The sequence below is a fragment of the Pantoea sp. Seng genome, from assembly GCF_009829935.1.
GTDB classification, from domain to species: Bacteria; Pseudomonadota; Gammaproteobacteria; order Enterobacterales; family Enterobacteriaceae; genus Pantoea; species Pantoea communis.
On sequence record NZ_SZZV01000003.1, the window covers coordinates 1 to 331165 of the forward strand.

288 protein-coding genes, 3 tRNA genes, 3 pseudogenes and 1 other annotated feature are annotated in these 331165 nt (G+C 53.4%); of the genes and pseudogenes, 181 read left to right on the forward strand and 113 right to left on the reverse strand.

The features are described 5' to 3' along the window. Window positions 1–83 precede the first annotated feature (83 nt). The 3 genes and pseudogenes from mdtC to FD737_RS03280 all read right to left on the reverse strand — a co-directional run bounded on the left by mdtC (window position 84) and on the right by FD737_RS03280 (window position 7497). Window positions 84–3152 (reverse strand): annotated as a pseudogene (gene mdtC / locus FD737_RS03270) (multidrug efflux RND transporter permease subunit MdtC). Next, window positions 3149–6271 carry an MdtB/MuxB family multidrug efflux RND transporter permease subunit gene (locus FD737_RS03275; RefSeq protein ID WP_160832690.1) on the reverse strand — a complete coding sequence of 1041 codons (3123 nt, stop codon included), beginning with the start codon at window positions 6269–6271 and terminating at the stop codon, window positions 3149–3151. Before FD737_RS03275 ends, mdtC begins: the two are co-directional and overlap by 4 nt. Then, entirely contained in the window at window positions 6271–7497 is a 1227-nt protein-coding gene (locus FD737_RS03280; RefSeq protein WP_160832691.1) for an MdtA/MuxA family multidrug efflux RND transporter periplasmic adaptor subunit, read from the reverse strand. The genes FD737_RS03275 and FD737_RS03280 overlap by 1 nt, the downstream gene beginning before the upstream one ends. Before the next feature lie 240 nt (window positions 7498–7737). On the opposite strand from FD737_RS03280, the gene FD737_RS03285 reads away from it, so the two are divergent. Then, a complete protein-coding gene (locus FD737_RS03285) occupies window positions 7738–8700 on the forward strand; it encodes an aldo/keto reductase (RefSeq protein WP_160832692.1) in 963 nt (320 codons plus the stop codon). Window positions 8701–8913: 213 nt separating this feature from the next. Continuing rightward, on the forward strand, window positions 8914–10254 hold the full coding sequence (locus tag FD737_RS03290; protein WP_034824836.1) for a carbohydrate porin: 1341 nt from the start codon (window positions 8914–8916) through the stop codon (window positions 10252–10254). A gap of 137 nt (window positions 10255–10391) precedes the next feature. On the opposite strand, the gene yegD is transcribed toward FD737_RS03290, so the two are convergent. The 3 genes from yegD to FD737_RS03305 form a co-directional block, all read right to left on the reverse strand. Continuing rightward, window positions 10392–11744: a molecular chaperone gene (gene yegD, locus FD737_RS03295; protein ID WP_160832693.1), complete on the reverse strand. Its 1353-nt coding sequence runs from the start codon at window positions 11742–11744 to the stop codon at window positions 10392–10394. A gap of 62 nt (window positions 11745–11806) precedes the next feature. Continuing rightward, the gene (locus FD737_RS03300) at window positions 11807–14371 is read right to left on the reverse strand and encodes a diguanylate cyclase (RefSeq protein WP_160832694.1); all 2565 of its coding nucleotides are present in this window, start codon (window positions 14369–14371) and stop codon (window positions 11807–11809) included. A 148-nt stretch (window positions 14372–14519) separates the two neighbouring features. Beyond that, complete coding sequence (locus tag FD737_RS03305) at window positions 14520–15134, reverse strand: phosphatase PAP2 family protein (protein ID WP_160832695.1); 615 nt, start codon at window positions 15132–15134, stop codon at window positions 14520–14522. 229 nt (window positions 15135–15363) lie between these two features. Here FD737_RS03305 and udk point away from each other — a divergent pair, with 229 nt between their 5' ends. The 3 genes from udk to asmA all read left to right on the forward strand — a co-directional run bounded on the left by udk (window position 15364) and on the right by asmA (window position 18609). Beyond that, the gene (gene udk / locus FD737_RS03310; RefSeq protein ID WP_034824830.1) at window positions 15364–16002 is read left to right on the forward strand and encodes a uridine kinase; all 639 of its coding nucleotides are present in this window, start codon (window positions 15364–15366) and stop codon (window positions 16000–16002) included. Window positions 16003–16089: 87 nt separating this feature from the next. Beyond that, on the forward strand, window positions 16090–16671 hold the full coding sequence (gene dcd, locus FD737_RS03315; protein ID WP_034824828.1) for a dCTP deaminase: 582 nt from the start codon (window positions 16090–16092) through the stop codon (window positions 16669–16671). 135 nt (window positions 16672–16806) lie between these two features. Next, a complete protein-coding gene (gene asmA, locus FD737_RS03320; protein WP_160832696.1) occupies window positions 16807–18609 on the forward strand; it encodes an outer membrane assembly protein AsmA in 1803 nt (600 codons plus the stop codon). A gap of 50 nt (window positions 18610–18659) precedes the next feature. On the opposite strand, the gene FD737_RS03325 is transcribed toward asmA, so the two are convergent. Then, on the reverse strand, window positions 18660–20225 hold the full coding sequence (locus FD737_RS03325) for a TerC family protein (RefSeq protein WP_160832697.1): 1566 nt from the start codon (window positions 20223–20225) through the stop codon (window positions 18660–18662). A 791-nt stretch (window positions 20226–21016) separates the two neighbouring features. On the opposite strand from FD737_RS03325, the gene wbaP reads away from it, so the two are divergent. The 22 genes from wbaP (at window position 21017) to gndA (ending at window position 52372) form a co-directional block, all read left to right on the forward strand. Continuing rightward, complete coding sequence (gene wbaP / locus FD737_RS03330) at window positions 21017–22450, forward strand: undecaprenyl-phosphate galactose phosphotransferase WbaP (RefSeq protein ID WP_160832698.1); 1434 nt, start codon at window positions 21017–21019, stop codon at window positions 22448–22450. A 298-nt stretch (window positions 22451–22748) separates the two neighbouring features. After that, the gene (locus tag FD737_RS03335) at window positions 22749–23879 is read left to right on the forward strand and encodes a polysaccharide export protein (RefSeq protein ID WP_153012318.1); all 1131 of its coding nucleotides are present in this window, start codon (window positions 22749–22751) and stop codon (window positions 23877–23879) included. A 9-nt stretch (window positions 23880–23888) separates the two neighbouring features. Further along, complete coding sequence (locus FD737_RS03340; protein WP_160832699.1) at window positions 23889–24323, forward strand: protein tyrosine phosphatase; 435 nt, start codon at window positions 23889–23891, stop codon at window positions 24321–24323. Between the two features lie 12 nt (window positions 24324–24335). Further along, window positions 24336–26513: a tyrosine-protein kinase Wzc gene (gene wzc / locus FD737_RS03345; RefSeq protein ID WP_160832700.1), complete on the forward strand. Its 2178-nt coding sequence runs from the start codon at window positions 24336–24338 to the stop codon at window positions 26511–26513. Between the two features lie 219 nt (window positions 26514–26732). Then, on the forward strand, window positions 26733–27650 hold the full coding sequence (locus tag FD737_RS03350) for a glycosyltransferase family 2 protein (RefSeq protein WP_160832701.1): 918 nt from the start codon (window positions 26733–26735) through the stop codon (window positions 27648–27650). Window positions 27651–27722: 72 nt separating this feature from the next. Beyond that, window positions 27723–28475, forward strand: a complete 753-nt coding sequence (locus tag FD737_RS03355) for a glycosyltransferase family 2 protein (RefSeq protein ID WP_160832702.1) — start codon at window positions 27723–27725, stop codon at window positions 28473–28475. Window positions 28476–28560: 85 nt separating this feature from the next. Next, window positions 28561–29595, forward strand: coding sequence for a glycosyltransferase (locus FD737_RS03360; RefSeq protein WP_160832703.1), 1035 nt, complete (start codon window positions 28561–28563; stop codon window positions 29593–29595). A gap of 179 nt (window positions 29596–29774) precedes the next feature. Next, entirely contained in the window at window positions 29775–31985 is a 2211-nt protein-coding gene (locus tag FD737_RS03365) for a phage tailspike protein (RefSeq protein WP_160832704.1), read from the forward strand. A gap of 197 nt (window positions 31986–32182) precedes the next feature. After that, window positions 32183–33445 (forward strand): colanic acid biosynthesis pyruvyl transferase WcaK, encoded by a 1263-nt coding sequence (gene wcaK, locus FD737_RS03370; protein WP_097116651.1) that lies wholly within the window; start codon window positions 32183–32185, stop codon window positions 33443–33445. Window positions 33446–33448: 3 nt separating this feature from the next. Continuing rightward, window positions 33449–34672 (forward strand): glycosyltransferase, encoded by a 1224-nt coding sequence (locus tag FD737_RS03375; RefSeq protein WP_034824779.1) that lies wholly within the window; start codon window positions 33449–33451, stop codon window positions 34670–34672. Continuing rightward, window positions 34669–36009, forward strand: a complete 1341-nt coding sequence (locus tag FD737_RS03380) for an MOP flippase family protein (RefSeq protein ID WP_045832317.1) — start codon at window positions 34669–34671, stop codon at window positions 36007–36009. The genes FD737_RS03375 and FD737_RS03380 overlap by 4 nt, the downstream gene beginning before the upstream one ends. 309 nt (window positions 36010–36318) lie before the next feature. After that, the gene (gene galF / locus FD737_RS03385; RefSeq protein ID WP_160832705.1) at window positions 36319–37212 is read left to right on the forward strand and encodes a UTP--glucose-1-phosphate uridylyltransferase GalF; all 894 of its coding nucleotides are present in this window, start codon (window positions 36319–36321) and stop codon (window positions 37210–37212) included. Window positions 37213–37256: 44 nt separating this feature from the next. Next, window positions 37257–38270 (forward strand): UDP-glucose 4-epimerase GalE, encoded by a 1014-nt coding sequence (gene galE, locus FD737_RS03390; protein ID WP_034824773.1) that lies wholly within the window; start codon window positions 37257–37259, stop codon window positions 38268–38270. A 531-nt stretch (window positions 38271–38801) separates the two neighbouring features. Next, entirely contained in the window at window positions 38802–40217 is a 1416-nt protein-coding gene (locus FD737_RS03395) for a mannose-1-phosphate guanylyltransferase/mannose-6-phosphate isomerase (RefSeq protein WP_160832706.1), read from the forward strand. A gap of 15 nt (window positions 40218–40232) precedes the next feature. Then, the gene (gene cpsG / locus FD737_RS03400) at window positions 40233–41618 is read left to right on the forward strand and encodes a phosphomannomutase CpsG (RefSeq protein WP_160832707.1); all 1386 of its coding nucleotides are present in this window, start codon (window positions 40233–40235) and stop codon (window positions 41616–41618) included. A gap of 1 nt (window position 41619) precedes the next feature. Beyond that, on the forward strand, window positions 41620–42405 hold the full coding sequence (locus FD737_RS03405) for an ABC transporter permease (RefSeq protein WP_160832708.1): 786 nt from the start codon (window positions 41620–41622) through the stop codon (window positions 42403–42405). Continuing rightward, complete coding sequence (locus FD737_RS03410; protein ID WP_160832709.1) at window positions 42405–43625, forward strand: ABC transporter ATP-binding protein; 1221 nt, start codon at window positions 42405–42407, stop codon at window positions 43623–43625. Before FD737_RS03405 ends, FD737_RS03410 begins: the two co-directional genes overlap by 1 nt. Continuing rightward, entirely contained in the window at window positions 43618–44880 is a 1263-nt protein-coding gene (locus FD737_RS03415) for a class I SAM-dependent methyltransferase (RefSeq protein WP_160832710.1), read from the forward strand. The genes FD737_RS03410 and FD737_RS03415 overlap by 8 nt, the downstream gene beginning before the upstream one ends. Then, window positions 44880–48530 carry a glycosyltransferase gene (locus FD737_RS03420; protein WP_160832711.1) on the forward strand — a complete coding sequence of 1217 codons (3651 nt, stop codon included), beginning with the start codon at window positions 44880–44882 and terminating at the stop codon, window positions 48528–48530. The genes FD737_RS03415 and FD737_RS03420 overlap by 1 nt, the downstream gene beginning before the upstream one ends. 42 nt (window positions 48531–48572) lie before the next feature. After that, entirely contained in the window at window positions 48573–49715 is a 1143-nt protein-coding gene (locus FD737_RS03425; protein WP_160832712.1) for a glycosyltransferase family 1 protein, read from the forward strand. Between the two features lie 98 nt (window positions 49716–49813). Further along, complete coding sequence (locus FD737_RS03430) at window positions 49814–50824, forward strand: glycosyltransferase (protein ID WP_370523003.1); 1011 nt, start codon at window positions 49814–49816, stop codon at window positions 50822–50824. Between the two features lie 138 nt (window positions 50825–50962). Next, a complete protein-coding gene (gene gndA / locus FD737_RS03435; RefSeq protein ID WP_160832713.1) occupies window positions 50963–52372 on the forward strand; it encodes an NADP-dependent phosphogluconate dehydrogenase in 1410 nt (469 codons plus the stop codon). A gap of 697 nt (window positions 52373–53069) precedes the next feature. Here gndA and opgB read toward each other — a convergent pair. From opgB to hisL, 16 genes are all read right to left on the reverse strand, one after another. Next, a complete protein-coding gene (opgB, locus tag FD737_RS03440) occupies window positions 53070–55358 on the reverse strand; it encodes a phosphatidylglycerol--membrane-oligosaccharide glycerophosphotransferase (protein ID WP_160832714.1) in 2289 nt (762 codons plus the stop codon). A gap of 45 nt (window positions 55359–55403) precedes the next feature. Then, window positions 55404–55952, reverse strand: a complete 549-nt coding sequence (gene pgsA / locus FD737_RS03445) for a CDP-diacylglycerol--glycerol-3-phosphate 3-phosphatidyltransferase (protein ID WP_160832715.1) — start codon at window positions 55950–55952, stop codon at window positions 55404–55406. Window positions 55953–56706: 754 nt separating this feature from the next. Then, a complete protein-coding gene (locus tag FD737_RS03450) occupies window positions 56707–57822 on the reverse strand; it encodes a succinylglutamate desuccinylase/aspartoacylase family protein (protein WP_160832716.1) in 1116 nt (371 codons plus the stop codon). Between the two features lie 170 nt (window positions 57823–57992). Beyond that, window positions 57993–58790: an ABC transporter substrate-binding protein gene (locus tag FD737_RS03455; protein WP_160832717.1), complete on the reverse strand. Its 798-nt coding sequence runs from the start codon at window positions 58788–58790 to the stop codon at window positions 57993–57995. Window positions 58791–58855: 65 nt separating this feature from the next. Next, complete coding sequence (locus tag FD737_RS03460; RefSeq protein ID WP_160832718.1) at window positions 58856–59332, reverse strand: YbaK/prolyl-tRNA synthetase associated domain-containing protein; 477 nt, start codon at window positions 59330–59332, stop codon at window positions 58856–58858. Continuing rightward, window positions 59319–59654 (reverse strand): helix-turn-helix domain-containing protein, encoded by a 336-nt coding sequence (locus FD737_RS03465; protein WP_160832719.1) that lies wholly within the window; start codon window positions 59652–59654, stop codon window positions 59319–59321. Before FD737_RS03465 ends, FD737_RS03460 begins: the two co-directional genes overlap by 14 nt. Continuing rightward, window positions 59651–60967, reverse strand: coding sequence for a type II toxin-antitoxin system HipA family toxin (locus FD737_RS03470; RefSeq protein ID WP_097116670.1), 1317 nt, complete (start codon window positions 60965–60967; stop codon window positions 59651–59653). Before FD737_RS03470 ends, FD737_RS03465 begins: the two co-directional genes overlap by 4 nt. Before the next feature lie 117 nt (window positions 60968–61084). Beyond that, window positions 61085–61696, reverse strand: a complete 612-nt coding sequence (hisIE, locus tag FD737_RS03475) for a bifunctional phosphoribosyl-AMP cyclohydrolase/phosphoribosyl-ATP diphosphatase HisIE (protein WP_034824749.1) — start codon at window positions 61694–61696, stop codon at window positions 61085–61087. After that, a complete protein-coding gene (hisF, locus tag FD737_RS03480) occupies window positions 61690–62466 on the reverse strand; it encodes an imidazole glycerol phosphate synthase subunit HisF (RefSeq protein ID WP_160832720.1) in 777 nt (258 codons plus the stop codon). Before hisF ends, hisIE begins: the two co-directional genes overlap by 7 nt. Further along, window positions 62448–63185 carry a 1-(5-phosphoribosyl)-5-[(5-phosphoribosylamino)methylideneamino]imidazole-4-carboxamide isomerase gene (gene hisA / locus FD737_RS03485; RefSeq protein ID WP_160832721.1) on the reverse strand — a complete coding sequence of 246 codons (738 nt, stop codon included), beginning with the start codon at window positions 63183–63185 and terminating at the stop codon, window positions 62448–62450. Before hisA ends, hisF begins: the two co-directional genes overlap by 19 nt. Beyond that, window positions 63185–63775, reverse strand: a complete 591-nt coding sequence (gene hisH / locus FD737_RS03490) for an imidazole glycerol phosphate synthase subunit HisH (protein ID WP_160832722.1) — start codon at window positions 63773–63775, stop codon at window positions 63185–63187. The genes hisA and hisH overlap by 1 nt, the downstream gene beginning before the upstream one ends. After that, window positions 63775–64842, reverse strand: a complete 1068-nt coding sequence (gene hisB / locus FD737_RS03495; RefSeq protein ID WP_160832723.1) for a bifunctional histidinol-phosphatase/imidazoleglycerol-phosphate dehydratase HisB — start codon at window positions 64840–64842, stop codon at window positions 63775–63777. Before hisB ends, hisH begins: the two co-directional genes overlap by 1 nt. Beyond that, window positions 64839–65909 (reverse strand): histidinol-phosphate transaminase, encoded by a 1071-nt coding sequence (gene hisC, locus FD737_RS03500; RefSeq protein ID WP_160832724.1) that lies wholly within the window; start codon window positions 65907–65909, stop codon window positions 64839–64841. Before hisC ends, hisB begins: the two co-directional genes overlap by 4 nt. After that, complete coding sequence (hisD, locus tag FD737_RS03505) at window positions 65906–67213, reverse strand: histidinol dehydrogenase (protein ID WP_160832725.1); 1308 nt, start codon at window positions 67211–67213, stop codon at window positions 65906–65908. Before hisD ends, hisC begins: the two co-directional genes overlap by 4 nt. A gap of 4 nt (window positions 67214–67217) precedes the next feature. Further along, complete coding sequence (gene hisG, locus FD737_RS03510) at window positions 67218–68117, reverse strand: ATP phosphoribosyltransferase (RefSeq protein ID WP_034824735.1); 900 nt, start codon at window positions 68115–68117, stop codon at window positions 67218–67220. 54 nt (window positions 68118–68171) lie between these two features. Next, window positions 68172–68293: a sequence feature (His leader region), on the reverse strand. Continuing rightward, window positions 68269–68316, reverse strand: a complete 48-nt coding sequence (gene hisL / locus FD737_RS03515; RefSeq protein WP_100396937.1) for a his operon leader peptide — start codon at window positions 68314–68316, stop codon at window positions 68269–68271. Its footprint overlaps the feature before it by 25 nt. 180 nt (window positions 68317–68496) lie before the next feature. Between hisL and FD737_RS03520 the strand changes: the two genes are divergently transcribed. After that, complete coding sequence (locus FD737_RS03520) at window positions 68497–69324, forward strand: SDR family oxidoreductase (RefSeq protein WP_160832726.1); 828 nt, start codon at window positions 68497–68499, stop codon at window positions 69322–69324. 105 nt (window positions 69325–69429) lie between these two features. Here FD737_RS03520 and FD737_RS03525 read toward each other — a convergent pair whose 3' ends face one another. Genes FD737_RS03525 through puuD form a run of 3 tightly spaced genes read right to left on the reverse strand, consistent with a single transcriptional unit; the run spans window position 69430 to window position 72050 of the window. Continuing rightward, complete coding sequence (locus tag FD737_RS03525; RefSeq protein WP_160832727.1) at window positions 69430–70707, reverse strand: FAD-binding oxidoreductase; 1278 nt, start codon at window positions 70705–70707, stop codon at window positions 69430–69432. 24 nt (window positions 70708–70731) lie between these two features. Continuing rightward, on the reverse strand, window positions 70732–71289 hold the full coding sequence (gene puuR / locus FD737_RS03530; protein ID WP_034824711.1) for an HTH-type transcriptional regulator PuuR: 558 nt from the start codon (window positions 71287–71289) through the stop codon (window positions 70732–70734). After that, window positions 71286–72050: a gamma-glutamyl-gamma-aminobutyrate hydrolase gene (puuD, locus tag FD737_RS03535; RefSeq protein ID WP_160832728.1), complete on the reverse strand. Its 765-nt coding sequence runs from the start codon at window positions 72048–72050 to the stop codon at window positions 71286–71288. The genes puuR and puuD overlap by 4 nt, the downstream gene beginning before the upstream one ends. Before the next feature lie 213 nt (window positions 72051–72263). Between puuD and FD737_RS03540 the strand changes: the two genes are divergently transcribed. Together FD737_RS03540 and FD737_RS03545 are read left to right on the forward strand one after the other, a co-directional pair. Continuing rightward, window positions 72264–73679: a glutamine synthetase family protein gene (locus tag FD737_RS03540; protein ID WP_058962043.1), complete on the forward strand. Its 1416-nt coding sequence runs from the start codon at window positions 72264–72266 to the stop codon at window positions 73677–73679. Between the two features lie 358 nt (window positions 73680–74037). Beyond that, window positions 74038–75393, forward strand: coding sequence for an APC family permease (locus FD737_RS03545; RefSeq protein WP_160832729.1), 1356 nt, complete (start codon window positions 74038–74040; stop codon window positions 75391–75393). A 93-nt stretch (window positions 75394–75486) separates the two neighbouring features. Here FD737_RS03545 and ygbI read toward each other — a convergent pair whose 3' ends face one another. Continuing rightward, on the reverse strand, window positions 75487–76248 hold the full coding sequence (gene ygbI / locus FD737_RS03550; protein WP_160832730.1) for a DNA-binding transcriptional repressor YgbI: 762 nt from the start codon (window positions 76246–76248) through the stop codon (window positions 75487–75489). A 259-nt stretch (window positions 76249–76507) separates the two neighbouring features. Between ygbI and ltnD the strand changes: the two genes are divergently transcribed. The 5 genes from ltnD (at window position 76508) to FD737_RS03575 (ending at window position 81667) form a co-directional block, all read left to right on the forward strand. Beyond that, on the forward strand, window positions 76508–77416 hold the full coding sequence (ltnD, locus tag FD737_RS03555) for an L-threonate dehydrogenase (RefSeq protein WP_160832731.1): 909 nt from the start codon (window positions 76508–76510) through the stop codon (window positions 77414–77416). Between the two features lie 2 nt (window positions 77417–77418). Continuing rightward, window positions 77419–78678, forward strand: a complete 1260-nt coding sequence (gene otnK, locus FD737_RS03560) for a 3-oxo-tetronate kinase (protein ID WP_160832732.1) — start codon at window positions 77419–77421, stop codon at window positions 78676–78678. Then, window positions 78675–79301 carry an aldolase gene (locus tag FD737_RS03565; protein WP_034824702.1) on the forward strand — a complete coding sequence of 209 codons (627 nt, stop codon included), beginning with the start codon at window positions 78675–78677 and terminating at the stop codon, window positions 79299–79301. The genes otnK and FD737_RS03565 overlap by 4 nt, the downstream gene beginning before the upstream one ends. Continuing rightward, entirely contained in the window at window positions 79301–80080 is a 780-nt protein-coding gene (locus tag FD737_RS03570; RefSeq protein ID WP_160832733.1) for an HPr family phosphocarrier protein, read from the forward strand. Before FD737_RS03565 ends, FD737_RS03570 begins: the two co-directional genes overlap by 1 nt. A 234-nt stretch (window positions 80081–80314) precedes the next feature. Then, window positions 80315–81667, forward strand: coding sequence for a GntP family transporter (locus FD737_RS03575; RefSeq protein WP_097116684.1), 1353 nt, complete (start codon window positions 80315–80317; stop codon window positions 81665–81667). A gap of 158 nt (window positions 81668–81825) precedes the next feature. Here FD737_RS03575 and sbcB read toward each other — a convergent pair whose 3' ends face one another. Continuing rightward, a complete protein-coding gene (sbcB, locus tag FD737_RS03580) occupies window positions 81826–83247 on the reverse strand; it encodes an exodeoxyribonuclease I (protein ID WP_160832734.1) in 1422 nt (473 codons plus the stop codon). Window positions 83248–83447: 200 nt separating this feature from the next. Between sbcB and dacD the strand changes: the two genes are divergently transcribed. From dacD to tmaR, 4 genes are all read left to right on the forward strand, one after another. Next, the gene (gene dacD, locus FD737_RS03585; RefSeq protein ID WP_202404455.1) at window positions 83448–84614 is read left to right on the forward strand and encodes a serine-type D-Ala-D-Ala carboxypeptidase DacD; all 1167 of its coding nucleotides are present in this window, start codon (window positions 83448–83450) and stop codon (window positions 84612–84614) included. An 83-nt stretch (window positions 84615–84697) separates the two neighbouring features. Beyond that, a complete protein-coding gene (locus FD737_RS03590; protein ID WP_097116686.1) occupies window positions 84698–85162 on the forward strand; it encodes a GyrI-like domain-containing protein in 465 nt (154 codons plus the stop codon). 159 nt (window positions 85163–85321) lie between these two features. Continuing rightward, entirely contained in the window at window positions 85322–86380 is a 1059-nt protein-coding gene (locus tag FD737_RS03595; RefSeq protein ID WP_160832736.1) for an FUSC family protein, read from the forward strand. Window positions 86381–86541: 161 nt separating this feature from the next. After that, the gene (gene tmaR, locus FD737_RS03600; RefSeq protein WP_034824689.1) at window positions 86542–86862 is read left to right on the forward strand and encodes a PTS system regulator TmaR; all 321 of its coding nucleotides are present in this window, start codon (window positions 86542–86544) and stop codon (window positions 86860–86862) included. 97 nt (window positions 86863–86959) lie between these two features. Here tmaR and FD737_RS03605 read toward each other — a convergent pair whose 3' ends face one another. Beyond that, window positions 86960–88027 carry a LacI family DNA-binding transcriptional regulator gene (locus FD737_RS03605; RefSeq protein WP_160832737.1) on the reverse strand — a complete coding sequence of 356 codons (1068 nt, stop codon included), beginning with the start codon at window positions 88025–88027 and terminating at the stop codon, window positions 86960–86962. 99 nt (window positions 88028–88126) lie between these two features. On the opposite strand from FD737_RS03605, the gene FD737_RS03610 reads away from it, so the two are divergent. Beyond that, entirely contained in the window at window positions 88127–88897 is a 771-nt protein-coding gene (locus tag FD737_RS03610) for a YdcF family protein (RefSeq protein WP_160832738.1), read from the forward strand. A gap of 170 nt (window positions 88898–89067) precedes the next feature. On the opposite strand, the gene FD737_RS03615 is transcribed toward FD737_RS03610, so the two are convergent. After that, window positions 89068–89979, reverse strand: a complete 912-nt coding sequence (locus FD737_RS03615) for a ketopantoate reductase family protein (protein WP_160832739.1) — start codon at window positions 89977–89979, stop codon at window positions 89068–89070. A 215-nt stretch (window positions 89980–90194) separates the two neighbouring features. Between FD737_RS03615 and fusA the strand changes: the two genes are divergently transcribed. Next, the gene (gene fusA, locus FD737_RS03620; RefSeq protein ID WP_160832740.1) at window positions 90195–92294 is read left to right on the forward strand and encodes an elongation factor G; all 2100 of its coding nucleotides are present in this window, start codon (window positions 90195–90197) and stop codon (window positions 92292–92294) included. A gap of 109 nt (window positions 92295–92403) precedes the next feature. On the opposite strand, the gene FD737_RS03625 is transcribed toward fusA, so the two are convergent. Both FD737_RS03625 and FD737_RS03630 read right to left on the reverse strand, forming a co-directional pair. Next, window positions 92404–93189: a phosphate/phosphite/phosphonate ABC transporter substrate-binding protein gene (locus FD737_RS03625; protein WP_370522991.1), complete on the reverse strand. Its 786-nt coding sequence runs from the start codon at window positions 93187–93189 to the stop codon at window positions 92404–92406. Beyond that, on the reverse strand, window positions 93086–94135 hold the full coding sequence (locus tag FD737_RS03630; protein ID WP_160832742.1) for a fatty acid desaturase: 1050 nt from the start codon (window positions 94133–94135) through the stop codon (window positions 93086–93088). The genes FD737_RS03625 and FD737_RS03630 overlap by 104 nt, the downstream gene beginning before the upstream one ends. A gap of 217 nt (window positions 94136–94352) precedes the next feature. Here FD737_RS03630 and FD737_RS03635 point away from each other — a divergent pair, with 217 nt between their 5' ends. Then, a complete protein-coding gene (locus FD737_RS03635) occupies window positions 94353–95375 on the forward strand; it encodes an LLM class flavin-dependent oxidoreductase (protein ID WP_160832743.1) in 1023 nt (340 codons plus the stop codon). 38 nt (window positions 95376–95413) lie between these two features. On the opposite strand, the gene FD737_RS03640 is transcribed toward FD737_RS03635, so the two are convergent. The 3 genes from FD737_RS03640 to FD737_RS03650 all read right to left on the reverse strand — a co-directional run bounded on the left by FD737_RS03640 (window position 95414) and on the right by FD737_RS03650 (window position 98360). After that, a complete protein-coding gene (locus FD737_RS03640) occupies window positions 95414–96241 on the reverse strand; it encodes a glycosyltransferase family 8 protein (protein WP_160832744.1) in 828 nt (275 codons plus the stop codon). Window positions 96242–96261: 20 nt separating this feature from the next. Then, window positions 96262–97644 (reverse strand): D-arabinono-1,4-lactone oxidase, encoded by a 1383-nt coding sequence (locus tag FD737_RS03645; RefSeq protein WP_160832745.1) that lies wholly within the window; start codon window positions 97642–97644, stop codon window positions 96262–96264. A gap of 74 nt (window positions 97645–97718) precedes the next feature. Then, entirely contained in the window at window positions 97719–98360 is a 642-nt protein-coding gene (locus FD737_RS03650; protein WP_058962323.1) for a TetR family transcriptional regulator, read from the reverse strand. A 320-nt stretch (window positions 98361–98680) separates the two neighbouring features. On the opposite strand from FD737_RS03650, the gene FD737_RS03655 reads away from it, so the two are divergent. The 5 genes from FD737_RS03655 to FD737_RS03675 all read left to right on the forward strand — a co-directional run bounded on the left by FD737_RS03655 (window position 98681) and on the right by FD737_RS03675 (window position 103307). Continuing rightward, window positions 98681–99808: a methionine ABC transporter ATP-binding protein gene (locus FD737_RS03655; protein WP_160832746.1), complete on the forward strand. Its 1128-nt coding sequence runs from the start codon at window positions 98681–98683 to the stop codon at window positions 99806–99808. After that, window positions 99789–100445, forward strand: coding sequence for a methionine ABC transporter permease (locus tag FD737_RS03660; RefSeq protein WP_097116698.1), 657 nt, complete (start codon window positions 99789–99791; stop codon window positions 100443–100445). Before FD737_RS03655 ends, FD737_RS03660 begins: the two co-directional genes overlap by 20 nt. Before the next feature lie 242 nt (window positions 100446–100687). Beyond that, window positions 100688–101041 (forward strand): type II toxin-antitoxin system RelE/ParE family toxin, encoded by a 354-nt coding sequence (locus tag FD737_RS03665; protein WP_160832747.1) that lies wholly within the window; start codon window positions 100688–100690, stop codon window positions 101039–101041. Between the two features lie 4 nt (window positions 101042–101045). Continuing rightward, the gene (locus FD737_RS03670) at window positions 101046–101348 is read left to right on the forward strand and encodes a helix-turn-helix domain-containing protein (RefSeq protein ID WP_097116700.1); all 303 of its coding nucleotides are present in this window, start codon (window positions 101046–101048) and stop codon (window positions 101346–101348) included. A 627-nt stretch (window positions 101349–101975) separates the two neighbouring features. Next, window positions 101976–103307, forward strand: coding sequence for an MFS transporter (locus FD737_RS03675; RefSeq protein ID WP_160832748.1), 1332 nt, complete (start codon window positions 101976–101978; stop codon window positions 103305–103307). A gap of 147 nt (window positions 103308–103454) precedes the next feature. On the opposite strand, the gene FD737_RS03680 is transcribed toward FD737_RS03675, so the two are convergent. Both FD737_RS03680 and FD737_RS03685 read right to left on the reverse strand, forming a co-directional pair. Further along, the gene (locus FD737_RS03680; RefSeq protein WP_160832749.1) at window positions 103455–107057 is read right to left on the reverse strand and encodes an AAA domain-containing protein; all 3603 of its coding nucleotides are present in this window, start codon (window positions 107055–107057) and stop codon (window positions 103455–103457) included. Between the two features lie 184 nt (window positions 107058–107241). Then, window positions 107242–107317: transfer RNA gene (locus tag FD737_RS03685), tRNA-Asn, on the reverse strand. A 507-nt stretch (window positions 107318–107824) separates the two neighbouring features. On the opposite strand from FD737_RS03685, the gene FD737_RS03690 reads away from it, so the two are divergent. The 22 genes from FD737_RS03690 (at window position 107825) to FD737_RS03795 (ending at window position 135509) form a co-directional block, all read left to right on the forward strand. Then, a complete protein-coding gene (locus FD737_RS03690; protein ID WP_034824630.1) occupies window positions 107825–108748 on the forward strand; it encodes a sugar ABC transporter substrate-binding protein in 924 nt (307 codons plus the stop codon). Between the two features lie 32 nt (window positions 108749–108780). Further along, window positions 108781–110265 (forward strand): sugar ABC transporter ATP-binding protein, encoded by a 1485-nt coding sequence (locus tag FD737_RS03695; protein ID WP_034824628.1) that lies wholly within the window; start codon window positions 108781–108783, stop codon window positions 110263–110265. Between the two features lie 14 nt (window positions 110266–110279). After that, entirely contained in the window at window positions 110280–111311 is a 1032-nt protein-coding gene (locus FD737_RS03700) for an ABC transporter permease (RefSeq protein ID WP_038646197.1), read from the forward strand. Window positions 111312–111741: 430 nt separating this feature from the next. Beyond that, entirely contained in the window at window positions 111742–112659 is a 918-nt protein-coding gene (gene nac / locus FD737_RS03705; protein ID WP_034824624.1) for a nitrogen assimilation transcriptional regulator NAC, read from the forward strand. Window positions 112660–112847: 188 nt separating this feature from the next. Then, window positions 112848–113807: an HTH-type transcriptional regulator Cbl gene (gene cbl, locus FD737_RS03710; protein WP_045832269.1), complete on the forward strand. Its 960-nt coding sequence runs from the start codon at window positions 112848–112850 to the stop codon at window positions 113805–113807. A 265-nt stretch (window positions 113808–114072) separates the two neighbouring features. Next, window positions 114073–115530, forward strand: a complete 1458-nt coding sequence (locus tag FD737_RS03715) for an NAD-dependent succinate-semialdehyde dehydrogenase (protein WP_160832750.1) — start codon at window positions 114073–114075, stop codon at window positions 115528–115530. Between the two features lie 423 nt (window positions 115531–115953). Then, a complete protein-coding gene (locus tag FD737_RS03720) occupies window positions 115954–117423 on the forward strand; it encodes an aldehyde dehydrogenase (RefSeq protein ID WP_034824619.1) in 1470 nt (489 codons plus the stop codon). 32 nt (window positions 117424–117455) lie between these two features. Then, window positions 117456–118124, forward strand: a complete 669-nt coding sequence (locus tag FD737_RS03725) for a haloacid dehalogenase type II (protein WP_034824618.1) — start codon at window positions 117456–117458, stop codon at window positions 118122–118124. Window positions 118125–118138: 14 nt separating this feature from the next. Beyond that, the gene (locus tag FD737_RS03730; protein ID WP_160832751.1) at window positions 118139–119416 is read left to right on the forward strand and encodes an FAD-binding oxidoreductase; all 1278 of its coding nucleotides are present in this window, start codon (window positions 118139–118141) and stop codon (window positions 119414–119416) included. 229 nt (window positions 119417–119645) lie between these two features. Beyond that, window positions 119646–121250, forward strand: a complete 1605-nt coding sequence (locus FD737_RS03735) for an ABC transporter substrate-binding protein (RefSeq protein ID WP_160832752.1) — start codon at window positions 119646–119648, stop codon at window positions 121248–121250. 27 nt (window positions 121251–121277) lie between these two features. After that, entirely contained in the window at window positions 121278–122231 is a 954-nt protein-coding gene (locus tag FD737_RS03740) for an ABC transporter permease (RefSeq protein ID WP_034824611.1), read from the forward strand. After that, a complete protein-coding gene (locus tag FD737_RS03745) occupies window positions 122231–123082 on the forward strand; it encodes an ABC transporter permease (RefSeq protein ID WP_058962118.1) in 852 nt (283 codons plus the stop codon). Before FD737_RS03740 ends, FD737_RS03745 begins: the two co-directional genes overlap by 1 nt. Then, entirely contained in the window at window positions 123079–124743 is a 1665-nt protein-coding gene (locus FD737_RS03750) for an ABC transporter ATP-binding protein (protein WP_160832753.1), read from the forward strand. The genes FD737_RS03745 and FD737_RS03750 overlap by 4 nt, the downstream gene beginning before the upstream one ends. A 100-nt stretch (window positions 124744–124843) precedes the next feature. Beyond that, on the forward strand, window positions 124844–125689 hold the full coding sequence (locus FD737_RS03755) for a GNAT family N-acetyltransferase (protein ID WP_160832837.1): 846 nt from the start codon (window positions 124844–124846) through the stop codon (window positions 125687–125689). Next, window positions 125689–126615, forward strand: a complete 927-nt coding sequence (locus tag FD737_RS03760) for a glyoxylate/hydroxypyruvate reductase A (protein ID WP_160832754.1) — start codon at window positions 125689–125691, stop codon at window positions 126613–126615. Before FD737_RS03755 ends, FD737_RS03760 begins: the two co-directional genes overlap by 1 nt. Before the next feature lie 7 nt (window positions 126616–126622). After that, window positions 126623–127756 (forward strand): M20 aminoacylase family protein, encoded by a 1134-nt coding sequence (locus tag FD737_RS03765; protein WP_202404464.1) that lies wholly within the window; start codon window positions 126623–126625, stop codon window positions 127754–127756. Window positions 127757–127871: 115 nt separating this feature from the next. Then, entirely contained in the window at window positions 127872–129188 is a 1317-nt protein-coding gene (gene gabT, locus FD737_RS03770) for a 4-aminobutyrate--2-oxoglutarate transaminase (RefSeq protein ID WP_160832756.1), read from the forward strand. Between the two features lie 142 nt (window positions 129189–129330). Further along, complete coding sequence (locus FD737_RS03775; protein WP_034824599.1) at window positions 129331–129843, forward strand: Lrp/AsnC family transcriptional regulator; 513 nt, start codon at window positions 129331–129333, stop codon at window positions 129841–129843. A gap of 209 nt (window positions 129844–130052) precedes the next feature. Then, window positions 130053–130499: a GNAT family N-acetyltransferase gene (locus FD737_RS03780; RefSeq protein ID WP_160832757.1), complete on the forward strand. Its 447-nt coding sequence runs from the start codon at window positions 130053–130055 to the stop codon at window positions 130497–130499. An 18-nt stretch (window positions 130500–130517) separates the two neighbouring features. Next, window positions 130518–132566, forward strand: coding sequence for a hydantoinase/oxoprolinase family protein (locus FD737_RS03785; protein WP_160832758.1), 2049 nt, complete (start codon window positions 130518–130520; stop codon window positions 132564–132566). A 1-nt stretch (window position 132567) separates the two neighbouring features. Next, window positions 132568–134583 carry a hydantoinase B/oxoprolinase family protein gene (locus tag FD737_RS03790; RefSeq protein ID WP_160832759.1) on the forward strand — a complete coding sequence of 672 codons (2016 nt, stop codon included), beginning with the start codon at window positions 132568–132570 and terminating at the stop codon, window positions 134581–134583. Between the two features lie 83 nt (window positions 134584–134666). Continuing rightward, window positions 134667–135509, forward strand: a complete 843-nt coding sequence (locus tag FD737_RS03795) for an oxidoreductase (RefSeq protein ID WP_097116711.1) — start codon at window positions 134667–134669, stop codon at window positions 135507–135509. Between the two features lie 108 nt (window positions 135510–135617). Here FD737_RS03795 and FD737_RS03800 read toward each other — a convergent pair whose 3' ends face one another. Next, a complete protein-coding gene (locus tag FD737_RS03800) occupies window positions 135618–137783 on the reverse strand; it encodes a bifunctional diguanylate cyclase/phosphodiesterase (RefSeq protein ID WP_160832760.1) in 2166 nt (721 codons plus the stop codon). 310 nt (window positions 137784–138093) lie between these two features. Between FD737_RS03800 and phnF the strand changes: the two genes are divergently transcribed. The 14 genes from phnF to phnE (FD737_RS03870) all read left to right on the forward strand — a co-directional run bounded on the left by phnF (window position 138094) and on the right by phnE (FD737_RS03870) (window position 149343). Further along, window positions 138094–138810 carry a phosphonate metabolism transcriptional regulator PhnF gene (gene phnF, locus FD737_RS03805; protein ID WP_097116713.1) on the forward strand — a complete coding sequence of 239 codons (717 nt, stop codon included), beginning with the start codon at window positions 138094–138096 and terminating at the stop codon, window positions 138808–138810. Continuing rightward, window positions 138807–139253: a phosphonate C-P lyase system protein PhnG gene (gene phnG / locus FD737_RS03810; RefSeq protein ID WP_160832761.1), complete on the forward strand. Its 447-nt coding sequence runs from the start codon at window positions 138807–138809 to the stop codon at window positions 139251–139253. Before phnF ends, phnG begins: the two co-directional genes overlap by 4 nt. Beyond that, on the forward strand, window positions 139253–139828 hold the full coding sequence (gene phnH / locus FD737_RS03815) for a phosphonate C-P lyase system protein PhnH (protein ID WP_034824582.1): 576 nt from the start codon (window positions 139253–139255) through the stop codon (window positions 139826–139828). The genes phnG and phnH overlap by 1 nt, the downstream gene beginning before the upstream one ends. After that, window positions 139828–140904 carry a carbon-phosphorus lyase complex subunit PhnI gene (locus tag FD737_RS03820; protein WP_097116715.1) on the forward strand — a complete coding sequence of 359 codons (1077 nt, stop codon included), beginning with the start codon at window positions 139828–139830 and terminating at the stop codon, window positions 140902–140904. Before phnH ends, FD737_RS03820 begins: the two co-directional genes overlap by 1 nt. Further along, the gene (locus FD737_RS03825) at window positions 140897–141745 is read left to right on the forward strand and encodes an alpha-D-ribose 1-methylphosphonate 5-phosphate C-P-lyase PhnJ (protein WP_058962106.1); all 849 of its coding nucleotides are present in this window, start codon (window positions 140897–140899) and stop codon (window positions 141743–141745) included. Before FD737_RS03820 ends, FD737_RS03825 begins: the two co-directional genes overlap by 8 nt. Further along, entirely contained in the window at window positions 141735–142496 is a 762-nt protein-coding gene (phnK, locus tag FD737_RS03830) for a phosphonate C-P lyase system protein PhnK (RefSeq protein WP_039332167.1), read from the forward strand. Before FD737_RS03825 ends, phnK begins: the two co-directional genes overlap by 11 nt. Before the next feature lie 18 nt (window positions 142497–142514). Next, window positions 142515–143219, forward strand: coding sequence for a phosphonate C-P lyase system protein PhnL (phnL, locus tag FD737_RS03835; RefSeq protein ID WP_034824574.1), 705 nt, complete (start codon window positions 142515–142517; stop codon window positions 143217–143219). Continuing rightward, entirely contained in the window at window positions 143216–144352 is a 1137-nt protein-coding gene (phnM, locus tag FD737_RS03840) for an alpha-D-ribose 1-methylphosphonate 5-triphosphate diphosphatase (RefSeq protein WP_160832762.1), read from the forward strand. The genes phnL and phnM overlap by 4 nt, the downstream gene beginning before the upstream one ends. Next, window positions 144352–144888, forward strand: coding sequence for a ribose 1,5-bisphosphokinase (gene phnN / locus FD737_RS03845; RefSeq protein WP_160832763.1), 537 nt, complete (start codon window positions 144352–144354; stop codon window positions 144886–144888). The genes phnM and phnN overlap by 1 nt, the downstream gene beginning before the upstream one ends. Beyond that, window positions 144885–145655: a phosphonate metabolism protein PhnP gene (gene phnP, locus FD737_RS03850; RefSeq protein WP_160832764.1), complete on the forward strand. Its 771-nt coding sequence runs from the start codon at window positions 144885–144887 to the stop codon at window positions 145653–145655. Before phnN ends, phnP begins: the two co-directional genes overlap by 4 nt. A 79-nt stretch (window positions 145656–145734) precedes the next feature. Beyond that, window positions 145735–146565, forward strand: coding sequence for a phosphonate ABC transporter ATP-binding protein (gene phnC, locus FD737_RS03855; RefSeq protein WP_034824566.1), 831 nt, complete (start codon window positions 145735–145737; stop codon window positions 146563–146565). Window positions 146566–146591: 26 nt separating this feature from the next. After that, window positions 146592–147518: a phosphonate ABC transporter substrate-binding protein gene (gene phnD / locus FD737_RS03860; RefSeq protein WP_034824564.1), complete on the forward strand. Its 927-nt coding sequence runs from the start codon at window positions 146592–146594 to the stop codon at window positions 147516–147518. 80 nt (window positions 147519–147598) lie between these two features. Continuing rightward, entirely contained in the window at window positions 147599–148462 is an 864-nt protein-coding gene (phnE, locus tag FD737_RS03865) for a phosphonate ABC transporter, permease protein PhnE (RefSeq protein WP_160832765.1), read from the forward strand. Continuing rightward, window positions 148459–149343, forward strand: coding sequence for a phosphonate ABC transporter, permease protein PhnE (gene phnE, locus FD737_RS03870; protein WP_097116720.1), 885 nt, complete (start codon window positions 148459–148461; stop codon window positions 149341–149343). The genes phnE (FD737_RS03865) and phnE (FD737_RS03870) overlap by 4 nt, the downstream gene beginning before the upstream one ends. Here phnE (FD737_RS03870) and FD737_RS03875 read toward each other — a convergent pair. Then, complete coding sequence (locus tag FD737_RS03875; RefSeq protein ID WP_160832766.1) at window positions 149297–151882, reverse strand: ATP-binding protein; 2586 nt, start codon at window positions 151880–151882, stop codon at window positions 149297–149299. The genes phnE (FD737_RS03870) and FD737_RS03875 overlap by 47 nt on opposite strands. 145 nt (window positions 151883–152027) lie before the next feature. Here FD737_RS03875 and FD737_RS03880 point away from each other — a divergent pair, with 145 nt between their 5' ends. The 6 genes from FD737_RS03880 (at window position 152028) to FD737_RS03905 (ending at window position 158207) form a co-directional block, all read left to right on the forward strand. Further along, window positions 152028–153533, forward strand: coding sequence for a sugar ABC transporter ATP-binding protein (locus FD737_RS03880; RefSeq protein WP_160832767.1), 1506 nt, complete (start codon window positions 152028–152030; stop codon window positions 153531–153533). Window positions 153534–153543: 10 nt separating this feature from the next. After that, window positions 153544–154527 carry a ribose ABC transporter permease gene (locus tag FD737_RS03885; protein WP_097116723.1) on the forward strand — a complete coding sequence of 328 codons (984 nt, stop codon included), beginning with the start codon at window positions 153544–153546 and terminating at the stop codon, window positions 154525–154527. 81 nt (window positions 154528–154608) lie between these two features. Then, window positions 154609–155547 (forward strand): ABC transporter substrate-binding protein, encoded by a 939-nt coding sequence (locus FD737_RS03890; protein ID WP_058962098.1) that lies wholly within the window; start codon window positions 154609–154611, stop codon window positions 155545–155547. A gap of 50 nt (window positions 155548–155597) precedes the next feature. Continuing rightward, window positions 155598–156281 carry a D-lyxose/D-mannose family sugar isomerase gene (locus tag FD737_RS03895; protein WP_160832768.1) on the forward strand — a complete coding sequence of 228 codons (684 nt, stop codon included), beginning with the start codon at window positions 155598–155600 and terminating at the stop codon, window positions 156279–156281. A gap of 11 nt (window positions 156282–156292) precedes the next feature. Next, on the forward strand, window positions 156293–157153 hold the full coding sequence (locus tag FD737_RS03900; RefSeq protein ID WP_160832769.1) for a ketose 1,6-bisphosphate aldolase: 861 nt from the start codon (window positions 156293–156295) through the stop codon (window positions 157151–157153). A gap of 1 nt (window position 157154) precedes the next feature. Beyond that, the gene (locus FD737_RS03905) at window positions 157155–158207 is read left to right on the forward strand and encodes a carbohydrate kinase family protein (RefSeq protein WP_160832770.1); all 1053 of its coding nucleotides are present in this window, start codon (window positions 157155–157157) and stop codon (window positions 158205–158207) included. On the opposite strand, the gene FD737_RS03910 is transcribed toward FD737_RS03905, so the two are convergent. Next, window positions 158144–158890 carry a response regulator gene (locus FD737_RS03910; protein WP_058959928.1) on the reverse strand — a complete coding sequence of 249 codons (747 nt, stop codon included), beginning with the start codon at window positions 158888–158890 and terminating at the stop codon, window positions 158144–158146. The genes FD737_RS03905 and FD737_RS03910 overlap by 64 nt on opposite strands. A 416-nt stretch (window positions 158891–159306) precedes the next feature. Here FD737_RS03910 and FD737_RS03915 point away from each other — a divergent pair, with 416 nt between their 5' ends. Then, window positions 159307–160605, forward strand: a complete 1299-nt coding sequence (locus tag FD737_RS03915) for an NCS2 family permease (protein ID WP_237448734.1) — start codon at window positions 159307–159309, stop codon at window positions 160603–160605. Between the two features lie 257 nt (window positions 160606–160862). Beyond that, complete coding sequence (locus FD737_RS03920; RefSeq protein ID WP_160832772.1) at window positions 160863–161651, forward strand: hypothetical protein; 789 nt, start codon at window positions 160863–160865, stop codon at window positions 161649–161651. Between the two features lie 48 nt (window positions 161652–161699). Here the strand turns inward: FD737_RS03920 and FD737_RS03925 are convergent, their stop codons facing one another. Continuing rightward, window positions 161700–163148, reverse strand: a complete 1449-nt coding sequence (locus FD737_RS03925; protein WP_160832773.1) for an AMP nucleosidase — start codon at window positions 163146–163148, stop codon at window positions 161700–161702. 402 nt (window positions 163149–163550) lie between these two features. Here FD737_RS03925 and FD737_RS03930 point away from each other — a divergent pair, with 402 nt between their 5' ends. The 9 genes from FD737_RS03930 (at window position 163551) to ybiX (ending at window position 173710) form a co-directional block, all read left to right on the forward strand. Then, window positions 163551–164609 (forward strand): branched-chain amino acid ABC transporter substrate-binding protein, encoded by a 1059-nt coding sequence (locus FD737_RS03930; protein ID WP_160832774.1) that lies wholly within the window; start codon window positions 163551–163553, stop codon window positions 164607–164609. Window positions 164610–164689: 80 nt separating this feature from the next. Next, window positions 164690–165604: a branched-chain amino acid ABC transporter permease LivH gene (locus FD737_RS03935; RefSeq protein ID WP_097116730.1), complete on the forward strand. Its 915-nt coding sequence runs from the start codon at window positions 164690–164692 to the stop codon at window positions 165602–165604. A gap of 10 nt (window positions 165605–165614) precedes the next feature. After that, window positions 165615–166898 (forward strand): high-affinity branched-chain amino acid ABC transporter permease LivM, encoded by a 1284-nt coding sequence (gene livM / locus FD737_RS03940; RefSeq protein ID WP_160832775.1) that lies wholly within the window; start codon window positions 165615–165617, stop codon window positions 166896–166898. Further along, window positions 166891–167766: an ABC transporter ATP-binding protein gene (locus FD737_RS03945; RefSeq protein ID WP_097116732.1), complete on the forward strand. Its 876-nt coding sequence runs from the start codon at window positions 166891–166893 to the stop codon at window positions 167764–167766. Before livM ends, FD737_RS03945 begins: the two co-directional genes overlap by 8 nt. Then, on the forward strand, window positions 167759–168508 hold the full coding sequence (locus tag FD737_RS03950; protein WP_097116733.1) for an ABC transporter ATP-binding protein: 750 nt from the start codon (window positions 167759–167761) through the stop codon (window positions 168506–168508). Before FD737_RS03945 ends, FD737_RS03950 begins: the two co-directional genes overlap by 8 nt. Before the next feature lie 120 nt (window positions 168509–168628). Next, entirely contained in the window at window positions 168629–170041 is a 1413-nt protein-coding gene (locus FD737_RS03955; protein WP_160832776.1) for an EmmdR/YeeO family multidrug/toxin efflux MATE transporter, read from the forward strand. 135 nt (window positions 170042–170176) lie between these two features. Continuing rightward, a complete protein-coding gene (locus FD737_RS23675) occupies window positions 170177–170344 on the forward strand; it encodes a hypothetical protein (protein ID WP_166932180.1) in 168 nt (55 codons plus the stop codon). A 361-nt stretch (window positions 170345–170705) separates the two neighbouring features. After that, on the forward strand, window positions 170706–172985 hold the full coding sequence (locus FD737_RS03960) for a catecholate siderophore receptor Fiu (protein ID WP_160832777.1): 2280 nt from the start codon (window positions 170706–170708) through the stop codon (window positions 172983–172985). A gap of 47 nt (window positions 172986–173032) precedes the next feature. Next, window positions 173033–173710 (forward strand): PKHD-type hydroxylase YbiX, encoded by a 678-nt coding sequence (gene ybiX, locus FD737_RS03965; protein ID WP_097116735.1) that lies wholly within the window; start codon window positions 173033–173035, stop codon window positions 173708–173710. Window positions 173711–173963: 253 nt separating this feature from the next. On the opposite strand, the gene FD737_RS03970 is transcribed toward ybiX, so the two are convergent. From FD737_RS03970 to FD737_RS03980, 3 genes are all read right to left on the reverse strand, one after another. Further along, window positions 173964–174039, reverse strand: a tRNA-Asn gene (locus tag FD737_RS03970). 103 nt (window positions 174040–174142) lie between these two features. Continuing rightward, on the reverse strand, window positions 174143–174910 hold the full coding sequence (mtfA, locus tag FD737_RS03975) for a DgsA anti-repressor MtfA (RefSeq protein WP_160832778.1): 768 nt from the start codon (window positions 174908–174910) through the stop codon (window positions 174143–174145). Window positions 174911–175080: 170 nt separating this feature from the next. Next, complete coding sequence (locus tag FD737_RS03980; RefSeq protein ID WP_034824525.1) at window positions 175081–175761, reverse strand: hypothetical protein; 681 nt, start codon at window positions 175759–175761, stop codon at window positions 175081–175083. Between the two features lie 589 nt (window positions 175762–176350). On the opposite strand from FD737_RS03980, the gene FD737_RS03985 reads away from it, so the two are divergent. Beyond that, the gene (locus tag FD737_RS03985) at window positions 176351–177049 is read left to right on the forward strand and encodes a phosphohydrolase (RefSeq protein ID WP_097116763.1); all 699 of its coding nucleotides are present in this window, start codon (window positions 176351–176353) and stop codon (window positions 177047–177049) included. A 76-nt stretch (window positions 177050–177125) separates the two neighbouring features. Beyond that, window positions 177126–177374: a hypothetical protein gene (locus tag FD737_RS03990; protein WP_160832779.1), complete on the forward strand. Its 249-nt coding sequence runs from the start codon at window positions 177126–177128 to the stop codon at window positions 177372–177374. Between the two features lie 48 nt (window positions 177375–177422). Here the strand turns inward: FD737_RS03990 and FD737_RS03995 are convergent, their stop codons facing one another. Both FD737_RS03995 and dcm read right to left on the reverse strand, forming a co-directional pair. Then, window positions 177423–179024, reverse strand: a complete 1602-nt coding sequence (locus tag FD737_RS03995) for a methyl-accepting chemotaxis protein (RefSeq protein WP_160832780.1) — start codon at window positions 179022–179024, stop codon at window positions 177423–177425. Window positions 179025–179146: 122 nt separating this feature from the next. Next, window positions 179147–180547: a DNA (cytosine-5-)-methyltransferase gene (gene dcm, locus FD737_RS04000; protein WP_160832781.1), complete on the reverse strand. Its 1401-nt coding sequence runs from the start codon at window positions 180545–180547 to the stop codon at window positions 179147–179149. Between the two features lie 127 nt (window positions 180548–180674). Here dcm and FD737_RS04005 point away from each other — a divergent pair, with 127 nt between their 5' ends. After that, complete coding sequence (locus tag FD737_RS04005) at window positions 180675–181151, forward strand: very short patch repair endonuclease (RefSeq protein ID WP_160832782.1); 477 nt, start codon at window positions 180675–180677, stop codon at window positions 181149–181151. A 153-nt stretch (window positions 181152–181304) separates the two neighbouring features. Here the strand turns inward: FD737_RS04005 and FD737_RS24105 are convergent, their stop codons facing one another. After that, entirely contained in the window at window positions 181305–181433 is a 129-nt protein-coding gene (locus FD737_RS24105) for a Vmc-like lipoprotein signal peptide domain-containing protein (protein WP_353604531.1), read from the reverse strand. 75 nt (window positions 181434–181508) lie between these two features. Here FD737_RS24105 and FD737_RS04015 point away from each other — a divergent pair, with 75 nt between their 5' ends. From FD737_RS04015 to dgcQ, 4 genes are all read left to right on the forward strand, one after another. Continuing rightward, window positions 181509–182420: a DUF808 domain-containing protein gene (locus FD737_RS04015; RefSeq protein ID WP_034824501.1), complete on the forward strand. Its 912-nt coding sequence runs from the start codon at window positions 181509–181511 to the stop codon at window positions 182418–182420. 36 nt (window positions 182421–182456) lie between these two features. Continuing rightward, entirely contained in the window at window positions 182457–182591 is a 135-nt protein-coding gene (locus FD737_RS24015) for a hypothetical protein (protein ID WP_255253243.1), read from the forward strand. A gap of 180 nt (window positions 182592–182771) precedes the next feature. Then, window positions 182772–182951 carry a YodC family protein gene (locus tag FD737_RS04020; protein ID WP_034824498.1) on the forward strand — a complete coding sequence of 60 codons (180 nt, stop codon included), beginning with the start codon at window positions 182772–182774 and terminating at the stop codon, window positions 182949–182951. 131 nt (window positions 182952–183082) lie between these two features. Continuing rightward, window positions 183083–184735: a cellulose biosynthesis regulator diguanylate cyclase DgcQ gene (dgcQ, locus tag FD737_RS04025; RefSeq protein WP_097116785.1), complete on the forward strand. Its 1653-nt coding sequence runs from the start codon at window positions 183083–183085 to the stop codon at window positions 184733–184735. Here the strand turns inward: dgcQ and FD737_RS04030 are convergent. The 3 genes from FD737_RS04030 to FD737_RS04040 all read right to left on the reverse strand — a co-directional run bounded on the left by FD737_RS04030 (window position 184732) and on the right by FD737_RS04040 (window position 187367). Further along, window positions 184732–185952 (reverse strand): glycosyl transferase, encoded by a 1221-nt coding sequence (locus FD737_RS04030; protein ID WP_034824481.1) that lies wholly within the window; start codon window positions 185950–185952, stop codon window positions 184732–184734. The genes dgcQ and FD737_RS04030 overlap by 4 nt on opposite strands. Before the next feature lie 23 nt (window positions 185953–185975). Then, window positions 185976–186773, reverse strand: coding sequence for a mannosyl-3-phosphoglycerate phosphatase-related protein (locus tag FD737_RS04035; protein WP_097116786.1), 798 nt, complete (start codon window positions 186771–186773; stop codon window positions 185976–185978). Window positions 186774–187133: 360 nt separating this feature from the next. Continuing rightward, complete coding sequence (locus FD737_RS04040; RefSeq protein WP_160832783.1) at window positions 187134–187367, reverse strand: DUF2525 domain-containing protein; 234 nt, start codon at window positions 187365–187367, stop codon at window positions 187134–187136. 319 nt (window positions 187368–187686) lie between these two features. On the opposite strand from FD737_RS04040, the gene FD737_RS04045 reads away from it, so the two are divergent. After that, a complete protein-coding gene (locus tag FD737_RS04045) occupies window positions 187687–187845 on the forward strand; it encodes a YqaE/Pmp3 family membrane protein (protein WP_034824466.1) in 159 nt (52 codons plus the stop codon). A 67-nt stretch (window positions 187846–187912) separates the two neighbouring features. Continuing rightward, window positions 187913–188107: a protein DsrB gene (gene dsrB, locus FD737_RS04050; RefSeq protein WP_160832784.1), complete on the forward strand. Its 195-nt coding sequence runs from the start codon at window positions 187913–187915 to the stop codon at window positions 188105–188107. A 78-nt stretch (window positions 188108–188185) separates the two neighbouring features. Here the strand turns inward: dsrB and FD737_RS04055 are convergent, their stop codons facing one another. The 15 genes and pseudogenes from FD737_RS04055 to fliF all read right to left on the reverse strand — a co-directional run bounded on the left by FD737_RS04055 (window position 188186) and on the right by fliF (window position 202141). Then, window positions 188186–189892 carry a methyl-accepting chemotaxis protein gene (locus FD737_RS04055; RefSeq protein WP_097116788.1) on the reverse strand — a complete coding sequence of 569 codons (1707 nt, stop codon included), beginning with the start codon at window positions 189890–189892 and terminating at the stop codon, window positions 188186–188188. A 176-nt stretch (window positions 189893–190068) separates the two neighbouring features. Continuing rightward, a pseudogene (gene rcsA / locus FD737_RS04060) lies at window positions 190069–190704 on the reverse strand (transcriptional regulator RcsA). Between the two features lie 629 nt (window positions 190705–191333). Next, a complete protein-coding gene (fliR, locus tag FD737_RS04065) occupies window positions 191334–192122 on the reverse strand; it encodes a flagellar biosynthetic protein FliR (protein ID WP_160832785.1) in 789 nt (262 codons plus the stop codon). After that, entirely contained in the window at window positions 192122–192391 is a 270-nt protein-coding gene (gene fliQ / locus FD737_RS04070; RefSeq protein ID WP_034824451.1) for a flagellar biosynthesis protein FliQ, read from the reverse strand. The genes fliR and fliQ overlap by 1 nt, the downstream gene beginning before the upstream one ends. Window positions 192392–192468: 77 nt before the next feature. Further along, window positions 192469–193200, reverse strand: a complete 732-nt coding sequence (fliP, locus tag FD737_RS04075) for a flagellar type III secretion system pore protein FliP (protein WP_034825234.1) — start codon at window positions 193198–193200, stop codon at window positions 192469–192471. Beyond that, window positions 193200–193595, reverse strand: a complete 396-nt coding sequence (fliO, locus tag FD737_RS04080) for a flagellar biosynthetic protein FliO (RefSeq protein WP_034824448.1) — start codon at window positions 193593–193595, stop codon at window positions 193200–193202. The genes fliP and fliO overlap by 1 nt, the downstream gene beginning before the upstream one ends. Window positions 193596–193597: 2 nt before the next feature. Next, window positions 193598–194005: a flagellar motor switch protein FliN gene (fliN, locus tag FD737_RS04085; RefSeq protein ID WP_034824445.1), complete on the reverse strand. Its 408-nt coding sequence runs from the start codon at window positions 194003–194005 to the stop codon at window positions 193598–193600. Continuing rightward, on the reverse strand, window positions 193998–195005 hold the full coding sequence (fliM, locus tag FD737_RS04090; protein WP_034824442.1) for a flagellar motor switch protein FliM: 1008 nt from the start codon (window positions 195003–195005) through the stop codon (window positions 193998–194000). The genes fliN and fliM overlap by 8 nt, the downstream gene beginning before the upstream one ends. A gap of 4 nt (window positions 195006–195009) precedes the next feature. Next, window positions 195010–195495: a flagellar basal body-associated protein FliL gene (fliL, locus tag FD737_RS04095; protein WP_160832786.1), complete on the reverse strand. Its 486-nt coding sequence runs from the start codon at window positions 195493–195495 to the stop codon at window positions 195010–195012. Window positions 195496–195625: 130 nt separating this feature from the next. After that, on the reverse strand, window positions 195626–196909 hold the full coding sequence (locus tag FD737_RS04100; RefSeq protein ID WP_160832787.1) for a flagellar hook-length control protein FliK: 1284 nt from the start codon (window positions 196907–196909) through the stop codon (window positions 195626–195628). Then, entirely contained in the window at window positions 196906–197349 is a 444-nt protein-coding gene (gene fliJ, locus FD737_RS04105; protein ID WP_038646338.1) for a flagellar export protein FliJ, read from the reverse strand. Before fliJ ends, FD737_RS04100 begins: the two co-directional genes overlap by 4 nt. A 23-nt stretch (window positions 197350–197372) precedes the next feature. Continuing rightward, on the reverse strand, window positions 197373–198737 hold the full coding sequence (fliI, locus tag FD737_RS04110; protein ID WP_045815130.1) for a flagellar protein export ATPase FliI: 1365 nt from the start codon (window positions 198735–198737) through the stop codon (window positions 197373–197375). Further along, on the reverse strand, window positions 198737–199438 hold the full coding sequence (gene fliH / locus FD737_RS04115; protein WP_034824427.1) for a flagellar assembly protein FliH: 702 nt from the start codon (window positions 199436–199438) through the stop codon (window positions 198737–198739). The genes fliI and fliH overlap by 1 nt, the downstream gene beginning before the upstream one ends. Beyond that, the gene (gene fliG, locus FD737_RS04120) at window positions 199431–200423 is read right to left on the reverse strand and encodes a flagellar motor switch protein FliG (protein WP_034824425.1); all 993 of its coding nucleotides are present in this window, start codon (window positions 200421–200423) and stop codon (window positions 199431–199433) included. Before fliG ends, fliH begins: the two co-directional genes overlap by 8 nt. Then, entirely contained in the window at window positions 200420–202141 is a 1722-nt protein-coding gene (gene fliF / locus FD737_RS04125) for a flagellar basal-body MS-ring/collar protein FliF (protein ID WP_097116795.1), read from the reverse strand. The genes fliG and fliF overlap by 4 nt, the downstream gene beginning before the upstream one ends. Before the next feature lie 235 nt (window positions 202142–202376). Between fliF and fliE the strand changes: the two genes are divergently transcribed. The 3 genes from fliE (at window position 202377) to FD737_RS04140 (ending at window position 203917) form a co-directional block, all read left to right on the forward strand. After that, complete coding sequence (gene fliE / locus FD737_RS04130; RefSeq protein WP_160832788.1) at window positions 202377–202688, forward strand: flagellar hook-basal body complex protein FliE; 312 nt, start codon at window positions 202377–202379, stop codon at window positions 202686–202688. A 109-nt stretch (window positions 202689–202797) separates the two neighbouring features. Then, on the forward strand, window positions 202798–203505 hold the full coding sequence (locus tag FD737_RS04135; protein ID WP_160832789.1) for a YnfC family lipoprotein: 708 nt from the start codon (window positions 202798–202800) through the stop codon (window positions 203503–203505). A 229-nt stretch (window positions 203506–203734) separates the two neighbouring features. After that, window positions 203735–203917: a hypothetical protein gene (locus FD737_RS04140; RefSeq protein ID WP_045815127.1), complete on the forward strand. Its 183-nt coding sequence runs from the start codon at window positions 203735–203737 to the stop codon at window positions 203915–203917. Window positions 203918–203968: 51 nt separating this feature from the next. Here FD737_RS04140 and FD737_RS04145 read toward each other — a convergent pair whose 3' ends face one another. Beyond that, the gene (locus tag FD737_RS04145; protein WP_097116797.1) at window positions 203969–205180 is read right to left on the reverse strand and encodes a diguanylate phosphodiesterase; all 1212 of its coding nucleotides are present in this window, start codon (window positions 205178–205180) and stop codon (window positions 203969–203971) included. Window positions 205181–205428: 248 nt separating this feature from the next. Here FD737_RS04145 and FD737_RS04150 point away from each other — a divergent pair, with 248 nt between their 5' ends. Then, window positions 205429–205677 (forward strand): hypothetical protein, encoded by a 249-nt coding sequence (locus FD737_RS04150; protein WP_038646357.1) that lies wholly within the window; start codon window positions 205429–205431, stop codon window positions 205675–205677. A 57-nt stretch (window positions 205678–205734) separates the two neighbouring features. Here the strand turns inward: FD737_RS04150 and FD737_RS04155 are convergent, their stop codons facing one another. Then, the gene (locus tag FD737_RS04155) at window positions 205735–206382 is read right to left on the reverse strand and encodes a helix-turn-helix domain-containing protein (protein WP_160832790.1); all 648 of its coding nucleotides are present in this window, start codon (window positions 206380–206382) and stop codon (window positions 205735–205737) included. A 144-nt stretch (window positions 206383–206526) separates the two neighbouring features. On the opposite strand from FD737_RS04155, the gene FD737_RS04160 reads away from it, so the two are divergent. The 4 genes from FD737_RS04160 to FD737_RS04175 all read left to right on the forward strand — a co-directional run bounded on the left by FD737_RS04160 (window position 206527) and on the right by FD737_RS04175 (window position 208305). Further along, window positions 206527–206916: a hypothetical protein gene (locus tag FD737_RS04160; protein ID WP_034824400.1), complete on the forward strand. Its 390-nt coding sequence runs from the start codon at window positions 206527–206529 to the stop codon at window positions 206914–206916. Next, window positions 206897–207226 (forward strand): hypothetical protein, encoded by a 330-nt coding sequence (locus tag FD737_RS04165; RefSeq protein ID WP_097116800.1) that lies wholly within the window; start codon window positions 206897–206899, stop codon window positions 207224–207226. Before FD737_RS04160 ends, FD737_RS04165 begins: the two co-directional genes overlap by 20 nt. Before the next feature lie 82 nt (window positions 207227–207308). Further along, complete coding sequence (locus tag FD737_RS04170; RefSeq protein WP_160832791.1) at window positions 207309–207911, forward strand: hypothetical protein; 603 nt, start codon at window positions 207309–207311, stop codon at window positions 207909–207911. Window positions 207912–208038: 127 nt separating this feature from the next. Beyond that, window positions 208039–208305 carry a hypothetical protein gene (locus FD737_RS04175; protein ID WP_034824391.1) on the forward strand — a complete coding sequence of 89 codons (267 nt, stop codon included), beginning with the start codon at window positions 208039–208041 and terminating at the stop codon, window positions 208303–208305. 19 nt (window positions 208306–208324) lie between these two features. Here the strand turns inward: FD737_RS04175 and FD737_RS04180 are convergent, their stop codons facing one another. Beyond that, the gene (locus FD737_RS04180; RefSeq protein ID WP_160832792.1) at window positions 208325–208564 is read right to left on the reverse strand and encodes a DinI-like family protein; all 240 of its coding nucleotides are present in this window, start codon (window positions 208562–208564) and stop codon (window positions 208325–208327) included. A gap of 171 nt (window positions 208565–208735) precedes the next feature. On the opposite strand from FD737_RS04180, the gene iraP reads away from it, so the two are divergent. Beyond that, entirely contained in the window at window positions 208736–209029 is a 294-nt protein-coding gene (gene iraP / locus FD737_RS04185; protein WP_058959875.1) for an anti-adapter protein IraP, read from the forward strand. Between the two features lie 194 nt (window positions 209030–209223). Here iraP and FD737_RS04190 read toward each other — a convergent pair whose 3' ends face one another. Then, on the reverse strand, window positions 209224–209547 hold the full coding sequence (locus FD737_RS04190; RefSeq protein WP_034824381.1) for a DUF6388 family protein: 324 nt from the start codon (window positions 209545–209547) through the stop codon (window positions 209224–209226). Between the two features lie 148 nt (window positions 209548–209695). Here FD737_RS04190 and yedD point away from each other — a divergent pair, with 148 nt between their 5' ends. Further along, a complete protein-coding gene (yedD, locus tag FD737_RS04195) occupies window positions 209696–210163 on the forward strand; it encodes a lipoprotein YedD (protein ID WP_058959874.1) in 468 nt (155 codons plus the stop codon). 72 nt (window positions 210164–210235) lie between these two features. On the opposite strand, the gene fliT is transcribed toward yedD, so the two are convergent. The 3 genes from fliT to fliD are packed head-to-tail and all read right to left on the reverse strand — an operon-like array spanning window position 210236 to window position 212451. Further along, the gene (fliT, locus tag FD737_RS04200) at window positions 210236–210589 is read right to left on the reverse strand and encodes a flagella biosynthesis regulatory protein FliT (RefSeq protein ID WP_097117245.1); all 354 of its coding nucleotides are present in this window, start codon (window positions 210587–210589) and stop codon (window positions 210236–210238) included. A gap of 18 nt (window positions 210590–210607) precedes the next feature. Next, the gene (gene fliS, locus FD737_RS04205) at window positions 210608–210997 is read right to left on the reverse strand and encodes a flagellar export chaperone FliS (protein ID WP_160832793.1); all 390 of its coding nucleotides are present in this window, start codon (window positions 210995–210997) and stop codon (window positions 210608–210610) included. Between the two features lie 11 nt (window positions 210998–211008). Then, window positions 211009–212451 (reverse strand): flagellar filament capping protein FliD, encoded by a 1443-nt coding sequence (gene fliD, locus FD737_RS04210; RefSeq protein ID WP_097116804.1) that lies wholly within the window; start codon window positions 212449–212451, stop codon window positions 211009–211011. 406 nt (window positions 212452–212857) lie between these two features. On the opposite strand from fliD, the gene FD737_RS04215 reads away from it, so the two are divergent. The 11 genes from FD737_RS04215 to FD737_RS04265 all read left to right on the forward strand — a co-directional run bounded on the left by FD737_RS04215 (window position 212858) and on the right by FD737_RS04265 (window position 227059). Further along, window positions 212858–213751: a flagellin gene (locus FD737_RS04215; protein WP_202404457.1), complete on the forward strand. Its 894-nt coding sequence runs from the start codon at window positions 212858–212860 to the stop codon at window positions 213749–213751. 152 nt (window positions 213752–213903) lie between these two features. Then, window positions 213904–218118: an FkbM family methyltransferase gene (locus FD737_RS04220; RefSeq protein WP_160832794.1), complete on the forward strand. Its 4215-nt coding sequence runs from the start codon at window positions 213904–213906 to the stop codon at window positions 218116–218118. A gap of 258 nt (window positions 218119–218376) precedes the next feature. Next, window positions 218377–219345, forward strand: coding sequence for an HNH endonuclease signature motif containing protein (locus FD737_RS04225; protein ID WP_160832795.1), 969 nt, complete (start codon window positions 218377–218379; stop codon window positions 219343–219345). Between the two features lie 143 nt (window positions 219346–219488). Further along, entirely contained in the window at window positions 219489–220211 is a 723-nt protein-coding gene (locus FD737_RS04230) for an RNA polymerase sigma factor FliA (RefSeq protein WP_038646384.1), read from the forward strand. 49 nt (window positions 220212–220260) lie between these two features. Beyond that, the gene (gene fliZ, locus FD737_RS04235; protein WP_034824353.1) at window positions 220261–220764 is read left to right on the forward strand and encodes a flagella biosynthesis regulatory protein FliZ; all 504 of its coding nucleotides are present in this window, start codon (window positions 220261–220263) and stop codon (window positions 220762–220764) included. Between the two features lie 131 nt (window positions 220765–220895). Continuing rightward, window positions 220896–221882 (forward strand): D-cysteine desulfhydrase, encoded by a 987-nt coding sequence (locus FD737_RS04240; protein WP_160832796.1) that lies wholly within the window; start codon window positions 220896–220898, stop codon window positions 221880–221882. 142 nt (window positions 221883–222024) lie between these two features. Continuing rightward, the gene (tcyJ, locus tag FD737_RS04245; RefSeq protein ID WP_034824352.1) at window positions 222025–222825 is read left to right on the forward strand and encodes a cystine ABC transporter substrate-binding protein; all 801 of its coding nucleotides are present in this window, start codon (window positions 222025–222027) and stop codon (window positions 222823–222825) included. Further along, on the forward strand, window positions 222825–223493 hold the full coding sequence (gene tcyL / locus FD737_RS04250; protein ID WP_045815117.1) for a cystine ABC transporter permease: 669 nt from the start codon (window positions 222825–222827) through the stop codon (window positions 223491–223493). The genes tcyJ and tcyL overlap by 1 nt, the downstream gene beginning before the upstream one ends. Beyond that, window positions 223490–224242 (forward strand): L-cystine ABC transporter ATP-binding protein TcyN, encoded by a 753-nt coding sequence (tcyN, locus tag FD737_RS04255; RefSeq protein WP_034824347.1) that lies wholly within the window; start codon window positions 223490–223492, stop codon window positions 224240–224242. Before tcyL ends, tcyN begins: the two co-directional genes overlap by 4 nt. A gap of 236 nt (window positions 224243–224478) precedes the next feature. After that, window positions 224479–225567, forward strand: coding sequence for an acyltransferase family protein (locus FD737_RS04260; RefSeq protein ID WP_097116808.1), 1089 nt, complete (start codon window positions 224479–224481; stop codon window positions 225565–225567). A gap of 409 nt (window positions 225568–225976) precedes the next feature. Continuing rightward, window positions 225977–227059 (forward strand): acyltransferase family protein, encoded by a 1083-nt coding sequence (locus tag FD737_RS04265; protein WP_160832797.1) that lies wholly within the window; start codon window positions 225977–225979, stop codon window positions 227057–227059. An 89-nt stretch (window positions 227060–227148) separates the two neighbouring features. On the opposite strand, the gene putA is transcribed toward FD737_RS04265, so the two are convergent. Next, window positions 227149–231093, reverse strand: coding sequence for a trifunctional transcriptional regulator/proline dehydrogenase/L-glutamate gamma-semialdehyde dehydrogenase (gene putA, locus FD737_RS04270; RefSeq protein ID WP_160832798.1), 3945 nt, complete (start codon window positions 231091–231093; stop codon window positions 227149–227151). Between the two features lie 445 nt (window positions 231094–231538). Between putA and putP the strand changes: the two genes are divergently transcribed. From putP to phoH, 5 genes are all read left to right on the forward strand, one after another. Continuing rightward, complete coding sequence (putP, locus tag FD737_RS04275) at window positions 231539–233023, forward strand: sodium/proline symporter PutP (RefSeq protein ID WP_097116811.1); 1485 nt, start codon at window positions 231539–231541, stop codon at window positions 233021–233023. Between the two features lie 525 nt (window positions 233024–233548). Further along, entirely contained in the window at window positions 233549–234382 is an 834-nt protein-coding gene (gene efeU / locus FD737_RS04280; protein ID WP_058959854.1) for an iron uptake transporter permease EfeU, read from the forward strand. 54 nt (window positions 234383–234436) lie between these two features. Beyond that, entirely contained in the window at window positions 234437–235555 is a 1119-nt protein-coding gene (gene efeO / locus FD737_RS04285) for an iron uptake system protein EfeO (RefSeq protein WP_097116813.1), read from the forward strand. 2 nt (window positions 235556–235557) lie between these two features. Continuing rightward, window positions 235558–236838 carry an iron uptake transporter deferrochelatase/peroxidase subunit gene (gene efeB / locus FD737_RS04290; RefSeq protein WP_097116814.1) on the forward strand — a complete coding sequence of 427 codons (1281 nt, stop codon included), beginning with the start codon at window positions 235558–235560 and terminating at the stop codon, window positions 236836–236838. A gap of 574 nt (window positions 236839–237412) precedes the next feature. After that, window positions 237413–238201 (forward strand): phosphate starvation-inducible protein PhoH, encoded by a 789-nt coding sequence (gene phoH, locus FD737_RS04295; RefSeq protein ID WP_034824330.1) that lies wholly within the window; start codon window positions 237413–237415, stop codon window positions 238199–238201. A gap of 71 nt (window positions 238202–238272) precedes the next feature. Here the strand turns inward: phoH and FD737_RS04300 are convergent, their stop codons facing one another. Both FD737_RS04300 and FD737_RS04305 read right to left on the reverse strand, forming a co-directional pair. After that, complete coding sequence (locus FD737_RS04300; RefSeq protein ID WP_160832799.1) at window positions 238273–239142, reverse strand: hypothetical protein; 870 nt, start codon at window positions 239140–239142, stop codon at window positions 238273–238275. Between the two features lie 91 nt (window positions 239143–239233). After that, window positions 239234–240247, reverse strand: coding sequence for a nitrilase family protein (locus tag FD737_RS04305; protein ID WP_160832800.1), 1014 nt, complete (start codon window positions 240245–240247; stop codon window positions 239234–239236). Window positions 240248–240340: 93 nt separating this feature from the next. On the opposite strand from FD737_RS04305, the gene FD737_RS04310 reads away from it, so the two are divergent. After that, window positions 240341–241216: a LysR family transcriptional regulator gene (locus tag FD737_RS04310; RefSeq protein WP_160832801.1), complete on the forward strand. Its 876-nt coding sequence runs from the start codon at window positions 240341–240343 to the stop codon at window positions 241214–241216. A gap of 64 nt (window positions 241217–241280) precedes the next feature. On the opposite strand, the gene FD737_RS04315 is transcribed toward FD737_RS04310, so the two are convergent. Next, window positions 241281–241368 (reverse strand) — tRNA-Ser (locus tag FD737_RS04315). 245 nt (window positions 241369–241613) lie between these two features. Between FD737_RS04315 and phoA the strand changes: the two genes are divergently transcribed. Then, window positions 241614–243020, forward strand: coding sequence for an alkaline phosphatase (gene phoA, locus FD737_RS04320; RefSeq protein ID WP_160832802.1), 1407 nt, complete (start codon window positions 241614–241616; stop codon window positions 243018–243020). Between the two features lie 66 nt (window positions 243021–243086). On the opposite strand, the gene gap is transcribed toward phoA, so the two are convergent. The 3 genes from gap to FD737_RS04335 form a co-directional block, all read right to left on the reverse strand. Next, window positions 243087–244097, reverse strand: a complete 1011-nt coding sequence (gene gap, locus FD737_RS04325) for a type I glyceraldehyde-3-phosphate dehydrogenase (RefSeq protein WP_160832803.1) — start codon at window positions 244095–244097, stop codon at window positions 243087–243089. A 78-nt stretch (window positions 244098–244175) separates the two neighbouring features. Next, entirely contained in the window at window positions 244176–245153 is a 978-nt protein-coding gene (locus FD737_RS04330) for a GlxA family transcriptional regulator (RefSeq protein ID WP_097116820.1), read from the reverse strand. A 51-nt stretch (window positions 245154–245204) separates the two neighbouring features. Beyond that, window positions 245205–246227, reverse strand: coding sequence for a LacI family DNA-binding transcriptional regulator (locus FD737_RS04335; RefSeq protein WP_160832804.1), 1023 nt, complete (start codon window positions 246225–246227; stop codon window positions 245205–245207). A 295-nt stretch (window positions 246228–246522) separates the two neighbouring features. Here FD737_RS04335 and FD737_RS04340 point away from each other — a divergent pair, with 295 nt between their 5' ends. The 5 genes from FD737_RS04340 (at window position 246523) to FD737_RS04360 (ending at window position 251584) form a co-directional block, all read left to right on the forward strand. Continuing rightward, a complete protein-coding gene (locus tag FD737_RS04340; protein WP_034824314.1) occupies window positions 246523–246843 on the forward strand; it encodes a PTS sugar transporter subunit IIB in 321 nt (106 codons plus the stop codon). Further along, window positions 246843–248159 (forward strand): PTS sugar transporter subunit IIC, encoded by a 1317-nt coding sequence (locus tag FD737_RS04345; RefSeq protein ID WP_160832805.1) that lies wholly within the window; start codon window positions 246843–246845, stop codon window positions 248157–248159. Before FD737_RS04340 ends, FD737_RS04345 begins: the two co-directional genes overlap by 1 nt. Before the next feature lie 8 nt (window positions 248160–248167). Further along, window positions 248168–248500 (forward strand): PTS lactose/cellobiose transporter subunit IIA, encoded by a 333-nt coding sequence (locus tag FD737_RS04350; RefSeq protein WP_160832839.1) that lies wholly within the window; start codon window positions 248168–248170, stop codon window positions 248498–248500. Window positions 248501–248530: 30 nt separating this feature from the next. Then, on the forward strand, window positions 248531–249964 hold the full coding sequence (locus tag FD737_RS04355; protein WP_097116823.1) for a 6-phospho-beta-glucosidase: 1434 nt from the start codon (window positions 248531–248533) through the stop codon (window positions 249962–249964). A gap of 201 nt (window positions 249965–250165) precedes the next feature. Then, window positions 250166–251584, forward strand: a complete 1419-nt coding sequence (locus tag FD737_RS04360) for a 6-phospho-beta-glucosidase (RefSeq protein ID WP_097116824.1) — start codon at window positions 250166–250168, stop codon at window positions 251582–251584. A 117-nt stretch (window positions 251585–251701) separates the two neighbouring features. Here FD737_RS04360 and FD737_RS04365 read toward each other — a convergent pair whose 3' ends face one another. The 4 genes from FD737_RS04365 to pth all read right to left on the reverse strand — a co-directional run bounded on the left by FD737_RS04365 (window position 251702) and on the right by pth (window position 255932). Further along, the gene (locus tag FD737_RS04365; protein ID WP_097116825.1) at window positions 251702–252730 is read right to left on the reverse strand and encodes a methionine synthase; all 1029 of its coding nucleotides are present in this window, start codon (window positions 252728–252730) and stop codon (window positions 251702–251704) included. Window positions 252731–252757: 27 nt separating this feature from the next. Continuing rightward, window positions 252758–253735 (reverse strand): DUF1852 domain-containing protein, encoded by a 978-nt coding sequence (locus FD737_RS04370; RefSeq protein WP_058960220.1) that lies wholly within the window; start codon window positions 253733–253735, stop codon window positions 252758–252760. 406 nt (window positions 253736–254141) lie between these two features. After that, window positions 254142–255233, reverse strand: a complete 1092-nt coding sequence (ychF, locus tag FD737_RS04375) for a redox-regulated ATPase YchF (RefSeq protein ID WP_097116826.1) — start codon at window positions 255231–255233, stop codon at window positions 254142–254144. Window positions 255234–255344: 111 nt separating this feature from the next. After that, a complete protein-coding gene (pth, locus tag FD737_RS04380; protein ID WP_034824288.1) occupies window positions 255345–255932 on the reverse strand; it encodes an aminoacyl-tRNA hydrolase in 588 nt (195 codons plus the stop codon). A 259-nt stretch (window positions 255933–256191) separates the two neighbouring features. Here pth and ychH point away from each other — a divergent pair, with 259 nt between their 5' ends. Further along, on the forward strand, window positions 256192–256467 hold the full coding sequence (gene ychH / locus FD737_RS04385; RefSeq protein ID WP_034824286.1) for a stress-induced protein YchH: 276 nt from the start codon (window positions 256192–256194) through the stop codon (window positions 256465–256467). Here the strand turns inward: ychH and FD737_RS04390 are convergent. The 4 genes from FD737_RS04390 to lolB form a co-directional block, all read right to left on the reverse strand. Next, window positions 256459–257637: a GGDEF domain-containing protein gene (locus FD737_RS04390; protein ID WP_160832806.1), complete on the reverse strand. Its 1179-nt coding sequence runs from the start codon at window positions 257635–257637 to the stop codon at window positions 256459–256461. The two genes, ychH and FD737_RS04390, sit on opposite strands and share 9 nt — an antisense overlap. Window positions 257638–257863: 226 nt before the next feature. Beyond that, the gene (gene prs, locus FD737_RS04395; RefSeq protein WP_034824282.1) at window positions 257864–258811 is read right to left on the reverse strand and encodes a ribose-phosphate diphosphokinase; all 948 of its coding nucleotides are present in this window, start codon (window positions 258809–258811) and stop codon (window positions 257864–257866) included. Between the two features lie 137 nt (window positions 258812–258948). Next, entirely contained in the window at window positions 258949–259806 is an 858-nt protein-coding gene (ispE, locus tag FD737_RS04400) for a 4-(cytidine 5'-diphospho)-2-C-methyl-D-erythritol kinase (protein ID WP_160832807.1), read from the reverse strand. Then, window positions 259803–260426, reverse strand: a complete 624-nt coding sequence (gene lolB, locus FD737_RS04405) for a lipoprotein insertase outer membrane protein LolB (protein WP_160832840.1) — start codon at window positions 260424–260426, stop codon at window positions 259803–259805. The genes ispE and lolB overlap by 4 nt, the downstream gene beginning before the upstream one ends. 217 nt (window positions 260427–260643) lie before the next feature. Here lolB and hemA point away from each other — a divergent pair, with 217 nt between their 5' ends. Genes hemA through kdsA form a run of 6 tightly spaced genes read left to right on the forward strand, consistent with a single transcriptional unit; the run spans window position 260644 to window position 265955 of the window. After that, a complete protein-coding gene (gene hemA, locus FD737_RS04410; protein WP_160832808.1) occupies window positions 260644–261900 on the forward strand; it encodes a glutamyl-tRNA reductase in 1257 nt (418 codons plus the stop codon). Window positions 261901–261941: 41 nt separating this feature from the next. Next, window positions 261942–263024, forward strand: coding sequence for a peptide chain release factor 1 (gene prfA / locus FD737_RS04415; protein ID WP_034824272.1), 1083 nt, complete (start codon window positions 261942–261944; stop codon window positions 263022–263024). Then, a complete protein-coding gene (gene prmC, locus FD737_RS04420) occupies window positions 263024–263854 on the forward strand; it encodes a peptide chain release factor N(5)-glutamine methyltransferase (protein WP_160832809.1) in 831 nt (276 codons plus the stop codon). The genes prfA and prmC overlap by 1 nt, the downstream gene beginning before the upstream one ends. Window positions 263855–263868: 14 nt before the next feature. After that, on the forward strand, window positions 263869–264267 hold the full coding sequence (locus tag FD737_RS04425; protein ID WP_097116831.1) for a SirB2 family protein: 399 nt from the start codon (window positions 263869–263871) through the stop codon (window positions 264265–264267). Beyond that, the gene (sirB1, locus tag FD737_RS04430) at window positions 264264–265073 is read left to right on the forward strand and encodes an invasion regulator SirB1 (protein ID WP_034824266.1); all 810 of its coding nucleotides are present in this window, start codon (window positions 264264–264266) and stop codon (window positions 265071–265073) included. The genes FD737_RS04425 and sirB1 overlap by 4 nt, the downstream gene beginning before the upstream one ends. 27 nt (window positions 265074–265100) lie before the next feature. Next, a complete protein-coding gene (gene kdsA, locus FD737_RS04435; protein ID WP_034824264.1) occupies window positions 265101–265955 on the forward strand; it encodes a 3-deoxy-8-phosphooctulonate synthase in 855 nt (284 codons plus the stop codon). 70 nt (window positions 265956–266025) lie between these two features. Here kdsA and chaA read toward each other — a convergent pair whose 3' ends face one another. Beyond that, window positions 266026–267117, reverse strand: coding sequence for a sodium-potassium/proton antiporter ChaA (gene chaA / locus FD737_RS04440; RefSeq protein WP_160832810.1), 1092 nt, complete (start codon window positions 267115–267117; stop codon window positions 266026–266028). Window positions 267118–267652: 535 nt separating this feature from the next. Here chaA and FD737_RS04445 point away from each other — a divergent pair. Then, window positions 267653–268321, forward strand: a complete 669-nt coding sequence (locus tag FD737_RS04445; protein WP_176505715.1) for a gamma-glutamylcyclotransferase — start codon at window positions 267653–267655, stop codon at window positions 268319–268321. Here the strand turns inward: FD737_RS04445 and FD737_RS04450 are convergent, their stop codons facing one another. The 8 genes from FD737_RS04450 to FD737_RS04485 form a co-directional block, all read right to left on the reverse strand. After that, a complete protein-coding gene (locus FD737_RS04450) occupies window positions 268322–269743 on the reverse strand; it encodes a serine/threonine-protein kinase (RefSeq protein WP_160832811.1) in 1422 nt (473 codons plus the stop codon). A 65-nt stretch (window positions 269744–269808) separates the two neighbouring features. Then, window positions 269809–270759 (reverse strand): hypothetical protein, encoded by a 951-nt coding sequence (locus FD737_RS04455; RefSeq protein ID WP_034824256.1) that lies wholly within the window; start codon window positions 270757–270759, stop codon window positions 269809–269811. Between the two features lie 14 nt (window positions 270760–270773). Beyond that, the gene (locus tag FD737_RS04460; protein ID WP_160832812.1) at window positions 270774–271550 is read right to left on the reverse strand and encodes a PP2C family serine/threonine-protein phosphatase; all 777 of its coding nucleotides are present in this window, start codon (window positions 271548–271550) and stop codon (window positions 270774–270776) included. Continuing rightward, window positions 271547–272662: a type VI secretion system-associated FHA domain protein TagH gene (gene tagH, locus FD737_RS04465; protein WP_160832813.1), complete on the reverse strand. Its 1116-nt coding sequence runs from the start codon at window positions 272660–272662 to the stop codon at window positions 271547–271549. The genes FD737_RS04460 and tagH overlap by 4 nt, the downstream gene beginning before the upstream one ends. Window positions 272663–272695: 33 nt before the next feature. Next, window positions 272696–273394: a type VI secretion system-associated protein TagF gene (gene tagF, locus FD737_RS04470; protein WP_034828605.1), complete on the reverse strand. Its 699-nt coding sequence runs from the start codon at window positions 273392–273394 to the stop codon at window positions 272696–272698. A gap of 13 nt (window positions 273395–273407) precedes the next feature. Beyond that, window positions 273408–275522 carry a type VI secretion system membrane subunit TssM gene (tssM, locus tag FD737_RS04475; RefSeq protein ID WP_034828607.1) on the reverse strand — a complete coding sequence of 705 codons (2115 nt, stop codon included), beginning with the start codon at window positions 275520–275522 and terminating at the stop codon, window positions 273408–273410. Then, the gene (gene icmH, locus FD737_RS04480; RefSeq protein WP_058960205.1) at window positions 275522–276736 is read right to left on the reverse strand and encodes a type IVB secretion system protein IcmH/DotU; all 1215 of its coding nucleotides are present in this window, start codon (window positions 276734–276736) and stop codon (window positions 275522–275524) included. Before icmH ends, tssM begins: the two co-directional genes overlap by 1 nt. An 85-nt stretch (window positions 276737–276821) precedes the next feature. Then, the gene (locus FD737_RS04485; RefSeq protein WP_176505716.1) at window positions 276822–277313 is read right to left on the reverse strand and encodes an SH3 domain-containing protein; all 492 of its coding nucleotides are present in this window, start codon (window positions 277311–277313) and stop codon (window positions 276822–276824) included. A gap of 480 nt (window positions 277314–277793) precedes the next feature. Here FD737_RS04485 and FD737_RS04490 point away from each other — a divergent pair, with 480 nt between their 5' ends. The 10 genes from FD737_RS04490 (at window position 277794) to FD737_RS04535 (ending at window position 293459) form a co-directional block, all read left to right on the forward strand. After that, window positions 277794–279014 (forward strand): nitrate regulatory protein, encoded by a 1221-nt coding sequence (locus FD737_RS04490; protein WP_160832814.1) that lies wholly within the window; start codon window positions 277794–277796, stop codon window positions 279012–279014. Between the two features lie 267 nt (window positions 279015–279281). Further along, complete coding sequence (locus tag FD737_RS04495; protein ID WP_160832841.1) at window positions 279282–280535, forward strand: CmpA/NrtA family ABC transporter substrate-binding protein; 1254 nt, start codon at window positions 279282–279284, stop codon at window positions 280533–280535. Between the two features lie 11 nt (window positions 280536–280546). Next, window positions 280547–281422 carry a nitrate ABC transporter permease gene (gene ntrB / locus FD737_RS04500; RefSeq protein WP_160832815.1) on the forward strand — a complete coding sequence of 292 codons (876 nt, stop codon included), beginning with the start codon at window positions 280547–280549 and terminating at the stop codon, window positions 281420–281422. Between the two features lie 10 nt (window positions 281423–281432). Beyond that, window positions 281433–282221, forward strand: coding sequence for an ABC transporter ATP-binding protein (locus tag FD737_RS04505; RefSeq protein WP_097116841.1), 789 nt, complete (start codon window positions 281433–281435; stop codon window positions 282219–282221). Between the two features lie 10 nt (window positions 282222–282231). Further along, the gene (gene nirB, locus FD737_RS04510; protein ID WP_160832816.1) at window positions 282232–286299 is read left to right on the forward strand and encodes a nitrite reductase large subunit NirB; all 4068 of its coding nucleotides are present in this window, start codon (window positions 282232–282234) and stop codon (window positions 286297–286299) included. Further along, the gene (locus FD737_RS04515; protein WP_160832817.1) at window positions 286296–288899 is read left to right on the forward strand and encodes a nitrate reductase; all 2604 of its coding nucleotides are present in this window, start codon (window positions 286296–286298) and stop codon (window positions 288897–288899) included. The genes nirB and FD737_RS04515 overlap by 4 nt, the downstream gene beginning before the upstream one ends. Before the next feature lie 11 nt (window positions 288900–288910). Then, window positions 288911–289732 carry a uroporphyrinogen-III C-methyltransferase gene (gene cobA, locus FD737_RS04520; RefSeq protein WP_160832818.1) on the forward strand — a complete coding sequence of 274 codons (822 nt, stop codon included), beginning with the start codon at window positions 288911–288913 and terminating at the stop codon, window positions 289730–289732. Between the two features lie 87 nt (window positions 289733–289819). Continuing rightward, window positions 289820–290971, forward strand: coding sequence for a flagellar biosynthesis protein FlhB (gene flhB / locus FD737_RS04525; RefSeq protein ID WP_160832819.1), 1152 nt, complete (start codon window positions 289820–289822; stop codon window positions 290969–290971). Further along, on the forward strand, window positions 290964–293051 hold the full coding sequence (gene flhA, locus FD737_RS04530) for a flagellar biosynthesis protein FlhA (protein ID WP_160832820.1): 2088 nt from the start codon (window positions 290964–290966) through the stop codon (window positions 293049–293051). The genes flhB and flhA overlap by 8 nt, the downstream gene beginning before the upstream one ends. 3 nt (window positions 293052–293054) lie before the next feature. After that, entirely contained in the window at window positions 293055–293459 is a 405-nt protein-coding gene (locus FD737_RS04535) for a flagellar protein FlhE (RefSeq protein WP_097116846.1), read from the forward strand. Between the two features lie 35 nt (window positions 293460–293494). Here FD737_RS04535 and argS read toward each other — a convergent pair whose 3' ends face one another. Then, the gene (argS, locus tag FD737_RS04540; RefSeq protein ID WP_045832925.1) at window positions 293495–295225 is read right to left on the reverse strand and encodes an arginine--tRNA ligase; all 1731 of its coding nucleotides are present in this window, start codon (window positions 295223–295225) and stop codon (window positions 293495–293497) included. A 168-nt stretch (window positions 295226–295393) separates the two neighbouring features. Beyond that, complete coding sequence (locus tag FD737_RS24020; protein ID WP_007889544.1) at window positions 295394–295516, reverse strand: hypothetical protein; 123 nt, start codon at window positions 295514–295516, stop codon at window positions 295394–295396. 319 nt (window positions 295517–295835) lie between these two features. Between FD737_RS24020 and FD737_RS04545 the strand changes: the two genes are divergently transcribed. Continuing rightward, entirely contained in the window at window positions 295836–296390 is a 555-nt protein-coding gene (locus FD737_RS04545) for a VOC family protein (protein WP_182058982.1), read from the forward strand. On the opposite strand, the gene FD737_RS04550 is transcribed toward FD737_RS04545, so the two are convergent. Next, window positions 296387–297526 (reverse strand): MalY/PatB family protein, encoded by a 1140-nt coding sequence (locus tag FD737_RS04550; RefSeq protein WP_160832821.1) that lies wholly within the window; start codon window positions 297524–297526, stop codon window positions 296387–296389. The two genes, FD737_RS04545 and FD737_RS04550, sit on opposite strands and share 4 nt — an antisense overlap. 85 nt (window positions 297527–297611) lie before the next feature. Here FD737_RS04550 and cutC point away from each other — a divergent pair, with 85 nt between their 5' ends. Together cutC and FD737_RS04560 are read left to right on the forward strand one after the other, a co-directional pair. Further along, window positions 297612–298364, forward strand: a complete 753-nt coding sequence (gene cutC / locus FD737_RS04555) for a copper homeostasis protein CutC (protein WP_160832822.1) — start codon at window positions 297612–297614, stop codon at window positions 298362–298364. Window positions 298365–298533: 169 nt separating this feature from the next. Beyond that, on the forward strand, window positions 298534–299394 hold the full coding sequence (locus tag FD737_RS04560) for a hypothetical protein (RefSeq protein ID WP_160832823.1): 861 nt from the start codon (window positions 298534–298536) through the stop codon (window positions 299392–299394). Between the two features lie 41 nt (window positions 299395–299435). On the opposite strand, the gene FD737_RS04565 is transcribed toward FD737_RS04560, so the two are convergent. Beyond that, window positions 299436–300533 carry a glycerol dehydrogenase gene (locus FD737_RS04565; protein ID WP_160832824.1) on the reverse strand — a complete coding sequence of 366 codons (1098 nt, stop codon included), beginning with the start codon at window positions 300531–300533 and terminating at the stop codon, window positions 299436–299438. Between the two features lie 175 nt (window positions 300534–300708). Between FD737_RS04565 and FD737_RS04570 the strand changes: the two genes are divergently transcribed. Then, on the forward strand, window positions 300709–301329 hold the full coding sequence (locus tag FD737_RS04570) for a LysE family translocator (protein WP_160832825.1): 621 nt from the start codon (window positions 300709–300711) through the stop codon (window positions 301327–301329). A gap of 3 nt (window positions 301330–301332) precedes the next feature. Here the strand turns inward: FD737_RS04570 and cmoB are convergent, their stop codons facing one another. From cmoB to FD737_RS04585, 3 genes are all read right to left on the reverse strand, one after another. After that, window positions 301333–302301, reverse strand: a complete 969-nt coding sequence (gene cmoB / locus FD737_RS04575; RefSeq protein WP_058960189.1) for a tRNA 5-methoxyuridine(34)/uridine 5-oxyacetic acid(34) synthase CmoB — start codon at window positions 302299–302301, stop codon at window positions 301333–301335. Further along, on the reverse strand, window positions 302298–303026 hold the full coding sequence (gene cmoA, locus FD737_RS04580; RefSeq protein ID WP_160832826.1) for a carboxy-S-adenosyl-L-methionine synthase CmoA: 729 nt from the start codon (window positions 303024–303026) through the stop codon (window positions 302298–302300). Before cmoA ends, cmoB begins: the two co-directional genes overlap by 4 nt. A gap of 77 nt (window positions 303027–303103) precedes the next feature. After that, window positions 303104–303925 (reverse strand): DUF72 domain-containing protein, encoded by an 822-nt coding sequence (locus tag FD737_RS04585; protein ID WP_097116853.1) that lies wholly within the window; start codon window positions 303923–303925, stop codon window positions 303104–303106. 232 nt (window positions 303926–304157) lie between these two features. On the opposite strand from FD737_RS04585, the gene aspS reads away from it, so the two are divergent. From aspS to ruvB, 6 genes are all read left to right on the forward strand, one after another. Next, window positions 304158–305939 carry an aspartate--tRNA ligase gene (aspS, locus tag FD737_RS04590; RefSeq protein ID WP_160832827.1) on the forward strand — a complete coding sequence of 594 codons (1782 nt, stop codon included), beginning with the start codon at window positions 304158–304160 and terminating at the stop codon, window positions 305937–305939. After that, on the forward strand, window positions 305939–306370 hold the full coding sequence (nudB, locus tag FD737_RS04595) for a dihydroneopterin triphosphate diphosphatase (protein ID WP_034828648.1): 432 nt from the start codon (window positions 305939–305941) through the stop codon (window positions 306368–306370). The genes aspS and nudB overlap by 1 nt, the downstream gene beginning before the upstream one ends. Window positions 306371–306611: 241 nt before the next feature. Beyond that, window positions 306612–307355 (forward strand): YebC/PmpR family DNA-binding transcriptional regulator, encoded by a 744-nt coding sequence (locus tag FD737_RS04600; protein WP_160832828.1) that lies wholly within the window; start codon window positions 306612–306614, stop codon window positions 307353–307355. Window positions 307356–307392: 37 nt separating this feature from the next. Next, on the forward strand, window positions 307393–307920 hold the full coding sequence (gene ruvC, locus FD737_RS04605; RefSeq protein WP_038646509.1) for a crossover junction endodeoxyribonuclease RuvC: 528 nt from the start codon (window positions 307393–307395) through the stop codon (window positions 307918–307920). Window positions 307921–308127: 207 nt separating this feature from the next. Then, the gene (ruvA, locus tag FD737_RS04610; RefSeq protein WP_160832829.1) at window positions 308128–308742 is read left to right on the forward strand and encodes a Holliday junction branch migration protein RuvA; all 615 of its coding nucleotides are present in this window, start codon (window positions 308128–308130) and stop codon (window positions 308740–308742) included. An 8-nt stretch (window positions 308743–308750) separates the two neighbouring features. After that, complete coding sequence (gene ruvB, locus FD737_RS04615; RefSeq protein ID WP_097116855.1) at window positions 308751–309755, forward strand: Holliday junction branch migration DNA helicase RuvB; 1005 nt, start codon at window positions 308751–308753, stop codon at window positions 309753–309755. A 70-nt stretch (window positions 309756–309825) separates the two neighbouring features. Here ruvB and znuB read toward each other — a convergent pair whose 3' ends face one another. Together znuB and znuC are read right to left on the reverse strand one after the other, a co-directional pair. After that, window positions 309826–310611: a zinc ABC transporter permease subunit ZnuB gene (gene znuB / locus FD737_RS04620; protein WP_034828656.1), complete on the reverse strand. Its 786-nt coding sequence runs from the start codon at window positions 310609–310611 to the stop codon at window positions 309826–309828. Then, on the reverse strand, window positions 310608–311363 hold the full coding sequence (znuC, locus tag FD737_RS04625) for a zinc ABC transporter ATP-binding protein ZnuC (protein WP_097117250.1): 756 nt from the start codon (window positions 311361–311363) through the stop codon (window positions 310608–310610). The genes znuB and znuC overlap by 4 nt, the downstream gene beginning before the upstream one ends. Window positions 311364–311440: 77 nt before the next feature. Between znuC and znuA the strand changes: the two genes are divergently transcribed. From znuA to lpxM, 3 genes are all read left to right on the forward strand, one after another. Continuing rightward, window positions 311441–312412, forward strand: coding sequence for a zinc ABC transporter substrate-binding protein ZnuA (gene znuA / locus FD737_RS04630; protein ID WP_058960184.1), 972 nt, complete (start codon window positions 311441–311443; stop codon window positions 312410–312412). Window positions 312413–312426: 14 nt separating this feature from the next. Beyond that, a complete protein-coding gene (gene mepM / locus FD737_RS04635; protein WP_160832830.1) occupies window positions 312427–313755 on the forward strand; it encodes a murein DD-endopeptidase MepM in 1329 nt (442 codons plus the stop codon). Window positions 313756–313882: 127 nt separating this feature from the next. Next, complete coding sequence (gene lpxM / locus FD737_RS04640; RefSeq protein ID WP_160832831.1) at window positions 313883–314860, forward strand: lauroyl-Kdo(2)-lipid IV(A) myristoyltransferase; 978 nt, start codon at window positions 313883–313885, stop codon at window positions 314858–314860. Window positions 314861–314885: 25 nt separating this feature from the next. On the opposite strand, the gene FD737_RS04645 is transcribed toward lpxM, so the two are convergent. From FD737_RS04645 to FD737_RS04655, 3 genes are all read right to left on the reverse strand, one after another. Continuing rightward, window positions 314886–316121, reverse strand: coding sequence for an MFS transporter (locus FD737_RS04645; protein ID WP_160832832.1), 1236 nt, complete (start codon window positions 316119–316121; stop codon window positions 314886–314888). Window positions 316122–316213: 92 nt separating this feature from the next. Further along, a complete protein-coding gene (pyk, locus tag FD737_RS04650) occupies window positions 316214–317656 on the reverse strand; it encodes a pyruvate kinase (RefSeq protein ID WP_038646525.1) in 1443 nt (480 codons plus the stop codon). Between the two features lie 117 nt (window positions 317657–317773). Beyond that, window positions 317774–318619 (reverse strand): MurR/RpiR family transcriptional regulator, encoded by an 846-nt coding sequence (locus FD737_RS04655; protein ID WP_160832843.1) that lies wholly within the window; start codon window positions 318617–318619, stop codon window positions 317774–317776. A 373-nt stretch (window positions 318620–318992) separates the two neighbouring features. On the opposite strand from FD737_RS04655, the gene zwf reads away from it, so the two are divergent. Further along, on the forward strand, window positions 318993–320468 hold the full coding sequence (gene zwf / locus FD737_RS04660) for a glucose-6-phosphate dehydrogenase (RefSeq protein WP_034828667.1): 1476 nt from the start codon (window positions 318993–318995) through the stop codon (window positions 320466–320468). A gap of 185 nt (window positions 320469–320653) precedes the next feature. Next, the gene (locus tag FD737_RS04665) at window positions 320654–321292 is read left to right on the forward strand and encodes a bifunctional 4-hydroxy-2-oxoglutarate aldolase/2-dehydro-3-deoxy-phosphogluconate aldolase (protein WP_034828669.1); all 639 of its coding nucleotides are present in this window, start codon (window positions 320654–320656) and stop codon (window positions 321290–321292) included. Window positions 321293–321373: 81 nt separating this feature from the next. Here the strand turns inward: FD737_RS04665 and purT are convergent, their stop codons facing one another. Then, entirely contained in the window at window positions 321374–322552 is a 1179-nt protein-coding gene (gene purT / locus FD737_RS04670) for a formate-dependent phosphoribosylglycinamide formyltransferase (RefSeq protein WP_160832833.1), read from the reverse strand. A gap of 161 nt (window positions 322553–322713) precedes the next feature. Here purT and FD737_RS04675 point away from each other — a divergent pair, with 161 nt between their 5' ends. Beyond that, the gene (locus tag FD737_RS04675; protein WP_058960179.1) at window positions 322714–323355 is read left to right on the forward strand and encodes a tellurite resistance TerB family protein; all 642 of its coding nucleotides are present in this window, start codon (window positions 322714–322716) and stop codon (window positions 323353–323355) included. A gap of 17 nt (window positions 323356–323372) precedes the next feature. Here FD737_RS04675 and FD737_RS04680 read toward each other — a convergent pair whose 3' ends face one another. After that, on the reverse strand, window positions 323373–324245 hold the full coding sequence (locus tag FD737_RS04680; RefSeq protein WP_160832834.1) for a LysR family transcriptional regulator: 873 nt from the start codon (window positions 324243–324245) through the stop codon (window positions 323373–323375). 91 nt (window positions 324246–324336) lie between these two features. Here FD737_RS04680 and FD737_RS04685 point away from each other — a divergent pair, with 91 nt between their 5' ends. Both FD737_RS04685 and FD737_RS04690 read left to right on the forward strand, forming a co-directional pair. Further along, entirely contained in the window at window positions 324337–324849 is a 513-nt protein-coding gene (locus FD737_RS04685) for a phenolic acid decarboxylase (RefSeq protein WP_160832844.1), read from the forward strand. 127 nt (window positions 324850–324976) lie between these two features. Next, window positions 324977–327040 carry a prolyl oligopeptidase family serine peptidase gene (locus FD737_RS04690; protein ID WP_160832835.1) on the forward strand — a complete coding sequence of 688 codons (2064 nt, stop codon included), beginning with the start codon at window positions 324977–324979 and terminating at the stop codon, window positions 327038–327040. Here FD737_RS04690 and exoX read toward each other — a convergent pair. Both exoX and FD737_RS04700 read right to left on the reverse strand, forming a co-directional pair. Beyond that, on the reverse strand, window positions 327034–327702 hold the full coding sequence (gene exoX / locus FD737_RS04695) for an exodeoxyribonuclease X (protein WP_038646533.1): 669 nt from the start codon (window positions 327700–327702) through the stop codon (window positions 327034–327036). The genes FD737_RS04690 and exoX overlap by 7 nt on opposite strands. A gap of 7 nt (window positions 327703–327709) precedes the next feature. After that, window positions 327710–327940 carry a DNA polymerase III subunit theta gene (locus tag FD737_RS04700; RefSeq protein ID WP_034828680.1) on the reverse strand — a complete coding sequence of 77 codons (231 nt, stop codon included), beginning with the start codon at window positions 327938–327940 and terminating at the stop codon, window positions 327710–327712. 153 nt (window positions 327941–328093) lie between these two features. On the opposite strand from FD737_RS04700, the gene copC reads away from it, so the two are divergent. From copC to FD737_RS04715, 3 genes are read left to right on the forward strand one after another with little or no spacing between them, the layout of a single operon-like run. Continuing rightward, window positions 328094–328471, forward strand: coding sequence for a copper homeostasis periplasmic binding protein CopC (gene copC, locus FD737_RS04705; RefSeq protein WP_160832836.1), 378 nt, complete (start codon window positions 328094–328096; stop codon window positions 328469–328471). A 3-nt stretch (window positions 328472–328474) separates the two neighbouring features. After that, on the forward strand, window positions 328475–329356 hold the full coding sequence (copD, locus tag FD737_RS04710) for a copper homeostasis membrane protein CopD (RefSeq protein ID WP_097116866.1): 882 nt from the start codon (window positions 328475–328477) through the stop codon (window positions 329354–329356). 29 nt (window positions 329357–329385) lie between these two features. Then, a complete protein-coding gene (locus tag FD737_RS04715) occupies window positions 329386–329733 on the forward strand; it encodes a YebY family protein (protein ID WP_034828876.1) in 348 nt (115 codons plus the stop codon). Window positions 329734–330046: 313 nt separating this feature from the next. Here FD737_RS04715 and FD737_RS04720 read toward each other — a convergent pair. Next, window positions 330047–331118: pseudogene (locus FD737_RS04720) on the reverse strand (tyrosine-type recombinase/integrase). Between the last annotated feature and the right edge of the window lie 47 nt (window positions 331119–331165).

A 331165-nucleotide genomic window follows, 5' to 3' on the forward strand; every position in this document is an offset into this window, starting at 1 on the left:
ACCTTGAGACATATAAACCTCCTTCATAGTGACTGGATAAAGTTTACTCGCTTTATGCTATGTAGCAAAGGTGTATAGCATGGTCATTCGGTAATCAATGCCGCTTTTTTACGCCGACTCAGCTTATCCATCATCAGAAACACCACCGGTGTGGTGTAGAGCGTGAGTAGCTGACTCATCACCAGGCCGCCGGCAATAGTGATGCCCAGCGGTTGACGCAGTTCGGCACCGTCGCCGCTGGTCAGCACCAGCGGCAGTGCGCCAAACAGCGCTGCCAGCGTGGTCATCAGAATCGGGCGGAAACGCATCTGGCAGGCCTGGAAAATGGCGTCACGCGCGCTGAGATTGCCGTTGCGCTGTGCCTCCAGCGCGAAATCCACCATCATGATGGCGTTCTTTTTCACGATGCCAATCAGCAGCAATATCCCTATCAGCGCAATCAAACTGAACGGCGTATTAAACAATTCCAGCGCCAGCAGCGCGCCCACGCCGGCCGAAGGCAGGGTGGAAAGAATGGTCAGCGGATGCACGTAGCTCTCATACAAAATCCCCAGCACGATATACACCGCCGCAATCGCCGCTAGCATCAGATACAGCTGGTTGGATTGTGACTGCTCAAACACCTGCGCCGTACCGGCAAAGCTGCCGCGTACGCTGGAGGGCACACCGAGCGCCGTCATGGTGCGTTCAACGGCGGCTGAAGCCTGAGATAACGACACACCTTCCGGCAGGTTGAACGAAATCGTTGAGGCGGCCGACAGACCTTCATGGTTGACCGACAGCGGCGCGTTAGCTGGTTGCCATTTGGCGAACCAGCTCAGCGGAATGGCTTTGCCATCGCTGTTGATCACGAACATCTGATCGAGGGCGCTGATATCCTGGGTGTAGCGCGGATCGACTTCCATCACCACTTTGTACTGATTGAGCGGCTGGTAAATGGTGGAGATTTGCCGTTGACCAAAGGCGTTGTTCAGCAGCGCATTGGCGACCGAGACTTCAATACCCAGCCGCGCCATGCTTTCCCGATCGTAGGTCAGATCCATTTCGCTGCCTTTGTCCTGCTGATCGGAGTTCACGTCCACCAGTTCTGGCAACGCGGCAAACGCCTGACGAATTTTCGGCTCCCACTCACGCAGGTCGGCGAGATTATCCGACAGCAGGCTGTATTGGTAGCTGGCGTTAGATTCACGTCCGCCGATGCGAATATCCTGCACCGCATTGAGATACAGGTTAGCGCCGGGCTCTTTCGCCAGCTTGGTGCGCAGGCGGGCAATCACCTCCTGCGCGTTTTCACTGCGTTCCGACAGCGGCTTAAGTGACACGAACATCGATCCGCTGTTGGTACGCGAACCGCCGGTAAAGCCGGTGACGTTATCCACCGCCGGATCGGCTTTGATGATGTTCATAAAGTCCTGCAGCTTGCCACGCATCGCCTGGAACGAAATGCTCTGATCCGCCGAGATAAAACCGTTTAAGCGGCCGGTGTCTTGTTCCGGCATAAAAGTTTTGGGGATCGAGATAAACAGATACACCGTCAGCCCGACGGTGGCGAGCAGTAGCATCAGCACCCAGATGGCATGATTCAGCACCCAACCCAGCGAGCGCGCGTAGCCGTTTTGCACGCTCAGCATCACTTTGGCAAAACCCCGCGTGCGCGGCTGGCTGCGCTTTTCCTGCGGCTTCAGCAGGTAGGCGCACATCATCGGCGTCAACGTAATCGAAATAAACAGCGAGATGAGGATCGCCACCGACAGCGTGATGGCAAATTCCGAGAAGAAGCGCCCGATAATGCCGCCCAGCATCAGCAGTGGCAGGAACACGGCAATCAGCGACAGACTCATCGACAGCACGGTAAAGCCCACTTCGCGCACGCCGGTTAGCGCCGCCTGTAGCGGTTTCATCCCCGCTTCAACGTGACGCGCGATATTTTCCAGCACCACAATCGCATCATCGACCACGAACCCGGTGGCGATGGTCAGCGCCATCAGTGAGAGGTTGTTGAGGCTGAATCCACACAGATACATGGCGGCAAAGGTGCCAATCAGCGAAACCGGCACGGCGGCGGCCGGGATCAGGGTGGCACGGCCGTCGCGCAGGAACACAAACACCACCAGAATCACCAGCGCCACCGCAATCATCAATTACTGCTCCACTTCTTGCAGCGAGGCGCGAATGGTGGGGGAGCGGTCTTGAGCGATCTGTAAATCGATGGCGGCGGGGATCACCTCATGCAGCAGCGGCATCTCGCTGCGGATGCGATCCACGGTTTCGATGATATTGGCATCCGGCGATTTGCGCACCACCAGCAGCACGGCCGGTTTGCCATTGGTCATCCCGGCGTTGCGCACGTCCTGCACCGAGTCCTGCACGTTAGCCACATCGCTTAGGCGGACCGCCGCGCCGTTGCTGTAATGCACCACCAGCGGCTGATATTCGCTGGCGGTTTGCAGCTCATCGTTGGTACGTACCTGCCAGCGCTGCTGCACATCATCAATCGCCCCTTGCGGACGGCGCTGGTTGGCATTGCTGATGGCAGTACGGACCGCATCCAGTGATACGCCCTGATTAAATAGCGCCTGCGGATTAAGATCGACGCGCACCGCAGGCAATGAACTGCCGCCCACGGTGACATCACCAACGCCCTGAATCTGCGACAGCTTCTGCGCCAGTTGCGTTGAGGCGTAATCATACAGCTGACCGGGATTATAAATGTCCGAGGTCAGCGTCAGGATCATGATCGGTGCATCCGATGGGTTGGCTTTGCGATAGGTGGGACGGCTTGGCATGCCGGTCGGCAGCAGGCTTTGGGCGGCGTTGATGGCGGCCTGCACGTCACGCGCGGCACCGTTGATATCGCGGTCAAAATCGAACACCAGAATCACGCGCGTGCTGCCGAGAGAACTGGTGGAGGTCATCTCACTGACACCGGCAATGCGCCCCAGCGAACGTTCCAGCGGCGTGGCGACCGAAGCAGCCATGGTTTCCGGCGACGCACCGGGCAGCGAAGCGGTAATCACGATCACCGGAAAATCCAGCTGCGGCAGCGGAGCGACTGGCAGCAGACGGAAACCGAGAATACCGGCCAGCGCGATTGCCAGCGTCAGCAGCGTGGTCGCCACTGGCCGATGGATAAACAGCGCGAAGAACTTCACGGCTGCGCCTCGGAACGCTTAAAGCGACGGCGCGTTGCGTGGGCCAGTCGGTCAAACAGCAGATAGATCACTGGCGTGGTAAACAACGTCAGGATTTGGCTGAGGATCAAGCCGCCGACCATGGCAATACCTAACGGATGACGCAGCTCTGCGCCAACACCGGTGCTCAACATCAATGGCAAGGCACCGAGCAGTGCCGCCATCGTGGTCATCAGAATCGGACGGAAACGCAGTAAACAGGCCTGATAGATCGCTTCACGTGGTGCCATACCTTGCTCACGCTCGGCGGCCAGCGCGAAATCGATCATCATGATGGCGTTTTTCTTCACGATACCGATCAGCAAGATAATGCCGATGATGGTGATGATATCCAGCTCGTTGCCGCTCAGCATCAGCGCCAGCAACGCGCCCACGCCCGCCGTCGGTAGTGTGGAGAGAATAGTGATCGGATGGATAAAGCTCTCATACAGCACGCCGAGCACGATATACATTGCCACCACCGCCGCAATAATCAGCCACACGGTACTGGTGAGCGCCGCTTCAAACGCCAGCGTGCTGCCCTGGAACTGCGTCATCATTTCGGCGGGCATGCCGACCTGATCTTCGGCTGCGCTGATGGCTTTCACCGCTTCGCCCAGTGAATAGCCTTCGGCGACATCAAACGAGAAGGTGGCTGACGGGAATTGATCGAGGTGGTTAATGCTCAACGCCGCATGACGCTCTTCGATCTGTGCGATGGCACTCAACGGCACGCTGCCGCCGTCCGTACTGGCCAGGCGAATACCGTCGAGACTGGCCAGGCCCGGCGTTTGCTCATTGTTCTGCTCCAGCACCACGCGATACTGATTGGCCTGAGTATAAATGGTGGAGATCAATCGTTGACCGAAAGCGTTATACAACGCGTTATCGACATCCGCCATGGTGATGCCGAGGCGGCTGGCACTGTCACGATCGACACGGATAAAGGCTTCCAGCCCCTGATCCTGCCAGTCGCTGCTGACGTCACGCAGCTGCGGTAAGCTATTGAGTTGTGCCAGCAGCTTCGGTACCCAGGTGCTGAGTGATTCCAGCGAGCCCGATTGCAGCGTGAACTGGTACGGCGTGCGGCTCGCCTGGGTTTCAATAGTCAGATCCTGCACCGGCTGCAGCCTCAGTGAGACGCCAGGCACTTTATCAATCTCTTGCTGCAGGCGTTTCTGTACCGCCGGAATGCGGTCATCACGCTCGCTGAGCGGTTTAAGGTTGATCTGCAAACGCGCGCTGTTCAGTGCCGCATTGGTGCCATCGACGCCGACAAATGACGTCATGCTCTGCACCGCCGGATCTTTCATGATGATCGACGCCACATCGCGCGTGCGTTCCGCCATGCTGCTGTACGACACCGACTGCGGCGCCTGCAAGGTGCCCTGAATAATGCCGTTGTCCTGCTGCGGGAAGAAGCCTTTCGGTATAGCAATCCACATCACTACCGTCAGCAGCAGCGTGCCGAGCGCCACCGACAGTGTGATCCACGGATGCTGCAATACGCGGGTCAGCCAGCGGCCATAACCGGCAATCACCCGATCAAACATCGCTTCACTGGCTCGCGAGAAGCGGTTCTGCTTGCGCAGCGATTCGGCGCTAAGCATGCGTGCACACATCATCGGCGTGAGCGTGAGCGACACCACGGCTGAGATCAGAATCGCCACCGCCAGCGTCACAGCAAACTCACGGAACAGGCGACCAATCACATCGCCCATAAACAGCAGCGGGATCAGCACCGCAATCAGCGAAAAGGTGAGGGAGATAATGGTAAAGCCGATTTCACCCGCGCCCTTCAGCGCCGCCGTCATCGGCTTTTCGCCTTTTTCGATATAGCGCGAGATGTTCTCGATCACCACGATGGCATCGTCGACCACAAAGCCGGTGGCAATGGTGAGTGCCATCAGCGTCAGGTTATTGATCGAGAAGCCGAGGAAATACATGGCCGCAAACGTCCCGACCAGCGACAGCGGTACTGCCACGGCCGGGATGATGGTGGCAGGCACGTTACGCAGAAACAGATAGATGATCATCACCACCAGACCAATCGCCAGCATCAGCTCGTGCTGCGTATCCGCTACTGATGCTCGGATATTGGTGGTGCGGTCGGTGAGCAGTTTCACGTCTACCGATTTGGGCAGTGTGGCGGTAAGTGAGGGCAGCACTGCACGAATACTATCAGCGGTGGCAATGATATTGGCACCCGGCTGGCGCTGTACGTTGAGCACAATCGCCTGCTGACGGTTAGCCCAGGCCCCGAGCCAGCTGTTTTCCGCACCTTGTTCAATGGAGGCAACATCACCAAGACGCACTGGCGCACCGTTGTTATAGCTGATGATCAGCTTGCGGTAATCCTCGGCGGAGGTCATCTGATCGTTGGCGGCCAGCGTAATCGATCGCGTTGGGCCATCCAGGCTACCTTTGGCGGAATTGACGTTGGCGTTGGTAATCGCGGTGCGCACCGTCTCGCTGGTCAAGCCTAACGCGGCCAGTGCCTGGGTGTTCATTTTCACGCGCACAGCTGGGCGTTGCCCGCCGGACAGCGTCACCAGGCCCACACCGGTCACCTGCGAAATTTTCTGCGCCACACGCGTCTCCACCATGTCCTGCACCTGGGTCAGCGGCATGCTGGTGGTGGTGACGGCGAGCGTCATGATCGGTGGGTCGGCAGGATTGACCTTGCTGTAGACCGGCGGGTTGGGCAGATCGCTGGGCAGCAGATTGGTGGCAGAGTTGATCGCCGCCTGTACTTCCTGCTCGGCGACATCCAAAGAGAGTGAAAGCTGGAACTGCAAGGTCACCACGGAGGCACCACCGGAACTCTGCGATGCCATCTGCTTCAGCCCTGACATCTGGCCGAACTGACGTTCAAGCGGGGCGGTAATCGAGGACGTCACCACATCCGGGCTGGCGCCGGGATAGAGCGTGACCACCTGAATCGTCGGGTAATCCACTTCGGGCAGCGCCGATACCGGCAGAAAGCGGTAACCGAGCACGCCCGCCAGCAGAATGGCAATCATCAGCAGCGTGGTCGCCACCGGTCTCAGAATAAACAGGCGTGACGGGCCGCCACTGCTGTCCTTAGGCATCACCTCCATTATTGACGCTCTCCGCGCGCAGGCTGGGCGGCGCGTGTGCTGTGTGTGGCGGTACTTTGCGGTGATACCACTTCAACGGTGGCACCTTCGGTCAGACGATCCAATCCGTCAGTGACCACGCGCTCACCGGCGTCGAGCCCGGCGCTGATTACCACTTTCTGGCTGTCCTGCAAGCCCGCCGTTACGCGCTTCTTGCTCACTTTGTTTTCGCTGTTGACCACCCAGACAAAGTGACCGTCGTTGCTCATTTGTAGCGCAGCCGTTGGGATCACCACCGCATCCTGCAGCGTGTCCACTTTCAGACGCGCATTCACAAACTGATTGGGGAACAGCGTGTCATCCTGATTATCAAATCGCGCTTTGAGTTTGATGGTGCCGGTAGTGGCATCAATCTGGTTATCTAGGCTGAGCAGGGTGCCGCTGGTGAGCAGGGTTTTGTTGCTGCGATCCCAGGCTTCGACTATCAGCGGCTGGCCGCTTTTTTGTGCCTTGAGGATCTGGCTGATGTTGTTCTCGGCGACGCTAAACACCACGTCAATCGGATGGGTTTCAGTGATCACGACCAGGCCAGTGGTATCGCCGGACGTAATGTAGTTGCCGACATCGACCTGCTTCAGGCCCACGCGACCGGAGATCGGCGCGGTAATGCGGCTGTAGGTGAGATTGAGCTGCGCGCTGGCGACGTTGCCTTCATCGGCTTTAATCGTGCCCAGCGTTTCACTCACCAGCGAGCGTTGCGTGTCTAGTTCCTGCTGCGACACCAGTGAGGTTTTCGCCAGTTTTTCATAGCGACTGAGATCGCGGCGTGCATTGGCCAGCGTGGCCTGATCTTTTGCCAGCTGGCCTTGTGCCTGAATCAACGCCACCTGATACGGGCGGGGATCGATTTCGGCAAGCAGTGCACCCGCTGCCACCTGCTGACCTTCCTGGAAATGTAGAGCCATCAGCTGGCCATCAACGCGACTGCGAACCGTCACGGTATTGGCGGCGGTGACGGTGCCAAGCCCGCTGAGATAGTAGGGCACGCTCTGGGTCGTTGCAGCAGCGGCCTGCACCGGTGCTAAAGGACGGCGATTTGCGCCGCCTGCGCCGCGGCCATGATGCTGCTGGCCTTCGGCTTGCGGCTGCTTACTCGGTTCCGCAGGATGCTGCCACCAGTAATATCCGCCCGCGACTGCGGCGATCGCGACAAGTGTTATCAGGCTTGTTTTCAGTCGACTGTTCATCTGCTTGCGTGCTCTCCAGCGGTTTCGTATTCCCCAAATGCGAAAGCAAAATGGCCGTTTCGCAAACGAAATGATTGTAGACGCCCGGGCCGGGCAAAAATTGAAGGAATTAAGAATATCTCCGCTAGCGGGCTAAGTATTCATATTGTGTAAACATTTTGGCAGGAAAACGCATAAGCGCAGCGATTTCCTTTGCTAAGCTCAAAGGCAGTCATGTCTCGTTTCAATAAGGAGAACAAAATGAGTCAACAGAAAACCTGTCAGCTTGGCGACAGTGGTATTCAGGTTCCGCTTCTCACTTTTGGCGGCAACGTTTTCGGCTGGACAGTCGACGAGAAAACCTCGTTCTCACTGCTCGACGCGCTGGTGGAAAAAGGGCTGTTCTTTATCGATACCGCGGACGTTTATTCGCGCTGGGCTCCCGGTAATGAAGGGGGCGAGTCTGAAACCATCATTGGTAAATGGCTGAAAAAAAGCGGCAAGCGCGACAGTATCGTGCTGGCGACGAAAGTGGGGATGGAGCTGTCTCCGGAGAAAACCGGGCTAAAACCGGCTTACATCCGTCAGGCAGTGGAAGATTCGCTGCGTCGTTTGCAAACCGATGTGATCGATCTCTATCAGGCGCACCGCGACGACCAGGATACGCCGCTGGTCGATACACTGAAAGCCTTTGATTCGCTGATTAAAGAAGGCAAAGTGCGTGCAATTGGCGCCTCCAACTACAACGCAAAACGCCTGCAGGAAGCGCTGGATATCAGCAAAAAAGAGGGGCTGGCGCGCTATGAAACGCTACAGCCAGAATACAACCTGTATGACCGCCAGGAGTATGAAGGTGGGCTGGAGCAGGTGGCGGTTAAAAATGGCCTCGGCGTGATCAACTACTACTCGTTGGCCAGCGGATTCCTGAGCGGCAAATACAAAAAGCCGGAAGATGCCAGCAAGAGTAAACGCGGGCAGGGCATCGTCGAGAAGTATCTTAACGAGCGCGGCAAGCGCATTGTCGAAGCGCTGGAGGATGTGGCGGCTTCACACGATGCATCAGCGACTCAGGTCGCGCTGGCGTGGCAGATTGCTCGTCCGAGCATCACCGCACCTATCGTCAGTGCCACCTCGCTGGAGCAGATTAACGAACTGGTGAAAGCCACTGAGTTAGAGTTGAGTAAGCAAGAGATCGAGGAACTGGCGAGCGCTAGTAAGGCGTAATCCTCACGGGACGCGACGGCGTCCCGCTTTATTTTGTTTTTTTGCCATGCAAAAAATGCCATTTCTGTAAAAACATATTCATTCATAGACCCTTGTCACAGTTGCGTTAATTAACTATCACCCTGCCAATGAGTGCGCACATATTTGCAAAAATTGACATAGCGCCAGCACTATCCTCTGTTCGACCCTTTCCCGTTACATCACAAAAGAATAATGATCATGAACAGAAAAAAAGCAGTGCAGCATATGCCCCGTCTGGCAGCGGGCACCCTGATGTTTGCGATGTTGAGTACATCAGCAATGGCGGCTGATGCATTCAGCTATGACTCACCTTACATGTTCGGCGATTGGGGTGGTTCCCGAACGCAGCTGGAAAAAGACGGCATCAAATTCGACGTCAACTACACCATGGAGAGCGCTTCTAACCTCGGCGGCGGCGCGGATACCAACACTTCCATGCGTTACAGCGATCAGTGGGCGTTTGGCGCCAACTTTGACCTGGAAAAACTGCTGAACTGGCAGGATGCGCAATTCCAGATGACCATCACTGACCGTAATGGGCAAAACATCTCCGATCAGGTCGCCGATCGTCGCACGGGCATGCTCTCTTCAACGCAGGAAGTGTATGGCCGTGGACAAACCTGGCGCCTGACGCAGTTCTGGCTGAGCAAAGGTTTGTTTGATGACGCGGTTAACCTGAAAGCCGGTCGTGTCACTGTCGGTGAAGACTTCGATAACTTCGACAGTAAGTTCCAGAACCTGGCCTTTGGTAGTGGTCAGGCGGGTAACTGGCGTGGCGATCGCTGGTTTAACTGGCCGGTTTCCCAGTGGGGCGGCCGTGTGAAATTCAACATCACCCCGGAAGTGTTCTTCCAGGTCGGCTTTTATAACCAGAACAGTTCCAACTACGATCGCGGCGATGGCTTCCGTCTCGACACCAGCAATTCCGAAGGCAATATGGTGCCGGTGGAACTGGGCTGGAAACCGACTTTCGGTGCCGACAAACTGCCGGGTAACTACCGTATCGGGTATTACTACTCGTCAGCCAACAGCGATAACTATGGCAGCTGGCGCGATGGCGCTTATCAGAGCCAGGATCACGCCTACGGTGGCTACGTGCTGTTGCAACAGCAGCTGACAGCGCAGGGCGGTGACGCCAGCCGTGGTTTGGGCGTGACGGTACAGGCAGTGATGAACGACCACAAAACCTCGAAAACCGACAACTACCAGTCCATTAGCTTCACCTGGAAAGGGCCGTTTGATGCGCGTCCACAGGATGAAATCGGTGTCGGTGCGGCGCGTATCCACGTGAATAGCGCCTATACCCGTTCGCTGCGTGAGCAGAACAACGCTAACGGCGAAACTGACTTCAACAGCCCGACCTATTTGCCGATTCAGGATGGCTCGGAATATAACTATGAGATCTATTACAACGCTCAGCTGACCAAATGGCTGCAGCTGCGTCCGAACCTGCAGTATGTGGTGGCACCGGGTGCAGTGAGTGAAGTGAAAGATGCGTTTGTCGGTGGCATTGCGGCGAATATTAATTTCTGATTCGCGGATGCACATGAAAATGGCGGCCAGGGTGGCCGCCATTTTTTGTCGCTTACCCATAGTGGCACAACGCCATTCGCCTCAGCCGGCGAGTCAGTCGCTTGTGCGGTGGCCGAGGGTGCAGGTCGCGGTTGCGATTAACGGAACATCACTTCTGCCCAGCGCGCCAGACCGGCGGTCACTGAGCCAAAGTCATCACCACCCGCAATTGGCGTGTCCGGCAAGGCCTGCTGCAATGCCGCACGCAGCACTGGCGAACGTGCACTGCCGCCGGTCAGGTAGATCACTTCCGGCTTGGTTTCACAGGTGGCGAGTGCCAGATGCACCTGCTCCAGGATGCGCTCCAGTGGCTGGTTGATGGCTTCTTCCAGTTGCGTGGCGCTGATATCAGCCTGCAGTGACTGGGCGATAAACGCCAGCGACGCTTCGGTTTCCGGCAATTCGGACAAGGCGATTTTGCTCTCTTCCGCCGCACGCACCAGACGATAACTCAGCTTCTGCTGCCACACTTTCAGCAGGTGCGCCACTTTGTCACCTTGCTCTGCATCGCGAATCAAATCGCGCAGCAGTTTACCGCTCGCGGCAGAGTAGAAGTCGCTTTGCGCCGGAACATCGTTAATCGCCACCGCGTTCCACCACGGCAGTGCGGGCAGGGCGGTGCCTTTTTGCGTGTTACCGCCCAGACCCAGTAAAGGCATCAGGGTTTTGAACGCGAGGATAATATCCAGATCGTTACCGCCCACGCGGCAACCTGAATGGCCCAGTAAACTTTCGCGGCGGTCGGTTTTATTGCGCCACTCTGGACCCATCAACAGCATCGAGCAGTCGGTGGTTCCGCCGCCGATATCGACCACCAGCACGCGCGTTTCTTTCTCTAACGTTGCTTCAAAGTCCAGCCCGGCGGCAACCGGTTCAAACTGGAATTCCACGTCGCGGAAACCCGCACGCTTCGCTGCACGCAACAGAATACCCTGCGCCTGCTGGTTTGCCTCTTCGCCGCCAAGGCCCTGGAAGTTGATCGGGCGGCCGATCACGGCTTGCTCAATCGGACGGTCGAGTTGGGTTTCGCCCTGCTGGCGAATGTGCAGCATCATGGCGCACACCAGATCTTCGAAGAAGGCGATTTGCTGTGGTTTTAAGCCGTTGGCACCAAGGAAGGATTTCGGTGATTTCACGAACCACACTTCTTCCGGGTCCACCATATATTGTTGCAGCGCGGTCAGGCCGAACTGCACGCTGCCTGGCGTGACATCGATATCTTCTTCACGGTTGTAACGCAGTGCGCGCTGTAACAGCGCGGTACCTTCGGTATCCGGTGTCGGCACCTGATGATGGCGGTGCAGCCATTCGCTGATCGCTTCACGCGTGGGTGCACAAATCATGGAGGGAAGCAGACGCTGACCGTTCTCCAGTGTCAGCAGGCGCGGTGTACCGTTATCGCTCACTGCGATAGAACAGTTGGCCGTGCCGTAATCGAATCCAATGAACATTTTATCCCCCATGCCAGAAAAAAGGGGGCGACTTTAGCGCAGCCAGCGCGGGCTGGCAATGATCACATTTGAACTTCCTGATAAACGTGATATTGACCACGGCCCGCATGTTTTGCGCTATAGCAAGCGACATCCGCCTGTGACATCACCACATTGCTGATGCAGTTGTTCTGATCAATCTGCGTGATACCGGCGCTGGCGCCCACGTGATAAGGGTGATCGTGCCACAGGAAGGTGTATTCGTTGACTGAGGTGACAATGCGCTGAACCACATCGCGCACCTGGTCAACGTCACTGTTAGGCAGCAGCACGCCAAATTCATCGCCACCCAGACGCGCCAGCAGATCGCTGCTGCGCAGGTGCTTTTGCATCAACTCTGCCAGTTCACGTAGCAGCGCGTCGCCTGCCGCGTGACCTGCGCTGTCATTCACCGCTTTGAATTTATCCAGATCGATAAACACCAGCACATGCTGAGTGTTGTTGGCCGCAGCATCGTTCACCACGCGTTTGAGTTGCTGTTCAAAGCTATGGCGATTCGGTAGCCGCGTCAGCATATCGTGTGAAGCACTGTAGCTGAGGCGTTTCATCATTTTGCGTGATTCACTGACATCCTGAATAACCATCACCGCACCGATGCTGGCGCCGGTGAGGGTTTTCAAAGGGGTAATGCTGTAGTGAATCTCTACCTGCACACCCTCCGGCGTGTGCAGCACCAGCTCTTCTTCCAGGTCGGGTGAGGTTTTTATGCCCGGCAAGTTACACAGCAGCAAATTCTCTACGCGCGGACCGTTAGCACCGCGCGTGATATTTAACAGCTCGCTTAACGCCACTCCCGCCGCTTTTTCCTGAGGCCAGCCGCTCAGCGTTTCGGCCACCGGGTTCATAAAGGTCACGCGCATCTCATCGTCGGTACTGATCACCGCTTCGCCAATCGAATCGAGGGTGATCGCCATACGCTCTTTTTCCTGGAATAGCGCTTCGTTGAGGGCGCGCAGTGGTGTAATGTCCTGACAGATGCCGAGCATGCGTTCGATTTGACCATCCTGGCTGAGAATGCGGTTAGCCTCGGTGCGCACATAGCGCGAGCCACTGGGCAGATTGACACGGTATTCCATTTGGAAAGCGCTGCGCTGTTCAATCGCCTGCTGCACGATGAGTGCGGCCGTTTCGCGTTCTGTTGGTTCTATCAGATGCAACCACACGTCATAGGTGGGCACCTGATGCGGACCGAGCGCAAATAGCTCGTACATGCGCTTGTCCCACAGCATCTCACCGCTCAGCAGGTTCCACTCCCATACGCCGATACCGCCCGCCTCGTTAGCCAGCGTGATGCGTTCCATCAGGCGGCGATTCACTTGTTCACTCTGTTTGAGTTCAGAAATATCGACTATCTGCGCAATAAAATAGAGCGGCTGGTCTTCAGCATCGCGCACCATAGAAACCGTGAGGCGCGCCCAGACAATTTCGCCATCTTTGCGGAAATAGCGCTTCTCCATGGTGTAGCTCATGATGTCACCCGCCACCAAACGCTCCAGCTGTTGCAGGTCGCTGTTGAGATCATCAGGATGGGTAATCTGCTGGAAAGTGAGTTTTTTCAGCTCGTCAGCCGGAAAGCCCAGCGTGTGACATAGCGATTGATTGACCTGCTGCCAGCCGCCATTGGGCGACACCAGCGCCATGCCAATCGCCGAATACTCCATCGCATGGCGGAAGCGGGTCTCCTTCTCGCTGATATGATGCTTTTCGCGCTGGAACGCATCCATCACCAGCGCCATCACATGACTGGGTAGCAGCACTAACAGGAATGGTAACCAGTTGCTGACCTGGCCGAGTAACAGACCGGTCTGTGCCAGGTTAACGAAACTGAATGCCAGCAGAATGGAGATAAAACTGGCATTGAGAAAGAACAGTAAAAAGGCTTCGAACTTCGGTAGCCGCACCGCGCACCAAAACAGGATCACCACAATAAAGGTGAACGGCCACGGCAGAAAACGCAGCGACAAATAGCTGGCGAGCAGGGTGACGAACAGTGTCAGCAGCGTTTCCAGCTGACGACCGGGGGTGATTAAGTGACGCAGCGGCTTGTTGGGCCATAACAACAGCACGGGGCCGAATGCCAGCACGCCAATCACTTCGGAGATCACCCAGGTAGAAAAGAAGGGCAACGACGCACGATGCCCCACCTGCAGCATCCAGACCGCCACCACACCGCCAATCAGCGGCGCAATCAACCCGGCGCAGACGGCAAATCGCACCCAATCGAGCAGCGAATTCAGGGGATTTCTGCGATCCAGCAGCGCGCGCAACATCAGGCCGCCGAGAATGGCCTGCAGCATATTCAGGATGGCAAATTTAAGGTTGCTCAGCGCCGGACCAATGACGATTAAATTGGCCAGCGAGGTGCCAATCACACAGCTGAGCAGCAGCAACGGAACATGTTTTGAGGGGGCGCGAAAAACCACCACCGTCATCAGGGCGGTGGAGTACCAAAGCGGGGAAATACGTCCGCTTACAACGATAAGTTCGAGACAAAACAGCGTCAGTAAAAAGGCTAATGCTCCCAAAAATAGAGCATTGAGCCATTTTCTTTGCGGTCGATCCTGTGAGGTCAATATTTCGAGGGTCATGCACGAATCCAGCAGCGCGCATTCGTTACAGGTCGAAAAATGCGCCAATCATTCTCTGTTTTGCATGCTAGCACATCTGCATCAGATGTCTGCGCAGAATCTAGTTTAGCCCTGATTCAATGAATGTTTTGGCCCTGACAAAAAAAGATTAATCGCGAAACAGATCGGCACGCGTATAGGGTTTTTCTAATCCGGCGAGATGGGCGGAAAAACGTTCAAGAAATTGCTGCGTGGTGGCCACGCGGCCATGACTCATCAACACCAGCGGCACCAGCAGGGCGACACACACTTGCGCCAGGCTGAAGCCTTTCAATGCGGTGCGACGCTGTGTGACAAGGAAGGCGCTGCTCAGCGTGAAGCCCAGCATCAGGCCGGTGAGCACTTCACTGAAGGAGTGCGCGTGGATCACCAGCCGTGACAGGCCGACCATCATCGGGATCAGATAGCCAATACCAATGGTCAGTGTACGCCAAAAGGTCGGAAAACGGCCTGAAACCAGCCACATCATCACCGGCCAGAGCGTTGCTGACATGGCGCTGTGGCCGCTGAATCCGGTGAAGTTAAATCTGGCGCTGCCAATGCCAAACCCGAGAAACAGAATTTTAGACAGGCTGACCAGCAAGCCCGCCAGGCCAAAAGCGAGCAGCCAATACCAGACGGTTTGACGGTTGTCGCTTTTCCACGGCAACACCAGCGCGATAATCACGGCGGTCGGGATCAGCAACATGCTGTCACCAAAATAGGTCAGGGTTTTCCAACTCATATTTTTCCTTGGGCTTTATTGAGTCAACCTGAGTGGTACTCAACTCGGGCAGGAGAACAGTGTATCGATTAAGCGTCTGGCTGCAAAAGGGGATATTCTGAAAAGCGGCGGGCCCATTTCTCTGGCATCAAACAGGTGAAATACCTATAATTGCCGCCAACTAACCCTCTCAATCGGCCCATTGCGGTTTCGGCTTCAATTGGCTCCAGTTATCAGGTCTTAAAAAAGTATGACTGACAAGTCTCATCAGTGCGTGATCGTTGGCATCGCAGGTGCATCCGCATCCGGAAAAAGTCTTATTGCCAGCACGCTCTATCGTGAAATCCGTGACCAGGTCGGTGACGAGCATATCGGTGTGATCCCCGAAGATGCCTACTACAAAGATCAGAGCCACCTCACAATGGAAGAGAGGGTGAAAACCAACTATGACCATCCCAGCGCCATGGACCACGATCTGCTGTTGCAGCATCTGCGCGCGTTAAAGGCGGGTCAGGATATTGAGTTGCCGGTTTATAGCTACGTTGAACACACGCGCACCAGTGACTGTATTCATCTTAAGCCGAAAAAAGTGATCATCCTTGAGGGCATTCTGCTGCTGACCGATGCGCGTCTGCGTCAGGAGATGAACTTCTCTATCTTCGTAGATACCCCGCTGGATATCTGTCTGATGCGTCGCATGAAGCGCGATGTGAATGAGCGTGGTCGTTCCATGGATTCGGTGATGAGCCAGTATCAGAAGACCGTGCGTCCAATGTTCCTGCAGTTTATCGAGCCCTCCAAACAATACGCTGACATTATCGTGCCGCGTGGCGGGAAGAACCGCATCGCCATCGATATTCTCAAAGCCAAGATTAACCAATATCTTTGAAAATACTGCGTCCGGATGGACGTGACGCGTGAAGGTTGTCACAACAGTGGCGACCTTTCGCTACACTTAAAGCATGGAGACTCTGCGATGAGATTATGCGATCGCGACATTGAAGCCTGGCTCGACAACGGTAAACTGGCGATTGATCCGCGCCCACCGGTTGAGCGCATTAATGGCGCAACCGTGGACGTGCGCCTCGGCAATCAGTTCCGCACCTTCAGTGGTCACACTGCGCCATTTATTGATTTGAGTGGTCCAAAACACGAAGTCAGCGCCGCACTGGATCGCGTAATGAGCGATGAGATTGTGCTGCCGGAAGGGGAAGCGTTCTTCCTGCATCCGGGTGAGTTAGCGCTGGCAGTGACGCTGGAATCGGTCACGATTCCGGATGATCTGGTGGGTTGGCTGGATGGCCGCTCCTCGCTGGCGCGTCTGGGCTTGATGGTGCACGTGACGGCACACCGTATCGATCCAGGCTGGCAGGGCCGCATTGTGCTGGAATTCTACAACTCCGGTAAGCTGCCGCTGGCGCTGCGTCCGGGCATGTTGATTGGCGCATTGAGCTTTGAACCGTTGTCTGGCCCAGCGGCACGCCCTTATAACCGCCGCGAAGATGCAAAATATCGTGGTCAGCAGGGTGCCGATGCCAGTCGTATCGACAAAGACTGATGTTCGCCTGAATGATTCAACGTGCGGCAAAGCGGTAAGAGGGTGAATCCCCGGTAGCTGGCATCAGTGTGTGACTGGGGTAAATGAACGCAGCCAACGCCGCTGCAGCATGAAGAATGACGGTGATGAGGGATTATGAGAAGAGTGATAACGACGCTGGCCATCCTGTTAGTGGTGGTCGTGGCGGGCATGACGGCACTGGTGTTGCTGGTCAATCCCAACGACTTTCGTACCTATATGGTACAGCAGGTAGAACAGCGCAGTGGTTATCAACTTGAAGTCAGTGGTGGCCTGCGCTGGCACGTCTGGCCGCAACTCAGTATTCTCGCCGGGCGCATGAGCCTGACCGCACCTGGCGCCAGCCAGCCGATGGTCACTGCAGAAAATATGCGTCTGGATGTCAACCTCTGGCCGCTACTGTCGCATCAGCTAAGCGTCAGCCAGGTGATGCTTAAAAATGCCGTCATTCGTGTTACGCCAGACAGCGCCGCCCAGAAACCGAGTGGTGCACCGGTGGCGCCCACGGACGCGGAACCGGTGGTGACGCGCACCAATGGTTGGTCATTCGACATTGCTAAACTGCGCCTCGCCGACAGTCTGCTGATCTGGCAGCAGCCCGGTGGCGATGAATATAACTTCCGTAATCTCAATCTCAACCTTGATCAGGATGCCAGCAAAAATGCCAGCATCGAACTCGCCACGCGCATTTCACGCAATCAGCGTAATGTTAGCGTCAACCTTAAAGGGCAGATGAATGTGGCGCAGTATCCGCATCGGCTGGTGGGGCAGATAGAAGAGATGGATTACACGCTGGACGGCGCTAACCTCCCGCCGCAGGGCATCAAAGGGGCGCTAAGCGGGCAGGGTGAGTGGAATGCCGATAAACAGCAATTCTCGTTGCAAAAGATGCAGCTGACGGCCAACGACAGCACGCTGGATGGCAGTGCCGAAGGGCGTTTAATGTTGCCGCAGCAGCTCAATCTGGCTTTACACGCCACGACATTGAATCTTGATAATCTGATGGCCAGCGCGCCCGCCAGCGACAACAGCACCCCACAGCACGCCAGCGTGACGCGCACGCCGGTGATTGCTGAACCACGCACGCGTACCAACGCTGACTCGCCGTTAAATCTGATGGATTTAACGCTGAGTCTGAATGCGGATTCCAGCGTGTGGCGCGGATTGACGCTGAGCAATCTGCAGATCGATGCCAGCAATCAGGAAGGGTTGATGATCCTGAACAAACTGCAGGGGAAAATTGGTGATGGGCACTTCTCGATCCCGGGCAGCATTGATATCCGCCAGCCGGTGACGAAAGTCGCCTTGCAGCCGGAGATCGAAAACATCGCCATTGCACCCTTAATGAAAGCGCTGGAACTGCCGGAGAGTTTGCAGGGCACGGTCTCCCTGAAAGGCGATCTCAGCGGCACGGGCCTGAGCGTGGATGAAGCGAAGCGTAACTGGCAGGGTAATGCCGAGCTGGAGGCCACCAACCTGCAACTCGCCCAACTTAATCTGCAACAGATGGTGCGCCGTGCCGTGGCGCGCGTGAGCAATAGCGTGACCAATGATGAGCCGGACGAACAGGGGATTCAGCAGTTGAGCGGTCGTATTAGCCTGAATCAGGGCAAGGTTGTCATGCCAGATCTGCAGGGTGGCAGTAACCGGCTGGCAGTGCAGACCAAAGGCACGGTTGATGTGGTGAACCAACAGCTCGACGTCACCTTCAATATGATGCTGCGCGGCTGGAAAGGCGACGATAAGTTAGCGACTCTGCTCAATGGCCAGGCAATTCCACTGCGGATGTACGGTGGCTGGAACAACTTGCAGTACTCACTGCCGATTGACGATGTGGTGCGCCAGCAGTTGCAGAGTGAAGCGAAGTCGCGCCTTAACGAGTGGCTGGATCGCCAAAAGCCTGCGGTACAACAACCTTAATCCACGTAAAATGCCGTTATGCCTGGTTTGATTGGGCATAACGGCGTTGGTTACCTTGCCAGCTCAGGCGCGGGCACAATCTCCACTTTCTGTACCCGATGATTTTCCACCTGCAGCGTGCGCAATAAATAATCCCCTACCTGTAACTCTTCTCCCTCTTCTGGCACATGTTGCAGGCTGTCCATTAATAATCCGGCCAGCGTGTGGTAATTACGTTTCTCATCCAGTGGCAAATGCACATAGGCTGCCAAATCTTCCAGAGGAATATGTCCGTTCGCCACCCAACCTCCATGCGGCAACGGCTGGATATCATAACGCGCATCAATCTCCTCACCTTCATTCGGCAGATTCCCGGCGATGGTTTCCATCAGGTCACTCAGGGTGACCACGCCTTCCACCGATCCAAACTCATCGACCACAAACGCAAAATGGGTGCGGGCGTGGCGGAACTGCTCCAGTGCCTGCAATAACGTCAGGCGTTCGGGAAAGATCAGCGGCTGCTTCACCAAAGCACGTAAATCGAGAGAATGGCTGTGCAGCGACTGATGGAGCAAATCAATCACATGCACCACGCCGAGCGGATCGTGCCCGCGTTCGGTAATCAGGATGCGGGTGTGCTGATTGTTATCCAGCTTAGCCATGATCGCGGCGGGATCTTCACCCAGATCGATGTGCTCAATATCGTGGCGTGACGTCATGATGCTGCTGATGTGCCGCTGCCCTAAACCGAGTACGCGGGCAATCATGCGCCGCTCCTGGCGATTGAATAACGCACCTTCATCACTGTCGCTGAGCAATGAGGCGGTATCGGCGTCCAGTTCGGCACGCTGGGCTTCACCGCGCAATATGCGCAGCACGGCTTCAGAGGTGCGCTGGCGCAGCGGGCGTCCGGCGGTGAGGAAGCGGCGGCGATTAAACAGCGCCAGCTGATTAAACATCTCGATCACGATTGAGAAACCAATCGCCGCGTAGAGATAGCCCTTCGGAATAATAAAGCCGAGGCCTTCCGCCACCAGACTGAAGCCAATCATCAGCAGGAAACTCAGGCAGAGAATCACAATGGTTGGATGACCATTCACAAAGCGCGTGAGCGGCTTACTCGCCAGCAGCATGAGTAAAATGGCAATGGTGACCGCCGCCATCATCACCGGCAGTTCGTTCACCATGCCTACAGCGGTAATCACCGCATCAAGCGAGAAGATGGCATCCAGAACCACAATTTGCGCGACCACTGGCCAGAATTTAGCACCGTTCTTACTTTGACCGCTCTCTTCGTCGCTGCCTTCCAGACGACTATTGAGTTCCGTCGTGGCTTTATAAAGAAGAAACAGCCCGCCGGAGAGCAGCAATAGATCGCGGGCGCTGAAATTGTGCTGGAACAGGGTAAATAGCGGTTGCGTGAGAGTCACCAGCCAGGAAAGCGATGCCAGCAACACCAGTCGCAACAGCAACGCCAACAGCAAACCTATTACGCGCGCCCGGTCACGCGCCGCAGGCGGTAACTTTTCGACCAGGATGGCAATAAAAACCAGATTATCAATACCCAGCACCAGCTCGAGAACGATTAGCGTGACTAACCCTGCCCAGAGCGACGGATCGAGGATCCACTCCATCATGCTTTCATCACCTGAATGTCTGAAAATGCGTTTTGTCTGATGATAGTGAATCAGCAGGCAAGGTACAAATGAGGCAAATCGCGCGATATCACCCTGTTGCCCGGAGTTTTAGGCATATTCTGAGAAGGTACATTTCATCGATAAGATGAATGTATGGATAAACTTCACCGCATCGTGATAGTGACGATTAATTCTAATATTCACGCGCAAGCGTACGTTTTTAATGCGAAGCAGTCCGAAGGTGAGTATCGAATTATTCTGAATTTTACGCAGGAATGGGCTGAAAGGGATGGCATCAATACTTATGGCTGGTAGTCTTTTTCCTAAAATAGTGCAGGGGACACGGGGCCTACTTGTAAACAAGCCAGTAATAACTAGTATAGCAACGTGTTAGTAAATGTCTGCGCCGAAGTTGTTAATAGCGCGCTGTTTAGCTTCTTAATGTTATGAATTGTGATCGTGCACGGGATTAGCCTGCCGCTGGCTAAGAATAATCTCAGTGAATGCGATGAAAATAGATGCGATTGCAGCGGTATTGGCAGCGACAGCCAAGGGCGGTAGCGTGCCTGAAGTGCTTTTCTCCGTTCAGATTAGGGCTAAATCGTGGCAAGGGAAGTCAGACTAATCTGTTGGTATTTATTGCAATTCTTTGGCTTTACTAAAAAGAGAATTGGCATAAACACCGGAGCGTTTGCCGCAGATTGCCTCCCCGTTAGCAGTGGATATATCGCTCATTTATTACACAGGGCAGAGGCGTTAGGGATTAGGGAAATAAAATAAAAGAGTTAAATATGCGCGATAACCAAATTACATATAAAAGTCTCCTCACTAAAATTTTACTGGCGTGCTCGGATTTAATTTGTTTCAACGCGGCATTGTTTATTGCTCTGGCGGTGATTAATTCGTTCACAGATTCTCCACTGGCAGATATATCTGAAAAATACCTGCACTTAAAAATCGCCACCCACGTTTGTTTATCGATTATTTGCGTAGGCTGGTTCTGGGTTCGCCTGCGTCATTACACCTATCGCAAGCCATTCTGGTTTGAGCTGAAAGAGATATTTCGTACCATTCTTATTTTTTCTGTCATCGATTTGTCAATTTCAGCATTATCGCAATGGCAGATGTCGCGCTTTGTCTGGGTGACCACCTGGATTCTGGCGTTGATATTAATTCCGCTGGCGCGCGCCATCTCTAAACGCGTACTAAATCACTTCGGTATGTGGAAAAAACAAACCATCATCATCGGCAGTAGCCGCAATGCTGAAGAAGCCTGGCAGGCGCTGCAGAGCGAAGAGGTGATGGGGTTTGATGTCATTGCGTTCTTCGATGTTGATGGCAGTTGCCCGCAGGCCAGCATCTCTGGCGTACCGGTACTGCACAATGAACAAGAGCTGTGGCAGCTGACGCACAGCGAAACCCAGTTCATCGTGGCTGTGGAGTTTGAACAGAGCCAGCATCGTGACAACTGGCTGAAAATGCTGGCAATGCATAACTGCCGTTCAGTCTCAGTGATTCCAACTCTGCGCGGCGTGCCCCTTTATGGTACTGACATGGCCTACATCTTCAGCCATGAAGTGATGATTCTGCGCGTGAACAATAATCTGGCGAAACGCACTTCGCGCTTCCTGAAACGTGCTTTCGACATCGTCGGCGCACTCAGCATCATTATTGCGCTGTCACCGGCGCTGCTGGTCCTCGGCTTTATGGTTGGACGCGATGGCGGCCCACCGATTTACGGTCATGAACGTGTCGGCCTGAACGGACGTAAATTCAAATGCCTTAAATTCCGTTCGATGGTGATCAACTCGAAAGAGGTGCTGGAGGAAGTCCTGCGCACCGATCCGGTCGCTCGCGCCGAGTGGGATAAAGATTTCAAACTGAAGAATGACCCGCGTATTACCAAAGTTGGCCACTTCATCCGTAAAACCAGTCTGGATGAACTGCCGCAGCTGTGGAATGTGGTACGCGGCGACATGAGCCTGGTGGGCCCACGTCCAGTGATTGAAGACGAACTCTGTCGTTATGCCGGTGATGTTGATTATTACCTGATGGCGAAACCCGGCATGACGGGATTGTGGCAGGTTAGCGGTCGTAACGACGTTGACTATGAAACGCGCGTCTATTTCGATTCGTGGTATGTCAAAAACTGGTCGCTATGGAATGACATCGCGATCCTGTTTAAGACAGTGGGTGTCGTACTGAAACGCGATGGCGCTTATTGAGAGTAGAAGGGCAGGGGACGAAATCATTATCCCCGTCTGAAATGCCGGTGCTGGGAGTGCCTTAACTGACAACTGCCATTATCGAGCCTGAATAGAGTCGGTGCTTTGCCGGCAGGGTAATCACCGACTTTAATTGATGTCGTCTCAGGGCACGGTGACAACATAAAACCAAGGGAGCGCATGATAATGACCCACAGTTTCAGTGTTTAACCCGTCAGTTTTATTTTTTTATAAGACGCTACACAGCGGCGTTTTCGCCTCTATCAATCATTAACTGATAGCGAAGAATCAGATGATAATGAAAATTAAATTGATACCTTTACTGGTATCCGCAACTTTTCTCTCCGGGTGCACCATTGAACCAGGTTCGCACCTTTCCACTAGCGGAAAAGATGTCATTGAGCAACAGGATAGCAACTATGACATCGATAAATACGTCAACGTCTTCCCGCTGACGCCGCGTCTGGTTGAACAGATGCGTCCGAAGCCTCTGGTTGCGCAGGCCAACCCGGCACTGCAGACCGAAATTCAAAGCTACGAATATCGCGTGGGCATTGGCGACGTGCTGAACGTCACCGTATGGGATCACCCGGAGCTGACCACACCAGCGGGTCAGTATCGTAGCGCCAGTGACACCGGTAACTGGGTACAGGCCGATGGCACGATTTTCTACCCGTACATCGGTAAAGTGCGTGTAGCCGGCCGCACCGTGACGGAAATCCGCGCTGAAATTGCGCGCCGCCTGGCGCAGTTCATTGAAAGCCCGCAGGTGGATGTCAACGTCGCAGCCTTCCGCTCACAGAAAACCTACGTGACCGGTTCGGTGACCACCTCTGGCCAGCAGGCGATCACTAACGTGCCGTTGACCGTACTTGATGCCGTCAACGCCGCAGGTGGCTTAGCAGCCGATGCAGACTGGCGTAACGTGGTGCTGACGCACCAGGGCAAAGAGCAGCGCATTTCGCTGCAGGCGCTGATGCAAAACGGCGACCTGAGCCAGAACCATCTGCTGTATCCGGGCGATATTCTCTACGTCCCGCGTAACGATGACCTGAAAGTCTTCGTGATGGGCGAAGTGAAACAGCAATCCACGCTGAAAATGGACCGTAGCGGCATGACGCTGGCCGAAGCGCTGGGTAATGCGGCCGGGATGGATCAAACCACGTCCGATGCTACCGGTGTCTTCGTTATTCGTCCTATTCGTGGTGCCAACCGCACCAAGATCGCCAACATCTATCAGTTGAACACCAAAGATGCGGCATCGATGGTGATGGGGACTGAATTCCAACTGGAGCCGTACGACATCGTCTACGTCACCGCCACACCAATTACCCGTTGGAACCGTGTGATTTCTGGGCTGCTGCCAACCATCGTGGGTATCGACGATGCAAGCTCCGCAGCACTGCGTTTCCGCAACTGGTCTAACTAAGGTTTCAGTATGATCAAGTCCGTGTTAGTCGTCTGCGTCGGTAATATCTGCCGCTCCCCAACAGGGGAGCGTCTGTTCCAACGCGCGCTACCTTCAACTCGGGTGGCTTCTGCAGGGCTAGGCGCTCTGAAGGGGTTCCCGGCAGACCAGACCGCCAGCGACGTTGCCGCCGAACATGGCGTGTCGCTGGAAGGCCATCATGCTCAGCAGTTAACGGCCAGTATGTGCCGTGACTATGACCTGATTCTGGTAATGGAGAAGCGCCACGTTGAGCAGGTCAATCGCATCGACCCAGCCGCACGCGGAAAAACCATGCTCATTGGGCACTGGCTCAATCAGCAGGAAATTGCGGATCCGTACAAAAAAAGTCGCGAGGCCTTTCAAGAGGTCTACGGGTTACTGGAAAACGCTACCCAGAAATGGGTCAACGTACTAAGCCGATAGTTGGGAATACCCATGAATATTAAAAACAAGGTTATGACTGCGCCAAAGGAAGATTCGAGTGGATGGGATCTGGCGCATCTTGTGGGACAGCTAATTGATCATCGCTGGATCATCGTGGCCGTTACCGCCTTCTTCATGTTGGCCGGAACGCTCTACACACTGTTTGCAACGCCTATTTACAGCGCCGATGCCATGGTTCAGGTAGAGCAGAAAAACACGGCTTCTGTTCTGAATGAATTGCAGGATGTGCTGCCAACCACGCCAGCATCTGATACGGAAATTCAGATTGTTGAATCGCGCATGGTGCTGGGTAAAACGGTTAATGACCTCGGTCTGGACACCGTGGTGCAGCAGAATTACTTCCCGGTTATTGGTAAAGGTTTATCTCGCCTGATGGGCAATAAGCCGGCGCAAATTGCTATCTCGCGTCTGGAAATTCCTCGCTCCATCGACAAGCGTACCGTCGAGCTGGAAGTGACCGGTCCACAGACTTACACCGTTACCAAAGATGGCGATGAGCTGTTCAAAGGTCGTGTGGGTCAGATGGAGCAGCACGGTGATGTCACTATGCTGGTCAGCGGCATTCAGGCTGACGAAGGCACCAGCTTCAACGTCACTAAGCTGAGCGATCTGCAGGCGATTAAAAACGTGCTGGGCGCGCTGACCGTTGCCGACAAAGGTAAAACCACCGGTGTGCTGGGCCTTGAGTTCCAGGATGAAGATCCAGAGCAGGCGAGTCGCGTCCTGAACCAGATCGTGAATAACTATCTGTTGCAGAACGTTGACCGCAAATCTGAGCAGGCTGAGAAGAGCCTGGAGTTCCTGCGCAACCAGCTGCCACAAGTGCGTAGCAGTCTGGATGATGCGGAGAACAAGCTCAACGCCTATCGCCGCCAGAATGAATCGGTGGATATGTCGCTGGAAGCGAAATCGGCTCTCGACTCATCCGTTAGCGTGCAGAGCCAGTTGAACGAACTGACCTTCAAAGAAGCTGAAGTGTCACAGCTCTACACCAAAGATCACCCGACTTACCGCGCGCTGCTGGAAAAACGCAAAACCCTGGAAGACGAGCAGGCAAAACTGAACAAGAAAATTGCCGGTATGCCGCAAACCCAACAGGAAATTCTGCGTCTGACACGTGATGTGCAGTCAGGTCAGGAAATCTACATGCAGTTGCTGAATCGCCAGCAAGAGCTGGGAATCAGTAAAGCCAGTACCGTGGGTGATGTGCGCATCATCGACCGTGCGGAAACCGCCGGTAGCCCGGTGGCACCGAAGAAACTGTTGATTATTGCCGCCAGCTTTATTCTGGGTCTGATTCTCTCTGTGGGTCTGGTGCTGCTGAAAGCGCTGTTCCATCACGGTATTGAGAATCCTGAGCAGCTGGAAGAGCTGGGCATGAACGTCTATGCCAGCGTACCGCTGTCAGAGTGGCAACGTAAGAAAGATACCGAAGCCCTGGCGCGTCGTGGTCACAAAGAGAAGAGTGACCCACATAATACGCTGCTGGCGTTGGGTAATCCGACCGACCTCTCCATCGAAGCGATTCGCAGCCTGCGTACCAGCCTGCACTTCGCGATGATGGAAGCCAAAAACAACATTCTGATGATTACCGGTGCCAGCCCGGGTATTGGTAAAACCTTTATCTGTGCCAACCTGGCGACCCTGGTATCGAAAGCAGGCCAGCGTGTGCTGTTCATCGATGGTGATATGCGCCGTGGTTATACCCATGAGCTGCTCGGTTCGGAAAACAAAATGGGTCTCTCCAATGTGTTGTCCGGCAAGAGTGAGTTCTCCCCGGCCATGATTCAGAAAGGCGTGTACGGTTTTGATTTCCTGCCACGCGGTCAGGTACCACCGAACCCGTCTGAACTGCTGATGCATCGTCGCATGAGTGAGTTACTGGATTGGGCGAGCAAGAACTACGACCTGGTGTTGATTGATACCCCACCGATTCTGGCGGTGACCGATGCTTCCATCATCGGTAAGTTGGCCGGTACGTCGCTGATGGTGGCGCGTTTCGAAACCAACACCACTAAAGAGTTGGATGTCAGCTACAAGCGCTTCGCGCAGAACGGTATCGAGATTAAGGGCGTCATCCTTAACGCCGTGGTACGTAAAGCGTCGAATGCCTACGGTTATGGCTACGACTACTACAACTACGAATACGGCAAAGAAACCAAAAGCTAAGTAAAACTCAGGGGCGGATTATCCGCCCCTTTTTATGGTGCGTTTTGCACCGCGAAAATACACACAGCACAAACTTTCATAGGAACCTCCGTGATGGAACGCAGCAGCTCAATGAGAAAGAGAAATAACGGTATGATTTTTCAGAACACAGCCGATTCCTTTCTGAGGTCTGTCCGCGCTACCGTTAAATCTGGAACAGCTGTTTAAGAGGTGCTGGCAATGCAGGACATCCGCTTCTCAATTGTAATTCCCGCGTATAACGCGTCGAAATCAATTGTCACGACGCTAGATTGTGTCAAAGCGCAAACCTATCGCAATTTTGAAGTCATTATCGTCGATGACAAATCGGCTGATGCAGACGAACTGGCGCAGGTCGTACGCAGTGAGCGTTATCAGGATCTGGACATCAAGCTGGAACTGTCCCAGATCAAACTGAACGGTGCGGGCGCCCGCAATAAGGGTATTGAACTGGCTGAAGGCGATTTCATTAGCTTCCTTGATGCCGATGATGAGTGGGCTGCCGATAAGCTGCTGACCGTGCACGACACCATTAGCAAACTGGAGGCACAGGGCAAATCGCGCTATGTGATTTTCAGCCAGGTAAACATTCATCAGGACGGTAGCTTCCTGAAAGTAATGCCGATGCAGCCGCCGGGCAAAAACGAAACCGTGGCGGAGTATCTGTTCGGCTGTTACGGATTTATTCAGACCAGCACCATTGTGCTGAAGCGCGAAGATGCCGACAAAATCCGTTTTGATGCACGCTACATTCGCCATCAGGATTATGACTTTTGCATCCGCGCCGATCGTATGGGCTACGAGTTCGTGATGATCGATAAACCTTTGGCAACGTATCACCTGGTGACCAAATTTGGTTCCAAACACAAAGGCGAGTCGGTGAAGTACTCCTTCTTCTGGCTGGACACCATGAAGCCGCACCTCACGGCACGTGACGTCCATACCTATAAGGCGTTCAAGCTGCCGCTGCGTTACAAGATGGACGGCAAATCGCTGTTAGCCAGCGTTAGTTTCGCGCGCTATTTCTTCCTGACCAACCGTGACAATCGCGCTTACTTCATGAATCGCCTGCTCGATAAGGTGAAATCGCGCTTCTCTGGCGGGCGAGCCGTTTCCTGATTCATTTTAAAGAATTTCACTTGCTCCCACACCGGGGGCAATTTTTTGGTTCCTGACACTCCGGGTATACAAATGACAAATCATGTTGGCACCGTCGGTATTGTGATGCCGATGTATAACGCGCGTAAAACGGTATTGCGTGCGGTTGAGTCGATCGTCAATCAGACCTATAGCGACTGGCATCTTTATTTAATAAATGATCAGTCCACCGATGATTCGCTGGCCTATGTACGCGAACACTGCACTGATGCGCGCATCACCATTCTTAACAATGAAGTCAACCTCGGTGCGGCGGAAACGCGTAACGTGGGTCTGCGTGCCGCGCAAGAAGAGATTATTGCGTTTCTCGACAGTGACGACGAATGGCACGTCGATAAACTTGCCGAACAGACTGCGGCGATCGCGGCGGGTGATGATTTTGTCATCACGCATTATCACTACAAAACCAAAACCGCCGACCACGATATTCTCTACAGCAAACCCTATCTGCAGCAGGAAAACTTCGTGAAGAAGCAGTATCGCGTCTGCTTCTCTTCCGTGTGTTTCCGCCGTCCTCCTCAGGGCATCTTCTTCCAGCGTAAAGGACATGAAGATTTCCTGTTCCTCTACGAACTGTTCCTCCGCTACAAGCAAGCTCGGGTGATCCAGAAGACGCTGGTCAACTATTACGAGCTGGGCGACTCACTCTCGCGCAATAAGAATAAAGCGGCGAAATGGCACCTCGAATTATTAAGAATTATCTATAAAAACAATCCGTTAAAAATCTATTACTATTACGGCTGGTATATGGTGAACGGCGTTCTCTTCACCCTGAAGCATCGTTAAGACCCGCTATTTTTCACGCTGTAACAGTGTTAGCCGCGCGAAGGAATTGGGCCTTAATTTCAAATTTTGAGGTGGAAAGCGTTTCATGAAAAAGATTGTTTTAGTGATTAAAGATGCCTACTCCTACGCGGGCACCGAGAACATCTGCAACTTCATGTCGGAGTGCCTAGGTGAGCAGCACGCCGTCACCATTTATTCGCTGGAAGGACACGGCAAAACCTTTTATCCGTTCGACCGCGTAAAAGAAATTGTCAGCTTTGAAGGGCAGAGCAACCCGATTAAAAGCGCCGTGGCGCGCATTCATCAGGAAGGCTTCGACAGCGTATTTCTGATCAGCATGGGCCGCCTGAGCGTGATGTTCGCCTTCTGGAACCTGATGGCGATGAAGAAAAAACGCTTTAAAGCCTACGCCTGTGAACACATCGCGATTAACTCCTTCAGCAAGCCGATCAAAGCGCTGAAGTGGATGCTGCTGCGCTATTACGACCAGGTCATCGTGCTGACGGACAAAGATCATCAGGTGTTCAGCCGCTGGAATATCGCCAGCAAGCAGATCCCCAATCCGGTGGTGTACAAGGCGTTTCAACGTCAGACCCGCAGCCGTCAGGCGCTGGCGGTCGGTCGTCTCGATAATCAAAAAGGCTTCGACCTGCTGCTGGATATCTGGGCCGACTTCAGTAAAACCCATCCTGAATGGAAGCTGGTGATCGCGGGTGACGGCGAACTGCGTCAACAACTGCACGATCAGGCTGCGGCGTTGGGCATTACCCATAGCGTTAACTTCGTCGGCAAAGTCAGCAACATCAACGATTACTACCGTGACAGCGACATGGCGCTGATGACCTCGCGTTATGAGGGCTTGCCACTGGTGCTGCTCGAAGCGAAATCCTGGTCATTGCCGGTGGTGGCTTATGACTGCCCAACCGGCCCGCAGGAGATTATCAATCACGGTGAAGATGGGTTCCTGGTGCCGATGAATGACAAATCAACGTTCCTGGCGCGCATGGAACAGCTGGCCAGTGACGATAGCCTGTTTTACGCCATGAGCGAAAAAACCAAAGAAACTGCGCTGAAGTTTGACGGTAACCAGATCAAACAAAGCTGGCTAGCCTTGGTTTAGCCAAATAATTCATGCCGCAGGAAGGCGGCAAGTGCTTGAGTCCCCGTGAGCTTACTCTAGTAAGTGACAGGGGCGAAGGCAGGCAGCCGACGCCCCTGTGGCGTGAAGTATGACGGCTAAATGCCTCCGGGATCACATTTATGGCTGTTACGCAGCCCCATGACCACGGGATTGAAAGCATGAAAAGAAGAGAAGTCTTGCAAACTGCAGCCTCCTCCATTGTTGCCGCGCTCTCAGTGAGCGCATTTTCCAGCTATGCGGCAAAAAGTGGTCAACCTGCTTTGAAAGCTGTCGATCCGTCCAGCGTACCGCAGGGCGATGTACCAATTTTAACGCCAGAAAATGTCTACACCATGCCACCACAGTTTTGGCAGAACTTTGAGGGCAAATTGTGGATCGGGCAGGCCGGTCAGGATGCCAGCAAAGCGGGCAATCAGATTCCGGTCTTCCTGCGCGATGCCAGCGGTAAAGTGTCACAAATCAGCCAGCCTATTGCGCTAAATAAGGGCAACTTCGCGCAATTCATTCACGATAATGCAGCGTTGATCGCCAATCCTGCTCACTCCATGGTGGTGGAAGACGATCAAGGGAATACGCTGTTTTCGATTGCAGATGTTTCACGACCGAATCCGAGTAACTTTAGCCAGCGTCTGGCGCAGCCGAATGGCTATCAGCTGATTGGCGAAATCCCGTCGGTTGAGGAGTTAAGGAAAACGCGTCCGCTGTTCGCGGGTGCCAAAATCAAGCTGAAAAGTTGGCATGAAGGCTTAGAAGTGGGCGGCGGGGAATTCGTTGGCGCTTTTGGTGACGGCAAAGATGATGGCGGCGTTATCTTCAGTGGTAAAGGCTTCTACTGGCGTCGCGTGGTTGAAGATTTTAACCGCCTGACGCTGTTCGATTTTGGCGCTATTGCCGATGCCAAAACCGATGCCGCACCGGCGATAAAAGCCATGTATCAATGGTCAATTGATGCCAATCAGCAGATCTGTGTGCAGTTCCCGGCAGGCAATTTCTTCGTCACCGAGTGCGATTTCGGTAATGAAGAACGACGCTACTTCCGTATCTCCGGCGCGATGGTCAATTTTGGCTATTTCCCGGCGACCACGCTGACTTCAGACGGTCGCTCTGAATTCCTGTTCCAGGTGAACGCGCGTTGGACTGAAATCTCCAATCTGATTTTCAACGGTCAAAACGACAAGCGACCGAATAAGCAGGGGCTGTTCCGCAACACGTGTCCCGGCGGGCAATTTTTCCGTGGTGCCTGCTTGCGACTCAATCAGGTTGGCGGAGTGTCGTTGAGCTTACTGGATACGCTGGATTGTAAAATCGACCAGTGGTACGCCAATGCCTGTACCGGTGATGTGATCAAAGCCAGTTGGTCGGGCCAAAAGGCTGGCGCCTGGGATCACAGCACGGCGATTGAACTCTCCAACTTCAACGCTCAGCACTGTAAAGGCGGTAAGGTGTTGAATCTGCCACGTTGCAGCCAGTCGATCATTCATAACGGCTGGATCGAGCACAGTGAGTTTCCCGGTGACATTTCCAATGGGCAGTGGATTATCGATGCGCTCAGCATTGAAGACTGTAAAAATCCGCTGATTGCGCACAACTCGCGACTGAACATGCGCCAGACCAACCTGCAGGCGGGGAGTTGGATCGACAACTCGATGGAAGGCGAGCGTTGGCTCAACATCTGGGAGATGGGATCCACGCGCGTGGAATCTTACGGTGTCGCCATCGATGGCAGCCTGAAATACAACTACATCACCTCACGCTTCCGCCTGGCGAATAACACCAACCAGGAAACCTGGTTTGAACTCGGCAACTTCTACTCACCTACGGTGGGAGACAGCTGGGAGATCGAGGTGTTTGGTCAATCGCAATTCAATAATGGCACGGCTAATCAGCCCTTAATGAACGTCATTGATGGTAAAGGCACCGGCGGTCGTGCGGTTATTCATCTGCAACGCAAAACCAAAAATGCGGAAGCCAGCTGGTCTGCCGAAGGCAGTTCACCCGTGGTGGATGTCCGCTTTGAACCGCGCTCAGAGACGGACACGAAAGTGTTCGTCAAGCTGGCTGGTTGGACACCCACCACCGCTATTTTGATTAAAAGCACTGCCAAGGACCGCTTCCTCACCGGACGCTGTGCGCGTGTGGATGCCACCATGGCGCAGGGTAGTCCTGCCAGCGGCAGCCAGCAAGCACCGCAGCGCTTCAGTCTGCACAACGGTAAAGCGGGTATAGGCGGCAACGAGCAGGGCGATCTGCTGCTGGCCTCGCGCGCGCTGAAACCGGAGCAGGTAAATACGCGCGAGCCGAAAGGATTTGTCTCGGTGGTGATTAACGGCGAACAGGTGGCGTTACCCTATTTTGCGGTGAAGTCGTAATGCAGTAACCGGAGAGGGCGCAGCCGTTTGCGCCCTCTCCGGGAAAGGTTGGGAGCGGCCTGCAGGTCGCCCGTTTGAGGACAGATTTTCTATTTTGGGCATTGTTCCCATTGCAGTTTTTTAACACAGAGTTCACTTTGCCCGTGCAGGAAATGACGTGGCTTGTAAAAAATTAAAAAAATTTTTCTGGAGTGTTTATGAAGATTTTATTGGTGGGAAACCATACCTGTGGAAATCGTGGGGATGGCGCGATTTTACGTGGACTGATCGACTCTTTGCAGTCTGCGCGTGGCGACCTCGATATTGATGTGATCAGTCGTTATCCAACAAGCTCCGGGTACTTATTGCAACAGGATATCCAGCAGGATTCCTTGTTTCTGCATAACAGCAAATCAGCGAAAGGGCTGGTGGGCAGCGTTAAACGTAAAGTGGCCAACCGCCTGATGCCCGAAATCATGATGGCGCATCTGGGCAAGGGTGGCCTGTACAAATCGTTCTCTGTGCCGCCCCATCTGGCGCAGTTCACCAAAAGTCTGGAACAGTATGACGCCATCATTCAGGTGGGCGGTTCGTTCTTCGTCGATCTTTATGGTGTGACGCAGTTTGACCACGCGCTCTGTGCATTGATGGCGAAAAAGCCGCTGCACATGGTCGGTCACTCCGTGGGACCCTTTGAGAACCCCCGCGTGAATGCGCTGGCCAATTTCGTGTTTGATCGCGTCGATAGCCTGGTGCTGCGTGAAGAGGTCAGCTTCGATCGCCTGAAACAAGACGGCGTCACCACCAGCCGCGTGAAGAAGGGCGTCGATACCGCCTTCCTGGTGAAAGCACGCGATGTGGAGAATCCGAGCCACAACCTGCTGCACTGGAAAAACATCATCAGCGCGCGTAAAACCATCGCCATCACCGTGCGTGAACTGGCACCGTTCGATAAACGTCTCGGCGTGACGCAGAAAGAGTACGAAGCGGCCTTTGGGAAAGTCATCAATGCGATGATTGCTGAAGGCTATCAGGTGGTGGCTTTCTCTACCTGTACCGGCATCGACAGCTACGCCAAAGACGACCGCATGGTCGCGCTGACGCTGCGTGATCACGTCGATAATCCCGATCATTACCATGTCATCATGGACGAGTTCAACGACCTCGAACTCGGCATCCTGCTAAGCCATTGTCACCTGACTATTGGCACCCGCCTGCACTCCGCCATCATTTCCATGAACTTCGGTACCCCAGCCGTGGCCATCAACTATGAGCACAAATCGCTCGGCGTGATGAAACAGCTTGGATTGCCGCAGATGGCCACCGACGTGCAGAGCCTGATGGATGGTTCGCTGATCGATAAAGTACAAACCGTACTGGCGGACTACGACAACGTGAAACGCAAAGTGGACACCGCGGTGGCGCAGGAGCGTGAAATTGGTAACCGCATTACGGCAGAAATTCTCAACGTGCTGGGGTAAGTGATGAAGCTGACCTTTTTCACCATGCGTTTTCCGGTTGCCTCTGAGACGTTTGTCCTCAATCAGGTAACGCATTTCATCGATGCAGGCTATGACGTGGAGATCATCTCCGTGTTTCCGGGCGATATGATCAATCGCCACGCCGCGTTCGATGATTACAATCTGGCGGCGAAAACTCACTATTTACTGCCGGAAGAGAAAGTTTCGAATCTCGATAAGCTGACGCAGCGCATTGGTTTGATGCTGCCGAAAATCGCGAAGCCGGCGTTAATCAAATCACTCAACGTCGGCCGCTACGGCCAGCAGGCGAAAAAGCTGCTGCTGCCCGCGATTGTTGCTAACGCGAAGCAAACCTTCACCGCGGATGTGTTTCTGGTGCACTTTGGTTATGCCGGTGCGCTGGCCAACAAACTGCGTGAGCTCGGCGTGCTGAAAGGCAAGCAGGCGACGGTGTTCCACGGCGCGGATATTTCGCGCCGTCACATTCTCGAAGAGCACAAGCTCGATTACGTCAACCTGTTCAAACAGAGCGAGTTGATGTTACCCATAAGCCATTTGTGGGAGAACAAGCTGATTGAGATGGGTTGTCCACGCGAGAAGGTGCACGTGACGCGCATGGGCATCGAGCCTGAGAAGTTTAACTTCAGGCCGCGTGAGGCGTTTCATCAGCCGCTGCGAATTGTATCGGTCGCGCGTTTGACCGAGAAAAAGGGCTTAGACGTGGCGGTAAAAGCCAGCGAAATTCTGCGCAACAACGGTGGGCAGTTCGAGTTCACCATCATCGGCAACGGTGAGCAGGACGGCATGATGCGTGAACACATCGCGCGTGCCGGACTGGAAGCCTTTGTCACTATGCCAGGTTTCAAGCCGCAGGAGGAGATTCGTCAGGCGTTGAATGATGCTGATATCTTCCTGCTACCGTCGAAAACCGCAGCCGATGGCGACATGGAAGGCATTCCGGTGGCGTTGATGGAAGCGATGGCGGTGGGGCTGCCGGTGGTTTCGACCTATCACAGCGGCATCCCGGAGCTGATTCAGAACAACGTCAGCGGCTGGCTGGTCTCCGAAAACGATGCCGAAGAGTTGGCTGACACGCTGCTGCGTCTGTCACGCGGTGATGTCGATGTCGCGCCGGTCGTGGCTGCTGCGCGACACAAAGTGGAAACCGAGTTCAATCAGCACATCGCTTATGGCGAGCTGGCTAAAATTCTGGAGCGCATGGTGTGAGCGGATTAAAAAAACAGGCCGTCTGGCTGTTTGGCAGTACCTGCTTCGCGGCATTGCTGCAGGTGTTACAGCTCAGCGTTCTGGCGCGAAAACTTGAAGCGCATGAGTTGGGTTTATTAGCCATTATCAACGCCATTCTGGCGGTGGCAACGGTGTTGCAAGATATGGGGATGAGCAGCTACATCGTGCATCGCCAGGACATCAACCGACGCCAGCAGAGTACGATTTATTGGGTCAACGTCTCACTCAGCTTGTGTACCGGCTTGATTATGCTGGCGATTGCCTTCCCGGTGGCGTGGTTCTATCACCTGCCTGAATTGACAGGGCTGATCATGCTTACCAGCCTCAACTTCCTCGTGCTGGGACATCTGTCGCAGTATCAGGCGCACTATGTGAAATCCAAACGTATGGTGACGCTGGCGAAGATTGAGATGGCCACCAAGTTGTTCGCGTTCATCTGTACCGTGGCGATGCTCTACTTCACTTCGCTCACGGTGGCGGCGGCCATCCTTGGGCTGTTCATCAATGCCTTTACGCGCATCCTGTGCATGATCTACTTCGGGGAGAAGTCGTGGCGTCCAACGTGGGAGTTTGAAGGGGCGACCTTCATCAGCGCGGTGCGTTACGGTATCTATCAGCTCGGTTCGCAGACCATCAACCAACTGCGTACCCAGGCGGATGCACTGATTGTGGGTAAAGTGATGGGCGCGGAGATGCTGGGGATCTACTCGCTGGCAAAAGAGTTGATTCTGCAGCCACTGAAACTGGTATCGCCGGTGATCAACCGTCTGGCACTGCCGCGTTTCGCCGAGAAGCAGCACGATCCGGAGCAGCTGAAAAATCTGTTCCTGAAAGGCACCTTCGTCATCATGTTGTTCAGCAGCGCGATGTATCTGGCGATTGGCATTCTGTCTCCGGTCATCGTACGCGTGCTGTATGGCGCATCGCATGAGCAGGTTTACCATCTGATTCCGCTGATGCTGCTGTTCGGCATGCTGCGTCCGATGGGGGGCTTAACCGGCGCGATTTCCCAGGCGAACGGCAAGACTAACGTCGAGTTTTACTGGAATATTGTGGCGAGTCTGGTGGTGGTCGTGGTACTGGCGACAACCTACATCTGGCCGAACGTGCTGTATGTGGCGTTGACGCTCTCCATCTCGCAGGTGCTGATTTCTGCCTTCGCCCATCCGTTCTTTATCAAGCCGGTGATTGGTATCCGCTTTATGCCGTATGCCCGCCAGTGGGTTTCGGTGTCGGTGGTGTTTGTCGGCCTGATGATGCTGGTGAATCACTTCAATCTGTTCGTGATGCCGGAGTGGTTTGAGGGCTGGTTGTAGGTTTTAGGATAACGACGCTATCAGCGCGGGTATGAGCTTTGAGCGAGTGCCCGCGCCAAATCCCCCTCATCCATTCTGCAAATCAATGGTCTTATCACCCGTGCTTTTTCCATCAATCCCTCACTGTTTTTCAGCAGTTTAGCCGGTTCATTTTCCGTGTCTCAGGCGAAGCGGCAGCCAGGCGTTTTGGCGATTTTTGATGTCGTGACAGAGAGTTAGTGTCGGATTTTCAGATAAAGATTATACTTGCTGCACCGGCCGATCCTGCATAATCGACCCCACGTATTCACTTCATGAAATGGAATAAATATGACCAAGCTTAAAGCAGTAATCCCGGTTGCGGGTCTCGGTATGCATATGCTCCCTGCAACAAAAGCTATCCCGAAAGAGATGCTGCCAATCGTCGATAAACCGATGATTCAATACATCGTTGACGAGTGCGTAGCGGCGGGCATCAAGGAGATTGTGCTGGTCACCCATGCTTCCAAAAATGCAGTGGAAAACCACTTCGACACCACCTATGAGCTGGAAGCGCTGCTTGAAGCACGCGTAAAACGTCAGCTGCTGAGCGAAGTGCAATCAATTTGCCCTCCTGGCGTGACTATCATGAATGTGCGTCAGGCGAACCCGCTGGGTCTGGGCCACTCTGTGCTGTGTGCACGCCCGATGATCGGTGATAACCCGTTCGTGGTGGTGCTGCCAGATGTGCTGCTGGATGACTCAACCGCTGACCACCTGCGTTATAACCTCGCGGCAATGGTGGCTCGTTTCGAAGAAACCGGTCACTCACAGGTACTGGCAAAACACATGCCGGGCGAAGACCTGACTGAATACGGTGTTCTGACTACAGAGTCGCCGATCGATAACCCAGGCGACATCAGCACTATTACTAACATTGTTGAGAAACCAGAAGCGGGCCAGTTGGATTCAGACCTGACTGCGGTCGGTCGTTATGTGCTGTCTGCGGATATCTGGCAAGAGCTGGAAAACACCGAGCCGGGCGCTTGGGGGCGTATTCAGCTGACCGATGCCATTGCATCACTCAGCAAGAAGAAACCGGTTGATGCACAACTGCTGACCGGTACCAGCTTCGACTGTGGTAAAAAAATGGGCTACATGCAGGCATTCGTTTCTTACGGTCTGCGTAACAACGCACAGGGTCGTGATTTCCGCGAAGCTATCCAGAAAATTCTGGCGAAATAATCCATTCTCATGCCGCGCCGCTTGCGCGGTTTAAAGGAGTACACATGGCTATTTTGGTAACGGGCGGAGCAGGGTACATCGGCTCCCATACGGTGCTGGCGCTGTTAGAGCGCGGTGACGACGTTGTAGTCCTGGATAACCTTTGCAACGCTTCGCGCGAAGCGGTTAACCGCGTGGAGAAGCTGTCTGGCAAGAAAGCGGTGTTCGTTGAAGGCGACATCCGCGATCGCGCCTGCTTGCGTGACCTGTTTGCGGCTAACGACATCTCGGCAGTCATTCACTTCGCAGCATTGAAAGCCGTGGGCGAATCCACGCGCATGCCGCTGGAATACTACGAGAACAACGTGGCAGGCACCGTGGTGCTGTTGGAAGAGATGCGCGCCGCTGGCGTGTGGAACTTTATCTTCAGCTCCTCAGCGACCGTGTACGGCGCCGATGCACCGGTTCCTTACGTGGAAACCACGCCAATCGGTGGCACCACCAGCCCTTACGGCACCTCTAAGCTGATGATCGAATTCGTGATGCGCGACTTCGCTAAAGCTGACCCGAATTTCAAAGCCATCGCGCTGCGCTACTTCAACCCGGTTGGCGCGCATGAGTCTGGCGAGATTGGTGAAGACCCAACCGGCATCCCTAACAACCTGCTGCCATATATCGCGCAGGTGGCGATTGGTCGCCTGGAGAAGCTTGGCGTGTTTGGTGATGACTACGACACGCCAGACGGCACCGCACAGCGCGACTACATCCACGTGGTGGATTTGGCCGAAGGACACCTGAAGGCGCTGGATCATCTGCCGAAAGTCACCGGTTACAAGGCGTATAATCTTGGCGGCGGGGTAGGGTTCTCGGTGCTGGAAATGATTAAAGCGTTCGAGAAGGCTTCTGGTAAGGCGATTCCGTTTGAGTTTAAGCCGCGTCGTGATGGCGATCTGCCGGCGTTCTGGGCGGATGCAAGTCTGGCGAACACCGAGCTGGACTGGCGGGTAACGCGTGGAATCGATGCGATGATGCGCGACACGTGGAACTGGCAGAGTAAGAACCCGGATGGGTTTAAGTAACTCTCGATGAATTGATCAAAACCCGGCATCTGCCGGGTTTTTTTATGGCTAAATTATCTAACATCATGGGTGCCTATTTTTTAATCAATTGAGTGATTTTAGACACAGATTATTCCTAAACCCCCATAGAGATGATTAATGTTCGAACTCCATATACCCTTGTTTGTCCATTAAGGAAATTCGAGCATTAACTGCCAGTAAAAGAAACTATATTGAATCAGGTCAATGGGTTGGATTTAAGCGAAACGCTTGCGTGACATAAAGGTTAGTAACAATCGCATAAGACGATAACCATGTTATTTCATCAGCACAAAATGTATTATTTGTGCTGGCTTTGGTGTTGGCTGAGGCTTGACGAATAATTACCCGTCTCATGTAAGAGAGGCGGAGCACACAAAATTGACTTGTTACACAGCATATTGGTTGCTACAAGCCAAGGGCGGTAGCGTGGCTGTTTTTTATAATGCGTTGAAAAAATAACCCGCTCTAAATTGATAAAGCAGTTTTAAATGACACATTAGAGGTTGAGGAATGTTACTTCCCGTAATTATGGCCGGAGGAACCGGCAGTCGTTTGTGGCCCCTTTCACGCGAACTATATCCAAAGCAATTCATCAGTTTGCATGGGCAGCACTCAATGCTGCAGGAAACCGTCAACCGCTTAACCGGAGTTGAAGCACGCGCTCCTTTGGTTATCTGTAACGAAGAGCACCGCTTCCTGGTCGCCGAACAGCTTCGCCAAATCAACAAGCTTTCTCACAACATCATCCTTGAACCGGTTGGCCGTAATACTGCCCCAGCCATTGCTCTCGCTGCGCTGAATGCGATTGAGCAGGGGGATGACCCTGTACTGCTGGTGTTGGCTGCAGATCATGTCATTGAAAATCGTGCGGCATTCCATCAGGCGATTACTACAGCTACTAAATATGCCAAGCAAGGCCATTTAGTCACCTTTGGTATTGTGCCGACAGGTCCTGAGACAGGCTACGGTTATATCCATCGTGGAAGCCAGATTTCGGATGATTTGAACGCCCCATTCGGCGTACAACGCTTTGTCGAAAAACCTAATCTTAAAACAGCGGAAGATTACCTCGCATCCGGTGAATATTACTGGAACAGCGGCATGTTTATGTTCCGCGCAAAACGTTACCTGCAAGAGCTGGAAAAATTCCGCCCTGATATTCTTGAAGCCTGTCAGCGTGCAATGGCAAACGTGAAAGAAGGCAGCGACTTCATCAGTATTGATAAAGAAGATTTTACTGCTTGTCCTGATGAATCCGTAGATTACGCAGTAATGGAACAAACCGACGCGGCTGTGGTTGTACCATTGGATGCGGGTTGGAGTGATGTAGGTTCATGGTCAGCGCTGTGGGAAGTGAATGAGAAGGATGCTGCGGGTAACTCACTGAAGGGCGACACTTTCCTGCACAACACTAAAAATTGCTATATCAACAGTGAAGACCAGTTGGTTGCAGCCATTGGTGTAGAAGATCTTGTGATCGTAAATACCAAAGATGCCGTACTGGTTGCGCGTAAAGATCAGGTACAGGACGTAAAACGTGTCGTTGAATTCCTGAAGTCAGAATGTCGTAGTGAGTATCGCCGTCACCGTGAAACCTATTGGCCATGGGGACGTTGCGATCTGATCGTTAATACCGGGCGTTTTAACGTAAATCGTATTACGGTGAAACCGGGTGAATCCTTCGAATTACAGATGCATTACCATCGCACTGAACACTGGGTGATTCTGTCAGGCACCGCGAAGGTGACGATTCAGGATAAGACCCTGTTGTTAACCGAAAACCAATCTACCTTCATTCCTATTGGTCATCAGCACACGTTGGAAAACCCTGGCAAAATTCCTTTGGAGCTATTGGAAATCCAGTCAGGTTCATACCTCGGTGATGACGACCTCATTCTGATTAAAGATCAATTTGCCCGTAAATAAGGATTCAAAGAAATAATGGAAGCACTAACTTGTTTCAAAGCTTACGATATTCGTGGTGAGCTGGGCAAAGAGCTCAACGAAGATATCGCTTATCGTATTGGCCGTGCATACGGCGAATTCATTAAGCCAAAAACAATCGTCGTCGGTGGAGACGTGCGCCTCACTAGTGAATCTCTGAAGCTGGCGTTAGCAAATGGTCTGCGGGACGCTGGCACAGATGTGCTGGATATTGGCATGAGCGGTACAGAAGAGATTTACTTCGCCACTTTCCACCTCGGTATTGACGGGGGAATAGAAGTCACCGCCAGCCATAATCCAATGAACTACAATGGCATGAAACTGGTACGTGAAGGTGCACGCCCTATTAGCGGTGATACCGGCCTCCGCGACGTACAGCGCTTAGCTGAAGCGAATGAGTTTTCAGGTGTCGAAGAATTAAAGCGCGGTAGCTACAAACAGATTTCAGTGTTGGACGCTTATGTAGATCATTTGATGGGCTACATAGATTTGGCCAATTTCAAAGAGCCAATGAAACTGGTAATCAACTCAGGCAATGGCGCTGCAGGCCATGTCGTTGATGAAATAGAAAAGCGATTCCAGCTGGCAAATGCGCCTGTCAGCTTCATTAAGGTGCACCATCAGGCAGATGGCAACTTCCCCAACGGCATCCCTAACCCTTTACTGCCTGAATGTCGTAAAGATACTTCTGATGCAGTACGTGCACACAATGCAGATATGGGTATTGCTTTTGACGGTGATTTTGACCGGTGCTTCCTTTTTGATGAAAATGCTGCATTTATTGAAGGCTATTATATCGTTGGCCTTTTGGCTGAAGCGTTCCTGAAGAAAGAAAAGGGTGCCAAAATAATTCACGACCCACGCCTTACATGGAACACTATTGATGTGGTGACTAAAGCTGGTGGAATCCCTGTCATATCTAAAACCGGCCATGCGTTCATTAAAGAGCGTATGCGTGAAGAAGATGCGATTTATGGAGGGGAGATGAGTGCTCACCATTACTTCCGTGATTTTGCTTACTGCGATAGTGGAATGATACCGTGGTTATTAATAGCTGAATTGTTACAGACTAAAAAGACGAGTCTTCAATATTTAGTCAAAGAGAGAATGGCCCAATTCCCAGCTTCCGGGGAAATTAACCGAAAAGTCAATAATGCGGCCACTCTCATTAGAATGGTAGAGGATAAATACAGAGCAGAAGCTTTAGAAATTGATAAAACTGATGGTTTGAGTATGACATTCGGAGATTGGCGTTTAAATTTGAGGATGTCTAATACTGAACCTTTAATGCGACTAAATATTGAAAGTCGCTGTGATAATGAACTTATGATGATTAAGACCTCAGAGATATTATCTTTCCTGGATAAAGGTGATTGTGCCTGATATGTTAAAATCTATCTATCAGTATCGCGGTTTTATTATAAGTAGTATAAAGCGAGATTTTCAATCTCGTTATCAAACAAGTATGCTAGGAGCACTATGGTTAGTGCTACAACCACTTGCGATGATATTAGTGTATACATTGGTTTTCTCTCAAGTAATGAAAGCCAGAATGCCCGATAACACAGGATCATTTGCATATAGTATTTATCTTTGTTCAGGTGTATTAACATGGGGGCTGTTTACTGAAATTTTAGACAAAAGTCAGGGGGTATTTATTAACAATGCTAACCTGATAAAAAAACTCAGTTTCCCTAAGATCTGTCTTCCGTTGATTGTTGTCGCCTCAGCAGTGCTTAATTTCTTGATAATTTTTTCACTTTTTATCTTTTTCCTAATATTTACCGGGAACTTTCCTGGGTGGTTAATTTTTACAATGATCCCAGTTATCCTATTGCAAATCGCATTTGCGACAGGGTTAGGGATGATTTTTGGCGTGATGAATGTTTTTTTCAGAGATGTTGGGCAGTTTGTTGGTGTGTTACCACAATTTTGGTTTTGGTTTACACCGATTGTATACGTATTGAACTCTCTTCCTCAGTGGGCGCACAAAATACTCATGTATAATCCGGTCGCTCGTCTAATGCAGGCTTATCAAGGGATATTTGCTTACCATAAAATACCGGACTGGGGTTCTTTGCTTCCAGTTTTAATTTTAAGTATTATTTTTTGTGTTTACGGGTTTGTTTTATTTAGAAGACACTCGGCTGAAATGGTGGATGAACTCTAATGACACATATCTTAGTTTCGGGTGTAGGGAAAGCATATAAAATTTATCAGCGAAAAGTTCATCGGCTGATGGAATGGATAATTCCTGGCATTAAATCGCAACACTCACTAAAGTGGATTTTAAAAGATATTAATAATGAAATTAATGAGGGCGAAGCAGTTGGCATAATTGGCATCAATGGCGCTGGAAAGAGCACGTTGTTGAAATTGATTACTGGTACTGCAAAACCAACAACAGGAAAGATTGATATTTCAGGTCGGGTAGCTGCCATGCTGGAACTTGGTATGGGATTTCATGCTGACTTTACCGGTCGGCAAAATGTCTACATGTCCGGCCAACTGCTTGGTTTATCGGTTGAACAGATTAATCAACTCATGCCTGAAATAGAGTCATTTGCGGAGATTGATGACTACATTGACCAACCTGTCCGGGTCTACTCCAGTGGTATGCAGGTAAGACTGGCATTTAGCGTTGCAACAGCGATTCGTCCGGATATTTTAATCATTGATGAAGCACTGTCGGTCGGAGACGCTTATTTTCAACATAAAAGTTTCGAGCGAATCCGTGAGTTCAGAAGAAAAGGGACAACTTTACTCCTCGTCTCACATGATAAGCAGGCAATCCAAAGCATTTGCGACCGCGCCATCCTGTTAAACAAAGGAGAGGTGGCCATGGAGGGGGAACCTGAAGCGGTAATGGACTTTTATAACGCGCTATTAGCAGACAAAGAAAAAAAATCCATTAAGTTGAGTATTAACGATGGCAAGCTGGCGACGCTTTCAGGTACTGGTGAAGCGCGCATAAGTCGTATAGATCTGCTGAATGAAAACAATGAGTCTGTTGAATCTTTGCAGGTAGGACAAGCAGTTTCTTTAAAAATTCAAGCGGAAATATATGAGGATATCGATGAATTAGTTGTAGGCTATGTTATTAAGGATCGCCTTGGACAACCTGTATTCGGTACAAATACTCACCACATGAGGAATGTCTTGAGTGAACTGACGGCTGGTAAAAAACTGGAATATACTTTTAGTTTTGACGCCAATTTGGGTGTTGGCTCCTATTCGATTGCTGTAGCTTTGCACTCATCAGATACACATGTAGCCAGAAACTATGAATGGCGTGATCTGGCTCTAGTATTCACAGTTGTGAACAGCGGTAAACCATCCTTTATAGGCGTAGCCTGGATGCCACCCCAATTGGAGATTAAAGGTGAGTAATAATTTTTACCGGGCATTTGAAGACAAGCATCGTGGTAGTGTTGCCGATATCCGTCAAAGATTGACAGTATATTTGCCGTTAGTCACTAAACTTAATTCTTACTTTTCAGAAGGTTGCGTCATTGATATTGGTTGCGGGCGAGGTGAATGGTTAAAACTTCTTCGTGATAATAATATACGTGCCGTCGGAGTCGATCTTGATGAAGGAATGCTTGCCGAAGCATTAAAAGATGGTCTTACCGTAGAATTAAATGATTGCATCAAATTTTTGAAGAAGCAAGAAAATGAAAGTGCAGTTGCAATTACAGGCTTTCATCTAGTCGAACATCTTCCTTTTGAAATTGTTCATACCTTGGTATCAGAAGCACAGCGAGTGTTAAAACCTGGAGGTCTACTGATACTTGAAACACCGAATCCAGAAAATTTAAGTGTTGGCAGTTGTTCGTTCTACATGGATCCCACTCATCAAAACCCCCTCCCACCAGAACTGTTAAAGTTTCTTCCTGACTATTACGGATTTGAAAGAACGCGAATAGTCAGACTCCAAGAAAGTGCTCGAATTAAAGATCATTCTTCTGAACTAACGCTATCGGAAGTGTTGAAGGGGGTTAGTCCAGATTACAGTACTGTCTCTCAAAAGTCAGGTTCTCATGAGTTAATTACCGAATTTAATGAATTCTTTGTAAAAAAAATTGGTGTAACTCTCGATGAACTTGCTGACCGCTATGATATGGTGCTAGCTGACCGTTATGATATAGTGTTAGGAGAAAGACTCAAAGTTATATCCCTTGAGTACGAAAAGGAGATAGAAAATGTTCGAGCTGAAATTAAAGATATTATCGATTTCAACAAACAGTTAGAAAATAGATTGGCTGCCGTTTATTCAAGTAACTCTTGGCGTATAACTGCTCCGTTACGACGTGTGATAGACTTAGGTAAACGTACAAATGTTGCTCGTAAAAAAGGACATAAGTATTTCGCTAAAGCTTTTGTGCGTAAAATATTTCAGCGTCTCGTCCTTATATCCGGGAAATACCCAAAGGCAAGAACTAGCGCGTTGAGCCTGATGCGTAAGCTGGGATTATATTCCTTAGTAAGACGCTTTTATTTTAAATCTATAAGTGAAGAGAATATTTCGCATCATTATAATAATTCCTTTTCAATGTCGCATGTTGATAATTTGACAAATAGGGCAAAGGAGATCTATGAAGATCTTCATAAAGATGAAGTAAAGAACCATAAAGGTAATAAATAATGAGAATTTTAATCGATTTACAGGGCGCACAAACTGAAAGCAGATTTAGAGGGATAGGGCGCTATTCATTATCTATTACCAAAGGTTTACTACGTAATAACAAATATCATGACTTCTATGTTCTCCTAAATGGTAACTTTGAAGATACTATCGAAGATATCAAAACAGCTCTAGATGGTTTATTACCAGAAAAAAACATCTTGGTATGTCAACTACCTACTCCTCTTCGTGCCTGCGATGAGGGTAATGAATGGCGACAGAGTGCTGCTGCTATTATTCGGGAGGAAATGATTCGCACGCTTTCAGTTGATTGGGTTTTCATTACCAGCCTATTTGAAGGTCATATTGATGATGCCACGCTCACCATTAAAAAATTGCAAAGCAATACGAAAGTTGCTGTGCTTCATCACGATCTCATACCCCTCGTCAACGAAAAAACGTACTTGCAAGATGGTCAATTTCGCCAATATTACATGAAAAAAGTTGATTGTCTAAAAATGGCAGATCTTATTCTGACAAATTCGGATTATACAGCTCGAGAAACTCATGAATATTTACCTGATGCTATAGGTGAAATTGTGTCAATATCTTCAGCCACTGAGGATATGTGGTACGATAAAGAGATAGTTGATATCAATATCGAAGCTGTTAGAGAAAAATTTTCAATCAGGAAAGATATTATTCTTTATGCACCGGGTGGTTTTGATAAGCGCAAAAACTTTGAAAGACTCATTGTTGCATTCTCTGAAATTGAACCCGAACTACGATTTAATAAACAATTAGTTATTATAAGTAAGGTCAATGAAGCTGATCGTAACTATCTGCAATCAATTGTTAAAAATGCGGGCCTGTCAAAATTTGACGTTATTTTAACCGGCTATATTAGTGATGATGAACTGATTCTTCTCTACCGGAACTGCTTCTTATTCGTTTTTGCTTCAGAGCATGAAGGATTCGGGTTACCTATTCTGGAAGCAATGAGATGTGGTGCACCAACTATTGGTTCCAATGTGACCAGTATACCCGAAGTTATTGGGCTGGAAGAGGCGCTCTTCGACCCATTTTCTGTGAAGTCGATCACCAGTAAAATTCGTGACGTGATTATCAATGACAAGTTTCGTCACTCCCTCAAAAATCATGCATTGAGTCAAGCCTCAAAATTTTCCTGGGACATTTCTGCTCAACGTGCTCTTGATGCCTTAGAGCACTTTAAGTCGGAAATTGATTTAACGGTTGAAAAAACCAGAGAAAGCATTTCTGCATTCGACAGCTTAAAAAGAATCAGCACTAAGGTCAGGCCTACTGATCAGGACTTGTTACGAGTCGCCGAGGCGATTGACCGTAATATTAAGCGAGTTGAACTGAATAATGCCCTAGTAGAAACTTTGCAGTGGCAGGTCGATGGCCCCTTTGATTCATCTTATAGTCTCGCCCTGGTTAATCGTGAATTTGCTCGTGGCCTTGCTAGAAAAGGCGTAGAAATAAGACTGCATTCCACTGAGGGGCCAGGGGATTTTTCCCCAAACATATCCTTCATGCAGAAAACGGCTAATGCTGACTTGCTCGCATGGAATGAGAAGGCAGTCAGAGATAGGGCTGTATCAGTTTCTGTTCAGTCACGTAATATCTATCCGCCACGCGTTTCTGGACTCAATTCGAAGGTAAAGCTCCTTCATTGTTATGCTTGGGAAGAGACTGGGTATCCCTTAGAGTGGATTCATAACTTCAATCAGGAGCTTGATGCTGTTCTCTGCACTTCACACCATGTTAAAAAAGTTCTTATTGATAACGGCTTGCGCATACCAGCAATTGTCACGGGGAATGGTTGTGATCATTGGGAAAATGTTAGTGCTAAGCACTATTCGCTTGGAACAGTCAAAACATTACGTTTCCTGCATGTTTCATCTTGCTTCCCGCGTAAAGGGGCAGAAGCCATGCTTGAAGCCTTCGGTCAAGCATTCAGCCTTGAAGATGATGTGACACTAATCATTAAGACGTTTGACAATCCCCATAATACAATATCTGAGAGCCTGACAGCATGGCAGAAAAAAAATCCTGATTTTCCGCAAGTTGTCATCATCAAAGAGGACCTTGATGAAGGTAGCCTAAAGAGCATCTACGAACAATGTGATGTGCTCGTCGCGCCAAGTTGCGCGGAAGGCTTTGGGCTACCCATTGCGGAAGCAATGTTAAGTGGAATGCCCGCCATTGTTACCGATTGGAGTGGGCAAAAAGATTTTTGTGATTCAACGAATAGCTGGCTAGTGGACTACCACTATGCTCATGCTAAAACACATTTTGGTCTTTACTCTTCGGCTTGGGTCAACATTGATGTTGATGACCTGGCGAGGAAGATGAAACTTGCTGCGTTGACGCCAGCCGATCAACGAAGTGAAATGGCTAAGAATGGTCGTGAGAAGATTCTTTCTGATTTTACATGGTCTGCTGTGGCAGAGCGTTCTGTTTCCGCTATTCATACATTAGAAACTAAAAATTGGGAATTAAATCAGAAAGCTAAAATAGGTTGGATAACTACCTGGAATACTAAATGCGGCATAGCAACTTACTCACAGCATTTGATAGATAATATGTCTGGGGTTAACCCAGTGATTTTCTCACCCAATGGACAAGAACTCCTCGACATAAAAAATGACTCTAGTATTCGTAGTTGGAGTATCGGGAAAGAGAATAATGACTTCGATGCCATCCTCAAGCATATAGTGCAAGCTGGAATTAATACCATTATAATTCAGTTTAACTATGGCTTCTTCAATCATGCCGAGTTATCAGAGTTAATTTACGCACTAAAACAAAAAAATATAGTTGTTGTGATGACCCTGCATTCAACAGTCGATCCTGAGAAGAAACCTGAACAGAATTTTAAATTAGTTCATATGATTGATGCCTTAAAATGCTGTGACCGTCTATTAGTGCATTCCTTTGCTGATATGAATCGTTTAAAATCTCTTGGTTTGGAAAATAACGTAACACTTTTTCCGCATGGCGTATTGAGCAACAAGAGACTATCTATCAAGCATCAAACTAAAAAAAATATGCACGTTATCGCTAGTTATGGTTTCTGCTTACCTCATAAAGGTTTGAGTGAAATTGTAGAAGCGGTGAAAATACTAAGAGATCGAAAAGTTCCTGTTAAATTAAAATTAGTCAATGCTGAATTCCCTGTTGGAGAATCGCGAGATTTAATACATAAACTGAAGCAATACGTTCATGAGAACAAGATTGGCGATCTCGTAGAATTCCATAATAGCTTCTTATCTGATGATGAAAGTTTAGATTTATTGTCTGATGCTGACCTGCTTTTGTTTGCCTATCAAGACACTGGAGAGTCTGCAAGCGGGGCGGTGCGATACGGGATGGCTACAAGCAAACCTGTCATGGTTACGCCTATTCCTATTTTCGACGACCTTGGTGATGCTGTTTTTAAATTTAATGGTTTTACTGCAAAACAGATTGCTGAGGACATCATTGCAGGGCTTAAAGAAATTGAAGGCGAAACCCCACAATGGGAAGCAGTTACTAATGCTGCAGAGAGTTGGCGCAACCAGCATGACTACAGTGCTGTAAGCATGCGACTTAATAATATTTGTAATGGATTGATTAAAAATAGAGCAATCAAAGATTGGCGTTAATTGTAGAATGAGCCATAGCAGTGTGGCTCTCTTGAGGAATTTATGAAGGTCATTCTTTCTGTTGAACCAATCAAATATCCCTTAACAGGTATTGGTCGTTATACATACGAATTGGCAAGAGCTATTGAAAAACTCAATGAAATTGAACATCTTTTATACTTTGATGGAAAAAAAATCGTTCAGAATATACCAGGTGAAAATTCATCTGTAACCGTGTCGCACGGTCTGAAAAACATTCTAAAAAACAGTTCCGCTGCAATAAAAATTTATCAAACACTCTCGCCAAAAATTAAAAAAAGAGTGTTGTCCCGTTATGGTGACTATATTTATCACGGTCCAAATTTTTTTTTGCCAGAACACAAAGCTAAAAAAGTTAGTACATTTCATGATCTGAGTCCATTCAAGTACCCCGACTTTTTTGAGCCCAAAAGGTGTAAGTACACCCAACAAGAAATTTTGAAAAGTCTTAAACGTAGTGATTTCATTATTACGGTCTCGGATTATATTAAAAAAGAGTTGAGTGAACATTTCGATTATCCAAGTGATAGAATAAAAACGACGCATTTGGCTGCTTCAGATAATTTCTTTCCAAGAAATGAGTTGCAAACATTAGCGGTATTAAGAAAATATAATTTAAATTATCAAGGCTACTCTCTTTTTATCGGCACTATTGAGCCGCGAAAAAACATAGTTTCTCTTATCGATGCTTATGAATCTATGCCAGCTGAGCTCAGGCTTTCCTATCCACTCGTTATCAGTGGATTCAAAGGATGGCGAAACGAGCAAATTCTTTTCAGAATTGAAAAAGCGCAACGTGAAGGATGGTTGATCTATTTGGGATACATTCCCAATTCAGATATCCCTTTGCTCTATAGTGCTGCTAAAGTATTTTGTTTCCCCAGTAATTATGAAGGATTTGGTTTGCCTGTTTTAGAGGCTCTACAATCTGGAATACCTGTGGTATGTTCAAATAATTCCTCATTGACCGAAGTCGCCGGTGAAAATTCACTATTTCATGAAGCCGGGGATGTTGAGGGCATACGTAGTCAGCTCGAAATTGCATTGTGCTCTGTTGAACACAGAAACCATGCTATCGAACAGGGAATCACTCATGCCAAACGTTTCAGTTGGGAAAAATGTGCCCAACAAACTATGGATGTTTATAAAGAATTAAATCATTTATGATAAAAGTTCTCCATTTTTATAAAACGTATTATCCAGATACTTTCGGCGGCATTGAACAGGTTATATTTCAACTCGCCGAAGGGGCGGAAAATAGCTAGATTGAAACCACTGTACTCTCATTGACCCCAGGAGATACAGATCTCAATGCCACAATAGCCTCCCATAAGGCTTTCAGAATTCATGCGGATTTCTCCATAGCATCAAGTCCATTTTCAATTCGCGCATTGTCACTGTTTAAAAAACTTGCCAGTGAGGCTGATATTATTCACTACCACTTCCCATGGCCATTTATGGATATTTTGCATTTTATCTGCAAGATAAACAAACCAACGGTGGTTAGTTATCATTCTGATATTGTACGGCAGAAGAAATTACTGAAAATCTACACTCCTCTAATGCATAAGTTTATGTCTTCAGTGGATAAAATAGTCGCTACGTCACCAAACTATGTTGAAACAAGTCCAATATTAAAAAAATATATTGATAAGGTCGATATAATTCCCATAGGAATTAACCAAGCAGGATATAAATTACCCGCTCCCGCCGCGCTAGATTCATGGCGGGCCAGACTTCCCGAGCGTTTTTTCCTTTTTGTTGGCACTCTTCGTTATTATAAAGGCCTGCATATCTTATTAGAGGCTAATAAGACCAATGATTATCCAATTGTAATTGTGGGTTCCGGTCCCATTCAAAACGAATTGAAAATGCAAGCCGAAGAAGTAGGGCTCAAAAATATTATTTTCCTAGGTGCATTAGATGACGTTGATAAAATAGCTTTATTACATCTCTGCTGTGCGATGGTTTTTCCATCGCACTTGAGGTCAGAGGCATTTGGGATTTCTTTGCTAGAAGGGGCTATGTTTAGCAAACCTTTAATCTCAAGCGAGATAGGCACAGGGACTTCATGGATTAATATCCATCACGAGACAGGGATTGTTGTTCCACCTTCTGATCCAGAAGCGCTGGCCATAGCCCTAGAAAGATTGTGGGAAAACCCGGCGTTGGCAAAGACTTACGGAGAAAAGGCTTATCAACGTTACCGGGAACATTTTACCGGTGAAAAAATGGTCTCCGCTTACCTTGGTTTGTATAAGTCGTTGATAAAATAGTATCTTTAATGACTTATGCGATTAATGAATTTAGCATCAATCACTACCCGAAGATGACTATAGTGAGTTAACATAATTTCCACCTTTGTTCACCAGCAGAATGTGTCTGGTGATGAGACCTTCAGACAGGAGTAGATAATGTCCAAGCAACAAATCGGTGTGGTTGGTATGGCTGTGATGGGACGTAATCTGGCTTTAAATATTGAGAGCCGTGGTTACACTGTTTCTATCTTCAACCGTTCTCGTGAAAAGACTGATGAAGTCATCGCGGAAAATCAGGGCAAGAAACTCGCGCCATTTTACACCGTAGAAGAGTTTGTTGAATCATTAGAAAAACCACGCCGCATTTTGCTAATGGTTCAAGCCGGTGAAGCTACCGACAAAACTATCGCTTCACTGACACCGCATCTGGACAAGGGCGACATCCTTATTGATGGCGGTAACACTTTCTATAAAGACACTATTCGTCGCAATAAAGAACTTTCTGATCAAGGCTTTAACTTCATTGGTACAGGCGTTTCCGGCGGTGAAGAAGGTGCATTGAAAGGTCCTTCCATCATGCCTGGTGGCCAGAAAGAAGCGTACGAACTGGTCGCACCAATTCTGGATAAGATCGCAGCGCGCGCCGAGGATGGCGAAGCTTGTGTTGCTTACATCGGTCCAAACGGTGCTGGTCACTACGTTAAAATGGTACATAACGGCATCGAGTACGGCGACATGCAACTGATTGCAGAAGCTTACGCATTGCTAAAAGGTGCGCTGGGTCTAAACAACGAAGAACTGGCTAAAACCTTCACTGAGTGGAACAATGGTGAGTTGAGCAGCTATTTGATTGACATCACTAAAGATATCTTCACTAAGAAAGATGAAGATGGTAAATACTTAGTTGATGTGATTCTGGATGAAGCAGCGAACAAAGGTACCGGTAAATGGACCAGCCAGAGCTCATTGGACCTCGGCGAGCCGTTGTCACTGATTACTGAATCAGTATTCGCGCGTTACCTTTCATCTTTGAAATCTCAGCGTGTTGCTGCTTCAAAAGTATTGAGCGGTCCACAAGCTAAAGGCTTCACTGGTGATAAAGCTGAGTTCGTTGAGAAAGTGCGACGTGCTTTGTATTTGGGTAAAATTGTTTCTTATGCACAGGGCTTCTCACAGCTGCGTGCTGCTTCTGAAGAAAACAATTGGGATCTGCACTACGGTGAAATCGCTAAAATCTTCCGTGCGGGTTGCATTATCCGTGCTCAGTTCTTGCAGAAAATCACTGATGCATATGCAAGCAATGCCGATATCGCTAATTTGCTGCTGGATCCATACTTCAAAAACATTGCTGATGAGTATCAGCAAGCGCTGCGTGATGTCGTTTCTTACGCTATCCAAAACGGTATTCCAACGCCAACCTTCTCAGCTGCTATAGCATATTACGATAGCTATCGCTCAGAGGTTCTGCCTGCGAACTTGATTCAGGCGCAGCGTGACTATTTTGGTGCGCATACTTACAAGCGAACTGATAAAGACGGTGTTTTCCATACCGAGTGGCTTGACTAATTTCTATTAGATATATAATTAGTTAAGTAAATGGCTTAATGCATAGCATTGAGCCTTTTTTTTGAATTGATATTAATGCATTTGAATGTGAATTTCTTTAATAAGCACAACCTCGCCAAATTATTGTTTCTTCGGGTTTGATACAATGGCGTGAAAATAAAATAAATATTCTTGAAATAATAATTTAAATATAATTATAAATTACTTCATTGAATGATTTATAAGATTTTACTTACACTCATGCGGTGATGGTTTAAATAAGGTGGAGTAAGTAATAAATAGCTGTAGCACAGAATTTATTGCTACCAGTTAGACATGTGTTAATACACCTTAAGGCAGGGGTGATAAATGGAAATATAGGTTTCATAAATATTCTGCAACGCTGTGAAATTGTTAATCTGTATATTTAAAAAATGAAAATAAAAGAAAATGTTTAATGCTTTGTTACGTGGTTAATTAAGGGGTGGTTATAATAATTAGTGAATTCAGATTAACAGAGACAGTATGGTGCGCATTCATCCCTATTTAAAATGATAGTTATGTTTTATTAATCCAAAATTGATTGAGGTGACCTGTTGAGAATTAAGCAATGACAGGCCCGATTGACAGGCCTGTTATTTAATCCCAAATGTTACTACTGAGCCCACTTGGCTTACATCATCTAATGAAAATCTCTTAAGATTCGGGTATGTGTTTTTTATCTAATATTGTTAACAATTAAGTTTCTTAAGCCTATCCCCAAGATTCTTGCATCCCCGCTCTCACCGTTGGAAAGCGGTGATGAAGGATGAATTGGTGTAATCAAAATCTCATTTGAATGCTGCCTGTTAGCAAAAGAAAGACCCTGAATATTTCCAATGGTTTTGAAATCTACCCGCTTAGTTTCATTTCCAATAGTTACATCAACCAATCCACCATCACCATCTTTGTATGCGCTGGCATCTAAGTCAATACTTACATCCTCAGGAAGAGGATCTTTGGTTTCGATTATGACTGAGGCACTTAGAGAAGCATCACTCCATCTTCCCCAATCTTCACGATGAGATAAACCAGTTATTTTTTTTACATACTCTGGCATACCAGGATAACTAAAATCAATTTTATTACCTGAGTATTTTAATTCTCGAAGTGGAGTTTTCAGTTGAGCAATACGATCTTTGAAGCTAACGTCATAATTTTTAGCATTTGATATATCGTAAGTGAATTTAATCTTGTCATCATCAATTTTACTTAAAAAGACTCCGCCGTTATTTTTCCCATATGCAACACAAAGCCCTGGTTCGATTTTATTAGAGAATACATGGGTGATTTTGAAACAGTCATCCACCCATAAGAATTGGCTTCCTTCATCAAACTCAGAAAGTTGTGTAGCTAACGACACGCTTACATCTCTATCGAAATAAGGTTCTATAGAGTCTTTGGTTATTTTAAGAAGCACTGGTAATTTGAATGAGGTTTCAGGAAGCTCAATCTGCATCGCTGACTTATGTATTACAAAATTTTTAATTGATTTTGGAAATCCCCACAAGGCGATTACAGAGTTCTTCCATGAGTTGACCTTTTCAGTCATATCCGGGAACTTTTCGTATAGAGTCTCACTCTTGAAAGAACTTCTTCCAAGGCCAATCCGTGAATCTCCTCCCATAGCATCAAGCACTGTTGCGCCATTATCAAGGCTGCTTCTTTCTTTGCTTAAATTCACTTTTTTTGCACTGCCTTCGCTATCAATAAGCATGAAAAGGTCTCTACGAGGATGAGAAATCAACGCGTCGTAGGCTGTATTATTCATGGCCAGATGATCTGAGGTCACGACGATAATTGTGTTCTTAAATTCTGGAGACGATTTGACTTTATTAATGAATTTAGCTATCTGCTCTTGTGAACAAAAAACTGCTGACATTGATGAGTTAGATTTAGCATTAAATAGGTAGTTATCTTTGCTGCATGATTTGTTAACAAATCCGTCAGGGTGATGAGTATCTACGGTCAATAAAAAAAGTCCAAATGGCTTGTTTGATTTCGACAGTTTCTGATACTGCTTAAATGCAAGATCTAGAACTGTATCATCATACCATCCCCAATCGTTAACATATGAACGATCTACCACATCAGCGGCTAATTCTTGGCGACCAAATATATGGTCAAATCCATGATTTTCAAAGAATAATCTTTTACCACCAAAATCGAGATCTGCTCCCTGGTAAAAATAGAGTTCATAACCTGACTTCTTTAGTATATCTCCAAGGCAGGTGGTTCCGGGGAAGAATGAAGCCAAGGAGTCAGAAGAATTGCCAGAGAAAGGAGCAAATAAAGGAATTCCACACTGTGATGATACAATTCCTGCAATAGTGTAATCCGTACCAGGTAACTGTATTGTGTTATCAAAGTCATATGACTTATCTTTGATAGATGAGAGATCATCAGTTAAATGAGGGAACCAAGATTTATCAAAGTAGGTTCTTTCAAGACTTTCACCATAAATATAGATTATATTTTTTGTTGGTTTCTTCGTTGACTCGGATGGGTCAATATAATATTGAGTGAAATCTTTTGAATCGTGAAGTCTAGTGTTGATGATTTTATATAACCCAATCACACCAGGATTGATAATAATAGATGCTAAAATAACAATAAACACTTTCAACGTGTTCTTTTTGCTCGATTTAGTTGGAATGGAATTGTTTACATTTACAGCTTTCCACATCATGATTACCATGCATAGGAACGTAAATAGTATCATTGAAAATGGAAAGACGTACTTTTGAACGCCAGCGCCCTTCAAATCACTAAGAAGAGTGTAGATAACCGACTCATTAATACCCGCGCCTGTAAAATAGTTGGCTCCAACATAAAAACAGCTAATAAATAATATTATCACATATAATGAAATGACAAATATTTTTTCAGAGAGTCTTTGTGATATAAGTTTCCTCGCTAAAACAAGCGATATGAACATAAAAAAAAATGAAATAAACAAGCTAAGCATATTTTTATCCCATATAACAAAATCAATAATGACCAAAATTTAATTTTAACGGCCTATAAGTGTCTTTTTTGCAGCCCTTAGATATCCACACATTGAATATATCGTTAAAGCAGTTGAAGTATATAAGGTTATTACTCCAATTGACGTTAGGGTCAAGCCACTTCGCCACAAGAGGGCAGTTAAGCAAATCATTTGTGATGATGTTTTAAGCTTTCCAGCCCATGAAACTTTTACCGAGTTTCGCTCTCCCAATTCAGCCATCCATTCCCTTAGCGCGGATATAATGATCTCACGGGCGATCATTATCGATACAGGGATGGTTATCCACCATGAATGGAAATGTTCGGCTATAAGAACAAAGGCGATGGTGACGAGAACTTTATCAGCTACTGGATCGAGAAATGCGCCAAACTGAGTAGTTTGATTTAGTCTTCGAGCAAGATACCCATCTAGCCAATCAGTAGCTGAAGCGACAATAAAAATTATGGTAGTCACAGCCGCTGACCATGAATAATCTATGTAATATGATATTACAAAAAACGGAATCAAAAAAAACCTGAATAATGTCAATGATATAGGTATATTTAGTTTCATTGTAGTTTTGATTTTAAAATGAGGTGATCTATGTTGCTACACATTGCTTTTTCTGACAAGGATGTATTTTGAAAATGTTCTTATTTTCACGTCTCATCTTTGGCAAAAGTTGTCACATTAAGTGCCCTATCTTTGTGGATTGTTTCACACCGGAAGCATGAAGCTCATCACAACATTTGGGATGACAGGCATTCAGGTGACACGGATTTTGGCACAACATTGTGCAGTCTATTTTTTATCCGGCAATGATAAGAACTGATCATGGCTAGAAACCTACTTTGTTTGCATTAAATCTATGGGCCTTTTACAGGGTATTTAGCTGCGCTTAAACTTGTCGATTAAGCCAACACAGAACGAATTTATTTAGAATTTCAACGATAGCTTTCCTGATGAATACCTTAATGAGCGATGGTTCAACGATGTTCTCAATGCCCGGAAAATCGTTAATGACTTGGTGCAGACTTATAACTAGTCAAGATCTCATTTATGGATAAATTACTAGGCATCGGCTGAATTTAAATCAAGCTGCAGAAATGCGCTATTAAAAGACATACAAACCAACGTTCCTATTTAGTCATTGTATCTAATGTTGAAGGTAGACTATATATAACATAAGTAAAATATTAATGGGGTAAGTGTTTAATGTATATCAATTTTTTTTACTTTAATTTATATAAACGACATATTTTTCCTTAAATGAAGTTTGATAACAATTACAATTGTTATGTTTGGTCATTTTTTATTTTGGTTAAAATTAAACCACCAACAACTCCCCCTCACGCCTCGCATTTTCCCCCGCCAACCGCACCACCAGCATTCCCGCCGTAGCAAACTTCATCAGGTTCCTCGCGTACAGCACCCCACCAAACTCTGCCACCAGCGGCGTCACCTGGTCGGTAATCGGGTCCACAATCTCTGCCACTACTTCACCTGGCTTGATCCACTCGCCCAATTCACGGCGATTCAACAACAGCCCAGAGTGCGGCGCATGAATATACTCACAACCTGCCAGCGGTGTTGCAGGGTTAATCAGGGCAGGGGACTCACTCACGTCACCCGCAATGTAGCCACCTTCAATCAGCGCGTTAATAATCGCATCCGCATCTTTCTCAGCCTGATCAGGCGATACATCAGCAACACCACGCAATTCAAGCGTCACCGGCAGTAATCCGCGTGGCATTGGATACTCACCACCAAACCGCTCGGCCAGCGTCAGCCATGGTTCGCAGCAGGCTTCATCAAACGGCTCGCCACCAGAGATTTGGGCCAGAAGCTGTACTTCGCTACCTAACCAACGCGCTAAGGGTTCGATGTCCTGCCAGGCGTGCGGTGTGGTGTAGAGATGTGGCAATGCATCCCAGTCGCAGTGCAGATCAATCATCAAATCAGCCTGACTGGCCATACGCATCAGCGTGAAGCGCTGCGCATCCAGTTCAGTTTTAGCAATGCGATCGCGATAATGGCGATCGATAGCATCACGGATCAGCCGCTTGTTCTCATACTCGCTCTGCGTCAGGGAACCGGCCAGCTCTTCAGCCAGGGTATCGCCTAACGCCGGGAAACGGCGATTGAAATCCTGACCTGAAAGCGTATGGAATCGACCCAAATGGCTGCCGTGCCAGTGTTGACCCATCGCCAGCGGATTTGCCACCGGCACCAGCGTAATTTTGGATTTGAGCTGCCCGGCAGATTCCAGCGCCAGCAGCTTGTGTTTCAGATACCACGCCACCGCCATACCCGGCAGTTCATCACCGTGCAGTGCCGCCTGAATGTAGACGCGCCGCTGGGAATCGGTACCGAAATGAAAGCTGACGATTTCGCGCTGTGTACCGAGGGAAGCACTTAACAAGGGATGATGTTGTTGTTGCATGGCGCGGTCGATGTCCTGTATCTACGGCACGCTGAACGTCGTGCCTGATTAATTTTATTGACTGGAATTATAGTGCTGCTGTGAAAATGAGCGGGTATGAAGCCGCTAAATTTGCGCTTGCTCATGTTAGCAGCGCGAATAGGGCGGCCTGAAGACCGCCCCTGCATTGATTAATGCTGGATCGAGATATCGGTGGCGAAGTACTTCTTCTGGATCTTGTCAAAAGTGCCGTTTTTCTTGATTTCAGCAAAGGCGTTATCAAGGGCTGTTTTCAGCTCTTCATCACCTTTACGCAGTCCAATCGCTGTACCTGGACCGATAATCGGGTCTTCCACAATCGGGCCAGCCAGCTCGAAATCTTTGCCTTGCGGATGTTTCAGGAAGCCGTTAGCTGCCTGTGCTGCATCGGTAAATACCACATCCAGACGACCAGAGATCAAATCACTTTCAACCTGTGCCTGATCGCCATAAGGCACCACGTTCACGCCGTGTGGCTGCCATTTTGCCAGTGCATAGCGCTCCTGCACGGTTCCCTGCTCAACACCAACCGTTTTGCCCTTCAGCGATTCAGCCGTTGGCAGCAGGCCAGAGCCTTTGCGTGCAATTAATTGGGTGTGCGTATCATAAAGCGGCACGGTGAAGTCGATCTGTTTCAGACGCTCTTCAGTAATACCCATATCCGACAGGATGGCATCAAACTTGCGAGCTTTCAGCGCTGGAATCATGCCGTCGAACTGGCTCTCAACCCACACGCATTTGGTTTGCATCTGCTCACACAGTGCGTTGCCCAGGTCGATATCAAAACCCACCAGTTTGCCCTGCGGGGTTTTGGATTCGAAAGGAGGGTAGGTTGGATCAACAGCGAAGCGTACTTGTTCAATCTTTGCCTGTGCGCCAAATGCGCAACCTGCCAGCACAGCCAGCGCCAGCGTCTGACGCAGGCGGGCAGTAAAACGAGAACTTGCCATAATTTCGGTCTTCTTTTTCGTGATGTGGAATAACGCAGAGTACCGATCACTGTCCGCCATGGCAATTAGCAGATTATTTTCATGACGTTACCATTATGCATGGTGCGATAATCCGCCACACTCAGTACCACTGATTTTTCCAGCAGACCCGCGTTAAAGGCGATTTCGTCGTAGCGTTCAAACAGCAGCGGGTCGACGACCAGTTGTAGATCAGGATGGAAGCTGAAAGGTGGAATAGCACCAAACACGCAGCCGGTTAACGCATCCACTTCAGCCGGAGAGGCTAACGAAGCACGACGACCGCCAACCGCTTCGGCCACTTTGCTCAAATCCGCCTGTTGATCAGCCGGCAGAACCGCCAGCACATGCTGTTTGATACCGTTACCTTTGACATGGCACACCAATGCTTTGGCGCCTTGTCCCACTTCCGTCCCGCGAATCTCAGCAACAGCTTCACATTTTCCAGTCGCGGGATGTTCCATCACGCGATAACGGGCGTTGTGCTGGTCGAGCAGGACGATCAGTTTTTCATGAGTGGTCATCAGGGGCTCCCTGTTGAGTAAGATTGCTGAGTAATTCCTGCATCATATGTTTTTGGCGTGGCAGCAAGCCCAGTTTCAATCCCAGAGGTTTAAATACGCGATTCAACGTAGTCAGCGTAATACTTTCTTTGTCCAGCTCAATGTCAGATAACGTGCGACGACTGATGCCCGCTAAGCTGGCATAGCGTTCCTGTGAAAACCCCAGCACCTTTTTACGAAGCTGCATTAAGAGTTGGCCATGAGTTAACTTCTCCTCAATAAATTGCTGAAGAAGGCCTAGCAGCATCACTTCTCGCTCAAAAGGCGTCATCGATTTCTTCATATTTGCCACCCCGCGATACGTTCTTCGAGATAGTTAAAACCAATGCCTGGCATTTCCAGAATTGACTGTGGTACACCCCGAGCGGCAAGGCGGGATTTTAACCCAGCGAGCTTGCAGGTTAACTCACGCAACGAATTGAGTAATGAGGCTTCAGGGATAAACTCGTTGAGCTGTTGAGCAATCAACTGCCAATTGTAATGGCCACCTTCTTCGTAAGGTGAACCCCATTGAGTCGTTCGCACCACGCCCTCTGGATCGGCTTTCATTGGTGCGAAGTCATACACCGGTGCAAGCCACATGCCTGATGGTTTCTTTAGAATGGCACTATTACGCCCATGATTATCTGAATTACCAAATGCAACATTGAGCATGTCACGTTTGACCCATTCACTGACCAATTTTTCGCGATCTGCACCCGTCAAGGCTAATCGCTCAACCAGGCAGCGAATGACCTCAAAATGATTGAGATAACTGCCCGGTGGTTTTTTCATTAGCGAATAGATGGACTCAAGCCCGTATATGACTTTTCTGTTTTCAACAAACGCAATATCAAAGCGTGGTAGCCAAAGAGAGGGGTAACGTTCACCTTCACATAGCAACATCTCCTGCGTATCAATCGTCTCGACACCCATAGCCTGTAACTCATGGTAGAAATGATATTCTGCGCGCAGGATATCGCAGTCGATTGGGCTTCGTGTACCACGCGGATACTTAACCAGATAAGGGGTATCCCGGTTCAGATGATCATCCTGCCAGGTATCAATCCACACTTCGCTGTTTGTATTCCGTCGTAGCAGCAGTTTTGGCGCTTCCCCTCCCGCACCTGTTGCCCCGCCGCTGGCGGCCCCCATCTGTTGCGCATATTCAAGAAAATCACTGTCTCTCTCAATCGCCCATTCGGCAGGAAAGCGGCGAGTCTTGAGTTGGCTATTTTCAGGAAGTTGGGGTAGGGAATCTTTGATGCGTAAATTTCCAACTGGCGCAATTGTGCCGGATTTCAATAGCGCATAATCTTGCTCAGCTGAAGATTTACCCTGTAAACCAAGATGCTGAATCCAATAACGTCGGCTTGCTCCCGCTGGGACAATATCATCCAGGAAACCAAACCAAGGCTGCGCAAAGTGGCTGCCTATCAGCATTACGGGATAATTCAAACTACAGCTAGCGATATCGTTTCGATCGAGCTGTTCAGCTGCATAGTTGAAGTCATACGCAAGAAGTGCTGCGCTTTCACGACCTTTAGAGGGATCTTTAACATTAAGCTCGCCAACGTCGTGCCAGTTTCCATCAAGGTAGAGCTGTAGAATAAGCATGCTAACCTCCATTGAGCAGTATATTGCTCAATTCTAGCTAGCTTTGATTTTTTTGAGAAGTATGCTGCTCAAAATAGTTATGAAATGACAATTTTGAGCAGCTTATTGCACAATTCGTTATTTATGACGCGCCCGCAGATTATTAATAATCGTGCTCAAATCCAGCTCCTGATCCTGCAGCAACACCATCAGGTGATACAGCAAGTCAGAAGCTTCATTGGTCAGCTCATGGCGGTCATTCACTGTGGCTGCCAGTGCGGTTTCCACGCCTTCTTCACCCACTTTCTGCGCGATACGCTTGGTGCCGCTGGCATAGAGTTTCGCGGTGTAAGAACTCTCAGGATCGGCGCTCTTACGTGAAGCCAGCAGCTGCTCCAGCTGATACAGGAACGCCCAATCTGGCGCCGCCGGTGAGAAGCAGCTTGATGTTCCGAGGTGGCAGGTTGGCCCTATCGGATTTGCCAGCACCAGCAGCGTATCGTTATCACAATCCGGGGTGATGCTAGCGACCTGCAGAAAGTGACCGGAGGTTTCCCCCTTGGTCCACAAGCGGTTTTTGGTGCGAGAGAAGAAGGTGACGTTGCCTTCCGCCAGCGTCTTTTGCAGCGCTTCCTCATTCATATAACCGTGCATCAGCACTTCGCCAGAAACGTTATGCTGGACGATGACGGGCATCATGCCCGCGGTTTTGGCCCAATCCAGTTTGGCCAGTTGTTCTGCAGTTAACACGCGCGAATCTCCACACCGTTGTCGATCAGGAAGTTTTTCAACTCGCCGATATTGATAATTTGTTTGTGAAACACTGAAGCAGCCAGTGCACCATCGACGTTTGCCTGTTCAAAGGCTTCGAGGAAGTGTGGCATGGTGCCCGCGCCGCCAGAGGCGATCAGTGGCACCTTACACACGTCACGCACTTTCTTCAGTTGCACCAGGTCGTAGCCGTTACGCACGCCATCCTGGTTCATCATATTCAGTACGATTTCACCCGCGCCCAGCTTTTGCACTTCCTGCACCCAATCGAGGGTTTCCCAGGTCGTAACCCGCGTACGGGATTCATCGCCGGTATATTGATTGACGTGATACTTGCCGGTGGATTCATCGAACCAGGTATCAATACCCACCACGATGCACTGTACACCAAAGCGATCCGCCAGACGCGTGATCAGCGTCGGGTCAGCCAGCGCCGGGGAGTTGATGGAGATCTTATCCGCACCGAACTGCAGAATGCGCGCGGCATCCTCCTCACTCTTGATACCGCCCGCCACGCAGAACGGAATATCAATCACTTCTGCGACGCGTGACACCCAGCTTTTATCCACCACACGGCCATCGGAAGAGGCGGTGATATCATAGAACACCAGCTCGTCAGCGCCTTCCTGCGCATAGCGCTGCGCCAGTGGCACGATATCGCCAATAATTTCGTGGTTGCGGAACTGCACGCCTTTCACCACTTGTCCGTCACGGACATCGAGACAAGGAATTATCCGTTTTGCCAGCATGCAATCGCCTCCGCTACGGTGAATTTATCTTCCAGTAAAGCACGACCGACAATCACGCCCTGCGCGCCGCTGCCTCGTAAGGCCGCAATATCCTCCAGCGAGCCGATGCCACCGGAACTCTGGAACGCAATATCCGGGAAGGCATCAGACACTTCTTTATACAGCGCCACGTTGGAACCACTTAACGTGCCATCGCGGGAGATATCGGTGCACAGCACGTGCTTCAGCCCAACCGGCTGATACCAGCCAATCACTTCTTCCAGCGTTACGCCAGCCGCTTCCTGCCAGCCACTGATCGCCACTTCTTTGCGATTGTTGGCGTCAATGCGAACATCCAGCGCCAGTACAATGGCATCCGCGCCGAACTCGTTGAACCAGCTTTTCACTTCTTCCGGCTGCTTAACAGCCGTGGAACCCACCACCACGCGAGTCGCGCCGGCTGCCAGTAAAGCCGCCACATCTTCGCGATTGCGAATACCGCCACCGACCTGCACCGGTACATTCACGCCACGCAGCAGGGTAGTGAGCAGAGGAATCTGGCGCTTAGCCGGATCTTTGGCGCCAGTGAGATCCACCAGGTGCAGCACTTCCGAGCCCTGACGTTCGTAATCCTGCAGACGCGGTAAAGGATCACTACCGTAGTCGCGCTGCTGGCCGTAGTCGCCCTGATGCAGACGTACCACTTTGCCGTCGATTAAATCTAATGCGGGGATAATCATCACATCTCCAGGAAATTTTTCAGCAACTGCGCGCCTGCTTTGCCAGAACGCTCCGGGTGAAACTGCACGCCGAAGAAATTATCTTTCTGCAATGCGGCGGTGAACGGATGGCCGTAATCACACTGGGCGATGGTGGCGGCGTTCACCGGCATGGCGTAGCTGTGCACAAAATAGAAGTAGCTGCCATCAGGGATATTACGGAACAGGTGATTACCCGCCTGCGAGGTGATCTGGTTCCAGCCCATATGCGGCAGTGGCAAGCCCTGGGTATCCATCAGCGAAACCGGTTCATCCACCAGGCCCAGCGTGGTCACGCCGCCATTCTCATCGCTGCCGCGTCCCAGCAACTGCATACCGAGGCAAATCCCAAGCACCGGTTGGGTACAGGCTTTGATCAAATTGATCAGATCACGCTCCTGCAGCTGGTTCATGGCCGCTTGCGCGGTGCCCACGCCCGGCAGTAACAGCTTGTCGGCACGCAACACCACATCCGGATCGCGGCTCACCTCTGGCGTATAACCGAGGCGCTCAATCGCCCACTTCACCGATGATAGGTTGGCGCACCCGGTATCGAGAATCACCACGTTCATCACAGCACTCCTTTCGAGCTCGGCAAGGTGTTGCCTTCCACGCGAATCGCCTGACGCAAGGTGCGGCCAAAGGCTTTAAACAGGCTTTCCACACGGTGATGGTCGTTCTTGCCTTTGGTTTTCAGGTGCAGAGTGCTCATCATGGCGTAGGAGAGGGAGCTGAAGAAGTGCTCAACCATCTCGGTACTGAGATCGCCGACACGCTGATAGCTGAACTCGGCTTTAAACTCGATATGCGGACGACCAGAGATATCCAGTGCGCAGCGTGCCAGGCACTCGTCCATCGGCAGCACGAAGCCGAAACGGCCGATACCACGTTTGTCACCCAGCGCCTTGAGCAGCGCTTCACCCAGCGCCAGACCGGTATCTTCCACGGTGTGGTGATCGTCGATGTAGAGATCGCCTTTCACGTCGATGTTCATGCGGAAGCCGCCGTGTACGGCAATCTGGTCCAGCATGTGGTCAAAGAAGCCGACACCGGTATTGATCTTGCTGCCGCCTTCGCGGTCCAGCCACACTTCCACTTTGATCTGCGTCTCTTTGGTGTTGCGTTGTACCAGCGCATGGCGGTCACGTTTGGTCAGGCGTGCCTGAATCGCATCCCAGTCAATGCCTTCGGCACCGTAACGCAGGCCCTGAATGCCCATGTTCTCCGCCAGCTGGATATCGGTCAGGCGATCGCCAATCACGTAGCTGTTCGCGGTGTCCAGTGCGCCTTGCGCCAGCCAGGCTTCTACCATTTTGGTTTTCGGCTTGCGGCAATCGCAGTTATCTTCCGGCTTATGCGGGCAGATCAGGATGTCGCTGAAGTTCACACCCTGCGAAGTCAGGATCTGCATCATCAGGTTGTGTGGACCATCAAAATCAGCCTGTGGGAAGCTGTCTGTGCCCAGGCCGTCCTGATTGGTGATCATCACCAGCTGATAGCCGGCATTTTGCAGGGCCAGCAGCGCAGGAATGGCGTTCTTTTCAAACGCCAGCTTCTCCATGCGATCTACCTGATAATCCGATGGCGGCTCAGAGATGATGGTACCGTCGCGGTCGATAAAAAGGGTCTTCTGACTCATGCTTGCTCCACTGATAAGGCTTGCAGCGCGGCGATCAGGCGCTCGCACTCTTCACGGGTGCCGATGGAGATGCGCAGGCATCCCGCAAGGCCGGGGTTTTTGTTTTGGTCGCGCAGAATAATGCCTTGATCCCACAGCGTTTTAAACACTTTTGGCGAATCAGTGAAGCGCGCCAGAATGTAGTTGGTTTCGCTCGGGAACACCTGCTGCACTACGCTCAGCTGTGGTAGCTGTTCAAACAGCCACGCACGATTGGCGTTGAGTTCGGCGACATGCTGACGCATCAGCGCAATGCCTTCTTCGCTCAGCGCTTGTCCCGCAACATCAGCAACCGGGGTCGCCAGCGGGTAAGGCGCGATCACTTTCATCAACAGGTCGATCACGGGCTTGTTGGCCAGCGTAAAGCCACAGCGCAGGCCAGCCAGCGCAAAGGCTTTTGATAGCGTGCGCAGGATCACCAGATGTGAATACTCTTTCAACCAACCGGCGAGAGTCGCCTCCGGGCAAAACTCGATATAGGCTTCATCGGCGACCAGCAGTGCTTGACCGGCGGTCATCTCCAGCAGTTTACGGATATCGTCCTGATTAATCAGGTTGCCGGTCGGATTGTTCGGGCTGCACATGTAGACCACTTTCACGCCGTCTAACTGTTCGGCAATGGCGGGCAGATTCAGTTGCCAGTCATCCAACGCTGCCACGGTACGATACTCGATGCCGATGGTTTCCGCGCTCACGCTGTACATGCCGTAAGTGGGCGGGCAGAACAGAATCGCGTCTTTACCCGGCTCGCAGAAGGCGCGCATTAACAGTTCGATACCTTCATCAGCGCCACGGCTGACTATCACTTGCTCTGGCGTCAAACCGGCGTAAGCCGCATAGCGCTCAATCACAAGCTTCGGCTGGCATTCCGGATAGCGGTTCAGCGTTTGCTGAGACAGCTCAAACGGCACCGGCAGTGGGAACTCGTTGGCGTTCAGCCACACATCACCGTTACCCCCCAAACGACGCGCAGATTGATACGGCGTCAACGCGCGCACATTGGCGCGGGCTAAATCTTCAATGCTCATGCTTGCTCCTTCAGCGCGGCAACACGCAGGGTAACGGCGTTTTTGTGGGCTTCTAACTGCTCAGCAGCAGCCAGGGTTTCAATGGTGGCAGCCAGATTGAGGAAGCCTTGCGGCGTCAACTCTTGCACCGTCATGCGCTTCTGAAAATCGGCCAGACCCAGGCTGGAACAGGTTGCGGTATAGCCATACGTCGGCAACACATGGTTGGTACCAGAGGCATAATCTCCAGCCGATTCCGGTGACCAATCGCCAAGGAACACCGAACCGGCGCTGGTGATCGCATCCACCAGATCACGTGGCTGGCGCGTCTGAATAATCAGGTGCTCCGGGCCATACAGGTTGGAGATCTCCACACACTGCGCCAGATCGCGCAATACAATCAGACGGCTACTCTCCAGTGCCTGACGCGCGGTGGCCGCACGTGGCAGCTGTGCCAACTGCTCTTCCACTGCGAGCGCCACGCCTTCTGCCAGTTTCAGCGAAGGGGTCAGCAAGATAACCTGTGAATCCGGGCCGTGCTCTGCTTGTGATAGCAGATCAGAAGCGACAAATGCCGGTGTGGCACCTTCATCAGCAATCACCAAAACCTCTGATGGGCCAGCAGGCATATCAATAGCAGCGCCATCTAAACGCTGGCTCACCTGGCGTTTCGCTTCGGTGACGTAGGCGTTGCCTGGGCCAAAGATCTTGTCCACTTTTGGTACAGTTTCGGTGCCGAAGGCTAGCGCAGCAATCGCTTGCGCACCGCCTACCTGAAACACCTCTTTTACGCCGCACAGTTGCGCCGCATAGAGAATTTCATCGGCAATCGGCGGGGGCGAACAGAGCACCACACGACCACAACCGGCGATACGTGCTGGGGTTGCCAGCATTAATACCGTGGAGAACAGCGGGGCAGATCCGCCTGGAATATACAGCCCCACAGATTGCACAGGACGGGTAATCTGCTGGCAGCGCACGCCCGGTTGCGTCTCAATATCCACCGCGGGCAGAATCTGCGCGTTATGGAACGTTTCGATATTACCGACAGCCACTGCCATCGCCTGCTTCAGCGTATCGCTCAAACGATCGCTGGCGGCTTGCATCTCTTCTGGCGTGACGCGCAGGTTTTCCACCTGCGCTTTGTCGAAGCGCGCGCTGAACTCGCGCAGCGCATTATCGCCTTGTTCTTTTACTTGCGTCAGCACATCGCGCACGATTTCGCTGATGCTCGCCGAAGCAGAAATTGCCGGGCGCATCAGCAGCGCTTGCTGCTGTTGTTCATCACACTGTTGCCAGTCAATCGGGGTCATGATTGTGCTCATGCTGTTACTCCAACATTTTTTCGATTGGCAATACGAGGATCGAGCTGGCACCCAGCGCTTTCAGTTTTTCCATGGTTTCCCAGAACAGGGTTTCGCTGCTCACCATGTGCATCGCCACGCGGCTCACTTCGCCTGCCAGTGGCAATACGGTTGGGCGCTCGGCACCTGGCAGCAGGGCGATCACTTCTTCCAGGCGCTCGCTTGGCGCGTGCAGCATGATGTATTTGGATTCACGCGCTTTGATCACGCCCTGAATACGCGTCATCATTTTGTCGATCAGTTCTTGCTTGGCTGCTGGCAGCTCGCCATCGCGTTGAATCAGTACCGCTTTAGAACGGTAGATGACTTCCACTTCACGCAGGCCGTTGGCTTCAAGGGTGGCACCGGTCGATACCAGGTCGCAAATGGCATCGGCCAAACCCGCACGTGGCGCGACTTCCACCGAACCGTTCAGCAGGCAAGACTTAAAGGAGACGCCTTGCTTATCGAGATATTTCTTCAGCAGGTGCGGATAAGAGGTGGCAATACGTGAGTTCTGCAGGCACTGCGGGCCGGTATATTCCGCATCCACTGGCATCGCCAGCGACAGGCGGCAACCGCCGAAATCGAGACGACGCAGGGTGAAGTAGCGCGGGTCTTCGCCTTGTGCGCGGCGGTCCAGCAGCTCTTCTTCCAGTACGTTTTCACCGACGATGCCGAGATCCACCACGCCATCCATCACCAGGCCAGGGATATCGTCATCACGTACACGCAGGATATCGATAGGCATGTTCTCCGCAAACGCAATCAGACGCTGCTGCTGAAGGTTGATTTTGATACCGCAGCGGGCCAGCAGTTCGCGTGATTCATCACTTAAACGGCCAGATTTCTGCATAGCTATGCGAATACGGGTGTTATCTAACATGGTTCCTGTCCTCTTATTCAATCCTGTCTGAACTCAGTGGGGTTGCGTTCGCCCATAAAAAAACCCCCGGAAGATGATCTTCCGGGGGCTCTCTTTGCGTTCGCACCACTGGAAGATCCTAATCGTCTCCCAGCACACATCGCCTGAAAGACTAGTCAGGATGATGGTGATGATGGTGGTTGAACTGAACGCGTGTCATAGTAAATTCCGTTGCTGAATGAGTATTCATTTGCGTGCTGATTAACCTAACGAAGATGGCGGCGCTTGGCAACCCTTTTTTAACGTCAGTTCTCGGAACCTTCCGCAACAGTTTGCGCTGGTTTGCCATAATCGCTGGGACTAAGATGAAGTGTCTTAGCGCTGGAAAGCAGGAGTCGGTATGAAAAAAGTCGCGATTGTAGGTCTGGGATGGCTGGGTATGCCGCTGGCGATGGCGCTGACGGCGCGCGGCTGGCAGGTGACCGGCAGCAAAACCTCCCCCGATGGTGTGGATGCTGCGCGCCGCTGCGGTATTGAGGCATTTCAACTGGTGCTAACACCCGAGATTGAATGTGAAGCAGATGAGTTGGCCACGCTAATGGCGGTGGACGCGCTGGTAGTGACCTTGCCTGCCAGCCGCACCGTGCAGGGTGGCGAAGACTATATGCAAGCGGTACAGAACGTAGTGGATACCGCATTGGTGCACAAGGTGCCTCGCATCATCTTCACCAGCTCGTCATCGGTGTATGGCACCGGTTCGGGCGTAATGAAAGAGAGCAGTGCACTGCAGCCAGAAAGCGTGGCGGGTAAAACGCTGGTGGAACTGGAAAACTGGTTGCATGATCTGCCCGGTACCAGCGTGGATATTGTACGACTGGCGGGTCTCGTCGGGCCAAACCGTCATCCGGGGCGCTTTCTCGCCGGGAAGGTTGGACTGGAGCATGGCGGTCATGCGGTCAATCTGGTGCATCTGGATGATGTGGTGGATGCCATTGTGCTGCTGCTGCAAACGCCGAAAGGTGGACGCGTCTACAACCTGTGCGCGTCGAAACATCCCGCGCGCGATGATTTTTATCCGTTTGTTTCGAAGCAGTTGGGGCTGGTGGCTCCGACCTTTACTGCCGAGCCCGTGCGTTCGGCGGGGAAGGTGGTCGATGGCTCGAAGATCTGCAACGAGCTGGGATTTGAGTACAGCTACGATGACCCGATGAAGATGCCGCTGGAGTGAGATTGACGTGCGAGTGCAGACTTCTGCACTATTCCGCTAGCGGCGCGATTTATCGCGGGTTTTAAATAACACTCGCATTAAACTGCGCCGCTACAATACGTTAGCCTAAACCCCCAACCGATCCCTTAACGCATACCACACCGCGCCCATTGCCGTCAGTGGCACTTTAAACCGTCTCCCGCCCGGAAACGGCAAATGCGGCAATTTGGCAAACGCATTAAACCTTTCTGCCTGTCCGCGCAGCACCTCGGCAATCAGCCTTCCCGACAAGTGGGTACAGGTCACACCATGTCCGCTATCCCCCTGCATAAAGAACGCATTCTTCTCGATTTGCCCAAACTGCGGCATACGGGACAGCGTCAGCAGGAAGTTACCGCTCCAGCGGTGGCTAAATTTCACATCCTTTAGCTGCGGGAAAGTGCGTAACAACTTAGGGCGGATCAATGCTTCAATATCATCCGGCTCGCGGGCGCCATACACCACACCGCCGCCGTACAGCAGGCGTTTATCGGCGGTGAGGCGGAAGTAATCCAGCAGATAATTACAATCTTCGACGCAGTGATTGTTTGGCAATAAACCCAACGCCTGGTCGCGGCTTAATGGTTCAGTGGTGAGGATTTGCGAGCCACACGGCATGCTTTTACGGCTCAGGCGCGGTTCAAGTTGTGAGGGGAGATAAGCATTACCGGCAAAAATCACAAAGGTGGCAGTGACTTCACCTTTAGCGGTCTTAACCCGATGCGGCTCGCCATACTTCACTTCCAGTGCCGCAGATTGTTCATAGATGCGCCCACCGTGACGGCGAATCGCTTCCGCTTCACCCAGTGCCAGGTTTAACGGATGCAGATGCCCGCCGCGCTTATCCAGCAAGCCGCCGACATAGCGATCGGTCGCCACTTCACGACGAATCGCGCGCTCATCCAGCAGCTCCAGATTATGGTTACCATAGCGCTCCCAGTTGGCTTTCTGGCTGCGCAAGTGCCCCATCTGACGCTGATTCAACGCGGCAAAAATGCCGCCAGGACGGTAATCACAGGCGATAGCATAACGGTCGATGCGATCGCGAATAATCTCCGCGCCCTCAAACATCATATTGCCCAGCATCTTCGCCACATCTTTGCCGTAGCGTTGTTCAATTACATCCACATCGCGGCTGTAAGAATTCACTACCTGGCCGCCGTTACGACCGCTGGCTCCGAAACCAATCTTTGCCGCTTCGAGTAGCACCACGTCATAACCGGCTTCGGTCAAAAACAGCGCCGAGGAGAGGCCGGTAAATCCGCCGCCAATAATACAGACATCACACTGCACCGATTCCTGCAGTTCGGGCCACGGCTCATGCGCATTCGCGGTTGCGGCGTAATAACTTCCCACATGTTGCATCACATCCTCCTTTAGCGCGTGAACTCAGAAATTCGCTGGGGTGTGCGCACTGACGATGCGACACGGCAGCTCAGACGTATTGGTAAAACTGTGCGGCAAGCCGGTATCGATCACGTAACTCTCGCCACAATAAAGGTGATAACTCTGACCATTAACCACCAGCGTGATTTCTCCTTCCAGCACCGTGCCGGTCTCTTCACCAGGATGACGCAGTTTCTCTCCGGTGCTGGAACCCGGTTCGTAGCGTTCAATCAACATCGCCAGCGCACGTTTTTCAGCGCCGTTCTCCACCAGACGCAGCGACACACCGAGGCTGCCGATCTCCACACACTCCTCCGGACGCACGATCACGCGCGGCGTGCTGTTTACCTTTGGCTCCGAGAAAAACTCTGACAACGACAAGCCGTACACCTTCAGCAATTTCTGCAAGGTACTCAGCGCTGGGCTGACTTTGTCCTGCTCAATGGTGCTGATAGCACTGTGTGTGAGTCCTGACAACTCAGCGACGCGACGCTGAGACAATCCCATCTCCTGCCGGATTTGCGATAAACGTCGTCCGGGCGCCAGAGTGGCATCATTCATGGCTGTATTTCCTTGTGATAACAGAGAGCCGCGTGGATAAAAGCCGCAAACAGGCGTTGCGAAACCGGGTCGTCATCGGAGTGCCACTCCGGATGCCACTGCACCGCAAGTGCAAACGGATGCTGGCGCAAACTCACCGCTTCAATCAGCCCATCAGGCGCACGTGCTTCAATACGCAGCTGCGGGCCGGGTTCGCGGATGCCTTGTCCATGTAGAGAGTTCACGGCAAAGGATTGAGCGCTGACAAGCACCTGGCTCAACAAACCTTCCGCTTCAGGCTGAACCTCATGCACCGGCGCGTATTGCTGTTCGAGCGGCAGCGCATCATCTTCACGATGCTCCTGAAACAGATGCGTCATATGCAGCTGGCGATACAGGGAACCCCCGTTGGCCACCACCAACTCCTGCAAGCCACGGCAAATACCGAAAATCGGCATCTTTTTGCCAATCGCATGAGTGATGATGCCGAAGGCGAGGCGGTCACGCGCCGGATCGGCATGCTCCTCTTTACCTTCTTCACCGTAATGCCAGGGTTCGATATTACTCGGGCTGCCGGTAAGCAAAATGCCGTCCAGCAGCGTCATACTGTTTTCTAATAGATGAGGGGCATGCATCAGTTGATGCGGCAAAGGCAAGGGAACACCACCGGCAAGCACCATGGCATCGAGATACTTATTGTGAACCGTTTGCCCGAGATGGCTGCCGATGTGGTTCTGACACATCACTACGCCAATCAAGGGTTTGTCAAAAATAATGCCCATAACGTCTCCGCGTTGCTGTTCAATATTTTCACCGTTTTTGCGCATCCGGCCTGAAAAGTGTGCAATATATTGTCAATCTAGCAACCGGTTGTTCGTTCTTTCAACAGAATTGTTACATTTGCACACTTTTTGCGTTAGCGCTATGTTAGAGGAGTGGCTGTTATTTTGAGCATTGCGCGAACCAATATTTAACGGTAAAGGGCGGGTGGGAACATGACGAACCTCGTAGAAGTAGAAGACTTCACGCGGCACAGTGAAGAGAAACGAACAAGCGCGTTCCAGCTGGAGGTTAAATCCTGGCTGGAACGCCATCCTGAAACGCAGTATGTCGATATTCTTCTTAATGATTTAAATGGGGTCTTTCGCGGTAAGCGCATTCCCATCTCTGCATTGGCAAAACTGGAAAAAGGGTGTTACTTCCCGGCCTCGGTTTTCGCCATGGATATCCTCGGAAATACCGTCGAAGAAGCCGGACTCGGACAGTCACTGGGCGAACCCGACAACCTCTGTATCCCGGTTCCCGGAACTTTAATTCCTTCTGCCGCCGATCCTGAACGCATCGCGCAATTGCTGCTGACAATGTGTAACCAAGATGGCACTCCCTTTGACGTTGAACCCCGCAATGTCCTCAATCGGCTGTGGCAGCAACTGCGCAATCGAGGGCTATTCCCGGTGGTAGCGGTAGAGCTGGAGTTCTATCTGGTCGATAAAAAGCGTGATGCGGAAGGGTACATCCAGCCACCCTGTGCGCCGGGTAGTGACGAACGTAATATCCAGAGTCAGGTTTATTCAGTCGATAATCTCGACCATTTCGCTGATGTTCTGCGGGATATCGACGATATTGCCAAACAGCAGGGCATTCCCGCTGATGGTGCGCTGGCGGAAGCCTCGCCGGGCCAGTTTGAAATCAACCTGCACCATACCCGTGATGTATTGAAAGCCTGCGACCATGCGATTTTGCTCAAACGCCTGGTGCGTCAGGTGGCCGAAAACCACGGTATGACTGCGACCTTTATGGCGAAACCTTATGAAGAGTACGCGGGTAGCGGGATGCATGTGCATATCAGCATGCTGGATGCCGCCGATCATAATGCCTTTTCACTCGACGACGGCAGCGATTCACCGCTGTTGAAACGCGCGCTGGCCGGGATGATCGATTTGATGCCGGCTTCAATGGCACTTCTGGCACCGAACGTTAATGCCTATCGCCGCTTCTTACCGGAAGCCTACGTGCCGTTACAGGCCTCCTGGGGGCACAATAACCGAACTGTTGCTTTACGTATTCCCTGCGGCGATGTGGATAACCATCGCGTGGAGTATCGTGTGGCCGGTGCGGATGCAAATCCTTACCTGGTCGTGTCAACAATTCTTGCCGGTATTTTGCACGGTCTGGATAATCAGCTACCCTTACCGCATGCGGTGCAGGGCAATGGACATGAGGCAGAAGGGCTGCCATTGCCGGTGCGACAGAGCGATGCGCTGTACGAATTCGAGAATAGCTATCCTCTGCAAAAACTGCTCGGCGAGCATTTCAGCGGCGTGTGGCACAGCTGCAAACAGAACGAGTTAATGCAGTTTGAGCGGCTTATCACTGCCACTGAGATTGACTGGATGCTCAAGAACGCCTGACTCGCAGAAGAATTTCGCTAACGTCTTGTGCCGATGGCATAAGTTGGGGCAGAATACGTCCCCTGCAAAATACGAAACATAACCGACGCTTATCACGTCGGTTATTTTTTTGCAGATTGCAGTACACACACAAATTACCGAGGCCGGACACGCATCCGGATAGATAAATACTGACAACACGCTTGGGCGTGAGATTTGAGGAAAACAAAGATGGGGCTGTTTACAATTGCACCGGCGCAAGCTGGTTCTCGCTTTCGTGATGATTACGGCGCGGCGACAATCGCAAACACTAATATCACTTCTCACTGCAGCACTTTGCGCAGTATCCCGCAGATCACCTCTGTTGGGGGCCTGAACAATGTCGCTTAACACCGCCGCACCACAGCGTGCACACCTGAAAAAATCCCTGACCTTGATCCCGGTTGTCATGATGGGCCTGGCGTATATGCAGCCAATGACCCTGTTTGATACTTTCGGTATCGTCTCTGGATTGACCGACGGCCACGTCGCCACCGCTTATGCTTTCGCGCTGATCGCGATACTGTTTACTGCCGTGAGCTACGGCAAGCTGGTACGCCGCTTCCCATCTGCGGGCTCCGCTTACACCTATGCTCAGAAGGCTATCAGTCCGCACGTCGGCTTTATGGTGGGCTGGTCATCACTGCTGGACTATTTGTTCATGCCGATGATCAACATCCTGCTGGCGAAAAGCTACTTTGAGACGCTGGTGCCGGGCATTCCATCGTGGATTTTCGTGGTGTTGCTGGTGGCCTTTATGACCATCTCTAACCTCCGTGGTATTAAAACCGTTGCCAACTTCAACAGCGTGATTGTCGTGCTGCAGGTTGTGGTGATGGTGGTGATTACCGGTATGGTGGTTTACGGTGTGGCGCACGGTGTTGGCGCAGGAACCCTGACCAGCAGCAAGCCTTTCTGGTCTGAGAATGCCCATGTGGTGCCGATGATTACCGGTGCAACCATACTTTGCTTCTCGTTCCTCGGCTTTGATGGCATCAGTTCGCTGTCAGAAGAGACCAAAGATGCAGAACGCACTATCCCACGCGCGATTTTCCTGACCGCGCTGATTGGTGGTGTGATCTTTATCGGTGTGTCTTACTTCCTGCAGCTGTACTTCCCGGACATCTCGCGTTTCCAGAATCCGGACTCTTCACAGCCTGAAATCATGCTGTTTGTAGCTGGTAAAGCGCTGCAGATTGGCATCCTGATTTTCTCTGTGGTTACCGTACTGGCTTCCGGTATGGCGGCACACGCGGGCGTTTCCCGTCTGATGTATGTGATGGGCCGTGATGGCGTGTTCCCGCAGCGTTTCTTTGGCTTCGTGCATCCGAAATACCGCACGCCGTCGCTGAACGTACTGTTGGTGGGCGCTGTGGCATTGCTGGCAATTAACTTCGACCTGGTGACCGCCACTGCGCTGATCAACTTCGGTGCGCTGGTAGCATTCACCTTCGTTAACCTGTCAGTGATTGCGCAGTTCTGGATCCGTGAAAAGCGTAACAAGACGCTGAAAGATCACCTCAACTATCTGGTACTGCCAGTGTTGGGTGCGCTGACAGTGGGCGCTCTGTGGATCAACCTGGAAGAGACCTCAATGGTGCTCGGCTTAGTGTGGGCAGCGGTCGGTATTATTTACCTGGCGTTTGTGACGCGCACTTTCCGTAATCCAGTGCCGCAATTCAGCGAAGAAGTGTAATTTTCGTTGCGCATTATGCGCAGTTGAAGAAGATTTCGTGTCGTATGCAAAAGGTCGCCATGTTGGCGACCTTTTGCTTTTAAACCAGCAAACTTAACCCGCCAGCACCAACTCCCAACTCCCCGCACTCAACGTCTCGCGTCCCGCTTTGCTTAATTCTGTATCGGTTACGAGAGTATCGAAGCGCTCCAGCGGTAACGCCAGATGCGTGGCAATCTTGTTGTATTTCGAGCTGTCGCTCAGCAGCACGCGCTTACTGCTGACATCGCTGGCCGCCAGCTTGACCGGCACTTTGTCTTCATCCGGCGTAAACAAGCCGCGTGGCCCCCAGCAGGATGCGGAGATAAACGCGATATCAATCGCCAGCATGCGCAGACTTCTCGCCGCTGATTCGCCGACGCTGGAGCGATTCTCGCGACATACGGTGCCACCAGTGTGAATCAGCTTGCAGCCGCTGCTCTCCATCAATAAACGGGCGATCACGAAATCATTGGTGACCACGAGCAAATCGTCGCGCTCGACCAGTTCGCGAGCCAGCGCCAGCGTGGTGGTGCCTGCACCGAGATAAATGCAGCTGTTGCGCGGAATATGCCGCGCGGCAAACTGACCAATCGCCATCTTTTCACTGCTGTACATGCTGGTTTTCGCCAGATGTGATGGCTCGGCCGCCAGACGATCCGCCGAGCGCACGCCGCCCGATACCGACAGCACGGCACCTTGCTCCTCAAGCTTTTGCACATCGCGACGAATCGTCATGTGTGAAACGCCCAAACGCTCGGTAAGCTCGGCAATGCTCACCACGCCGCGTTCGGCAACCAGCGCTAAAATTTGTTGATGACGTTCTACCGGAATCACATCGCTCTCCCTGAATTACCAATTTTTCACATTGTAAGGCATCAATTCACAGCCTGCAGCACAATTTATCCCAGGCAAATGTTAGCAAATATCCAGCCAAAATGGGCGTTCCCGCCGTGATGCAAGGGTGTGAATCGATGTTATACGCTGTGCGTGTAAGTTAATTTTTGTGATTTACCGCACGTTTCTCCACCAGCAACTGCGGCAGAATTAACAGCATTGAACAAAATATCACTTAAATTAACAACGGAGGTGTGCCGTGTCAGCAACCGTGAATAACATTGGCGTCATTGGTTTGGGTTCCATGGGCATGGGCGCAGCGCAGTCCTGTATTCGCGCTGGATTGAACACCTGGGGCGTTGATTTAAATCCGCAGGCGCTGGAAACCCTGCGCCAGGCGGGTGCGCGCGATGCACAGACTTCCGCTGCCAGCTTCGCCGCAGAGTTAGATGCCGTGCTGCTGCTGGTGGTCAACGCCGCGCAGGTGAAAGCGATTTTGTTTGGCGAAACCGGTCTGGCGGCACAACTCAAGCCGGGCACGGTGGTGATGGTTTCTTCTACCATTTCTTCACAGGATGCACAGGCGATTGAACAGCAGCTGGCGCAACATCAACTGCTGATGCTGGATGCACCAGTCTCAGGCGGTGCAGCTAAAGCCGCGGTCGGCGAGATGACTGTGATGGCATCCGGCAGCGATGAAGCCTTTGCCCTGCTGAAGCCGGTGCTGGATGCGGTCGCCGCTAAAGTGTATCGCGTGGGCAGCGAAATCGGCCTGGGCTCAACCGTTAAAATCATCCACCAGCTGCTGGCGGGCGTGCACATTGCGGTGGGTGCAGAAGCGATGGCGCTGGCTGCGCGCGCAGGCATCCCACTCGACACCATGTATGACGTGGTGACCAACGCCGCCGGTAACTCGTGGATGTTTGAGAACCGCATGCGTCATGTGGTGGACGGCGACTACTCACCGAAATCCGCCGTCGATATCTTTGTGAAAGATCTCAGCCTGGTGGCCGATACCGCGAAATCATTGCATTTCCCACTGCCGCTGGCGTCTACCGCCCTCAACATGTTTACCGAAGCGAGTAATGCTGGCTACGGTCGTGAAGATGACAGCGCAGTCATCAAGATTTTCAGCGGCATCACGCTGCCCGAGTCAAAGGAGAAGTAACCATGCGTTTAGGCGTGATTGCAGACGACTTTACCGGTGCAACGGACATTGCCAGCTTCCTGGTGCAAAACGGTTTGCCCACTATTCAGTTTAACGGTGTGCCGCAAGGTCATGACGATGTGAGCGCGCAGGCGATTGTCATCAGCCTGAAGTCACGTTCTTGCCCGGCACAGCAGGCAATCGATCAGTCTCTGGCTGCGCTGGCCTGGCTGCAACAGCAGGGTTGCGATCGTTTTTACTTCAAATATTGCTCGACCTTCGACAGCACCGAACACGGCAACATCGGTCCCGTCACCGATGCACTGCTGGCCGCACTGGGCGAGACGCAAACGGTGATCTCACCCTCACTGCCAGTGAATGGCCGCACGGTGTATCAGGGTTATCTGTTTGTTGCCGACCAGCTGCTGTCTGAATCGGGCATGCGCCATCATCCGGTGACACCAATGACCGACAGCAATCTGGTGCGTCTGATGACGCGCCAGGCGAAAGGGCAGGCGGCGGTGATCAATGCTGCTCAGCTGGACAAAGGCGCGGAAGCGGTGCGTGAACAGCTGGGTGAGCTGAAAGCGCAGGGCATCAACTACGTGGTGCTGGATGCGCTCAACGAGCAGCATCTGCTCACCCAGGGCGAAGCGCTAAAAGAAACCGTGCTGGTGACCGGCGGTTCCGGCCTGGCAATCGGTATTGCGCGCGCCTGGGCCACTCAGCAGCAAAACAGCGATGCCGAGCAGGCCGGACGTCCACAGGGCGAACGTGCGGTGGTGATCTCGGGCTCTTGTTCGCAGATGACCAATCGTCAGGTTCAGGCCTATCGCCAGCAGGCGCCATCACATGAAGTGCTGGTGGAGCGCTGCCTCGACGATGCTGAAGGCTACGCGCAGGAACTGTGCGATTGGATTGCCGCGAATAACCAGCAGCCTCTGGCACCTTTGCTCTTTGCCACTGCCGATGCTCAGCAACTACAGGCAATCCAGCAGCAATATGGCGCAGCACGCAGCAGCGAAGCGGTTGAGCACTTGTTTGCCGCCGTCACCCGTGAGCTGAAATCACGGGGCTGGCAGCGCTTTATCGTCGCCGGGGGCGAAACCTCTGGCGTGGTGGCACAAAGCCTGGGCGTAACGGCCTTCCACATCGGCCCGATGATCTCCCCTGGCGTGCCGTGGGTGCGTGACATCCAGCAACCGCTGTCGCTGGCCCTGAAGTCAGGCAACTTTGGCGACGAACAATTCTTTGCCCGCGCACAAACGGAGTTCTCAGCATGACCGAACAACAAGCACGTGAAGAGATGGTGCAACTGGGCGCCTCCTTTTTCCAGCGCGGTTACGCCACCGGTTCAGCCGGCAACCTTTCACTGTTGCTGGAAGATGGCAATCTGCTGGCGACACCTACCGGCTCTTGCCTCGGCGAACTGCAGGCCGACCGCCTGTCAAAAGTGACGATGCAGGGCGAGTGGATTTCGGGTGACAAGCCTTCTAAGGAAGTGGCGTTTCACCGCGCGCTCTATCTAAACAATCCCGCCTGTAAAGCGGTGGTGCATCTGCACAGTCACTATCTGACGGCGCTTTCGTGCCTCAACGATCTCGACAGCGAAAACTGCATTCGCCCGTTCACGCCCTATGTGGTGATGCGCGTGGGCGATGTGCCGGTCGTACCTTATTACAAACCGGGTGATGACCGCCTGGCTGAAGATCTTGCGCAGCTCGCGCCACGTTACAACGCTTTCCTGCTGGCCAATCATGGCCCGGTAGTGGTGGGTAAATCGCTGCGTGAAGCCGCGAATAACACTGAAGAACTGGAAGAGACCGCGCGTCTGATGTTCACGCTCGGCGACCGCTCTATTCGTTATCTGACTGATGGCGAAGTGGCGGAATTGAGGAATTACTGATGCCTAAGTTTGCAGCCAATTTATCCACGCAGTTTGGCGAAGTGCCGTTTATTGAACGCTTTGCCGCAGCGGCCAACGCCGGTTTCCGTGCCGTTGAGTTTCTGTTCCCGTATGACTATCCGGCCGAGGTGATCAAAGCCGAGCTGGAGAAACATCAGCTGGAGTTGGTGCTGTTCAACACCGCAGCCGGAAACGTGCAGGTCGGGGAGTGGGGCGTCTCCGCAATTCCTGGTCGTGAAGAAGAAGCGCGTGCTGATATCGATCGTGCGCTGGAATATGCACTGGCGCTCAACTGCCCGCAGGTGCATGTGATGGCGGCGACAGTGCCCAACGGTGCCGATCATGCCGCTTACGAAGAGACCTTTGTGCGCAATATGCATTACGCTGCTGAGCGTTTTGCGCCGCACGGTATTCGCCTGCTGCTGGAAGCGCTGAACCCGATGACGAAGCCGAACTACCTCTACTCCAGCCAGTATCAAACGCTGGCGATGATGGAACGTATCGATCGTCCGAACGTGTTCACGCAGTTGGATCTGTTCCATGCGCAGTTAGTCGACGGCAACCTCAGCCATCTGATTCGCGAGTACGCTGGGCGTTATCGCCATATTCAGATCGCCTCTGCGCCGCATCGTCACGAACCAGACGAAGGCGAAATCAACTATCCGTACCTGTTCAGCCTGCTGGATGAAGTCGGCTATGACGGCTGGGTCGGCTGCGAGTATTTCCCACGCGGTCGCACCGAAGCGGGCCTCGGTTGGTTCGCGCCTTACGCGAAATAGCTTTTGTTGTACCGCCCAGCACAGTGCGTTGCGCCCTGTGCGGGTGAAGTCTTACCTGAATTCATAAAACATTAAAAATATACCCAAGTACCCCCTAAATAATTCGAGCTGCAGGAAGGCGGCAAGTGGGTGAGTCCCCAGGAGCTTACATCAGTAAGTGACTGGGGCGAATCCACGTAGCCAACGCACCTGCAGCTTGAAGTATGACGGGGGGAATAGAATTAGAGGTTTATCATGTCAACCGCGTTGCTGTTAGCTATCGCTACTGCCAGCATTGTCATACTGCTGCTGTTGGTGATTAAAGCCAAAGTCCATCCGTTTGTTGCTTTACTGATTGTCAGTTTGATCGTCGCCATCAGTACCGGTATTCCGGCTGATAAGATCATGGAAACCATCTTTAGCGGCATGGGCAACCTGCTGGGTCATATCACTATTATCATCGTGTTGGGGGCGATGCTTGGTGCAGTGATTGAAGCCTCGGGCGGTGCCGAATCGCTGGCGCAGCGCTTCAGTAAATCGCTCGGTATCAAGCGTACCGTCGCAGCCTTAACCATGGCGGCGTTTATCCTCGGTATTCCGGTGTTCTTTGAAGTCGGCTTTATCATTGTGATCCCGCTGATTTACGGCTTTACCAAAGTGGCGCGTGTCTCGCCGCTGAAGTTTGGTTTGCCGATGGCGGGCGTGATGTTGACCGTGCATGTCGCGTTGCCGACACACCCAGGCGCAGCCGCCGCCGCCGGTATTCTGCATACCGATATGGGCTGGTTAATGATGCTTGGCATCCTGATTTCGATCCCTGTGGGTATCGTCGGTTACTACGTGGCAAAAGTGATGAACCTGCGTCAATACCACCTCTCAGTGGATGTACTTGAGCAGTTGCAGCTGGCGAAACCTGAAGGCACGCCAAAAAGCGAAGTGCCACCACCGGGTGCGATGACGATTGCCGGTCTGATTGTGGTGCCGATTGTGTTGATCGTGTTAGGTACGCTGGCGCACACCATGCTGGCGGAAGGTAGCATTCTGCGTGACGTGATGACGGTGATTGGTAACCCGCCAATTGCCCTGCTGATTGCGCTGGCCCTGGCGGCATGGCTGCTGGGCGTGCGTCGCGGCTGGAGTAAAGAGAAGCTGGAAGATCTGACCGGTCGCGCAATTCCTGGCTCTGCAAGTGTGATTCTGGTGGCGGGTGCGGGCGGTGCGTTTGGTAAAGTGCTGGTGGAATCCGGTGTCGGTAAAGCCCTGGCGGTGACGCTGGAAACCCTGCATCTGCCGCTGGTGCCCGCTGCTTTTATCTTGTCACTGGCATTGCGTGCGTCTCAGGGATCGGCCACGGTGGCGATTCTCACCACCAGCGGTTTGTTGAGTCAGGCGGTGGGCGATGTGACCGATATGCAACGTGTGCTGGTCACATTGGCGGCGTGCTTCGGTGGCCTGGGCTTGTCCCACGTTAACGATGCCGGCTTCTGGGTGGTAACACGTTATTTGGGGCTATCCGTCGCCGATGGCCTGAAAACCTGGACGGTGCTGACTACGCTGATGGGGTTAAGTGGTTTTGCGCTGACCTGGCTGGTGTGGGGGATGATTTAAGGTTCACAGCGGTCGCCATTAAGGCGACCCTTAAGTGACAACGGGTATGGCGCACATTTATGTGCGCCTGCATCTGAAATGCATTTCAAACGAACATCAATCTGATACACATCTGTGCACACCTGGTTGCGATATGCCGCGATCACGCGCGTGAGCGATTAAGACACCAACTCCTGCGCATACAAATACAGCGCTTTCAGCTGTGCCATCTTCTCCGCGTTATCCTCATGCAAACTCGCTAACGACTCCAGCTCTAACAGGAACGCCTGCACGCGATCGGCATTCAGCGCTTCACGGCGATGCTGCAACCAGCGCTGCTGCTCTTGATCATCCAGCGTGCCGGGGAAGTTACGCGCACGATAGCGGAATAGCAGCTTCGCAATACGTTTATCGTCGAAGGTCAAATCCAACGCCGGTAAATTCTGCGGCGGCGTCTGACGCACGATGTTCATCGCTGCGCGATCGGCATCACTGAAGAAGCCGTCATACAGCTGTGCGTCAACGTCATCCGATGGCTTAAACGGCTCGGCTTCCGCAAAGAGCGTCACCGCTTTCTCACGCACTTCGGCATGCTGACGCAGCAGCGCCAGGTTCGCCAGACAGCGTTCACGATCTATATTCAGGCGTGCAGCATCTTCAGGACGTAAGGTATTCGCTGGGGCTAACACCGGGCATTTATTAATGTGCACCAGTTTAATCGGCACAGCTGCGCGACCATCCAACTCACTCTGTTTGGTGTACAACCGCTCGCGCAGTTCATCCGCATCCAGTTCCAGCAGCGGGGACATATCGCCCGCCAGATCCACCACGATCAGCGCATTACGATTATCCGGATGCCATGCGACAGGCACTACCCAGCTGGTGTTGCCGCGCGCCGCGCCGAACATGCCGGAGACGTGCACCAGCGGCTTCATCTGCGGAATATCAATCAGGTTCATCAGTTTCTGCTTGTTGCGATGGGTAAACAGAAACTCAAACAGCTTCGGCTGCTTCTCTTTCACCAGTTTCGCCATCGCCAGCGTGGCATACACATCCGACATCGCATCGTGCGCCTGTTCGTGCGCCACGCCGTTGGCTTTGGTGAGATGTTCCAGCTTGAAGCTGGGGAAGCCGTCATCATTTTCCGGCCAGATAATGCCTTCCGGGCGCAGGGCATAACAGGCGCGCATCACATCCAGCAGATCCCAGCGCGAGTTACCGTTTTGCCAGCTCCAGCCGTAAGGATCGAAGAAGTTGCGATAGAAGATATTGCGCGTCACTTCATCATCGAAGCGCACATTGTTGTAACCGATCACACAGGTTTGTGGCTCAGTAAACAGCCCATGAATGCGTTCAGCAAACGCCGTCTCTGTTACGCCGCGCGCTTTAGCCACCTGTGGCGTGATGCCGGTGATCATCACCGCTTCCGGCTGCGGCAGATAGTCATCAGCGGGCTGGCAGTAAAACACCTGCGGTTCACCTACGGCGTTGAAATCTTTATCGGTGCGCAGCCCGGCAAACTGCGCCGGACGGTCCAGTGAGGGACTTTTACCGAAGGTCTCGTAATCGTGGAACAAAAAGGTGAACTCAGAGGCGGGCACGGCAGTATCCTGGCAATAGAAAATCAACGCACAGAATAGTCGTGTGCAGCAGGCAGCACAACCTTGTTTACCGCTGCTGTGGGCAGGCGCACAGCATTTGTCCGCAGTTCATACTTTTTTTCAATTTATTCAACTATCCAGGCGCTAATTGCCGTAAAACGTGCGGCGGTAAATTCATTTTTTGATTAGAGGAAGAAGTGTTGAAAAGGCGTCTGCTGGTAACTGTATCTGGAATGATTGTTTGGGCATCACTGGCACACGCTGACGACAGCATGCCATTCCCACTGACGCCTCCGCCGATCGATGCGGCTTCGTGGGTGTTAATGGACGCCACCACGGGCCAGATCCTTACTGCCGGCAATCCCGATGAAGAGCGTAACCCGGCCAGCCTCACCAAGCTGATGACCGGCTACGTGGTGGATCGCGCGGTTGATCAGAAAAAAATCACCCGTGATGATGTGGTCACCGTGGGTAAGGATGCCTGGGCTGCAGGTAATCCGGTGTTCAAAGGCTCCTCGCTGATGTTCCTTAAGCCCGGCGACAAAGTGACGGTACGCGATCTGATGCGTGGCGTGATCATCGACTCCGGCAACGATGCCTGTGTGGCTCTGGCGGATTATGTGGCGGGCAGCCAGGACAGCTTCGTCAATATGATGAACAACTACGTACAGAAGCTCGGTCTGACGCATACCCATTTTGAAACCGTGCACGGCCTGGATGCACCCGGCCAGCACACCACCGCGCGTGATTTAGCGGTGCTGTCGCGTGCCATCATCAATGGTGAGCAGGATTTCTACGCCATGTACGCGGAGAAAACCCTGAGTTGGAACGGGATTACGCAAAACAACCGTAACGGTTTGTTATGGGATCAAAACCTTCACGTTGATGGCATGAAAACAGGCCATACTGAAACGGCAGGTTTCAATATCATCGCCTCGAATGTGGTGGGTCGTCATCGCCTGATTGCGGTGATCATGGGCGGTAAGAGCTCGAAAGGACGTGAAGAGCAGGCGCGTAAACTGCTGGTATGGGGCCAGAACAACTTCGATACCGTGCAACTCTTCCATGCAGGTAAGAAAATCGGCACCGAAAACGTCTGGTACGGCAATCCGCACAAAGTGGATGTCGGCACCACTCAGGATATTTATCTGTCTCTGCCGCGCACCGAAGTTTCAAACGTCATGGCGAAATATGTGATTGAGCGTAAAGACCTGGAAGCACCGCTGAAAGCCGGTGAGCAGGTGGGTGAAATCCAGGTAATGGACAAAGACAAGCAGCTGGCGAGCTATCCGCTGTATGCCCTACAAGGTGTGGATAAAGCCGGCATCATCACGCGTATCAGTGACTACGTAAAACAGAAACTGTAATCCGCAGCGGATGTCGCGGCCGCTCCCGTCGATATCGGGGAGCGGCCAGAGCGGGCTTTCTGCTGCTGAACGGAGGCAAAGGTATGAAAGCATCTATCGTTGAACGCAATCCTCAAAGCTGGCTGGGCTACCATTTGCAGGGTCCGTGGCAGGAAACCGTGCCGCGCGGATTTAACCAGCTAAAAAGCTGGGTCGAGCAGCATGGTGTCGAAGGCGAATGGCTGGCCATCTATTACGGCAATCCTGAAGTTCTCCCGCCGGAAGAGCTGCGCGTTGAAACGGTGATCACTGCGCCCACCGATGCTGTGCCCTCTTATGGTGACGACATCGAGCAAGGCCTGCTGCCCGGTGGGCAATATTTTCATGCGCGCATGGAAGTGATGAACAACGATTTCTTCACCGCCTGGCACAGCCTGTTTGATCATCTCAAGACGAAAACCGACTGGCAGGTGGATAATCGTCCCTGCTTCGAGCACTACCTTTCCGACGGCTCTGACAGCGGCGACTGGCTGGTGGATATGTATATTCCGGTACGTGCAGCCGACTAATATCATTAGTGCGTTACTTCTATGTTTCATAAGCGAAAATAAGATGTAGCGCACTTGTTGAATCACAAAAAAAGAGCGGAAATAGTGCTGCGCAGCACTCAATGTTCGTGTCGCGCCAGGGTAACATAGCGCGCAAATTTTTATCGTTCCCGGACCACCATGTTACGCGCCGACAAACCCATCTCTGCCATTGAGTTCTGGTTCTACCGCCACTATCGCGCTGTGCACGGCGTGCGCATCGCTATCGCCTTTGTGCTCTGTTTTCTGTTTGTGCGTTTGACGGATATTCCGGAAGGCACCTGGCCGCTGATTACCTTGGTGGTGGTGATGGGGCCGATCTCGACCTGGGGTAATGTGTTTCCGCGTGTGATCCAACGCATCAGCGGCACCTTTGCCGGACTGGCATCGGGTTTGATTGCTCTGAAGCTGGAACTGATCTCGCTGCCGATGATGTTGTCATGGTGCTTCGTGGTGATGATTATTTGCGGCTATCTGACGCTGGGTAAACATCCTTATATGGCGCTGTTGATTGGTATCACGCTCGGCGTGGTGGTGGGTGCTCCGGCCGGTGACTTCACTGTGGCGTTGTGGCGTGGCGGCGATGTGATCCTGGGTTCGATTATGGCGCTGCTGTTCAGTGCGATTCTCGCTCAGCGTGCCTACACGCACTGGCGCATTCAGCTGTCCGATTCATTTCTGGCGATGGCGAAACTGCATCACACCGGCTTTTCCGCCAACCTGCTGGAGAAACCGCGACTGAACAAACCATTCCAGAAGCAGCTCTCCAGCGTGATTAAAATGCGCGCGCTGCTGGAACCGGCGAGTAAAGAGACGCGTATTCCGAAATCAGTGTTTGAAGCGATTCAGACCATCAACCGTAATATGGTTAACACGATGCAGATGCAAATTGATGCATGGTGGTCATCACGTGAGAGCCACCTGTTGCTGCTCAATGCCCCGACGCTGCGCCGCAGTCAGAAAATGACCGAAGACACGTTGAAAGCGCTGGCCACATTGATGGTGAAAGGGGAGACGGAAGGCGTGATCGCCAACAGCCATGAACTGGAGGAGATCACCCAGGAACTGGAACAGTTGATTGCCAACCGCAGCGGGCGCTTAGAGACCACGGCGATCTATGGCTACGTGTGGTTGAGTCTGGAACAGGCGCGTCAACTGGAGCGCATTACGGATCTGGTCCGTCTGGCACTGCGCAAATAGTTTTCTCAGGCAATGACTTAATGTGAATCACCCTTTCTTTGCGCTAAGATAAGTGCCAGTCCGAAATTAGCTGTGAAAATTGCGAATCCAGCTAGCAAGCCGCTAAGCTGTAGCTCATGACTATTCCGCCTGCCGCGGCAGGCTCAAAGAAAGGTGCCAACATGGAAAATGCCAAGCAATCATTTCAGGACGTTCTGGAGTTTGTACGTATGTTTCGTCGTAAAAACAAACTGCAGCGCGAAATCGTGGATAACGAGAAGAAAGTCCGTGATAACCAGAAACGTGTGTTGCTGCTGGACAACCTGAGCGAGTACATCAAACCAGGCATGAGCGTTGAGGCGATTCAGGAAATCATTGCATCCATGCGTGTGGACTATGAAGACCGCGTCGATGAGTACATCATCAAAAATGCTGACTTGTCGAAAGAGCGTCGCGAGCTGTCGAAGAAGTTGAAAGCGATGGGTGAACCAAAGCCGCAGTAAAAATGTTGGGACCGTAAGGTCCCAAATTTTTTGCAGCGTAACGGCTTCCGCACTGCCTGCCGTGGCGTGCGCAATAGCCTGTGCTGCTTTAACCTGGTCAGGCTTTGGGTTTTAATTGTCGCGCTAATGCCTGCAACTGACCGGCGATCTCCGCTATATCCACATCCCCATGCATCGGCGCAGCTGTCGTTTCGCGCAATATCAGCTCGGTTACCAGCGGTAGGGGCTGTACAGCTTCTCCGGCCAGTTCCGCCAACAAGCGGTCCACAGATACTGCACCCAACTGCTGCAAATCCTGACGCACGGTGGTGAGCGGCGGCTGATACCACGCGCTCTCGGCAGTGTCGTCATAACCAATAATCGACATCTCTCCAGGAATTTTCACGCCGTGTTGGTGCAGTGCACGCATCGCCCCAAGCGCCATCTGATCGTTCGCCACCAGCAGGGCCTGTGGCAGGCGATCCGGCAGTAACTGCAATAGCGCCTGATACCCGGATGCCGCACTCCAGTCGCCATGCAGTACGCATATTGGCTGCAACTGGTGTGACGATAACGCCCGTTGCCATGCAGTGAAGCGCGCCCGCGCCGAAGCCGAACTTTCAGGCCCATTCAGCACGCCAATCTGCTGGTGGCCCAGCGCGACGAGATGCTCCACTGCCTGCTGCGCACCCGATTCACTCTGATACTGGCACTGGCTGACAGCAGCATGTTGTTCAACATCGAGAAACAGCACAGGCTTGCTGCCGCACTGCTGCTGCACCTGCGCCGCCTGTTCAGCATCGAGCGGCAGGTTGATGAGTAGTGCATCAACGCGCTGCGCCAGCAGTTCATTCACCGTGTCCTGGGCATTTCCGGCCGCATTCGCCATGGCGATCACCAGATGGTAACCCTGTGCGGCGGCACGTTCATGAATCGCCGAGGCAATCTGTGCCGGGGCCATCAATGCCAGATCGCTGGTGGCCAGCCCCAGCGTGCGCGTGGCTTTTCCTGCCAGCTGCTGTGCCACGCGGTTGGGCACATAGTTCAGCTGTTGCATCGCGGCTTCGACTTTGGCGCGCGTGCGTGGCGAAACCTGCACGGAATGGTTGAGCACACGGGAAACGGTCTGGTAGGAAACCCCCGCCAGTGCAGCGACATCATCGAGGGTAACGGAACGCGCAGTCATAAACTCTCCTGAATCTGATAGCGGCGAGTGTAGCAAATTTTTCTCTGCTGTCGCGGAGTTAAGCCGCTACACTGCCAGTGTTAATGCGAGGAGAACGCGATGCAGCTCAATAGCCAACAGATTCAGGATATCAATACGCTTGCGGCCTGGCTGGCGCTTGACCACATGCCGACAGATGGCACGCTCGAGGTGGATTTGGCAATTCTTGCCGGTCACGCGGTACTGCCCAACGTTGAAGGTGTGATAGCACTGGCGAAGAAGTATCAGCTGCCTCTGATGATCAGCGGCGGTATCGGTCATTCGACAGTTTTACTGGCGGAGATGATCGCTAATCATCCGCTCTATCGTCAGATACCGACTCAAGGCAAAAGCGAGGCTGAATTGCTGGGGGATATGGCGCGGGTGTTTGCCGCACTGCCGGACGATCAGCTGCTGCTGGAAACCGCCTCACGCAACTGTGGAGAGAATGCCGCCTTCAGCCAAAAACTGCTCGATGAGCAGAAGTGGCAGCCGCAGCATGTATTGCTGGTGCAGGACCCACTGATGCAGCGACGTACCTGGGAAACCTTCCGTTATCAATGGCGTGACCGTGCCGACGCACCAGAATTCATCAGCTGGCCGGTGTTCGTCCCGCAGGTGATGATGGATGCGGGTATGCTGCGCATTATCGGTGCGCCGCCGCAAGGATTGTGGTCAATGGAGCGTTTTCTTTCGCTGCTGATGGGCGAGATCCAGCGCCTGCGCGATGATGAAAACGGCTACGGTCCACGCGGCAAAGGTTTCCTCGGGCATGTGGATATCCCGGACGAGGTAGAAGCAGGCTGGCAGCGCTTGATGCAACTGAAAGGCGTGCAGTCGCGGCTTGGATAAAACGCGTATAACCCCGATGCGGCGCACTTTATTGCGCATGGGGCGGCGATTTGGCTCTATCAGACTCACGCCTAACCCCGTAGCGGCGCAATTCATTGCGCATAAGTCAGCGAATTAGCCTTCTCAGATTCGCGCGATAATATTGCACCGCAACGGTATTAACCTGCGATTTAACGATTCTGCAAATACACCTGCAAATTCACATACACCGCATTCAACAACGGCGTCACCACGCCACTGCGTGCGCCTCGCACCAGCAGATCGCCAATCACCTGGTCCGCCTCAATCTCATAACCCTGGGTTAAGTCGCGATACATCGAGGAGGTCATCGCCACCTGCGGATTATTTAGCGTCTCATAAATCTTTGCCGTTACCGCTGGCCGTTCCTGATAGCCGTCAGCACCAAGCACGGAAAGCACCTCAGTAAAAATGCCCTGCAACAAGGCTTCACCACCTTGGGATCGCAACACCTGTTGGGTATTACCTCGCGCGATGCAGCACACCGCCCCTAATGTGCTCAGCAGCAGCCACTTCTCCCACAGTTCGCTGATGATGTTGTCAGCAAAGACCGTATCGAACTGCGCGATGTTCAGCGTCTCATTGACACGTTGCAGACGTGCATCATTGTGCCCATCGAGTGCACCGTAGTAGAGAATATGCAGCGGCGTCATCTGCACCACTTCACCTTGTTCACCCAGCGTGGCGTTGATTTTGCACAAGCCGCCAATCACCTTGTCGCCAAAGCGTGCGCGCAGCGTATCGATATGGCGCATACCGTTAAGGATCGGCATGATCAGCGTTTCTGGCCCAACGGCGGGTGCAATATCTTCGATAGCCTGATCGAGCCCGAAGCTTTTCACCGTCAGGATAATCAGATCAAACTGGCCTGTCAGCTTGCCGGTTTGCGCCAGCTGCGGGTGAATCACTTCTGTGCCGCCCGGTGTTTTTAGCACCAGACCGTTTTGATGCAGTTGCTGAAAACGGCGCTCGCGCACCAGAAAAGTCACATCACGTCCTGCTTGCGCCAGACGTGCACCGAAATATCCGCCGGTGGCACCGGCGCCGACAACCAGAATGCGCATGGTTAGATTTCCCGTTGAGAGTGAGACCCTTACCATAAATCGGGAAGGGTCGGGCTTGCCAGCCCGTAAATGCTGAAACCGTCACAAGATTTTTCCGATGGCTAAAAAAGGCTCAAACTGTTCGTATTTACTCGTACAATGGGTCTATGCTGTTGCGCAGCGGCGGGCAATGGTGCTCGCCCCATTTATCCAGTCGAACAGACTAAGGACGCATCATGCCCCGACCCCTACCTATCGAACGTTATCGCAATATCGGCATCTCCGCGCACATCGATGCCGGTAAAACCACCACCACTGAGCGCATTCTGTTTTACACCGGGATGAGTCACAAGTTGGGTGAAGTGCACGATGGCGCGGCAACCACAGACTGGATGGCGCAGGAGCAAGAGCGCGGCATTACCATCACCTCGGCGGCAGTAAGCTGCTACTGGCCGGGCATGGATGGCAGCTTCACGCCGCACCGCATCAACATCATCGACACACCCGGACACGTCGATTTCACCATCGAAGTGGAGCGATCCATGCGCGTGCTGGATGGTGCCGTGATGGTGTATGACGCCGTCGGTGGCGTACAGCCGCAATCGGAAACCGTGTGGCGCCAGGCCAACAAGTATCATGTGCCGCGCATTGCTTTCGTTAATAAGATGGATCGCCAGGGTGCGGACTTCTTCCGCGTGGTGCAGATGATGAAAGATCGTCTGCATGCCAACCCCGTGCCGATTGTGATTCCGATTGGTGCGGAAGAGCACTTCGCAGGCGTGGTGGATCTCAACAAGATGCGCGCCATCTATTGGGATGACGCCAGCCAGGGCATGACGTTCAGCTATGCGCCGATCCCTGATGAGTTGCAGGCGCTGGCTGCCGAATGGCGTGAGAATATGGTGGCCGCTGCGGCGGAAGCCAGTGAAGCGTTGATGGATCGTTATCTGGAGCAGGGTGACCTGAGCGAAGAAGAGGTCATCGCGGGCTTACGTCAGCGCACGTTGATTGGCGAGATCCAGCCGATGCTGTGTGGTAGCGCGTTCAAAAACAAAGGTGTGCAGCGCATGCTTGATGCGGTGATTGAGCTGATGCCGTCGCCGCTGGACGTGCCGCCGGTTTCCGGTGTGAACGAAAAAGGCGAGCACGATGAGCGCCATGCTGATGACGAGGAACCGTTCTCGGCGCTGGCCTTCAAACTGATGAGCGATCCCTATGTGGGCCAACTCACCTTCGTGCGTGTCTACTCCGGTGTATTGCGCAAAGGCGATAGCGTGTGGAATGCGGTGAAAGGACGCAAGGAGCGCATCGGGCGTATTGTGCAGATGCAGGCCAACGATCGTATCGAAATCGAAGAGATTCGCGCGGGTGATATTGCCGCCTGTGTGGGCTTAAAAGAGGTCACCACCGGTGAAACGCTGTGCGATCCGAATGCGGTGATCACCCTGGAACGCATGGAGTTTCCGGACCCGGTAATCTCGCTGTCGATTGAGCCGAAAACCAAGGCGGATCAGGAGAAAATGGGGCTGGCGCTGCAGCGCCTGGCGGCGGAAGACCCGTCGTTCCGCCTGCACACCGATGAGGAGTCGGGGCAGACGATTATTTCCGGCATGGGCGAGTTGCATCTGGAGATCATCGTTGATCGCATGAAGCGTGAATTTGGCGTGGAAGCCAACATTGGTCGGCCACAGGTCACCTATCGCGAAACCATCCGTAAAACGGTGCGCGATGTGGAAGGCAAGTTTGTGCGCCAGTCGGGTGGTAAAGGTCAGTATGGCCACGTGGTGCTGACGCTGGAGCCGCATGCAGCAGGCGCAGGTTTTGCCTTTGAAGATGCCACCAAGGGCGGCGTAGTGCCACGCGAGTTTATTCCTTCGGTGGAGAAGGGGATTCGTGAAGCGCTCAATTCCGGCGTGCTGGCGGGCTATCCAGTGGTGGATCTCAAGGCCACACTGACCTTCGGTTCGTATCATGACGTCGACTCTTCGGAAATGGCTTTCCGCATGGCAGCGATTTTTGGTTTCAAAGCGGCGGCTAAACAGGCCGATCCGGTGATCCTTGAGCCGGTGATGCAGGTGGAGGTGGAAACGCCAGAGGATTACGCCGGTGGGGTGATGGGCGATCTCTCTTCGCGTCGCGGTACGCTGCAAGGTATGGATGAGCGCTTTGGTGCGCGCATCATCCGAGCCGAAGTGCCGCTGTCAGAGATGTTTGGCTACGCCACCACGCTGCGATCCATGTCGCAGGGCCGTGCCACTTACAGCATGGAATTTGCGCATTACGCTGAAGCGCCACGCAATGTGGCCGAGGGAATTATTGCGTCACGCGCAGAGTGATTTTTTGGGCGGCAAGGATGCCGCCTTTAAGCTGCGCGATATATTGCGTATAGCTGCAGCGCGATGAAAGATGGTCGTTGCGCGATAAATTACATCGCGGCTGTTCAAATCACAGCAACTTCACGCCATATTCCGCTGCTTGATCTTCCCACGCTTGCACCTCATCGTAAAACGCCCGCTCTGGCACCGCAAAACCGCTGATTAGACTCGCTGCCAGCAACTGCTGATGTTTCTTATCAGTAGTGAGTTCGGTCAAGGCGCTGCGCAGACGCTCAAGCGTTTTGGCATCGGTTTTTGCTGAGGTGATTAACGGCAATGCGGCACACAGCGGGGTTTCGCCAATGATCTCTAACCCGGCCAGTTCTTCAGGGTGATGAGCACGTAAAAGCGCCCAGGTGATGCAATCGATCGCCGCGATATCCGCTCGTTGTTCACGCAACGCGGCTAACGATTGACGATGGCTGCCACTCTGCAGCGCTTCACTGAAGAAATGCCCGTCGTGCGCCAATGGCGCGATCACGTAGCGCAGCGAGTTGTAGCCCGAGTGCGAGTCATCACTGTTGCATACGGCGCGGCGACCACGAAAATCGCTCAGGGTGAGATTTTCATCCTCTTTGCGCGCCACCAGCCAGCTGCGATAGCGCAGTCCCTCACAGCCTTGCGCGCTGGATTGAAACGCGCCGACCAGTTGCACATCGGGCAAAGATGTTACCAGTGGATAGCCGCAGGTCTGGCTTAACAGCAAATTAGTGTCGCGCCAGTGGGGTAAGAGTTCGTTGTGCCATTCAACCTCAGCCTGCACGCCGCGTTGTTTCAGCAGCGTCGTTAGCGCTGCGGTCAGGCCAAGCGTCGTTGGATGGTGGATATCGTACATCGGCAGTGAAATGATCGGCATGCTGTGCATCCTTGTGCGTTCCCGGATGGGCGTTAACGTTGACCGGTTTGCGCCAGAAGCGCAGCAACCACTCGCCATAACCCGCGACGCGGAAACCGTGATTGCGCTGATGGTAGCCGTCGCGATACAGCAGATAGACTTTGCGCAAGCCGTACCAGGGCAAACCGGGCAGATCGTGATGTACAGAATGATAGTTGAGATTCAGAAATAGCCAACGCCACGGCCAGGCGGCTTCATTGTTCACGGAGCGGGCCAGCGGGGCTTCTTCTGCGCGATGCTCGTAGAAAGAACGTATTTTGGTCAACGCCAATGCCGGATAACTCACGGCAACCACGAACCACAGCGGCGACAATCCTTGCTGCTGCATCCAGTAGAAAAGCCCAGCCAGCAGCGTCAGATGAATCACCCACATCGAAATAGCGGCACGATCACGCGCCAAAAGCATCATCTTCAGGGGCGCCACGATATCCAGCAGCGGACCTAACAGCAAACGGCCGGGAAACGTATTACGCAGGTGAATCAAGCGTTGCTGCCACGGCTTAAGCTGTGCCCAGCGTTCCGGCGACAGGTAATAGGTTTCCGGATCTTCATCCGGTTCGGTGAGGGTGTGATTACGGTGATGTGCCAGATGTGAATCGCGATACAGCCCATAGGGATACCACACCGCCAGCGGCAGGGTACCAAACAGCTGATTGAGCCTTGGAAAACGCGTGGGATGGCCATGGATCAGCTCATGCTGCAGCGACATATACCAGGTGGTGAAAACAATCAGCAGCAGAGTGGTTAAAAACAGACCCAGCGTTTGCCAATAGATGACGCAGCCAAACCAGCCGCCATACACCCCGACCATCAGCGCCCAGGTGGGCAGTTCACTGCGCCACAGCCAATTGCGGCCCAGCTGATGCACCACTTCACGCTGCTGTGCGTTGATATAGTCGTTTGCCATGCGGATGCCATAAACCTGTGAATCGGATGAATTCCCCGCAAGATGATTGATCACCGTGATAAACACAAAGACCGTGTTTTTATGACTTATGCAAAAAAGTTGATGAAGCGCGCGAAAACTATTGGCTATCAGTCACCTCTCGCCTGGCGTAACCTTTCTCCATCGAAACTTAATGCATCATGTGCGGGCCAGTGCGGTCCCCCTGGAGAATTTCACCATGAAAAAGATTGGCTTCTTATCCTTTGGTCACTGGACCCCGTCATCGCAGTCAGCCACCCGTTCCGCTCAGGATGTGTTACTGCAATCCATCGATTTAGCCGTGGCTGCAGAAGAGCTGGGCGCGGATGGCGCTTACTATCGCGTGCACCACTTTGCGCGTCAGTTAAGCTCGCCGTTCCCGTTGCTGGCGGCAGTCGGTGCCAAAACCAATCGCATTGAGATTGGTACCGGCGTGATCGATATGCGTTATGAAAACCCGCTGTATATGGCGGAAGATGCCGGTGCGGCAGACTTGATTTCTAACGGTCGTCTGCAACTCGGTCTGAGCCGCGGCTCCCCGGAGCAGGTGATTGAAGGCTATCGCTACTTTGGTTTTAACCCGAAAGAGGGTGAAACCGATGCCGATATGGGACGTCGTCACACCGAAGAGTTGCTGGAAGTGCTGCGCGGTGAGGGTTTTGCTAAACCGAATCCACAGCCGATGTTCCCGAATCCACCGGGCTTACTGCGTCTGGAGCCATTCTCAGAAGGGCTGCGTGAGCGTATCTGGTGGGGTTCCGGTTCAAATGCGACATCAGTCTGGGCAGCACAGCAGGGCATGAATCTGCAAAGCTCCACCCTGAAGGATGATGAAACTGGCGAACCGTTCCACATCCAGCAGGCGAAACAGATTCGCGCTTACCGTGAAGCCTGGAGAGCCGCCGGACATCAGCGCACGCCGCGAGTGTCAGTGAGCCGCAGTATCTTTGCGCTGACCAATGATATCGACCGTGCTTACTTTGGTCGCAGTGGTCAGGATCAGGACTCCGTGGGCTTCCTCGATGAGAAAACCCGCGCCATCTTTGGCCGTAGCTATGCCGCAGAGCCTGAGCAGCTGATCAAACAGCTAGCACAGGACGAAGGGATTGCAGAAGCCGATACGCTGCTGCTCACCATCCCTAACCAGCTGGGCGTGGATTACTGTGCGCACGTGATGGAAAGCATCCTGACCCATGTGGCACCGGAGCTGGGCTGGCGTTAAAACTAAAGAGGCGCACTTTGTGAAGTGCGCCTCTTTTCTTAATTCACCCCTAATTCCCACCACAGCTTATCCAGCGCATAGTAACGGTCGCGTTCGCTTTCAGATTGATTGAGATCGCGCTTCCACGGCTTGGCCAGAATAAAATGCAGGTTTTTTACATCCTCTTCACGCCACATAGCGCTGTGCTGGAACGGCAGCGTTTTCAGCGCGTTGTAGATATACGGCAGCGGCAGCCAGCGATTCTCAAACACTTCATTAAGCAAATCCTGCTCAGAGAACGGATAGCGGCGTAAATCAGTGATAGCAGCGACTTTTTGCTGTAGCCAGTTAAACACCTCTTCATCCGGTTCGAGCACCAAAAAGCCACCATTAAGATAGCGGTCCAGGCTGGCAGGTGCCGCTTCACCGCGATCCTGCCAGGTATAGTGGCAATTTTCCGGCTGCCAGCTGGCGGGATAACTGGCGATTTTATTCGGATTGCAGCGACAAGCGTGACAGGCGGCCAGCGCATGATCGCCGAGGTTCAGCGTGAACAGCTCATCCATATTGCGCAGCACCAGCATGTCGGCATCAAGAAATACCACGCGCTCACAGCCGGTCAGTTCCCATGCCCGCAGCTTGCTCCACACTTCACCAAATTGCGCAGAGGCATAATGCTGCTCCAGGTCCGCATTCGGCATCAGAGGCTCGACCGGATGAATCATACAGCCTAAAGCCTGCAAATCTTCACGTGTTTCGATGTCAATCGCATCGGTCACCATCACAATCAATGGCCATGCGGTTTCGCTGCGTTTTAGTGAACGGTGCAGCGCTTTCACGCCGATAAAATAATCCGGTTGTGTCAGTAGTGTTACCCAGGCGTACATACATTCTCCCCCGTCAAAATTCAATCAAACAAAGCCGTGACATAGTCATTGCTAAAACGACGCTGCGGATCGAGTTGTTCCCGCACCGCGCGGAACGCATCCCACTGTGGATAGATATCCCGCCAGCTGTAGCGCTGCGGATCGTAGTATTTTCCCCAGTGCGGTCGTCCGCCTTCTGCTGCCAGTAATTTCTCGACCTCGGTGAGGAAATGCAGACCGTCCTGTGACAGCGAACCGTCATCGGCGTAATAGACTACGAAGCCAAAGAAACAGGTCGGCTGCTGATACGCTGGACTGAGCCAGGCTTCTGACGCGCCCGTGCAGCGCAGAATGATGGGGTAGTGCATGTGTGGATGATTCTCGGCATACCAGGCTTTGATTTTGCTGATAATCTCCGGCGTTTTATTCAACGGCACACCAATTTCCACGTTGATTTGCGGCACGGCAATACCGCGACAAAACAGCTGATAGATGTCGCCGCTGAGGTCGGTGAAATCGCGGAAGCGCGTGACGGTGCGAAACTGTTTACCACCTTTACCTTCAATTTGCGTATCACGATGCATCTGCGCCAGCGTCTGATCGATGGTGTCATTCAGACTGCTATCAGTGTCGTCGCCATGCTCGATCACCTCGCCGCCATTGGTGTGCCACGCCTGAACATCTGCTTCACTGGCGGGGTTGGCATTCCAGACGTGCATCAGGTTGTCATCCACAAACCACCAGGCTTTGCTCAGCTCATACTGTTGATTCCAGCGCGGCAGATCCTGCTCCAGCGTATCGGCGGACTCGGCAAATTTATGGCAGGTAAACAGGCGGAACGGCTGGGTGCGCATCGTCACGGCGGTCACAATCCCCAGCGAACCTAATGAGGTTTGCGCCGCAGGGAAATCACTATCGCCACGTTGAAACTCCCGCACGCTGCCGTCGGCCATAACCATGCGGATGCTTATCACTTCATCCGCCAGTGAACTCTGATCCAATCCCTGGCCATGGGTGCCCGTCGCTATTGCGCCCGCCAGCGTCTGAACGGATATCACGCCTGGCGAACAGCCTAACATGCGATTTCGCGCGGTGAGTGCGTCGAACACATGCTGCAGCAGCGTGCCTGCCGCGAAAGTGATGCTGTCGTTATCCTCTCCCAATACGCCTTGCATGGCGCTGAGATCGAGTAACAGATCGTCGGCATTCACACACAGCATGCGGCCGGGTGATAAACGGCTGCCGATGACGCGCACTTTGCCTGTTGACGAACTCAGCAGCTGTTGCAGTTCGGCTTCGTTTTGCGGCTGATGAACTTGCTCACGCTGGCCCACCACGGTGTTTTGCGCCCAGTTCCACAGGACACTGTCGTGCTCGGTATTTTGCGGGTTGCGAAGGGGGTAAAGGAGGGAATCTCTGTTCACTACGGCGTTCCTTATACTGAGGTCTGTGACGGTCCCAAAGCTTTAAGCGTAGACCATCACAGCACTGCCCAGGTTTAAGGTGCCTTGCAGATGTAGCGCAGCGTTGCGGTCACGGCCAGTTGGCGGTTACGACGGATGCTGTCCTCTTCCGTATCCTCAGGGGTGAACAGGAAGTGGAAGGTGTAGCGGTTGGCGACGTGGTGCACACAGATACTGCTCAATAAGCGGTGCACGTCCACGGTGTTCAGGCCATCAATAAAGATGCCTTGCTGCTGACCGCGCGTCAGAATGTCATCCAGCAGATCCAGCGTACTTTTGTTCAACGCTTTGATGCGCTCGGACTGCACAATGTAGCGACCGCGCAACAGGTTTTCCGTACACACCAAACGCATGAAATCCTGATGGGTGGCGTGATAGTCGAAGCTGGCTTCGACCAGTTTAATCATCGCCTGCTCGGGTTCCATCTGTGCAAGGTTCAATCCGGTTTCGTGTTCACGAATCGCCTGATAGACCTGCTCCAGCACCTCGATATACAGCTTCTCTTTATTGACGAAGTGATACACCACCATGCGCTTAGTGGTCTGCGCGTGTTCAGCAATCTGCTCAAGGCGTGCGCCCTGCATACCGAACTCGGCGAAGGTTTTCAGGGCACCGGCAAGGATGCGTTTTTTCAGCCCTTCCGGGTCATTTTTACGTTTCGTTGTAGTGTCCGACATAGCGCTCAATAACAGGTCAATCAAAACGGCATGGTACCACAGCCGTCCTTTCACTTGTGGCGATGCGAGCGGCTGCGTGTCTTTATTCTTTTCAGGAATAGCATTCCCGGATAAATCATAATGCAGGAATAAGCATCTGCGTATACTGCGGCTATCTGTTCATCACGACAGTGTACTTTGACCGCTGCAATTATAACGATGAGGAAATAACTATGCACACTCGCCTGGCATCCGCCAAAACGACATTTTTGTTAACCGCTGGCGCTATGCTGCTGGCGGGCACTAAAGGCATCGGTGAAACGGCCTGGTAAGGATCTAGCATGACGATTTTCACAGGAGTCGAAGCGCCGTTTAGCGCGATAACGCGTGGCGTGGTAGAGAATGCGCAAGACCGTGAACGTTTTGCTCGCGAAAGCGGCAGCGTGGTGCGCTTGCAGGGCGTTTCACGTCGCTTTGGGCAAACTCAGGCGCTGCGCGATGTTTTACTAACGGTGCAGAAAGGTGAAATTCTCGGCCTGATTGGCCGCAGTGGCGCGGGCAAATCGACGTTGATTCGCTGTCTGAACGGGCTGGAGCAACCTGACGAAGGCGTCATTGAAATTGAAGGCCGGAAAATTACCGGCCTGTCGGAAAAACAGCTGCAATCTGTGCGTAGCCGCGTCGGTATGGTGTTCCAGCACTTCAACCTGCTGTCGGCGAAAACCGTGGCGCAGAATGTCGCGTTGCCGCTGAAAATTGCCGGTCTGGATAAGGTGCAACGTGCCCAACGCGTGGCGGAATTGCTGGAATTGGTGGGGCTGTCCGATAAGGCACAGCACTATCCGGCGGCGCTCTCAGGCGGTCAGAAACAGCGTGTTGGCATTGCTCGTGCACTGGCGGCAAGCCCGGCACTGCTGCTGTGTGATGAAGCGACTTCAGCACTGGATCCTGAAACCACCCGTTCCATTCTGGCATTGCTTAAATCGCTCAATCAAAAGCTGGGTATCACTATTCTGCTGATCACCCATGAAATGGAAGTCATCAAGTCGGTGGCGCACCGCGTGGCGGTAATTGACGCGGGTGAGATCATTGAGCAAGGCCCGGTGTGGGAGGTGTTTGCGCATCCGCAATCCGAGCTGACGCGCACCTTATTGCGTGGTTTGCTGCCGCAGCTACCGGAAGCGCTGGCCGCACGGGTTACCGAGAGGAGACAGGGCGAGGCAATTTACAGCGTGCACTTTGCTGGCGAGGACGCGCAGGGCGATTTGCTGACCCGATTTGCGGCGGCGTTGCCGGGCAAGTTCCACTTATTACAGGGCGGCATCGATCATATTCAGCACTACGCCGTGGTGCGCTTCTTTATTGCGCTTCCGGTCGCCAACGTGGCCGATGAGCAACAGATTCTCAGCTGGCTGCGCGCGCAGCAGGTGCAAGTGGAGTTAGTCGGTTATGTCGCCAGTGATGATTGATTTATTGCTCAACGCGTTGGGCGAAACTGTGTTGATGACGCTGATTTCAGGATTGTTTTCACTGGTTGCCGGTTTACCGTTGGGGCTGATTCTGGTGATGACCAGTGCAGGCGGCATCGCAGAACACCGTGGCATTAACCGGGTGCTGGGGCTGGTGATCAACGGCTTCCGCTCGCTCCCTTTCATCATTTTGCTGGTGGCGCTGATTCCGTTTACCCGCTTTCTGGTCGGTACGTCACTGGGGACGTGGGCGGCGATAGTTCCACTGTCGATCACCGCAACGCCGTATTTTGCTCGCGTGGCCGAAGTGTCACTGCGTGATGTGGAGCGGGGCCTGATTGATGCAGTACGCGCGATGGGCGCCAGCAAGCTGCGCATCGTCTGGGATGTGCTGATTCCTGAAGCGCTGCCCGGCATTCTCTCGGGGTTTGTGGTGACGCTGGTGGCATTAATCGGCGCATCGGCGATGGCGGGAGCGATTGGTGCGGGCGGATTAGGCGACCTGGCGATTCGCTACGGTTATCAACGCTTTGAAACCTCAGTGATGATCGCGGTGATCGCAGTATTAATTGTGCTGGTATGTGGCATTCAGTGGGTCGGCGATCGACTGGTGCAGCACATCGATAAGCGACACTAGACTTCGCGCATTGCATTCCATCATTGGCGACAGCAACGCAGATGTGGCACCTTTACCGCCCGCCGTGGATTAATATCGTCGTTGATTCTGTTCATGCCCGCTCTGGATAACTGAGCGGGCATTTTTTTGAAATCCTTATCGACACGTTTTAACAGAACAAGTGCATGATTCAAACTGCCTCGACACACTGATTATCGCCTTTAACCTATATAGCATTTGACCTATATCACAAGGAGCGTATCATGTGGCAAATAATTACAACGGACACGTTTGATGATTGGCTTGTAGCGCAAGACGACACTGACCGAGCCTGCGTTCTGTCCGCAATGATTGTATTGCAGCAAGCTGGCCCCGCATTATGCAGGCCCTACGCCGACTCCCTGAAAGGCTCTCGCTTTAGCAATATGAAAGAGCTTCTCATTCAGAGCAAAGGTGATCCTATTCGGGCATTTTACGCATTTGACCCCTGGCGCAGCGGTGTGTTGCTTTGTGCAGGTCATAAGAGTGGCAATGGAAAGCGTTTTTATGCTGAGCTGATCCCGCTCGCAGATAAAGAATTCACCCATCATCTTCAACGCGAAGAGAGAAAGGAGTAACGACATGGGCAGAACACTCAAACAGATTCTAGCGTCTGAGAAGTCTGAGGTAGTGGCTAAAGCTAACGCCATGGCTGAAGAAGTATTGTTAAATATCCATCTTGCTGAATTGCGTGAAAGAGTAAACAAAACGCAGGTAGAGATAGCGCAGCAATTAAATATTAAACAACCCACCGTGGCTGGAATGGAAAAGCCTGGCCGGGATTTAAAACTCTCGACGCTGAAGCGCTATGTTGAAGCGGCAGGAGGAAAACTGCGCCTCAACATTGAGCTTCCCGATGGCTCGCATTATGAGTTTGTTGTTTAATTCCCTTCTTTGACTTTCTATCCGCGAAAAAACAGTGCGATCTGGCGCACTGTTTCGCGTACTTGCACGCCGACTCACTCCTACCTGCTTGCTCCCCAACCCATGAAAATCCATCCCGCCACGTAACTTTTTGCATACATGAAAAATACAAAGGAAATACAATTAAGTAGTATGATTTTACCTTGGTTTGAAATTAATAAATTAATTTTCAATGAGTTATACGTATAACTTTTTCGAATTATTTTTTCAGATGAATTTTGGAGATGATCACAATCTCAAGTTTTGGGTGTCCTGGGCATGTTTACACCACCTGAAATTCAGCATAGTTTGAACATGGAGTTAACCTGTGATTAACAGACAAAAGCGAACAAATGCGTATTGGGTCAACACACCGCTAAACAATGATGAAGACAGACGATCTGCAAGTGGGTCATGCTTAATTTCATTATTTATGTTCAGGGATTAAACGCAGGGTTTTTCAATTTATAGGTCAATTTCTTTTTCAAAGAAATACCTAAATCAGTCAATGATGTTTTTTCTGTTTCTTTAACGTTCCGCCAAATCATTTTTGATTTGGACAGATCGCTGCGCCTGCAGAGAAATGAATAATTCAGGAGAGACCCTGTTATGAGCAACACCAATATATCCATTGAAGATGTCCCGCTTAATAATTTTCACCAGTTAATGTCGCTGCGCGCGGGTGGCGGTTGGATCCTCGATGGCTACGTGCTGAGTATTATCGGCGTGGCGATCGTGCAGTTTTCCCAGCATCTGCAACTTGATACCTTCTGGCAGGGCATGGTGGCCGCTTCAGCGATGCTCGGCACCTTCTGCAGTGGTTTTCTCGGCGGATGGTTGACCGATATTGTGGGTCGTCGTCGTCTGTTCTTTGTCGGGCCAATCCTGTTTATCCTGGGTTCGGTCGGCACCTTCTGGGCGGAATCGGCGCTGACGCTGTTTATCCTGCGTTTCCTGGTGGGGGTTGGGGTGGGATTAGAATATCCGGTCGCTGGTTCACTGCTGACCGAATTCCTGCCGCAAAAGCATCGTGGTAAACGTTTGGCCGGTTTGACCATTCTCTGGTTTGCCGGTGCAGCCCTCGCTTATATCGTGGGTAACCTCATTCTCTCGATTGGCGGTGATGCCGCATGGCGTCTGGTACTGGCCAGCCCGGCCGTGTTGGGGGTACTCCTTTTCGTTCTGCGCATCGGCACGCCGGAATCGCCACGCTGGTTAGTCAGCAAAGGTCGCTTCAATGAAGCTGAGCAGATCATCAAGAAAGTCTACGGTCCAGAATTCTCGCTGAAAAATATGCCAGCGGAGTCGGTGGAAGCCAAAGTCACGTTGAAAGATCTGGTGCGCTCTGGTTACGGCAAACGTATGTTGTTTGTCTCGGTGTTCTGGAGTGCTGCCGTCGTACCGATGTTTGCGGTGTATTCGTTCGCACCCGTAGTACTTAAAGCCCTGAATCTGGATGGCGAATGGGCCTCACTGGGTTCGATAGCCATCACCTTGCTGTTTGTGGTGGGCTGTATTGTGGCAACCCGTTTGATTGATAGCATGGGCCGCCGCCGTCTGATCATCCACAGCTTTTTATGGTCAAGTCTGGCGCTGTTGGCATTGGGGATGTTCTCCCACGGTTCTGAAATGCTGGTGCTGGTGATGTTTGGCGCTTACGCGGTATTTATCGGCGGAGCGCAGGTGCTGGAGTTAGTGTATCCGAACGAACTGTTCCCAACGGAAGTGCGTGCCTTCGCTGTCGGTATGGGTTCATCCATGTCACGTATCGGTTCTGCCGCAGGAACCTGGCTGGTGCCGATTTCCCTGCAAAGCCTGGGCATCGAATACACCATGTATGCTGCCGCGATTGTTTCCTTTATTGGTCTGCTAGTATCGGTATGGCTGGCACCTGAGACGCGTAATATGACGCTGAGTCAGGCGGCTTCGCTGGCGCGGTAGTAGAAAGACGACATTTCCAGAATGACAAAAACCCGCTCGAGGGAACCTGAGCGGGGGTTTTTCATTTTACATCTCTGACCAAGAGGGCTTTGCTAAGAGCACATTAACAACTCCTCGTGATGGAGTGGGGGTTATTATCTCTGAGGGTTAGTCCATGCTTAGTCTCTCTCTTAGTTCCTTCACGAGAGACTCGTCATCTAACTCGGCACTGATTTCATGACGAATAGCATGGCCGAACTGTTCAGCTCGTTCACAACCCTCATGATACCCGTGTGACAGCCAGTTCCAGCTTCCAATGACGATGTGACGGCCATCGATCATCATGACCTTTTCATGGGTGCCTTCAGTCAGTCGGATAACATTGTCTTTCCCAAGCTGTCCACGGTACTGCGCAATCAGATCTTCATCATTATCATCGATACGAGCCCATCGCTGATGATAATAGCCATAGTAGATTTTCACTTTGACGCCGCGTTGCTGAGTTGCGACAAGCAGTGCCAGTTCCGGTCTCTGAGAGCGATGCCCCCCTTGCCTTATCCACGGGGTGATAATAACAAGCTCCTGCTCACTCTGCGCCGCCAGTGCGCTAAAGGCAGCAATATGTTCACAGTCACGATAATAACGGCGCAAGCGGGGTGTCTGGCTTAGGTTAGCAAACTGCGGGTGCTGGCTTCCTTGTTCAAGGAGAAAATCCTCCGCCACGCTGTCTGCAAGCACTTTCAGATATCCTCCTGCTGTTCGCAACCGGTGATGATTGCCAACCACGATGAATTGTTGCTTCGCACGTGAAACAACAACATTCAGCATATTGGGTGACGCATTCTGGAAATTTGGATTATCAAGAGGATGGAAAATAACCGGACTGTAAATAATCACTTCGAAACCGACCCCCTGGAATTGGTGTACTGTACCAATGCAGTTTTTCTGTCGGTGGTTTATACGTTGAGCAAGGCGCTGAATAAGTAATGACTTCTGATTACTATAGGGCGTGACAATGCCCACATCGGAGGTGAGATCATAGCCTGCTTCCTCCAGTTTGTTCACCAATTGCTCAATAGCATCGACCTCATCCAAATTGGTATTCACATTGTCACCTTTCTGGCCCTCGACGCTGTAAAACATCAAATGGTGCCCGCCTGACTTCTCAAAAGCATTGATAATGCGTTCAGAAGGCGAGGAGGTTTCCACACTCACGCCACGGTAACCCGCCAGCCGGATAAACAGATCAGCGATGGGTTTCTGGCATCGACGATGTTCATCTAGAACAATACCGTTGCCTGTAGCATCAACCCGGCCAGAAAGTGTCCCTGCGGCACGATGCCACGCGGTAACTGTCGCAGGAGATACCCGTTCATACAGCGTATTATTTTCGTCAAAATGGCTCATGCGGAGTTGCATGATTAAGTTTTCTGATAGGCTACGGATGGGTTCAATTTGCAAAGGATCGCCGACAATCATGGCTTTCTCGCTGCGACTGAGCAAAGGAACCACAGATTCAAGCGAAATCATCCCTGCCTCATCGCACAGTATAAGATTCCACGGTTTATGACCCTTGAGCTCACTCAGTTTACGGTAGCCCGCCGCTTTCCAAGCAGAAACTAAAGTGGTCGCCATTACGGGGTATACCAAGGATAGAGCACGGTAAAATACATCGAGTTTATCCAGCCAGCGGTGATATCCCGCACTGCGTTGGTTACTTAATAGACTTCGCCAATGGGTGAGAACTTCTTCCAGTTCATTTTTTCGCTTCAATTGTTCCTGCCATATAAAACAAATGGCAGCCTCAAACATCTCTCGATGTTGTTTGATGAAGCGTTTACGTAAAATGTCACACCAATTATTTTCCGGGTAACGCTGTCGGTATAGTGCCATGGTCTGTTGTGCATGGGTGACCTGAAGACACTGCTGTTGGATCTTGGCCACTTCAGCGCGAAGCTTTATTATCTCTTCTATTTGCTGCAAATCGGGTTCGCCATCCAGGAGCTGTGCCAGTAACGCTAAATTGGCAGTTTGGTGCGCAAGAGTTTCCCCGGCATCTGCCAGGGCTGCCAGCTGGCGATGAGAAAGCGAGGAGAGACCGAAATATTGAAAATCTCCAGGTGCAGCGTGGTTCATTTGCTGTAAGCGAGCTGGATATTTTCCCTCAAAAAGGCGCGCCAGATGACGTTTCAATCCATTTCGGGGATAGTCACGATAGTGTATTTCAAGTGCTACGCGAAGAGGTGAGTCAATCCATCTCAGTATTTGTTCCAGACTATTTTTATGCGGCCATGTTGCCAGCAATGTCTGGGACATTTTAGTGGCCAGCTGATGCCGTGCTTTTATCTCTTCAAGCTCCTGGAGCCTTTGCTGCAAAGCATTATCTAGTGCATTGAGATCGTCAGGAAGTAGTACACAGACATGAATATCCAGGCGCTGGGCGTGAGCAGATACATCTTTTATTCTGGCCATTAAAAGATGCGACAGCTCTTCCGCATCACTTGTATTGAAGCCGCAATCAATGATGGATTGACTTGCATTAGTTTTCTCAAGCACAAAGGCCCGGTAGCAAGAATCCAATTCAGCGCGATGTGTTAATAGTATAGATAGGGATGCATGCTGGCTTTGTGGATCATAGCTTTCATGCCGCCAGCGATTGAGAAGGCGTTCTAATCGGGCAAGTTCAAGCTGTATTTGTTGGTTTGAACCGCTATGAAACCACAGCCAATCCAGATCCTTAGTGACAGGATCAACGCGTAAGTCATCAATGATATTTTCAACAGCTTTTATAGCTGTCGAGGTGACCAGCATGCCGTAATTCATGTCTCTACCATCAGCGATGGCCAGAGCCCTGTCCACCAACTGTTGCGCAATGAGAGATTTAAAGAGTGTCGTTTTACCCGTACCAGGTGCTCCTTGCACGGCAATCAGGCGCTCATCCTGATTTATGGCCTGTATCGCCATCATTTGCCCATGACCCAACGGATACTGCGTTTCAAACAATCCTCCAGTCACCACCTCCTTAATATCTAATGGATTTTCTTCATGGTGAATGTGATTGACGTACTGCTCAAGTAGAGGGAACTCCCCCACGGCGTTATCGCAAAGCCAGGCAAAATCTTCGCCATCCCGTTTAAGGTTATAATCTTCGTTGTGCAATGGAGCGATTAATGCGTTGAAGGCTGTTTCAAGTGACGGATGCCTGTGGTTGGTTCGCTGAATAACCCATTTCTGAAGTGCTTCGAATGCTTCAAGAAAGGTGCTGAATTTGCATTCGGTAAGTGAGCTGATAATGCTCATCATGTGGCGGTTTTCGCCTAATTCATCCAACTCAATGCCGAATATTTCGCGAAAAACGAATGGGAAAGCGCTAACCTGCTGGCCATCCTTTACAGGAATTAACAATGAGTTATTGTCTTGTTCAAAGAAAGATTTAGGCAGGGGGAATGAGAACAGGGGTAGATACTTTGTAATAAACCTTTCTCGTTCTTTTTCAACAAAGCGCAATATCGGAAAGAGTAAATTAACGGGTTCAATGTCGGTAATCTCTCCCTTTTCTCCATACTTCACGAAGCGTTTACGCCAGTTCTCACGCATCTCTGAGGTAACATGAAGCAAAACACCGTTTGGCGTGTCCTCACAGATATTTATACCGAGCATCAACTGATGATCTTCATGCACCTGGCTAGCTGGTATTTTGCTTTTTTCTGCGCCGCTGAATTTTAAATAGTCTTGCCATGCCGAGAGAATAGCTTTCGAAGAGTTTTTCATTGATTTTGCCGCACCGTATCGGTCCATGATTGCAGGAATTGACAGGTGCAGGATAGCATACCCTTGAATTTCAGAGTTAAAAGTAGATCGCGAATGTATTGTTAGCAGTATGTTGCGACAGAAAGCTGGTGATAGAAAAAACAAAAAGCCCGCTCAGATTTCCCTGAGCGGGCTTCTCTAAATATGGCTCCTCTGACTGGACTCGAACCAGTGACATACGGATTAACAGTCCGCCGTTCTACCGACTGAACTACAGAGGAATCGTGTGAACGAGGCGCATATTAGCGATGCCGATCCCCAATGTCAAAGCCCGATCGCACACTTCTGGTTTAAGTGCGCGTAAAAGCAGCGGAATGCTGTTTTTCTGCCTTGAACGTTCAGATTTCAAACTGCCAGCAAGATCTCACTTTAAGCGCATTTCCTTTGAGATGTTAGATGCATGTCAAAGTTTTGTTATTTGCCGATTTTAAAACAATCATTTCAGTGCTTTTATGATGAAAATTTCAAATGCTGATCAGATGAAACAAATGAACTGCTTATCATCACGGGTGAAATCAGTTTTGGCGTCTGAAACAGCATTTCGAAAATAACCTTTTTATAAGTAGATAGTTGCAGGAAAGAGCAGTACCGAAACGATAGCGTTAGACCAGAAGCCTTACCTCTACAACCAGATAAATAACGCCAGTGCCGTTGAGTGAATGTAAAAAATATTTTTCATTCGTCGTATCAGCCCAACTGAGCATGTTAACGAATAAGAAGGGTTACCTATGAAATTCAAAAAAGCGTTAGTGACTTCCCTGTTAGCTTGCATGTTACCTGCCGCTGTTATGGCAAAAGACCTTCAGGTGGGCGTCTCTATGGCGCTGTTTGACGATAACTTCCTGACCATTCTGCGCACCGCGATGCAGAAAGAGATGACCAAAGATGGCGTTAAGGGTCAGGTCGAAGATGCGAAGGGCGACGTCTCCCAACAGCTGCAACAAATTCAGAACTTCATCGGTCAGGGCGTTGACGCCATTATCGTTAACCCAGTGGATACCAATGCCGTCAAACCTTTGATGGATGCGGCCTCTAAAGCGGGTGTGCCGCTGATCTTTGTTAACCGCAAACCGGCAGGTGAATTGACCGACAAAATGGCTTACGTCGGCTCTGACTCCGAATTAGCGGGCCGTCTGCAAATGGAAGCGCTGGCAAAAGCGATGAACGGTAAAGGCAACGTCGCCATTTTGATGGGCGATCTGGCTAACGAATCCACCCGTGACCGCACCAAAGGTGTTGAAGCGGTGGTGGCTAAATATCCTGGCATCAAAGTGGTGCAGAAACAGACCGCGAAATTCACCCGTAATGACGCGGTGGACGTAGTGAGTAACTGGATGACCGCAGGCGATGACATTCAGGCGATTGCTTCTAACAACGATGAAATGGCGATCGGTGCGCTGCAGGCGCTGGGCAAAAACCCGAACCACATCCTGATTGCGGGCGTGGATGGTACACCGGATGCGTTGCAGATGCTGAAGAACGGCAAGATGGTCGCCACTGTATTCCAGGATGCTAAAGGTCAGGGTGAAGGCGCCGTACAGACTGCCGTGAAACTGGCGAAAGGCGAGAAAGTGGAGAAGGTGATTAACATCCCTTACCAGCTGATCACCAAAGACAACATGGCGCAGTTCGAATCTCGTAACCAGAAATAATCGTTCCCGACTCAGCCGTACGGAGGTGATGTATGACCGCTTTTGCGCTTGAAGCCGAAGGCATCAGCAAGTTCTTCCCCGGAGTGAAGGCACTCGACAATGTCTCACTACGCATTAAACCGGGGTCGGTACATGCCCTGATGGGTGAAAATGGCGCGGGCAAATCCACTTTAATGAAATGCCTTATCGGGATGTACCGTCCCGATAAGGGCACCATTCGCATTAAAGGGGAGCCGGTGCAGTTTCAGGACACCATGGATGCGCTGCGTTCTGGCATCTCCATGATCCACCAGGAACTGAATCTGGTGCCTTACATGACTGTGGCTGAGAACATCTGGCTGGGTCGCGAACCGATGAAGTACGGCTTTGTTGACCACGCGTTGCTGAACAAGCAAACGCAGGAATTACTCAACAAACTCAATATCCGTTTAAAAGCCGATCGTATGGTTGGCGAGCTGAGTATCGCTGCTCAGCAGATGGTGGAAATTGCCAAAGCGGTGTCGTGGAACTCCGACATTGTGATTATGGACGAACCGACCTCGGCACTGACGGAAACCGAAGTGGCGCATCTGTTCACCATCATCCGCGACCTGCGTGCGCAGGGTAAAGCCATCATCTATATCAGTCACAAGATGGATGAGATTTTCACCATCACCGATGAGATCAGCATATTCCGCGACGGCACCTGGGTGGGTAGCAACAGCACTTCCGAGTTTACCCGTCAGTCATTAATTACCCAGATGGTGGGGCGTGAACTGACGCAGCTGTTCCCGAAATTCAATGGTGAAATCGGTGAGGAAGTGCTGACGGTGCGCAACCTTACCTGTAAAGACCGTTTCACCGATATCAACTTTACGGTGCGTAAGGGTGAAATCCTCGGTGTTGCCGGTCTGGTGGGGGCGGGACGCAGTGAAGTGATGGAAAGTTTGTTCGGGATGGAAAGCTTCGACAGCGGTGAAGTGCTGATCGATGGCGTGCCGGTCAAAATCGATTCGCCTTCCACGGCGATTGAGAAGGGCATGGCGTTCCTGACCGAAGACCGTAAAAAGTCCGGCTTATTCCTGGTGTTGTCGGTGATGGAGAACATGAGCATCGTCAACATGCCGGATTATGTCAGTAAAGCCGGTTTCGTTAGCCACATGAAGATGGCACAGGACTGCATGGAGCAGATCCGCAAGCTCAATATTAAAACGCCGACCATGGATCAGATCATCAACAACCTCAGTGGCGGTAACCAGCAGAAGGTGCTGATTGCGCGCTGGCTGCTGGCTCAACCGAAGATTCTGATCCTCGATGAACCGACGCGCGGTATTGACGTCGGGGCAAAAGCCGAGATTTACCGCTTAATCAGCGAACTGGCAAACCGTGGCGTGGCCATCATTATGGTCTCGTCGGAGTTGCCGGAAATTCTGGGCATGAGCGACCGCGTGATGGTTATGCACGGCGGACGTATAACTGGCATCCTCGATAAAGAAGAGGCCAATCAGGAAACCATTTTGTCGTTGGCATCCGAGTGAGGCGCGAGACATCTATGAGTAACGTAAAAATTACGGCCCCGCAGGCCGCGGAATCGACATCCTTCTTTGGCAACCTGCGCCATAAGTTACCGAAAGATACCGGCATCTTTGTGGTGATGTTGGGTATTGCCTTAATCTTTGAGATTGCAGGCTGGTACGTTCGTGACCAATCTTTCCTGCTCAACACCAACCGTCTGGTATTGATTGTTTTACAGGTGGCGATCATCGGCATCATTGCGGTGGGCGTGACCCAGGTCATCATCACCACGGGGATTGACCTGTCGTCTGGTTCGGTGATTGCACTGACGGCGGTAGTGGCGGCCAGTCTGGCACAAACCTCTGACAGCCTGACACCGATGTATCCGTCACTGGTTAACCTGCCTGCCGTCATTCCGATTGTGGCCGGTATTGGTGTAGGTTTGCTGTGCGGGGTCATGAACGGTTTCCTGATTACCAAAACCGGTATCCCTCCATTTATCGCCACACTGGGCATGATGGTGTCGGCGCGTGGTCTGGCGCAGTATTACACGCAAGGTAACCCGATCAGCTTCCTGTCAGATGGTTTTACCTCCATCGGCCAGGGCGCGATGCCGGTGATCATTTTCCTGGTGGTGGCCTTCCTGTTCCACATCGCCCTGAAGCATACCCGTTACGGTAAGTATGTGTATGCAATTGGCGGCAACATGACTTCGGCCAAAGTGTCAGGGATCAATGTTAATAAATACCTGATCATCGTCTATACCATCGCGGGTGCGCTCTCTGGCCTGGCGGGTGTGGTGCTGGCGGCGCGCGTCAGTAGCGGCCAGTCAAGTATGGGTATGGCGTACGAGTTGGATGCGATTGCCGCAGCCGTTATCGGCGGTAGCAGCCTGATGGGCGGCGTGGGTCGCATCACCGGGACGCTGATTGGTGCGGTGATTCTGGGTCTGATTAAGAGCGGATTCACCTTCGTGGGTGTGGATGCTTACGTGCAGGACATCATTAAAGGCATCATCATTGTCGCCGCAGTGTCCATAGATATGCATAGAAACCGTAAAAAGAGATAGTACTTCCTGATTGCAGGGCGCACTGTGTGCGCCCTCAAGGACATTTTGCTCCGTTGTTCACAATAAGTTTTCCCACTGGTTGATCCTGCTCCTTTCCCCGCGTTTGCTTTCGTTCTGACCGTTTTAGGTCATTTTCTGTGAGTTATGCACCACTGCGACGCTTTCGGTCATCACTTTTTTGCACATCTGCCACGCAAGTTGCGCACCATGGTGGTGCATTTCGATTTATTTTTAATCACTCTGTGTCATGTGCTCAGCTTATTAACTCTTAAGAGGTAATCAGAAAGGCTTATTTTCCGTGCCGTTAGGAATATTCTGGCACTGCTTTTTCACGCTCCGAATAAACCTGGCCTGCATATTGCAACTTCATGAACACAAGCCAGCAGGCTGAGACACCCAAACGGGTTATTCGGGGATTGACGGAGGCAATATGAATTTAAGACGACTGAAGTACTTTGTAAAAATCGTCGATATCGGCAGCCTGACTCAGGCAGCAGAAGTGCTGCACATCGCGCAGCCTGCGCTTAGCCAGCAAGTTGCGACGCTGGAAAACGAACTCGATCAGCAGTTACTGATTCGCACCAAACGTGGCGTAACACCAACCGAGGCGGGCAAAATTCTTTATGCTCATGCTCGTACGATTCTGCGCCAGTGTGAACAGGCGCAAACGGCTGTCATCAACGCGGGCCAGGCGTTAAATGGTCAGGTATCAATTGGTCTGGCACCGGGCACCGCCGCTTCTTCGTTGACGATGCCGCTGCTGCAAACGGTGCGGGAACAATTCCCGGATGTACTGGTGTATCTGCATGAGAATAGCGGCACCTCTTTAAATGAAAAAGTGATGAACGGTCAGTTGGATATGGCGGTGCTGTATGACCGTGCGCCGACAGCCGGCATTAACAGCATTCCATTGATGAAAGAAGAGTTGTATCTGGTCGGTGCGACCGCATGCCCGGGCGCTACCGTTGATCTCGCCGACGTGGCGCAGATGAATTTGTTCCTGCCGCGTGACTACAGCGCGGTGCGCAAACGTGTTGATGAAGCATTCTCGCTGCGTCGTCTGAGCGCAAAAATCATCGGTGAAATCGAGTCAATCTCAACCCTGACCGCCGCGGTTTCCAGCGGTATGGGTGTGACCGTTCTGCCGGAATCAGCGGCTCGCGCCCTGGTGAGTTCAACTCACGCGTGGATGGCACGTATTAACAGCCCATCGCTGAATCTGCCGCTCTCGCTGAATATCTCTGCGCGCTTGCCACTGTCACCTTCCGCGCAGGCAGTGAAAAACATCCTGCTGTCACTGCTGAATAAGCCGATGACGGAAGAGCGCGAATTGATGCTGGTCGGTTAATCCCTTCTTCTTTACCCCAGCTATCTACGGCTGGGGTAACCCCTTCACGCTTTAACACCCGCAAACGCGTCGAGATAAATCACCCTCCTTATTACTATTCCGCATAACACACCGTTTTTTATTATTTCCTGCAATGACACCAACTTCATAACATGGACGAAACAGGGCAGGGAACAGGAGAAAAGGGTGTGAATTTCCAGCAACTTAAAATTATACGTGAAGCTGCACGTTGCGAATTCAACCTGACAGAAGTGGCGAACACGCTGTTTACCTCACAATCTGGGGTCAGCCGCCATATTCGTGATTTGGAAGATGAACTCGGCGTCGAGATCTTCATTCGTCGCGGCAAGCGATTGCTGGGCATGACGGAACCGGGCAAGGCGCTGTTAACCATTGCTGAACGCATTCTTGATGAAGCAGGCAAAGTGCGTCGCCTGGCGGATGTGTTTACCAATGAAACCAGCGGCGTGCTAACGATTGCTACCACGCATACGCAGGCCCGCTATAGTCTGCCGCGTGTGATCAAAGCATTCCGACAGCTCTATCCTAATGTGCGTCTTGAACTCAATCAGGGTTCACCGCAGGAAATTGTGGCCATGCTGTTGGCGGGTGAAGCTGATATTGGTATTGCCTCCGAGCAACTGGTGAACAACAGCAGCCTTGCGGCTTTCCCGTGGTTTAGCTGGCACCACTCGTTATTGGTGCCGCACGACCATGAACTGTTACAACATCAGCCGATCACGCTGGCTAGCCTGAGTCGCCATCCCTTGATTACCTATCGTCAGGGGATCACGGGTCGCTCGCGTGTTGACCGTGCGTTCCAGGCGGCGGGACTTAAGCCGGATATCGTGCTCAGCGCGCAGGACTCCGACGTGGTGAAAACCTATGTTGAGTTGGGACTCGGCGTTGGCATCCTGGCTGATCAGGCGTGCGACATTTATGAAGGTGAAGATTTGGTGAAAATCGACACCCATCATCTGTTCGATGCCAACACCGTATGGCTGGGATTGAAGCGCGGCCAGTTGCAGCGCAATTATGTCTGGCAGTTCCTGGAACTGTGTAACGCCAATCTGTCGCTGGAAGAGATCAAGCGTCAGGCGCTTTCCTATGAAACGGAATCTGAACCCGCTATCGATTTCCAGATTTGATGCAGTGGTCGTCATAAATGGCGACCACACATTTCCTACAGGGTGCGCATTCCTGCGCGCCTGGCCTCAAACCGCAGCGTAATCAATGACGCATTCATGCGCACCTGGCAACAAACCTCACCGTAATCAATGACGCATTTATGCACAGCATAAAATTTCTTTTGGCGCGCTAAAACACATCCTGGCCCGGTTTCCACCCCTTAGAAAAACATCCTGCACTGCTGCGCCACGTTACAGTGAAATGAACAGGATAAAGGGGATGAAAATGTCGCGGATTCAACTAAAAGATGCAGAACTGTTACGCCAGCAGGCGTTGTTTGGCGGGCGCTGGCAGGACGCCCATGCGGGCGCCACGCTGTCGGTCATCGATCCCTCCACTCAACAGCAGATTGCTACTATTCCGGCACTGGGTGCAGCCGAAACCGAGCAGGCAATAGATTATGCTGAGTCGGTGCGTGTCAGCTGGGGCAAAACCCCAAATGCATCGCGCGCCGCGCTGCTGGATAAGTGGCATCAGCTGATTATCGATAACGCGGACGATCTGGCGGTCATCATGACCGCCGAGCAGGGCAAGCCATTGGCAGAAGCGAAAGGCGAGGTGTTGTACGGTGCCAGCTTTGTTAAATGGTTCGCTGAAGAGGCACGCCGCATCTATGGCGATACCATTCCGGCGCCCAGTGAAGACCGCCGCATTCTGGTTCTGAAACAACCTGTTGGCGTGGCCGCAGCGATTACGCCGTGGAATTTCCCGATTGCGATGATTACCCGCAAAGTGGCACCTGCGCTGGCCGCCGGTTGCCCGATCATCGTGAAACCTTCTGAGTTGACGCCGCTGTCGGCTCTGGCACTGGCGGTGCTGGCAGAGCGGGCAGGTTTTCCCTCTGGCGTACTTCAGGTGCTCACCGGATTACCCACCGAGATCGGCAGCACGCTGACTGCCAGCCGCACGGTGCGCAAAATCTCCTTTACCGGATCCACGCGCGTCGGCCAATTGCTGATGCAACAAAGTGCCGACAGCATTAAACGCCTTAGCCTGGAACTGGGCGGTAATGCGCCACTGATTGTGTTTGATGATGCCGATCTCGATGTCACTATCCCTGGCGTCATGGCGAGTAAATTCCGTAATGCCGGTCAGACCTGCGTCTGCGCCAATCGCATTTTGGTGCAACGCGGTATCTATGAGCGTTTCAGCGAGAAACTCCTGGAGGCAGTGGCAACCCTTAAAGTGGGGGATGGCTTTGAACCCAGTAGCACGATTGGGCCACTGATTAACGATCGCGCTGTTGAGAAGGTAAACAGCCATATTGATGATGCGCTTAGTCAGGGAGCGACCTTGCTGCGTGGCGGGATCAGTGCAGCGAATGGCACCTTTGTTGAGCCGACCGTGTTGGGTAATGTCACCAGCAGTATGCGTATTGCGCATGAAGAAACCTTCGGCCCGGTCGCACCGCTTTTTGTCTTCGATAGCGAAGAGGAGGCGATACGCATGGCGAATGACACGCCTTATGGATTGGGCGCTTATTTCTTTACGGAGAATATACGTCGAGCCTGGCGCGTGGCGGAATCATTAGAATTTGGCATGGTCGGTTTTAATACCGGTGCGATATCTTTAGATGCGGCACCTTTTGGCGGAATTAAATTATCCGGTTTAGGACGTGAAGGTTCACGCTATGGAATTGAAGAGTATCTGGAGCAGAAAACGTTTCATATGGGCAGTTTATAAATGCAGCAATGCGTGTTAAATCGTACCGCTCCAAATAGGTAACCGCGCAATTCATTGCGCATAATGACTTTCATGACCAATTACATAAACAGCGCCGGCAACCTCAGGTTCACGGCGCTGTTTTAATTTGTGCGCGGCGTCATACTTTTCCGGCCCATCACCGTTTTAGTGCAAGTTTCATGCGAGCTGCACCGCCGCGATGCACGAATTTTGTGAAGTAAATCATCTGTTTATTCCTTCGGCAATTCCGCAAAATTTCCCTCTTCAATACGGCAGAAAATTTTTCTGGGCTGTTTTTTACGCATTTTTATTTTTTACTGGGCTGGCATACTTTCTGCATTAGCTTATTAACGTGACAGATAAATGTTGTGCAAATCGTTAATTGGCGCACATGTGATGGGTGTAACAAATAAGGAATTTTCCATGTTAAGTTTCGACCCTGAAAAAGTTTCTCTCCCGATTGGCCATTATATTGGTGGCCAGCATGTTTCCACCCAGGGCGCGCGTTTTGCCGTAAAAAGACCATCTGATGGCAAAGTCTATGCCGAGCTGAGCGAAGCGCAGGCCAGCGATGTTGATAGGGCTGTCACCCTGGCGCATGAAGCGCTGAAAACCAGTGGCTGGCGCAGCTGCCCACCGCGTCAACGTGGCAAAGTGTTACGCCGTTGGGCGGATCTGATTGAAAGCGATCCGTTACTGGCTCAGCTCGAAGCGCTGGGGTCGACGCGGCCGATCAGCGATGTGGTACAGCATGAGATTCCGTTTACCGCAGAGGCCATCCGTTTCTACGCCGAGTGCGCAGACAAATACAGTGGCGATCTGTTCCCGACGCAGGAAAGCAGCCTCGGCATGCTGATTTCGGAGCCATACGGCGTGATTGGCGCGATTACACCGTGGAATTTCCCGCTGTCGATGGCCTCGTGGAAATGCGGTCCTGCACTGGCAGCCGGTAATGCCGTGGTGCTGAAACCTTCAGAGCTGACACCTTTCTCTACCGTACGCATGGCGGAACTGGCGGTGCAGGCCGGTTTACCGGCGGGCATTCTAAATATTGTGCAGGGCAGTGGTGCAGTGACCGGCAGCGCGCTGGTCACCCATCCGCTGGTACGCAAAGTCTCGTTCACCGGTTCCACGGTGACGGGTGCACGCATCATGAGTGACGCAGCACAGCATGGCATGAAGCCTGTCACGCTGGAGTTAGGTGGCAAAAGCCCACAGCTGGTGTTCGATGATGCGGGCGATATCGATGTCCTGGCACAGCGCATCCTGCGCGGCTTCACCGCCAACGGTGGACAGGCATGCGTCGCGGGTACTCGCTTAATTGTGCAACGTGGCATCGCTCAACCGCTGCTGGATCGCCTGGTGGCGCTATGCCAGCAGCCGCAGCCGGGTGTCACCTGGCAAGACAGCAGCCGTTATGCGCCGCTGATCGATGAGCGCCAGGGCAACAAGGTGGCATCGGTGATCGCCGAAGCCAAAGCGCAGGGCGCAGAAGTGTTAGTGGGCGGCGAACGTTTTGCGGACACCGACGAAGGTTGGTTCTGGCAGCCTACGCTGTTATGTGGTGTGGCGGCTGATAACCCGGCGGTGCAGCAGGAGATCTTTGGCCCGGTGCTCACCGTGCAGGAGTTTGACAGCGAAGAAGAAGGGCTCGCGCTGGCGGCGCACGAAACCTATGGGCTGTGTGCCGGCGTGCATACGCTGAGCCTGCCGCGTGCCATGCGAGCGATGCGTGCTATCGAATCCGGCACCGTATGGATCAACCGCTACGGTCGCTCCGGTGATTTCATTATTCCCACCGGCGGCTTCCTGGGCTCCGGTATTGGCAAGGATCTGGGACGTCAGGCATTTCAGGCCTGTCAGCGCCAGAAGAGTGTATTAATCGATTTCTAAATTCACGTATCAGACAACGACGAGGTCGCGTCATGGCACTGTTTAAACCGAAATTCATCACCTTTGATTGCTACGGCACCCTGATTAACTTTGACATGGCAGGAGCGGCAGAGCGCTGCTTCAAAGATCGGGTGTCAGCCCAAGAGATGCTGGCCTTCACCACCGATTTCGCCATCTATCGCCGCGATGAAGTGCTGGGGGCGTGGAAACCTTACTACGACGTCGTCAGCGATGCGTTGGAGCGCACCTGTAAAAAATGGGGCGTGCAGTGGAGCAAAGCCGATAGCGACTTTATCTACACCGATTGTGCCACCTGGGGGCCGCACCCAGACGTGCCCGCAGGACTTGCCAAAGTGGCGAAAGAGTTCCCACTGGTGCTGCTCACCAACTCAATGAACGATTTGATTCCCCATCACGTGCCGCGTCTTGGTGCACCGATCCACATGACCATCACCGCAGAAGAAGTGGGTGCGTACAAGCCGCAGATGAAAGGCTTCGAGTACATGCTGGACAAGCTGAATTGTGGTCCCGAAGAGATCCTGCATGTTTCGTCGAGCCTGCGCTATGACCTGATGACCTGCTACGACATGGGCATCAAAAACAAAGTGTGGGTCAACCGGGGTCACGATCCGGCCAACCCAGCTTATGAATACACCGAGATTAAAGATATCGGCGGTCTGCCCGCTGTGGTTGGACTCTAAGCCCGGAGGCGGCGATGAAACTCGAATCATTCTGGCAAGCCACGGCACCGGCATTTACTGGCGCAGCGAGTGGCGCACTGCCGTCGGTTGCTGACGTGGTGGTGATTGGCGGCGGATTTACCGGCATCTCAACCGCGCTGAATCTCGCACGACAGGGTATCAACGTGGTGGTGCTGGAAAGTGGCAACGTGATGAGTCAGGCCTCCGCACGTAACGGTGGACACTGCAATACCGGCGTATCGCAAAACTTTGCTTCGCTGGTAGCCAGCCAGGGGATCGAGCAAGCCAGTCGCTTTTATCGGGCTTTTGATGACGCCGTGAGTTATGTCCAGCAACTGGTGCGGGAAGAGCAGATTGATTGTGATTTCCGCCTGTGCGGAAAGCTCAAGCTCGCCAGCAAAGAATCGCATTTCCCTGGACTGCGCAGTGCATGGCAACTGATGCGGGACACAGTTGACCCGGAAATCGAGTTGATCAGTAAAGATGAGATTCGCCGTGAAGTGGGCAGCGATGCCTTTCACGGTGGCTTACTGCAAAAACGCGGTGGCCAGATGCATATGGGCAAGTTCGGCATTGGTCTCGCCAATGCCGCTGCCCGCGCGGGAGCGAAGATCTTTCCCCATCACGCGGTGACCGGCTTGACGCGTCTGGATGGCTACCGTCATCGCGTCACCACCGCCCAGGGCGAGATCATCGCGGAAAAAGTCATGATGGCCACCGGCGTATCGAATGAAGGGCCGTTCCCGTGGTTCCAGCGCCGCATCGTGCCGGTAGGTAGCTTTATCGTGGTGACTGAACCGCTGGGTGATGCGCTGATTGAACAAGTGCTGCCCAAAGACCGCACCTATGTCACCTCGCTGAACATCGGCAACTACTTCCGCACCACTGCCGATCGTCGTCTGGTGTTTGGGGGGCGCGCACGTTTTGCCGTCAGCAATCCGACCTCGGATACGCGCAGCGGCGAAGTGTTGCGCGCCGCGATGACCGCGCTGTTCCCGCAGCTGGGCAAATCGCGCATCGATTACTGCTGGGGCGGCATGGTGGATATGACGTCCGATCGCCTGCCGCATGCGGGTGAGCACGATGGCGTGTTCTATTCACTGGGCTACAGCGGCCACGGCACACAGATGTCGGTGTGGATGGGGCGGGTGATGGCCGATTTACTGGCAGAAAAGCGTAACGAAAATCCCTGGCAGCGCGATACATGGCCTGCGCTGCCCGGTTACCACGGGAAACCCTGGTTTTTGCCTCTCGCGGGGCTGTATTACAAGGCTAAGGATCGGCTCTCCTGATCGTTAATCCGGTGCGCATCAATGTGCACTCTACGATGGGATTCTTCAGGTCGCTATTGATGCGCGCCAGGGGGATGCTTTCGAGGGGGACGCATAAATGCACATCCTAAGGTGTCATTGATTTGGCATTCATGCGGACGCTATCCGGTTTGGTAGGGGCCACATTAATGGCGATCTGATTGACGCTCGATTATCAAAACAAACCACTTTTCATATTGAGGGTGTGCAGATGAGTAAATTCGAGAAAGAGTCTGACGCTGTAAATCCGGCCCTGACACGTATGCTGACTGAGGGATCCCTGTCACGTCGTGGCCTGATGAAGTTGTTGTCTGCGGGTGCAGTCATGAGCAGCGGGTTGATAGGTTTTCCGCAGATGAGCTTTGCGGCTGAAACACCGGTGAAAGGCGGCAAGATGCGCGCAGCCATGTCCAACGCCTCCGCTACTGACACACTCGATCCTGCCAAAGGCAATAACAGCGGTGACTATACCCGCCAGTTTATGGTCTACAGCGGCCTGACCGAACTCGACCAAAAGTTGGCGATTCAACCGGGGCTGGCGGAGTCCGTGGAGTCTTCGGATGGTGTCACCTGGCACATTAAATTGCGCAAAGGGGTCACGTTCCACGACGGTAAACCTCTCACCGCGAAAGACGTCATTTACTCACTAAGCCGCCACAAAGATCCCGCCGTGGCTTCCAATGCCTTCAAGCTGGCCGATCAGTTCAAAACCTTCACGGCGGTGAACGATAACGAAGTCACACTTGAGCTGAGCAGCGCCAACTTTGACGTGCCTTATATGCTCGCCAGTGCCCCATTCCTGATTGTGCAGGATGGCACCAAAGACTTCAGTAAGGGTATTGGCACGGGGCCGTTCAAATTGAAAGAGTTCACGCCGGGCGTACGCTCTGTTGGCGTGAAGAACCCAAACTACTACAAGCCCGGCCTGCCACATCTCGACGAAATCGAACTGCTGGGCGTCACCGATCAGGCGGCACGTGTCAATGCGCTAATGTCGGGTGACTTACATATCGTTTCGACCCTGAGCGCAGCCGACAGTAATCGTTTGAAATCCACGCAAGACTTCGCCGTGCTGGAGAGCAAGGCGGGGATGTACACCAACCTGATTATCCGCACCGACATGAAGCCGGGCAGCAGCGAGGATTTCGTGCTGGCGATGAAATATCTGCAGCCGCGTGACATCGTGCTGAAAACCGTGCTGCAAGGCTACGGTGATATCAGTAACGACACCCCCGTGCCGCCGTGGCATCCGCTGTTTAACGCCGATCTCAAACCGCGTCCGCTGGATGCCGAAAAGGCCAAATTCCATATCGAGAAAGCCGGTATGAAGGGCGCAACGGTAGAGATCATCACCACGCCAAACATCGAAGGTGCGGTGGAAGGGGGCCAGTTAATCCAGCAGGTGGCGCGTAACACCGGGCTGAACGTTAAGGTGCGTCGCGTGCCGTATGACGGCTACTGGTCAACACACTGGACCAAGGACCCGGTGGGTTATGGCTCGATCAACCCGCGCCCAACGCTGGATATGCTGTTCTCACAGTTCTATATGTCGAGCGCCGCCAACAACGAATCGGGCTGGAAGAACGATCAGTTTGACCAGCTGGTGGTCGCCGCACGCGGTGAGCGCGATCAGGGCAAGCGCAAGCAGATGTATGGCGATATGCAGAAGCTGATCTATGACCACTGCGGCACCATCATCCCCACCTTTATCAGTACCCTCGACGGGTACAGTAAAAAAGTGGGCGGTGTTGAAGCCTGGCCAAGCGGCATGATGATGGGTTACCGCTTCCATGAGTTCGCCTGGCTGAAAGCCTAATCCGTCATCCGTCAGAGGAGAACGCCGATGAACCGATACATGTTGTTTCTGATTGCCCGGCGCGCAGGTGCGGGCATCCTGACCTTGCTTATCGTCTCGGCGGTGGTGTTTTTTATCACCAGCCTGCTGCCTGGCGATGCCGCGCAGATGATCCTGGGGCAAAACGCCACGCCGGAAACGGTGGCGGCGTTACGCCAGCAGCTGGGTCTCGACCAGCCGTTATTGATGCGCTACTTCAGCTGGCTCGGTGGAATGTTGCAGGGTGATTTTGGTACCTCGTTTGCCAGTCATTTGCCAGTGACGCAACTGGTGGGGCAGCGTATTCCTGCCACGCTGGAACTGGCAGGCATCACTACGGTGATCTGCGTCCCTCTGGCGCTGGTGATCGGCATTCTGGCCGCTATGAATCGTGGTTCAGCGCTGGATCGTTTCCTGGTGATCGCCACCATGGCGACAGTGGCCGTACCGGAGTTTCTGGTGGCCACCGTGGCGGTGTTGATCTTCGCGGTCAAACTGCATTGGGTCTCGGCAATGTCGTTTGGCAGCCCCGATATGGATCTCGTTAGTTATTTGAAAGCCTATGCACTGCCGGTACTGACGTTGTGCTGCGTATTAGTGGCGCAGATGGCACGGATGACGCGTTCGGCGATCATTAATCAGCTCGACAGCCCGTATCTTGAGATGGCGTTGCTGAAAGGGGTCTCGCCGCTGCGTGCCGTGTTGCGTCATGCGCTGCCGAATGCGGTGGGACCGATTGCCAACGCCATTTCGCTCAGCCTGTCTTACTTGTTTGGTGGCGTGATCATTATTGAGTCGATCTTCAGCTACCCCGGTCTCGCCAGTGCGCTGGTGGATGCCGTGAGTAATCGCGATCTGCCAGTGGTGCAGCTGTGCGTGATGATGTTCGCCGCCTGTTATCTGGTGCTGCTGCTGATTGCTGACATCCTGACTATCGCCTTTAACCCAAAATGGAGGAGCTGATGAATAGCTTGCTGCTTCCTGTACGAATTTTTCAGTCGCTGTCGATCTCCGGTCGCATTGGCCTGGCAATCTCTCTGTTTTGGGTACTGATGGCGCTGTTCGGCAATCAACTGGCGCCGCATAGTGTAGAGGATATCGGTGGTGGCCCGATGCTAGGAGGGATGACCGCTGACAACCTGCTGGGCACCGATTATCTCGGTCGCGATATCCTCAGCCGCATCTTATACGGTGCGAAGTTCTCCATTGGTCTGGCGTTGACCGCTGCGCTGGGTGCCAGTCTAATCGGCACCTTGCTGGCGCTGCTGGCCGCCGTTGCAGGACGTTGGCTCGAAGAGTTGCTGGGCCGCATCAACGATGCCATGTTGGTACTGCCAGGCAAAGTGCTGTCGCTGATGATTGTGGCGGTATTCGGTTCGTCGCTGCCGATGCTGATTCTGACAGCCATCTTCACCTACTGGCCCGGTGCGTTCCGTATCGCGTTCGCTATGGCCAGCAGTTTGCGCAATATGGATTATGTCCGTGCTTCACGACTGCGTGGCGAAAGCCGCTGGTACGTGGCTATCCATGACATTCTGCCGAATATGGTGCATCCGATGCTCACCGATTTTGGCCTGCGTTTTGTCTATATCGTGCTGTTACTCAGCGGCTTGAGCTTCCTGGGCTTAGGCGTGCAACCACCTTATGCTGATTGGGGCACGCTGGTACGTGAAAATCTACAAGGCCTGTTTAACGGTTCGCCTGCGGTATTGATGCCGGCAGTGGCCATTGCCAGTTTAACCATCGGCGCCAACCTGTTTATTGACAGCCTGCAACAGATGCGTCCTCTGACGCTGGCGAAGGAGGGAGCATGAACGTGACACCCCATACAGCCATGCCCGTGATCTCCGTTGAAAACCTGCGTGTCACCGCCGAGACGGATAAGGGCGAAGAGATCGATCTGGTTTCTGATATCCGTTTTACCGTACAAAAAGGCGAAGTGTTGGCGCTGATCGGTGAGTCCGGTTCGGGTAAAACCACCATCGCCATGGCGCTGATGGGCTATGCGCGCCACGGCTGTCGCATCGCCGAGGGCAACATTCATCTGGCGGGCACCGACGTGCGTAGTCTGTCGCCCGGCCAGCTGCGCGAATTTCGCGGCAACAAAGTGGCCTACATCGCCCAAAGTGCAGCAGCCTCCTTCAACCCGGGGATGCGTATTCTCGACCAGGTTATCGAGCCAGTGGTGATCCATGGCACCATGAAACGCAAAGCCGCCAAAGAGAAGGCGATCACGCTGTTTCGCGAGCTGGCATTGCCGAATCCTGACACCATTGGCGACCGTTTCCCGCATCAGGTCTCTGGCGGACAGCTGCAACGTCTGATGACGGCCATGGCACTGATTGGCGACCCGGATGTGGTGATCCTTGACGAGCCGACCACGGCACTGGACGTCACCACTCAGGTTGAAGTACTGAAAGCGTTTCGCCGTGTGGTGGCACAGCGCGGTGTGACCGCGATTTACGTCAGTCACGATCTGGCGGTAGTGGCGCAGATGGCGGATCGAATTCTGGTGCTGCTGCGCGGAAAAATGGCGGAATATGGTTCCACAGAGCGGCTGATTGGTGCGCCGCAGGCTGAATATACCCAACTGCTGATGGATGCCGCTCGTCAGAAAGAGCGCGAGAGTAGCTGGACCTGTGCAGAGGCTGATGCACAGCCGCTGATGGAAGTGCGTGATCTCAGCGCCGGTTATGGCCCGCGTGACAGTGAGGGCAAACCGAAAACGCTGATTCTGGAAGATATCAATCTCAAGCTGTGGAAAGGGCAAGCGATTGGCATTATCGGCGAGTCGGGTTCGGGTAAAACCACGCTGGCGCATGCGATTGCCGGGCTCAATGCGCCCAGCCACGGCCATATTCTGTTTAACGGTCACTATATCAACGGTGACATGCACAAGCGTCCCGACAATGAACTGCGCCGTATTCAGTACGTGTTCCAGATGGCGGATACGGCGCTCAATCCCGCGCACAGCGTTGAGCGTATTCTTTCACGTCCGCTGACGCTGTTCCATGAACTGAAAGGGCTCGAACTGCAGCGCCGTCTGTATCAACTGCTGGATCTGGTGAAATTGCCGCGCACCGTGTTGTGGCGTCGCCCCTGGGCGCTGTCGGGCGGACAGAAGCAGCGCGTGAATCTGGCGCGTGCACTGGCGGCGGAGCCGGATCTGATTCTGTGTGATGAAGTCACCTCGGCACTGGATACCGTGGTCGCGGCGGCGGTGCTGGATCTGATCAGTGAGCTACGCCGTGAGTTAGGGCTGTCAGTGTTGTTTATCAGTCACGACATGCACGCGGTTCGCGCCGTATGCGACGACATCGTGGTGATGAAATCCGGTCGCATCGTGACGCAGATTTCCCGTGCTGATTATGATAAACCCACCAGTGAGCTTTATTTTGAACGCCTGAAGCGAGCCGTACCGGAACTGCGTCAAGGCTGGCTGGACGAGCACGAAGAAGTGCTGAAAGCGGAATAGAGATGGTGCAAGCCAGCGCAAATGCGTGCCCACCCTGTGGCAGTCGCGCAAAGAATTTGTCAGGTGGCCATTTATGGCGACCTCAAACCAGGAGCAGCAAATGATCACATTACGCGCCATGACGCAGGATGATATTGAACATGGCTATGCCATCACCCAACAGCTTAAGTGGCCGCATCGCCGTGAAGACTGGCAGCAGGCGCTGGCGCTGGGTGAGGGCGTGGTGGCGGAAGAGCAGGGGCAGTTTGTCGGCAGCGCCTTCGGTTGGCGCTGGGGTGACAGCGCGGCAACCATTGGTCTGGTGGTGGTGAATCCAGCATGTCAGGGGCGGGGAATTGGTAAGCAGTTGATGCTGGCGGTGATGGAGAAATTCCCGGATTGCGTGATTCGCCTGCATGCTACCGAAATGGGCCAGGGGCTATACGAGAAACTGGGTTTTGTGGTGAAAGGCACCATTCAGCAGCACCAGACGCGTGAGCTGGCAGCGGTGCTCGCCGTCAACATCCCGACGGGGTTAACGTTTCGCAATGCTCTGGCCGATGACGTTGAATTGCTCACTGAGTTGGATCATCAGGCGCACGGCATGTGGCGCCCGCAACTGATACAAACGCTGGTTGCCGATCACCAGACCGTGTTACTGCAAGATCCGCAGCAGCAGGTACAGGGTTTTGCCAGCCTGCGCCGTTTTGGGCATGGCTGGGCGATTGGCCCGGTGATTGCGCGCCATGTTGATGTCGCGCAGGCGCTGGTGGCCGCGCTGATGCAAGGGCTGGGTGGTGAGTTTGTCCGCATCGACACCGACAGCGCACTGCCACTGGCAAACTGGCTGGAGAGTTTAGGGCTGGTCAAGGTTGACGCGCCCACCACCATGTATCGGGGAACGCCTTGGTCACCGCAAGCCGGTGAGATGCAGGCGTTTGGGTTGATGACCCAGGCGATGGCGTGATGCATATCGTCTATAAATCGGAAGCCACGCGTGGAGCCCACTGGCAGCGCTGGCTGGCTGAACATGCACCGGATGTGCAGCTGCATATCTGGCCGGATGTGGGTGACGCAGAACAGGTTGAACTGCTGGTGGCCTGGCAACCGCCAGAAGATGTCATGGCGACCTTCCCTAATCTCAAAGCGCTACTGTCGGTGGGCGCGGGGGCCGATCAGTTCGATCTCAGCCAACTGCCGCCCGATTTGCCGGTGGTGCGCATGATCGAACCCGGCCTGACGCAAGGCATGGTGGAGTACGTCACTTTTGCCGTGCTAGGGTTGCATCGTGATATGCCGCGCTATTTCCAGCAACAGCGCGCTGCAACGTGGCAAACGCACCCGATTCGCACCGCCAATCAGCGGCGGGTGGGCGTCATGGGCTTAGGCGAACTCGGCCAGGCATCTTTGCAGCAGCTGGTGTCATTAGGGTTTGAGTGTGCTGGCTGGAGCCGGACACCGCGTGAACTCGAGGGCGTGCGCTGCTGGCATGGCACTGAGCAATTGGCTGAGTTTCTGGCACACAGCGACATTCTGGTGTGTTTGCTGCCGTTGACTGACAACACGCGCGGTTTACTCAACTCTGAGCTGTTTGCGCAGTTACCTGCTGGAGCCGCACTGGTACAGGTGGGGCGTGGCCCGCAGTTAAATCATGACGATCTGCTCACGTCGCTGGCCAGCGGACAATTGAGCGCAGCCGTGCTCGATGTGACCGATCCCGAACCTTTACCGCCAGAGCATCCTTTTTGGCAGCATCCGGCGATCTGGCTCACACCGCACATTGCCAGCCAGACGCAAACCGACAGCGCGGTGGCTGCGCTGCTCGATAATCTGCGCCGCTATCAACGTGGCGAACCCATGGTCGGCCTTATCGATCGTAACCGGGGATACTGATATGCAACTGGATCAATTAGTCGCTCTGCGACGGGATCTGCACGTCCATCCCGAACTGGGCTATCAGGAAACGCGCACCAGCGACATCGTGGCGCAGGTGCTGCAAGAGCACGGCATTGAGGTGCATCGCGGCCTGGGTAAAACCGGCGTGGTCGGTGTGCTGAAACGTGGAAATAGCCCGCGCATGATAGGTCTGCGCGCGGACATGGATGCGCTGCCGATGCAGGATAACGGCACCCAGCCGTGGAAAAGTGTGCATGACAATGTCTGTCACGCTTGCGGTCACGATGGTCACACGGTGATGCTGCTGGGCGCGGCTATCCAGTTGGCTCAGCAGGGTGATTTTAACGGCACGCTGGTGTTTATCTTCCAGCCAGCGGAAGAAGGTTTAGCCGGCGCGAAAGCGATGATCGATGACGGCCTGTTCCAGCAATTTCCTTGCGATGCGGTATTTGCCCTGCATAACTGGCCTGAACTGCCTCTGGGCGAAGTGCAGACCCGGCCGGGTGCCATCATGGCGGCGGCGGACCGTTTTGATATCACGGTAAAGGGCGGTGGCGGTCATGCGGCACAGCCACACCTGACGCGTGACACCTTGCTGGCCACCAGTGAATTGGTGGTGCAACTCAATACGCTGGTGGCGCGCGCACTTGACCCGTGCGAGCCGGGTTTGCTGACGGTGACGCGCATGCAGGGCGGTTTCTCACACAACATGATTCCGGCGGAAGCCAGTATCACCGGCACGGTACGTACGTTCAGCCCGGCGGCGCAGGACATCATTGAAAGCCGTCTGCGTGAAATGGCGCAACATGTCACGGCGGCGCACGGTCTGCAGGCAGAGGTGAGCTATCTGCGTTATTACCCGGCCACGGTCAATCATGCGGGTGCTACACAACTGGCGCTGGATGCCCTGCGTGAGGCGGACATGCCTGCTGAACAAGCCAGACAGCCTGCTCTCACCTCGGAAGATTTTGCCTTTATGTTGCAGGCCAGAGTGGGGGCTTATCTGTGGATCGGATCGGCACCCAGCCAGCCGTTGCACCATTCCTCTTACGACTTCAACGATGCGCTGATCCCGCACGGTATTCAGACTTTGACGGCCATCGCCCGCCACGCGCTGCGTGCAGAATTTCCCTGCTGATTGGCAGAAGATTTTGAAACGAAATGCCGCTGCTTTGCTGATTACGGCAGCGTGAGAAACCAACGGGTTGCGATACTTGAGCCAACCGAACGTTACGTGGATGAGGATTTTGAAAATGCAGAATGTCATGGCGGAGCAGCAAACGTATAGCGATAACAGCCTGTTACTGGATACACGTGAACAGAACGTGCCGCGTGGTGTGGTCACCGCGCATCCGTTGGTGATTGAGCGGGCAAAAGGCAGTGAAGTGTGGGATGTCGAGGGCAATCGCTATCTCGATTTTGTCGGCGGGATTGGGGTGCTTAATGTGGGCCATAACCATCCGGCGGTAGTGAATGCGGTGACAAAACAGCTTGGGCTGGTGTCACACGCCTGTTTCCAGGTCGTTGCCTACCCGGGCTATATCGAACTGGCGCAGCGCCTGAATGCGCTGGTCGGCAAAGGTGAAGATTTCAAAAGCGTGTTCTTCACCAGCGGGGCGGAAGCGGTAGAAAATGCGGTGAAAATTGCCCGTGCGCACACCAACCGCAGCGGCATTATCGCGTTTGATGGTGCCTTCCATGGGCGTACGTTGCTAGGCTGTACCCTGACGGGGATGAGCCAGCCGTATAAACAGAACTTCGGCCCGTTCGCCTCAGAGGTGTATCGCCTGCCTTATCCTAATGCCTTCCATGGCGTCAGCGATGATGACTGCCTGCAAGCGCTGGAACAGTTGTTCGCCGTGCAGATCCTGCCGGAGCGTGTGGCAGCAATCATCATCGAGCCTGTTCAGGGCGACGGTGGCTTCCTGCCAGCGGGTGCGAACTTTATGCAAGCGCTGCGTCGCATTACCGAAAAACACGGAATCGTGCTGATTCTCGATGAAGTGCAGACCGGATTTGGTCGCACCGGTACGCTGTTTGCCTTCGAGCAACTGGGCATTACACCGGATCTGGTGACCGTGGCGAAGAGTCTGGGGGGCGGTCTGCCGATTTCCGGCGTAGTCGGCAAAGCAGCCATCATGGATGCGCCATTGCCGGGCGGTCTTGGCGGCACCTATGGCGGTAACGCGCTGGGCTGTGCGGCGGCGCTGGCGGTGCTGGACCTGCTGGAAAACGACAATCTGCTGGCGCGCAGCAATCAGCTGGGTGAACAGCTGAATGCACGTCTGCAACAGCTGGCGGAGAAATATGCCTGCATTGGTGAAGTACGTGGCGTGGGCTTTATGCAGGCGGTGGAGATCATCGACTTCGAAACCAAACGTCCTGACGCTGCGATGACGCAGAAAATCCTCGACTGCGCCTGTCAGGAAGGCCTGCTGTTGATCAAGTGTGGCCTGCATCGCAACGTGGTGCGCTTCCTCGCGCCACTGGTGACCACAGATTCTCAGCTGGAAGAAGCGTTACATATCTTTGATATTGCGCTGGCCCGCGCCAGTGGTCGCCTGGGATAAATCCGGCTTCCTCATTGATATCTCTGGAATTATTGACTCGACCAATGAATGACGTGGCGTGCGGAAGTCGCTAGCGCCGTCACGTCAAAGCGTGATATACCATCGTATCAGCCTGCGCGATTGGTCAACAATGAGGGGTGCTATGAACGGCTTAATGAAACTCGACCGCATCGACATCAACATCCTGGTGCAACTACAAAAAGATGGCCGTATCAGCAACGTCAATCTCGCCGACGCCGTAGGACTTTCGCCCAGCCCTTGTTTGCAACGGGTGAAGCGCCTGGAGCAGGCTGGATTTATTACCGGCTATGAAGCCCATATCAATCTGACCAAAATTACCGATTCCGTTACGGTGTTCACCGAGGTCACGCTCTCGGGCCATCGACGCGAAGATTTTATGAAATTCGAAAATTCGGTTCGCGACGTGGATGAGCTGATGGAGTGCCATCTGATTACCGGCGGCTACGACTATTTGCTGCGCTTTATTACCCGCAGCATCGAGCACTACCAGGAAGTGATTGAGAAGATGCTGGACGCACAAATCGGCATCGATAAGTACTTCAGCTATATCGTGATTAAATCCCCGATTATGAAAAGCACCGTGCCATTGCGATCGCTGATTGCTAAGCATAATTCTGTGGATTTTAGTGTGTAATTGACCCCATCCTGACCTTCTCCCAGACAGGGAGAAGGTATTGTTTCCACTCCGCTATTCGCCCCTGAACCTCCGAACGCATCTGCCGCAGCATAAAATTTCTTCTCTGCCGTAAATTCCCTTTATCTTAACTGTTCCGGTCGTGGCTTCACGCGCGTCCTGTGCCTGCATATCCGTACACTCAATTTATCGCTTTACAAGGAGTTGCCATGACCGCTTTAACCCTTGCCGATCATCAATGGCAGCGCGACGAGTTCACCATCTCTACCGATCGCCAGCGCCTTGATATGCATTACATCCACCAGCAATTGACTGAGAAGTCTTACTGGGCCAACGCGCAGCCACGCGCCAAAACCGAGCGCGCTTTTGCCGGTTCGTTGCCATTTGGTGTTTACCATCAGCAACAGCAGATTGGCTTCGCGCGACTGGTGACGGATTACACCCGCATTGGCTGGCTGTGCGATGTGATGATCGATGAAAACTGGCGGGGCCATGGACTGGGCAGCTGGCTGGCGACCTGTGTGCGTGCGCACCCGGAGCTGGCCACGGTGCACCGCTGGATGCTCTCTACTAATGATGCCCATCAGCTGTATCAGCGCCTTGGCTGGCGTGTGGTGCAGGATCCGCAAAAACTGATGGAATTTCCTCTCTCCTGATAACGGAGCTTGCTCACCATGGGTTACCGCGTTGGCGTTGATATTGGCGGATCCTTTACGGATTTTGCCGTGCTGAATGAACAGACTCATCAGATTCATACCTTAAAAGTCCTGTCGCGACCGGATCAGCCCGGCAGCGAAATCCTCACCGGGCTGTCGCAGTTGCAGCAGCGTGACGGGATTGAACCCCAGCATATTGATTATTTTACCCACGGCACCACCGTGGGCATCAACGCGGTCATCCAGCGACGTGGCGTGCGGCTGGCGCTATTTGCCACCGAAGGATTTTGTGATGTGCTGGAGCTGGCGCGTCTCAAAATTCCTCATATTCACGATCTCTTTTCGCGACGTCCGGCACCGTTGATTACCCGCGATCGGGTGTTTGCCATCAAAGAGCGAACGGACCGCCACGGCACCGTGTTGCAGCCAGTGGATCGGCAAAGTGTGCTGGATGCCATTGATCAGGCGCGTGCGGCGGGTTGTCAGGGCATTGTGGTGTCGCTGTTACACAGTTATCGCAATCGCCACAACGAAGCAGCAGTCAAAGCCATTATCGACGAGGTGGCGCCTGAACTGCTCACCTCTTGCTCCGCCGACATCTGGCCGATCATTCGCGAATATGAACGGACTATCACCGCCACCATTAATGCCTATGTGCAGCCGATGGTGATTCACTACCTGGAATCGTTTGAACAGGCGTTGCACACCATGGGCGTTAAGCCGCCGCCGCGTATCACCAAATCCAATGGTGGGGTGATGGGCGTGGAGCAGGCGAAAAGTGAATGTGTGCAGATGGTGTTGTCCGGCACGGCTTCAGGCGTGATCGGTGCCAGCTTCCTTGCCAGCGCTTGTGGTTTCAACAAGATCCTGAGCCTTGATATTGGCGGCACCAGCGCGGACGTGGCGGTGATCGTCGATGGGCAAGTGGCGCAGGGCAACGGTGAAATCATCGGTGATTTCCCGATTTATATTCCGTCAGTGGCAGTCACCTCGGTGGGGCAGGGTGGCGGCTCGCTGGCGTGGATCGATAACCAGGGCGTGCTGCAGATGGGCCCGGATAGCGCCGGATCGCTGCCCGGGCCGGTGTGTTTCCAGCGTGGAGGGACGCAACCGACGGCGACCGATGCTTTTGCCGCCTGTGGCATGATCGGTCATGGCGATCTCGGTTACAACGCGGTGAAAGTCGATGTTGCTGCTGCACGTGCTGCCTGGCAACCGCTGGCAGATCAACTGGGTATCACGGTGGAAGAGACGGCGGAAACCGCCATCGAGCTGGCGATCTCCAGTATGTACGTTGATACCAGCGGATTGCTGTCGCGTTTTGGGTTGGATCCGCGTGAATTTTGGTTCCTCGCCTTTGGCGGCGCGGGCCCGATGATGGGGTGTTTCCTCGCCCGCGAACTCAATATGAAAGGGGTGATCGTGCCGCCTACACCGGGCGTGCTGTCAGCGCTAGGAGGGTTGGTGGCGGATATCCGCAATGATTTTATCCGCACGCTTTATAGCGATCTGGACGCGACGCTGGCGGATGCACTGGCAACGGAAGCGGAAGGCCTGAGCCAACGCGCACGCGGCTGGCTGTGCGAGCAACATGGCACTGATATGCCATTCACCTTGCACTACAGCGCTGATATGCGCTATCGCGGTCAGTCGTTTGAGATCGAAGTCGCGCTACAGCCAGAGTGGCTGGCGCAGGCCAACGTGGCGGCCTTGCACGAGGCCTTTGACCGCCAGCATCAGCTGCTATTTGGTCACAGTGATGCCAATGCACCCGTGCAGATTATCAACCTGCGTTTAGTGATCGCCTCGCCCACACCGAAGCCGACGCTCAACAACTTACCCGACGCGACCGAGCCCGTTGCCGTTGCGAAACGTGTCAGTGCCTGGATTGATGGCGCATCGCATCAGGTGGATGTGGTGGTGCGTGCCAGTCTGCGGGCCGCGCATCATCTCAACGGACCGGTGATCATCGCACAAGATGACTGTACCACCTGTGTTCCACCGCAGATGCAGGTGGATGTCGATACCTTTGGCAACTTGCTGATTACGCCTGTGGAGGCAAACTAATATGGCCATTAACGGACGTAACCTGCAAATTCTCGCGAACTATTGTGCCGCTGCGGCCGATGCGATGGCATTTACGCTGATGCGCACCGCGCACTCCACTTTCGTTAAAGAGACCGAAGATTTTTCCTGTCAGATTGTCAGCCGTGACGGCATGGCGTTCGCTTCGCCACGCAGCTTTGGCGCGCCCTGGTACAGCGGCATCGATTACGGCCCGGTGCTGGCGTTAATCGATCATTACGAAGAGGGCGATATCTGCATCACCAATGATTCGTATGCGGGCAATGTGGCCACCCACTCGCCGGATATCCACATCTGGAAGCCGGTGTTCCATAACGGTGAAATTGTCTGTTTTGTGGTGGGTCATATTCACAACACCGACGTGGGCGGTGCGGTGCCGGCTTCGCTGTCGCGCTCGCTGACCGATATCGTGCAGGAGGGCATTCGCATTCCGCCACTCAAGATTGTGCGCAACGGTGAGTTGAATGAAGAAGTCGCCAGCATTATGCGCCTCAACGTGCGTGTACCAGAGCAAAACTGGGGGGATTTCAAAGCGCAGATTGCTTCGGTAAACGTGGGCGAGCGTAAGATCCATGACATCATCGCGCGTTTCGGTATTGAGGATTTCCTGCAGGGCATTGAAGGCATTCTGGACTACGCCGAAGCGCAGGCGCGCAGCATTATCGCCACCATTCCGGATGGTGAATACTTCTATGCTGACTTTGCCGACGAAGATGGTGAAGGCGGCTATCCGTGCCGCGTGGCGATCACGCTGCGCATTAGCGGCGACACGCTGGAACTGGATTACACCGGCAGCGATCCGCAGCTGGCCTCCTCGCTGAATATGCCCACCGGTGGCCGTGAACGGCATCCGCTGGCGCTGGTGGGCGTCACTTATGTGCTCTCAACGCTGGATCGCCATCTGCTGCTTAATGCGGGCACCTTACGCCCGACGCGCGCCATCCTGCCGCCGGGCACCGTAATGAACTGTGAAGCGCCCGCCGCGGTAGGCATGCGTTCGCTGACCTGTGCGCTGTCGCAGATTGCCACCATCGGCGTGTTCTCCCAGGCATTGCCCGATCGCTTACCGGCAAACTCACCCGGCGGCAACTCAATCATGAATATCCGTACCAGCGATAGTCAGAACCGCAGCGTCGTGGCCTCGCTAGGGCCTGTCGGCGGTGGCGCGGGCGGGACGCCACGTCATGATGGCCCGGATGGTTCTGGCGGGTTATCGGCGTTTCTGAAAAACACGCCCATTGAGATCAACGAGGCAGAAGTGCCGATCCATTTCCATCGCTATGGGCTGGCGGCGGACAGTGCCGGTGCCGGGCGCTATCGCGGCGGTCTGGCCACGGAGATGGCGTTTGAAATTACCGCGCCCAACACCACGGTAACGGCGCGCAATCGCAACCGGTCAGTGTTCGCTTCGGCTGGCGTGCTGGGCGGTGAGTCAGGGGCATTGTCGCACTTCCGCACGCTGCGCAACGGCAAGGTCATTGAACACGGCAACACCGATGTCATTCGTTGCCAGCCAGGCGATATCGTTGAGGTACGCGGTCCGGGCGCGGGAGGGTATGGCCTGCCGGTGGGGCGCGAGCCGGCGGCGGTGCTGCAGGATGTGCGCTGCGGATTTGTTTCAGTGCAAGTGGCACGTAATAGCTATGGCGTGGCGATCATCAATGATGAGGTGGATGAGGTCACCACTGCGCGTTTACGCGCTGAGATGCAGCGCGAAGCCCGGCAGCATTTTGATCACGGCCCGACACGCACGGCATTTGAACAGCAGTGGACACCGGCGCGCTATGCGTTGCTCACCGCGTTTCTGGCAGAAGCGCCGGTCAGCTGGCGCCACTTCCTGAAGCAACAGGTGTTTGACGCCGTGGCGGCGGAGGCACAACCCGTTGCACTTAAGCCAGCCATAGCAGATACACAACCGGCAGCACTTGACGCGCAGATGCAGGCTATCTTTCAAAATCTGCAACAGCGCTATCCGGCGATGATGAACCGGTCGCACTAAGCGCTAATATTCAGCTTCAGGCTTTGCCATAGTCTTTTGTTGCCCGATGACGGTTCATCGGGCGCACTTAAGAGGATGTCACTATGGCTTCAGCAAACACCCCCGTTTGGTTTATTTCTGGCTGTTCAACCGGCTTTGGCCGGGAGCTGGCGCAGCAGACCATTGCGCGCGGCTTTCACACCGTGGTGACCGCGCGTGACCCGGAGAAAGTGCAGGATTTGGTGGCGGGGCATGACAATGCACTTGCGGTGGCACTGGATGTGACCGATCAGAGCAGTATCGATCGCGCGGTTCACGCGGCGCTGGAGAAATTCGGTGCCATTGATGTGCTGGTCAACAATGCGGGTTACGGCTATCAGAGTTCAGTCGAAGAGGGTGATGATCGCGAGATCCGTGATCAATTCGATGCCAACGTCTTTGGCCTGTTTGCCTTAACGCGTGCGGTATTACCGGCGATGCGCAAACAGCGTCGTGGACACGTCATCAATATCACCTCAGTGGCCGGATTCATTGGTTTTGCCAGCTCAGGCTACTACTCGGCCAGCAAACACGCCGTGGAGGGCTGGTCTGATTCACTGGCGGTTGAAGCGGCACCTTTGGGCATTCATGTTACCTGTGTTGAACCGGGGCCATTCCGCACCGACTGGGCGGGGCGTTCGCTGCATCAGACGCCGAGCACCTTACCGGAGTATGCCGACACGGCGGCAGCGCGCATGAAAGCCACGTCTGAATACAGCGGCACCCAGGCCGGCGATCCGGCACGCGCGGCCACGGCGATGATTGCCATCACCGAACATGACAATCCTCCGCGCCATTTGGTGATGGGCGCATGGGGTTATGAGGCGGTGACCAATAAGTTGAAAGAGCGCCTGGCGCAGATCGAAGACTGGAAACAGACGTCGATTGATACAGATTTTCCGTCATAACCCTGGTGCAGGGTAGATCGCGCCGCCACCGCTAACCGGATTAAACGCGAGCGGCGCGGTTTTGACGTCAATGCCCGTAGGGCGGAACACTCTCCTCCCGCTGGGCATTTATATCATCTTTTCAATCTCTTCAAACGGTACGGCCTGGCTGAACAGATATCCCTGCAGCTGATTACATCCCGCATCGGCCAGTGCCATTTTCTGGCCTTCGGTTTCGACCCCTTCAGCGGTCAGCGTTAAGCCCATAGCGTGACCCAGACGCACCACGGATTCAACGATTGCCGCAGAATTTTGCGCCACGCCCAGTGATTGGGTGAAGGAGCGATCAATCTTAATTTTGTCGACCGGGAACGTGCTGAGATAGTTGAGGCTGGAATAACCGGTGCCAAAATCATCCAGCGCAATCCGGAAACCGGCCTCACGCAGCGCGATGATGTTATTACGCGCTTCGTGCTCATCCTCAATCAATACGCCTTCGGTGATCTCCAGTTCCAGATGATGCGGATTGGCGCCTTCTTCACGCACAATTTCAACGATGCGCTCCACAAAGCCACTGGCGCGGAACTGCACGGGAGAAACGTTGACCGCCACAATCACCTGCGGCAATTTCAGTGAGGTTTTACAGGCTTCACGTAATACCCATTCGCCCAGCGGAATGATCATCCCGGTCTCTTCGGCGATGGCGATAAAGTCACCCGGCGAGACATCACCACGTACCGGATGCTGCCAGCGCAGCAGGGCTTCTAATCCCACCACACGCTGTCCGCTGATCTCCATCAGGGGTTGATACCACACGCGCAGGCCATCGAAATTGACCAGCGCCTGACGTAAATCCGTCGCCATCTGCTGGCGGGTGCGCAGCGATTCATCCATCACTTTTTCGAACTGGCGATACTGGCCGCGACCACTGTTTTTCGCCTCATAGAGCGCGATGTCCGCTTTACGCATCAGCTTCATGCGGTCAATGCCATCTTTAGGGGCCAGCGCCAGCCCGATGCTAACCCCAACCCAGACTTCGCTGCCTTGCAGCTCATAGGCTTCACTCAGCTCACTGATAATGCGTTTTGCCAATGCCTGCACCTGACCGATGTTATCGACGTCCGGCATCATCACAATAAATTCATCCCCACCGATGCGTCCTACGGTATCGCTGGCACGCAAGATGTGCGTGAGGCGGCGCGCCACCTCAATGATCAACTCATCGCCCGCATGATGACCATAGGTATCATTGATGTTTTTAAAGCGATCGAGATCAAGCAACAGCAGCGCCACACGCTGATCGTGCCGGGCGGATGCCGCCAGCGCCTGGGTCAGCCGATCTTCCACCAGCGCCCGATTCGGCAACCCGGTCAGCACATCGTGAAAAGCCAGATGCTGCGCTTGCGCTTCACTGGCACCGAGCTTAAGCAAAGATTGCGACAGATTGAGAGAGGAGGTCCAGATGCGTCTGACCATAAACAGACAGAGCAGGGTAATCAGCAGCACGGATAACAGTGTTGAAGGGCCGAGCATGCGCAACAACTGCGCACCGGGTTTATCCGGTAGCCAGCTCAGGTAACCCACGGCATCGCCTTGCTGTGAATTCAGTTGGTAGAGTGCATCTGTTCCGGGCTGCGGCGCGCCATCGCTAAAATGCAGCTGCTGCAGCTGGCTGCGATCCGCCAGATTACGTAAATAGCCATCATCGAGGAATTTGATACTCACTAATCGATAGCGGCCTGCTTCACGGGTGCTGCTGATATCGCCAACGGCCAGGGCCGCGGCACGTTGCCCAATGCGCACGAAATCGGCACGATCGCTGGGACCCGCCACCTCATCGCTGCTCACCACGAGCGGACTGGCCAGCATGTCTTTAAGGTATTGCCCTACGCTGTCACTGGATACGCGTTTACCCTCACGCCAGACCGCCAGTGGCTGATTGTTACGATCCATCAGCAGAATCAACTGGTGGTCAAACATGTCATAAAGCCAGCCGCCGATATTTTGATCTAACCAGTTCTGATCCGGCACGCCCAACGCCAATTGGTCAGCGAGAGGCGACCAGCGAGTCAAACTGCGCAGCTGACGCAAATGTTCATTCAAACTTTGGCTAAAGGAGGCCTCAATCATGCGTTGCTGTTGATCGCGAGCCTGTTCATTGCTCAGCGAGGTGCCCCAGAACAAGCCAACACCTGCTCCGGCAAAGGTTAAAACTAAAATCGCCACCAAAGGCAAAATCACTTCCCGAACGAAATTGCGTCTGAATCCATCTGACAGTTTGATTGTATTAATCATTTTAAGGTTCGCGTGACAAGGAGGGCTCATCAATAACGTTAGCAGACTTTACGCAAGCTTCACCCAGTAAGGAAAGCGATAAAGCGGTGAAAATAAGCGATAATTTTTTGAACACTGTAACAAAGGCAACAGTTAAAAATTTTTTATCAAAACCGCAGCCGTTTCACTTCGATCCTGCTGCCCTATAGCAAATTCATCCTCACGTCATTGAGTCGTCACGGCGCTGTCATCTGGCTCGCGCACTGTAGTCGCCATCTCGCAGCACTTGTCGCTGCGTTCCTCAACCATAGCGAATGAGGTATTGAACGTGATGGAGATATCCAGACATCCGACCACTGTTTACCAGGCGGTCGCCGCCCAACTGGAGCAGGCACTGCAAGAGCGTTATCGCTGCGGTGACTATCTGCCTTCCGAACAGCAGTTAGCCGACCACTATGAAGTCAACCGCCATACGTTGCGCCGCGCGGTGGATGAACTGGTGAACAAAGGGCTGCTGCAACGCCGTCACGGCGTCGGCATCCTGGTGTTGATGCGTCCCTATGATTACCCCTTGCATGCGCAGGCGCGCTTTAGCCAAAACCTGCTGGAGCAGGGCAGCCATCCGACCAGCGAACGTTTGCTGGCAGTGCTGCGACCGGCCAGCAGCGACGTGGCCAGTGCACTGGCCATTAATGAAGGCGACAACGTGATTCATCTGCGCACGCTGCGCCGCGTCAATGGCGTACCGGTGTGTGTCATCAATCACTTCCTGCCGGAACTGAGCTGGTGGCCGGCGATACAGCAGTTCCAGAACGGCTCGCTGCATGACTTTATGCAGCAGCACCTTGGCCTCGATTTAACGCGTTCGCAAACCCGAATCAGCACCCGCCGCGCCCAGGCTAAAGAGTGTAAACAGCTGGAGATTGCCCTGCAGTCACCGCTGCTGTGCGTGCGCACCCTGAATAAACACCGTGACGGTCAGGTAGCGGAATACTCCGTCAGCCTGACGCGTGGCGACATGATTGAACTGACTCTGGAGCATGAATGAAACAGCAAACCGCTCGCCAGCATTGGCTATCGGTACTCGCGCACAGCGAAGCCAGCCAGCTAAATGCCCACTGGCAGTCGCTGCACCTCAATGCACAATTTAAAGCGATTCGTCCCGCCGAAACCGGTTTAACCCGTTTGCAGGCGCGCATGGGCGGTAGCGGCAAACGCTTCGTAATGGGCGATGCCACCGTCACGCGTGCCGTAGTGAAACTGCACGATGGCACCCTTGGCTTCAGCTATGTGCTGGGCCGCGATAAAGCCCATGCCGAACGCTGCGCCGTGATTGATGCGCTGCTGCAACAGCCGGAAACCCATGCGCTGTTGCAGGAAAAATTAATTGCCCCGCTGGCGGCCTTGCGTGAAGAGCAGCGTCAGCTGCGTGCACGTGAAATCGCCAGCTCTAAAGTGGACTTCTTTACGCTGGTACGCGGAGATAACTAATGACATTACTCGCCAGTTTTAACCATCCGGTTGCCGATTCACAGCGTGCTTTTCGTCGCATCCTGAAAGCCATGAGCGAGCCAGGCGTGATGGTCTCACTGCCGCTGGAACAGGGCTGGGGCGATTTGTCTCCTGCCGCGACGGCGGTACTGCTGACGCTGGTGGATCAGGAGAGTGCGCTGTGGCTGGATAGCCGTGTAGACAGCGAAATCGTGCGTAACAACCTGCGTTTCCACACCGGTGTGCCGATTGTGGAAGAGCGCCATGCACCGTTTGCCTTAACCCATGCAGCGTCAAATCCGGATCCTGCGCAGTTCGCGCCGGGCGACAATATGTCACCGGAAAAAAGTACCACGCTGATCATTGAAGTGCCCTCCCTGAATGGGGGTTTAACCCTGCGCCTGTCCGGCCCTGGCCTGCGTGAATCACGCGCCATCGCGCCACAGTTGCCGGAAGCGATTCTGACTTATCTGCGTGAGCGTCCGCATCCGTTCCCATTGGGCGTGGATCTGATTTTCACCTGCGGTGAAGCGATGATGGCCTTGCCACGCACCACTGACGTGGAGGTGTGCTGATGTACGTTGCGGTGAAAGGGGGCGAGAAGGCGATAGCCAGCGCCCATGAGCTTCAGGCCGATCTGCGCCGTGGCGACCGCGACGTGGCGGAACTGGGTTGCGATCAGGTCGCGCAACAGTTGGGATTAGCGGTGGATCGCGTGATGACCGAAGGCGGCATTTACGATCCCCAGCTCGCGGCCTTAGCGATTAAACAAGCCAGCGGCGATTTGGTGGAAGCCATCTTCCTGCTGCGCGCCTATCGCACCACCTTGCCACGTCTGGCCGACAGCATGGCGCTGGAAACCGATGAGATGCGCATCGAACGTCGTATTTCGGCGGTCTACAAGGATTTGCCGGGCGGCCAGGTGCTCGGCCCCACTTACGATTACAGCCATCGTCTGCTCGATTTCACGTTGCTGGCCAACGGTGAAACCCCGGCGGCACCACGTGACGATCAGGCACTGCCTGAACGCTGTCCGCACGTGTTCAGCATGATGACCAAAGAGGGTCTGGCGGCGCGTGAAGAGGATGATGGCAGCGAGCCGTGCGATATCACCCGCGAGCCGCCCGGTTATCCGGCGACGCGCGCGGCACGCCTGCAACAGCTGGTACGCGGCGATGAAGGTTTTCTGCTGGCGCTTGGATATTCCACCCAGCGTGGCTACGGGCGTAACCATCCGTTTGCCGGTGAGATTCGCACCGGCTATCTCAGCGTATCAATCTGCCCGGAAGAGCTGGGCTTCGAGATTGATATCGGCGAAATCCTGCTGACCGAGTGTGAAATGGTTAACGGCTTCACCACGCAAACTGAAGGTGCGCCGCACTTCACCCGTGGTTACGGCCTGGTGTTTGGGCGCTCAGAGCGTAAAGCGATGGCAATGGCGCTGGTGGATCGTGCCCTGCAGGCCCCCGATTACGATGAACGTATTGCCGGTCCGGCGCAGGATGAAGAGTTTGTGCTGTCGCATGCCGACAACGTGGAAGCGGCGGGCTTTGTTTCGCATCTGAAACTGCCGCATTACGTCGATTTCCAGGCGGAGCTGGAGTTGCTGAAACGGCTGCGTGAACAGGTTCAGGAGCAAAACGATGAGTGAGTTAACCGGCTATAACAACGGCTATCTGGATGAGCAGACCAAGCGCACCATTCGTCGCGCGATCCTCAAAGCGGTAGCGATTCCGGGTTATCAGGTGCCGTTTGCCGGACGAGAAATGCCGATGCCTTACGGCTGGGGCACTGGCGGGATCCAGATCACCGCCAGCATCATTGGTGACAGCGACGTGCTGAAGGTGATTGACCAGGGCGCGGATGACACCACCAACGCCGTATCCATCCGTCGTTTCTTCCAGCGCGTCAGCGGCGCAGCGACCACTGAAGCCACCAAAGATGCCACGCTGATCCAGACGCGTCACCGCATTCCGGAGACGCCACTGCAGGAAGATCAGGTGCTGATTTTCCAGGTGCCGATTCCTGAGCCGCTGCGCTTTATCGAACCACGCGAAACGGAAACTCGCACCATGCACGCACTGGAAGAGTACGGCATCATGCAGGTCAAACTGTATGAAGATATCGCCCGCTACGGCCATATCGCCACCACCTACGCCTATCCGGTCAAGGTCAACGATCGCTACGTGATGGATCCATCGCCGATTCCGAAATTCGACAACCCGAAGATGCACATGATGCCCGCACTGCAGCTGTTTGGTGCTGGCCGTGAAAAACGCATCTACGCGCTGCCGCCGTACACCAAAGTGGAAAGCCTCGACTTCGACGACCACCCATTCACCGTACAAAGCTGGGATGAACCCTGTGCCCTGTGCGGTTCACGCCACAGCTACCTTGATGAGGTGGTCATGGATGATGCCGGTACGCGCATGTTTGTCTGCTCCGATACCGATTTTTGCCACCAGCAGCAGGAACAACAACATGCACAGTGAACAGCCGCTGCTTGCGGTCAACAATCTGACGCACCTCTATGCGCCAGGCAAAGGTTTTGAAGACGTTAGCTTTGAACTCTATCCAGGGGAAGTCTTGGGCATTGTGGGCGAGTCTGGTTCCGGCAAAACCACGCTGCTGCGCAGCCTGTCGGCGCGTTTAGCGCCACAGCAGGGCAACATTCTCTATCGCGCTCAGGATCTCTATCAGCTAAGTGAAAGCGATCGCCGCCGCTTACTGCGCACCGAGTGGGGCGTGGTGCATCAGCATCCATTGGATGGATTGCGTCCGCAGGTCACGGCAGGCGGCAATATCGGTGAGCGCTTGATGGCCGTCGGCCAGCGCCATTATGGCGATATCCGTAAAGAGGCGATGCGCTGGTTGCAGGACGTCGAAATCCCCGCTAACCGCATCGACGATTTGCCGACCACCTTCTCCGGCGGTATGCAGCAGCGTTTGCAGATTGCCCGCAACCTGGTGACCCAGCCCACGCTGGTGTTTATGGATGAGCCGACCGGCGGACTGGATGTATCCGTGCAGGCGCGACTGCTGGATCTGCTGCGTACCTTGGTACGTGAACTCAATCTGGCGGTGGTGATTGTCACGCACGATCTCGGCGTGGCGCGCTTGCTGGCGCACCGTCTGTTGGTGATGAAGCAGGGCAGAGTGGTGGAGAGCGGTCTGACCGATCGGGTGCTGGACGATCCGCACCATCCCTACACCCAACTGCTGGTTTCATCGGTGCTGGCTTAACTTCATCAGGACATCAACATGCAACCTTTATTGCGCGTAGAGAAACTCAGCAAAACCTTTGTGCTGCACAACCAGAGCAGCGCCGAGCTGCCGGTGCTGCAGGATGCCAATCTTGAAGTGTGCGCCGGTGAGTGCGTGGTGCTGCACGGTCGCTCCGGCAGCGGAAAATCCACCTTACTGCGCGCGCTGTACGGCAACTATCAGGCCAACAGCGGTCATATCTGGCTGCAACATCAGGGTGAGTGGATCGATATGGCACAGGCTCCCGCGCGCCAGATACTGGCGATTCGCCGCGAAACCGTTGGCTGGGTCAGCCAGTTCCTGCGGGTGATCCCTCGCGTCCCGACGCTGGAGATCGTAATGCAACCGCTGTTAGAGCGCGGCGTGGAGCGTGCTTTCTGCGAGAAACGTGCCAAAGAGCTGCTGACACGGCTGAATGTGCCGGAGCGTTTATGGTCACTCGCGCCATCCACTTTCTCCGGTGGTGAACAGCAGCGCGTCAACATCGCGCGTGGTTTTATCGCCGACTATCCAGTGCTGCTGCTGGATGAACCTACCGCTTCCCTCGACAGTGCCAACAGCGCCGCGGTGGTGGAATTGATTGAACAGGCGCGCACCCGTGGTGCCGCCATTGTGGGTATTTTCCATGACGAAGCGGTGCGCGCACGCGTGGCCGATCGCCTGCACGTCATGCAGCCGGTTAAAACAGGAGCAGAAGCATGATCGTCAATAACGTCCGTTTGGTGCTGGAACATGAAGTTGTCACCGGTTCGCTGGAAATCCGTGAGGGTCGCATTGCCAGTTTCAGTGACAGTACCAGCCAATTAGCGGGCGCACTGGATGGCGAAAACGCCTTCCTGCTGCCAGGTCTGGTCGAGTTGCACACCGATAACCTCGATAAGTTCTTCACGCCGCGTCCGAAAGTGGACTGGCCGGCGCACTCAGCAATGAGTAGCCACGATGCGCTGATGGTCGCCAGCGGTATTACCACGGTGCTGGATGCCATTGGTGTCGGCGATGTGCGCGACGGCGGTCATCGCATTGAGAACCTGAGCAAGATGATCAACGCGATTCAGGACAGTAACCGCAAAGGCATTAACCGTGTCGATCACCATCTGCACCTGCGCTGTGAGTTGCCCCATAACACCACACTGCCGCTGTTCGAAAAGCTGATGAGTACGCCGGAGCTGTCATTGGTGTCGCTGATGGACCATTCGCCAGGTCAGCGTCAGTACGCTTCACTGGAGATGTATCGCCTCTATTATCAGGGCAAATATTCGCTTAATGATGAGCAGATGGATCAGTTCGAGCGTGAGCAACTGGCGCTGGCCGCTGAGTTCTCCACCCCGAACCGCAACGCCATTTCCGGCCTGTGCCGTTCGCGCGGCATTCCGATTGCCAGCCACGATGACGACACAGCGGCACACGTTGCCGAATCACACGATGTGGGCAGCACCATTGCTGAATTCCCCACCACGCTGGAGGCCGCACGCGCCTCGCGCGAATGCGGTATGCAGGTGTTGATGGGCGCGCCGAATATCGTACGCGGCGGCTCGCATTCCGGCAACGTGGCAGCCTGGGAGCTGGCCAGCCATGGCCTGCTGGATATTTTGTCATCCGACTACTACCCGGCGAGCCTGCTGGACGCGGTGTTCCGCTTAGTGGCGGATGAGCGCAACAGCCTGACGTTGCCACAAGCCGCCGCGCTGGTGACACGTAATCCGGCTCGCGCTATTGGTTTGCACGATCGCGGGGTGATTGGCGAAGGCATGCGTGCCGACCTGGTGCTGGCGCATACCGAACATGGGCATCCTCACATTCGCCACGTCTGGTCGCAGGGCCGGCTGGTGTTCTGATGGCGCGCCTGATCTGGCTAACCGGGCCTTCGGGCTCGGGTAAAGACAGTCTGTTGAATGCGCTACGCGAAGCGCCGCCGGATAACCTGGTCATCGCCCATCGCTACATTACGCGTCCGGCCGATGCCGGGGGCGAAAACCATGTGGCGCTGAGCGAGGCCGAGTTTCGGCGGCGTCAGACACTGGGATTGTTTGCCATTAGCTGGCAGGCACACGGCCTGTATTACGGTCTGGGAGAAGAGATCGATCACTGGCTGGCGCGGGGTTTAAATGTGCTGGTCAATGGTTCACGTCTGCATTTGCCGATTGTTGAGCAGCATTACGGGGCACAACTGTTGCCGCTGGTGCTGCAAGTCTCTCCGGCGGTGCTGGAAATGCGTTTACGGCAGCGCGGACGTGAAAGTGAAGCCGAAATCGGTAAACGGCTGGCGCGTGCGGCAGAACCGCTGCCTGCGCACTGCCATCCGCTCAATAACGATGGCGCACTTAGCGATACGCTCGACCGGCTGCGCCAGTTGCTGGAGCATCCGCCATGAAACTCACTTTTCTCGGTACTGGAGGCGTGCAATCTGCGCCGCTGTTTGGCTGTGATTGCCACGCCTGTGAACGCGCCCGCCTTGAACCACGACGCGCTCGTGCTGCCACCAGTGCGCTGATTGACACCGGCAGCGAACGTATTTTGCTGGATGCCGGACGTCACGATCTGCATCAGCGCTTTCGTCCCGGCGAGTTGAGCCGCATTTTACTGACCCATTTTCATATGGATCATGTAGCGGGACTCTTTAGCCTGCGTTGGGGATTGGGTGAACCGATTCCGGTGTGGGCGCCACCGGATGAGAAGGGCTGTAATGACCTGTTTAAGCATCCGGGCCTGCTGGATTTCCGCTCCGCGCTCACGCCTTTTGTGCCTCACAGTTTCGGGACGTTGCAGGTCACGCCGCTGCCGTTACAGCACTCAAAACTCACTTATGGCTACCTGTTCGACTGGCACGGTACGCGTCTTGCCTGGCTGTGTGATACCTGCGGACTACCCCCGGACACTGCAGATTTTCTTGATGGTCAACCGCTGGATCAGCTGGTGATTGACTGCAATGACCCGCCGCGAGAAAGCGTGCGCAATCATAATGATGTGACGCGCGCATTGCAGATTATTGAACAGCTGGCGCCGCGCCAGGCCTGGCTTATCCACCTGAGCCATGAGATGGACAGTTGGTTACTCAACAATCGCTTACCGGACAATGTGCTGGCGGCTACTGACGGTCAGACCATCACGGTCGGTTCCTCACACGCTGTCACTGTTTAATCATTTTACTGTCATCAAGACTTCATCGGATTTGCCCGTAATAACGGGCAATCAAGACCTCAGCGAGATGGAGTGCAACATGGCACAGGCATTACTGAAAACCGTTATCGACAATCCTTATGTTCCGCACGCCGGGCAAGGCAACAAGGTGCTGTCGGTACAGGGACTGTGCAAGGCGTACGGCGAAAACCGCGTACTGGATAATGTCAGCTTCGATCTGCATGCGGGCGAGCTGGTGGCCGTGATTGGTCGCTCAGGCGCAGGCAAATCGACACTGTTACACATGCTGAACGGCACCATCAGTGCTTCGCAGGGCGCGATTCTCAGCAATCGTCAGGGTGAAGCGGATCGTGATGTAGTGACGCTCAACAGCCGCCAGATGCGCGAATGGCGCAGCGAATGCGGCATGATCTTCCAGGACTTCTGTCTGGTGCCGCGTCTTGATGTACTGACCAACGTCCTGCTGGGACGCCTGAGCCAGACCTCAACCCTGAAATCCTTCTTCAAAGTGTTCTCCGAAGCGGACCGTGCGCAGGCCATTGAGCTGCTGCAGTGGATGAACATGCTGCCGCAGGCGCTGCAGCGTGCGGAGAACCTGTCAGGCGGACAGATGCAGCGCGTGGCGATTTGCCGTGCGCTGATGCAGAACCCGCGCATCCTGCTGGCGGACGAGCCGGTGGCCTCACTCGACCCGAAAAACACCAAACGCATCATGGATGTGCTGCGCCAGGTGAGTGAGCAGGGCATCAGCGTGATGGTGAACCTGCACTCGATTGAACTGGTGAAGCAGTACTGCACCCGTGTTATCGGCATTCAGCGCGGCAAAGTGCTGTTTGACGGACATCCTTCTCAGTTGACCGATGGCTTGCTGCATGAGCTGTACGGCGACGAAATTAACCAGCTCCACTAACTTCCACGGCAAGAGAAAAAACACGAATGAAACTGACCTCTTTAGCTTTATTGACTGTTGCAATGACTTTTGGCGTTAACGCAGCGGATGCACCAAAAGAATTGAACCTCGGGATTTTGGGTGGACAGAACGCCACTCAGCAGATCGGTGATAACCAGTGCGTGAAAGATTTCTTCGATAAAGAGCTGAATGTCGATACCAAAATGCGCAACTCGTCTGACTACTCAGGCGTGATTCAGGGCCTGCTGGGTAACAAAATTGATATGGTGCTGAGCATGTCTCCAGCATCTTACGCTTCCGTCTATCTGCAGAACCCGAAAGCGGTTGATGTTGTCGGCATCGTGGTAGATGACAAAGACGGTTCACAGGGTTACCACTCAGTCGTGATCGTGAAAGCGGACAGCCCGTACAAAAAACTGGAAGACCTGAAAGGTAAATCTTTCGGCATGGCCGATCCGGATTCAACTTCTGGCTTCCTGATGCCAAACCAGGCGTTCAAGAAAGAGTTCGGTGGCACAGTTGACGACAAGTACAATAACACCTTCTCCAGCGTCACCTTCTCTGGCGGCCATGAGCAGGACATCCTGGGTGTGCTGAATGGTCAGTTCGAAGGCGCAGTGACCTGGACCTCCATGATCGGTGATTACGACAAGGGTTATACCTCTGGTGCCTTTGGCCGCATGATGCGTATGGACCAACCTGACCTGATGAAGAAAATCCGTATCATCTGGCAGTCTCCGCTGATCCCGAACGGTCCAATCCTGGTGAGCAATAACTTGCCCGCTGACTTCAAACAGAAGCTGGTGGCGGCGATCAAGAAGCTGGATAAAGAAGACCACAGCTGCTTTGTTAAAGCGGTGGGCGGTGCTCAGCACATCGGCCCGGCAACCGTTGCCGATTATCAGAACATCATTGATATGAAACGTGATCTGATGAAAGGCTCACGCGGTTAATTTCGCGTCTGGCTGGCAGGGTCGCCCGTGATGGCGACCCTTTTCACATCTGCACCACCCTCTACCACAGGACATTCCCCTTGACCGATTTCGAACACTACTACCAACGCATTCGTCGCCAGCAAAAGCGCGACACTGTGCTCTGGTCGCTGCTGTTGGTGGCGCTCTACCTCGCTGCGGGCAAGATGGCGGAATTCAATCTGGTCACCGTCTGGCAATCACTGCCACACTTTTTCGATTACATCGGCGAAACCGTGCCGGTGTTGCATCTGCCCGTGCTGTTCTCCGATGGAAAAACCGAAGGCTCGCTGGCCTATTGGGGCTACCGTCTGCACTTCCAGTTGCCGCTGATCTGGGAAACCCTGCAGCTGGCGCTGTCGTCGACCATTGTGGCAGTGATGGTGGCTGGGGTACTGGCGTTTTTCGCAGCTGATAACACCCAGACGCCGCGCAGCGTCCGCATCGCGATCCGTGCTTTCGTCGCTTTCCTGCGCACCATGCCAGAACTGGCGTGGGCAGTGATGTTCGTGATGGCGTTTGGCATTGGGGCGATTCCCGGCTTCCTCGCACTGGCGCTGCACACCGTGGGCAGCCTGACCAAACTGTTTTATGAATCGATTGAAAGCGCTTCAGACAAACCGGTGCGCGGCCTCGCGGCATGTGGAGCGACCAAATTACAGCGCATGCGCTTCGCCTTCTGGCCGCAGGTGAAACCAATGTTTCTCTCTTACAGCTTTATGCGTCTGGAAGTGAACTTCCGTTCTTCTACCATCCTTGGATTGGTGGGGGCGGGCGGTATCGGTCAGGAGCTGATGACCAACATCAAACTGGATCGTTACGATCAGGTGAGCATCACACTGCTGCTGATCATTGTGGTGGTGTCGCTGCTGGATACGGTATCCGGCTGGTTGCGCCGTCGCGTGGTGGAAGGGGATATCAAATGATCGCATTAGTACCGGATGTGGCAAAACTGAAGCAGGAACATCCTGCACTGTTCGCCGCACAGAACCGTTATCTACGCCGCGTGGCTGGAGTTGCACTTGCCATCGCGCTCTATTACCTGTTCTTCTTTGAGTTTTTCGGTATTGAGTGGAGCCGAGTTATTATCGGTTGCGAGCAACTAGGGCGTTACTTCCTGCGCATGTTCGTTTGGCAAGACTTTATGAACTGGCCATTTGGCTATTATTTCTCCCAGATTGGCATCACGTTGGCGATTGTCTTCGCCGGGACGCTGACCGCTTCCATTATTGCGCTGCCGGTTTCCTTCCTTGCCGCCCGCAACGTGATGCACGATCCGATTGCCCGTCCGATTTCCTTAGTGGTGCGCCGTTTGCTTGACATCCTGCGCGGTGTCGATATGGCGATTTGGGGCCTGATCTTTGTGCGTGCAGTTGGCATGGGACCACTGGCGGGTGTGCTGGCGATTGTGGTACAGGATGTGGGCTTACTGGGCAAACTGTATGCGGAAGGGCATGAAGCGGTTGAGCGTTCGCCGAGCCGGGGTTTAGGTGCGGTGGGGGCCAATAGTCTGCAGAAACATCGCTTTGGCATCTTTACCCAATCCTTCCCGACCTTCCTGGCATTGAGCCTGTACCAGATTGAATCCAATACCCGTTCGGCGGCGGTACTCGGCTTCGTTGGCGCAGGGGGTGTCGGTCTGGTTTATGCCGAGAACATGCGCCTGTGGAACTGGGATGTGGTGATGTTCCTGACCATCCTGTTGGTTGGCGTGGTGATGATCATGGATGTGATCTCCAGCAAACTGCGTAAGCGCTACATCACGGGGAAACCGTTGCCGCTGTGGCAGCCTGCCGTGCGCGATTAAGCCGTTTACTGCGTTGCCAGGCGCGCTCCAGCGCCTGCGCTAATTGTGCCTGCTGCCAGGGCTTCGCCAGCCGTTCACATAGCGGCAGCGTGACCTGGCTCTGGCGCAAATCCTGACCGCTGATCAGCAGGGTGGCCAGTTCTGGCCACTGCTGCTGTGCCTGACGAATCACATCCGCCCCGTTTAACGCGCCGGGTAACATCAAATCACTGATCAACAACTCAATATCTGGCGTCTGCCGCAGCAGCGTGAGTGCGGATTCGCCATCGCCACACTCTAAAGTGAGGTAGCCGAGTTGATGCAGATGCTCACACAATGTCTGCCTGACGGCGGGTTCATCATCCAGCACCAACACCAGCCGGTCACTGCTGGCACCCGGCGTAAACTCGGGAAGAGTCGGCGCGGGCTGGACCGCTTCCGGTGCGCGAGGCAGTAACAGGCGCACGGTGGTACCCTGGCCGGGGGCGGTTTCCACTTCGATCTGCCCGCCAGATTGACGCACAAATCCATATACCATCGACAACCCCAGTCCGCTGCCGCTGCCGGTCTCTTTGGTGGTGAAAAATGGCTCAAACACCTGTTCACGTACCTCGGCTGACATGCCGCAGCCGTGATCGATAACTTCAATGGTCACGCGATCGCGTTTACCATCCGCTTCCTGCATTCGCTGATTCCAGATGCGCAGGCGAATTTCTCCGCTCTGTTTCTCCATGGCATCGCGTGCATTGACCACCAGATTCATCAGCGCATTTTCCAGTTGCCCGGCATCGATCCACGCGGGCCAGCCGGGGCGTTGCGCATCAACCACTAATTGCTGACCGGGCAACAGTGCATGCTGTAACAGTGAGTGCAGATTATCGACCAGCTCAATGACTGATACCGCACGCGGATAAAGCGACTGTTTACGTGAGAAGGCCAGCAGCCGCTGGGTAAGCTGTGCCGCGCGGTCGGCCGCCAGCCGGGCTCGCTCAATGCGACTGGCCAGTGAACCGGAGGGGAGTTGGCCCACGGTGAGGGCCAGACTGCCAATAATCACGGCCAGCAGGTTGTTAAAGTCGTGGGCGATACCGCCGGTGAGTTGGCCCACCGCTTTCATTTTTTGGCTGTGCAGCAGCGCTTCTTCCAGCGCCTTACGTGTGGTGCGCTCAAGCACGGTATTGACCATGCCCCGGCGTGGCACCGGGCTAAAGCGCAGTTCCAGCGTGCGGCCGTCGGGCAGGCGAACTTCCTGCGCATCCTGCAGGCTGGTGAGCTGCACATCCATTCGCTCTAGCAGACGTTGATAATGCAGGCCGCGATGCAGGTCGCGTGCCGGAATGCCGAGTAACTCGGCGTACTGCGCGTTCCACACCACCAGTTGCCCACTGTTATCGAACAGCGCAAAGCCATCGCGCATCGCGAGGAAAGTGGATTCCAGCTGATTGCTTTTCTCTTTTAACAGGCGGGAAGTGTGGGCCAGTGAAGCCGTATTGCGTGCAAAGACGTTAAAGGCGCGAGCCAGATCGCCGAGCTCATCACGGCGGGCCAATCCCGGAACATTGACGCTTTTCTCGCCCTGGGCCAGACGCGTCATGGCGTGGGCGATAGCGGTCAGGCTGGAACCGAGATTGCGATAAATGTAGTAACCCGCGTAACCGGTGATCAGCAGTGCCAGTAGCATAAACAGGCCAATAAAACCGATGATGGAGTCCAGTTCCTGATGCGTGGAGGTGCTGCGCGCATCGCTCTGCTGCGCCACCAGTTGCACATAATGAGTGATGTCGCCATTCAGCATCGCCACCAGCGCTTTGATGCGATAGGTCGCGTAGGCAATCGCGATATCGCTCTGCTCAAGCTGTTCAGCGACCGGCTGCAGGCTGCGCGCGGTGTCGACCAATCGGTCACGCTGCATTGCCAGCGCATCTTGTAACGGTAAGGCGGACCAGATGGGCAGCACCTGCTGTAATTGCTGTTCAGCGGCTTGTGGCGCAGTGGATTGGATTGCCACCTTTAACAGGGCATCCGTTTGCTGGCGCAGCGGCAAAAAAGCGCCGTCGCTGGCGAGCACATCAATGCGATTCAGCAAGAGTTGTGCCTGCCACAGGCCACTCAGCATCACATTACGTTGTAAGTGGCGTTGATGGCCAACCCTAAGCAGCTGATTGATGCTCTGTTCCAGCATCTGGCTGCGTTCTCGAATGCGCGCCAGCAGTTCAGGTTGCTGTGCGGCCAGAGGCGCGTTCGCCAGCAGGGATAGGGATTGTTGTAACGCTTGCTGCGTCTGCTGCAGACGAGCCGACTCGCTTTGATACTCCAGCGCACCCACCACCTGCGCCAATCGTACGGCGGCGGTGGCCACGTTGGCAGTATCCCGCGCCAGCGCCAGGCTGCCGTTCATATCCGCCAGGGTTTGCGCCTGTGCCTGCTCCTGAATGTGACCGGCGTGGCGAAATCCAAAAATAGCCACCAGGCTCACCGCCAGCGTGACACTCACCACTAACAGGTTAAACAGCAGCAGGCGACCCCGCGCGCCAGCGTGCCAGTGCAGACTCTGACTCATTGCGGTCACTCCTTACCTCTCAGCTCCCGGCGAGTATAGAAGCGTGACCGGGGCGCAATATGACAAATATGAATGGCCGCTGACATTTTCCATTTATCTGGCGTTGCAACACTCGGCGACAACTTCAGAAAGCAGGAGTCAGGCGATGGCGGCGACACCGATATTAGAAATGCGCGAAATCACCCGACGCTTCGGCAGTTTCTACGCGTTAAAGGGCGTGGATCTGACCGTGTGGCCGGGTGAAGTCCATGCGCTGATGGGCGAAAACGGTGGCGGGAAAAGTACGCTGATGAAGATTCTGGCCGGTGCTTATACCGCCAGCAGCGGGGAAATTCTTATCAACGGTAAACCCTACGCCATCAAAGGCCCAAAAGAAGCGCTGGCAGCAGGCATCACGCTGATTTATCAGGAAATCAATCTGGCACCTAATCTCACCGTGGCAGAGAACATCTTTCTCGGCAGCGAGATCACGCGCGGTGGGCTGGTGAAACGGCGGCAGATGGCGGAAGAGGCACAGCAGGTGATTAATCGTCTGGGTGCCCAATTCAGTGCCAACGATCTGGTGAGCAAACTCAGTATCGCTGAGCAGCAGCAGGTGGAGATTGCCCGCGCGCTGCACCGCAACAGCCGCATTCTGGTGATGGATGAACCCACGGCAGCACTCTCCAATCGCGAAACCGAACAGCTGTTTGCGCTGATTAAACGCCTGCGCAGCGAAGGCATGGCGATCATTTACATTAGCCATCGCATGGCCGAAGTGTATGAGCTTTCGGATCGCGTCAGCGTGCTGCGTGATGGGCAGTATGTTGGCAGCCTGACGCGCGATCAGCTTAATGCCAGTGAACTGGTGCGCATGATGGTTGGCCGTCCGCTGAGCGATCTGTTCAATAAAGACCGCAACATTCCCTTCGGCGAGGTCCGTCTCGCTGTCAATCACCTGACCGATAACCGCAAAGTCCATCCCAGTAGTCTCTCGGTGCGTGCCGGGGAGATTGTCGGATTGGCGGGATTGGTCGGTGCCGGACGCAGTGAGCTGGCGCAGCTGATTTTTGGCGTGCATCAACCCAGGGGAGGCGAAATCTGGATCGATGGCGAGAAAGTCAAAATTCATTCGCCGCGAGATGCCATCGCACGTGGTATTGGCTTCCTCACCGAGAACCGTAAAGAGCAGGGGCTGTTCCTGGAACTGGCCGCACAGGAAAACATCGTGATGGCGACGCTGGAACGCGATGCCAGCTACGGCCTGCTTAATCGGCGTAAAGGGCAAAAGATTGCCGGTGATGCCATCGAATCACTCAACATTCGTGTGCCGCACGCCCAGGTACGGGCCGGGGGGCTATCGGGCGGTAATCAACAGAAACTGCTGATCTCACGCTGGGTAGCGATTGCACCACGCATTCTGCTGCTGGATGAGCCCACGCGCGGCGTGGACGTCGGCGCCAAGAGTGAAATCTACCGCATGATGAACCAGATGGCGCAACAGGGCGTGGCGATTTTGATGATCTCCAGCGAACTGCCGGAGGTGGTCGGGATGAGTGACCGCGTGTATGTGATGCGTGAGGGCAGTATTGCCGGAGAGCTGAGCGGCGCAGAGATTAGCCAGGAAAACATTATGACACTGGCCACCGGCGCACAGCCGGTACAGGCCTGAGGAGACCGCAATGACCAGTGAAACTGCACGCGTAAAAAGTCCAACGCTTAAACGCGCCTTGATGAGCGACCTGCTGCAAACGGTAGGGATTCTGCCGATTTTGATCCTGATTGTGGCGGTATTTGGTTTTGTTGCGCCGAACTTCTTTACCGAAGCTAACCTGCTGAATATTACCCGTCAGGCTTCGATCAATATCGTGCTGGCGGCGGGGATGACCTTTGTGATCCTCACCGGCGGGATCGATCTGTCAGTGGGCTCGATGCTGGGCACCACGGCGGTCGTGGCGATGGTGGTGTCGCTGGATCCGGCCTTTGCGGGCCTGACCATCCCGGCGGCGCTCGGCGCAGGGCTGATTATGGGCCTGTTCAACGGACTGTTGGTGGCATGGGCTGGCTTACCGCCCTTTATCGTGACGCTCGGCACCTATACCGCCTTGCGCGGGGCGGCGTATTTACTGGCGAATGGCACTACCGTCATCAACTCTGACATCAATTTCGAGTGGATAGGCAACGGTTATCTCGGGCCGATCCCCTGGCTGATCATTATTGCCTTTGCCGTCATCGCGCTGTGCTGGTTCATTCTGCGCCGTACCACCCTGGGTGTGCACATCTACGCCGTGGGCGGCAACGTGCAGGCGGCGCGCCTCACCGGGATCAAGGTCGGCATGGTGCTGGTGTTTGTCTATGCCATGAGCGGCATGTTGTCGGGATTAGGCGGATTGATGAGCGCCTCACGCCTCTACAGCGCCAACGGCAACCTGGGTGTGGGGTACGAGTTAGATGCAATCGCCGCGGTGATTCTGGGCGGCACCAGTTTTGTCGGCGGTATCGGCACCATTACCGGCACGCTAATTGGTGCGCTGATAATCGCCACGCTGAACAACGGCATGACGCTGATGGGCGTTTCTTACTTCTGGCAGTTGGTCATTAAGGGCGCTGTGATCATCATTGCCGTACTCATCGATAAGTACCGCACACGTCATCACGTGGGTTAAGGGTGTACTTGCAACAGGCTGTCACACAACGGCGATCTGCTGGATCGCCAACATAATCAAAAAAGCAGGAGAACATCGACTATGCGTTTTAATCCGATTCTGACCGGACTGCTGGCGGCGACGTTGTTGAGTGCGCCACTGGTGCAGGCAAAAGAACTCAAATCCATTGGTGTCACCGTCGGCGATCTCGCCAATCCGTTCTTCGTGCAGATCACTAAAGGTGCTGAGCTGAAGGCGCGTGAACTGGCCGGCGACAAGGTCAATGTGACGCTGGTTTCCAGCGGTTACGATCTTGGTCAGCAGGTGGCGCAGATAGATAACTTTATCGCCGCCAAAGTGGACATGATCATCCTTAACGCCGCCGATTCCAAAGGCATCGCTCCCGCGGTGAAACGTGCGCGTGATGCCGGCATCGTGGTGGTGGCGGTCGACGTGGCGGCTGACGGTGCCAATGCCACCATTACCTCCGATAACACCCAGGCAGGTGCGATGGCCTGTAAATACATCTCTGATCGCCTGAAAGATAAAGGCAACGTGGTGATCATCAACGGACCGCCGGTGTCAGCGGTGCAAAACCGGGTTGAAGGCTGTATGAACGAGCTGAAAACTCATCCCGATATCAAACTGCTCTCCTATAACCAGAACGCCAAGGGCAGTCGCGATGGTGGCCTGGAGGTGATGACCGGACTGCTGTCTGCCAATCCGAAGATCGATGCGGTGTTTGCGATTAACGACCCAACGGCGATTGGTGCCGATTTGGCTGCCAAGCAAGCCCAGCGCAGTGAGTTCTTTATTGTCGGCGTCGATGGTTCGCCAGACGGCGAAGAAGCCCTGAAACGTAAAGGCTCGCTGTTTGTCGCCACCCCAGCGCAAGACCCGCAGGTGATGGCAGCCAAAGCGGTGGAGATTGGCTACGACATCCTGCAGGGCAAACCCGCACCTGACAAACCGGTGCTGATTCCGGTCACGATGATCGATCGCAATACTGTCAGCAGCTACAAAGGCTGGACGGTGAAATAACGTTGATTTCTTGAGGCGGTCTCTGGGCCGCCCACATTGGGAGCGGAGTTATGCATCGATCCGAAGTGAACGCCATTCTGCAACTCACCCGCGAATTCTTTATGCGACAGGATGTGCACCTGCCGCCCTGGGCCGACTATGGCCTCAGCCAATGGCGTGCGCTGGATAAACGCCACGCAGAAGAGCTGCTGGCGCTGCATCTGGGCTGGGATGTCACCAGTTTCGGCGCTGATGATTTCTCGCAGACCGGTTTAACCCTGTTTACCTTGCGCAATGGCTCGCGCGGCGGTCAGCCGTGGGGAAAACCTTACGCTGAAAAAATCATGCACGTGCGGGAAGGGCAGGTGACGCCGATGCACTACCACCCACAAAAGATGGAAGACATCATCAATCGCGGTGGCGGCAATCTGATCGTCACGCTGCATAACCGCGCGGGCGACCGGCTTGATGACTCACCGGTAAACGTCACTTTAGATGGCATTCGCCAAACTCACGCGGCGGGATCGCAACTGCGTCTTTCCCCGGGCGAGAGTGTCACCTTGCTGCCCGGTATCTGGCACAGTTTCTGGGGCGAAGAGGGCTATGGCGATGTGCTGGTTGGCGAAGTCTCGATGCCCAACGATGACGAGCATGACAACGTCTTTCTCACACCGCTGGCGCGCTTTAATCCGATTGATGAGGATGAAGATCCGCGCTGGCTGTTGTGCAACGAATATCACCGCTGGCTGGCATAAAGGAGTTCACGATGGCACTGATTTCACTGGCGCAGGGCCTGGCCCACGCGCAGCAACATCAATACGCGCTCGGCGCATTTAACGTACTGGACACCCATTTTTTGCGTGCGCTGTTCCAGGCGGCTGAGCAACAACGGTCGCCTTTTATCATCAACATCGCGGAAGTGCATTTTAAGTATGTCAGCCTCGAGCATCTGATTGCGGCGATTCGCACAGAAGCGGCGCTGCATGATATCCCGGTGGTGCTCAATCTTGACCATGGTTTGCATTTTGAGGCGGTAATGCAGGCGATTCGCCTCGGATTTACTTCGGTGATGTTTGATGGCTCCACCCTCAGCTATGAGGAGAATATGCGCCAGACCCGTGAAGTGGTGAAGATGTGCCACGCCATTGGCGTATCGGTTGAAGCGGAATTGGGCGCGGTGGGCGGCGATGAAGGTGGGGCACTGTTTGGTGAGGCTGACAGCAACAAATTCACCGATCCTGCTCTGGCGGCGGAGTTTGTCCAGTCAACCGGGATCGATTGTCTGGCCGTAGCGATTGGCAACGCGCACGGCAAATACAAAGGTGAGCCGAAGCTCGACTTTGAGCGTCTGGCGGCAATTCGCTCGGCGGCAGGCATTCCTTTGGTGCTGCATGGCGGTTCAGGGATCAGTGATGCCGATTTCCGCCACGCCATCAGTTTGGGCATTCATAAAATCAATTTCTATACCGGCATGTCACAAGCCGCACTAGGCGCGATAGAAAAGCAAATTACTCAGCGTGATGCGCGCTACGACTCGTTTGCTGAACTGCTGATGGCGGTAGAACACGATATTGCCAATGTGGTGGCGCAGCAGATGCAGGTGTTTGGCAGCGCCGGGAGGGCCTGACATGGTGCAACGCAACGGTATTCTCGGTGCGGGCAGTATGCTGGTGGATCATGTACAACGTATCACGCATTGGCCAGAACAAGGCTGGTTAGCGGAGATCACCCACAGTGAGAAGTGCAGCGGAGGCGCTGCACTGAATGTGCTGTTCACCCTGGCGCGCATGCAGGTCAATTTGCCGCTGGCCGGTGTCGGCATGGTGGGCGGGGACAGTGACGGTGATTACATCGTGCAGTTGCTGGACGATCATCAGATTGATCGTCAGTTTGTACAACGCACGCGCAATGTTAGCACGGCGATGACACAAGTGATGACCACGCCCGATGGTCAACGCACTTTTTTCCATGCCCGCGGCGCCAATGCCGAACTGGATTTGCCCCATTTTGCTGAAGTTGTCACTTCACATCGTATATTTCATCTCGGCTATTTGTTGTTGCTGGATAGTCTCGACCAGTCTGATGAGATTTTTGGTACGCGCAGCGCGCATCTGCTGGCACAAATGCAGCAACGGGGTTACCTCACTTCGCTGGATTTGGTGTCGCGAACCGGGGAGTATCGCCCGTTGGTGGTGCCGGCGTTACGCTGGCTCGATTATCTGGTGATTAATGAACTGGAGGCGCAGTCACTCACTGGCGTGACGCTGCGCAGCGCTTCGGGGCTGGCAGCACCCAGCGCGTTTGCCGAGGCCGCCGCCTGGTTACTGGAACAGGGCGTGCGCCAACGCGTGGTGATCCATGCCCCTGAAGGTGCCTGGGGACAAGAGAGCAGGGGTGAAGCAGGGTGGCAGCCGGCGTGGTGCCTGAAACCAGAAGAGATTGTCGGCAGCGTTGGGGCGGGAGATGCGTTTTGTGCTGGGGTGTTATATGCCAGTCATGAAGGTTGGCCCCTGCTGGAGACATTGAAGCTGGCACATACCTGCGCTTGTTTCAATTTGCATGCAGCGAATGCGCTGGACGGCACGCGGCCATTGGCCGAGATGCAGCGCTGGATGAATCAGGCAATCTGTGTTTCACGCGCGGCTGAAGCCGGACGCAATACATCAGCGGAAAATACGTAACCGAGGCCACGGATGGTGCGGATAAGGCTGGGTTGGTGTGGATTGGCTTCGATTTTCCGCCGCAGTCGCATGATGAGCACGTCTATGGTGCGGTCGAACACCTCAAGACTCTCATTGTGAGTCAGTTCCAGCAGCTGATCGCGCGTCAGCACTTTGCGTGCGTGACCCACCAGGGCGCGCAACAGGGTATATTCGCCTTGAGTGAGGGCGACACTTTCGCGCTGAGGATTAAACAGCTGACAACGCGCATCATCCAGCCGCCAGCCATTGAATTGCCATCCTTCATCCTGCTGTGCATCAGCTTGTGTCAGACGTCCACAGCGGCGCAGTGCTGCACGTGCACGCGCGACAACCACCCGAGGATTAAAGGGTTTGGCGATGTAATCATCCGCACCCATCTCTAATCCCACCACCATATCTGCTTCCGACCCCATCCCGGTCAGCATGATGACCAACAGGTCCGGCCGCTGCCGCTGCATCTGTTGCAGCACCAGTAAGCCGTTGGTGTCCGGTAGCATCATGTCCAGCATCACCAGGGAGATCTCGGGATGCAGGCTGAGCAGCGCAAGGGCATCTTTGCCCTGATGGCAGCTGTAGACGGTAAACACATGTTCACTCAATACATCGTGCAGCAATTCACACACGGCACGATCATCATCAACGACCAAAATCGCGGGCTTCATTGCGCTGTCTCTTATGTTGCGAAAGGGTTAAAAGCAGTGTAACCCGATGTTTTTGAGCTGCTGTCCTGTGCTGCAGAAACGTGAGCGCCATCGCTGAGCAGTGTGCGAAAGCGTGCGTTGCCGCAATCTTTTTCCTCTGGAAGGCAGTAGAAGGGAAAACGATTGCGCAGCCATGGTGCAATGCACCATAATCGCGCCCTGTTCGGGTTCAGAATTATCCTAACCGCAACCGCATTTTGAAACGTAAACGATTGCGTACGGTGATGGCATAGCTATTGCTATGTGGACAGGGGAAAGCGGAAGGTGTGTCTGCCTTGGGTCCAGCGTGTGTCGCTTTCATCAATACAATAATTAGTTTGTTAACCACATTGGCAAGAGAGAACGTGCACCCGTGCCGTCTCCGCTCATGAGAGATGATGATGTTAGAAAAACTCTTCAAACTTAAAGCGCACAACACCACCGTGCGCACCGAAATCATTGCGGGTATCACTACCTTCCTGGCCATGGCCTACATTCTGTTTGTTAACCCGAGCATTCTCGGTGCGACCGGCATGGATAAAGGTGCGGTCTTTGTGGCGACCTGCTTAGCGGCGGCAATTGGCTGTGTGCTGATGGGGCTGATCGCCAACTATCCCATCGCGCTTGCACCGGGCATGGGGCTCAATGCTTTCTTCACTTATACCGTTGTGCTGCACATGGGCTACACCTGGCAGATCGCACTCGGCGCGGTGTTCCTGTCAGCGGTGATCTTCTTTGCGCTGTCAATTTTCAAAATTCGTGAGTGGATTATTGCCAGTATTCCGCTGCCTCTGCGCGCGGGTATCGCTGCCGGTATCGGCTTGTTCCTGGCACTGATTGCGCTGGAAGGCGCGGGCATCGTGGTGGATAACCCGGCAACACTGGTTGGCCTGGGCGATCTGACCAAACCGGGTCCGCTGCTGGCACTGTTAGGCTTCTTCATCATTGTGGCACTGGAAGCGCGTCGCGTGACCGGCGCAGTGTTGATCGGCATCCTGGTCGTGACCTTTATCTCGATGGGCATTGGTCTGACGCCATTTGGTGGCGTGTTCTCAGCACCCCCTTCTATTGCACCCACCTTTATGCAACTGGATATCGCCGGTGCGTTTAACGTGGGTCTGGTGAGCGTTATCTTTGCCTTCCTGTTTGTGGATGTGTTCGATAACACCGGTACGCTGCTGGGCGTGACCAAGCGTGCGGGACTGGCGGATGAGCAGGGCAATGTGCCGAAAATGGGCTGTGCGTTAATCGCTGACAGTGCGGCTGCGCTGTTTGGTTCACTGCTGGGTACCTCAACGACCACCAGTTATGTTGAATCTGCTGCGGGTGTCAGTGCCGGTGGTCGTACTGGTTTAACGGCGATTGTGGTTGCTGTACTTTTCCTGCTGAGCCTGTTCTTCTCGCCGCTGGCGGGTAGTGTTCCGGTTTACGCTACCGCACCAGCATTACTGTTTGTGGCGGTGTTGATGGCCTCTGGTTTGGCCGAAATTGACTGGAAAGACATCACCACGGCTGCGCCAGTGACCGTCACCGCGCTGACCATGCCTTTGACTTACTCCATCGCCAACGGTATCGCCTTCGGTTTCATTACCTGGACCGTGGTAAAACTGCTGAGTGGTCGTACGAAAGAGATCAATGCTGCACTGGTGATTCTCTCGATTCTGTTCGTCATCAAACTGGGCTGGCTGAGCGCTTAAGTTTTGGTTTCCGGAAGCCCGATCGGGCTTCCGTGTTTTCTGTTTCATCCCCACCAATATTTTATGTGCCATCTCTCGCAATCCCTCACTGTGACTGCTTTTGTTATTTCTCTGCCAGTTTTAACCTGCGCGACGTATTGATGCCTGCCTGAACTTTTTTGCCGCGAATGGCGGGTTTGTGGAATGTTTAAGCGGCTCGAATCTGTTTCACTACGCTGCAAGGTGAAGAGATAGCCGGGACTCTCTGGAGGTTTGTAATGGAATACGCCATGCGTACTGCCCCGTTTCTTCCACCACTTATCTATGTCGTCAGGAATATCGGAGATTCAAAAATGGAAGAATTAACTCAACGAGTCGGATTGCTGGAAAAAACTACGCATCAAATTCAACAGGATGTTGCCGTCCTGACCGCGCGATCCGAGAATTTTGCGACCAAGGCCGATATCGGCACGCTGCGTACCGAATTGCTGGGAGAAATGGGAAAGTCGGAAAAGCGTACCGATGGTAAGTTCGAAAAGATGGCGCTGCACTTTGACGATAAGCTGGGGGGAATGGCGCGGCATTTCGACGATAAACTAGGGACAATGGCGCTGAATTTCGACGATAAGTTGGGAGGGATGGCGCGGCATTTCGACGATAAACTAGGGACAATGGCGCTGAGTTTCGACGATAAACTGGGAAAAATGGCGCTGCATTTCGATGATAAATTGGGAAAAATGGCGTTTCACTTTGACGATAAACTTGAAAAGTTGGAAGTGCGCATCGACGACAAGTTGGACAAAATGGAACTGCGCATCGACGACAAGCTAGACAAAATGGAACTGCGTATCGACGACAAGCTAGACAAAATGGAACAACGCATCGATGTGAAGTTTGAACGCATGGATGAAAAATTTGAGAAGAAGTTTGTCAGGATCGATGAGAGGTTTGAAAAGCTCAATGTGAAATTTGAAAAGCTGAATGACCGACTCACCTGGTCGATTATGGTGCCCGCTATTCTGGCTGTGCTGGCCTGGTTTGTGAAAGACCTGTTGGTTAAAGTTTGAACTGAAATCCCATATAATTCCGGCCCCAATGGGACCGGAGTTAAACCTTTACCTGAAAGGGGGTTCATTAAAGGTGCGCAACTTTCTTGAATGCAACTTATCGCCCTCAGCACGCAGCAGTTCTACCGCGCAAATGCCAATCTGCAGGTGCTCAGAAATAGCCCCCTCATAGAAACGATTCGCCTGGCCCGGCAATTTAATCTCGCCGTGCAGTGGCTTATCCGAGACGCACAGTAAGGTGCCGTAAGGTACACGGAAGCGATAGCCTTGCGCGGCAATCGTGGCACTCTCCATATCAACTGCCACCGCGCGACTCAGGTTAAAGCGCAGTGCAGAAGCGGAGTAACGTAACCCCCAGTTACGGTCATCTGTGGTCACTACCGTACCGGTGCGCAGACGCTGTTTCACCTCTTCTCCCGGCATGCCGCTCACGGCTTTGGTGGCGTCATAGAGCGCGCGCTGCACTTCAGCAATGCTCGGAATAGGAATGTCCGGCGGCAGCACACTATCCAGTACATGATCGTCACGCAAATATGCATGCGCCAGCACGTAATCACCGATGGTCTGGCTTTCACGCAGGCCGCCGCAGTGACCAATCATCAGCCAGGCGTGGGGGCGAATCACTGCCAGATGGTCGCAGATGGTTTTGGCATTGGACGGACCCACACCAATGTTCACAAGGGTGATGCCACGGCGATTCGGTGATGTCAGGTGCCAGGCCGGCATCTGGTGCTTCTTCCAGGCCAGATCAGACATCATTGCCGTGGGATCCTGGGTGTCAGCGGTGATCACCACATCGCCAGCACAGGCAAGGCTGTCATAGGGTGTGGAAGGATCCTGAACCTGCTCAATCGCCCAACGCACAAACTCATCGACATAGCGCGTGTAGTTAGTGAAGAGCACAAACGGCTGGAAATGCTCGACGGCTGTACCGGTGTAGTGGCGTAAACGCGCCAGTGAGAAATCAGTGCGCAGTGCATCGAAGTGTGACAGCGGGAAAATGGCATTCGCATGGAACAGGCCATCTGCGGTTTCATCGCCAATCTGCGACAGTTCGGTGGTAGGGAAATGGCGCGCAATGCTGGCGCTCATCGAGCGATCCAGTGTCAGGCCATCAATGACGTACGGGTACGGAATCTCCTGCTGAGAAGGCACCACTTCAACCAGGACGTCGTACTCTTTCTCCAGCATCTGTAATTGCTCACTCAGGTAGTGACGCAACAGTGCCGGGCGGGTAATGGTGGTGCTGTAACTGCCGGTGTGGGTAAAACGTCCCCATGCACGAGTGCGGTTTTGCTGTGGGCCTTCACCCAGCCAGGTGATGCGCAGTTCCGGATAAACAAACAGACCTTTCTGTCGCGCATCTTCATCCGGCAGCGTGCCGGTTGTCGTGAAATCGCGAATCGCGTTGCGCAGTGCTTCCACTGCGCTTTCATACAGGCGCTCCAGTTCATCCAGTGCCTGCTGGCTACTCAATCCGTTCCGTTGCGTATTCATAGATTCTCCTTCAGGAAACGTGGACCGATTTGACCAGAGCATAGCGGATAAACACCCCAGCACGATGAATAATCTGTGATCGACCGCATTCTGCACCATCACGGTGCTGGTGTGCGGCGCAACTCTGGCTATGTTTATGATTAGCAGGGATGTCACCTCGCGCCTCGTCTGCCCTGGCGCGATGCCACTGCAAAAAGCTGCCACCGACCGTCTTCTTTGGCGAGTTTCTTGCTTGATCCTAAATCGTGGCCCTATCGGCTGCATACAGTGCTGCAAAAGTTTCAGAAATTGATTTCTCCCAGGCCGTGGTATGGCTCCGTTCCTGACCCGTTGAGGATTGAAAGCATGTCTTTGAAATTCATGAAACACCCAGTGAAGGTGGTACTTGCAGGTTGTCTGAGCATGGCATTTTACGTTCAGGCGGATATCAAGATTGGTGTGGCAGGCCCGTTCTCTGGTCCAAATGCGACCTACGGGGCGCAATACTGGAAGGGCGCTAGTCAGGCTGCCGATGATATTAATGCCGCTGGCGGTATTAACGGCGAAAAAATTGTGCTGGTGCAGGGCGATGATGCCTGCGAACCCAAACAGGCGGTATCAGTAGCAAACCGACTCGTCGATCAGGACAAAGTGATGGCGGTGGTGGGTCACTTCTGTTCCTCCTCCACCATGCCCGCGTCAGAGGTGTATGACGAAGCGGGCGTGTTGGCGATCACCCCCGGGTCCACCAACCCGCAAATCACCGAGCGCGGCATGAAAACCATGTTCCGCATGTGTGGCCGTGACGATCAGCAAGGCGCGATTGCGGCGGACTTCATTATCGACAAACTGAAAGCGAAAAAGGTGGCGGTAATCCATGACAAAGACACTTACGGTCAGGGGCTGGCCGATGCCACCAAAGCTGCGCTGGAAAAACGTGGCGTGAAAGAGGTGCTGTATGAAGGGCTTTCACGCGGTGAGAAAGACTTCAATGCGCTGGTCACCAAGATTGGCGCGGTGAAACCCGACGTGGTCTATTTCGGTGGTTGTCATCCAGAAGCCGGTCCGCTGGTGCGTCAAATGCGTGAGCAGGGTGTGAATGCCGCCTTCTTCTCCGGAGACTGCATCGTGACGGAAGAGATGGTAACAGCGGCTGGTGGCCCTCAATACACCAAAGGGGTTTATATGACCTTCGGTAATGACCCGCGCACCATTCCGGATGGCAAAGCGGTGATTGAGAAGTTCCGCGCCAGCGGCTTCGAACCGGAAGGTTACACCCTGTATGCTTACGCCTCTGTGCAGGCTATTGCGGCGGCTTACAAAGCGGCGGGTAAAGACAACGCCAAAGCCAGTGACTGGTTAAAAGCCAACAGCGTCGATACCGTGATGGGTAAAAAAGCCTGGGATGGCAAAGGCGATTTGAAAGTCTCGGATTATGTGGTTTATCAGTGGGATGATAAAGGCAAGTATCACCAACTGTAATTCGATACGCGGCCCCGTATCACGGGGCCTTTCGCCATTGGGCGCGAGGTATGCGCTCCCTTTACGCGCGGGATGGATTTATGGACGCCTTTTTCTTACAGCAGCTGATTAACGGCCTGACGCTGGGCGCAGTGTATGGGTTGATCGCCATCGGTTACACCATGGTTTACGGCATTATCGGCATGATCAACTTCGCGCATGGCGAGGTGTATATGGTCTCCGCCTATTTGTGCGCAATAGGCTTAGCACTCCTGAGCTTCTTCGGTATTCACTCCTTTCCATTACTGATTTTCGGCACCTTGCTGTTCACTATTATTGTCACGGCGGCTTATGGCTGGGTCATCGAGCGTATTGCTTATCGACCCCTGCGTAATTCCACGCGCCTTGCACCGTTGATTTCCGCCATCGGCATGTCGTTGATTCTGCAAAACTACGTGCAGCTTAGCCAGGGGCCCAACCAGCAGGGCATCCCGACGCTGCTGACGGGTGTGCTGCGCATGGAAGTGGATGGCGGCATTGTGCAAATCACCTGGACCAAAGTCTTTATTCTGATTGCCGCTTTCTGTGGCATGGCGCTGCTCACCTGGATCATTCAGTACACCAAACTTGGCCGCATCTGCCGTGCCGTTCAGCAGGATCGGCGCATGGCATCGATTCTCGGCATCAATACTGACCGCGTGATTTCGCTGGTGTTTGTCATCGGTGCAGCCATGGCCGGACTGGCGGGCGTGCTGGTGACCATGAATTACGGCACGTTTGATTTTTATGCCGGATTCATTATCGGTATCAAAGCCTTTACGGCGGCAGTACTGGGCGGTATCGGTTCTCTACCCGGAGCCATGCTCGGTGGACTACTGCTTGGGGTAGCGGAAGCGCAGTTTGCGGGGCTGGTTAACTCTGACTACAAAGATGTGTTCTCGTTTTCGCTGCTGGTGGTGATTTTAATCTTCCGTCCGCAGGGACTGCTGGGTCGTCCGCTGGTCGCAAAAGTGTGAGGAAGCCACGATGAATGCAATGACGCAAAAAGCGGGCGTGCGTGAAGCATTGCTCGACACACTGCTGGCGGGAGTGATTGCGCTGGTGGTGTTTGGCCCGATTGTGGGCGTGGTGCTGGAGGGTTACAGCTTCACACTGTCGCCGCAACGTGTGGCGCTGTTAGTGGGATTAGTGATGGTAGGGCGCTTAATGCTCAGCCTGTTCACCCGTACGTCCTATGGACAACGCTTTACACGCAAGTTTGAAGGCAATGACGATGGCGTATATGTCCGCGAACCGGGTTATCGCTCGCGGATGCGCTGGATATTGCCGCTGTTATTGATTGCCGCATTTGCCTTTCCATTTCTATCGAGTAAATACCTGTTAACCGTGACCATTCTGGGGCTGATTTATGTGCTGCTGGGGCTGGGGCTCAATATTGTGGTGGGGTTGGCGGGATTACTTGATTTGGGTTATGTCGCATTTTATGCCATCGGCGCTTATGGCCTGGCACTGGGCTACGAGTACCTCGGCCTGGGATTCTGGAGTATGTTGCCGATCGCGGCATTAATGGCGGCCTTTGCCGGAGCGCTGCTGGGGTTTCCGGTGTTGCGCATGCATGGTGACTATCTGGCGATTGTGACCCTCGGCTTTGGTGAAATCATCCGTCTGGTCTTAACCAACTGGTTGTCGTTTACCGGTGGACCCAATGGCGTATCGGTGCCTTCCCCGACATTTTTCGGCCTCGAATTTGCTCGCCGGGCGCGGGACGGGGGCGTGCCTTATCACGAGTTTCTGCATCTCGATTACAACCCGAATATGAAATTCATCTTCATCTATGTGGTACTGGTACTCGTGGTGCTGCTGGTGCTGTTAATCAAGCATCGGTTAACGCGCATGCCCATTGGCCGCGCCTGGGAGGCATTGCGGGAAGATGAAATTGCCTGCCGCGCCATGGGGCTTAATCATGTACTGGTCAAACTCTCCGCCTTTATGTTAGGTGCCTCGACGGCCGGGATTGCCGGGGTGTTTTTCGCCAGCTATCAGGGGTTCGTGAATCCAACTTCCTTTACTTTCTTCGAATCAGCGTTAATCCTGGCGATTGTGGTTCTGGGGGGGATGGGCTCGACACTGGGCGTGGTGCTTGCCGCTTTTGTACTGACAGTCGCGCCTGAACTGCTGCGTAGTTTTGCCGAATATCGTGTGCTGCTGTTTGGCATGCTGATGGTGTTAATGATGATTTGGCGACCACGCGGATTGGTTCGTACTGCACGTGTGGGTGTTCCGCTGCGGAAAGGAGTACGCCATGAGTGATGCCATTCTACAAGTTGATCATTTAATGATGCGCTTCGGCGGCATCAAAGCCCTGAACGATGTCAGCCTTTCTGTGGCGCGCGGTTCGGTTACCTCATTAATCGGCCCTAACGGGGCGGGAAAAACCACGGTGTTCAACTGCCTGACCGGGTTTTATCGCGCCACCGGCGGGCGCATCATACTTAATGCCCAACAGCGCAGTACCGATGTGATCCAGGTGCTGGGGCAAAAAATTCATCCGCAGGACTGGCTTCATCCGGCACGGCTGGGTTCGCGCGTGTGGTACAAAATGTTTGGCGGCGCGCACCTGGTTAACCGTGCTGGGCTGGCGCGTACCTTCCAGAATATCCGCTTGTTCCGCGAGATGTCGGTGGTAGAGAACCTGCTGGTGGCGCAGCACATGCAGGTCAATCGTCAACTGCTGGCCGGCGTATTGAATACCCGTGGTTATCGCGAAGCGGAAAATCGGGCGTTAGACCGCGCTTTTTACTGGCTGGAAAATGTGGATTTGGTCTCCAGCGCCAATCGACTGGCTGGCACGCTCTCGTATGGTCAGCAGCGCCGACTGGAGATTGCGCGTGCCATGTGCACGCGACCGGAACTGATTTGTCTGGATGAGCCGGCCGCGGGATTAAACCCGGTCGAAACCGATGCGCTGAGTCAGATATTGCATCGCTTACGCGCTGATCACCGTATCAGCGTGTTGTTGATTGAGCACGACATGCCGATGGTCATGCGCATCTCCGATCACATTGTGGTACTGGATCATGGCGATGTCATTGCACAGGGGACGCCGCAGCAAATTCGCCACGATCCCAACGTTATCGCCGCCTATCTCGGCGCAGATGAGGAGAGCGACCATGACTGAACCGATGTTGAGTTTTGAACAGGTGGACGTGTTTTATGGTCCGGTTCAGGCGCTCAGGCAGGTTTCCCTGACGGTGAACCAGGGGGAAACGGTGGCGCTGATCGGTGCTAACGGCGCGGGAAAATCTACGCTGCTAATGTCGATTTTTGGCCAGCCGCGCATTGCCAGTGGTGACATTCGCTTACGTGGCGAGTCCATCAGCCATCGCAGCACCCATTTCATCGCCGCCAGCGGCATTGCACAAGCGCCTGAAGGCCGCCGCATCTTTCCCGATATGACGGTGGAAGAGAACCTGCTGATGGGCACGATCGCGGTGGGCGATCGCTTTGTGAAAGAGGATAAAGATCGCATGTACCAACTGTTTCCGCGCCTGCTGGAGCGGCGTAAACAGCGTGCCATGACGCTCTCGGGTGGAGAGCAGCAGATGCTGGCGATTGCGCGTGCGCTGATGAGTCGCCCAAAACTGCTGCTGCTGGACGAACCGAGTCTGGGTCTGGCGCCGATTGTGGTGAAGCAAATTTTCAGCATCCTGCGTGAATTGACCCAGCAGGGCATGACGCTGTTCCTGGTAGAACAAAATGCCCGTCATGCGCTGCGACTGGCCGATCGCGGTTATGTGATGGTCAACGGCGAGATCAAACTGAGCGGCAGTGGGGAAGAACTCCTAAATAACGATGAGGTGCGCAGCGCTTATCTCGGTGGTGCAGCGGATCCTGCGGTGGTGGCGACAAAAAGTTTGTAATAATGATTAAATGGTGATGGGAAACACTTTGCATATTTCTTAGTGGCCTATCATCATTATTGCTCTTCTTCCTCTCCAAAGTGATTTGGTACTCCCTTGCAAAATCCTGGCGTAGCAGTGATGCGGGCGGTCAGAAATACGGCGTGGTATCCGAAACGTCGCTCTTATCGCACGCTGTTGTGGCGTGAAATTACCCCATTAGCCGTGCCCATCTTTATTGAAAACCTCTGTGTGATGCTGATGGGCGTCCTGAGTACTTTCCTCGTGAGCTGGCTGGGGAAAGAGGCGATGGCGGGGGTCGGTCTGGCCGACAGCTTCAACATGGTGATTATCTCCTTCTTTGCGGCGATTGATCTCGGCACCACGGTGGTGGTGGCCTTTAGCCTCGCCAAGCGCAACGGCAAACGCGCGCGCGCAGCTACGCGGCAGTCGCTGGGCTTGATGACGGTGCTGGCATTCGTGCTGGTGATCGTGATTGAGATCTGGGGACATCTGATTATCGATGTTATCGCGGGCAGCGCGGAACCCAAGGTGAAGGAACTGGCGCTGAGCTACCTGCAAACGTCGGCGTGGAGCTATCCAGCCGCGGCGATCGCCCTGATCGGTAGCGGCTCGTTACGCGGAGCGGGAAACACTAAAATTCCGATGCTGATTAATGGCGGCATGAACATCCTTAACATCGTGATCAGTAGCGTACTGATTTATGGTGCGATGGGGTGGGAAGGGATGGGCTTCGTTGGGGCCGGGTTAGGATTAACCATCTCACGCTATATCGGCGCGGCGGCGGCCATTTATGTGCTGTATCGTGGCATTACGCCGGCGTTAAGAATCAGCATCGCCAGCTATTTCCGACGCTGGGATCGCAACATCCTGATGGAAGTGCTGGGGATCGGGGTGCCGGCCAGTATTGAGTCAGTGCTGTTTAACGGCGGTAAATTGCTGACGCAGATCTTTGTGGCAGGCATGGGCACCAATGAAATCGCCGGTAACTTTATCGCCTTCTCCATTGCCACGTTAATTAACCTTCCGGGCAACGCCCTCGGTTCGGCTTCCACCATCATTACCGGTAAGCGGCTGGGTAAAAATCAGGTGATGCAGGCGGAAAGGCAGATTAAACATGTGTTCTGGCTGGCGATGATTGGGCTGTGCACACTGGCCTTGATCACCGTACCACTGGCGGGCACGCTGGCTAGATTCTACACCCGCGACCCTGAAGTTATTGAAGTCACCAAACACCTCATCTGGCTTAATGCGGCCTTTATGCCGATCTGGACCGCATCCTGGGTGCTACCTGCTGGTTTGAAAGGCGCGCGCGATGCGCGATACACCATGTATGTGTCAATGTTCAGCATGTGGGGTGCGCGCGTGGTTGCCGGCTACGTGCTGGGGATCATGCTCGGTATGGGCGTGGTCGGGGTGTGGCTGGGCATGTTCCTCGACTGGACAGTGCGCGGTGTGTTCTTCTGGTTCCGTTTGACCAGCGGCAAATGGCTCAATAATTACCGTCGTATGCTGGCGAAGAGCCGGGCATAACGGAGTGGGCCGTCGTAGCAGACGGCGGCCTTCAATATATGCATTAATTGGGATTCAATCGCATATCTTATCGTTTTGGTTATAAAGCAAGTTAGGTTTTACTGTCAGGGTCAACCCTTACTGGAGAACCTGACGATGAAAACGACGCTGTCACAGTGGTTCCATCGCCTGATCAACGCCACATCACAACCCGCTGAAGAGCGTGAGTTCGATCTCAGCAATCATATTGATTTGCTGATTCCGGTCAGCCAACTTTATGGCATTGAATTCCATCCGTCGGTGTATCGCTACTATGAGCGATGAACGCCTGCATCACGCTATGCGATACAGTTACTGGAATGAACTGTGCGCGCTGCTTAAAAACCCGCTGCCCTGTCCAGCGGGTTTTTTGTGCCTGAATATTAGCCCTTCCTGACGACTTCTTGAGCAAACCCTGACGCAACCCTCCTGCTGGCACTGATTGTATTAATTATGTAAGGCTACCGTAAAGAAACTTATTCCCAAGCCGTTGCGCTTCATGCAAGAATAAAAAAGTAAATGATAACCATTGGCGTTATCGTTTAGGTGTTGCATCTCAAGGCAGTGGAGATCATGGCACCTTGAGTGTTTTGGTTTGCTTGATGCAATAAGCCCGTCAATAACGATAAGAAATTTACTTTTTAAAATGGATAACAATCGCAATTTGCCGTTTGGCAGTTTCAATTCGCTGACCCTGTTCACCGGGCTATGTATTGGTATTTCTCCTGCTGCTGCTCTGGCCGCTGATAATGCCAACAAAAAATCTGACGACACTTTAGTGGTGACGGCGCAAACGCCTTCTCTGTATGCGCCTAATACTTCTGCCGACCCCAAATTTACCCGTCCGCTGGTGGATACCACCCGCACCATGACGGTCATTCCTGATCAGGTGATCAAAGATCAAGGTGTCAATAACCTGACCGATGCGCTGAAAAATGTGCCGGGGGTGGGGGCGTTCTACGCCGGGGAAAATGGCAGTTCTTCGACCGGTGATGCCGTGTATATGCGTGGCATGGATACTTCAAACAGCATTTACGTGGACGGCATTCGTGATATTGGTAGCGTGACACGCGATACCTTTAATACTCAGCAGATTGAAGTGATTAAAGGGCCGTCTGGCACTGATTACGGTCGTAGCGCGCCGTCGGGTTCAATTAACATGATCAGTAAGCAGCCGCGTCTGGATACGGGCCTGGATGCGTCGGCCAGTGTCGGTAGTGCGTGGATGCGCCGCGGTACGCTGGACTATAACCAGACCTTCAACGACAACAGCGCGTTTCGCCTCAATCTTATGGGCGAGAAAACCCACGATGCCGCACGCGATAATGTGCAAAATAAGCGTTATGGTGTCGCGCCTTCACTGGCATTCGGTCTGGATACATCAACGCGTTTGTATCTGAACTATCTGCATGTGCATCAGAACAACACACCAGATGGCGGCATTCCGACCATCGGCCTGCCGGGATACTCGTCACCGACTGCAGCTACCTCTGCACTTAATCATTCGGGTAAAGTGGCGACCAGTAATTATTACGGCACCGATTCCGATTTCGACAAATCCACCACCGATAGCGGCACTATTCGCTTCGAGCACGATCTTAGCGACAGCACCACGATTCGCAACACCACGCGCTGGTCGCGAGTGAAGCAGGAGTATCTGCTGACCGCGGTAATGGGCAGCACCATTACCACGCCAAATCCTAATGATGTTGGCACCTGGACCTGGACGCGCAACGCAAACCTGAAAGATGTCAGTAACCGCATCCTTACTAACCAGACCAATATTACCTCGAAATTCTATACCGGTTCAGTGGGGCACGATGTCAGTGCTGGCGTGGAGTTCACGCGTGAAAACCAGACCAACTACGGCGTCAACGCCATTACTGCGCCTGCGGTTAATATCTACCATCCGATCAGCAGCATTTCCGTGGGTGGGCTGGATCGCAACGGCGCCAATGCCAACGGGCAGACCGATACCACCGGAATTTATGCCTTCGATACGCTGGCTATGACCAAAAACTTCGAGCTGAACGGCGGCATTCGTCTTGATAGCTATCACACTGATTATGACAGTGCTACGGCGTGTGGCGGCAGCGGGCGCGGTGCGCTGGCGTGTCCAACGGGCATCGCACGTGGCACGCCTATCACCACCGTTGATACCGCCAAGTCTGGCAATCTGGTGAACTGGAAAGCGGGTGCGCTCTATCGTTTGACCGAGCAGGGCAATGTTTATGTCAACTATGCGATTTCTCAGCAGCCTCCGGGTGGAAGCAGTTTTGCGCTGGCGGCAGGTGGCACCGGTAACAGTGCAAACCGTACTGATTTCCAGCCTCAGAAAGCTAAATCAAGCGAAGTGGGAACCAAATGGCAGATTCTGGATAAACGTCTGCTACTGAATGCTGCGCTGTTCCGCACCGATATCGAAAACGAAGTTACCGCGAATGACGACGGCACTTACTCACAGACCGGTAAAAAACGCGTTGAGGGCTATGAGCTTTCAGCTACTGGCAACATCACCCCAGACTGGGAAGTGATTGCCGGTTACACCCAGCAGCACGCTTCGGTGAAAGAGGGCGCAGCCGTCGCTCAGGATGGTTCATCTGCTATCGCTTATACACCGAAACACGCCTTCACCTTGTGGACGCAATATCAGGCCACTGATGCGATTTCTGTTGGTGCGGGGGCGCGTTACGTGGGCAGTCTGCGTCGCGGCAGCGATGGCGCGGTAGGCACGCCAGACCATACTGAAGGTTATTGGGTGGCAGATGCGAAGCTGGGCTACAAGGTTAATAACAACTTCGATCTGCAGCTCAACGCGTACAATATTTTCGATACCCACTATGTGGCTTCCATCAATAAGAGTGGATACCGCTACCATCCGGGTGAGCCACGTACCTTCTTGTTAACGGCAAACGTACATTTCTAAGAGTCAACGTGGGGCGTTCGCGCCCCTATTTATGAGAGAACACCGCGATGATGTATCACATTCCTGCAGTGCTGACGCCTGAAGAGGTGGCAAATTTCAGTTCGCTGCTGCAACAGGCCGAATGGATTGACGGACGCGCCACGGTGGGCAGCCAGGGCGCAACGGTAAAAAATAATCAGCAGATTGATACGCGTACGCCGCTTTATGATCGGTTGCAAACAGCAGTGATGCAGGCTTTGAACAACAACCCGCTGTTCTTTTCTGCTGCACTGCCGCGCTCTATTTCTACACCGCTGTTTAACCGCTACGAACAGGGTGAGACCTACGGTTTTCACGTTGATGGCGCGGTGAGACATAATGGTGCTGCCGGGTGGATGCGAACCGATCTCTCGGCCACGCTGTTTCTCAGTGAACCTGACAGTTATGACGGCGGCGAACTGGTGATTGAAGACACCTATGGTCAGCACAAAGTGAAATTACCTGCCGGCCATCTGGTGCTTTACCCTTCGAGTAGTCTGCACTGTGTTACACCGGTGACGCGCGGCGCACGTGTGGCCTCGTTTCTGTGGATTCAGTCGATGGTGCGTGATGATAAGCAACGCGCCATGCTCTTCGAACTGGATCGTAATATCCAAAGCCTTAAAGCGCGTCATGGCGATAGCGAGGAGCTGCTGTCTCTGCTGAATATGTATCACAACCTGCTGCGCGGTTGGACGGAAGTATAGCGAATGAGGGCAGTTGCCGAGTGCTCGTACACAACCTGATGGCTCGAAGGTTCATTTTTGAACCTTTGGCGTGTTTTCATTGGGAAGGTGGGCGTCAAAAATACATAAAAGGGTATGCAAGGTTCAAACATGACCCTTTTGCGATCAGAATCTGGCACAGGATGTCGATGCCAGTTTTTTAGAGACGAGGGAACGCAACGTGATGAAAAGCAAAAAACCCGCTCAGGTTTCCCTGAGCGGGTTTCTCTAAATATGGCTCCTCTGACTGGACTCGAACCAGTGACATACGGATTAACAGTCCGCCGTTCTACCGACTGAACTACAGAGGAATCGTGTGAACGAGGCGCATAATAATGGCACCTCATTAATGTGTCAACAGCTTAAAATACATTTGTATTCAACTGGCTAGCAATAGTACAAAGCGATCGCGATTTAAGCAGAACCTGCTGCAAGACGCGCCATCGGGTCCTGACGATAAAACTGCTGTAAGTGGCGATACATCGCAGGAAAGCGATTCGCCAGCAAATCAGGGGCAGTGAAAAAGTATTCCGACAGCACGGCAAAGCATTCGGCAGGATCACTGGCGGCGTAGGGATCGATGGTTGCCGCCTGTTCGCCGACCAATTCAACCTCTGCTTCGATCTCTTCCATCGCCTGTAGCAGGTCTTTCTCCCATTGGGCGACATCTCGTAAGGGAATGACGGGAATACCGCTGGTGTAGCCACTGCCGCGTGCATCGAGTTTATGCGCAATTTCATGGATGACGAGGTTGTAGCCGGAAAGATCGAAAGAATCCTGTATATCCAACGCGTTTAAGACTACCGGGCCTTGTGTCCAGCTTTGACCGGCATGCACCGCTGGCGCCTGGTGGACTAAGCCGCTGCTGTCTTCCCAACGGTCATCGACATTGAACGGTTCGGGATAAATTAACACTTCATGAAAGCCATCCAGCCACTCCAGACCGAGCTTCAACACGGGCAGGCAAAACAGCAAGGCAAGACGTGCCAGCTGCCGCTCATCGAGTTGCAGCCCATTCAACAGCGAGATTTTTTTTTGTTGCAGAAAGCGTTGGGCAAGCGCGGTCAGGGCACTTTGCTCATCAGGTGTGAGCAGCGAAAAGATCGGTTGCGCCATTGCCTGTTGCCAGGGAAGCGCTGTGACGGTGGCATCTACCTGCGCATTCCATGGCCATTTGAACATCGCGCGACTCACTCTGCAGGGCTGAAAGGGTTATCCTGACGCGGCAAGATGAAAAATACCAGCGCGGAATCAAAGCCGTGTATTCAATCAGTTACTACAGGGTTTTTCTGTGATTAAGATGGCAAAGCAGGAAAATCACCCTCGCCCGAGCGGGAGAGGGCGGAAGACAGTTAACTCTCGCGTTCAACGCGCTGGAATTCGATCACCCAAACCCACGGGTTCACTTCCCAGCTGGTGGCGCCATACTGCTTTTGCCACGCTTTACGATAGGCTTCTTTCGGGGATTCAGCGTTCATGTTCATCGTGAAGAAGTTATTCAGGAAGTGCGTATCGGTCTGCACGCCCTCAGCCATAATGTCATCTTCGCTAATGTCCTGAATTTTTTCAGCGCGTACCGAGGTAATGGCCAAATCAATACGGCTGGCCCAACGCGGCATATGAATCGCTGTTTGCCAGCCAAACTGCTCGGCATGCTCTACATCCTCATCCAGTTGACCCAGTTCATTGCTGTCAGAACGATATTGACAGAACGCAGGGCTACGGAACGGCAGAGGATCGCGTTCATATTCGGCGAGTTGCTCTTCCGGTACGATGGGGCCGCGCCAGGTTTCACGCACCCACAATCGATCGCCCGCCTGTCCAAAGGGACAGTGAGAGCTGACATCTGCCATCGACATCAATTTATAGCCATGCAGATGGTTGGCGCTAACGTCAAACGCATGGACGCCTTCGTGATGATCCTGACCCGGACCAAAGGCCTGAGTTTTCATGATGCGCCGGGTTTGCGTTTGCTGGCCAACCAACAGGGCGCGGACCCGCTGTTCGGAAAAAAGAATCGGCCGTTCTTTCATTACGTACCTCATGTAGTTTTACTCACCCGGAGAACTCCGACAATCACCTGCAACCGCAGATGAGAGAATTAGCATAATGGGTTTGAATCAATTTGCTTAATAATTTGTCGCCTTACTATCAGGCAATTACTGCGTATTCCGGTTTTAAAAATGGCTCTTAAGCAAAATCCATGCTGTAAGTACCTTTGCAGGTGAGAGAGAGCCAGAAATATTCCCTATACAGTACGTTATAACGGCCTGGATGGGAAACTTTTCAGATTTATCCATGGGCGTTTATCGCTTTTACCCTGAGTTATTAAGCATGTTTAACTGGAATAATTCAAAAGCGTGAATATTGTTGATGGATGAAATAGATTACGCCTGTTTAACAGAGTTATTTAACTTAAATGACGCTAAGGAAATGCCTAAAACGTGATCTCCGCTGGGAAATCGGCATTAACAGCGTTATAACAAGATCGGGATCGCATTTTTACGCTTTGCACATCCAGGAGGGATGTAAAAAAAGTGTCACGATCAGGCCGCTATGATGTCCCCAGGAGCAGCACCCTGAATTGGCGGTGCTTTTATAACAGCAATAAGGAGAAGCACGATGTCACTCACCCGCTGGCAACAACGCTACGAGAACTGGCTGCAGCAGAACTGGCTGCACGACGATAAAGCCCATGATATCGCGCACCTGCGCCGTGTCTGGATGAGCGCCACGCGCATCATGCAGCACAGTGCAGCCGATCCGATGGTGGTCCTCACCGCCTGTTACTTCCATGACGTGGTTAACCTGCCAAAAAACCACCCAGAGCGCCATCTGGCCTCCACCTATGCCGCTGAAGAGACACGTCGAATTCTGCAGCAGGATTTTCCCGACTTCCCACCGGAACTGCTGGATGGCGTCGCCCATGCCGTTCAGGCGCACAGCTTTAGCGCACGTATCACGCCACTGACGCTGGAAGCAAAAATTGTTCAGGATGCCGATCGCCTCGAGTCTTTAGGTGCTATCGGCCTCGCACGTGTTTTCTATACGGCCGGAGCGCTGGGCCGTCCGCTGTTTGATAGCGAAGATCCATTAGGAAAAGAACGCGAATTAGACGATGTGAAATGGACGCTGGACCACTTCCAGAAAAAACTTTTACGCTTGCCAGAAACCATGCAAACCGAAGCGGGGCGCATGTTGGCAGAGCATAATGCCGATTTCCTGGTGCACTATATGGGCAAGCTGTGCGCGGAATTACAGGGCAACCTGACCAGTATTGATGAATCCGTATTAAGGGATTTCAGCCCCATACACTCGTAATATTAAATTTTTATGACAGTCTGTTAACTTTCATCTTCTTCCGCTACGTTGTTGTAAATCAAAAGGGAGTGTGAAGATGACCGAGACCGTTAACTTAACCATTAAAATTGACCCGGCCCTGAAAGAGCACATCAAACAGTTAGCCGCCGATAACCAAATCTCCATGAGTCAGGAGATCGTTAACCGCCTGCAGGCCAGTTTACATGCTGTTGAGCAACCGGCGGTTGATAGTCTGAATACGGAAGAAGCGGTGACCGAGCAGCTCACTGCGTCTGAACTGAAGCAGGTGCGTATGCTGCTGAAGAAAGGCAAAAAGAAGAAATAAGCGACATTTAAAAACCCGTCAACTTGACGGGTTTTTTTATCTTTGTACTCAAGCGGCATCAACGCGGAATTGCTGTGCCCGCTGGGCGAGCCGGTCGGAGAGTTCGCGCAGCTGTGTCGCAGAATTGACCTGGTGGGCGTTGAGCGCTTCGTTTTGCTGTAGCTGATTACTCATCTCCACCACTTCGTGCGCAATTTTGCTGACGCGGTGGCTTTGTGCAGTGCTATTTTGCTGCAACTCATCGAGCTGCGTTACGACCCCCGAAACCGCACCGCTGATTTGTGTAAACAACACTTCCAGCGCTTTCACTTTGTCAAAACCATCATTCACATGCTGCTGAGTGTGCTGAATTAAACCATCAATCTGACGCGTTGATTCACCACTCTTTTGCGAGAGCAGCCCCATCTCTTTGGCGACAACGGAGAAACTGCGACCGTACGATCCGGCGTGGGCGGATTCAATCGCGGCATTCAACGACAGCAAACGGGTTTGCATCGACAGGCTATCCAGCATGCCGACAATTCCGGCGATATCACTCGAAGCTGTAACGATCTGCTGCATTTTGAGTTCCATATTGTCGACTTCCGTGGCGCAGTTGCGCATCAGAGCATCGGCTGACTGCGCCTCCTGCGTGGCCTGCTGCGAGAATTGCGCACCAATTTCGACTTCTTCAGACACGCGATGTAAACGCTGTGACAGATGGTGGAAGCTGGCATTCTGCGCCTGGTGTTGCTGCATCACCTGTTCATTATGCTGCTGCATATCTTCTGCACCCGCCGCCACGCTCACAGCAACGGTATTAATGTCGCTGACAATCTGCTGCAGACCGAAACGCATTGATTCGATCGACTGAAACAGCTGGCGCGTCTCTAAGCACTGGCGGCGTGGCGTATCATGACTCGGGACTAAATCACCGGTGGCAATCTGCTCCAACTGCCGGTTGGCACGACGCAGCGGCAATAGCACGCCGCGCATCAACAGACTGGAGGCCAGCACCAGCAGCGCCATCAAAATGGCACTGACGATCAGCGACATGTTGCGACTCTGCTTTAGCGTACTGAGGGTATTTTGATTGACGCTGCTCAACTGATGGTTGGCTTGTTCAATCTCGCTGAACCAGGCATCGTTAAACTGCTGCTGGAATGCCTGCATCGGCACCATAAAGAAGGCATTGATGTCATTGGCCGCTAACCCTTTCAACTGCTCTTGCAAACCTTCCGCTAACATCCCAAAGCCCTGAGCCAGCGGACTGTGTGCTTTAGCATGGTAGGCGGTGAACAGTGCCTGCGCTTTTTTTAACGAATCATCAGAAGCGGCCGCCAGACTTTTCCAGCTATCGACTGATCCACTTTGCTGATCCTGCATTAAATAGATACCAGCACGGTGGCTGTTATCACTGGCGGTGAGCAATTCGATACGTGCTTTATCCAGCAGGGCCAATCTTTCCCGCAGTTGGTTGGCTTGCTGGAGTGACGTTTGTGTCTGGTTAACGTGATTGCTGAGCAGCAGTACGCCCGCGAACTGCAGGAGACAGAACAGCACGATAAACAGCAAAAATTGGTTACGAAGACTGGTGAGCCAAAGCGGCAAACGCCATGTAAGACGTGTACGTAAACGCAGCGGTAACGAGATTACAGAAAGGAGTGACATCTAACGCCCCCAAAAATAAAAAGGAGTATTGAGAGCGGGCGTGACAGTTTGGTGACAATAGACGCGTTTCAGCGCAAAACAGCATAATACGCGTCCCTAAAGGAAATTGTGGACCTGTGGCGCTAAGTGTTTTGGCTAAGATATTGTTCGATAAGCGGCGAAAGTAACTGTGCCACAGCAGCAAAAACCGGGACCACCACTGAATTACCAAACTGCTTATAGGCCTGGGTATCCGAGACCGGAATACGGAACTGGCTTTGTCCCGGTGCCTCAAATCCCATCAGTCGGGCGCATTCGCGCGGTGTTAACCGACGCGGACGCAGAGCCATATTGCTGGCGAGCTGGAAATCCGCTTCCCCCTGCGCCTGATCCCAGCCGCGGTCGATCAGAATTTCTGAGCCGTCTTTATAGTAGCGCGCTGATAAAGTGCGGACACATACGTTGGGATTACGGGGATCGTTAAGGCCAAAGCCGAAGCCATTACCTTTAGCCTTGTGCTTTTTGGCGTATTGATAGAGATAGTTCCACAGTGTCGGCGACAGGATATATTTCGCATCTGGCGTCGGCTCCAGCAAGCTTTGCAGCGTGGGCACCTGCTGCGGATAGAGTTGAGAAAGCGCGCGCAGTGAAAAACCGTCGCTCAATCCGGTGTCACGACGAATACCCACCAGCACAATGCGTTCGCGATGCTGCGGCAGGAAATGGCGCGCATCCACCACTTTCGCGTCGGGCGTTGCGCTGTCGGCCGCATCGGCAACGTCGTAGCCAAGTTCATCCAGCGTCGCCATAATGATGGCGAAGGTGCGTCCTTTGTCATGACTCTTGAGGTTTTTCACGTTTTCCAGCACGAAGAACGGCGGCTTTTTGGCAGCGAGAATGCGGGCAACATCGAAAAACAACGTGCCCTGCGCTTCACACTCAAAACCGTGCGCACGACCTAACGCATTTTTTTTACTGACGCCCGCCAGTGAAAACGGCTGGCAGGGAAAACCCGCCAGCAGCACCTGATGGTCGGGGATGGTTTGGTCGATGTGCTGATAAATCGCCTGTTCATCAGTGAGTCCTGCGGGCTGCGTAACCAAACGAATATCGCTATTGAACTGATGCCGTTGCGGATCGCTATAGTGATTGGCTTTATAAGTACGAACCGCTTCTTTATTCCATTCACTGGTGAACACGCACTGGCCGCCAATGTGCTCGAAACCACGACGAATCCCACCGATGCCAGCAAACAGATCGACAAATTGAAATTTAGGCGCAGCGTAATGAGCAGGGCGCGAAGGCAATAACGCTTGCAGGCTGCTGACTTCATCGCTGGAAAGGGCAGGAACGGCGCTTTTACCGTGACGAATGCGATTTAGACGCGGCACGCTCCAGTCGCATCCGCCCGCCTCAGTTAAGGTTTGCACCACATCGCGTGCGGCATAGATATCGAGAACCTGCATTAACAGCGATGTGGCGTCATCCGAAGGGGCAGAAAATGAGGAGGGTGAAACCGTCGCGGCGGGATCGATAGCAAGCATGCGTTTTTCCTTAACAGTGAAGCCGCTATGCTATCACTCCTCGCGTCTTCACACACTTGTTGCGCGTGCCTTTCGCTTTCACGCCAAACCGCTAAAGTTGTAGAAGCCCCAATAAAAAGGAGACGCCATGGTCGACGTCCATTCGCAAGCTATTCGCAGCAAAAATATGCGTGCCATTCGCAATCAGGACACGGCGATTGAGCAGCGTATCGCGTTGATTTTGAAAGATCGTGGCTTCAACTATCGTGTACAAGATAAAGCGTTGCCGGGTCGGCCAGACTTTGTTTTGCCACACGAGCGGGCGATTATCTTTGTCCATGGCTGCTTCTGGCATCGTCATCACTGCTATTTATTCAAGATGCCCGCCACGCGCACTGAGTTCTGGAACGGCAAAATTAACAGCAACGTTGAACGCGACCGCCGTTATATCGGGCAGTTACAACAAAGCGGCTGGAAAGTACTGATTGTCTGGGAGTGCGCACTGCGCGGAAAATGGCGCCTTGAAGATGAGGCGTTGATTGAACGACTGGAAGAGTGGCTGCTGGCCGCCATGCACAGTGGCGAAATCGATCATCAAGGCTTGCATCACTATCGTGTTGAATAGCGTGCGATTGTTGCTTTTAGCCGCCATAACGGTTTAGATTTTCTCTTTCTCTGGGACGCGGAATCGAGCCATGAGCAGCATCAAACTGACGGTCAAACGCCTGTATCAACTCCGTGATGAGCGGATGGTGAACACCCATGCAACGGCACGCATTTATTTAGGCGAGCAACTGGTGGCCACCGAGGAGATCAGCGGAATGACGGAAAGTCCGGTCAGCAAATATGTGCACGCTGGCGATCTTGCCGGGCAAACACTTCGCGTCGAATGGGACTGTGCGGGCATCGCTGATATGTCAGTGACGGCGGTTGAGCGATGCCCCTGTTGTCAGGATCACGAACCGGAATAAGGATAACTATTTTGGCAGGAACCAGTTTACTCACGCTTCTGGATGACATTGCGACGCTGCTTGATGATATTTCAGTGATGGGCAAGGTCGCGGCAAAGAAGACCGCTGGCGTATTGGGTGATGATCTCTCACTCAATGCGCAGCAGGTCACCGGCGTAAAAGCCAACCGTGAATTACCCGTGGTCTGGAGCGTCGCAAAAGGCTCATTTCTTAATAAATTAATTCTGGTGCCGCTGGCGCTGATTATCTCGGCGTTTGCGCCCTGGCTAATCACACCGCTGTTGATGCTGGGCGGCGCTTACCTTTGCTATGAAGGCGTGGAAAAGGTGCTGCACAGCCTGAATCACGATAAGGCAGAAAGCAGCCCGGAGGCACGTCAACAGCGTCTGGATAAGCTGGCGCAGCAGGATCCGCGCCAGTTCGAAAAAGATAAAGTGAAAGGCGCTGTACGCACAGATTTCATTCTTTCTGCGGAAATTGTGGCAATCACCTTAGGGATTGTCTCTGAAGCGCCGCTGTTGAATCAGGTGCTGATTCTGGCGGGGATTGCGATTCTGGTGACGATTGGTGTTTACGGCATCGTAGCGATGATCGTGAAAATCGACGACCTCGGATACTGGCTGCGGGAAAAGTCCTCCACGCTGGCTCAGGCGACTGGCGGTGCGCTATTGGCGCTGGCCCCCTGGTTGATGAAGGTGTTAACGGTGGTGGGCACGGTGGCAATGTTCCTGGTCGGTGGCGGCATTATTGTGCACGGTATCGCGCCGTTGCATCACGCGATTGAGGAGTACAGCAGCGGCTTTCATGGCGTTATCTCTGCCTTACTGAGCAACGGTGCCAATCTGGTACTCGGCTTTATCATTGGGTCGATCGTGCTGTTGGCGGTAAATCTGGTTGCGAAAGTACGCGGTAAATCGGTATAAAGCGCAGGAATTTATCAATCACGGGTCAGGAGAACGATGATGAACGACGATATGTTTGAATTTGATATCGATGCGCAGCTGGAACAGGCTGAAGCGAAAGCGGCTGAAAAAGCCAATGAAGTCCCGGCTGATATCAGCGACGAAGCGGACTGCGAAGGTTGCAAAATCTGATTTCCCACCCGGGAAAGTGTTTCAAAGCCGATAATAATTTTTATCGGCTTTTTTTATAAACAACATTTTACACTGCTTATTCCGATTTCGTCACAGTAATAACATTATCCTATAGGCGTAAATGGGGTGCAGCTGCTATAACTTTATCCGTTCATTCAACGGAAAAAGGGAGGGCGCGGTATGACCTTTGCGATCAGTGATGAAGTTCAGCACAAAGAGGGCGGACCCACGATGGTGGTGACCGGCTATGCCAGCGGAATGGTAGAGTGTCGTTGGTATGATGGCTACAGCGTGCGACGCGAGGCGTTCCGTAGTGACGAACTGAGTCACTTATCCGGAGCGCGACAGCTGGCCAGCTAAGCGTGTGCGGGACGGTCAATCCGTCCCGTTGCGTTTTTACCTATCTGATTTTCCTTTGATCCCTGCCTGTACGACTTTTCCCCTGCTGACTACACTTTTCGCATCCGCCCTTTATTGAATAACTGTTGCCCATGCCCACTTCGCCTTTGACGCCACGCACAGGTAATCCTTTTTTGCCGGTGCATCTCTGCTTTCTGGCGGTCTTTTTGTTCTCTGCATTTCTTACTGTGCATGAAGCGATTGAGCTAAAAAATAACTATGAGGAGCGTCAGCGCGCACAACTGGCTGAAATCCAGAAAAACCTCGACAGCCGGTTTCAGGAAAGCATCGATGAATTGACGTATTACGAGAGAATGCTCAACTATGCGTTGATGCATCCGCTGGATTCGAGTCAAACGCGCGAAGCCATTACCCGCTTTCAACAATTGCGCCAGCAAACGACCTGGCAGTTAAAGTTGGCCAGCCTGCGCAGTATGCCGTTGAATGGCGTGAGTGACAGTTGGTTAATGCGCGATCCCTTGCTGCTGCGCAACAGCGATCACATCAATGCGGAATTGCGCGCCGCCATGGAATTCAGCTTTATCATGCAGTTCAGCGACCCAGGACAGGATTTTCACTCACGCTTTTGGTATATCTCGCGCGCCGGTTTTTTTATCAGTTCAAGGCCTCCGCAAAGTCCGCAAGAGCTGATAGAAAGCTATACCACCATGACGGAGCGCCCCTATTTTCGCGATCAGGCACCGGATAATCCGCAGCGCGGTCGATTGCGCTGGAGTGAAGCCTATCAAGGTGAATTTAACGAAGGGTTAATGATGACAGTGAGCACGCCGATCGTCAGTCATGGTTACTGGTACGGTGTACTGTCGATGGATTTCACCCAGGCGCGGATACATGGGCTGATGGCCGAAGCACGACACAGCTTGCTACAAGGAAAGTTGCTCATGGTGGACCGCTCGTTAAATGAAATCACTCGCTTGCATGCACCCAACGATGAGCCCTTGACGCCAGAACAACAGGAGCGTCTGGAGAGCCAAATCCGGCAACTGCCTGGAGGTGTGATGCGCCTTGGCACCCAGTTTGCCAGCTGGAGCAAATTAAAGAATGTGGACGCGTATATCGTGAATATTCAGAGCCTGAGGCAGGGGATGTCACAGGAACTTGGCCGTGTATCGCTGTTCTTGCTCGGCATGTGGTTGCTGTTTGTACTGCTACTGCTGGTCGTGCATCAGGTCATTATTCGTCTGGTGCGCCGTATGGACGATCTCTCCGCCAAACTCACCTGGCGTGCCAATTACGACGGTATGACGCGGTTGCTCAATCGCAATGCGTTCTTTGAACAGTTTGTGGCGATCTCTGCCCGCAGCCAGCAGCAGCAAACGCCCCTCGCGGTGATTCAGTTGGATGTCGATCACTTTAAGAAAGTGAACGATACCTGGGGACATGCGGCAGGCGATCAGGCATTGATTCGGGTGGCGGGCGTGATTAGCCATACGCTGCGTAAGTATGATGTGGCGGGCCGTATCGGCGGAGAGGAGTTTTGTATTGTACTGCCGGAAACTACGTTGGCGGATGCCAGTGCAATTGCGGAACGCATCCGTGCGCGTTTAGCGGCAAAAACGATTCTGGTGAATGCCAGTACCACGTTCAGCGTCACCCTGTCGGCTGGCGTGACCGGCAGCGAAGAGCAGGGCGATTATCATGCCGAGAGCCTGCAAGCCACCGCCGATCGCCGCCTGTATCTGGCGAAAACCGGCGGCCGCAACCGCGTGGTGGCAGAAGATTAAACCTTGCCTTCGTTATCCTCCTCCACCGCCTGATATATGCGCTGCAGGATATCCGGAAACGCCGATTGCACGCGGCTCCAGCTGGGAATGAAAGGTTTCTCATTGGGCCGCTCAATAAAGGATTGCCCGGCATCAAGTATCGCCTGCGTGAACATCTCGACCGCCGCTTCCTCAATATGCTGATCAAACTTCAGGCCATTCATTGTCGCTTCGTGATTGTAGATCTCCATCATATCCAGCGCATTGCGATAATAAGTGGCTTTGAGCACGCGGAATGAGTCACTGGTGAGTGGCACGCCCATGGTCGCCAGCTTGCGCAGCAGCGACTGGACAATATCATTGCTCATGCGTTTCAGGCCGCCGGTGCCATCTTCTTCTGCCAATGGTTGATGTTTATGATCGTAGTTATCGGCAATTTCCACCTGACAGGTTTGTCGCGTGGTGTAGTTGCGATAAATCTCCGACAGCACGCCGATTTCCAGCCCCCAGTCGCCGGGAATTTTGATGCCGTTCAGCACATGGGTGCGCATGGCGAATTCGCCAGACAGCGGATAGCGGAAGCTGGTGAGGTAATCCAGATATTCAGAATGGCCATACACTTTTTGTAGCGAACGCAGCAGCGGGCCGACCAGCAAGCGGCCTACGCGACCATTAAGCTTGCCGTCCGCAACGCGCGCGTAGAACCCTTTGCAGAACTCATACTGGAAAGCTGGATTGGCAAGCGGATAGAGCAAGCGCGCCAGCATGCTGCGCTCATAGGTGACGATATCGCAGTCATGCAGCGCCACGCACTGGGTGCGATCCGAGGCCAGTGTATACCCGGTGCAGAACCACACGTTGCGTCCTTTACCCGGCTGGCTCGGCGACAACCCCTCTTTATCCAGTTCAGCATCCAGCGCTTTCAATCGCGGTCCATCATTCCACAGGATGCGATGGCGTTGTGGCAAACGAGAAAAGAACTCGCGAGCAAAGAGAAACTGGTCGCGGTCAGCACGATCGAGACCGATGACGATCTCATCCAGATAAGGCACTTTGGCCAGCTCATTGACGATGTTATCCAGCGCCGGACCTTCCAGTTCTGAGAACAGGGAAGGCAGGATTAGCCCCATTTTGCGTTTACGCGCGAAACGTACCATCTCTTTTTCCAGCGATTCAACGCTGCGTTGGGTGAGATTATGAAAGTTAGTAATGACACCATTTTGGTAAAAATCACTCATTTTCTCATCCTTAGGTCAGAGAGTTATTCGGGTTGCGCGAGAAAATAGTCCAGCCCTTCACGCCAGCCCAGCGGGCCAGCATGCGCGGTGTGATAGACATTTTGTTGATCGCGGCGCGTGAGGATCACCGGGGTTTTACTGAATCCTTTAATCACTACGGCATAATCGACCTGCTCCAGCATCGGCACATCATTGGGGCCATCACCGAGGCCGAGGGTGGTCCGCTTCTCTCCACTGCGCTGTTCGAGATGCTGCTGCAGCTGCTGCAGTGCGATGCCTTTACCGCAGCCCGCGGGCATCACATGCCAGAATCGTCCCCCCTGGGTGAGCGCCAGGTTGTGTTCCGCCAGCGCCATACGAAAATCCTCCAGCTTTTCACTATCATCGCGCCAGAGTATGACTTCTGAAGCATTGCGCAGTCGGCTCTGGCTGGCTTCGGCCAGGGTTAATCCGGTGAAGCGGGCCACTTCCGCATCGCTAAAGTCGTGAAAACCGCTGAAGCGGAAAGTGGATTGCAGGGTTTTCAACCAGCGGCACAGCGCAAGATAGTGTTCACCCGGTTCCTCCGCTGCAATCTGCTCGCCATCAAAAGCGATAAACGCCCCGTTTTCAGCGATGAAAGGGGTACCGGAAAGACCCAGGCGTTTCTGTAAGGGGATCATTTCAGCGGCCGTTTTACTGGAACAGAACACCACGGGAATCGCCTGCTGTTTGAGGCGCTGCAACCATTCACTGGCGGCATCCCAGTTGTAGTCATGATGATCCAATAGCGAGCCATCGAGATCGGTCACAATCATCAGCGACGAGTTAAGTCTGAGCATCTACACACTCCTTACGCCAGGCGCGTCCGTAAAGCAGAGAGTAATCAGTATAATAGCGTTATGAAGATCACACTTTTTTGCGAGTCTGCTGCGTCAATTTCCAGGATAAATCTTAAATCCACAGGGTAACGATTAGGGACGTGCACACATTGCGCATAAAAGAAACACAGTAGGCACACGGTGTTTTCGGTAACAAATGGGGAAGGTCATGCTTTTTTGTTCGTTTTATACGCAAGATTGGGACTTGTCTTGTGATGACTAAAGCGTAGTCTGACTCAGGTGTTAAGAATTTCCTGGTGTAACGAATTCACTGATTTACTTTACCCGGCCATCCCGCCGGGTATTTTTTTGAAATCGATTTCAACGGTTAACTTCAGTGATCGAGAAGTCACGGATATCGAGTTCAAATGTTTCAGCCAGCTCGATATAAGAGTCATAGGCTTCACCATTCACTTTCACCCGGTGAGCGTGTTCCGCTTCCATGAACTCTTTAACCTCGCCTGAGGTTTTCTTCTGAATCGCTTCCAGCAATGCTTCAACGTCAATGTTCACTTCGCGCTGCACGTTGTCACTGTACTCTTTTGCGGTTGTCATGGTCGGCCTCCCAGAGGCGATGAGATTCTTTATCAGTATAGACAACGGGAAGAATGGGCAGGAAAGGGCAGATTTCAGGCAAAAAAAAAGCCCGCGCTGCGCGGGCAAAAATCCTTGTTACTTTTAGGTTGACTGCGCCTTTGGGGTTGGTGCAGTACGAAGAAGTGTACGGGCTACCCGCGTCAGAAGTCTCTCTGCGTACTGTTAAGAAAGTGAAAAGCCGCGGTTTGACAGAACTTTACCCGTCTGTCATCTCATCAATCGAATCAGCGGCTATGCTTAAAGCTTGACGATAAAGAAGTGATATCAGGGAGTTAGTATGGATTTTATTCGAATTGTGATTGCGATTTTACTGCCACCGCTGGGTGTATTTCTGCAGGTGGGCTTTGGCGGTGCCTTCTGGCTGAATATCCTGCTCACACTGTGCGGTTATATCCCGGGCATTGTGCATGCCGTGTGGGTCATCGCCCGACGCTGATCCGGATCAGGCGGCCGCCATTTTCTTCCGTTACACTGTATTCAGGACAATATCTGGAGAGTAATCAATGCAGGTGAATGACCGCGTAACGGTAAAAACCGATGGCGGCCCACGTCGCGTGGGTACGGTACTGGCAGTTGAAGGTTTTAATGAAGGGACCATGTACTTGGTGGCGCTGGAGGATTATCCGCTGGGGATTTGGTTCTTTAATGAAAGCGACCATGCGGAAGGGGTGTTTGTTGAGCCCTACGAGCAAGCTTAAGACTGCATAAAAAAATCAGGTGCACATAAGGTGCACCTGATGCATATCAACCGCTGCCATCAATGACGGCGAGAAGGTTTAGAACGTTTCCCAGTTGTCATTACTGTTCGCCGCTGCCAATGCTGGACGCGGTGTCAGCGTCGGGGCCTTCAGGGTGCCTGATGAAGGTGCCATCACTCGCGATGCGGGTGAATCGTTAAGTTTAAATGCCGCAACGGCCTGTGTCAGACGACCCGCCTGATCTTCCAGCGAGGCTGCCGCTGAAGAGGCTTCTTCCACCAGCGAGGCGTTCTGCTGCGTCACGTTGTCCATCTCGGTAACCGCCAGACTCACCTGCTGAATGCCACGGCTCTGCTCATCGGAGGCGGCGGCAATTTCCGACATAATATCGGTGACGCGACGCACCGCCTCGACGATCTCACCCATGGTTGAGCCGGCTTCACCCACCTGATGTGAACCGTTATTAATCAGATCAACCGACTCGGCAATCAGCGTTTCAATCTCTTTCGCGGCCTGGGCACTGCGCTGGGCCAGATTGCGTACTTCACTCGCTACGACGGCGAAACCACGTCCTTGCTCACCGGCGCGTGCCGCTTCTACCGCCGCGTTCAGCGCCAGAATATTGGTCTGGAAGGCGATGCTATTAATCACGTTGGTGATCTCAGCAATCTTCTTCGAGCTGCCGGAGATATTGTTCATGGTTTTCACCACGCCATGCACCAGTTCGCCACCGCTGCGGGCTTTGCCGGAAGCGTCCGCCGCCAGCTGGCTCGCGTGATGGGCGTTCTCCGCATTCTGTTTCACGGTCGCGGTGAGCTGTTCCATGCTGGCAGCGGTTTGCTCCAGCGCGGAGGCCTGCTCCTCAGTGCGTGAAGACAAATCGGTGTTACCGGCTGAGATCTCGCTGGAACCCTGATAGATGGCAACGGCGCCTTCGCGGACGGTGCCTACGGTACGCACCAGTGCGGCCTGCATCAGTTGCAGATTATGCAACAGGCTACCGATCTCGCTACGGCCATACGCTTGTTCCGGTGCGGTCAGATCGCCCTGCGCAATACGCTCAATACGCTCAACCGACTGACGCAGCGGGCTGATCACCACACGGCGGAGGAAGACGAAGGTGAGGAGCACCAATACCAGTGCAGCAGCAAAGGCCACAGCCATGGCAATAAAGCCGACGCGGGACTGGTGCGCAGCTTCCGCGTTGATCGCTTCGGCACGGTCAGTACGAATTTTTATCGCTTTCAGTAATACCGCGTTATACGCATCATCCAACTTGCGTGTCACGTCGGTTTCCTGCGCCACGATCCCTTCGAAGCTGCCTTGCTTAGCCGACTCAATCATCGGCTTCAATCCCTTGTCGATATAGTCATTGAATGCCGCGGTGAGTGGCGCATCCAGCGCGATATCCTCCGGCGTTTTCGCCTTGCGGTCCATGTAAGTTTTAAAACCGTCACGCGCTTGCTTGATGCGGGTCTCCGTGCGCGCCAGATCGGCACGATAGCCGTCCATTTCACCGATGCGGGCAGCGGCGCCGGATTGCAGCACGTTCAGACGAGCGGTACGCAAATGGTTTGAGCTATTAGAGATGCCCATACGGATTTGAATTTCATCCGTCGCATCGTTGAGGGAATTATTACTCTGGATTAAAAAATAGCTGGCGAGGCCGATACACAGGGCAAAAAGCAGCAGAATGCCACCAAAGATCATGCTGAAAAGAGGCATCAGGCGCAGGTTCTGCCAGATGCTGAGCTTATATTGCTCATCAATCGATGCTGTTTTCATATCCTTGCTCTCATTTTGGGTAGGTGTTCTGAGAACAAGCATCGGCAGTTCAGGCTAAAGGATTAGGGGGCGAAGTGAGACCTGGCTCGCAGATCCAGGCAAAACGACAAAGGGCCAATCTGCGGATTGGCCCTTTGTCGGCTACGGCTATTTACTCAAACTGTTTACATGCAGAACTATCGCACGTTGACATAAATACCGGAGGTCACATTATCGGTCAGTCGCACCACATGATAAATAACCTGTTTATTATGTGTCTTAATTTTGCGTTTTATATTACCTTTGTGTGACGATACCGTTTTGGCTTTAATTTGCATCTTGTCTGAAATTTGAATGGTGTCATGTCCTGACATCCACATTTTCAGCATATTTGATTCAGTCTGACTTAATGTCAGTGGGTGAACATCCAGGCCTGCTGAAATACGCGGGGTAGCGCTGAGTTTCTTTTGCAGGTAAGTGCCGAGCAGTGAATCCAGAGTCGAGGTTTTTACCGATTTTGACGTAATAATCAGGTTCTTACGAACGTAGAGGTATTCCTCAAAATGGATATTCGAGATCGCCATAAAGATAAAAAATAGCGTATCTGGATGCTGCATAATAATAGCACGAATACGATCGCTGGAATCGGATTCATGAATGAAGCATTCTTCATTAATAAAAACGACACCAGGCTTTAACTGTTCACATCTTTGTTGCAGTTGTTCAATATCAGAGACCGGAGTAATATTTTTCTTTTTAACTCATTTGGCCGACATATAGTCTGATAATCCCAGGCGTGTGTAGTTACATGAATCCATAATAATCGTTGGCATTATAGCGACCCTCACCAATTTGTTATCCGTTTAAATCAACGATGAATACGCGTTTGCGGTACGAGAGAGATTTCCAAAGACACTTTTTTATTCTGCTCGGCAGACTGGCGAATGATATCCGTGCGCCATCATGACTCTATCCCTGAACCCTTCTGCGAAGTTTTTTGTGTTACTTCCACGTCACTCTTGTCCCCGCGATAGTGGGAATCGCCGGGAGTTTGCATTAAGTGTGTAATTCGCTCTGTTTTTGAGAGCCCTGTCACTATCGCGCAAGTCACAGACAAATCTGATAGGACAATTCTTAAAAACATTTGAATCGCGAAAGTGTGACGTTTCAGCGAGTGTTGACAATGCCGGAAAAAAGGGATTTAGACAAGAAAAATCGCTGCAATATTTTTTTTGTTTATTAACAGCCCTTTGAGCATTTATTCAACCAATTCTCAAGGTTTATCACCTTAGGAATCGTCTGACTAAAATACGCGAAGCGCCGTTTAATAAGAATAATTTTCCCCAGAATTGCGCATTTATCAGAATAACCTCAGTTGATTTCTGAGAAATATGGTTCGAAAAATGCACAGATTGATTTTGAATACTTAACTATCGCATAAGAACTTCTACAGAAACGTTAATTAGCGTGCGCGGGAGAGTTCTGAGACAAACTGGGCGAGTAAATCAAAGACTTCGCCGAAGAGATGTTCGCAGAAGGGGGCGAGTAGCGGCATCATCATACCCAGACTGAGGATCCCCACCGTTAAGGTAATCGGAAAGCCGATCGCGAAAACCGAGAGTTGTGGTGAAACACGGTTTAACAAACCTAGTGCCATGTTTAGCGTGAGCAATAAAACAATTAAGGGTAGCGCTAACATCATGCCATTAAGGAAAATTAACCCGGCGGACTTCACCAGCGCCATAAAAGCATTGGCGTTGAGGGGTTGATCGTTAATCGGCAGAGTATGAAAACTGTCCACCAGCAGCGAAATCAGCCACAAGTGTCCGTTGAAGGTCAGAAACAGCAGCATGGCCAGCATATCGAGAAAACGCGCCAGCACGGGCATGTTAAGGCGGCTGCCAGGATCAAAGAAGGTGGCAAAGGATAAGCCCATCTGTAATCCCACGACTTCACCGGCCATACGCACCGCGGCAAACGCCAGTTGCATCGTCAGGCCAATCCCCACACCAATCAGTAATTGCTGTAACAGGATCCAGAAACCCGCAGGGGTAAATAACGTGACTTCCACCGGAGGCAACACGGGAATGACGATCCAGGTCGTCAATACCGCGAGGCCCACTTTCACGCGCTTGGGAATGGATTTCTCACTCAGCACCGGCGCACTGGCAAAGAGTGCCAGCAAACGTACCATCGGCCAGAAAAATTGCGCGACCCAATGGACCAGCTGGCTGCTATCGAGGTTAATCATCAGCCGATGATATAAGGTAAGTTGGTCAACAGATTACGCATGTAATCCAGTATCAGGTTCAGCATCCACGGGCCGGCAATCACCGCGGTGGCGGCAACGGCAAGGATCTTAGGAATAAAGGAGAGTGTCTGTTCGTTGACCTGCGTGGCCGCCTGTAACAGGCTGATGATCAGACCGCTGACCAGTGCCGCCAGCAACAGCGGGGCGGCGAGCATCAGGGCAATTCGCATTGCTTCCTGGCCGATGACCATAACCGATTCGGGTGTCATGCTGCGCTCCTGGCGTTATATGTTGCGGCCTTCAGGCCGACCGGATTGAGAGTTGCCATCGACTTCCAGGTGTGCCGCTAGGAGTAGAAACTTTGTGCCAGTGAACCCACCAGCAGCTGCCAGCCATCCACCAACACAAACAACATCAGCTTGAATGGCAGAGAAATGGTCGCCGGCGGCACCATCATCATCCCCAGCGCCATCAACACGCTGGCAACCACCAGGTCGATGATCAGGAACGGGATGAAGACGGTGAAGCCAATCTGGAAGGCAGTTTTCAGTTCGCTGGTGACGTAAGCCGGCAGCAAAATACGCATCGGTACGGCTTCCGGACCTTGAATCGGCGCGGTGTTGGCAAGACGAGCAAACAGCGCTAAATCGGCTTCACGCGTCTGACGCAGCATAAACTCACGCAGCGGTTGAGCGCCTTTGTCGATCGCTACGTCCATGCTGATTTTGTCCTGACTGAACGGCAAATAGGCGTCGCTATAAATCTTGTCGAAGGTCGGCGCCATAATAAAGAAGGTTAAAAACAGCGCAAGGCCAAGCAAAACCTGATTGGGGGGGGCAGAAGGCGTGCCTAAGGCGTTACGCAGCAAGCCAAAAACAATAATGATGCGGGTGAAGCTGGTCATCATCAGCAAGATGGCCGGAATAAAGGTCAGCGAGGTGATAAACACCAGCGTCTGCACCGGCAGTGACCAGCTCTGGCCGCCATTCGCCAATGGCTGACTGACCAGACCAGGCAATTGCGCATGGGCAACCGGTGCCAGCAACAGCAGCGGCAAGAGGGGAAGCAATCGACGCATCATTGGGGTTTTCCGGGACGTTTAACCAGATTCTGGAACAGCTGACGAAAATCCTGCGGCGCCACGGTTTTGTTCACCAGCTCTTCAGGTGGCAGCGGTGGCAGCGAATGCAGATGGGTAATTTGCTGGGCGGTGACGCCCAGCACTAAACGCGCATCGGCGGTGTCAACAATCACCACCCGCTCCTGACGACCCACCTGCACGCTGGCGCTAATTTTCAGCGCCTGGGTGTTGACGGTTTTGGGCGCAAAGCCAAGGCGTTTTGCCAGCCAACCACAGGCCAGAATCAGCAGAACAATCACTGCCAGCACGCTGCTGACTTGCCCAATCACCGAACCGGTAGAGACCACCGGCTGGCTATGAACAGGCTGGCCAATTTGCGCGTTTTTTAACATGCTTAACGGCTCAGACGACGCATACGTTCAGATGGCGTAATAATGTCGGTGATACGCACGCCATATTTGTCGTTCACGACGACGACTTCGCCCTGCGCAATCAGGTAACCATTGATCAAGATATCCAGTGGTTCACCGGCCAGGCCATCCAGAGCCACCACGGAACCTTGCGTCAGGCGCAGCAGCTCTTTGATGGTCATCTTGGTGCGACCCAGTTCCACGGTGAGTTTGACCGGGATATCCATAATCAGATCGATGTCTTGCAGCGAGCCACTGGCACCGTTGCTTTCAAACGATTTGAAAACGTTCTCGGTTGGATCAGGCGTGCTGGTGGTTGCCTGCTCGTTCATTGCCTCAGCCCACAGGTCGTCCGCAGAAATATCATCGGACGGTTTTTTGCTGTCACTCATCGGGCTGTTCCTCGTTCAGCGAATTCAAAATCGGGTTAATCAGGTGTTCAACACGCAGCGCGTACTGGCCATTCATGGTGCCATATTGGCTGGTCAGCACGGGTACGCCATCGACGTGAGCAATGATGCGGTCCGGCTTCTCAATGGGCAGGACGTCACCAGGTTTCAGTTGCAAAATACGTGACAGGCGCATGGATGTTTCCGCGAAGTGGGCAATCAGCTCCAGCTCCGAGTGCTGCACCTGTTTCACCAGATTGTCGCGCCAGTGCGTATCTTCCTGACGGGAGTTTTCCAGTGGTGGATTGACCAGCAGCTCGCGCAGCGGCTCAATCATTGAAAACGGAATACAGATATTAAATTCACCCACCAGATTACCAATCTCGACCTGGAACGGGGTGTTGACAACGATATCGTTCGGCGAAGTGGTGATGTTGGTAAATTTCACCTGCATTTCCGAACGGACGTACTCAACATCCAGCGGGTAAATCGCTTTCCAGGCATCGCTGTAACCATCCAGTGCCAGCTTCAGCATGCGACGGATGACGCGTTGCTCGGTATGGGTAAATTCACGGCCTTCCACTTTGGTCGGGAAACGGCCATCACCACCAAACAGGTTATCTACGGCGATAAACACCAGACTCGGTGAAAATACCACCAGCGCAGTACCGCGCAGTGGTTTCAGGTGGATCAGGTTCAGGTTGGTCGGCACCGGTAAATTGCGGGCAAACTCATGGTAAGGCTGAATCTTGATCGCACCGACACTGATATCCGGGCTACGGCGCAGCAGGTTAAACAGCGCCATACGAAAATGACGGGCAAAACGCTCGTTAATGATCTCCAGCGCCTGCAGACGCTCGCGCACCACGCGACGCTGAGTATTAGGATCATAGGGACGGATATCGCCATCGGTCCCTTTGGAACTGTTCTCTACTTCCGCGCTGTCACTGTCGCCATTAAGCAGCGCGTCAATCTCAGCCTGGGAGAGAATGCTATCGCCCATTAAATCACCTCAAAATGAAGGCGGTAAACAGCACGTCACTGACAACCTGAGGTGGTTGATTTTTTACCAGCGGTGGTGCCAGCGCTTGTTTAATCTGATCAATCAAAGCCTGTTTGCCTTGTTCAGTTGCAAGCTGTGTAGCACTTTGGCGTGAGAGTAGTAACAGCAAACGGCTGCGCACCTCAGGCAGGTAATCATTCAACCGACGACGGGTCTCCTCATCCGGCAGACGCAGGGTAAAGCCTACGTACAACACACGGTCGGGATCGTTGTCAGTATTGACCAGGTTAACCGTAAACGTATCCATTGCAAAAAATACAGGGGCGACCGGTGGCTCAACTTTCGCCGCTTCCGGTTTGTCATCCCCGTGTTTATTCATCATTCGCCAGACTGCATAGCCTGCCACGCTGCAAGCGGCCAGCGTTACAATCAGTAACACCGGTATTAGTAGTGAACGTTTGCGGCCTTTAGCTTTCGCGTTATCAGACATGTTTGCAGTTACTTCCTGTGAATTATGGGCAAACCTCTCGGCTCGCCTGGACAGATTATCCCGCGTCTTAAGTCAAACAATGGGAAGAAAAGACGCGGGTTTTACGCTTACCTTCAGCGTTTAGCCGCTGTCAGGCAAAGATATCGACAGCGCCGTTACCTGTCGCGCGCGCCTGAAGGGCTGCCGGGACGGCAATAGGCGTTATCTCGTTTTCACTGTCCTGGGAGAGGGTAAAGCTGCCGTGCTGGCCATCACGACGTCCTTCCTGCTGGCCCTGATAATTCTGGCTTTGTGCGAAGGCGTCGCTGCTGACATTACTCTGTCCCAGGTTGATACCGCTCTCCGCCAGCGCTGTACGCAGCTGAGGGAGAGCCGCTTCCAGCGCGGCCCTCACTTGGCTGTGGCTGGAAACCATACTTAACTGCGCCTGATCCTTGTCGAGGGTCAGGTTGATCTGGATTGCACCCAAATCTTCGGGATGTAAGCGCAATTCGGCATTTTGCTGGCCGTTGCGACTGAACATCACGATTTGCTGGCTTAACGCCTGCTGCCACTCATTGCTGCCGAGTTGGGCATTCAGCATCGGCGTCGACGGAGTGGTGCTGGTCGTCGCCGTGCTGTTGGTCAGTGTGCTACTGCTGCTGACCGGGGCGCTGGTTAATGCTGTTACCGTGTCGCTCTGAGTATTACGATGTTCTTCCGGTTTGCTGAGCGTGCTCAGCACCTGCTTAAAGCTTTCATCCAGTGACAGTGCGCTGTTGCTGTTACTGCTGCTGGCCGTTGTGCTGGCGGCAGCGGCACTGCTACTGGCTGTCGTTGTACTGACATCACGGCTGACAGCGCTCAGCACATCGCTGGATTTCTTATGAGGCGTACTGTCGGACTGTGCCTCTTGTTCATCTTTCACGGCGTTCTGCAGCGTTCGGCTTAACAATGATCCGTTTAGCGTAGTCTCTGCATCGGCAGAGGTTTTATCCGTGCTGGCGCTGACGGCGCTCTGACTGTTTCGCGCTTCAACCGCAACCGGTAACATCGCGAACAGTGCCTGCACATTCTGTAAGTCGCTGGCACTTAACGAACTTGCTTCAGACTTGTCTTTATCATCGGCTGATTTCAGCGTGGCTTTAGTGTTTTCCGGTTGTAAAAGTGCGTTTAACGCCTCTGGTTTGTCCAGTGCCTGCAATAACGCGCTTAATGACGCTTTTGTGACGCCTTTTTCATCGACTTCTGCTGTCAGATCAGTCGATTGCGTGTTAACACCTTGTTGCTGAGCCAGCGTCAGTAAGCGGTTACCCAGTTCAGTGATAAATCCCTGTGGCAGCGCATCTGTACCCAGTAAATTGTCCGATGCAACAGCACTGTCTGCATCGCTGACTTTAGAGGTTTGCGTAACCATAGTTGGCAGCGTAATCATTCGCCTCTCCTCATAGCGGCCCGTTGGGCAAATTCATCCATCCGTTTCTGATCGAGACGGTTTTCTTGTCGTAATGCGTTTTCGGCAGCGCGAGTGATCAGTGTTTGATACGCATTCAATCGCTTATGCTTTTCTTGCCAGCTGCTCAGCGCCTGATCCAGACGTTGATTCCACTGATTCAGCTGTTGCCGATGCTGTTCAATGGCTTTCTCCAGCGTCTGAATAAACTGGTGGTAATTGGTCCAGCGCAGGCTGGAAATACCGCCTGACATATCGGTGTTGAGCTTATTGCGGTACTCATCCTGATAGTCGAGCAGCATGGTGAGCTGCTCATCCGCCTGCTTTACGCCACGGCGCATGTCACCTAAATGAATCACGGCCTGTTCCAAATCCTGCTCCGCCATATCGCGCAGCTTATCGATAGCACTGGCAGTTTTCATGGCTTACCTCGCTTGGGCTCGCGCTAGCCGAACATGGCCTGCAGGTGCAGACTGGCGTCGTCATAGTCGCTGCGTTCGAAAATACCCTGTTGCAGGAAGGCTTCCATCTCCGGGTAAAGCTTGATGGCTTTATCGAGCATCGGATCGCTTCCAGCGGCATACGCGCCTACACTCACCAGATCGCGGTTGCGCTGGAAACTGGAGAGCAGTTGTTTAAATTGACGCACCCGCGCGTAGTGGGTGTCATCAATTAACGCGGTCATCGCACGACTGATTGAGGCTTCAATATCAATCGCCGGATAGTGACCGGCTTCGGCCAGACGGCGCGACAATACAATGTGACCATCAAGAATGGCGCGCGCCGAGTCGGCAATCGGGTCTTGCTGATCGTCACCTTCGGTAAGCACGGTATAGAAAGCCGTAATCGAACCGCCGCCGTGGGTGCCGTTACCGGCGCGTTCCACCAGGGCGGGGAGCTTCGCGAACACGGAAGGCGGATAACCTTTGGTGGCCGGTGGCTCGCCAATCGCCAAGGCGATTTCACGCTGCGCCATGGCGTAGCGGGTGAGGGAGTCCATGATCAGCAGCACGTGCTGGCCGCGATCGCGAAAATCTTCCGCGATGCGTGTCGCATACGCGGCACCCTGCATACGCAGCAGCGGCGAAACGTCAGCCGGTGCGGCGATCACCACCGAGCGTGCACGGCCTTCTGCGCCGAGGATGTTCTCAATGAATTCTTTGACTTCACGGCCACGTTCACCGATCAGGCCAACCACAATCACATCGGCTTTGGTATAACGCGCCATCATGCCAAGTAACACCGACTTACCGACGCCGGAACCCGCAAACAGGCCCATACGCTGACCCCGTCCGACAGTCAGCAGGGCGTTGATCGCCCGTACGCCGGTATCCAGTACATCGTGGATTGGCGTACGTTGCAGTGGGTTAAACGGGGCGGTGATCAATGGCGCACGATAGCCGGTGTCCGGGGCAGGTAAACCATCCAGCGGTTTGCCTGCGCCATCCAGCACGCGGCCGAGCAGTTCTGGCCCAAGCAACAGCTGTTTACCGCCTTGTGCGTTGTCACCGCTAAAACGGGCATAAACGCGCGCACCCGGCAAAATGCCGTCCACTTCTTCCAGCGGCATCATCAACAGTTTCTGACCGTTGAAACCCACCACTTCACTTTCCACTTCAGTGATGTTGTTGCCGTCGTGACGTTCGATGATGCAGGTCGCACCGAGCGGCAGTTGCAGCCCGGTGGCCTCCAGTACTAAACCGGTAGCACGGGTCAGACGGCCATAGCGGCGCACGGTTTGCACCTGCGAAATACGATCCTCGAAGGCATCGAGTGCGCCAAGCCAGCGGGAAAGACGCGACGAGGTCATTACAAGGTCCCCGGTGCGGCCAGACGGCACAGTTCCTGCCAGCGGGTTGCCACGCTGGCATCGAGATCACCATCTTCGGCGCTGAGTTTACAGCCGCCGGGATGCAGTGAATTATCGGCCAGCAGTTTCCAGCCGTGCAGATCCAGCGTCGGGCCCAGTGTCTGCTCAATGCGCTGTAAATCATCAGGATGCACGCGCAGCTGCGGTTTGCCGCTGAACATGGGTTCTTGTTGAATCAGCTGCTGAATCTGGCGCAGCAGGGCGGTGCCATCCACTTGTGTGGCCTGGCCAATGACCGTGCGCGCCGCTTCCAAGGCCAGCTGCATCAGACGTGAGGCGATGACGCTATCCAGCGCTTCCAGCGTGTGATGGAACTCGGTGACTAACTGCTGCATGCGCGCCTGTAAGGGCGCCTGCTGCTGTTGGGCATCGGCGAGTCCCTGCTGGAAACCGGCGTCGTAACCGTTCTGCTGTGACTCGGCAAAACCCTTTTGATAGCCCTCGCTGTAACCTTGCGTCTGTGCATCTTTGCGCATCTGCTGTTGCATGCGCTCCAGCATCTGCTGTTGCTCAGCTTCGGCACTCATTTCGACATCCACAGCCGGCTCTTCCTGCGGCAGTTCTTCCGCCACTTTGAAGGTGCTGCCTAAATCATCAGGCTGCCAGCGCTGCCACGCACGGGCGGAAAAGGCATCAGACATAAGTTTCCTCGCCACCACCAATTACCATTTCGCCGGATTCTGCCAGGCGACGGACCACCAGCAGGATCGCTTTCTGTTCGTTCTCCACGGCCGACATACGCACCGGACCACGGTTGGCCAGATCGTCGCGCAGGATATCGGCTGCACGCGCTGACATGTTCTTGAGGAACTTCTCGCGCAGCGGCTGTTCGGCACCTTTCAGGGCGATCAGCAACTGTTCGGACTCCACTTCCTGCAGCAGACGCTGGATGCTGCGATCGTCCACTTCCACCAGGTTTTCGAACAGGAACATCTCGTCGATGATCTTCTGTGCCAGCTCGCCGTCGAAGTCGCGTACCGCTTCGATAACCGCTTCTTCCTGCTGCGTTTTCATCAGGTTGATAATTTCGGCTGCGGTTCTCACGCCACCCATCTTCGCACGCTTGAGGTTGGTGCCATCCAGCAGACCGTTCAGGACTTCGGTCAGTTCTGCCAGCGCCGCTGGCTGTACACCGCCGAAGGTGGCAATACGCAGCATCACGTCGTGACGCAGGCGTTCGTCGAACAGCGCCAGAATATCTGCGGCCTGGCCACGTTTGAGGTGCACCAGGATGGTGGCGATAATCTGCGGATGCTCGTCGCGGATAAGGTCGGCCGCTGCCTGAGGTTCCATAAAGTTGAGTGTTTCCATGCCGCTGGTGGTCTCGTTTTTCTCGAGAATATCTTCCAGCAGGCTGGAGGCGCGCTCCTCGCCCAAAGCTTTCACCAGCACCGAACGCAGGTAGTCATTGGAGTTGAGGCTCAGCGCAGCAAACTGCTCGGCATCCGCCTCAAACTCGCGCAGCACTTCGGTTAGCTGCTTGTGCGACACCTGACGCATTCCCGCCATCGCGGCGCTCAGGTGCTGCACTTCACGCTGGTTGAGGTGTTTGAATACCTCGGCCGCACGTTCTTCGCCAATGGTCATCATCAGAATGGCGCTTTTTTCAGTACCGGTCAGACTCATAGTTCTTTACTCATCCATTCGCGGATAACCAGCGCTACAACGCGCGGATCGTTTTCAGACATATCGCGGATGCGTTGGCTCATCACCTCGGCGCTCATGCGGTTATTTGATTTACGCTCTTGATCCAGCTCATCTTTGCTGAGCTGCACGCTGTAAGCTTCCTCAGATTCCAGCGCTTCCGCACGCGCTGCCGCTGCTTCTGCTGCCGCTTGCTCCTGCGCTTTCTTACGCATCAGCTGTGGACGCACCAGCTTGCGATACAGGATGAAGGCAACCAGCGCCACCAGCAGCCAGCGACCGCCGCTCATCAACATGTCGAAGAAGGCTTGCGACTGCCAGAACGGCAGGTCACCGCCAGTCGGCTCAGTGATGTTGAACTGCGAGTTCACCACGTTGACGCTGTCGCCACGATTCTGCGAGTAGCCCATCGCTTCACGGGTCAGGTCTTCAATCTGTTTGATCTGCTGATCGTTCAGTGCAACGGCTTTGCCTTTGCCGTCATCACGGTAGTTCACCACCACGGCCACCGACAGACGCTGCACATCGCCCACATTGACCTTGGTGTGGCGAATGGTGCGGTCCAGTTCGTAGTTCACGGTGTCGTTACGGCTTGAGCTGCTCGGGCCGCTGCTTTGCTGCGTGCTGGTTGTGGTGCCGTTATTGTTTGCCGCGTTGTTCTGGCCATTCGCATTCTGGCCGTTGGCATTTTGCTGCTGCGGATTGTTAACCGGTGCAGTATTCGCAGGGGCAGGTTGATTCGACAACGCACCCGGCACGCCACCTGGGTACGGGCTGCCATTCTGCTGGTTGGTATTAGTCTGACGCGAGCGAATCGCCGTGCTATTCGGATCGGCGTTCGGTTTGTACTTCTCGTCGGTTTGTTCGCTGCGGTCAAAGTTGATCTGCGCTGTCACCTGCGCATGCACATTGCCCTGGCCAACGATCGGATTCAGGATGGCTTCGATACGCTGCTGATAACGCGCTTCCACTTCAGACGCGTACTTCAGCTGTGCATCATTCAGGTCACGACCTTCGCTGTCAGAACGGGTCAGCAGACGACCGGCCTGATCCACCACGGTCACGTTACCAGGCGGCAGACCGGCGACGCTGCTCGACACCATATGCTGAATGGCCTGAATCTGGCCTTCATCGAGTGCGCGACCCGGTTGCAGGTTCAATGTCACGGAGGCCGAAGGCGCTTTCTGCTCACGCACGAACAGCGTAGGTTTTGGCATCGCCAGATGCACGCGCGCGCTCTTGACCGGGCCGAGCGTTTCAATGGTGCGGGCCAGCTCACCTTCCAGCGCACGCTGGTAGTTGATCTGCTCGCTAAACTGGCTGATGCCGAACTTCTCTTTGTCCATCAGCTCAAAGCCAACAGAGCCACCTTTCGGCAGCCCCTGTTGCGCCAGGCGCAGACGCAGTTCATGTACCTTATCGGCAGGCACCATCAAGGCACCGCCGTTTTCGGCGAACTGGTAAGGAATGTTCATTTGCGTTAGCTGGGTAACAATCGCGCCGCCATCTTCATCGGAGAGGTTGTTATAAAGCACGCGATAGTCAGGGGCTTTAGCCCACAGCACCAAGGCAAAAACCACTGCGATAGCGGCAGCGGCAGCAACAATGATTGGAATTCGCGGATTGGCGCGCAGGCGAGCCAGAAGGTCATTGAAACCTTTCTTTGCGGTATCTTGTGTGGCGGCTGCACTCGCATTCATGACCGATTCCTGCCTGACATAATTGACCGGGTTAGTTGTGGTGACAAAACAGACTCCCTGAAGCAACGTCTTAAATGAAATTCCAATCTTATGGCTGGCATTATTGATGAATCGGGTCACTTCGATGGCTGGATAAGCTGGGTTTTTTACGTTTATTTAGCGCCTTTGTCCTATTGACAGTGTGTTAACTTTTGCAGCGTGAAAATTTAAACCCTTCTTTAATGAGGTACAGGCAATGTCGATTCAGGCAATTGATGGTGTGTTGCAGCAGCTGCAGTTAACGTCGTTACAGGCCAGCGGCAAGCAGGCCGAGTCAACCAATCAGGTAGATTTTAGTGCCACCATGAAAGCAGCACTGGATAAGATCAGCGACACGCAAACCGCCGCGCGCACCCAGGCACAGGATTTTGAAATGGGCAAACCGGGCATCCAGTTAAACGATGTGATGGTCGATCTGCAGAAATCCTCCATTTCCATGCAAATGGGGATTCAGGTGCGTAACAAACTGGTATCGGCGTACACCGATATCATGAATATGCAGGTGTAGTGGCTGCAAAGATTGTTGCGGTGTCAGGCGGGAAAGCATTTATCTTTTTCAGTAACACCGGCATGATGCTGGCCTGACACACAGCGTATATCGAGAAGAGGATTCTCACGTGAAGCCCACCCTGCTGCTGTTGATGGCAACGATCATGCTATCCGGCTGTGATAATAAAAATGCGGACTTTGCACCGCAGATGAAAAATTACGCTTACCTCTATCAGTTCGAAGCTATTCCCGGCAAAGTCAAAAGCACGCATCAGCGCCTGTTTAGCGCCGACGACACGCCAATCTTTGATGTCGATATCGCCTTCGATGGGCAAGGCTGCATTGCCCATGTGAAATCCATTGATAAAGCCGGAGAGATCACCGAAGTGACGCGGGAAGGCGATAAACTGACTGGCACAGAGAACGGTCAGGATGTGGTCGTCACGCTGAATAAGCAGTGCGCGGTAATAAAAAAAGTCACTCCTAGCATGACGGTGGATATTGGCTATAACGATCAGGGTTGGGTTGATCAAATCTCCTCTCCCGCCTCCGATGTTAAATTCCATCTGACCTACAATAACGTCGGTGATATGACGCTGTTGAGTATTAAGAAGGGCGATGAGGAAGTGTCACGCGCCAGTGCCAAACATGATACGGACGCAAAAAAGATATCCGATGTGGTGACGACGGTGCAAAGAAACGAGCAAAGCAAGACGGTTACCACGCAATGCCAGTATAAGAATGATGTTCCTTTCCGTTGCGATACCGTAACCACTGATGCCGAAGGGCAAGTCACGGACAGGCAGTACGGCACCATTGATGTCACCTATTATTGATGCCTGATTAAGCCGCGAATGCGGCTTTTTTTATGCCGTTAATATCGGTGTCGATAAGCGAAGCGCTAAATAAAACAATCACTTACTGATCAATTGCGCGCTCGATATGCTAAAGTGTGGGCCTTAGGTAAGCATTCGTCAGAGCAGGGAACTCGGTGTGCAACATGCGCATCACGCGAGGCGTTGAGGAGTGTTGAGTAAGTGCTGCAGCAACAAGAAGCGTGTAAGAATGAAAGAAGGTTATTACTGGGTTAGAGATAAAGATAACCCACCAGAAGTCTGGCGATATATAAAGCAATTTGGCTGGTACCGTCCCTGCGTTGCCGTGCCCATCACCTTAAGTTCTTTTAAGTTGATGAACTACCAGGTCATCAGCGATCGATTATTACCACCGGGTTACTTCCCGCTTTAAATGCAAAAACCGCCGGTTAAAGGCGGTTTTTTTATTCTCTCTAACCGTTCGCTATTTGATTTCCGGCCAGGCGATAGCCGGGAAACCATTTAACTGCGGACGCGCGAACAGATACCCCTGGAACTGGCTAATGCCTGCCGCTTCCAGCCACATCCACTCCTCGGCTTTCTCCACGCCCTCTGCAATCACCGCAATCTCCAGCGAGTTACAGCACTTAATGATGGCATGCAAAATGGCCTGTTTAGGACCGCTTTTATGCACATCGCTAATCAGCTCACGATCAATCTTAATCTTGTCCGGCTGGAATCTTGATAACAGTGACAGGCCAGCAAAGCCCGCACCAAAATCATCCAGGGCCAGACTGATACCCGCCGATTTTAGTTTGCGCACCTGTGCCGCAAACTCATCGGTGCGCGAGATGATCTCATTTTCTGTGACTTCAACAATCACCTGCTCGGGGACCAAACCATTGGCTTCAATCTGCGTCAGCAGAAAATCCACCGCATCAGGAACCGTGACCAGGGACATTGGCAGCAAGTTGATGGAGATACTGTGTTCGCCAATACCTAACTTTTTCGCCAGTTCGAACGCCAGTTTTTTAGACTGAATATCCGCATGATAAACAGCCTCGCCACCGAAGGCAGAAAAGTATTCGCCTGGCGAACCGCCATTCGGGGTACGGATTAACGCCTCATACGATGCCACGCGGCGTGCGAACGGATCGATAATCGGCTGAAAGGCGAAGTGGCACTCTTTCAGTGAGTCAATGACTTCATCCTGAAGGGTACGAGATGGCTCATCCGCAATAAATTCCCAGGTGCTGGCTGCGGGGATTTCAAAATAGTTCTCTTTATCACGGGCGATAACAAAGGTTCGCAGGAACTGCAACGCGCGATCATCGTAGGTCAGTTGATAGCGAGAGGTGCCTTTGTCTAACACGGCTTGCAGCACCATGGATTTATCATGCTCGCGTAAATCAAACAGCTCCATACCCACTTTGCCAAAGCGGCGAGCGGGAGCAAAGTCATGCATCAACTCCACCAGATTGTGGTGGCGGGCGTCCAGGCAAATGCGATCATAAATACCCTGCACAGCGTCACGGGGCCCTTCAAGTAACTGGAAGAAGTGCAGTCCATCAAATAGCAGAATGCCTGTGACATCGTGCGAGCTGTTTTTGTTATTCGCTTTCGCCACCATGTCTTCAAGGGTTTTGATAGGAACATGATCATGGAGGTGACTGCGATAAATGATGGTGGTGAGCATAGCGATTGTCCGAACAACTTTTTTATTGTGGCGTCTACATTAGCAGGCCTGGGGCGGGGGCTGTCCACCAATACAGACTCGAATCGTAAAGTATTTTCCAATTAACGAGTTAACCGAAACGGCTAGCGAAACGGCGTCAAATCGAATTGTTAATTAATTGCTCCGGGGGAGTATTTACGATAAATAATTTCGATTGAATGGATAAATAAAAAGCGTATCTTGACCCTCGTTAACCAGAGGTGAGCATAATGTTACGCGACTATTTAAAGATTGATGATAGCGACCGTTTAGTTGAACAGAGCGTATTAAGACTCAACAACCGCGGTCAGGAAGATGTCACTGAATGGCATATTGTAAGCGTAGACGGCAAGCAAAAAGGCAGCGTGACGCTGTTCGATAAGCTCTGCAACCGCCGCTCATATTGTGTTAACTATCGCATTACGCAGAAGGATGTGCACGGGAGGGTTGTCGTCGATCATTTGACCGACGTTTTGTAATAATTGCCGTAGTTTTGCTGGTTTTGACCCGCTCATAGGCGGGTTTTTTGCATTCTCTTATCTGGCGCGATAGCGGCGCATTTCCATCATAGTTCCAATTAATTCAATCCTTTTCTCCGACGATGCATGCACAGGAAAATCGTCATTCAACGGCCGCAACGAGAAAATTTGCTCGTCATGCTGTTCGGCCATCAGGCGATAAATACGTATCAGAACCTCGCCATTGATGTGTGCCAGCACCACATCACCCGGTTGTGGATTAACGGCAGGATCGAATATCAGTGTGTCGCCGGGTCGGTAGTCAGGTTGCATGGCGGTATCCTCCAGGGTGATCGCCAACGCCGATTCACTCAGTCTGCTATCGCTGTAGAGAAAGCGGGTCGCCTGCTGCTGAATCAATAAGCGTTGCTCCTGCATCCACGCAGCCGCTTGCGCCAGAGTGATCAACGGCAGAGCACTGACACCACTGACGTTAAGCGGGGCGGCAAACACCTCGCCCTCGCCATCAATTATCCATGCTGCCGTACATTGCAGCAGTTCTGCCAGCCGCAACAGGTTCTCGCCGCGCGGAACGGTCTCATCTTTTTCCCATTGTGAAACAGCGACATGTGACACGCCAATGCCACTTGCCACCACTAACTGCGTGAGCTTCAGCGCTTTACGACGGCTGCGAATGCGTTCACCTGCAGATTCTTTTTTCATCATCTTGACAACTCTGTTGGGTTTTACTTAAGTATACTTAAATTCATTAATTAAAGTAAACTTAAATTCTGGTGTTGGCCGCGCAACTGGCAAGGGCGGACAACATGTTCTTCAGGCGGCTCCCTTGCCAGTGAAGAGAGGTGAGGCATGGAAAGTAGTTTGGTGACTAGCGTCGGTGCGCTGCTTCTCGGTGGCGGTGCGGCAGCTGTGTTCTGGAAACCCTTAATGGCCGGCATCGCGGCCATCGTCACCAGCAATCGCGCCGGCGGCGAGATCATCACCAGCTACAAAGAGCAGGTGATGCTTCTCAAAGAGAGCCACGCGCTGATGCGCCAGGAGAACGATGACCTGCGTATTCGCCACGACAAGAATCTGCGGCGCATCTCTTCGCTGGAGACCGATCTACGGCTGATTAAGAACGCGCTGGGCATTCTGTTAGCCACCACGGAATCTGATCACAGCGATAAATTCCGCAGTCAGATCAATCAACTGATCACCACCTTAGAGGAGAGTCGCGATGGTGCAGATAAACAGTGAATTTTCAGTACGCGGCCATCGGCGTCAGCTGCTGCTTGGCGGTCTGCTGCTGATGCTGTCGCTACTGTGTGCGGCAATGACCATTATGTTCGTTTTCGTGAATAACAGCGCCAACCGGCGGGTGGAGGATATCCGACAGCAGTATCGTGCGATCTCTGATCGCCGGGAAGCGCGGGTGGCGGAATTGACCAGCCAACTGGTGACATTGCAGAAAAAACTCGATGGCTTGCCGGACCGCACCGCTAACAAGACAGCGGACAAAGTGAAGCAGGTTGTGGGGGAAGACGCGCCACCCGAATCGACGCATTAAGGAGGCCAGGATGAGTATTACCGAGCGGATTGCAGCCAGCTTCGGCCGACTGTGGTCTTTATTAAGCAAGAAGGAGAAAATCATGAGCGACCAAACTGTAATCGAAAATAGTGCAGCAACGGCAACACCGGATGCCAGCACGCTGTCACCGTTAGAGAGTTTTGCGAATGAGGTGGCGGTGCCGGTGGCAAGCAGTGCGCCCGCTGCGGATGCCTCAACGGCAGCCTTTAGCAGCGCGGCAGGGCAGGAAGCCACAACGCCAGCGATAAGCAGTGCGCCAGCACCTGACGTCTCAGTGCCCGCCGAGAGCAATGCGCCAGCTCCGGACGTTTCATTGTCTACAGCAAGCAGCGTGCCCGCGCCGGACACCTCAACGCCAGCCGCGAACGCTGGCAGCGGGGCTCAAGCTGCGGCGGCTACGGATGCGACGGATCTTACCCAGCAGTTGGCCACGCCTGATCCCCTGGCAAACGGTTCTGCCAGCGCCGGGCCGTCATCGGCTTCTACCCTCGGGGATCTCGCTGGGCAGCCTGTCGTGGGAGTGAGTACGGATGCTGTCAGTCAGGACATCAACGCCAGCGTGAAGGACTTCACTCAGGCATTTAACTTTGTCGAAAGTGGGGTTGAGAAGTTAGGTGTGGCGGCAAAGGATGAGTTGATCGCCCTGGCGCGCAAGTATCTATAGTCCTCAGGCGGCCTTCGGGTCGCCTTTTCATCTTCCGATTATTCTTAATGCGGTCTCGCTATTTTCTACTAACTTTAAACATTCAAACGTTATTTAAACGGGTTTAATTAGCGAAAAGGAAGATAGCATGAGTGATACAGAGGCAATCAAAACCAAAACTGACTACCTGCGTGATGTCACCTCCCAGTTAAAAGAGATGCGTCACTATGCGCAGACCAATACTGAGACGCTATCCAGCCACTGGTTGGCATTTGATGCAGGCGAGTACAAAGACAAAGAGTATGCGGGACGTTTTGACACGCTGCTCAACAAGCAGGGACAGCTGTTAGATGATATTGAGTTGGCGATTCAGGATTTAGAGATCGCCATCAATCACAGCGAGCAAGAAAGCTAAGTTCCCCCACGCTGGTGGCTTAATCGGCCACCAGCCACATGTCTGCTTCATCGAACATCTCTTCGACAATACGTGCCACCGTCGCTTTATCATTCTTACTCAGATCGGTATCAATGGCGTTTCGCTCCATTGGCTTGACGCGTACCTCGATCTCAGGAAATACGCGTTGCACGCGCTTCTCCAATTCCTGCAATATCATCTCACGTGCGCCTGGTAAACCGGCGACGTTGCGCTTATCGTAAATCAGCTCCACAAACATCAGGGCAGTCCATTCTTCAAAGAGGGTGCGTCATATTACTGTAAATAAAAACAGTGGCAAGGCTCGAAGCCCTATAGGTAAGAATATTTTTCTATCTGAGATACAGTTAGCGGGATTTGCACTGATACTCAACAGCGTTACAAAGCGAATTGGCTTTTTTAGGGGGTAAACATGCGTCAACTGGTGATCGATATTTTGTTGAAAATGGCAAAAATGGATACGGAAGCAAAAGAGTTGGTGGCGCAGGTTGAGGCACAGTCATTACTGATTGCGGCCTTATTGATTCAGGCGAAGCAGGATAATAACTTAACGATCAGCGACACCGTTCAGGATGCCATTTTGACCGCATCGCGTGCCGGGCAGCAATTTTTACAGTCAGATGTGGATCTGCTGCTGACGCACATCAATCGTCTATTGGCGGTGGCAAGTTATGTGGAAGTGAAAGGGATTGAGCGCGAGGGGTAAGCAAAAAAATACTACCTCTGGAGGGGAAATCCAGCAACTCCTCCAGAGGCGGCGCAATAGCACCTTCGTTCAAGGACAATCTACGACCGAAGCCGTCAGATACAAGTTATACAACTTATTCAGGATTGTACAACTTTTTCCTTGCCGATTTGTGTGGTTGGAGGTGTGTTTGAGATAATTTAGGGCCGCTGCGCTTAAAGTTCGTTCTTAATGCAAAACTCTTCCCACGTCATGCCGAGCGCTTCCGCATGGGATTTCAGGTAAGTTTCAATGGCTTCAGCAGCAACCGCTTTATCAGGCTCTGCCAGTTGAATGGAAAACAGCATGCCATCCAGCTTTTTCTGGCGTAAGAATGCGGCATAGATGCGCTCAGCGTGCCACTCGCGCAGTTGGCGCAGTGACAAGTTGGCCGCGCGCGCATCGCTCTCGGTCAGTTCATCCAGCGCGGCTTGAAAATCGGCGTGCGCGGCAAAAAACATCGTGCGGGCCTGGGCGTAATACTCTTCTGGGGTTTTCATGCGAATTTCCTGCTTATCGATTTGCGCGCTAGTGTAACGTGCGCGAAGTGTCTTGTCAGGCTCAGCCGGGTTTTCGCCGAGATTCCTTGCGTAACTTACGCGAAAAATTATAACGTAGCCGCCATTGAGGCGAGTGTAGGGACCAGGAATGAAAAAGTGGATGGTATTGGCCGCGCTGGGCTTGAGCGGATGTGCGCAAATCAGCAATTACGATGAAGCGGTAAAAACCCCGGCACCAGTGGAATTGCAAGGTAACTGGCAGACTGTCGGACCGCAGAGCAAGTTGATCAGTGGCCAGGCGATGGGCAGCCTGATCATCGGTGCAGAAGGCGACACGCTGGACTGCCGCCAGTGGCAGCGCGTAATTGCCAAGCCAGGCAAGTTAACCCGCCTGAGCGATGAGTGGGTCAACGTGACGCGTCAGGTGCGCGTGATGCCGCTGACGCTGGAGAACGGTGAACTGCGTTATGACGGCTTGCGCATGCGTAAGGTCGACCAACCCACTGTTGAGTGCCAGCAGGCGCTGAAAGAAGTGGCGAAGCGTCCGAAGGATGCGGTGATTCAGGATATTCAGCCGCAGATTATGGAGCCGGTGTCGGTCCCTGCGCAGAAGTGATTTTGTGAGCACAGTTCCAAATAAAAACGGGTGAGCATCAGCTCACCCGTTTCTTATTTAGCCCGCCGTAAATTAATTCTGTGGCAGATAGACATTGCCTTGCTTGCCGTACGCGCTCATCACCGACTTTTGCATCGATGACTGGCCGACCAGACGTCTCAATTCGTCCATACGCATTTGCAGCAGACGTTTAACTTCGCTTTCATTATCCAGGATGTGACGTAAAACCGGACGTAACTGATCCTGCATCTGATTCGATGGCGGTGTAGATTCAGTTGTTTGTGCCAGCCTTTGCACCGCACTGACGTAGTCCATTTCTTTTATGATTAAATCATCCCATTCGCCATCTGCTGCCAGTCGCAGCATTCCCTGGCTGAGATCGAGTAACTGTTGGTAAATGGTCATCAGTTGCGGTGTCATTGTCATAGTAAACAGCATCCCAAATTATTGAGGTTGTACAACTTCTTTCCAGGCATCAGCAATGTTGCGCAGTAAACTTTCTACTTCTTCTACTGCTGCTAAATCACTATGCACATTTGCGCTGATTAGGCGGCGTACCATGTAGTCATAGAGTGAGTGAAGATTGTCAGCAAGCTCATCATCCTCATGCCCAACTAGCCCTTGTTTCAAACCGTTTTCGATAATATTGATGGCTTTTGACAGGGACATGCCGCGGCCTTCGACATTTCCTTCCTGCATAAATAAACGCGCGCGGATTAAGGCGCTTAACGCGCCATCAAATAGCATCACTACCAGTTGGTTCTGGCTGGCGCTCATTACCGCACTCTCAACGCCAAGACGCGCGTAAGCAGTGGCACCTGACTGGTTGTACATAATGTAACTCCTTAACTGCTGCTACTACTGCTGCTTGATGAGCTGAACTGTTGTGTCAGGTAAGACGAGGTCGCGTTCAGCGATGACATCAGCGTATCCAGCTGTGTAAACTGTGTCTTATAGCGTGCCATGGTGGCATCAATCTGTTCCTGCATTTTGTCGTAGCGATCGCTCAGCTCCGAGATTTGCGTATTAAAACCATCAGTAGCGGTTTTAATGATGCCTTCTTTGCCCGTAGTGGTGCTCAGCATGGTACTGAGGGTGCTGCTCATCTGAGTAGCAAGGCCAGTTTTTTCACCGTCGCCGATAAAGAATTGCGTGACCGCTGCTGAATTATTGGTTAATGCCGCCGTCAGTTTGGTGTCATCCACTACCAGGCTACCTGTGACACCGGAGCTGGAGACGGAAGGGTCAATGGTAATACCCATTTGTGCCAGAATCGCGATACTACCGTCGCTTTGCGCCGAGGTTAGCAGGCTGCTGAGACGGTTTGAAACCGTGCGCACGGTGTTATCACCCAGCAGCGCACCGTTCGATGTAGACTGGTCTGCACCGGCATCGACGGCAGTATATTTCGTGACGCTGGCGACAACCGAACGCACTTTGTTATAGGCCGTCACGAAACTGTTGATGGCGGTCTTAACAGAATCAACGGATTTATCCACCACCAGATTTTCAGCGCTGGATGAAGTCGATTTCAGCGTGAGGGTGACGCCACCAAGTGCGTCATCAATGGTATTGCTGCTGCTTTCAACGTCAATGCCATTGATTGATAGTTTGGCATTCGCCGAAGCCGTCTGGACGGATAATGCGCCAGTACCCGTACTGCTATCGTAACCAATGGCACTTTGCAGCGTGTCATCACCATCCACGCTGAGAGTAATGTCATTATCCGTGCCAGTCTCTTTCGAGCTGAGCAGCAAACGATAGCTGCCATCACTGCCTTTAATCGTGGTAGCAGAAACGTTCGCACCACTGTTATTGATGGCCTTAACGACGTTAGTCAGCGAAGTCTCACTGTCGGACAGCGTAATTTTGACCGGATCGCCACTGCCTTGAGAGATGGTAATGGTACGTGTTGAGCCGGTGGTGCTGCCTAGTTTCGTGGCATCGGTAATCGCCCCAGAAATCAGAGTTTGCGCTGCCGCAACCTGATCAACTTTTACGCTATAGGTTCCCGCCACAGCGCCGCTTGCCGTGGTGGCACTGAAAGCGGTGTTAGTACTGGATACCGCAGTAGCATTTAACGTATCGGTTTTCTTTAACGCATCCGTAGCCGTTTGCAGTGCCGCCAAAGCGCTCTGTAATTGACCAATCGCCGTGATCTTGCTCTGCACAGTGGTTTGCTGTGTAGTGATGGTGGTGAGTTTTGAGTTCTCAGCCGTTTCTAAATTGTCATATAAGGTACTAAGGTCCAGTCCCGAACCCACACCCAGATTACTGATCGATGCCATGACACGTTCCTCGAACGATTAAATGTTCTGGTTTTATCGGCAAGATGGAGCAGAAGTTTACGCCTGTTTTTTTCGCTTAATTGGTCGAGTTGCCCCTATAACTCTTCTTGTTTCTATCGATTGATAAAAAAGATGCCTGCAGAAAAGATCTCTATATATAAGGAAGAACATGAAGGATGCCAGCGCGGTTGCTGAATAAGGGTTATAGGTGACTGAAAGGAGTAAACTTCGGGTATGCAGGAATAACAGTCAGCTCAATGTTTTTTCATCTTATTGTTTTGTAAGGTTTATATATTATTTATTCTTTTTTTCTAAAGCCTTTGAAAACCCTGCCGATACCCTTTTTGACTGCGAGATACGCCTCAGCGTGTTTCAAGAAACCCAAACTTGATTAAGGACTGTTATCATGGCCGTTATTAATACTAACATCTCTTCACTGATTACCCAGAACAACCTGAACAAATCTCAGTCCCAGCTGAGCACCGCTATCGAGCGCCTGTCTTCAGGTCTGCGTATCAACAGCGCGAAAGACGACGCTGCTGGCCAGGCAATTGCAAACCGTATGACCGCACAGGTTAAAGGTCTGACTCAGGCTTCACGTAACGCCAACGACGGTATCTCACTGGCGCAGACCACTGAAGGCGCACTGAACGAGATAAACACCAACTTGCAGCGTATTCGTGAGCTGACTGTTCAGGCTAACAACGGCACCAACTCCGGTGATGACCTGGTATCAATCAACAACGAAATCGTTGACCGCGTTAAAGAAATCAACCGCGTATCTGCACAGACCAGCTTCAACGGCATCAAGGTATTGACTTCTGGACAGACTCTGAACATCCAGGTTGGCGCGAAAGACAACGAAACTATCGGCATTTCACTGAAGAAAATTGATTCTTCAACTCTGTTCGCTGGTGTTTCTGGCCTGAGCGGTATTTCTGAAACCTCAACCGGTGCTGCTACTGGTGGTATCCTGGCTTCTTACACCGCAGCATCTGGCGCGACTGCAGCTACTGCAACTGTTACTTCAGGTCTGTTGGCTTCAATCGATAAAGCCATCTCTGATGTTGACTCACTGCGTTCTTCACTGGGTGCGAGCCAGAACCGCTTCGAATCAACGGTTAACAACCTGAACAGCACAGTGACTAACATTACTGCAGCTAAAAGCCGTATCGAAGACGCTGATTACGCGACCGAAGTCTCTAATATGAGCCGTGCGCAGATTCTGCAGCAGGCGGGTACTTCAGTGCTGTCTAAATCTAACCAGACTCCACAGAACGTACTGTCACTCCTGCAGTAAATCTAAACGCTCAATCCGCTTAAATAGCGCTAAAAATAACGGGTATTACACCCGTTATTTTTTTTTGCGTTTCTTAAAATGTTAATCAGGGATGGTATGTCGGAGAAATGTCTCGGACTTACTGCTGAACTCATTAACATTAAAGTGCGCATATGAAAACCAACACTCGCAAACATGCCATTACCACCAAAACAGCCAGCCACGCGAAATCTGAAATTCATCGCGCGGTCGATTTTCTCTCCCAACAACCTGCTAAAACGGTTCAAATAACCTCAGTTTTGTTAAAGTCTGATCCAAACAATCCGTTAATATGGGTTATTCATGGTCGCGCTTTGGAAAAGACGGGTGACTTTTATCAAGCGGAAGAAAGTATTAATAAAGCTTTAAATATTAAAGCGGATTATGATGAGGCTTTATATGCTAAAGCCAACCTACTTTATAATCGTGACCGACTGGAAGAATCTGAGTTATTCCTCGTGGAAGCGCTACCTAAGTTGACTGGCGAGGCTTCCCGCCCTTTACGTGCTTTGTTAGCAACCGTACTGCAAAAACTAAAAAAATATGATGAAGCAATCGAGATGTTTCAAAAGTTAACGGAAGAGGATCCGAATAACTGGTTGTACTGGAATAACTTGGGTATGATATTCCAGGATGTGGCTAAGTTTGAAGAAATGGACGTTTGCTATTTAAAAAGTTGTGAGTTGACTAAAGATAACCCAATTACTTTTTTTAATCACATAGTTGGTTCTCATTACAATCCAGAAAGAAATGCCGAGCAAATTCTTGAGCTGTGTCATAAATGGCAAGAGCGCTTCCCTTTAGAGAAAAGAAGTGTACGGGCTACCGCTACAAATAAAAAGTTAAATAAAACTTTACGCGTTGGGATGATTTCGGATGGTTTTCGTTCACATCCTGTCGGGAATATGATTACGATTGGTTTGTCGCATATACCTGAATCACACATTGACTTTTACGCTTATAGTACTAACTTTTCTCACGACCATATTACTGATAAAATCCAACGCCTATGTAAAAAGTGGCAAGTAATCAGTGGATTGAATGATGCAGCGGTCGAAAAAAACATTATTGATGATGAAATTGATATTTTATTCGACCTGTGTGGATATAATGCCAATAGCCGCATGCAATTATTCCAAAAGGGTGTTGCTCCAATCCAAATAAAATGGGTGGGTGGGCTAATAAGTAGTACAGGGTTAGAGAATATGGATTATTTGCTCAGTGATCATGTCGAAACGCCTGATGGTTCAGATGTGCTATATACTGAAAAGCTGATACGTTTGCCGGGCGATTACATTTGTTATGATCCGCCTTACTATATGCCATCTATTAGTAACCCACCAGTGGTTGATAATGGGTATATTACATTCGGATGTTTCAACAACGCATCAAAAATAAATGAGCCGTTGTTAGGTCTATGGGCGCATTTAATGCATCAGGTTCCTGACTCACGCCTGTTCTTGAAAAGTTTTAACTTTAAAAATGAATCACTAGCTGAAAGTATTTTAGGCACGATGGAGACACTTGGCATCGCCCGTGACCGAATTATACTTGAAGGTGCGTCACCACATCGTGAATTACTTGCGAGTTACAATAAAATTGATATCGCCTTAGACCCGTGGCCATATTCCGGGGGGTTAACAACATGTGAAGCGATGGCAATGGGGGTTCCTGTTGTCACCTTACCAGGCCCAACGTTTGCTGGGCGTCACTCTGCATCGCATCTAGTCCATGCAGGAATGGCGGAATTGGTTGCTGAAGATGCACAAAATTATGTTGATATTGCCGTAGGACTCACTAAAGATATAAATAGTCTAAGTGTAATTCGTCAGCATCTGCGCGATATATTGTTGTCATCACCTGTTTGCGATGGGAAAGCTTTCGCAAACGGATTTTCAGATGCCATGAGAGCTATTTGGCAGCGTCATTGTGAAGGGAAGGATCCAGCAGCACTTTCGCTGCGAGGTGGGGAGCTTCCGGTATTTGCTGATAGTTCAACTTCCGTAACTCTTTATCATCCAGTTGTTAATTCAAATCCAATTATTCAAGCTAGAAACAGTGAGTTTGAATTTAAATTGGATGGAAAAGTCATCATGATGGATTATGGTTCGGTGCTAACCCGTAGTGGAAAGTTCATGGATTTAACCGCAACTGAGGCTATTCATTGCATTGTGATGGATGCGTTGGGAGAAGTTGAAGGCAATGACCTGCCATTTGATCGGAAGAACTTGCAGCACATTAAATTACATATGTTGGGTGATGGCCAAGATACACCTGTCTACATGTGCCTTGATGGTAAATACAGTAGCGATTTAAAAGCTTTAGCTTCAAGCGCTAAATCGGATGGATGGGCTGCAAATAAGATTATTACTGAACTTTTGGTACCCTCGTCCAAACTTGACGAAATTCACGGGCTTAACCGCTTAGATTGGTTAGTATTGGATAATCGTTTCAATTTACGTAACGTATTTGCTTACGGCGAAACGATGTTGAAAGGTGCCTTGCTTATATCAGTTAATTATCGCTTTGAGCTTACACATGAAAATCAAATGCGTTTTGATGAAATTATGGATTCAATGGTACAGCGTGGTTTCGTATTCCATAGCGTTAATAGTGTTAAAAATGCACCGCCGATTGTGATGGAAGGACATGGTTCGTTTGAATCTTCGCAAATATTAGCGATGCAATTCTTGTTCATTCCTTGCAATGAGCGTTTGTCTTCACTTAGCTTTTCTCTGCGCGAAAAACTCGCCTTTATCCTACACGCAGGATATCAGTTACATGATGTTGCAGCGAGGGTATTACAATTTAGTTCAAATGAGCGCGCTATTACTTACACCAAAGAAATGGCGTCCGTTTTGGAAAAAGCAGTTGCAACGCCAGAGATTGGTAAGAAACACACATTGCCTGGAAAGTTGATTGTTAGTTTGACTTCCTATCCTAAGCGTTTTGCTACTTTGCATCTAACATTGCAATGCTTAACAAAACAGTCAGTTCGACCAGACCGGATCATACTGTGGATTGCCGAATCTGACCGTTCTCAGTTGCCGAACAACGTGCTTAGCTACAATGATAAAGGTGTGGAAATTAAATATTGTGATGATATTAAATCATACAAAAAAATTGTTCCTACCCTAGTCGAAGAAGCGAATGCCTTTATCGTAACTGCCGATGATGATTTGGCATACAAAAATGATTGGCTAGAGAAGTTGATCGGTGCCTGGGATGGTGACTATAAAACTGTAGTTGCGTATCGTGCACATAAAGCGCGCCTTGATGCTAATGGCATGCCTGTAGATTATAAAAACTGGGAATGGCAATATGCCAATAACGTAGATCGTTCAGGATTAATCTTTCCAACGACTGGCTTCGGTACGTTATATCCCCCGCACTGTTTCCATCCGGATGTGATTGACAAAGATATCTTTGAAAAATTAGCACCTAATACTGATGATGTTTGGCTCTACTGGATGTGCCGTCTGAACGGCGTAAAATTCAAAGTTGTCGGTGGAAGAATGGAGATTGGTGAATGGGAGGGGACTTCTGAGAGTGCACTTTGGCATAGTAATTTATTAAATGGTCAAAATGATAAAAACATCGGAAATATGATTTCCCATTACGGATTCATAAATGATGATAAAGTCACTTCGGCTGACGAATTTTGCTCATCAACGACCTTGTTTTCATTTTCGCATGAAAATAGATTGATTTATATGAACTTGCCTAATCAGCAAGATTTCATTCAAAACGTGATAAAGTCTCATCGACGTTTCTATGAGCCTGAAATGTTGGCCGATATCGCGGCACGAACTAAACCGGGTTCTACCATACTCGACATCGGTGCCAATATTGGAAACCATTCGGTCTATTTTGGATTGTTCTGCAATGCTAATAAAGTTTTCTCGTTCGAACCGCAAGGTGAAGTTTATGACACGTTGTCAAAAAACATAAAGCTGAACTTCTTAGACAGCAAAGTCACAGCATTCCAAATGGGATTGGGTAGCTACGAAACGACAGCAAAATTAGGATCTGTTGATGCTAGAAATATCGGCATGACAAAGCTTGAGGTCAGCGAAAGTGGTGGCATTAGAATCGCAACTCTTGATTCAATGACGAAAAATGAGCCAGATAATTCGATTTCCGTTATTAAAATTGATGTCGAGGGGATGGAAATGGAAGTGTTAAGCGGTGCAGTTAACACGCTTCAACGTCACAGCCCGGTAATTTATGCTGAAGCGGGTACAGAACCAGAATTTGAATCGATTTCGGTGTTTCTGGCCAAGTTCGGTTATTTACCGACTAAGCGTTTCAATGCTACTGCTACCTATTTGTTTGAAAAATTTAAATAATCTATAATTGTGGCGTGTTAAAAACGCCCTTTGAAATTCAAAGGGCGTTATAATTTTGAATAATCGTTTTAAAGGGGTTGCCAAGGGTTTCTGTTGCCCTAATTCAAATTAAACTGTTTCAAAGCTCCCAATTTCCCCCATCCCCCTATAACTCCAAAAAAGTAACCATCCTGTTACAGTCCCGCACAGAATTGCCGATAACTTCCCCAGAATCATTCCCATTTTTTTTGCACGACTTTTTCTGTTTCTGGGGTGTCTATGCGCTTCAATTATGACTTGTTACCGGGTGAGCTACTGACCTTCGAAGAGATCGCGTTGCGCTATGCGCAGCAGCATCCTGATGAGAAAGAACTCACCGCACGCGGGTTGCTGAGCCCGTCGACCAGCTTTCGCAATTTGGTGATCCGTGCAGTGTTCGCGCAGGAGGAGATCAACAGTCCCTTGGAGGATCTGCTGTTCGTCTCTGACGATAACGAGCGCAAAAACTATCTGCGTCGTTTTGAGCACTATCTCAAAAGCCAACAAGCTTTCCTTTATTTTCGTCGTAACGATGAAATAAAGAAGGAAGGGCGCTGGAAGGTGGTGGGCGAAACCCAGGTTTACGCCATGCTCGATCCTAACTCGGCAGAAGCGCAGAACCTGCTCACCAGTCGGGGCTTCAAACTAGTGTTGATGCGACAGACGGAAGAGGAGGAGTACTGGCAGCTGTTCGATCCCCATGCGCACCCTTGCTTCCCACTGTCGCGCAAAATTCAGTTTCTGGTGGTGCTGAGTACGCCGCAGCATAAAGTGCCGACGGCGGTGATGCCAGGCACAGAAGTCGGGCGTCGCGTTAAGGCTAAGGTGTTCCAGCGTGCCAGCCAGGCGGAGTTCAGTTCGGCGGTGAAGGCACGCTATGGCGCCTGTATCATAACCGGCACGCAGCTTACGGAACGTCACAGCTGGCCGTGGGTGGAGGCCTGCTATATCGATACCCAGGAAAATGAAGAAGGTTTTCTTGCCGATAACAGCGTCGATAACGGATTGTTCCTGCGCAGTGACTTACAGCGTCTGTTTATCAACAAAATGATAAGCATTAACGCCGAAACCGGGCAGGTGATGTTTAATCCGGCACTGGAAACAGAAGCGCCGATTAGCGATTTTTATCAGACACTTGATGGCAAAACCTGTGCTCTGTGGGACGCGGTGCCGCCTGGCACGCGGCTACGGCTAAAAAACCTGCGCTAAAGAAACCCTGAATGGCGGTGTATTCCACCGCCATCCATAACAAATTTGAAATAACCTCGCTTTTGCCCGCCTATTCTGCCAATCGAAACCCCTACAGAATTGGATAATCATGCCGATAACTTTATTAACGCAGGGTAGTCATCGTGAACGATCTCTATACGCCCGAAGGCGTGATGGATAAACATTCGCTCTGGCAGCGCTACGTTCCTCTGGTGCGACACGAAGCGTTGCGCTTGCAGGTACGTTTGCCAGCCAGCGTTGAGCTTGACGATCTGCTGCAGGCCGGTGGCATTGGTTTATTGAATGCCGTGGAGCGCTACGACGCGCTGCAAGGCACCGCCTTTACCACCTATGCCGTGCAGCGAATCCGAGGGGCGATGCTGGATGAACTGCGCAGCCGCGACTGGGCACCTCGTAGCGTGCGTCGTAATGCGCGCGAGGTGGCCGGTGCTATGCATCAGGTAGAACAAGCGTTGGGGCGCTCGGCTACTGAGCAGGAAGTGGCTGAACAGTTGAATGTTTCGCTGGAAGAGTATCGGCAGATTCTGCTCGATACCAATAACAGCCAACTCTTCTCCTACGACGAGTATCGGGAAGAACACGGTGACAGTGCGGAGCTGGTGACGGAGGGGCATGAAGAAGCCAACCCGCTTCATCAGTTAATGGAAGGAAACCTGCGTGATCGCGTGATTGAAGCCATCGAGGCATTGCCCGATCGTGAAAAATTAGTGCTCACACTGTACTACCAGGAAGAACTGAACCTGAAAGAGATTGGCGCAGTGCTGGAAGTGGGGGAATCCCGCGTCAGTCAACTGCACAGTCAGGCGATTAAACGCCTGCGTGCCCGGTTAGCGGGGGCGCGCTGACAGACTCAGTACCTGGCATCGAAAAAATAAAAATACCGGGGACTCAGCAATGGGAGCCAAAGCCAAAGCCAGACCTTTAAGTCGTTATCTTAAAGACTATAAACACAGCCAAAGCAACTGTTCACATTGTGGCAAAGTTTTAGATCGTATGGCGTTAGTGTTTCGTGGACAGATCATCAATAAAGAGGCCATCGCGCGGATGGACCAGATGATTGATGACCAGGTATGGATGAAACTCCAGCCGGAACTGACCGCGTTATGTCGTTTCTGCAGCGATATTTTTTGTAATACCCATCCTAATTACTTCGACATTATGGCGTTCAAACAGTATCTGTTTGAGCAGACCGAGATGAGTCACAGCACCATTCGCGAGTATGTGGTGCGGCTGCGTCGTCTTGATGACATGCTGAAAGCGAAAAATTTCCCGGCCGACAGATTACGGGGCAACAGCTGGCATGAATGCCTGGAAAACGATTTGCCGGATGCGGGTAACAACAATTACCGCATCGCACTGCGTAAATATGACCAGTTTTTAGGCTGGCAGCAGGGCTGATTGCGATCCTGCCCTTGTTGTTGCTGAGCATAGCAGCAACAGGGGACGCACTCGCAGAATTCCGGGTGCGACTTTTCTCATCTTCTGCAACACTGTATGGATAATTGCACATTGCCCGAATGGAGGCTGCATTGTCTTTACATCTCTTGCACCAGTTCCCACGTCTTGAATTACTCGGTGCACCTACGCCGCTTGAGCATCTGCCACGGCTTTCTGATTATCTCGGTCGCGATATCTTTATTAAGCGTGATGACTTCACGCCTGTGGCAATGGGCGGCAACAAACTGCGTAAACTTGAATTCCTGGCGGCCGATGCGCTGCGCGAGGGCGCGGATGTCCTGCTGACGGCGGGCGCGATTCAATCCAACCATGTGCGCCAGACGGCGGCGGTGGCGGCGCGTCTTGGCCTCAAGTGTGTGGCGCTGCTGGAAAATCCGATTGGCACGATCTCAGAAAACTACCTCACCAACGGTAATCGCCTGATGCTCGACCTGATGGATGTCGAGGTGGTGATGGTCGATGCGTTGCACAACCCCACTGAACAGCTGGCCGAACAGGCTGAACGTCTCGAAGCCCAGGGTTTCCGTCCTTATATTGTGCCGGTTGGCGGTTCCAACGCACTGGGCGCGCTCGGTTACGTGGAGTGTGCGCAGGAGATCGCGCACCAAAGCGAAGGCGTGGTGGATTTCGCCGCTGTGGTGGTTGCATCGGGCAGCGCCGGCACCCATGCAGGTTTAGCGGTAGGTCTTGAGCAGTTGCTGCCTGATACCGAGCTGGTCGGTGTGACGGTTTCACGCAAAGTCGACGCGCAGTTGCCGGTGGTAGAGCGCATTCGCAGCGCGCTGGCTGAACAGTTGGAAGTGCAGACGCACGCGCCGATCACGCTTTGGGATGACTATTTCGCGCCGCGTTACGGTGAACCCAATGATGAAGGCATGGAAGCGGTGAAACTGCTGGCGCGTCTTGAAGGCATCATGCTGGACCCGGTCTACACCGGTAAAGCGATGGCCGGATTGATAGATGGCATTGCGCAGAATCGTTTCCGTCGTGAAGGGCCGCTGCTGTTTATTCATACTGGCGGCGCGCCTGCGTTATTTGCTTATCATCCTTCGGTCTAAGGCTAAGATAAAAAAGGTTTATAATCCGGCAGCTGTTGTTCTGGCCTGAAATGGGCCTGAATGCAGCGCCAATAACGAAAAGGCGGCAAATCCCGGTTTCGCCGCCTCATAGCACACAACACATCACAATAATGGGGTAAACATGGCTTTCTCTCCAATTCGTCGCCAACTGGTGATGGGCATGATGGCGGTCGCGCTGGTCGCGGGCGTTAACGTTAAAACGTTCGCCGCAGAAGATCTGCTGGCACAGGTGAAGAGCAAAGGTGAGCTGCGCGTGGGTCTGGAAGGCACCTATCCGCCGTTCAGTTTCCAGGATGAGAGCGGCAAGCTGACTGGTTTCGAAGTGGAGTTTGCGCAAGAGCTGGCGCAACACCTTGGCGTCAAAGCGGATCTGAAACCGACCAAGTGGGATGGCATGCTGGCGGCATTGGATTCTAAACGTATCGACGTGGTGATCAATCAGGTAACGATTTCACCCGAGCGTAAGAAGAAGTATGACTTCTCCACGCCATACACCATCTCTGGCGTTCAGGCGCTGACGATGAAGAAAAATGCTGGCAGCATCACCAAGCCAGAGGATCTCTCTGGTAAGAAAGTCGGTGTCGGCCTGGGGTCTAACTACGAACAGTGGCTGCGTGACAACGTCAAAGGCGTCGATATCCGTACCTATGATGATGACCCAACCAAATACCAGGATCTGCGTTCAGGTCGTGTTGATGCCATTCTGGTGGACCGTTTAGCGGCGCTGGATCTGGTGAAGAAAACCGGCGACACCATGGCGGTAGCGGGCCCGGCCTTCTCTCGACTCGAATCCGGCGTGGCGCTGCGTAAAGGCAATGACGACCTGCTGAAAGCCATTGATGCAGCGATTGCAGACATGCAGAAAGATGGCTCGCTGAGCAAACTCTCTGAGAAATGGTTCGGCGCGGACGTCACTAAATAATGCAGGAAAGCTTACAACTGGTGCTGGATTCAGCACCATTCTTACTCAAAGGCGCGCTGTTCACGCTGCAGCTGAGTATCGGCGGGATGTTCTTCGGTCTGGTACTTGGCTTTGTGCTGGCGCTGATGCGCCTGTCACATTTCTGGCCAGTAAACTGGCTGGCGCGTATCTATGTGTCGATTTTCCGTGGCACGCCGCTGATCGCCCAGCTGTTTATGATCTACTACGGCTTGCCGCAGTTCGGTATCGAGCTGGATCCTATCCCATCAGCGATGATTGGTCTGTCACTCAATACCGCCGCTTACGCCTCTGAATCCCTGCGTGGCGCGATTGCGGCGATTGAACGTGGGCAGTGGGAAGCGGCGGCCAGTATCGGCATGACGCCATGGCAAACCTTGCGTCGCGTGATCCTACCTCAAGCGGCACGTACCGCTTTGCCACCGCTTGGTAATAGCTTTATCAGCCTGGTGAAAGACACCTCGCTGGCGGCCACCATTCAGGTGCCGGAGCTGTTCCGTCAGGCGCAATTGATCACCTCACGTACGCTGGAAGTGTTCACCATGTATCTGGCTGCCTCGCTGATTTACTGGGTAATGGCGACGGTGCTGTCGGCATTGCAAAATCGCCTGGAAGCGCATGTGAATCGACAGGATCGGGAGGCGAAATGAGTGCGATTGAAGTACGTCAGCTGGTCAAGCAGTTTCACGGCCAGACCGTGTTGCACGGCATCGATCTGGATGTGGCACCGGGTGAAGTGGTGGCGATTATCGGGCCAAGCGGTTCGGGGAAAACCACCTTGCTGCGCAGTATCAATCTGCTGGAAGTGCCCGATAGCGGCCGCGTCACGGTGGGTAATATCACCATTGATGCCAGTATCGGGCTCAACAAGCAGAAAGAGCAGGTTCGCCGTTTGCGTCAGCAGGTGGGTTTCGTGTTCCAGAACTTCAATCTGTTCCCGCATCGTTCAGTGCTGGAGAACATCATTGAAGGGCCGGTGATCGTGAAGGGTGAACCGAAAGCAGAAGCCGTGGCGCGAGCCCGCAGCTTGCTGGAGAAGGTCGGTCTGCACGGCAAAGAGGAGAGCTTCCCGCGTCGCCTTTCTGGCGGGCAGCAGCAGCGTGTCGCCATTGCGCGTGCGCTGGCGATGCGACCGGAAGTGATTCTGTTCGATGAGCCAACTTCGGCGCTGGATCCTGAGCTGGTGGGTGAAGTGCTGAATACCATCCGCGCGCTGGCGCAGGAGAAACGCACCATGGTGATCGTTACGCATGAGATGAGTTTTGCGCGTGACGTGGCCGATCGGGCGATCTTTATGGATCAGGGCCGTATCGTGGAGCAGGGCGCAGCGAAAGAGCTGTTCAGCCATCCGCAGCAGGCACGCACCCGCCAATTTCTTGACAAGTTTCTTAACCAATAGTCTCAAGCGTCGTCTGGTTCTGACGGCGCTTTCTCTTTTCTCATCTGAATCCCTTCTCTCAGTTTCCTCTGAAAATTGTCAAAGAACTTTCAATTAACCATCTGAAAAATAATGTTTTATTGCCTATTAAATTTTGCTGGCAAGGAGCAGAAGGATTTTTAAGACGCCCCCGATTGAGACATCTTAGTAAATATAAATAATTCTTTACAAATTCATGGCGCAATCAGGATCATAAAATGACACATGCCAGAAATGAAGTCCTCTGGATCAACACGTTAAAAGGTGCCTGCATCTTGCTGGTGGTGTTGCACCACTCGATTATCACCACTTTCGCTCCCTCACTGCATCACCTCACGGCCGGCATGGTCCCCGCGCACTGGTGGGTGACCTTCAATACCTATCTTTCACCGCTGCGTATGCCCGCTTTTTTCTTTGTCTCAGGCCTGCTGGCGGCCAGTTCGATCGTCAAAAAGAGCTGGAAAGAGGTGTTCACCAAGAAGTTCAGCAATATCGTGTATCTCTATTTGCTGTGGGGGGTGATTCAGTGGCTGAGCATTCACTATATCTCCACGCACCTCGGTGAGCGGCTGTCCAGCACTAAAAACGCTGCCTATGCCGACACGCCGTTTGAGTTCCTTAAACTGCTGCTGACTTCCATGACCAGCCTCTGGTATCTGTACGCGCTGGCGGGCTTCTTCCTGTTCACCAAGCTGTTCCACCGCCAGAAAATGGCGCTGATGGCACTGGCGATTGTCGCGACCTACGCTGCGCAGTTTAGCCTGATCCCTGGTTGGGGGCCGGCCAGCGTGGCGCAAAACTATCTCTACTTCCTGCTCGGCGTATTCTTCAGCCAGTCTTTGATTGAGATGAGCCAGCTTAAGCGCCAACACTGGCTACTGCTGGCAGGCATCGCGGTGATTGGCGTGGTACATCATGTGGGGGGCATCTATAAAAACCCGTTCTACAGCCTGCTGACCATCGTGTTTGGTATCGTCGTGTGCCGTTTCCTCAATGAGCGCCTGAACATGGCGTGGCTGAACTGGATTGGCCGTAACACGCTGCAGATTTACGTACTGCACCGCATCTTCATAGAGTTGCTGGGACTGAGCGCGATTGCCCTGGCGCTGCATTACGGCTGGTTTGGTCATGCGGCCTTCAGTTGGGCATGGGCGCTGCTGATGCCGATGACGGGCGTGGCGCTCTGCGTGACGATCTCACTGGCGGTGTGGTCACTGCTGAATCGCGGTCCAGGCAGAATGTTATTCATCTATCCGCGACTGTTGAGAAAACCCGTGCCAGAGACAAAAGCGGCACCGCTGCAATAATCAAAAAGGGCCAGTTCGCTGGCCCTAATTATTTTCTCTTAGCACAATATTAATATCCGCGTTTATCCATCTGCCACATATCATAATTGTCCGAATAAAATTTGATTTTAATTTGGTTTGTTTGTGATGGATTGTTCTTAATTTCCCTGTATTAATTGCTAACCTTATTTCCCTCGTCATACCCTTAGTGACTCTAATTTGGGAAGATATTGTTAGCCTGCTTAGCATTTGATTAGTGTCTGGAACTGTAAAGTATTGTTATATCAGGACCAGTAAAAAACTTTTAGGACTTTCGCTAGAGTCATCCCCCGCCAGCTTGTTTAATAATCGTTGAATAACCAGAAATGCATCATTGTTTATTTCCTCATACTTCTCCTTAAAGACCTACACAGCAGCGGGAGTTAATCATATGAATAACGCCAGGAAAGAAGATATTGCATGGGTCAATACCCTAAAAGGGGCCTGCATATTGCTGGTGGTGTTGTACCACACCGTATTACCCGGATTTGAAGGAACGGTGAAATTATTGACGGCGGGTTGGATACCGGCAGAAATATGGGTGCAGTTTAATACTGTTTTATCTCCGCTGCGTATGCCAGCCTTTTTCTTTGTTTCGGGCTTGCTGGCAACCAACGGGATTCTTAATCGTCCGTGGAAGCAGGTATTTACCAGTCGTATTACCAACCTGTTCTATCTCTATATTTTGTGGGGCTTTATTCAGTGGTGGTCGATTGTGGGTATCTCGACAGAGATTACCGGCCAGCGTATCTCACACAATCTGAATGCCGCCTATGCGGGTTCACTGTTTGAGTTCCTGAAACTGACGTTTATGGCGATGAGCACCTCGTGGTATCTGTACGGACTGGCACTGTATTTCCTGTGTGCGAAGATCTTCCACAAACAGAAAGTGGCGTTGCTGGTGGTCGCGGTTGCGCTTAACTATCTGGCGGTGGAGAAGATCATTCCATACTGGGGACCGCAAAGCGTGGCGCAGTACTTCCTGTTCTTCCTGCTGGGCGCGTTCTGGAGCCCGCTGATGCTGCGTATGAGCGAATGGCGTCGTGAAAATCTCGTGCCATGGGCGCTGCTGGCGACGGTATCAGGGATTCACATTATCTTCGGTCTGGATAAGAGCCTGTTCCTGTGCATCATCGCGGTGCTGGCGAGCGTGGCGGCCTGCCGCTGGCTTAACGCGCACTTTAAGATGACGTACTTTAACTGGATTGGCCGTAACACCCTGCAAATCTACGTGATCCATCGTATTTTCATTGAGTATTTTGGCATGTCAGCGATTCTGTTCGCTCAGCGCCATCATCTGTTTGACTATGCCTGGTTCTCCGTGTTGTGGGCATGTTTCTATCCGGTGGCGATTGTGGGGATTTGCTCGCTGCTGTCGGTGGCGGTGTGGTCTGTCACCAATCGCGGGTTGGGGCAGTCGCTGTTTGTCTTCCCGACCTTGATTGGTATGAAGCGCAACAAGTCTGTGGCTTAAGCTCAAAGTACAAAACAGTAGCGCCGCAACAAGTGGATATACTCGTCGCGGCGCGCCATGAAAAAGGGCCCTTGCGGGCCCTTATCTTTTTAACCAATGGTCATCAGACTGGCGTTACCACCCGCTGCGGCGGTATTTACACTAAGTGAGCGCTCTATCAGCAGACGTTCCAGCAATAGATTGGTTTCGCCACGCGCGAAGCCCTGCACCGAAACAATCGCGCCGTCACGCGCAGCAACCTGCTCGCACAGCACACGTAACTGATCGGCGTCACCGTGATAGATCACCGCATCAAACCCGGCGGCCAGCAAATCTTTCACCAACACCACGTGTTTTTGCACGGCGGCAGGTAGTGATTTGCGCAGTGCGCGATGCAACTCATCATCCTGCCAGATTGCCTGACTGCCCACGCTGGTCACTGCTGCCAGTTGCGTCAGTGCGTCCTGCTCGTTATCCGCAATACAGAGGACATGATCGCGCGGCAGAAGCGTGAAGGTGTTACGTTCACCGGTTGGGCCAGGCAGCAGTCGCACCGTACCCGCCTGCGCCAGCTCGTCATAACGCTGACAGAGTGCCAGCAGTTCAGGTTTATCCTGCGCCCAGCTCTGCAATGACTGGTGCGCGCTCATCAGCTCAGCACGTACGGAACTGTCGACTGGACGTTCGGCATCCTGACGATCGAAGGTCTTACGCAGTGCACTGTCTGGGCGGTTTGCCAGCAGGCGATAGAGATACAAAGGACCGCCGGCTTTTGGACCGGTGCCAGATAAGCCTTCACCACCAAATGGCTGCACGCCGACCACTGCGCCGACCATATTGCGGTTTACATACAGGTTACCGACCTTGGCACACGCCGTGACCTGCGCGATGGTTTCATCGATACGGGTATGCACACCCAGCGTCAGACCGTAACCGGAGGCGTTAATCTGATCGATCAGCTGTGGCAGGCTGTTACGCGCATAACGCACCACGTGCAGCACTGGGCCAAACACTTCTTTATCCAGATCGCTTACCTGACCCAGCTCGATCAGGGTTGGCTTGATAAAGGTGCCGCTGGTCCACTCTTTGCTGTCTTGCGGATTGTCCTGCGCCGCCTGATACACGGTGAAACCTTTATTGCGCATCGCCTGAATGTGGCGCTCGATGTTACCTTTGGCTTCGGCGTCGATTACCGGGCCGATATCCGTAGAGAGACGTTCCGGATTGCCCATGCGGCATTCGGCCATCGCGCCACGCAGCATTTTCAGGGTGTGATCGGCGACATCATCTTGTACGCACAGCAGACGCAGCGCCGAGCAACGCTGTCCGGCGCTGTCAAAGGCGGAGGCAACGATATCGACCACCACCTGCTCAGTCAGCGCCGAAGAATCCACGATCATGGCGTTCATGCCGCCGGTTTCAGCAATCAGCGGCGTTGGGCGGCCTTGCGGATCGAGACGACCCGCCAGATTGCGTTGCAGCAGCGTCGCGACGGCGGTGGATCCGGTGAACATCACACCGCGTACTCGCTCGTCACCCGTTAACTGTGCACCGACAGTCTCGCCCTGGCCCGGCAGCAGTTGCAGCACACCTGATGGCACGCCCGCATCCAGCATGATTTGTACCGCCTGCGCGGCTATCAGCGGCGTCTGCTCAGCGGGTTTCGCCAGCACGCTGTTACCGGCTGCCAGTGCTGCAGCAATCTGACCGGTGAAGATCGCCAGCGGGAAGTTCCACGGGCTGATGCACACCACTGGGCCGAGCGGACGATGGGTTTCGTTATCGAAATCATCACGCACCATACCGGCGTAATAATAGAGGAAATCAACCGCTTCACGCACCTCGGCAATGGCGTTGTTGTAGGTCTTACCTGCTTCACGCACCAGCAGGCCAATCAGCTGCTGCATCTGGCCTTCCATCGCTTCGGCGGCGCGCTCCAAAATGGCTGCACGTTCTTGTGGCGGGGTGGCAAACCAGATTGGACCGGCATTTACTGCGGCATCCAGCGCTTCCGAGACTTCTGCTTCGCTGGCATCGCGCACGCTGCCCACCACATCGGCTGGCGCAGAAGGGTTGAGTACCGGACGGCTCACGCCGTCACCCAGCTCACCTTCGACCAACGGCTGGGCAATCCATGGCTGGCTGGCGCTATTGAGCAGGGCGCTGGAGAGTGATGCCAGACGATGTTCGTTAGCCAAATCCAGACCGGCTGAGTTGGCGCGCTTATCACCATACAGATCGCGCGGCAGCGGGATTTTCGGATGCGGTAAACCGACTGCGCCTTCGGTCAGCGCCATCTTCTCCACCGCAGAAACCGGATCGGCAACCAGCTCATCCAGCGGCAGGGTGTTATCCGCGATGCGGTTAACAAACGAGGTGTTGGCCCCGTTTTCCAGTAAGCGACGTACCAGATAGGCGAGCAGGGTTTCATGGGTGCCGACCGGTGCGTAGATACGGCACGGACGGTTCAGTTTGCCGTCTGCCACTTTGCCGACCACCTGCTCATACAGCGGTTCGCCCATGCCGTGCAGGCACTGGAACTCGTACTGACCCGGATAGTAGTTATTGCCTGCCAGCTGATAGATCGCTGCCAGCGTGTGAGCGTTATGAGTAGCAAATTGCGGATAGATCAGATTCGGTACCGCCAGCAGTTTGCGGGCGCAAGCCAGGTAAGAGATGTCGGTGTACACCTTGCGGGTATAAACCGGATAACCTTCCAGCCCATCAATCTGCGCACGTTTGATTTCGCTATCCCAATACGCGCCTTTCACCAGACGGATCATCAGGCGACGGCGGCTGCGTTGGGCGAGATCGATCAGGGAGTCGATCACAAACGGGCAGCGCTTCTGGTATGCCTGAATCACAAAGCCAATCCCGTTCCAGCCGTCCAGTTCCGGCTCGAAGCACAGTTTTTCCAGCAGATCGAGCGACAGTTCCAGACGGTCTGCTTCTTCCGCATCGATATTGATACCAATGTCGTAAGAGCGCGCCAGTAAGGTCAGTGATTTAAGGATCGGATATAGCTCTTCCATCACGCGTTCATACTGCGCGCGGCTATAGCGAGGATGCAGGGCCGACAGTTTGATCGAGATGCCTGGACCTTCATAGATGCCACGGCCATTGGAAGCTTTACCAATGGCATGGATCGCCTGCTGATAGGACACCAGATAAGCTTTGGCATCACTGGCGGTCAGCGCTGCTTCACCCAGCATATCGTAGGAGTAGCGGAAGCCTTTCTCTTCCAGTTTGCGCGCATTGGCCAGTGCTTCCGCAATGGTTTCGCCGGTGACGAACTGCTCGCCCATCAGGCGCATCGCCATATCCACGCCTTTGCGGATCAGCGGTTCTCCACTCTTACCAATAATGCGATTAAGTGAACGCGACAAGTTGGCTTCATTGTGAGTCGATACCAGACGTCCGGTAAACAGCAGACCCCAGGTTGCGGCGTTAACGAACATCGACGGGCTGCGGCCCAGATGCGACTGCCAGTTGCCATTGCTGATTTTGTCGCGAATCAGCGCGTCACGAGTTGGTTTGTCGGGAATACGCAGCAGCGCTTCCGCCAGACACATCAGCGCCACGCCTTCCTGCGAAGAGAGGGAGAACTCTTGTAACAGGCTTTGCACCATTCCGGCGCGCCCGGTTGCACCTTTTTGGTGACGCAACTTATCCGCCAGGCTATAAGCCAGCTGATGGGTTTTCTCGGCCAGCGGGGCAGGGAGACGCGCCTGCTCCAGCAGCATCGGTACCGCATCCGTTTCCGGACGACGCCACGCAGCGGTGATGGCAGAGCGCGTGACCGACTGCGGCAAAATATGTTCAGCGAAGTCGAGGAAGGGCTGGAATGACTCGTCTGTCGTGCCTTCTTCACTGGCGGCGTCGGCGAGCTGGAGGGGAATTTCCGGCAAAGATTCACCGGCTTCCAGCTGTGAAAGGTAGTTAAAAATCGCCTGTTTGATCAGCCAGTGTGGGGTGCGGTCAATTTTACCTGCCGCCAATTTAATGCGATCGCGGGTGGCTTCATCCAACTTCACCCCCATGGTGGTCGTTCCCATGATTTCCTCGTCCTCAAAATATGATTCAACATCAGCGTGGGCTGCACTATCACTCATGTTGCAACTTTGTGCAACCATGTTAAATGTGACCTGAGTTGCACGTTTATCAGCACTTAAAATCGGTCATGTGAAGAAACGGCACAAAACTTGCTGCAAGAAGCTCGCCAAAGTTGCAACTCCCGTCAACGAGAGCACTCTCATGTTGAATTAGGTGCAACTCAAAGTGTGAGCGTGTGCAACCTATTGGCATTAAATCAGCGAAGTCAGGTGAAACCATTGTGACAGCTGTGTTAAATGCATTGTGCGCGCCGCCCCTTTGCGGCAGGATACCGCGCCTTAAGAGAAATCGCTTTCTCTGGATGCGGTAAAGCCCTGATGCCATCACGTTCCGATGGCTCAGGAAAAAAGATTTCTCTTAACGGATTAAATAATAAGTGGAGAGAGTATGAGTATGAGTACACCGATGTTGGTGACCTTTGTAATTTATATCCTGGGAATGGTGCTGATTGGCTTTATTGCCTACCGTTCGACCAAAAACTTTGACGACTACATTCTGGGCGGACGCAGTTTAGGCAGTGTGGTCACCGCACTGTCAGCGGGTGCATCAGATATGAGCGGTTGGTTGCTGATGGGTTTACCCGGCGCCATCTTCCTTTCCGGCATTTCAGAAAGCTGGATCGCCATTGGCCTGACCATCGGTGCCTGGCTTAACTGGAAAATTGTGGCAGGTCGCCTGCGCGTGCAGACCGAGCATCACGATAATGCCTTAACGCTGCCGGACTTCTTCTCCAGCCGTTTCGAAGACAAAAGCAAGTTGCTGCGTGTTATCTCCGCTGTAGTTATTCTCATCTTCTTCACTATTTATTGCGCATCAGGCGTGGTTGCGGGTGCACGTCTCTTTGAAAGCACCTTCGGTATGGATTACCAAACTGCGCTGTGGGCCGGTGCTGCTGCCACCATTCTTTATACGCTGGTGGGCGGATTCCTGGCGGTGAGCTGGACCGATACCGTGCAGGCCAGCCTGATGATCTTCGCGCTGATCCTCACCCCGGTGTTTGTGATTATCGCGGTAGGTGGCCTGGATGATTCACTGGCGGTGATCGAAGCAAAAAGTCTTGAAAACCTCGACATGCTGAAAGGGCTCAACTTTGTTGCCGTTATCTCCTTACTCGGATGGGGCCTGGGTTACTTTGGACAACCGCATATCCTGGCGCGCTTTATGGCGGCGGATTCACATCACTCGATTCGCACTGCACGTCGCATTGGCATGACCTGGATGATCCTGTGCCTGGCCGGTGCCGTGGCGGTGGGCTTCTTCGGTATCGCCTACTTCCAGAACCACCCTGAGCAAGCGGCAGGCGTAAGCCAGAACGGCGAACGCGTGTTCATTGAACTGGCGCGTATCCTGTTTAACCCGTGGATTGCTGGCATCCTGCTGTCTGCGATTCTGGCAGCGGTGATGTCCACCCTAAGCTGCCAGCTGCTGGTGTGCTCAAGCGCCCTGACAGAAGATCTCTACAAAGGCTTCCTGCGTAAAAATGCCAGTCAGAAAGAGCTGGTGTGGGTAGGGCGTTTAATGGTGCTGCTGATTGCGTTGATCGCCATCGCGCTGGCGGCCAATCCGGAAAACCGTGTGCTCGGCTTAGTCAGCTATGCATGGGCGGGCTTTGGTGCTGCCTTCGGTCCGGTTGTTCTGTTCGGCGTATGCTGGAAACGTATGACCCGCAATGGCGCGCTGGCCGGGATGGTGATTGGTGCACTGACGGTGCTGCTGTGGAAACAGTATGGTTACACCGAACTGTATGAAATCATTCCTGGCTTCATCTTCGCCAGCATCGCGATTGTGGTGTTCAGCCTGATCGGCAAAGGCCCATCAAAAGAAGCACAAGCGCGCTTCGCCGCCGCTGAAGCTGAATACAACACCAAGTAATTCTGTCTCTGACACACTAAGCCCGCCCGTATACGGCGGGCTTTTTTTATGGAATCGACCAGGCTTCAGCATTCCCTTCAAAGCAATGACATAGTTAGTCGTCCGATAAAGGCCATTCCGGGGAGCGAAGCGTCCGCGCCATGGACGGCGCGGCCGATCTGCAGGGATGCGTGGTTTCTTCGCGATCGGGATGGCCTTTAGTGGACAATGCGCTGAACTCAAAGCGACACCTCTGCACTGAACCTGAAGCGATAACTCTGCACCGAACGTGCAGCGAAAACCCGGCACTGAACCTGCAGCGATATCCCGGCACTGAGCTTGCAGCCACACCCCAGCACTGAATATTTATCTGAACGCTGAAATCCCCATCACCCATTTTCAGTGAATCCGTATTACAGCCCGCAAATGAGAAATAATTTCATTCAGTGACTTGTAATTTTACCCGCGATAATGATAATCGATATCGTTTGCACTTTACGTATTTTTACCTAAGGTTTACCCTCCTTAACAATCAAGAGGTTGGTGATGTTCGTACCGTTTCTCATTATGCTGCGTGAAGGTCTTGAAGCAGCTCTCATCGTCAGCCTGATTGCCAGCTACTTGAAACGCACCCAGCGCACTCAGTGGTTCCCCGCGATGTGGGCGGGTGTCTTCATTGCCGCGGCACTCTGCTTAGGCCTTGGCATCTTCATCAATGAAACCACTGGCGAATTCCCGCAAAAACAGCAAGAACTGTTTGAAGGCATCGTCGCGGTCGTCGCGGTGGTCATCCTCACGTCCATGGTGTTCTGGATGCGCAAAGTCTCACGTAACATCAAAGCCACACTGGAACGATCGGTCGATCAGGCATTGCAAAAGCAGGGCGGCGGTGGCTTCCCGCTGGTCCTCATGGTCTTTCTGGCCGTGGCGCGTGAAGGTCTTGAATCCGTCTTCTTCCTGCTGGCGGCTTTCACCCAGGATGTTGGCTACGCGCCGCCGATTGGCGCGGTGCTGGGCTTATTAACGGCGATTGTTTTGGGCATGCTGCTCTACTACGGCGGCATCCGCCTCAACCTGGCGAGCTTCTTCCGCTGGACCAGCTTATTCATTCTCTTTGTTGCCGCAGGTCTCGCGGCAGGTGCGATCCGTGCTTTCCACGAAGCGGGGCTCTGGAACCACTTCCAGGACATTGCTTTCGACCTCAGCAACACGCTCTCCACCCACTCGGTGGTCGGTACGCTGCTGGAAGGCATTCTCGGCTATCAGGAAACGCCAAGCGTCAGTGAAGTGGCGGCCTGGCTTATCTACCTGATTCCGGCGCTGCTGCTGTTCTTCTTCCCGGCGCGCCCAACGGCCAGTGCTGCGCGCACCACACGCTGAAATTAAATCAGGCGCGATTGCGCGTCTGTTCTTCCATGTAACAGGGATATCACTATGACGATTCGCTTCCGCCGTAAGGCGCTGTTGGTTTCAATGCTGGCTCTCTCAGGCGCCGCATCTGCTGCATCCATCCCGCAAGTCACGGTTACCGTCACTGACAAACAGTGTGAGCCGATGTCACTCAATGTGCAGGCGGGTAAAACCCAGTTCATCATTAAAAACAACAGCCAGAAAGCGCTGGAGTGGGAAATCCTGAAAGGGGTGATGGTGGTAGAAGAGCGTGAAAACATCGCGCCGGGTTTTAGCCAGAAACTGACTGCGAACCTCGAAGCGGGCGAATATGACATGACCTGTGGCTTGCTGACCAACCCGAAAGGCAAATTGGTGGTATCGGGTGAGTCGAAAACCGCTGCCAAAGGTAAAACCGACATCATGCAGCTGGCTGGCCCAATCACAGACTACAAAACCTACGTGATGAGCGAAGTCAAAGAGTTGGTGGCGGGCACTCAGGCCTTCACCGATGCGGTTAAAGCGGGCGACCTGGAAAAAGCCAAAGCGCTGTACGCACCAACCCGTGCGCACTACGAACGTATCGAACCGATTGCAGAACTGTTCTCCGATCTGGACAGCAGCATCGATGCCCGTGAAGATGACTTCGAGAAAAAAGCGGATGATCCGAAATTCACCGGTTTCCACCGCATCGAAAAAATCCTCTGGGCCGACAAAACCACCAAAGGTGCAGAAGAGTTTGCGACTAAGCTGAATCAGGACGTGCTGGATCTGCAGACCCGCATCAGTGAACTGGCCTTCCCTCCGGCGAAAGTGGTCGGTGGCGCAGCTGGCCTGATCGAAGAAGTGGCGGCCAGCAAAATCTCGGGTGAAGAAGATCGTTACAGCCGTACCGACCTGTCCGACTTCCAGGCTAATATCGACGGCGCACAGAAAATCGTTGATCTGCTGCGTCCACAGTTGCAAAAAGCTAACCCGCAGCTGCTGGCGAAAGTCGATGCTAACTTTAAGAAAGTCGACAGCATCCTCAGCAAATACCGCACCAAAGACGGTTTCGAATCTTACGAGAAACTGACTACCGCTGACCGCAATGCGCTGAAAGGGCCGATCACCACTCTGGCGGAAGATCTCTCCCTGCTGCGCGGAACTTTAGGTCTCGACTAATCATGAGCCATAAAAATGACGCGGCAGAGCCGTCGCGTCGTCGTTTATTGCAGGGGTTAGGTATGTTGGGCGGCGCGGCCGCCCTGAGTGGCGGTTGTCCATTCCATACGGCAGCCGCGGCTGACAGCTTCTCTCCTGGCACGGTTGCACCCGATGCGCGCCAGCAAGCGCAACCTTTCTACGGCCCGCATCAGGCTGGCATTATCACCCCGCAGCAAGCTTCGATGATGCTGGTGGCCTTTGACGTCTTAGCCAGTGATAAAAGTGACCTCGAGCGTCTGTTCCGTCTGCTAACAGCGCGCTTCGCTTTCCTGACAAAAGGAGGCGCCGCGCCAGTTGTCACCAACCCGCAGCTGCCGCCAATGGATTCCGGCATTCTTGGCGCCGATATCGCACCCGATAATCTCACCATGACGCTGTCCGTGGGCACCTCGTTGTTTGATGAGCGCTTTGGTTTGAGTGCACACAAACCGACGCAACTGCAAAGCATGACGCGCTTCCCCAACGATTCGCTGGATGCCGATCAGTGTCACGGCGATCTTCTGCTGCAAATCTGCGCCAATACGCAAGATACGGTGATACACGCACTGCGCGACATCATTAAGTACACGCCCGATCTGCTGGCCGTGCGCTGGCGGCGCGACGGCTTTATCGCCGACCACGCCGCACGCAGTCACGGTAAAGAAACGCCGATCAATCTGCTGGGCTTTAAAGATGGCACCGCTAACCCTGACACGCATAATCCTGCGTTGATGGATCAGTTGCTGTGGGTCACTGCAAATCAACAAGAACCCGCATGGACGCAGGGAGGCAGTTATCAGGCGGTGCGTATCATTCGTTTCCACGTTGAAATGTGGGATCGCACTCCACTGGGTGAACAGCAAACGATATTCGGTCGTGAGAAACTTTCCGGTGCGCCGCTGGGCATGAAAGAGGAACATGACGTGCCGGATTACAGCAAAGACCCGGATGGCGATGTCATCGCGCTGGATGCGCATATCCGTCTCGCTAACCCACGCACGCCGGAAACCGACAGCAGTTTAATGCTGCGCCGGGGTTACAGTTACTCCTCAGGGATTACCGGTTCGGGGCAGCTAGATATGGGACTCTTGTTCGTTTGCTATCAGCATGATTTAGCCAAAGGCTTTATCACCGTGCAAAAACGTCTCAATGGCGAAGCGCTGGAAGAATATATTCGTCCGATTGGCGGCGGATACTTTTTCGTTTTGCCCGGCGTCCCTGACGAAAAACATTACCTTGGCCAGCCTTTACTGCAGGCCTGATTAATAAACGCACCGTGCCAGCACAGCGATAAGGTTGCGCTGGCGCTTTTTTCACCGACCGTAAACTTTCCCCTGGTCGCTTCCTGTTCCGAATGTTCCGAAAAAGTTCGTCGCACGTCAAATAATCCATCTAACTGAAAATGCGAGATAATTTAATTTAAGACGAAAATTCTCGTGCTTCGCTTATCTGTTTTTCTTTGTCGTGACGTAAAAATACTGTTGCAAAGCAAGGTTAATATGATGCACTTTACTCATAAGCGTTGTCAGTTGTGTGGCTAAGTCCACTGGAGTTCGCGCATGACCCGGTCCTTCTATGGACAGTTAAATACACTTCAGCTAGCGCAGTACACTGCGGGGGATTTCTTCCCTCCAAAGTATCCTCTTCACTTTTCAATTATCGTTTCCGAACTAACGCCAATTCTCTACCGGTGCGCTTCAGCGCTTCGTCGTTGTTGCACACTATTTTCAATGGCCAGACCCGGCTTACAAGGAAGCCAAACAAACCTCTAAAGCGTTCAAGTCATCGCCGCGGGTGATCCGCCGCGATAAATGAAACCAACTGTAAGGTGCCACTATGGGAAGACAGAAAGCAGTGATCAAAGCGCGTCGTGAAGCAAGAAGAGTCGTTCGTAGTGATTCTCGCAGTCACCGTCAGCGCGAAGAAGAATCGGTCACTTCGCTGGTGCAGATGGGTGGGTTGGACTCAATTGGTATGGCGCGTGATTCACGCGATCGTGGCCCGATTGAAGCCAGAAATGAAGCTCAGGCGCACTATCTTAATGCCATAGAAACGAAACAGCTGATATTCGCCACCGGTGAAGCCGGTTGCGGTAAAACCTGGATTAGCGCAGCCAAAGCGGCTGAGGCCCTGATCAATAAGGATATCGAAAGGATTATTGTGACGCGCCCGGTTCTGCAGGCGGATGAAGACCTCGGTTTCCTTCCTGGGGATATTTCCGAGAAGTTCGCCCCGTATTTCCGACCGGTATACGACGTTCTGGTTAAACGTCTCGGCGCTTCTTTTATGCAGTACTGCCTGCGGCCTGAAATTGCCAAGGTAGAGATTGCGCCCTTCGCATATATGCGCGGACGTACGTTTGAAAATGCGGTAGTGATCCTTGATGAGGCACAAAACGTCACTGCGGCACAGATGAAGATGTTCCTGACACGCTTAGGCGAGAACGTGACGGTTATCGTCAACGGAGATATCACCCAGTGTGACTTGCCGTCCCATGTCAAATCCGGTCTTGCTGATGCGCTGGCGCGTTTCGAAGAAGACGAGATGATTGGTGTGGTGCGTTTCGACAAAAACGACTGCGTCCGTTCGGCACTTTGCCAGCGCACGCTGCTGGCTTACGGTTAACCATTGAGTCGTAGTTGATTGAGAGTGTAGCGAAGCAAAACCCGGCGCAAGCCGGGTTTTTTTATTGCTACTTAGCCTGGTTCAATGAATAACTGCTGGTTAGGAAAATCGATCAGAACAAGATGGTGCTGTAAGAAATCGGTGCCTAATAAACCCTCCGCTGCCATTCGCGAGTCAACATCATCTAATAGCACGACATCGATATCTATTTCCCCGGATGTCGCGTTTTTGATATTAATTTGAGTCGCCCGGCAGCCTTCATAATCCAATTCGTCGATGACTTCTTTGCAGGGATAAACGTTCTCTGTTCTATTTAAACGTTTACTCCACAGCATTGAGTGTGATGCACCGGTATCCAGCAGCATATTAAAGGTTTCATTATTCTTCATTGCCTCAATGATAATACCCTCATGGGTTAAGGTTAACGGCAGCGTTAACCATTGCTGACGATCGATATTGAAATCGTCCAGCCGATCAGCAACGGAAAAAAGGCGATGCTGATAATCGATGAGCAGGGCTTTCTGCCGGAATAGCCCCAATCCGATAACCATACTTTCCGGACGTTTGCCGTCAGGCTGCAGCGTCAGCCCCCATGGAACCAGGGAAATCCCTTCAACATTCTCAAAGTTCATACCATTGACGTAAACATGGTGGAACATGAATTTATCATGCAGGAACACTTCGCCAGTCAGATCGGTGGTGCGCACTTTCTCCTTTAGGGGTTTTAACCAGGGCACCTGTCGTATAAATGACTGATCAAAATGGAAAGCAAATGCGGAGCCGGTATCAAGCATGAACTCGCCATCCTGACCATTAATATTCAGTGTTGCAATCGGTACTGCACTCTCATCGAATTTAAACGGAATTTCTATTACCGCTTCAGCTAACGAGGTGAATGTCATGGCGCAGATAAAAATGCCATGATGCATAAATCCCTTCATTTATTGTTTTTCCCTATATTAGTATTAACTTCCCCAGGCGTCTTCAGTGTCGATATTCATAAAAAGCGAAAGGTTTACTCCTCATGCTGCGTTATTTTTTATCCAAAAATGTTTTACGCGCCATTTTGTGATCGAACTCAGGAACATCTTCGGAGAACCGTGCAGTACGTGCATCACGCTCATAGCCCTGAGGTTCACACAGGAGTTGATAAAGCTCCGGGCGACGACCGTGGATCCAGCGGCGTCCGGTAGACATCGCCAGTAACGAGAGATCCAGGTCGGCACTCACCAGCGTATCCCTGAAGGAAGTGGTTTCGTTAACGATGCGGCCATAGGGGTCAATCACCATCGCATTGCCGGTACGGATCTCGCCGTTATCCAGTCCGACGCCATTACTGAACAGGACGAAAAGACCGTTATCGTGCGCACGCGAAGGCAGCCAGCGCATCAACCAGCCTCGACCGCTGTCGCTAGCCAGAGCGATTTCCAGTGCGCTGGGATCGCTTTCTCGGTTTTCCCACAGACTCACCGGAAAGGGTTTCATACCAAAGGGACTGCGTGAATGGGTGCCACCTGTTTGATGCGGGGCAATCAGAATATCGGCTCCCATGAGCGCGGTGATGCGGACGTTATCGGTTAAATTATTGTCCCAGCAAATCAGAATCCCGACTTTCACCCCCCATGGCGTGTCAAACACGGTGAATTCATTTCCCTGGGCGATGCCCGCATGTTCGAAAGCATGGATCTTACGATGTACATGGCGTTGGCCATCCGGCATGCAGACCGCATAGGCATTGTAGAGCAGTCCATTATCATGCTTTTCGATGTAGCCGGCGCCGATCGCCATCTGATGCTTTTCCGCCAGGCTCGCGATACGCGCCAGTGACGGGCTGTTTTCCGTGCGCTCGGCCAGGGCTTCGACCTCTGTAATGGGCAGATCCGGCACATGCCAGTAACCCGTGATGCACATTTCAGGAAAGGCTAATATTTTGACTTCTTCTTGTGCGGCCTGCGCGATAAAGCGCTCCATCACGGAAAGATTGTAAGCTTTGTCGCTGGCGCGATGGCAAAACTGCACGGTGGCAACGCGAAGTGAATGTTCCATGGTGATTCTCCAAAAGGAACCAGGTCGCTATTTCACCAGAGGGAAAACCACCGTGTATAATCACAACTTCTCCCACTTTGATAACCGATTGGAATGGATATTAAACTGTTACGCGCCTTTGTGACGCTGGCGCAAGAAGGCACCTACCACTCGGCGGCCAATAAGCTCTGCATCACCCAGCCCGCACTCTCGAAACAGATCCAGACACTGGAGCACCTTTCTGGTGTGACGTTATTTCATCGCGGACGGCATGGTGCGCGGTTAACGGTGGCGGGAGATCAATTGTTAGCGGCTGCCAGCGAGGCAGTGGAGCGCTATGCGGATTTTTTCGCTGACGTGACGGCGATCCAAAGAGGGGATTCAGGAAAACTCACTCTGGGTTTTGGCATCTCTTCTTATCTTTTTGCTGCCAAACGTGTCGCTGCCTTTCGCGTTCGTTATCCCGGCGTACAGGTCTCGCTCAACGATATGCCTTCGGCGGTTCAGACCCAATGGCTTGCTGAAGGACGACTGCAGGTGGGATTTGTGCGCTTACCCGTGCCTGAACCACTGCAAAGTCACAGTCTGGATACGGAACAATTAGTGCTGGCGGTAGCCGCTGATCAATTATCGAGTCACTTAGAAACAACACAGGTTATTGAAAATCATCAACTCTTACAGTTGGCACCTCAGCGGGGCGAAGGGCTCACTACGCAGGCCGATCAATTCCTGACCGCAAGAAACCTCACGCCGCGCACGGTGTCGGCTGCTGATGATATTCAGACGTTACTGGCGCTGGTGGCCGCTGGTGATGGTGTGGCGTTACTGCCGGCGAGTGTGAAACACATCCTGCCTGTAGGCGTCACACTATTGCTTCTGGAAGGCGAGCATACCCAATGGCACACCGGTTTGGCGTGGAATGGTCATATTAAGGACCCGCTAAGAGACAAGTTTTTAGCGATGGTAATGGAAGATGGCCAGATAAATTAACGATGTGGCTGAATTGAAGACAAAAAAAAGCCTGAACTTTCGTTCAGGCTCTTCTTCAAAATGATGGCGGTGAGAGGGGGATTCGAACCCCCGATACGTTGCCGTATACACACTTTCCAGGCGTGCTCCTTCAGCCACTCGGACATCTCACCACATTTTTTCTGCCAACCGCACTGGGTCAACGGGGCGCTACTATAGGGAGTTACCTGAATACGGTCAAGCCCTATTTTCTCCTTTTGTTCTATCCGCTTAAGCTCTGTGCAGCTTGCTGCATCTCTCGCCGAACAGCGTGTTCTGTCATCAAATTATTCCTTCTCTGCCACAAAAGTGTCACCAGACTGTCGCAGACTTGTCTGCGGAAACATTTGGTTATATTTACTGATAAGGATGCTTATAAATGAAACACATACCTCTTTTCACGGTTTCTCTGCTGGCTTCACTCATCGCGACGTCAGCAGTGGCAGACACAACAACGTATAGCCGCGCCGCCACCGGTGATATCACCGAACACGGTGGCGCGCGCCGCCTCAGCAGCGACCAGACGGAAGCGCTGAAAGCCTCACTCGTTAATACCACGGCCAAAAACGTCATCTTATTGATCGGCGATGGCATGGGTGACTCGGAAATCACCGCCGCACGAAATCAGGCGATGGGCGCGGGTGGTTTCTTCCCAGGCATTGATGCGCTGCCGTTAACCGGTCAGTACACCCACTACTCGTTAGACAAGAAAACTCACAAACCGAATTACGTGACCGATTCGGCTGCCTCCGCGACCGCCTGGGCGACGGGCACCAAATCTTATAACGGCGCCATCGGCGTAGACGTTAATGGCAAGGATCAGGTCACCATTCTGGAGTTGGCGAAAGCCGCTGGGAAAGCCACCGGTAACGTCTCGACTGCAGAATTGCAGGATGCCACGCCCGCCGCTTTAATGGCGCATGTCACGTCGCGTAAATGTTATGGCCCGGAGAAAACCAGCGAGCTGTGTCCCACCAATGCGCTGGAGCAGGGCGGTAAAGGGTCCATCAGCGAGCAGATGCTGAAAACCCGTCCAGATGTCACCCTTGGCGGCGGGGCGAAATCGTTCTCTGAAAGCGCCAAAGCGGGTGAATATCAGGGTAAAACCCTGCGCGAGCAGGCTCAGGCACTGGGCTTCCAGCTGGTCGATAACCTTGATGGCATGAATGCAATTAAACAGGCCGATCAGACGAAGCCGGTGCTCGGGCTGTTCTCTGACGGCAATATGCCGGTTCGCTGGCAGGGACCGAAAGCCAGCTATCACGGCAATATCGATAAACCGGTGGTGACCTGTGAAGTCAATAAAGATCGCCCGGCATCAACACCAACATTGGCGCAGATGACCAAAAAGGCGATTGATCTGCTGAGCACCAATGAGAAAGGCTTCTTCCTGCAGGTAGAAGGGGCTTCAATAGATAAACAGGATCACGCGGCGAACCCGTGCGGCCAGATTGGCGAAACGGTGGATCTGGATGAGGCCGTGCAGCAGGCGCTGGCTTTTGCACGTGAACACGGTGACACGCTGGTGGTAGTGACGGCAGACCATGCGCATAGCAGCCAGATTATTGAAAATGGCAGCAAAGCCCCAGGCCTGACCCAGGCGGTGAACACCAAAGATGGTGCGGTCATGACCATCAGTTATGGTAACTCTGAAGAGGATTCTCAGGGGCATACCGGCACACAGTTGCGCATCGCGGCCTATGGTCCTTATGCGGCTAACGTGGTGGGCCTGACCGATCAGACGGACTTGTTCTTTACGCTGAAGGATGCGATGGGCATTAAGTAACCACGCCCGGCAGCAACGAGAATCCCCGCATCAGCGGGGATTTTTTTGGCTGCAGATTGGTGCGAATTACAATCCGCGCTGCGCCATTAAGCGCGCTAAATCCACCAGACGATTTGAGAAGCCCCACTCGTTATCGTACCAGGCGAGGATTTTGACCAGGTTGCCACCAATCACCAGGGTAGAGAGCCCATCAATGATCGATGAACGTGTATCGCCCTGATAATCGCTGGAGACCAGTGGCTCATCGCTGTATCCCAGAATGCCTTTTAATGGACCTTCAGCGGCGGCGGCCTTAAATGCATTGTTCACTTCTTCTGCCGTCACATCACGCTTCAGCCTCACGGTGAGATCCACAATCGACACCACTGGCACCGGCACGCGCAGTGAATACCCCGTCAGACGGCCATCCAGTTCCGGGATGACACGGCCCAGCGCTTTAGCCGCACCGCTGGAGTAAGGCACGATTGACAGCGCCGCCGCGCGCGCGCCGCGCAGATCTTTCTCCGGCTGATCGTGCAGCACCTGGCTATTGGTATAAGCATGAGTGGTATTCATCAGACCATGCTCAATACCAAATGCCTGATGCAATACTTGCGCGGCTGGCGCGAGGCCGTTGGTCGTGCAACTGCCGTTACTCACCACGAAATGCTGCTGGGGATCGTAGCGCTGATCGTTCACGCCCAGCACAATCGTCAAATCATCGTTTTTACCAGGAGCGGAGATAATCACTCTTTTTGCGCCGCCGTGCGTGATATGCACTGCCGCTTTCTCGCGCTCGGTGAAGAAGCCGGTGGCTTCAATCACAATATCAACACCCACGTCACGCCAGCGGATATTGGCCGGGTCGCGTTCGCTGAACACCCGCACCGGCTTACCATCGATGCGCAGCTCACCTTCACCGGCCTCAACTTCTGCAGGAAGTCTGCCTAACAATGAGTCGTGTTTAAGCAGATGCGCCAGCGTTTTGCTGTCGGTGAGATCGTTAATCGCCACAATCTCAATATCGTTGCTGCCGAGTGCGGCGCGGAACACGTTACGTCCGATACGGCCAAAGCCGTTAATGCCAATCTTAATCATCATTGACTCCTTATCCGAAGTGGTTGCAGTCAATGTAGGACGATGCGTGATTGGCGTAAACGACAAAAAAGGATCACTTTACGCCATTTTACGGCAGTGAAAGCGTTGGCGATATTCACCCGGAGTGAGATGCAGCTGGCGCTCAAAACTGCGGCGCAAATTGATGCTGCTGCCAAACCCGGTGTCGAGGGCGATGCGTTCCAGCGTCGCGCGGCTCTGTTCCAACAGTTCTCGTGCCGCGGCCAGTCGCGCTTCTGCGACATAGCGCGCCGGTGACGCACCGGTTTCACGGGTGAATACGCGGGTGAAATTGCGTGGACTCATGGCGACACGTTCGGCCAATTTCTCAACCGACAGATCTTTCGCCAGGTTGGCGCGTATCCAGCTTTGCAGATCGTGGATCGGGCCGGTGCTGGTTTGTTGTAGCTGGTAGCGGCTGAACTGCATCTGTCCGCCGGGGCGACGCAAATACATCACCATATCCTGAGCGATATCGCGTGCCACGCTGAAACCAAAATCCTCTTCAACCAGCGCCAGCGTGAGATCAAAGCCGGAGCTGACGCCGCCGGACGTCCAGATAGGACCATCCTGAATATACAGCGGACCCCCTTCCACCTGAACACGGGGGAAGCGGGTTTGCAGGGTTTCCAGCAGGCGCCAGTGTGACGTGGCGCGGCGTCCATCCAGCAAACCGGCTTCAGCGAGCAGCATCGCGCCACCACAAATTGACACCACACGCCGAGCCTGCGGAGCCGCCAGCCTGATGAAATCCACCACCATATTGCCCTCTTCAACGCTGTCACCGCGTCCGGTAATCATGATGGTGTCCCAGGCGGCGCGGGGATCTAATTCGGCCAGCTTCAGGTCAGCCAGCAGGTTGAGGCCCGACTGACCATGGATCACCTGATGCGGCTGCGTGGTGGCGATACTGACGCGATAACGTGGCTGATCAACGCCAACGGGCAGGTGCAGGTTGGCGTGCATCAGGATGTCGGCAATACCGGCGGCTTCAAATAACATGCCGCCATCGGGGACGATAACGAGAAAGTGCTTCATGGCGTAAAATGCTCATCGTGGCAAAATAAGCCAGATTATCGCACGGCGCCGTTATTTTTGCTGGTAATACGGTCCCTGGGTGATCGAATTACGCAGCACCAGTCGGCCCGGCATCAGTGGCTGCGCCGTCACGCTTTCGCCATCCAGCATTTTAGACAGTTGCGTTAATGCGCTCGACACCATCTCAGCAACCGGAACATGCACCGTGGTTAACGCCGGCAGGAGATAGGGCGCAACCGGGATATCATCAAAGCCCAGCAAGGAGACGTCATGCGGGATGCGCAAACCCGCGTTGTGCAAGGCGCAGGCGGCGCCAATTGCCATATCATCATTGCTGGCGACAATCGCGGAAAATCTGACTTTACGACGTAACAGTGCTTCAACCGCCAGTTGCCCACTGGCGCTGGTCCAGCAGCCGTCCAGCATCAGGTTTTCGTCGTATTCAATGCCATTGTCCATCAACGATGAAATATAGCCTTTCAGACGACTTAATCCGGTGTGAGAGCTACCCATCCCTTTGATGAAAGCGATCTCGCGGTGGCCCTGAGCAATTAAATGATTCACCGCGTTGAGGGTGTCATTTTCGTGGTCAGCACACACCGAATATTGCGGATGCTGCTTCAAACGGCGGTTTAACACGATTAACGGCTTACTCATTCCAGGAATAAGTGCATCAATATCTTCCACGCTTAAATAGCGCGGATAGATGATCACGGCATCGCAATAGCTATCGATTAAAAAGTTTATGGTCTCGCGCTCTTGCTGCGCATTGTGTTTACCATCGCCCAGCACCAGTTGTGAACCGAGTTTTTCCGTCATGGTCGCGGCCTGGAATAACAGCTCGGTAAAAAAGGGACCATTGTAAAGTGTGTTGGGCACCATCAGACCAATACTGTGCGAACGGTTGGTCGCAAGACTTCGTGCCAGCAGATTAGGACGGTAATCCATCTCATCTATGGCCAGCATCACCCGATCCCGCACCGTTTTAGACACATAAGCATGGCCAGCCAGCACCCGTGACACCGTGGCTTTTGACACACCTGCGCGTTTTGCGACATCAAGCATTGTCGTCATTTATCTTCCTTCTCAGCGTTCTCGCGCATTGTAGCGCAAAAGCTCAATCTGAAAACCGCAGAGTGAGGCTCTTCTAACCGATAACGTTTTTTCTCATTATCATCCGATTTCATCACATATTTAAAAGGCTAACATAAAAATAATATGAAACCGGTCTCAGATTAATCATATTTTCACTCTTTAAATAAGGTTTGACGGTTTGAGTTATGGATCACAAAAAGAACAAATTGAATCTGTAACCGGTTGCAGAAACGATTCTCGGCGCGTAATTATTTAAAAAAAAATGGAGGGTGTCATGGTGAAAATTCTATTGTGTTGTTCCGCAGGTATGTCAACCAGCATGGTCGTACAAAGAATGCAGAAAGCCGCTACGCAGCTGGGTTTAGAAGCCAAAATTGATGCCGTTGGCATGGAAGAGTTCAGTGAAAAAATCGCCGAGTATGACTGTTGTCTGCTAGGCCCACAGATCAAATATAAGCTGGCAGATTTCGAACGTCAGGCGCAGGAGTATCACAAACCGGTCACCGTCATTAATACCATGGATTACGGCATGTTAAATGGCGAAAAGATCCTGAAGTCGGCGCTCGCCCTGATTGATGCTAATAAGGGGGCATGATGAGTACACTGGCTGACTCCTTATTTGGTGTGATTGAAAACCGCATCAGTCCGATTGCTGCGCGACTCTCATCGCAACGGCATGTGGTGGCGATCAAGGACGGATTTATTGCCTCAATGCCGTTCCTGATTGTCGGCTCATTCATGCTGCTGTTCTCACATCCTCCTTTCAGTCAGGACAGCCAATGGGGCTTCGCCCAGTGGTGGCTGGGCATGGTGAAGCAGTACAACGACCAGCTGATGATGCCCTACAACATGACGATGGGCATCATGGCGGTGTTCATCACCGGCGCGATTGCCTATAATCTGGCGCAAAGCTACAAACTGAATGGCCTGATGGCGGCGCTGCTGTCGCTGATGACTTTTTTGGTGGTGGCTGCACCGGAAAAGAACGGCGCATTGTCCGTCGCTTCGCTGGGTGGGGAAGGGATATTCACCGCCATCCTGATCAGCCTGTACTGCACGGAAGTGATGCACTGGCTGGTGAAGTACAACGTTGGTTTCAAACTGCCGGAACAGGTGCCGCCGAAGATTCGTCAGTCCTTTGACCTGCTGATCCCCATCATGGTGATTTTCCTGACGCTCTACCCGCTGAACCTGTTTATGGAGAGCCACTTTGGTCTGTTGATTCCTCAGGCCATCATGTCAGTGTTTGCGCCAATTATCTCAGCAGCCGATTCACTGCCTGCGGTGCTTATCGCCGTATTGCTATGTCATTTGCTGTGGTTCGCCGGCATTCACGGCGCGGCGATTGTCGGCGGCATCCTGCAGGCATTCTGGCTGAGCAATCTGGGGCTGAACCAGGAAGCGTTAAATGCCGGGCAAGAGATCCCTAAAATCTTTATCGAGCCATTCTGGCAGTTCTTCATCACCGTAGGCGGATCGGGTGCCACCATGGGCCTGGTGATTCTCTATCTGCGCAGCCGCTCCGCGCATCTGCGCGCCATCGGCCGCCTCGGCTTTGTACCCGGTATGTTTAACATCAATGAGCCGATTATTTTCGGTTCACCGGTGGTGATGAATCCGCTGCTGTTTATTCCCTTTATCACCACGCCGTTGATCAACGCGGTTATCGCCTGGACCGCCACCCGTACCAACCTGATCAACCACGTCATTTCACTGGCACCCTGGACCACGCCGGGACCGATTGGTGCCGCCTGGTCAACCGGCTGGGACTGGCGCGCAGTGGTGTTAGTCGCGTTCCTGATTTGTTTATCCACGCTGATTTATTACCCGTTCTTCAAAATGTATGAACGCCAACTGCTTGCGCAGGAAGAAGAGATGGCGCAGGAACAACTGGCTGAGGAGATGAAGTAATGCAAGAGATGCAGGAAATGGAAAGCACGGTGATGGAGCTGATCATTCATGCAGGGGAAGCCCGTTCATCATCGATGCAGGCACTGCAAGCGGCCCGAAAACACAACTGGCAGGAAGCCGATGCGTTGCTGGCAAGTGCACGAGATGCCGCGCGCGAAGCCCACAAAATTCAAACCGCGTTAATCGGTGCGGATGAAGGCTGCGGCAAAATTCCGGTCAACCTGATTATGGTGCATGCGCAGGATCATCTGATGAACGCTATGTTGTGTCGCGATTTAGTTGAAGAGCTGATCTATCTGCATCGTCAGGTGCAGGAGTTATCAAAAACCCACTTGCAGTAAGACGCAGTTAATCACATGAAAGGATGGATTATGTCTCAGTTACCGGCTGATTTTTTATGGGGCGGCGCCGTTGCCGCGCATCAGGTTGAAGGTGGATGGAACGAAGGCGGTAAAGGGCCGAGCATCGTCGATGTGTTGACGGGCGGAGCGCATGGCGTTGAACGTGAAATTACCGATGGCATTGTCGAGGGGAAACACTACCCCAATCATCAGGCCACCGATTTTTATCATCACTACAAAGACGATATCGCGTTGTTTGCCGAGATGGGTTTTAAGTGTTTCCGTACCTCGATTGCCTGGACACGCATCTTCCCGAAAGGCGATGAGCAACAACCTAACGAAGCGGGCCTGCAGTTCTACGACGACATGTTTGATGAGCTGCTCAAATATGGCATCGAACCGGTGATTACGCTGTCGCACTTCGAGATGCCATTGCATCTGGTGCAGCAGTATGGCGGCTGGCTGAATCGTGAATTGATCGATCTCTTTGTGCGCTATAGCGAAGTGGTGATGAAGCGCTACAAAGGCAAAGTGAAATACTGGATGACCTTTAACGAGATCAACAACCAGCGTAACTGGCGCCGACCGCTGTTCGGCTACAGCAACTCAGGCGTGATTTTCACCGATCATGAAAATCCGGAAGAGGTGATGTATCAGGTACTGCATCATCAGTTTGTGGCCAGTGCCAAAGTGGTGAAGCTGGGGCATCAAATCAATCCTGAATTCAAGATCGGTTGCATGCTGGCGATGGTGCCGCTGTATCCGTGGTCATGCCATCCTGATGACGTAATGTATGCGCAAAAGTCGATGCAGGAACGTTATCTGTTTGGCGATGTGCACATGCGTGGTGCCTATCCTTCCTACATTTTGAAAGAGTGGGAACTGCGCGGATTCCACATTGAGATGGCGCCGGAAGATGCACAAACGCTGCGAGAAGGCTGCACCGACTATCTCGGCTTTAGCTATTACATGAGTAACGCCGTGGAGTATGCCAGCGCGACCCGCATGGACAGCGCACTCGAAGCATTCCCCGGCAGCCGAAAAAATCCGCATGTGCAGGCGTCAGATTGGGGATGGCAGATTGATCCCGTTGGCCTGCGCTACACACTAAATGCGCTGTATGAGCGTTATCAGAAGCCGCTGTTTATTGTGGAAAATGGGTTTGGCGCCGTCGATCAACGTGAGGCCAACGGCGAGGTCAATGATGACTATCGTATTGCCTACCTGCGTGAACACATCGAGCAAATGAAAAAAGCCGTACTGGAAGATGGCGTGGATTTAATGGGCTTCACGCCCTGGGGCTGTCTCGACTGTGTCTCTTTTGGCACCGGCCAATACAGCAAACGCTACGGCTTTATCTACGTAAACCGTAATGACGATCAAACCGGCGATTTTTCGCGCTCGAAGAAAAAGAGTTTTGCCTGGTATAAAAAGGTCATCGCCTCGCAGGGTGAAGCGCTTTAATTGCAATGCCCGGGCAGGAAACCCGGATTAATCAGAGTTGTCCTCTCTTCGGCAATGAATATCCTTTCCAGCCTGCGCAGGCAGGCTGAATAAATAACATGAACCCGAACCAGGAAAAAATATCATCCATGCGGTGAGGCCTGATGCTGCCTGAAACGGCGCTTCTGCTAACCTGATTGCAACCAAACGGAGTTATATCCTATGCCAAATAAGATCAAGATTGTCACTATCGGTGGGGGTTCCAGCTATACGCCTGAGTTGATTGAAGGGCTTATCCTGCGTCAGGAGCAGTTGCCGATTGCCGAGTTGTGGCTGGTCGATATTGAGGACGGCGCAGAGAAGATGGAAATCGTTGGCAGTATGGCAAAACGCATGATCGCGGCTGCCAAACTCGACTGGCAGGTGCATCTTTCTCTCGATCGCAAGGAAGCGTTAAAGGATGCGAATTACGTGACCACCCAGTTCCGCGTGGGGTTGCTGGATGCACGCTTAAAAGACGAAGTGATTCCATTAGCCAATGGTTTACTGGGCCAGGAAACTAACGGCCCGGGCGGGATATTTAAAGCGTTTCGCACGGTGCCGGTGATTCTCGATATTATCGAGGATATGCGTCAATTGTGCCCAAACGCCTGGCTGGTGGATTTCACTAATCCGGCAGGTATGGTCACCGAAGCGGCGATTAAATATGGCAAGTGGGAAAAAACCGTTGGCCTGTGCAATGTGCCGTTCGGCCATATCACTCAGGCATGCAGCGTGCTCGGTGCGGAAGAGAACGATCTCTATTTCAAATTTGCCGGGCTTAACCATTTCCACTGGCATCGCGTCTGGGATCAGCAGGGCAATGAACGCACCGCAGAACTGATTGATAAAATCTATTCCCCAGACCAGCAGGAAACAAGCGATGAAGGACTGAAAAATATTCATCAGATTCCGTTTAACTACGATCAGGTAAAACATCTCGGCCTGCTGCCCTGTGGTTATCACCGCTATTACTATTTGCAGGAACCGATGCTCGCTCATGCCATCGAAGAGTTCGAACAGTATGAAACCCGCGCTGAAGTGGTGAAGAAAACCGAAGCGCGGCTGTTCGAGTTATATAAAGACGTCAATCTTAACTACAAGCCTGAAGAGTTAAGTCAGCGGGGCGGGGCGCATTACAGCGATGCGGCTTGCGATCTCATTGCATCAATTCAAAATAACAGTGGAAAATTAATGGTGGTCTCAACGCGCAATAATGGCGCGATTGCCGATTTACCGTTTGATTGCGTGGTGGAGGTCACTGCCGCCATCACTTCTCATGGCGCAGAACCGCTGCGTTGGGGAGCGTTACCGCCTGCGGCGCGCGGCATGATTCAGTTAATGAAAGCCATGGAGGAAACAGTGATTGAAGCCGCCGTTACTGGAGATTACGGTGCGGCATTACACGCTTTCACCATTAATCCGCTGATTCCGGCGGGCGACACGGCGATCAAAGTGCTGGATCAATTGTTGTATGCCCATAAAGGCTATTTGCCGAAGTTTGCCAGCAAAATTGCGGAGATTGAGCAGACCAAACCGGAGATCGTTACCTTCGTCGATCAGTTACTGGCCGACAGGCAAGCGCACGCGCATAGGGCGTGATGAGGTTTTATCAGGATCGAATGAGGCAGGAAGGAGACTGTAGACGGTGCCCGTTTGAACATCGCTGGGCACCGAGAAAAGCACTCACCGTCTTGTTGGGCGGTGAGTGGATCAGCATTACGCGGTGAGTTCGTTACGTACGATAGCAGCACCTGCGCTCAAGGCTTCCAGCTTACCTCTGGCAACACGGCGCGACAGTGGCGTCATACCGCAGTTAGTAGAAGGATAAAGCTTATCGGCGTCGACAAACTGCAGTGCTTTACGCAAGGTATCAGCCACTTCTTCCGCAGTTTCAATAGTGTTGGTCGCCACATCAATGGCACCGACCATCACTTTTTTGCCACGGATCAGCTCAATCAGATCCATTGGCACGCGCGAATTCTGCGCCTCCAGTGAAATGATATCGATAGAAGACTTTTGCAGTTTAGGGAACACTTCTTCGTACTGACGCCACTCAGTGCCGAGGGTCTTTTTCCAGTCGGTGTTCGCTTTAATGCCGTAGCCATAGCAAATGTGCACGGCGGTTTCGCACTTCAGACCTTCAACGGCTCTTTCCAGTGCGGCAATGCCCCAGTCATTCACTTCATCGAAGAACACATTAAATGCGGGTTCATCAAACTGAATAATATCAACACCGGCTGCTTCTAACTCTTTGGCTTCCTGGTTAAGAATTTTGGCAAATTCCCAGGCGAGTTTTTCACGGCTTTTGTAGTGACCATCATAAAGCGTATCGATCATGGTCATTGGGCCTGGCAGAGCCCACTTGATCTGTTGTTTGGTTTGCTGGCGCAGGAATTTAGCATCTTCAACAAACACCGGCTTTTTACGTACTACTTCACCGATCACGCTCGGCACGCTGGCGTCATAGCGATTGCGAATTTTCACAATCTCACGCTTTTCAAAATCAACGCCGCTGAGATGCTCAATAAAGGTGGTGACGAAATGCTGGCGCGTTTGCTCGCCATCACTGACGATATCAATACCCGCCAATTGCTGATCCTGCAGGGATAACAGCAGGGCATCTCTTTTGCCCTCGGCTAATTCATCACCCTGCAATTTCCATGGCGACCACAGCGTTTCAGGTTGAGCAAGCCAGGCCGGTTTCGGTAAGCTTCCTGCCGTTGAAGTAGGTAATAACAATTTCATAATCAATAACCTTTTATTTTGGCTTAATCAAAGAACGTAATGTGCAGACCACTGCTCAAGAATGTCTTGATAGGGTTTGATGAAGTGCTCTTCCGTATACTTCCCCTGCTCAATTGCCAACCGGCTGCGTTCTTCTCGATCGTAAACAATGCGCGTTAATGAATGGTCGCCATGTGTCAGGCTTGGCTGATAGCACTGGCCTGCGGCAGAGTTGGCATTGTAAATTTCCGGGCGGTAAATCTTCTGGAACGTCTCCATAGTGCTGATGGTGCCGATCAGTTCCAGATCCGTGTAATCATTCAGCAAGTCACCGGTGAAATAGAAAGCTAATGGCGCGACGCTGTTTTCAGGCATGAAGTAGCGCGCCTGCAATCCCATTTTGCCGAAGTAATGGTCGGTGAGAGACAGCTCATCTTGCTGATATTCAAAGCCCAATACCGGATGCTGATAGTCAGTGCGGTGATAGGTGTTCTTGCTGGATACGCTCAGGCAGATCACTGGCTTTTTATTAAAGCGTTCCTGATAAGCCGCCGAGTTGACGAAGCTTTTAAAGATATTGCCGTGCAGATCACCGAAACCTTCCGGCAGGCTGAAACCAGAGTTATTGTTATTGGCCGCCAGCAGACGCACGCTAAAATCGTAATCACGCACGTAAGACGAGAAGTTATTGCCTACGATGCCATCGGTACGCTGCTGAGTTTTGCGATCAACAATATTGGTTTTCAGGATTTCGATCACCGGGAAGGTTTTGCCATTGCCTTCAATATCAATTTCCGCAGAAATGATTTCCAGCTCAACGGCATAACGATCGCCTTTTGGGTTGTCCGCGTGCGCCAGAGAGTTGAAACGGTTGTTCATCATCATTAAGGCATTGCGCAAATTCTGCTGGCGATGGGTTCCACGTGCCAGGTTAGCAAAGTTCGTGGTGATGCGCGTATTTTCAGATGGATTGTAGTTCTCATCGAAAACGCTGCTCTTAATTGAAAATGCAAAATCGTTGCTCATGATGCTCGGGTATCCTGATTTCAGCTGCAAAACCTTTCCGGCTTTAGGCGGGTAGACCTGATACTTCGGCCTATCACCTGCGGTAGATTTCACATTGTCTTAAGTCAATAACAATGCGAATTTTATGCCAGAGTCACTCAGTGATTGAAAGTGATTAAACTTCAAACCTGCATGAGCCAATTTCATGATCGGGTTCACACTCTGAAGCAGGGTGGTCAGAAGGGGGATTTTTTGCGGAAAAGCGAGCGGTGAAGATGGGCCAGACCAGCGACAAAAGTGAAGTGATGGTCAACACGCCCGGAGGCGACGCGGAAGAATTTACCTAATGGGAAATAAAAAATCCACGCCAGGCGTGGATTTTTTTGGCTGAATTTAATTCAACAGGGTCAAATCATCGACTTGAAGATTAGACGTTGAACAGGAAGTTCATCACGTCGCCATCTTTCACGATATACTCTTTACCTTCTGAGCGCATCTTGCCGGCTTCTTTCGCGCCTTGCTCACCTTTGTAGGTGACAAAGTCATCAAACGCGATGGTCTGCGCACGGATAAAGCCTTTCTCGAAGTCGGTATGAATTTTACCGGCAGCCTGTGGCGCGGTCGCGCCCACTGGGATGGTCCATGCACGTACTTCTTTCACGCCAGCGGTGAAGTAAGTTTGCAGGTTGAGCAGGGCATAACCTGCACGGATCACGCGGTTCAGACCCGGCTCTTCCAGACCCAATTCCGCCATGAACTCGTCACGCTCTTCGTCATCCAGCTCAGCGATGTCGGATTCAACGGCTGCGCATACCGGCACCACCACTGAACCTTCGGCTTCTGCAATCGCACGCACCTGATCAAGATACGGGTTGTTTTCAAAACCGTCTTCGTTGACGTTGGCGATGTACATGGTGGGCTTCAGGGTCAGGAAGCTCAGGTAGCGAATGGCCGCTTTCTCGTCTGCATCCAGGTTCAGCGCGCGTAACATGCCCGCTTCGGACAGGTGCGGCAGGCACTTCTCTAATGCAGCCAGCTCAGCTTTAGCATCTTTGTCGCCGCCTTTGGCTTTCTTCTGGCAACGCTGAATAGCACGTTCACAAGTGTCGAGATCGGACAGCGCCAGCTCGGTGTTGATGACGTCAATATCTTCCGCCGGATTCACTTTGCCGGAAACGTGAATAATATTGTCGTTCTCGAAGCAGCGCACCACGTGACCGATAGCTTCGGTTTCACGAATGTTGGTCAGGAACTGGTTACCGAGGCCTTCACCTTTGGATGCGCCTTTTACCAGACCGGCGATATCGACGAATTCCATGGTGGTCGGCACAACACGCTGTGGCTTAACGATTTCGCTCAGCTGATCGAGGCGCAGATCGGGCATTGGCACCACACCGGTGTTAGGCTCGATGGTGCAGAACGGAAAGTTGGCTGCTTCGATACCCGCTTTAGTCAGCGCGTTGAACAGGGTGGATTTACCGACGTTCGGCAGGCCCACAATACCGCATTTAAATCCCATGGTCTGATTACCTTTCTCACTGAGTGTACGGCACTGGCTGGCAGCGCCGACAGATTCAAAAAATTTCGCGCATTATACACAGAATTGCCTTCTGCAGCGCGGGAATTGGGCTTAGCCAGCCTTGAACGCATGCAGGCGGTTCATCGCCTTGATTTTGTCTTCTTTCAGCCACAGTTCGGTGCAGCGCACCGCTTCATCCACGGCATCGTCAATCAGTTTTTGCTCGCTGGCAGGCGGTTTGCCTAACACGAAGCCGGTAACCTTATTGCGATCGCCGGGATGACCGATGCCAACCCGCAGGCGATGGAAATTATTGTTATTGCCAAGCTTGCTGATGATGTCTTTGAGACCGTTATGCCCGCCATGACCACCGCCCTGTTTGAATTTGGCGATGCCAGGAGGCAGATCCAGTTCATCGTGTGCCACTAAAATCTCTTCCGGTGCGATGCGATAAAAGGTCGCCATTGCCGCAACCGCTTTGCCACTCAGGTTCATAAAAGTAGTGGGCACCAGCAAACGGACATCTTCACCCGCCAGTGACAGGCGTGCAGTGTAGCCGTAGAATTTCGGCTCCTCTTTCAATGACTGATTGTTCCGGTCGGCCAGCAAATCCACATACCAGGCACCTGCGTTATGGCGCGTTGCGGCGTATTCAGCGCCGGGATTGGCCAGCCCCACAATCAGTTTAATGCTGCTCACGATGTTTATCCTGTCTTGCTGCGGAAAGGGCGATAGTTTACTGCCTGCAAGCGGCGATGACAAAGGGTGCTGAGTACAGATGATACCTCTGCGTGACTTATCAATTTCTATCTAAATCAAGCCTCTGGCCGTAAAGAAATGTCAGAGATTGTGAAGGATGTGTGATCCTGTACGCAACTTAACCGGCAGTCATTGCCTAAACTTATGACAAGTTAACCATACGTGCTGTTTTGCTTTTTCATAAGGATGGAGGTGAATCATGAAACGTCAACAATGCCGCTATTTAGGTAATGGCCTGATGTGTTTAGGTTTACTGACGATGGTATTAGGCGTCGGCTATTCCATTATTAATCAGCTGCCTGCGTTAAACCTGCCGCAATTCCTCGCGCATGGTGCCATGTTCAGCATCTTTGTCGGAGCACTGTTGTGGCTGGTAGGGGCGCGCGTCAGCGGACGTGAGCGTGTCGAAGACCGCTACTTCTGGTTACGCCATTACGGTGACAAACGCTGCCGCCGCAATCATTCTTCACATTAAGAGAGCAGCTTCCTGCACCGGCTGTAACTGCACGAAATAACGTTCGACGCGGTTACGGCCACTGGCTTTTGCACGGTATAACGCTTCGTCCGCCAGGCCGAGTAAAATCGGGAAGGTGTGATCGCGATGGTTAGCGGTAGCATAGCCAATACTCACGGTATAGCAGACGTCGTTGGGCTGCGACAGCTGTGTCGCCAGACGGATACGCTCACACACCCGTTCTGCATCCTCGCTATTGCCCGGCAGAATCGCCGCAAACTCTTCACCGCCCAGACGGGCAAAATGACCTTCTGCGGGCAGCAACGCCTGCACCACCTGACAAAAATCGATTAATACGCGGTCACCTTGCAGATGGCCGTAACGATCGTTAATGCCTTTGAAATGGTCAAGATCAAACAGCACGGCCGAGTAAACCAATGGCTGCGGATTGCGCGTATTGCGTAACACTAATCTATCGGCTTGCTCGAACAGGGCGCGACGATTCCAGACGCTGGTCAGGGGATCGTGAAGCGAGGCCCGTTTGTGAGCTATCTGCGTGCGCTCATTGACCATCGCCAGAATGGTAAATGTCAGGCCAATCACAAACAGAATGGATTCAAGAATCACGTACACCAAAAAGCTGGAACCGGCTATCGCGCCGCGCACCGGGGTGGCGATGGCATCATCCAGGAATATACGCGCCACGTGAAACAGCAGATGGATCCACAGCAACATCTGCGCCGGCCAAAAGGTCACCTGCAGTGCATCGCGCGATTGCCATAACAGGCGAATCAGGGCACCGGTGTAAATAATGCAAAGCAGACATATGACTAAAACGCGTTTAGGTTGGCTGGCGTAAAACTGCGGGAACGCGCAGAGAATGGCCCATAACAATGCAGCCGCTAACCAGCTGAATCCGAGAGGTTTATTGCAGAATGCTCGAAAAGCGTTCAGCAGATTACCATAGGCCAGCATCATCACCACGTTGCCGACAGCGATGGGAAGAAAAACAAATCCAGCACTGCGCAGACTGCTGAGAAACACCGCTGTCAGGGTCAATGTGAGCGCCAGCGTAGTGAACCCCAGCACGCGATCGTACTGCGCACCCACCCAGGCGAACACCAAAATAATGCTCAAAAAACCCAGCACATAGAGCTCGCAAACAAATAGTGTGTAAATGTCGAGAGTCATAGTGGTCGGAGTTCTCAGAAAAAAGTGTGGAGAAAAATACCACTAATCAATGGCCCGCTAAAGTGCAGCATCGCGAGTCGAATGAAAAGAGTGTAAGGCAGGGAGAATAGCGAGTTTTAACGAAATTTATCGCGAAAATATCTGTAGCGAGAGCGGCTTAATCGGTAAATGAAGCGGATTGTTGGGAATAAAAAACCGGGCGCGGGGCCCGGTTTCATGCAATGTATTAATGTTCGAACATTGCGGAGATGGACTCTTCGTTACTGATACGGCGAATCGCTTCGGCCAGCATGCCAGAGAGCGTTAAGGTACGCACGATTGGCAGGGCTTTCATCTCGTCTGACAGCGGAATGGTGTCGCATACGATAACCTGATCGATCACTGACTTACGCAGGTTTTCGACCGCGTTGCCAGAGAAGATGGGGTGAGTCGCATAAGCGAAGACACGTTTCGCGCCGCGCTCTTTCAACGCTTCAGCTGCTTTGCACAGCGTACCGCCGGTGTCGATCATATCGTCGACCAGTACACAGTCACGACCTGCCACGTCACCGATGATGTGCATCACCTGAGAAACGTTCGCACGCGGGCGACGTTTATCGATGATAGCCATATCAGTGTCATTGAGCAGCTTAGCAATAGCACGCGCACGCACGACGCCGCCGATGTCCGGAGAAACCACAATCGGGTTTTCCAGGCCAATCTGCAGCATATCTTCCAGCAGGATTGGGCTACCGAACACGTTATCAACCGGGACATCGAAGAAGCCCTGAATCTGTTCGGCGTGCAGATCAACCGTCAGAACACGGTCAACACCCACGCTGGAGAGGAAATCGGCAACCACTTTGGCGGTGATAGGCACACGAGCAGAACGCACGCGGCGGTCCTGACGGGCATAACCAAAGTAAGGGATAACAGCAGTAATACGACCAGCAGAAGCCCGACGCAACGCGTCGACCATCACAACCAGCTCCATCAGATTATCATTGGTGGGGGCACAGGTGGACTGGATGATGAAAATATCACCACCGCGTACATTTTCGTTGATCTGTACACTTACTTCACCATCACTGAAACGGCCGACAGCGGCGTCTCCGAGGCTAGTGTAAAGGCGGTTGGCAATACGTTGTGCTAGTTCCGGGGTGGCGTTACCAGCAAATAGCTTCATATCAGGCACGAGAAGAACCTCAGGCTTGGCGTCCAGAGAATGAACGTTTCAAAAGTAACCGGCGAATACTTTTGAAGTCGTTCATACGGGTGTGTTAATGCGTCACGTGCAGTGCCAGGAACAGGATGGCACTGTCACGCAAACGCTTAGAGCCCGGAAAGGGTGCGTTGCAACGGCGAGATATTAAGCCCGCGCGCCACAAATCCGCAAATCCATTTCGGGGCAAGCTCCAGCACCTGACGAGCAGCGGATTCGGTGCTAAATTCAGCAAATACACAAGATCCGGTCCCGGTCAGGCGCGACGGCGCGTATTCTAGCAGCCAGGAAAGCAGCGCATCAACCTCGCGAAAACGTTTTCTTGCCACAGCTTCACAATCATTGTGAAAAGGATGCTGTAACAGTTCATCTAATGTGCGTATCGGTGAATTGCGCGTCAAGTCAGGATCGCGAAAGATATCCGGCGTGCCGATGCTAATACCAGGATGTGCCACCAGATACCATTTTTCTTCCGGTTCAGCAGGCTGAATCTGCTCGCCAACCCCTTCGGCAAAGGCGGCGTGCCCACGCACGAACACCGGAACATCAGCACCAAGCTGCACGCCAAGGGTGGCTAACTCATCCACGCTAAGCCCGGTTTGCCATAAATGGTTCAGCGCCACCAGCACGGTCGCGGCATCCGATGAACCGCCGCCCAGTCCGCCGCCCATCGGAAGACGTTTTTCCAGGGCTATCTCCGCACCCGCGTTTTCGGGCAGCGTACCGCGAACGACCGCGGCTTGCTGTAACATCCGCGCCGCCCGCACGATCAGGTTATCGTCATCGGCGACGCCCGCTAACGGCGTCAGCAGCGTAATCTTCCCACTGCTGTCAGGCGTGATCTCAAGCGTGTCGCCGTGATCAAGAAACTGAAACAGCGTTTGCAGATTGTGGTAGCCGTCAGCGCGACGGCCCGTAATGTAGAGAAACAGATTCAGTTTTGCCGGAGCAGGCCAGGTGGTGATCATTGCGTGGTCCAGCTATCCATGCGCAGTTTGATACGCTGACCACCTTCTGTCAGTTCCAGGTTGGCCGGCAGCGGTGGATTGACCTTGCTGTCATAATCAGAGATGTTCACTTTCCACTGCTGGCCATTACGGCTGTAATTCACACTCTGCAGCTGATAGCTGCTGTTGAGCTGATAATCCGTGGCATCACCCGGCAGACCCATCATCCACTGACGCAGATTCGCCAGCGGAATATCCATGCCGGTCAACTGTGAAATCATCTTCTCAGCGTCATTGCTCACGTAGCGCTTGCCTTTGTTATCGACGATTTGCACCACCGAACCCTGCGCATCCAGCTGCAATTCGGTACTGCCCAGCGGATTGGTTAACAACAGACGATAGCGATCGGCGGCGGTTTGCTGCCAGTTAAAGCGCACATAGACTTTTTGCTTATCGGAAAGATAGGCAAAAGCGCCACGCGTTTGATATTGGGTGATTTTCTCAACGGCTTGTTGATGCTGCTGCCATTGCGGTGAGGTGGTGCTGGGGCCAGGACCTTGTGGTTTGTTGATGCTACAAGCAGCCAGCAATACGCTGGCAAGGGGCAAAAGGCGCAACAGCTTGCGCGGGGGCAAATGCATCACGTGGTCGTCTCCTCAGACACGTTTTTACTTCGTAACCGATAACGCTAACCATCCAATACTACGCCGTCAATGCCGATGTAAGGATAATTGCGCACGATCAGTTTAATCTTATTACAGTCATAGCCTTTGTATGGCTTTTCTTGATCTGTGGCATCTTGTAGAATGCGCTTCACAAAGCCCTGACAAATATTGGGACATCCCAACCCGAATCACCATGACGCTGCTTGCTCTCGGAATCAACCACAAAACCGCACCTGTTGCGCTGCGCGAACGCGTTGCGTTTCTGCCAGACACGCTGGATCAGGCTCTGAATAGCCTGTTGTCCCAGCCGATGGTTCAAAGTGGTGTGGTGCTCTCAACCTGTAATCGTACTGAACTCTATCTCAGCGTAGAGCAGCAGACAGATTTGCAGGAGAGGTTGGTGCGCTGGTTGTGCGAGTATCACGATCTGCGTGAAGAGGATGTCCGAGCCAGCCTTTACTGGCATCAGGACAACGCCGCCGTCAGCCATCTGATGCGCGTTGCCAGCGGTCTGGATTCGCTGGTATTGGGCGAACCGCAAATTCTCGGCCAGGTTAAAAAGGCCCATGCTGATTCTTCGCGTGACCATGCTCTAAGCAGCGAGCTGGAGCGCATGTTCCAGAAGACCTTCTCCGTCGCTAAACGCGTGCGCACCGAAACTGAAATCGGTGCCAGCGCGGTCTCTGTCGCCTTCGCCGCCTGTTCTCTGGCGCGTCAAATCTTCGAATCACTCAGCACGGTCAACGTGTTGCTGGTGGGCGCCGGGGAAACCATCGAGTTAGTGGCGCGTCATCTGCGTGAACACAAAGTGCAGAAGTTGATGATTGCCAACCGCACCCGCGAGCGTGCGCAGCTGCTGGCCGATGAAGTGGGCGCAGAAGTGATTGGGTTGGGTGATATTGAAACCCGTCTGGCCGATGCGGATATCATTATTTCTTCTACTGCCAGCCCGCTGCCGATTATTGGCAAAGGCATGGTGGAGCGCGCCTTGAAAGCACGTCGCAACCAGCCGATGCTGCTGGTGGATATCGCCGTACCGCGTGATGTCGAACCTGAAGTGGGTAAGCTGGCGAACGCCTATTTGTACAGCGTCGATGATCTGCAAGCGATCATCGAGCAGAATTTGGCACAACGCAAAGCCGCTGCAGTCCAGGCCGAAAGCATAGTTGTGCAGGAAAGTGGCGAATTTATGGCATGGCTGCGTGCGCAAAGCGCGGGCGACACTATTCGCGAATATCGTTCACAGGCGGACGACGTGCGTGCCGAGTTGCAGGAGCGTGCGATTGCCGCGCTGCGTCAGGGCGCGGATGCCGAGAAAGTCTTGCAAGAGTTAGCGCACAAGCTGACCAACCGTCTGATTCATGCACCAACCAAATCACTGCAGCAGGCCGCGCGCGATGGCGACAACGAACGCCTGCAGATCTTACGTGACAGCCTCGGTTTAGAGTAATCTGGTCTGTCACGACCTATCACTGGGATACCCTCTATTACATGAAGAGCTCTATTGTTGCCAAGCTGGAAGCCCTCCAGGAACGCCACGAAGAAGTTGAAGCGTTGCTGGGCGATGCCGGCGTCATTGGCGATCAGGAACGTTTTCGCGCCTTATCACGCGAATATGCACAGTTGACCGATGTGACCCGTTGCTTCCGCGACTGGCAGCAGGTGCAGGAAGATATCGAAACAGCTGAAATGATGCTCGACGATCCTGAAATGCGTGAAATGGCTAACGAAGAGTTAAAAATTTCGCGTGAGAAGCGTGAAGTGCTGGAACAACAGCTTCAGGTGCTGCTGCTGCCAAAAGACCCTGATGATGAACGTTCTTGCTTTGTGGAAGTGCGCGCCGGAACCGGCGGAGATGAAGCGGCAATTTTCGCAGGCGATCTGTTCCGTATGTACAGCCGTTATGCCGAAGCACGCCGCTGGCAGGTCGAGATCATTAGCGCCAACGAAGGCGAGCACGGCGGCTACAAAGAAGTTATCGCCCGAATTAATGGTGAAGGCGCTTACGGTCGTTTGAAATTCGAATCCGGCGGTCATCGCGTTCAGCGCGTCCCGGAAACCGAATCTCAGGGCCGTATTCATACCTCTGCCTGCACCGTGGCGGTGATGCCAGAATTGCCGGAAGCAGAAATGCCGGAAATCAACGCGGGCGACCTGAAAATCGATACCTTCCGCTCCTCAGGTGCCGGTGGTCAGCACGTTAACACCACCGACTCAGCGATTCGTATTACCCACTTGCCCACCGGTATTGTGGTGGAGTGTCAGGACGAACGTTCCCAGCACAAAAACAAAGCCAAAGCGTTGGCGGTACTGGGTGCGCGTATTCATGCCGCCGAAACCGCCAAGCGTAATGCGGCAGAAGCCTCAACCCGTCGCAACCTGTTGGGCAGCGGCGACCGTTCGGACCGTAACCGCACTTACAACTTCCCGCAGGGTCGTGTTACCGATCATCGTATCAACCTGACGCTGTACCGCCTGGATGAAACCATGGAAGGGAAGCTGGATACGTTGATCGAGCCGATTGTGCAGGAGTATCAGGCCGATCAGCTGGCCGCGCTGGCTGGACAAGACTGATGATGATTCGCCACTGGCTCAAGCACGCAGTGGTCGCGCTCTGTGGCGGAGACAGCCCGAAACGGGATGCGGAGATTTTGCTGGGTTTTGTTACTGGAAAATCACGCAGCTGGCTGGTGGCGTTTGACGATCATGAACTCGACGCTACTCAGCTTGCCGAACTTGATGCGCTGCTGGCGCGTCGGGTGAAAGGCGAACCGATTGCGCATCTGGTGGGCGAGCGTGAGTTTTGGTCGCTGCCGTTGCGCGTCAATGATGCCACATTAATTCCGCGTCCGGATACCGAAGTGCTGGTGGAACAGGCGCTCTTACGTATTCCCGCAACACCGTCCTCCTTGCTCGATCTTGGCACCGGCACCGGTGCTATCGCATTAGCGCTGGCGAGTGAACGTCCTGACTGCCAGGTGTTGGGCTGCGACCGTATCCCAGCAGCCGTGGCGCTGGCGGAAGAGAATGCTCAGCGGTTGCACATCAGCAATGCGCGTTTCCAGCTCAGCCACTGGTTCGATGACATTCCCGCCCAGCGTTTCGATCTCATCGTCAGCAATCCTCCTTATATCGACGCCGCCGATGAGCATCTGCAGCAGGGCGATGTACGCTTTGAACCGCTTAGCGCACTGGTGGCCGACGAGGCGGGGCTGGCTGATTTGCGTTTGATTATTCACCGTGCCCCACATTGGTTGCAGTCTGGCGGCTGGCTGTTACTGGAGCACGGCTGGCAACAAGATGAAGCTGTGCGCGAGATCATGACGCAGCACGGCTATCAGCAGGTCAGCAGCATTAACGATTATGGCGGCAATCCGCGCGTCACACTTGGGCAATTTTTTTGATTTAAGGAAGCACCATGGCAAGCTGGTATCCGCTGATTAAACATTTTCACCTGCTGACGGTTGCCCTGACTATCAGTCTGTTTTTACTGCGCTTTTACTGGCTAACCACCGGTTCGGCAATGCTGCAGCGCCGCTGGGTTCGCATTGCGCCGCATATTAATGACACCTTTTTATTGCTCAGTGGCGTATTGCTGGTGGTGATTACGCACTTTTATCCGTTCTCACCGCAAGGAAGCTGGCTGACGGAGAAGCTGTTAGGGGTTATTATCTACATCGCCTTAGGTTCCGTGGCATTGAGCCGTCGCCCACGCAAGATGGGGACACGTTGGATCGCTTGTCTGATTGCAATCGTAGCACTGCTGTTTGTGATTAAGCTGGCGATGACCAAAATGCCGTTATTGGGGATAGTATGACCTCGCCAGAGCTAGTTGATTACAGTGAAACACCGTTGAGTGAAGCGGTGATTGGCGCAACCTGCGCCATACGCAATGATTTTTCTGCGCCATCCGTTCAGCAACAGCTGGCGGCATTAGTTGAAGAAGCACGGGAATACGTCAGCAGCGAACAGGATGCCGACTTGCAACTGGGCAAGCTGCTTGAATTGTTTTATCGCCAGTGGGGCTTTGGTGGCGCCAGCGGCGTCTACAATTTGTCCGATGCGCTGTGGATCGATAAAGTGCTGAAGAGCCGACAGGGCACCGCCGTATCGCTGGGGGTGATTCTGTTACACATTGCCGACGAGCTGGAGCTGCCGCTGATCCCGGTGATTTTCCCCACCCAGTTGATTCTGCGTGCTGACTGGCTGGACGGTGAAATGTGGTTGATCAACCCTTTCAACGGCGAAACGCTGGATACACATACGCTGGAAGTGTGGCTGAAGGGCAATATCAGCCCGACCGCGAAGCTCTACAATGATGATCTGGATGAAGCCAAAACCATCAACGTGATGCGTAAAATGCTGGATACGTTGAAAGCGGCACTGATGGAAGAGAAGCAGATGGAACTGGCGTTAAACGTCAGCCAGGTACTGCTGCAGATTGATCCCGATGACCCGTATGAAATCCGCGATCGGGGGTTAATCTACGCTCAGCTTGAGTGTGAACATATCGCGCTGACCGATTTGACCTACTTCGTTGAACAGTGTCCAGAAGATCCGGTCAGCGAAATGATTAAAGTGCAGATTCACGCAATTGAACAGAAACAGGTGACGCTGCACTAAGCGTCATCTCGACAATAAGGAAAGGGCATGACTCAGAAAGTAGTAAATATCGGCGATATCAAGGTCGCAAACGATCTGCCATTTGTTCTCTTTGGTGGCATGAACGTGCTGGAATCGCGCGACCTCGCCATGCGTATTTGCGAACACTATGTAAAAGTGACCGACAAACTCGGTATCCCTTACGTGTTCAAAGCCTCTTTTGACAAAGCTAACCGCTCTTCCATCAAATCCTACCGTGGTCCGGGTCTGGAAGAGGGCATGAAGATTTTCCAGGAGCTGAAACAGGCGTTCGGCGTGAAAATCATCACTGATGTGCATGAAGCTTCACAGGCGCAGCCGGTGGCGGATGTCGTTGATGTGATTCAGCTGCCTGCGTTCCTGGCGCGTCAGACCGATCTGGTGGAAGCGATGGCGAAAACCGGTGCAGTCATCAACGTTAAGAAACCGCAGTTCGTTAGCCCAGGCCAGATGGGTAACATTGTCGATAAATTCGCGGAAGGCGGTAACGACAAAGTAATCCTGTGCGACCGTGGCAGCAATTTCGGTTACGACAACCTGGTTGTCGATATGCTGGGCTTCAACGTGATGAAGAAGGTCACCAACAACAGCCCGGTGATCTTCGACGTGACCCACGCACTGCAGACGCGCGATCCGTTCGGCGCGGCTTCAGGTGGACGTCGCGCGCAGGTAGCTGAACTGGCTCGTGCGGGTATGGCGGTGGGTATCGCCGGTCTGTTTATTGAAGCGCACCCTGAGCCGAACAGCGCGAAATGCGACGGCCCATCCGCGCTGCCGCTGGATAAGCTGGAGCCATTCCTGGTGCAGATGAAAGCGATTGATGATCTGGTCAAGAGTTTCCCGGAACTGGATACCAGCAACTAATTGCGTTATCCAGATGTAAGAAAGGCGCCGATGGGCGCCTTTTTTTTGCTTTGAATCTGAGCGTCAGACGCTACAGCATAATTGTCAGTAAATAGCCGGCAAACAGTGCCAGATGCGCGGCGCCGTTCAGCACATTGGTACGCCCGGTTGAGAACGAAATATGGCACAGAATCAGCGCGGCACTCATGATCACCATATGTGGTGGCTCAAGACCAAATATCAGCTGCTGACCGGTCAGGGTGGCGATAATGCTCACCGCTGGTACCGTCAGGGAGATGGTGGCTAATACCGAACCAAAGAACAGGTTCATCGCACGCTGTACCTGGTTCATTAACACCGCTTTGATGGCCCCTAACCCTTCCGGCGACAGAATCAGCAACGCCACCAGGAAACCGGTGAACTGCTCAGGTGCATTCAGTTCCGTCAGCAGATGCTCCAGCGTGTTGGCGTTCATCTTGGTCACGCTGATCACCGCGATCAGATGAATGATCAACCATACCGTGTGCCACAGTGAGCTATGCGCAGAAGGCTTACCATGATGCGGATCGCCATCGTCACCGTCATCCTCATGCTCATAAACAAACAGGCTCTGGTGCGTTTTGGTCTGAATCAGCAGGAACACGCCGTACATGGCAGCGGAGATCGCGGCAATGATCAACGCCTGAGCCGTGGTGAAGTTACCGCCTGGCAGCGCATTCGGGAACACCAGCACCAGAATCGCCAGCGGGAAGATGGCAATCATGTACTGCTTAACGCCCGCCAGATTGACATATTGGGTGGCGAATTTGCGTCCGCCGAGCAGCAGCGCAAAGCCCACCAGACCGCCGGTCACAATCATGATGATGGAGTAGAGCGTGTCACGCATTAGCGCAGGTGCCGCATCGCCGGTGGCCATCAAGGCGGAGATCAAACTGACCTCCAGAATAACCACAGACAGGCTCAAAATCAGCGAGCCATAGGGTTCACCCAGGCGGTGTGCCAGCACGTCAGCATGACGCACCACGCTGAAAGCACTACAAAGGATGGCGGCCAGCGCCAGCAGGTTGATGCCGATAATCGGCAATAATGCCGTCTGACCGCCAAAGAAGCTCAGCACCGTCAGCGCGACAATCGGGAAAATCAGTGAGTACTCGGTATGTCGGGTTTTCTCATGTGTAGCCATTCACCATCCTCTCCGGCAAAAAGAACAAAACAGGCGATCAGTGCCTGATAAATATAATGACTTTTCTGACGCAGCGCAGTGTAACTTTTCAACAGTTGTGTTTCAGGCTTTTTACGCGACTTTACTTAATCAGGTTTTTTATTCTAATCCATCAAAAGAAGTAATTATCTACTAATAACATAGACTATTCATTTTGTTATGAATCGATAAAAGTAATTTTAGGATAAAATAATACCTGTTTTAATCTTATTTCAATACGGTTTATCGGAGTTTTATGAATTTAAAAAACCTTGTGTAACTAAAGTATATGTTTGCCATTTCATTGCTTTCTTCGTCATCACTCTGTTCAAGTTATCTGCCAGTCAGCCGATGCTATTTACAAAGAATTTCCCCTTTGTGATCGGGGTCAATCTTGAAACTTTTGTTAAAAATGCATTAATGTCTTCTCTTAAGTCGACGCAACGCGTGTTGCCTGTAAGACATCATCTTTGAGGAGCCGAACCGACAGGATGTCAGCGCAGTAGAGGAGGTCGCATTGTTAACCCGGGAATTTCTGTTAAAAGCGGATTGTAAAACATCATTTGGCGATATTGACGAAGCGCTGCTGTGGAGCTGTGAAAAGCGTGCCGCGTCACTCGCTGCCACACTGGCTTGTCGCCCTGACCAAAGCCCCGTGTGGATTTTCGGCTATGGCTCCCTGATGTGGAACCCGGTTTTTGAGGCGGAAGAAGTGGCTTCCGGACGACTCGAAGGCTGGCATCGTGCTTTCTGTCTGCGTCTGACCGCTGGCAGAGGAACGGTATCGACGCCCGGTCGTATGCTGGCGCTAAAAGAAGGCGGTGCAACCAGCGGTCTGGCTTTCCGTTTACCCGAAGCGCGGTTGCATGACGAGCTGGAGCTGCTGTGGAAGCGCGAGATGATCACCGGCTGTTATCTGCCAACCTGGTGCGAACTGGAACTGGAAGATGCTCGCAAAGTGACGGCGTTGGTATTCATCATGGATCCGCGTCACCCGCTGTATGAAGCAGACTCCTGTCGCAGCACCATCGCACCGTTGATTGCCCAGGCCAGCGGACCATTGGGTACCAATGCCCAGTATCTCTACTCCCTCGAACAGGAGTTGGGTAAACGCGGCATGCAGGAAGATGCGTTGACGCGTCTGGCCGCTGAAGTGAGGGCGCTGCAGCAGTCTGCAGCGCGTTAACTACTGTTTAACCGGATTAATCAGCCAGGTTCCGGGTTTGTCAATGGTCAGTGATTGGCTCATTACCTGGCTGCCATTTTGCACTTCAATTCGATAACTCCCCGCCGCCAGATTGAGTGAAGCAAAGCCGCTGCTGGTGGGTTTCACGTCCTTCGCTTCGCCGTTAAGCAGCACTTTCTCTCCCTCCTGCAAGCGCAGATAGACGGTTGCCATACCTGGCGCGCTGGCTGCTGCGCTCTGACTCGCTACCGGCGCTGACGCAGAAGGTGTCGCGGCGATCGAAGCGGTTTCACTGTGGCGATTCGTTTTCCACACCACCACCACCACGGCCAGAATGGCAATGGCAGCGGCGGCGACCAGACCAGGCGAAAGGCGACGCACGTTGCGTGGCGTGACAGGTTCAATCGCCGCCGCTGCATGATTCACCGCCATTACCTGTGGTTCAGGCACCGGAGCGGCGACGGGTTCAGGCGCTGGAGCTGGAGCTTCAACCGCCACCGGGAAGGTGGTGACCAGTGCTTCAACATCGCTCACCGGCAAATCAATCAGGCTGGCAAACGCATCAATGCTTTGTGGGCGATCGCCGGGTTTCATTGCCAGCGCACAGTCGATGGCATGCAGTAGCGGCAGGGAATAGCCTGCTGGCTTGCGTTCAACCAGTGGCTGATAGTTATCCTCGATGCAGCGCACCACGCTAACCGGAGGCGCATGGCCGGTAATCAGATTGTGCAGCACCGCGCCAAGCGCATAGATATCGGTCCACGGACCTTGCTCAACTTCACCCTCTTCGCTGTATTGCTCAATCGGGGCAAAGCCAGGCTTCAGCATGATCTCGGTTTCATCGGAGAGATTGCCGATCTCCTTCCGCGCTGAGCCAAAATCGAGTAACACCGGCAGCTGATTTTCCTGGATTTGGATGTTATCCAGCGAAATATCACGGTGCAGATAACCGGCGGTATGGATGGTATTAATTGCGCCAAACAGCGGCGGTAACAGCCGACGAATCCAGGACTCATCGATACTGTCCGGGCTGGTGACCTGCCACTCTTTCAATGTCATCCCGCTGTAGTAGAGCGTGCCCATATAGGCGGTGCCATTCTCTTCCCAGAAGCGCAACACGTGCAGCAGGCCGGGATGATTAAAACGTGCGAGCAAACGGGCTTCCTGAATGAAGCTGTTACGTCCGGCGTTGAACAGTTTCTGGAAGCGCTCGCCACGCAACTCCAGCGACAGGTCAGCGGCACGCACCGCCAGTGAAACCGGCATGTACTCTTTGATGGCGATGGTGCGTTCCAGTTGATGGTCCCAGGCACGGTAAACAATGCCAAAGCCGCCGCCGCCAATCACTTCCTTGATTTCAAATTCATTAAACCGGTAACCCGCAGGCAGGGCATTCGGTGTGTGGTTTTCGTTTGCCGACATAGTGAACTCTCTGAACACGTCCTGTAGCGCCTGCCAGTCTGTTGACGTCAGGCGACGACCGCTAATTAATTAATGTTACGCCAGGCACCAATCGCCGGATCGGCAAGATCCGCATGCAGGGTGTCAATCAGTAACACAGTCACTTTTTGCTGTGGCATAAACTGCGACGACCAAACGCCGCGTAAGGTTTCAACCCGACTCTTCACCGTGTCACTGTCTTGACCTGCTGTCTTATCCATTTTAATCAGCAGATTGCCGGTGAAGCGCCACACATGTTGCTGGCTATCGAACGGCAGCACTAACCAACTCTCTTCGGCGTCCGGACGCGTCACGATCATGCGCTGTTTGTTCACCGCCACCACTTCCAGTGCCGGGCCGCTGAGCTTGAGGTTGGCAATGGGGTAGCCCTGATAGAAATTCACCGCCAGCGAGCGGGTTTTGTCACCACTCATCAGCGTTAATTCACTCGGGCCTTCAAGCCAGCCATCCGTGGAGCAGTGCTGCTGCGGGTTATCCGGAATAAATAGCGAGTCGCCGTTTTCGTCCCAGGAGGTGCGGAAATGACAACCCGCTGGTAGGGTAAAGTGCTGCAATGGGGTGCTGTCTGCCGGGCGTGAGAGATCCAGCGGGGCGGCATTGCTGGCACTGGCACTGGCGGTCGCATCGTTAATCACGATGGGTCGCCAGTTCTGTAATTTTGCTGCGCTGCCGTTGGCCAGCACGCTGCCGTCTTTATTGGTCATCTGCCACGGGATTTCATCCAGCGTGCCGCATTGATTCGCCAGCAGCGTGCCAACGCGCGGCAGGAAGCTGGTCAGAATGCTGGAATCAGTGCTTTTGCCGGAAACAATACGCAACGGCAAGGTCTCTTTGCACCAGTCGTTGGGTGAATTGCTGGCCACATTATCGATGTAGACTTCAAGCGACAGACTCGGCGAATAGACCACACGATAATCATCAGCTTGCGCATTTAGAGCCAGCAACAGGGTCGCTAAGCCCGGCAACCACACTTTCATAAGGGTCCTTGGGATCAATAACGTGTCGGCAGAAAACGTGCCGCATCAGCCTGGGAATAAAGCAGCGTCGCTTCCTGCGGTTCGCCAATCCAGATGGCCAGAGCGCTGAGATTGTCGCTTTTTACACTGCGGTTAACGGCTTGTTCCATCAAAGTCAGCCACTCTTCGCAGGCATTGACCATGCGCAGGGCTTGTTCCATCTCGTGAGTGGTCAGATTGAGCCAGAACCCGTCGGTGCAGACGAGAAACGCATCGCCATCCGTCAATGAAATCACTTCACTAAAGGTGGCTGGACGTGCAGGCTCAACGCCGAGCGCATTATAGAGTAAATTACTGTTAATTCCGGTATTTTCATAGCCTGCTTCGCGCAGTTGCTGGGCCAGACTATGGTCACGCGTCACTTGACTCAACACCCCATGACGGAAGTGATAAACCCGGCTGTCACCAGCATGCGCCCACCATGCGCGCTGTGTCTCGCGGTCAATAAACAGCGCGGCCAGCGTGGTGCTCATGCGAGCATATTTCGGATTTTTTCCCTGCTCCTCAAGCAACACCTGCTGGCAGTGCTCAATCGCTGCACGAGTGCTCTCGGGCGTGAACGTCGGGCTGTTGTGTAACTGGGTCAGCAGCGTATCCCGCACGATTTGCGCCGCTTTGTCACCGCCAGGCAAACCGGCCACGCCATCGCAAACCAGAAAGCAGGCTTTGTGCTCATCCAGCTCGGCTCCGGTGCGATCCTGGTTTTCATCGCGCATTCCCTGCTGGCAACGGCTGGCAAACATCATTTTCATGCGTCTTCGGTCCGAGTCTGGGAATCTTTATATTGATTCACTTCCATGTCATACGCATGCAGGAACGCTTCACCAAACAGGGTATGGAAGTCATCTTCAATTTCACCGGCAGTGCGCTGGTAGTGGCGTGAAAAGTAATCCCACAAGGCCGCTTTACGCCCGCCGTTAAACGGTAGCTTAGGCAACACGCCATCTTTACGTGCTTCCTCTTCCAGCCGTTGCGGATTGAAGGATTGCAGCATCGCCGCGATGATCGCGCGTATGCCAGCGATCATACCCAGCTGATGCGCCTGCAAATCCACCAGTGCATCGCGCACTGCCGCTTCTGGCGGCATAAAACCGGGCATCTGGCTCTGATAAATCTGCATCAATACCGTCTTACCCGAAGGCAAAATTTTAAACGGATTGTTGGCCTCATTGAGGATCATCGTCATATCGGCTTTCACGCCGCGCTTGAGGATCGAACGGGAAGAGAGCAGGGCAACAGTGCCTTGCGAGAACAGGCTCAGCATGCGGCCGGTCACGCGCATCTGCTCTTCGGTGATCGTCGTGTGATGGCCATTGTTCAATCCCATGCCCTCCAGCAGCGCGGCCAGCAGCTTGTCCTGATCGGCATGCGGCAACGTGGCGGGAGCCGAAGGGGCATCACTTTGTGGATCAATACCCAGGCGTGGGTCAGTCAGGCGCTCCGGACGCGCCGCAGTGGGTTCCGGCACCCTGTCGAATGCCTGCTGCATACCGAGAGGATCGGCAGCGCTGTCTGCGAAGAACGTGAGCGGGTCATCCTGGTGGGTGCTCTGGCAGGCCGGATCGCGCACCTCAAGGCCATAATCGCCGATTTGCAGTGCATCACCATGCTGTAATTGCACTTGTGAACCGCGCTGTAGCGCCACGCCGTTCAATACCACCGAGGTCACGCTGCCCTGATTGGTCAGGCGGCATTCACCTTCCGGGGAGATATGCACCAGCGCCTGCAAGCGTGAAATGGCGCGCGATTCGTCAGGCAGAACCAGATCGTTATCCTGACTGCGGCCAATGGTTCCCCCAGGTGGTTTAAAAGCAACCGTCTTTGCTGGCACATCCGTATTGCACTGCACAATGGTAAATTGCATGAGTCATCCTGTTAACAAGGAAAACGCTGCGGCTCATTCAAACATGGGTGGATAGAGGCCGTTGCGTCCCGGCTGTGCACCTGCCGCCGGGTTAAACAGTAACGCAAAAAGTTGCGCGGTGAGCGGCCCACTGTGTTTGTGTGTGGCGTGGGCAAAACCGTCACTGCGATTACTCCACCAGTAGCTAATATGCTGCTGGGGATCAAATTTATCCGCCACTTCACGCCAGCTCAGCGTGCAGGGCAGATCATCAAAACCAATCACATCCATAATATCGCTGCGCTGATTATCCGGGACCATCAGCGGCGTGACGCGTTGCATCTGCTGCTCCAGCGCATCCGGGTTCAGCCGGTCACGCACGCCGCGCAGTAGCAGCGTCCCCAACTCCTGAAACCAGTCGCCCGACATGGCCAGCTGAGCGCTGTGCCAGTGGCTGAGCGGAAAACTTCGCAAAGCCAGCAGCGGCCAGCTGCGCCCCACGCGATCGCACGAAGGCAGCAGGCAGCCCATCTGCACCTGCTGACGTAGCGGCGACAGCGGCAGAACAAAATTCCAGACAGGTGCGCGCAGAAACAGCTGAGTGGAGGCATCGGGTTGCTGATGCCAGTGCATGAGCCCCTGTTGAAACCAATGGCTCCAGGGCGTCACGGTATTCTCACTCAGGCGCTGGCGCAGGAAATCGCCGGTGGCCGGTAATTTGCCGTACCAACCCGGCGCGGTGTGCGTCGCCATGGTTACCTCACCATTACTCACTGTGTCCGGTCAATCGCTGCGAAACCCGCTGTGGTGCAATCGCCAGCGAACTGCCATTCGCACCGGCAATTTTCAGATTTTCTGCAAGCTTGCGCATCATTAGTGCGTTATCTCGCGCATAAGGCGACGACTGAATCTGCTGATCCAGAAGCTGGCTAAGATGCCAGTCAAGCTGCTGCAAATCCCGGGCGCTGACATCATCTGGCAGATTGCGTTGAAGATTCTGCATCAGCCAGGCGCGCAGGAATTCGCCGTCATAATTGCGCGGTTGATACAACATCTGATAGGCACGCAGCGCATTGCGGCTGTATTCATTGTCGTTACCGGGGTCATCACGCAGCAAATTGGTGATTTGCTGGGCCACGCGCGGTAACAGTAGAGACTTAAGCGCATTTTGATAAAGCACCCATGCCGCATCGCTTACCTGGTTGCCACGATAGAGACCCACGCGCATGCTAAGCGGTGGATTGTCGAGGGAAAAGCGCTCCGACAACGGCAGCTTCACCAGGTTATTTAAGAAGGGTAGCAGATCAAAGATATTATCGGCTGGCTGATGAATCACCTGCTGACTCTGACGAGTCATTGGCTCAATACGCTCGGCAACCTGGTTAAGATATTGCTGGTTCTGGACATAGCTGGCCAGCCATAAACCGGAGAGCAAAAGCAATGCGCCAGTGAGCGCACCGTAGCCAATCCAGTGGAACAGGCGGTTGCGGTACTCCCAATGGCGGTTACTGCCCGCTAAGCCACTTTCGCGGAACACCAGATCGCTAAGCAGGTCGCGGATAAAGAAACTCTGGCCTTTATTGCCGGGGATGGGGTTATTACGGGTGACGCTATCCCAGGTGGCGAGGCTACTTTCACCGGTATGTGGCAATTGAAGCTTACGGTTGAGTTCGCCCATGATGCGATCAAACGGTAAGCCTTCCTGAGTCCCGCTGGTAAAGAATAAGCCGCGCGCTGACCAGGCAATCTCATCCTCATGGCGCGAGAACACCACATCCAGGTACTCATTCAGCAACGGCCTTAACGAGCTGAACTCCTGTGGGAACAGGAAACAGTCAGCACGCAGGGTGAGATCGCGTTCATTCGCCATCACCGTGGGCAGTTGCTGCTGCAGGCGCTGTTCCAAACGCTGATATTGCTGGCTAAAACTGTTATGCCAGTCATCTTTGTGCGGTTTACCCGGTTCCCAGGGGAAGGTGAATCCCCAGATGGCGTCGCGCTGCGGTTTGCTCAGGCCTTCGTTAAAGCTTAAAAACCCTTTCAGCAGATCGGTCTTGGTCACCATCACATACACCGGGAAATGGATACCAGTTTGCTGGTGTAACTCCTGCATGCGGCTACGTAACGCGCTGGCCTGTGCGTGACGTGCTTCCGCGGAATCGGTGAGCAGATCGGCAACGCTAATGGTCATGATCACGCCGTTGATCGGCTGGCGGGTGCGATAGCGTTTCAGCAGGTTAATAAAACTCTGCCACTCGGCGCCGTCGCGTGCACGCTGGCTCTCCTGCAGGGCATATCGCCCTGCGGTATCGATCAACACCGCGCTGTCGGTAAACCACCAGTCGCAGTGACGCGTACCGCCGACGCCGCGAATCGCCGCTTTGCCAAGGCTATCGGTCAGTGGAAACTCCAGTCCGGCATTGAGCAGGGCGGTGGTTTTGCCCGCGCCGGGCGCCCCAATCATCACATACCAGGGCAGCTGGTAGAGATAGTGGCTCTGAAAGCGGGCCAGCCAGTTCTGTTGATGACGTCGACCAAACTGTGTGCGTTTCAGGCGCAGCGCTGCTTCACTGAAGCGCTGAGCCAGCAGCGTATCAGTGGCCTGACGATCGGACAGCTCTTCGTGACTCATCTCCTGCAAACGGTTGAGGAGTTTACTGTTAAACCAGCCGCGCCAGATCGCCGGGATAAACTGGAACAGCACCCAGCAGAAGAACAGCAAACCGACCAGCAGTTGACGAGGAAACACCGGCTCAAGGGGGCGGGTGTCTCCCCAACTCCACAGCGGGCCGAGCATCCACAGCACACAGCTTAAGGCAGTGACACCAATCAGGCTCCACAGCAGGCGGTGGGTTAACAGATGTTGCAGCGATGCGCGCATCACTCACCTCCTGGATGATTGCCAAGGGTTTCCGGTGCGGCAAACAGGGTGATCTCCACACGGCGGTTGCGCGCGCGGTTTTCATTGCTGTCATTTGGCAGCAGCGGATTACTGTCGCCGCGGCCTTCCGCTTTCACACTGTGCCCTTCCGCCAGTTGCGGGTTTAGCAACTGGGTCACGGCGCGTGCGCGCGCAAAGGAAAATTCATAGCTTGAGGCAAAACGCCCATCCACCGGGCTGTTATCGGTATACACCGACACCAGTACCGTGCCTTTAACGGTTTTCATGGCGCTGGCAACGTGCGCCAGCAGCGCGCGACCAACCTGATTGACCACGGTACCGTCAGGGGAGAAGAGTTTATCGGCAGGAATGATCACTTTACTGCCAAAGGCGCCATCGCTGACTTCAAGTTGACCGGCGGCGATCACATCATTCAAACGCTGATGCAAATCCAGCAATGCCTGCGGTGAGGTAGGGCGACGGCCGGGCATAATTTGTGGCAGCGGTGTTTGATAGATGGCGCGCAGCAGCGGCTCGGCCGCATTGCCCAGCCGCCAGTTCAGGCCGCTGTAAATCAGACAGGCAATCAGGGCCGCTAACATCGCACAGGCCCATAGCGGCACCATCGGACGGGTTAAGCGACTGACCAGGGGATGCACTTCCACCAGCGGCACAGCCGGGTTCGTGGTCGACGGGCGCGTTTCCTGGATCAGTTGAGCGAGACGTTTACGAATCCCTTCACACTGTGCACGGCCAGCATCGCTGCCGCGATAACGTCCTTCATAGCCCAGCAACAGACAGTAATGAATCAGCTCCAGCAACCACAGGTGTTGCTGCGGGCTTTGCGAGACGCGGGAAAGTAGCTGAAACACTTTTTCGCCGCCCCAGCTTTCATTATGGAAAGTGACCAGCATGCCGTTCCCTGACCACACACCGCGCGTACCCCATGGAGTTTGTGCGGCGGCTTCATCCAGTACGCTGCATAAGCAGTAGCGCGCACCAATGATCATCTCAAACGGCAAACCGGCTTGCTTGCAGCGATGTTCGAATTGGCGGATCTCTTCAATGAGTAACTGGCGTAAACCGGCGGGATCGTCATGCGTAGCAGCCTGCCGTATACGGACAACGGCATTCAATATCGGTGCTGCGGCATTAAGCAAAAGGTTATCGTTGCCCGCGACAATGCCATCGCGGACAACAGAATCCTGGGTCATTAAATATCTTTTTTCCTGGCAATGGCGCTAGGGAGCGTCCACAGAGTGCGACCTTGCTGTGGACAATCTGCGCCATATTGCATTATCAGTCTAGGATCCAGGTCGCGGTATCGTTGGTGCGGCAAGCCTTGCTGGCTCCGCCAACGGCCACGCAGACCTGTTTAGTACGGCGGGGACGTGGACGGTCGCTACGCAGGGTGGCGTCATAACGGCTACTTTCAACCCCGGCTTTCGGCGGGATGTAACCAATCAGCTGTCCATTGGGTTCATCGGCAACGGCTAACCAACTGTGTTCGACACGTCCTAGGACTTCAAAGGGTTTAGCGTTATCGAGATAACGAACGACCTTGCCGCCATAATCTGGCGTGGTCATCACCGACGCCGCATACAGTGCGCGGAAACTCTCATTAACCGGCGTGAATTCGCCTGGCGCTGCCACCGCATGACGGTGAACCAGCTTGACGCCATTTACCTCACTGGTGACCAGGGTGTCATCAGTCATCGGCGGTGGTGGCGCTTTACAACCCGCCAATGTCAATACTGCCAGCAGAGTGAGCAACAGACTCTTATTCACCATGAACCTCAAATTTCATCAGATTAGCTGCAGATTAATATGTGGCACACGCATTTAAGGCGGGCAGAGTATGCAGCGGGAAAGCCATCAAAAAACAGTCAGATTACAGAAAGATAGTACTGTGCTCAGTCTACCTAAGACTTTTGAGAATTCAATCCATTGCATAGCGAGAAAACCCGTGCTAACGGGCGAAAACAGCGCATAGCAGGGGGATAAAAAACCTGTGCCTTTAGTGATAGATAAGCTGAATTTACTTATTTAGCCGTGTAAGTGTGTGACGCAGGCGATAAAGCCGAAGTGCCGTAGAAAGATGCCTTGTCATTGGTAAGTCTTATTAATCTTTCCTTAAGGTTAAAAAAAGATTGCGCGAGTAAACAATTTTCTTACTTTCGGAATTTCCGCGCACATTTCCGCCAGCTTTAAAGTCAGTCCGGCACGGCTTTTGCTTAAAGTCGTTATGTCTATTTTGCTCAAGAGAACCTTATGAGCCGGGCTTTAGAATATTTGCGCGCCAGCCGCGCCAGCGAAATTGCCAGCCTGCGACGACTTCTGCGCACAGGCGAACAGATTCTCATCATCAGTGAGTTAATTCACGTGCTACAACGTGAGCGCGGTGCCAGCAACATTTGGATCTGTTCCGCAGGACGGTTGTTTGGCGATGAGCTGGATGCGCGCGCACTTGAGGTAGAGCAGCGACAGGAAAATGCCCTTATGGTCCTGCCGGAAGCGGTGGCGCAGCCGGGTTACAGCCGTTTCTGTATGCTAATTGCCGCAGCGCTGCAGTCGTTAGAGAGCCTGCCATCGTTACGCCAGCAAATACGGGCGGGGCAGTGCAGCCATGCAGAGGCGATGGAGGGCTTTAATCACATTATCCGCACCTTACTTAATCTGGTCTTCGAAGCCACCGATACGGCCAGTGAGCCGGAGATTTCCCGCGCGCTGATTGCGCTCTTTAGCTTTATGCAGGGTAAGGAGTTGGCGGGGCAGGAGCGCGCTACCGGTTCAGCCGGGTTTGCTGCCGGGGAGTTTACCGCGGAACAGCGCCAGCGGATTCAAATGTTGATCGCTGCTCAGGAGAAAAGCTTCGCGACCTTCAGTCAGTTCGCGGATGCGCAAAATCAGCAGCGATGGCTAGTGATGGCGGATGCGGATAGCCAGATTGAGCGTCTGAGGCGTATTGCCTGCACCGGCGCGCAGTGCGGTGAGAATGGCGTGCTGCAGTGGTTCACGCTGCTGAGCCAACGTCTCGATCAGATGAAACAGATTGAAGATGAACTCTGCAGCACATTAATGGCGTGTTGCCAGCGCGCCATTGCGGCGAGTGAACAAGCTGAACCGCAGCACCTGACGATCAATGAGGACGCGAGTTTCTCATTGTATGTCGCTGGCGCCAGCTGGCTGGGTGAGCAGGAAACCACACTGGACAGTAACGGTCTCGCCCCCCAACTCGGCCGCTCTGTGCTGTCACTGATTCGCGAGCAGGCGCAACGCTTACAGGCACAGGCGGATGAACTAGCCACCATGCGTGCTTCTCTGGATGAGCGAAAAGTCATCGACCAGGCCAAAGGATGGCTAATGCAGCAGCATGGTTTTAGCGAGCAGGAAGCGTGGCAAGCGCTGCGCAAAAGTGCCATGAATCAGAACAAACGCATGCTGGATATTGCTCAGGCGATCCTCGCTGTAGCGGCCACGCTGAAGCCATAACCCGAAGGAGGTAGTTGCACAAAGCTTGTGCGTATTATGCGTCCTGGCAGTGCAAAGCGGAGTCAGATTCACGGCTCAATGGTGCGCTAATATTGATTTTGCAGTAAAAAATTTTCTGGCACAGGCTTTGCAATATTCCACTGACATTGCGCATTTGTTTCGCCAACGGCGGTGAAGCGAGTGCTTTGGATAAAGGCGTCCGACCCCATGTTTTTACGACATGCGGGAGGACGCCTTTTTTTATTTCTTTTTTTCAGGAAGCGCATGATGAGTAAAACGCGGTTTTCAGTCTCACGTCGTCAGTTCCTGCTGGGTAGCGCGGTGGTAGGAAGCAGTTATTTACTGCCGGGCTTACGCAATGCGGTATGGGCTGCCGGTTCAGATGCGCCCGAAAAAAGCAGCGTGCGCGTGGGCTTTATTCCACTCACTGACTGCGCTCCGGTGGTGATGGCTTCTGTAAAAGGTTTTGATAAGAAGTACGGTCTGACGCTACAGCCGAGTAAAGAAGCCAGTTGGGCGGCGGTGCGCGACAAACTCACAGCCGGAGAGCTGGATGCGGCACACGCGCTGTATGGCATGATCTACGGCTTACAGCTGGGCGTAGCAGGGCCACAACACGACATGGCTAACCTGATGACGTTGAATAACAACGGTCAGGCCATCACGCTCGCCAATCAACTAAAAGAGCAGAAGGTCACTGATGCCACCAGCTTGCAAAAGCTGATCGCCAGCCAGGCGAAAGGCACGTTCACCTTCGCGCACACCTTCCCGACCAGCACCCACGCCATGTGGCTCTATTACTGGCTGGCAAACGCCGGTATCGATCCGTTTGAGGATGTGCGCACCGTGGTGGTGCCGCCGCCGCAGATGGTGATGAACATGAAGATGGGCAACATGAGCGGCTTCTGCGTGGGCGAGCCATGGAATCAGCGCGGCATCAGCGACAACATCGGTTTTACCGCCACCACCACGCAGCAAATCTGGCCCGATCATCCGGAAAAAATCCTCGCCACTCGCGCGCAATGGGTGCAAGAGAACCCCAACACCGCGCGCGCTATGACCGCAGCGGTGCTGGAAGCCGCACGCTGGATCGATGCTTCTGATGAAAATCGCAAAGAGACCGCCGCCGTATTAGCCGGGCGCGCATGGATCAATACCAAAGTTGAAACCTTAGAAGGGCGCATGCTCGGCCAGTACGAAAACGGTCTCGGCCAGCAATGGCAGGACGCGCACGCCATGCGCTTCTTCCATGATGGCGAAGTGAGCTATCCGTGGATCTCCGACGGCATGTGGTTCCTGACGCAGATGAAGCGCTGGGGCATGGTGAAGACCGCTCCTGATTACGCCGCCGTTACCCGTCAAATCAACCGTATCGACATCTATAAACAAGCCGCCAGCGCAGTGGGAGGCGTCTCCGTGCCGTCCAGTGAAATGCGCAGCAGCACGCTTATTGACGGCAAAGTGTGGGACGGCAGCAACCCCGCCGCTTATGCCGACAGCTTTGCCATTAAACGCAGTTAAGTGAGGTCAGCATGAAATCTGAAGCCCGCACGCTAAAACCCGCGGCGCCTGTCGTCGCTCAACCGGCGCAGGTGATTGCGCTTAAGGTGCCACAGAAACCGCGCGCTCGTCAGCGCTGGCTGCAGCCGCTGCTACAACGACTGATCCCGGCGAGTTGCGGTGTGATTTTGCTGCTGTTTGTCTGGCAGCTGGCATCAATGTCGAGCAATGGCTTTCCAACGCCGTTTGCCACCTGGCAGGCAGCCATCACGCTGTTCGCTGATCCTTTCTACAACAATGGGCCAAACGACCAGGGTATTGGCTGGAACATCGTCGCCTCGCTGCAACGCGTGGCGGTGGGTTTTGGGCTGGCAGCGCTGGTGGGCGTCCCAGCCGGTTTCCTGATTGGCCGCTTCACCTTTGTGGCACGCATGTTCAACCCAATCATCGCGCTGCTGCGTCCGGTCAGCCCGCTGGCGTGGTTGCCGATTGGTCTGCTGCTGTTTCAGCGTGCCGAACCCGCTTCAAGCTGGACCATTTTCATCTGCTCGATCTGGCCGATGGTGATCAACACCGCCGAGGGCGTGCAGCGCATCCCGCAGGATTACCTCAACGTCGCCCGCGTGCTGCAACTCAACGAATGGACGGTGATGCGCCGCATCCTGTTCCCGGCGGTATTGCCCGCCGTGCTCACCGGGATGCGCCTGTCGATGGGCATCGCCTGGCTGGTGATCGTCGCCGCCGAGATGCTGACCGGTGGTCTCGGGATTGGCTTCTGGATCTGGAACGAGTGGAACAACCTCAATGTGGAAAACATTCTGATCGCCATCGTAGTGATCGGCGTGATTGGGCTGTTGCTGGAGCAGGCACTGATGCTGCTGGCACGTCGTTTTAGCTGGGATAAATAAGGGGCCGATGATGAATCCGATTATTCGCGTACAGCAGGTGAGTCAACGTTTTAACACTGCCAGCGGTGAATTTCTGGCACTCGATAACGTTAGCTTCGATATCCACGCGGGTGAAACATTGAGCCTGATTGGCCACTCCGGCTGCGGTAAATCCACTTTGCTCAACCTGATCGCCGGCTTAACTCAACCGAGCAGCGGCGTGTTGCTGTGTGAGAACCGCGAAATCAGCGGCCCCGGCCCCGAGCGTGCGGTGGTATTTCAGAACCATTCGCTGCTGCCATGGCTCACCGCCTATCAGAACGTTGAGCTGGCGGTGCAGCAGGTGTTTAAAGGGCAGATGAACAAGCGCGAGATGAGCGAGTGGATCGAACACAACCTCAATCGTGTGCAGATGAGCCACGCCATGCACAAGCGCCCCTCGGAAATCTCCGGCGGCATGAAGCAGCGCGTCGGTATTGCGCGTGCGCTGGCGATGAAACCGCGCGTGCTGCTGTTGGATGAGCCATTCGGCGCGCTCGACGCCTTAACGCGTGCCCACTTGCAAGACAGCGTGATGCGCATCCAGCAGGAGCTGAAAACCACCATTGTGCTGATCACTCATGACGTGGATGAAGCGGTATTGCTGTCGGACCGCGTGCTGATGATGACCAACGGCCCGGCGGCGCAGGTGGGCGAGATCCTTGCTATCGATCTGCCGCGCCCGCGTTCACGCGTGGCGCTGGCCGATGAGCCGCGCTATCACCAGCTACGCCAGCAGATCCTACATTTCCTCTACGAAAAACAGACGGCAGTGGCGTAAGGAGCGGGCGATGACTCAGCAGCTGGTGGTGATCGGTAACGGGATGGCGGCGATGCGCATGGTGGAAACCTTGCTGCAACGTGCGCCGGGCCGCTATGCCATCACGGTGATTGGCCGTGAAGCGCAGGGCAATTACAACCGCGTCATGCTGTCACCCGTGCTGTCTGGGGAAAAAGCCTTCGCTGACACGCTGATCCACACGCCGGAATGGTATGTCGCACATGACGTACAACTGCTGATGGGGGAAGAAGCGCTGCAGGTGGATCTCACCGCACGGACGGTGTTCACCGATCAACGCACGCTGCACTGGGACAAGCTGGTGTTTGCCTGTGGATCCCAACCCCGTATGCCGGATCTGCCGGGAGTTGAGCGCCCGCAGGTGTTGGGATTTCGCACCTTGCGCGATGTCGACACCATGCTGGCGCAGGATGGACCGGTGGTGGTGCTGGGCGGCGGGTTGATTGGGGTGGAAGCCGCTGCGGCGCTGCGTCTGCGCGGGCGCGATGTCACGCTGCTGCATCATCGTCCCTGGCTGTTGGATCGCCAGCTGGATCAACAGGCGGGCGCGCTACTGAAACAGCATCTCACTCAGCGCGGGATCCACTGCCGTCTCGGCGTGTCGCTGCAATCGATCCAGCGCGCTCACGTGACGCTCACCGATGGCACGTTGCTGCCCGCGCAGCAGGTGGTGATGGCGATTGGCGTGGTGCCTGAAATAGCCCTGGCGCAGCAGGCTGGCGTGCCATGCCAGCGCGGCATCATCGTTAACCGTCAGCTGCAAACCCAGGTCGCTAACGTCTATGCGCTGGGCGAATGCTGTGAAATCGACGGTGAGACCTTTGGCCTGGTAGCGCCGTGCCTGGCTCAGGCCGACGTGCTGGCGGCACAGCTGGCCGGCGCGCCAGTGGCGGATTTTTACCATCAGGAGAGCGGTACGCGGCTCAAAGTCACCGGCATTGAGATGTTCAGCGCGGGCGACATCCGTGAAGGCGACTCTATTACCAGTTTTGATCCTTTCGACGGCCACTATCGCCGTCTGTTCTTACGCGATGGCGCCCTGCGCGGCGTGCTGCTGTTTGGCGACAGTCAGGGTGCCAGTTCGCTGCTAACCCAATTACAACAGGCAGAACACGTGGACATTCACGCGCTGTTTGGTCTGGAGAATCCCTTAACGCAGCCGTGTGCTGCAGGAAGCAATGTCATGAGCAAACCTCTTCTCGCCGTGGTGGGTCACGGTATGGTCAGCCACCATTTTCTTGAGCAGCTGGTGAGTCGTGAACTGCACCAGCACTATCACATCGTGGTGTATGGCGATGAGCCGCAGATGGCGTATGACCGCGTGCACCTCACCGAGTACTTCACCGGCAAAAGTGCCGACGATCTCTCGCTGGTGAGCGAGAACTTCTTCGAGCAACACGGGATAGAGTTGCGCACGGGTTGCGAAGTGCTGGCGATTGATACCGACAAGCGCAGCCTGCGCGATGCCAGCGGTGCGGAACTGGCGTGGGATAAGCTGGTGCTGGCCACCGGATCGATGCCGTTTGTGCCGCCGGTGCCAGGACGTGAAAGCCCACGCTGTTTTGTCTATCGCACTCTGGCCGATCTCGATGCGATTGCCGCTTGCGCCAAACAGGCAACGCGCGGCGTGGTGATCGGCGGAGGTTTGCTGGGTTTGGAAGCGGCCAACGCCCTGAAGCAACTCGGGCTGGAAACCCACGTGGTGGAGTTTGCCCCGCGTCTGATGGCGGTGCAGCTGGATGATGGCGGGGCGCAAATGCTGCGCGGCAAAATCAGCGCACTGGGCGTGCAGATCCACACCAGTAAACAGACCGAAGCGATTGAAAGCCAGCCGGACGGCAGCGTGCTGCTGCGCTTTGCCGATGGCAGCGTACTGGAAACCGATCTGATTGTGTTCTCCGCCGGTATCCGACCACGCGATACTTTGGCGCGTACGGCGGGGATTCAACTCGGCGATCGGGGTGGCATTGCCATCAACGATGGCTGTGAAACCAACGTGGCCGGCGTTTATGCGATTGGCGAGTGTGCACTGTGGCAAGGTCAGATTTTTGGCCTGGTGGCGCCAGGCTATCAGATGGCGCGCGTGCTGGCAGCTCAACTGGCGCAGGAGGAGCTGGCATTCAGCGGCGCAGATATGAGCACCAAACTCAAACTGCTCGGTGTGGAAGTGGCCTCCTTTGGTGATGCGCATGGCCGCACGGCTGACAGTCAAAGCTATCACTGGACTGACAATCCCAAAGGCATCTACAAAAAACTGGTGGTGTGCAAAGACAGCAAAACCCTGCTCGGCGGTGTGCTGGTGGGTGACAGCGTTGATTACAGCAGTCTGCTTCAGATGATGCTTAACAAGATGCCGCTGCCGAGTGAACCAGAAAGCCTGATCCTGCCGCAGCTGGCAGGGGCTCCATCCAAAGCGTTGGGGGTAGCGGCGTTGCCGGAAGCCGCACAAATCTGCTCCTGCCATAACGTCAGCAAAGGTGATATTTGTGCCGCCGTGCAGGGCGGTTGCGGCGATATGGCCGCGATCAAAAGCTGCACCAAAGCGGCCACCGGCTGTGGCGGCTGCAGCGCACTGGTGAAACAGGTGATGGAGCTGGAGCTGGTGAATCAGGGTGTGGTGGTCAAAAATGATATTTGCGAGCACTTTGCCTATTCGCGCCAGGAGCTGTATCACCTGATGCGCGTCGGCAATATCACCACCTTTGATCAACTGATTCAGCAGCATGGTCGTGGTCACGGTTGTGAAGTGTGCAAGCCGCTGGCGGGCTCGCTGCTGGCCTCGTGCTGGAACGAGTACCTGCTGAAACCCCAGCATCTGCCGTTGCAGGATACTAATGACCGCTACTTTGCCAACATCCAGAAAGACGGCACCTACTCGGTGGTGCCGCGCGTGCCCGCTGGGGAGATCACGCCCAAGGGACTCATTGCCATCGGCGAAGTGGCGGCCCGTTACGATCTCTACACCAAAATTACCGGCGGGCAGCGCATCGATCTGTTTGGTGCACGGCTGGAACAGCTGCCGGACATATGGGAAACACTGATCGCTGCTGGCTTCGAGACCGGCCACGCCTACGGCAAATCGCTGCGCACCGTGAAGTCCTGTGTCGGCTCAACCTGGTGTCGTTATGGCGTGCAGGATTCCACCGCTTTCGCTATCGCGCTGGAGAATCGCTACAAGGGGCTGCGCGCCCCACACAAAATCAAAATGGCAGTGTCGGGTTGTACCCGCGAGTGTGCCGAAGCGCAGAGCAAGGACATCGGTGTCATCGCCACCGACAAAGGCTGGAATCTCTATGTGTGCGGCAACGGCGGCATGAAACCGCGTCATGCCGATCTGTTTGCCAGCGATCTGGATGATGAAACCCTGCTGCGCTATGTCGATCGCATTCTGATGTTCTACGTGCGCACCGCCGATCGTCTGCAACGCACCAGCGTGTGGATGGACAACATGGAGGGCGGACTGGATTACCTGCGCAGCGTGATCATTGAGGATGCTCTCGGCATTGGCGACATGCTGGAGCAGGAGATGCAGCTGGTGGTGGATCGCTACCAGTGCGAATGGCAGAGCACGTTGCAGGACCCTTCACGCCGCGCATTGTTCAATGCAACGGTCAACAGTGAGCAAGCGAACGAAACCCTTAACTATGTGCGTGTACGTGACCAGCGACAGCCCGCAACCCTGGACATCATTCCAGTGACCACGCTGCCTGCTGAACCCTGGAGTGCGATTTGTAATGTGTCCTCGATTCCTGAGGCAGCAGGGATGGGGGCGCGACTGGGTGGCCAGCGTGTGGCGCTGTTCCGCTTTGGTGAAGCGATCTACGCGCTTGAGGATATAGAGCCGGGCACGCAGGCCAGCGTGCTGTCGCGCGGCATTCTCGGCGATGTGGCGGGTGAGCCGGTGGTGATCTCTCCGCTGTATAAGCAGCGGATTCGATTACGCGATGGGCAGAGCCTGGACAACGCCGAGCACCAGTTGCGCTGCTGGCCGGTACGCATAGATAGCGGCAAAGTGTGGCTGGGTCATCAGCCTATTCTCGCGCTCGCGGCAGCATCATGAAAACTACCTGTCCTTACTGCGGCGTGGGGTGTGGCGTAGAAGTCAACGCGCCCGATCAGCCGGTGAGCGGGGACCGCCAGCATCCGGCTAACTTTGGCCGCCTGTGCGTGAAAGGCTCAGCGCTGGGTGAAACCTTGTCTCATGAAGGACGTCTGTTGTGGCCGCAGATCCACGGTGAACGCGTCAGCATGGATCAGGCGCTGGATCATGTCGCACAAGGATTGCGCCGTATCATCGATCAGCATGGTCCTCAGGCTGTGGCATTTTATGGCTCTGGCCAACTGCTGACCGAGGACTACTACACCGCCAACAAGCTGATGAAGGGCTTTATCGGCGCCGCTAATATCGATACCAACTCGCGGCTCTGTATGGCGTCGGCGGTGGTGGGGTACAAACGCGCATTCGGTGCCGATGCCGTACCTTGCTGTTATGAAGATATCGAACAGGCGGATGTGGTGGTCTTGGTGGGATCGAATGCCGCATGGGCGCATCCGGTGGCGTGGCAGCGGCTGGTGCAGGCGAAAACCGATCGACCCGAGATGCAGTTGGTGGTGATCGACCCACGCCGCACCGCCAGTTGCGATATTGCTGACCAGCATCTGCCTTTACAGCCAGGATCTGACAGCGCGCTGTTCGCCGGGCTACTTAACTGGCTGAGCGACAATGATGCGGTGGATGCAAGCATGCTGCCCCATTTGTCCAACGTAGAAGCCACGCTGGCGGCCTGCAAAGCCTGGGATCTGGCCACGGTCGCTGCCGCCTGCCAGCTCAGCGAGCAAGATATTGTGGCCTTCTGGCAACGGTTTGCCCTGCAACGCCGCGTGGTGACGTTGTGGTGCATGGGCATTAACCAGTCGCAAACCGGCAGTGACAACAATAACGCCATCATCAATGCCCATCTGCTTAGCGGAAAAATCGGTTACGCAGGCGCGGGTCCCTTTTCATTAACCGGACAACCGAACGCCATGGGCGGGCGTGAGGTCGGTGGCTTAGCCAATCAGCTGGCGGCGCATATGGGGTTCAGCGAAGAGGAGGTGGACCGCGTAAGTCGCTTCTGGAGCAGCCCTCAGGTGGCGCGTCAGTCCGGTTTAACGGCGGTAAATCTGTTCAATGCGATTGGGCGTGGCGAGGTCAAAGCCGTGTGGATCATGGGCACCAATCCGGCGGTGTCGATGCCTGAGGGGAATCGTGTCGCTCAGGCGTTGGCCAAATGCGAGCTGGTAGTGGTGTCGGAAGTGAGTGCGCGCAGTGATACCGCTGATTTAGCTGATGTTCTACTACCTGCACAAGGATGGGGCGAAAAGAACGGCACGGTGACCAACTCCGAGCGGCGTATCTCACGCCAGCGCAGTTTTATTGCCCCGGCTGGCGAGGCGAGACCTGACTGGTGGTTGCTGGCGCAGGTGGCTCAACGTCTGGGATATACCGAAGCCTTTGCCTGGCAGCATCCCAGCGAAATTTTTGCTGAACATGCGGCGCTGTCTGGCTTCGAAAATCATGGCCGCCGCGCTTTCGACATCAGCGCACTGGCGCATATCACCCGTGAGCAATATGACCAGCTGGCACCCGTGCAGTGGCCGTTGAATGACCGCGCACCGAGTGGCACCGCACGGCTGTTTGCCGATCGTCGTTTCTTCCACGCGGATGGTAAAGCGCGTTTGCTGCCGCCTGCCATCCCGGTTAAGACGCTCACCAGCGCGCGCTATCCCTTATTGATGAACACCGGGCGCATCCGCGACCAGTGGCACACCATGACGCGCACGGGCAACGTGCCGCGCCTGATGCAGCATTATGATGAGCCTTTTGTCGCGCTGCACCCGCATGATGCGGCGGCACACGGCTTAAGTCAGGGCGATCTCACTCGCGTGCAGTCGGCATTGGGCTGGTGGAGTGGTCGTGTGGTGATCGACAGTGGATTAACCCGCGGGCAGTTGTTTATCCCGATGCACTGGACGCGTCAGTTTAGTGCGCAGGCGAATGTCGACGGCTTAGTGGCGGCTCACTGCTGTCCCGACTCGGGGCAACCTGCGCTGAAGCAGACCGCAGTGCGTTTGCAACCGCTGCGTCCGACGTGGCAGGGATGGTTATTCATGTCGGAGGTGATAACGCCATCGAAACTGCTGTATTGGTCGCGTGCGCCGCAACAGGGTGCACAACGTTATGTGCTGGCGGGTGAGGCGCAGGCAGCAGATTGGTTGATGCAGTTACCCGCTATACAGGAACTGCAGTGGCAACAAGCGCAGGCGGGACAGCAGTTACACATGCTGGGCTGGCGCAGCGGGCGTTTAATGTGTGCGTTTTATGCCGCTCCCTGGCTGCCAGAGATTGATCATGGCTTTGTGGCGCGAGCCTTCACGGAGACGCCCTCTTCTGCACAGCAGCGCCATGCGCTATTGGGTGGGCGTCCGGCTCAGGGGGAAAACCAGGGCCGGACGATTTGCAGCTGTTTCGGCGTGGGTGAAGTGGCGATTCGTCGGGCGATTGAGCAGGGCTGCGACTCGCCAGCGGCACTGGGGGCAGCGTTAAAGTGCGGCACCAACTGTGGTTCCTGTATTCCGGAGCTAAAAAACTTACTGGCAAACCTGCGCGTGGCGCAGTAGCGGAGAACTTCATGACTCAGGCCATTGAGCGTCTTGAAAAACTGTTCACTCTCCAGAGTGGGGATGCGGCGCCGGGCTGTGTGTGGCTGGTGGGCGCAGGGCCGGGTGATGTCGAATTACTGACGCTGAAAGCACTACGCCTGATCAAAAGCGCCGATGTGGTGGTGTATGACCGCCTGGTAAGCGACGAGATCATGGCCGAAGTACCGCCCGGCACGCTGGCCATTGATGTCGGTAAAAAGCCCGGCAGCCATGGTCTGAAGCAGGCGCAGATTAATCAGTTGCTGGCCGATCTGGCGGCAAGTGGTCGTTTAGTGGTGCGGTTGAAGGGCGGCGATCCCTTTATTTTCGGACGTGGCGGTGAGGAGATGCTGTTTCTGCAGCAGGCGGGTATTACCTGCCAGATTGTGCCCGGCATCACCGCAGCCTCTGGTTGTGCGGCTGCCAGCGGCATCCCGTTGACGCATCGCGACTGTGCGCAATCTTTACGGCTAATCACCGGACATGGCAAAAGCGGTGAGCCGCAGTTGGAAGATGCCAGTTTAGCCGCCAGCAGTCAGACGCTGGTGTTTTACATGGGATTGAAATGGAGCGCCAGCATCAGCGCCCAGCTGCAGGCGCACGGTCGCGCTGCCGATACGCCGGTGGCGATCATTGAAAATGGTACGCGCCCTGACCAGCGCGTGATGGTGACCACTCTGGCGGACCTGACCGCTACCATTGCGCGTGAGCAGGCGCAATCTCCCGCACTGCTGCTGGTAGGCGAAGTGGTACGCTTTTATCGCCAGCCTCATATCGCCGACCTCAGCGCAATTTCACTTATGGCTAAATAAACTCGTATTTTCCCCCCTTAATCCACGCTTTAGCCTTGGCGGGTTTTGGCATCCTATGCTCAGAATTCCTGCCAGCTGAGGTATGTCGTGGCTGAAGAGAGCGACGAGGACAAAACAGAATCGCCCACGGCGCACCGACTAGAGAAGGCGCGAGAAGAGGGGCAGATTCCGCGATCGCGCGAGCTGACATCGGTACTGATGCTGTTGGCCGGCTTGCTGATCCTGTGGCTCGGCGGTGAACTGATGGCTGAACAGCTGGCCAGTATGTTGGCCACTGGTTTTCGTTTCGATCATGCCATGGTGACCGATGACAAGATGATCATCGCCCACATCAGCAATCTGATTGGTCAGGCGGTGATGGCGCTGCTGCCGTTGATGGCGGGCCTGGTGATTGTGGCGATTGCCGCGCCGATGCTGCTCGGCGGGATCAATATCAGCGGCAAATCCATCAAGCTGGATTTCACCAAGCTCAATCCGCTGAGCGGCCTGAAGCGCATGGTTTCCTCCCAGACATGGGCAGAATTGCTGAAAGCCATTTTGAAGGCGGTGCTGGTGGGACTGGTGGGCGGCTGGTACATCTGGTCGCACTGGCAGGAGATGCTGCGGTTAATCAGTGAATCCCCGGTTAATGCGCTGCATCACGGTTTAACTATGATCGCGATTAGCTGTGCATTAATCATGCTGGGCCTGGTGCCGATGGTCGGCTTCGACGTGTTCTGGCAGCTCTACAGCCACTTTAAAAAGCTGAAGATGTCGCGTCAGGAAATTCGTGACGAGCACAAGCAAAACGAAGGTGATCCGCACGTTAAAGGACGTATTCGTCAGGCGATGCGCGCGGCGGCACGTCGTCGCATGATGGCAGATGTGCCTAAAGCGGATGTGATCGTCACCAACCCGACGCACTACTCCGTGGCGCTGCAATATCAGGAAGGCAAGATGAGCGCGCCAAAGGTGATTGCGAAAGGGGCCGGCGATATTGCACTGAAAATTCGCGAACTGGCAAAAGAGCATCGCATACCCATTTTAGAAGCACCGCCACTGGCGCGTGCGCTGTATCGACATACGGAAATTGGTCAGTTCATCCCCGGCGCGCTGTATGCGGCGGTGGCGGAAGTACTGGCCTGGGTGTGGCAACTGCGTCGCTGGAAACGCGAAGGTGGCCTGATCCCAACCAAACCAAAACAGCTGCCGGTTCCGGCAGACATGGACTTTGCAGGAGAGAACAGAAACGATGGCTAATCTGGCCGAAAAGCTGCGTTTACCGGGCAACTTAAATGACACGCAGTGGAAGGTTCTGGCTGGGCCGATACTGATCATGTTGATCCTGTCGATGATGGTGCTGCCGCTGCCGGCCTTCATTCTCGACCTGCTGTTCACCTTTAACATTGCTTTGTCGATCATGGTGTTGCTGGTGGCCATGTTCACCCAGCGCACGCTGGAATTTGCCGCCTTCCCGACCATCCTGCTGTTCTCTACATTGCTGCGCCTGGCGCTGAACGTCGCCTCAACCCGTATCATCCTGCTGGAAGGTCATACGGGTGCTGATGCCGCCGGACGCGTGGTTGAAGCTTTCGGCCACTTTCTTGTGGGCGGTAACTTCGCTATCGGTATCGTGGTGTTCATCATCCTCGTTATCATCAACTTTATGGTTATCACCAAGGGTGCCGGACGTATTGCCGAAGTGGGCGCGCGTTTTGTACTGGATGGGATGCCCGGCAAGCAGATGGCGATCGATGCTGACCTTAACGCCGGTTTAATCGGTGAAGAGGAAGCCAAACGTCGTCGTACCGAAGTGACACAGGAAGCCGACTTCTACGGCTCAATGGACGGTGCGAGTAAGTTTGTGCGCGGTGACGCCATCGCCGGTATTTTGATTATGGTGATTAACGTCATCGGCGGTCTGCTGGTGGGCGTAGTGCAGCACGGCATGGATCTGGGGCACGCAGGTGAAACCTATACACTGCTGACCATCGGTGATGGATTGGTGGCACAGATCCCGGCGCTGGTTATCTCTACCGCTGCGGGTGTTATCGTGACGCGCGTCAGCACCGATCAGGATGTGGGCGATCAGATGGTCTCCCAGCTGTTTAGCAATCCGCGCGTGTTGATGCTGAGTGGTGGTGTTATCGGTCTGCTCGGCCTGGTGCCGGGTATGCCCAACTTTGTCTTCCTGCTGTTTACCGCCGCGTTGCTCGGTCTGGCCTGGTGGCTGCGCGGTCGAGAGATGAAACCGAAGACTACCTCGGAACCTTCTAGTCTGGTCAAAACGCAGGAGACACCCGCCACGGTGGAAGCTTCCTGGAAAGACGTGCAGCTGGAAGATTCGCTGGGTCTCGAAGTGGGTTATCGCCTGATTCCCATGGTTGACCATTTGCAAAACGGTGAGCTGCTGGGTCGCATCCGCAGTATCCGTAAAAAAGTCGCACAGGAGGTGGGCTTCCTGCCGCCGGTGGTGCACATCCGTGACAACATGGAGTTGCCGCCTGCGCGTTACCGCATCCTGATGAAAGGCGTGGAAATTGGCAGCGGTGATGCCTATCCTGGGCGCTGGATGGCGATCAACCCTGGTACTGCAGCCGGTTCTTTGCCGGGTGAACCGACCGTCGATCCTGCCTTCGGTTTAGCGGCAATCTGGATAGATAGTGCGCTGAAAGAGCAGGCGCAGATTCAGGGCTTTACCGTGGTAGAAGCCAGTACCGTGGTGGCAACGCATCTTAACCACCTGATTGGTCAATACGCCAGTGAACTGTTTGGTCGTCAGGAAGCGCAACAGCTGCTGGATCGCGTGACCCAGGAGATGCCGAAGCTGACGGAAGATCTGGTGCCGGGCGTTATCACCCTGACCACCCTGCACAAAGTGCTGCAGAACCTGCTGATTGAGCGTGTTTCGATCCGCGATATGCGCACCATCATCGAAACCCTGGCGGAACATGCGCCGGTCCAGACCGATCCACAAGAGCTGACCAGCGTGGTACGTGTGGCGCTGGGCCGTGCGATTACTCAGCAGTGGTTCCCAGGTAACGGTGAAGTGCAGGTGATTGGACTGGATGCCACCTTAGAGCGTCTGCTGCTGCAAGCGTTACAGGGCGGTGGGGGGTTAGAGCCCGGCCTGGCCGATCGTCTGTTAGTGCAGACGCAGGGTGCATTGCAACAGCAAGAGATGACGGGTGCACCACCGGTGCTGCTGGTGAACCATCCGCTGCGTGCCTTGCTGGCGCGCTTCCTGCGCCGCAATCTGCCACAGTTGGTGGTGCTGTCAAATATGGAGCTGACCGACAATCGCCAGATCCGTATGACCGCCACCATTGGGGGCAAATAACCGATGCGCCGTTGGTGTTGGACTCTAATGATGTTGCCGATGATGGCGCTACCGCTCTATGTGGATGCAGCAGGATCCTGGCATGACAGTGCCAGTGGTCCGAGCCTCGGCGTGCGCGGCAACTGGCACACGACGCCAGCTTTAAAAGCACCTTCGCCCGCAGTGGGCACTATTACGGTGGTGAACTGGCGTTACCAGTTGAGCCGTCCAGCCCCCTCGGGGCTGATCGTGCGTTTGTGTGCGACTCAGCGTTGCGTAGAGATTGAGGGCGGCAGTGGTTCAACGCGTAGCCTGGCGAATATTCCGGCTGACGAGACGCTGCATCTGGCGTTCGGTTTTCAGGGGAAGGGCGCGTTACCGCCGGGATTGCGAGTGGTGAGCAGTGAAGTGACGGTGAATTACCAATAGCCAATAAAAAACCCGCCGAGGCGGGTTTTTTGTTACTACATACGCTCGACGGTTTTGATACCCAGCGTATCCAGACCTTGTTTCAGCGTTTTAGCGGTCAATGCAGCCAGTTGCAGACGGCTGTTACGCACCTGCTCATCCTCGGCGGAGAGGATTGGACAGTGCTCGTAGAAGCCTGAGAACAGGCCTGCCAGATCGTACAGGTAAGCACACATCACATGCGGCGTGCCATCACGCGCAACCTGGGTGATCACTTCTTCAAACTGCAACAGGCGAGTTGCCAGTTGCGCTTCACGCTCTTCGGTCAGCACGATGTCGCCGCTCAGGCTGTCAGCTTCAATGCCGGCTTTACGGAACACAGAAAGCACGCGCGTGTAGGCATATTGCATGTATGGTGCAGTGTTGCCCTCAAACGCCAGCATGTTATCCCAGTCGAAGATGTAATCGGTGGTGCGGCTTTTTGACAGATCGGCATATTTCACCGCGCCGATACCCACCACTTCCGCCAGATCTTTCAGCTCCTGCGCTGACATTTCCGGGTTTTTCTCGCTGACCAGCGCATGCGCACGCTCAACGGCTTCATCCAGCAGATCGGCCAGCTTAATGGTGCCACCGCTACGGGTTTTAAATGGACGGCCATCTTTGCCCAGCATCATGCCAAACGCATGGTGCTCCAACGGCACAGACTCGGGCACGTATCCGGCTTTACGCACAATGGTCCACGCCTGTTGCAGATGTTGATGCTGGCGCGAATCGATGTAGTAAAGCACGCGGTCGGCATGCAACGTCTCATAGCGGTATTTGGCGCAGGCGATATCGGTGGTGGTGTAGAGGTAGCCGCCATCCTTTTTCTGGATGATCACGCCCATCGCTTCGCCTTCCTTGTTTTTGAACTCATCAAGGAACACCACGGTTGCGCCTTCGCTGGTTACGGCCAGCCCTTTTTCACGCAAATCGCTGACGATGCCAGGCAACATATCGTTGTACAGGCTTTCACCCATCACATCTTTACGCGTCAGCGTCACGTTCAGGCGGTCATAGACTTCCTGATTCTGGCTCATGGTGATATCCACCAGTTTTTTCCACATTGCACGGCAATATTCGTCGCCGCCTTGCAGTTTCACCACATAACCACGGGCGCGTTCGGCGAAGGCTTCGTCCGCATCATAGGTGACCTTGGCTTCCCGGTAGAACTCTTCCAGATCCGCCAGCGCGATATCTTCGTGGTGCTCATTCTGTTGCTTTTCCAGATAGGCAATCAGCATACCGAACTGAGTACCCCAATCGCCGACGTGGTTGGCGCGGATCACGTTGTGGCCGAGAAATTCCAGCGTACGTACCGCAGCGTCACCGATGATAGTGGAACGGACGTGACCGACGTGCATCTGCTTGGCGACGTTGGGTGCCGAGTAGTCAATGACAACGGTTTGTGGCTTGAGGCTGCTGACGCCAAGGCGCGGCAATTGCAGGGCCTGCGCGGCCTGGGTAGCCAACCAGTTGCGATCGAGGAAGATATTAATGAAGCCGGGGCCGGCGATTTCGACTTTGCTGGCGATGCCGGCGAGATCCAGATGCTGAATCACCTGTTCAGCCAGCTGGCGCGGAGCCTGACCGAGCTTTTTCGCCACAGCCATGATACCGTTCGCCTGATAATCGCCGAACTGCACTTTAGCCGACTGACGAACCTGAGGTTCACAATCTGCTGGCGCACCCGCCGCTACCATTGCCTGACCGACTTTATCGGATAGAAGAGCCTGAATATTCACCGCGTTACCTTCATATGCTGAAAAGGCCCGCCAGTGGCGGCGAGCCGGTGCCTTCATCCCGCAACAGCGCGGCGGGACGGAAAAATAAGAGGGGAAGTATACGTGAAATGTTAAAGTGCGTCAGCTTTTAGCATGCGCAATGGCGGGTAACAGCAACCCGCGCGCCGATTAACGGCGACGCGGGTGACGACGAGGATTTTTAACGCTTTTGTCTTCACGCACCTTCCAGTGGCGGGAAATTGCAAATCCCATCAATGCAATCAGGACCGCGACAACAATGAGCATAGACATAGAGCCATTCCTTGTAGTTGTGAAACACAAATTTATAAGAAAGGGTATCAAGCTGCAATTGTTTGCAACTGAAATAAGACTTATCTCATTGTATTAATTATCGTTAATATTAACAGTGATTTAAGGTGTTTTCATAAAGTAACCGCTGGACCTATTTAGGCGAATAATCCTAAAGAGAGGGCCTATTTATGCGGTTTCAGGTCTTTTTCATGATGAAATCGGAGGAATCCGACGATTTTGTCAAGCGGATTCTGAAGCGCTGCTGTTTTTAAATTGATAAAAATAATTGAATTGATATTGATGTGTCTGGAGTATTGAGATGAATTTTCCTGCTGAACTGAGTGATTTAGAACAAGACCTGGCTCGATTTGAGCACTCCTTGCAGCAATTTGCTGAAAGATTAGGGCTGCGGTTATCCGAACATGAGGCCGATCACCTGGCGGTGCGCTGCCATCAGTTCGCCACGGCGGAGCGCTGGAAGGCGGGATTGCAGCAGATGGGCAGTCAGTTTTCCGAAGCCATGATCAACGGACGCCCGATCTGCTTGTTCAAATTGCATCAGCCGTTAACGATCGCTGGATGGCAGGTCGATGTGATTGAGTTACCCTGGCCGGGTGAGAAATTGTATCGCCATGAAGGCTGGGAACATGTGGAAATCGTGTTGCGCGGTGAGCCCGAAACATTGGGTGTGCGCGCGATGGCATTGCTCTCCGATCATGCACTGACGCAACCCGGCATTTCGTTCAAAACCAGCGCGCCAAAAGGTGAGCATGAGCGTTTGCCCAACCCGACACTGGCGGTGACGGACGGGCAAACCACCATCAAGTTTCATCCCTGGCGACTGGAAGAAATTGTCGCCAGTGAACAAGGCTAACGCCGTGCCATGACTGCGCTATGCAATCGGCTCACCGCCTTTTCCAGTAAGACGCGAGTACAGCCGAAGTTAAAGCGCACGAAGTTGTCATCACCAAAATCGCGGCCGGGTGAAAAACCGAGGCCGTGTTTTTCAAAATAGAGCGCGGGGCTGGCCACATCCAGCTGGCTGGCATCAATCCAGCCAAGATAGGTCGCTTCGGGCGAATTCATGTGCAATTCGGGGAGTGCATTCACCTGCGCCACCAGCCAGTCGCGATTCGCCCGCAGGTATTGGATTTGCGCCTCCAGCCATGCATCACCTTCACGCCAGGCTGCTTCTGCTGCCACTAGTGCGAGAATATCGACCCCTGGCACAATACCTTCGCGTACCTGTTTAAACCGTTTGCGTAATTCAGGGTTGGGGATAATCGCCATTGATGCGCCGAGACCAGCGATGTTGAAGGTTTTCGAGGGCGATATCAGCGTAATGCTGCGCTGTGCAGCATCATCACTCAATGCTGCAAAAGGAATATGGCGGGCATCGGGCGACAAAATCAAATCACAGTGAATTTCATCAGAACAAACGATTAAATCGTGTTGCTGAGCAAACGCCAGTTGCGCCTCCAGTTCCTCGCGACGATACACGGTGCCGCCGGGGTTTTGCGGATTGCACAGCATCAGCAGGCGTTCATTGCCCTGCATCGCAGCCGTATCGAGATCGACGACCCAGCGGCCATGCTGTAAATGCAGCGGCAAGTTGATCTGTTCACGCTCGGCGAGTTTTGAGGCCGCGCGGAACGGTGGGTAAATCGGCGTTGGCGCGACTGTGCGTTGCCCAGCCTCGGTAAACGCGCGGACCGAAAGGTTAAGACCACTGACGACGCCAGGCAGCATAACGATCCATTCCGGCTGAATATGCCAGTGGTAGCGCTGCGCCAGGCGGGAAACAGTGATATCAATCAATCCTGTGGGTGTGCCGCCATAGCCAAAAACACCGTGATCGGCGCGTTTTTTAATGGCCTCAATAATGCAGGGCGGCGAGCGAAAATCCGTGTCTGCAACCCATAAAGGCAGTACATCACGATCGCCATATTTGTGCCACTTCAAACTATCGCTGTGACGACGGTCTATCCATTGATCAAAATCGAATGCCATAGTGAGGTTTCCACGTAAACTGTCCAATTAAGCAGACTAACTCAAGCCATCCTCTCGAGCCAGAAGTCATGAAAAGGAGCAAGCTATGACGAAACTGGAAATTTGTTGCTACGGCATCGACTGTGCAATGACTGCACAGCAGTCCGGTGCCGATCGCGTGGAACTGTGCAGTGCACCACGCGAAGGCGGGCTGACGCCGTCAGCTGGCGTGCTGGAAGCCGCACAACGTGAACTGTCCATACCGGTTCACCCGATTGTTCGCCCGCGTGGCGGCGATTTTTGTTACACCGCACAGGAATTTGAGGTGATGAAATCCGATGTTGCACTGATGCGTGAACTCGGTTTCCCTGGCGTGGTGATCGGCATGCTGGATGAAGATGCCCATGTTGATATTGCGCGCATGCGGCAGATCATGGCGCTCAGTGATGGCATGGCGGTGACCTTCCACCGCGCTTTTGATTTGTGCCACAGCCCCAAACGTTCGCTGGACGTACTGACGGATTTAGGCGTTGCGCGTATTTTGACTTCCGGCCAGCAGCAGAGCGCAGAAACTGGAATTGCATTGTTGCGGGAACTAAATGAACTGAGCACGGGTCCAATTATTATGGCCGGTGCCGGTGTTCGTTTGAGCAATTTGCAGAAATTTATCGATAGTGGTCTGCAGGAAGTTCACAGCTCCGCCAGCCGACTGGTTGCTTCGCCGATGCGCTACCGTAAAGCCGGTGTCTCCATGTGCTCCGAAGCAGAAGTCGACGAATTCAGCCGAACTTGTGTCGACGGCGATGTGGTCGAAGCGATGAAAAGCATGCTGGAAATGACCGCAGTTCGTGTCGCCTGAGTTCGCACCCCTTTTGCCGCGCAGCACGCCAAAACTCTGACGTGATGTTTGCAAGTACCAAACCCCAGTGAGTTTTGCTGGGGTTCTTTTTGTCTGCTGTACAGCCGTTGATAGCGCATTGTTAAAAAAGATGCTTTGATTACTTTATGGCTTAGCGCGGATAACATTCATGAAATCCTACTCTTGTGCTGTTTTAGTGCTGTTGTTTCCCTTGTCTGGTTCAGCGCTGGCGGTGAGCAGTGCCTGTCCGCCTCTGAGCAAAAATATTACCAGCAGCAACAACTGGATCATGCTGGGTGGTGATGCCAAAGGCGCGGTACGTCAGGTCGTAGCCGGTGAGTTTGGTAAAGATGTCGATTCGCAAAAACGCGTGCTGGGGCAGTTCGATCAGTGCGGGGATTTGATGGTTGCCGACATTACGTATGACAAGAACGAAGGCAACGTGGTGCTGACCATGGAACAGCACATCGCCCGCGTGCAGCGAGGTTGGGTGGCGGAGTATGCCTACCTGGTCAAAGTGGTAAAAGCGGGCAAAGAGGAAGTGGTGGATAACCGTCAGGGCACCATCAGCTGGCAAATGGGTCAACATGGCAACATCATCAGTTCTTCCGACAAATTTACCAGCATGGGCAAGGATGGCTTCACCGATACCACTTACCGCTACGACAAACATTTTCGTCTGGAGAAAAGCGTCGCGCGCGGCAGTGATGTGATGACCAACGGAGAGAGCACCTGGCGCTGGAATCCACAAGGGCTGGTCACCTCATCGTCCAGTGCACGCGGTAAAGACACCTATAGTTATGATAAGCAGTGGCGAGAGCTGCGGCTTAATGGCTTCGCTACCACGCCTGTCAGTACCTTAAGTTCAGTTGACGAGTGTCAGTTATGGGATGAGGTGGGCAACTGTACGCTAAGTTATCTGCATGAAACCGAGGTGTTTGCTAAAGGCACCATCGAGCGCCACCTGAGTTCTGCGTACAAATATCAGTACTGGGATCGCCCGCCAGCCGTAGCGGATGACGGGGAGTAAACGCGGTTGGTCCGGGCGCACCGTGGTGCGCCCAACCTCTTTTACTGCACGGTTTTACTGAAGGCATCCACTGCGACAATCGCGTTGGCAATGTCTTCTGGCGACAAGTTCGGGTTGAGGTTTTTCAATGTATCCCCCTCGCTGTTTGCCAGCGCCCCGACGCGCAGCAGATTCTCCCAGGATTCATTCTCCAGATGCAGCTCTTTCAACGTGGTCGGCATCTTGATTGAGCGGTAGAAGCGGATATAGCGCGCAATCTCCTCATCCGGACGCTGCTCCAGCACCATTTGCGTCAGCGTGCCGTAAGCGACTTTCTCGCCGTGCGTCAGATGATGGATATCGCCATCAATCGCGGTAAAGCCATTATGAATGGCGTGCGCACCCGCCAACCCGGCATTCTCGAATCCGAGTCCTGAAAGCAGGGTATTGGCTTCCACCACGGCTTCGACGGCAGGCGTCACGCGCTTCTCACTCACCGCCGTGTAAGCACTGTAGCCCCATGTCAGGAGTGTCTCTTCACAAGCACGCGCAATGGCGGTGCCTGCAATGGTTGGATCGCCGTTGACCATCGATTTGGCATGCGAGCGCAGCACGGCCTGTGCTTCAACCCAGGTGGCCAGACCATCGGCAATGCCGGAGGCGAACAAGCGGGCTGGCGCACCGGCACAAACCGCGGTATCCACTAGCACCAGATCCGGGTTTTTGCTGTAGAAGCGATAGCTCTCAAATACGCCGCTGTCGGAATAAATCACGGATAGCGCGCTGCAGGGCGCATCCGTCGAGGCCACGGTCGGTACTATGGCGACCGGCTGCTTAAGCTCATCCGCAATCGCTTTTACGGTATCCAGCGTTTTACCGCCGCCAAGGCCCACCACCACATTGCTGCCTTGTGATTTCGCCAGTTGCGTTAAACGATTGATCTCGTTGCTGGAGGCTTCACCGTTAAACTGCTGCCAGCTGAACTCAATGCCCGCCGCTTTTAACGTTTTCTGTGTGCGTTCACCAATCAGTTTCCAGACGATGTCATCGGCGACCAAAAATGCATGCTGGCCCAGCTCGGCCACATAGGTCCCCAATTCATCCAGCACACCTGCACCCTGAACATACTTACGCGGAGAAGAAAAAATGAATTTACTCATAGCGACAACTCCTTGATGTGAGAAAAGCCGTTAACGATAAAGTGACACAGATAAATGACGGAGATTTAACCATTACTGGCAAGTTGAGAATTATTATCAATTACTGACGGAAGGTAACTATCGTCAAGATGTTGCGGCAAGGTTAAGATAGCGGCGAACTGACAGGGAGCTCGCCATGACACTGATATTTTCATTTCTTTTTGCCATTACTATTCTGACGTTAACGCCAGGCTTTGATACCGCGCTGGTGCTGCGTTCCGCAGCCGCGCAAGGCTGGAAACGGGCATCAGCCACCGCATTGGGTGTCACCATGGGCTGTCTGGTGTGGGGCGTTGCGGTGGGACTGGGTCTCGGCGCGCTGCTGCTGGCTTCCGAAATGGCGTATAACCTGTTGAAGTGGGTCGGCGCCGCCTATCTGCTCTATCTCGGCATTAAACTGCTGCTGAATCCCCGCACCCAGGCGGAAGAGAGTCAGAGTGTGCAGGGCAAAGAGCAAAGCTATTTCGCCTGCTTCTCGCGAGGATTATTCGGCAATCTGTTAAATCCGAAAGTCGGTGTGTTTTATGTCACTTTCCTGCCACAGTTTATTCCGGCCGGTGCGTCAGTGGCGCTATGGTGCACCCTGATGGCGTTAACGCATATGATGATTGGCCTGGTATGGAATGCGATATTGATTGGCGGCAGTCAGTATTTTGCGGCGCATCTGCGTCGTCCAACAGTGCTGAAAGTGATGGATCGTTTGGCGGGCTGTGTGTTTATCGGTTTCGCCGCGAAGCTGGCGCTGTCGCGGCGTTAAGCATTACGGCTTGCGTGCCACCAGTACCGCGCGTAGCGGTGCTGGATAACCTTCAATGGTTTTGCTGCTGTCGTTAGGATCAAGGAACTCGGCCAGTGATTCGCTGGTCATCCAGCTGGTGCGACGTTGCTCTTCCACTGACGTCACCGCGTAATCCGCGATGCGCACATCGACAAATCCACACTTCTCCAGCCAGCCCTTCAACGCGGCAGCGGACGGAATAAAGTAAACGTTGCGCATCTGCGCATAGCGTTCACCCGGCACCAGAACGGTGTTTTCATCGCCCTCAACGACCAGCGTTTCCAGCACCAGCTCTCCCTCGCTCACCAGCTGGTTTTTCAACTGCAATAAATGATCGAGCGGCGAGCGGCGGTGATACAGCACACCCATCGAAAACACCGTGTCGAAAGCCTGCAAGGCGGGCAGTTGTTCGATGCCAAGTGGCAGCAGATGGGCGCGACGATCGTCTCCCAGCAGCTTACGCACCGCTTCGAACTGACACAGGAACAGCTGCATCGGATCGATGCCGACCACCAGCTTCGCGCCTGCGCCGATCATGCGCCACATGTGATAGCCGCTACCGCAGCCGACATCCAGCACCGTGCGGTGGGTTAATGGCGAGATATGCGGCAGCACGCGATCCCATTTCCAGTCCGAGCGCCATTCGGTATCAATCTCGGTGCCGTAAAGGGAATAAGGACCTTTGCGCCAGGGCATCAGGTTGCGCAACAGGTTTTCAATACCAAGACGTTGGCGATCGGTGAGATCGTCAGCCGTGGCCGTGACGCTGTTGACCAGATCCAGCGTTTGCGGGTTCAGCAGCGGCAGGTAATCCACTGACTTTTCCCAGTCGCGGAATTTACCGTGCAGATTCTCGCGCTGCCAGGCTGCGACTTGTGCGGGTAAAACTTCCAGCCAGCTCGCCAATGGGCCGGTGGCGATTTGCTGATAAAAACGGCCAAAATCAATCATTTCAACGCTACCAAAGAACCAAAGTTAAAGCACTGGAACCACAATTCCGCATGGGCAAAACCGGCGTCTTTCAGACGCGCTTTATGCGCTTCTACACTGTCGGTGAGCATGACGTTTTCTAGCATGCTGCGTTTCTGGCTGATTTCCAGTTCGCTATAACCGTTAGCACGCTTGAAGTCGTGATGCATGTTGAACAGCAGTTCGCCCACTTCGCCATCTTCAAAGCTGAATTTCTCAGACAGCACCAGCGCACCGCCGGGGTTCAGGCCTTTAGCGATCTTTTTCAGCAGTTCCAGGCGCGCAGGCGGCTCAAGAAATTGCAGAGTAAAGTTCAGCACCACCATTGAAGCATTCTCAATATGGATATCCTGAATATCCGCTTCAATCACCTGCACCGGCGTATCTGCGCGGAAGGCATCAATATGGCGGCGGCAACGCTCCACCATCGCCGGAGAGTTATCCACGGCAATAATCTGGCAGCCCGGCACATGAATATTACGGCGCACTGAGAGCGTGGCGGCACCCAGCGAGCAGCCGAGATCGTAAACCTGGCTATCAGGCTTCACAAAGCGTTCTGCCAGCATGCCAATCATCGAAATGATGTTGGAATAACCCGGCACCGAGCGCTGAATCATATCGGGAAAGACTTCAGCCACGCGCTCGTCAAAGGTCCAGTCACCCAGCTTATCGATGGGTGCGGAAAATAGCGTATCGCGGTCAGACATAATGAAAAGTCCGGAGAGAGGAATCGGAAAGGGCGCTATTCTGTCAGAAAGTCCCGCAGGCTGCACCCGCTTTGAGTTTAGAACAAGCTGCTTTGTTGCGGCCAGTCGGGCAGATTGCGCAGCGAAGGCTCAAGTTGCAGCAACTGAGGCCACAGCGCCTGCAGTAAGGGGAACACTTCGCCCATATCCGGCGTATGGATAAACAGCATCGGATCGCTGTCCGCCTGCCATTCTGCCAGTTTGTTTTGCCACGGCTGAAACAGCGGCACGCTCTCTTCCACGCTGTCACTGCCGATAAAGCGCACCATCGGTTGCGAACCGCTGCGCACGGCATGCGGTGGCACGCGCGGTTTTTTCGCCCGGGCGTCCACGGCGGCGGCGCTTTGCGAAGTCGAGGCGTGCACCGGACGGCTATCGAGGATCACGCGATTCACGCCGCGTTCCAGCAGGCCACGGTTGAACGCGCGCTCAGCCTCGCCTTTGGCAAAAAACTGCTCGTGGCGCACTTCAACGCCGTAACTAAACCCGCGCGGCAGGCTATCGAGGAACAGCCACAAGTCTTTCAGTTGCGTGGGTGAGAAGGTCGCCGGCAGTTGCAGCCAATACTGCCCGATGCGCTGGCTCAACGGATCGAGCAAGCGGAAGAATTCGTTCAGCAGTTCATCGCAGTTCCGAAGCGCGGCTTTGTGGCTGATGCTGTTGGGAAATTTAAAGCAGAAGCGAAAGTCATCGTGAGTCATATCGCGCCAGCGCATCACTGCTTCCGGCGAGGGCAGCGCATACAGCGTGGTGTTGCCTTCCACGCAGTCAAACAGCTGGGCGTAATCCGCCAGGGTTTCCAGCCCATACTGCTTCCAGCGGGGATGCTGCCATTGTGGTAATCCAATGCGAAGTGTCAAACGCGGCTCCTGATCCTTTTACGGGCGGGAATAGGCCGGGTAATGTACCCTGTTTTGGTGTCGGCAGGAAAATCCGCGCGATAAACCGCAATGTTTTGCCCGCTTTGATCTGGCTCTACTTATCCTGCCTGGGTTTTTCCATTATAATAGCTGCCTTTTTTGCGACAGCATCTCAGAAGGTTACGCGGCCTGATGCTGTCTGGCAGCAGCGGCGAAGTTAAAAGGATACGTTATGCGTACAGAATATTGCGGACAGCTCAATCTGTCTCACGTGGGTCAGCAAGTCACTCTCTGCGGTTGGGTTAACCGCCGTCGCGATCTGGGCAGCCTGATTTTTATCGATATGCGCGACCGTGAAGGTATCGCTCAGGTATTCTTCGACGCCGATCATCAGGACGCTTTCCAGCTGGCCTCTGAGCTGCGTAACGAATTCTGTATCCAGATCACCGGCACCGTGCGTGCGCGTGAAGAGAAAAACCGCAACGGCGATATGGCCACCGGCGATGTCGAAGTGTTTGCCCATGCGCTGAACATCATCAACCGCGCTGAACCTCTGCCGCTGGACTCTAACCAGACCAACAGCGAAGAAGCGCGTCTGACCTATCGCTATCTGGACCTGCGTCGTCCGGAAATGGCACAGCGTCTGAAAACCCGTGCGAAAATCACCAGCTTCGTGCGTCGCTTTATGGATAACGAGGGCTTCCTCGATATCGAAACCCCGATGCTGACCAAAGCCACGCCAGAAGGTGCGCGTGACTATCTGGTGCCAAGCCGCGTGCACAAAGGCAAATTTTACGCGCTGCCGCAGTCCCCACAGCTGTTCAAACAGTTGCTGATGATGTCCGGTTTCGATCGCTATTATCAGATCGTTAAATGCTTCCGTGATGAAGACTTGCGTGCAGACCGTCAGCCAGAATTCACCCAAATCGACGTGGAAACCTCTTTCATGACCGCCGAGCAGGTGCGTGAAAAGATGGAGCGTCTGATTCGTGAACTGTGGATCGACGTGAAAGGCGTGGATCTCGGTGACTTCCCGCAAATGACTTTTGCTGAAGCTATGAACCGTTACGGTTCTGACAAACCCGATCTGCGCAACCCAATGGAGCTGGTGGACGTGGCTGACCTGCTGAAAAGCGTGGAATTCCAGGTGTTCGCTGGCCCGGCTAACGATCCGAAAGGTCGTGTTGCCGCGCTGCGTGTGCCGGGTGGCGCAGCGCTGACGCGTAAGCAGATTGATGAGTACACCAAATTTGTTGAGATCTATGGCGCTAAAGGTTTGGCGTGGATGAAGATCAACGAGCGTGCAAAAGGCTTCGAGGGTGTACAGAGCCCGGTGGCGAAGTTCCTGACGCCTGAAATCGTTGAAGCGATTCTGAACCGCACCACTGCACAAGATGGCGATCTGATCTTCTTTGGCGCTGACCGTGCCAAAATTGTCACTGATGCGCTGGGTGCACTGCGTCTGAAAGTGGGCCGTGATCTGAAGATTACTGACGAAAGCATGTGGGCACCGCTGTGGGTCATCGACTTCCCAATGTTTGAAGCGGATGAAGAAGGCGGTCTGGCTGCGATGCACCACCCGTTCACCTCGCCTAAAGAACTGACGGCTGAACAGCTGGCGGTCGACCCGACGCAGGCCGTGGCGAACGCTTACGATATGGTGATCAATGGCTACGAAGTGGGTGGCGGTTCCGTGCGTATCCACAACGGCAACATGCAGCAGACCGTATTCAGCATTCTCGGTATTACCGAAGAAGAGCAGCGCGAGAAGTTTGGCTTCCTGTTGGATGCCCTGAAATACGGCACACCACCGCACGCGGGCCTGGCATTTGGTCTGGACCGTCTGACCATGCTGCTGACCGGCACCGACAACATCCGTGATGTTATCGCGTTCCCGAAAACCACTGCAGCGGCGTGCCTGATGACCGAAGCGCCAAGCGAAGCCAACCCGGCAGCGTTGTTGGATCTCGGCATTCTGGTGGCTCCGAAGAAAGAAAAGTCAGAGAACAAGTAATGGGCTATAAACATCCGGTTTCAGTGCTGGTGGTGATTTTTGCGCGAGATACTGGCCGGGTGTTAATGCTGCAGCGACGGGATGATGAAAGTTTCTGGCAATCCGTAACGGGCAGCCTCGAAGCGGGTGAGAGCCCGCGTCAGGCGGCACAGCGCGAAGTGTCAGAAGAGCTGGGTATCGACGTTGCGGGCGAACAGCTGGTGCTGGACGATTGCCACAAACACATTGAGTTTGAAATCTTCCCGCACTATCGCCATCGCTACGCACCTGGTATCACGCACAACCGCGAACATTGGTTCCGGCTGGCACTCCCGCAAGAGCGTGACCTGCTGCTCACCGAGCATCTCGCCGCGCGCTGGCTCGATCCTGCCGCTGCCGCAGCCCTGACCAAGTCCTGGAGTAATCGCCAGGCAATCGAAGAATTTACCTGAATGCCCGCCGCCGCGCGTTTTTCCGGCGACGAATCAGCTAGATTTCATTTATCCTGCGCAGAGTTTCAACCCTGCGCCCTAATATTGAACAGTCGAGCGTAATCGGCGCAGCGAGGTCGGTTACCGCCAGCGCGCAGCAACCGGAGCGTACTTTTGTACGTGAGGATTGCGAGCACTGCCGGGAATCGAGATCGCAAGTAAGATAGCTCGTGCGAAATAAAAGATCGGAGAAATACTCAAGATGGCTGGACATAGTAAGTGGGCAAATACAAAGCACCGCAAGGCGGCGCAGGACGCTAAGCGCGGTAAAATCTTCACCAAGATCATCCGTGAGCTGGTGACCGCAGCGAAACTGGGCGGCGGCGATGCCGGCTCGAACCCGCGTCTGCGCGCAGCAATGGACAAAGCCCTGTCCAACAACATGACCCGTGACACCATGAACCGTGCGATTGCACGCGGCGTGGGCGGCGAAGATGATTCCAACATGGAAACCATCATCTATGAAGGTTACGGTCCAGGCGGCTCAGCGGTGATGATCGAGTGTCTGAGTGACAACCGTAACCGTACCGTGGGCGAAGTGCGTCACGCCTTCACCAAAACCGGTGGCAACCTCGGCACCGACGGTTCCGTTTCTTACCTGTTCAGCAAAAAGGGTGTGATCTCCTTTGCGCCAGGCCTGGATGAAGATGCGGTCATGGAAGCGGCGCTGGAAGCCGGTGCGGAAGACGTGGTGAGTTACGACGACGGTGCGATTGATGTGTTCACCGCGTGGGAAGAGTTGGGTGCGGTGCGTGATGCGCTGGAAGCCGGTGGCCTGAAGGCGGATACCGCTGAAGTCTCAATGATCCCTTCCACCAAAGCGGAAATGGATGCGGAAACCGCACCGAAACTGCTGCGTCTGATCGACATGCTGGAAGATTGCGACGATGTGCAGGAAGTTTATCATAATGGTGAAATTTCTGATGAGGTCGCGGAAACGCTGTAATGGCGTTTTCCATTAACCTCACAGCCGGAGGCGCGTAGTGGCGATCATTCTCGGGATTGACCCCGGCTCGCGCGTCACCGGTTACGGTGTGATTCGTCAGGTTGGCCGCCAGCTCAGCTATCTGGGCAGCGGCTGCATCCGCACCAACGTCACCGATCTACCCTCTCGCCTCAAATTGATTTACGCCGGGGTGACAGAAATCATCACCCAATTCTCGCCAGACTATTTTGCTATCGAGCAGGTATTTATGGCGAAGAATGCGGACTCAGCGCTTAAGCTGGGCCAGGCGCGTGGCGCAGCGATTGTCGCGGCAGTGAATCTCGATTTGCCGGTGTTCGAATATGCCGCACGTCAGGTCAAACAAACGGTAACCGGCACCGGTGGGGCAGAAAAAAGTCAGGTTCAGCACATGGTGCGCACCTTGCTGAAACTGCCCGCTAACCCACAAGCTGATGCCGCTGATGCGCTGGCGATTGCCATCACCCATTGTCACCTGAGCCAAAACACCACGCGATTGAGTGACGCTAAGCTGGTGATGACGCGTGGGCGATTGCGGTCCGGCTGACGAAAACCCAAACATTGAAGGCTGGATATTGATCCAGCCTTTTTTATGATATAAATACCCGTCATATTTCCACTGGCTGATGCGCGAGCTACCCTTGTTCACCTGAATCACTGACCTCAGTGCGTTCATCGTCATGCGCTCGCTTGCCGCTTTAACGTCAGCGGAAATCAATCAGGTATTTTTAGGATTACATAAGGAACTGCTCAGGTGATTGGTCGCTTACGAGGCAATATTCTGGAAAAACAGCCGCCGCTGGTGTTGATTGAGGCGCACGGTGTGGGTTATGAAGTGCACATGCCAATGACCTGCTTCTACGAGCTGCCGGAGATCAATCAGGAAGCGATTATCTTCACCCAGTTTGTGGTGCGTGAAGATGCGCAGCTGCTGTTCGGCTTCAATAACAAACAAGAGCGTGCGCTGTTCCGTGAACTGGTGAAAGTCAATGGCGTGGGGCCAAAACTGGCACTGGCAATCCTTTCTGGCATGTCAGCACAACAGTTTGTGACCGCCGTTGAGCGTGAAGAGATCGCGTCATTGATCAAGTTGCCTGGCGTCGGCAAGAAAACCGCCGAGCGTCTGGTGGTGGAGATGAAAGACCGCTTTAAAGGCATGCACGGCGATCTGTTTGGCAGTGTCTCGACCTTCACATTGACCACGCCGTCTGAAGCGCCAGCCGCGAATGATGCTGAGGCCGAAGCGGTTGCTGCACTGGTGGCGCTGGGTTATAAACCGCAAGAAGCCAGCCGCATGATCAGTAAAGTCGGCAAACCTGATGCGGATTGCGAAACCCTGATCCGTGAAGCTCTGCGCGCAGCTATTTGAGGTAATGCATGATTGAAGCCGATCGCCTGGTCTCGGGCGTCTCTATAAATGAAGAAGAGAGCCTCGACCGTGCCATTCGTCCTAAGCTCCTGGCGGAATACGTGGGGCAACCGCAGGTGCGCGAGCAGATGGAGATTTTCATCAAAGCAGCGCAACTGCGTGGCGATGCGCTGGACCATCTGCTGATTTTCGGCCCGCCGGGATTAGGTAAAACCACGCTGGCTAACATTGTGGCGAATGAGATGGGCGTGAATTTACGTACCACTTCTGGTCCGGTGCTGGAGAAGGCAGGCGATCTGGCTGCGATGCTGACCAACCTCGAACCTCATGACGTGCTGTTTATCGATGAGATTCACCGCTTATCACCGGTGGTGGAAGAGGTGCTCTATCCGGCGATGGAAGACTATCAGCTGGATATTATGATTGGCGAAGGCCCAGCGGCGCGCTCAATCAAACTTGATTTGCCCCCCTTTACCCTGATTGGCGCCACCACGCGCGCGGGCTCGCTGACCTCGCCGCTGCGCGATCGCTTTGGTATTGTGCAACGCCTTGAATTTTACAACGTACCGGATCTGCAACACATCGTCAGCCGCAGTGCAGCGTGCTTAGGATTGGCATTGAGTGAAGAGGGCGCGTTAGAAGTGGCGCGCCGTGCCCGTGGTACACCTCGCATCGCCAACCGTTTATTGCGTCGCGTACGCGATTACGCCGAAGTTCGCGCCAACGGTGTGATGAGTGGTGAAGTCTCTGCCAGCGCACTCGATATGCTCAACGTCGATAATCAGGGCTTCGATTACATGGACCGCAAGCTGTTGCTGGCGATCATCGACAAGTTCTCGGGTGGTCCGGTGGGGTTGGATAACCTGGCGGCGGCGATTGGTGAAGAACGGGAAACCATTGAAGATGTGATTGAACCCTTCCTGATTCAACAAGGATTCATTCAGCGCACGCCGCGCGGCCGTCTGGCCACGCAGCATGCCTACAAGCATTTCGGCATCAGCCGCGACGAGTAATGCTGGCGTTCGTCCGGCTGCGCGATTTCACGATCGGGCATTCGCTAAGGGGCCATTAATGGCCCCTTTATTACGCTGCCGGCTTTTTAGCCATACTGAAGATGAACAGCACAGCGGCGCACAGCACCACGGAAGGGCCGGCGGGTGTATCGTAAGTGGCGGAGAATGTCAGTCCACCGGTGACCGCCAGAATACCGATAATCACCGCAAAACCGGCCATCTGTTCCGGTGAACGGGAGAAACGACGTGCGGTGGCAGCGGGAATAATCAACAGTGAGGTGATAATCAGTGCACCGACAAACTTCATTGCCACACCAATGGTCAAGGCGGTGACCAGCATCAGCATCAGGCGCGTGCGTTGAATGTTGACGCCATCCACTTGAGCCAATTCCGGGCTGATGGTCATCGACAGCAGTGAGCGCCACTGCCATGCCATCACCGCCAGTACAATGGCCACGCCAGCGCCCATCATCCACAAATCATCCGGTGTCACCGCCAGCAGATCGCCAAACAGATACGCCATTAAATCGACGCGTACACCCTGCATCAGGCTGACTACCACCAAACCCAGCGACAGCGCGCTGTGCGCCATAATACCGAGTAACGTATCAATGGCCAGATGCGGACGACGCTCCAGCCACACTAAGCCCAGAGCCAGAAATACAGTCACCAGAATCACTGCATAATAGGGATTCACATTGAGCAGCAGACCAAAGGCCACGCCGAGCAGCGAAGCGTGCGCGAGGGTATCGCCGAAATAAGACATGCGGCGCCAGACCACAAACGAGCCAAGCGGACCCGCCGCCAGCGCCAGCAGCACGCCACCGAGCCAGCCGGGTAATAACAATTCAATCATGACGGACCATTTCCTTTGCGCAGCACAATGCGTCCCTGTAAATCGTGACGGTGATTATGATGATGGCGATAAATAGCCAATTGCTGCGCGCCACGTGGGCCGAACATGGCGATAAATTCTGGATGCTGCGACACCGCTTCTGGCGTACCGGAACAGCAGATGTGGTGGTTGAGGCACAGTACCTCGTCAGTTTTTGCCATCACCAGATGTAGATCGTGCGAAACCATTAGCACGCCACAGTTGAGCTCCTGACGAAGCTGATCGATCAAATCGTAGAGCGCCACTTGCCCATTTACGTCAACCCCTTGCGTAGGTTCATCTAACACCAGTAACTGGGGTTGATTGAGCAGGGCACGCGCCAGCAGTACGCGCTGGGTTTCACCACCTGAGAGTTTTTGCAGAGGCGCATTCAGCAGATGTCCGGCCTGCACGCGTTTCAAAGCCGGGAGAATAGCATCTCGCTTGCTGCCACGCGTCAGACGCATAAAACGTTCAACGGTGATCGGCAACGTCGGGTCAATGTGCAACTTCTGAGGCACGTAGCCAATGCGTAAACCGGGGGTGCGTTTGACGCTACCCCCTGTAGGCGTAAGAAGGCCGAGCACCGTCCGGACCAGCGTCGATTTGCCCGCGCCGTTCGGCCCAAGCAGCGTAAGTATTTTCCCTGGCTCCAGTGTCAGGCTAATACCTGCTAGCACAGGGCGCTGGGAAAACTTGACGGAGATGTTTTCAAGTGTAACAAGTGACGACATATTATTTACGGGTTGCATTGAATTTCGAATGTTATAATATCACATTCCATCAACAGGTCACGATGGAATGACGCATTATGTTACACATTAAGCAGCGCTTCGCTTTCACTCTTCCTGCTGCGGCTCTCGCCGCCGCCTGCGCGATGCCCGCGCACTCAGCCGTAGTGGCTTCAATCAAACCGATCGGATTTATCGCAGCGGCCATTGCAGATGGCGTGACGCCAGTGGAAGTGCTGTTGCCCGATGGCGCTTCAGAGCACGATTATGCTTTACGTCCTTCTGATGTAAAACGTATTAAAAACGCGGACTTAGTGGTATGGGTTGGACCAGAAATGGAGGCGTTTCTGACCAAGTCAGCGGCAGAGTTACCTGAGGCTAAAAATCTCGAAATAGCGGCGATGCCAGGGGTGAAACCGCTACTGATTCGTGGTGGTGAAGACGAGGACGAACATGAGCACGGTCACGATCATGAGCATGACTCAGATAAGTCTGATGACCAGGAGCCGTCTCATACACACCACCACCATGGTGAGTTTAATATGCACCTGTGGATGTCACCTGAGATTGCGCGACAATCTGCGGTTGCAATCCACGGAAAATTATTGGAACTTATGCCGCAAAGCAGAGCCAAACTTGACGCGAACCTGCAGCAGTTTGAAGCAGAATTAGCAGATGCGGATAAGCATATTGGCGCGCAGCTTGCCCCCGTTAAGAGTAAGGGTTATTTCGTTTTTCACGATGCTTACAGCTACTTTGAAAAACACTACGGTTTGTCCCCTGCTGGACATTTCACCGTCAACCCTGAGATCCAACCGGGCGCCCAGCGTTTACATCAAATACGAACACAGTTGGTTGAGCAAAAAGCCGTATGCGTTTTTGCTGAACCACAATTCAGGCCGGCCGTCATCGATGCCGTGTCTCGCGGAACCAACGTGCGCAAAGGCACACTTGACCCGCTGGGCATGGGAATCAGCTTAACCAAAGACAGCTATGTGAAATTCCTCTCACAGTTGTCGAGCCAGTATGCGAGCTGCCTGAATGGAGCATAGAGGAATAAGTAAAAGTGCAGCAGATAGCCCGCTCTGTCGCCCTCGCATTTAATAATTTGCCGCGTCCCCACCGCGTTATGCTGGGTTCATTAACCGTTATCACGTTGGCCGTCGCTGTCTGGCGGCCTTACGTTTACCATCCCCATGATGTTGCCCCCATCGTGAAAGACATCACGCTGGACAAAAACGAACTGCGCACGCTGTTACCCGAAGCCAGTGAGCCGATTGATCAGACCACGGTTGAACCGGAAGAAGAGATTCCGGCCGATGACATCGATAAAGATGTGCAGAACAACCCGAATCAACACGATTACACCGTTTCCTCTGGCGATACCCTGAGCAGCGCACTGAATCAGTACGGTATTGATCTCAGTGATATCAATGCGTTAGTCAATAGCGATAAAGATTTCCGTAACCTGCGCGTCGGTCAGCAACTCAGTTGGACGTTGGATGCGGATGGTCAACTGCAAAACTTTACCTGGGAAGTGGATCGCCGTGAAACCCGCACTTACGAGCGCCAGCCGAATGGCAGCTTTAAGATGCAGCAGGAGATGCAAAAGGGCGAGTGGCAAAATAGTGTGCTGAAAGGTGAAGTGCGTGGCAGCTTTGGTGCCAGCGCCCAGCGTGCAGGCTTGACAAGTGCTGAAACCAGCAATGTTATCAAAGCCATGCAGTGGCAGATGGATTTCCGCAAACTGCGCGCCGGTGACGATTTTAGCGTGCTGATGTCACGCGAGATGCTGGATGGCAAAAGTGCGCAGAGCCAGCTGCTCGGCGTGCGTCTGCGTACCGGTGGCAAAGATTACTACGCGTTCCGCGCGGAAGATGGCAAATTCTACGATCGTAACGGCTCAGGCCTTGCCCGTGGTTTTATGCGCTTCCCGACGGTGAAACAGTATCGTGTTTCCTCCAACTTTAATCCGCGCCGTCTTAACCCGGTAACGGGCCGCATCGCACCACATAAGGGTGTCGATTTCGCGCTGCCGATCGGTACACCGGTATTGGCCGTGGGTGATGGTGAAGTGGTGATGGTCAAAAATGGCGGGGCGGCGGGTAACTACGTGGCCATTCGTCACGGTCGTCAGTATATGACCCGTTATATGCACCTGAGTAAGGCGCTGGTGAAACCAGGACAGAAAGTGAAGCGCGGTGACCGTATTGCGCTGTCAGGCAACACCGGGCGTTCTACAGGGCCACATCTGCATTACGAAGTGTGGATCAACAATCAGGCCGTCAATCCACTCACGGCGAAACTGCCGCGTATGGAAGGGCTGACTGGTAAAGATCGCAGCAATTATCTGGCGGACGTGAAGAGTTATCTGCCACAGCTGGCACTGAAATAACCCATTTCTGTAGCCAATAGTGAAAAAACCGACGAATTATTCGTCGGTTTTTTGCTATCTGACGCATGATGATTGCAAAATTAACCACCGTCACTATCATTGTCCCGTCATTGTCAGAGGCGAGTGCATGGAAACCCGAAAGAAAAATAACAGTGAATTTATTCCCGTTTTTCAACGTTCTTTTTTAAAACCGAAATACTGGGGCAATTGGCTGGCGATTGGTGCGCTGGCGGGCATGGCAATGCTGCCTGCCAAAGTGCGCGACCCGATTTTGGGTGGATTGGGGCGGTTTGCCGGTAAGCTGGCAAAAAGTGCGCGTCGTCGTGCGTTGATCAATCTCTATTATTGCCTGCCGGAGTTAAGCGAAGCACAGCGCGAAGAGATTGCTGATCGTATGTTTGCCACCGCGCCACAGGCGATGGTGATGATGGCTGAGTTGGGGATGCGCGATCCGGCTCGTGTGCGCCAACGCGTTGACTGGCACGGCCGTGAAATTATCGAAGCCCTGCAGGCCAACAAAGAGAACGTGATTTTTCTGGTGCCGCATGGTTGGGCCGTGGATATCCCGGCGATGCTGCTGGCGTCAGAGGGCCAGATGATGGCGGCCATGTTCCATAATCAGAGCGATCCGCTGCTGGATTATGTGTGGAACACCGTACGGCGTCGCTTTGGTGGCCGCATGCATGCACGTAATGACGGCATTAAGCCATTTATCGCCTCGGTGCGTCAGGGCTATTACGGTTACTATCTGCCGGACCAGGATCACGGCCCGGAGCACAGTGAATTTGTGGATTTCTTTGCCACCTATAAAGCAACACTGCCAGCGGTCGGCCGATTGATGAAAGTGTGTCGCGCGCGCGTGGTGCCACTGTTTCCGGTGTACAACAGCGAGGCCCATCGTCTGGAAATCTATGTGCGTCCGCCGATGGACGATTTGCTGGATGCCGACGATAACACCCTGGCGCGGCGAATGAATGAGGAAGTTGAGATATTTGTGCGGCCGCATCCAGAGCAATACACCTGGATTTTAAAGCTGCTGAAAACGCGTAAAGAAGGGGATATTGAACCTTATGCGCGTAAGGAGCTTTATCCTCGCAAGAAATAACGAAGGGGCCGATTGGCCCCTTTGATTATTCTACCGCTTCGACGTGGCTGCGCCGGATACGTTCACGCAGGAACAGTGTGACCAGGCCAAACCACAGCACACCCGCCGCAAAGTTGATGCCGCTGAACCATGGCGTGCCACCACTGAAGTAGCCTGCTTTCGCCAGTTCAATCCCGATGGCCAATGTCAGAATACTGATCATTCCCAGCATGGCTGCCACGCTGCCTTTACCTTCGCTGCTGGAATACAGCGTCAGACGATACAGACCGGCGTTGACCATGCCCGCACCAAAGGCATACAGACTTAATCCTGCGGTCAGCAGCAGGTAGGTATGGCTGTCGAGCAGGTTAGCCAGCAACGAGATGCTTAAACCCAGCAGAATCGGCCACGCCGCGAATTTGACCGGCTGCTCGATGGGAACGCGACCCGCCAGTTTACCCAGCGTCAGGTTGCCAGCGATCATGGCAAGGAACACTGGCAGTTGCAGCAACGCATACTCCATGCGCGATAAGCCCTCGTCATGCATCAGAATCACGGGCGACAGGGCAACCCAGGTCAGAATCGGAATAAACACCAGGCCAATAGCGAAAGATCCATACATCACCTGACGATCGCGTGCCAGACGGACATAGGCGCGTGCCAGATTCGGCAGGGCAATGGAGTGGCTACTATCGCCAGCGGTTTCCGGCATGATGCGCCACAGCACCACAAAAGCCACCACGCTACAAATCGCAAACAGCCAGAACATGCTGCGCCATTCACCCACGGTCAACCAGGCGGCACCCGCCAGCGGACCGGCCAGCGGGGCTAAGAGGGCCACGTTGGCCATTAGCGCCATCATGCGCACCGCTAAAGCCTCATCAAACGCTTCCTGCACGGCGGCATAACTGACTGCACCGATAAAGCACAGGCTGATGCCCTGAATAAAGCGCAGGGTGACAAACTGTTCGATGTTCGTGACCCAGGTGGTCAGAATGCAGGCCGCAGCAAAGAACAGAATGCCGAACAGCAGGACTGGACGGCGACCATATTTGTCCGAGAGCGGGCCGAGCAGCCACTGCAGCACCACGCCGCCCATCAGATAAGCAGTAAGAGAAGTCGACACCCATTCCGGGCCGACGTTGAATTCAGAAGTGACCAGCAGCATGCCGGGCTGAATCATGTCATGGGCGATGTAAGTCGCGAACTCAAACAACACCAGCGCGAGCGGGAACAGCAGCACCCGTCCGGTGAGTTGGGTAATCGGTTGATAGCGGGCCATCTGGCCTCCTTGTCAGAAAAAATAAAAACGCGACTGCCAGGCAGTCGCGTTTATCCATGTTGTTACAGCCGCTGTGAGTGGTGCGTGAGCGTTTAGTCTACGCGCAGAACACGGCTGGTGTTGGTGGTGCCGGTGGTTGCCATCACGTCGCCCTGGGTGACAATCACCAGGTCGCCCGAGACGAGGAAACCTTTGTCGCGCAGCAGGTTCACTGCATCATGCGCGGCGGCTACACCATCATTGTTGCTGTCGAAGTAAACCGGTGTCACGCCGCGATACAGCGCAGTCAGGTTCAATGTACGTTCGTGACGTGACATAGCGAAGATCGGCAGGCCAGAAGTGATACGTGACGTCATCAGCGCAGTACGGCCCGATTCGGTCATGGTGATGATGGCAGAAACCCCCTGCAGGTGGTTGGCTGCATACATCGCGGACATCGCAATCGCTTCTTCCACGTTGTCGAACTGCACTTCAAGACGGTGCTTAGACACGTTGACGCTTGGGATTTTTTCCGCACCGAGACACACTTTCGCCATCGCAGACACGGTCTCCGCTGGATACTGACCGGCAGCGGTTTCTGCTGACAGCATCACGGCATCGGTACCATCCAGCACGGCGTTCGCCACGTCCATCACTTCAGCACGGGTTGGCATCGGGTTGGTGATCATCGACTCCATCATCTGCGTGGCGGTGATGATGGTACGGTTCAGCTGACGCGCACGACGAATCAACGCCTTCTGGATCCCTACCAGTTCTGGATCGCCAATTTCAACGCCGAGGTCGCCACGCGCGACCATCACCACGTCAGAGGCGAGAATGATATCATCCATCGCTTCCTGAGACGCAACGGCTTCTGCACGTTCGACTTTGGCCACCAGTTTGGCATCACAACCTGCATCGCGCGCCAGTCGGCGAGCGTAGTTCATGTCTTCACCATTTCGCGGGAATGACACGGCCAGGTAATCCACGCCGATTTTCGCGGCGGTAATGATATCGACTTTATCTTTCTCCGTCAGCGCTTCGGCAGACAAACCGCCGCCGAGTTTATTGATGCCTTTATTGTTGGAGAGCGGGCCGCCGACGGTGACTTCGGTGAAGACTTTCACACCCTGAACTTCCAGCACCTTCAACTGTACACGACCATCATCCAGCAGCAGGATGTCGCCCGGCACCACGTCTTCTGGCAGGCCTTTGTAGTCGATACCGACTTTCTCTTTATCACCTTCGCCTTTGCCCATATCCGCATCCAGCAGGAAGCGATCGCCAACATTCAGGAAGACTTTGCCTTCTTTGAAGGTGGAAACACGAATTTTTGGACCTTGCAGGTCGCCCAGAATCGCCACGTGACGGCCAAGCTTAGCGGCAATCTCACGCACCTTGTTGGCGCGCATCTGGTGGTCTTCCGGGGTACCGTGGGAGAAATTGAGTCGCACCACGTTCGCGCCCGCCGCGATGATTTTTTCGAGGTTATTGTCGCGATCGGTGGCTGGGCCGAGGGTAGTTACGATCTTGGTTCTTCTGAGACGTCTTGACATGAAGGACTCCGTTGACAAAGGTTCGTGTCACTCTCAAGGGGACACGGTGTAATCGCATATTCTATATGATCGATGGGCTGTGATTCGACTCACATTGTGAATGTGATGTTAATTATTTTACTGCAACCGCTTTTCCAGGCGCGAATCTTTGAGCGCTTCTTTCACCCGTTTCAGGTTTTCGCGGAAAGCCGCGCCACGCTCAAGGGTAAAACCTGTCGCCAAAACATCAACCACGGTTAATTGCGCAAGGCGGGAAACCATCGGCAGGTAGATATCCGTATCTTCAGGTACATCGAGCGTCAGTGCGAGGGTTGCTTCTGCCGCAAGGGGTGAACCCGGAGAGGTGATAGCCAGTACTGTGGAAGCGTTTACACGCGCCAGGCGAGCCAGTTCTATCATATTTTTGGTTCGACCAGTATGTGATATGAGAACAAAAACGTCATTTGGTCCACTATTTATGCAACTCATGCGCTGGATCACAATATCCTCTGACCAGATGACCGGCAGATTAAAGCGCAGGAATTTATTGGTCGCGTCGTGCGCCACAACCGCAGAGGCGCCGAGACCAAAAAAGGCGATTTTTTGGGCCTGAGTCAGGGCTAGAACCGCTTGATCAATGACCTGAAGATCCAGTTGTTGGCGCACATGACTTAAGCCGGCGAGGGCGGAATCAAAAATCTTGTGGCTGTAACTTTCAACGCTGTCATTTTCTTCCACATCGCGGCTGACCCAGTTCGGGGTCTTCGCCAGACTTTGCGCCAGGCGTAACTTGAAGTCGGGGAAGCCGCGCGTGCCCATACGATGGCAGAAGCGATTCACTGTCGGTTCGCTAACGTCGGCGGCGCGGGCGAGGGTGGCGATGCTGGAGTGCATTGCCTGCTGCGGAGCGGCCAGAATCTGTTCTGCCACTTTCCGTTCTGATTTGCTCAGCGCGTTAAGTTGCGCCTGAATATGTTCCAGCATGTCGTTAACCCGATGCGCCTCAATCACTTTCGTCGCGTTCATCACCTGATAAAACGCTGCCAATTCACAACAATATACCGTGTAATACACCCTCGCACGCAGCAGCGGACAAATGTAAGCGCGTTTTTTTTGTCATACTTTGATCGTTGCCGGGTTTTATCCCGACAAACATCGAAACAGAAAAAGCGTGAAAAGCGCACACCACAACACACCTTTGTTCGCCATCATGTTCAAAGTAATGGCTAATGCCACACCGCGTCTGGGTTGTTCCGATGCGGGGAAAAAAGTACATTGTGCTGTAAGAAAATTACAATAAGGACCTGGGATGATGAGGACGCTCAAACCGGGTATATCCTGCAACGAGGAGAGGAAAATGGCGGTAACACAAACAGCCCAGGCATGCGATCTGGTTATTTTCGGTGCCAAAGGCGATCTTGCTCGCCGGAAACTGTTGCCTTCACTGTATCAGCTGGAGAAAGCCGGTCAGATTCACGACACCACACGCATCATCGGCGTGGGGCGCGCGGAGTGGGACAAAGACGCGTACACCAAAGTGGTGCGTGAAGCGCTGGAAACCTTCATGAAGGAGAAAATCGACGAAGCGCTGTGGGATAAACTCAGCAGCCGTCTCGATTTCTGCAACCTCGACGTTAACGACACCTCGCATTTCACCAAACTGGGCAAGATGCTTGACCAGAAAGATCGTGTCACCATCAACTACTTCGCCATGCCGCCGAGCACCTTTGGCGCCATTTGCGATGGACTGGGCGCCGCCAAGCTGAATGCTAAACCGGCGCGTGTGGTGATGGAGAAGCCGCTCGGCACCTCGCTCGAGACCTCGCAAGAGATCAATGACAGCGTTGGCAAGTACTTTGAAGAGAGCCAGGTGTTCCGTATTGACCACTATCTCGGTAAAGAAACGGTACTGAACCTGCTGGCTCTGCGTTTCGCCAACTCTATCTTCGTGAATAACTGGGATAACCGTACCATCGATCACGTGCAGATTACCGTGGCGGAAGAGGTGGGTATCGAAGGTCGTTGGGGTTACTTCGATAAAGCTGGCCAGATGCGCGACATGATCCAGAACCACCTGTTGCAGATCCTCACGATGATCGCCATGTCACCGCCATCCGATCTCAGTGCGGATGCCATCCGTGATGAGAAAGTGAAGGTGCTGCGTTCGCTGCGTCGTATTGACCAGACCAACGTGCGTGAAAAAACCGTGCGTGGCCAGTACACCGCCGGCTTCGTGCAGGGCAAAAAAGTACCAGGCTATCTGGAAGAAGAGGGCGCGAACAAGCAGAGCGCCACCGAGAGCTTCGTGGCGATCCGTGTTGATATCGACAACTGGCGCTGGGCGGGCGTGCCGTTCTACCTGCGCACCGGTAAGCGCTTGCCGACCAAATGCTCTGAGGTTGTGGTGTACTTTAAGAACCCAGAGATGAACCTGTTCAAAGACTCTTATGCTGAACTGCCGCAGAACAAGTTGACCATTCGTTTGCAGCCGGACGAAGGGGTGGATATCGAGATCCTGAACAAAGTGCCGGGTCTGGATCACAAGCACAAACTGCAGACTACCAAGCTGGATCTGAGCTACTCCGAGACCTTCAACCAGTCGCATTTGGCGGATGCCTATGAGCGTCTGCTGCTGGAGACCATGCGCGGTATTCAGGCGCTGTTCGTACGTCGTGACGAAGTGGAAGCTGCCTGGGGCTGGGTGGATTCCATCATTGATGCGTGGAACGCCGATGCCGAAGCACCTAAGCCTTATCAGGCCGGCACCTGGGGCCCGGTGGCTTCCGTCGCGATGATTACGCGTGATGGCCGTTCGTGGAATGAGTTTGAATAAGCCTTGAAATTTAAGCCCGCCAATGAGCGGGCTTTTTTGTGCCCAAAATTCATTTTTCTTAAAATTGAACCAGAGTTTCAATAATTTTTGATATCCGATAGACGCCGCTCCAGCCAATCTTGTATGGTAGAGCCCAAACATTGACAGCCGGATTTGAGTCGGGCTGATGCCACTAAGGAAACGTGATGAAGAACTGGAAAACCACTGCTGAACAGATCATGACTACGGGCCCGGTTGTGCCGGTGATCGTGGTGAATAAACTGGAACACGCCGTGCCGATGGCCAAAGCGTTGGTGGCCGGCGGTGTGCGTGTGCTGGAAGTGACGCTGCGTACGCCGGTGGCGATGGACGCGCTGCGTGCGATGATCAAAGAAGTGCCAGAAGCGATTGTCGGTGCGGGCACAGTGATCAACACCCAGCAGCTGAAAGAGGTGACTGATGCCGGTGCGCAGTTCGTGATCAGCCCAGGTCTGACCGAGCCGTTACTAAAAGCCGCAGTTGAAGGTCCGGTACCACTGATTCCGGGCATCAGCACCGTTTCTGAACTGATGTTGGGTATGGATTATGGCCTGCGTGAGTTTAAGTTCTTCCCGGCTGAGGCGAATGGTGGTGTTAAAGCGCTGTCAGCGATTGGCGGTCCTTTCCCACAGGTGCGCTTCTGCCCAACCGGCGGTATCTCACCGGCCAACTATCGTGACTACCTGGCGCTGAAAAGCGTGCTCTGTATTGGTGGTTCGTGGTTGGTGCCGAACGATGCGCTGGAAAGCGGCGACTGGGATCGCATTACGCGTCTGGCTCGCGAAGCCGTTGAAGGCGCGAAGTAACGCATCTGGCAGGGTGCGAATCATTGGAACTGAAAGGGCGGCCTGGTGGCCGCCCTTTTTCGCTGTCAGCAGCTGAGGGAATTAGCCCTCTACTTTCACGGCTGCGGCACTCGCCACGGCACGTGCAATCGCCTGATCGGTATTGTCACCGGTAGCCAGCGCTACGCCCAGACGACGTTGACCAGCAATCTCTGGCTTGCCGAACAGACGCAACTGCAGTCCCGCACCCAATGCCGCTTCGATGTTCACGAACTGCACATTGTTGCTATCCAGCTGTGGCAGAATCACCGCCGAAGCCGCCGGGCCATACTGGCGAATGCCACCGATTGGCAAGCCGAGGAACGCGCGCACATGCAGAGCAAACTCGGACAGATCCTGAGAAATCAGCGTCACCATGCCGGTATCGTGTGGGCGTGGCGAGACTTCGCTAAACACCACCTCATCACCGCAGACAAACAGCTCAACGCCAAACAGACCATATCCACCTAATGCTTTCACCACTTTTGCGGCGATATCTTGTGCACGCTGCAGAGCCAGGTCGGTCATCTGCTGTGGCTGCCAGGATTCACGGTAATCGCCATCTTCCTGACGATGACCAATCGGCGCGCAGAAATGGATGCCATCCACTGCGCTGATGGTCAGCAGGGTGATTTCGAAATTAAATTTCACCACACCTTCGACGATCACGCGACCGGCACCGGCACGTCCGCCTTGCTGCGCGTAATCCCAGGCTTTATCCAGCTGGCTCGCTTCGCGGATGAAACTCTGACCTTTGCCCGATGAGCTCATTACTGGTTTAACGATGCACGGAAAACCAATTTCATTGGCGGCTGCGACGAAATTCTCTTTGCTGTCAGCGAACTGATAGGTTGAAGTCGGTAACGACAACTCTTCTGCCGCCAGACGGCGAATACCTTCGCGGTTCATGGTCAGGCGCGCAGCACGCGCGGTAGGTACCACTTTCTGGCCTTGTGCTTCCAGTTCCAGCAATTTTTCAGTGGCAATAGCTTCAATTTCTGGCACCACAAAGTGCGGCTTCTCCAGCGCAATTAACGCAGCCAGCGCATCACCGTCCAGCATATTGATCACATGGCTACGGTGTGCAACGTGCATCGCAGGGGCATCGGCATAACGATCCACGGCAATCACTTCCACACCCAGACGCTGACACTCCAGCGCCACTTCTTTGCCCAATTCGCCTGAACCTAACAGCATCACACGCGTTGCGGCAGGGCGCAGCGCGGTTCCGAGAGTCGTCATAATTTCACCTTAACAGTCAAAATGCGCGCGCAGTATATACGAAAACGTTTGCGTACTCACGCATTCGCCTTCATCAGGTTTGCCATACTTTTCCCGCTCTGACGTTACCTGACACTCGCTACGGCAGCATGGAACGCGGAAACTTAAACAGGAGTTAAACGATGAGCAATTGGTTGCAGCAAATCCAGTCGGTGCTGGCGAAGAAGGGCGGCGACGGCAAAGCCGGTGGTTTGAGCGATATGCTGGCACCCGGCGCGCTGGGTGGTTTAGCGGGATTGCTGGTGGCCAGCAAGTCTACACGAAGCCTGTTGACCAAATATGGCGGCAAAGCCTTGCTGGTCGGCGGCGGTGCGGCAGCGGGCGCCGTGCTATGGAACAAATACAAACAGCGTGTGCGTGAAACGCACCAGGATGAGCCGGAATTTGGTCAGTTGCAGACACCTGTGGATCAGCGCGCTGAACGTTTGGTGACGGCGTTAGTGTTCGCCGCCAAAAGCGATGGTCATATTGACGATCGCGAACGTGCCGCTATTGAGCAGAATATCCATCAGGCGGGTTATGGTTCACAGGCGGAAACGCTGATCCAGCAGGCGATGAACCGTCCACTCGATCCACAGTGGCTGGCAGCCGATGTGAAAAACGAAGAAGAGGCGCTGGAACTGTACTTCCTCAGCTGTGCCGCCATCGATGTGGATCACTTTATGGAGCGCAGCTATCTCTCTGCACTGGGTGATGCCCTTAAGATCCCACAGGATGTGCGCGACGGCATTCAGCGCGATATTCAGGCGGAGAAAGCGGCGTAATGATGCTGAAGCCTGGATCATATCCAGGCTTTATTGCGCATCAGATCGAGCAGTGTTTGCAACTGTGCATCAATAACAATGATCTCGTTATTGATCAGTAAATGCAGCGCTGTTACGCGACGAACGCCCTGTTGCAGCGGCAGCATCTTCAATGTTCCTGCCGCCAGGGCGGACTGAATACGGGTCTCCGGTAACCAACCATAACCAACCTGATGCATTACCGCCTCAATTGCGGCCTCGATGGTGGAACAAGCCCAGATCTCTCCCTGATGGTGCTCCTGCAGCACGCTAAAATGCTGATGATCGGCAATGCGGATCAGCGGATATTCCGCTAACTGCTCAGCACTAACCGCACCATTCAATTGATGTAACGCATGCTGATGGTGCGCAACAGCCACGAAATCCACATTCATCATCCATTCGCCCCGGCCTGTCCCGGGCTGGCGCTGGCTCAATACCATTACATCCGCCTGGCTGTTATCCGGTATCTGCGTTTCCAACACCTCGGTGACGTTAACCTGCGTACCTGGATAGAGACGCTGGAATTCACTCAGCACACTGAACAAATGCTCGCGCGGCAAGATGCTATCCACCATCAGTTCGATGCGGCTGCGCTCTCCGTTGCGCATAGTGCTGGCGGTGCTTTCCAGCGCGTAGAAAGCTTTCAACAGTGGCCTGACCTGCGCCAGAAGCTTTTCGCCTGCAGGCGTCAGCACGGTGCGCCTTCCTTTGGTCTCCAGCAAGGTGACTTCAAGGCGTTCTTGCAGCATGGCGAGGTTATAGCTTACCGAAGACTGGCTGCGATGTGTCGACTCAGCCGCGCTGGCGAAACTGCCGCGCAGCACCACCTCATTTAACAAGCTCCACTGTTCCAACGTTGATTTATGCATATCATCTAAATTTTGAATGAATTTTATCGAAACATAGCGTTATTCATCAGGTAAGTGAAGGCGTAATCTGGCTTCAAACCAAAGGAGACACATTATGAGTAACTTCGATAAAAATGATTTGGCTGGATTTGTTGGCAAACACCTGATCTATACCTATGACAATGGCTGGAACTATGAGCTGTATATTAAAAATGCCAGCACCGTTGATTATCGTATTCATAGCGGGATGGTGGGTAATCGTTGGGTTAAGGACCAGCGCGCCTATATTGTGCGAGTCGCGCAAGAGGTCTACAAAGTTTCCTGGACTGAACCCACCGGCACTGACGTCAGTTTGATCGCGAATCTGGGAGACAGATTATTTCACGGTACGATCTTCTTCCCCCGCTGGGTGATGAACAACCCGCAGCAGACGGTTTGCTTCCAGAATGAACATCTCAACGAAATGAATCGTTATCGCGAAGCGGGTCCAGCTTATCCCACTGAAGTGATCGACGAATTTGCCACCATCACACTGGTGCGAGATTGTGGTGCCGATAATGATGAGGTCATCGCCTGTGCGGCCAGTGAATTGCCCGCTGATTTTCCAGCTAATTTGTTGCGTTAACCACCCTTGACGAGGGGGCGCATGAAAAAGCGCTCCTTTCGTTACACTTCCTGTGCGCTGCTGCTTGGCTTCCCGCGTGATAAGTGCCACGCTTGCTGAATGTTGTCTTTCAGGGAAAGGAGCCAGAATGCATCAGCCACAAGCGAAAAAAATCCCCCACGTCATGAATCTGCACGGCGAATCGCGCACCGATAACTACTATTGGCTGCGCGATGACGAGCGTGAAAACCCAGAAATTCTGGCACATCTGCACGCCGAGAATGCGTACGGTAAAGCGATGATGGCGTCGCAAGATCCTTTGCAGGAACGGGTATTAAAAGAGATTGTCGACCGCATTCCACCGCAGGACCACTCCGTCCCCTACGTAAAAAACGGTTATCGCTATCAAAGTCGCTATGAGGTGGGGAACGAATATCCGCTCTATTTTCGTCAGCCGATTAGCGCACCAGAGAATGAACCCTGGCAATTGCTGATCGACGGTAATCAACGAGCTTCTCACAGTGATTTCTACACCATGGGCGCACTGGCGATCTCACCCGACAACCAGGTGATGGCGCTGGCGGAAGATTTTCTGTCGCGCCGCCAGTATGGCATCCGTTTCCGTAACCTGGAGAGTGGCAGTTGGTATCCGGAAGTGCTAAGCAATGCTTCTTCCAGCGTGGCGTGGGCCAATGATTCGCGCACGCTGTACTACGTGCGTAAGCATCCGAAAACGCTGCTCGCCTATCAGGTGTGGCGCCATGAGTTAGGTCATCCGCAATCAGACGATCAGCTGGTGTATGAAGAGCAGGATGAGAGCTTCCATCTCAGCGTGCACAAAACCACCTCCGAGCACTTCATCCTGATTGCGATGTACAGCACCACCACCAGTGAGATCCAGCTGATTGATGCCGAGTATCCGGATGCGCAGCCGCAGGTGTTCTGTCCACGTCGCCGTGATCACGAATACAGCATCGATCACTACAATCACCAGTTCTATATTCGCTCGAATCGCGACGGCAAAAACTTTGGCCTGTATCGCAGCGCATGGCTGGCCGAGAACCGCTGGCAGGCGTTGATTCCGGCACGCGATAACGTGGTGCTGGAGGATTTCCAACTGTTCCGCCACTGGCTAGTGGTGGAAGAGCGCCAGCGCGGCGTCAACACGCAGCGTCAGATCAACTGGGAAAGCGGTGAAAGCATCGGGATCGCCTTTGACGATCCGGCTTACGTCACCTGGCTGGCCTACAATCCTTCGCCGGAAAGTGACACGTTACGTTATGGCTACTCATCCATGACCACGCCAACCACGTTGTTTGAGCTCAATATGGAGACGGGCGATCGCCGGGTGTTGAAACAGACGCCGGTGCCGGGCTTCAACTCAGACGACTACAAAAGCGAACACCACTGGATCACGGTGCGTGATGGCACTGAAGTGCCGGTGTCGCTGGTCTATCACCGCAAGCATTTCAAACCGGGCAGCAATCCACTGCTGGCTTACGGCTATGGTGCCTATGGCAGTAGCATGGATGCCAGTTTCGGCACCAGTCGCATTAGCTTGCTGGAACGCGGTTTTGTTTACGCCATTATCCATGTGCGCGGCGGTGGCGAACTGGGGCAGCAGTGGTACGACGATGGTCGCCTGAAGAAGAAGATGAATAGCTTCACCGACTTCATTGATGTGACGCAGGCGCTGGTGGCGAAAGGCTACGGCAATCCGCAGCAGCTGTATGCGATGGGCGGCAGTGCGGGCGGCTTGTTGATGGGCGGTGTGATGAACCTTGCCCCCGAACTGTTCCACGGTGTTGTGGCGCAAGTGCCGTTTGTCGATGTGGTGACGACCATGCTGGACCCGTCGATCCCACTAACCACCGGCGAATATGACGAGTGGGGCAACCCGGAGCAAGAAGAGTTTTACCACATCATTCGCCAGTACAGCCCGTATGACAACATCGAAGCGAAAGCCTACCCGCATCTGTTAGTGACGACAGGATTGCACGATTCCCAGGTGCAGTATTGGGAACCGGCGAAGTGGGTAGCAAAACTGCGTGAGCTGAAAACCAACGATACACTGCTGCTGCTGTGTACCGAGATGGATTCCGGTCACGGTGGTAAATCAGGGCGTTTTAAAGCCTATGAAGGGGTAGCGCAGGAGTTTACTTTCCTGATCGGTCTGGCGCAGGGCAGCTTGCCAGACCGCGTCGATTATTGATCGACTTTCACGTACTTGCGCAGCGCCTGCCGTAACGGTGGGCGCAAATCGCGCACATTCTCCAGCACCCAGCGTAAGTAGCCGGGATCTTTACGCGCAATGCTGCCAATGCTTTGTCCGCGATATTTACCAAACGGGAACACATCGCCGCTGACTTCTGCGGGCTGACAGCGGCCGACCATATCACTGACGCTCCAGCCGGAGGTCTCCATGATGCGGATCAGCAGCGCAGCGGTGACATAGCAGTCATATAACGCACGGTGCGCATGCAGTTCAGCAGGTGGCGTAACGTCAAGCTTCAGGCTGTGACGCAGTGCCTGGTTTCCGTACTTAATGCCCGGCCACAGCTGGCGCGCCAGCGTCATGGTGCAGATCCATTCACCGGGCATGATCGGCAACATACGACGATCAAAACTGGCATTGTGCGCCACATAATGCGGGCTGCCATGATAGCGACCAATCGCTTCTTCAATGGTCGGCTTATCGGCGACCATTGCTTCCGTAATGCGATGCACCGCCATCGCCTGACGGCTGATAGGGCGGTCCGGGCAAATCAAATCGCTCATCGGATTGACGATCTGTCCGTCGATCACATCCACTGACGCGACTTCGACCACGCCGCCTTGCAGGCCACAGGTTTCGGTATCGATAACGCGTAACATAGGTTAATTACTTCTGTTTGGGTTCGTAGGGCAGGCGAGAGAGGCTGAGCGATGCCTGGCGATAGCTCATCAAACGCTGACGGAACCACTCGCGCAGCGCTTCCGGCTGCTCGCGCTCGACCATTTCCGCGATCACGGGCATGTTGTAGCGCTCTTTAAAGGCCACGCCTGCGGCGGCCAGATCGACATTTACTTTGTCTTTCTCTTCCTGCGACAACAGGGCAAGGTTTTGGCTCATGCATTTCTCCTGATAAACAGGGGCAAAAGTAATGGTTTCCCCTTTACGGATCAAGGAAATTGGATCGCACCGCAAGTCTCGACACGTCTTTGCCAGCGGCGTATCCTGCTGCCACGTTTGCGGCAGAGCGCCGCATGGCAAAGGGAAGAAGTGATGAAGAAAACTGCGTTAAACCCGATTGTGGCGCTGTTGCTGGCGTCATCCACGTTGGTCTTCAGTCAGTTTGCACTGGCACATGCTCACCTGAAAACGCCGGTTCCCGCCGATAAAGCGGTGATCGACAGCTCGCCACAAAATCTGACGCTGACCTTCACTGAAGATGTTGAGCCTGCCTTCAGCGGTGTTGAAGTGCTCAATGCGCAGAATCAGCCGATGGCCGTGGAAAAAGCCAAACTCAACGACAAAAAGCATGATCAGTTGATCGTGCCAATCAGCAAGCCGCTGCCGTCGGGCAACTACCAGGTGAACTGGCATGTGTTGTCGGTAGATGGTCACAAAACCAAGGGAAGTTACGCGTTTAGCGTGAAGTAATCCATGGTTCTGAGTACGTTGTGGATCGTCCTGCGCGCCCTGCATTTTATTGCGGTGCTATTGCTGGCTGGCAGCGCGTTCTATACGGCTCTGCTGGCACCGCGGCGTTATCGCCCGGTGCTGGCGCAACGTTTGCACAAAATTTTAGTCACGACAGCGCTATTGAGTCTGCTCAGTGCGGTGTTAATGCTCGCCACGCAAACCGGTTTGATGAGCGGTGACTGGCACAATGTTGGTGACCTGGAAACCTGGCAGGCGGTTTTAGCCACGCGCTTTGGCGCGGTGTGGTGTTGGGAACTGGGGTTCGCACTGCTGAGCACGCTGGCCTTGCTGCTGCGTGGCACACTGCGCCAACAGCTCTTGCTGATAAGTGGTCTGTTGCAGTTGGCGGCGCTGGCAGGCGTCGGGCACGCCGCGATGCGCGATGGTTTACCCGGCTTGCTGCAGCAGATCAATCACGCGCTGCACTTGATTGCCGCCGCGTTCTGGACTGGCGGCTTACTGCCCCTGTTATTGCTAATGCGTGAAGCCCGTCAGATTACGTATCGCACCGATGCGATTCGCTGCATGATGCGCTTTTCGCGTTACGGTCATCTGGCTGTCGCACTGGCTTTGCTCACCGGGCTGATCAACAGCCTGCTGATTGGCGGCACACCGCTCAATTGGGGCACCACGCTGTGGAGTGCGATGCTGGTGGTCAAAGTGATGCTGGTGATGATGATGGTGGGCATTGCGCTGATCAATCGCTATGTTCTGGTACCAGGTTTTCGCGTCGCGGGTAGTCACGCGCCGCAGCAGTTTATTCGCCTGACGCAGCTTGAGCTGCTGCTGGCCATTGTTGTTGTCGGATTGGTTAGCGTGTTTGCCACGCTGTCTCCGGCCTGAATTGTAATTAAAGAGAAAATGAGGTCGATATTTTGCTGAAGAAATTGATTCCAGCCTGCATTCTGATGGCACTGTGCAGCCAGGCGATGGCCGCGCAGATTATTACCGTCAGCCGCTTTGAAATTGGCAAAGACAAATGGCCATTCACCCGCGAAGAGGTGATGCTGACCTGCGAGAAAGACGGCGCGCTGTTTGCCATAAATCCGAGCACCTTGCTGCAGTATCCGCTGAATGATAAAGCCCAAGCACGCGCTGATGCCGGCAAGGGCACACTGCAATCCATCGATACCATCGTGGCGGAAGACAAAGCGCATCCTGGCCAGAAAATGAGCCTGCAACCGATCGTTGATCGCGCGCAGCAGTTGTGCGGTAAGTAATCCCTGCAAAATTCGGGCGTAGCGCACAGTTTTGCCGCTACGCTTGCTTTTCCGATGTGCCAGCACGATCACAGAGTTGGCAGCTTCCTGACCGCATCGTGACGGTTGGCTGGAAAATAATCACCCTTGGACTACCTTTAAATGGCAAGGCGAACTCGCCTTCAAAAATGCCAACTTTTAGCGCACGGCTCTCAAAGAGCCATTTCCCTGGACCCGATACAGGAATCGTATTGGGTCTTTTTTTGTTTACTGTTCATCATCAATAACTTATCTATTTATCAATAAGTTATTGCCCATCCTGTTACACCGAGTTCTATCCTGTTATAACTTCCGCCGCCACTTTGTCGCCATTTTTGGCGGACATAATCGACAGAGGATTGCAGTGAATGGCATCTTCGAGATGATTAAGCGCGAAGTGGGCATAACGCATGGTTACACGTATATCTGAGTGCCCAAGAATGCGCTGCAGCACCAGTATGTTGCCCCCGGCCATCATGAAGTGGCTGGCAAAGCTATGACGGAGAACGTGGCTCATTTGCCCTTCGGGTAACTCGATTTTTGCCAGACTTATGACCCGATAAAACTGGCGGTAACATTCCTGGAAGAACTTCCCCTCTAAATCCTTCAACTCATCATGCAACGCTTTGCTGATAGGAACAGTGCGATTGCGTTTACCTTTTGTATTAATGAACGTGATTTTATGCGGGGAAGTCTGCGACGCTTTTAATTCTGGAGCTTCATTCCAGCGGCATCCGGTCGAAAGGCAAATTTTAATAATCAGCGTTAGCTGCGGATTGCCGTGAACTTCACAGGCGGCAAATAGCATTTTAATTTGCGTCTCTGTTAGCCAAGCCATCTCTTTTTGTGGCTGCTCAAACAGTCGAATATTTTTGAGTGGGTTTGGATAGGCAATTTCGCCGAGACGTTCCAGCTCATTAAATAAAGCGCGTAAGAAGGCGTGTTCGCAATTGACCGTGCCCGATGACACCTTCGAAGATTTAGAACTGGATGTATAGCCGGTCTCGATTTTCCCTTCTAACCGACCATTACGTTAGTGCTCCTAATATATTTCCGTAATAATGGCAGCGATAGGATTGTCTAGGCCATTGCATATTAGTGGAGCTTACCCACACATCTCTTACGAACGCCGAAACGCCGAGTAGAGCGGTCGTTCAGGTATACCAGAGATCAATCAACTCGCTTAAACGACGGTTATCTTCCTTCTCGGCCAGCCAAGGTTTGGCTTTGCTTTCGTCTAGCGTATAGTGCTCGAAGGTAATGGCTTCGGCGCGAGTTTTATACTGCATTCTAACACGTTTGGCGTCTCTAGCATTGAGATAACATTCGCAAAACCACTTGCCTGTGTAGAGCATCCTGATAGCTATAACCTGCCTCCATAATAACAATGCAGGCTAAAGTGCTGTATGTAAAA

Excerpts from the sequence above, each read along its gene's own strand:
- FD737_RS03760 (WP_160832754.1), top strand. The coding sequence starts at position 125,689 with ATGCATATCGTCTATAAATCGGAAGCCACGCGTGGAGCCCACTGGCAG.
- fliH (WP_034824427.1), bottom strand. The coding sequence starts at position 199,438 with ATGTCTGATGCCTTTTCCGCCCGTGCGTGGCAGCGCTGGCAGCCTGAT.
- fliO (WP_034824448.1), bottom strand. The coding sequence starts at position 193,595 with ATGTTAAAAAACGCGCAAATTGGCCAGCCTGTTCATAGCCAGCCGGTG.
- puuR (WP_034824711.1), bottom strand. The coding sequence starts at position 71,289 with ATGAATGATGCCACTCTGGCGCCCGGACGACGTTTATCGCAAATCCGG.
- FD737_RS03780 (WP_160832757.1), top strand. The coding sequence starts at position 130,053 with ATGACCGCTTTAACCCTTGCCGATCATCAATGGCAGCGCGACGAGTTC.
- fusA (WP_160832740.1), top strand. The coding sequence starts at position 90,195 with ATGCCCCGACCCCTACCTATCGAACGTTATCGCAATATCGGCATCTCC.
- phnE (WP_097116720.1), top strand. The coding sequence starts at position 148,459 with ATGATCGCATTAGTACCGGATGTGGCAAAACTGAAGCAGGAACATCCT.
- FD737_RS04190 (WP_034824381.1), bottom strand. The coding sequence starts at position 209,547 with ATGAAAACCCCAGAAGAGTATTACGCCCAGGCCCGCACGATGTTTTTT.
- hisC (WP_160832724.1), bottom strand. The coding sequence starts at position 65,909 with ATGAGCATTGAAGATTTAGCCCGCGCCAATGTGCGCGCGTTGACGCCG.
- FD737_RS03605 (WP_160832737.1), bottom strand. The coding sequence starts at position 88,027 with ATGACTGCGCGTTCCGTTACCCTCGATGATGTCGCTGCACTGGCGGGG.
- zwf (WP_034828667.1), top strand. The coding sequence starts at position 318,993 with ATGGCGGTAACACAAACAGCCCAGGCATGCGATCTGGTTATTTTCGGT.
- FD737_RS03460 (WP_160832718.1), bottom strand. The coding sequence starts at position 59,332 with ATGACCACTCATGAAAAACTGATCGTCCTGCTCGACCAGCACAACGCC.
- wbaP (WP_160832698.1), top strand. The coding sequence starts at position 21,017 with ATGCGCGATAACCAAATTACATATAAAAGTCTCCTCACTAAAATTTTA.
- ychF (WP_097116826.1), bottom strand. The coding sequence starts at position 255,233 with ATGGGATTTAAATGCGGTATTGTGGGCCTGCCGAACGTCGGTAAATCC.
- FD737_RS04495 (WP_160832841.1), top strand. The coding sequence starts at position 279,282 with ATGAGTAAAACGCGGTTTTCAGTCTCACGTCGTCAGTTCCTGCTGGGT.
- FD737_RS04265 (WP_160832797.1), top strand. The coding sequence starts at position 225,977 with ATGAATAACGCCAGGAAAGAAGATATTGCATGGGTCAATACCCTAAAA.
- FD737_RS03290 (WP_034824836.1), top strand. The coding sequence starts at position 8,914 with ATGATCATGAACAGAAAAAAAGCAGTGCAGCATATGCCCCGTCTGGCA.
- efeB (WP_097116814.1), top strand. The coding sequence starts at position 235,558 with ATGAGCCATAAAAATGACGCGGCAGAGCCGTCGCGTCGTCGTTTATTG.
- copD (WP_097116866.1), top strand. The coding sequence starts at position 328,475 with ATGGTTCTGAGTACGTTGTGGATCGTCCTGCGCGCCCTGCATTTTATT.
- FD737_RS04505 (WP_097116841.1), top strand. The coding sequence starts at position 281,433 with ATGAATCCGATTATTCGCGTACAGCAGGTGAGTCAACGTTTTAACACT.
- otnK (WP_160832732.1), top strand. The coding sequence starts at position 77,419 with ATGCGTTTAGGCGTGATTGCAGACGACTTTACCGGTGCAACGGACATT.
- gap (WP_160832803.1), bottom strand. The coding sequence starts at position 244,097 with ATGATTAAGATTGGCATTAACGGCTTTGGCCGTATCGGACGTAACGTG.
- FD737_RS04175 (WP_034824391.1), top strand. The coding sequence starts at position 208,039 with ATGAGTGATACAGAGGCAATCAAAACCAAAACTGACTACCTGCGTGAT.
- FD737_RS04155 (WP_160832790.1), bottom strand. The coding sequence starts at position 206,382 with ATGATGAAAAAAGAATCTGCAGGTGAACGCATTCGCAGCCGTCGTAAA.
- FD737_RS04165 (WP_097116800.1), top strand. The coding sequence starts at position 206,897 with ATGGTGCAGATAAACAGTGAATTTTCAGTACGCGGCCATCGGCGTCAG.
- tcyJ (WP_034824352.1), top strand. The coding sequence starts at position 222,025 with ATGGCTTTCTCTCCAATTCGTCGCCAACTGGTGATGGGCATGATGGCG.
- FD737_RS03625 (WP_370522991.1), bottom strand. The coding sequence starts at position 93,189 with ATGCCGATCATTTCACTGCCGATGTACGATATCCACCATCCAACGACG.
- FD737_RS03935 (WP_097116730.1), top strand. The coding sequence starts at position 164,690 with ATGGACGCCTTTTTCTTACAGCAGCTGATTAACGGCCTGACGCTGGGC.
- FD737_RS04350 (WP_160832839.1), top strand. The coding sequence starts at position 248,168 with ATGCAGGAAATGGAAAGCACGGTGATGGAGCTGATCATTCATGCAGGG.
- FD737_RS04455 (WP_034824256.1), bottom strand. The coding sequence starts at position 270,759 with ATGAAAGTGTGGTTGCCGGGCTTAGCGACCCTGTTGCTGGCTCTAAAT.
- FD737_RS03920 (WP_160832772.1), top strand. The coding sequence starts at position 160,863 with ATGGAATACGCCATGCGTACTGCCCCGTTTCTTCCACCACTTATCTAT.
- hisF (WP_160832720.1), bottom strand. The coding sequence starts at position 62,466 with ATGCTGGCAAAACGGATAATTCCTTGTCTCGATGTCCGTGACGGACAA.
- copC (WP_160832836.1), top strand. The coding sequence starts at position 328,094 with ATGAAGAAAACTGCGTTAAACCCGATTGTGGCGCTGTTGCTGGCGTCA.
- FD737_RS04260 (WP_097116808.1), top strand. The coding sequence starts at position 224,479 with ATGACACATGCCAGAAATGAAGTCCTCTGGATCAACACGTTAAAAGGT.
- tmaR (WP_034824689.1), top strand. The coding sequence starts at position 86,542 with ATGGAAAATGCCAAGCAATCATTTCAGGACGTTCTGGAGTTTGTACGT.
- FD737_RS03640 (WP_160832744.1), bottom strand. The coding sequence starts at position 96,241 with ATGTACGCCTGGGTAACACTACTGACACAACCGGATTATTTTATCGGC.
- FD737_RS03545 (WP_160832729.1), top strand. The coding sequence starts at position 74,038 with ATGTCGCTTAACACCGCCGCACCACAGCGTGCACACCTGAAAAAATCC.
- FD737_RS03305 (WP_160832695.1), bottom strand. The coding sequence starts at position 15,134 with ATGAGTTGGAAAACCCTGACCTATTTTGGTGACAGCATGTTGCTGATC.
- FD737_RS04550 (WP_160832821.1), bottom strand. The coding sequence starts at position 297,526 with ATGGCATTCGATTTTGATCAATGGATAGACCGTCGTCACAGCGATAGT.
- FD737_RS04460 (WP_160832812.1), bottom strand. The coding sequence starts at position 271,550 with ATGAAAATGATGTTTGCCAGCCGTTGCCAGCAGGGAATGCGCGATGAA.
- znuB (WP_034828656.1), bottom strand. The coding sequence starts at position 310,611 with ATGATTGAATTGTTATTACCCGGCTGGCTCGGTGGCGTGCTGCTGGCG.
- asmA (WP_160832696.1), top strand. The coding sequence starts at position 16,807 with ATGAGAAGAGTGATAACGACGCTGGCCATCCTGTTAGTGGTGGTCGTG.
- FD737_RS03905 (WP_160832770.1), top strand. The coding sequence starts at position 157,155 with ATGGTGCAACGCAACGGTATTCTCGGTGCGGGCAGTATGCTGGTGGAT.
- FD737_RS03665 (WP_160832747.1), top strand. The coding sequence starts at position 100,688 with ATGTGGCAAATAATTACAACGGACACGTTTGATGATTGGCTTGTAGCG.
- FD737_RS04170 (WP_160832791.1), top strand. The coding sequence starts at position 207,309 with ATGAGCGACCAAACTGTAATCGAAAATAGTGCAGCAACGGCAACACCG.
- FD737_RS04055 (WP_097116788.1), bottom strand. The coding sequence starts at position 189,892 with ATGAAAACAGCATCGATTGATGAGCAATATAAGCTCAGCATCTGGCAG.
- fliZ (WP_034824353.1), top strand. The coding sequence starts at position 220,261 with ATGGGAGCCAAAGCCAAAGCCAGACCTTTAAGTCGTTATCTTAAAGAC.
- FD737_RS03715 (WP_160832750.1), top strand. The coding sequence starts at position 114,073 with ATGTCGCGGATTCAACTAAAAGATGCAGAACTGTTACGCCAGCAGGCG.
- phnG (WP_160832761.1), top strand. The coding sequence starts at position 138,807 with ATGAAACAGCAAACCGCTCGCCAGCATTGGCTATCGGTACTCGCGCAC.
- tcyL (WP_045815117.1), top strand. The coding sequence starts at position 222,825 with ATGCAGGAAAGCTTACAACTGGTGCTGGATTCAGCACCATTCTTACTC.
- phnH (WP_034824582.1), top strand. The coding sequence starts at position 139,253 with ATGACATTACTCGCCAGTTTTAACCATCCGGTTGCCGATTCACAGCGT.
- FD737_RS03420 (WP_160832711.1), top strand. The coding sequence starts at position 44,880 with ATGAGAATTTTAATCGATTTACAGGGCGCACAAACTGAAAGCAGATTT.
- FD737_RS03790 (WP_160832759.1), top strand. The coding sequence starts at position 132,568 with ATGGCCATTAACGGACGTAACCTGCAAATTCTCGCGAACTATTGTGCC.
- nudB (WP_034828648.1), top strand. The coding sequence starts at position 305,939 with ATGGGCTATAAACATCCGGTTTCAGTGCTGGTGGTGATTTTTGCGCGA.
- galE (WP_034824773.1), top strand. The coding sequence starts at position 37,257 with ATGGCTATTTTGGTAACGGGCGGAGCAGGGTACATCGGCTCCCATACG.
- FD737_RS03280 (WP_160832691.1), bottom strand. The coding sequence starts at position 7,497 with ATGAACAGTCGACTGAAAACAAGCCTGATAACACTTGTCGCGATCGCC.
- putA (WP_160832798.1), bottom strand. The coding sequence starts at position 231,093 with ATGGGAACGACCACCATGGGGGTGAAGTTGGATGAAGCCACCCGCGAT.
- fliE (WP_160832788.1), top strand. The coding sequence starts at position 202,377 with ATGTCGATTCAGGCAATTGATGGTGTGTTGCAGCAGCTGCAGTTAACG.
- FD737_RS03285 (WP_160832692.1), top strand. The coding sequence starts at position 7,738 with ATGAGTCAACAGAAAACCTGTCAGCTTGGCGACAGTGGTATTCAGGTT.
- phnN (WP_160832763.1), top strand. The coding sequence starts at position 144,352 with ATGGCGCGCCTGATCTGGCTAACCGGGCCTTCGGGCTCGGGTAAAGAC.
- hisG (WP_034824735.1), bottom strand. The coding sequence starts at position 68,117 with ATGTTAGATAACACCCGTATTCGCATAGCTATGCAGAAATCTGGCCGT.
- FD737_RS04565 (WP_160832824.1), bottom strand. The coding sequence starts at position 300,533 with ATGAGTAAATTCATTTTTTCTTCTCCGCGTAAGTATGTTCAGGGTGCA.
- fliT (WP_097117245.1), bottom strand. The coding sequence starts at position 210,589 with ATGACAATGACACCGCAACTGATGACCATTTACCAACAGTTACTCGAT.
- udk (WP_034824830.1), top strand. The coding sequence starts at position 15,364 with ATGACTGACAAGTCTCATCAGTGCGTGATCGTTGGCATCGCAGGTGCA.
- FD737_RS03880 (WP_160832767.1), top strand. The coding sequence starts at position 152,028 with ATGGCGGCGACACCGATATTAGAAATGCGCGAAATCACCCGACGCTTC.
- FD737_RS03570 (WP_160832733.1), top strand. The coding sequence starts at position 79,301 with ATGCCTAAGTTTGCAGCCAATTTATCCACGCAGTTTGGCGAAGTGCCG.
- FD737_RS03675 (WP_160832748.1), top strand. The coding sequence starts at position 101,976 with ATGAGCAACACCAATATATCCATTGAAGATGTCCCGCTTAATAATTTT.
- FD737_RS04150 (WP_038646357.1), top strand. The coding sequence starts at position 205,429 with ATGTTACGCGACTATTTAAAGATTGATGATAGCGACCGTTTAGTTGAA.
- FD737_RS03795 (WP_097116711.1), top strand. The coding sequence starts at position 134,667 with ATGGCTTCAGCAAACACCCCCGTTTGGTTTATTTCTGGCTGTTCAACC.
- FD737_RS03335 (WP_153012318.1), top strand. The coding sequence starts at position 22,749 with ATGAAAATTAAATTGATACCTTTACTGGTATCCGCAACTTTTCTCTCC.
- FD737_RS24015 (WP_255253243.1), top strand. The coding sequence starts at position 182,457 with ATGATGAACGACGATATGTTTGAATTTGATATCGATGCGCAGCTGGAA.
- FD737_RS04030 (WP_034824481.1), bottom strand. The coding sequence starts at position 185,952 with ATGAGTGATTTTTACCAAAATGGTGTCATTACTAACTTTCATAATCTC.
- icmH (WP_058960205.1), bottom strand. The coding sequence starts at position 276,736 with ATGACCCAGGATTCTGTTGTCCGCGATGGCATTGTCGCGGGCAACGAT.
- FD737_RS03275 (WP_160832690.1), bottom strand. The coding sequence starts at position 6,271 with ATGGAGGTGATGCCTAAGGACAGCAGTGGCGGCCCGTCACGCCTGTTT.
- FD737_RS04035 (WP_097116786.1), bottom strand. The coding sequence starts at position 186,773 with ATGCTCAGACTTAACTCGTCGCTGATGATTGTGACCGATCTCGATGGC.
- FD737_RS03575 (WP_097116684.1), top strand. The coding sequence starts at position 80,315 with ATGTCAACCGCGTTGCTGTTAGCTATCGCTACTGCCAGCATTGTCATA.
- FD737_RS24020 (WP_007889544.1), bottom strand. The coding sequence starts at position 295,516 with ATGTCTATGCTCATTGTTGTCGCGGTCCTGATTGCATTGATGGGATTT.
- yedD (WP_058959874.1), top strand. The coding sequence starts at position 209,696 with ATGAAAAAGTGGATGGTATTGGCCGCGCTGGGCTTGAGCGGATGTGCG.
- FD737_RS03395 (WP_160832706.1), top strand. The coding sequence starts at position 38,802 with ATGTTACTTCCCGTAATTATGGCCGGAGGAACCGGCAGTCGTTTGTGG.
- mtfA (WP_160832778.1), bottom strand. The coding sequence starts at position 174,910 with ATGTTCAAATGGCCATGGAATGCGCAGGTAGATGCCACCGTCACAGCG.
- FD737_RS04515 (WP_160832817.1), top strand. The coding sequence starts at position 286,296 with ATGAAAACTACCTGTCCTTACTGCGGCGTGGGGTGTGGCGTAGAAGTC.
- fliF (WP_097116795.1), bottom strand. The coding sequence starts at position 202,141 with ATGAATGCGAGTGCAGCCGCCACACAAGATACCGCAAAGAAAGGTTTC.
- FD737_RS04425 (WP_097116831.1), top strand. The coding sequence starts at position 263,869 with ATGGCAAGCTGGTATCCGCTGATTAAACATTTTCACCTGCTGACGGTT.
- FD737_RS04335 (WP_160832804.1), bottom strand. The coding sequence starts at position 246,227 with ATGACGACAATGCTTGATGTCGCAAAACGCGCAGGTGTGTCAAAAGCC.
- phnK (WP_039332167.1), top strand. The coding sequence starts at position 141,735 with ATGCACAGTGAACAGCCGCTGCTTGCGGTCAACAATCTGACGCACCTC.
- cobA (WP_160832818.1), top strand. The coding sequence starts at position 288,911 with ATGACTCAGGCCATTGAGCGTCTTGAAAAACTGTTCACTCTCCAGAGT.
- FD737_RS04390 (WP_160832806.1), bottom strand. The coding sequence starts at position 257,637 with ATGACTCTCGACATTTACACACTATTTGTTTGCGAGCTCTATGTGCTG.
- gabT (WP_160832756.1), top strand. The coding sequence starts at position 127,872 with ATGCAGAATGTCATGGCGGAGCAGCAAACGTATAGCGATAACAGCCTG.
- FD737_RS03525 (WP_160832727.1), bottom strand. The coding sequence starts at position 70,707 with ATGCAACATGTGGGAAGTTATTACGCCGCAACCGCGAATGCGCATGAG.
- FD737_RS04305 (WP_160832800.1), bottom strand. The coding sequence starts at position 240,247 with ATGGAACATTCACTTCGCGTTGCCACCGTGCAGTTTTGCCATCGCGCC.
- FD737_RS04100 (WP_160832787.1), bottom strand. The coding sequence starts at position 196,909 with ATGATTACGCTGCCAACTATGGTTACGCAAACCTCTAAAGTCAGCGAT.
- FD737_RS03340 (WP_160832699.1), top strand. The coding sequence starts at position 23,889 with ATGATCAAGTCCGTGTTAGTCGTCTGCGTCGGTAATATCTGCCGCTCC.
- FD737_RS04220 (WP_160832794.1), top strand. The coding sequence starts at position 213,904 with ATGAAAACCAACACTCGCAAACATGCCATTACCACCAAAACAGCCAGC.
- FD737_RS04225 (WP_160832795.1), top strand. The coding sequence starts at position 218,377 with ATGCGCTTCAATTATGACTTGTTACCGGGTGAGCTACTGACCTTCGAA.
- FD737_RS03730 (WP_160832751.1), top strand. The coding sequence starts at position 118,139 with ATGAAACTCGAATCATTCTGGCAAGCCACGGCACCGGCATTTACTGGC.
- FD737_RS03890 (WP_058962098.1), top strand. The coding sequence starts at position 154,609 with ATGCGTTTTAATCCGATTCTGACCGGACTGCTGGCGGCGACGTTGTTG.
- aspS (WP_160832827.1), top strand. The coding sequence starts at position 304,158 with ATGCGTACAGAATATTGCGGACAGCTCAATCTGTCTCACGTGGGTCAG.
- FD737_RS04570 (WP_160832825.1), top strand. The coding sequence starts at position 300,709 with ATGACACTGATATTTTCATTTCTTTTTGCCATTACTATTCTGACGTTA.
- FD737_RS04040 (WP_160832783.1), bottom strand. The coding sequence starts at position 187,367 with ATGACAACCGCAAAAGAGTACAGTGACAACGTGCAGCGCGAAGTGAAC.
- tagF (WP_034828605.1), bottom strand. The coding sequence starts at position 273,394 with ATGGCGACGCACACCGCGCCGGGTTGGTACGGCAAATTACCGGCCACC.
- FD737_RS03695 (WP_034824628.1), top strand. The coding sequence starts at position 108,781 with ATGACCGCTTTTGCGCTTGAAGCCGAAGGCATCAGCAAGTTCTTCCCC.
- FD737_RS03885 (WP_097116723.1), top strand. The coding sequence starts at position 153,544 with ATGACCAGTGAAACTGCACGCGTAAAAAGTCCAACGCTTAAACGCGCC.
- tssM (WP_034828607.1), bottom strand. The coding sequence starts at position 275,522 with ATGCGCGCATCGCTGCAACATCTGTTAACCCACCGCCTGCTGTGGAGC.
- opgB (WP_160832714.1), bottom strand. The coding sequence starts at position 55,358 with ATGCTTAGCTTGTTTATTTCATTTTTTTTTATGTTCATATCGCTTGTT.
- FD737_RS04020 (WP_034824498.1), top strand. The coding sequence starts at position 182,772 with ATGACCTTTGCGATCAGTGATGAAGTTCAGCACAAAGAGGGCGGACCC.
- hisB (WP_160832723.1), bottom strand. The coding sequence starts at position 64,842 with ATGAGTCAGAAGACCCTTTTTATCGACCGCGACGGTACCATCATCTCT.
- ntrB (WP_160832815.1), top strand. The coding sequence starts at position 280,547 with ATGAAATCTGAAGCCCGCACGCTAAAACCCGCGGCGCCTGTCGTCGCT.
- FD737_RS03825 (WP_058962106.1), top strand. The coding sequence starts at position 140,897 with ATGAGTGAGTTAACCGGCTATAACAACGGCTATCTGGATGAGCAGACC.
- FD737_RS03630 (WP_160832742.1), bottom strand. The coding sequence starts at position 94,135 with ATGGCAAACGACTATATCAACGCACAGCAGCGTGAAGTGGTGCATCAG.
- tcyN (WP_034824347.1), top strand. The coding sequence starts at position 223,490 with ATGAGTGCGATTGAAGTACGTCAGCTGGTCAAGCAGTTTCACGGCCAG.
- FD737_RS04450 (WP_160832811.1), bottom strand. The coding sequence starts at position 269,743 with ATGTCGGCAAACGAAAACCACACACCGAATGCCCTGCCTGCGGGTTAC.
- FD737_RS03595 (WP_160832736.1), top strand. The coding sequence starts at position 85,322 with ATGTTACGCGCCGACAAACCCATCTCTGCCATTGAGTTCTGGTTCTAC.
- fliS (WP_160832793.1), bottom strand. The coding sequence starts at position 210,997 with ATGTACAACCAGTCAGGTGCCACTGCTTACGCGCGTCTTGGCGTTGAG.
- FD737_RS03740 (WP_034824611.1), top strand. The coding sequence starts at position 121,278 with ATGAACCGATACATGTTGTTTCTGATTGCCCGGCGCGCAGGTGCGGGC.
- FD737_RS03635 (WP_160832743.1), top strand. The coding sequence starts at position 94,353 with ATGAAAAAGATTGGCTTCTTATCCTTTGGTCACTGGACCCCGTCATCG.
- phoA (WP_160832802.1), top strand. The coding sequence starts at position 241,614 with ATGAAACACATACCTCTTTTCACGGTTTCTCTGCTGGCTTCACTCATC.
- FD737_RS04045 (WP_034824466.1), top strand. The coding sequence starts at position 187,687 with ATGGATTTTATTCGAATTGTGATTGCGATTTTACTGCCACCGCTGGGT.
- purT (WP_160832833.1), bottom strand. The coding sequence starts at position 322,552 with ATGACGACTCTCGGAACCGCGCTGCGCCCTGCCGCAACGCGTGTGATG.
- fliN (WP_034824445.1), bottom strand. The coding sequence starts at position 194,005 with ATGAGTGACAGCAAAAAACCGTCCGATGATATTTCTGCGGACGACCTG.
- FD737_RS03945 (WP_097116732.1), top strand. The coding sequence starts at position 166,891 with ATGAGTGATGCCATTCTACAAGTTGATCATTTAATGATGCGCTTCGGC.
- FD737_RS03930 (WP_160832774.1), top strand. The coding sequence starts at position 163,551 with ATGGCATTTTACGTTCAGGCGGATATCAAGATTGGTGTGGCAGGCCCG.
- gndA (WP_160832713.1), top strand. The coding sequence starts at position 50,963 with ATGTCCAAGCAACAAATCGGTGTGGTTGGTATGGCTGTGATGGGACGT.
- dcm (WP_160832781.1), bottom strand. The coding sequence starts at position 180,547 with ATGCTTGCTATCGATCCCGCCGCGACGGTTTCACCCTCCTCATTTTCT.
- fliQ (WP_034824451.1), bottom strand. The coding sequence starts at position 192,391 with ATGACACCCGAATCGGTTATGGTCATCGGCCAGGAAGCAATGCGAATT.
- FD737_RS03465 (WP_160832719.1), bottom strand. The coding sequence starts at position 59,654 with ATGAAGAAATCGATGACGCCTTTTGAGCGAGAAGTGATGCTGCTAGGC.
- sirB1 (WP_034824266.1), top strand. The coding sequence starts at position 264,264 with ATGACCTCGCCAGAGCTAGTTGATTACAGTGAAACACCGTTGAGTGAA.
- phnL (WP_034824574.1), top strand. The coding sequence starts at position 142,515 with ATGCAACCTTTATTGCGCGTAGAGAAACTCAGCAAAACCTTTGTGCTG.
- puuD (WP_160832728.1), bottom strand. The coding sequence starts at position 72,050 with ATGGGCATTATTTTTGACAAACCCTTGATTGGCGTAGTGATGTGTCAG.
- lpxM (WP_160832831.1), top strand. The coding sequence starts at position 313,883 with ATGGAAACCCGAAAGAAAAATAACAGTGAATTTATTCCCGTTTTTCAA.
- fliP (WP_034825234.1), bottom strand. The coding sequence starts at position 193,200 with ATGCGTCGATTGCTTCCCCTCTTGCCGCTGCTGTTGCTGGCACCGGTT.
- phnD (WP_034824564.1), top strand. The coding sequence starts at position 146,592 with ATGAAACTGACCTCTTTAGCTTTATTGACTGTTGCAATGACTTTTGGC.
- FD737_RS04160 (WP_034824400.1), top strand. The coding sequence starts at position 206,527 with ATGGAAAGTAGTTTGGTGACTAGCGTCGGTGCGCTGCTTCTCGGTGGC.
- wcaK (WP_097116651.1), top strand. The coding sequence starts at position 32,183 with ATGAAGATTTTATTGGTGGGAAACCATACCTGTGGAAATCGTGGGGAT.
- FD737_RS03985 (WP_097116763.1), top strand. The coding sequence starts at position 176,351 with ATGTCACTCACCCGCTGGCAACAACGCTACGAGAACTGGCTGCAGCAG.
- FD737_RS04140 (WP_045815127.1), top strand. The coding sequence starts at position 203,735 with ATGAAAGAAGGTTATTACTGGGTTAGAGATAAAGATAACCCACCAGAA.
- FD737_RS03365 (WP_160832704.1), top strand. The coding sequence starts at position 29,775 with ATGAAAAGAAGAGAAGTCTTGCAAACTGCAGCCTCCTCCATTGTTGCC.
- FD737_RS03300 (WP_160832694.1), bottom strand. The coding sequence starts at position 14,371 with ATGACCCTCGAAATATTGACCTCACAGGATCGACCGCAAAGAAAATGG.
- dsrB (WP_160832784.1), top strand. The coding sequence starts at position 187,913 with ATGCAGGTGAATGACCGCGTAACGGTAAAAACCGATGGCGGCCCACGT.
- FD737_RS04680 (WP_160832834.1), bottom strand. The coding sequence starts at position 324,245 with ATGCATAAATCAACGTTGGAACAGTGGAGCTTGTTAAATGAGGTGGTG.
- FD737_RS03895 (WP_160832768.1), top strand. The coding sequence starts at position 155,598 with ATGCATCGATCCGAAGTGAACGCCATTCTGCAACTCACCCGCGAATTC.
- FD737_RS03650 (WP_058962323.1), bottom strand. The coding sequence starts at position 98,360 with ATGTCGGACACTACAACGAAACGTAAAAATGACCCGGAAGGGCTGAAA.
- phoH (WP_034824330.1), top strand. The coding sequence starts at position 237,413 with ATGGGAAGACAGAAAGCAGTGATCAAAGCGCGTCGTGAAGCAAGAAGA.
- kdsA (WP_034824264.1), top strand. The coding sequence starts at position 265,101 with ATGACTCAGAAAGTAGTAAATATCGGCGATATCAAGGTCGCAAACGAT.
- dgcQ (WP_097116785.1), top strand. The coding sequence starts at position 183,083 with ATGCCCACTTCGCCTTTGACGCCACGCACAGGTAATCCTTTTTTGCCG.
- znuA (WP_058960184.1), top strand. The coding sequence starts at position 311,441 with ATGTTACACATTAAGCAGCGCTTCGCTTTCACTCTTCCTGCTGCGGCT.
- ruvB (WP_097116855.1), top strand. The coding sequence starts at position 308,751 with ATGATTGAAGCCGATCGCCTGGTCTCGGGCGTCTCTATAAATGAAGAA.
- efeU (WP_058959854.1), top strand. The coding sequence starts at position 233,549 with ATGTTCGTACCGTTTCTCATTATGCTGCGTGAAGGTCTTGAAGCAGCT.
- nirB (WP_160832816.1), top strand. The coding sequence starts at position 282,232 with ATGACTCAGCAGCTGGTGGTGATCGGTAACGGGATGGCGGCGATGCGC.
- FD737_RS03615 (WP_160832739.1), bottom strand. The coding sequence starts at position 89,979 with ATGCGCATTCTGGTTGTCGGCGCCGGTGCCACCGGCGGATATTTCGGT.
- FD737_RS03785 (WP_160832758.1), top strand. The coding sequence starts at position 130,518 with ATGGGTTACCGCGTTGGCGTTGATATTGGCGGATCCTTTACGGATTTT.
- FD737_RS03995 (WP_160832780.1), bottom strand. The coding sequence starts at position 179,024 with ATGTCACTCCTTTCTGTAATCTCGTTACCGCTGCGTTTACGTACACGT.
- FD737_RS03405 (WP_160832708.1), top strand. The coding sequence starts at position 41,620 with ATGTTAAAATCTATCTATCAGTATCGCGGTTTTATTATAAGTAGTATA.
- FD737_RS03325 (WP_160832697.1), bottom strand. The coding sequence starts at position 20,225 with ATGATGGAGTGGATCCTCGATCCGTCGCTCTGGGCAGGGTTAGTCACG.
- FD737_RS24105 (WP_353604531.1), bottom strand. The coding sequence starts at position 181,433 with ATGCCCGCACAGTCCCATTCGACGCGAAGTGTTTGCCCGGCAAGATCG.
- pyk (WP_038646525.1), bottom strand. The coding sequence starts at position 317,656 with ATGTCAAGACGTCTCAGAAGAACCAAGATCGTAACTACCCTCGGCCCA.
- FD737_RS03960 (WP_160832777.1), top strand. The coding sequence starts at position 170,706 with ATGGATAACAATCGCAATTTGCCGTTTGGCAGTTTCAATTCGCTGACC.
- FD737_RS03990 (WP_160832779.1), top strand. The coding sequence starts at position 177,126 with ATGACCGAGACCGTTAACTTAACCATTAAAATTGACCCGGCCCTGAAA.
- phnM (WP_160832762.1), top strand. The coding sequence starts at position 143,216 with ATGATCGTCAATAACGTCCGTTTGGTGCTGGAACATGAAGTTGTCACC.
- wzc (WP_160832700.1), top strand. The coding sequence starts at position 24,336 with ATGAATATTAAAAACAAGGTTATGACTGCGCCAAAGGAAGATTCGAGT.
- fliR (WP_160832785.1), bottom strand. The coding sequence starts at position 192,122 with ATGATTAACCTCGATAGCAGCCAGCTGGTCCATTGGGTCGCGCAATTT.
- phnC (WP_034824566.1), top strand. The coding sequence starts at position 145,735 with ATGGCACAGGCATTACTGAAAACCGTTATCGACAATCCTTATGTTCCG.
- livM (WP_160832775.1), top strand. The coding sequence starts at position 165,615 with ATGAATGCAATGACGCAAAAAGCGGGCGTGCGTGAAGCATTGCTCGAC.
- FD737_RS04370 (WP_058960220.1), bottom strand. The coding sequence starts at position 253,735 with ATGAGCAACGATTTTGCATTTTCAATTAAGAGCAGCGTTTTCGATGAG.
- FD737_RS04645 (WP_160832832.1), bottom strand. The coding sequence starts at position 316,121 with ATGGCCCGCTATCAACCGATTACCCAACTCACCGGACGGGTGCTGCTG.
- cmoA (WP_160832826.1), bottom strand. The coding sequence starts at position 303,026 with ATGTCTGACCGCGATACGCTATTTTCCGCACCCATCGATAAGCTGGGT.
- FD737_RS04180 (WP_160832792.1), bottom strand. The coding sequence starts at position 208,564 with ATGTTTGTGGAGCTGATTTACGATAAGCGCAACGTCGCCGGTTTACCA.
- prmC (WP_160832809.1), top strand. The coding sequence starts at position 263,024 with ATGATGATTCGCCACTGGCTCAAGCACGCAGTGGTCGCGCTCTGTGGC.
- tagH (WP_160832813.1), bottom strand. The coding sequence starts at position 272,662 with ATGCAATTTACCATTGTGCAGTGCAATACGGATGTGCCAGCAAAGACG.
- galF (WP_160832705.1), top strand. The coding sequence starts at position 36,319 with ATGACCAAGCTTAAAGCAGTAATCCCGGTTGCGGGTCTCGGTATGCAT.
- FD737_RS03520 (WP_160832726.1), top strand. The coding sequence starts at position 68,497 with ATGAAAAAAGTCGCGATTGTAGGTCTGGGATGGCTGGGTATGCCGCTG.
- nac (WP_034824624.1), top strand. The coding sequence starts at position 111,742 with ATGAATTTAAGACGACTGAAGTACTTTGTAAAAATCGTCGATATCGGC.
- lolB (WP_160832840.1), bottom strand. The coding sequence starts at position 260,426 with ATGCATTTGCCCCCGCGCAAGCTGTTGCGCCTTTTGCCCCTTGCCAGC.
- dcd (WP_034824828.1), top strand. The coding sequence starts at position 16,090 with ATGAGATTATGCGATCGCGACATTGAAGCCTGGCTCGACAACGGTAAA.
- iraP (WP_058959875.1), top strand. The coding sequence starts at position 208,736 with ATGCGTCAACTGGTGATCGATATTTTGTTGAAAATGGCAAAAATGGAT.
- fliG (WP_034824425.1), bottom strand. The coding sequence starts at position 200,423 with ATGAGTCTGACCGGTACTGAAAAAAGCGCCATTCTGATGATGACCATT.
- FD737_RS03470 (WP_097116670.1), bottom strand. The coding sequence starts at position 60,967 with ATGCTTATTCTACAGCTCTACCTTGATGGAAACTGGCACGACGTTGGC.
- efeO (WP_097116813.1), top strand. The coding sequence starts at position 234,437 with ATGACGATTCGCTTCCGCCGTAAGGCGCTGTTGGTTTCAATGCTGGCT.
- FD737_RS04545 (WP_182058982.1), top strand. The coding sequence starts at position 295,836 with ATGAATTTTCCTGCTGAACTGAGTGATTTAGAACAAGACCTGGCTCGA.
- FD737_RS03915 (WP_237448734.1), top strand. The coding sequence starts at position 159,307 with ATGATGTTAGAAAAACTCTTCAAACTTAAAGCGCACAACACCACCGTG.
- FD737_RS03910 (WP_058959928.1), bottom strand. The coding sequence starts at position 158,890 with ATGAAGCCCGCGATTTTGGTCGTTGATGATGATCGTGCCGTGTGTGAA.
- FD737_RS04600 (WP_160832828.1), top strand. The coding sequence starts at position 306,612 with ATGGCTGGACATAGTAAGTGGGCAAATACAAAGCACCGCAAGGCGGCG.
- FD737_RS03375 (WP_034824779.1), top strand. The coding sequence starts at position 33,449 with ATGAAGCTGACCTTTTTCACCATGCGTTTTCCGGTTGCCTCTGAGACG.
- FD737_RS03725 (WP_034824618.1), top strand. The coding sequence starts at position 117,456 with ATGGCACTGTTTAAACCGAAATTCATCACCTTTGATTGCTACGGCACC.
- FD737_RS03355 (WP_160832702.1), top strand. The coding sequence starts at position 27,723 with ATGACAAATCATGTTGGCACCGTCGGTATTGTGATGCCGATGTATAAC.
- hisA (WP_160832721.1), bottom strand. The coding sequence starts at position 63,185 with ATGATTATCCCCGCATTAGATTTAATCGACGGCAAAGTGGTACGTCTG.
- FD737_RS03755 (WP_160832837.1), top strand. The coding sequence starts at position 124,844 with ATGATCACATTACGCGCCATGACGCAGGATGATATTGAACATGGCTAT.
- phnF (WP_097116713.1), top strand. The coding sequence starts at position 138,094 with ATGGAGATATCCAGACATCCGACCACTGTTTACCAGGCGGTCGCCGCC.
- fliJ (WP_038646338.1), bottom strand. The coding sequence starts at position 197,349 with ATGAAAACTGCCAGTGCTATCGATAAGCTGCGCGATATGGCGGAGCAG.
- FD737_RS03775 (WP_034824599.1), top strand. The coding sequence starts at position 129,331 with ATGAACGGCTTAATGAAACTCGACCGCATCGACATCAACATCCTGGTG.
- ispE (WP_160832807.1), bottom strand. The coding sequence starts at position 259,806 with ATGATCACCACCTGGCCTGCTCCGGCAAAACTGAATCTGTTTCTCTAC.
- FD737_RS04655 (WP_160832843.1), bottom strand. The coding sequence starts at position 318,619 with ATGCTGGAACATATTCAGGCGCAACTTAACGCGCTGAGCAAATCAGAA.
- FD737_RS04310 (WP_160832801.1), top strand. The coding sequence starts at position 240,341 with ATGGATATTAAACTGTTACGCGCCTTTGTGACGCTGGCGCAAGAAGGC.
- FD737_RS04300 (WP_160832799.1), bottom strand. The coding sequence starts at position 239,142 with ATGAAGGGATTTATGCATCATGGCATTTTTATCTGCGCCATGACATTC.
- FD737_RS03820 (WP_097116715.1), top strand. The coding sequence starts at position 139,828 with ATGTACGTTGCGGTGAAAGGGGGCGAGAAGGCGATAGCCAGCGCCCAT.
- FD737_RS23675 (WP_166932180.1), top strand. The coding sequence starts at position 170,177 with ATGAAAACGACGCTGTCACAGTGGTTCCATCGCCTGATCAACGCCACA.
- FD737_RS03875 (WP_160832766.1), bottom strand. The coding sequence starts at position 151,882 with ATGAGTCAGAGTCTGCACTGGCACGCTGGCGCGCGGGGTCGCCTGCTG.
- FD737_RS04005 (WP_160832782.1), top strand. The coding sequence starts at position 180,675 with ATGGTCGACGTCCATTCGCAAGCTATTCGCAGCAAAAATATGCGTGCC.
- FD737_RS03655 (WP_160832746.1), top strand. The coding sequence starts at position 98,681 with ATGACGATTTTCACAGGAGTCGAAGCGCCGTTTAGCGCGATAACGCGT.
- hemA (WP_160832808.1), top strand. The coding sequence starts at position 260,644 with ATGACGCTGCTTGCTCTCGGAATCAACCACAAAACCGCACCTGTTGCG.
- FD737_RS04345 (WP_160832805.1), top strand. The coding sequence starts at position 246,843 with ATGAGTACACTGGCTGACTCCTTATTTGGTGTGATTGAAAACCGCATC.
- FD737_RS04330 (WP_097116820.1), bottom strand. The coding sequence starts at position 245,153 with ATGAAGCACTTTCTCGTTATCGTCCCCGATGGCGGCATGTTATTTGAA.
- FD737_RS03680 (WP_160832749.1), bottom strand. The coding sequence starts at position 107,057 with ATGAAAAACTCTTCGAAAGCTATTCTCTCGGCATGGCAAGACTATTTA.
- FD737_RS03925 (WP_160832773.1), bottom strand. The coding sequence starts at position 163,148 with ATGAATACGCAACGGAACGGATTGAGTAGCCAGCAGGCACTGGATGAA.
- FD737_RS04490 (WP_160832814.1), top strand. The coding sequence starts at position 277,794 with ATGAGCCGGGCTTTAGAATATTTGCGCGCCAGCCGCGCCAGCGAAATT.
- ybiX (WP_097116735.1), top strand. The coding sequence starts at position 173,033 with ATGATGTATCACATTCCTGCAGTGCTGACGCCTGAAGAGGTGGCAAAT.
- phnP (WP_160832764.1), top strand. The coding sequence starts at position 144,885 with ATGAAACTCACTTTTCTCGGTACTGGAGGCGTGCAATCTGCGCCGCTG.
- FD737_RS03750 (WP_160832753.1), top strand. The coding sequence starts at position 123,079 with ATGAACGTGACACCCCATACAGCCATGCCCGTGATCTCCGTTGAAAAC.
- chaA (WP_160832810.1), bottom strand. The coding sequence starts at position 267,117 with ATGGCTACACATGAGAAAACCCGACATACCGAGTACTCACTGATTTTC.
- FD737_RS03950 (WP_097116733.1), top strand. The coding sequence starts at position 167,759 with ATGACTGAACCGATGTTGAGTTTTGAACAGGTGGACGTGTTTTATGGT.
- FD737_RS03590 (WP_097116686.1), top strand. The coding sequence starts at position 84,698 with ATGAAAGCATCTATCGTTGAACGCAATCCTCAAAGCTGGCTGGGCTAC.
- FD737_RS04535 (WP_097116846.1), top strand. The coding sequence starts at position 293,055 with ATGCGCCGTTGGTGTTGGACTCTAATGATGTTGCCGATGATGGCGCTA.
- FD737_RS03735 (WP_160832752.1), top strand. The coding sequence starts at position 119,646 with ATGAGTAAATTCGAGAAAGAGTCTGACGCTGTAAATCCGGCCCTGACA.
- FD737_RS03800 (WP_160832760.1), bottom strand. The coding sequence starts at position 137,783 with ATGATTAATACAATCAAACTGTCAGATGGATTCAGACGCAATTTCGTT.
- hisD (WP_160832725.1), bottom strand. The coding sequence starts at position 67,213 with ATGAGCACAATCATGACCCCGATTGACTGGCAACAGTGTGATGAACAA.
- cmoB (WP_058960189.1), bottom strand. The coding sequence starts at position 302,301 with ATGATTGATTTTGGCCGTTTTTATCAGCAAATCGCCACCGGCCCATTG.
- FD737_RS04365 (WP_097116825.1), bottom strand. The coding sequence starts at position 252,730 with ATGAAATTGTTATTACCTACTTCAACGGCAGGAAGCTTACCGAAACCG.
- FD737_RS04360 (WP_097116824.1), top strand. The coding sequence starts at position 250,166 with ATGCCAAATAAGATCAAGATTGTCACTATCGGTGGGGGTTCCAGCTAT.
- FD737_RS04675 (WP_058960179.1), top strand. The coding sequence starts at position 322,714 with ATGAGCAATTGGTTGCAGCAAATCCAGTCGGTGCTGGCGAAGAAGGGC.
- hisH (WP_160832722.1), bottom strand. The coding sequence starts at position 63,775 with ATGAACGTGGTGATTCTCGATACCGGGTGCGCCAACCTATCATCGGTG.
- FD737_RS04690 (WP_160832835.1), top strand. The coding sequence starts at position 324,977 with ATGCATCAGCCACAAGCGAAAAAAATCCCCCACGTCATGAATCTGCAC.
- FD737_RS03450 (WP_160832716.1), bottom strand. The coding sequence starts at position 57,822 with ATGCAACAACAACATCATCCCTTGTTAAGTGCTTCCCTCGGTACACAG.
- FD737_RS03745 (WP_058962118.1), top strand. The coding sequence starts at position 122,231 with ATGAATAGCTTGCTGCTTCCTGTACGAATTTTTCAGTCGCTGTCGATC.
- FD737_RS04340 (WP_034824314.1), top strand. The coding sequence starts at position 246,523 with ATGGTGAAAATTCTATTGTGTTGTTCCGCAGGTATGTCAACCAGCATG.
- FD737_RS03660 (WP_097116698.1), top strand. The coding sequence starts at position 99,789 with ATGTCGCCAGTGATGATTGATTTATTGCTCAACGCGTTGGGCGAAACT.
- FD737_RS03700 (WP_038646197.1), top strand. The coding sequence starts at position 110,280 with ATGAGTAACGTAAAAATTACGGCCCCGCAGGCCGCGGAATCGACATCC.
- fliD (WP_097116804.1), bottom strand. The coding sequence starts at position 212,451 with ATGGCATCGATCAGTAATCTGGGTGTGGGTTCGGGACTGGACCTTAGT.
- ychH (WP_034824286.1), top strand. The coding sequence starts at position 256,192 with ATGAAACGTCAACAATGCCGCTATTTAGGTAATGGCCTGATGTGTTTA.
- yegD (WP_160832693.1), bottom strand. The coding sequence starts at position 11,744 with ATGTTCATTGGATTCGATTACGGCACGGCCAACTGTTCTATCGCAGTG.
- FD737_RS03410 (WP_160832709.1), top strand. The coding sequence starts at position 42,405 with ATGACACATATCTTAGTTTCGGGTGTAGGGAAAGCATATAAAATTTAT.
- FD737_RS03540 (WP_058962043.1), top strand. The coding sequence starts at position 72,264 with ATGACGAACCTCGTAGAAGTAGAAGACTTCACGCGGCACAGTGAAGAG.
- FD737_RS03670 (WP_097116700.1), top strand. The coding sequence starts at position 101,046 with ATGGGCAGAACACTCAAACAGATTCTAGCGTCTGAGAAGTCTGAGGTA.
- fliM (WP_034824442.1), bottom strand. The coding sequence starts at position 195,005 with ATGGGCGATAGCATTCTCTCCCAGGCTGAGATTGACGCGCTGCTTAAT.
- FD737_RS04700 (WP_034828680.1), bottom strand. The coding sequence starts at position 327,940 with ATGAGCCAAAACCTTGCCCTGTTGTCGCAGGAAGAGAAAGACAAAGTA.
- cpsG (WP_160832707.1), top strand. The coding sequence starts at position 40,233 with ATGGAAGCACTAACTTGTTTCAAAGCTTACGATATTCGTGGTGAGCTG.
- FD737_RS04215 (WP_202404457.1), top strand. The coding sequence starts at position 212,858 with ATGGCCGTTATTAATACTAACATCTCTTCACTGATTACCCAGAACAAC.
- FD737_RS03425 (WP_160832712.1), top strand. The coding sequence starts at position 48,573 with ATGAAGGTCATTCTTTCTGTTGAACCAATCAAATATCCCTTAACAGGT.
- prfA (WP_034824272.1), top strand. The coding sequence starts at position 261,942 with ATGAAGAGCTCTATTGTTGCCAAGCTGGAAGCCCTCCAGGAACGCCAC.
- flhA (WP_160832820.1), top strand. The coding sequence starts at position 290,964 with ATGGCTAATCTGGCCGAAAAGCTGCGTTTACCGGGCAACTTAAATGAC.
- fliI (WP_045815130.1), bottom strand. The coding sequence starts at position 198,737 with ATGACCTCGTCGCGTCTTTCCCGCTGGCTTGGCGCACTCGATGCCTTC.
- FD737_RS03690 (WP_034824630.1), top strand. The coding sequence starts at position 107,825 with ATGAAATTCAAAAAAGCGTTAGTGACTTCCCTGTTAGCTTGCATGTTA.
- cutC (WP_160832822.1), top strand. The coding sequence starts at position 297,612 with ATGACGAAACTGGAAATTTGTTGCTACGGCATCGACTGTGCAATGACT.
- FD737_RS03980 (WP_034824525.1), bottom strand. The coding sequence starts at position 175,761 with ATGAAAGAACGGCCGATTCTTTTTTCCGAACAGCGGGTCCGCGCCCTG.
- FD737_RS03455 (WP_160832717.1), bottom strand. The coding sequence starts at position 58,790 with ATGGCAAGTTCTCGTTTTACTGCCCGCCTGCGTCAGACGCTGGCGCTG.
- FD737_RS03360 (WP_160832703.1), top strand. The coding sequence starts at position 28,561 with ATGAAAAAGATTGTTTTAGTGATTAAAGATGCCTACTCCTACGCGGGC.
- FD737_RS04665 (WP_034828669.1), top strand. The coding sequence starts at position 320,654 with ATGAAGAACTGGAAAACCACTGCTGAACAGATCATGACTACGGGCCCG.
- FD737_RS03955 (WP_160832776.1), top strand. The coding sequence starts at position 168,629 with ATGCGGGCGGTCAGAAATACGGCGTGGTATCCGAAACGTCGCTCTTAT.
- exoX (WP_038646533.1), bottom strand. The coding sequence starts at position 327,702 with ATGTTACGCGTTATCGATACCGAAACCTGTGGCCTGCAAGGCGGCGTG.
- FD737_RS03900 (WP_160832769.1), top strand. The coding sequence starts at position 156,293 with ATGGCACTGATTTCACTGGCGCAGGGCCTGGCCCACGCGCAGCAACAT.
- pgsA (WP_160832715.1), bottom strand. The coding sequence starts at position 55,952 with ATGAAACTAAATATACCTATATCATTGACATTATTCAGGTTTTTTTTG.
- FD737_RS04560 (WP_160832823.1), top strand. The coding sequence starts at position 298,534 with ATGAAATCCTACTCTTGTGCTGTTTTAGTGCTGTTGTTTCCCTTGTCT.
- fliL (WP_160832786.1), bottom strand. The coding sequence starts at position 195,495 with ATGTCTGATAACGCGAAAGCTAAAGGCCGCAAACGTTCACTACTAATA.
- FD737_RS03720 (WP_034824619.1), top strand. The coding sequence starts at position 115,954 with ATGTTAAGTTTCGACCCTGAAAAAGTTTCTCTCCCGATTGGCCATTAT.
- FD737_RS04355 (WP_097116823.1), top strand. The coding sequence starts at position 248,531 with ATGTCTCAGTTACCGGCTGATTTTTTATGGGGCGGCGCCGTTGCCGCG.
- FD737_RS03565 (WP_034824702.1), top strand. The coding sequence starts at position 78,675 with ATGACCGAACAACAAGCACGTGAAGAGATGGTGCAACTGGGCGCCTCC.
- FD737_RS04485 (WP_176505716.1), bottom strand. The coding sequence starts at position 277,313 with ATGGTGAATAAGAGTCTGTTGCTCACTCTGCTGGCAGTATTGACATTG.
- FD737_RS03350 (WP_160832701.1), top strand. The coding sequence starts at position 26,733 with ATGCAGGACATCCGCTTCTCAATTGTAATTCCCGCGTATAACGCGTCG.
- FD737_RS04145 (WP_097116797.1), bottom strand. The coding sequence starts at position 205,180 with ATGCTCACCACCATCATTTATCGCAGTCACCTCCATGATCATGTTCCT.
- znuC (WP_097117250.1), bottom strand. The coding sequence starts at position 311,363 with ATGTCGTCACTTGTTACACTTGAAAACATCTCCGTCAAGTTTTCCCAG.
- FD737_RS03610 (WP_160832738.1), top strand. The coding sequence starts at position 88,127 with ATGCAGCTCAATAGCCAACAGATTCAGGATATCAATACGCTTGCGGCC.
- putP (WP_097116811.1), top strand. The coding sequence starts at position 231,539 with ATGAGTATGAGTACACCGATGTTGGTGACCTTTGTAATTTATATCCTG.